Genomic DNA, 445,130 nt, shown 5'->3' on the forward strand with positions numbered 1-445,130 from the left:
AATGCCAAGAGCTTTGGCGAGCGCTAACAGCTCGGCAAGACGCAAATTCGGCGCCGCCATGTGATTGAGTGCGAAGAGCTGCGCTCCGCCTGCCATAGATCTCTCCCTGGTGCGCCACGGCGCACTCGCTTCCAAAACCCGGCCGGCGGAACCGCCTCGCCTTCCTGTCGGGCTCAATCGAAAATAGAATGATTGAACCTTTTTTATTCTGAATTGGAATTATTATTCCATTTTTAGGAGAGGCCTGTCAAGAGCCGTTTTGTCGCGCGGGCACACGCGCGGCACTTTTTTGGATTGTTCCGGAAAGGCGGCATTTCGCCTTCAATACCTTCCGTTCATCTCACAAGCGTCTGAATCTTCAGATATTTTCTGGGAGATAGAGAGTGAAGGGCAGAAAGCTCTGGCTGGGAACGTCAGCGCCGCCCGTCAGGCAGGCGAGTGCCATCACGCGGATCAACTCGGCGGGCAGTTGGGCCAGCGGCGTGCCGATGACATAGGTGATGACCTCTTCTGTCAGCGCTAGGCGCGAGTCGGCGGTGAGTTCGGGACAGATGGCGATAAGGCCCTTCCTTCCCTCCTCCCGCAGCGCTGCGATCACGCCCTCCATCCCACCACCGGCGACATAGAGCCCGGCGAGATCGGGATAGCGGCGCAGCAGGCCGAACGTCGTCTCATAAGCGATGCTCGGCTCCTCCAAGTTGACGCGGCTGTCGAGCACCTCGAAATCCGGGGCATTCTCACGGAAATAGCTGCGCAGGCCCATCTCGCGCAGCTCATGGCCATGAAAGCGATGGCTGCCGACCATGATGCCGACCTTGCCCGGCTGACGCGCCATGCGGGCGATCAGCCAGCCGGCGGTGCGGCCGGCCTTGAGGTTGTCGATCCCGACATAGCCTGCGCGCTGGTCGGTGGCGAAATCGGACAATAGCGCGAAGACCGGCACGCCGCGCTCCTTCAAGTCCGCCACCGCCACCGCGATCAGGGGATGGTCCACCGAAACGACTGCAAGCGCCTGGCACCGCTCCCCCAGCCCGCGCATGCGTTCGGCGAGATGGGCGGGCGAGGTATCGCCGACATGCTCGATGATAGCAGTGATGCGATAGTCGCGCGCCACCGCGGCAGTCTCGGTGATCAACTGCGCGAGCTGGCGATAGAAGCGGGATCCCTTCAGCAGCAGGAAGCCAAGCCGCAGCAGCGGCACATCCCGATCCAGGCGCTGCGCGATCAGCCCGGCCGCGTGATAGCCGAGCGCGCTAGCTGCTTCCGCCACCCTCTTGGCCGTCTCCGGCTTGACCGGCAGGCGGGCATTGAGCACGCGGTCGACCGTGGCGGGGCTGACGCCGGCTTCGCGGGCAACATCCTGGATGGTCGGTCGCGGCATATGGCTCTGATGGTTTTACATCATGATGACATTTGATTTGATGTGTTTTGATAGATACTGTCAACAGCTGCTTGAGCGCTGCCCCGCCGCGTCATAGCATTCCCTCCTAAGAACGGCGCGCCTGACAACAGCGGCGCCCGCGGAGGATGTCTTGCGATGATACCCACCCAGCGCGACTACAGTCTCATCGGACGTGATTCCATGGCCGCGGTCGAAAGCGGGCTCGCCGCCGCCGAATGGTATCGCTGCGATATTCCGCGAAAGCGCCTGAAGGAGCTCATGCAGCGCGAGGATGGCCCGGCCATCCGCGACACCGCCCTGTGGTTCGCGGGCCTGGGGGGTTGCGCCCTCGCCGGCAGCCTGCTCTGGGGTACCTGGTGGTGCCTGCCGTTCTTCGTGCTTTACGGCATTCTCTACGGCACGGCGTCCGACTCGCGCTGGCATGAATGCGGTCACGGTACCGCCTTCCGTACGCGCTGGATGAACGATGTCGTCTACGGCATCGCCTGCTTCATGATCATGCGCGAGCCGACGATCTGGCGCTGGAGCCATACGCGTCACCACACCGATACGATCATCGTCGGCCGCGACCCCGAGATCGCCGCCATGCGCCCACCGGCCATGCTGCGTCTCCTCTCCAATATATTCGCTATCGCCTCGACCTGGGCGGCGGTCAAGGCCGTGTTCCGCCACGCCGCCGGCCGCCTCAGCGAGGAAGAAAAGACTTTCGTGCCTGAAATGGAATGGCCCAAGGTCTTCATGACCGCCCGCATCTGGCTCGCCATTCACACCGTCGTCATCGCCCTGGCGCTCGTCCTGCATTCCTGGCTGCCGGTGATGTTCGTGGGGCCCCTGCCCACCATGTATGGCGGTTGGCTCATGCTCTATTTCGGCCTGACGCAGCATGCCGGCCTCGCCGAGAACGTGCTCGACCATCGGCTGAACTCGCGCACTGTCTACATGAACCCGTTCTTCCGCTTCGTGTACTGGAACATGAACTACCATGTGGAACACCACATGTTCCCGATGGTGCCCTATCACGCCCTGCCCGAGCTGCATCGGGCGATGCAGGCCGATACGCCCCGTCCCTATGCCAGCACCATCGAGGCCTATCGCGAGATCATTCCCGCCCTCTTCCGCCAGATGAAGGATCCGGAATTCTTCGTGCGCCGCACCCTGCCAGCCAGCGCCCGGCCTTATCGCCCCGACCTGCATGGCGAGGTGGTGACTGTGGATGACCCGCGCGCCCGCTTCGCTGGCCAACATCCGTGATACAACACCCACAATACTTTGGGAGGACCTGATGACCACCAGCTGGATCGATGCCTGCGAGGCTGACGATATCGACCAGGAAGACGTGATGCGTTTCGATCATGCCGGACGCACCTATGCGCTCTACCGCAGCCCGGATGACGAATATTTCGCGACCGACGGCCTGTGCACCCATGAGCAGGTGCATCTTTCCGATGGGCTGGTGATGGACGACATCATCGAATGCCCCAAGCATAATGGCCGCTTCAACTACAAGACCGGGCAGGCCCGGGGTGCGCCCGTGTGCATCAACCTCAAGACCTACCCGGTCCGGGTTGAGGGCGGCAAAGTCCAGATCCAGCTGGGATGAGCGCCATGCACCCCGGGATGGTTATTGTCGGGGCCGGCGAGGCCGGCGCCCGCGCCGCCTTCGCCCTGCGCGAGCAAGGCTGGACGGGACTGGTCACGCTGATCGGCGAGGAGATCCACGCGCCCTATGAGCGTCCGCCTCTGTCGAAAGCGGCGCTCGTCGACGACGAACATCCGACGCCGCGCTACATCGCCGGCGAGGAGCGCTTTGCCACCGAGGGCATCACCCATATCGCCGATCGCGCCGTCACCACGATCGATCGCTCCATGCGCCATGTCGGCCTCAACGATGGCAGCACGATCGCCTACCACAGGCTGTTGCTCGCCACCGGCGCGACCCCGCGCAGGTTGCCCATTCCCGGGGCGGATCATGCGGGCTGCGTGACGCTGCGCCGCTTCGAGGACGCGCTGCATCTGCGCGAGCGTTTTCGTCCCGGCGCTCGCATCGCCATCATCGGTGGCGGCTTCATCGGCCTGGAACTGGCTGCCAGCGCCCGCCAGAAGGGGGCCGAGGTCACCATCATCGAAGCCCTGCCCCGCCTGCTGAGCCGCGGCGTTCCCGCCGAGATCGCCGGAGTCGTGCAGGAGCGCCACCGCGCCGCCGGCGTCACCATCCTGTGCGGCGACGGCATCGCCGCCATCGAGGATCATGGCGCCGGCCCGGCCGTCCGCCTCGCCAGTGGCAGGCGGATCGAGGCGGATCTGGCCGTGCTCGGCGTCGGCGCCGTGCCCAATACAGGCCTCGCCCAATCGGCTGGGCTTGCCGTCGACAACGGCATTGCCGTGGACGACCGGCTGCGCACGAGCGATGAGACCATCCATGCTGCCGGCGATTGCTGCTCCTTTCCCCTGCCGATCTATGGCGGACGGCGCGTGCGCCTGGAATCCTGGCGCAACGCACAGGAACAGGGCGCGCATGCCGCCAAGGCGATGCTCGGGAGCAGCGAGGCCTTCGATGCGGTGCCCTGGTTCTGGTCCGACCAGTATGAGCTGTCGCTGCAGGTGGCCGGGCTGGTCGACGAAGGGCGCCAGACTGTCCGGCGCGATGGCGCCGATGGTTCCTTCATCCTCTTCCATCTCGATGACGATGCACGCCTCGTCGCGGCCAGCGGTATCGGACCGGGCAACGCCATTGCCAGGGACATCCGCCTCGCCGAGATGCTGATCGCCCGCCGCGCCCGGCCCGACGCCGCAGTGCTCTCCGATCCGCAGACACGGCTCAAATCGCTCCTGGCGGCCTAGCGCCATGCGGATCGAGGCCTGCACGCCTGCCGATATCGACGACTGGGCGCGGATGCGTGCCGCGCTCTGGCCGGAGGAAGATGCCGAGCGCCTTCACCGTGACTGCGACGCCCTGCTGTCCCGCTGCGAGGACAGGGTTGCCTTCATCGCCCGGGAGGAGGCCCTGCCCCTCGGCTTCGCCGAAGCGAGCCTGCGGCGCGATTACGTCAATGGCTGCGAAACCAGCCCCGTCGGCTTCCTGGAAGGCATCTATGTCGAGCCGGGCTGGCGGCGCTGCGGCGTGGCGCGAGGTCTCGTCGAGGCGGTAAAGCGCTGGACGCTGGCGCAGGGCTGCAGCGAACTCGCGTCCGACGCCTTTCTCGACAACCAGGCAAGCCACGCGATGCACAGCGCGCTCGGCTTCGAGGAAACCGAGCGCGTCGTCTATTTCAGGCAGGTTCTGAGGTGATGAAGGAGTGAGTGCGTATCACTTTATACCCCTCCTCCGCCTCACGCGATCGCCGGCGCCGCGCTGGTATCGGGATCGTAGCAGCGATCGATGACCCGCTGCAGATTGGCGGCGTGGCGGAAGCTCGGCTCAGCGTTCTCGCCGAGCTGGATGGCGGTGATGAAGCGCTGGTAATTGGTGCGCACCGGGTCGGCATGGAGGTCACGCCAGGCCTGGTTGTGGATGTCCTCGCCGGCACAGATGCGCAGGCTGGTATAGGGCCCGTGATTGATTTCGATGGCGCCACTGGTGCCGAAGACGCTGAGCTTCAGCGTATTGGCGTAGCCCGTCATGAAGCGGCTGGTATGGATCACGCCGAGTGCACCGTTCTCGAAGCGCACCGACATCACCGCGCTGTCATTGGCGTTGAGCGGATATTCGCCGATCTTGTCGCCCGGCGCCTTGTGGAAGGTGGCGAGCTGGGCCTGCAGCGCCACTGGCGTCATGCTGACCGCATAGCTGGCGAAATCAAGGATGTGGACGCCGACATCGCCCAGAACGCCCTTGGAGCCATGGTCCTCCGACAAACGCCACAGCCAGCGCGGCTCGGTGGCCCAGTCTCCCCAGTGGTTGCCCACCAGCCAGCTCTGCCGGTAGGAGGCCTCGACATGCCTGATATCGCCGATGTCGCCGCGGGCGATCATGGTGTGCGCCGTCTGCAGCGCCGGCACGTCGCGATAGGACAGGTTCACCATGGCGATCAGCCCCGCCGCCTCAGCGGCGGTGGCCATCTCGTCAGCCAGCGGATAGGTCTCGGCCAGCGGCTTCTCGCAGAAGACATGCTTGCCGGCGAGGATCAGCTTCATGGTCGTCGGGTGGTGGAACTTGTCCGGCGTCACGTTGGCGACGGCATCGAAGGCGCCCCAGGCGATGGCCTCGTCGAGATCGCCGAAGGAATGGGGGATGCCATGTTCCTCGCTGAAGGCGCGGGCGCGGGTGGCGTCGATATCGACGCCGGCCACCACCTCTGCTTCGGGAGAAGCCTGGAAGTGGCGGGCGTGGTTGGCGGCCATATTGCCGGTGCCGAGCACCAGGATACGGATCTTAGGCATGGGGATAATCCTGGGAGCGCGGACGTCCTCGTCGGCTCTTCCGTTTTCTCTAAGCGTGTCGTTTCCAGGAGCGGATCGTCCGACACTCACTTGAGTGTCGTAGGGACGTCCACGCTCCCGGCTTTACCTGTAGCCCTCTTCGCCGTCCTCATGCAGGCGCGGCCCTTTCACTTCCAGCGGCACCGGCGCCTTGTCATGCGGCGTGTTGGGCGCCTGGTTGACGCGCTTCCAGGCCGAAGCGGGGTTGTAGGCCCACTTCACCGCATTGCCGAGGATCTTGCGTACCGTGTCGTTGTGATAGGTCGGATAGGCCTCGTGCCCCGGGCGGAAATAGAAAATCTTGCCGGCGCCGCGCTGATAGGTCAGGCCTGAACGGAAGACTTCGCCACCCTCGAACCAGGAGATGAACAGCGTCTCCATCGGCTCGGGCACCGTGAAGGGCTCGCCATACATCTCTTCATGCTCGATCTCGAAATGCTCGGGCAGGCCCTCTGCGATGGGATGGTTCTTGTTGAGCACCCAGATGCGCTCCACCTCCCCGGCCTCGCGCCAGGAAAGCGCGCAGGGCGTGCCCATCAGCCACTTGAAGATCTTCGAGAAATGGCCGGAGTGCAGCACGATCAGCCCCATGCCTTCCCACACACGTTCCTGCACGCGCCTGACGATCTCGTCCTTCACCTCGCCATGGGCCTTGTGGCCCCACCACAGCAGCACGTCGGTATCCCTGAGTTTCTCCGCCGTCAGCCCGTGCTCGGGTTCGTCCAGGGTCGCGGTCTCGACAGAGATACCGCCGGCGTCCTTCAGCGCCTGGGCAATCTCGCCATGAATCCCGATGGGATAGAGCTTGCGGACGAGGGCATTGGTCTGCTCATGCCGGTTCTCGTTCCAGACCAGGGCACGGATCGTCATCTCGGATTTCCTCTACAATATGCGAATGGCCAAAGCGCTTCGGCGCGCCGACCCTTGCCCCAAGAACGGATGGAAGAAAAGTGGGATCTATAGAAATATTCCTCGGCGGAAAAGTCGCCGAGGATGTGATGCATGAAGTGCGCTCAGAAGGCCTTAGGGCGGCCAATTCAAGGCGTACAATAGCTCAGGCCGTCAACCGCCTGAGTGCGTTGCCTTCGGCGGTGAAGACATGGCACAGCTCCCCCGGCACGCCGATCGAGGCTCTGGTCGCGGCCTCCACCGGCGCGTCGCCGCTGTGGCGCAGGGTGACCAGCTTGCCGTCCGCGGTGCGCACATAGAGAAAGTGGCTCTCGCCCAGTTCCTCCACCACCTCGATCTCGCCGTTGAAGGACGATTCGCCGGCTTCCTCGGAAAGATGCTCGGGCCTGATGCCGAGCTTGACCTTGTCGCCCGTGCGGACGCCAGTGCCGTCAACCCTGGCAACCACGCTGCCGCCGCCCGGCAGGCCGACCTTCACGCCGCCGGCATCCGCCTGCATCACCTCGGTATCGATGAAGTTCATCTGAGGCGAACCGATGAAGCCTGCGACGAAGAGGTTCTTGGGGTTGTGGTAGAGTTCGAGCGGGGCGCCGACCTGCTCGACATTGCCGGCATTGAGCACGACGATCTTGTCGGCCAGCGTCATGGCCTCCACCTGGTCATGCGTCACATAGACCATGGTGGCGCCCATCTGCTTGTGCAGCTTGGCGATGGAGATGCGCATCTGCACGCGCAGCGCTGCGTCCAGGTTGGACAGCGGCTCGTCGAACAGGAAGACCTTGGGGTTGCGCACGATGGCGCGCCCGATCGCCACGCGCTGGCGCTGGCCGCCCGAGAGCTGCTTGGGCAGGCGTTCGAGGAGCGGCGTGAGCTCCAGGATCTTGCCCGCCTCGCGCACCTTCTGGTCGATGGTCTGGGTGTCCGTCTTGGCCAGTTCCAGACCGAAGGCCATGTTCTGGTAGACGTTCATATGCGGGTAGAGTGCATAGGACTGGAACACCATAGAGATGCCGCGATCCTTCGGAGTCTTGTCGTTGACACGCTGGCCGTCGATCATCAGGTCGCCGGAGGTGATGTCCTCCAGCCCGGCGATCAGGCGCAGCAAGGTCGACTTGCCGCAGCCCGACGGGCCGACGAAGACCACGAAATCCTTGTCCTCGATCTCCAGGTTCACGCCGTGCACCGTCTCGATGCGGCCGAAAGACTTGCGAATATTCTTGAGCGTCACATTCGCCATGATGCTTACCCCTTGACGGCGCCGGCGGTGAGGCCCGCCACGATTTTGCGTTGGAAGACGAGGACGAGGACGATGAGCGGCAGCGTCACGATGACGGAGCCGGCCATGATGTTGCCCCAGGGCAGTTCCTGCTGGCTGGCGCCGGACATCGAGGCGATCGCCACCGGCACGGTACGGTTGTCAGGCGAGAAGGTCAGTGCGAACAGGAACTCGTTCCAGGCGGCGATGAAGGCGAGCAGGCCTGTCGTCACCAGCGCGGGCCACATCAGCGGCAGGAAGACGCGGCGGACCACGGTCCAGGGGCTGGCGCCGTCGACGAAAGCGGCTTCCTCCAGTTCCTTCGGGAGTTCCTTCATGAAGGTGGTGAGCACCCACACGGTGAAGGGCAGCGTCAGGATCAGGTTGGAGAGGATCAGCGCCGGCATCGTGTTGTAGAGGCCGAAGGTACGCACCACCTCATACATGCCCGACAACACCGCCACCTGCGGGAACATCGAGACGGCGAGGATGGTCATCAGCAAAAGCCCGCGCCCCTGGAAGTGCACGCGGCCGAGCGCATAGGCCGCGGTAACGCCGAGGAAGAGCGAGATGACCACCACCGAGACGGCCACGATGATCGAGTTCAGGATGTTGGTGGCGAAGGGCTGCTGCTGGAACACCCCGACATAGTTCGAAAAATCGATGCTGTCCGGCAGCAGCGACGTACTGAACAAGGCCTGCCCGGTCCGCATCGAGGTGATGATGGCGTAGTAGAACGGGAAGACCGCATACACGACGATGACGGCGACGAGCAGCCAGAATCCGATCGGCTTGAGAACCTTGCTCATTTTGCGACGTCCTCCGAAACGCGAACCTTGCCGACGGTCATGGCCAGCACCGTGATGAGACCGATCACGAAGAAGAGCAGCGTGGCCGCCGCCGAGCCAAGACCAGTCTTGGCGAAATCGACGAGCTGCAGTCGGGCAAAGCCGGACATCGAGATGGTGTCACGGCTGCCCGAGGTCAGCACATAGATGAGATCGAAGATGCGCAGGGCATCGAGGGCGCGGAACACCACCGCCACCATCAGAGCGGGCCGGATCAACGGCAGCGTCACCTTGAAGAACACCTTCACCGGATGGATGCCGTCGACCTTGGCGGCCTCGTAGCAGTCGGACGGCATCATCTGCAGGGCGGCAAGGACGAGCAGCGCCATGAAGGGCGTGGTCTTCCAGACGTCGACCATGATCACCGCCCACATCGCCGTGTTGGAATTGGCGGTCCAGGCGATCGGTGAAGAGATGATATGCAGGCTCATGAGGATATGGTTGAGGATGCCGAACTGATCGTTGAGCATCCACAGCCACATCTTGGCCGAGACGATCGTCGGGATGGCCCAGGGGATCAGCACGGCCGCGCGCACGATGGCTCGCCCCTTGAAGTTGGCGTCCAGCACCAGCGCCACGATGGTTCCGAGGACCGTCTCCAGCAGAACCGAGACGATCGAGAACCACACCGTGTTCCAGACCGAGAGCCACCAGACCTTGTTGGCAAGCAGGCCCAGCCAGCGGCCGTCGACATAGGTCAGATAGTTGCTCAGACCGATGAACTTATAGCTCCCGGGGGTCGAGAGTTTGGCATCGGTGAAACCGAACCAGATGGTCCGCAGGAGCGGCCACCCGGCGACGATTGCCAGGACGACCAGCATGGGAGCCAGGAATATCCATGCCGATCTCATCCTGGCGCGCGTCAGTTCAGATTGACTGGCCATGTGGCCCTCCCAAGGAGACTGTCAAAGTCCGAAATATGAAAGGCCAGCCCGGCGGGTCGCCGGTCGCTGTGTATGAACAGGCCTTGCAAAGCGAGCCGCGCATGCGCGCAGCGTGCAAAACTTTCGAACCGCCGGTCTCGTTTAAAGCGTCTTGCGATTTGCCGGAATCGGCAAGAATCACAAAGACGCGACGAAACATAGAGTTAGAGCAAGGCAGCGTTTACGCTTAAACGCGCTGTGCTCGAGGCAACGAGGGGGTCCGGCGGCCGGCCAGCAGATTGTCGATGAGAAAGAGCGCCGCGAAACCCCGGGGCTCCGCGGCGCAGTCGGGGAGGATACTACCAGCCCGAGCCCTTGATGTTGGCAAGTTCGCCATCAAGGTCAGACAGGGCTTCGTCAGCTTTCGCCTTCCCGGCGAGGACACTGGCGACCGAGTTCCAGAACGCGTTGGATACCTCGTTGTAGTTGGTGCCGGTGATCTTGGAGGGACGGGCGACAGCGCTGGTGAAGGTGGCCTTCAGGTCGCCGAAGAAGGGCACGGCCTTGAGCACGTCCGGATCCTCGTAGAGGCTGGCGATCGTCGGGTTGTAGCTGCCCTCGATGGCGCGGCGCTTCTGCTCTTCCTTCGAGGTCAGGTAGACGACGAGATCGGCGGCCAGATCCTGGTTCTTGGAGTATTTCGAGACGGCGAGCTGCCATCCACCGAGCGTGCCGGTGTTCTTGCCGTCAGCGCCCCCCTTGGGCAGAGCGACCACGCCGATCTTGCCCTTGACGGGGCTGTCGGCGCCGTTGCCGAGCGACCAGGCATAGGGCCAGTTGCGCATGAAGGCAGAGTTGCCGGACTGGAACACGCCGCGCGCCTCCTCCTCGCCATAGTTGAGGACACCATCCGGCGCGATCTTGCCGACCCAGCTCGCCGCCAGCGTGAGCGCCTCCGCGGCCTTTGGATTGTTGATGGTGATCTTCCCCTCACCGTCGACGATGGCGCCGCCGCCGAAGGAGTTGACCCACTCCAACGCGTCGCAGGTCAGGCCTTCATAGGCCTTGCCCTGGAACACGAAGCCCCAGAACTTGTCGTTGCCGGCCTTGCGCTCGCCATCCTGGATCTTGGTGGCCGCATCGGTCATCTCCTGCCAGGTCGTGGGCGGCTTGATACCATACTTGTCCAGGAGGTCCTTGCGGTAGTAGAGCACGCCCGCGTCGGTGAACCACGGCATCGCCACCAGCTTGCCCCCCACCGTATTGTTGTCGATGATCGCGGGGAAATGATCCTTCTCGGCACCCTTGGTGTAGGAGGCGAGATCGATGAAATGGTTGCCGAGGATACCCGGCCAGATCACGTCGATCTGGAAGACGTCGATATCGCTGGCACCGGCGGAGAGAAGCTGCTGATAGAGGGCCAGGCGCTCGTTGGTGTCGTTTGGCGTCGAGACGATCTTGACGGTGTTGCCCGTCTTCTTCGCCCAGGCCTCCGCGCCGCTTTTGCACAGGCTCAGTTCCTGGCCGACGGCACCGCAGGAGATCGCGATCTCCGCAGCATTGGCATAGCAGGTCAGGGCGATGGATGCGGTAGCGGCTAGGGCCAAGCGCATGAACATGCAGACTTCCTCCTCTTATGATGTTGAGCTGCCTACTCTATGGAAGGTCAGCAAAGGCCATGATCGTTTCCTCAAACGGCAATTTATCGTTAGGGCAGCCGCAAAGTCACTTCAAAGCGCTTTGAGCCTTCAATCCGACAAAAATCTGTCTTTGTCAAGACAGACTATGACAGACATGTGTAACAACTCTTGCGGGCAAGGAGAACAGGCAGGAAGCCCTAGCATCATTGAGATTTTTTGCGGAAAAATCCGCTCGGTTGGCGGACTTTGATCGAATGAACAAAAAAACTGTGAATTTCGCAATAAATCTGACAAACGGAATGCACTCTGCCCTGGAAATGACTATGGTGGCGCGGTTCAACGCGTAAAAAAGGGCCCTCAAAGCGCTTCAACAAGGTGTAAGAAAGGCTTCTCCTCTGCCGAAACCATAAGCCGCTTGGAGTGAACGTCCCCACAGCTAGAAGAGCCGGAGCACGGCTTCTGCATGGAAGGGCACCGGGAAGTCAAGCTGGCAAGCAGCGAAAGTCTACCGACAGAGAGAAGCGAGAAGGCCTGGAAGGATCGTTACGGTGAACTTGAAGGAACTTTCCGAACATCTGGGCCTGTCGCAGACGACCGTCAGTCGTGCACTCAACGGTTTTCCGGAAGTGGGCGAGGCGACGCGCCAGCGCGTGCTCGAGGCCGCCGAGCAATTTCAATACCGCCCCAATGCGAGCGCCCGCAAGCTCGCGACCGGCCGGGCCGGCGCCATCGGCATCGTCTTCTCCGCCGAACGCAACATGCTGCTCGACCCCATCTTCACCGATTTCCTCGCCGGGGTGGCCAGCCAGTGCTCGCTGGCCGACAACGACGTGCTTGTCTCCTCCGCGCATGGCGACGAGGCGGGAACCTACCGTCGCCTCGCCCGCATCCGCTCCGTCGATGCGGTGGTGTTGTCCTCCCCCACGGTGGACGATCCGAGAATTGCTTTGCTGCAGCGTATCGGCATGCCCGTGGTGGTACACGGCCGCTGCCTGACCAACCTGCCCTACGCGCATCTCGATATCGACAATGAGGCAGCCTTCTTCCAGGCAACCACCCTGCTGCTGGATATGGGCCATCGCAGCATCGGCCTCATCAACGAGAGCGTGAACTACACCTTCGCCATGCACCGCTCGGAAGGCTGGCGCAAGGCACTAGGCGAGCATGGCCTGCCCGCGCTGCCGGAACTCGAATGCAGCGCGCGGATGACGGAGGAGAACGGCTATCGCCTTGCCCGCAGCCTGTTCGACCTGCCAACACCACCGACCGCCCTGCTCTGTTCGTCGATCTTCGCGGCGCTGGGCGCGATGCGCGCGGCCCGCGACACCAACCGCATCATCGGCAAGGATCTGTCGATCATTGCCCATGATGACGGTCTCGCCGCCATCCGCCCGGAAACTCTGACCCCGCCGCTTACGACCACCTTCTCCTCGATACACGCAGCCGGCATGCGCGTCGCTGAGATCGCCATGGCGGTCACCAGCGGCGCCGATCCCGCCACGCTCACCGAAATCTGGCCGGTGGACCTGGTGTTCCGCGGCTCGACGGTGCCGCCCGTGAGTTGATCACCCCGCCGGAACAGGCCTTGCCGAGCGGTCCACGTAGAACACGAACAGCCCGCTGCCGATGATGATGGCATTGCCGATGATGATCGGCAGCGTGGGTACGTCGCGCCAGACCAGCCAGCCCATCAGCGTCGCCCACACCATCGCCGAGTACTGGAACGGGGCGAGCGTTGCCGCCGGCGCCATGGCGAGCGCCCGGGTGATGCAGATGAAGCAGACCATGGCGACGATGCCGACCAGGAACATCAGGCCGGTGTCGAACCAATCGGGCGTGGTCCAGGCCAGGGGCAGCGTGGCGCCGCCGATTATCGCCGCACCGGCGAACTGCCACACTACCAGCGGCAGCCAATGGGTGCGCCTGAGCCGCCGCGTCACCGTGACGGCAAGACCGAACATCAGAGCGCCGAACAGGGCGATCGGCGAGGACGAGGAAAACAAGGCGGCGGAAGGCTGCAGAGCGATGACGACCCCGACGAAGCCGGCGACCACCGCGGCCCAGCGGAAGGGCTCGACCTTCTCGCCCAGGAGCGGAACCGACAGCGCCGTGATGATCAAGGGTGCCGCCATATAAAAAGTCATCACATCGGCGAGCGGCATGGTGCGCGTGGAATAGTAGAATGCGAAAGTGTCGCCGGCCATGCACAGGATGCGCACGATCTGCAGCCGCCACTGGCTGAAATCGAACAGGTCGATCCTAAAGCGCCAGGCCATCGGGATCAGCACCACGGCCGCGCCGACCGAGCGCAGCAGCATCAGCTGGCCCACGGAATAATCGGTTACCAGCCATTTGCCGAGTGCATCGTTGAGGGCGAAGAGAAACACGCCGGCCAGATAAAGGCCAGTGCCCATCCTGACGCTCACGCTGCCGGCCTGCCGGGGGGAAGTCATGTCTATCTCGCTCGGCGCAGGAGGGCAGCTGGTTTGTGCGCATTGAGTCGGCGCTTTTTTGACCAATTGATATAGGCAATATCAGCTTTCGCGAGCGGGGCAAGCATCTGCAGGCGTATATTGCCATCGACTGTCAGAGCGCCTTCGCCAGCGTCGGATCCATCCATTTGCGATGCTCGGCGAAACGCTCGGCGAGAAGATCGATGAAGCTGCGAACCTTGGTGGAAAGGTGATGACGATGCGGATAGATCGCGTTGATGGCGAACTCCACCGGCTGGTAGGCTGGTAGAAGCCGCACTAGCCGGCCGTCGGCAATATCGTCCGCCACCACGAAGCTCGGCGCCAGGAAGATCCCCTGTCCGTCGAGGGTAAGGAAGCGTAGCGTCTCCGCACTGTTGGTGACGACATTGCCGCCGATCCTGACCGATATCGGCTTGCCATCCGGCCCCTCGAAGCGCCATTCCTCGCCGAAAGGGTAGAACACGTAGCGCAGGCAATTGTGCTGGGCGAGATCGGCAGGCTCGGCGGGCGCGCCGTGATGCTCCAGATAGGCCAGCGTGCAGCACAATATGTGGCGCCAGGGCGTCAGCCGGCGCACGATCAGGCTCGAATCAGGCGGCGGTACGGTGCGTATGGCAAGATCGTAACCATCTTCGACGATGTCGATCATGCGTTCGCCAATGGTGAGATCGAGCGAAACGGCCGGATTCTGACTGAGATATTCCGACATGATCGGAGAGAGAAAACGCACGATATGGGTGCTGGTATAGACCTTCAGCGTACCGCGCGCTGTCGATGTCAGCGCGGTGGCGATGCTGTCGGCCTCCTCGAGGTCTGACAGGATCTGGATAGAGCGCTCGTAATAGGCCTTGCCGATCTCCGTGAGACTGACCTTGCGGGTGGTGCGGTTGAGAAGGCGTGCGCCAAGCCGGTCCTCGAGCGCCTGAATATGGTTGCTCACCATGGCGACGGACATGTTGAGACGCCGCGCCGCAGCAGAAAAACCACCGCATTCAACCACACGGTTAAACACCGTCAGACTTGTCAGACGATCCATGATCGCGCCGGACTATCCGCTCCTGCTTGATGATCCTTTTGCTTCTTCCTGAATTATCACATCGGGCGAAACGGCGCACCTTGCTCCCATCGAACAGGCCCACGGATTTCGGGCCTTACACAGGAGGATGACATGGTTGAGATGCCCCGCATTGAATCGTTCCAGCAGGTTGTCGAGAGGAAGGAAGTGGAGGTTCCTGCCGCCGTTGCGGTGAAGGCCCCCTCTTCCCGCCGCAAGCTCATCAAGCGTCTCGGCCTCGCCGCCGCCCTTCTCGCCGCCACCGCTTTTGCGGGCGACTATGGCTATACATACTGGACCGTCGGCCAATATCTGGAATCCACGGATGACGCGTATGTGAAGGCCGATTACACCACCATTGCCCCCAAGGTCTCCGGTTACATCGCCGACGTGCTGGTCCAGGATAATGAGAAGGTCAAGGCAGGCCAGGTTCTCGCGCGTATCGATGACCGCGACTTCAAGGCCGCCCTTGCCCAGAGCCAGGCCGATGTCGAAGCCGCCAATGCCGCCATCGGCAATATCGACGCCCAGATCGGCTTGCAGTATTCGCTGGTCGCCCAGGCCCAGGCCAGCGTCGCCGCGACTGAGGCCTCGTTGAAATTCGCCAGGGCCGACGCAGACCGGTACTCCGACCTGATCAAAACCGGCGCCGGCACGCTGCAGCGCGCCCAGCAGACGGAAGCAGCTCGCGACAGTGCCGCCGCTCAGCTCCAAAGCCAGCAGGCTGCCGTACTTGCAACGCGGGCCAAGCTCGACGTGCTCGCCACGGCGCGCAAGCAGGCCGAAGCCCAGCGTGACCGCAGCCTCGCGGCCGCCCATCAGGCCGAGTTGAATCTGTCCTACACGTCCATCATCGCTCCGGTCGATGGCATAGTCGGGGCGCGCTCGCTGCGCATAGGTCAGTATGTCAGCGCGGGGACGCAGCTGATGGCGGTGGTGCCGCTCCACGCCGTCTATGTTGTGGCCAACTTCAAGGAAACGCAGCTCACCAATGTGCGCGACGGCCAGCCCGTCGAGGTCTCGGTGGATGGCTTCCCGGGCGTGCACATCCAGGGCCGCGTCGACAGCATCTCCCCGGCCAGCGGCCTGGAATTCGCACTGCTGCCGCCCGACAACGCCACAGGCAACTTCACCAAGATCGTGCAGCGTATCCCAGTGAAGATCACCTTCGATGACAGCGCTCTTTCCGGCCTCCTGCGCTCGGGCATGTCGGTCGAGCCGACCATCGACAGCCGGTCGATGGCTCTCGTCGGATCTTCAAGTCAGGGCGAATAATCCTTTCGCCCTTTTCCGAATTATCGCCAGCACGCTTTCGACGCATCCTGCCTTCGCAGACAGGGAGGAACCCGCTATGACCACGCTCACCGCAGCCGTCCCCACCATTCCCCAAGCCGATGCCGGCACCGGCGCAGCCAGGATGTGGATCGCCGTTATCGCATCCACGCTCGGCGCCTTCATGGCGGTGCTCAACATCCAGATCGTCAACGCCTCGCTCGCCGACATCCAGGGCGCCATCGGCGCCGGCATCGACGACGGCGGCTGGATCTCCACCGCCTATCTGGTCGCCGAGATCGTGGTGATTCCTCTCACCGGCTGGCTGGCACAGGTGTTCTCGATCCGCCTCTACCTTCTGGTCAATGCCGTTCTCTTTCTCGCGTTCTCCGTCGCTTGTGCCTTCGCCCAGAATCTCGAGCAGATGATCGTGCTCCGGGCCGTGCAGGGCTTTACCGGCGGCGTCCTGATCCCGATGGCATTCACCATCATCATCACCATGCTGCCCAAGGCAAAGCAACCGATCGGCCTCGCCCTCTTCGCACTTTCCGCTACTTTCGCGCCGGCCATCGGTCCGACCATTGGTGGCTATCTTACCGAGAATTGGGGCTGGAAATATATCTTCTACGTCAATCTGGTGCCTGGCGCCCTGATGGTCGGCATGCTCTGGTTCTCGCTGGAGAAGAGCCCGCTGCGTCTGGCGCTGCTGCGCCAGGGCGACTGGGCCGGCATCATCACCATGGCGATAGGCCTTGCCACGCTGCAGACGGTGCTTGAAGAAGGCAACAAGGACGACTGGTTCGGCTCGCCCTTCATCGTCCGCCTGTCGCTGATCGCCTTCGTTTCCCTCTCGGCCTTCCTGTGGATCGAGCTGACGGCCACCCACCCGCTCCTCAACCTGCGCCTGCTGGTGCGCCGTAATTTCGGTTTCGGCATCCTCGCCAACTTCCTGCTCGGCATCGCGCTCTATGGTTCGGTCTTCGTGCTGCCCGTCTATCTCACCCGTATCCAGGGCTACAATTCAGAGCAGATCGGCATGGTGCTTGCCTGGACCGGCCTGCCGCAGCTCCTGCTGATCCCGCTGGTGCCCCGCCTGATGAAGCGTTTCGACGTGCGCCTGGTCATCGCCTTTGGCTTCGCCCTCTTCGCCACCAGCAACTTCATGAACATCTTCATGACCGCAGACTACGCTTCCGATCAGCTGTTCTGGCCGAATATTGTCCGCGCTGTCGGCCAGGCCCTCGTCTTCACCCCGCTTTCGGCGGTGGCCACGGCCGGTATCGAAAAAGAGAACGCTGGCTCGGCTTCCGCTCTGTTCAACATGATGCGTAATCTCGGCGGCGCCATCGGCATCGCCATGCTGCAGACCTTTCTGAGCAAGCGCGAGCAGTTCCACTCCAACATCCTCACCAACTCGGTTTCCCTGTTTGAGGAGGCCACCCGTGAACGCATTGCCAAACTGACGGCGTATTTCATGTCCCACGGCGTCGCCGATCAGGCCACCGCCACGCACAAGGCGATCATCGCCCTGGCTTTCCGGGTTCGCGAGCAGGCCAATATCATGGCCTTCAGCGACACCTTCTATCTCCTGGGTGCCGCGTTGGTCTTCGCTCTCGTCGCCAGCCTGGCCCTCAAGAAAACTAGCCACCTCGACGGCGGCGCCGCCCATTGACGCCCCCTCATTCTCCAACACGCAGGTCAAGGAAACCAAGCCATGATCACCGCTCTCCCCGCCACCACGAAGGCCGCCCGCGTCAACCAGTATGGCCCGCCCGACATCATCAGCCTGGAAGATATCACCATTCCCACGCCTGGCGAGAATCAGGTCCTCGTCGAAGTGAAGGCCGCTGGCGTCGGCCCCTGGGACGGCTGGATCCGTTCTGGGAAGAGCGCCCTGCCCCAGCCGCTGCCGCTGACGCTCGGGTCCGACCTCTCCGGCATCGTGGTTGCCGTCGGCCCCGGCGTCGGCACCTTCAAGCCCGGCGATAGGGTGTTCGGCGTCACCAATCCCCGCTTCACCGACGCCCACGCGGGCTACGCCCTTGCCAATGCCGGCATGATCGCCCTAAGGCCAGCCGCCCTCGACGATGTCGAGGCCGCCTCGGTACCTGTGATCGCCGTCACCGCCTGGCAGGCTCTGTTCGAACGGGCGCATCTCAAAGCGGGGCAGAGCGTGCTGATCCATGGCGCGGCCGGCAATGTCGGCGCCTTCGCAGTGCAGATGGCGCATCAGGCCAGCCTGCATGTCATCGCTACCGCCGGCTCAGACGACCTTGAAACCGTGCGCAACCTCGGTGCCGACCAGGCGGTGGACTTCCGCAAGGACCGCTTCGAGGATGTGGTCCGTGATGTCGACGCCGTCATCGATCTTGTCGGCGGCGAGACACAGACGCGCTCCTTCGCGGTGCTGAAGTGTGGTGGCTATCTTGTCTCCGCGGTGTCGCAACCGGACCAGGCGCTGGCGGCCCAGCGGGGTGTCACGGCTGGCTTCTTCCTGGTCGACGTCACCACACAGCGCCTTGATGAAATCGCGACCCTGATTACAGCCGGCAAGCTCAAGACCAATGTCGGGCTTGTGCTGCCCCTCGCCGAAGCCCGCATGGCACATGAGATGCTGGAAGGCGCCGGGCCGCGTCCGCATGGCAAGGTCGTTCTGAGGATCGCGTCATGAATACCCATTTTGCCGACCAGGCTGCTTCCGGCCGCTCCGCCGCGATCCTGGCCGTGGTCGAGTGGCTAAGCGGCAATGACTGCCACGAGATAGACGACGCCGGCCTGATCGCCGGCCTCGGCCAGCGCCTGAAGAGCGCTGGCCTGCCCCTCGACCGGCTGACATTGCATCTGCGCACGCTTCATCCGGACCTCGCCGGCCGCACCCTGGCCTGGTCCCCCGGCGGGCCGGTCGAGGTCTATGACCGCGACCGCCCGATGCTCAACTCCGCCGCGTTTCGTGACAGCCCGCTGCGCAGGGTCATGGATGCCCGCCAGCCTCTCAGGACGCAGGGCCATGAGGTGGAGGCCAAGGCCTTGCGGAGCCTCGATATCTTCCGCGGTCACGACCTCAGCGCCTTCGCCATCGAACCGCTGCACAGTGCTGGCAGCCCTGTCAGCGTCGTCTGCTTCGCCACGACCCAGCGTGGCGGCTTCGGCCTGGCCGATCGCGCGATGATCGAGCGCGTCCTGCCCGCCTTGCGCAACAACTGCGAACTCCGAGCCCTGCGACAGGTCGAGCTTCCCGTCCTCGACATCCTGCTCGGCCGCCCGACCGCGGGACGCCATCTTGCCTCCCAGCTCCATGGGGGCGAAGTCCAGACCATAGCAGGCGCTCTGGTGATGTTCGGCCTGACCGGCTGGGAAAATATGCCCCGCCTTGACGCGGATCCCGGCATCCTCGACACGCTGGCCGGGCATCTCGGCCGGATGCGCACGGCCGCTGCTGTGGCCGGCGGGCTGGTGCTCAATGCGGATGGGCAAACCATGCTTGCCGCCTTCGTGACTGGCGAGGCGCAGGAGACCCGCTCGGCGGCGCTGGAGGCGGCCCGGCTTGCAACGCAGCCCGACGACAGCGACCGGAGCGGACTGCGCGTCGCCGCAGCCCTCCATGACGGCGAGATCCTGATCGGCACCGTTCCGGCGGCATCTGGGCGCGAGCTCACCTGCTTTGGCGCCGATCTGGAGATCCTGAACAAGCTCCTGGCGAGCGCCATCGAGAGCGGCACGCCCCTTCTCACCTCTGCAGCGTTCAGCCAGGCCTGAGCCTCACGCCGCCGCCATCTTGGCGGCCATGTCGGAGGTGAGCAGGCCATCCAGCGCGACCTTGATCAACGGCCGGCGCAACTGCAGGGCCTGAAGCGCCTTGGCCGGCCATTCCACATGGCAGGCGCCGGGCTCGACCGTGACGGTCGCGCTCGCCGGCGCCTTGCGCAGGAAGCCGATCTCCCCGATGAAGGCAAACGGGCGGAGCGGAAAGCTGCGGCCAGCCTTGGTGACCTTCGGCGTGCCCTCCAGCACGTAATAGATCTTTTCCACCGGCGCACCTTCCCGCACCAGGATCTGGGTGGTCTCGGCCTTGCGCCAGGTAGCGATCTTCATCAACGCACGGAACTCGCCCGGCGAGAGCGTGCCGAAGGCGGCGAAGAGCCGGCGCTCGTCGTCGCTCAAGCGGAACTGCGTGCGGGCAAGCAGCAGTTGGCTCATCATGAAGAGGTTCACGCCAAGATTGACGGTGGTCCAGAAGATCGCATCCCACAGGAGAACCTCGGGCACCACGAAATAGTAGAGGATGTAGAGCAGCGTGGAGACGACGAGCAGAACTCGCAGCACGATCTGGTCCCGGCAGGTCAAGGCGGCGACGGAAATGAGGGCGGCTGCGTGAATGAGGCCAAGCCGCATGATATCGAAGAACATTGCAACACCGAAAGTCCACTCCCGGCCCCTGCGGCCACGATGTGTTGGAGCGGATATCGTTCGCCTGCGAACGAATTTCTGTGCCGGCGCGCACGTCGCCCTGCCAGGCTGGCCGACGTCACTCCCTCGTCACGCGAAGGGCCGATGCTCCGACATCCTTCGATGAGCGGAGTTCCTTCGATGCGCCGAATTCTCCTTGGATTGTCCCTCTGCCTTGCGCTTGCCATCAGCTCTGGCCCCGCTCTCGCCTGGGGCGACCGCGGGCATTCGATTGTGGCCGAACTCGCCCAGCGCCACCTGACGCCGAAAGCGGCCGACGCCGTGCGCGAGCTCCTGGCCGGCGCGTCGATGGCGGGTGTCGCGAGTTGGGCCGACGACTACAAGTTCCGCCCCGAAGGCAGCTCCACCCAAGCCTGGCATTTCATCGATATCGACGTCGCCAAAGCGACCTATAGCGAAGATGACTGCAAGGGCGCCTGTCTCGTCTCAGCTTTGCGCCTGGAAAGCGCCATCCTCAGCGATCCGCATCGCCACGAGGCCGAGCATCGCCAGGCGCTCATGATGCTGATCCATCTCGTCGGCGACAGCACACAGCCCTTCCACTGCGCCGAGCGCGACAACGACAGCGGCGCCAACCTCGTGCCCGTGACGCTGGCCATCAACGGCCCAGACGGCAAGCCGCTGCCTGTCGTGCAGACCAATCTGCATGCGATCTGGGACGACGCGCTGATCAATGCTCATGTCTATTCCTGGGGCGTCTATGCGGATGATCTGGAAACCCGCCTCTTCGCCGGCCTGCCGGCTCCGACCATCTATGGCGACTGGGCCGCGACCTGGGTGGACGAGTGCCACGTCGTCGCCCAGCGCCTCTACAAGATGACGCCAGCCCCCGCCGCCGGCGCCTCGGTCAATATCGGCACGGACTACCAGAAGGCCGTGCAGCAGACGATAGACCTGCAGCTCGCCACCGGCGGAGCAAGGCTGGCAGCGCTGCTGAACCATCTGTTGGGGGAGTGAGCCGGGGGACGAAATCTGGTGGGCCCGGAGGGCACAACGGGGAAGTACAGCTAATCAGTTCCAAGAAATAACACTTAGGAAAACAGCTGATATCCGGTCGGCCCCATCGCCCTAAAATGGTCGCGCTGGCAGCAGCACCATTGCGAAGCACCGGTTATCTTCACTTCTTTGTAACGTCGAAGAAGCTCCGCCTTAATCTGACGCTCAGTAGCCGTCCCGCCATCTTTCTTGGCGATTTCGGCATATGTCGCCTCAATATTGCGAGCCACAACAGGGTTTATCGCGAAACATGGAGCGCAGAATGATTGGACTGCGGCAAGCGCGCTGTAGGACCTAGGTGTGAGCTTTCAGGAGGGTTGTCCATCCGGTCTACATCCGATACATGGCACTTTGGCTGATCAGGATTGGTAGTCCAACCCGATATCCAGGGCTGGAGCGCTATGGGTGAGCCAGCCAATGGAGATCAGATCGACGCCGCTGGCCGCGATGGCCGGTGCGGTGGCGGCGGTGACGCGGCCGGAGGCCTCGGTCAAGGCACGGCCGTTGACCATCGCGACGGCCTGGCGCAGCTCATCCGGCGTCATGTTGTCGAGCAATACCGCGTCAACACCGAAGGCCAACGCCTCCTCGAGCTGAGCGAGGGTGTCGACCTCAAGCTCCACCTTGACCATATGCCCGGCAGCCGCGCGTGCCCGTTCCAGGGCCGGGCGAATGCCGCCGGCGATCGCGACATGGTTATCCTTGATGAGCACGGCGTCATCGAGACCGAAGCGGTGGTTGCTGCCGCCGCCGGCACGCACGGCGTATTTTTCAAGGGCTCTCAGGCCAGGCGTGGTCTTCCGGGTGCAAACGATATGGGCCTTGTATTCACTGATAGCGGAGACCACCGCCGCGGTCGCCGTGGCGATACCGCTCAGATGGCATAGGAAGTTGAGCGCCGTGCGCTCCCCAGTCAGCAGCGCACGAGCAGAGCCGCTCAGGGTTGCGATCACCGAGCCTGGCACGACAGCGCTGCCATCCGGTCGCTCCACGACCAATTCGATACCGGGATCGAGCATCCGGAATGCCATGGCGGCAACGTCGAGGCCTGCAACGACACCGGGCTGGCGAGCGGCAAGGACGGTTGTCGCACGCAAGTCCGGGGGAACGATCGCGTCGGTCGTCAGGTCGCCAGCCCGCCCGAGATCCTCGACCAGGGCGGCACGAACCAACGGTTCGAACAAAAGGGGAGAAAGGGGAGACAGATTCATCTTAGGCGCTTTCAGCAAATTGGATGGGGCTCGGAGGCAGATCGGCGGCGGCTGTCTCAGCGGCGGCTTCCAGGGCGGCATCGAGAGACAGGAGCGATCGCTGAGATGCCGGATCCGAATGGGGAAAGTCCGTGCGGGCGTGAGCGCCGCGGCTTTCTTCGCGACGAAGAGCGGAAACGGCAATCATGAGGCCAATCAGCGCCGGCTCCGAAGCTGGTGCTCGGCGGCTGGCGAGTGGCAGGAGCTGTGCGATGGCATTTTCAAGCCCATGCCGGTTGCGCAGGACCCCGAGCCAACGCGACATGATGGGCCGCACGGGCGTGGGGTTGGGTGGGGCTGGCACGACAGGCAAGGCCGGAAAGGCGCGCTGTCGGGCGGCCTGTCCCTTGACGCTGTCCGCAATCCACGAGGCACAGACCGCAGCTTCCATCAGCGAATTGCTGGCAAGACGGTTAGCCCCGTGAAGTCCCGTGCAGGCCACTTCGCCGCAAGCCCACAGGCCTTCGATCGAACTGCGCCCCTCTCCATCCACTGCAACGCCGCCCATGTGGTAGTGCACCGCCGGGCGGACAGGAAAAGGCTGTGATTGTGGATCGAAGCCGGCCTGCCTGCAGATCTCGCTGATCCCAGGAAACCGCCTGGAGAAGGCGGCGCCCGGCTTGCTGCGTGCATCCATATAGACCGAATGCCCCTCGGCAAGGTGACGCCATATGCCGCGAGCGACGGCATCTCGTGGGGCGAGCTCCGCTCCCGGTAGATCCGCGAGGAAGCGTTTCCCCGTCTCGTCGACAAGGATGGCGCCCTCCCCCCGTACGGCTTCGCTGATCAGGGCCATGGGACGAGCGGCGCCATCCAATGCCGTTGGATGGAACTGAACGAATTCCAGATTGGAAAGCAGCGCCCCTGCCCGCGCTGCCAGGGCAAGGCCCTGCCCCATGCTTGCTCGCGGATTGGTGCTGTCGAGGAAAAGACCACCGATACCACCGGTTGCCAGCACCACGCGCGAGGTGGGGATCACAAAAGGTCCAGTGCCGCCCGCGGCAAGCAAACCGGCGATCATGCCGTCGTTGACGATGAGCTGGCGGGCCTCGACACCCTCCAGCACTGTAATCGAAGGCGTGCGGCGGACAGCCAGGATGAGTGCCCGCATGATCTCCCGGCCGGTGCTGTCGCCTCCGGCATGGATTATGCGGCGGCGTGCATGGGCGGCCTCGAGACCGAGCAACAAGCTGTCGCCTTCGCGGTCGAAGCGGACGCCGAGCCGGCTGAGCGTCTGCACGGCGGCCGGCGCCGCCTCGATGATACGCCGCGCCTGCTCCCGATCGACAAGACCGTGGCCGGCGGCGATGGTATCCGCCAGATGCAACTCGGGGTTATCGTCCGAGCCGATGCTGGCAGCAAGGCCCCCTTGAGCCCAGGCCGTCGACGTCTCTGCACCGAGATGGCCATAAGAGAGCAGGACAACAGGCTCGGGCGCCAGGCAGAGTGCCGTCATCAGACCGGCGATGCCCGCACCGACAACAGTAGGCCGATCGGCAAAGGCGTTGGGATGGTCGGTCATAGCGCCAGCATCCTCTCGACGGCCAGGCGCGCCCGCACGGCAACAGCCGGGTCGATAGTCACGACATCGCTGTTCGTCTCCAGGGCCTGGCGGATATTGGCGAGCGTGATCCGCTTCATGTGCGGACACAGATTGCACGGCCGCACGAACTCGACATCGGGATGCTGCACGGCCACGTTGTCGCTCATCGAGCACTCGGTCAAAAGCACGACGCGCGGTGGCTTGTTGACGGCGACATAGTCCGACATGACGGCTGTCGATCCCGAGAAATCCGCCTCCGCCACCACATCGGGCGGGCATTCGGGATGGGCGAGGATGATGATGCCAGGATGATCCTCGCGAAGCTGGCGCACCTCCTGCGGCGAGAAGCGCTCATGCACTTCGCAATGCCCCTTCCAGGCGATGATCTCGACATCCGTCTCGGCCGCGATGTTCCTGGCGAGAAATTCGTCGGGAAGCATGATCACGCGGCTGACACCCAGACCCTCCACAATCGCCCTTGCGTTGCCGGACGTACAGCAGATGTCGGATTCGGCCTTCACGGCGGCCGAGGTGTTGACATAGGTCACGATCGGCACACCGGGATGGGTCCGGCGCAGCAGGCGAACATCCTCCGGACGGATTGACTCGGCGAGCGAGCAGCCCGCCGCCCTATCCGGGATCAGGACCGTCTTGTCCGGATTGAGCAGTTTGGCGGTCTCGGCCATGAAATGCACGCCGGCGAGGACGATTATATCGGCATCGACTTCCATCGCCTTGCGCGCCAGAGCCAGACTGTCCCCAACAACGTCGGCAACGCAGTGGAAGATTTCCGGCGCCTGGTAGTTGTGGGCCAGGATGACGGCGTTGCGCCGCCTCTTGAGCTCCAGAATGGCATCGACATCGTCGGCAAAGACCGGCCATTCGATGGCTGGGATGACCCGCTTCACGCGATCGTAGAGAGGAGCCGTTCGGGCCAGAAGGGCGGTATCGCTTGGCATCTTTTATACTCCGATTGAGCATATCTCGAACATATGCTTATACTGAGCATAAGGAATGTCAAGCCCGCGAGAGCGGCAGCTTGGTGCCGGCCACCACGCGTTCAGCAAGGACGGCATGGCGGAAGCGGAAGAGTTTGGCCGGGCGCCCGATCGTATCCGCGGTTATGGCTCCGGTTTCCTCGACCAGTTCCTGTTGCTCGATAAGGCGCCGGAAGTTCTGCTTATGGACGAGCCGCCCGGCCAGGGCCTCGACGCTGCGTTGCAACTGCAGGAGCGTGAAGGTCGGCGGCAGGAGCTCGAAGACGACGGGTCGATATTTGATCTTGGCGCGGAGCCTGGCAATGCCGGTGGCAAGGATACGGCGATGATCGGCCAGCATCGGTTTGCCCGGGACAAGAATCGCATTGTTCCCCGCGCCAGCCTGCGCCGCCGCGGGCACGAGTCCAGCCTCGTAGAGCAGCTCGTAGCGCTGCAGCACGAGTTCCTCGTTCCAGCCGAAGCCTTGCAGGCCGAAGGCGATATTCACCCTTTGAAAGCGTTCCCCACGCAAGGTCGAAGTTTCGGCGCTCTCGGCCCAACGGCGCAGGGGTACCGCAATACGCTCTTCAAAGAAGGAGGGCAGGCCCGCGCGGTGATCCTCCCATGGAAAATAGTCATACCAGTCGCGCCAACCCGTTTCGACAGAGCCCTTTCGATCCTCCCGGGTGAGCCCCAGATAGCTGATCGAAATAACGCGATGGGCATCCTCCCCCGTGCGATCCTTGTCGGCGAAGGTGTAGAGCTGCTCGATATAGCCCAGGGGATGTCCGGTCTGGCGTTCCACCCAGGCCCGCAACCCGGACTGCAGCGACCGATGCCCGGCTTCGAAGGGTCCCGACGGCAAGGCATCCCCAGCTTGCACGGTCATGACCCGCGGCCGATCTGCGCTGACGGCGACAAGCACTGCGATGAGATCAGCATTGATGGAGTTGCCGTCGTCAATCGGCACGATTCGTCTCCTGGGCCCTGAACGCGAGATGCTCTGATTCTCAAATGAAACGTTCTGACCCAACTTCTCTCTCAGATTGATTGAAGTTTCTCAAATGATCCGTTTCTGCGCGGTCCGATGGTGTGGCTCGGTTCGCGGTGTCGAGCTTGGATAGTTCCGCCTGGATCTCGGAAGCTTTATATCTTGTGCGTGGACGTAAAGGTCACCCGACACGGTATCGAAGTCATCGACGTGGGTGATGGTGGTCCGGTTGCAAAAGAAACATGCTGCAGGGAACAAAAGGGCGCCTTGAACGCTTTGGTTAACTATAGTGACCTGGAGGTTTAGTTGTGGAAACCAGAGAAGGAATTTTTCGCTGGGCAGTTGGTCAGCATGAGCTGGCATGTATTCTCGATGGCCAGGAGCAAAAGCACGTCAAGCGCGAACGGTATGAGCTGCTGGAGACGCAGCCGCCCTATGACGATCTGCCCACTGAAGAAAGTTGGCGCGCGGCACATCGCGTAGAACCCGTTCAGTAAAGACCGTTCCCTGCATGACATCGTCAGGGCTACACCAAAAGTGACGAAGACCCTCATAAACTGCAAATCGACACAGGGCGGAATCCCAAGGGAGCAAGCATAGCCGCGCCCGGTCGAGAAGCGGGTGGCCATGACAGGCAATGTGCGAATCTGCCTCCCCCGTGCCGAATTAGGCCGCGCGACAGCCGAGAATGACCAACGCGAGGATGCCGGGCTCGACAAGCGGCAGGGCGACGTATTCCCACGCGGGGTCCTAGCCGACCGGGCGAGGTATCGGCTCCCCGTTGTTTGCTCAGATCGCCCTGGCGAGCGCCATCGCCGTGTCCTTGGCAGCGTGAAGTGTGAGAGCGATGTCCTCTGCCGTATGCGCCGTCGAAACGAAGAGGTTCTCATAGGCGCCGGGATGAAACAGCACGCCACGTTCCAGCATGCCCTCCCACCATAGTCGGAACAGGTCCTGGTCGGCATGGCGTTCGGCATCGCGGTAGTTTTCGATGGGCCGCTCCGCGAACCACACCTGCATCAGCGGACCGATGCCCACGACCTTTGCCGGCAGGTCTGCTGCCCGAAGCTCGGCTTCCAGGCCCTCGCGCAAGGTGTCGGACATGCTCTCGAGACGATCATAGGTGCCCGGTCTGGCGAGTTCGTCGAGCGCCGCGTTGGCAGCGGCTACCGCGATGCCATTGGCCGTATAGGTGCCGGCCATGGAGACGGTTCCGTCGGCCACCAGCTTCATGATATCGGCGCGTCCGCCGAGCGCTGCCACAGGAAAGCCACCACCCAGTCCCTTGGCAAATACCGAGAGGTCCGGGCGGATGCCGAAGCGTTCCTGCGCTCCGCCGAGGCCGAGACGGAATCCGGTGATTACTTCGTCGAAGATCAGCACGATTCCGCGCTCGTGGGTCAATGTCCGCATTGTTTCGAGAAAACCGGGCCGGGGGAGGATGCAGCCGGTATTGCACATCACCGGCTCGGTCAGTATGGCGGCAATATCATCGCCTTCCCGGGCGATGACGTCGGCGAGAATATCGGCGTTGTTCCAGGGCAGGATGATGAGGTTCTCCTCCACGCCCTCCGGCATGCCCGGCCCTTGTGCCACCGGGTTTGGCCGGTCGTCAGGACCCGCCTTGGCGATCGCGGGATGCTTGCTCCAATAAACCCCGTCCGAAAAGCCGTGATACATGCCCTCGAAGCGGATGACCTTGCGCCGTCTGGTAAAGGCGCGGGCAAGGCGCGTGGCGTAAAGCACAGCCTCGGTGCCGGTGTTGCAGAGCCGGACCTGATCGACGCTCGGCACCGCCGCGATGATCTTTTCGGCCAGCACCGCCTCTTCGGCCGTCGGCAGGGCGAATATGGTGCCGCGCCGTTCGATGAAGTCGACGACCGCCCGCGTCACGCCCGGGGGGCGGTGCCCGAGGATCATCGGACCAAGGCCCAGGAGATAGTCGATATAGTGGTTGCCGTCGACGTCCTGCAGACGAGAGCCGTCCCCACTTTCCACGAAGAGCGGATAGGGCATCCAGCCCGACCATTGCGCCCGGGCGGTGCTGTTGACGCCGCCGGGAATGACCTGGCGCGCTGAGTCGAACAGAGCTGCGCTGTTGGTGGTGCGGGTAAGCGGCTTGTGTATGAAATTCACGGGATCTGTCTCGATTATGCAACGGGAAGGGCCGGGCGCTTTCCCCGCGCCCGGTTGGGATCAGCGCTCGGCCACGTCGGCGTCGAGGAAGCCGAGCGGATGGGGCGGCCGGATCACCCGGGTGCCCGCCCTCTCCTGTTCATCGGCAATGGCGTGATGGAGTTCGGGCATCTTGGTCCAATGCACCTTGGGCCGGTAGTGATGCTCGGCATGATAGCCGTTGTTCATCCAGGTCCAGTTGTAGAGCTTCTCATAGGTGCTGACGCCCCAGGCGAGCGGCTTGTCGGGGTCACCACCGAAATGCTCGTAGTAGCCATTGAGCGAGGAGAGGCATTGGCCGAGATAATTGAAGGGCAGCATGCAGGCCACGAACCGCCAGTCGATCACGGCCAGAACAAGGTAGAAACCGATCATGACGGCAAGTTCCATCCTGGCTTGGCGCGCCTCGCCCGGGCGGCGGGCCGCCATCGCTCGCAGGATCTCGGCGGGATCGTCCCGAAAATAGCTAAGGAAGGTATAGCGCCAGACATTCTCCGGCTCGCCGTCACGGCCATGCTTGTAGATCGAGAGGTAGTCGAGCGTGTGCCCCTTCTCGTCCGGCCGGTCCATGTTGCCGCTGTGATGGCGCATATGGACGAAGTGATACATTGCCTGGGAGAAGCCGAGGGTAAGCGACAGGATCAGACTGAAAGCCGCATTCAGCCTCTCGCTTCGGAAATAGGGATTATGGATGAAGTTGTGCGAGATGCTGTTGATGTTCCAGGAAATCGACAGCGAATAGATCAGCCCCAAGGAGATGAAGCTCCACCAGGACTGCGAAGGGAAGGCAAGGAACAGGGCCAGCACCCCCACCAGATGCGCAAGACCGAGCGTTACCGGCATCCAGTCCCAGGAGGAATATTGCAGAAGACGGATCTGCATTGCAGAGATACTCCGGGTTCGACGCGCCGACGCTCTCCAAGGAGACGACGTGGCATTTCCTGCAACCCGAAGCGCAAGCAGCATGCCAATTCGGCGGGAACGCGATATCTCAATGACTTAGGTACATTTCACCCTCCCCCGCGGGAGAAAAAGGCCTAGGCGTACCCAACATTTCCCGGTGGAAGCTACAAAATTTGATGCTCGCAATTTGGAGGAATGTCACGCTGGCCGCCGGAAAAGTCTAGGCAGGCTTGCGTTGGCAAACCAACGCTTCGCCTGCCTAGGTCCTTGTTTCAACGGGGGTTCTTGCGGGCAAGCCGTGATACATTTTTCCCCAGCCTGCTCTGGATTCCGGAGATGTCGGGCCTGGAAAAGGCGTGGCACGCATCTTGCGAAAGCTTGTCCGAACCTATGCGCCACGGGCGTATCCTAAGTGCCGGACAGCGCGATGACCTACCGCATTCTTTGCGACTTCGATGGAACCGTTACACATGGCGATGTGACGGATATGCTCCTGGAAGCATTCGCAGAGCCCGGCTGGCAGGATATCGAGGCGCAATGGCAGGCGGGCGCGATTGGCTCCGCCACCTGCATGGAGCGGCAGGTCGCCCTAATGCGTTGCGACCGCCAAGCATTGAATGCGATGCTCGATACGGTCCGGATCGACGTCGGTTTCCTCGGCTTCGCCGCAAGGTGCCGGCAGCTGGGAATTCCTCTGGTCATCGTCAGTGATGGTCTGGACTATGCGATCCAGCGCATTCTCACCCGGCATGGAATTGGCGACTTGCCAGTGATCGCCAACCGGTTGATGTTCCTGGATGATGAACGATACGCCATGGCGAGTCCGCACGCCGTGGCCGGCTGCCGGTCTGCCGCCGGCACCTGCAAATGCCGGGCAGCACGTTCCACGGAAGAAGAAGAGCAGCTCGTCCTCATCGGTGACGGACGGTCGGATTTCTGTGTCGCCGAGACTGCCGACATCGTGTTCGCCAAGGATAAGCTCCTGGCCTACTGCCGGCTTCAGGGCATCGAGCATGTGCCATTCGAGCACTTCGCCCAGCTCACGAATTTCCTTTCGATGGGCCTTGAATACGAACCCGCGACCGTCACCGCGGCATGCGAGCGCTTGGGGGTGGCGCCGTGATGCGGATCCGCGTTCTCGACCTTGATGGCAGCCTGCGCGACCAGCCGCCGATCGTACGGCGGCTGACAGGCGGCAACATCGAGCTGCACGACCTGCGCCCGCAAGGTCCCGCCCTGCGCCTGTGGTCGCTCGGTCATCACTTCGCCGCCTTCGATCGCTTCTGGTGCAGCCTGCCTCGCGGCCGACAACCGGTGCTGACTCTGGTCGGCTCTGGTGATTTCCATCATCTCACCGCAAGCTTCATCGCCGCGGCCGACGGACCTCTAACCGTCCTGCATTTCGACAACCATCCCGACTGGTGCTGGACCATGCCGCGCCGGCATTGCGGCTCCTGGACCCACGCGGTGCTAGCCATGCACCACGTTGAGCGTCTCATCACCATAGGCCCGTGCAGCGAGGATCTAGTCCGTCCCGACCGGAAGGGCGCGGATATGGATGCCCTGTCGACGGGACGACTTGAGCTTTATCCCTGGTGGCATGCGCCCTCCGCCGTCGAGAGATCCGGAATCGCCGACGGGCCCGGCCATCGCGTCGCGGATGGCGCGCTGCATTGGCGCAATCTCGCTGGGGATGACTGGAGAGTGTTTCTGGATGAATTGGTCCAAAATATCACAACCGAAAAGGTCTGGATCACCATCGACAAGGACGTGCTGTCCCCCGCCTACGCCGTGACCAATTGGGATCAGGGCGGGCTGCCGCTCGACAATCTGGTTGAAGCGGTCCTGCGGATTGCCGCCCGCTTCATGGTCGTCGGGGCTGACATCTGCGGCGAATATGCGCCCATTCGCCATCGCAATCCTTTGAAATACCTGGAGGCTCGGCTCGACCAGCCGCGTGCGTTCGACCTGCCCGATCTTGCCGTCAATGCCCGGACCAACGAGCGGTTGATCGCCGCTTTCGAGGAGGCCCTATGACGATGTTGGCCATCCTGGTCCTTGCCGGTACCATCTGCTGTGACGTCATCGGTCAGCTTTGTTTCAAGGTTGGTCTCGACGATCCCTCCATTTCGATCCAGGCCCGACCGATCTGGCTGAGGGTCATCGGCTCTCCCCTGATCTGGCTCGGGCTGGCGACCTACGCCGTAGAGATCGCGGCGTGGCTGTTCGTTCTTTCCCGCCTGCCGCTGAGCGTTGCCTTCCCGCTGGCAGGGCTGTCCTATTGCGGCATCGCCCTCGCCAGCCGCTTCATTCTCCGTGAATCCATTTCGCGCCGACGCTGGATCGGGACGATCCTGATTGCGCTGGGCGCCGCCGTCGTGGGAAGCTCTCTGTGAAATTTCGCAATTCAGCCAGACCGGACCTCCACCTCGCCGGATTGCAGCCGGATCACGGCTTCCACTATCCGGGCGGCCCCGCAGCCGTGCTTATGATTCATGGGCTGACGGGCACGCCTGCCGAGTTGAAATTCGTCTCGAAGGGACTGGCCCGAGCCGGCTTTTCGGTCTACGGCGTGCAACTGGCAGGCCACTGCGGTAGCGAAGCCGATCTTCTCGCGACGGGCTGGCAGGATTGGCTGGACAGCGTACTCGCAGCCTTTGACCGTATCCGCGTGCGGCATGAAACCGTCTTCGTCGGCGGCCTTTCCATGGGAGCCCTCCTCGCATTACTGGTCGCCGCGCACCGGCCGCAACAAGTCAACGGATGCATCCTTTATTCCCCCACGCTGTTCTATGACGGCTGGAGCATTCCCCGCGTCAGCGTCATGATCCATCTGGCGATCCTGCTCGGTTTCGGCCGCTTCCTGCGCTTTCGCGAGAACTACCCCTATGGCGTCAAGGACGACCGACTGCGTGCCCGTATCCTGTCCGCCATGGAATCAGGCCGGAGCGAGGAAGCCGGCCTTCTCCACATGCCCGGACGAAGCCTTGGCCAATTGCTCCGCCTGATCCGCGACCTCAAGCGCCGTCTGCCCGGCATCAGGACCCCTGCCCTGGTGCTCCACGCCCGCGAGGACGACGTCACTAGCATCAGGAATGCCTCTTACATTGCGGCGAACATCGGCGGGCCGATCGAGAAGATCCTGCTCGAGGACAGCTATCATCTGATCACGCTCGACCGCGAGCGCGAGCTGGTCACCGACCACACCATCGCGTTCCTGCACCGGATGGAGCGTTTGAGACCATCAGCCCTGCGCACCCTTCCTCAATCCGAACGCGTGGCGTCATGACACTTCAAGCCACCGTCGAGACCTCCATCACCGCTTTTTCTGCTGCCGACTGGGATCGCTGCTTTCCTGGCGACCCCGAGAACTGGGCCTTCTACCGGGCTTGCGAACTGGCGGGGCCCCCAGGCTTCGACTGGTACTACGCCGCGATCCTCGCGGATGGCCGCCCTATCGCGGTGGCTCCCGCCTTTGGCACCGATTACCGCCTGGATACCACCGTACAAGGGTCCATGAAGCGGATAACGAACTGGCTCCACGATAGGCTGCCTTCCCTCCTCTCCCTACGCCTGCTCGCCCTGGGTTCCCCGGTTGCGGAGATATGCCATCTTGGCTTTGCACCGGAAATCAATGCTGCGCTCAAGCCGGATCTGCTCGCGCGCATGGTTGAGGCGCTGCAGCAATTCGGCGCGCGGAGCCGCTACAGCCTGCTGGGCATCAAGGATGCGCCTTCCTTCGACGACGCGCTCTGGACCGATCCGATGCAGCGCGGAGGGTTCACACGCCTGCCCGGCCTGCCGACCGCCATTCTCGACCTGCCCTATCGCAGCTTTGAAGACTACCTCGCCAGCCTGAGCCGCGCCACGCGCAAGGACATGCGGCGCAAGATGAAGGATTTCAAGGAGGTTCGTGTCGAGCGTCGCTGGGCGATCGACGATGTGGTGCAAGAGGTCGCTGCCCTCTATCAGGAAACCGTCGCTCATAGCGAACTGCAGTTCGAACACCTGCCGCCCAGCTATTTTCCAGAATTGTTGCGTTCCCTCGCCCCGCGGGCGAGCATCTTTCTCTACTGGGCCGAAGACCAGCTTGTTGCCTTCAATTTCGTGATCGAGACAGAGGGCCGCCTGATCGACAAATATATCGGCATGCACTACCCGGCCGTTCCGCGGTACAGCCTCTATTTCAACAGCTGGCTCCATAATGTCCGCTACTGCATCGAGCGCGGCATCCCACGCTATCAGAGCGGCCAGGCCTTCTACGGCCCAAAATTACGCCTGGGTTGCCGCCTCCTGCCCAATTGGCAGTATTTCCGCCATAGGAATGTCGCGATCAATGCCATGCTCCAACTGGTGGCGCGGATTGTAAGGCTCGATCGCTTCGACCCGGCGATCGCGGAACTGGTGAGAGGGACGCCATGACCGACGGCGTGGCGACGGGACGCCCGGGGACCCAGGCCATTATCATAGCCTGGGTACTGCTGCTCGGGTTCGAGACCCTGGCGCAGGTCGGTCTGAAGGCGGGCGGCCAAGCTCTCGCAAACACGCCGTTCGGCCCATCGTGGTTTCTGGAGGCTTCGCATACCCCCTGGGTCTGGGCCGGCGTTGCCGGCTATGTCGGCGGCTTTGCCGCATGGATGGTGATCCTCGACCGCATTCCCTTGAGCTTCGGCTTTCCGCTGACCGCCGTGGTTATGCTCTCGGTTGCGGTCGCGTCCTATTACCTGTTCCATGAAATGCTTTCGCTCTGGCGGCTCAGCGGAATCGGCCTCATCATCGCGGGGCTTGTGATCATGGGAGGGGACGATCCGTGACCCTTCTTGAGCGTCTGGGAGGATTTTGGGCGCGGTCGATCCGCTGGAAGCTGGTCGCGGTTTTCGTGCTGATCAGCGTCGTGCCGATGCTGGCCGCCAGCCATCTTGCGACACAGCTCGTGGCGACGGCGTTCGAGAACAATGTTCGTGGATGGCTGTTCCAGACCTCGCGCTTCTTCGTGGCCAACATCCTGGACGAGCGGCGAGAAACGGCCGGCGTCGCCAAGGCCATGGTGGAAACGGGCAGTCTCAACGGCCTCCTCTCCGGACAAACGCGTGAGCTCCCCGCGCCCGTTTCGCATGTGATCGGCGCGCTCGGCTACGACCTCTTCATGATCACTGACGAGAATGACAAGGTCGTTTTCTCGTCGCGGGGAGGAAGCAACATCACTCGGGTGCCGTTCGACCAGGGTCAGACCCTTTATCTCTATGACAATGCCGGGCAATCCGTGTTGATGGCGGCGGGAAGCACCGAGACGACGTTCGACGGCCATCGCTTCCGCATCCTGATCGGCAACTTCGTCGACCAGAGCTTCGTCAACAATATGGGCGTGCTGTCGTCGTTGACCATTCAGCTCTTCTACAAGGTCAACGGCAAGTTCAAGGAGCTCTACACCTCGCAACCCGGCAGCGCCGCGCCTCTGCCCGATGCGGCACTGGCCCGTCTAGAACAGGGCAGCGCCAGCGGCTTTGTCAAGGCGCGGCCGGATGGCGACAATCCCTCCGTTGCCATCATGGCCCCGATCCAGGATGGTGACCACCTGATAGGCGTCGTCTATTGCGGCCTCAGCCCACAATCCAATCTCGCCGATTGGATAACCCGTGGGAATCTGTTCATCGGTATCTTTGCCTGCGGCATGCTGCTCTCGGTCGTTGCCGGCCTCATCATGTCGCGCCTGCTGACACAGCCGGTGATCCGCCTGTCGCAGGGCGTCAATGCCATCGCCAAGGGCGACTTCACCCAGCGCGTCCCGGTGCACGGCCAGGACGAGCTCGGCCACCTTGCCATGGCCTTCAACTCCATGGCGTACCAGCTTGAGGGGTTGCGCAAGATGGAGGCGAAGCTGCGCCGGCGCGAGCGCCTTATCACGCTGGGTGAGGTAGCCGCCGGCCTGGCGCATGAGGTGCGCAACCCGTTAGGCATCATCAAGACTTCGGCCGAGCTGTTGCAGGACAGCCCCAACCTCACCGACGTGCAACTTCGTCGCCTGGGATATGTGGTGGACGAGGTGCGCCGGATCGACCACCTCATCCGCGACTTCCTCGCTTTCGCCAAACCGCCGCAGCGCATGGTCGACCTGCCGCCGGCCGCCCTTGTCGAGCGCGTGCTCGGCAGTTGCCAGAGCGAGATCGAGCGCCAGAATGTTGCCGTGCGCGTCGAGGACAGGGCACCAGGAATTCTGGTGCATGTCGATCGCGATCAGATGATCCAGACCTTCCTCAATCTCGTGCTCAACGCCTTGCAGGCGATGGAGACGGCGCCGGAACTGGTTGGCGGCCCGCCGCAGGCTCAATTGCGTCCCCAGCTCGACATCCTGATCGCCAGCTCAGGCGACGATGTGCATTTCGTATTCGCCGACAATGGTCCGGGCATCGCACCTCATCTGATCGACCGCATCTTCGATCCATTCGTCACCACCAAGGACAGCGGCACGGGGCTCGGCCTCGCCAGGGTCTTCGCGGTGGCTGAAGGTCATGGAGGCTGGATCGAGGCTCGCAACAATCCGCTTGGCGGAGCCATCTTCGAGTTCGTCATACCCCGGTCGCAGCGGAGGGCGGGCAATGTCCCAGTCGATCCTGATCGTTGACGACGAAATTCGGCTGCTCGACGTGCTCTCGGGCCTGCTGGAGGCCCTAGGTTACACCGCCCTGTCCGCCAGCAGCGGCCCGGCCGCGATCGAGCTTCTAGAGGGCGAGCAGATCGATCTCGTGCTAACCGACCTACGTATGCCCGGCATGAACGGCCAGGAATTGCTGGCAGAGATCCGCCGGCGCTACCCCACCATGCCCGTGGTGATCATGACCGCCTTCAGCACGGTGCGCGATGCCGTTCAGGCGATCAAGGACGGTGCCTTCGACTATATCGCCAAGCCGATCGAGCAGGAGGAACTGGCGACCACGCTCGCCAATGCCCTGCGGCTGCATGAAGCCCTGCGCGACAACGAACGGCTCCGCCAGGAGCTGGCGGGCCGCTATAAATTCGACACGCTGGTGGGCAATTCCCCTTCCTTCCAGAAGGTGATCCGAGCGATCAGCGAGGTGTGCGAACAGCGCACCACGGTACTGGTCACCGGCGAGAGCGGCACGGGCAAGGAGGTGGTGGCGCGCGCCATCCACTTCAACAGCCCACGCCACCGCAAGCCCTTCATCGCGGTCAATTGCGCGGCGATCCCCGAGACCCTCCTGGAAAGCGAGTTCTTCGGGCATGTAAAGGGCAGCTTCACCGGCGCCGTCGCCAATCGCGTGGGACGCTTCGCCCAGGCCGAGGGCGGCACGCTCTTCCTCGACGAGGTCGGGGACATGCCGCTGCAGCTGCAAGTCAAGATATTGCGGGTGCTGCAGGAGCGGCAATATGAGCCCGTCGGCGGCACCGGCACCCGGACGGCGGATGTCCGCATCATAGCCGCAACCAACCGCGATCTGATGGACATGGTGGCCGACGGCAAGTTCCGGGAGGATCTCTATTATCGCCTCGCCGTCTTCCCGATCCGGTTGCCGGCCTTGCGTGAGCGCGGAGAGGACATCCCGCTGTTCCTCAGGCTCTTCGCAGACCAGCTCGCTCCCTCGCTCGGCAGGCGCGACGTGCAGTTCAGCCCCGATGCGGTGCGCGTGCTCTCAAGCTATCGCTGGCCCGGCAATATCCGGGAATTGCAGAACTGCGTCGAACGTTCGCTGATCTCGGCACGCAGCCCGATCATCACCGCCGCCGACCTGCCGCCCTACATTGTCGAGCAGCCGGCGGTGGCGAACGGCAGCACCTTCCCCTTGCAGCTCGACGACCTTGCGGCCGATTTCGAACGACGGCTGATCGTCGACGCGCTCAAACAAGCTGAGGGCGTGCAGGTGCGGGCGGCCGAGCTGCTCGGCATCAGCGAACGCAGCCTTTGGCACCGTCTCAAGAAATACGACATCGCCGTCTCAAAGGCGGTTGCGCCGCGCCCCTGAGGCGTGGACGGGAGGCTTCCATGACCCCGATCCTTCATCACATCCTGCGCCGTGCCTTCGGCCGCATCGTCCATAGGGGCTCGCTTACCCTCATCGCACCCTCAGGCCTGCGGATGAGCTTCGGCGACGGCACGGGCGAGCCCGTCACTGTACGCCTGACGGACAAGCGCGCCGTACTCGCGCTGCTGACCGACCCGGACATGCGGCTCGGCGAGCTCTATATGGACGAACGCTTCGTGGTCGAGCAGGGCTCCATCTATGACTTCCTGCATCTGATGCTGCGCGAAGCCCAGAACCGCTCGCATCCCCTGCCAGCCCGCCTGATCGACCGCGTGCGCGCCTCGCTGCGCCGCTTCCGTCTGCGCAACCTCCCAACTCGCTCGAAACGCAATGTCGCCCATCACTACGATCTCGACGGGCGGCTCTACAGCCTGTTCCTCGATGCCGACCGGCAATATTCCTGCGCCTATTTCCAGCATGAAGGACAGAGCTTGGAAGAAGCGCAGGCGGCCAAGAAACGCCATATCATCGCCAAGCTTCGGATCGAACCGCGGCACAAGGTGCTCGACATCGGCTCGGGTTGGGGCGGCCTCGCCTGCTCGATCGCCGAGGCCGGTGCGGCCGAGGTGCGCGGCGTGACGCTCTCCGAAGAGCAGCTTGCCTACGCTCGCGCCCGGCCAAAGGGCGAGGCGGAGGGGCATGTTCACTTCGATCTTACCGACTACCGTGCCGTTCGGGGCCGCTTCGACCGCATCGTCTCGGTCGGCATGTTCGAGCATGTTGGCGTCGGCTCCTACGGCGCCTTCTTCCGGACTTGCCACCGGCTGCTGGCCGACGACGGCGTCATGCTGCTGCACACAATCGGCTGTTCGGCCGAACCCGGCTTTACCACGCCCTGGCTCGATAAATACATCTTCCCCGGCGGCTATATCCCCTCGCTTTCCGAAATCCTGCCCGAGATCGAGCGGGCCGGCCTCTTCGTCACCGATGTCGAAGTGCTGCGCCTGCATTACGCCTTGACCCTGCGATCCTGGCGCAAGCGCTTCCTGGCGCGGCGGAACGAAGCCAGGGATCTGTATGACGAGCGCTTCTGCCGGATGTGGGAGTATTACCTCGCTGCCGCCGAAGTAGCCTTCCGCTGCGAGGATCTCGTGGTCTTTCAGATCCAGCTTGCCAGGCGCAACGACACGCTGCCGATGACCCGCGACTATATCGGCCGCGCAGAACAAGCGCCGACCGCGGCCGTCAGGGCGCCTGACATGCCTGCGCTGAAACAGGCCTCCTAACTCTCAAGGATCTCGAGCTTCTAAAAACGGAATTGAGCTGACGCTTTTCACCCCGACAAGGAACGATGGCTCCATGGCCCATATCGTGCTGATCAATCCCCGCTTCGAAGCCTCCTATTGGGGGCTGGAACATGCCCTACCCCTCTTCGATGCCAAGGCCAACCTCCCTGTTGCCTGCCTGCCGCTACTGGCGGCTCTCACCCCTAGCGAACACCGCGTCACGCTGATCGACGAGAATGTCGAGGAGATCGACTACGACCTGTGCGCCAGGGCCGACATTGTCGGCGTCACCGGCATGATCGTGCAGCGCTTCCGCATGAAGGAGATTCTCACCGAGCTGAAACACCGCAGCTGCTTCGTCGTGGTCGGCGGCCCCTGGATCACCGTGCAGGAGGACTATTTCGGTGATCTTGTCGATGTCGCCTTCATCGGCGAGGCCGAGGCGACCTGGCCGTGCTTCCTGGCCGAATGGGCGGAAGGACGACACGCCAGCCGCTATGAACAAGCCGACAGGACCGACATGACCACGGTTCCGATCCCGCGCTTCGACCTCCTGAAGATGGACGATTACGCCGTCGGCAGCATCCAGTTCTCGCGAGGCTGTCCCTTCACCTGCGAGTTCTGCGACATCATCGTGGTGTTCGGCCGCAAGCCGCGCATCAAGACGAGCAGTCAGGTCCTGGCGGAGATGGAGGCGCTGCTGGCGACCGGAATGGATACCGCCTTCATCGTCGACGACAACCTGATCGGCAACAAGAAGGCGATCAAGGAGGTGCTGCGCGACGTCATCGCCTGGCAGGCACGGCACAACTATCCGATGACCTTCGTCACCGAGGCTTCGATCGACCTCGCCGATGACGGAGAGCTCATGCAGATGATGGTGGACGCCAATATCCGTGTCGTCTTCATTGGCATCGAGACGCCGAACGAGGCGGCGCTACGAGAAACCAAGAAGCTGCAGAATGTGCGCAAGGGCATGAGCATGCTGGAAAAGGTGCACACGATCCAGCGCGCCGGAATCGAGGTCTGGTGCGGCATGATCCTGGGCTTCGATAGCGACGACGCCACCATCTTCGATGCCCAGCGCGCCTTCATCAAGGAAGCGCGCATCGTCAACGCCATGGTGGGCATGCTCTCCGCCATCCCCAAGACGCCGCTCCACGCACGTCTTGCCAAGGAGGGACGGCTCGATCCCTCGGACAAGCAGCCTTATGGCACCAATGTCATCCCGCTCCAGCTTAGCCGCGAAGAACTGCGCGACGGCTACCTGTCCGTTATGGGGGACCTCCATGAGCCCAAGGCTTTCTTTGATCGGCTCGATGCTCTCTATCTCGACGAACGGATTGAGCCCGAACGCACGCGCCTACTCCATCTGCGCCAGCATCCCCTGCAACTCGTCAGGCTCAATGCAATGTGGGTGTTCGAGGCCTTCGGCATCTTCATGCGCCTGATGCGCCGGGTGCCCGAGCCCGAGTTGCGGCGTGTCTACCGTCAGCGCCTGTGGGCCATGCTCAAACGCCGTCGCTCGCCCGTGGTGATGCAGATCTACGCCATCAAATGCGCGATGCATTACCACGCCTATACGATGATCCGGCAGATGCGCTCCGGCCAGATCGTCAATTCGTTCTGATCCCCTCGGATCAGAACTTGACGCCAAAGGAATAGCTGAGGTCCAACCCGACCGTGCTCTGATTGGACGAGCCAATCCGCGAGACGATGGGACTATCGGCGGCGTCCCCTACGAGGCGATCATATTTGTAATAGAGCGTCGCCTTCCAGGCAGGGTTGAAGCGATAGGCAGCGGACGCCAACGCCCCGACGGACTTGATGCCGCTGGTGGCGCGATAGGGCATGACCTGACCATTCTGTGCGGCCTCCCCTTCTGAGATGCTGAAGGAATTGCGCATATAGGTGCCATTGGCCAGTGACAGCCGGGGGCCAAGCGAGAAGGTGAAGGCCTGATAGGGCTGAACCCAGTCGGCCGAAAGGTCCGCCACCATCCCCTGCTGTCCGTGCAGGGCCTGGCGTATCTCGATATGCGCGCGCAGCCGATCCTCAATGAACCAATACTCCCCGAAAACACCGGCGTCGATTGTGAAGGGCAGCGAATGGAGACCGGCGAGGGAGCGGTCGTCCGAGCGGGACCGCCCGGCCCGAAAATCCGCGGCGGGACCGAAGGAGAAGCCATTGCTGTCGAACACACTGTAGGTGAAGGCATCATCGGGTGCGCTGAAGCCTTCCGGCTCGTCGGCGCGGCGAATGTCGAGATCGGAGGGCAGCACCGAAAAATTAGTCTTCGAGGCCCCCTCATAGCTTGGGCCATATTGCGCGCCGACTCCGAGCGTCACGATCCAGTCAGGCGGCGGCGCCGGCTGCGAAGAGAAATTCAGCACCGAATAGGGCGAAGCTTCCTGGCCCCACGCCGAAGCGTTCGTCAACAGAAGCGACGAGACCAGCGCAACTCCAAGGGCCAGCGTTATGAGACGCTTGTACATGAACCATATACCCGGATACTGATTGGCATTAGGCGTGCTGTGGCGGGGTGAAGCAAGTATCGAGTGTGTTCAGGGTGAAGAACCCGTTCGGGTGTAACAGGAAGTCTGCACATCATTGTTACGGCCTGATCCAGCCAAGCTTGATCAGGGGCCCGAAGAGCAGCCGATAGACTGCCTCCCCGAATGACAGCAGCGGGCCTCCCATCCATCGCATCGAAACCTCCGCGATACCCACTGCGATCAACGATGTGACCATGGCCCCCGCAATGTCGAGCGGCATGTGTACGCCGAGATATATGCGGGCCCAGCTGACGGCAAGCGCGACGACCGACAGCATGGATGCCGCGATCCAGCGCCGCCCGGCCCAATAGGAAGCAACGGCCGCGAAGAGCACCGTGGCATGGTCGCTCGGAAAGGAGGTGTCCGTGGCGCTGGCCAGGAAGGTGTGGCCGAGGGGAATGGCGAACGGTCTTGGCAGGAAGAGGAACAGGCCGATCACCTGGTTGAGCCCCAGCGCGAGAAGGATGGTCGCGAGCGCAAGCAACGCGGTCTCCCGCTGCTCCCTTTCTCCTCGCAGCCAATCCCGGCAAAGCAGGAGCGGCACGACGAGAATGGCGAAGACTGCAATCAGGCTGGCGGCCTCAATTGTCGCCCGCAGCGAAGAAGCGTCGGCATTCATCGCCAGGAACAGCGAGCGGTTCAGGGCTTCGAATTCCATGTCAGCGCATTTCCCTGATTGTTTCAAGTGGAGAGGTCTGGGCATCGCGGCGGGCCACCTCGATGGCGACGATGCTGGAGAGCAAGGCTGTACAGACAGTCACGACGAGATAGCTCCAGGGCACGGCGAGAGTTTCCGGCGGCGGATCGAAGGCACCCTGCAGAACAGTCACCAACATCCAGGCGATGAGACCACCGGCAACAAGACCAATCAAAGCGCCAAGGGTGAAAACCAGCCCGCCCTCCAGCCACAGGAAAGCGGCAATCTGGCGCGGGCTGGCGCCGAGCAGGGCAAGGATGGCAAAGCTGCGCCGGCGATCTGCCAGCCCCAGCGCGAGCACCAATCCAGCTGCGGCGGCAATGGCAATCACCGCAAAGCCGAGCTCCAGCCGGGTGAGGCCCGAGAGATCCACCGCCGTCAGGCTGGAGCCGATAAGATGGCTGGCCTCCCCGACATCGCTGACGCGAAGATCGGGCCGTCCAACCAACGCCGCCGAGATGGCCCGATGCAGGCTCTGCGGTGAGGTCGCGGCCCTGGCCAGCAGGATCTCGGCATCCTCCATGCCGGTCATTCTCGCGACATAACCCGCATTGGCCACCAGGAAGGAATCCCGCGGCGCGGTCGGGAATTCCCTGACGACCCCGACAAAGGTGAATGGCACGCTTACGAAGGCCTGCGTTCCCGCATGCTTGACGCGAAGGTTCAGGCGGTCGCCCGGCCTGAGCTGGAAGTCGGAAACGGTTTCTTCTGAGACCAATACGCCATCCTGCACACCCGCCAATGCTTCCAGCGTGCCGCGGGCATCGTGGCTGGCGAAAAAAGCGTCGGATATCGAGGTTGCCTGCCCGATACGCCGGGGATCGATGCCATAGAGATCCTGGAGGTCGGTGCCGACATAGGCGTAGCGATGCTGCATCGGCTCAACGGCGGCAACCTCGGGCAGCGAGGCGAGTTTTGCGATCTGCGCCCCTGCCGGCCTTCCGGCCTCCCCCTGCACCGTGACATCAGCTCCATTCGTAAGCTGTGCATCCACGAGCGCCTGCCCCTGATAGGTCGTGTTGAAGATTGCGGTCGAAACTGCAAAGGTAAAGGCCAAGGCCGTGAGGCCCACGCCGATGGCGAGGCGGCCTTGCTGGCGCGAAAAGCTGGCAGCAACAATCTCGGACAGCGCACCAGCCAGCGGAAAGACCAGGTAGGCAAGCAGCCAACGGCCCCGTTGCACCAAAGCGGTGACGCAGCGCAACGTGATGAGGCCAATACCGATCCACAGCAGCAACGGCGCCAGGAAGGACCAGTAGTCGACCGAGGTTTCCGCGACGCCCTCCGTCGCCAGGACAATTTGGTAGCCGCTCTCGGCAGTGCGCCAATAGACCAGCCCCGCAAGTCCGAGCAGGATGAAGTCGAGATGGATGCGCCGCCAGAGCGACGTCTCACGGGGGCCGATACTCATGCGCCCGGCGATAACGCTCATCCGCCTCATCCGATGCCAGGCTGGTAACAGGATCGAGCCAAGAGCAAGCACCAGTCCACCGACGGCGCCCAGCGCCATCATCCCCAGCACATCCCTCTCCAGGGTCATGCCCAGCACCATCGGGCCGATGAGAACAAGGAGACAGGCGGCGAGCGGCATTGCCGCCAGCCATATCACCATAGCTTCCCCCAGTGCGAGCGCCAGGATGGTGGATTGCGAAATACCGCGCTGCCTCAGCAGGGTCTGGTCGCGCTGCCGCGCCCGTTCACCCGAGGCCACCGTGGCGACGGTAAGCAGCCCCGCCAGGACAAGGCCCGGCGTGCCAAGGAACAGGAACAGCACCCTCGCGTAGAGGGAATCCGCCCGGGCTGCGTCAAGGCGCGCGGCGAGATTGTTGGCGAGCAGGCCCTGCCCCGCGAGGAGAAGCTCGAGATTGTGCCCGGCGGCGGACACGGATCGATAAGCCGCGAGCGGATCCGTCGGCAGGGCGGCATGATCAAGCGTTGCGTGGATCTGCCATCGCACGCTTCGTGGCCTATCCACGGCCTGCTTTGCAAAATAGCCCTGCCAGAGATCGAGTGGCAGGATGAGCACATTGTCCGGGGGCGCCTGCGGGGCGGCAGCTGCCGGCAACCCAATGGCCTGGAACATCGCATCCGCATTGGGCAGATCGACCACCCCGGCTACAGTTACCGTTTGTGAGGAAGTATCGGGGAGATGGACGATGACCTTGTCGCCCACCCCGACGTGAAGATTGGACGCCATCTGCTGGGTAACGAGCGCGCCGCCCAATGCACCCTGCAGAAGCCTTATCTGTCCCGGAAAGGTCTCCGCATAGGTCTGGCTTAGGCCCAGGACCTGCCCAGCTCCAGTGGTCTGCACTGTATCGGCGGTGCTGGCTTCGAAGCCATCGACGGAGGCATAGCCCACATTCTCATGGCGCCTCACGCTCACAGCATCGCCAAGCGCGGCCTGCGCCGTTTCCATCTGCACGGCGGGCGCCAGCTCGATCTGCCAATCCACCGGCACGGCTGCAATGGAACGGGCCGTCATCGCCGCTTCGCTGTTCCTGAGGAAAGCCAACAGCAGGGCCAGCAGGGCAATGGTGATTGCCACACCGCAGACCGTGCCGGCCATGCGCCAGGGACGCGTGCGCGCCAGGCCACTGAGCCACCATCCCCCTGCCGTCACGGTTCGAAGGGCTGAGAGGGCGGTCTTCATGCAACCGCGCTCGCGCCATGGCCACCGTGCAGGGCCGGCTCCCGCCCTGCCCTGCACAGCGTCGGCGGCATGGGGCCTAGAGGACTGGCGATGTCGAGCAAACCGTGATCAATGGTCCAAATTGAGTTGAGCCGTCGCGCCACCTCGACATCATGTGTGGCGATCACCGCGGCACATTTATTGTCGGCGGTCCAACCAAGAAGCGCCTCGATCGCCGCCATGCCATTGGCATGGTCGAGCTGGCTGGTCGGTTCGTCCGCGAGGATCAGGTCGGGCTGGCCGACGATACAGCGGGCGAGCACGACCCGCTGGGCCTGGCCGCCAGAGATCTCCTCGGGCAGCTTGCCAGCAAGATCCTGCACCCGGAACAGGGACAACGCCGCCGCGGCCCGCTCTTCCGCGTCTCCGGCCGCACCGCCTCTCAGAATATGTGGCAACGCCGTGTTGGCGATGACTGTCAGGGACGGTATCAGGCTCGGCGCTTGGAAGGCCAGAGCGATGTCGCTGCTGGCGAGGCCGACCGGCTGGCGGTTGCGCGCGGGCAACCCGGGCCAGGCGATCGTTCCAGCATCCGGCCTATCGAGGCCTGCGATCAGGGCGAGAAGTGTAGACTTGCCGCTACCGGACGGCCCGGCGAGGGCTATGCAATCCATTGGCGCGATCTTGAAGGACGCAGAAACGAGCGCACCAACCTTTTGTCCCGCAAAGGCAAAAGAGCGCTGCAGATCCTGGGCAACGACGAGCGGCGTGGAGCCCTCAGGCATCGACCACTCTCCCATCCTTGAGATGAATGGCGCGGTTGGCCATGCGGGCGACCGCCTCGCTGTGGGTCGCGACCAGGGCCGCGGTGCCCTCATCGCAGCGCTCGCGGATCAGCGAAAGGATGGCCGCTTCAGTCTTGGAGTCGAGCTCGGCGGTCGGCTCGTCACAGAGGAGCACGGTGTGCGCCCCCGCGAGCGCGACGGCAAGGCCACCTCTTGCGACTTCCCCACCCGAGAGCTGGATCGGCAGCTTGTCGCCTTGCCGGGCCAGGCCCAGCTTTTCGAGCAGCTGATGGACCTGCTCATCCTCGCCCGTGCCAGCCAGATGCTGCTGCAGTCGAATATTCTGGAACACCGTGAGGTGATCGAAGAGCGTTCCAGACTGCATCAAGATGCCGACATGACGGCGGCGCAATTGGGAGCGCGCCGCTTCGGTGCGATGCGAGATGCGGGAACCAGCCACCTTGACATAGCCGCCATCGGGCTCCTCCAGCCCGGCGATGCAGGCGAGCAGGGTGGATTTTCCGCTCCCGGATGCGCCGATGAGCGCGACGATCTCGCCCTGACCGAGATCGAGGCTGACATCGCGCAGAGCGAATACCTCATCATCGCCAATCCGGTAGAATTTGTGCAGGTTCCGCCCTTCGACAACCACTGACATGATGTCATTTCCAGCGAAAGGAATCGGAGATCAGCTGCCATTGATCGGCATTGTCGGCGCCAAGAGGAGCGGAGAGATCGAGCGTCGCGAGCTTGCCGTTGTGAAAATAGTAGAAACGTTCGTTTTCAAGCCGACGTTGCGATGACGTAACCGAGTTGGGTTCGGAATTGGAGTTATATTGGATGCGAATGACCGTTCCGCTCTTCCGGGCGACGGTGCCTACACCCTTGATCTCGACCGCCCTACCCTCCTTCTGGAGCTTGGGAACGATCTGCGCCTTCACAACATCCAGCGTCGGCGCCGTGGTGGCATCCTCGATGTTGATGGCTATGGTGTCATATTTATCGGCGAACTGGACCTGATGCGGCGTCGTGCGCCGGGCCCACCCTTCTGGTGCCTTGAGCTCATAGCCATCGGAAGATCGATAGGTCACGAAGACCTGATTGTCCGGAATGTCGCCAGGCGGATTGTGCTCCGGCGCCACCGGTTTTTCGGCGGCGAAGCCGGCTGTCATCGCGAGCATCAATACGGCTCCAGCGGTACCGGCAGCCCAACGCAATCGAGTGTGAATTCTTGCGGCTTGCCCCTTCATGGCGAACTCCTACCAGAACCAGCCCCCGCAACCCTGACAATAGGAATGGACACTTAGGCTGGAGTTAGGGGCAAACGGCTCGCGGCATCCGCAATGTAACAGCGGATAGAAGGCAGCTCCTAAACTCTATCTAAATCTTATTTGATTACTCTCCCCGTCATTATTAGCATGATTCCACTCAATATTTCCCTCTATTCTGCTTCTAACGGTCGTTGCTGCGCATGCGCAGGACGCGACCGCGGCTTCTTTCGGAGCCGATGCCTTCATCAATGAACTGCGCTTCGGCGGGTTGTTGCACGATCTCACCAGCCCCGAGAAGAGCACTGGGCCGTATCAATGCCGAAATCCTGTTCGCCAAGCCCTGGGGCGGCGAGCAGACACGGCGGCTGCCGCGAGCCAATCTCGGCACCACGCTGAATTTCGGTGGAGGAACCTCCACCGTCTACGCAGGCGCAGCCAGCGACATCGCGAGGGACCTGAGCGACATGGAGCCGTCGCTGGCCTGACCAGCAAGCCCAAAACCGCATTTCATTGCTGCAATCATTGCCGAAGAACGTGCTCGCCAATGCCTTCGAAAGCGCAGCGTCATCTAAATAATTGCAGGTCAAGGGTAATTTCTGGTGGGCCCGGAGGGACTTGAACCCCCAACCAGACCGTTATGAGCGGCCGGCTCTAACCATTGAGCTACAGGCCCGGCTGTGCCAGACGGCGCATCTATAGGCAGAGTCTTGCTTGGGTTCAATGCGATTGATGCTTTCTGCCCACAGCCCGGTTGCCGTCATCATCCCGCCGCCTTCGGTTGCAAGTTTGCCGTTCCACACCGTTTCGTTTCCGGAGTTTCGCAATGCGACCGTCCTTCCTCGCCCGCCCTGCCCTTGCTGTCTTCCTGCTGGCGGGCTCGCTTGGTCTCGCCCATGCCAACGACCTCGAGCGCTCGATCTCGATCACTGGCGAGGCCTCCGTCGGCGCGAAGCCGGATGTCGCCTATGTCAGCATCGGCGTCGAGAATGCCGGCAAGGTGGCCAACGAGGTTCTTGCCGCCAATTCAAAGACCACCGGCGATGTCCTTGCGGCGCTCAAGGGCGCCGGGATCGATGCCAAGGACCTGCAGACCTCGGGCTTTACCGTGCAGCCGCAGATCCTGCGTCCGCAAAACAGTTCGCTGTCTAGCTCGGACGAGAGCCCCTCAATCACCGGCTACACAGTAGCGAATACCGTAAACGTCACGCTGCATGACCTGCCCAAGCTCGGCGAGGTGCTCGACAAGGCCGTCACCGCCGGCGCCAATTCCATCGACGGCGTCCAGTTCGATGTCTCCAATCCTTCCGCCCTGCTCGACGACGCGCGCAAGGCGGCCCTGGCGGATGCGCGGCGCAAGGCGCAAATCTATGCCGATGCCGCCGGCCTCAAGCTCGGCAAATTGGTCGAACTGAGCGAGAATGCCGGGCCGGTGGTCGGCGCGGTCTACCGGGCCAAGATGGCGACGGCGGCAGTGCCGATCGAGTCAGGCTCGAACACCCTCAACGTCACCGTCTCCGTGCGCTTCGAGCTGGATGAGTGAGTCGGCGCACATAAGTATCGTGCAAATTTCGGTTGCAGCGCACTGGTTTTGCTGCAGCCGCTCACCTTGCGCAAGGCCGCTGCGCAAGTTTGTTTCACAGAACAAACCGCGCTGCGTAACAAAGATGCTTGCTTGCCCCCCTCCTCCCGGTTTAGGACGGCTTACCTGTTCGCAACCGGAAAGCTTATCGTGCGCGCACGCCTTGACGCCGTCGACTGGAAAATCTTAGCGGAACTTCAGGCCGACGGCCGCATGACCAATGTGGAATTGGCCAAGCGTGTCGGCATCTCGGCTCCGCCCTGCCTGCGCCGCGTGCGCGCGTTGGAGGATGCCGGCGTGATCAAGGGCTACCGCACCATCCTTGACGAAGCCTCGCTCGGCTATGAGATCACCATCTTCGCCATGGTCAATCTCACCTCGCAGGCCGGCGCCGACCTCTCCTCCTTCGAGAATTACGTCAGAAGCCAGCCGCTGGTGCGCGAATGCTGGATGCTGTCGGGCGACATCGATTTCGTACTGAAATGCGTGGCGCGGGACCTGCGCTCGTTCCAGTCCTTCGTGGCGGAACTGACGGCTGCGCCCGCGGTGCGCAACGTCAAGACGGCGCTCACGCTGCGCTCCATCAAGGACGATCCGATCGTGCCGCTGGAGCTGGATCTCGGCGAGACGGCGTAACTGCCTTACCCCAGTTTGCTCAGCACCCAGTGCGCATAGCTCGAGGCCAGCCAGTCGTAGCGGCGCGGCGTGGGCATGGGGACTTCCGCCGCCGCATCCACCGAAGTGGTCGAGGAAAAGAGCGGGAAGCTCCTCAGCACGGCGCCTGAAGAAGAGGTGAGGGTTATCCGGCCATTGAGGGTATCGACGCTGTCCCAACTGATGATGCCGGCATCTGAATCGGTCGGGAAGCTGATATCGGTCAGTTGCACCGTCAATGTCGCACCGCCCCTGGCACCGGGCTGGTAACGCGGGCCAAGTTGCTTGATGAGGTTGCGCTGCACGAAGGGCGGCATGGTCTGCAGCCAAAGATTGCCCCCGCCGCTGACATGCACCGCCCTGATGACGGGAAGGCTGGCCACATCGGCATAGGAGGTGGCGCAACCGGCCAGCATCAGGCTGGCGCCGAATGCGAGAAAAGCCCGGCGCGCGATCTTACCCGTGGTCATGACACTCTCCTCAAGAAACAGTTCTGCTCTTTATAGAACGCCATGATGCGTCCATCGAGGCATTTTCGCGTGACGCAGAGGCGGCGTGACCAGCACGACAAACGCCGCACCCCAACGGAATGCGGCGTCCATACTTACAAACACCCGGGCCTGGAAAAAATTCAGTTCCAGGCGACGTTGGCGATCTCATAGGCCTTGGGGCCTTTTGGCGTGTTGACCTCGACGGAGACACCCATCTTCTTGCCGACCAGCGCTCGCGCCAATGGCGAGCCGATCGAGATCTTGCCGGAGCGGACATCGGCCTCGCTCTCACCCACGATCTGATAGGTCTTCTTTTCCTCGGTATCCTCGTCGATCAGCGTGACGCGCGCGCCGAACTTGACGGTATCCCCGGACAATTTGCTGACGTCGATCACTTCGGCACGCGACAATTGGTCTTCGAGCTCTGCGACGCGGCCCTCATTGTGGCCCTGGGCCTCCTTGGCGGCGTGGTACTCGGCATTTTCCGAAAGGTCGCCATGAGAACGCGCCTCGGAAATCGCCGCGATGATGCGCGGACGTTCTATCTGCTGGCGTTCCCTCAACTCTGCCTCGAGCGCGGCGTAGCCTGCCGGCGTCATCGGGATCTTGTCCATTGCTTCGTCTTCTCTTCAAAACGCAAAAGGCACGCGCGCGCCGGACCGAAAATCCTGCGCGACACACGCATCTTATCGCAAAGTTTTAGCGCCCTCCCCGGCCGGGGGCTGGCGCTCTCTTCAGAAATAGGACTGCAGGGGTCTGACTTCCAGATCGCCGCCCATATAGGCTTTGATACCCTGTGCAGCCGCTATGGCTCCAGAGAGAGTGGTGTAATATGGGACTTTATGCAAGAGGGCGGCGCGACGCAGCGAACGCGAGTCCTGCAGGGCCTGCGCCCCTTCGGTGGTGTTGAACACCAGTTGCACCCCGCCATTCTTGATGGCATCGACGATGTGCGGGCGCCCCTCCAGCACCTTGTTGACGCGTGTCGCCGCCACGCCATGTTCGGCGAGGAAACGCTGCGTGCCGTCGGTGGCGGTGATGGCGAAGCCGAGTTCGGCGAGACAGCGGATCGAATCGACGATGCGCGCCTTGTCGCTCTCCTTCACCGAGACGAACACCGTACCGCCCGTCGGCACCGAGGTGCCGCCACCAAGCTGGCTCTTGGCGAAGGCCACGGCATAGTCGCGGTCGAGGCCGATGACCTCGCCGGTCGAGCGCATCTCCGGGCCGAGCACCGTGTCGACGCCCGGGAAGCGGGCGAAGGGGAATACCGCTTCCTTTACAGCAATATGGTCGAGCTTCTTCTTCGTAAGGTTGAAGGAGGCCAGGCTCTCGCCGGCCATCACGCGAGCCGCGATCTTGGCGATCGGCTCGCCGATCACCTTGGCGACGAAAGGCACCGTGCGCGAGGCCCGCGGATTGACCTCCAGCACATAGATCTCGCCGTCCTTGATGGCATATTGCACGTTCATCAGGCCGCCAACATCTAGCGCCAGCGCCATCGCCTTGGATTGGCGCTCCAACTCGGCGAGGATTTCGGGATTGAGCGAGCGCGGCGGCAGCGAGCAGGCCGAGTCGCCCGAATGGATGCCGGCCTCCTCGATGTGCTCCATGATGCCGGCGATGAAGACTTGCTTGCCGTCGGAAAGGCAGTCGACGTCGACCTCGATCGCATCGGAGAGATAGCGGTCGAACAGCAGCGGATTCTTGCCGAGCAGCGTGTTGATCTGGCCGGTCTTGTCGTTGGGATAGCGCAGCTTGACTTCCGGCGGCACCATCTGCGGCAGGGTGCCGAGCAGATAGTCGTCGAAAGTCGTCTCGTCGCGGATGATCGCCATGGCGCGCCCGCCCAGCACATAAGAAGGACGCACCACCAGCGGCAGGCCGAGATCCCCGACCACCATGCGCGCCTGCTCCACCGAATAGGCGATGCCGTTCTTGGGCTGGCGCAGGCCGAGCTTGTCGAGCAGGCGCTTGAAGCGGTCGCGGTCCTCGGCGAGGTCGATGGCGTCGGGCGTGGTGCCGAGGATGGGAATGCCGGCCTCTTCGAGGGCGGCCGCGAGCTTGAGCGGCGTCTGGCCGCCGAACTGCACGATCACGCCATGCAGCGTACCGTTCGACTGTTCGAGCTTGAGGATCTCCAGCACGTCCTCGGCCGTCAAAGGCTCGAAATAGAGCCGGTCCGAGGTATCGTAATCCGTCGACACCGTCTCCGGATTGCAGTTGATCATGATGGTCTCGTAGCCCGCATCCGAGAGCGCGAAGCAGGCATGGCAGCAGCAATAGTCGAACTCGATGCCTTGGCCGATACGGTTCGGGCCGCCACCCAGGATCACCACCTTCTTCCGGTCGGAGGGGAGGGCTTCATCGGCCAGCATGCCGGCGAAGGGTGGGGCATAGGTCGAGTACATATAGGCGGTGGGCGAGGCGAACTCGGCCGCGCAGGTGTCGATGCGCTTGAACACCGGATGCACGCCGAGCTCGGAGCGGAGTTTCTTGATCGTTCCTTCCGGAACCCCGGCAAGCGCATCGAGGCGACGGTCGGCAAAGCCCATCGCCTTGAGGGAGCGCAGGGCGCCAGGCGTCCTGGGCAGGCCAGCCTTCTTGACCTTCTGCTCGGTCTCGACGATGCCGCGGATCTGGGCGAGGAACCAGGGGTCGATCTTGCACACGCCATGGATCTCGACATCGGAGAGGCCGAGGCGCATGGCCTGCGCGACATTGAGCAGGCGGTCCGGCGTCGGCTTGCCCAACGCGGCGCGGATGGCGTTCTTGTCGTCGCCCTGACCGAGGCCCTCGATCTCGATCTCGTCGAGGCCGTTCAGCCCGGTCTCCAGCGAGCGCAGCGCCTTCTGCAGGCTTTCCTGGAACGTACGGCCGATTGCCATCGCCTCGCCCACCGACTTCATCGCGGTGGAGAGGATCGGCTCAGCGCCGGGGAACTTCTCGAAGGCGAAGCGCGGGATCTTGGTGACCACGTAGTCGATGGTCGGCTCGAAGGAAGCCGGCGTGGCGCCGCCCGTGATGTCGTTGTCGATCTCGTCGAGCGTGTAACCGACGGCGAGCTTGGCCGCGACCTTGGCGATCGGAAAGCCTGTGGCCTTGGACGCAAGCGCCGAGGAGCGAGAGACTCGCGGATTCATCTCGATGACGACGAGGCGTCCATCGGCTGGATTGACGGCGAACTGCACGTTGGAGCCGCCCGTCTCCACCCCGATCTCGCGCAGCACCGCGATCGAGGCGTTGCGCATGATCTGGTATTCCTTGTCCGTCAGCGTCAGCGCCGGGGCGACGGTGATGGAATCGCCGGTATGCACGCCCATCGGATCGATGTTCTCGATGGAGCAGACGATGATGGCATTGTCCGCCTTGTCGCGGACGACCTCCATCTCGAACTCCTTCCAGCCGAGCACGCTCTCCTCCACCAGCACCTGCGAGGTCGGCGAGGCGTCGAGGCCGCGCTCGATGATGTCGATGAACTCGGCCTTGTTGTAGGCGATGCCACCGCCCGTGCCGCCCAGCGTGAAGGAGGGACGGATGATGGCGGGCAGGCCGATGAGGTCGAGCGCGTCCAGCGCTTCGCCGAGGCTGTGGGCAAGGCGGGAGCGCGGCGTCTCCAGGCCGATCTTGCCCATGGCCTCGCGGAAGCGCTCGCGGTCCTCCGCCTTGTCGATGGCGTCGGCGTCGGCGCCGATCATCTCAACGCCGAACTGGTCGAGCACTCCCATTTCGGCGAGCTTCAGCGCCGTGTTCAGAGCCGTCTGGCCACCCATGGTCGGCAGGAGCGCGTCCGGACGCTCCTTCTCGATGATCTTGGCGACAATCTCCGGGGTGATCGGCTCGACATAGGTGGCATCGGCCAGTTCCGGGTCCGTCATGATGGTGGCGGGGTTGGAATTGACCAGGATGACGCGATAACCCTCCTCACGCAGCGCCTTGACCGCCTGCGTGCCCGAATAGTCGAATTCACAGGCCTGGCCGATGACGATCGGGCCGGCGCCTATGATCAGGATGGAGGAAATATCGCTACGTTTGGGCATTGCTCGTCCGAAATAAGAGGGCCGGCATGAAAAAGCCGCGGAGGAGGCTCCACGGCACCGGGCGGATCGAGCGGTTCGACTAAACCATTTTGGCCTGTGGGGAAAGGGGCGCAGCGCGTTTCTGCCATGAATTCAACGCGAAGCTTGACGAGGCTTCGCACGAGACCACGAAGATCCTTGAAATGAAACCGATTCTTGCCCTGGTTGCACTCTGTGGAACCCTCGCCGCCTGCCAGACCGATCGGCCGCTCCAGCAAAGCAGCGTGCTGCCGCCGGAACGGGCGGCCCGGATCGGAATCATCGGACGCCTGCTCGACAAGGGCAGGCCCGTGGCGGGCACGCAGGTGCGCATCACCTCCGCCAACCGCCCCAGCCACACCATCGCCACCACCACCGATGAAGGCGGGCGCTTCTATCTCGGTGCCGACGACACCGGTCCGGCCTCGCCCGATGGCGACATCCTGCGAATCGAGGTTCTCGGCCGAGACTACCACGCGGCCGGCGAGGTCTCGCCCGCTTCGCTCGAGGTCACCTGCGACCTCGCGGCCCAGGCCGCCTACACGCTCGGCAATGACAAGCGATTCTGGGACGGCAACGACACGCAGGCAAGCTTGTCGCCGGTGCCGCGCGGATTGAAGTGCTGGTAGCGGCAGGCAAGCCTTCAACACCCGACTCGAAAATCCTGCCGTTCAGGGATCGTTGAAAAATAAGTGCTTCAAGCGTGACGCTTGCGCGCCTCTCCTGCTCTCTGAGCACCGGCTTGGCGATCCGTTGATTTTGTAAGTGTTCCCCAAGCATCAGCGCCTTTCGCTTCCACCGCCTTTTCACCGCAATGCGCATGCGTTCTCGTTCCCACGCCTTTCCGGCTGGGTTGATGAGGAGACCGGGCGATGGCGGCTGCGGAGCAGCCGTGAAAGCAGGATCATGGAAGATGCAGGCCGCACTGTCCATGCGAGCCACCATCGCCCCGTTCCGGCAGCCCGGCACGCTGACAAGGCGCGCAAGGCCACCTGTTTTTCCGCCTTCTGAAGGCGGAGGCGAGCCAGGAGCGGATGGCACGGACCATCCGAACCCGGCCCAGCCGGCTCGGCACAGGGGCTGAGCGACGTCCGTCCTGGCCGGACGGTGGCATCAGCCGTCTTCACCGCATCGGCGGGAGGAGGGACGAAGGCGTTGCCGGGCTCAAGCCCGCCATGCTCCGTCCGGGGATCCAGGGCACTTCCATGGGGTGCCGATCCCGTCTGTCCCGCTCGTCACCCTGGAGGCCGGCTTCAAGAGAAGCAGGACCGCCGCATGTGCCTGCCACCTGGACAGGCTGTCGGGGTGGATGGAGGCGTTCGGGGCCGGGTTGTTCCTGCGCCGGCCGCTGACGCCTCATTCCGTTACGGAATAGAGCATGAGACCGAACGAGAGTCAAGCTCCGTTCTGTTTCTATTCTTACGCTGTAGGAGGAGGATGCCAGGCAGGGTGTTGTCGATTGACCCGGTCGCCGACTAGCGGTTTGACCGGCCAGCCAAGGGATCGTTCAAGAATGAACGCTCCAAGAGGCGCGCCTCTCCCGTAATCTCAATACCGACATTACGATTCTCTGATTTTCTAACGGCCCCTCAGTCCCACCCCTTTCAAGGTGTTTCGAACAAAAGAGGAATATACACCCTAATGCTCCTGCTGAGCGGCGGAGAGGCCACATCGGGTGGCTCGTTTCATAGGCATCGAGAGTATCATATTACCTCCCACATTGTCCCTTGAAAGCCTTCTGTACCGCAAAGGTCAAAAACCTTGAAAGGGGTGCCCTTTAGTCCAGGCAGGCCCGAGGACTGTTCTCGCTTGCACGGGCCTGCGCAAGGGCGAAGCGCCGGAAGGCTGCCACTTTCGGCAAGGCGAGCGCGCCCGGCGGATAGGCGAGATAATAGCCATAGCTCAGCGTGACCTCGCGGTCGAACAGAGCCACGAGCCGTCCCTCCTTCAACAGGGTCTCGACGACGCTGCCGACGGCCAGCCCGACCCCCTGCCCGGCCAGCGCCAGCTCGATCAGCACATTGTCGTCATCGAACACCGGCCCGCTGTGTGCGAGAGCGGGATCGAGACGGGCGACGATCAGCCATTCGCGCCAATCACTGCGATCGCCATCATGGAGGAGCGTGGCTCGCGCGAGATCGGCGGGCTCGACCAGACCAAGCCGCCTGATGTAGTCGGGCGAGGCCACGGGGACCGTCACCGAGGAGCCGAGCAGTTCCGCCGTCAGCCCCGGCCATTTGCCGAGGCCGCCGCGAATGGCGAGATCGAGGCCCTCGGCGGCAAGGTCGAGCGGCGTCTCGGTATGGCGGACCGAAACCTCGATTTCCGGATGCAATTCGGCAAAGCGCGGCAGACGCGGGGCGAGCCAGCGGGCGCCAAAGGATGCCGTCGTGGTGATCGCCAGCAGGGTCTGAGCGCGGCGCACCCCGGCGACCGCCCGTTCGATCTGGGCGAAGGCGGCCGCAGCAGCAGGCAGCAGTTGTTGTCCTGCCGCCGTCAGTTCGAGGCTGCGCGTCGTGCGCCGGAACAGCGGCACACCGAGCTGATCCTCCAGCACGCGGATCTGATGCGAGACCGCAGCCTGCGTGACGTTCAGAATCCCGGCCGCCTTGGTGAAACTCAGCGTCCGGCCAGCGACGGCAAATACGCGCAACGCAGGCAGCGACGGCAACGTGTCCATGCATCCCCACAAGAAATATTTATGAATGAGGCAGCATATTCAAGACGAACTCGTTTGTCGATACCAAGCGCTAACGGCACAATTAATCTAATGATTTGCCGGAGCTGGATGGCCTTGAGACGGAGTTCAACATCATGATCAATTCTTATTTGGCGGCTGGGCTGACGCGGGGGCTGAGCCTGCGTCTGGAGAAATTCAGTCCTGACGTGGAGAGATCTGAACGCTTCGAGCGAGAGAGCAAGCGGGGCGAGTGCAGGGCCAACTCGGTGAAACAAAAAACGGATCACGAGAGACCTCCGTTCCCCTGGCGGGCATGGCGGCGGTGGCTCGCCTCGCGATAGCCTCAAGAAGCTGAGTCACCCTGCCTTTTGCGTAAATCGTCTTAAATCTGACGCCCAAATGCTGCATCTGCTAACGGACTTCAAGTTCCTGACATCCGGGAGGCCAGCGGCATGAACGCAGAGCGTATGGTGAACGAAGCCGGGTCGAAGAGGCCTCTTAATTTCAATCCCCTGCTGGCCTTCTGGCCGACATGGCCCGCCGGGTACTGGGGCAGAGAGCGGACCGGCACCCTTGCTGACTTCGCCGTCGGTTATGCCGACTACGTGACTGAGGCGACTCAGCGGAGCATCGTTCTCGTTGATCGCCTGCGCCAGCACGGCAATCCCTTCCGCCACCTTGAATATTCGGCGGCCGGGATGATCGAGGCTTCCTGGAAGAATTACGCGGCGTTGCTCGATCTCTGGAAGGAAGCGGCTCTCATGACCGCCCACGGCTCTCCGCTGCTGCGGGCCGCCGTTGGCGGGCCTGAGCGCGAGACCGACACAGTGCGCCGCCCCACCCGCGTCGAGGCGATATTCGATCCGCCCGGCGACGGCGCCCCCATCGAGGCACTGGCTAACGAAGCCGAGTCCGAGCCTGCCCCGGCCGGGCCTGTAGATGAGATGCCGGTGGTTGCCCCCGAGTCCAATCCCGCCGCTGAAGAGTCCATCGTCGAAGGTAGCGAAGACAGGACGGCCATGGCCCTCCCGAGCGGGGAGAGCGATATAGCGCCGCAACTTGCCCCGAGCGAGACACCGGTGGACGAAATCGAGCCGCAGCCAGCGCCGGGCGAGCCGCAGGGCGAGCCTGCGAATGAGACGCTGGCAGTCGCCCCCGAATCCGAACCCTCCACTGAAGCGCCCGCTCCCGAAGAGCCTGCCGCCGAAATTCCCCAAGACAAACCTGCTACCGCCAAGCCGGCCGCTGCCCGCAATGCCTCTATCAAGACCTCTGCCCGCCCGGCCACGGGCACCAAGCCTAAACCGGGCCATAAGAGGACCGAAGGGAACGACGCTGAGTAAGACACATGATGATCTCGCCGTCGGCGATGAAGCTTTCGTCGCGAGGCTGCTGACGCTGGACGATCTGTATGTCTTCGCTCATGCCAGCGGCACTCTCAATCCCGTGCATATGCGGTCATAGGACGGCGACGAGTGGGACGAAGGGAACCCCGTGCCGTCCATGCTGCTCGGCCCGATGTTCTCCGCTGTGCCCGGCAACATCCTGCCCGGCCCCAGTACGCCCTATTGCGACTTCACCAAGAACGCCATCGACCTCGGCATCATGCAGCCCAAGGTCGAAATCCTCTCGGCAGTCGAGGCCGTCATCCCAAGATCCGGTCCTCGCTGGATACCGCCATCCTCGCCAAGATGACCGATCGTGGACAGATCAGGGGTACATGGTCGACGGTTTCCTGGCCATGGCCCATGCCATCACATTGAACGCCTCGCCCCTGTCACGGGGATGGGTCGAGGCATGTCGGCATACCGTCGCTCAACTACGCGCCGACCGGCGGCATCACTTGCCGACCGGCTCCGCCTTCACCGCCACCGCATCCTTGTCCTTCGAATAGATGCGGATATAGTCGATCTGCATGTCGTAATGCCCGCTCGCCGGCATAGCGATGGGCCAGCCGCCGCCCATGGCGAGATTGAACATCCAAAAGAACTTGTCGTCCATATTGGGGCGGAGCAACTTCAGCCGCTGTACCTCGGCACCGTCGAAATAGCAGATCACCTCGTCCTTGGTGACCTCGAAGCCATAGGTATGAAAATCGGCCGACATGTCTGGCAGATTGTATTTCACGCCGGCGGAATCGGTCTTCTTGCCCCAATCATGCACGGTGGAGCGCATCACCGTCATGTCGTTGCCATAGGCTTCGATGCCGTCGATCTCCAGGGTGCCTTCCGGATCCCCGCCGGCGCTCTGCGACTTCATGTTGATGGCCCAGCTGGCCGGCCACACGCCCGAGCCCGTCGGGAATTTCTGCCGGACCTCGACATAGCCTTCGCGGAACTCGGCGCTCGGCTTGCGGCCGTTCGAAAAGGCGGTCGCGATCATGCCGGAATACCATTTGCGCTTCCAGCCATTGGGATCCACGAAATTGGGATCGTAGATGGCACGGATGTTCAGGACGCCATCCTTGACGGTGTAGACCTGATTGAACTTGTCATGTTCCTTCGGATCGAGCGTGATGAAATAACTGTCCGATCCCCATTGCCCGCCATTGGGCTGCTTGCCAACCTGCCACTTCGTCAGGTCCAGCTTGTCGCCGTTGAACTCGTCGTCGAGGATGAGCTTGTAGCCGTTGAGATCGGGTCCAGCCGCCTGGGCCAGACCCGGAACGGCAAGAAGACAGGCAGTCGTCAGCGTCAGGGCCACGCGCCGGGCTGCGAGAGTCATGGTCACTTCCTTTCGGGCCGCCGACCGGCGACCAATGTCGAGGCAAGAGCCGATTCCGTCGCCGAAGCGATGGTCATTGGCCCAGCGGCATGGTGCGTTGCGAAAACTGCCAAACGCCATAGCAGTGGGCAACGCCCACTTTATGACGAACCCTGGCCAATAGATTGAAGGACGGGGATCGGGGCGCCCCTACATTGGATCGCTCATCCCCATAAGCGCAACTTAAGGATGCGCAATCTTATCGGCAGGTCTTCCAGTGACCCATGTCCATATGGAAATGATCTTCGTGATAACCGTCGGAGCCGGGACCGAGCACGACCTGGAAGACATCGCAGGTCACCCCATGCACGTCCCTGAGGAAGGCGGCGTCGGCGCCCTTGCCATAGAAATCCTTCCTCACCGTGATTTCCTTGCCGCTGGCGGTGATGTAGCCGGAAATATCGATGGCATTGCCATGGGCATGTTCGGAGAGCTTGGCGCCCTTGATGTTGTTCATGCCCCGGCAGTCGTAGGAAGCGGCCACCTTGATCGCCACCACGCTTTCGCCGAGTTCCTTCCGGGCAGCCGCCTGCATCCCCGCCTCCCAGCGCACCAGTCCATTGACCATGGCGCTGTCGACGGTTGCGGCAGGCTCCAGCGTGGTGCGGCTGCTGGGGCCCAGAGCCATCAACCGATAGGGCTGGGGCACGCTGCAGGCGCCCTTGGCGATCGCCGCCTCGGGCGTCATGCGCGCAAGGTTGTTGATGGCGATGCCCGCTCCGGGGAATGCGCCGAGCATGGCGACCTTGGTCTCGGGCTGAGGCGGATTGGCGCCGGGATCGAGGCTCATGCGGTCATCGATGCCGCCCGGGCGGCGCACCGGCAGGGGCACGAAGGCGTGGGTCAGCGTACCCGGCGGGATCACCGCTCCGGGCCGGACGTCCGGCTGCACCGGCACTGTGGCGCTGGCCTGCCCCTCCGCCTGGGCATTCGGCTGGGGCGCAGGCTGCGCTATGTCGATACCGGTGTCGGGCCGCTCGGGCGGTAGCGGTGTCTCGGCATAGGCGACCATGGTCCCGGGCAGATCCGGCCGTTCCGGCGGTGTCGGCACGCCACGCGTGATGATCTCGGGCAGATCGTCCAGGCCCATCGAGGCCTTGATCGCCTTCATCAGCCTTGGCTTGGGCGTGAAGGGCTTCAGCGGCTTGGCTGCTGCAGCATCGAAGCTCTTCTGGAAATAGTCCGGGAGGGGAACCAGCGGGGCGTCGGTTGTCTCAGCCGCTGCACCGCCGCAAAGCAACGCCAGAAGAACACAAGCGACGCCAACGCGCATGCACACTCCTCCGGTTGCAATCAGGCGTTCTGTTGCGCAACTGCGGCAACACCATGGCGGGATGCCATATTTTCGACAAACCGCTTAAAGAGGTAGTGACTATCCTGTGGACCGGGCGAAGCCTCGGGGTGGTGCTGCACCGAGAAGACCGGGCGGCCCTTGAGGGCGATGCCGCAATTGGAGCCGTCGAACAGCGAGGCGTGCGTCTCGACGACACCTTCAGGCAGGCTGTCGCGATCGATGGCAAAGCCGTGGTTCATCGAGACGATCTCCACCTTGTCGGTGGTGAAGTCCTTCACCGGATGATTGGCGCCGTGGTGCCCCTGCTTCATCTTCTTGGTGCTGGCGCCGAGCGCCAGGCCCAGCATCTGGTGGCCCAGGCAGATGCCGAAGATCGGGATGTCCTTCTCCAGGAGCGTCTTGATCACCGGGACGGCATATTCGCCGGTCGCGGCCGGATCCCCCGGACCATTGGAGAGGAAGACGCCATCGGGCTTCAACGCGAGGATATCCTCGGCCGGCGTGGTGGCCGGCACCACCGTGACCGCGCAGTCGGCGGCGGCGAGCAAGCGAAGAATGTTGCGCTTTATGCCGTAGTCGACGGCGACGACACGATATTTCGGATCGCCGAGATGGCCATAGCCGTTCGACCACTCCCAGGTGGTCTGGTCCCAGTCGAAGCGCTGGGCGGTCGTGACGGGCGGCACCAGGTCGAGGCCGTCCATCGAAGGCAGGCCGGCAGCCTCGCGTTTCAAGGCCTCGATATCGAAGTTGCCGTCGGGATCGAAGGCAAGCACCGCGTTTGGCATGCCGCCCTCGCGGATGCGGGTGGTCAGAGCACGGGTGTCGATCCCGGTGATGCCGGCGATGTTGCGGGCCTTCAGCCAGGCGTCGAGATGGCGGCTGGCACGGTAATTGGCGGGCTCGGTGATCGGCGCATGCAGCACCACGCCGCGCACGCCCGAACTCGAGGCCATGTTCACTGTCTCGATGTCTTCGTCATTGACACCGACATTGCCGATATGGGGAAAGGTGAAGGTAATGATCTGGCCGGCATAGGAAGGGTCGGTGAGGATTTCCTCGTAACCCGTCATCGCCGTGTTGAAACACAATTCGCCGGAAGCCTTGGTGATGGCGCCGAGGCCCTGGCCTTCAATCACCGTGCCGTCGGCCAGGACGAGAAGAGCGGTCGCCTTGGGTTCTGCCCAGCCGTCTTGCCAGCCATTTTCCATGCGTTCGACCTCATCCTTGCTTGTGCGACTGTCATTTTCATCTTAAGTGCCAGACGAATGGCGGCAGACGCGGCGGAAATTAGGGATCGGACGGCCTGCCGTCAACCCTTCTCGCCAACCAAATAATCAAGCAATTACAATGGCTTGCGTTTGGAGCGGCAAATAATCCACTGTGGTAGGTCGTTTTCGAAGGTTTTGATTCTAAGGAAGAAGGCAGACACCCATGTCTCTGCGCGAGGAGTTCACCACCGCCGTCAAGGACGCGATGAAGAGCGGCGACAAGGCGCGCCTGTCGGTCGTGCGTATGATCCAGGCCGGGCTGAAGGACCGCGACATCGCCGCACGTGGCGGCGAGCATGACGGCAAGATTCCCGACAGCGAGATCCTCTCCATGCTGCAGAAGATGATCAAGCAGGCGCAGGAAACGCTGGAGACGGCGACCAAGGCCGGCCGCGCCGAGATGGCGGAGAACACCAGGGCCGAGATCGGGACCCTCTCCTCCTTCCTGCCCCGGCAGATGGACGTGGCCGAGACCAAGGCCGCCATCGCGGCTGTCGTGACCGAGATCGGCGCCGCCGGCGTCAAGGATATGGGCAAGGTGATGGCCGTGCTGAAGGAACGCTTCGCCGGCAAGATGGACTTCGCCAAGACGAGCCCGCTGGTGAAGGAAGCCTTGGGCGGCTGATAGCCAGCGGGCCGGCCAGTTGACCGCGCCGAGATCCAGCACGCTGCAAAAGAAGAGGCGGCACAACTGCCGCCCATTGCCTTAACCTTCTTTTAACACTTCCGCGTTCTCCCCTTCCCTGTTCCCGCCGGCCCGGCTAGATTACCGCGCGCTCAAGGATCGAGAACAGCATGGCGCCTATCCTTAGAATGTTCCTGCAGCTGTGCGCCATGCTGGCCGTGGCGGCAAGCCTCGCGTCCTGTGCCGACCGGCCGGGGCCCAATCTGCTGCATCCGGTGACGGGGGCCGCGGGCGTGGGAACGCCCGTCAATGTGCTGGTGGCCACCACGCGTAAGCGATCGGACACCGACAGCCTCGATTTCACCAGCAATCGAAATTTCGGGCTGAGCTACGAGCGATATACCATCTCGGTCCCGCCCAATCATGTCCCCGGCAAGATCGAATGGCCAAGCGCGCCGCCGGGTGATCCCGCACGCAATTTCGTGGTGCTCAGCGCCGGCCAACTCGACGGAAACGGCTTCGACAAGTCGCTTTTCGCTGGCAAGAAGGGTGGCGGCGACGTCATCGTCTTCATCCACGGCTATAACACCAATTACCAGGAAGCGGTCTACCGCGTCGCCCAGCTCAGCAAGGACAGCGGCTTTCCCGGCGCGGTCGTAGCCTTCGCCTGGCCTTCCATGGGCACCCTCACCGGCTATGTCGCCGACCGCGAGGCGAGCACCTATTCGCGCGACTATTTCGAAGACTTCCTCAACGAGCTCGCCCGTGCACCCGGCGTAAAGCGCATACATATCATCGCCCACTCCATGGGCAACTGGCTGACGGTGGAGACATTGCGCCAGGCCAAGATGCGCGGCAACTCGGCTTTCCTGCCCAAGCTTGGCGAAGTCTTCCTGATGTCACCCGATATCGATGTCACTGTCTTCCGTACCCAGCTCGATGCGATCGGTAAGCTCAACGAGCCGATCACGGTTGGCGTCTCGCGCGATGATCGCGCACTCGGAGCCTCGCAACGCCTGGCCGGCGACGTGCCACGCGTCGGCAATGTGCTGCTCGAGGATCCGAAGGCCCAGGCTGCCATCAAGCGATACGGCCTGCGCGTGATCGACATGTCGGACAGCAAGAGCATCGACTCGCTGAACCACAGCAAGTTCGTGTCGATCCTGCCGGCACTGAACGAGGTCACCAGGAATGACGCCATGGTGGCGCGCGGCAGCGCTGTGTCGCGCACGGGCGTGTTCGTGGTGGACACTGCCGGCAGCATCCTGACGGCGCCGCTCCGCCTCGGCCAAGCCGTGCTGGGACAATGAGCCTCATGCCTTCCTGAAGCTGTCGGCGGTGAGGGGGATGCCCTCCTCCAGCTGCGTCGGCGTAAGGCCGAAGCGGCGTTCGAACTTGCTACTGTCGACCAGGAATGGACGGTCGTGCTGGAACGAGGTCTCGTTCCATTCGCGGATGAAGGGCATGAACAGGCCGACGAGCGGCATGAGCCAGCCGGGCATCTCCATCAGGCGCGGCTTCACGCCGAGCCGGCTTGCCGCCATGGCGAGGATTTCACGTGGGGTCCGCGCCGGCACGCTCGGTGCATGCCAGACCTGGCCATAGGCATCGTCGGGCGCATCGAGCAGCAGGATGGCGGCGCGGGCGATATCCGGCACATAGGCCAACGCGTGCGGCGCGTCGGGCTTGACGACGAGCTGCGCGCTCCTGCCCTGGGCCAGTGCGCCGATTGTGGGCGTCCCTAGGATCGAATTGGCGACGCCGGGCCCATAGAAATCGGGCGCGCGCAGCGCGGCGACCCTGACGCCGGAAGCCTGCCACTGCCGCGTGATGGCGGCACGCACCTTGCCTTTCCGGCCGGTCGCGGCCATCGGCATGTCCTCGCGCAGCGGCTCGGCCTGGGGGCCGTACATGTAGAGATTGTCGATGAAGATCAGCCGCGCGCCGCTCGCTGAGCAGGCCGCCAGCATGTTCGCCATTATCTTGGGCCAGGCTGCTTCCCACACTGCGGCATCATAGGCCAGGCCGATAGTGCAGATCAGTGCGCTGGCACCCTGCATGAGGCGCATCAGTGCGGCCCCGTCGAGGGCGTCGCAGGGCTCGAATTCAGCCCCTGGCGGTAGCCTGCCTGGCTGCTTGCGCTGCGCGATCACGCTTGTCCGCCCCGCCTGCCCCAATTGCTCGGCTATCGACAGGCCCACCGGGCCACCACCCAAAATCACAATCCGTCCCGACATCATTGCCTCCTGTTGATGTGAGAGGGATAGCAAGCGCTCTATCATAATTCCAATGCATGCTTTATATTCACACTATGCGCGACACGCATTTGAAAGCGATCGATCTCAACCTGTTGACCGCGCTCGGCGCCCTGCTCTCCCAGCGCAGCGTCAGCCGCGCTGCACGCGAGGTCGGCCTCAGCCAACCGGCGATGAGCCGGGCGCTGGACCGGTTGCGCCACCTGTTTGGCGACGATCTGATGGTCCGCTCCGGCGCCGGCATGGTGCTCACGGCGCGGGCCGAAGCACTCGCACCGCGTGTGCAGGTGCTTCTCGCCGATATCATCGATGTCGTGGCGGACCCCGATTTCGATCCCGCCCGCGAGAGGCGGACCGTGCGCATCGCCGCCGTCGACTCACAGACGGCGCTGTTCTTTCCGGGCGTGATGGCGCGTCTGCTCAAGGAGGCGCCGGATGTCGATCTGCGCGCCGTGCCGATCGGCCCCGACATCAGCAGGCGCATGCAGGCGGGCGAGATCGACCTCACCTTCTCGCTGGCCGACTATCCCCTGCCGTCGGGCGCCCATAGCGAGCGTCTCCTCGACGACAGGCTCGCTTTGATACTGCGCCGCGGCCATCCGGCAGCCGCAGACGAACCCCTCACCCTCGCCGGCTATGCCGCCCTCAGCCATGTCACCGTATCGATCCTCGGCGACAGTCATACCGAAGCCGACGCCGCCCTGGCGGCCGCCGGACTCGAGCGTCGCATCGCCCTGACGACGCCGCATTTCACCGCCGCGCTGGCGGCGGTGGCGCAGACCGACATGGCGACCGTGCTCTCCCGAGCTTTCGCCCGGCAATTCGCCGAGCCGTTCGGCCTGGTGCTGCGCGAGCCGCCGTTTCAGGCAAGGGCCTTGCCCCTGACTTTGGTCTGGCCAGCGGCCCGCAAGCACGACCGCCTGCTGGCTTGGCTGCGGGGCGTGTTCAAGGATGTGGCGGCGGGACTGGCCGTGTGAGGCGGGTCAAGATCCGGGATCGCACCGGTGTGTCGGAACCATGGCCGCCGCGGCCTCTGTGGCGCCATTTCATGCTCCAATGGCATACCGGCCGCCATGGTGCTCGGACTCCGGCCGCTGAGGCTTCGAACGGAGACGCGCTGTCGCCTCCAGGCGCCCCGGTGATCGGGCGCAATCAGCTGCGCCTCGATTTGTTGTATCTAAGAATACACACAACCATGAATATGACTGCCGGGCTGCGGCGCTTTGCATTTTACCGGCAGGCACGGCCAGCGGTTACAGTAGCCAGGCTGCTCTGCCAGGCCCCTACATCGCCAAACTGATTGTTCATACCATTGAGACCTCCATTCATTATCAAATTTTAATGTCAGATTATGAAGTGTTATTTAATATATATTTAATTCAACAACGCCAATGTTTTCGGATATTCATCCTGTCATAAAATATATCTTCAATATGATCTTTCTGTCATAAATATATATGTGGCATTTAGGGCACATATCCTTGTTATAAAATCGTCACATCAATCCCTGATTGTATTTTATATTGTAAGTACACTCCAGATTCAGCAAGGAGGTTGCGGCTCTCGTTTAGCGAGCATCTGGCATTGATTGCATCCTCCAGCAAGCAGGCCGGAGCTTCATAGCGAAACGAACCGGCCCAAACGCACGCAATCCAACTTGCTCAGAGAGCCTTCCGATGACGATCAAATCTCTTCTGCTCGGCGCCGCGGCGAGCCTTACCGCTCTTGCCGCCGCTCAGGCCGCCGACCTTCCGATGACCAAAGGGGAAGCCGTCGAATATGTGAAGGTCTGCTCGGCCTTCGGCCCCGGCTTCTTCTACATCCCCGGCAGCGATACCTGCTTGAAGATCGCTGGCGAAATCCGCGCTGACTACCGCTTCTACAACCAGAGCGGCGACAGCCGCACCGCTGCCGACGGTTTCAAGCAGACCCGCAACATTCACAGCACCGCCTTCGACACCGAGGCGCGCATCTCCTTCGATGCCCGTACTCAGACCGACTACGGCCTGCTGCGCTCCTTCTTCCAGATCCGCGCCAACAGCCGTCCGATTCCGAGCAACTGGACCGTTGCCAGCGATACGCAGACCAGCCTCTTCCGTGTCAAATACGCCTACATCCAGTTCGGTGGTTTGACGGCCGGCTTCGCGCATTCCTTCTTCGGCTTCTACGACTACGAATACGGCAACACGGTCTGGGGCCCGTATTATGCCGAGTCGAACGTCGTCAACCTTCTCGCTTACACGGCCGACTTCGGCAGCGGCTTCACGGCCACCCTGTCGGTTGAGGACGGTCGCGACCATCGCCAGAATGCCTTTTCGAGCAGCCAGCAGGGCGGGCAGCAGTCTCCGGACGTTGTCGGTCAGGTCCGCCTGAAGCAGGATTGGGGTTCGGTGGCGGCTCAAGCTGCGTTGCACCAGTATCGCACGGCGCAGGCCTTGAATGCGGCCGGCGTGCCGATTCTGCCTGGTGCCGTTGGTTATATTCCGCACGAAAACAAGTGGGGCTATGCAGTCGGCGGCAGCTTGCTCGTCAACATCCCGGCTATCGACAAGGGCCATCTGGTGATCGAAGGCCAATACGCCGACGGCGCGCTGGATTATCTCGGCGCCGGCGCCAGCAAGCTCAAGGCCCAAGATTACTTCTTCAATGCCAATACCGGCTTCGATGGCGGCAAGGGCTGGTCAATCGTGGCCGAACTCGGCGGCAACTTCACGCCGCAGTGGGGCGCCAACTTGGTTGGCAGCTACATCGACACCAGCTATGACAAGTTCAGCGTGATCGGCGGCGATCTCAAGGTGAAGGAATATTCGATCACCGGCAACGTCACCTACACGGTCGTGAAGGGTCTGACCATCACCGGTGAAGTCGCCTACACCTATCAGGCGATCGACAACACCGTGTACACGACGCCGGCCCCCGCCCATGCCTTCGACGCCAAGTCGGATTTCGTGATGGGCGGCATCCGCATCAAGCGCACCTTCTGATCGGGTTCTCTTCCTTCAAGACAGCGACAGGCCCGGCATCAGCCGGGCCTTTTGCTTTGCGTCCTGCGCCTGCGGCGCCAGCAAGATGAGCGCATGATGCACCGGGCACCGCCTTCATGCCATGCGCTTTCAAAGATAACGTCGCGACAGACCAGCACCATTGAGTCGCAACGGATTAATGATGCCGCTTTTTTCCAAGGACGAACTCGTTTGCGCCAGCCAGCTGATCCATAGTCGGATGCTCCCGACGCCCAGTTCGTCTGGCCGCTGCTCAGCCAGCGCGCCGGGGCAACTGTCTGGGTCAAGCATGAAAACCATAGCCCCTGCAACCGAACGGGATCGCCACACTGGCCCTAAGCTCCATCAGTTCGCCCACACGCCCTTGTGCCGCCAGTTCATCAAACCAGAAGCTGGTGGTGGCGCGGACGGCGGCGCTCCGGTCGCCAGGAGATCGTGCAGCATTCGCATGCGCCTTGCCACCGGGCTGGCATAGCCCTTGACGCGGATGGCGAAGGGCAGGTCGAGATGCATCAATGCCCAGGTCGTGATCGCTTCGGGCGAGATGAGCGCCGCAAGACGCTCAGTTTCGAAGGAAGGATGGTCGAGGCGAGCCTGGAAAGCCGGATTGCCGTTCACCCTCATGATCAGCCTGGCTCTGAGGTCCTCGGCAGCCTCGGGATCGAGGGTCATGTCCGGCTTCTCGACCGGAGCGATCTCGACGGGCTTGAGCGACGCTGCAGGCCCGCCCCTGACCACGCGCACCAAGCAGAGCCCGCTGATACCCAGCATCGCCTTCCTGTCGTCGCGCCAGGAGAGCTGGCTCTGGCGCGCCAGGATGGCATAAGCGCCACTTTCGAAGGACGGAGCAACCACGAAACCTTCGGCACGCGCGGCCCGCTTCATGGTCTTGGGAAAGGCCGCTTCGGCAATTTCGTCGCCGACGCACAGGCGTGCGAACTGGCGGGGCAGCAGCGCCATCGTGTCGGGCACCGCCAGGCTGGGATAGTTCGTGGAGCCCTGCCGTGCCTCGGGCCAGCGATAAAACTCTTCGTTCGCGGCATTATCCAGGAGCCTTGGCGTCCAGTCGCGATCGGGACGGATGTCCGGCGGCGTCGGGGCCACGGGAATGCCGGTGATATCGCCCACCGGCTGGAACTGGATGACGTAATTGGGACTGATCGTGCCGGCCTCGCGGGCCGAGTTTGCGGGATCTGGGCACTCGATCGGATGCACGGTGACACGATAGGCGCCATTGCCAAGTTCGAACCAGCGATCTCCAATCGAGGAAAGATCCCTCATCTGCTCGTCGCTCGGCAGGGCATCGGTGTTGTCGAGAAGGATTCGGCCGTGCCGAACGATCAGCGGAAAGCTCCAGGAAGGACAGGCATCAGCAGCCTCGGCCGGCGTGAGATCGCGCGTCGTAAGCCGAATGGCATAGCCACCATCCGAGCCCGTGCAGAAGGCGATCAGGCGGCCCGCCGCCGATTCCCTGCCATAGGCGAAATCATAGCTGTACCAATCCAGCGGGTCCTGCGCGCGATGGGCCAGGTCGTCCGGATGGAACAGGACGAAGGCCGCCACATCGGTGCCAAGCAGTATCGTCTTTTCGGCCATGGGAACGTGCTCCTCGAGACTTTATGCCTGTCAGCATAGAGGCAAGGGAGGGGTCCCGGTGTTTCGGCCGGAACGCTTTTCGGCTTGCTGTGATTTGGGATTTTCCGAGGGCATCCGCCTGCGCAGTGGTCGGACCTGGAGATGGTTGGCGCCGGCGAGGGAGGCGGCGACATCGGGCTCGCATCGCTCGCCTCCTCACGCGAGCATGCCTCGCTGGCGAAGCCACGCCTCATAGTGATCCGGCCATGCCGCAGTTGGCGTGCCCGGCCGCCCCATGCCGAAACCGTGGCCGCCGCTGGCAAGGCGCATCAGTTCGACGGGTACGCCCGCGGCCTGGCAAGCCTGCGCCATGATCACGGTGTTGGCCGGGTTGGAGACTGGATCGTCCTGCGCCTGTGCCAGGAACATCGGCGGGCAGTCCTTCCGGACATGAGTCTGCACGGACCATTCCGCGCTCTCTTCGGCCGAAGGATGCCGACCGATCAACACCCGGCGCGTCGAGCTGCCATCATAAGGCGGCTCCAACGTGATGATGGGGTAGATCAGCGCCGCATTGTCGGGCCGAGCCGATTGGGCATCGGCTTCGTCGACGCCGGGATAGGCCTTGAAGGCTGAGCGGGCGGAGGCCAGACCGAGCAGGTGGCCGCCGGCGGAAAAACCGAGCACCCCCAGGCGGCCGGGATCGATGCCGTAGCCTGTGGCGCCGGCCCGGATCAGCCTCATTGCGCGTTGGGCATCCTGCAGCGGCGCGAGCGGCCCTGCCTTCCAGCCCTCCTCCGGCAGCCGGTAGGCGAGCACGAAAGCGGTGATACCCCTTGCCGCCAGCCAGGCAGCGGCGGGATGCGCCTCGCCGTCCATCTCGATCCGCTTGTAGCCACCGCCCGCCGCCACCAGCATGGCCGCTCCATTGGGCTTATCCGGCCGGTAGAGCTGCAGCGAGGGTTGCGCGATGTTCGACCATGCGCCCCGCGAACTGATACGGACCGGACCGCTCGGGCCTCCGCCGCCGGGCGGCATTCCCGGCCAGAGCGGAATCGCCGGAGAATCGGAGGCGCCAACACGGGAGGGCAGGCCCAGCATTGCTGCGGACAGGAAAAGCAGGGATCGGCGATCGAGAAGCATGGCGGCGCCTCGCATGATTACACAAGCTATCCCCCGGCCTGTCCCTTTCCAAGGCTTCGAAACGGAAGGCGGTCATTCTTCCCCGGCTTCATGCAGGCTGAGCGGCGTGTCGTTAGCGCAGACCCTACCCACCTTCCCGCCTCTTGTCTTCCGCAGTAGAATAACGGGGATGAGTCGGCGGGGCTAAGGGCCGGTGGCCCGAGCACCCTTGCCATATCGCTCGCCGCTCTCACATGTGAACACATGGAATACCCACGCAACCTGCTCGACGAAATCCGCGCCCGCCTGCCCGTCACGGCGGTGGTGGGCAAGCGCGTCAAGCTGAAGAAACAGGGGCGGGAATGGCGCGGGCTCTCCCCCTTCAATGCCGAGAAGACGCCCTCCTTCTATGTCAACGACCAGAAGGGCTTCTATCATTGCTTCTCCTCCGGCCGGCATGGCGACATCTTCCGCTTCCTGATGGAGACGGAGGGCGTGTCCTTCCCCGAGGCGGTGGAGCGCTGTGCGGGCGAGGCCGGCGTCACCCTGCCCAAGCTCACGGCCGAAGACATCAAGCGCGAGGAAGAGCGCGCCTCCCTGCATGAGGTGATGGAGATGGCGGCGGCCTACTTCCAGTCTCGCCTGCAGGCGCGCGAGGGGGCGGCAGCGCGCGGCTACCTCGCCGATCGCGGCCTGACGCCGGCGATCCAGTCCGAGTTCGGCATCGGCTATTCGCCCAACGAGAGATTTGCCCTGCGCGACCACCTCGCGGGCAAGGGCGTCGATCGCGACGCCATGATCGAGGCTGGCCTGCTCATCCATGGCGAGGACATCCAGGTCCCCTATGACCGCTTCCGCGACCGCATCATGTTTCCGATCCATGACGCACGCGGCAAGGTCATCGCCTTCGGCGGCCGCGCCATGGACAAGGATGCCCAGGCCAAATATCTCAACTCGCCCGAGACCTCGCTCTTCCACAAGGGTTCCTGCCTCTACAACCACCACCGCGCTCGCAAGGCCGCCCACGACAAAGGCAGCGTCATCGCTGTGGAGGGTTATGTCGACGTCATCATGATGAGCGTCGCCGGCTTCGGCCACACCGTCGCCCCCCTCGGCACCGCCTTGACGGAAGACCAGCTCACGCTGCTCTGGCGCATGAGCGAGGAGCCGGTCCTATGCTTCGATGGCGACAAGGCCGGGCGCAAGGCTGCCTACCGCGCCGTCGATGTCGCCCTGCCCCAGATCGGGCCGGGCAAGACGCTGAAATTCGCCCTGCTGCCGGGCGGACAGGATCCGGACGAGTTGGTGCGCTCCTCCGGCGCCAGCGCGGTCAGCGAAGTGCTGCAGAGCGCCCTGCCACTGGCCGATATCCTTTGGCAGCGTGAGACTGAGAGCGGCGATTTCAAGACGCCGGAGCGCCGTGCCGCCCTGGAGCGCAAAGTCATGGACGTGCTCACGCCCATCCGCGACGAGACGCTGCGTAAGCATTACCGCGCTGAAATGCAAAGGCGCCTGAACAACTTCTTCGCACCCGCCCACGCCGCCGAAGGCCGCTTTGACGGTGGCCGACCTTCCTGGCGCCGAGGGCCGGGCGGCGGCCGGCAGGAAACACGGTCGGGCCCTCCTTCCGTCACCGCCGGCGTGCGGGAAAGCGCGCGCGTGCGCGGTGGCCACGGTGCGGTGCCCGCGCGCGAAGCGCTGATCCTGGCTGCCGTAGTCGCCCATCCCGTCCTGCTCGACGATCATTGCGAATTGCTGGCGGGGCTCGAATTCGACAATGCCGAAACCAATCGGCTGAGGCAGGCCTTGATCGACTGCGTGGCGCATGGTCTGCGCGAATCACCTGAGATCGAGACCGAGCTTCTCGGTCTCGGATTCGAGCGCTTGCTCCATCAGATTACCTCCGCAAGCGCGCTGGGACACTTCTGGGTGCGGCGCGACGCCGCTTTTCCCGACGTTCGGGACGGATTCGTGCATGCTGTGGCCTTGCATCACAAGAACCGTACGTTACATAAGGAACTCAGGCTCGCAGCGGCTGCGCTGGAGCAGGACCTCACCGACGAGAACTTTGCCAGGCTCCAGGACATCAAGGCGCAAATCGCCACGATGGAAGGGACGGAGGCAATGATCGAAGGGTTCGGGGCCTCTTCCGGGCGCCTGTCTCGAGATATGTGACGGAGCTACGAGTGGATATTCAGGGTTAACGGCGGATTAGCCATTGCCCGGTTAGTGATAGCGTCAGTCCTTTGGGGATCGGCGGGTTCGTTGTCATCGCCTTGCAGCGAAGATGTGGGACCCGGCACCTCCTGGGATGTGGGGCAAGGCGGCGACCAGTCGGGTGGCTCCGGGTACCGGATGCTGCCCTTTTTGGTGTTGTCGCTCCGACCCTCTCTCTACGGGAGGGAATCGTGCCTTAACCCGCTAGGGTGTGGCACAGGGTGGTTGTATTCGCCAGTGCTTTCGAGCGGGAATTTCCGCCCGGCAGGCTGGCAGCGGAGAGCGGGTTTTCCCGGATTGGAGCAGGATTCCAACCCGGTGAAATTTGCTGGGAACTTGGAAGGACGCAGCAATTTGTGAGGCCGCCTGACGGATGGCCTTATAAGTTCTACTTTGGCGATCGAGGGAAAGCGAAATGGCGAAAAAAGAAGCTGACAAGGAAGAGACGCCGGAGACCGAGGCGCCGAGCCAGGACAGCCCCTTGCTCGACCTGTCGGATGCCGCCGTCCGCGCCTTGATCAAGCGCGCCAAAAAGCGTGGCTATGTCACGCATGAAGAGATCAACAATGTGCTCCCCTCCGATCAGGTCGATGGCGACCAGATCGAGGACGTGCTCGCCATGTTCTCCGAGATGGGCATCAATGTCGTCGAGAACGAGGAGAACGAGGAGACGGAGGAGGCAGCCCCGGCCGAGGAAGAGGAAGCCGAGGGCGGCGACCTCGTCGAGGCCACCTCCACGCGCGCCATCGCTTCCACCACCACGGCCAAGGAGCCCACCGATCGCACCGACGATCCCGTGCGCATGTATCTGCGCGAGATGGGGACCGTCGAGCTGCTGTCGCGCGAGGGCGAAATCGCCATCGCCAAGCGTATCGAGGCTGGCCGCGAGGCGATGATCGCCGGGTTGTGCGAAAGCCCCCTCACCTTCCAGGCCATCATCATCTGGCGTGACGAGCTCAACGACGGCAAGATTCTGCTGCGCGACATCATCGATCTCGAAGCGACCTATGCCGGTCCGGATGGCAAGAACGTGCCAACGGCCGTGATGGGCGAAGTCGCGGCCGAGGGCGAAGGCGAGGCCGCGCCCGCCATGGACGACGACGCGCTGCCGCCGATGGACAGCGAGATGGACGAAGACGACATGGAGAACAACGTGTCGCTTTCGGCCATGGAAGCCGAGCTGAAGCCGAAGGTTCTCGAGACCTTCGACCTGATCGCCGACGACTACAAGAAGCTGCGCCGCCTGCAAGACGTGAATGTCGAGAGCCGGCTGCAGAACCGTTCGCTCTCGCCTTCGCAGGACCGCAAATACAAGAAGCTGAAGGAAGAGATCGTCACCAATGTGAAGAGCCTCTCGCTCAACCAGGCGCGTATCGACGCCCTGGTCGAGCAGCTCTACGATATCAACAAGCGTCTGATCGGCTATGAAGGCCGCCTCATGCGCCTGGCCGAGAGCTATCGCGTCGACCGTTCCGACTTCCTCAAGACCTATCAGGGGTCGGAGCTCGATCCGAAGTGGATCCTGCGCGTCTCCAAGCTGGGCTCCAAGGGCTGGAAGGAGTTCGTGGCGCACGAGCTCGAGACCATCAAGACCATGCGCGAGGACATCCATAACCTCGCGACCGAGACGGGCCTCGAGATCACCGAGTTCCGCAAGATCGTGCATATGGTGCAGAAGGGCGAGCGCGAAGCTCGCCAGGCGAAGAAGGAAATGGTGGAGGCCAATCTGCGCCTCGTCATCTCCATCGCCAAGAAATACACCAATCGCGGCCTGCAGTTCCTCGACCTGATCCAGGAAGGCAATATCGGCCTGATGAAGGCGGTCGATAAGTTCGAATACCGCCGTGGCTACAAGTTCTCGACCTATGCCACCTGGTGGATCCGGCAGGCCATCACCCGCTCGATCGCCGACCAGGCCCGCACCATCCGCATCCCCGTGCACATGATCGAGACGATCAACAAGATCGTGCGCACGAGCCGCCAGATGCTGCACGAGATCGGTCGCGAGCCGACGCCGGAGGAATTGGCCGAAAAGCTCGCCATGCCTCTCGAGAAGGTGCGCAAGGTCCTCAAGATCGCCAAGGAGCCGATCTCCCTGGAGACGCCGATCGGTGACGAGGAGGACTCGCATCTCGGCGACTTCATCGAGGACAAGAACGCCATCCTGCCGATCGACGCGGCGATCCAGTCCAACCTGCGCGAGACCACCACGCGCGTGCTGGCCTCCCTCACCGCCCGCGAGGAGCGCGTGCTGCGCATGCGTTTCGGCATCGGCATGAACACCGACCATACGCTGGAGGAAGTCGGCCAGCAGTTCTCGGTCACGCGCGAACGTATCCGCCAGATCGAGGCGAAAGCGCTGCGCAAGCTCAAGCATCCGAGCCGGTCGAGGAAGCTTCGGAGCTTCCTGGATAACTGACCGGGAGATTCGAATAGCCAAAAAAGCCCTCTGTGCCAACGCGCAGAGGGCTTTTTGTCAGGCGCGGTGGCTCGGACCGCGGGCGTCCCTACGCCTTCCCTGTAACCGGTTCAGCCTTCACCACTGCCTCCTTCTTCCTTCCCGTGCCGGTGAGCCAGCGTAGCGTCACATAGAACACCGGCGTCAGGAACAGGCCGAAGAAGGTCACGCCGAGCATGCCGAAGAACACCGCCGTTCCGAGCGCCTGGCGCATCTCGGCGCCGGGGCCGGTGGCGATCAGCAGCGGCACCACGCCGAGGATGAAGGCGAAGGCCGTCATCAGGATCGGCCGCAGGCGCAGGCGGCAGGCCTCGACCACCGCCTCGATCGGCGCTTTGCCGTCGTTCGCCTCCGCCTCGCGAGCAAACTCGACGATCAGAATGGCGTTCTTTGCAGCCAGGCCCACCAGCACGATCAAGCCGATCTGCGTGAGGATGTTGTTGTCCATGCCGCGCAGCATCACACCCAGAAGTGCCGACAGCACGGCCATCGGCACGATCAGGATGATGGCGAGCGGCAGCGACCAGCTCTCATATTGCGCCGCCAGCACCAGGAAGACGAAGAGCACCGAGAGGGCGAAAATGAAGATTGCCGTATTGCCGGTGGCGCGCTCCTGGAAGGAGAGATCCGTCCACTGGAAGCTGGTGCCTTGTGGCAAGGTGGCGCGCGCGAGCTTCTCCATCTCGTCGAGCGCCTGCGAGGTCGAGATGCCGGGCCCCGCATTGCCCTGAAGCGGCACGGAGGGATACATGTTGTAACGCTGGATGAGCTGAGGGCCGGAGACCTCCTTGATCTCGACAAGCGTGCCCAGCGGCACGAGCGCGCCACTCGAAGAGCGTACCCTTAGCCCGGCGATCTGGTCGGTATCGTTGCGGAAGCGCTGATCGGCCTGCGCCTGGACCTGATAGACTCGCCCGAACGCGTTGAAGTCATTGACATAGGCGGTGCCGAGATTCTGCTGCAGCGTGTCGAAGATATTGGAGATGGGAACGTTGAGGATCTCCGCCTTCTGCCTATCGATGTTGAGGAAGATCTGGGGCGAATTGGCGGAAAACGTCGTGAAGACCCCGGCCAGCCTCGGGTCGGACCGCGCCTTGCCCATCACCTCATAAGCCGAAGCCAGCACGCGCTGGATGTCGGGACCGAGCCTCTCCTGAAGCTGCAGCTTGAAGCCGCCGGCATTGCCGATGCCGCGCACCGGCGGTGGTGGAATGGCGATGATGAAGGCTTCCTGGATCACCTGCATGCGGATGTAGAGATCCTTGATGATCTTGTCCGCACTCAGTCCTTCCCTGATGCGTTCGTCAAACGGCTTGAATGGCACGAAGACAGCTGCGGAATTGGTGGCGTTGGTGAAGGTCGCTGCCGAAAAACCGGCAAAGGCCACCGCATCCTGGGCACCAGGCGTCGCCTGAGCGATTTCGGAAACACGCTTGGTGACGGCATCGGTGCGCGAGAGCGAGGCACCATCCGGCAACTGCACGACGACGATGGCATAGCCCTGGTCGAGCGTCGGGATGAAGCCTTGCGGCACTTTCTGCACCGCCCAGACGGTGGCGGCGAGGAGGCCGGCATAGATAGGCAGCATGATGATCTTGCGACGCACCACCCGGTTGACGCCGCGGGCGTAACCATTGGCCAGCCCGTCGAAGCCACGATTGAAACCGCCGGCCAGGTTGTTGCCGAGGCGGGTGAGAGGATTGCGTGGCGGCTCATGGCTGTGCGACTTGAGCAGGATCGCCGCCAGCGCGGGTGACAATGTCAGCGAGATGAACGCCGAGATGAAGGTCGAGACCGCGATCGTCAGCGCGAACTGCCGATAGAACTGGCCGGAAATGCCCGGAATGAAGGCGGTGGGAATGAAGACCGCCCCCAGCACCAGGGCGATGGCGATCACGGCCGTGCCGACCTGGTCCATGGTCTCATGCGCCGCATCCCTGGGCGACATGCCCAGGGAGATGTTTCGCTCGACATTCTCGACGACCACGATGGCGTCGTCGACCACGATGCCGATAGCCAGCACCATGCCGAACAGTGTCAGCGTGTTCAGCGAAAAGCCGAAAGCCGCCATCACGGCGCACGTACCGATCAGCGAGACCGGGATGGCGATGACGGGGATGAGCGCCGTGCGCCAGCTCTGCAGGAAGACGATGATCACCAGCACGACGAGGAGTACGGCCTCGCCGAGCGTATGATAGACGGCGTTGACGGACTCGGCGATGAAGGTCGTGGGATTATAGACGATCTTGTAGGCAACGCCCGGCGGGAAGGATTGCCTCAGCTCCTCCATCTTCTTGATGATCTCGTCGGCCGCCTGAAGCGCATTGGTTCCGGGCCGCTGGAAGATCGCCAGCGCCACTGCCGGCTTGCCATCGAGATAGGAGTTGGTGACATAGTCCTGTGCGCCGAGTTCGACCCGCGCCACATCCTGCACGCGCACGAGCTGACCGTTCGGAGTCGAGCGCACGATCACCCGCCTGAACTGGGCGACATCCTGGAAGCGGCCCTGGGTGTTGACCGTGATCTGGAAGGCAGCGCCCGATGTCGTCGGCTCCTGGCCGATGGCGCCACTGGAGACCTGCACGTTCTGGGCCTGGATGGCCTGCACCACGTCCGAAGAGGTCAGGCCATAGCTTGCCAGCTTGTCCGGGTCGAGCCAGACACGAAGGCTGTACTGACGCTCGCCGAAGATCGTGAGGTCGCCCACGCCATCGAGACGCAGCAGGTCGTCGCGCACATTGTTGCGAGCGTAGTTGGAGATGTAGAGCTGGTCGTAGCGGTCATCCGGCGAGAGCATGTGGATGACCATCATCAAATCGGGCGAGGATTTCAGCGTCGTGACGCCGAGGCGCCTGACATCATCGGGCAGACGGGGCGTTGCGATGGCGACGCGGTTCTGCACCAGCACCTGTGCGGTATCGAGATCAGTGCCAAGCTTGAAGGTGATGGTCAGCGACATCGCGCCGTCATTGGAGGCGTAGGAGGACATGTAAAGCATGTTCTCGACGCCGTTGATCTGCTGTTCCAGCGGCGTCGCCACGGTGGCAGCGACCGTTTCGGCATTGGCGCCCGGATAGTTTGCCCGCACCACGATGGTGGGTGGCGCTATTTCCGGATATTGCGCCACGGGCAGGCCGAGATAGGCAATGCCGCCGACGAGCACGATGACGATGGCTAGGACCGCCGCAAAGATGGGGCGATCAACGAAGAAATGAGAAAATTTCATGGACCCGATCCCTCAATTGGCCGCCGCCATCGCCACGGGCGGCAGCGTCGTCAGCTTGGGATCGACCTTGATGCCTGGCCGCACGCGCATCAGGCCGTTGACGACGATGGTCTCGTCGCCCTTCAGGCCCACGCGAATGACGCGGTAGCCGTCGACGCGCGAACCGACTCGAACGGGCTGCAGTGAGATGGTGTTGTCGGCGCCCACGACATAGACGACGCGGCGGTCCTGGTCGGAGCCGATCGCGTCCTCGGGCACCAACACACCCTTGTATTTGTCCGAGCCAAGGATGCGGATGCGGCCGAAGAGGCCCGGCACCAGCGTGAGATCCTTGTTGTCGAGTATGGCGCGCGCCCGGATGGTGCCGCTGGAATTGTCGAGACGGTTATCGGTGAAGTCGAGACGGCCTTTGTGGGTGGGCTCGTTCTCATCCGAGGTCGCCACCAGCACTTCGTTGAGAGCACCATCGTTCGAGGTGCGCAGCGAGCCGGTCGAGAGCTTCTGGTAAGCGAGGAAGGAACGCTCGTCGACGTCGAAATAGAAATCAATCGGATCCATCGACACGATGTTGGACAACACGGTGTCGTTGGCGCTGACGAGATTGCCAAGAGAGACCAGGTGGCGCGACATGCGGCCGGCGATAGGCGCGCGGATCTCCGTGAACTGCAGGTCGAGCTTGGCGCGGTTCAGCGTGGCCTCCGCCCGGTTTACATCGGCCTGCGCGGTGGCAAGCGTCTGCGTGCGCTCATCATAGATCTGGCCGGTGATGTTGCCCGATTTGCGCAGGTTCTCTGCACGAACGACATCGCCCTGCGCAAAATCCACCCGCGCCTTGGCGGATTCCAGGCTGGCCTGCGCCTCGTCGAGCGCCGCCTGGTAAGGGCGCTGGTCGATGGTGAACAGCAGGTCGCCGGTCTTGACGACACTTCCGTCGGTGAAATGGATCTTGTCGACATAACCGGAGACACGGGCACGGATATCGACCTGGTCCACCGGCTCGAAGCGGCCGATGAAGTCGTCATATTCCACGACGTCCTTCACCACCGGCTTGGCGACGGTGACGGGTGGCGGCGGGGCGTCCTGTGCCCTGCCCGACTGGGATGCGCCCAGAAAAGTCAACACAACCAGGGCGCTCCAGGCGATCCGCCGCCCGGTACCGATAACCTGCCTCATGATATCCCCCGTACGATGCCGGCTCCCGCCGACTGGCCAAGTACCCTTTTCGCGACAATCCTTGTTCAGAACCACGGCGGCCCCCGGGGCCTGCCATGGAACAAGGGGGATCCGCCCTGCGGCCTTGCCCCCGTCAGTGGCGCTTCGGGCACCGGCGGTACACCGCTCCCTTACCCATCACCCCCTAGAAGTGGTGACGGCCATGATGGCGGTCGTTCCAGTCATGCCAAGTCCTGCCGTCCGGCGGGTCCTGGATGGCTTCATCGCAGGCGCCGACGAAACGATACCAGGGCAGGATGCACTCCACCCTGGCGTTCTCGGCATAGTCCTGGCTCCGATAGCGCGGCGCAGCCTGGGATTGTCCCGCCAGGCCATACAGCCCGCCGATGACAATCGTGCTGGCTACAATCAGCTTATTCATATCGGCACCCTGAAAATTGCTACAACTTCAAACGTTCTATCCGAACATTAGAGTAGCAAGATGGCAGGGGCAATCTTGTCTGCAGTCGCGGCGGGAAACGAATATTGGACGCAACCATGGCCGCGGCTTCTTGCCCATGGCCCCATGACCGCCCTATTGGACCGCCCTATTGGACCTCCCCATTGGCGAGAAGCGCCGATAAGGCTATCTTCGCGGCAATATCAACAAGACCGGGACACGCTCGTGGCTTCCTTCCTCAAATCCCTCTCTTCCCTGTTCGGCGGCCGCGATTCGGGCGCCGGCGCCCCGGCGGCTGCGCCCAAAGGCGATGGCGAGGAATATAACGGCTTCATCGTGCGCCCTGCCCCCTACAAGGAAGGCGGCCAGTACCAGACCTGCGGTTTTGTGGAAAAGGAGATCGGCGGCGAATTGAAGAGCCACAAATTCATCCGCGCCGACCGTTTCGCCAGCCTCGATGACGCCGTGCAATTCTCGCTGACCAAGGGCAAGCAGCTGATCGACGAGCAGGGCGAAGGCCTGTTTCGATAAAGAGTGAAAAAAAGCGCATAAAGCGCTTGCATCCCCGGACGCCCTTGGCTATCAGGGCGCCTCGGAAGCGTTCGCCGCTTCCCCGCGCGCCCGTAGCTCAGCTGGATAGAGCATCAGACTACGAATCTGAGGGTCAGAGGTTCGAATCCTTTCGGGCGCGCCATTTTCCTCTTAAGAAACAAGCACTTACGAGACGCCTCAAAACGGGCGCCCCGCCGTTTCCCCAAAAAGGTTACAAAAAGGTGACAAGCCGGCCGGGGCGATGTCGCCTATTCCTCCCCTTGCCGGGTGGCTCTCTGGATCAGTAAGGGCTTATGGGGCGTGCGGTATTCAAGCTCGCACTGATCGCGTGGCGTCCACCGGGAATTCTGTGTGCTATGTGGCTGCGCTAGGCATCTGGCTAGGAATAGAGCGTGCACGCTCTTCTCTGCCCGCTCGGCCTTCTCCATTGCGGCACGCCTAGCCTTCTGTTGGGCGTCGAGCGTCGGCGGTTGCGCAATCGTGTCCGCGCGCGCTGCCCCGCCGGCCAGGGCTATTACAATCGCCAATGCTTGCGAGGTCCGCATGCTTCCTCCAGATCTCAACGCCTGGAGCAGGCTAGGGTAGATCGCTCCGCCCCTCAATAGGATCGGCCACGTGCGGCCGTTCATGTGCCAGGGCGTTCACTGCCGACGTTATCGCCGTAGCCGCGGAATTACGGCGACAGTGCACTTAATTCTTTCCCTCTCACCGTTTATCCAAGCCACCCGTTTCTGGAAGTTATGTAGCACAAACAATGACATACGAGTGCCCAGTTTCATCCTCCCGGGCGCGCCATTTATCTCTTTGAAATCACTTAGATTTTAAGCCTCTGAATTTACGAGGGGCTTCTGCTTGTATTCGAAAAGGTTACGAAAAGGTGACACCGCTGGGTCGCCTCCACATTTTGACCGGCCTAATAGCGATAATACAGGCGAGGACGATAGCCATAGCCGTAGTCATTGCGATAGCCATAGCTATTGCGATAGCCATAGCCATATCCGCGATAGCCATAGCCATAACCGCGATAGCCATAGCCATAATACTGATCTCTGATGCAGCCATAGGGGGAGCGGTGCATCCCATAGGGACATAAACGACGAGCTTGCTGGACAAGCCCGTTGTCAGCCTGAGATTGCGCAGATGGTGCTATCGGCATTGCCGAGGCAATCTGCGGAGCAATCGTCATGCTTCCGGCCGCCAGGCAAGCTGCGATAAGCAGATTTTGGGTGAGTTTCATAGCTACCTCCCTCAGTTCCCATGCCTCAATGTCTAGCAGGTTGATCTGAGTGCAAGATGAACTCAGCACATTAAGATTAGTTCCTTTGGCCCTCGGGCTGGAGAGGCGTTTTTTACACTTCACATATCTAAGCCGGACGGAGTAATAACGCTCTTGGCCTAGGCGGGATGCATATTGCGCCCGCCTAGCGCTGCTTGTCGTCTCTAGATCGGATCGGCCACATCCGGCTCGTTATAGGCCGGGCTGTTGACCTTGCTCGATATCGGCCACATGGCCATGAGTTCTGCGGGATAGGGCACCATCAAGTCGGCCGGGTCCGGTTCGATGTTGTCGAGCCACTGAGGGTCAGAGGTTCGAATCCTCTCCGACGCGCCATACTTATTTCCATCATGAGACACCGATCTTGGTCACGGAATCGCCATTCCGTCGCACGTTATCCATCGGGCAATAGCTTTCAAATTGTATGGGCCTGGCTTCAATTTGTTCATTCCCGGACGAGCACCAACGCAGCGAGCGGAATCATCATCTTCTCTGGCGATAAAGCCAGCCTCTGCGCCATGCCCGTCACCATCCGAGCTTCAAACGCTGCCGCGCGTGGATCGGACGCCCCTCCTGACAAACTCGCTGCCAGAGTGGGGAGCACGGATGCGGAGGAAAATGCCGCCCATTTGGCTCCGAAAGCACGGGCGTTGCCGTCGGCGGCGAATGTTTCCCAGATTCTATCCTCGCCCTCGAAAATCTCGATGTGATCAAGCGACAGCTCGGGAATACGGCCGCCAGCGAAAGGCTCGCAGAATTCCATCCTAGTCCTGCCCACCGTGGGAATAGCCATTCGAGCCTTCTCCTCCGGCAGGATCAGCCCCTCATCTGCCAAGGCGCAGAGCGTCCCGTACATCGCGGCGAGGAGAGGCCCGTAGCCGAAATTGCCGTCGTCGGTGCGGGCCATCGTCAAGATGACGAGACGGCCGCCAGGCAGCAATTCCTTACTTCGCTGGTGTAGGAACGTTGCCCAGTCCTCGGCGGCTTGTCTGGCGTAGGCAGCACGCGCGTCCTCGTCTCGGCTGCATGCGATCTGCACGTGATCCGGGATCATCGCCGGCGTCCGGCTGAGCCACTGCACGGCCCACCCACTCCAACCGAGCGAAACGCTAGCCGGCGGCAACACCTGTTCGTAAAACGAGCGGCCGACAGCACTTGCGAAAACCGCGCGATCGCCGCGAAGGTAGCTCGCGGGATCGCCGTCGAGCAGTTGGAACAGAGCCGAAAAATCGTTGCCCGGAAGATCCGTGTGTACCACCGACAACGGACGGGAACCGCCCACGCGCGACCGCAAGACCTCGATGGCCGCCGACATGGGAACGAGCGAATTGCGACCTTGAGACGAGCCATAGTCAGCAACGATGACAGGCGCTCCGTCATACGTCGGCAGCGAGGCGCCGTAAGCAGCCTTTTTCAACAGAGCCAGAGCAGGCACCGCTCCTGTGGCCTGAACCGACGATTTCCGGTTGTACTCTCCGTGTCCCTCCATCGGGGCCGGACCTGCGAGATTTGCATCCTCGTTCATGACGATTTTCTCAACGAATTCAGTTCTGTCGATACGATTTTATCCTGTCATACATGTAATTCTGGAGAAAGAAGGTGCGTCGGGCCAGAGGCTTGTCCTTCAAGCCTCGACAAATACTATATTGTCTTTGATCGGTTCACGGCCGACATGGACTTTGTTCATCGGATAGTCCGGGTCCGCGTAACCAGTCGCCAGTCCACACAGTATCGTCAGTTCCGCCGGGATAGCCAGTTGGCTTCGCTGGACATTCCGGTGTCCTGCGACGGAAACTTGGACGCAAGAGCCCATGCCTCGCTCCGAGAACGCCAGGAGCAAGGTCTGCGGGAGCATTCCCACACTCTGTCGTCGTCATAGCGAAAGCCAATCACGCGGTGATTGTTGTCGCGCCGTCCGCAAGCACGTCGACCACACGCCGAGCCAATACCGCGCGTACCTGTATCCCGCGCTGCGACCCGGCGGCGGCAATTGGATTGGAGACCTGCGCCAGCAGGACATCGCGCGATTTTCGGCGAGATTTGGGAAGACTTTTAGCAGCCACAATCCTAAGGTGTTGTCCAGAGGGCTCATCAGGAGGCGCTGATGTCCGACAAGCCGAGCATTGTATTCGCACACGGACTATGGGCCGATGGCTCCTGCTTCAGCAAGGTCATCGAAATGCTGATCGCAGACGGCTATCAAGTGATCGCGACGCAGAACCATCTCAACACCGTCGCGGATGATGCCGCTGCCGTGCGAACATCGTTTGGCCGTGCCGGGGGAAGGGTCGTGTTGGTCGGCCATTCCTATGGCGGCACTGTCATCACCGCCGCCGGAATCGACGATCGCGTCGCGGCGCTCGTCTATATCTGCGCGCTGGCGCCGGAAGACGGCGACACGACCCAGGAAGACCAGACGAAGTTTCCCCAGACCCCGGTCTTCCAGCATATCGAGGTTGTGGACGGCCGGATATACCTGCGTCCCTCAGGGATCCCGGAATTTGCCGGCGATCTGCCCGAGGCGGAGCAGAAGCTTGTATGGGCCACGCAAATGGGTCCTATGGCGGATCTGTTCGGCCAGCCGGTTCCGGGCGCGGCTTGGAAAAAGAAGCCGACCTATTACATCGTCGGGACGGAAGATCGGACAGTCCAGCCCGACCTTCAGCGTTTCCTCGCCCGGCGCATGAACGCCAAGGTCACGGAACTAGCGTCAAGCCACGTCCCAATGCTGTCCCGGCCCCGGCAGGTCTATGCGGTCATTCGCGAGGCCGCTGACTTCGTGCAGCATTCGGCCCAATAATATTGCCGTTCCCCGAACTTGACCGGGTGCGCTAGCCAAAAGCATCGGTCTTGGCTGCGATTTTGGCTGTGGACGGCATGATCCGTGTCGCCGAGAAAACAGCGCTGGTTGCACGCAGTCCGCCGCAATGCTACCGCTGCAGCGTCGGAAAAGGCAGACTTGGTGTGGTCCAGCCCAAGTCCTTCCGGAAACGGAAGCTCTGTCCATGCCTCGTGCATGAGTCCCACGACGAATGTCGGGCGCTGCTCAAGCGCCCTTGTTCGTCCGTGTGGTTCTCGAAACGACGAACTGCTCCGGTCGAACGACCACAAAGGAGTAGTTCATGCCTGTCGGCCATCCAATTTCTTCCCTGCCCGCATACTATGATGTCGTGATTGCCGGTGGCGGTCCGGTCGGTTTATTCCTCGCCTGCGAGTTGCGTCTCGCGAAGCTGTCCGTTCTGGTGCTGGAGCAAGCCGACGATCCCCGCTCACCATTGAAGCGGCTTCCGTTCGGCATGCGCGGCCTTTCCGCGCCTACCATCGAAGCCTTTTATCGGCGCGGATTGCTGGACGAGATGGCGACACCACAACGCGCGGTGGGTGTTCCGGGCAGCCGTGGCGCTTCAGATGCCGCGCATTGGATGCATCAGACGCGCCGCCCGGGCGGCCATTTCGCCGGCATCCAATTCTTTCACGACACGATCGATACCTCGAAGTGGCAGTATCGTCTGCCAGGTCCTGCCGGCACCAACATGGCGACCGATATGAAGCACATCGAAACGGTGTTGGCCGCTCGTGCGGACGCCATGGGAGTTGAGATCAAACGCGGCTTCGGCGTAGAGGCCATCGATTCGTCAGAGGAAGCTGTGACCGTTCATGCGGGAGGCCAGACATTTCGTGGACGCTGGCTCGTTGGATGTGACGGTGGCCGCAGCACCGTTCGTAAGATCGGCGGCTTTCAGTTCGTTGGCACCGATCCTGAATTCACCGGCTATTCCGTAGAAGTGGAGATGAGCGATCCGGATAGCCTGCCCTTGGGCCGCCACTACACGCCGACCGGGATGTTCACCTATGCGCGCCCTGGCACGATCGCCATGGTCGATTTCGACGGAGGCGCTTTCCACCGGACCAAGCCGATCACGCGGGAGCATGTTCAAGCAGTCTTGCGCCGTATCTCCGGTGTCAACGTCACATTGACAGCCCTTCAGCTCGCCACGACCTGGACGGATCGCGCCCAGCAGGCGACGGCCTATCGCAAAGGGCGGGTACTGCTCGCAGGTGACGCTGCCCACATCCACTCGCCCCTGGGAGGCCAGGGGCTCAACCTCGGTCTCGGTGACGCCATGAACCTTGGATGGAAGCTCGCGGCGACCATTCGCGGTGACGCCCCCGACGATCTGCTCGACAGCTATTTCAGTGAGCGGCATCCCGTGGGCATGCAGGTTCTCGACTGGTCGCGCGCCCAGGTCGCCCTCATGCGGCCGAACCGGAGTACGCGAGCGCTGGGGGCCATCATCCGCGACCTCATCGACACACGCGATGGCGCGACATACTTTGCAGAGCGTGTGTGGGGTGTTTCCCAGCGCTACGATCTTGGCGGGAGTCATCCGCTGATCGGCCTTAGCGCTCCCGACTTCGAACTGACGGATGGCACGAGACTCGGCCATCTCCTGAGCGAGGGGAAAGGCATGATCCTGGACTTTCACGCTCACGCGCCGCTCGCGGAGCTCGCGATGCGCTGGCGTGAGCGCATCACCTATGTCGCAAGCGAGGCTGTGGATCGACTAGGCCTAGGTGCGGTGCTCGTGCGACCGGATGGCTTCGTCGCCTGGGCCACAAATACCGCTCCTGACCTAGAGGAAGCCTGTCAGGCTATGTCACGCTGGTTCGGCGAGGCTTGAAATGTCCGTCGTTTATCCACGCTCCCTGAAAAGCTCGGACACGAAAAATCCGTGGCCAACCATTTAAGTTGGGTCTTCGTAGATGCCGATAATAAGCAGCCATGCACCCGAAATGAGGAAGGCGAACAAAATAATGGTTGCTATAGCTGCGATTTGAAATCCTGCGCTATACCCAAAAATAAGGAAAATTGCGCCAACAACTTCAGCAAGGTAGCACATTGTGCCGCCTGCAAGACGGGGCACATTCAACCCAATAGAACTCATCCCCGCTCTGATAGCTACCATATAACCTCTGATAAATATAATCGTCGCAACAAGCCAAAGAAAGAGCCATTCCAAGCCAAGTGCTATAAGATATTGATTTCCAAAAAGCGCAAAGCCACAGGCCATGAAAATAGCGCTGAAGCCCGAAAGCATATTAATTGCCCGGTTCTTATGTGTAGAGTTTCGGACAATACTTTCTGGATTGATCGAAATCGCGACAAAGATCAAGCCTGCCAGCGCCGCCGCACCGCTGCCCACCATGACAAAGAAGTTACTCCATTGATCCAACATAAGATATTCCTCATTTCTCATTCAATTTGGAGCGGGCTTTTCGATCGGATGATTGCCGAGGACTTCGACACGCTTTGGTGCTGCTTCCTCGGGTGGCGTCACCCAATAGACAGCGACCCAGGGAACAGAGCAATCAGGCAGTAACCCGGCCGAGCCGTGCGGGCCCGATCGCCTCGCGCGAGAAGAATTCCGGTCGGATACCGAGGCCGGCACCCACAATCAGGGCCGGCATCGTCGCACTGCCATTGTTCGCGCGAAGCGGACCAGAGGGCCGCACACCGGCGGACCTGTTTCCTCTCGTAAAGCGCCAGATCTCGAGGGTCATCGCTGTCCATAGAGTCACTTCAAGCGGAATCTGCTCCATCCCCCGATAGCTGCGGGACTGTGGGCACGGATAGAAAAATGGCCCGCGGGAATGGTCCAGGGCGTTACAAATGCGCGGAGCGGGAAAGTATCGCATTTTTGCAATGTTGGAATTGTCTGCCGCGCAGCAATTAAAGAAGCCGGCATTCTTGCTATCATGGCAATCGCAGATGCAGATTACGTCATGGTCAACATCCTCTGGCACGAGATGTCGACCGCATTATTTGTGAGAGGAGGAAGCCATGTCCAAGGTCCTGGTTCTATATTACTCGGCATACGGCCATATCGAGACAATGGCGCAGGCCGTTGCCGAGGGAGCCCGGGAAACCGGTGCACAGGTCGATATCAAGCGCGTCCCTGAACTCGTACCCGACGCAGTTGCACGCGCCTCCCACTACAAGGTCGATCAGGCCGCGCCGATCGCAACGGTCAATGAGCTTGCCGAGTACGATGCGATCATCGTCGGCACGGGGACCAGGTTCGGGCGTTTGTCGTCGCAAATGGCCAATTTCCTTGACCAGGCAGGTGGCCTTTGGGCGCGCGGGGCGCTGCATGGAAAGGTCGGCGGCGCCTTCTCCTCAACCGCCACGCAACATGGCGGACAGGAGACGACCCTATTCTCCATCATCACCAATCTCCTGCATTTCGGCATGGTGGTCGTCGGCCTCGATTATGGCCACGCCGGGCAGATGACGCTGGACGAGATCACAGGCGGGTCGCCCTACGGCGCTACGACGATCGCCGGCGGCGATGGCTCGCGCATGCCGACCGCGAACGAACTGACCGGAGCCCGGTACCAGGGCCGAAAGATCGCCGAGGTCGCTAACAAGCTGCACGGCTAATATCGTCAGCGCCTGACCACAGCGTAGTCAAAACAATCGCACGTGGGGGACGCATGCGCCGCCACGTGCCTACTTCACGGTATTCTTGCAAAGGGTGAAGTTTCGCCAGGAACGATTTGTTCCTTAAGATTCATGGAGATAGACATGAATGGAGGCGAATTGGCGGATCGCCGCGCACGTGGGTCCAAGAAACGCGAGGCCAATCCCGGCCCCGGCGCGATCCGCAAGGCGAAAACAAGGTAAGGTCCCCTCTCCTTCAATCGGCCGCACGCGCGGTCTGGCGCCATCGCGCCGGGGTCATGCCCATCTGCTGCTTGAACACCCGCTGGAAGGCAGCCTCCGATTGATAGCCGACGAGTTCGGCGACGGCCGCGGTGGATTGCATCGGCTTCTTCAGTTCGTTGGCCGCGAGCGTCATGCGGATGTCGAGCAGGAGATCGGCGGCTGAGCAGCCGAGGCTTTCCTGGAAATGGCGGGCAAGCGTGGCCCGGGACATATGGCAGAGACGCGCCAAGTCGGGCAGCGTCCAGGGGCGGGCCGGTTCCTGGAACATCGCGGAGAGAGCGGGTGCCAGGCGGGGATGGCCGGCGAGAGCGAGCAGGCCGGCCGGCGGCTCCTCGGCCTCACTGGCGAGCCGCAGGGCCAGTGTGAAAAGGGCGGCCGAAAAGGCGTTCAGCATGGCCCGCCCGCCGAGAGTCTCGCCATCCGTCTCGGCCCGCATCAGCGTGACCAGGCCGCCGACCTGGACACCGGCTGTGCTTCCGCCGGTCGCGGTCCGATCTCCTGCACCGCGCACCACCAGGAGTGGCGGCAGATAGTGCCGCAGCATGCGATTGTGCTGGGGCGAGGTGACGAAGTGGCCGCACAGCATATCCAGCTTCTCGCCAGGGCCGGCATTCTCGCTGAAGACGAGATTAAGAGCCGGCCGGCTATTGGCCGGCACGGGCGCCGCGCCTCCCCCATCATGCAGCGTGTGGGCACGGCCTGACGGCAGCAGCAGAATGTCGCCGGCAAACAAGCGATGTGATCGGCCTCCCTCCGGATCCTCAATGATCGCCGACCCAGCCAGCACCGCGTGATAGGCGATCGCCCCCGGCTCGGCTGCCGCCTGGTCGATGCGCCAGGGCGCACCATAGAGACAGCGCAGATCGAGGCGTCCGCTTACCAGCACCATGGCCAGGAGGTGACTCAGCCAATCCATGAGGCTATACTCTGATTGAGACGAATGAGCATATTAGTGAGCAATATCGGCATTAACAAGCTCGATTTCTTCTCATAGTCTTTCTCCCATCGGCGTTGCAGCACAGGAGAGCCCGATGTCACAGCCTGAACATTTCGATACCTTGATCCTCGGCAGCGGCCAGGGCGGCAAATTGCTGGCCTGGCATCTTGCCCGCTCCGGCCAGAAGGTTGCCGTGGTCGAACGCCGCTGGGTCGGCGGTTCCTGCCCCGCCGTAGCCTGCCTGCCGAGCAAGAACGAAGTGTGGAGCGCTCACGTCGCCCACACCGTGCGGCATGCCGGCGACTACGGCACCAATACTGGCCCCGTCTCCACCGACATGGCCAAGGTGCGCCAGCGCAAACAGGCGATGGTCGAAGCCGAGATCGCTTTCCATCTCAACGCCTACAAGGAGAGCGGCGCCGAGCTGATCATGGGCAGCGGCCGCTTCGTTGCACCCCGTACCATCGAGGTGCAGCTCAACGAAGGCGGCACGCGCCTCCTCGAAGGCAGCCAGGTCGTGGTCAATATCGGCACCCATGCCGCCATCCCGGCCATACCAGGCCTGGAGGCCGCACGCGCCCTCACCCATATTGAAGCGCTTGAACTGGATTACCTCCCTTCTCACCTCATCGTATTGGGCGGAGGCTATGTCGGCATCGAGATGGCGCAGGCCTATCGCCGCTTCGGCAGCCGCGTCACGGTGATCGAGCCTGGCGCCCAGCTGATGGGCCGGGAGGACGGCGACGTTGCCAAGGAGATGCAGGCCATCCTGGTCCGCGAGGGCATCGAGGTCCTGCTGGGCGGCAAGCCGGTCGAGGTTCGCGGCCTGTCGGGCGATGAGGTGACGGTTGTCGTGCGGACGCCGGCCGGCGAACGGCGCATCGAAGGCAGCGACCTTCTGGTGGCTGTCGGGCGGGTGCCGAACACCGCCGATATCGGCCTCGATCTTGCCGGCATCGAGCTCGACGCCCACGGCTTCATCCGCGTGACGGAGCGCCTGGAGACGAGCGCTGCCGGCGTGTGGGCCATCGGCGAAGGCGCCGGCAGCCCGCAATTCACGCAGGTCTCGGTCGACGATTTCCGCATCGTGCGCGACAATATGGCCGGCGGCAACCGCCGTACCGATGATCGGCTGGTCCCCTATGTCATGTTCACCGATCCACCGCTCGCCCGCGTTGGCCTCAGCGAGGGGGAGGCACAAAGGCGCAATATCCCCGTGCGCGTGGCGCGCCTTCCGATGCACAACGTGCTGCGAACGGCGGCGACGGGCGAGAAGGAGGGCTTCATGAAAGTGCTGGTGAGCAGCGAGGACGACAGCATTCTCGGCTTCACCATGATCGGTTCGGAAGCCGGCGAGATCGCAGCCGTCATACAGACTGCCATGCTGGGCGGCTTGCCCTATACCAGGCTGCGCGATGCCGTTATCGTCCACCTCACCATTGCCGAGGGGCTTGGCCCTCTCTTCGCCAATGTCCCGCCCCGCGCCTGACCCCTAAGCAAATTCCGGAAAACTATTCTACGGTTTTCCGATGAAGATCTGCAATAAGACAAAGAACAAAGCGGACCAAAGGTTGGCCTGCCAACGAAGGTCTGTTTAGGCTGCCAGGAGAGTGACATGTCCGACCTCGACGAACTCGATATCCGCATCGCCGCGCTCCGGGAGAATCTTCGCGAACTGGTCGAACAAGCCGCCGCCTATTCGGGCGCGGGAGATGACGACCTCGGCGCCGAGCGCATCGCAGAGCAGGAGGCGGAACTCGAGCGCCTGCTCGCCCAGCGCGAGACGCTTGCCAAGGCCAAATCCCGATAGGGATATTCCCTCCCCGCCCGGAGCCGATGGGATGACCATCGGTATCCACGGCGCACGAGGCATTCAATCGGCGCTCGACAGCGTGGATTGCGCGTGACTCGGATACCGCCAGCGAACCGCAGCGCCGGCGCGTGCCGCGGGCTGACTTCGCGGTGGTGGATTGCCAAGCAACCTGCGCTGGCTCGGCGTGTGATGACCAGGCCGGCGACATCGGCCCGTCATGCCCTCGGGCGATATCGGGAACGGGCCAATCGCACGATTGCGCTCGCCACCCTTTCACCGGCCAGGCGCATCGCTTAAAGAGCCCCGCAATTTCCATCGGCTTCCGGCATCCATGATTCGTCTCGAAAACATCTCCAAGCAGAACGGCAACCATCTTCTCTTCATCGAGACCTCCGCGGCGCTTTTGAAGGGCGAGAAGGCCGGTCTTGTCGGCCCGAACGGGGCCGGCAAGACCACGCTTTTCCGCATGATCACCGGCGAGGAAGAGCCGGACGAGGGGCGCGTCGCCGTCGATCGCGGTGTCACCATCGGCTATTTCAGCCAGGATGTCGGCGAGATGGCGGGCCGCAGCGCCGTTGCCGAGGTGATGGATGGCGCCGGACCGGTCAGCGAGGTGGCAGCCGAGCTGAAAGCGCTGGAGGCCGCCATGGCCGATCCCGACCGCATGGACGAGATGGATGAGATCGTCATGCGCTATGGCGAGGTGCAGGGCCGCTTCGAGGAGCTCGACGGCTATGCGCTGGAAGGCCGGGCGCGGGAGGTGCTGGCTGGCCTCAGCTTCAGCGAGGCGATGATGGACGGCGACGTCGGCGCCCTTTCCGGCGGCTGGAAGATGCGCGTGGCGCTCGCCCGCATCCTTCTGATGCGCCCCGATGCCATGCTGCTCGACGAGCCGAGCAACCATCTCGACCTTGAGAGCCTGATCTGGCTCGAAGGGTTCCTCAAGGGCTATGAGGGCGCCCTGCTGATGACCTCGCATGACCGCGAGTTCATGAACCGCATTGTTTCCAAGGTGGTCGAGATCGACGGCGGCTCGCTCAACACCTATTCGGGCGACTATGAATTCTACGAGCAGCAGCGCGCGCTCAACGAGAAGCAGCAGCAGGCCCAGTTCGAGCGCCAGCAGGCCATGCTCGCCAAGGAGATCAAGTTCATCGAGCGCTTCAAGGCGCGCGCGTCGCATGCCGCCCAGGTGCAGAGCCGGGTCAAGAAGCTCGAGAAGATCGAGAAGGTCGAGCCGCCGCGCCGGCGCCAGACCATCGTGTTCGAATTTCAGCCCGCCCCGCGCTCGGGCGAGGATGTCGTTAGCCTCAAGAACGTCCACAAGAGCTATGGCGTACGCAGCATCTATGAGGGCCTGAACTTCCAGGTGCGCCGCAAGGAGCGCTGGTGCGTGATGGGCGTCAACGGCGCCGGCAAGTCGACGCTGCTGAAGCTGATCGCCGGTTCGGCGGAGCCCGATGCGGGCTCGGTCACCCAGGGCGGCAGCGTGAAGATGGGCTATTTCGCCCAGCATGCCATGGACCTGCTCGACGGCGAGCGCACCATCTTCGAGACGCTGGAAGATTCCTTCCCGCAGGCCGGCCAGGGCTCCCTCCGGGCACTGGCCGGCTGCTTCGGCTTCTCGGGCGACGATGTCGAAAAACGTTGCCGTGTGCTCTCGGGCGGCGAGAAGGCCAGGCTGGTGATGGCCAAGATGCTCTACGACCCGCCGAACTTCCTGGTGCTGGACGAGCCGACCAACCATCTCGACATGGCCACCAAGGAGATGCTGATCCAGGCGCTCTCGCAATTCGAGGGCTCGATGCTGTTCGTCTCGCATGACCGCCGCTTCCTGGCGGCCCTCTCCAACCGCGTGCTGGAGCTGACGCCGGAGGGCGTCCACCAATATGGCGGCGGCTATAGCGAATATGTGGCGCGCACCGGGCACGAGGCGCCCGGGCTGCATGAGTAAATCCCGGTGCACGGGCATCCTGCCCGTACTTGAACCGCCGCGCCTGTAGAACGGAAAGAACGGGCAGGATGCCCGTGCACCCGGATTGCCCTCGCTTTCGTCGGCGAATAATCTCATCCAGCCTGTCGGTTTGCGTCCCTTTCATTCGTCCTCAGAGCATCACAGTAACAACTACGGCTCGAGACGGGAATCATGCGGATGAAACTCTTCTACGGTTGGGTGATTGTCGCGGTCGGTGCCTTGATGACCTGCGTTGGGGCCGGCGCCATGTTTTCGCTGGCGGTGTTCCAGCGGCCGATGTCCGCCGATACCGGCTGGTCGCATGCCGGCATTTCGAGTGCGATGACACTCGACTTCCTGTTCATGGGCGTGGCCGGCTTTGCGTGGGGTACCGCGAGCGATCGCTTCGGGGCGCGGCCGGTGGCGCTCGCGGGCTCCGCCCTTCTCGGGCTCGGCCTGGCGCTGGCAAGCCGAGCCGATACGCTCCTCGAATTTCAGCTCACCTATGGCATCATCGTCGGCATCGCAGGCGGGGCCTTCTTTGCGCCGATGATCGCCTCGGTCACCACCTGGTTCGAACGCAACCGCAGCCTCGCCGTCTCGCTGGTCTCGGCGGGCATCGGGGTAGCGCCGATGACGGTGTCGCCCTTCGCCACCTGGCTGATCGGTGCCTTCGGCTGGCGCGACGCCATGCTGACGGTGGGCATTGCCGCCTGGGTGCTGCTGCTCCCGGCCGCCCTGCTGATCAGGCCCGCGCCGCTGGCGTCCAGTGACGCTACGTCGGCGATGCAGACGGAGATCGGGACGACAAGTTTCACCGCCGCACAGGCCTTCCGCACGCCGCAATTCATCGTGCTCGCCCTCACCTTTTTCTTCTGCTGCGCCGCCCATTCCGGACCAATCTTCCACATGGTGAGCTATGCCATGATCTGCGGCATCTCGGCGCTGGCTGCCGTCAGCATCTACAGTGTCGAAGGCCTCGCAGGGCTTGGCGGCCGCCTGCTTCTGGGCGTGATGGCGGACCGCATCGGCGTCAAGCCGGTCCTGGTCGCTGGGCTCCTCGTCCAGGCGCTTGCCATCAGCGCCTATCTCTATGTCACCCGGCTCGAGCAGTTCTATCTCCTCTCCATCGTGTTCGGCACGGCCTATGGCGGGGTGATGCCGCTCTATGCGGTGCTGGCGCGCGAATATTTTGGGCCGCGCATCATGGGCACGGTGTTCGGCGCGGTCACGATGGCCTCCAGCATCGGCATGGCCTTCGGGCCGGTGGCCGGCGGCTGGATCTTCGACAATTTCAACGATTATCGCTGGCTCTATATCGGGTCCTTCGCCGTTGCCCTTGGCGCGGTGGCGGTGTCGCTGGCCTTTCCACCCCTGCCTTCCCGCTCACGCGAGCAGTTGCAGCCATCGTGAAGCAGGCAGGTCGCCGTTGCCCTCTGGCGATATCGGGAGCACCGGCCATCGGTAAACACGTCGCTTGTTGACCAACGCCGGCGGAGTGGGCCTATTGCCGGGAGACACGCCCGAACCCCAAGCGCGGTTTTCCTGACGACAGAGGGACCTCCATGGCTGCCAGTCCTCCCGGCATCGTCGGCGGCTTGACCAATTACGGCGATCCGCGCTTTGCCGCCTATCTCCGGCGCTCCTTCGCCCTCTCCATGGGCTATTCGCGCCGGATGCTGTCGAAGCCGATCATCGGCATCACCTGGACGGCAAGCGGCTTCAACAATTGTCATCGAGGCGTGCCCGAGCTGATCGAGGCGGTGAAGCGTGGGGTTCTGGCGGCCGGCGGCCTGCCGCTCGACTTCCCGGTGACCTCGCTCGGCGAAGTCTTCCTCAACCCGACCAGCATGATGTTCCGCAACCTCATGGCCATGGATGTGGAGGAGATGATCCGCGCCCAGCCGATGGATGCGGTGGTGCTGGTCGGCGGCTGCGACAAAACGCTGCCGGCCCTGGTGATGGGCGCGGCTTCGGCCGGCAAGCCCGCCATCCTGCTCGCCACGGGGCCGATGATGACCGGCCGCTACCAGGGCGAACGCCTGGGCGCCTGCACGGATTGCCGCCGCTTCTGGGGTCGTTACCGCGCCGGCGAGTTCAGCGACGAGGCGATCGACACCGTCGAGGGAAGGCTCGCCACCACCTCCGGCACCTGCGCCGTGATGGGCACGGCGAGCACGATGGCGATCCTGTGCGAGACGATGGGGCTGATGCTGCCCGGCACCGCCGCCATCCCCGCCGTGCATGCCGACCGCCTACGGGCGGCAGAGGCAAGCGGCACCGCGGCCATGGAGCTGGCGTTCTCCGGCCGCACCCTCGACGCGGTCATCACCCAGGCCAGCGTCGATAATGCCGTCAAGGTGCTGCTCGCCATTGGAGGCTCGACCAATGCGGTCGTCCACCTCGCCGCCATCGCCGGACGGCTCGGCCTCAAGGTGGATCTGAAGGCACTAAACCGCGTTTCGGATGCGACGCCCGTGCTCGTGGACCTCAAGCCGACCGGCCATGGCTATATGGAGGATTTCTTCAATGCAGGCGGTGTCGGCGCCCTGCTGCGCCGGCTCGAGGCCCATCTCGATCTCGGCACCCTGACAATCACCGGCGAGACGCTCGGTGAACAGCTCCCGCCGGCCGGCGAATGGATCGACGGCGATATCATCCGCCCGCTCGACAAGCCGATCCGCGCCGATGGCGGTCTCGTTGCGCTCTATGGCAATCTCGCCCCCAACGGCGCCATCCTGAAGCGTGCCGCCGCGGACGCGAACCTGTTCGAGAAGACGGCCCGCGCGGTCGTCTTCGACGGGTTGCTGGACCTCGCCGAGCGCATCGACAGCCCCGATCTCGATGTGGAGCCCGAGGACGCGCTGGTGCTGCGCAATGCCGGCCCGAAGGCCTGCGGAATGCCGGAAGCCGGATATATCCCGATCCCCGCCAAGCTTGCCCGCCGCGGCGTCAAGGACATGCTGCGCCTCTCCGACGCACGCATGAGCGGCACAGCCTATGGCACCATCGTGCTGCACATCTCGCCGGAAGCTGCCGCGGGCGGGCCGCTGGCACGCATCGAGACCGGCGACCGCATCAAGATCAGCGTCGCAGAGCGTCGGCTCGACCTGCTGGTCGACGACGCTGTTCTGCGGGCCCGGGAAGCCAGGATGCAGACGATGGCCGGCGAGCGCGGCTGGGCCAAGCTCTATCGCGATCACGTGCTCCAGGCGGAAGAGGGCTGCGACCTCGATTTCCTGCGAGCGCAACGGATGTGAATTGCACCCGCCAATATCCGAAGCCAGCACCTGCAGGCGCCCTCTCAGGGGAAACAATTGAGGAGACAGCCTTGCCCGATAGGACTATTGGTGGCCCGTGGAGGGATTTCAGATGGTTAAAACGCTTCTGCTGTCGGCCGTCCTCCTGGCGGGTCTCCAATCCTCTGTCGGCGCCCAGACGATTCCCGGCAGCGGCGCGTTTTATGTGCAGGCCTGCCACAGCCTCGCCGCCAATAACGCCTCGACCAGCAACGATCTCATTCTGCCGAGCTTCTACTGCGCCATCAACATCGACGATCTCGCGGGCGTCGGCCGCATCCTGCCGGCTGACAGCCGCTTCTGTAAGCCAGCCGATGTCACGATTCCGCAAATGGCCGGCGTGGCCGCCGCCTATCTCGATGCCCATGCGGACAGGCAGAGCGAATCCTTCATGACACTTGCAGGCAGTGCCTTCCACGAAAAATGGCCCTGCCCCTAGGGTCGAGACTCAATCAGAGCCACCAGGTGACGGCAGCAGCGAGGTATACGCCTGCAGCGAAGACGATAGCGAGTTTGTCATAGCGTGTTGCGATGCGCCGCCAGTCCTTGAGCCTGCAGAACATACGTTCGATAAGATTTCTCTCTCTGTAGAGGGGTGGATAGAAGGGATGAGGTCGCTTGCGGGTTGGATTGTTGGGTATGACCGGCCGAGTTCCGCGCTCCAGCAAGAATTGGCGGAGGCCATCGCTGTCATAGGCAGTGTCTGCCGCACACAAGGCGGCTGGCGGCAAAGAAGCGAGCAAAGGCAGGGCTACTCTGACATCGCCCAATTGGCCGGGGGTCACTTCGAAGGCTATTGGTCGTCCCCAACCGTCTACAACGGCATGGATTTTGGTCGTGCGGCCAGCGCGTGAGCGCCCGATCGCTTGAATTTGGTCCCCCCTTTTCCGCCAGCGGCGGAACGATGGGCCTTGGCGGTTGTGGAGTCGATCATCTGCGCCTCGCCAGGAGTAACCTCGATCAAGGCGAGGAACAGGCGACGCCAAATTCCCTGCATCGTCCAACGTCGAAAGCGATTATAGACGGTGGTCGCCGGACCGTACCGAGCTGGGCAATCTTGCCAGCGGCACCCACTTTTGAGGACGTGGACAATGCCGCTGATGACCCGGCGATCATCGACCCGATGCGCGCCGGATCGATGCTTCGGCAAGAGTGGCTCAATCCTCGCCCATTGATCGTCACTGAACCAGAACTCATTCGCCATGATCCAAGCTCCAAGCTTCATTCAAAGCTTTGAATCACATTGGAAAAATTCTTTCAATAGCTTGAATGAGTTTCGACCCTAGAGCTAAATGCGTTCAAGCAGGCGCGGAATTCGAGAATAAATTACTGGTATCAAAAGCATTTTTGCGATTCTTGGTGAACCGATCTGAAGGCAAAACGCCCCAGAGCAGTCGTCGCCTTAGGGATTGAGCATCAGGCGCGCCTTGCCGACGGCGCTCTCGCATTCCTGCGTCTTTCCCTGATCATCATAGGTTTGCGCCTGCATCAGCGCTGCCTCGACATTGGCCTGCGCAATCTGCTTGGCACGCTCTATCGAAGCGGGCGTCGGCTGGCGGTCGAGCTGGGCGCTGACGGATTGCGGCGCCGACGCAACCACTGGAGCTGGAACGTCACTATTGTGCGGCATGGCTTGCCGCAATTGTGCAATCTGGCTGGAACAGACACTTGCGGTTGCACCGGAAATAGGCATCGACGAAACAACGAAAATCAAAAACAGCTTTTCACCAAAATACCTCATCAGAACATCTCCTGATCTTTGGCTTGTGCAGTGCTGTTAGACTAATAAATGAAAAAGGCATTCCGTGGACGAGACCTCGCCCAGCCCTTCACAAAAGCGGATTATGCCGGCAGCAGGTTCCAACTGACGCCACTACTTGCCGCAGAGGACCGAAATCTCGTGCCGCAAGCGGCCATTCGATTAAGAGCGCGCAAGTCCCGCTCGCGCCACAGTTTTCGCCTATGGTAATGTGACCTTTGGACTTGGGGGGTGTCGAGACTGGCAGCGCGTCACTGGCGCGTGCCAACGAAGAAGCGGGAGGTCGTCATGCGAGCGGTTCCGGCTGCCCTTCTGGCTGTATGTCTCGGATGCTCGGTCGTCGTTTTCCTGGAGGGGCCGGCCCGTGCCGCCGAGAGGGCTATCGACTATGGTGACATGCGCTGTGCCTTCGCGATCAAGCAACATGCCCATCTCGACAGCCAGATCGTGACCTGGGCAAGGGGCTATCTCGATGGTTATGCCGGGGCGATGACGAAGACGGATTACACCGCTTCCATCGGCGGCAGCGAGCCCGCTACGGTCCTGAGCGACAGCACCATCCTGCGGAACCAGCTACGGGCTTATTGCCTTCGGCACCGCAGTCAGCCTCTGGAGGGCGCGCTTCGGCAAATCCTGGATCGGATTGGCGTGTCTGTCGGCGAAGCGCCCACGCATTGAGCGCGCGCCCCCACAGATCGATGCCCGTCCTTGGGAATCCCAAAGGTCCGCACGCCCCAGAGCAAGCGCGTTTGAGCGGAAACGTTGCTTGTTCTAACACCTTGTTTCGACGCGTCTTTGTGAGACTTGCCAATTCCTCCATCTTGCAAAACGCTTCAGCCTCCGTTCGAAGGGCGGATGGGGGCCGTGAATCACTTGCCAAGACCGATGGCGAGCTCAAGCCCGAGACCGGGACCTGGTGGGACCGTGATCTCGCTTCTGGCCACGGCATCGCACTCTTGAGATCGGAAGGGGATATGGACCAGCCGCCCGGCGCAGCCGACCGATTCGAATGTGATCGGTAACTGCCCGCACCCACGCCCGACCAGGCCGTTATCGGCTTCCAGACTGGCTGCAGAAGTAGCGGCGTTATCCTGGTTCAATGCCTGTCAAACGCGCCTGCCGGACACTCGAGCGTCCATGCGCCAGGACGAGATTTTACCGATTCGCGACCTGCCATTACGTCAAGATAAACACGTCATATTTGACGGAGTGTGCGAAGGGCGGAGGACGTCTAAATTGTACTGGCGAATGGCGCAGCGATCTCCGAACAGATCCCCTCCATGCTGTGTCGTTCGCACCTTCGCTCGGTTCTCTCGGTACCCTATACAAGCCCGCGTCGCGGGCTTCTTTTTGCGGCCCTCGGATCTTGAATACAACAGCCATCGTCTTAGAATTCAGGATTGTGATAGAAAGTTAGCTGATCAGCGAACCGTCGGTAATCGTGATTTTGTTTCAAATAACACTTAGCCAAATGGTAAAGTATTGGAGACAACAAATCTGCCGATGACCACTATTTCACCTTCCTTTCTTCTTCGACCAGCACCATCTTACCTCCAGCCAGTATCCTGCGATGTTGATGTTTCCAAGCGCTTCCGCTTCTGTTTCCCGGTCGAGAAAGGCAGCTGACGTGGCATCCAGCCCCGACGCGCAAGCCCTCGACAGAATGTTTCATGCCCTCGCCGATGCGAGCCGCCGCAGCATGGTGGATCGGCTCTGCCAAGGCCCCGCCGCCGTGACCGAACTCGCCGTGCCGCTCTCCATGGGCCTGCCAGCCGTGCTCAAGCACCTCAGCGTGCTCGAGGCCGCAGGCATCGTCCTCTCCGAAAAGAGCGGCCGGGTACGGACCTACCGCATGACGACGGACGCTCTCAAGCTGGCCGAGGGCTGGCTCGCCGAACGCAAGGCGTGGCTCGGGCAGCCGCGCATCAAGCCCGACCGGCACCGCAACGGCGAACCGATGGACATCACGGAGGCGTGAATCGGCCGCCGACCGGCAAGACCTCACCTGTCAGCCATCTCCCCGAACGCCTGACAGGGATGCCCCCAGGCTTGGCGGGGAGCGTGGACTGAGAACTTCCACGGCGATGGCCCGGAGGAAATGCGGCAGGATGCCAAAGGCGTAGGGTGCATGGACACGCTCCAGCCTTTGGTGAAACTCACGCCCCCAGGGCCCGATATTCACAGCAGGATAGGACAGCGCGTCCGGCACGGTCTCATCGATATGCCGGGTGGCCGGTGTGTTGGCCGCAACGATACGGCTATCGTCTTCCCTCGATGCATGGCCGAGGAAGCTCATGTCGGAAATGCCGGTGAAATAGTCGCGGTATTTGAGCCGCGTGTCGAATTCCCGTTCCGTCGCGAGGCGCGCTGCTTCCAGCGCCCGTGCGAAAGCCCTGTGAGATGGGTGCGCATCGTCGAGATGGGTATGGGGATAATGCAGGCTGCCGAAGCCGACGATAACGGCAGGCCCGGTGATACGTGCCTCAGCCACCATCGCATCCACGAGTTCGCGCGTGAGCTGGAGCGGATTGTCATTGCCGGCAAGCGCGGCTTCCAGCACTTCGATGCGATTCGCGGCCGCCTTGCCGCCGACGCGGGCAAGTTCCAGCAGCAGTTCGGAAGCCGTCAGTACCCGGGCGTCCTGCACACCGGAAGGCTGGGCAGCGCCGAGATAATGGGCATAAAGCTCGGCTTGCATGTTGAAATGCTGGAGAGCGCGTAGCAACGCCCCGTGCACTTTCGCGCGGAACAGGCCGAACAACTCCTCGGGCGTGCGCGAATGGGAGAGCCAGTTGAAGGCGATCCAGGTGCGCTCGGGCGTCGTCACCTCATAGCCGCCGCGGAAGTCGCGGGCCTCCAGGCAGATCGGTGGCGGGGACACCTCGCCGCTAGCGCGATCGCAAAGCTCGGCATTGGCCTCGATCGCCCGCATGATCTCCGCCGCGATCAGATGGGCGCTGATGCCCTCGAACGGGTAGCTTGCATGCGAGGGCTGACCAATCACGAAAGCGAAGGGCAGGAGCTTGCCGATGGTGCCCCGATAGATTGCCCTCCCCTCCGAGCCATCGCCCTGGTCGCTGGTGGCGTCGAGGTTGATGCCTGCGACGATGTCGAGGCCCCAGCGCGTCATCAGGGCCGGCAGGGCCCGGCGCAGGCTGCGCATACCCTGCGAGTTGCGCTCCTCGTCCGGCGTGACAAAGAGGATGAGGTTGCCCTCGCGTTCCGCTTGCCCCGCAAATTCCTCGAGCACGGCGATGCCGGCGGCAATGCCGCTCTTCATGTCGAGCATGCCCCGCCCAGGGACGAAATCCCCGCTGCGGAAATCATCAAGCGCCCGCTCCTCGCTGGGAGTCAGCGGCCGGCTCGACAGGTCGGCAATCAGGGCGTCCTTCAATTGGTCGGGCTCGAAGGCCAACGGCGCAAGATCGCGATAATTGCCGACGGACACCACATCATAATGCCCCGCCAGCGCCAGAGTGCGCCGGCCGCTGCCGCGCACCACAGCCACAATGTTCCGGGTCAGCGGCGAGCCGTGGCTGTCGATCAACGTGATGTCTTCGGGATGAGCCTTGAAATAAGGCAGTTCGCACAAGAGCCCGGCGAGCTTCTCGCCGAAGGAAGCTTCGTCCGGCGTGCCCGTTTCGCTCGGCCAGCGCACGAGGCGATAGGACAGCTCGCGGACCCGTTCGGCAGGATCCCAGGCAGCGTCGGTGGTCACAGGTGTTCCTCCTAGTTGCCGGCCGGGAACTGGAACGCTATCAGGCGGAACAGACGATGGAAACGCTAATCCTGTATAGAGCAAAATGCGTGCAGGTAGGAGCGGATTTCGGAATTAACTGACTGGTATCAAAAGCATTTTGCGATTCTTGGTGATTCGATCTGAAAGTTAAGACGCTCTGAAAGTCGCCAACCTGCAGCGGGTCTTCGACCTCCTCCCGGAGGTGTGCCTGTCGCGGTTCGCCCCATCGATGGCCGGGGGCCTGCTGGTTGCCTCTTCCAATCATCCCGTCACGCCGGGAACTCATAGACCACGTCCGAAAAACGGCCGGTGGGAAAGACATAGAACAGCCTCAGATCACCATCGCCACTGTTGCGCAGGGCATGCCAGGCATTGCCGGGGATGAAGACGGCCACCCCCTTGGTCACCGCGCTTTCCTCATCCTCGACGGTAAGCACACCCGAACCTTCCAGGATCAGGTAGATTTCGGCCTCGGCATGGCGATGGGGCGGATTGTTGCCACCGGGCGTCAGAATGGCGATACCGGCGCACATGGCATCCGTCGGCGTGAGACCGGCACTGAACAGTGTATGCCAGGCAACGCTCCCCTTAACCGGATCGTCCCACGTCTCCTGTGGCCGTTCCTCGGCCCGGGTGATGACGGCCTGTGATGTCGTGCCCATGATCCCTCCGCGCGATGATGCCGCGGCTCTTCCGGGCGGCGCTGCATTGATCCCCAATTCATCCATACTATGCTCGTAAAGATGTTGCATAGACAGGAATAATCTTTCACTGTGGGTTAACATCGATTTCTAACCCTTTGCCCCGCCCGAAGCTCTCCACCTTACCTCCGCCAAGAAGCCTGATGCACTATTCCGTTTTTTCCCTCCTGAAGAACGCCCTCACCGGCCATCGCAGCTGGCAGCCGGCTTGGCGCGATGCCGAGCCGCGGCTCTCCTACGACGTCATCATCATCGGCGGCGGCGGGCACGGCCTGGCGACGGCCTATTACCTCGCCAAGGAATTCGGCATCACCAAGGTCGCGGTGCTCGAAAAAGGCTGGATCGGGGGCGGCAATGCCGGTCGCAATACCACGATCGTGCGCTCCAACTATCTGCTGCCCGGAAATATCCCTTTCTACGAGCATTCGATGAAGCTGTGGGAAGGCCTGGAGCAGGACTTCAATTACAATGCCATGATGAGCCAGCGCGGCGTGCTCAACCTCTATCATTCCGACGCTCAGCGTGACGCCTATGCAAGGCGCGGCAACGCCATGCGCCTGCACGGCGTCGATGCCGAGTTGCTTGACCAGGATGGCGTCAGGGCGATGGCGCCCTTCCTCAATTTCGACGATGCGCGCTTTCCCATCCAGGGCGGCCTCCTGCAGCGCCGCGGCGGCACCGCCCGCCATGACGCCGTGGCCTGGGGCTATGCCCGCGGGGCCAGTGATCGCGGCGTCGACATCGTGCAGAATTGCGAGGTGAAGGGCTTCGTGCGCGAGGGGGGCCGCATCGTCGGCGTCGAGACCACGCGCGGCACGCTGCGCGCCAGGAAGATCGGCATGGCGGTGGCTGGCAACACCTCGAAGGTCGGCGCCCTCGCAGGCCTGCGCCTGCCGATCGAGAGCCATGTGCTGCAGGCCTTTGTGTCCGAGGGGCTGAAGCCGCTGATCCCGGGCGTGATCACTTTCGGGGCGGGGCATTTCTATGTCAGCCAGTCCGACAAGGGCGGCCTCGTCTTCGGCGGCGACATCGACGGCTACAATTCCTACGCCCAGCGCGGCAATCTGCCGGTGGTCGAGGATGTCTGCGAGGGCGGCATGGCCGTGATGCCGATGATCGGGCGCCTGCGCCTCCTGCGCAGTTGGGGTGGCATCATGGACATGTCGATGGACGGTTCGCCGATCATCGACAAGAGCGGCATCGACGGCCTCTACCTCAATTGCGGATGGTGCTATGGCGGCTTCAAGGCAACGCCCGCCTCGGGCTGGTGTTTCGCCCATCTGATCGCCAAGGACGAGCCGCATGAGGTCGCCAAGGCCTATCGGCTCGACCGCTTCGAGACCGGAGCGGTGATCGACGAAAAGGGCCAGGGCGCCCAGCCCAATCTCCACTAGCGCTTCACTTTCAGACCGAATTACCAGGAATCGCAAGATGCCACTTCTGCCACCGCGTTACGTTGGAATGCTGTTTCAACCTGAACGCATTTTGCTTTAGAAAGTGCTGTTCGATGCGGATTGCCTGTCCCTATTGCGGTGCGCGCGGCGTGCACGAATTCACCTATCTCGGCGATGCCACGCCGGTGCGGCCCGATCCGTCGGCGCCGGAGGCCGGCAAACTCTTCTTCGATTACGCCTATTTGCGCGACAATCCCGAAGGAGAGCATGAGGAACTCTGGTACCACTCCTCCGGATGCCGCTCCTGGCTCAGGGTGAAGCGCAACACGCGCACCCATGCGATCTCGCAAGCCGTACTGGTGCAGGACGCGACGGGAGCCGCGTCATGAGCGATGCCGTCTCCTTCCGCCTTCCCTCCGCCGGCCTTCTCGACCGCGCCAGCCCCGTCGGCTTCCAGTTCGACGGCAAGCGCTATCAGGGCCTGGCCGGCGATACGCTCGCCTCGGCGCTGCTCGCCAACGGCGTGCGCCTGGTCGGCCGCTCCTTCAAATATCACCGTCCGCGCGGCATCTTCACCGCCGGCCCTGAGGAGCCGAACGCGCTGGTGGAACTGCGTGCGGGGGCAAGGCGCGAGCCGAACACCAAGGCGACCACGGTCGAACTCTATGAAGGGCTCGAGGCAGCAAGCCAGAACCGCTGGCCTTCGCTGGCCCTCGACCTGCTCTCGGTGAACCAGCTTGCGGGACCGCTCTTCGTCGGCGGCTTCTACTACAAGACCTTCATGTGGCCTGCTTCCTTCTGGGAGAAGGTCTATGAGCCGATGATCCGCCGCGCCGCCGGCCTCGGTAAGGCGAGTGGAATGCCCGATCCCGACCGCTACGAAAAGGCGGCCGCCTTCTGCGACGTACTGGTGATCGGCTCCGGGCCCGCCGGCCTGATGGCGGCGCTGGAGGCCGGCCGCGCCGGCGCGCGCGTCATCCTGTGCGAAGACGATTTTCGCCTCGGCGGCCGCCTGCTCGCCGAACGCCAGGAGATCGATGGCAAGCCGGGCGCCGTGTTCGCCTCCGAGGTCGAGGCAGAACTGGAAGCCATGCCGGACGTGCGGATCATGCGCCGCACGCAGGTATTCGGCACCTATGACGGCGGCACCTATGGCGCACTGGAACGAGTGTCGGATCATCTGCCCCTGCCGCCGGAGCACCAGCCGCGCCAGCGCCTCTGGCACATCATGGCCAGGCGCTGTGTGAATGCCATGGGTGCTGTGGAGCGGCCGATCGTGTTCGGCGGCAACGACCGGCCGGGCGTCATGCTCGCCTCCGCCGCGCGCACCTATCTCAACCGCTATGGCGTGGCGCCGGGCCGCAAGGCCGTGGTCTTCACCACCGCCGACGATGGCTGGCGCTGCGCCGCCGATCTCACCGCCGCGGGCGTGACGGTGGCAGCCATTGTCGACGCCCGCCAGGAAGTCAGCCCGGATGTTTCCGGCTGGGCCTCGAAGATCGGCATGCGCATTATGCTCGGCGCCCGCGTAACGGACGCGAGGGGCGGCGCCTCGGGCATCAAGGCGGTGGAAGTCCTCAGCGACCGCAGCCGCGAGACCCTCACGGCCGATTTCCTTGCCGTTTCCGGTGGCTGGAACCCACAGGTTGCCCTCACCACCCATAAGGGCAACAGGCCGCGCTGGTCAGACCAGCTGGCGGCCTTCCTGCCCGGCGACCTGCCAGAGGGCATGGCAGTGGCGGGCGCCGCCAACGGCGATTTCTCGCTGGGCGCCTGCCTGCGTACGGGCACGGAAGCGGGACGGGTAGCCGCGGCCGACTGCGGCTTTTCCGCCGGCAGCGCACCCCTGCCATCCAGCGAAGACGAGCCGGTCGGCCTCAAGCCGCTCTGGCACGTGGCCGAGAGCGGTTCGAAGGCTTTCGTCGACCAGCAGAACGATGTCACCGCCAAGGATATCGAGATCGCCCATCGCGAGGGTTTCCGCTCGGTCGAACATCTCAAGCGCTACACCACGCTCGGCATGGCGACGGACCAGGGCAAGACCTCCGGCGTGGCAGGCCATGCCATGATGGCCGCATTGCTCGGCCGCCCGATGACCGATGTCGGCACCACGGCTGCCCGCCCGCCGCATCTGCCGGTGGCGATCGGCGCGCTCGCGGGACCCCATCGTGGCAGGCATTTCAAGGCGACGCGCCTTACCGCCGGCCATGACTGGTCGATTGCCAACGGGGCCACCATGGTCGAGGCCGGCCAATGGCTGCGCCCGCAATGGTTCACCAGGCCCGGCGAGAAGGACTGGCTGGAGAGTGTCTCGCGGGAGGTCCGCACCACCCGCTCCGCAGTCGGCATCTGCGACGTCTCCACCCTTGGCAAGATCGACATCAAGGGCGCCGATGCCGGCGCCTTCCTCGATCGCGTCTACATCAACACCTTCTCCACCGTGGCGGTCGGCAAGGCGCGCTACGGCCTGATGCTGCGCGAGGACGGCTTCGTCATGGATGACGGGACGTCTGCCCGCTTCGCGCCCGATCATTTCGTGATGTCGACCACAACAGCGAATGCCGTGAAGGTGATGCAGCACCTTGAATTCTGCCGCCAGGTGCTCTGGCCGGAACTCGACGTCTCTCTCGCCTCGATCACCGAGCAATGGTCGCAATATTCGGTGGCCGGCCCGAAGGCGCGCGAACTCCTGCAGAAACTCTATGGCCCCGATGTCGATCTCTCCGACAAGGCCTTCCCCTATATGGGCTGCGCTCCTCTTCCGCTCGGCAATGTGTCGTCCCGCCTCTACCGGCTCTCCTTCTCCGGCGAGCTTGCCTATGAGATCGCCGTGCCGGCCCATTACGGCCTGGCGCTGCTCAAGGCGCTGATGGCGCTGGCCGGCGAATTCGGCGGCTGCGCCTATGGCACCGAGGCGCTCGGCGTCATGCGCGTCGAGAAGGGCCATGTCGCCGGCAACGAGCTCAACGGCCAGACCACCGCCAGGGATCTTGGCCTCGGCAAGATGATGTCCACCAAGAAGGATTATATCGGCCGTATACTTGCACGACGCCCCGCGCTCGTAGCCGCTGATCGCCCTGCGCTCGTGGGCCTCAAGCCGGTCAACCCGGCCGACCGCCTGCGCGCCGGGGCCCATTTCCTCAAGAAGGGCGCCGCCGCTGAAGCGAAGAACGACGAAGGTTTCGTCACTTCGGTGGTCTGCTCGCCGATGCTGGAAAGCTGGATCGGCCTCGGCCTGCTGGTCGGCGGCCCCTCGCGCCATGGCGAGGTGGTGCGCGCCTACGATCCCGTGCGCAATGGCGATATCGAGGTGGAGATCGTCTCGCCCATCTTCTTCGATCCGGAAGGGAGCCGCCTCCATGTCTGACACCCTCGCGGCCGGCCCGCTCCTTCTTGGGAAACGCAGCGCCTTCGACGGCCTGCTGAAGCCGGTGGGCCATGCCAATGGCGTCACCGTCCAGGACCGATCGGATCTGGAACTGATCGTCCTCGCCGCCCGCAAGGGCCAGGCGGGAGCCCTCGCCGCACGCATGGAAGCGGGTTATGGCCTGCGCCTGCCCTCCGGCCCCAAGCGTGTTGTTTCCGGCTCCCTGGCCGCCATCGGCACCGGCCCCGGCACCTGGCTGCTGACCCGGGATAGTGAGGCGAGCGGCGCCTTCGCCGACGAACTCACCCAGGTTCTCGCCGGCATTGCCGCTGTCACCGACCAGTCCTCTGGCTATGCCATGCTGCGTATCGGCGGCCCCCGCGCCCGCGACACCTTCGCCAAGGGCCTCGATATCGATCTGCACCGGCGCGTCTTCGGCCCAGGGGACGCTGCCGTCACCGCCTGCTCCCATATCGGCGTGATGCTCTGGCAGCTCGACGATGCTCCAACCTATGAGATCGCCCTCTTTCGCTCCATGGCCGGCAGCTTCTGGCACTGGCTGAGCGAGAGTGCGGCGGAGTATGGGTTGGCCACTGGGAGCAACGACATCTTGTCCGCCTCTTGAGCGACGACACCCGTTGTCGGGATGCAACACGAATTTCGGCCGCGCCCTGAAACGGGGGCGGCCTTGATGGAAGGCGCCATTCCTTTCTGCGCCGCCTCCGATTCAAGAGCGGAGGGGACGTCCGCACTCCCAGGTCGCCACGAAGTGCAGCTCAGATCTGCGCCATGCCGCCATCGACGAAGAGCTCAATGCCGTTGATAAAGCTCGCATCGTCCGAGGCGAGGAAGACGGCGGCCTTGCCGATCTCCTCCGGCTCGCCGATCCGGCCCATCGGGACCTGCGAGGCGGCAAGCTGCTGGAACTGCTTCCACTCCTCCTCGTTCGACGTCAGGCCTTGCAGGCCGGGGGTGGTGGTCGGGCCGGGGCTGATGGCGTTTACGCGGATATGCCGATCCTTGAGGTCGAGCATCCAGTGCCGCGCAAAATTGCGGATCGCCGCCTTGGTGGCGGCATAGACGCTGAAGGCCGGCAGAGCGCGCGTGGTGCTGGTCGATGACGTCAGGATGATCGAGGCGCCCTCTCGCAACAGCGGCAGGGCCTTCTGCACCGTGAACAGGGTGCCCTTCACATTGATCGCAAAGGTCCTATCGAAATGCTCTTCGGTGATGGTACCGAGCGGGGCGAACTCGCCGCCACCGGCATTTGCCGCAACGATGTCGAGATGGTCGGTCGTCTGGCGGACGGTGGCGTAGAGCCGATCAAGATCGGCGAGATCGGAGATGTCGTTGCGAATGCCGATGGCGTTCGGGCCTATTTCCTTGACGGCGGCGTCAAGCTCGGCCTGGCGGCGGCCAGTCACGAAGACGGTGGCGCCCTCGCGGGCGAATTGCCTGGCGATGCCAAAGCCGATGCCTGTGCTGCCGCCGGTGACGAGAGCGAACTTGCCTTCCAATTTCCTGGTCATTGTCCTGTTCCGTTTGTTCAAGCGAATGATTTCGCATGGCCTTGAGTTATTTTCGGAACGATGACAGCGGTAGAGGTGAGCTGTGGTACTTTGCGTTCCACCAATGGAACGATGAGGCCCGGATGCAGGACCTGAACGACATCCTCTATTTCAGCGAGGTCGTCCGTCATGGCGGCTTCGCAGCGGCTGGACGCGCTTTGCGCCTGCCGAAGTCCAAGCTCAGCCGACGGGTGGCGCAGCTCGAAACCCGGCTTGGCGTGCGGCTGATCGAACGCTCCTCGCGGCGTTTCCGGGTTACGGAGACCGGCCGATCCTTCCATGAGAATTGCCGCAGCGCGCTTGACACGGTCGAACGGGCCGAAGCGCAAATCGCGGCCGCTCAGGCCGAACCGCGCGGCTCCGTCCGCTTCAGTTGTCCGTCGGGCCTGCTTGAACTGGTCTCGCCACTGCTGCCCGGCTTCCTGCGCAAGTATCCACTTGTTGACATTCGAATCCTCGTCGCCGACAGACCGGTCGATCTGATTGCCGAAGATGTTGATGTCGCCCTGCGTGTGCGTGTCTCGCTCACCACCGATGCTGCTCTGGCCATGCGTAGCGTCGGGCGCAGCCGGCGCATCCTGCTCGCGAGCCCGGCCTTCGCGAATGGTCTTGGCGATGTGCGCGACATCGAGGCCCTGGGCTCGCTGCCAATGCTCAGCTCGAATGAAGACGAGGGCGCACAAAGCTGGGAGCTAGAGGGTCCGGATCGTCGGACCTACCGCCTCGTGAACAAGCCACGACTGGGCTGTTCGAGCTTCGTCGCCTTGAAGGAGGCGGCGATCGCGGGCCTCGGCGTCGCCTTCATTCCGGATCATATAGCGGTCGAAGCGCTGCGCACGGGCCGTCTCGTGCGGCTGTTTCCCGGCTGGCATGGCGAGGAAGGCATCGTGCATCTCGTCTTCACCAACAGAACGGGGCTACCCGCCCCGGTGCGGGCCTGGATCGACCATCTTGCAGAAGGGTTTCGCGACCGAGCACTGTTCCAGATGCCGTGGCGCTAGAGCGTTTTACTTTCAGATCGAACCACCACGGATCGCAAAATGCTTTTGGTACCGTTAAGTTAATTTCGTAATCCGCTCCTGCCTGATCGCATTTTGCTCTAAGGATGCGGATGCTTTTCCTGGGAACGCGGACGTCTCTGCAACACTCAAGAGCGTGTCGGACGATCCGCTCTTTTGTCATAGGACACGTCCTTTCCAAGCGCTACGGCAGCTTCTCGCCACGGGACGCGACAAGGACGGCATACCATTCCGCCCTGCTCCAGCGCGGCACATAGATCTGCGGAATCTCGCGGATACGGTCGAGGTTCTGGGTGCCGACGATCGGGATGGTGCGGGAGGGATGGGCCATCAGCCAGCTCAATGCCACCGCAGTTCGCGAGACACCCGTCTCCGAAGCCTTGGCGTCGAACAGGGCCACGACCGCATGCGACCGCTCATCCTGAGGCTGCGCCAGCCGGCCGCCGCCAAGCGGGGACCAGGCCAACACGGCCATATCATATTGGATCGACTGATCCAATATGCCGTCGGTTAGCGGATCGAGATGCAGGGCGGAGAATTCCGGCTGGTGGCTGACGATGGGCAGGCTGAGAAAGGCGGCGAGAGCCTGCGTCTGCGGCACAGTATAGTTCGAGACGCCGATGGCCCCGATCTTGCCAGCGCGATGCGCAGTCTCCAGGGCGGAGGCGATCTCGCCGGGATGGGTGAGGATATCGGGCCGGTGGATCTGCCACAGGTCGATACGCTCGGCATTCATGCGCCTGAGCGAGGCATCGATGGCGGAGGAGAGATAGGCGGCAGAGGAATTGTAGGGCGTGCCGGGAACGATGCCGCCTTTCGAAGCCAGGATCATCTGCGCCCGGAGCCCGGGAGCGGCGCCGAAGACGCGGCCGAGCTGCGTCTCGGCGGCGCCGAAGCCTCCTTGGCTCTTCGGACCGTAGATATCGGCGGTGTCGAACAGAGTCACGCCGGCCTCGAGCGCCGTCTCCACCAGCTTCTGCGCTGTTGCGAGATCCTCCCCGCCGAAGCGCCACATGCCCCACGCGACCGAGCTTACGGAAAAGCCACTCTTGCCGAGAGGGCGCATTTTCAGGGGTGCGGGCAGTTCATTCATCTGGTCAATCCTGCTGCTGGGAGGCATTCGAGGAAGGGCCTCCATATCAAGCGGGAGCTTGGATGGACACCCCCTCCTCCCAGTAAGGCGGATCGCCGAAGGCCCGGCGCAGGTAATCGGCCAGTGCCCGCAGCTTGGCGGAAGGACGCCGCCCTTCGGGATGGGCGAGGAAGATCGCTTCACCTTCCGGGCGGATGCCGACATCGACGACGCGCAGCCCGCCCGAACGAATGAGCGGCCCGGCGATGAAGGTCGGCAGCAAGGCGATGCCGAGACCCGCCAAGGCGGCGTCAAGGATCATGGCGCCATTGTTGACGCGCAGCGCCACTTTGGCCCGCACGATCTCAGCACCTTCCGGCCCGAGGAAGCGCCAATCCGCCACGCCGCGATTGGTGTAGAAGATGCCCCTGTGGCCGTCGAGTTCGGCGATCGAGTGCGGCATGCCATGGCGGGCGAGATAGTCGTCGGAGGCCACGAGCAGGCGCCTGCTTGGGGCCAAACGCCAGACCATCAGACGTGAATCGTCGATCACGCCATGCCTGATTACGCCGTCATAGGCGCCCGAGGCAATGTCGACGCGGCGGTCGTCGAGATCGAGGGTCAGTTCGATCTGCGGATGGGCCGCAAGGAAGCGATAGAGCGCCGGCCCCAGATGCAAATGGGCGAAGGTGATCGGCGCTGCGATGCGCATGAGCCCGGCCAGCGTACCCCGCCGCTCGGAGAGATCCGCACTCGCCTCCTCCACTTCCCGAAGGATGCGCCGGGCGCGCTCGAGAAAGGCCGCCCCATCCTCTGTCACCGACAGACGGCGCGTTGTACGGTGCAGCAGCTTCGCCCCGACGCTTCTTTCCAATTCCCCCAGCCTCTCGCTGACCACCGATTTCGACAGACGCAAGCTTCGAGCCGCCTCGCTGATCGAACCCGCTTCGGCGACCGCCACGAAACTTGAAATGCCGTCCAGCTTCATTGTTCGGATTTTCCGGAAGATAGATCCATCTTCGCCACCATAGTCCGAACGCCTGTCTTGCGCCATATTCCGGTCATCCAAACGGATCTCAAGCAAAAGGACCAGACGATCATGGACAGACTCAAAGGCAAACGCGCGCTCATCACCGGCGGCACCAGCGGCATCGGCCTCGAAACAGCCCGCCAGTTCATCAACGAAGGCGCCCGCGTGGCGGTAACCGGCACCAATCCCGAAACGCTGGAAGCGGCGCGCAAGGCCCTCGGCGAAGGCGCGCTCGTCATCAAGTCGGACGCTTCGGATGTTGCCGGCCAGAAGGAGGTGGCGGACGCCGTCAGACAGGCTTTCGGCGGGCTCGACATCCTCTTCGTCAACGCCGGCATTGCCCAGCTCAAGCCGATCGAGGCCTGGACCGAGACCGACTACGACCGCCTCTTCGCCATCAATGTGAAAGGCCCCTACTTCCTCATCCAGGCGCTGCTGCCTCTCCTCGCCAACCCTGCCTCGATCGTGCTGAACACCTCCGTGAACGCCCATATCGGCATGCCGAACTCCAGCGTCTACGCGGCCTCCAAGGCGGCGCTGCAATCGCTGATACGCACGCTCTCGGGCGAACTCATCGGCCGTGGCATCCGCCTCAATGCCGTCAGCCCCGGCCCGGTGTCGACGCCGCTCTATGGCAAGCTCGGCTTCTCTGAGGCAGAGCTGAAGGGCGTCGCCGAAAGCATCAAGGGCCTGGTGCCCGCGGGTCGCTTCGGCGAGCCGGGGGAGATCGCCAAGGCCGTGGTCTTCCTTGCCTCGGATGAGGCCGCCTACACGGTCGGCAGCGAGATCATGATCGATGGCGGCATGGGCACGCTGTAGGAACCCGGCGTCGCTCCCTCGCAGGCCCGGCGATCCCTCCGAGCCTGCGCTCTTTCATCCTCTTGCGTGTGGTTATTGTCGGCTTGTATGGTAACTGTCCAGCAAATGGCTTTCAGTTTGGAAAGCAATTTTCTTCAGAATGTTTTCCTTTCGAAAGGCCTTCATTTCTGATTGAAAATCCTTTTGCAAAGGCAAAAGCGGTCACTATATTTGACTGAATATCACCCAGAAAATCGCATAGGGAGCGAACGATGAGCCACAATCTGCAGTTCTATATCGATGGAGCATGGGTCGATCCGGAAGTGCCGAAGGTGCTGGACGTGATCGATCCTTCCAACGAAGACGCCTTCGCCCAGATCTCGCTCGGCTCCAAGGCCGATGTCGACAAGGCCGTTGCCGCTGCACGCGGCGCCTTCGAGACCTTCGGCTTCACCTCGCGCGAAGAGCGCCTCGACCTCCTCAACCGCATCATCGAGGTCTACAAGAAGCGCAGCCAGGACCTTGCCCTTGCCGTGTCGCGCGAAATGGGCGCGCCGCGCCAGTTCGCGCTGGATTCGCAGGTCGGCGTCGGCCTCGCCCATCTCCAGAAGATGGCCGAAGTGCTCAAATCCTTCCAGTTCCAGCAGGCCAAGGGCACGTCCATGGTGGTCAAGGAGCCGATCGGCGTCGTCGGCCTGATCACACCCTGGAACTGGCCGCTCAACCAGGTCACCTGCAAGGTCGCCCCTGCCCTTGCCGCCGGCTGCACCATGGTGCTGAAGCCCAGCGAGATCGCACCGCTCGATGCCATCATCTTCGCCGAGATCATGGACGAGGCCGGCACGCCGAAGGGTGTGTTCAACCTTATCAATGGCGATGGCCCCACGGTCGGCGAGGCCCTCTCCGCCCATCCCGGCATCGACATGATGTCCTTTACCGGTTCCACCCGCGCCGGCATCCTGGTGGCCAAGGCCGCCGCGGACACCGTCAAGCGCGTGCATCAGGAACTCGGCGGCAAGTCGGCCAACATCCTGTTCCCGGATGTAGACCTCGCTGATGCCGTGCCGAAGGGCGTCAGGGGCTGCTTTGGCAATAGCGGCCAGTCCTGCAACGCGCCCACGCGCATGTTCGTGCCGCGCGAGCACCATGACGAAGCCGCAGCACTCGCCAAGACGGCGGCGGAGAAATTCGTGGTCGGCGCGGCCGATGCCTCCGGGACCAATCTCGGCCCGGTGGTGAGCCGGATCCAGTACGACAAGATCCAGGGGCTGATCGAAAGCGGGATCGCCGAGGGCGCCACCCTCGTCACCGGCGGCCCCGGCCGTCCGGCCGATCTCAATCGCGGCTATTATGTGCGCCCCACCGTCTTCGCCAATGTGACGCCGGAAATGCGCATCGCCCGCGAGGAAATCTTCGGCCCGGTGCTCTCCATCCTGCCTTATGACAGCGTGGAAGAGGCGATCGAGCAGGCCAACGACACCGTGTACGGCCTTGCCTCCTATCTGCAGACCAAGGACCTCGACAAGGCCCGGGCAGTCGCCCGTCGCATGCGCACCGGCAATGTCCATATCAACTATCCGGCATGGGAAGCCGGCATGCCCTTCGGCGGCTACAAGCAGTCCGGCAATGGGCGTGAATATGCCGAATACGGGCTGGAGGACTTCCTGGAAACCAAGGGTATCCTCGGTTACGAGGCAGCCTGATCATCCCGTGAAGGCGGCGTCATTCGCGCCTTGCATTTTGGATACATTTGGAGGAGGCCGGGTTTCCCCGGCCTTTTCTTGTCTGGCGCGCTTTGACAAAAGCAGTTCCATGGAATTGCTCGATGGCGTAAGCGGTGATCAGGCGCATGGCGCGGTCAGCGCGCTTGATTGACCTGAAAGGACTACAGCCTTGCGCATCGTCTTTCGCTGCGATCCGCATCTGGCGGATCATCTGCAACGGCCAGCGCCCGCGCGTGGCGTTCTGCCCGATTGGCTGCGGGCCATGCCGGCCAAGGCCTTTTCGGAGATCCATGGTCGCGAAATCCGCACGGTCAAGCAATGCCCGCCTTTCGTCGACGCGATGGCGCATGGTTTCGTCATCCCGCTTCCCTGTGATGTCAGCGTCGAGAACGGCGTCTTTTCCTGGGACTGGCGCATTCCCGAACCCGCAACCAAAGGGCATCCTCGCGCTCCCCTGAGTTTCCATGTTCCCGAGCAACTGGCGGGCGCGCCCTTTGCCGACGGCTGTGCTGCCCTCAAATTCAACAGCTTCTGGACGATCGAGCTTGAGGAGGGTTGGTCGCTGCTGGCCGTTCACCCCATCAATCGCGACGATCTGCCCTTCCGATTGATTACCGGCCTGGTCGATGCGGACCGGTTTCACGATGGCGGCATCAATTTTCCGGCCGTATGGACCGACCGGGCTTTCAATGGCGTTCTGCCCAAAGGGACACCGGTCGCGCAGTGCTTGATTGTGCCCAGAGAGCAGCCCGATCTCGTCTTCGAGCAACTCGAAGGCCATTCGAAAACGGCCTATGAATCCACCGTCGCCGAGGTCCTTGCCAGACCGGGCGTCTACAGAAAGCGCTTTCGCGCCAAGCGCCGTCGTTCATTCGCCGAGTGAGTGCCGCAGAGCCTCGCGATCCAGCCAGAGCCGACCGGTCTGCGCCGATGTCAGAGCCATGGCGATCATGCCGAGGGTGGCAGGCTTCTGCTTGTAGGCAGTACCATAGGCGACCATTGCGGCATCCATGTCGCCCTCCTCCTGCAGCTGAATCGCAAGGTTGACTGCGGCTTCGGCGAAATCCGGGCGGATGGAGAGAGCCTTGCGATAGGCCGCGATTGCACTTTTTCGATCCTTCAGATCCTCGCGGGCGGTTGCGAGATCGAACCACACAGAGGCAGGCGCCTGGGCGTTCGCAGCATCGGTGAGCCAGCGAACCGCCTCTGCAATCTCGCCTCCTTCCCACAGCAGCCGACCCAGCCGGGCCTTGGCTTCCGCGGAACCCGGATCAGCAGCGATGACGGCTCGCCAGGCACCGATGGCCCTTTCGTCACGGAGAGCGGTCAACAGGCGCGCATGTTCGAGCAAGGCCTCCGGCGTCCGTCCAAGCACTAGCGCCTGCTCGCAGTGCCAGAGTGCCGCAGGCAGGTTGTTGCCGGCACCGAGGATCCTTGCCGCGAGCAGATGGCGCGGGAGCGTGCCCACCTGCCCCTTGAGCGCGGTGAGGATGGCTGTCTCGGCCGCTGCAAGCTCGCCCCTGGCGAGGCTGATGGTGGCCAACAGATGGTTGAGTGCCGGATCGCGCGGCGCTGCGCGTAGTCCCGCAGCACATAACCGCTGGGCTTCGTCTGACCGGCCCGCATTGAAAGCCGCGACCGCACGACGGAGGACCTCGATTTCGGCGTTTCCGGATTGCCCACGCATTGCCATGTGGATGCCTGCCTTGCGCCGGGAAGCGGCCTTGCCGAGCCGATTATCCTTGAGCCGGACGGTTTTCGGAACTAATCGCCCTGGCTCCAAACGATAGGGCCGGGTTACCCCGGCCCTTCTCTCTTGTATGCAGATATCACTTCTTGGGCGGGCTCGCCGGCCAGGACTTGATAAGTGCATCATAGTCGATGGTCTCGCCCTTGGGCTTCTCGTTGGCAAGCATGGGCTGGGGCGCGATGGTGCCGTTCTTCTTGGCTTCCTCGACCCAATGCTCCAACGAGGTCTTCGGGTTCAGCTTGGGACCGCATTTGCCCTGGACGCCCGATTTCTCGAGGCGTGCCATGACAGCATCCTGCGCAGCGGCGAGGCCATCCATGGCCTGCTGCGGCGTCTTGGCACCCGAGGCGGCATCACCGATGTTCTGCCACCACAACTGCGCCAGCTTGGGATAATCGGGCACGTTGTTGCCGGTCGGGGTCCACTGAACGCGGGCCGGGGAGCGATAGAACTCGATCAGGCCGCCGAGCTGAGGCGCCCGTTCGGTGAAGCTCTTGTCCCAGATATCGCTTTCGCGGACGAAGGTCAGGCCGACATGGCTCTTCTTCAGCGAAACGCTCTTGGACGTGATGAACTGCAGATAGAGCCAGGCAGCCTTGCGGCGATCGGCTGGCGTCGACTTCAAGAGCGTCGCGGAACCGACGTCCTGATATCCGAGCTTCATGCCATCCTTCCAGTAGGCGCCATGCGGCGAGGGTGCCATGCGCCATTTCGGCGTACCGTCTCCATTCATGACGGCGATGCCGGGCTTCACCATGTCGGCGGTAAAGGCGGTATACCAGAAGACCTGCTGGGCGATGTTGCCCTGCGAGGGCACGGGTCCGGATTCGGAGAAGGTCATGCCCTGCGCATTCGGCGGAGCATATTTCTTCAGCCATTCCAGATATTTGGTGATGGAGTAAACCGCCGCCGGACCATTGACGTCGCCACCGCGCGCTACGTCTGAGCCGACCGGGTTGCATCCTTCCATGCGGATGCCCCATTCATCGACAGGCAGGCCGTTCGGCAGGCCCTTATCACCATTGCCGGCCATGGACAGCCAGGCGTCGGTGAAACGCCAGCCAAGCGACGGGTCCTTCTTGCCATAGTCCATATGGCCGTAGACCTTCACGCCGTCGATCGTGCCGACATCGTTGGTGAAGAAGTCCGCGATGTCTTCATAAGCAGACCAGTTCACGGGGACGCCGAGATCATAGCCATACTTGGCCTTGAACTTGGCCTTGTAGTCCGGGTTCTGGAACCAATCGTACCGGAACCAGTATAGGTTCGCGAATTGCTGGTCAGGCAATTGGTAGAGATGGCCGTTCGGCGCCGTGGTGAAGGACTTGCCAATGTAGTCATCGATATCGATGCCAGGATTGGTGACATCCTTGCCCTCGCCGGCCATGTACTCCGTCAGGTCGACGGCCTGGCCATAGCGGAAATGCGTGCCGATGAAATCGGAGTCGTTGATCCAGCCATCATAGATGTTCTTGCCGGACTGCATCTGGGTCTGGATCTTTTCGACGACGTCACCTTCCTGGATGACATCGTGATGGACCTTGATGCCCGTGATTTCCTCGAACGCCTTGGCCAGGGTCTTCGATTCATAGGCGTGGGTGGTCAACGTCTCGGAGACAACGTTGATCTCCATGCCCTTGAACGGCTCGGCGGCCTTGGCGAACCACTGCAGTTCCTTGGCCTGGTCGTCCTGCGACAGCGTGGAAGGCTGGAACTCCGGCAGCCACTTCTTGATCGCTGCGTCATCGGCAAAAGCCGGGACGGAACTCAGGATCAGTGCGAGCGCAACGGCGGTCAGGCCGGTGCGCCTTATCGATGAGCGCATAATCTTTCCTCCCCATAGAGCCAGCATTGCAGCCGGCGTTTCCCCGCTCCTCTAGACCGTCAGGAACACCCCGACGACAAAGACGAGCGAAATGATCGAAGCCCACCACAAATCCAGGTCGGCCGGCGCGACCGCCAACCAGATGACGTGGATGAAGGCCGTCCCCAGCAGTGAAATGAACAGCCGATCGCCGCGCGTGGTGGCGATGGTCAAGATGCCGCGCCGAGGTGTCTCGGGACGAAACACCGCCAGCAGCGTGAAGATCACCAGCAGCAGCGCGATGGCGGCAAAGAACAGCGCCACCTGCCAGGTCCAGGCCATCCAGGCATAGGAATCCGGATCGCTGAGCCGGGTCCAAAGGGTGTTGAGCGTCTCCATGATCACACCCTCCCCAGGGCGAAGCCCTTGGCGATGTAGTTGCGCACGAACCAGATCACGATGGCGCCGGGAATGATGGTGAGCACGCCGGCGGCCGCCAGCAAGCCCCAGTCCATGCCGGAAGCGGAGACCGTGCGGGTCATGGTCGCGGCGATCGGCTTGGCGTCGACGCTGGTCAGGGTGCGCGCCAGCAGCAGTTCCACCCAGGAGAACATGAAGCAGAAGAAGGCGGTGACACCGATGCCCGAGGCAATCAGGGGTATGTAGATTCTGATGAAGAAGCGAGGGAAGGAATAGCCGTCGAGATAGGCGGTCTCATCGATCTCGCGTGGCACGCCGGACATGAAGCCTTCGAGGATCCACACCGCCAGCGGCACGTTGAAGAGGCAGTGGGCGAGCGCCACGGCCCAGGGCGTGTCGAACAGACCGACAGCCGAATAGAGGTTGAAGAACGGCAGGGCAAACACCGCCGCAGGCGCCATGCGATTGGACAACAGCCAGAAGAACAGGTGCTTGTCGCCGATGAAGCGGTAACGCGAGAAGGCGTAAGCCGCGGGCAGCGCCAGCACGATCGACAGCACAGTGTTGATCACCACATAGGTCAGCGAGTTGATGTAGCCGGAATACCAGGACTCGTCGGTGAAGATCTTGACGTAATTGTCGAAATTCAGCGTTCGCGGGAAGAGCGTCATCGAGGAGACGATCTCCTCGTTCGTCTTCAGGCTCATATTCACCAGCCAATAGATCGGCAGCATGATGAAGAAGATATAGACGGCCATGATGGTGGAACGGCCCCTCATGACGGCTTCCTTTCCGCATCAACGTTGACCATGATCGTGTAGAACACCCAGCAGACGCCGAGGATGATCAGGTTGTAGACCAGCGACAACGCCGCGGCCTTGCCGAGATCGAATTGGCCGAGGGCAAACTTCACCAGTTCAATGGAGATGAAGGTGGTGGAATTGCCTGGACCGCCGCCGGTCACGACGAAGGGTTCGGTATAGATCATGAAACTGTCCATGAAGCGCAGCAGCACGGCGATGAGCAGCACGCGGCGCATCTTGGGCAATTGGATATTGACGAAGATCGCCCAGCGCGAGGCGCCGTCGATGCGGGCGGCCTGGTAGTAGGCATCGGGGATGGAGACCAGGCCCGCATAGCACAACAGTGCCACCAGCGAGGTCCAGTGCCAGACGTCCATCACCACGACGGTCGCCCAGGCCGAGAGCGGATCGCTGACATAGTTGAAGTCGAGGCCCAGCCAGTTGGTTAGCGCATAGCCGAACAGGCCGATATCCTCGCGCGCGAAGATCTGCCAGATCGTGCCGACCACGTTCCACGGGATCAGGAGCGGCAGGGCTATCGAAACCAGGCAGAATGCCACGGCGATGCCCTTGCGCGGCATGCACAGCGCAACCAGGATGCCGAGGGGAACCTCGATTGCCAGAATGATGGCAGAGAACAGGAGATTGCGCAGAAGGCTATCGCGGAAGCGCCCGCCCAGATCCGTCGTGCCATCAAGCAATTCCTGGAACCAGCCGATGCCATTCCAGAAGAACTGGTTGTTGCCGAAAGTGTCCTGCACAGAATAGTTCACCACCGTCATCAACGGGATCACCGCCGAGAAGGCGACGACCAGGAGCACGGGCAGCACGAAGAACCAGGCACGATTGTTGATGGGCTTTTCCATCAGGCAGCCTCCCCCTCGATGCGGACGCCGCCGGCATAGACGTGGACGTTGCGGGCATCGAAGATCATGCCGGCTTCGGAGCCTGCGAGTTCCAGCCCCTCCGGCGCCGTGACGATGATGGGATTGCCACCGAGGTCGACGCGCGCCATGCGGCGGGCTCCGAGGTCTTCGATCCGCCTGACGCTCACCGGAAGCCCCTGCCCCGGCCTTGCCAGCAGCGCATGCTCGGGTCGAATGCCGACCTCTACGTTCCCGGCTGGCAATCCGCGATAAGTCCGCTCCAGCGGAATAGTCACCGCGCCCGCCTGCGCCGAGCGACCCTCGACGGTGGCCTTGATCAGGTTCATGCCGGGCGAACCGATGAAATAGCCGACGAAGGTGTGGGCCGGTTTTTCGAAGAGCTCCGCCGGCGAGCCCATCTGCACCACCGCACCGTCATGCATCACCACCACCGTATCGGCGAAGGTGAGCGCCTCGGTCTGGTCATGCGTGACATAGATCATGGTTATGTCGAGCTGGCGGTGAAGCGCCTTCAGCTTCGAACGCAGTTCCCATTTGAGCGCCGGATCGATCACCGTGAGCGGCTCGTCGAACAGCACCGCGGCGACATCCGGGCGGACTAGGCCCCGGCCAAGCGAGATCTTCTGCTTGGCATCCGCGGTCAGCCCCCGCGCACGTTTGTTCAGATCCTTCTCGAGATCGAGCAGCGCCGCAATCTCGCCGACGCGCCTATCGATATCAGGCCTCGCCATGCCCCGGTTCTTCAGCGGGAAGGCGAGATTCTGCGCCACCGTCATGGTGTCGTAGATCACCGGGAACTGGAACACCTGGGCGATGTTGCGCTTTTCGGTGGGCAGGCGCGTCACCTCGCGCCCATCGAACAGGACCGCACCCTCGCTTGGCGTCACCAGCCCCGAAATGATGTTGAGCAGCGTGGTCTTGCCGCAGCCCGAGGGGCCCAGCAGCGCATAGGCGCCGCCCTGCTTCCAGACATGATCGATCTTCTTGAGCGCATAGTCGGAGGGCTGCGACGGTGTCGCCTTGTAGGAATGGGCGAGGGATTTCAGCGTGATCTCGGCCATGACCCTCTCCTAGGCTGCCGGCGCGGCGGCAAGCCGGCCCGCTGTGTCGAAGACGAACAGGCGCGAAGGCGACACGAACAGGTCGACCGGCGCGCCCGGCACGATCTCCCGCACGCCCGGGACCAGCGCGACGAAGCGGTGGTCGTGATAGTCGGCATGCACGAAACTCTCGGAGCCTGAGATCTCAGTGACCGAACAGGTCGAAGGCAAGCGCAGAGCGTCCGGGCCCGGCGACTCGAGCAGGAGATGATTGGGCCGGATGCCCAGGTGGTAGTCGCCATCGGCGAGGCTTGCGGTGCTGCCGGATGCCGGCACGACCTCTCCCGAGGGCAGGCTCAGGCTGCCGCCCTGTTTACGGGCACTGAACACGTTCATCGGCGGATCGGAGAATACCTGTGCGGTAGTCAGGTCCTTCGGTCGTCGATAGACCTCGATGGTTCGCCCGAACTGGGAAATGCGGCCCTCCCAGAGGGTCGCCGTGTTGCCGCCGAGGAGAAGCGCCTCCTGCGGTTCGGTGGTGGCATAGACGAAGACCGCACCGGACGCCTCGAAGATGCGCGGCAATTCCTCGCGCAATTCCTCGCGCAGCTTGTAGTCGAGATTGGCGAGCGGTTCGTCCAGCAGGACGAGATCGGCGCGCTTGACGATGGCGCGGGCAATGGCCGTGCGCTGCTGCTGGCCACCCGAGAGCTGCAGCGGCGTGCGATCCAGCATCGCCTCGAGCTTGAGCAGGCGGGCGGCCTTTCGCACTTCGGCGTCGATCTCGGCCGCCGGGCGCTTCTTCACCCGCAAGGGCGAGGCAATGTTCTCGTAGACGCTGAGGGCGGGATAGTTGATGAATTGCTGGTAGACCATCGCCACCGAGCGGGTGCGCACGTGAGCGCCGGTCACGTCCTTACCGTCGACGATGACCCGGCCCGCGCTCGGCCGGTCGAGCCCAGCCATCAGCCGCATCAGCGAAGTCTTGCCCGACAGTGTTGGCCCCAGCAAGACGTTGAGCGATCCGCTTTCGAGGGTCAGCGACACATCTGAGATATGCGTCTCCGCGCCGACCGTCTTGCTGACATTTTCGAGCGTAAGACCCACGCTACGCTTCCCCCCGATCAGGACGGCCGCATCAGGTGCGGCTCGCTCTTTTTCTCAACCCAAACGAGTTATGAGCGAAAATCTTAGCCTCTGCAAGCGAATAAAACGATCATCATAATGAAAAGAAACTCACTCGCCGTCATCGCTTTCCAGCGCGGAATTCGCTCCCGTCTCGATCACCTCGACCTTGTGTACGCGGCATAGGTCGGCGATGGCGGAAGTCGGCAGACGGTCGGTGACGAACACATCGATCTCGCTGAGGTGGGCGACCCGCACCGGCGCCGAGCGCGCGAATTTGCTGCTATCCGCCACCAGGACGACTTTGCGCGCATGGTCGATGATGGCGCGTGAGGCCTGCACCTCGAAGATGTCGTAGTCCAGCAGCGTGCCGTCCGTATCGATGGCGGAGGTGCCGATGATGGCAAGATCGGCCCGGAACTGGCCGATCATGTCGACGGCCTGCGCCCCGACGATGCCGCCGTCCGACTGGCGCACCGAGCCGCCGAGCACTAGGACGTTGATGCTCTCCTTGCGGTAGAGATCGGCCGCGACATGCAGGTTGTTGGTGATTACCAGCAATCCCTTGTGGCCTCCGAGTGCGCGCGCCACCTCCTCGGTGGTGGTGCCGATATTGATGAAAACGGTGGAATGATCGGGGATGAGAGCGGCGGCAACTTCACCGATCCGCTGCTTCTGCTCCCCCGCGATCATCTTTCTCGCTTCATAGCTCAGATTCACGACGCCCGAGGAGACCATGGCGCCGCCATGCACGCGCACGATGATCTGGGCCTTGCTGAGGTCGTTGAGATCGCGGCGGATGGTCTGCGGCGTCACAGCAAAATGCGCCGCCAGATCCTCGACGGTAGCGCGTCCCTTGATGCGCAGCCACTCGACGATCTCCTGCTGTCGGCGGGCGGTGGTTTTCGAACTGGGCAGAGCCATGGCGCTTTGTCACCTGGGATATGAGACGAAGAACGGGCGGGACAAGGCGGCCACCATGACCCTCATGAAACGGTGGAGGGAAGAGGTCGAACCGAGAGACGGCACGGGCGTGGCAGCGTCGGCCTTTGCTCTCTCGCCTGGTACCGGAAGCGTACTGTGATGGCACGTGTCCTCCAAACTCAGGGCCCCCAGCGTTCATTCTCCTTTTCGCTATGATCGTCTGTTTTGGAAAAAGATGCGACTCTTATCAAGAAGACGCGGCTGAAGCCCATCTTTCGGCCTCAATTCCAATGCCCAAGTTGTATTTATGGTAAAATTTTACCGTAATACCTCAGAACAAACATCTCAATTTTTCATATGAATCACATGATTTTCGTTTTTTCTGGAAATGAAGACAAAACGAACATAATGATAGCGAACACGAACTTTAAAAAACAGATCAGCGGGGACCAGGCTGGGACGGTCCCAGGCAGGGAGGGGGCGCCATGATTTCGACAGTTCCGATAGCCGTTGAACAGCATCACGCAACGCGGTCGGGCGGTAGAGATCAGTGATGACACAAGCCCCACCAAGCCCCCCAGCCCCAGCGGCGGACGCGCCCTTCGACGTCTTTGTCATCGGCGGAGGCGTCAATGGCTGCGGCATCGCCCGCGACGCAGTGGGACGCGGCTACAAGGTGCATCTTGCCGAGATGAACGATCTGGCCAGCGGCACCTCCTCCAAGGCCACCAAGCTCATCCACGGGGGCCTGCGTTATCTCGAGTATTATGAGTTTCGCCTCGTGCGCGAAGCCCTGATGGAACGCGAGATCCTCTGGCGCAATTCGCCCCATCTGATCCGGCCGCTGCGTTTCGTGCTGCCCTATTTCAAGGGCCTGCGCCCGGCCTGGATGCTGCGCCTCGGCCTTTTCCTTTACGACCATATCGGCGGCCGCAAGCAGCTGCCCGCCACCCGCACGCTGGATCTGCGCAGCGATGAGGCCGGTAAACCCCTGAAGCCGATCTTCGGCAAGGCCTTCGAATATTCGGACTGCTGGGTCAACGATGCCCGTTTCGTGGCGCTCAACGCGCGCGACGCCGCCGACCGGGGCGCCACCATCCGCACCCGCTGCAAGGTCATCTCGGCCCGGCAGGAAAACGGTCTGTGGCGCATCCGCATGCGCGACGAGCGCAGCGGCGCCGAGAATGAAGTGACCGCGCGCCTGATCATCAACGCCGCGGGTCCCTGGGTCGACAAGGTGATGGAGGGCGTCCTCTCCCACAACGAACCGAACCAGGTTCGCCTGGTACAGGGCAGCCATATCGTCGTACGCAAGATGTTCCAGCACGACCGCTGCTACATCTTCCAGAACCCGGACGGGCGCATCATCTTCGCCATCCCCTATGAGGACGAGTTCACGCTGATCGGCACCACCGACCAGGACTACAAGGATGATCCGGCAAAGGTGGCGATCACGCAGGAAGAGACGGACTATCTGTGCAAGGCGGCAAGCGAATATTTCCTCAAGCCCGTGACAACTGCCGACGTCGTCTGGACCTATTCGGGCGTGCGCCCGCTTTATGACGACAAGGCAAGTGCGGCGCAGGCGGCGACGCGCGACTATGTGATCAAGGAAGAGCGCGTCGGAGATTCGCCGCTCCTCAACATCTTCGGCGGCAAGATCACCACCTATCGCCGCCTCTCCGAGCATATGCTCCAGCATGTGGAGAAGATCCTCGGCGCCAGGGGCAGGCCATGGACGGAGGATGCCCCGCTGCCCGGGGGCGATATGCCGGGCGCCGATCTCGAAGCCTTCATCCGCAAGCTCATGGCGGACAAGCCCTTCCTCTCCCCTGCCCTGGCGCGCCGCCTCGCCAAGGCCTATGGCACGCGCGCCATGCGCTTCCTCGACAAGGCCAACGGTCTCGCCGATCTCGGCCGGGATTTCGGCATGGGACTCAGCGCGGCCGAGATCGACTATCTGGTCCGGGAAGAATGGGCGGTGACGTCGGAGGACATCCTCTGGCGCCGCTCCAAGCTCGGCCTGCACCTGCCCGCCGAGGTTGCAGGTGAGATCGATGCCTATCTGGCGACCAAGCACGCAGCGGTTGCTGGGGCATAACTAGAGTGTCGACCTCCGGTCGACATTGCCGTGTCCGGCAGATGCCGCGCTTCCAAGACGTCGACCTCGCTCCATCGCGCCATGGAGCTGTGGAGGTCGACATTCCAAATTATAAGAATCATGCGGGAGGAAACGATGTCTCGTTATGTCGGCTCTATCGACCAGGGAACCACAAGCACGCGCTTCATCATTTTCGATCGCAAGGGCGAGATCATCTCGCTCGACCAGCGGGAGCATGAGCAGCTCTATCCCAAGCCCGGCTGGGTGGAGCACGATCCGGCCGAGATCTGGCGCAACACGGAGGCGGTGGTCGCCGGCGCGCTCCAAAGAAAGGGCCTTGCCGCCAGCGATCTCGCTTCCGTCGGCATCACCAACCAGCGCGAGACCACGATGCTGTGGGATCGCAAGACCGGCAGACCGGTCCACAACGCCGTGGTGTGGATGGACACCCGCACCGATCAGCTTGTCGCCAGACTGAGCGAGGATGGCGGCAAGGATCGGCTGCGCGCAAAGACCGGCCTGCCGCTTGCCACCTATTTCTCCGGCCTCAAACTGCGCTGGCTGCTCGACCATGTCCCCGGCGCCCAGAAGGCGGCGAAGTCCGGCGACCTCATGTTCGGCAACATGGACAGCTGGGTCGTCTGGAACCTCACCGGCGGCACCGAGGGCGGCCTGCACCTTACCGACGTCACCAATGCCTCGCGCACCCAGCTGATGGATCTGGAGACGCTGGACTGGGACAAGGACATCCTGAACCTCTTCGATATCCCCCGTGCCTGCCTGCCGGAAATCCGGTCCTCTAGCGAGGTCTATGGCAAGGCTAAAGGCGTGCTGGCAGACGTGCCCGTGGCCGGCATCCTCGGCGACCAGCAGGCCGCCTTGTTCGGCCAGGCCTGCCTGCAGCCGGGCGAGGCCAAGAATACCTATGGCACCGGCTGCTTCATGCTGATGAACACCGGCCAGAAGCCCTACCAGTCAACCCATGGCCTGCTGACGACGCTCGGCTACAAGCTGGGGGATGAGAAGGCCGTCTATGCCCTGGAAGGCTCGATCGCCATCGCAGGAGCGCTGGTGCAATGGTTGCGAGACAATCTCGGGCTGGTGAAGACCGCCCCTGAGATCGAAACGCTGGCGCGCACCGTACCCGACAACGGCGATGTCTATTTCGTGCCGGCCTTTTCGGGCCTCTACGCTCCGCATTGGAAGGAAAGCGCCCGCGGCGTGATCGCCGGCCTCACGCGCTTTGCCAACAAGGGCCACATCGCGCGCGCCGCCCTGGAAGCCACCGCCTTCCAGACGCACGAGGTGATCGAGGCGATGACCAGGGATTCGGGCGTCGAGATCAAGGAGTTGCGCACCGATGGCGGCATGGTGGTCAACGAATTGCTGATGCAGTTCCAGGCCGACATCCTGAACGTCCCCGTGGTGCGACCGCGGGTGGTCGAGACCACGGCCCTCGGCGCGGCCTATGCGGCCGGCCTTGCCACCGGCTACTGGAATTCGACGCGGGACATCGTAACCAATTGGGGTGTCGACAAGCGATGGCAGCCTGCCATGGCGCAGGCCCAACGCGCCAAGCTGCTTGCAGCCTGGACCAAAGCCGTCAACCGCTCACTGGACTGGGCGGTGTAGCTCGGAGCGCGTCCGCGCTCCCAGCGAGTTCCGCTGCCTCCTCCTCCGACAACGCCTCCGGCTGCGGACCTGCTGGTATCGTCACCGCCGAGCCTCTGCGGCCTGCTTCCAGTATGCCTTCCATCACTTCCAGCACATGCAGCGCCAGCTCGCCCGATGCACGCGGTCTACGCCCTTCGACAAGGCTGCGCGCCAGGTCCGCCACGCCGAGCATGCGGTAATTTGCCCGATCCGGCGCGGCATAGGGCCAGTTGAGAGCGCCGTAGACCTTGCCGGCGGTCTCGATCTCCTGCCAGGCCTCGCCCTTGCGGCTGAGGCCGAGCGCCCCGCTAAAGGTGTCGGGATCGGGAAGTCGCAGCGAGCCCTCGCTGCCATGCAATTCGATCGGCTGGTTGGAATGGCGGAAGACGTCCCAGCTCATGCCGACCGTCACGACGGCACCATTGGCGAATTCGAGCAGGGCCATCAGCGTCGTGGGCGTGCCCACGCTGAAGGATGTCCCCTGATAGGGCCCGGGTGCGGTGATCAGGCGCTGGGCCTGGCCCGTCGCTGCCATCGCCATCACCTGCCGCACCGGGCCAAGCAGGTTGACCAGCATCGTGAGGTAATAAGGTCCCATGTCGAGCACCGGGCCACCGCCGGGCTGATAATAGAATTGCGGATTGGGGTGCCAGTGCTCCATGCCGCGCGTCATCATGAAGGCGGTGCCGGTGGTGGGGCGGCCGATGATGCCCTCTTCCATCAGACGGCGGGCCGTTCGCCCGGCGGCGCCGAGGAAGGTGTCGGGCGCCGAACCCAGCGCCAGGTTCCGGCGCTTCGCCTCGTCCACCAGCATGCGGCCCTGCCCGACCGTGACGGCCAGCGGCTTTTCGGTGAAGACATGCTTGGCCGCCGTCAGTGCCGCCAGGCTGAGCTCGAAATGCGCATTGGGCACGGTGAGGTTGAGCACGAGGTCGATGTCCTCGGCGGCGAGCAGCTGGTCCACCGACAGGGCGCGGATGCCATATTCACCTGCCCTAGCCTGGGCTGCCTCCGGCATTGCGTCAGCGCAGGCCCGCAGTTCGACGCCGGGGAACAGCGCCGCATTGCGCAGATAGGTCATCGAGATATTGCCGCAACCGATAACGCCGATCCCGAGTTTGCTCATGAGTTTCCTCCGCCGGGCTACCTCCGGCATTTGCGCATTTTTGAGCTTTTTTAGAAATAAACACACACCGCTTAGGAATAAAATGAAATTTTTTGCACGTTCATGAGAGTATACGCTTGACACCTCCCATCCGGCAGCCAAGCATGTGGTAAAAATTTAGGGGTGATTTCCACCCCCACCATGGGAGGACTTGCTATGTCGGACGGTCATACGAGTTTGATTCCGGACCTATCGGCGTCGAAAGCCGGCCAAAGCCGCCGGAAATTCCTGCAAGGCGCCGGATTCGCCGCCGGTGCCCTCGCTCTCGGCCTGCCGAGGCGTGCTCGTGCCGCCGACCGCACCGAGATCACCTTCGCCAGCGCCAAATTCTTCGGCAAGGAGACGGTCGGACAGGTCGTGGATGCCTATAACCAGGCCCAGAGCAAGGTCCATGTAACCTATATCGAGCTGCCGCCGCCGAGTTCTTCCACCGAAGTGCACCAGGCACTGGTGCAGCAGCTTGCCCGCCGCAACGGCACGCCCGACGTCTTTACCCAGGATGTCGTCTGGATCGCCGAATTTGCCGGTGCCGGCTGGGCCATGGCGCTGGACGAATATTTCAATCCCTCGGTGCAGAGCCAGTATTTCCCCGGCCTGATCGCCGCCTGCACTTACAACAGCAAGCTTACGGCACTGCCCTGGTTCGTCGACTCGGGGATGCTCTATTACCGAAAGGACCTTTTGGACGGCGCCGGCGCCAAGCCGCCCGAGACCTGGGACGATCTCGTCACCATAGCCCAGGGGATCCAAAAATCCGGCAAGGCCGATTTCGGCTATCTCTGGCAGGGCAAGCAAGCCGAAGTGCTGGTCTGCGACCTCGTCGAGGCCATCGCCTCCAATGGCGGCTCGATCCTCACCTCCGACGGCAAGAAGGGCGCGCTGAACGACGACAAGGCCGTGGCCGCCGTGCAGTTCCTGTATGACACCATCAACAAGTCCAAGATCAGCCCTTCCGACGTGCTGAGCTGGGACGAGGAGCCCTCGCGCCAGCCCTTTACCGCCGGACGTGCCGCCTTCCTGCGCAACTGGTCCTACGTCTATGGCATCGCCCAGGACAAGTCGGCCTCCTCGGTGGTCGACAAGGTCGGCGTCGTGCCCCTGCCCCATTTCGCCGGCGGCAAGAGCGCGGCATGCCTGGGCGGCTACCAATATGGCATCAACGCCGCCTCCAAGAACAAGGAGGCGGCCGTCGACTTCCTGACCTGGATGTCCTCGCCCGAGACGCAGCTGCACTTCGCCCTGCAGCTCGGCATCGCGCCGACCCGGCCCGAGGTGTTCGACAATGCCCAGCTTGGCAAGGAGCAGCCCTTCATGCAGCAGCTGAAGTCGGTGTTCACCGGCGCCACGCCGCGGCCCGTCACGCCGAAATATGCGCAGGTGACGCTCGCCATCCAGTCTGGCGTCTCCAAGGCGCTGGTCAGCGGCAATATCAAGGCTGAGCTGGACGCGGCCAATGAGAAGATAACGTCCATCGTTGCAGGATGAGGTGATGGTAGTCGAAGCCTCTGCCGCCGGCTCGCGTCCTCGAGCCGGTTGGCGGTTCCCGGATCTGACGCCCTGGCTGCTGGTCTTGCCGCTGCTGGTTTCGCTGGGGCTTGTCTCCGTCTATCCGATCATCAACGGCGTCTGGCTGTCGCTGACCAACACCTCGCTGGTCACCCAGGAAGATGCCTTTGTAGGCTTCGCCAACTACGCGGCGCTCCTGGGCGACGGCGCCTTCTGGAACGCCTGGTGGCACACCGTGAACTTCACCATCGTCTCCACCCTGCTGGAGACGGTGCTCGGCCTTGGCATGGCGCTGCTGCTCTATGAGCACTTCGTCGGCCGCTCGCTGGTGCGCGCTGCCATGCTGGTGCCCTGGGCCATGCCGACCGTGGTGACCTCGAAGATGTTCGGCTGGCTGTTCGACGGCCAGCACGGCTTGGTCAACTATCTCCTCAAGACGCTCGGTCTCGTCGACGGTAACATCAATTGGTACGGTTCGGTCGAGCATGCCATGCAGACCATCATCGTCGCCGATGTCTGGAAGACCACGCCCTTCATGGCGCTCTTGCTGCTCGCCGGCCTGCAGACCGTGCCGCGTTCCCTCACCGAGGCCGCCACCATGGACGGCGCCTCCGCCTGGCGCACCTTCTGGTATGTGCGCCTGCCGCTGCTGTTCCCGACGCTCCTGATAGCCGGCATGTTCCGCGCGCTCGACGCCTTCCGCATCTTCGACCTCGTCTATGTGCTCACGGGCGGCGGACCGGCCGACTCCACCGAAACGCTGTCGACGCTCAGCTACAAGGTGCTGTTCTCCACCTTGCAGTTCGGCTACGGCTCCGCCCTGTCATCGGCGATGTTCATCACCGAGACGATCATTGCGCTGGGCTTCGGCATCTTCATCGTGATCGAGCTCAGGAGGGAGGCATGAGTCGCCGCGGCTTCCTGCACAGCGCAGCCGTCTATGCCGGCGCCCTTATTCTGTTCGTCTGGTCGGCCGGGCCCTTCGTCTGGCAGTTCTCCACCTCACTGCAGCTCGACAAGGCGCTCACCGACCCGGTGCCGAGCTTCTGGCCTTCGCCGGCAACGCTCGAGCACTATGCCAATGTCTTCTTCGTCAAGAAATTCCAGCTCTACGTGCTGAACTCGGTGATCGTGGCCGGGCTGACAACGCTGCTTTGCCTGGCAATCGGGGCGCTGGCCGCCTTCTCGCTGTCGCGCCTCAAGATCAAGGGGCGCTTCGGCGTGCTCGGCGTGGTGCTCTCGGTCTCGATGTTCCCGCAGATCGCCATTGTCGGCCCGCTCTACCTCACCGCCTCCAATTACGGTCTGCTCGACACCTATAGCGGCCTCGTCATCGTTTATCTCGCCCTCGGCCTGCCGCTGGTGACCTGGGTGCTGTTCGGCTATTTCGACACGCTGCCGCGCGAGATCGACGAGGCGGCGCGCATGGACGGGGTCGGCGTCCTCGGCCTGTTCCTGAGGATCATCATACCGATGTCGCTGCCGGGCCTGGTCACCACCGGGCTGCTCGCCTTCATCGCCGCGTGGAACGAATTCATGTTCGCCCTCGCCTTCACGTCCACCATCGACCACCAGACCATTCCGGTGGGCATCGCCAATTTCACCAATCTCTATTACGTGCCCTGGGGCGACGTGGCCGCGGCCTCCGTGGTCGTCACGGTGCCCCTGATTGCCTTGGTTCTGCTCTTCCAGCGCCATATCATCGAGGGTCTCACGCAGGGCGCGGTCAAGGAGTAGCACTATGAATGAACGCCAGACCCTGAAGGCCGGCTGCCAGACCTATACCTGGGAGATGCTGGGAAGCGCCTTCAAGGGCAATGCCGACGATCTGCTGCGAGCCATCAGCGCTGCCGGCTATACCGGCATCGAGATCACCGACACCATGATCCCGCCCTATGCCGACCGACCCGAGCCCTTCGCCCGAGCGCTTGCGGACAACGGCCTGACGCTCGTGGCCTTCGCCTGTGGCAGCCGATCGGGTTTCACGGAACCGGACGCCGTGAAGGCGGATCTCGCCATGGTCGAGCGGGCGCTGCGTTTCACCGCCCATTTCCCCGGCGCCGTGCTCTCGCTCGGCAGCGCCACGGTGATGAGTCCCGGGCCCCTCGACGAGAAATTCGCCACCGCTGGCAGCTTCTACAATGCGGCGGGCGAACGAGGAAAGACGGCCGGCGTCAGCGTGGCGGTGCATCCCAGTTCGCACCACAACACCCTGTTGTCGACGCGCGAAGACTATGACCGCATCATGAGCCTTCTCGATCCCATACTGGTGGGCTGGGTGCCCGATACCGGCCACATCCTGCGCGGCGGCCAGGATATCGTCGACACGCTGCGCACCTATCAGGACCGCATCCGCTACCTCCATCTCAAGGATGTCGACGCAGCCGGGAAGTGGAGCATGCTCGGCCAGGGCATCTGTGACCTGCCGGCAGTGGTCGACGTTGTTGCCGCTGGTCCGAACTTCAACGGCTGGCTTGTCTTGGAGGAAGAGTCCGATCAAGCCGCCGCCGATCTCACCGCCGCCGTGAAGGCGAACCGGGAGACGTTGCGCAGCTACGTCGCTTGAATGGGACAGGCAAGAAAAAAGAGCCACGAAGGGCTCCTGGGAAGTTCCATCTCGGCATCTTCTGCAACACGACCACAGGCCTTGGCCGCGTCGGCAAGGCTTCGTTCAAGAGGGTGAATACATCACGCGGCCCGTCTCACGAGGCGGCACTGGACATCTCACATATGAGCGGTGTGGGTGCCGCGCTGTTCGGCCAGCGGAGGCGCCGTCATGGCAGGACGGTGTTGTTGCAAAACGTGAAATGCTATGCGGCCCGTGCCGATCAGTTCATAATAACGAACGACAGTGTCGGCGACACGAGGACCGTGCCCCGAAAGATTGGCCCGTAGATGCTCTTCCTTCGCAACGACCTTGAAATCGCCATTGGCAGCCATCAAGCGACGGGCGCACAGCGCTTCGATGATCGGACGTGTTTCGTCGTTCCAAACATACCAGCCATATTCGTCAGCGTTGGCAAGCAGGAATTCGAACTCCTCGGCAGTGAAAATTGAGGAATAATTGTCTTGCATGGCTCCACCCTATCGATTGACCCTGCTCACAAAACCCGGGCAAGGCTCTTTTGGTTCCGTCAATGCAGGCAGTGTCTAACTATAACCCCGGCACGTGGATTTACCTAGGCACAGTTATCGATTTATCTTTTAAATCAATGCACTTAGTTTAACCATGCGCGAGCAGGAATTGTGCAATCTGTGTCATAATCGAGCAGAACTGTCACAAAAAGAACTTGAGCAAACGCTCAGGTATTGAGCATATGATGGCAGGCCGCTTGATGATCGCGCGCCACCTCCCGCAACGCCGGGTCTTCGCGCTGGCATAGTTCGCTCGCACGCGGGCAACGTTTATGGAAACGGCAACCGGCCGGGAAGGACGCCGGGTCCGGCGGCTCGCCTTCCAGGGTGGCCCGGCTACGCTGACGTTCGCTAACCGGATCCGGCAACGGAATGGCTGAAAGCGAGGGATGGCGCCACCAAAGCAGTGGATGGACGCTTACTTCGCTTGCACGGATTTTTACGCCCGTATACTCCTCCGCCATCCAAGGTCCACTCAGGCACGCCATGGCCCAGAAGAAAATCGCGGTCCGCAAGTCCAGGGTCGCCACCCGATCGAGGGCGGCTGCCGCGCCCAGGCGTCCACGCAATGCGGCGGCGACGCGCGAGGCGATCCTCCAGTCGGCACTCGTCGCCTTTTCGAGGGCCGGCTATGACGGCGTCGGCCTGCGCGAGATCGCCGGAGAGGCCGGCGTCACCGCCATCCTGGTCAACCGCTATTTCGGCTCGAAGGAAGAGATGTTCGTCGAGGCGGTGAAAATCACCTTTGCCGATACCAGCCTGTTCAGCGGCGACGCCGCCTCCATCGCCGATCGGGTGGCGCAGGCGATGGTCGGCAAGGCGAGTGACGACAAACCCGATCCCTTCCGCCTGATGCTGCATTCGGCCTCCAACCCACGTGCCGCCGCCATCCTAAGCGAAGCGCTTGCCGGCCAGTTCGAGCGCCCGCTCGCCGCCATGCTCGGAGGGCGGGATACCGGCGAGCGTGCCGCCCTGTTCCTGGCGCTCATCGCCGGCTTCGATCTCATCCGCAACGTCGTCGGCAGTGCCCCGCTGGCCGAGGCCGACCAGCCAGGGCTCGCAAGACGCATCGCCGCGATGCTGAAGCCGCTGGTCGAAGACAAGCAGGCGAGGAAGACGGATAAGCCGGAGCAGCTTACGCTATTCGGGTGAGAGCTCGTGATCGAGGGCGCCACGCCAAGCCTCCCCCACGAAGCTGGGGGAGGTGGCCGAACGAAGTGAGGTCGGAGGGGGTGTGGTCAGGATAGGGCGCGGGGAACACAGGTCACGTTCTCAGAGCCGCACTCCGCCCACACCCCCTCCGTCACGACTTCGTCGTGCCACCTCCCCCAGCTTCGTGGGGGAGGCTCGCCATGCGCCCATTTTGTTTGGCCTAGCCCCGCTCACACCGACATGCGCTTGCGCACCTCGTTCTCCACCATGCTCTCGCGGGTGCCCGACATCACCACCTCGCCGCGGTCCATCACATAGAAATCGTCGGCGAGTTCGCGGGCGAAGTCGAAATATTGCTCCACCAGCACGATGGCTATGTTGCCCTTCTCGCGCAGATATTGGATGGCGCGGCCGATATCCTTGATGATCGAGGGCTGGATGCCTTCCGTGGGCTCGTCGAGCACGAGGAGCGAAGGCCGCGTCACCAGGGCCCGGCCGATGGCGAGTTGCTGCTGCTGGCCGCCTGAGAGGTCCCCGCCGCGCCGGCGCAGCATGTCCTTGAGCACGGGGAAGAGTGAGAAGACGTCCTCGGGGATATAGCAATCGGCCCTCTTGAGCGGCGCGAAACCGGTCTTGAGGTTCTCCTCCACCGAAAGAAGTGCAAAGATCTCGCGCCCTTGCGGCACATAGCCGACCCCGCGCCGGGCGCGATCCGAGGCACTGAGCGCGGTAAGATCAGCGCCGTTCCAGCGGATTCGCCCCTTGCTGATCGGCTGGTGGCCGACCAGCGCCCGCAACAGCGAAGATTTGCCGACGCCATTGCGGCCGAGCACGCAGGTTACCCGCCCCGGCGCAGCCTTTATGGAGACGGAACGCAGCGCCTGCGCCGCGCCGTAGTGGAGGTCGATGTCGGTTACTTCGAGCATGACTGGCATTCTCCCGATGGACGCGACGAGCACCCCGTCATTGCGAGGAGCGCAGCGACGCGGCAATCCAGGGGCCCGAGGACGCCGCCCTTCACCCTCTGGATTGCTTCGCTACGCTCGCAATGACGATGCATCCTCACCGCCCCAGATAGACTTCGATGACGCGGTCGTTGTTGCTGACCTGGTCGAGCGTGCCCTCGGCCAGCACCGCGCCCTCGTGCAGGCAGGTGACGCGCACATCGAGGTCGCGCACGAAATGCATGTCGTGCTCGACCACCACGACCGAATGACTCTCGGCGATGCGTTTCAGCAGGATCGCAGTCTGCGCCGTCTCGGCATCCGTCATGCCGGCGACCGGCTCGTCGACCAGGAGGAGCTTTGGGTCCTGCGCCAGGAGCATGCCGATCTCCAGCCACTGCTTCTGGCCATGGGAAAGCGAGCCGGCGAGGCGCGTGCGCAGCTTGGTGAGGCGGATGGTCTCCAGTACCTCATCCACCTTCTGCCTGATCTCCGGTGTTGCGGCCCAGAACAGGTTCGCCATCACGCCGCGCTTCGATTTCAGCGCCAGCAGGATGTTGTCCTCGACGCTCTGGCTGTCGAACACGGTCGGCTTCTGGAACTTGCGGCCGATGCCGAGCTGGGCGATGTCGGCCTCGTCGCGCTTGGTGAGGTCGATCTTGCCCTCGAACAGAACGTCGCCCTTGTCGGGTCGGGTCTTGCCGGTGATGACGTCCATCATGGTGGTCTTGCCGGCGCCGTTGGGGCCGATGATCGCCAGCATCTCGCCAGGCGCCACCGTAAGCGACAGGCCGCGCAGCGCGCGGTAGCCGTCGAAGGAAACCTCGACGCCATCGAGATAGAGCAGCGCGCTGGTGAGGGCTGAGGGATCGGGTTTGACGGGTGCGTTCATGGGAACCCCTGGGAGCGCGGACATCCTGTCCGCTCTGGGAAACGAGTCGTCTGTTATCGAGGAAGAGCGGACGAGACGTCCGCGCTCCCAGCCTCCGAAAGCCTCGCCGCCTTTAGCGCCCGCCGCCTCTCCTGCCATTGGCCGATCGTGCCGATCACGCCTTTGGGCAGGAACAAGGTCACCAGCACAAACAGGCCGCCGAGCACGAACAGCCAATAGGGCGCGAACACGCCGGAGGTGAAGATGGTCTTGGCGAGGTTGACCAGCACCGCGCCGAGGGCGGCGCCCACCAGCGTGCTGCGTCCGCCGACCGCCACCCAGATCACCACCTCGATCGAATTGGCCGGGGTGAACTCGCCGGGATTGATGATGCCGACCTGCGGCACGTAGAGCGCACCGGCAAGGCCCGCCATGCAAGCCGAGACCACGAAGACGAAGAGCTTATATTGCTCAACGCGGTAGCCGAGGAACCTCGTGCGGCTCTCGGCGTCGCGCACCGCCAGCAGCACCTTACCGAGCTTGGAGGTTACGATGGCACGGGCGATCAGGTAGCCGAGGGCCAGTGCGATGATGGTGAGCACCAGCAGGACCGTGCGCGTGGACGCCGCGGTGATGTCGTAGCCCAGGATGTCCTTGAAATCGGTGAGGCCGTTATTGCCGCCAAAGCCCATGTCATTGCGGAAGAAGGCCAGCATCAGGGCATAGGTCATGGCCTGCGTGATGATGGAGAGATAGACCCCGGTGACGCGTGAGCGGAAGGCGAGCCAGCCGAACAGGAAGGCGAGCAGGCCCGGCACCAGGAAGACCATCAGCAAGGCATAGGGAAAGAAGTTGAGGCCGTACCAGGTGAGCGGCAGCTCCTTCCAGTTCAGGAAGACCATGAAGTCCGGCAGGATCGGATTGCCATACTGGCCACGGGGGCCGATCTGGCGCATCAGGTACATGCCCATGGCGTAGCCGCCGAGCGCGAAGAAGGCGCCATGGCCGAGCGAGAGGATGCCGCAATAACCCCAGACAAGGTCGAGGGCGAGGGCGAGCAGCGCGTAGCACAGATATTTGCCGAGCAGCGCCACCACCCAGTCGGGCACGTGGAAGGGCGAGGTCTCGGGCATGGCCAGGTGCCCGACCGGCACCAGCACGGCGAGGAGCGCGAGGACGGCCAGGAATATCAGGCCGCGAGGATCGGCGAGGAGTCTGGCAGTGATCATGTTTCAACCGCCCTGCCCTTGAGCGCAAACAGGCCGCGCGGGCGTTTCTGGATGAAGAGGATGACGAGGACCAGCAAGGCGATCTTGCCAAGGACGGCGCCGGCGAACGGTTCCAGCAGCTTGTTGGCGACTCCGAGCGTGAGCGCCCCCACCAGCGTTCCCCAGAGATTGCCGACGCCGCCGAACACCACGACGAGGAAGCTGTCGATGATGTAGCCGGTACCGAGGTTCGGAGAGACGTTGTCGATCTGCGACAGCGCCACACCCGCCAGGCCGGCGATGCCCGAGCCAAGGCCGAAGGTGAAGGCGTCGACCCAATTGGTGCGGATGCCCATGGCCGAGGCCATGCGGCGGTTCTGGGTGACAGCGCGCATCTGCAGGCCGAACCTGGTGAAACGCAGAAGCAGGAGCAGCGCCGCAAAAACCAGGCCGGCGAACACGACAATCCAGAGCCGGTTCCAGGTGATGTCGAGCCCTCCGAGGGCAAAGGAGCCCGTCATGAAGGAGGGCGCGCCGACATCCTGGTTGGTCGGGCCGAAGAGGGTGCGCACAGCCTGCTGCAGCACGAGGCTGACACCCCAGGTCGCGAGCAGCGTCTCCAGGGGCCGGCCATAGAGCCAGCGGATGATGGTGCGCTCGATGAGCACGCCCACTGCCCCTGCCACCAGGAAAGCGAGCGGGATGGCGACCAGCATGGAATAATCGAACAAGCCCGGCGCGAAGCTGCGGATCAGTTCCTGCACCACGAAGGTGGTGTAGGCGCCCAGCATCACCATCTCGCCATGCGCCATGTTGATGACGCCCATCACGCCGAAGGTGATGGCCAGGCCAATGGCGGCGAGCAGCAGCACCGAGGCGAGCGAAAGGCCGAACCAGAGGTTCTGCGCGCCGCTCCACAGCATGAGAGTCTCGTTGATGGATTTCACGCCGGCCGCGGCGGCATCCTTCACCGCCTGGGACGCATCATCGGGCAGGGACTGAAGGAGGCCAAGCGTGTCCTGGTCGCCCTTGCTGGCAATCAGGTTGGCGGCGCTGACGCGGTCGGCGGCCGAAGCGGTGGAAGAGAGAAAGACGACAGCCGCACGTGCCCGCTCCATGGCCTGCTTCACGGCCGTATCGGTCTCGGCAGCGAGCGCTTTGTCGATGGCCGGCAAGGCCGCCTCGTCACGGGACTTGAACACGGCATTGGCTGCCGCCAGGCGCACGGCCGGATCGGGCGCCATCAGCGTCAGGGCGCCCTGTGCGGCCTCGATGGCGCGGCGGATGCGATTGTTGACCTTGACCTTCTTTAGCCCCGACGGAGGCGCGGCAACCTTGGCGCCGCTGGTGCCTTCGAACGTATCGGAGCCCTTCTGGTAATAGAGCGCCTTGCTGGCGGGATCATAGGTGAGCTTTCCGTCGGCAAGCGCGCCGATCACGGCGGAGGCCTGGGGATCGCCGGAGGTCGCGAGGGCGCTCACACCCGCTTCGATGTCGTCGAACTTCTCCGAGGCGAGCTTCGACTGGGCGGCGGCGTCTGCGAAGGCGGTAGTGAGACCGGCCAGGAGCAGCACGACGACCAGGCCTGCGATGCGAAGAAAAGCTTGCATGGTGCGACTATCCTGGGAGCGCGGACGTCCCCGTCCGCTCGTGGAAACGAAGCGCTCTACGAGGGAAGAAGAGCGGACGAGGACGTCCGCGCTCCCTGCGTCAGGCAGCCTTGCCGCCGCATTTTCCGGTCTTGATGTTGAAGTTTCCGCAGGCCAGCGGCTTGCGCCAGTCGGCGATCAGGTCCTTGGAGCCGTCGAGATAGTCGGACCACTCGCGGCCGACCACCATGGGCGACTGCTGGACGATGTTGAACTGGCCGTCCTCCTGGATCTCTCCGATCAGCACCGGCTTGGTGATGTAGTGGTTCGGCATCATGGTGGAGAGACCGCCCGAGAGATTGGGAACGGAAATGCCGAGCAGGGCTTCCTGCACCGCCTCGGAGTCCGTGGTGCCAGCCGCGGTGACGGCCGCAACCCACATGTTGAAGCCGATATAGTGGGCTTCCATCGGGTCGTTCGTGGTGCGGTCGGCCTTGCCGGTGAAGGCATGCCACTTGTCGATGAAGGCCTTGTTCTCGGGCGTATCGACCGACATGAAGTAGTTCCAGGCGGCGAGATGGCCGACGAGCGGCTTCTTGTCCATGCCGGCCAGTTCTTCCTCGCCTACCGAGAAGGCGACGACCGGAATATCGGTGGCCTTGATGCCCTGGTTGCCGAGTTCCTTGTAGAAGGGCACGTTGGCGTCGCCATTGATGGTGGAGACCACGGCCGTCTTCTTGCCGGCCGAACCGAATTTCTTGATGTCGGAGACGATGGTCTGCCAGTCGGACTGGCCGAATGGCGTGTAGTTGATCATGATGTCTTCGGCTGCCACGCCCTTGGCCTTGAGATAGGCTTCCAGGATCTTGTTGGTGGTGCGCGGATAGACATAATCGGTGCCGGCGAGCACCCAGCGCTTCACATCCTCGTTCGCCATCAGATAGTCGACCGCGGGGATGGCCTGCTGGTTCGGCGCGGCGCCCGTGTAGAAGATGTTCTTGGACGATTCCTCGCCCTCGAACTGCACGGGATAGAACAGGATCGAGTTCAGCTCCTCGAAGACAGGCAGCACCGACTTGCGGGACACCGAGGTCCAGCAGCCGAAGGTGGCGACGCATTTGTCCTTGGTGATCAGCTCGCGAGCCTTCTCAGCAAAGAGCGGCCAGTTGGAAGCCGGATCCACCACCACGGCCTCCAGCTTCTTGCCGAGCACGCCGCCCTTCTTGTTCTGCTCTTCGATGAGCATGAGCATGACGTCCTTCAGCGTGGTTTCGCTGATGGCCATGGTGCCCGAGAGCGAATGGAGCACACCGACCTTGATGGTTTCGTCGGCGGCCATGGCACCCCTCGTGCCAAGGGCCAGGGCACTGACGGCACCCGCCAGGCTGAACAGAGCGGTACGGCGGTTGATCACCGGATGGTTCATCGAACTCCCCTTATTTCGATGGTGAGACGGGGTTGTAAAGGATGGAACGGCACGAACAGCGATGCCGATCCGGGGAGTTCACACTCTTTGTGCGTTGCAGCATATACGTTGATTGACGTATTCGGGCGTGAGTGCTGCCAATTTGCGCGGCGTGACTAAAGATTAGGCACGAACTCGGTGTGCCGACCTCCAGGTCGGCACGCAAACCATACATTCCGGGAAGAGAGAGCCGACCTGGAAGTCGGCACACCGATACTGCCCTTCCGGCACAGGCCTTGCACAGCGAGAGCTATCGACCAGCCCAACCCCCGGAGACCCGCCACCCATGCCAGGCCGCCAACGCATTCTGCCGGTGCGGCGCGCCTATAACCGTTGGGTGGCCAACCAGACACTGGAAGATTACGCTCTGCGCTTCACCGCCAAGAGCGCGCGCAAATGGTCTTCGCCCCGCGTGGCGCAGACGGCGATCGGCGCCATCTCCTTCCTGGCGCTGGAAGCCATCGGCGGTGCAATCACCCTCTCCTACGGCTTCATCAACACGCTGGTGGCGACGCTGGTGGTGGGCGTGCTGCTCTTCGCCACCGCCCTGCCGATCAGCCGCTATGCCGCGCGCTATGGCGTCGACATCGACCTGCTCACCCGCGGCGCCGGCTTCGGCTATATCGGCTCGACCATCACCTCGTTGATCTACGCCACCTTCACCTTCATCCTCTTCGCCATCGAAGCCTCGATCATGACGACGGCGCTGCAGCTGTGCTTCGGCATCCCGCTCGCCATCGGCTACATCATCAGCGCCGTCGCGGTGATCCCGCTGGTGACCCACGGCATCACCTGGATCAGTCGCTTCCAGCTTCTCACCCAGCCGCTCTGGATCGTCCTCAACATCCTCCCTGTCGGCTTCATCCTGGCGAGCGATCCCGGCTCGATCACGCGCTGGCTGAACTTCCCGGGTTTGAATGATGGCAATAACGCTCTCGACATCCTGAAATTCGGCGGTGCCGCCTCGGTGATCCTGGCGTTGATGCCGCAGATCGGCGAACAGGTCGACGTGCTGCGGTTCCTGCCTGCCCCCAGACCGGGCTCGCGCTTCGCCTGGGCGTTCTCGCTGCTGGCAGCAGGGCCTGGCTGGATCGTGCTCGGCGCGCCTAAACTACTGTTCGGCTCCTTCCTCGCCGTGCTGGTGCTTGGCCAGGGCATCGCTCCCGAGCATGCCTCGGAGCCGGCGCAGATGTACCAGATTGCCTTCGGCTATGCCCTGCCCTGGCCCTATGCGGCAACGGCAATGACGGCCGCCTTCGTGGTGGTCTCGCAGCTCAAGATCAATGTGATGAACGCCTATGCCGGCTCGCTAGCCTGGTCGAACTTCTTTTCGCGCCTCACCCATTCCCATCCTGGCCGAGTCGTCTGGCTGGTCTTCAATGTCGCCATCGCCCTGCTGCTGATGGAACTCGGCATCTACAAGGCACTGGAGCAGATCCTCGGCCTGTTCGCCGTGGTGGCGGTGGCCTGGCTCGGCGCCATCGTGGCGGATCTTGCCATCAACAAGCCGCTCGGCCTCTCGCCGGAGGGTATCGAGTTCAAGCGCGCCCATCTCTACGACATCAATCCGGTGGGCACGGGATCGATGGCGATCGCCGTCCTCTGCGCCCTGCTCGCTGCCGCCGGACTATTCGGCGAGGTGCCCAAGGCGCTCGCCCCCTTCGTCGCTCTGGGCGTCGCCCTGGTCACCGCCCCTGCCATCGCAGCGCTGACGCGGGGCAGATATTACCTCGCCCGCAAGCCTCGCGCCTCCTGGAAGCTGCGCAGCGAGATCACCTGCTCGATCTGCGAGCTGGCGTTCGAGCCGGAGGACATGGCTCATTGTCCGGCCTATTCCGGGCCGATCTGCTCGCTATGCTGCTCGCTCGATGCCCGCTGCCACGACCTGTGCAAGCCCAATGCCCGCATGCAGGCCCAGCTGACCCGGGCGATCGAGGTCACGCTGCCCTCCTTCATCTCCAGCCGCCTCAGCCCGCGCATAGTCCAATTCACCGGCACATTTTCTTTGTTCGTCAGCGTGATAGGGCTCGTCCTTTACCTGATTTCCTTCCAGGCCTCAGGCTATGGCGGGGTTCGCACGGAGGCAATCGACGATGCCCTCTGGGTTTCCTTCTTCATCCTGCTGATCGTTTCCGGCGTGATCGCCTGGTTCTTCGTGCTGGCCCACGAGAGCCGCAGGGTGGCGCAGGAGGAATCCGCCCGCCAGACCACGCTGCTTCTCAAGGAGATCGAAGCCCACCGGCGCACCGATGCCGCCCTGCAGCGGGCCAAGGACGTCGCCGAAGCCGCCAACCTCGCCAAGAGCCGCTATGTCGTCGGCCTCAGCCATGAACTGCGTACCCCCCTCAACGCCGTGCTCGGCTATGCCCAGATCCTGGAGCGCGACGACACCATTCCCACCAACCGCCAGGGCGGCGTGCGCGTGATCCGGCGCAGCGCCGAGCATCTCTCCGGCCTGATCGACGGGCTGCTCGACATCTCCAAGATCGAGGCCGGGCGACTCCAGCTGCAGCGCAACGACGTGCGCTTCAACGATTTCCTGGACCAGCTGGTCGACATGTTCCGCCTGCAGGCCGAAGCCAAGCGCCTTGCCTTCCGCTTCGAGCGGCCCGATGCCTTGCCCGATACCGTGCGAGCAGACGAGAAGCGCCTGCGCCAGATCCTGATCAACCTGCTCTCGAATGCCATCAAGTTCACGCAAACTGGCGGCGTGACGCTGAAGGTCGGCTATCGCAGCCAGATCGCCACCTTCACCGTGGAGGACAGCGGCAGCGGCATCCCCGCTTCGGAGCTCGACCGCATCTTCGAGCCCTTCGAGCGTGGCAGCCATGAGAGTGGCCTCGGCCCGAACGTGCAGCCGGGTCTCGGCCTCGGCCTCACCATCACCAAGCTCCTGGTGCAGATCATGGGAGGCGAGATCTCGGTGACCAGCACGCCGGGGCAAGGCTCGACCTTCCGGGTCCGCATGATGCTCTCCACAGTCGCCTCGGTTTCCCCGCCGGCTACTGTCAACATCAGCGGCTATGCGGGGCGGCGGCGCACCATCCTGGTGGTCGACGACGATGCCGACCATCAGGAACTCATGCGCGCCATCCTGGAGCCGCTCGGCTTCGGCGTGCTCACCGCACGCGATGGGCCGACCTGTCTGGCTCTCACGGAGCATGCCGCGCCGGATCTCTTCATTCTCGACATCTCCATGCCCGGCATGAGTGGCTGGGACCTCGCCCGCACGCTGCGTGAAACGGCAGGGGTGACGGCGCCCATCCTCATGGTTTCCGCCAATGTCGGTGAATCCATGCCGGCGCCCGGCGAGAACGATGCCCATGACGGCATGCTGCCCAAGCCCTTCGACCTCGCACAACTTCTGGAACGCATTAGCCTTCTGATGCGTTTGCAATGGCTTACCGATGGTATAGCCGGAAATACCTTAACGAATGAAACGCCAGCCCTGGTCAGCCCGGGCACCCGCCACGTCGAGGAATTGCTTGAACTCGGTCGCATCGGCTATGTCCGCGGCATCGAGGCGAAGCTGTCGCAACTCGAAACCGATCCGACGGCGCAGCCCTTCATCGACGCCATCCGGGTCCATCTGCGCAATTTCGATTTCGAGCGTTATACGGCGACGCTGGAGGCGATGGACCGCCCATGAGTGAGATCAGCGCCCGCAATATCGTCCTTGTCGTCGACGATGCGCCGGATGCCCTGGCGATGCTGACGGACGCGCTGGAGCCCGCTGGCTTCACCGTGCTGGCCGCAACCTCCGGCAGCCAGGCTCTTGCCATTGCCGGCCGCATCACCCCCGATATCATCCTGCTCGATGCCGTGATGCCGGAGATGGACGGTTTCGAAACCTGCCGCCACATCAAGGCGACGGCCGCCATCGCCGGCGTGCCGGTGATCTTCATGACCGGCCTCAGCGAAACCGAGCATATCGTGCGAGGGCTCGAGGCCGGCGGCGTCGACTATCTCACCAAGCCGATCAATATCGAGGAACTGATCGCGCGCATCCGCGTGCATCTTGCCAATGCCCGCGCCTCCCAGAGTGCCTATGCCGCGCTCGACGCCACCGGCCGCTTCCTATTCGCTGTGACGCGTAGCGGGGACATCCTGTGGTCGACGCCGCAGGCCCAGCGCCTGCTCGCCGATGCCTTCCCGCCACCTGAAGGCCAGGTGCGGCTGCCCCACGCCCTCATGGAGGCGGCGCGGGCCAGCGGCACGGTGCATGCGGCGCAGGGCCTGCAGCTCTCCTTCATGGGCCAGACCTCTTCCGACGAGTTCCTCTTCCGCCTCTCGGTCGACCAGGCGACGAGCGAAGCCGACCAGTTGCGTGCCCGTTTCGCCCTCACCCAGCGCGAGGCGGAAGTGTTGGTATGGATAGCCCGCGGCAAATCCAACCGGGACATCGGCGACATCCTCGGCCTCTCGCCACGCACGGTGAACAAGCACCTGGAGCAGATCTACGTGAAGCTTGGCGTCGAGAACCGCGCCTCGGCCGCCGTGCTGGCGAGCGGCGTGGTGAGCGGGCGGTGACGGCGGGCCAGCCCTTCCTCTAGAATTTCCTCGCGGCAGCCTTCTGAGCGGGCAGTTGGTTGATCAATTCGGGGAGCGCGCTCTGGACGGTTTCCCAAACCAACACGAAATCCGTGCCAAAATAGCCATGCGTAATTCGGTTGCGCATACCTCTCATCGCCCGCCATGGGACATGAGTGTGCTCTTCGATGAAATCGGGAGCCACCTCAGTAATACGAGAAGCAGCCTCGCCAATGATAACAAGGCTCATAACAACGGCGTTCTGCGTCTTCTTATCGGAGAGAAACTCCGCCTTGCTCATTCCTTCCACAAAAGAGCACGCATCAAGGGATGCTATCTCCATGTTAGCGAGATAGTCTTCCAGGCGCGACCCCTTCTCGTTCATAGAGGGCGAGCTTCCAACAGTACCTTTTCCCTGAGCGGCTGAGGCAGGTCGCCGGGTGTCCGCAGGTCCACACGGACCCCCAGCAAATCCTCCAGTTCCACTTGCAAGCCGCCGAGATCGAATAAGGTCGCACCAGGCAGCGCATCAATCAAAATATCCAAATCGCCACCTTCACGATCGGTGCCGTGGAGAACGGACCCGAACACCCGAGGATTGGCCACCCGGTGTCGGCCGATCGCGGCGCATACCGCCACTCTCTTTCTCCGTAAAACTTCTGAAGGTCTCATACGCTGCATCCCCGTCCTCAAACTCCATCCTATCAGAACTGACGAGACGGCCTAAAGCCTCATTTCGTCTGCCGGAAAACTGCGTGGTCAAGACACCGAACCGCGCCATCTCGCAAAAATTGTGCTCCTCCCCCATGTCGGCTACCTCTTGCCTCATTCGTCCTTGGCTCAAGAGGGAAGCTCGACATGCTCTACACCATCCTTTGCTACAATTACGAAGACGTTGTCGGTGCCTGGACCAAGGAAGAGGACGATGCCGTGATGGCGAGTCTCCTGAAGGTCCATGAAAAGGTCGCCAAGGCCGGCAAGCTCGGCCCGGTGGTGCGTCTTCTGCCGACCACTGCCGCGACGACCCTGCGCAAGACGGGCGGCGAGCCCCTGGTTATCGACGGCCCCTTCGCGGAGACCAAGGAGCAGCTGCTCGGCTTCTATGTGGTCGATTGCACGGATCTGGAAGAGGCTCTCGACGTCGCCCGCGAACTTGCCAAGGCCAATCCGAGCATCGGCTCCTATGAAATCCGGCCGCTCTCAGTCTTCCACCCGGGGGTCCTCACTACATGACGGACGCGGCCTGGATCAATACCGCGCTGATCACCGCCCGGCCGCAGGCGATGGGCGCGCTGCTACGCTATTTTCGCGATCTCGACACCGCGGAGGAAGCCTACCAGGAAGCCTGCCTGAGGGCGATCAGGGCCTGGCCGACGAACGGGCCCCCGCGCGATCCCACGGCCTGGCTGATCTTCGCCGGGCGCAATTCCGGCATCGATGCCAAGCGCCGCGAGAAGAAGCAGGAGGCACTGCCGGACGAGGACCAGATCTCCGATCTTGAGGATGCAGAGACCGCCCTCGCCGATCGGCTCGACGGCCAGCACTATCGCGACGACATCCTGCGGCTGCTCTTCATCTGCTGCCACCCCGAGCTGCCGGCCACCCAGCAGATCGCGCTGGCGTTGCGGATCGTCTGCGGCCTCACCGTCAAGCAGATCGCCCGCGCCTTCCTGGTCGGCGAGGCGGCGATGGAGCAGCGCATCACGCGCGCCAAGGCCCGCATTGCCAAGGCCGACCTGCCCTTCGAGACGCCAGGCGCGGTGGAGCGCTCGGAGCGACTCGCGGTCGTCACCGCCATGGTCTATCTCATCTTCAACGAGGGGTACTCAGGCGGTGGGGAAAGCGATGGCACCCGTGTCCAGCTTTGCGACGAGGCGATCCGCCTAGCGCGCCTGTTGCTGCGCCTCTTCCCGAGCGAGCCCGAGATCATGGGCCTGACCGCCCTTATCCTGCTCCAGCATTCGCGCTCACCGGCGCGCTTCGACGCCAACCGCCAGCTCATCCTCCTGGAGGACCAGGACCGCCGTCTGTGGAACCGCCAGATGATTGCCGAGGGTCTCGCGCTGATCGACAAATCCGCCCGCCACCACCAGGCCGGCAGCTACCAGATCCAGGCTGCCATCGCGGCCGTGCACGCCCGCGCCGCCACGCCCGACGACACCAATTGGCGGCAGATGGACTTCCTCTATTCCCTGCTGGAGGAGATCCAGCCCTCGCCGGTGGTGACGCTCAACCGGGCTGTTGCCGTCTCCAAGACAAAAGGTCCGGAGGCAGCGCTCGCCATGATCGAGCCCCTCGAAAACCGCCTCTCCGGCTACTTCTATTTCTACGGCCTCAGGGGCGCGCTTCTTCTCAAGCTCGGCCGGGCCAGGGAGGCGCATTGCGCCTTCGACCAGGCCATCGCCCTTGCAAACACCCCGGCCGAAGCGGACCATATCAGGCAGAATATCGACCGCTTGAAGGCCGAGAGCGAGAGCAAGCTTCCGAACTGAAAAGCAAGCCTCGTCAGGAGGATGACGACCGTTCCTCAGACCGCGCACCAACAGCTTGAACCGGAAAGACAAAAATGGCCATGACCATTCTCCTGCTCCTCGTCGTGCTCATCGTTGCGGCCGTGGCCGCTTATGCCGCCACCCGGCCGGACAGTTTCCGCGTCGAGCGCTCGCTGACGATCCAAGCGCCGCCCGAACGGATCTTCACCCTCATCAACGACTTCCACCAATGGCGACGCTGGTCGCCTTATGAGAAGCTCGACCCCAACCTGCAGCGCGACTACAGCGGAGCCAGGAGCGGCAAAGGCGCCGTCTATGCGTGGGAGGGCAATGGCAAGGCCGGCAAGGGGCGCATGGAAATCGCCGACGCGCAGCAACCGTCACGCGTCGCCATCAATCTCGATTTCATCAAACCGTTCCGAGCCACCAACAAGGTCGACTTCACCATGATGCCGGAAGGCACCGCCACGCGCGTGACCTGGGCCATGCAAGGCCAGTCGCCCTTTATCGCCAAGCTGATGGGCCTGTTCATGAACATGGATCATATGATCGGCAAGGACTTCGAGCAGGGCCTCGCCAATCTCAAGACCGAAACCGAGCGCACCGAACTTCCGCCGGCGTGACAGGCTCCGGGTAAGCCCGCAAATATCGGCGGCGGGTCTTCAGACCCGCCTTGCTGTAATGCCTCCAAGCAAAAGCCAGCGCCGCTGGACCCAGCCAAGATGACGAGAAGGCGCAGACCGATTCATCCCAACCAGGTTGGAGCCCCATCGGCACGGATGGTCACGCCTCGCCGGCCCCTTGCGAGAACCGTGCGTCAGGAATGCGTGTGATGCTCGGCATGGCGCTTGCGCGTCGCCGCAGCTTTCTTGGCCGCGGCGGAGCGAGCCAGCGCCGAACGGCGGGCCGAAGTGGCACCGCCTTTCTCACCGCCCTCATGGGCAGCGGGATGGCCGGTATTCTTGCCCCTGCCCGAGCCGCCCGGCTCCTTGCCGCCGCCATCGTCCTTGTTGACGGTGGCCCAGGCGCGACGTTCGGCCTCCTTTTCGGAGACACCGCGCTCCTCATAACTCTCGGCAATATGCTCGGCCTTGCGTTCCTGCTTGTCGGTATATTTCGACTTGTCTCCCCGCGGCATGGGACTGCTCCTTCATTGAACGCGTTTGACGGAAGGCTTGCGCCTACGCTCGGAAAGTTGGCGCAATTTGCCCTTGGCGGCCATCAGCGTGCGGCGGCGGCCCGTTGACAGCTTCTTGCCAGCGCGATTGATGTAGAAGGTAAGCATCGACAGGGCAGAACGGAACGGATCGGCCTTGCGGCGGCGACTCACCTCCGCCGAATGCTTGAGGGATTTGGCGATCTTTTCCGGACTGTCGGAGGTGAATACGCCCTTCTCGAGATCGAGCGCATCGCTCTTCTCGGCGACGGCACGAGACCACTTCTTCGTCGAATGACGGACATTGCCGGACTCGCTGCGTTTGCGCCGCTGTGGCTTGGCGCGAGAGGCGCGTCTGACTTCACCTTCCGGCTTCACGACTTTCGTGTTGGGCATGCAACGCTCCATAGGCTGAAGGTTGGTCCTCGCCCGTTTGAAACATGTTCGCCGCATGTCGGCGCTGCGAAAACGGGCTGTTGTCGGGGTCTTAACGCCTGTCCGCGATGGAAGGTTCCACCGTATCGAAGTGGGCCGAACCGTGATGGTCGGCCCTCTCCGTTGTTTTCGATCGATGATGGGTTGATCCCGGATTGGCCTACCGTCACATCGCCGGCTTCAGTACATCCTCCAGGCCTATGCGGCGCAGCAGTTCCGCCCGCACACGATCGGCTACGCCATTGACGATTTCGGCGCCATCCTGCGAAGGGTCGATATGCACCCGGAAGGAACGCTTGCCGAAGGGCATGTCGACAACCTTGACGATCGCCTCGGCCACCGCTCCGACATCGGCGTCGGCCGGTTCCAGCGAGGCGAGGCCCTTGAGCGCCACCTCGGGAATGCTGCCCGTCGGCCCGGCCCTGTACTCGGCCTCACGCGCCTTGTCGGCGGGGGAGCCGGCATGGACAAAGTGATTGGTGCCCTTGGTGAAGGCGCCGGGCACGATGATCGAGGTCTCGATGCCCCAGCGGGCGAGCTCGCCGGCATAGCTGACCGCCAATGAATCCATGGCGGCCTTGGCGGCGAAATAGGGCGCGAGATAAGGCGGCGTGCCGCCGCGGCTGCTGGAAGAAGACACCCATACCATCAGCGCCCTGCCCTGCTTGCGCAACTGGGGCAGTGCGGCGCGATTGACGCGCTGGGTGCTGAGCACATTGACGTCATAGAGCTCGGCGAACTGCTCGGGCGTGAAGGCCTCGGCCGGGCCGAAGGTCATGTGGCCGGCATTGTGAATGACGACGTCGAGGCGGCCATTTTCGGCGACGATCTGCGCAACGGCGGCATCGGCGGACGCCTGCGAGGCGACATCGAGCTCGATACTGCGCAGATTGACACTGTGCTCGGCGGCATAGGCCTTGACCGCATCGACCTGCGGCGCATTTCGGCCCGTGGTCTCGCGCATGCTGGCATAGACCGTGTGGCCGGCATCGGCGAGAGCGCGCGCGGCAAGGGCGCCGAAGCCGCTGGATGCGCCGGTAATGAGCATGATCTGGGACATGGGGGAATTCCTTGAAGCGAAGACATTAGGAGGGATTGGTATGCGAAGGGTGCGGTAATGGGATCTCCCTTCCCCCTTGAGGGAGAGGGGAGCGGAGGGAAGGTCTACAAGTGACAACTCTGCGGGATTAGGCGCAGGATTGGAGTGTCGATCTCCGATCGACAATCTTGGAAGCGATGCGTCTGCTGCTAAGGAAGATGGCAGTCGGAGACTGCCACTCCGCGTTTGGTGCGCTTCTCCTCGCAAAGGTAGCGCCGATGGACAGGATGTCCGCGCTCCCAATCAAATGATCCCGCCGTTGGCGCGCAGGGTCTGGCCGTTGATCCAGGCCCCGTCCGGGCCGGCGAGGAAGGCGACGGAAGCGGCGATGTCCTCCGGCTGTCCGAGGCGCTCCAGCGGTGCCAGCTTGGCGAGGCGGTCGACGAGCTCGGGCGACTTGCCATTGAGGAAGAGATCGGTGGCCGTCGGGCCGGGGGCGACCGAGTTCACCGTGATGGTACGGCCGCGCAGTTCCTTGGCGAGCACGGAAGTGATGGCTTCGACAGCCGCCTTGGTGGCGGCATAGACGCCATAACCCGGCTGCAGAAGGCCGACCACGCTGGAAGAGAAATTGATGATGCGGCCGCCCGGACGCAGGCGCTTGGCCGCCTCCCGCAGGGTGTTGAAGCTGCCCTTGAGGTTGATGGCGACCTGGCGGTCGAAGGTGGTGTCGTCGGTCTCGCCAATGGGCGACAGCGTCATCACGCCGGCATTGTTGACGAGCACGTCGACACCGCCGAAAGCCGCCTCGGCCGCATCGAACATATGCCTTACCGCGGCTGGATCGCTGACATCGGCCTGCGCAGCGAGCGCCCGGCCGCCGGCGCCCTCGATCTTGCGCACCAGCGCCTCAGCGAGGTCGGCGCTCCCGGCATAGTTGATGACGACCGTGAAACCATCCTTGGCGAGCCGCTCGGCAACAGCCGCGCCGATGCCGCGGGAAGCACCGGTAACGATAGCTACCTTGTTCGAAGTCGTGTTCATGTCCGTTCTCCTTGTTTCAAGCCGTGCTCGATGGAATGGACTATCTCTCTTTCCCTGGAGCGGATAATCATCCATTATCCGGCATCACTATTCGAAAAATGGGAATAATGGATCGCTTCGAGGCCCTCCGGGTGTTCACGCGCATCGTCGAGCGCCGCAGCTTTACCTTGGCCGCGCAGGATCTCGGCCTGCCGCGCTCGACGGTGACGGAGGCGGTACAGCAGATCGAGGCGCGGCTCGGCGTGCGCCTGCTCCAGCGCACCACGCGCCATGTCAGCCCGACACTGGACGGGGAAGCCTATTACCGGCGCTGCACCGCGATCCTCGCCGATATCGAGGATGCCGAGGCCGCCTTCTCGGACGCCAAACCACGGGGCCTGCTGCGGATCGATGTCCACGGCACGCTGGCACGTTTCTTCGTACTGCCGGGCCTGCCGGACTTCCTGGCACGCTATCCCGACCTGCAGCTCCATATCAGCGAGGGCGACCGCTTCGTCGATCTGGTGCGCGAGGGTATCGACTGCGTGCTCAGGGTCGGTGATCTCCACGACTCATCGATGGTCGCCCGCCGGGTCGCGATGCTGCCGGAGGTAACTTGCGCGAGTCCGGCCTATCTCGCCCGCTTCGGCACGCCGAAGACACCGGACGATCTCGTAGGCCATCGCATGATCGGCTTCGTCTCCTCGGCGACGGGCAGCGTCATTCCGCTCGAATTGCAGGTGGATGGTGCGATCAGGAACATTACCTTGCCGACGCCTGTCACAGTGGCCGGCGCCGAGACGCTGTTCGGCGCCGCGCTCGCCGGCCTCGGCCTGATCCAGGTGCCACGCTATCGCCTCGGTCCCTATTTCGAGGCGGGCACTCTGGTGGAGGTCCTGAAGGATTACCCACCGACGCCGACACCGGTATCCCTGCTCTACCCCCACAGCCGCCAGCTTTCGCCGCGCGTCAGGGTCTTCATCGACTGGGTGACGAAGGAGTTCGCGGCGAGGGGTTAAGCTTGAAAGCCCTTCCCGGGTGCGCGGACGTCCCGTCCGCATCTTCGTCTGCAATATACGTGGCACTTCCAAGAGCGGACGGGACGACCGCGCACCCGGGAAAACCCGCTACACCCGCCGGAACGTCAGGTTGATCCGTTTCCGCCCCAATAGCGGATGTTCCCCATCCTTCAATGGCAGCACCCCATGATAGGCCAGCCTTGCCGCGCCGCCCCAGGCCACGACATCGCCATGCTCCAGCGCGACCTTCATCGTCTTGTCGCCGCGCGAGAGGCCGCCGAACTGGAACGTCGCCGGCAGGCCGAGCGACACCGAGACGATGGGCTGGCCGAAATCCTTCTCGTCCTTGTCCTGGTGCAGCGACATCTTCGCGCCAGGCTCGTAGCGATTGATCAGGCAGGCATCGGGCGCAAAGCCGGGAAATCCGGCTTCTGCAGCCGCCTCAGTAGCGAGACGGAAGAAGATTTCAGGCATGGCGGGCCAAGGCTTGCCACTCAGCGGATCCTCGCTTTGATAGCGATAGCCGCGTCGGTCGGTAACCCAGCCAGCCGCGCCGCAATTGGTCATCGCCACCGACATGGTGAAGCCGCCCGGCGTCACCATGTGCCGGAAGGGGGCGGCTAATGCCACGGCGTCGAGCGCGGCGAGTAGACCGGCTTCCGTCGCCAGGGCCCGGCCACGCAGCAGCATGGCGCCCTCGGCGATCGTCTGCCGGGCAGGCTTGACGATACCGGCATGGCCGAAGAGATCCTGCATAGCTCAGCCGAGTTTACCGATCAGCGTCTTCGCCGCCGTCGGCGCCTTGGGCTTGAAGCCGTTGATCATGAAAATGAAGACGTCGCGCCCATCCGCTGCCTTGGCGGGGCTCCCCACACGCCCGAGATCGTCGGGCTCGCCGCCCTTGGCCCAGAGCTTGGCGCGCTCCGCCCATTTGGCGATCGCTTCGGCGGAATAGCCGGTTTCCTCCTCCTCCGAGGCATTCTGTAGACGAGCGTAGATAAAGGGTGCCGTGACATCCGGGATAGACGGGAAATCCGGCTTGTCGGTATAGACGACGGCCACGCCATAGCTGCGCACGAGGTCGATGAATTCCGGCACCCTGAAACTGTCGTGCCGGACCTCCACGACATGGCGCAGGGCATGGCCGTCATGGCTCTTGGGCAGCAGCTTGAGGAAGCCCTCGAAATCGGCCGGATCGAATTTTTTGGTCGGCATGAACTGCCAGTTGATCGGGCCGAGCTTCCTCTTGAGCTCGGTGATGCCGCTCTTGATGAAGCGCTCGACGGACTCGCCCGCCTCCGACAACACCTTCTTGTTGGTGGCAAAGCGCGTGGCCTTCATCGAGAAGACGAAATCATCGGGCGTCTCGTCATGCCATTTTGCGAAACTTTCCGGCTTCTGCGAGCCGTAATAGGTGCCGTTGATCTCGATCGCGGTGACCTGTCGGCTGGCATGTTCGAGTTCGCGCTTCTGGGCAAGATCCCCCGGATAGAAGGTGCCGCGCCAGGGTTCGAAGGTCCAGCCGCCGATACCGACGCGGATTTGGCCTGTCATGCAAAGTCTCCAACCTTTTCACTGAGCGTGAGCCGACCATAGCATGGCGAGTCAGGCAACCCGAAACCTGCGGCCCTGCATTGAGCCGCGAGCGCGTCACCCGGGGCATCAAACCGCATATCGCGCGTCTGCCGTAGACAGGCGAAACAGTATTGTTCGGGACGGTTTACTCGCGCGTATACCGTCTATAAGCTGCCATCTGCTTCCTATGCGAGTATATCTGACCTCAGAGGCGTCGGGGTTATCCTGCGGAGGCACTGCTTTGCTCGATCGGTCAGGGTCTCAAACAACAACGGCCAGGAAGTCTCATGTCCAACATCGCGAAAAGCATTCTGGGACCACGGCTGCCGACGGATGGGTTCGACCCTGATGTCCCCTACCAATTCATCGAGTTGAACCGCGAGCGGCCGATGGGGGTGCGCACCTTCGACTTCAAGTCGTTGATCGAGATCAGCAACCCGGGGATCTGCAAGATGTCGGACTTCAAGATTGTCCGCCAGACCGTGCCGAATATCAGCCCGGTGCCCTTTCCCGGCCCTGGAACGCTGGTCACGCGCATGGCGCTTCCTGCCAACTCCTTCGTGACGTTTTCCCTGCATGGCCTTGCCGCTGGCAGGACGTTCCTGAAGGGCCGCGACCAGCGAGACGATGCGGAGATCATGCCCGGCGCCAAATACACGCTGGAGATCGCCGTGCACCCGCGCAAGCACAAGCAATTTGCGACCTGCTACGTCTTCGACCGCATCAACCAGGACTCCAACCGCCGTATCGATTTCACGTCCATGTTCAGGGAGATCAATGACGCTTTCGAGTCGCAGGCGGCGCTGACGGTCGAGAACATCGATGCCGCCAAGACAGGAGCGGATATCCGCAGGGTGACCCTCGACGTTCCCATGCGGGGAGGTTTCGAGGTCCTTACGCCCGAGGCCAACCGCCATCTGATCGAAAAATTTGAGGAAGCTCACCCGGGCGTCCTGCAGTCCGTGGACGCGGTGATTATCGTGCTGCCAGTGCCGATGACCGTGCAGGGCCAGGACACCGGCCTCGTCGGACGCTACCAGGAGCTTAGGCGGGCGAGCGACGACAGCCGGATCAGCCTGCTCCTCATCAGTTCGATCGCTTTCGACGAACTGCCCAACCTCACTTCCACGACGGCGCATGAGATGGGTCACTTTCTCGGCCTGCATCATCTCCCAGAAGTGGTGACCAGGGCGGATATCCCCGAATCCGAACGCCAGAAGCGGGAACCGGATCCGGATGCGTTTCCATTCTTCCTGCGCACGCTGATGTTCCCGTTCACCTTCATGCGATCACTGCGGATGAACAGGGTGCAGATCGAGCTGATGCAGCTCAACTTGCGTGGCATCACGCAGGAACTGGTGATCACCATCTAGAGCCCGGAACAGGGCGGGAGACACAAGATGGCGCTTACTTCTCGCACGTTTGCCGGAGATCCCAAGCTGGAGGCCTGCCTCGTCGACGACTCCGCTCATCTCACCATCGGTGCGCAGGGCGAGCATGTCGCCAAGGTTCAGTCGGCCGTCATCTTCCTCGACGGCCTCGACATCGATGCGGCGGAATTGCGGGCGGGTCGCTACGGACCATCGACCGCGGCGGCGGTCCTGAAATTCAAGACGGCGCGCGGCATCATCAATCGCGCGTATCAGCAGTCGGCGGACAATATCGTGGGCAAGATGACGATCAAGGCGCTCGACGATGAACTGGTCGCGGCCGAGAACGTGTCGGTGCGGGTTGTGCCGCTTCAGATGTGTCCTCGTCCGAACTGAGGAGCTTGCCACCCCGCCCCTAGTTGCTCTCCCAGCCCGCGATCCACTGCTCGCGCAACCGGTCGCCCTCGTTGCGGAAATGGACGCCAGTCGGCCCGCAGCTTTGCACCCGGTCGGCCCGGAAGTTGCGAAGGGCCTCACGCAATTCGCACCAGGCCACGATTACGAAGGCCTCCGAGTAATAGATCAGTGCCAACGGCCGGATGGTGCGCCGGCTCTCGCGTCCCTGCTCGTCGCGATAATCGATGAGCAGCTTTTCCTCGTCGCGGATCGTCCTGCGCACGAGGGCGAGGTCGACCCCTTGCGGCGTCGGCACCGCGCTGCCCCAGGCGTGAAGCGTGCGCGAGGAGAGCGCCTGGCGCAGGGGTGCAGGCACGGCCGCCGCCACCTTGGCGCCGGCGCGCCTGGAGGCTTCCATGAGTTCGCCATCCCCCGTGCGCTCGATCAAGGCGAGGCCGAGCACCACGGCCTCGATCTCCTCGATCGAAAACATCAGCGGCGGCAGGTCGAAGCCGGGACGCAGGATATAGCCGATGCCGCGCTCGCCCTCGATCGGCACGCGCATCGCCTGCAGCGCGCCGATGTCCCGGTAGATCGAGCGCACCGTCACCTCCAGTTCCTCGGCGATGGCGGCTGCCGTCACCGGCCTTCTGGCGAGGCGCAGGATCTGGATGATCTCGAACAACCGCGATGCCTTGCGCATAGGCCCTCTCACAACTGACACAACCCTGTCAGTTGGCCTTCTCTATAGCCTGCTCCAATCCTTTGAAAAAGCGAGAATTCCTAGTCGGACGCCTCTCGCAAGGTGCGAGCCAACTGACATGAGCTACAGCGAAAACCTCTGGGTCTTCTTCATCCTGCTCGCCGGCATCGTAGCCGTGCCGGGCATGGACATGATCTTCGTCCTCGCCAATGCGTTGACCGGCGGCCGGCGTGCCGGCCTCGCCGCCACATTCGGCATCATGGTGGGAGGCGCCTGCCACACATTGTTCGGCATGATGGCAGTTGTGGTGCTTAACCGCCTGGTGCCCACCCTCTACACCAGTATGATCCTGCTCGGCTCGGCCTATATGATCTGGATCGGGCTGAAGCTCGTGCGCAGTTCGGTCACCGTCGACAGGGTGGACGGCGGCCGGACGGCATCTCTCGGCACCATCTTCGGCCAGGGGCTCCTCACCTGCATCCTCAATCCCAAGGCCTGGCTCTTCGTGCTGGCGGTCTATCCGCAATTCCTCAAGCCGGCCTTCGGCCCGCTCTGGCCGCAGGCGCTCGTGATGGGCGTGCTGACGGTGCTGGTGCAACTGGCCGTCTACGGCTCGCTCGCCCTCATGGCGGCACGCGGGCGCGACGCCATCACCGCCAGCCCGGCGCTCACCATCTGGACCGGGCGCACCGCCGGACTGCTGCTGGTGGGCGTGGCAATGCTGGGCTTTGTCGAGGGCTTGAGCGGGTTGTACGCGTGAACGTCCCTGGGATCACAGGCATCCCTGCGATCCCGGGAAGGTCGCGCTACAAAGTATAACCCCCATCGATATTCAAACTGGCGCCGGTGATAAATCCCGCCTCCGGTCCGGCCAGATAGGAGACGAAGCCGGCGACTTCGCCGCTTTCCCCAAGCCGCCCGACTGGCAGGAGGGCCTTCAGCGTTTCGACATGCGGGCCATCGGCAGGGTTCATGTCGGTCGCCGTCGGGCCGGGCTGGATAGTGTTGACCGTGATGCCGCGCGGGGCGAGGTCGATCGCCATTCCGCGCACTAGCGAGGCCACGGCACCCTTGGTCATCGAATAGACGCTGGCGCCAGGAAAGGCTGTTCGGTTGGCGACGACGCTGCCGATCACGATGATGCGGGCGCCCTGCCGCATGTGGTGGGAGGCGGCCTGCGCCGCGGCGAAGACGGAGCGAACATTCACCGCCACCATGCGGTCGAAGTCCTCGAGCGGATAGGCATCGATGGTGCCCCGCGTGAGTATGCCCGAATTGCAGACGAGCACGTCGAGCCGTCCATGGGCCTCGACCGTCTGCGTTACGGCAGCCTGCACCGCCTTGGGATCGGCGCTGTCGGCCCGGATGGCCAGGGCGCGGCCCTGCCCCCTCTCGACCTCGGCGACCACCTGTTCGGCCTTCAGCGGCGAAGAGGCGAAGGTGAAGGCAACCGCCGCTCCATCGGCAGCCATACGCCTCACGATCGCGGCGCCGATGCCGCGCGAGCCCCCGATCACCAGCGCGACCTTGTCGGCCAAGATTTTGTTTTCAGGCATGATTTTCCTCATATTTGACTAAATAGTCCATAATTGAACATAGCAAAACGGCAACCCCTTGCAAGGAATTACCGCCGCTTCAGAGCTTCCATGGCAAAGTCCACGATCTGCCGCAACCCAGCCGTGTCGAGCCCGGCCTTGGCGCTGACCTTGAGGCCAAGCATGGTGGACTGGACGAAATTGGCCGCTCCGGAAATATCGATGTCGGCGGCAACCTCCCGGTCGGCCCTGGCCTTCCGCAGTGCCTTCTCCAGGGCAGCATGCAGGACTTCGCCGCTCTGCCGGCCCATGGCGCTGATCTCGGCATCGGCCTGGCCGAATTCAGAAATCGCTCCCACCCCCATGCAGCCCAGCGCCCGGAAGCCGGGGTCCGCATTGGCCATCGCCATCAGCATCCTTCGGATGCCGGCGAGCGGCGAATTTTCCGATTCCAATAGGGCGATCTGGTTGCCGACACTGACGCTCTGGTAGCGGCCGAGCGCTTCCAGATAGAGCCGCCTCTTGTCGCCGAACGTGTCGTAGAGGCTCTGGCGGCCGATCTTCATCGCCGTGAGGAGATCCTCGGTCGAGGCAGCCTCGAAGCCCTTGGCCCAAAACACCGAAATGGCGTGCTTGAGCGCTTCGTCGCGATCAAATTCCCTGGGTCTAGCCATGATCGCAGCAGACATGTTCCGGATTGTGTTGTCAAGAATTATTGGTGCGTTGCACAAAATTGAGGCAAATGGACTGGAAATGGCTGATTTGGCATCGTTTAGGAAGTAAAGTGATGGCAATCGTGGCCAGAACCACCTTGATAACGGGACGTTCCCAGTGTCTGGAATTCGCAGATGCGAGCACAGTCCTGTAGATCTCAGGCCCGATCCATCGAGCGGGCTGCGGTCATTCGCAGAGGGAATATTTCTTCAGATAGTCGGCAAGCGGTCCGCTTTTCTCGGCTGAACAGGCTGGCGCCACGATCGTCCGTGCCTCCTCCCTCTCGCCGTCCTGTCGTACGATGGCCGCCAGGATGGCACGGATCCTGTTCTCGAGATCCGGGGGCACGCTGGCATCCTGGAGAAGATCGCGCTCGCCTAGTGCCGCCCGCAGGTCGGACTCCGCGCCCGCGAGGTCGTTCTGCCGGAGCAGGTTCTGGGCTTGGACGGAGAGCAGGCGCGGATCACGCGGATAGTCCTTGAGAAGCCTGGTCACCTCGGCATCCTGCTCGACCGACGCAGAGGTCAGGTCCGGCGCCAGCAATCGCTGCCTCCGATACTGTTCCTGAATCGGAACCAGTGCGCTAGCCGCCGTCGCGAAGAACAGGATGGCAATGAGCGCTCCCAGATTGGCGAATCGCGGGCGCGCCAACCGTGCCGGCCAAAGGCCCAACAGAATGAAACCCATGGTGACGCCGCCGATGGCACCGCCGAAATGGGCGCCGTAGTCGACCTTGCCGCCACTCACGGCGAGGTTGAGGAAAGGCAGCAGAGCCGGCACCAGGCCATAAAGGGCCTGCGTGACCAGCCGCGCCCGCATGACACCGGCGGGAATGCGCATGGAGACCGTGAGCGCCGCGGCGAAAAGGCCGACAATCCCGCCCGAGGCACCAATGCCGATGATATTGACGGGATTGACGGCGAGCGACATCAGCGAACCACAGATCGCGCTGACAGCAAAGGTCGCCGCCGTCCAGCGCCAGCCGATCAAGGGTTCGAGCAGGCGCCCGATCAGGAATAGTGCGAAGCAGTTGAAACCGATATGGGTGAGATCGGCATGCAGCAGCGGCGCGGTGAAGATACGCCACCATTGGCCGGCTTCCGTCACCAGCGGGTAGCTGAGACCGCCCAGGGCCTGCAGGGTGGCCAGGGTCGGCCCCGCCATATTTCCAGCCTTGCCGATGCCGAAGACCTGCTCGCAGACGAAGATACCCGCGAGCAAAGCCATCAGCACGAAGGTGAAGATCGGACGACCGAGTGTTATGGCGATCTCCGGACCCGAAAGGTCGGCGGCCGGGAGCCGCGGCGCTTTCATCAGCCTCTCGATCTGTCCGGCCAGGCTGAAACGGCGGCCGAAGGGAGGGAGCGGCCAGGCCCTCTGCGCCTGCGTATCCACGCCTACCGCCGCGGTCCGGTAGCCCTTGCCCCGGCCTTTATAGGCGGTGAGGCGCGACTTGGCGGCCCTGTCGATCTCCTCAGGGCCGATTTCCAGGATGGCGATCCGCAGCAAGATCGGCGTTCGTTGGGCCTCGACCGTCGCCCGCGCAACACGGGCGAGGTCCTCTGGCGGCATGGTGAAGGTCTTGCCGGGTTCGCCCTCGCCATTGACGATGACGATGGTGGAGATGACGTTGCCGCTGGTTTTGGTCAGCACATAGTCGCTATGCTGCAAGAGGTCCTGCGCCGCCTGGACCACGCCGAGCTTGTAACCCTTGCGGGTGACCAGATAGCGCACGTAATAGCGCGCAAAGGGTTCGCGCGTCGTCGCAGACTCGTTCATCGGCTCGCCATCCAACGCTTCCCCCGCCGCATGCTTTGCATGAACGGCAGGGCGGTTGGCAAGGCCTACCCTGGGACCGCCGGCTCCCCATGCCGCCGACGCACGGCAGCCTCCCGTATTCAGGCTCGCAATTGCCTGGATTTTGCTGTAAGGCCAGCGCAACTCGTGATTTTTGCTGATTTCTCGCCCGAGCCCTGCCCGCAGCGGCTCGCTTTGGCGTTTCATTCGCCCCTCTGACAGGCTTTCCCGTGACCCTTCCTTCCCTGAACCCGGCGCTGCGCCAGGCCCTGGCCGAACGCAGCTATGATGAATTGACGCCGGTTCAATCCGCTGTCCTGGCCGACGATGCCGGGGACCGCGACCTTCTCGTCTCCGCCCAGACCGGTTCGGGCAAGACGGTGGCCTATGGCCTTGCCATCGCCGACGACCTCCTCGGCGAGGCCGAGCGCTTCGAGAAAGCGGCCGCGCCTCTCGCCCTCATCATCGCGCCCACGCGTGAACTCGCCATCCAGGTCGAGCGCGAACTCGCCTGGCTCTACAAGCCGGCCGGCGGGCGCATCGTCTCCTGCGTCGGCGGCATGGATCCGCGCCGCGAGCGCCGCCTGCTGGCGGACGGCGCCCATATCGTGGTGGGCACGCCGGGGCGCCTGCGCGACCATATCGAGCGCCACGGCCTCGATCTTGGCTCCCTGCGCGCCGTGGTGCTGGACGAAGCCGACGAGATGCTCGACCTCGGCTTCCGTGAGGATCTCGAATTCATCCTGAAGGCAACGCCGGAAGAAAGGCGTACTTTGCTCTTCTCGGCGACCATGCCCAAGGGCATCGTCGCCATCGCCCGCGACTACCAGAAGGATGCGCTGCGCATCGAGGTGAAGGCGGCCGAGCGCGGCCATGCCGATATCGAATATCGCGCCATTCGCATCCTGCCCAAGGAAACCGAGCACGCCGTCGTCAACCTGCTGCGCCAGGTGGCTCCCCCCACGGCGATCGTGTTCTGCAATACCCGCGAGTCCGTGCGCCATCTGCACGCCACCTTGCGCGAACGCGGCTTTTCGGCCGTGCTGCTTTCGGGCGAGCTCGGCCAGAACGAGCGCAACCACGCTCTGCAGGCCCTGCGCGACGGCCACGCCCAGGTCTGCATCGCCACCGATGTGGCCGCGCGGGGTATCGACCTGCCCAATCTCGCCCTCGTCATCCATGCCGATCTGCCGCATGACGCCGAGAAGATGCAGCACCGCTCCGGCCGCACGGGACGCGCCGGGCGCAAGGGCATCAGCGCCCTGCTGGTGCCGATCTCGCGCCGCCGCAAGGCCGAGATCATGTTGAGCCAGGCCGGCGTCAAGGTGCAGTGGATGGGACCGCCGACGGCTGACGAGATCCGGGGCCTCGACCGCGAGCGCATGCTGCAGGACCCGCTCTTGACGGAGGCGCCAGGCGAGGAGGATCTCGCCATCGCCAAGCTTCTCCTGGAGAACCGCAGCGCCGAGGATATCGCCGCGGCGCTCGCCCGTGTCTACCGTTCGCGCCTGCCGGAGCCGGAGGAAGTCAGCGACCCTGGCGAACGCCCCGAGCGCCGGGACCGCAAGCCCTCGCGCTTCGAACGCGACGACCGCTACGGCCGCGATGAACGCCCTGCCCGCTTCGAGCGGGACGACAGGCCTCGCCGCTTCGATCGCGACGACAGGCCGGAACGCGCCGAGCGCCCGCGCCGCTTCGAACGCGAGGAGGCTCCGGCCAATCCGGATGCGATATTGTTCCGTCTGTCGATCGGCCGGCGCAACAATGCCGATCCGAAATGGCTGCTGCCCATGCTCTGCCGCCGCGGTGGCGTGAAGCGCCGCGACATCGGCAACATCAAGATCCTCGACAATGAGACGGTGGTGGAGATCGCCAGGGACGCCGCCGACCACTTCGCCGCCAATGTCCGCAAGCCGGACGAGGAAAACATCCGCATACAGCCCTATCGCGACCGCGGCGGGGATGAGGCAAGGCGCGAGCCGAAGCCGCACCGGAAGGGCAAGCCCGGCAATAAGCGGGAACGCGACGAGTAGACTTCGGGAGAGGCAGGGTGACGGCCCTTCTCGTCAACCGTTCCCCGAATTTCGTTGCCTGCGATCAAGGGCGAACCACGCCGGGGCCAACCCGGCGCGTCAAAAGGTCATGACCGGTCCTTCACCCGAGGACCAAGGCTGCACCTTGGACAAGGATCAGCGCGGCGATCGAAATGATGGTCTCGACGATCGTCCAGGTACGGAACGTCTGGGGCACCGTCATATTGAAGTATTGCTTCACCAGCCAGAAGCCGCCGTCATTGACGTGAGACAGGATGAGAGCGCCGGCTCCGGTGGCCAGGACCAGCAGTTCGGGGTGAGTGCCGGGCGCCTGCGCCGCCAAGGGCGCGACGATGTTGGCGGCGGTAGCCATCGCCACCGTGGCCGACCCGGTAGCGATGCGGATCATCGCGGCCAGCAACCATGCCAGCAAGAGCACCGAGACATGGGCGCCCAAAGCCATGTCGACGATCACTTTTGAGATGCCACTGTCAATCAGGATGCGGCCAAATCCACCACCGGCGCCGACCAGCAACGTAATCGCGGCCGTAGGTGCCAGGCAGTCCGTGGTGAAATGCAGGATCATGTCGGACGTAAATCCGCGCATGGTGCCCAGGGTGATAAAGCTCAGGAGCACGCCGAGCAGCAGGGCGATGTCAGTGTTGCCGAGGAAATGGAGAGTGGCATTGCCGACATTCTTGCCTGGAATGAGCAGATCGGCCCAGCTCCCCACCAGCATGAGGATGACCGGCAGCAGGATGGTCAGCATGGTCACGCTGAAGCTGGGCAATTGCCGGGATGGATCGCTCTTCTTGACCAGGGCCTCCGCGATGGGATTGTTTTCGTCGATCTCGATTCGGCTGGAAATGAAACGCGCGAAGATCGGGCCCGCCAGGGCAGCGACGGGCAATCCGATGATGATGCCGAACAGGATGGTCTTGCCGATATCGGCCTGATAGGCCTGAACGGCCAGAAGCGCCGCCGGATGGGGCGGAATCAGGCCGTGCACGACAGAAAGGCCCGCCACCATCGGTAAGCCCACCATCAGCATCGACGTGCCCGTACGACGGGCGACATTGAAGGCGATCGGGATGAGCAGGACGAAGCCCACCTCGAAGAAGACGGGCAGGCCGACGATGAAGCCGATGAACATCATCGCCCAATGCGTGTTCCTGGCGCCGAAAATGCGGATGAGCGTGACCGCGATCTGCTCGGCTCCCCCTGACTCGGCCAGCATCGCCCCCAGCATGGTACCCAGTGCGATGACGATTGCGATGTGCCCGAGCGTATTGCCGACACCTGTCTCGAAAGACTTCACCACGTCGCCAGGCGCCATGCCGGAAACGAGAGCCAGGATCACCGAAAGACTGAAAATCGAGATGAAAGGATTAACCTGGAAATAGGCGATCAGAATCACCATTGCGACGACCGCGGCCACGGCCGCCGATAATAAAAGTATTGGTGTCATTTGCTCTACCTGACAGCGTTTCCCCAACGGGATTGTTCGGGGCAAGCGCATTTCTTTTCAAGCGTTTTGTTGCGCCTGAAAGAGAGCTTGGCCAAGTATGATAGCCGTCGGAAGCCAAGATAATTACTTTCCAAATCCGACAACTAACTACACGCAAAACGTGCATGACTGCCCAGGTTCGCGGAATAAAGAAACCGTCTGCAAATAAGTGGGTCTGCCATCCCCGGCCGAGCCGCTCCTGAGCGAGGCGAGGAGGGCGAACGATGCCATCGCGATCGAGCAGGACGCCCGCTTCGCCATCCGTGAGGGCAACAAGACCGTAGGCTCCGGCATCATCACCCGGATCCTCGACTGACGACAAAGGCGGAGGACGGGCAACTGCCTTCCGCTGGGAGCGCGGACGTCCTCGTCCACTCTTGGAAACGTTGTGCTTTACGATGGCGGAAGAGCGGACGAGGCCATCAGCGCTCCCAGCGCTATTTCATCCGCACCATGGCAAGCGCGGCCCCTGCCCCCAGCAACAGGCCGCCCGACAGGCGGTTGCGCAAGCGCCCGCGCGAGGCCAGCAGGCCGCGAGCACGGCCGGCCAGGAAGGCCCAGCCACTGTCGACCAGCACGGCCATTGCCAGGAAGCCCAAGGACAGGATGGTGATCTGCAGGCCGACATGGCCCTTCATGCTGACGAACTGGGGGAAGAAGGCGCCGTAGAACAGCAGCGTCTTGGGATTGGTGAGCGAGACCAGCAGCGCCCGCATGAAGATGCGGCGCGGCGATTTCGCTTCCGGCCGGTGCTTCGAAAGATCGACCGCCGGGGCGCGCCACTGCGCGACGCCGAGCCAGACGAGATAGGCGACGCCGATCCAGCGAAGCACCTCGAACCAGGCGCCGAACGCACCGAGCAGTTCGGACATGCCGAGGGCGGTGAGGGCCAGCTGCAGCACCATGGCGGAACTGGTGCCGGCCACGGTGAGCAGGCCATAGCGGGGCCCATGGGCGATGCTGTTGGCGACGATCAGGCCGATATTAGGCCCTGGGATCAGCATCAGAACGAGAACGGCGCCGAGGAAGCCGGCATAGAGACTAAGATCGATCACGGGACTCTCCTGTTCAGTGAAGGCAGCGGGGAGTCCGGACATGAAAAACCCCGCCGAGGTGCGGGCGGGGTTGGGTGCGGAATGGCGGGAGGCCCTGCGTTCACCAGGACCCGGAAAGCCAGACGCGCGCGAAAACCGCCGCCGAGGGAAGGCAGCGTTGTTGCAGCATCGCTTGGGCCGGGCTTCTCACCATAGGGGTGCTATACGCGAAAAGGATCGAACAGGCCAGCGGACTTCCAAATGTGATGTCCTCGAAAGGAGGTGCATCGGGGGCGGGTCTTCAGACCCGGCCCTCATGTGGCAGACGTGGCTCAGAGCGGGGTCTGAAGACCCGCCCCCCCAATCGCTGGCTCTATGCCGCCAGCGCCGCCCTCTGGCGCTGCTTCAGCCTCGGCCACAGGATGAGCCAGCTGACCAGAGCCAGGTTCACGCAGTTCCACAGGAAGCCGTGGAGGAAGGCGAGGCGATAGGAGCCGGAGGCGTCGTAGATCATGCCCGACAGCAGGCCGCCACATGCCATGCCCAGCACGGTCGCCATCAGCACCAGGCCGATGCGCGTGCCTGCCTCGCGCGGTGGCAGGAATTGGCGGATGATCACCGCATACATCGGCACGATGCCGCCCTGGAAAAGGCCGAAAAGCCCTGAGATAACATAGAGCGAGGAGCGTGAGTTGAAGAAGAGGTAGAGCAGCAGCGCCGCCGCCTGCATCGATGACCCGAGGATCAGCATCGGGCCGGCGCCGATGCGGTCGGCCACCACGCCGGAGGCAAGGCGGCTGACCACCCCGAGGCCGAGCATGAGGGAGAGGATCTGCGTGCCGACGGCGACGCCATAGCCCAGATCCCCGCAATAGGCGACGATATGGACCTGCGGCATCGACATCGCCATGCAGCAGGCAAAGCCGGCAACGACCAGCACCGCCTGCAAGACGTTGGGCTTCAATCCGAGTTCCTGACGCGCCGCCTCGGTCGCCGCTTCCACAGCCGCGATCTCCGTCGTGGCGGGGCGCCGCCGGAGCGCAAAGGCGATCGGCACCATCACCAGCGGCGCGAACAGGCCTATGCCGACATGCGTGGCGCGCCAGCCCTGCGTCGTCTGGAAATGCTCGATCACCAGCGGCCAGACGGTGCCGGCGAGATAGCTGCCGGAGGCGGCGAAGGCCACGGCGAGCGCGCGGCGCTTCCTGAACCAGTGCGAGAGATCGGAGATCAGCGGCGCGAAGCCGGCCGCCGAGCCGACGCCGATGAAGGCGTAGACCAGCGCGAATTGCCAGATCGAGGCTGTGTAGGAGGCCGCGACAAAGCCGGTGCACAGCATCAGCGCCCCAATCAGCACCGGCATCACGATGGTGAAGCGGTCCGCGAGCCGCCCCATGACGACCCCGCCGAATGAGAAGCCCAGCATGGCGCAGGTATAGGGCACCGAGGCCCCGCCCCGCAGCGTATCGAACTCGACCTGGATGGCAGGCAGTGCCACCACCACGGACCAGTTGCCCACGCAGGCGACCGTGCCGAGGATGACGGTGAGAACCAGCCGCAGCCAGGCATAGGGGGAATCGACTTCGCCGGACCGGAAGGCCCTACTCTGCAAACCTGCCACGACGGGCGTTTCCTTGATCCGATTTCTTGAACCGCCGGGTGCTCGGCGTGCATTCCTGCCGCCTATAGCAGCAGGAGGCCCGCTCGCGCCAGAGCTGCCCTGCGGGAACCGGAAGAGAAATCCTGTGTTCACGACAGGCCACAGGGGAGACAGGATTGACGAAAGCCCGTTACTGCACCGTGCTGATCATCGCTCTCGTGACGAGCAACTCGATGGCCGTTATGGTTGCCCAGGCACGCAAGCCGCGTCATGCGATCGCTCCCGCGACGCAGACGGTCCCGTTGCCGCTGCCACGCCCTGCGATCGACCATCCGCCAGCGGCCACCACGCCGGAGGCGTCGCCCGCAAAGCCGGTGGAGACGACCCCGCCGCCCCCTTCTGCCCCGGCGCCTTCGCCGACGCCCTCCGGAGCCAGCGGCCCTGATTGCCTCCAGCGCCTGCGCGATCGCGGCGTGGTCGCCGAGGCCGCCACGCCCGCCACGCTGCCCGATCCACGCTGCACGGTGGACCAGCCGGTGACGCTGACAGCGCTGGCTTCCCCAGGCATGCATGTCGACTTTCCGGACAAGCCTGTGATCGCCTGCAGCACGGCCGAGACTTTTGCGGACTTCCTCAGTCAGTTCATGGTGCCACTCGCCAAAGGTAGCTATGGCCAACCCATCACGGCCATCGGCACAGGGCCGGGCCTGGAATGCCGGCCGCGCAACAATGTCGCCGGCGCCAAACTCAGCGCCCACGGCCAGGGTCTCGCCATCGATATCGCCCAATTCCGCCTCGGCGACGGGCGCCTCTACAAGGTTGGCAGCCCAACCGACCAGCGCGACCGGGATTTCGACCGCGCCGTGCGTGCCGGTGCCTGCGGCTATTTCCATACCGCTCTTGGTCCGGGCGCCGATCCCGCTCACGACACGCATTGGCACATGGATCTTGAGCCCCGTGGCAGCAATGGAACCAGCCGCTTCTGCCAGTAATAGGATACCTTTCCCTACCGGCCCTCCGGCCATCGCAGTCCACAATGCTGCTATCGGTCGTTCAACACGTCCTCGTGATCACTCATGCCTTTTGGGAAACAATGCTACCTCGGACGCGTTGTTCCTTTCAGTACTTAACCATTTTGTTCATGGAGTAAGATTTATCATGAAAAAGATACTTGCAAGCATAATGGCGGCAGCCACCCTTGCCGGCGGCATGGTTACTGCTCCGCCCGCCGAGGCGCGCAACCGCGCCTTGATCCGGCAGGGGCGCGCCTTGGGCGGATTCCGCGCCCATCGCAATTTCGGCTTCGCCGGTCGCCACAATGGCTGGGCCAGACGTCGTTAAGGTTGGGGCGGACGCGGATACGGCCGACGCTACGGCTATTATGGCTATAACGATTACGACGGCTACGATGACGGCGATGCAGTGGCGGCCGGCGTTGCGGGCCTCGCAGTCGGCGCCATCCTCGGCAGCGCGCTCAGCCACCATCGCTATCATGCCGGCGGTTCCTGCGCCGCCCGCTTCAGGTCCTACAACGCCGCCACCGGCACCTATCTGGGCAATGACGGGTTGAGGCACCCCTGCCCCTAGAGCAAAGCGCGCTTACACGCAAACGCTGCTTTTCTCTAACTCCTTGATTCAACGCGTCTTTGCGATTCATGCCGATACCGTGAAATCGCAAAACGCTTTGGGCGCGAACGGCATCGAGATTGAACGGGGCTGGACTTCCGGCCTCGTTTTCCAATGCTTCTGAAACAGTCAATCCCTTGGGAAACGGATGCGGGAGATAGTGGCTGCGCGCCTTGTGGGAATCAGAACACCTGCAGTTCACCTGCCTGGCCTCACGAAATCGGCACGAACGTCGTCCTAGCCGCAAAGGCCGTCGCTTCTGGCTTACTCGTCTTGCGGAGAGCGAAACACCATGCTGCCTCGGGTAAAAGTTGCGCAGCGTAAGATGCATGCCCCATCCAGGAACGTCGCAGGGAACCGCTTTCATGACAGACAAGACAAATCCGCAGAATGCCTCGCGCCTCATCGTGGATCGCCGCGAACTGATGAAGGGCGCGGCGGCGCTGGGCCTCGGCTTCGGCGCCTTCGGTGTCCTCGGTGGGCGGGCGAGCGCTGCCGATGCGCCCAAGAAGGGGGGCACCTTCCGGATTGGCATGGAAGGCGGCTCAGCCTCCGATAGCCTCGACCCGCGCAACTTTGCGGACTCGATCCCGCTGAACTATGGCTACCAGATCTGGAACGGCCTCGTTGAGATCGACTCGCACGGCAAGGCCGTGGGCGAATTGCTGGAGAGCTGGGAATCCAAGCCCGGCGCCGTCGAATGGATCTTCAATGTCCGCAAGGGCGTGACCTTCCATTCAGGCAAGACGCTCGATGCCGACGACATCATCTATTCGATCAACCTGCATCGCGGCGACACCAAGTCGGCCGCCAAGGACCTGCTGAGCGGCATCTCGGAGATGAAGAAGCTCAGCCCCAACCAGATCCAGATCACGCTGAGCGCGGGCAATATCAACCTGCCCTACAACCTCACCGACTATCATATTCTCGGCATTCCCAACGGTTTCACGGACTTCTCCAAGCCCGACGGCACCGGCGCCTACAAGCTGGTCAGCTTCGAGCCGGGCGTACGCGTGGTGACGCAGAACTCCGGTCATTACTGGAAGGAAGGCTGCGGCAATTTCGACGGCGTGGAACTGCAATATATCCCCGACGCCACCGCCCGCATGCAGGCCCTGCTCGCCGGGCAGGTCGACGCCATCAACCGCATCGATCCCAAGACGGTGGACATCGTCACCGCTTCGCCCGACACCCAGCTCGTCCAGTCGAAGGGCACCGGCAACCGCTATTGCTTCGTCGCCCTCTGCGATACGGCGCCCTACGACAATGTCGACCTGCGCTGGGCGCTCAAATACGGCATCGATCGCAAGAAGATCGTAGACACCGTCTATATGGGCTACGCCACCATCGGCAATGACACGACGATCAGTCCGATGAATCCTTATTTCGACAAGGATCTGCCGCAGACGCCGTACGATCCCGACAAGGCGATGTTCCACTACAAGAAGGCGGGTTCTCCGAAGATCGAACTCAAGGTCTCGGAGGGTGCCTACTCCGGTGCGACGGATGCAGGCGTCCTTTACCAGGAAGCCATGAAGCAGGCAGGCATCGACCTCACCGTCACCCGTGTCTCGGGCGATGGCTACTGGTCGAATGTCTGGCTGAAGGATCCGTTCTGCGCCGTCTATTGGGGGGACCGGCCGGCCATCGACCTGCAGCTTTCCCAGACGTATCTCTCCGACGCGGCCTGGAACGACACCCACTGGAAGCGTCCCGACTTCGACAAGCTGGTCATCGCCGCCCGTGTCGAGGAAGACGAAGCCAAGCGCCGGGACATGTACAATCAGGCGCAGACGCTGATCCACGACGATGGCGGCATGATCTGCTACGCGGTCAGCGATTATCTCGACGGCTATGCCAAGAAGATCGCCGGCGTGGCTCCGCATCCCCGCTACGACATGTGCGACCAACGCGCGGCCGAAAAGGCATGGTTCTCGGCGTAAGCTTGGTGTGCCGATCCCCTCATCGGCACTCTATCCCAACATGCAGCGCCGCCGTGCCGACCTGGAGGTCGGCACACCCGAGAATGGCCCCGCCACATCGGCAAGAGTCGATGTGGCGGTCGGAGACCGCCACTCCATTCACCCCCACCAGAAGATCGCGGCGATCACCACATAGAGCCCGGTCAACGCGGCCCCATCGACCATGTCCGCCTGTCCGTCGGCCGTGACCACCACGCCGATGATCGCTGTCAGCATCAAGGCTACGGCCAGCATGGGCGAGATCACCAGGGTGAAGGGCGTGCCGCCGAGAAAATAGCTGACGAAGACCAGCACGGGAATCAGCGCCAGCGCCACCTGCAGCGAGGCGTTCATGATCACGCTGACGGCAAGGTCCGCCTTGTTGCGCCAGGCGAGCTGGATGCCGACCACATATTCCACCGCATTGCCGACGATGGCGACGATGACGAGGCCTGCGAAGGCTTCGGAAATGCCGAGCGTCTTGATGGACGGCGTCAGCGCCTCGACGAACCAGTCGGATACGATAACCGCCGCAAGGCTGGCGACGATGAGGATGCCGAGTGCCAGCCAGAGCGGCCAGCCAGACTCGGCCTCGTGCGCCTCCTCGGGCAGGGTGCGGTCGGAGCCTTGGAGCATCACCTTGACCGAGATCAGGAAGACAATGAGCAGCACGCCCGCGCAGACGAGTGCCAGCTTGTCCTCATGCCCGCCCGCCGGCATATGCAGTTCGGAGGCGAGCGTCGGCAGCAGCAGGGCGGCAACGGCCAGCAACAGCGCTCCAGCGATCATGCGCGGACGGCTGGGATCGAAATTGAGAATACGGTGGCGGGAGCAGCCCGCCAGAAACGCGAGGCCGAGCACCAGCAGGCTGTTGCCAAGGATGGAACCGATCAGCGAAGCCTGCACCACGGTGATCAAACCGGCCTTCAACGCGAAGATCGCAACGCAGAGTTCGGGCAGATTGCCGACCGCCGATTGCACGATGCCTGTGGCCGCCGAGCTGAGATAGCGCCCGAGATGATCGGTGCAATCGCCGATGGTCGCCGCCAGCCCGCCGAGCGCAATAGCGCCGACGACAAAGACCAGGAGATGCGAGCCGCCCGTATAGGTGATCAGGCCGGTGGCGATGGATGCGATGAGCGCAACGGCAATGGTAATGAGATCGCGCCTCGTCAGCATGCTGCCCCCCCGCCTGCAAGCCCCCGGACTCGCCTGTAGCGGCAACCTAGTCTGCGCCCCGCGCGCTGGGAAGAGCCTGCTGCCCCGAGGTTCTCAGCCTTTCACGCCTGTCGCGGCAATACCTCGGACGAAGTGACGCTGCATCACCAGGAAGAACAGGGCGGTCGGCAGCGTGGCCACCACGGAGGAGGCCATCAGCACGCTCTGCTTCATCGACATGCCTGCCCCGCCGACCAGGGTCGCGAGGCCCACCGGAAGGGTGCGCGTCTCGTCGGAATTGGTGGCGATCAACGGCCAGAAGAAATTGTTCCAGCTGGCCACGAAGGTGAAGATGGCCACGGTCGCCAGGCCTGGTTTGGTCAGCGGCAGGAGGATGCGAAGGAAAAAGCCGAGCCGGCTGCAGCCGTCGAGCACGGCTGCCTCCTCCAACTCCTTCGGCACGGCCTGGAAGAATTGCGTCAGCAGGAAGACGCCGAAGGCGTTGGCGGAAGCGGGCACCGACAGGCTGAACCAGCTGTCGACCAGGCCGAAACTGTTGAGGCCGAGGAAGAGCGGAACAAACAGTAATTCATAGGGCAGCAGGAAGGTGGCGAAGATCACGCTCATGATCGCGCGCCGGCCCCTGAAGTCCATCCGCGCCAACGGATAGGCCGCGAGCGCATCGATGGCGAGTGTCAGCAGTGTGGTGATGGTGGCGACGACGGTGGAGTTGCGGAACCAATCCAGCATCGGGAAGCGCTGGAACACGGCGCCATAGGCCTCCAGCGTCGGTGCATCCGGCCACCATTTCGGCGGATAGGCGTAGATCTCGCTCTCCGGCTTGATCGAGGTGACGATCATCCACATCAGCGGCGCGCCCCAAAGCACGGCGACAACGACGAGCAGAATGTAGAGGCCGGCACGCCCCCCGAATTCGGCGGGCTTCCACGCTGCGCGACTGAAGGGATTGCCCTGCATCAGATCGCTCGCATCAATTTCATCTGAGCCAGCGAGAAGACCAGCGTGAGCAGAAGCAGGATGACACCCGCGGCCGCGGCAGGCCCCATCTCGAAATTCTGGAAGGCGGTCAGGTAGATATATTGCACGATGACGAAGGTGCTCGCCTCGGGCCCGCCCTGAGTCATCACATAGGCCTGGCCGAAGACGCGCCAGCCACTGATGATGGTGAGCGCGGTGACCAGTGCCATGGCCGGCCGCAGCAACGGCAAGGTGATGTGCCAGAAGCGCGCGAGGGCCCCTGCCCCGTCCACCTTGGCGGCGTCAAGGATCTCGTCAGGAATATCCTGCAGAGCGGCAAGGAAGATGATCATGTTGGTGTTCACGGTCCACCAGATCGTGGTGATCGCGAGCGCCGGCATCGACCAGTGGATGTCCTTGAGCCAGGCAATGGCATCGAGGCCGAGCTGGCTCAGATAATAGTTGATCAGCCCGGTACCCTTGTCGAACAGCCAGCTCCAGAGAATGCCCACCGTGGAAACCATCACGACATAGGGCAGGAACACAATGGTGCGCACCAGCGCGGTGCCCTTGAGCTTCTGGTCGAGCAGCACCGCGAGAAGAAGGCCGAGCACAACCATCGGTATCGCCGTCAGGACGACGAAGTAGAAAGTGTTGACGATGGCCTGGATGAACAGTGGATCAGCGAAGATCTGGCGGTAATTGTCGAGGCCGATCCACTCGGGCGTGCCGAGAATGTCCCAGTGCATGAAGCTGATCACCACGGCGGCGACCGTGGGGATCAGCATGAAGAGGGCGAAAATCACGAGATAGGGCGTGAGGAAGAGATAGGGCACGATGAGGGGCGCCCCGCCAACCGCGATCGTGCGCGGTCCGGCCAAGGGTTCCACCGCTGTATCCGCCGTCGATGCCATTCCAGCTCGTCAGCCCTTCTTTGAAAGCTGGGTGTCGAGACCTTCCTTCATGTCCTTGAGAGCCTGGTCCACGCTCTTGGAACCGCTCAGCGCAGCCTGCAGATTGGTGACCAGCGGCGTCGGCTTGTCGAAGGAGAACACCGAGAGATATTGCGGGATCAAAGGCTCGAAGACGACATAGGGCAGCTCTTCGATGAAGGCCTTGTAGTAGGAGTATTGCGCCGTAGCGGTGAAATCCTTGCTCTCGCGGGCCGCCTTGTTCTGCGGGATGATGCCGACCGTGGTGGCGGGCACGGCAAAATTGTCGAAGAACCACTTCATGAAGATGCCGTCGGGGCCGACATTGGCATCGCTGCGCTGCCTGGAGATGGACATGCAGTGAGCGTTGGCCCAGGCGGCCGGTTTCTGGCCGATCACCGGGAGCGGCGCCGTCATGAAGTTCATCTTCTGGGCGAGGCGCAGATTGACCTCCCAGGGGCCGATGAACTTCATCGCCACCTGCTTGGAGGCAAAGGCATCCTCGCCCTTGTTGCCGCCGACCTCCGGATTGGTGACGCCATACACCTTGATGAGGTCGACCAGGAACTGCATCGCCTTGCGCGAGGCTTCGCTGTCGACGGCCGCGAGCCCCTTGTCGTCCAGGAACGTGCCGCCGTACTGATAGATCAGGCTGAACCAGGTCCAGCGCGCCGTCGCCCAGGTGTTGGGCAGCTCGAAGCCGTAGCGGGTGACCTTGCCCGAGGCGTCCTTCACCGTGAGCTTCTTGGCCCATTCGAGGAATTCGTCGCCCGTCTTCGGCGGCTTCTCCGGATCGAGCCCGGCTTCCTTGACCATGTCGACATTGTAGTAGAGTGCCAGCGGGTGCACATCGAGTGGCACGGCATAGAGCTTGCCGTCATAGGTCACGGCCTGGCGGCCAGCATCAGGCACAGCCGTCAAATCGAGCTTGGTCGCGGCGATGACATCTTCGATCGGCCGCAGCATGCCCTTGGAGGCGAACTGCGGCAGTTCGGTGATGTGGAACAGCACCAGATCCGGCGCCTTGCCCGCAGCCGCCGAGACCACCCATTTGCTGAATAGCGTATCCCAGTCATAACCCGTGGGCTGGACCTGCGCACCCGCGCCGGCCTTGTTGAAGATATCGATGACACCGTTGAGCGCTGTGGTGTTGTCGGCTCCGGTCCAGCCGTGCCAGAGCGTGACCGAGGGACCGTCGGCACGGGCGAGGCCTGGAAATGCCGTCGCGAGCGCTGCTCCGCCGCCCAGGGCCATCAGTTCGCGGCGATTGAGGGCATCGAATCCGGGCAGGCGATCAAATACCTTGGACATATGGCTCTCCATCCCTTGTGCGGCAGCGGTTTTTTCGCGCCGTCTCGGCCTTGCCGATTGTTGCCGGCATGACAAGCCGGACTATGACTCGATTTAATAGTACGATAATTAAAACTGTCAATCATATGAATAGGCACTTATCGTTCGACCCAGATCGCGAAAGAATTTAACTGAGTGGCTTTCATTAAAGGTCGGTAGCCACTTGCCTAGCGGTACCGTTGTGATTTATGTGATCAATCATACGATAATTAAGAAGTCGACGCACCAGGGAAGCTGCATTGAAAATCACCGCCGTCCAGACCCGCGTGGTGAACGCGGAAATGCGCAACTGGGTCTTCGTCAAGATCGAGACGGACGAGCCGGGGCTCCATGGCTGGGGCGAAGCGACCCTTGAATGGAAGACGCATGCCGTCGTCGGCGCGATCCAGGACCTGACGCCGCTGATCATCGGCCGCGACCCGCGCGACATCGAGCAGGCCGTGCGTGCCATGAAGCGCCAGTCGTTCTGGCGGCTCGGCGCCATCGGCATGAGCGCGGTTTCCGGCATCGAGATCGCGCTGTGGGACATTCTGGGCAAGCACCTGGACGTGCCGGTGTGGCGCCTGCTCGGGGGCAAGGTACGCGACAAGGTGCGTGTCTACACCCATCTGGGCCTCGGCGACATGCGCGCCGTCTATGAATCCATGGACGAGGCGCCACTGGTCGAACGCGCCCGCGAGGTGGTGGAGAAAGGCTACAAGGCTTTCAAGGCGGTGTTCATCCCTTACACCCATTTCCACGCCTGCCTGCCCGAAATCCGCAAGCTCGAACGGCTGATGGGCGCGCTGCGATCGGCCGTGGGCGAGGAAATCGAAATCATGGTCGACTTCCACGGCCGCCCCGCCTCGGTCACCGCCGCCCTCGCCTATATCGAGGCGCTCGAACCCGGCCGGCCGATGTTCGTGGAGGAGCCGCTGCCGCCCGGCGAGACGCTTGGCCTTGTCGGCATCGCCGCCCGCACCAAGGTGCCGCTGGCGACCGGCGAGCGCCTGGTGGAGCGCAGCGAGTTCGACGAGCTGTTCCGCGCGCGGGCCGTGGATATCGTCCAGCCCGATATCTGCCACTGCGGGGGCCTCGGCGAGGCCAAGAAGATCGCCGCCATGGCCGAGACCGTCGGCATCGGCGTTGCCCCGCACAATCCGCTCGGGCCGATCGCCGGCGTCGCTGCCTTGCATTTCGCAGTGTCGACGCCCAACCACGTCATCCAGGAGGAAATGGTCGGTGCAGTGCCCTGGTATTTCGACGTGGTGCAAGGGCCGATCCGCCTTGTCGACGGTTTCTGGCAGGTGCCCGACAAGCCCGGCCTCGGCATCGTGGTGGACGAGGCCGAATGCGCGCGTCATCCCTACGCACCGGAAGTGATCCACACCCTCAACGCCGTCCTAGACGACGGCACCATCGTGGATTGGTGAGATGGCGGGCAGGCTCCAGGGCAAGGTTGCAATCATCACGGGCGCCGGCCAGGGCATCGGTGAAGCCACCGCCATTGCCTTCCATCGCGAAGGCGCGGCGGTGATGATCGCCGAGACCAATGAGAAGACCGGCCGCGCCGTGGCGGAGCGCCTGTCGCTGCTGGGCGGGCGCGCCGCCTTCTACAAGACCGATGTGACGAAGCCCGACGAGGTCATGGCCATGGTGGAGGCGGCCCAGGATCAACTCGGCCCGATCGACATCCTCGTCAACAATGCCGGCATCAACGTCTTCCACGAACCGCTCGAAACCTCGCAGGAGGAGTGGCAGCGCTGCTTTGCGGTCGATCTGGAAGGCGTGTGGACGGTGTCGAAAGCCGTGCTGCCGCATCTTATCGCCCGCAAGGGCGGCGCCATCGTCAATATCGCCTCCAGCCACTCTTTCTCGATCATCCCCAATTGCTTCCCCTACCCGGTCGCCAAGCACGGCTTGCTCGGCCTCACGAGGGCGCTCGGCATCCAGTATGCGGCCGAGAACATCAGGGTGAACGCCATCGCCCCGGGCTATGTCGAGACGCCGATCGCGGTCGACTACTGGAACACCTTCGAGGACCCGGCGGCCGAGCGGCAGCGCGCCTATGACCTGCATCCACCCAAGCGCATCGGCCGGCCGGAGGAAGTGGCGATGACCGCCCTGTTCCTGGCCTCCGACGAGGCACCCTTCATCAACGCCGCCTGCATCGTAATCGATGGCGGGCGGTCAGTGCTGTACCACGAATGACGAAATGCGGGCCGTAACGCCTCAAAACGCTTGATGCGCAGAGCGCGCACAAGGATCCAAGGAGGAAACACAATGAAAAGCTTGTTCAAGACTGCCGCGGTCATCGGCTTTGCCGTCGCCGCCCTGACCACGACGGCCCTCACGCCCGCCCGCGCCGATGACGTCAAGCTCGGCTTCGTGGTGAAGCAGCCGGAAGAACCCTGGTTCCAGGACGAGTGGAAATTCGCCGACCAGGCCGCCAAGGAAAAGGGCTTCACCGTGGTGAAGATCGGCGCCGAGGACGGCGAAAAGGCGCTCGCCGCCATCGACAATCTCGGCGCGCAGGGCGCCAAGGGACTGGTGATCTGCACGCCGGACGTCAAGCTCGGCCCGGCGCTCGTCGCGCGCGCCAAGGCCAACAACCTCAAGCTGATGACGGTGGACGACCAGCTCGTCGACGGTGAAGGCAAGCCCCTGTCGGACGTGCCTCATATGGGCATTTCCGCCTCCAAGATCGGCGAGCAGGTCGGCCAGGCCATCGTCGACGAGGCCAAGAAGCGCGGCTGGGACCTGAAGACGGTGGGCATGATCCACGTCTCCTATGACCAGTTGCCCACCGCCAAGGACCGCGTCGATGGCGCCACCAAGGTGCTGGAGGCGGCCGGCCTGCCCGCAGCCAACGTCTTTGACGCGCCCCAGGCCAAGACCGACACGGAATCGGCGCTCAACGCCTCCACCACCGTGCTCAATGCCCATCCCGACATCACCCATTGGGTGGCGGCCGGCCTGAACGACGAGGCCGCCCTCGGCGCGGCGCGCGCCTCGGAGGCCGTCAACATCACACCCGACTCCATGATCGCGGTGGGCATCGGCGGCGCCGACTCGGCCATCAACGAGTTCAAGAAATCCCAGCCCACGGGCTTCTTCGCCACGGTGATCATCTCGCCCAAGCGCCACGGCTACGAGACCTCGCTCAACCTCTATGACTGGGTGGTCAACGGCAAGGCCCCGCCGGCTTCGGTGCAGACCTCCGGCGTGCTGGCCAAGCGCGACGACTATCACGACGTGAGGAAGAGCCTGGGGATCGAGTGAGCCTTCCCTGGGAGTATCCGTATTCGGTCAAGCAGCTTTAGGCGTCCAAATCCGATTATCTCGCAAGAGGGCGTTAGCGAGGATGATGAGCTTGCGCATGATGGCGACGATGGCGATTTTTTTGGGTTTTCCGGCGGCGACCATGGCCTGGTATTTAGCGGCGAGGTCGGGGTTCCATCGGATAGCGGCGACCATGGGCATATAGAGGGCTCGTCGCAGAAGGGCTCTTCCCCCGCGAATGAAGCGCTTGCCATTTTTGCTGCCGCTGTCGCGTGGGACAGGGGCGAGGCCGGCCAGGCTTGCGGCTTGAGGGGGAGACAGGGTGCCCAGTTCAGGCATGTGGATGAGCATGGCGTGAGCTGTGATGGGTGCCACGGCGGGGATGGAGTCGAGGATTTCGGCTCTGCGCTTGAAGGCGGGATCCTTGTCGGCCCGCCTGGCGATCTCCTCGTCGATGGCGTTTATCTGCGCTTGGGTCAGAGCCAGTGTCTTGGCGAGTTGGCGCTTGATCAGGGGGAGTTCGGCGGTTTGCTGGCGGGTCTGGGTTGCCACTTTGATCTTCATCAGGGCGTCCCGCGCCGCGGCCAATTGCTTCATCTCCTCAAGGGCCTGGCTGACGATGAGGGTCGGCTCGGGCTGGACGGCCTGGCCATAGCGGGCCAGGGTCATGGCATCGATGCGATCGGTCTTGGCCAGCCTGCCAATACCTTCGGCAAAGCGTCGGGCCTGGCGCGGGTTGAGCTTGACGGCCGGCAGGCCGGCCTGGTTGAGCGCGCGTTCGAAGGCGCGATGATAGGCCCCCGTTGCTTCGAACACCACACGCTCGACAGTCCAGGAAGAAAGCCAGGCAAGCAGGGCGCGATGGCCCGCCTGGGTGTTGGCAAAGCGCTTGATGAGGCCTGCCGGGTGGACAGCCACATCCAAATGATCCTTGCCGATGTCGGTGCCGACATTGTGTGCTAGGCTGCTCGTCATCTTTTCCAAGTCCTCTGCTTGTCTCCGGAGCAATGCCGGTATCCGTTCAGGCCTCATGGAAAAGAGAGGGGTGGTCAGACTCCTAAGTCAGTCCTTCGATTATCGCAGGCACGACCCGTCCCCTCCCGCCTCCAGCTCGGCGGCCACCGAGCTGGAGGCATCCAAAAGCTAGGCTTGCACGATGGGATTGAAATAGACAATCGCAGGCATCTTGCCTGCTTCTTGAACCGCATTGTTTCCAAGAGCAGGCGAGACGCCTGCGGTCCCAGGAACGAGACGTCCGCTACCCGTGCAGGCCCCCATGACCCAGTCCCTCGCCTTTACCGATATCTCCAAGAGCTTTCCCGGCGTGAAGGCCTTGCAGAATGTCTCCTTCTCGGTGCCCGGCGGCAGCGTGCATGGGCTGCTGGGCGAGAACGGAGCCGGCAAGTCGACCTTGATCAAGATCCTCGGCGGCGACATCACGCCCGATACGGGCACGATCTTGCTCGAGGGGCAGCAACAGAACTACACCTCGGTGATGGGCGCCATGACGGCCGGCATCGCCGTGGTGCATCAGGAACTGCAGCTCGTGCCGGAGCTTTCGGTCGGCGAGAACCTCACCCTCGGCCGTTTCCCCAACAGGGGCGGCTTCGTCTCCTTCCGGGAACTGCATGCCCACGCCCGCAAGGCGCTGGAGGAAGTGGGCGGCGGCATCGACAGCCGCGCCAAGATCGCCAGCCTCTCCATCGGCCAGCGCCAGATGGTGGAGATCGCCAAGGCCATCATGTTCGAGGCCAAGGTCATCGCGCTGGACGAACCCACCTCCTCCCTCTCCTCGGCCGAGAGCGAGGTGCTGTTCGCGTTGGTCGACAAACTTCGTGCCCAGGGCAAGATCATTGTCTATGTCTCGCACCGGCTCGATGAGATCTTCCGCCTCTGCGATGGCTGCACCATCCTGCGCGACGGCAAATTTGCTTTCCATGCCGAGAGCATGGCCGGCGTCACGCGCGACGACATCGTCAGGGCCATGGTAGGCCGGGAGATAGCCGATATCTGGGGCTGGCGCGGACGCGAACAGGGGCACACGCGGCTGGCGGTCGACAGCGTCACCGGCCGGCGCCTTCCCCGGCCCGCAAGCTTCGACATCAAGGCGGGCGAGATCCTCGGGCTGTTCGGCCTGATCGGCGCCGGCCGCAGCGAGCTCTTCCGCCTCGTCTACGGTGCCGATCCGATCTGGAGCGGCAGCGTCAGCGTCGACGGCAAGCCCGCCCCGGCCCGAGCCCCCAAGCGCTCTATCACCATAGGCGCCATGTTCTGCCCGGAGGATCGCAAGGCCGACGGCATCGTCCAGGGACAGTCTGTGGCCGAGAACATCGTGATCTCCACCCGCCGCAATTTCTCGCCCTTCGGCCTGCTCTCGCGCGCCAAGGAGAAGGCGGTTGCCGAGGACTACGTGCAGAAATTGCGGGTAAGGACGCCGTCCATCCGCCAGAACATCGTCAACCTCTCGGGCGGCAACCAGCAAAAGACGATCCTGGCGCGCTGGCTCGCCGAGAACGAATTGAAGGTGCTGCTGGTCGACGAGCCCACCCGCGGCATCGATGTCGGCGCGAAGGCCGAGATCTACGCCATCCTCTACGACCTCGCCGCCCGAGGCGTCGCCATCGGCGTCGTCTCCTCTGACCTCCCGGAAGTGATGGGCGTCTGCGACCGCATCCTGGTGATGCGCCAGGGGAGCATTGTCGAGGAATTCCGGCGCGGCGCCTTCAATGAGCATCGCATCCTCGAAGCCGCCCTGCCGGCCTCCTCGGTTCGGCAAGACATTGTTTCACAAGAGGCCGCTTCATGAATCGCAACCTCATCACCGTGCTGCGCGAACTCGGCCTCGTCGTCCTCTTCGTCATCACCTTCCCCATCATCTGGATCCTGGTGCCGGCCTTCGGTTCCAGCCGCAACATGATCGGCCTGCTCAATCTCGTCAGCACGTCGGGTCTGGTGGCGGGCAGCATGATGCTGTGCCTGGCCTCTCGCGATTTCGACCTTTCCGTCGGTTCGAATGTCGCCTTCTGCGGGATGATGGTGGTGATCGGCACCAATCTCACGCACAGCATCCTGCTGGGCATCGTGATAGCCCTGATCTGCGGGAGCATCGTCGGCGTGCTCAACGGCGTGCTGATCGCCAAGCTCAAGATCAACGCCCTGATCGCCACGCTGGCGACCATGCAGATCATCCGCAGCTTCGCCTACATCTCCGGCAATGGCCGGGCGATCGGGGTCAGCGACGAAGGCTTCAATGTCATCGGGCTCACCAAATTCACCTTTCTGCCGTCGCCCTTCAATCAGGTGCCGCTGCCGATCTGGGTCACCCTGCTCAGCTTCATCGCGTTCGGCTTCATCCTCAACCGTACCGTTTTCGGCCGCAACGTGCTGGCGATCGGCGGCAACCCGGATGCCTCGCGCCTGGCCGGCGTCAATGTGGAATGGACCCGCATCGCCATCTTCACCATCCAGGGTCTGATGTGCGCCATAGCCGGCGTTCTCTCGGCCTCGCGCATCACTTCGGGCCAGCCCGGCAGCAGCATCGGCCTCGAACTGACGGTGATTTCGGCCTGCGTGCTGGGCGGCGTGTCGCTGGCCGGTGGCCGCGCCACGATCTCGGGGGTGATTGTGGGCGTGCTCATTCTCGGCATGGCCCAGAACGTGATGGATCTGCTTGGCATCCAGTCCTTCTACCAGATGTTCGTGCTCGGCATGATCCTGCTCACCGCCGTGCTGTTCGACAATATTCTGGCGGGCGTCTACCGGCGCCGCTAGAGCAAAATGCGTTCAGGCAGGAGTGGATTACGAAATTAACTTATTGGCACCAAAAGCGTTTTGCGATTCTTGGTGATTCGATCTGAAAGTAAAACGCTCTAAGCAAAGAGCCGTGACAAGGAAGCAATCCATGGCCAGCCACAGCGAGGCCCTTCTCCCCGTTCTCTCCAACGCTCTGGCCGAGGGCGGCAAGGTGCATGACAGCGTGGTGCGGACGCTGGGCGGCTGGGTGCTGGGCGGGCGCTACCGGCCAGGCGACACCCTGCCGCGCGAGGACGAACTCGCCACCTCCTTCGGCATCAGCCGCACCTCGGTGCGGGAGGCGATCAAGGTGCTCTCGGCCAAGGGCCTGCTCGAGACACGGCCGCGCATCGGCGTCAAGGTGCGCCAGCGCGAGGAATGGCGCATGCTGGACCCAGCCGTGCTGTCCTGGCATCCCGACCTCAGCCATGACCGCGAACTGGTGGCGAGCCTGATGGAAGCGCGCCGGATCATCGAGCCGGCCGCAGCGGAACTGGCGGCCCGCCGCGGCAGCGCAGCCGATCTCGCCGAGATCGAGGCCGCCTATCTGGGCATGGAATCTTCCATCCCCCACGATCTCGACGCCTGTTGCGAAGCGGATCTCGCCTTCCACCGCGGTGTGATCGCCGCCAGCCACAACATCGTACTGCGCAGCCTGATCGGCACGATCGAAACGGCCCTGAAGGCAACCTTCATGCTCACCACCAGCCTGATGGAAGACCAGGCCCGCACCCTCTCGGTGCACAAGGCGGTGCTCGACGCCATCCGCTTCCGCGACACCGCCGGTGCGCGCGGCGCCATGAACCGCCTGCTCGACCTCGCAGCAGAGGACCTGGTCCGCAGCTGAGCGCCCTGAGGGGCGGGTCTTCAAACCCGGCCTTCGTTCGCGCCCGCCTCTGCAGAACCTGACTCAAATAGTGTGACGAAGCCCAAAAAAGGCGACAGGAACGCCGTCAGTGCAAGCTCGCCAATCCTCTTGGATTGGCTGGCGAAGCAATCCAGGGGGCCAAAGGGCGGCGTTTGCTGCCCCTGGATTGCTTCGCTGCGCTCGCGAGGAGGATGCACGTCCAGCCTCCATGAGCGAACCCTCAGCCAACTTACGGCTTGCGGCAGCGCAGTGCTGACATAGGATACCACCCGACATCCGTGTAACTGGAGATCGTGTTGCCATGACTCCCTATGTCGGCCGCTTCAAGGGACGCTGTGTCGTGATCACAGGCGGGGCTTCGGGCCTCGGCCTTGCAAGCGCCCGGAGGATCGCCGTCGAGGGCGGCAGGGTGCTGATCTGGGACGTCGACGCCGGACGCATCGACAGCGCCAAGGCCCAGATCGGCGCGGGTACTTTCGGCATCGTCGTCGACGTCACCAACCCTGGTGCGGTCGAGACGGCGGCCAAGACCTCCGAGCAGCATCTCGGCCAGATCGACGCCCTGATCTGCTCGGCCGGCATTGCCGGGCGCAACGCGGCGGTGATCGACTACCCGATCGACGAGTGGAAGCGCATCTTCGACATCAATGTCCATGGGCTATTCTATGCCAACCGCTATGTCGCCGCCCTGATGAAGAAACGCGGCTACGGCCGCATCGTCAACCTGGCCTCCATCGCCGGCAAGGAGGGAAATCCGACCGCCTCGGCCTATTCGGCGTCCAAGGCGGCGGTGATCGGTTTTACAAAGGCGCTCGGCAAGGAACTGGCGAAGACCGGCGTCACCGCCAACGTCATTGCTCCCGCCACAGTGGAAACGCCCATTCTCAAGCAGGTGGCGCAGGCCCATATCGACTTCATGCTCTCCAAGATCCCGATGGGCCGCTTCGGCAAGGTGGACGAGATCGTGGCGATGATCACCTGGCTCGCCAGCGAAGAATGCTCCTTTGCCACCGGCGCAGTGTTCGATGCCTCAGGGGGACGCGCGACGTATTGACCTTGGAGCGCGGACGCCTTGTCCGTTCTTGGAAGCGGCCCTCCAAAGCAAAATCCGATTGCATGGAACCGAATTCCCGTAGATTCGACAACCGAGCGGGAGAATAAAACATGCCCACGGCTCTCAATCTTAAAAACACCCTGCAACAACCTTTTGGCATAGGTGTCATTTATATCTTAACTTTGCTGTCCTTTTCAATAGTTTATTATTACATGCCAGACGAGGATTTCTATCATTCCAGCATATTATACGAGCCTGCCACAGTCGAACACAAGAAAAGACTAGAGGAAATATTAAACAAAGATTTCAACATAGAGAGATATCCAAGCTCTCCCGGGAATATTTTCGTCGATAGCAGCCATGCTTATAACTTCAATTACGGCTTTGATGAAATACGTTTTTCAATTTACTACTACTATTATGAAGACGCCGACAGCGAGAGAGAGTGGGCAGCCATTCAAGATAAATGCGGAAAAAGCGAAAGAAACTCCACCTTTTACAAGCGCACGGTTGTACTGGACATACAGATGTCGGCATCCAGCGGACAGATCCCGCACACCGTTCATGCTATACCCCAAGGTGACATGTCAAGTTGTGATCGTGAGATTTTGTCGGATCGTTACAAGGATCTTGAAATCACAAAGCAAGGGTTTCAAGCGATGGTAGACATAACGCCAGAGGCAAACGACCTACTTATCGCCGTCTCGGAGGAGCAGCTCGGGCACGCGCCACATCAATTTTGGTACGATCGTGCAACACGAATGGTATACTTCAGTATATCCGCGATTACTACGACGGGCTTTGGCGATATTCTGCCGATGACCGCAACTGCTCGCCTTATCACGGCAGTCGAGAGCTTGCTCGGCATTTTTCTCGCGGGTGCGTTCGTCAACGCCGTAAGCAATATTAAAGCAAAAAGCGTTCAGACGGGAGTGGAGCCCACTACCTAACTCGTCGGTATTTCCGATTCCTGGTGAGTCGATCGGAAGTTAATGCGCTCTGGGCGAGCCGAACCGAATGGGCTGAAACAGCGCTATTCGGAGCGAAGCCACCCTGCGACGGCGCTGTCCACGGTCGTGACGATCTGGCGCTTGAGTTCGTCGCGCCCCTTTCCGCCTTCGATCTCCTCGATCCGGGCGGGCATGCGGAAGCCATAGGGCTGCGCCGGCGTGGCGCCACGCTCGACCCAGTAATCGTCATAATCGCTGAATTTGCGCTGGCGATTGTCGGCCGTGATCACATGTGTGGCATTGGAGACAGCCTGCACTTCCTGAATGCCGATATCGTAGGCAAAGGCCCGCACGGCAAGCAGCACGGCATCCTTCGGCCGAAGCCCATGCATTTTCCGCGTTGCCGCGATGATCGAGGTCTTGGCGCCCGGACTGCCCTGTACGCCACCGATGACGAGCAGCGGCTCTCCTTTCACCATGCTAAGGAACACGCTCTTCTTGGCGAGGTAGGCGCCCGTATCGATGTTCTGGAAGAAGAAGACCAGCTCGCCCTCGCGCGGCATGGTCAGTCGGCCCGAATTGCACAGGCCGATGCGGAAATGCACGCCCTTCGATTCCAGGACGGCAAGGTCGATGAACGAGTTGGTATAGATGCGGGAGAGAAAATCCGGTCGGAAAATCTGCTCCATCATCGCATGGTGGCAGCACATCAGGCCGACGCGCCGGCCCGGCGACAGGCCACGAATGCCGAAATTGCGCAGGGGGCGCGAAAGAACCGCGGTGTTGGGCGCCGCGTGGGCGTACCGCTCATAGAGCTTGCCGATAAAAGCGCTCCAGCGTACCGAAGCCGCAGGCGCCAGCAGCGAGCGCAGAAGCCAGATGCGCTCGGCCTGACTGAAGCGTCGCGAGGTCATCAACCTTACGGAATCCCTTACCGCGCCGAGGGAAAACGGAGGCTCGAGAAGGTGTTCAGGAGAAAGTTGCAGCACCGACTTATTCATCTGCGGAGAATACAAACAGAGATCGTCAGGCTCAATATATCAGGAAACTTGTAACAGAATTATATATGCATCCGGAGATTGAAAAAAATCGGCGGCAGATTCTACAACCTGTAGTTGAAGCTGATGCTTATACGCTCCTCGCGCCCTTGATTGATAGGCACCTCGTGGCGCAGCCAGCTCTCCCATAGCAGCACCGTGCCGGCCTGAGGCGCCTCATAGACAAACGACCGCTGCTCCTGCGCGGCCTTGCCCTTGCGCGGTGGCGCCGCCATCATCAGGCCGAGACGCGGATCCTCCAGCTTGAGGGCGCTGGAGCCCTTGGGTGTGGCCACGTAATAGGTGCCCGAGATCACCGAGCGTGGATGGATGTGCGAGGTATGCACGCCGCCCTCCGGCAGCACATTCACCCAGATATCGTCGAGCTTGAGCTTCTCGCGGCCGAGATCGAATTCGAGTTCCCTCGCGAAAGCAGCCACGTGGGCATCGAGCGCCTTCACCAGCTTCTTGATCGCCGGAAAGCGCCAGGGCAGGTCGTTGAGCGAGGCGTAGGAGGTGTAGCCGGGATAGCCATGCTTGCGGCACCAAACCTGCCCGGCCTCGTCATCCTCGGCGAGAGAGCGGCAGGTGGCGTCGAGCTCCGCAAGCGGGGCCTGGGCCTCGTCGAGCTCGGCGCGGTAGAGCTTGGTCACGAAAAGGGTCTTGATGTCAGCCATGGCGTGGGAGTGGCAGGGTGAGGCCGGCGCTGTCAATAGCATTGCCCCGACGAGCACATTCAACCCGTGCTGCTTTCCCTCGAGGATGGTTTTGCGCCATAGCTGGGTCGAGACCCTACAGGAGAGCCCGCCATGTGGCCCTTTCGCCGCAAGCCCCTTCTGGATGCCGAGACGGCGCGCTGGCATCTCGACAATTTCGCGTGGCTGCTCCGCAACCACGGCGAGCACTCGCATTTCGCCGAGGCCCGGCTCGTGCTGCCCTCGCAGGACTTCTTCGCCGCCGACGGCCTGGAAGGCCATGCCCTCGCTCTCAAATTGTTCGAGCAGGTAAAGGCCTATTGCGGCCTCGGCCACATCGCGATCGCGCTGGTGCAGACAGACAGTCCGCCTGCGCAGACCGGCGGGCCGATGATCCATCATGGCCCGCAGGCCGCGGTGGCCCATGGCGGGGACCGCCCCGCGACGCCTCAAATCACCTACGCCGCCAAGCTCCTCGCTAACCCGCAATCCTTCATCGCCAGCATGGCGCATGAACTGGGGCAACATCTGCTGGCGATGGGCACAACGGACGCACCGCCGCTCGGCCTGCAGGCAGAGGAGCATCTTACCGACCTCACCGCCGTCTATTTCGGCTTCGGCGTCTTCCTCGCCAACAGCGCCTTCAACATGCAGGCCCATGCCGACGGCTGGAGCTATTCGCGCCAAGGCTATCTGTCCGAGCAGGATCTCGTCTTTGCGCTTGCGATCTTTCTGGTGGTGAAGCGGCTCGATCCCGCGCCGGCGCTCCGTTATCTGAAGGCCGACCTCGGCGCCATGTTGAGAAAAGCCCTGCGCGATCTGCAATCCTACAAGTCCGACGTCGCCGCCATGCGTCTTGCCGGCGCCGGTCTGTCCAAGAAACCGGGCCCACGTACAATCGTTGTCACGTAGTTGTCATGTAGAATAGCGGGAGGCAGACAGGCCGCAGATTATCGCTATCCGGAATTGTGAACAAAAAAAGACGGCCGGGACGAACCCGGCCGTAGCTTGGACAAAGTCCAAAAGTCACCATCCAGAGGGGAACGTCAGAAGCTCAAGGTCGCCACCGGGAGGATGATGGCCCGAACGTCTGACAACTGAGAGGATATATTTGCCGGCTCCTCCCCGCAACGCATTCTTTCACATGCCCGCCCTGCGTGCCGCGCATAGATGCAATTGCCGCGAAAAAGCGCAGCCTTGCCGCTCAAAAAACAAGCATGCCGCCAAACCGTTTTGCGATTTGACGGCATCGGCAAGAATCGCAAAGACGCGTCGAAACAAAGAGTTAGAGTAGAGCAACGTTTATGCTTGAACGCGCCTTGCGCTGACGCGGGCAGCGAGATGCGCCATGCCGGCGCTTGCCGAACGGTGAAGCGATTTATCCGGTTCAGAAGGCCCAGCGCTGGGCCTTGCTGACGAGAAAGTCCCTGAAAACCTGGATCCGAGCGAGGTTCTTCATTTCCTCTGGGTAAACGAAATAGGTCTCGAGCTGCGGCATTTCCGCATCGGTCAGGATCTGGACGAGCGTCGAATCACGTCCCACCAGGTAGTCCGGCAGCACGGCGAGGCCGACGCCCTTCTCCACCGCCGTCTTCACGCCGCCGAGATTGTTGATCTCGAATACCGGTTCGCGTGGGTCCTTGGGATCTCGCCCGGCCGTATTCAGCCAGTTGATTTCCTGGATGAAGCTGCCCGCGGTACCGCCGAAGGTGATGATGCGGTGGCGGTCGATCTCCTCGATCGAGCGTGGCTGGCCGAAGCGCTTGATGTATTCGGGTGCCGCGTAGATGTGGAAATGCACGGTGAACAGGCGGCGCTGAATCAGATCGCCCTGCTCGGGCTGGCGCAGGCGCAGCGCCACGTCCGCCTCGCGCATGCCGAGGTCGAGTTCCTGCTCGGTGAGCAGCATCTTCAGGCGGATATCGGGATAAAGGTCGAGGAACTCGCCGATGCGCGGCGTCAGCCAATAGGTGCCGAGGCCCACAGTGGTGGTCATCCGCAGTTCACCATTCGGCCGCTCGCGGCTGTCGGTCAGGGCTCCCATGGCCGATTCGAGCTTCAGCATCACGTCCTGCGTGGTGCGGAACAGCATCTCGCCCTGCTCTGTGAGGATAAGGCCACGCGCATGCCGGTGGAACAGGGGCGTACGCAGGTCTCCTTCGAGCGCCGAGACCTGGCGGCTCACGGCCGACTGCGACAGCCCGAGGACGTCGCCGGCATGCGTGAAGCTGCCCGCTTCCGCAGCCGCGTGAAAGACCTTGAGCTTATCCCAATCCATGAAGCCCCCAGTTCAAGCCGCTCCCTCGCCCCGGTTCTTACACCGGTTTGCGGAGAGTATATGATCATTGCAGAGAAGTTTGAAATGGGTGGCGAATTTACGGCGGAAAACGATTTATTCCGCCGCTTCCCTGTGGACTTCTTGGGACGCCAGCCATTTCTCAGCTTCCAGGGCCGCCATGCACCCCATGCCTGCTGCCGTAACGGCCTGGCGATAGACATCGTCGGCTACGTCACCGGCAGCGTAGACGCCGGGCACATTGGTAGCTGTCGTCCCGGGAACAGTCTGGATATAGCCGCCATTCTTGAAGGCGAGCTGGCCAGCGAACAGTTCCGACGCCGGCTTGTGGCCGATGGCAATGAAGACGCCGTCCGTATCGTGGCGGCTCACGACGCCGGTTTCGACATCGCGCAGGCTGACATGGGTGACGCCCAGCGGCACATCGTTGCCACCGATCTCGTCAAGCACCGAGTTCCAGACCACTTCGATCTTCGGATGCTTGAACAGACGGTCCTGCAGGATCTTCTCGGCCCGGAAATGATCGCGGCGATGCACGACCGTAACCTTGGCGGCGATGTTGGCCAGATAGAGCGCCTCTTCCACGGCCGTGTTGCCGCCGCCGACCACGGTGACGTTGCGGTTGCGGAAAAAGAAGCCGTCGCAGGTGGCGCAGGCCGAGACGCCGAAGCCGCGGAACTTTTCCTCGGACGGCATATCCAGCCACTTGGCCTGGGCACCGGTGGCAATGACAAGCGCATCGGCGAGGTAGACGTCGCCGAGATCGCCCTCCAGGCGGAAGGGCCGCTGCGACAGGTCGACCTTGGAAATATGGTCGGAGACGATGCCGGCGCCCATATGCTCGGCCTGCTTGCGCATCTCCTCCATCAGCCAGGGGCCCTGGATCACCTCGGCGAAGCCGGGATAGTTCTCGACATCGGTGGTGATGGTGAGCTGGCCGCCAGGCTGGATGCCCGAGATCAGCAGAGGCGAGAGATTGGCGCGCGCAGCATAGATCGCCGCCGTATAGCCCGCCGGGCCCGAGCCGAGGATGATGAGCTTGGAGTGACGGGTCGTCATATCGGTTCCAATCAAGATTGCGCAAGCGCGGATAGCCGCGCCAGGATTTCCTGCGCGATGAGGGGTGTTGAATCTATGGGTTGATAGGGGCGATTTTCAAGATGCCCCGTGAACTTCACCACAGCCCCATGCTCCATCAGCCCTCCGATGAAGCGCAGGATCTTCTTCGGCACCCCCTTGGGGATGAAGACATGGATGGTTTTGCCCGTGGCGGCCGCCTCGCTGAGCATGTTGGTGGAATCGGCGCTCACCACGAAGGCATCAGCCAGCCCCAGCATCTCGGCATAGGGGTTGGCGCCCTGCCCGTCCCAGATCCAGGCATCGTAACCGTCCAGCGCCTTGGCGATCGCCTGCTGCATGGCCTCCGGAGTGCGGCGCGACGGCGTGACCATCAGCCCGGCTCCGCTGCGAGCCAGCTCGGCCAGCGCCTCGACGAAGCCGGCGATGTCCTCCGCATCGAAGGGAACGTCCTTCGAGGGCCCCCCCGCCAGCACCGCGACGCGGGGCTGCGGCAGTTCCAGGAGTTCCGCGCGGGCGCTCGACCGTGCCGCCGCCAGCACCTCCGGACTCTGGCGGTGCGGCGAGGTCAGCGTGGCGAGCACATTGTCGCCGCGCAGGCGGTCATGCTCGGGCACCCAGATGAAATCAGCCGCGCCGGTGCCGGTACGCGGATCCTTGAGGAACACGGTGAGGGTGCGCGGTGAGCGCTTCTTGAGCCAGCGCAGATACGTCACGGCCCGTCGGCCGGAGGCGATGGCGACATCGGGCCAGGGGGGCGCGAACTGCCTGAGGTCGGCGGGATCCGGCAGGCACCATGGCATCCCCAGTTCATAGAGCATGCGCGGCGCGACCTTGCATTCGACGACACTGCCGCCCGCCTCCGCGATCACTGCTTCGGCCACGCCGAGGCATTGCAGCGCATCGCCTGCCTTGCCGTCCGTGAGGGTCCAGATCCGTGCCATGTCGATGTCCATAACATACTCCGCACCGGTGCGAATATGGCACGACGCAACGATGCCATTTTTTGCCTCAAAGCACTGTCAGATTAGTCTCCTGCTTCGCTGGCTATAGCCGTAAGTCATTGAGAAAGTCGGAGCTTTTTTCGGAATCATATTGAGAACACATTTCGCCCTATAAACCGATTCATCACAAACTACTGAGAGCTTGACTGAATGACGTCCAAAACGACGAACGCTACATTTTCTGCCGCTGTTATTACTTTGTTAACGTTGACGGTTCCTGGCCATGCCGACTCAGTCGGAACGGCCTCCTATTACGGCAAGGAAATGGGTGGTCGCCGAACTGCCAATGGCGAGCGCTTCAACCCGGCGGGCCTGACGGCCGCGCATCGTTCCCTTCCCTTCGGCACGAAGCTCCAGGTGACGAACCTCAAGAATGGCAGGAGCGTGGTTGTACGCGTCACGGATCGTGGCCCCTTCCGACGCGGCCGCGTGATCGATCTGTCCTATGGCGCGGCCCAGGCCGTCGGCATGGTCAGCAGTGGCACTGCCAAGGTGAAGATCGCGCGCGTCGAACCCCGTTGATCCGGGTGGAGGCGGAAAACCTTAATTGGGGCGGCTCCCGGGCCGCCCCTTTTTTCTTGCCTCTTCCTTCCGTCTCACGCAGTTGATTTCCATTCCACTACGTCATTCTTTCGTGATCCACGATAGCATTCACGCCATGTTCATACTGGTTGTGCACCTGTAGGCTCACAACCTTTCGGTTCGTCAGGAGGAAATATGCACAAGACCTTGCAGAAAACCTGCATTGCCGCAGCTTTGGCCCTGGCGGGCGCATTCGCCGTGGCGGCCTCCGCCTCGGCCATGCCCGTCGGCCCGGCCGCTGCGGACAAATCCCCGCTTCTCCAGGACGTGCGCGACGGCTGCGGCCGCGGCTATCGCCCCAACGACTGGGGCCGCTGCGTGCCGGAGCGCTATCCGCCGCGCTACGACAACGGCTATGGCGACCAGCGCTATGGCGGCGGCTATGACAACCGCTATCGCGAGGGCTATGGTGGCTACGACGGACGGTATCGCGAAGGCTATGGCTATGACGACCAGCCTCCCCGGCGCAGCTATCGCAACGGCTGCCCGCCGGGCCGCCATCCCGGCAATTCGGGACGCTGCGTGAAGGACTATTGAGACAAGGGGCAGCTTTTGGGGCAGCCTTTGGGGCGGCCTTCGGGCCGCCCTTTCCTTGTGGGCCGCTGCCCCTTACACGTCGATGGCGGTGGTCGACCCGATCCGCTGGCGCAACTCGAACTTCTGGATCTTGCCCGTCGAAGTCTTCGGCAGCGTCTCGAACAGCACGGTGCGCGGCACCTTGAAGCGGGCCAGCCGCTCGCAGGCGAAGGCGATCAGTTCCTCGGCGGTCAGCACGGCTCCCTCCTTCAGCTCCACGAAAGCGCAGGGCGTCTCGCCCCATTTCTCATGCGGCTGCGCCACCACGGCGACGGCGAGCACGGCGGGGTGCTGGTAGAGCACGTCCTCCACCTCCACGCTGGAGATGTTCTCGCCGCCGGAGATGATGATGTCCTTGGCGCGGTCCTTGATCTTGATGTAGCCGTCCGGGCAGAGCACGGCGAGGTCGCCGGTGTGGAACCAGCCGCCGGCAAAGGCCTTCTGCGTGGCCTCCTCGTTCTTGAGATAGCCCTTCATGCAGATATTGCCGCGGAACATGATCTCGCCGATCGTCTCGCCGTCGGCGGGCACCGGCTGCATGGTCTCGGGATCGAACACGGTGGCCCCCGCCTCGAGGTGGTAGCGCACGCCCTGGCGCGCCTTCAGCACCGCCTGCTCGCGCGCGCCGAGCGCGGCCCAGTCCGCCTGTTCGGCGCAGACCGTGGCCGGGCCGTAGACCTCCGTCAGCCCGTAGACGTGGGTGAGCTCGAAGCCGATGGCCGACGTCCGCGCCAGCAGCGAGGATGGTGGCGGCGCGCCGGCCACCATGCCCTTCACCGTCCAGCCGATGCCCTCGCGCAGGGCGTCGGGCGCGTTGGCGAGCAGGGAATGCACGATCGGCGCACCACAATAATGCGTCACCCGCTCCTGGCGGATGAGGTCGAAGCAGGCCTGCGCCTCCACCTTGCGCAGGCAGACGTTCACGCCCGCGCGCAGCGCCACCGTCCAGGGAAAGCACCAGCCGTTGCAGTGGAACATCGGCAGCGTCCACAGATAGACGGCATGCCGGGGCATGTCCCATTCCAGGATGTTGGAGATGGCGTTCGTGGCCGCCCCGCGGTGATGGTAGACCACGCCCTTGGGATTGCCGGTGGTGCCCGAGGTGTAGTTCAGCGTGATCGCGTTCCACTCGTCCTCGGGGAAGCTCCAGGCATAATCGGGATCGCCCTCCGCCAGCAGCGCCTCATAGTCGGTGGCGCCGGGGATGTCGGCCGACCCCGGGCCGAGCACGTCGTCGACGATGACGAGTTGCAGATGCGGCGCGTGCCTGACGATCTCCCTGATGGTGGCGGCATATTCGCTGTCGGCGATCAGCATCCTGGCCTCGCCATGCCGGATCATGAAGCTGAGCGAGGCGGCGTCGAGCCTCGTGTTGAGGGCGTTCATCACGGCGCCGAGCATCGGGATACCGAAATGCGCCTCGACCATGGCCGGGATGTTGGGCAGCAGCACCGCGACCGTCTCCGATTTGCCGATGCCACGCCGCTCGAGCGCGCTGGCGAGGCGGCGCGCGCGTTCATAGGTCTGCGTCCAGTTGCGGCGGATCGGGCCATGGACCACCGCCAGCCTGTCGCCATGCACCTCGGCGGCGCGGGCGATGAAATCGACCGGCGTCATCGGCGTGTAGTTGGCGGCGTTGCGCCCGAGCCCCGTCTCGTAATCGGTCGGCATGATCGATCCCCCACTTGGAATGCCAGCAGCGTCTTCGGCGCGGTCCAGGTGCGGAGAAGCTTAGCGCGGTATGGGGGGAAGGCAATGGCCGGGAGCGCGGACGTCTCGTCCGCTCTTGGAACCGGCGCGGATGCGGGATGGGAAGAGGCAGGCTGGAAGCCTGCGATCCCAGGAAGCCCGCACACTCCCAGCATGCTGACACCCTCTTGTCAGCAAGTTTCCCCGCTCGGCCCTTCCCCCCGCGCGTGACTCACCCCATTATCTCCCCATGTCCGATGCACCCAAGAAGATCCGCACGCCCAAATCCAAGGCGGCGCGCCCGCCCCTGCCCTCGCTCGACGAGCATCTGAAGGCGCTGCTCAATCCCGGCCTGCTCAAGGAGGGCAAGAGCAGCACGCCCGAGGGCTTCGGGGAAGGGCCGCAGGCCGGCTTCGATGCAGGCGTCACAGGGCTCGATCCCGGCCTCGCCGCCAAGCTGGGCGTTCCCGCGACAGGTCTTCCTGTCGCTATCGCCGGTGGCGGTGCCCAGATGGAAGGCAAGGCGGTCAGGCGCAAGAAGGCCAAGGACGAGCCGGAACTCGATCCCGACGGGCTAGACAAGCTCGGCGGCTCGGCCGGCACAATCAAGGCGCTCAGCCATCTCCTCGAAACCGGCGATCCGCGCCTGATCGGCAAGCCGATCTGGACGCCGCATCGCCCGTCCCGCCCGGACAAGAGCGAGGGCGGCATCCGGCTCGACCTCGTCTCGGAATACGAGCCGGCAGGCGACCAGCCCACCGCCATCGCCGAACTCGTCGAAGGGCTCACCCTGCAGCATGAGCGCGACCAGGTACTGCTCGGCGTCACCGGCTCGGGCAAGACCTTCACCATGGCGCAGGTGATCTCGCGCACCCAGCGCCCGGCCCTGGTCCTCGCCCCCAACAAGACGCTGGCGGCCCAGCTCTATGGCGAGTTCAAGAGCTTCTTCCCGAACAATGCGGTGGAGTACTTCGTCTCCTACTACGATTACTACCAGCCCGAGGCCTATGTGCCGCGCACGGACACCTATATCGAGAAGGAGTCCTCCATCAACGAGCAGATCGACCGCATGCGCCACTCGGCCACGCGCTCGCTGCTGGAGCGCGACGACGTGATCATCGTCGCCTCCGTCTCCTGCATCTACGGCATCGGCTCGGTGGAAACCTACACCGCCATGACCTTCGGCATGAGCGTGGGTGAGCGCGTGGAGCAGAAGCAGCTCATCGCCGACCTCGTGGCCCTGCAATACAAGCGCATCAGCAACGATTTCGCGCGCGGCACCTTCCGCGTGCGCGGCGATACCATCGAGCTGTTCCCGGCCCATTACGAGGACCGCGCCTGGCGCATCAACCTGTTCGGCGACGAGATCGAGAGCATCGCCGAGTTCGATCCCCTTACCGGCCAGAAGATCCAGGACCTCTCCTTCGTCAAGGTCTACGCCAATTCGCATTACGTCACGCCGCGCCCGACGCTGAACCAGGCGATCAAGGGCATCAAGGACGAGCTGAAGGTGCGCCTGCAGCAGCTCTACACCGGCGGGCGCCTGCTGGAGGCGCAGCGCCTGGAGCAGCGCACCACTTTCGACCTGGAGATGATGGAGGCCACCGGCTCCTGCGCCGGCATCGAGAACTATTCGCGCTGGCTCACCGGCCGCCAGCCGGGCGAGCCGCCGCCGACCCTGTTCGAGTACCTGCCCGACAACGCCATCGTCTTCACCGACGAGAGCCACGTCACCGTTCCGCAGATCGGCGCCATGTACAAGGGCGACTTCCGGCGCAAGGCGACCCTCGCCGAATACGGCTTCCGCCTGCCCTCCTGCCTCGACAACCGCCCCCTGCGTTTCGAGGAATGGGACGCCATGCGCCCGCAGACCGTGCATGTCTCGGCCACCCCCGGCAAATGGGAGCTGGAGCACACCGGCGGCGTCTTCGCCGAACAGGTCATCCGGCCAACTGGACTGATCGATCCAATATGCGAGGTGCGCCCTGCCCGCACCCAGGTCGACGATCTCCTCGGCGAGGTGCAGCAGGTGGCGAAGCAGGGCTATCGCAGCCTCGTCACCGTGCTGACCAAGCGCATGGCCGAGGACCTCACCGAATATATGCACGACCATGGCGTGCGCGTGCGCTACATGCATTCGGACATCGACACGATCGAGCGCATCGAGATCATCCGCGACCTGCGCCTCGGCACCTTCGACGTGCTGGTGGGCATCAACCTGCTGCGCGAAGGCCTGGACATCCCGGAATGCGCCCTCGTCGCCATCCTCGACGCCGACAAGGAGGGCTTCCTGCGCTCGGAAACCTCGCTGGTCCAGACCATCGGCCGCGCCGCCCGTAATGTCGACGGGCGTGTACTTCTCTATGCCGACAACATGACCGGCTCGCTCGAACGCGCCATGGCCGAGACCAGCCGCCGCCGCGAGAAGCAGACGGCCTGGAACACCGCCAACGGCATCACGCCGGAAAGTGTGAAGCGCTCGATCGCCGACATCACCAACTCCGTCTACGAACGCGACCGCGTCACCGTCGACAAGGGCCTGGCCGACAATGTCTCGACCATCGGCCATAATTTCGAGGCCGTGACAGCCGACCTCGAAAAGCGCATGCGCGACGCCGCCGCCGACCTGCGCTTCGAGGAAGCGGCGAGGCTGCGCGACGAACTCAAGCGCCTCCGCGAGACGGAAATGGCCGTGGCGGACGATGGGTCTGCGCGGCAGGTCAGCGTGCGTGAGAAGGCTGGGACGTATAAGGGCCCGAAGGCCTATGGCGACGCGGCAAATCTGCCGAGAACGCGCGCGGCCAAGCCGGGATTGGACAGCATGGGCCCGGGCACGGACCGGGAGGTGCCGCTGGGTGGCGCGGCGCGGAAGAAGGGCGGCGGGAAGCCTGGGCGGGGGTGGAAGAGGTGAGCTTGCGGGAAACGGCGAAGTATAGTTTCGACCTCACCCTGCCGGAAGCTAATTTGCCGCAAATCGGCGGCAGACGGGGCCGATAGCGATGCCCGTTGTTCTGCGGCTGAGTGGTTTCACCTTCTTTTTCTATTCGAACGAGGGAAACCCACGCGAACCCGCGCATATCCATGTACGGCGTGGCAGGGACGAAGCCAAGTTCTGGCTTACGCCAACGGTATCGATGTCATACAATGACGGCCTCGACGCGAGGACGTTGAATCGCGTCCAGCGCATGGTGGAAGAGCATCGCGATCACTTGGAAAGAGCTTGGAATGAATATTTCGCCTAGAGCCCTGCGCTTCGACGACGATTGCATGTGGGTGGAACTGGAAGACGGCCGGACGATTGGCGTGCCGCTCGCCTGGTTCCCGCGCCTGCTCCACGCCACGCCGCAGGAACGGGAGAATTACGAACTGAGCCGCCGGGGCATCCATTGGGACGCGATAGATGAGGACGTCTCTGTCAGCGGTCTCCTCGCAGGCCGTGGCGACGCAACCCACCCGGCCAGGACGGCCGCTTAGGACGGCCGGAGCGGCAGGCTGGGTGAAAGTGGTCAATAGCGATCTAAGAGGACTCCTGCTGGGAATCGGCGTGCTTATTGGCGCCCTCTCGACGCAGCCCGCACAAGCAGATGATTTCGGACAGATCGGCACGATGGCCGATTTGAGAGGCAGTGCCTTATGGCTTTCAGCTACAGGCGACAGCTATGAGTCCAAGATCATCATAACGCCGCATACGACCTCGCCACCGCTGATCCAGGAAGTGCGCTACCGATTTCGCCTGTCGCAGGAAGAAGTGCGGAGAGTTAGTGATTATCTTCGCAGGCACGATATCTGGCATACGGATTGTAACGGGAGGGAAGGAACATATGACTTTCCCACCTTCCTTATCTGGCAGAAACAAGGCGGCGTGCTCAGAGAGGCTTGCCAATCCGGGGCACCGGCCCGTCCCGGCCCGAATTTCGAAGCGTTGTACAAGCTGCTATGGTCACTGGATGGCGGCTCAAATCCGCCAATCGAGATCTATCGCTCGACAGAGCCATCAGACTGGGTACCGCCCGGCTTTCCAAACGTAAGCGCTTGGGACATCGCAAAGATAAGCCGCTGAGCAGCCTCGATGCCGCTCTCAGACTGCACCGATTGATGGCAGGGATCTCTATCGATCAATGGGAAGGTAGCGGAGCGCTGTTTATCCAGCATGAGCCCGATCGGGGTGCAATGGCGTTGTTCAGGAGTGGGCGTTCCGATGGCAACAATTAGAAAACTGTCTCCGTAATTCCCGGACAGAGAGGTACCGTTGGGGGCGGAGGCGCGAAAGAAAGGCGGCGGGAAGCCTGGGCGGAGACGGAAGAGGTGAGGTCAGGCCGCAAAAGTTGATCGCAACTCGACTTCTATGTCACGGAGTATTATAACGAAGGAAAGCTGCATATATTGAACCTGCCGAAGCCCTCCCAGAAAGGATGAGGTTTTCCCATTTTGACCACCGAAACAAACTCCTTGCAGCCCAGGAAAATACCTAAGTATAGTGTATCAAAAAAATTCTATGGTAGCTTTGACATCGATGAAGATTTTCTACAGAAAATCCACCATCTTGTAGATAAGATTTGTACTTCTACCAAGATAACATTTGATTTAGGTTCTACTCAAACAGTAGAATTTGAGGAAATAAAACTTGCCATTGAAGATGCAACAATATCGTCCAATAAGATAGAATCGATAACAATTACTGGACATGACTACAAATCAGAACCGACAACAATAGTTATAGTGCAGATCAAACCCTCAAGCTATTGCTCCATTCAATTCACCGCTCAGGGAGATAAAGATGTAATATCAAAAATAAAAACTGATGTGGAATTAATTATTAATGCAAATAGGAGCCAATTTGATTTTATCTCCTGGAGAAGATACGTAAAAGGCGCTGGTATTTATTACGAATTCTTGAAATTCGTAATATTTTTAATTCTGATAGCCATAGTAACTCTAGCGTTTTTCAAACTAATTCCGCGCTATTTTGCTGATTTGGCAACATATTCTATATGGGCATGGTGGATCTTCGTTCTTGTAAGCGGAACAATTGCCCCTCCGTTGATATTTAATATTGGAATTAACGCGAAGAAAAGACAAAGAAAAGTGTGGATTTTAGCTTTAATTTTTGGAGGAATAATTCTTTCTATAGCTATAAATATTCTTTCAAGCGCGCTTTACGATGCTCTCAAGCGTTAGTCGTCTATTGTATCACGGCGACGGTGCACTTAATTATCGCCCGAGGCCGATGTCCGAACTGCCATCTCGATGAGCCATCTCGACGGCAAAACGCCCTTCCAAGCTGTTCTCTCGACAATGCCAATTCAATTGCGGTGACAGTGCACTTAATTCCGGGCAACCGTCGTGGCGGAGACCGCCATTCCGTCGTGGTAACCTTGATCTCGGCGGAAAGGCGCCTGCAGGGGGCCCTGCCGCTCACCCTCCCACCGCCTCAAGCCGGGCCTTCAACTCTGTGACCTGCTCCTCCAGCACCCTCACCCGCTCCTCAAGCGCGGCGAGGACCGAGACCGACGGTGTGGCCGTGCGCGGCGCCGCGCTCGCCATCGCCGACACCTCGACATCCCCGCAGAGCAGATGCGCGTAGCGGTCCTCGCGCTGGCCCGGGGCCCGGCCGATCTCCTTGACCAGCGGCGGATGCGCGCTGGCGAGGAGATCCAATTCCCGAGTCATTTCCTCGGCCGAGCCGAAGCTCGCCATGCGCTCGGTTCGCGTCTGCAACTCGTTCAGGGTCTGCGGCCCGCGCAGGAGCATGACCGCGAGGAGCGCCGATTGCTGTTTGGTCAGGTTGCAGGTCTGCCCCGCGAGGTGCTCGTAACGTTCCACGCGCGAGCCGAAGGCGCGGCGGACCAGCCCCTTCCGCTCCAGCGAGGCGAGGGTATGGCCGATTTCCGCGGCGTCCAGGGCCATGACCGGCTCGCGTGACGTCTTCTGGTTCGTCGCTGATAGTAGCAGGTTTGATGTCAGCGGATAGGCGTCCGGCGTCAGCAGCTGCTTCTCAAGCAGACAGCCGAAGACGCGGGTCTCCAGGGCATTGAGGGGGAAGAGATCGTTGGACATTTGAGAGCGACGGCCTGTTGAAAGGAATGGCGTTGCGGCAGCTGCCGGCTTCGAGTGGTATCCGCTCGCCGGCCATAACTCAACCTGACCGCCATCGTCGGTATCGCCTTCACGTGCGGGGCGCGGCGCTCAAGTAAATGCATTGTCACCGTAACTTCCTTATCGAAAAACCCGAACTATGGTGATGGTGCATTTATTTGGGCACGGCATTTGGGCAGGCAGCCCTCGCACTCCGACAACCAGGAACGCCTCTTCAACAATTCCGCGAAAGTGGTCCGCGCCCTCCCCGCCAAGACTTCCACCCTCTCAATCGATCGCATGCGCCCGATGCGCCACCGTGGTGGCGAAGGCGCGGGCGCTGGCGGCGTACCATTCGGGTGGGTGCTTGGCGGCTGGGCCGGCGACCGCATGCGTCGTCTCGGCCAGTACGCGCTTGCCGGCGGCGTTCTTCGCCACGCTGAAGGTGTAGGAATGCCCCTCCTCGTGATGGGCGATCACCACCTCGGTGCGGGATTTCGAGACGATGTCGAAGGCATGGGCTGACATGAGCGTTTCCCCGGAATGATCGTGGTTCTTGGGGTCACTCTATTCCTATGCCGGCAATTGAACAGCCCTTCCCTCCGACCCGCCGTCTCCGTCATGGAATTGCGGCGAAAGTGCATCCACAAGTCAAGGCGTGGCCGGCGCTGGCGGCGCCCAGTCGTTGTCCCAATAGGTGATCAGCTGGGGAGACGTCACCCTCGCTGTGAATTTGAGTGCGGGAACGTGCGGCTTGCGGTCGGCGGCTTCCGGTGTCAGATGGTGGCGCAGTTGCCATATCCAGGGCGATGCCTCCCTCCCCGTGAGATGGTCGCCCATGCCCATGAGGTCCTCGCGCTGGTCGAGCGATACGCCGTAGTTCCAGTCGTCGTTACCCGCCCCGTTGACGTGATCCAGTCCAAGGGTGTGGCCGAATTCATGCAGGACCGTGCATTGCAGGAAGCTGACGCTGTGCATTTTCCGGCGCCCCCTGCGGTCGGCGGGGCCGACCTGCGTCCTTCGGGTGTTCCAGTCATAGGTAAGGTCGCGATGCGTGAACATCCCCAGCCGGTTGGGGGACGAGGCGAAGGAGCGGAAATTGCTCTCCCGCGGCTTGACGATGAAATAGCGATGATGCGCCTGCGCGGCTGAATCCACCAGTTCCAGCGACAGGTTGCAGGTGATGGCCGATGCCGATGGCGGCTGCGGGCTCGGATTCGGATACCAAGGCCGATTTGGCGTGAGTTCGAACTTTTCGTCCCAGTACCGCGTGATGATGCTGGTGAAATTGTTGGTGAAACCGTTCCACTCGGCATCCGTCCAGGCATCGAGATGAAACCGGTCGGTGCCGTCATGCATGATGCCATTGCCGGTGCAATAAGTGCCGAGAACATTGAAATGAGAGGTCGGCTCACACCGGACGAGCTGGACCCTGTATTGAAGCATCAGGAAGTGATTTGAAAAGTTCATCGGCATGAAGAGTGCGTCGTGGTTCCTGCTGCTGTAAGTCATATTGGTTTTCATGGCGCTACGTCGCTTTGTCCTGATGTCGAGAGCAAGCTTGCCGGCTTCGGTTGAGCAGCTCGGATTCCCGAGGACCTCGACAAACGCGTCTGGCGCTTGCTCACCGCGGCCATTGGAACAGGTACTTCAAGGCGGCCCCGTCATTGGCAGGATGTGCCGCTGAAATCCAATGTAACGCGAGCTCCAGGCGAGCGCATCCTTCATTGAGGGGAAGCAGGCGGCGGGACCTGGTCGAGGATTGCTGTCTCAGCGAGGGAGTGCAGTCAATTTCAAGTCAATGGCCGCCCTATCGGGCACCGGGCAGTCGCTTCATGCTGACAAATGCAACACACGATGGGTGTAGTGCAGCCTCATTCGTCATTGCCCTCTGTCAGTCACGATCATCACGAGCATATCACGCCTGGATCGTATCGTGCCGACCGGTCGGCTTCGAAGAGCCCGGCAACCTGCTTCCAGGTCAGGCGTATAGCTCCATGGGGATTTGCGACCATGTTCAATGTCCGGCTGGGGGAACATAGCCCGCGCGTCACACTGCTTCAGGTCGTGCTCAACAGCCACGGCTGCGCCGGCGCGGACGGCAAGCGGCTGACGGTCGATGGAGCGTATGGCCGCAACACGCGTGCCGCCGTCGTGGCGGCGAGCAAGATGATAGGCGTCGGCGATACCAGCGGCGGTGCTGCGACGGCAGCGCTGATCCAGCGGCTGCTGGCGGATGTCGACCTGAGCGTCATCACCTCGGTCGACCTTGGCGATCCCAAATTGCAGGCCGACGTTGACGAGTTCAGGCGCAATTTCGACGACCCCATCCTCCTGGGCGGCATGTGCAACGGCCTGGCGCAATTGGTGCTGGCCGTGCAATCCCGTGCGCAGCCCGGCCGGGTCGCGGCGCTGCGCCTCGACGGGCACGGAAATCTCGGCGAATGGCTTACCGTATCGGTTGGCGATGTCGTTCATCTGCGTGAAGGCAACCGCGCCGGGCGGCAGGAATATGCCGTTATCGCAGAGGAGATCTACAGCTACGTCAGCGCGAAGAATTTCGACAAGGTCAACGGCATGATCCAGCCGCTGAGCCTGATTTTCGCACCGTTCGGCTTTGCCGAGCATTTGGGCTGCACGCTTGGCGCCCGGCCCCAGACGCGGACAATGTTGGGCAAGCTCGCCAGCCTATGGGGCGTGCCCATCCGGGTCGGCATCCAGACGCAGCCGATCGGATCGGTGATGGATATCCACGGGCCCGCGTTCACCGCCTTTCCACGTGGGCATAGCCTTGCGAGCTGGTCCCGCCAGTTCCAGACACTCGATCTGCCAGGCGTGTCACGATAGAGAGCGTTGAATAACGGTGACCGTACACTCATAAGGCGCGGCCCGTGAGACGATCGATGCTATAAAAGTTGCGGGAGAAACGGCGGATGCGCCGGAAGCGCCCGCACGCCTCCTCAACAATGGAGGTCGACATGGCATATTTCGTGACTCTTGTGCATTTCACGGACCAAGGGGCCAGGGCGGTGAAGGACACGGTCAAGCGCGCCGAAGCGTTCAGGGCCATGGCCGAGAAGAGCGGCGTGAAAATACATACGCTTCTGTGGACGCTCGGTCAGTACGACCTGGTCATCGTCGCGGAGGCCGGAGACAACCCGGCGGTGGTGGCGCTGAACCTTTCGGTTGCCGCGCTCGGCAATATCAGGAGCCAGACACTGACGGCCTTCGACGCCAACCAGATGAAGGACATCATTGCCAAGATGGTGTGATGCTTAAAGCAAAATGCGTTCATACCGGAGCGGATCTCCGTATGAACTCGTTGATATCAAAAGCATTTTTCGATTCTTGGTGATTCCGTGTGAAGACAAAACTCTCCAGGAGACCAGAATGACGCAGCCCGGTTGGAACATGCAGGCCAACCGGGCTTGTGCGGTGATCGAGGATCCCGCATGCAGGCGGCTACTGAGACCGGGCCGGCCCGGAGCTCTCATCCGCCGATGACGTCGCAATATGAAGATGGACGCCAGACGGGACAAGTTCGCTATCATCGACCTCAACGGCGGAATCTTCGATGACGCATCCGCCAATCTGCAGGATGCTCTCACGAGTCCGCATGATGGGGGATACTTGCACAATACTGCTGCCTGGATCGACGAACTCGTATCGGTAAACCCAGGGCATCATCTCCTCCCGAGACGGACTGCGACAATCAATTCTTGCTCAGAGATCTTCCCTAATCAATACCTCTTTGCTTTACCAAATAGTTGTGGTCCGCACGAGCTAAATAAAAACTAGGCATCTCTTTTCGCCGAGCTACCACTAAAGGGGCTTGACTGATTGGCCTGTACACGATCGGGGCCCGATGCGTGATCCTAATGCTCAGCTAATTCAGACGATGCGTGATTGGTGACGCGCTTCCCGATCACGCTGATTCCTGGGAAGCGGGAGGCCCGGCACCCCATGCCCCCAACCCTAGCCGGGCCTCCGCACTTCGCCGATCCCTGAGACAAAGGGCCTTCGGGCATGCGCTGCAGCCTCCTGGAGCGTTTCACTGTCAAACCGAATCAGCACGTATCGCAACGCGTTTACACGTGAACGCCCATTGCTCTACCTCCCTGTTTTAACGCATCTTTGCGATTCTTGATGATTCGATCAAAAACAGTGCGCGCCCCGACGAGCATCCGCTTTCCCATGCGCTCGCCTGGCTGTGACTGGCATCCTCCTTCGATGGCGCAAGCACAAAAAGACAAGGTAACCGCTTCAGGTTTGTTTGGGCGCATTCCTCGCCGTCATTGCCTGAAGCGATTGGGGTGCACAGAGAACGGATCTTGACTTTCGTCCGTCGCCATGCTCTATTCCGTAACGGAATGAGGCGTCAGCGGCCGGCGTGTGTACAACCCGGCCCCGAACACCTCCATCCACCCCGACAGCCTGTCCAAGTGGCAGGCTCAAGCGGCCTTGATTCTCTTGAAGCCGGCCTCCAGGGGTGACGAGCGGGACAGACGGGATCGGCACCCCATGGAAGTGCCCTGTGATCCCTGGATGGAGCGTGAAGGGCTTGAGCCCGGCAACGCCGTCGTCCCTCCTCCCGCCGATGCGGTGAAGACGGCTGATGCCACCGTCCGGCCAGGACGGACGTCGCTCAGCCCCTTTGCCGAGCCGGCTGGGCCGGGTTCAGATGGTCCGTGCCATCCGCTCTCGGCTCGCCTCCGCTTTCTGAAGGCGGAAAAAACGAGTGGCCTTGCGCGCTTTGTCAGCGTGCTAGGCTCCGGAACGGGGCGATGGCGTCTGGCCGACAAATGCGGCCTGCCATCTTCCATGATCCTGCTTTCACGGCTGCCCTGCAGCCGCCATCGCCCGGTCTCCTCAATCAACCCAGCCGGACAGGCGTGGGAACGAGAGCGCATGGCTATGGCCGCGGAAATGCAGTTATTCACGGCAGATGGCTCTTCCCTGCCCGTCGCTTTCAGCTCCACTTAAGGCATTCACGCATCTCGGTATTATCGGCATCCGGCACGGAAAATCCTTCCCCCGTTTTGGGGAAGGACATTCGAATCTCGACTGACAATATTCAGATGTAAATCCGATACCTCAGCATCGTGACGAGGGCCGCTGCCTCGGCTTGCCGGCTTGCAAACCAAGATTCCTGCGGAATAAACACATCCAATTCAGGCGTTCGACTTGATGAATCGGCGCCGTTGTATTCAACTGGACGAAAGAGTCTGCATACTGGAGGCGAAATGCGCATAGCGGTTGTTGCTGCGGTCACCCTGGCCCTTTCCTTTGTCGCCGGGGAGGCTTCCGCCGCCCAATGCGGCCGCGACGCCTCCGGCTTTGCCGCCTGGAAGCAGAGTTTCGCCAACGAGGCGCGGGCCAACGGCGTCGGCCCCCGGGGCATCGATGCCCTGATGGGCGCGAACTACGCGACGGCGACGATCCGGGCCGATCGGGGCCTGAAGAGCTTCAAGCTGTCGCTGGACCAGTTCATGGCCAAGCGCGGCGGGGCCACCATCATCGCGCGCGGCAAGGGCTTGAAGAAGTCCAACGCCGCACTGTTCGCCTCGATCGAGCAGAGCTATGGCGTGCCGCCCGGCCCGCTCATCGCCATCTGGGGCATGGAGACCGGTTTCGGTGCCGTGCATGGCAACCAGGACATGGTGTCCTCGGTCGCCACACTCGCCTATGACTGCCGGCGCCCGGAGTTCTTCACCGACCAGCTCTATGCCGCGCTCAAGCTCATCGACAAGGGCACGCTCTCCCCACGCGAGCGCAGCTCGATGCATGGGGAAATCGGCCAGACCCAGTTCATGCCGAAGAACGTCCTGCAATACGGCGCCGGCAATCTGGACAGCTCCGCCGGAGCGCTGAGGTCGACGGCCAACTTCCTGAGGGCGCATGGCTGGAGCGCCGGCGGGGGTTATCAGCCGGGAGAGGCTAATTTCGGCGCCATCCAGGCCTGGAACGACGCCTCGGTCTACCAGAGGGCCATCGCCCTGATCGGCCAGCGCATCGACGCCGAATAGGCATCGGCGGGGCCAGCCGCCACGGGAGGTATACGGCCGGGAACATGGCCGGCGGCAGCACGCCGGTACGCGTGAAGCGCACGATCGCCGGGCTCGCTCACGTTGCGGCCTTCGTCATCTTGCGAAAATCCTCCTCGAGGATCCTGAGCTGGTTCATGCCAGCGCCGACGCGAGGGAACATCAGCGAGGTGGGCGGGGATTTATGCTCCTGCGGATAGCCAAGAAAATGGCCCAGTTCGTGCGCGAGCAGCACGAAGCGGTTGGTGTTCGAGGCGGAGTCCTCGACGATGGCCGGACCCGTGCCGATCATGGTCGTGCCGCCAATGCAGTTGGTGCATTTGGGGCTCTTGGGGAAATGCTCCACGTCCTTGACGAAGTAGGCATGACAGTCCGCACCGGGCCTCCTCGCGTCCTCGGCGGCGAGGTCCCCCCAGGTGAAAACCTGGTCCCGCCCTCCGGCAGGAGCGCTGTCGGCGATCAGGAAAGTCCTTTGCTTGAAATCGACCGCCTTGCCGTTGATTGCGCTGATTTCCGCTTCGCCGCCAAACGTAAAGGTGACGCCCGCCTGGCCGGCATAGACGCGGTTCACGCCCGCCAGCATGCCCGCGGCGTCTCCGAGCTGGCGCGAGGTGCCCTCGTTCGGACCCGGGCCCTTCACATAGAGAAAGCACAGCGAGAAGCTCTTGGCGGTGACCACCTCGACCCGCAGATCAACCATCAATTCTCCGTCTCGCCTGATCTGAAGCGTCGAACTGCCGTTGTTGGTGCCACGCAGGCTGATAATCTCCCCTGCCCGGTCGACCATGTAGGGCGCCCCCTCGGGAACTTCGATCGTATCCGTCGGCAACAAGTTCTCGACGCGCAGCTGCTTCGCCCGGGGCATCGTCACCAATGCCCAGGGCGGGGAGGTTCCGCTGTCGAATCCGTCGAAGGGCTGCACGGCCTGGATGTAAAGGGCGTCGCTTGGCAGGGGCGAAGGCTTCTTCCTGAAGAGCTCCCGCAGCTTGCGAATGGTCCGCATTTCCGGGTCAACGCGCCCATCGTCGAACTTGAAGTACAGTTCCTGGAACGTACGGATGGCCTCGATCATCCGAGCGAGTTCGGCACGGTTGATGTTGTCGGCCGCGTCCAGCACGGCGAGCGGCGGAAAGGCGCCGCCCTCCGAGGGCTGAATGCCGTTGAGCAATATCTGGATCGTATCGATATCATCAGGATCGTTTGCGCCGCCCGCGCCGACCGACTTCAGAATCGTAAAGCCGGTGATGACGATCTCTTTCATGAGACAAGCCCCATGGTCCGCACAGTCGATCCGACGCACCGGGGAACCCCGGCGGCGGCTTCACATCAAATTCGGTGGGTAGAAGGCGTGTGTTCACAATGACTATCACACTGTTAACCAGCGTGCAAAATCGACTTCCGTGCAGGCAGCAATACTCATTTTGACGGAGTTGCGGCAAATTAAGATGCCAATGCACTCAAGTCATACGCCTTCATGACGCCCTTTCGGCTGCGGCGCTTCTTTGCCTATATTTGCGTTGGTCCAAAGGCGCCGATGACTCGCACCGCGACTGATGATTTAGAAGGCGGCGCCCAGATGTGCGCCCCTGTCAGTCCGCCACTGCACCCGATCGACGCCTTCCTTCACATCCCTACCGCGCCGGTATTGGCGTGAACTTATGCCCGAGCGCCTCCGTGACTGCAGCGAAGATCCTGGTCGCGGGCGAGGAACAGGCGCTATCGCGAGGATCGTCGGTAAGGGTGGGAGATTCCGGGCAATCACCGGAGGCGATGTCGCTGTTGGTCTGCACCGCCACGGTGGTGTCGCTGGCGGCATGGTAATAGAGCGCCGTGTTGTAGCCCGGCAGTTCGCCGGTGTGGCCCACCCAGCCGTCGATGCATCCGAAGGCAATGCCGTAGCCGGCGGCGCCGGGAATGGATTCGAGCCTCTCCTTCTGGATCTCGGGTTTCAGCAAGCCCTGCCCCGTGCCCAGCGCGCGGCCATAGATCAAGAGATCATCGATGTTCGAAATCAGCTCGCCGGCGGTCCAGCCCCATGCCGGATTCCAGTGCGTGGCATTGCTGGGCGCATCGGGCTTGGCGGCATTGCCCTGCGGGGTGAAGCCCATCGCATAGGGCGCAGGGATCGCGGTCGACTTGCCCGGCCAGGATGTGTTGTTCAGCTTCAGCGGCTTGAACACCAGCGCCTCGAACGCGGCCTCCACGGGCCGGCGCGTCACCTTCTCGATCACCATGCCCAGCAGCACGGTGTTGGTGTTGGAATAGTCGAACTGGGCTCCCGGTGGGAACAACGGGGATTCACTGATGCCGACCTTGAGGAGTTGGTCCGGTGTGAAGACCGTCTCGGGCTTGGCGAAATATGTGTCGGTGAACTTGGTGCTGCGGGTGTAGCTGGCAACGCCGCTCGTCATGTTTGCGAGCTGACGCAAGTTGATCGTCTTGCCGTTGGGAACACCCGGCACATATTTGTCGATCGGATCATCGAGAGACAGCTGGTGGTCCTGGGCGAGGCGCATGATCACCGTTCCAGTGAAGGTCTTGGTGATCGAGCCGATCCTGGTGTGCATGCCTGCCTTCATCGGCGTACCGGCCTTGGGATCGGCCTTGCCGTAGGCGGCAATCCACGTGCCCTGAGGGGTACGCACGCCCACGATGGCCCCCGGGGTGGAGGCCTTGGCGAAAGAGGCCTGCGCCGCTGCGTCCAGCCTGGAGGTGAGATCCTCCGGAAGGACGCTTTCATCATTTCAGGCGTGGGCTTTCGAGCGATCACCTGGTCTATGTCGGCGATGCAACTGCCGCCTTCGGCGGCCCGCGCTGCTGTCGATACCAAGCCTGCGGCCAGCAGACTGGCGAAGAAGAATCTCAGGGCTCGCGCTGCTGGCCGCCTGTCAAGATCGATATACATCTGAATGTGCCTCCCCCCGGCAATGTCCGATCACGGCCCAGCTCGTCGAGCTGTGCAATGGTCAAATCTATTCGATCGATTGGAATGCCGTCGCTTGCGGAAGGACGCCGTTGCGCCAAGGGCTTTCGTGGCGACGGCGCAGGCCGCAAGTGCGCCTGTCCAGCCCACGCAACCTCGCCGGTCGAGCACGTCGTGCATCCCCGCCCTCATCGCATGAATAGCAATGGGGCGATCCTATACCCAATCCCAGAGAGGGTGAATTGGCGGCGCGCCACGAAAACGCCTCTGGCGCCCGACTTTGCCGGCACGCCTCTCAAACCTGGTGGGCGCCTGGACGCGCTTCGCTCCAGGGCTCGGAGTCGATCAGCCTCCCACCGATCGTCCGGTCAGTCCGCCTTCTCAGACATCGGCGTGCCGGGCGACACTTCGACGCTGGCGATCCGATCGAGGTTTGCGATCAGGCGCGTGAGCAGGGCAATAAGCAGCCCGGCCTCTTGATCCGTGAAGCCACGCAGCACCTCACGGTTACCGTTGAGTAAGACAGCAACCGCGTCCGGCAGGCGCGCTTCTGCGACCTCCGTCAGCGTGATGCGGCTGCTGCGCCCATCGGCCGGGTCAGGCGCGCGCTGGATCAGCCCGTCCCGCTCCATCCGGGCAAGCATCTGCGCCATCGGCGGCTGCTCGATCCTGGCGAAGCGGGCGAGGTCACGTTGCGTGCTCGCCCGGCCGTCCCGAAGCGCGACCAGCACTGGCAGGTGTCCAACGCCGAAGCCAAGCGGCTTGAGCCGCGCCTCGCTGAGGCGGGCGAACCCGCGCGCCGCGAGACTGATCAGATGCCCGGGCGTCGAAAGCACTTCCAGATCCATCGCACCTTCCCCCTTGCACCCAGCGTCGCCATAATGCATACGTGCATATGTAAATATGTGTGGCTTCTAATGCAATGCGGGCGCCCTGCCAAGGAGAGAACCAATGGATGGCGATGTCGAACTCCTCAAGCGCATCTACGATCGCTTCAACGCACGGGACATTGACGGCGTACTCGCCGCGCTCACCGATGATGTCGTGTGGGCTAACGGTATGGATGGTGGCCACGTTCATGGACGCGAAGCGATACGCGAGTACTGGACACGCCAGTGGAGCATGGTCAGCCCACACGTCGAGCCTGTCGGCTTTCGCCGAACTGCGGATGGCACGATAGTCGCAGAAGTCCGGCAATCCGTCCGCGATCTCAACGGCAATCCGCTTCAGGGGCAGACGCACGGATTGAAGGACAAGACGGTCGGACACGTTTTCCGTCTTCGAGAGGGCAAGGTGGCTCGCTTCGATATCCAGGATGCTGCCTAGGGCGTCTTGCCTTCAGATCAAATCACCGGGATAAGCCGCCGAGATGTGCTTCGAAGCCTTGCCTCGGTGCGGGATCGTCGGGGCATAGCTTCGCCCGAGCAATCCGACAGCGTTTCTCGGCCGCGACCACGAAAGATACCTCGATGGCTCACGGGCGACGATTCTCGACGCCATAGGCAAAAATCTAGTCCGAGGGAGCGCTCAAGCGTGAATTTCGGGGCGCAATCTGAGATTGCGCCACGTATAGGAAACAAAAGACCCCCAAAAGAGAAGAAACGTAAACAAGTACGCTAGAATATAGCCATACCTGATCTCAGGATTGGCCTGACCGCTCGAACGGGCTATGTTGGCACCATGTTCCTCTGCATACGTCATATAGATAAGACACATCACCGCAGCGACGGTCACAACGAAGAACCAATATATCCACGTTTTTGTCCTGCTTCCTGTCTTCAGAACCATCTCGAGAACAACATAGTAAATCAGAACCGAAAGCATTATCCCAAAAATCTTCAGCCCTTCCACCGACGGAAACCCTCGTCCAATCTGGCCCATTTTAGTCGCGCAGGTCGAAAAATCGCCATCCAATCCATTACACGTCTGATCGGTGGCAAACGTAACGAATACATCCAGCACGAGCAGTGAAAGAACAGCGACAGTAGTCGTCAGAACCACCGCCTTCGCAAAGACTTGAGCATTGATACCGCGCGTTCCATCATCCTCGTCGATGCTCTCATACCAGCGCCCCTCTATGATGTTGGCCCTTCGAATTATGAACAAGGTCCACAATACCGCTCCCAGCCAGACCAAATCGATGACCAGTGCATACAGATTGGCACCGACATTGTCCCAATTCGGCCATCCACCCTTAATATTGGCGGCGAAACTGGCCCAGGCGGGATCCACGAAATTGGCTAGACAATAGACACCACAGGCCAGGAGAGAGGCGTAGAAAAAGCCCATGGTCATGACGTCCTGCTGCCGATCCACGTCCCTTCTGAGTTTCATATCCCGGAGCATTTCATCGGTGGCCTTGAAGGCAAGGCTTTTGAGCGCCCTCGCCAAGGGAACGCCGTCGGGGCGGATTGCGAGGATGCAACCACAAAAGCTGAATGTGTCGTCATAGAGTTTGTCGACGGCGACCTTCGCCCGCCTGATGCTGGCTTCATACTCCGCGGCGGAATCCGTCTCAAGCAAACGAACCTGCGTTGCAATACTATTCATGTCCTCAAATAGCTGATTTAAAATCATTTCGTATCTATTGAGGAAGAAAGCGCCGAGCCGCTGCGCCAAGTCAGGACTTTGAGAAGCGTTATATAGAGTATTCAAGAGAATTTTTGAACGAATCCAACGTCTTGTTTCCGGCCTCAGTGTTCCAGATGCATACGCCGCTCGTATATCTTCAATAAGGAAGATATCCTTTAGTTGATCAGGATGTAAATTGTCAATTTCAAGGCTGAGTGACTTGAGAGTAGCGGCAAGAGCCTCGGCATTCTGCGTAACAAGAGCCCGGTTCTGGAGAAAGCCTCTGATTTTCACTTCCATTTTGTTCAACCACGGGAGAGGCAGAAAGCCAACGACGCACAGGGCTGAAAAGAAGGGCCACGCCGGCCCGCTGACCTTTTCAGCGCCAGGAATATTGAGCCTGTCTCCCAGCAATGCAATTACAGAAAAAGTAAAAAGCAACACCAATATGTACAACAAGAGCGACTTCGCAAACTTTCCTCCAATCGATAGATCGCGCACATAGATCTGCGACAGCACTCGATTTCTCAAGTTCGCACGCGAGTTGCTCGCATCCTCGCTAAAACGAGTATAACCAAATAGAACAATAAGGGTCGCCCCAGCGATCCAGCTGAATAAGACCTGCGAATTTAGCATGGCTATGCTCGCCGAACGAATATCTTATCTGCAAACTCCATTTACGCAATTCAGTGCGTAAGCTACGGAGCTGTGATTTATTAGGATAACTGCGGCAAAGAGCAGCGATATCATCGTCAGAGCGCGACCGTAGTTTCGATTACCAAACATGTTGCATCCCCACCGCTAACATTGTAATTTTCACTACTAAAGTCTATATCGATATAAAACCCCGAAGCTTGGAGACTTAAAACTTCAATACGATAAGATAACGTTCATCTTAACTTTTCTTATTTTCAGGTATTTACGTCAACATTGCAATATATATCCGAAATAATATTGAGATCGCTGAAATTATACTAATACTTCTCTATAACGAATTGTATATTGTGTTCCTGCTTTACAGAACCGCGCTGTTCCCCAGGGAACAGTTCACTCCCGACGCCGGTAAATCAGGCCATTGGAGCGGCCCCTTCATCTTGCCTCCCAACCGCTTGCGGTAGTCTGATTACAGGGAGAGGGTGTGAACGTGCTTCGAACCGCTCGGCTTCGGCGCCACTCGCGTCGAAATCAGTCAAGCGTGATAGCCGGCGATGTCTGACAGGCTGCCATCATGATCTGGCTGGCATGGCCGCATTTGCGAGGCAATGGGCTCTTGAGGGCAAAGTAAATTGATGCCTTCACGAACAGGAAGCACCGTGTCACGATACTCATACTGACACGCGGCCGAAAGGCTGACAGCAACGAGGTCCCCGATGTCCCAAGCCGTTTCCATCCGGACGGCCTTGTTTTCCTACGTGCTGCCGATAGCCTGCCTCACGCTGGCCCTCGCATTCCGATCAGGCCTTCTTTCGATTGACCGGGGCGGGTTGGCCATTCTGGCCGTCTTGGACGTCCTGGCGATCGGCTTGGTCCTCTCGACGGTCTTCGCGGCCCTGGCACATGCGGAGGCGATCGCCCATCGCGTCGGTGAGCCCTACGGGACGCTTGTCCTCACCTTTGCGGTCACCACCATCGAGGTCTCGATCATCGTCTCGATGATGCTCCATGGCGGGAACAACCCGACCCTTGCGCGGGAATCCGTATTCTCCACCGTGATGATCGTCTGCACAGGCGTCGTAGGCATCTGCCTGACCCTGGGTGGATGGAAACATGCGCGCCAGGATATCAGAAGACAGGGAACCAGCGCCTTTCTCTCCGTTCTGATCGGGCTGACCGTCCTGACGATGATTCTGCCCAATTACACGCTGACCACGGGGCCGGGAACCTTTTCGCCGATCCAGCTGGCCTTCGTCAGCCTGCTTTCCGTGCTGCTCTATGGCGCCTTCGTCTTCGCACAGACCTTCGCGCAGAAGGACGATTTTGCCGACGAAGGGCATTCCGGACATGTGGCCAGCGTTCATCATGCCACGCCGAACGCCATCGCCGGACACCTCGTCCTCCTGCTCGTTGGGCTCGGTGGCATCGTCCTCCTGACGGAACAGGTTGCGGCGGGCGTCGAGGACGGGCTTTCCTACCTGGAGGTCATGCAGTCGGATGCGATCGTGGGCGCCTTCATTGCCTTGGTTATCCTGCTGCCTGAAGCCATCTCGGCCATCAAGGCCTCGCTCAAGAACGAACTGCAGCGCGGCCTGAACATCGCCTTGGGCTCGGCCTGCGCCACCATCGGCATGACCATCCCAGCGGTGGCGGCGGCGAGCCTTGTCACGGGTCGTTCCCTCACCCTCGGCCTCAATTCAGGCGATACGGTCCTGCTCCTCCTTGCCCTCGCCATGAGCGTGGTGAGTTTCGGCACGGGGCGCACGACAATTCTCACGGGCCTGGCCCATCTCGTCATCTTCGTGGCCTATGTGCTCCTGATCGTGGTTCCCTGAGCTGTAGAGGACAGGGCGATCGGCGCGCCTCCTCCTCGCAAAGCTGAGGAATGAAACCCCTTCCTATCGCAGAGGCGTCGCGCCCATCCCCTCCAGCCGCCCCCTGCCCGCTTCGCTGAGCACCACCTTCGTGCGCTGCGTCCGCGCCTGGCGTTCCACCACGTCGAGCCAGCCTCCGCCCTCGGCGAGCTGGTTCACAGCGCGGATCACCAGCGCGTGCTCGATCTCGAACAGCCTGGCGAGGCTGCGCGTGTCGTCGGCGATGTCGAGACTCACCGCCGCGAGGATCACGCCATCGAGGGGTGAGAGCAGCGGGTCGAGCTGCCGGATCGCCTCGATCCTCTCCAGCAGCTCGCTCGCTTCCTCGCTCATTCGGCCGCGGCGGCCGTTACGCGGCGCTTCACCGAAACCAGCACGGATTTCGAGGTCGGCGTGTCGCTTTCGACGCCGGCGCTCGACAGCGGCACCAGCACATTGGCTTCAGGATAATAGCCGGCGATGGATCCGCGCGGGATATCATAGGCTACCAGACGAAAGTCCTCCGCGACGCGGCTGATGCCGTCGTCATGCTCGCCGACGATATCGACGCGCTCGCCGGCCGTGGCGCCGAGTGCGGCGATGTCGTCCGGGTGAATGAAGATCACGCGGCGCTCGCCCTTGATGCCGCGATAGCGGTCGTCGAGGCCATAGATCGTGGTGTTGTACTGGTCATGCGAGCGAAAGGTCTGCAGCGCGAAGACGCCGTTGCGCCCAAGCGCCTGCTGGTGCACGGTCGCCAGCGGAAGCGGCACGGCCGAGAAATTGGCGCGGCCCGTCGGCGTGTTCCATTCGCGCTCAGCCGCGGCGTTGCGCAGATGGAAACCGCGCGGCCTGCGCACCTTCCTGTTGTAGTCCTCGAAGCCGGGGATGGTGCGGGCGATCTTGTCGCGGATAAGGTCGTGGTCGTCGGCGAGCGCAGCCCAGTTCACCTTGTCCGAGCCGACGGTGGCAGCGGCGATGCCGGCCACGATGGCGACTTCCGAGCGCAGCTCCTTCGAGGCCGGAGGATTGATGCCGCCAGAGCCATGCACCATGCTCATCGAATCCTCGACCGTGACGATCTGGATCTTGCCGGCACTGTTGCGGTCGACCTCGGTGCGGCCGAGGCAGGGCAGGAGATAGGCTGCGCGGCCGGGCATCAGATGCGAGTGGTTGAGCTTGGTGGCGATGTGGACGGTAAGGTCACAGGCCCTGAGCGCCTTCTCCACGAGGGGCGAGTCTGGCGTGGCGCGGGCGAAATTGCCGCCGAGCCCGATGAAGGCCCTGGCGCTGCCGTCGAGCATGGCGCCAATGGCGGCGAGCACGTTGTGGCCATTGGCGCGTGGTGGCTCGAAGTCGAACTCGCGGGCAAGCGCATCGAGGAAGGCGGCCGGTGGCTTCTCGTTGATGCCGACAGTACGGTCGCCCTGGACATTGGAGTGCCCACGCACAGGGCACAGTCCCGCGCCGGGACGGCCGACATGACCGCGCAGGAACATGAAATTGGCGATCTCGCGGATGGTCGCCACCGAATGGTGGTGCTGCGTCACGCCCATCGCCCAGGTGCAGATCACGCTCTTGGCGCCAAGATAGATGTCGGCGGCGGCTTCAATCTCGACCTGCGTCAGACCGGATTGGTGCTCGATCTCGTCCCAGGTCGTGGCGTCGACGGCAGCGCGATAGGCGGCGAGGCCGTGCGTGTGCTCGGCGAGGAAGGCCTCGTCCAGCAGCGTCGGCCGCCCGGCGGCGCGCTCGGCCTCGTCGCGGGCGAACACGGTCTTGGCCATGCCACGGAAGGCGGCCATGTCGCCGCCGAGGCGGGGGCGGAAATAGTCGCTGGCGACGGGCTTGGAGCCACCGCGCAGCATTTCGAGCTTGTCCTGCGGATCGGCGAAGCGCTCGAGGCCGCGCTCGCGCACAGGATTGAACACCACGATGCGCGCCCCGCGCTCGGATGCGCGGCGCAGATCCCCGAGCATGCGCGGATGGTTGGTGCCGGGGTTCTGGCCGACGACGAAGATGGCGTCCGCCTGTGCGAAATCCTCGAGCAGCACCGTGCCCTTGCCGACGCCGATGGCCTGGCGCAGGGCGACGCCGCTGGCCTCGTGGCACATGTTGGAGCAATCCGGGAAATTGTTGGTGCCATAGAGCCGCACGAAAAGCTGGTAGAGGAAGGCGGCCTCGTTGCTGGCCCGGCCGGAGGTGTAGAACTCGGCCTGGTTCGGATCGACCAAGGCGTTCAACTGAGCACCGATCTCGCGGAAGGCCTGCGCCCAGGAGATCGCCTCGTAGCGGTCGTTGGAGGCGTTATAGCGCATCGGATGGGTCAGGCGGCCCTGTCCCTCTAGCTCATAGTCCGACCACAGGCGAAGCTCGCCGAGGCGGTGCTTCTGGAAGAACACCGGCGTGGTGCGCTTGTCGGTCGATTCCCAGGCCACGGCCTTGACGCCGTTCTCGCAGAATTCGAAGGAGGAGCCATGCTCCGGATCGCCCCAGGCGCAGCCCGGGCAATCGAAGCCATCCGGCTGGTTCGCCTTCAGCATCGCCCGCGCGCCCACCAGCGGCGAGCCGCTTGCCATTAGATGCCGCCCGCAACTCTTGAGCGCCCCCCAGCCTCCGGCGGCGGCCTTGCTGACTTTGGTCTTGACGTCGTCGGACATGAGGGCTCGCGGGCTGGAAAACTGACCCTCGCGACATATGGATTGTGGTTGAGATTATCAAATTGAAATGTTCTATCGGCCGATAGAGTTTTCAAGTCTGGCAAGTAATACCGGTACTGGTGTCTATATTTGGAAGACATACAAAATGCACAGCGGGATGAAGGTTTGATCATCTAGCACAAGAAAGTGTCGCTATAAGCGGAGAGTGGCTCGGAAATGACACGACTTGCCTATTTTGCAGGCATAAATTCTACGAAATCGCACAGATCTGCATTATCCGCATGGCGCCTCAGCGCACTGCTCATGGCAGCAAGGGCACGACTCGAGCCTCCCCCACGAAGCGGGGGGAGGCGAGTCGCGCCTCGCCGGCAAATACTACCGCCGCCCCTGCCCTGCCATCGTCACCAGGCACAGCGCCGTCAGACCCGTCATGGCCACCTGCCCCATGGCCAGAGGCGCCACGGTCCCGTTGAACATCTGGCCGATCAGGATGCCGATGGCCGCGCCCGGCACCATTTGCAGGAAGCCTTGGGTCGAGGCGGCCGTGCCCGCCACCTCGCCCAGCGGCTCCATGGCCAGCGCCCCGAAATTCGAGAGGATCATACTGAAGGCCAGGAATTGGATGGCGCTGAGCGCGAAGAACAGCGCCAGGGGCAGCGCCTGCAACAGGGCGGCGGCGAGCATCACCAGGGCGGCCGCGCCAAACACCGCCAGCGCCACCCAGGAGAGCTTGCGCATGCCGAAGCGGTTGACCAGTTGCGCGTTGACCAGGCCCCCCAGCGCCGAGCACAGCGCACCGCCGGCGAAGAAGAGCGGAAACAGGGTCGTGACCCCAAAGACATCGCGATAGATCTGCTGGGACGAGTTGAGAAAGCCCATCAGCGCTCCGAATAGCGCCGCCATGCCAATGATATACGCGAGCGACACGCGGTTGGCGAAGACGATGCCAAAGCCCTCCAGCACGGCGCGCAGGCTCAGCGGGCGCCGGTATTCGGGATGCAGCGTCTCGGGCAGACGCCACCAGACCCAGGCGATGATGATCAGCCCAAGCCCTGCCATGAAGCCGAACAGGCCGCGCCAGTCCATCACGGTCATCAGGCCCTGGCCGAGCGAGGGGGCGAGGATAGGCGAGAGCATCAGCACGGTGAACACCAGCGACATGATCTTCGCCATCTGATTGCCTGAGAAGACGTCGCGCACCAGCGCGGTGGCGATCACGGCCGAAGCCGCCGCGCCGCCGCCCTGCACGAGGCGCAGCGCGATCAGCGCGCTGAAATTCGTGGTGAAGAAAGCGCACAGCGCCGCCAGGCAATAGATGGCAAGCCCCACCAGCAGCGGCCCGCGCCGGCCGAAGCGATCGGACAGCGGCCCGAATACGAGCTGCAGCACGCCGAAGCCAACCAGATAGGCCGGGATCACCAATTGCCGCTTGTTGGGATCGGCCTCCCCGAGGCTGGCGCCGATCTGCTGAAGGCCGGGCAGCATGATATCGATCGCGAAGGCGTTGATGGCCACAAGGCCTGCCACCAGAACGATGAACTCCTTGCGCCCCAGTCTGCCCACCACGGGCGCGCGGCTGGTCGTATCGGTCATGACGGATTTCCTATGAGGGGATGTCATAGGATGATTCCGGGTCGTGATGGTAGGGTTTGCGATCGTCAGACGCGTGAATAGCGGATGTGGAATGCGACAACGCTCTACTGAAGGAACCCTTCGCCTGCTAACCAATCCAGCGTATATCAATGAAGAGCAATGCCTTGGGAGGCATCATGGGTCGTCTTCCTGCCTTACCGATCCTCGCTGCACTGATCTTTTCGCCCGTTGGCAATGCAGTAGCCGATGATTTCGGCCAGATTGGCCAGCTGGGTTTCTTCTCCGCCCAGCAGCTATGGCTGTCGGCAACGGGCGACAGCTATATCCAGAAGGGATTTCCTCGGGTACGCTGGGGCCAGCACATAACTGTGGTGCGGTATCGGTTCCGGCTGTCGCGCGATGAAGTCAGACGGGTCAGCGCCTTCCTGAAGACACACGATGTGTGGCATCCGGATTGCCGCACGAACTGGTACGACGACGAGACGATAACGATCTGGCAACGCAAAAGTGGCGTGATGAAGCAGGCGTGTGTGGCCGCCGATCCCATCCGTCCTTCGCCCGATATCTTCGCCTTCCTCCACATTCTCGATGGCGTCGATGGCGGACAGAGCCCCGCCATAGAGGTTTATCGCGGCCCTGAAGAGTCAGCCGGCACTCCGCCAGGCTTTCCGGAAGTCAAAGCGCAGATTGCCGAAAAGGTTGGCGGATAGCCGCCAGCGTTGTCGAGACAATCTACCCGATCTGTGCCCGTGGCGTGCTATGCCAAAGGCTCAATTCACCAGCACCGATCGCAGCCAGCAATCGCATCTCCGTCACCGCCATAGGTCTTGTAAGCATTAGACCTTGTTCGTGAACCAGACCGTCGGCGTTCCCACAACGCCTCCGCTCTGCATGGCCTTTCTCAACTCATCGAGCTTCGTAAAGGCCTGAGCGGCCTCGAGTGTCGCGAAATCATGGGTCACGGTGACGTCGTTGGGATCATCGACGGCTTGATAGACCGCCTGCGCCGTCACACCATTGGCCTGCTGGAAGCCTGCGAAGCCGTCATAGACTTTACGCCAGCTCGCATAATCCGAAACTGCATGTCTTACGAACACTGTCGTCATCTGAAACTCCCCTCATTTTCTCGCTTGTTGCCGGGGTCGAATTCGAGGCCTGGGAGCAAGGTGTAGCGCTGAGCCCGCCCGCCATGCCACAAATGCCCCTCCTGACGCGCCCATGGCGCAGAAGTCGCGATCCAGGGGCCTAAGCCTGGACCGCCTCCACGATGCTCACCGCGGAGTTGGTCGGAATCACCTGCGTGAGACGGAAACCGGCCTTGGCGAGCAGCGGACGGTATTCCTCCTCCGTCCGCTCCTGGCCGCCGGGCAGCACGAGCATCACCATGTCGAGCAGCTTGCCGAGATGGGGGGTGTCACCGGCGGGCAGCACCATCTCGACGAGCAGGAGGCGCCCCTCCGGCTTCATGGCTTTGCGGACTCGGGCGAGGATAGTGAGGCACTGCGCCTCGCTCCAGTCGTGGATGACGTGGGACAGCACATAGGCGTCGGCGCCGGCAGGGACTGTCTCGAAGAAATCGCCGGCCTCGATGGTCACGCGATTGGCGACACCCCTCGCTTCGAGCAGGGCCGGCGCCTCGCCTACCACATAGGGCCGGTCAAACAGGATGCCGCGCGGCCCCTGATGCCGGGCCAGGATCGCCGCCAGCAGATTGCCTGTGGCGCCGCCGACATCGACGACGGTGTGGAAGACCGAAAAATCATAGGCCTCGGCGACGGCTGGGGGCTCCTGGCCGTGAACGCCCACCATCGTCTCGCTGAACAGGGAGGCCGCTTCCGGATGGCGCGAGAGATATTCGAACGCCGGCATGCCCTGGACCTTCTCGAACGCCGTCCTGCCGGTCTGGATCGAGTAGACGATCTCGTCGAAGGCACCACTGAACCACGGGCTGCCGATGGTGAGGATGGAGGCCCGCGCCGAACCCGGCGCACCGGTCTTCAGCGCCTCCCCGAGATCCGTGAGGGCGAACCTTTGCCCGGGACGCTCGGACAGAATGCCAAGGCCGGCCAGGCAACGCATGAAACGGTGAAGCGCGGGCGCATGGGCACCGAGCGGACCGGCCAGTTCCTCGGCGCTGCGGGGCCCCGAGGCCAGATGATCGGCCAGGTCCAGTTTTGCCGCGGCGTAGACCACGCTCGAAACCCAGTTGCCCGTCACCATCTGGATCAACTGGACATGCGCGGGCGGCGCCTGGCTGGCGGGACCGTCGGGGATCGAAGACGACTCTTTGGTTGAAGACAGCTCAATCGTATCGTCCATGGGGTACTCTCCGGAGTGGCCTGCGATGGACTAAACCGCGAGTTGTGATAACACGACGGGACCCCGCCCGGCACGACATCCATTACGGTTTGACGATACCCCTAAGGATTGAGGTACATCTCAGCCTCTCCCCGATATCCGGGTGGGCGCTTCATGGATCGCGCCCCTCCTTCCTGCTCACTGGCATCGCGAAGCTCCGCCGAGTATAGTGCGTTGTCTGTGAGGTCGGAAGGCAGCATGATCCCTTACGGAAGCTTTGTGGTTCCCCGTATCCGGCCGAAGGGCGCCGGCCTTGCTATTGGCATTGCCCTCGCCTGCGGCGGGATGGTTCTTGCGCCCGCCGTCCGGGCCGACGAGATGACCTGTAATAGCGTCAAGCGCGCGCTGGTTTCGGCCAATCTCGGCCTGATGCGCATCGAGCGCGGGCCGTTGCCGGTGGCGCCCGAGCAGGCGGCGATGGCCATCGGCCAGATGACGGCGCTGGAGAACATAGCCTCCATCACGTGCAGCCCGGTCGAGGCCGACAAGATCTTCGTCGTGGTGACCCCCCGCATCGATGGCTTGCAGCGCCTGCTGCCAGTGGCGCCGGCGGAGAGGGATGACGCCTCCACTCCGGATCAAAACGCCGAAACCCCGCCAGCGAACGCAACCGCCGCCGCCACTGCCACGCCCACCCCGCCGGACAGGCCGGCCAGCACCAACCGGCCCGAGCCCAGGCAGCGCGCCGTCAATGCCGCCAGTTGCACTCGCGCCTATTACATGAAGGGCAACCACCGCATGTGGCGCTGCAAGCGGTAAACGGGAGTGTAGGCCGGGAGCGCGGACGTCCCCTCAGCTCTTGAACCGGCAAGTTCCGGGGTCTTGCCGAGCCCGGATCAAGGGGCGTGCTTGTCCTTGGGCGTGACCTTGAAGATGGTTCGCGCTCCATCACCCGGCCGGCGCGGTTCAAGAGCGGACGAGAGGTCCGTGCTCCCGGGGATGCGCTCCCAGCTACTTCCCCGATACGAAATAAAAATCCTGCGGTGGCAGGGAGCCGTAGACGAACGGTTCCTGCTGGTTGTCGGTCTCGTCCATCACGTCCTGGCGCACGAAGCGGAATATCTTGTTGATCTCCAGGCCCGGTTCCACCACGCGCTTGGCGAAGGCGAGCGCGAAGGGGCTGTCGGCGCCGTTGCCGTCAAGGGCGGTGGTGCCCTCCTTGGCGGCATAGGCTACCAAGGTGGCGTTCGCCGGCTCGATGCGGGAAAGTCCCCTGTCGATGGCACGGCGCGCCGAGGCGAGTTTCATCTGCACCACGAACGGGTTGTTGCGGCAGGCATCCAGCACCACCAGCCGCAGCTTGCGGGCACCCTGGATGGCGCTCAGCAGGCGATCAAGCGAGACGGCCTCATCCGGCACGTCGCGGTCGCCGGCAAGGCGCGCATCCACCGGGATCATATAGTTGGTGCCGTCGACCTCGATGCCGTGCCCGGCATAGTAGATGATCGCCCAGTCGGCACCATCAGCCTTGTCGGCGAAGCCGCGCAGCGCAGCCACCATGGCGCTGCGGTCGAGGTCATGGGCAATGGTGACATCCTGCACGCCCGCCTGGCGCAAGGCGGCGCCAACGAGATCGGCATCCTGAGCGGGATTGGGCAGGCGCGCCACGGCCTGGTAGGCCGAATTGCCGATCACCAGCGCCACGCGCCGGCCGGGGCTCGCCATGGCGCCCGGCGTACCGGCGTCCTTCGTCCTCTGGGTCGTGTCAACTGGCGCAATGCTGGCCTGCTGCTGGGCCACCAGGCTCGCCTCGATCTGGCCGATGCGCGAGGCTGCCCCTGCCCTTTCGGCGGGTGGGTAGAGCCCGATCGAGACCTGGAAATCGTCCAGCGCCTTGGCTCGATTGCCCTTGGCCATATAGGATTCCCCACAGGCGAACCAGGCATCCGGCAGGTCGGGCTTGAGCTTGATGCCCTTCTCGCAATCGGCGATGGCGGCGTCGTAGTCGCGCTTGGAATTATAGGCGAAGCTGCGGCCGACATAGGAATAGACGGCATTGGGCAGCAGGGCGATCGCCTTGTCGTAATTGGCGATGGCGCGGTCGTAGTCGCCCTTGGCGTTGTAGGCCTGGCCGGTGGCGTGAAAGGCATTGGCGTCTTCAGGCCGAAGCTCCAGCACCTTGGCATAGTCGGCGATCGCCGGATCGAGCTCGCCCTGCGCAAGATGGGCATTGCCGCGCAGGAGATAGGCGCTGGCGATCTCGTTGCGGTTGCGCCCACCCTTCTCGATGATCGCCGTGCAGGCCTGCAAGGCGAGCTGAGGATTGGCGCTCTGCGCGCAATCGCGCTGGGTGCTCGCCTGCACCGGAAGGGCAGCCGCCATCAAGATGAGACAGGCGGCAGGCACAAGCCATCTGAACATCGGTCTGGCTCCGGCAGGATCGGAGGATTTGCGGGCTGGGATTTCGACGAGAGCCTAGCACGGCAAGGGCTTTCCGCAACTTGCCGTCAAGAAATAATCCGCGAAGACCTCCAGCCGGCAACCACGCCGCGGCGTGCGCCTGTCCATCATCCCCTGTTTCACCGTTACCGCGACATCATAGGCCTGGTAGCTGCTGGTGTTCTCCAGCACGGTGGCATGCGACATCCAGGAGACGGTGAAATGGTCGACGCCGCTAAAAGCCCCCGCCGACTGGTAGACCACCCAGGGCATGTCGACATTGGTACCCGCGCAGACGCCGAAGGAAGCCGGCAGCCTGATGTTCACCTTCGCGATGCTGGCTGTGCCGTGCTCTGGCTGGTGCTCGATCGTGGCGTTCTGGACTGGATAGATGGCGCAGGTTTCGCGCGTCCAGGCGAACAGTGGCACCATCGGCGTTGCCTTGCCGCGCGCCGCGTTGCGCGTCATGCTGCCTGCCGATGCAGGAACCACGGGAGCAAGCGCCATCGCCGCGGCGCTGGCCACGAGAAGCCCAAAAACAGATACACGTGTCATGATTGCCATCCCCAGAAGATGACGCCATCCGAGCATAAGCTGCGATTCTGTCAATAATAAACCACAGACTGACGCAATGTTTCATAGATCTCTACTTGGGAAACTAACACTATTGCAAGCAAGGGTTGCGGTGGCTGCCCGCCCGCCACGGGCACGCGCTCCAGTCGGCAAGCGGCCATGTCTCGCGGAGATGAGCCCCATGAACGTCACGCCCCTCGTTCTTTCCGGCCTCCTGCTCGCGACCATCGCTGGCAGCCCGCCACCGACCGGCCACGCCGCCTTTGCCGGAATCTATGACGGCTCGCTGTGGAGCAGCGGTCGGGACACGCCGAGCAAGACCATGCTGCAGGCGCCAGATGGATTATTGACTGGCCGGTACAGCTTCGAGGATCTCGACGGCAGCATGGCTACCGGCACGCTCGACGCCTGCCGCATCGAAGCGCTGACGGTGACCTGCCACTGGCATGACAGCTACGGCACAGGCCTCCTCAGGATGAATTTCGATCCGAGCCACTGCAGCTTCAAAGGCGAATGGGCCGCCAGCATCATCGCCAGTGAGTGGGCGTATTGGAACGGCAGCAAGGCCTGCGCCCCCGTGGCGAAGGGCGGTGCAAGGAAAATCGAGACATGAGCAAGACCGATCTCGCCGACATCTACCGGGGCTACATCGCCTGCCTGAACGCGCAGGACTGGTCGAGGCTGGGCCAGTTCGTCGACGACGGGGCGCAGCACAACGGTCGCCCGTTCGGCCTGGCGGGCTATCGGGTGATGCTGGAACAGGACTTCCGCAACATCCCCGACCTTCATTTCAACATCGAACTTCTGGCTTCGGATCCGCCCTATATCGCGTCCCGGCTGTGTTTCGACTGCAGCCCGAGGGGAAGTTTTCTGGGCCTTCCCGTAAATGGGAAGAAAGTCCGCTTCAGCGAGAATGTCTTCTATGAGTTTCGCGCCGGAAAGATCGTGCAGGTATGGTCGGTCATCGACAAGGCTGCCATCGAGGCGCAGCTTTAGCAGCGGTATTCATCGACTTGCGCCTGTGCATGAGACGCATGGCCGCTTCCCTGCGCGGTTGCATCGTGATTAGGTCGCGCCCCACGCATCAAGGGGCCTGCCGATGTCTATTTCCATCCCGCTGTCCAGCCATGGCCGCCGTCTGGCGGTACTCGCGTCTCTCGCCTGCGCAACCTTGCTCCCCGCCCCAGCCCACGCGCAGGCGGTGACCGACAAGGCCGTGCTGCTGTTTCGCGATGCGTGCCTGGACACCGCGCCCTCCTTCGACAAGGCGATGGCGGCGGCGAAGAAATATGGCGTAAAGCCACAGATGGATCTCGGCGCCAGCGTAGTCGGCATGGCGCCGGACGGCTCCTTCTCCCTGCAAGTGCGTGGCAAGAAGGAATGCGCCGTCACCGCCGAGGCAAGCCCCGGGCCGGAGGTTGCAGCCCAGTTCGCGAGCTTGGTGGCTCAGGCTTCCGGCAAGCCGGCGGCTGGCCTGAGCACCGGCGCACCCGTCACCATCACGCTGCACGGCCAGACCTATGTGGTCAGGCACGACCGCAAGGGCGGCGAGGCCTATGTGATCATGAACGCCTCGGGGCTCTGAGTGCCGACCTTTGCCGGCAGGATGCGAGAAGCTGCCTTGTTCAATAGATCGTCTGCTTCAGCCGCTCCGGATAGGCCTGGTCATAGGCCTTGCCGTCGAAGCCGCCCTTCGTGATGGCGGCCAGTATCTCGCCGAGGGATGGCAGCGCTGAACGCGGAATCTGGATGGCGGGGTCCCAGAGCTTGGAGCGCACCAGCGCCTTCTGGCACTGCGGGTAGACCTCCTCCACCGTGACGATGATGACGCTGCGCGGCGCCTTGCCTTCCATGGTAAAGCTGGCGCAGAGATCAGGATCGGCGGAGATGACCGCGCGTCCGATCACGCGCATGGTCTCGCCGACGCCAGGGATCAGAAAGAGCAGGTGGACGCGCGGGTCCATCACGATGTTGCGCAGGGAATCCAGTCGGTTGTTGCCGCGCCGGTCGGGAATCATCAGCGTCTTCGGATCGGCCACGCGCACGAAGCCGGGCGGATCGCCGCGCGGCGAGCAGTCGACGCCCGAAGGCCCCACAGTCGCCAGCAGCATGAAAGGCGAGGCTTCGATGAAGGTGCGGTAGTGGTCGGAGACGTGGTCGAGCACCTTGATTTGGGCGGCCGGCGACACGGGGTCGGTGTAAAGAGCTTCGAGCTCGGCGATCGAAGTGATCAGCGATGTTGCGGGAAGAAATGACATGGCGTCCTCCGATCAGGCCATCAACCTAACGTCGCCACCCCAGACCGGCAACTACGGCCAGCCTCAATAGATCCGCCACATCCCCGGCGTCGCGAGTTCCAGCATGTTGCCGTCGGAGTCTCGGAAATAGATGCTCCTGCCACCGGCAGGCCAGTCGACGCGGCCTTCGACGGCGATGCCGTGCTCGCCCAGGCGCGTTTCCCACGCCACCAGCTCCTCAGCCGAAATGGCGAAGCAGACATGGATGCGGCCGGTGGCGTCATGGCCCGGGATCAGGCCGTTGGGCATGGCCATGTCCTCAGCCGAGGCACCGCGTTTGAAGACGAGCAGCACATTGACGCCGCCGACATCATAGACATAGAGGCGCTCCAGCTTGAGCAGCGCCTCCAGCCCCAGCACGGCCTCATAGAAGCGGGCAGCGCGGTCGAGATCCTCGACATAGAGGGAGGTCTCGATGATGCGATTGAGACGGGGCATGGTCCCTCCCTTTTCCAGAGATCGACAGGCCCCGATGATAGCCGTGTAGATCGCCAGCCGCTATTTGACTGTGATCTCCATCTCGGCTGAGCGTTTGGCTCATCCCCTGTCGATGCGGCCGGAATAGCAGCCGCGCTTTGCATTGTGGGCATGGATATAGGCGACCTCGGGATTGGCGAAGAGGCGCGCGATGAGGCTTTCAATCTCACGCCCCTCGGTAAGATCCGCATCGACCATCATGCCCTCGGCGTCGAAGGCCCGCAGGGAGAGCATGCGGCCACGCATCACCTCCGGCACTTCGTCGACGCGGTCATAGGGCACTTCCGCTCCCTCCCGTACGAAGATGGCATGGCTGGCATGGTAGGGCGTCGCCGCCGGCTGGCAGACATGGTTGAGCAGCAGCAAGGTCTCGCCAGGCTCGGCATCGCGCATCTCGATGCGGTCGGGAAAGCCAGGCTTGGCATCGGCAACGATGCGTCTGGCGCCACGCCGGGCAAGCTCGGCATCGTCGAGGCCAAAGAGTTCGCGGAACGGTTCGGGCGAAAGGCCGGTGATACGAAAAGACATGGGGACATCCTCCATTCAGGGATGCCACGAGGACACCAGGAAGCGGCCGCGGCCGCCACCCGTTTCCTATGCCTGGGATCGCCCCAGGTGTTCAGCCCCAGATTTCACGTCCGTCCCATGCTTGCGCCCAGCGTGACGAGAAGCTCGTCCAACTGCTCGAACTGCTCGGGCATCCCATCCTCCATCCCGGCGATGGCAAGGTCGAGAGCTTCCTTTGAGGGATAGAGCTCGTGGAGGACCAGCAGCGTCTTGCCCTCCTTTTCCTCGAAGGTCACCGTGGTGACGGCGCCGTCATCACTTTCCTCATTCGTCCAGACGAGGCGCGAGTACGGTGTCACCTCGAGGTACCTGCCGAAGAACACCATGGACTGCGACGCATCATGGCCGAACTCGAAACGGTACCTGCCCCCGACACGAACATCCACCTCGCAGGAAAGCAGGGACACGCCATTCGATTTCGGTGCCCACCACCGCTTGAGCAGTTCGGGCGTGGTCCACGCCTCGAACACGATACGCGCCGGGCCGTCGAAGGTTCGCGTAACGACCAGCTCGCGCTCGGACCTCCGTTCCACCGTCGTGCGGTTCTTCATGGGAGCGGGCTCACTCTCTCCTCTTGCGTCCATCGACCTTCTCCTTCTGTTTCAGTTCCTCGACAACCTTGCCCAATTCGTCGAAGCGTGCGTCCCAGAGCTGACGGTACCTCTCGATCCATGCCGCCTCTTCCTCCAGTCGGCGCAGGCCGAGCCTGCAGGTCCGCACGCGCCCCACCTTCTCCGTGGTGACAAACCCCGCCTGCTCCAGGACGCCGACGTGCTTCTTCATACCCGTTAGGGTCATGTGGAACTTCCCGGCAAGGTCGGTGATCGAAGCGTCAGCACGTCCGAGCTGCTCCAGAACGCCACGTCGGGTGGCGTCCGACAGCGCAGCGAACGAGGCATCGAGGCGGGCTTTCGCATACTGAACCATGTGGTTCAGTATGTAGCGCATGGGTTAGCGGCATGCAAGGGGAGGCCGAGCGCGCTGCGTTACCGGTCGCCTGCCTCCCAAACCGACCCGATCTCGCCGCTGCCTGTTCGTTGCCGTGCATGACCTGCAACGACGGTTGTAAGCGGCGCTGAACTCCGCTTCTATGGCTGGCGTCCACAAGCGCGAAGCGCGTCCAGGCGTAAACGCTCTAGAGACGCAGCGTAAGCAAGGGAGGTTCCATGTCGTCCATCGTCATCGCGCAGGGCGGCGGCCCCACCGCCGTGATCAACCAGACGCTCTGCGGCGCCATCGTCGCCGCCCGGCGGCACGACCCGTCCCTGCGCATTCTCGGCGCCCGGCATGGTGTGCGCGGCCTGACCAAGGGCGATCTGGTCGACCTCAACCAGCTTTCGGAAGCTGACCTCCTGCGCCTCGCCCATACCCCCAATTCCGGCCTCGGCTCGACGCGTGACAAGCCCGACGCCGATTATTGCGAGAAGATCCTTGCCGCGCTGCAGAAGGTGGAGGCGCGCGCCTTCGTCTACATCGGCGGCAACGACACGGCGGGAACGCTCGACATCCTGAGCAGGCAGTCGACCGGGTCCTGCAGCTTCGTGCATGCGCCCAAGACCATCGACAATGATCTGATGGAGAACGACCACGTTCCCGGCTTTATCTCGGCGGCCGCCTTCGTGGCAAAAGCCTTCGTGAGCGTCGACCTCGATTTCCGCGCCATGACCGGTATCTATGTCGCCATCGTCATGGGCCGGCACGCCGGCTTCCTCAGCGCCGCCGCGGCCGGCTGGCAGCGATCGGCCGACGAGGCACCGCATCTGATCTATTCACCCGAAAAGCCGTTCTCGGTGGCTCAGTTCCTCGACGATGTCGACGCCATCTACACGCGCACCGGACATTGTATCGTTTCGATGTCCGAAGGCGTGCAGGACGAGACCGGGCGCCCGCTGGCCGAGGTGCTTGCAGCCGGCGCGTTGGAGCACGACGCCCATGGCAATGTCCAGCTCTCGGGCGGGGATCTCGGCATCGAAATCCAGCGCGCCCTGAAGGAACGTTTCCCTAAAGCGAGGACTCGCGTGGACACGCTCGGCTATCTGTTGCGCGGCTATATCGGCGTGATCGACGAGACGGATGCCAAGGAGGCCTTCGAGGCCGGCGCCTTCGCCGCCCAAAGCGCCTTCACGGCCGGCAGCGGCTCGGTGGTGCTGCATTATGACGGCCACCGCACGACGCCGCGCATCGTCTCACTCGACCAGGTCGCCGGCCGCACGCGCCACATGCCCGACAGTTTCTTCGCAGGGAGCAACGCCATTTCCCCGGAGGGAAGGCGCTACTTCCAGCGCCTCCTGCCGAAACGGCCGGATATCTTCACGCCTTTCGTGTGAAGGCGGCGCCCCGTCGGGGGCGAGGGAAGATCCGGAATGACAGTGCTAAGGCAACGCGCCTGTCCTGCCTGCTGCCTCACTGCAACATGAACGCCTTGATCGTGCCCTCGGCAACTGCCTGCATGAGCGGGCTCTCGGCCAAGGGGCGGGTACCGCACAATTGCTTGCCAAGCACAGCGACCCAAACGGCGAGCTTGCCGTCGCGCCCCTTCTGCCCGCGCAGTATGGCGGCGGTCAAAGCGCACTGCCGGATCCAGAACCAGCGCCGTGTCGGCAGGTAGCTTGTGAGCAGGGCTTCCACGCGCTTGTTGCGCGAGCGGATCTTGCTCAGTAGCGCATCGATCTCGTCGCTGGATTCGAACCATGTCTCGATCAGGACACCAGCGTCCTGCAGCTTTTGGAGGGCGGTTCGTTGATTTTCGGGGCTTGACGCATCCAGCAGCACGCCGCCCAGGATCTCGTCGAACAGGACTTCGGGCTCGAAATTGTTCTCCGGCAGGACCGGCAGTTCGAGCAGTTCCATGAAGCGCACCAACAGCGGAGGCACGGGCGTGCCGGCCGCCCAATTCTCTGCCACCGCCGCTGCCAGCCGTGCGGCAATATAGCTGTGCGAAGCCGGGTAAGCATGGATGCCCGACTGCTCGAACAACATTTTGAGACGCTGCCCGGTGATACCTTCCAGGTCGCTCATTTCAACGATCCCCAGGCCGGTCTTGATCAGCAGCGAGATCGTTTGGCTCGGTCGTCCCTTCGCGGATGCGACGATGGTCGTCGCGCCTGCGCCATCTGGCACCGAGGCGAATACCCCCGTCAACTTGACTACTCTATCGGGAAGGGATGGCACCGCATGAGGCCCGAGGGCGGCCAGGACTGAATCAATGCGGCGTGCGCGATCAGGTTGAACCAGGGCGCGTATCAAAGCCAGCCGCGACACCAAGCGAGACTCCGGCGGATTCTGCTCCGCCGAGGCGACCAGGGTGTCACAGATGACGCCAGCCGTACGATCGTCTGCCGTCAAGAGGAAGCCGAGGGTCATCTCTCGCAACCGTGGATCCTGGCCGCTGGCCAACTTCGCTGCGATCTCCCACTTGGCCTCCTCCGGCATGTAACGCGCGATGTGAAAAAGGGCGTCGAAGTGCTCCAGCGGATCGCCATCCATTTCATCCGCGAGATCTTCAAGCAGCGTCTCAAGGCTATTGCTCCCGACCTGCTCCCCACCGGAGCCATCCCGGAGTTGCTGGGCGACGGCGGCTTGCAGGGAGGGGCCCAGAGCGAGGTTCGCCGCGCCGAAAGCCTGGGCGACCATCACCAGCTTCGAGCCTCCCAAGTCAGGCTGTTTGATGCGCTGCTCCAGCCAGGACAACAGCTCCCTGACTTCATGCCGCGCCTGACGGCTGCCGCTATTGGCCTCGATGCGCATATCGGAGAGGGCATCGACGAGATCCTCGAAGAGTCCCCTGCCCTCATCGGTCTCAAGCGCTGCAATTTCCTCGATCAGTTCCTGAGGCGTGTCGGGCTCGTCGAAGAGATTGCCAAGACGCCCCCCGCTTAGCATTTCCTGCAGCGCGTCGAACAAGGCCGCGTCCAATTCGGGCTGCCTCGTTTTCGAAGCACCAGACTTTGGTGGCGTCTTCGGTTTGCCGGGTTTCTTATGGGCGGCCATGGCATCCTTCGCAAACAATTCCCGCCGTTCACCAGAGCAAAATGCGTTCAGGCGGGAGTGGATTTCGAGATCAATGGGTTGGTATCAGGCGCATCTTGCGATTCATGGTAGATTGATCCGAGGAGTAGGACACGCTAGCTCATCTCTGCCGATTCAGGAAACCTGCGCCATGCTCGCGCTTTCCTGCGGCCAGCGCTCCAGCGCCTCGCGCCCCTTGGGCGTCAGGCCGTAGATGCCCTTGTCCACCCGCTCGAACCAGCCATACACATTGCCCTGCAGGATCTTCGGGGCGTCGGGCACAAGCCTGGCGAGGTCACGCCGCCGCAGCGGGCATTCGGCGAGGGCGGCAGCGCAGACGAGGGCCTGCTGGCGATAGGCCGTCATCTGCGGCACGCGGGTGGAGCCGCCTGTGACGGGATCGCCCTGGCGCTTGCGGTGCTCGGCGAGCAGGCGCGAGCGCCGTCTTGCTTCGCGGCGCGGGAACGGCGCCTCCGGCGTGACGATGATTGCCACCTCGCCCCGGTCTGAGACGCCGAGCAGGCCGAAGCCGAGGCGGCGGCAGAGATTGCGGAAGCGCTTGTCGCTCTCCCGACCCTTGCCACGCACCGAAATGCGCGCGGCAAGCCAGACCTCGTCGCAGGCAGCAGCCCTGTCGACACCTTGGAGTACGAGCTCGAGGTTGAAACTTTGCTTGAGCTCGCAGACAACGAGGAGCGGCGGCTCGCCCTCGCGCAGGGCCAGGACATCGCAGCCGCCGACCTCACCTTTCACAGAAAAATCAAGAGTTTCCAGGAAGGCTTTGATGGGGAGGTAGAGAGAGGTTTCCATAAGGTCTTAGATCAGTTGGAGCGCATAACTTTACGGAACGAGACGCACCAAGCCCGGAGCGGCGGTCTCAGACCGCCATCTTCCATGCCCGCAATTGCCCCGTTTGCAAGAATGGCGATCAGAGATCGCCACTCCAACTTCGCGCCCCAACTACTGCAGCCCCACCGCATCGACGATGCCGGACGTGCAGCCCTGGTCGGTCGGCGAGGCGCCGGCGATGAGGGTGGCGAGGGAAGCATTGTCGGTGACCTCGCCACGCAGGCCGATAGTCAGCTCCGTGATGATGCGCCGGTTGCCATCACGCTTGCAAGCCACGCGCACGCGGTCGCCGGCGCCGTTACCGAAGGCCTGGTCAAAAGCCTGGCGGATGTCGCTGGTCTCGATCTCCTTGCCGATATTGTCGGCGAAGAGCTTCTGTACCGGCGACGCATTGATCTGGCCGATCAGAGCGACCTCGCGGCGGAAATAGGCATCGGCCGATTTCTCGAAGAAGCAGCTACCGTGCTCAACCCATTCGTGGCGCTCGAGAAAAGAGGCTGTGCCGGGCATGGCCTGCTCCAAGGCCGTGCGGGTGGCGGGGTCGAGCTGTGGCTCGGGCAGATCCTCCCAGCGATGAGCCTTGTCGGCCTCGACATCCTGCTGAGGCACGCCGCAATAGGCATTGCCGCGCGGTTGCGGCCAGAGGCCATGCAAGGTGAAATGAGTCGCATCGAAGCGCTCTGGCGTCTGGGTCTTGCATTCGGTCTTGCCGGGCATCCCTTCGCAGAAGGCAGGCTGCCAGCTGATGGCGAAGACGTAGGAAGCCCCGCCTCCACCACCGGAGGGCGTATTGTTGCCCGGCGCGGGCTGGGAAGGCGTGGTAGGCGCCGGCACCGTGGTGCCGTCAGCCGATTTCACCTCACCGCAATCCACCGGTACCCAGCGCTCGACAGGTTGGGCGCCTTCGACCTCGACGCGGTAATAGGTCGGGTTGGGCTTGTTAGCGGCAAGCAATCTGTAGCTCTGCTCCGGCACCAACTCGACATTGCCCGGATTGGTCTGCTTGCGGATCGACAGAAACGCCGGGCAGGCCTGATGGGCCGTGAACGTGCCCTTCATGGGTTCGTCGGCCTGGGCGGCCGCAAGGGGGGCCAACATCGACAAGGCGAAGGCCGCCAGCCAGATTCTTTTCATTCAGTCCTCCCGATCGCGATCTTGTGCGGCTTGCAGCCAATTCCACCACAGTGGCGAGGAATAAAGCACAGGGCTGAACAGAAACCTACCGTATGGGGAGAACGGGAACGTGAAAGCGTATTCCCTATTTCGGGATTGGTACCGGAGTGCGCATCGGCTCACCCGCCAGCGCGCGCCGGACTTCCTCGGCGGCAAGGGCCTGCAACCGGTCGATCGAGGCGTCCGAATACCAGGCGGCATGGGGTGAGAGCTGCAGATTGGGCGCGCCGCGCAGCACATGGTCCGGTGGCAGCGGCTCGCTGTTGAAGACATCGAGCGCGGCACCGGCGATGCGGTTGTTCGCCAGCGCCTCCGCCAATGCAGCGGCATCGATGAGATCACCCCGCGCGGTGTTGACGATCATCGCATTCGGCTTCATGCGCGCCAACGTCGCGCGGTTGACGATGGCACGGGTGGCAGGCGTGGAGGGCGCATGCAAGGCGAGTGCATCGGCGGCTGCGAAGAGATGGTCCGTCGTCGCTGCCTTGCTCGCACCGAGCGCGCCGACCTGTATTTCCGACAGAGCGGGATCGAAGACGAGGAAGCTGAAGCCGAAGGGCCTGAGCCGTTCCATGACGGCGCGGCCGATGCGGCCGAGGCCGAGAAAACCCACCGTGGAGTCCCGGAAGGGACGCATCGGCTTGCACACCGCCACGGCCGCCCATTGCCCGGCTCGCACACTGGCATCCAGGGCAGCCAGCTTGCGCAGACCGGCGAGCAGCGCAGTCGCGGTGTGGTCGGCCACCTCATCTGTGCAGTAGTCGGGCACGTAGGCGACCTCGATGCCAAGCCCGGCGGCAGCCTTCACATCGATATTGTCGTAGCCGACGCCATAACGGATGACGCGGCCGCCCGGCGCAAGGCCTTCAAGAGCCGCCCGGGTCATCGGGGCAAACTGCACCAGCACGACATCGGCGCCCTTCACCGCCGTCGCGACGGCCTGCGCATCTCGGCACTGATGCGCGGCGAAACGGGCTGCGCCCGCCGCCGCTTGTTCGTGATGCAGGCTCGGGAAAGTATAGTCGGTGACGACGACGAGGCGGTCTTTGTCAGGCATGGCAGTTCCCAGCGAGAGATGGAGTGTCGACCTCCTGGTCGACATGCTTGAAACGTCGCGTCTGCGGAAAACTAGTGTCGACCAGGAGGTCGACACTCCGCGCTAAACTGGCAACTCCGCCGCGGCCCTGAACGTATCCGTGCGTATATCGATCTCCTGCCCCGCATATTCATCGCTTTCGGCCGTGCACAGGAACGCAATCGCCTTTGCGGGCTGGTCGACCGACGCCAGCGATTCACGCGGCAGACGGCTGACCGGATTGATGCCGGATGCGCGGATCTCTGCCTGCATGCCGGTATCCACCACGCCCGGCGCGAAGCCGAAGGCCTTGATGCCTTGCTCGCCATATTCAAGCGCGATGGAGCGTGTCAGCATGGCGACGCCGGCCTTGGCGGCGCAATAGGCGCTCCAGCCCTCCATCGGCCGATGGGCGGCTCCGGAGGAAAGGTTGATGATGCGCCCACGTCCCGCCTTTACCATGGCCGGAAGCACCGCCATCGCCGCGAAGGCGGCGCCGACCAGCGTGGTGCGAACGGCAGCGGCGAAGGCCTCCGGATCGAGCGTGTCCAGCCGGCCTATCGGCGCGACGACACCTGCATTGTTGACGAGCACGGTAGGCGGACCGAAGCGGCTTTCCGCATTCTGGACGAGCCGCGCGACATCCTCGCAACGCGAGACGTCGCAGCCGACAGCCAGGACGTCGCCGCCGACAATCGACGACGCCACGGCCTGCGCATCCTCTTGTCTACGGGCGGATACAATCACGCGGGCACCGTAGCCCGCCAGCGCGCGCGCCGCGGCGGCGCCAATGCCGCGTCCTCCCCCGGTGATGATGACCACCTCTCCCTTGAGATCGCGCACCATCGTCTCAATCCATGTGCCACTGCAGGGGCAGCAGGAAGGGAAAGCCGCGCCGCTCGTCGATCTCGATCTTCATGATCGGCGCCATCGACGCGCCCCAGCGCGCGTTCACCGGATCATCCTTGAGCACGTCGATGGTGCGCTGCAGGTCGTCCGTCTCGAAATAGCCGAACAGAGTAAGGCCATGGCGGAAGATGTTGTAGTTGCGTATGCCCGCCTTGCGCAGGGCCTCCGGCATTTCCGGCCAGATCTCGTCATGGCGCTTCTTGTAGTCGTCCTCATAACCGGGACGGACTTCGAGGACCCAGGCGTGATGGCTCATCGGGTGTGGCTCCTAGGGGTGGCTTTGCAGGAAAACGCGCGTCTTATCTCGTCCGACCCTCGAGATAATCGTGGATGATCCGGCCCGGCACGAGCGTGAAGTCGGTGCGCCAGTGCAGGCCGTCGAGCATGTCGACCACGGGCAGGCGATGGATGGGCGCCTGCGCATTCGGGCGCAGCTCCACCGTGTTCGGGCCGCCCCAGCATTCGTGCACAATGACGCTGGACAAGCGCCGCGCCGTAAGCTGGCGGATCGCGGGCCGCCCGTCGATATGGTCGACCGCCTTCAGATTGATGTTCTCGGCGAAGTCGAAATGCCGGTTAAGGCTTTCCAGGCTGTCGGGCTGTTGCTTGGTCGGCAGCGTCCCAGTGAGGATGTCGATGCCATTGCGCTCCACCACGCCGACGACGAGATCGCCCCTCACCTCCAGTTTCGGGTTGCCGAGCTTCTTGGGCTGGCCATGCACCTCGCGGCCATGTGCCACGCCGACATCGGAGGAGAGAAACAGATAGGGTGAATAGGAGCCGGCGATATCCGTTCCAGGCAGGTGGCAGCCGATCGAGACATTGCTCTCGCCATAGGCGCCCAGCCATTCGACATCGTTCATGCGGTAGATATGGGCGAACACCACATCGGAGGTCGGCTCCAGCGGCGGCGGAAGCAGCCGCGCCACGGCGGCCTCCGTCGTGCGCCAGACCAGCGTCAGCACCTCGACATTGCGGAAGGTGAAAGGAAAGGGCGGCACCATCGGCGCATCCCAGGGTGTCGAGAAGCCAGGCGAGACGATGTCCTCGATGGTGAGGCGGTCGATCCCTCCTCTCCGCAGATCCTTGCCGCTCATGCCTTGCCTCCCGTGAAGCGTTCCTCCATCGGTGGCGCCAAGCCATAGCCGACGAAGCCGCCGGTGACATTGATGGTCTCGCCAGTCACGAAGGAGGCTGCCGGCGACGCCACCCAGGAGACAGCGGCTGCGACATCCTCCGGCCGGCACCAGCGGCCGACGGGGATGGTCTTGATCACCTGCGCCTCGAAAGCCTCCCAGCTCATGCCGAGCTTCTCGGCCTTCTCGCGGAACTGCTTTTCCATGCCGGTCCCAGGACCGACATGGCCAGGCGCCACCGCATTGACGGTGATGCCGTAGCCGGCGAGTTCCACGGCGAGGCACTGGGTCAGGCCCCAGAGCGCATTCTTCGAGGCGATATAGGCCGAGGAATAGGGATTGCCGAAGCCGAGGCGGGTGGTGAGGTTGATGATGCGCCCGCGCCGCGCCCGCATCATGACCTTTGCGCCGGCGCGGCAGGTCAGGAACGGTCCGCGCGTGTTGACGCGCTGGATACGATCCCATTCGTTTGGATCGGTATCGACCAGCAGCTTCTGCATATGAATGCCCGCGGCATTGACCAGAACGTCGAGGCGACCATGGCGACTCTCCACCGTGGCAAAGGCCGCCTCCACCGAGGCGGAATCCGTGATATCGATGTCGACGCTCTCTGCAGCTGCTTCCCCCGGTCGGACGGGTGCGCCGGCGCGATCGGCACAGACGACATGGAAGCCATCATTGCTGAGCTTGCGCACGATGGCGGCGCCGATGCCGCCGAGGCCACCGACGACGACTGCGATTTCCTGCCCACTCATGACAGCCACGCCTTCACCAGGTCGCGCAGCACGATCGTCTCGGTAAGCACGTCGTCATGAAGCGTGTCCATATAGTCCTGGTGGACATATTCGAGCGACAGGCGGCCGCTGTAGCCCGCGTCGCGCAGGGTGGCGAGCTGCGCCTCGAAATTGATGGTGCCCTGATGCACCTTGGCCTGCAGCGCACCGGGCTTGGCCTGGCGCAGGTGGACATGAGCAGCGTGCGGGGCGAGCACATCGATCTCATCCTGTCGCCAGCCCATGCAGACGAAGTGAGCATAGTCGAGCGTGAGCTTAAGGCCGGGCGCCGCACCGAGGAGGTCGAGCGCAAGCTGCGGGCTTTCGAGAAAGGAATGCACATGCGGCTCGATGGTGAGCTGCACGCCCTGATCCCCAGCGAGCGGCAGCAGACGACGCAGGCTCTCCGCCGATTCCCTCAGCGCCTCGGCCCGGCCCTGCCCAGGGTTGCACACACCGGGCAGCACGAAGATCGTGGGAATGCCGGCCTCCCTGCAAAAGCCCGCCACGATCTTGAGGTCGGCTTCGTTGGCCTGCCGGTTGGCGGGATTGGCGAGATTGCGATCAGAGAGTGTTGAGCCGAACAGATGGTAGAAATTCGGCAGGTCGATGCCGAGGCCACGCACCCGCTCGGCGACCTTGCCGGGGTTGGCGAGCAACTCGGCCTTGTCGAGCGCCGGCCGGTAGAAATAACCGACGTCAAGGGCATTGATGCCAAGCACCCTTGAGATCGCCGCCGCCTCATCGAGGCTGCAGGCCCGCAGGGACCAGGAGGTCAAGGAAAGTTTCATGGCGGAAGTCTTCGTGGTCATTACACTGTCTCCAACCGTCCCGAGGCGGCCGAGCGGTAGAGGGCGTCGAGCACTTCCACCGCGCGCATGCCGGTATGGCCCGGCGAACGGTTGGTGACGGGACGTCCGAGGCAGAGATCGACCAAGGTGGTGAGCGGAGCCTCGCAGCTATAGCCGCCCTCACCCGGCGCCAGCGGAACCACGATGTCGCGCCCGTCGCGGCGGCGCACTTCGAGGCGCTCGCGTTCGATGTCGAGCAGGAGCATGCCCTCCGAGCCGAAGAGGCGCAGGTCGATCTGGAAGCTCCGATGCTTCGGCACGGTGGCGGCGCCCGAGACCGAAGCCGTGGCCCCATTCACGAAGCGCAGCACGGCGGCATCGTAATAGTCGACCCCGGCCGGCGACTTGCCGGTGGCGGCGAAAACTTCTGCCGCTTCCAGTTCGGTGATGCGGAAGAACAGGCCGAGCGCATGGACAAGCTGGCCCCAGCCATAGCCGCCGGCCTTGTTCGGATCGGCCCAGGTCGAGGCCGGCGGGCGGAACATCTGGCCCTCCGTCTCCTTCATGGGCTGGCCGGCAAACAGGTCTTCCAGCGCCGAGGCCATCTGCAGCACCCCATGCTGGATCTCGCCAATCTCGCCGTCCTGTACCAACTCGCGCGCCTTCTCGGCCCAGTCCTTGAAGTTCCAGCCGGTGGGCACGATGATCTCGCGCCTGGCATCGATGGCACGGCGCACCAGGTCACGCGCATCCTCGGTATTCGTGGTCAGAGGCTTCTCCACCACGACATGGCAGCCTCGCGCCAGCGCCGCCGCCGCGTGTTCGTGATGGAGCGTGTGGGGCGAAGCGATGACGACGCCATCCATCGCCACCTCATCCAGCATCTGCCGCCAATCCTCGAAGCCGAGCGGAATCTCGAAGCTCCTCTGCAATTCCTGAAGCTCGGCGGCGCCGAGGCGGTTGACCGCGACGATCTCGCAATCGGGGTTGGCCTTCAGCACCGGAATGTGGTTGACGGCAGCCCACCAGCCGGCGCCGATCACGCCGATACGCGCTTTCCTCGTCATTGATCCTTCTCCATGGCATCGACGGTGGAGCGGTGGACATTGTGCAGATGGTCTTCGACCGCCTTGGCAGCGGCCTCGCCGTTGCGTTTTTCGAGCGCCGCCACGATCACCTCGTGATCGGCCAGGGACTGGCGAAGCACGCCCGGCGTCTCCGAGGCGAGGCGGCGATATTCCGCTCCCAGCAGATAGAGGGAACTCGCCGTACGCACCATGAAGGGGTTGCCCGTCGCCTCCATGATGATGGTGTGGAATTTGAGGTCGGACGCGCGGAAGCTGAGCGGGTCGTAGAGAAGATCGCGCTGCACCACGATCTGCTGCTTCAATCGCAGGAGATCGGGTGTCGAGATACGCTCGGCGGCAAGTCGCGCGATGCCGACATCGACGAGCCGGCGGATCTCGTAGAGCGCGTCGATATTCTCGGCATTGAGCGTGAGCAGGAATTGCAGCGGGCCGAGCAGATCAGCGGCATCGAGTGGCGAGACATAGATGCCGTAGCCTTGCCGCACCCTTAGCACCCCAAGAATCTGCAAGCCGCGGATCGCCTCTCGGACGCTGGGACGGCTGACCTGCATCATCGCCGCCAGATCCCGCTCCGTCGGCAGCATGTCGCCCGGCTTGAGATTGCGCGAACGGATGAGGTCCAGCAGCTTCTTGGCGACCTGCTCGGCGATGGAACTTCGCTCGATCGGCAGGAATTCCTCTGGCTCGGCCATGATTCCTCAATCCCCCAGCGCGTGGGTTCTGAACTGGTCGAGACCGACGGCCAGCAGCAGCACGACACCGCGGGTGATGTCCTGCCAGAAGCTCGAAATGCCGAGCAGCGTCAGGCCGTTGTTGAGCGTGCCGAGGATCAGCACCGCCAGCAGCGTACCCCAGACGCTGCCGCGTCCGCCCATCAGCGAGGTGCCGCCGAGAATGATGGCCGCGATCACCGTGAGCAGGTTCTGGGCCGCCGCAGCAGGCCCGGCCGCGCCGAGCTGGGCGGCCAGGATGATACCCGCGCAGCCGCCCGACAGGGCCGACAGCACGTAGAGGATCATCAGCGTCTTCACCACCGGCACGCCGATCAGCCGCGAAGCTTCCGGATTGCCGCCCGTGGCGTAGACGAAGCGCCCGAACTTGCTGCGTGTCAGCACCAGCCACAGCACCAGGAAGGTGATCAGCATCAGGATCAGCGGCACGGGAATGGTGAAGAACCGCCCGCTGCCGACCCAGTTGAAGCTGCCCACCATCAGCGGCTTTGTCAGCCCGCCCGTGAGCACCAAGGCAGAGCCCGAGACGATCGACATCACGCCGAGGGTGACGATGAAGGGATTCATGCGAAGGCGCGTCGTCAGCAGCCCGTTGAAGCCGCCGATGGCTGCGGCCACCAGGAGGGCGCAGAAGGCGGCAACCCAGATGTTAAGCCCGGCGCTGTAAAGCAAGGCGATCACCACGCCGGTCAGGCCGGCGATGGCGGCCACCGACAAATCGAGCCCGCCGGCGATGATCAGCGGCGTACCGAGCGCTGCCATCAGGCCCATATAGGCGACGGTGGCGCCGATGGTGAGCATGTTGCGCCAGTCGAGGAAGAAGGGCGAGAGCAGCGAGAAGACCGCGATGATCAACAGATAGAGCACCAGGAGCACGGCCACACCGGCCCATGGCTTGGCGAGCATCGATGTCATCGTACCGGATTGCTGGGCCATGGGATCTCTCAGGCGTCTTCGAAAGCGGGATCGGAACTGGTGGCGGCCATCAGGTCCGCCGGCGTTGCGCCGCGGCTGAAGCTGCTGGCGATACGGCCACGGTCGAGCACGAGGGAGCGGTCGGACACGCCGGCGACTTCCTCGACGTCGGAGGACAGCACGAAGACGGCGAAGCCACGGTCGGCGAGGTCGCGCAGCTTGGCGTAGATCTCCTTGCGGGCACCGACGTCGACGCCGCGCGTCGGCTCCTCGAGGATGAGGAGTTGGATGCCGTCGACCAGCCAGCGGGCAATGCAGACCTTCTGCTGGTTACCGCCGGAAAGGGTGCGGATTCTCTGCTCCGGCCCACGCGTGCGGATACCCAGCCCCTGGATCCAGTGCTTCGCCTGTCTCTCCTCCGCCATGCGCGAGACATTGCCCCAGCGTACGAAGCGTTCCTGGAAAGGCAGCACGATATTCTCGCGCACGGTGAGGTCGGCGATGATGCCCTCTTTCTTGCGCTCGGCCGCAACGAAACCGGCACCGGCCTGCTTGGCCTCCATCGGCGAGCGCGGATGATAGGGCTTGCCCGCGAGCGTCGCCGTGCCGTGCTGGAGCGGTCCGAGCACGCCGAACAGCGCGCGTCCCAGCACCTCGACGCCCGAACCCACCAGGCCGAACACGCCGAGGATCTCGCCGGCGCGGATCGAGAAGGAAACGTCGGAGAGCTTGCCGGGCACCGAGAGACCGGCAACTGTCAGCACGTCCTTGCCGAAAGCATCATCGGCCTTGGTGACATAGAGATCGCCCACCGCATTGCCGAGCATGGCGGTGAGAACCTCGTCGCGACTGGTATGGGCGGTGGTGAACGTGCCGGCGTTGCGCCCGTCACGCAGTACGGCGATTGTATCCGATATTTCAAAGACTTCCGACAAATGGTGCGAAATATAGATTACCGAGACCTGCTGCTCCTTCAGGCGGCGGATGATCCGGAAAATCATCTGCGCCTCCTGCTCGGTCAGCGCGGCCGTGGGTTCGTCCATGATCAGCACCGAGGCATCGCCCGCCAGGGCACGGGCGATCTCGACGATGCGCTGCTCGGCCACGGGCAGGCGCTTGACGGGCATGTCGACGTCGATCGAACCGAAGCCGAGTTGCTCGAGAAGCTGGCGCGAACGCCGGCGCATGGCGGTGTCATCGACCACGGAAAAACCAAAGCTGCGCCTCATCGGCAGCTCTCCGAGGAAGATGTTCTCGGCCACCGTCATGTCGGGCATGACGGAGATTTCCTGTGGCAAGAGACGAATGCCAGCGGCAACCGCCTGGCTCGGCGCGGTGAACAGCACCGGTTGCCCGTCGACCATGATCGAGCCCTGGTCGCGCGAATAGACGCCGGTGAGGATCTTCATCAGGGTCGACTTGCCGGCGCCGTTCGAGCCCAGCAGCGCCACCACCTCGCCGGCCTCCACCACGAGATCCGCCTGCGACAGCACGGGGACGCCGCCAAAGGACTTCCCGATTCCCTGCATCTGCAATCTCGGAGTGCCACTCGGCATGATGGGGACCTCCCTGGGTGTGCCGGTCTTCAGACCGGCATCTTTGTCTCAACCGCTGAGGATCCATGCCGGTCTGAAGACCGGCACACCGATGCCCCGCTCAATCACTCGGGATCAGGTTCTCGAAACCTTTGAGGTCAGGCGACTGACGCAGCGAAGCCAGATGCGCGGCGAATCTGTCGGCCGGGAACTTGTAGTCGAGCGTATCGCCCGAGGCGCACTTCTGGTCGGTGTAGAATTTGCAGACATTGGCCTTGGTCACCATCACATGGTTGACCAGCACCGTGTCCGGAGTCTTCTTGCCGGCGAGCTGCATCAAAGCGAGCGGGATGATGTAGTTGCCGTAACGCTCCGGGAAATAGCCGACCGACGCGATGAAGTCCGGCTCGTCCACGAGGGTCTGCACCTCGTCGGCGCCCATGCCGACCACCAGCGCATCGGCATCGCGCCCAGCCTGCTTCACCGCCTGCAGCATGCCCGTAGCGGCTTGGTCGTTGATGGCGGTAACGAGGATGGGCACGCCCGGCGGGATGCGGCCGAGCACGTTGTTCATCTGGGCGAAGCTCTCCTCGCGGGTGTTCTTCGAGTCGATCTTGATCACCTGGCTCGCCGGGAAGCCGTCGACGGCGGCGATGAAGCCGGCCACCTGCCCGCCCGTGCGCATGGCCGGGATGGCGCCCGATTGCGGCAGCTCGCCGATGACGAGATAGCCCTGCTTCACCTTGTCGAGGCCGAACTTTGCGATCGCCGCCTGGCCGAGATAGGAGCCGCCCATGAAGCCGGAACGCGGATTGTTGGCGCCAAAGAAGGTGGCGCCAGGCATCGGAATGTCGATTGCCGTGACCTTGGTCTTGGCGTCGTTCATCTGCTGCATGATGGTGGCGCCGAAATTGGCATCGGTCTGGAACTCGACGACATAGTCGACATTACGCTGGATGAAGCTCTGCGCATTGGCGAGCGCCGTGGCTCCGTCGAGGCGGTTGTCGGCGACCTGCAGGTCGATGCCGGCTGCCTTGGCATTGGCCACCAGGCCCTGCTCTACCTTCACGCAGAAGGCGATGTCACGCTGCAGGTTGGCAAAGCCGATCACCAAATTGGAGCCATTGCGCGGCTTCGAGGCCGCAGCTGCATCCTTCACCATGTCGGCAAGCTGCTGGGCCGTGGGCATGGATCCATCGGCCTTATCGGGGTCGAAGCCATGGAAGTCTTCCGCCAGGGCCGCCGACGCCAGCAGCGTCGAGGACATCAGCAATGCACCAATAAGCACACCACGCCGGTTCATGCGCTTCATAACTCCCTCCCAGGGTTGCCGGCCTTGTCTTTTGGCCTGACCAATTGTATTTCTGTCGAGATAACACGGCTTGCCAAAACTGCCAAGGTGGAATGTCATCCTCAGCTCATGCCTGCTTCACAGGTATGAGGGGGACGAGCGAAGCGAGATCCGGGACCGGATGACGCGAAGGGCGCCTTTGTCGTTACACGGTCCCGGATCTCGCTGCGCTCGTCCGGGATGACAAAAAAGAAAAGTCGGGGAGTGGGAATGCGGATTACCGGAATGACGCCCTATGTGCTGCGCTGGCCGGAACCCAACGATTTCAACAATCTGCGAATGACCGTGCTGCTCGCCGTCGACACCGACGCCGGTATCCGCGGCTGGGGCGAGGCCATCGCCATGTGGCCGGAAGCCTGCAAGGCCACCGTCGCCATCATCGAGGACGGCTTTCTGCCCCTGTTGAGCGGGCGCGAAGCGCTGGACCCCCAGGGCTGCTGGGACGCCATGAAGAAGCACAGCTGGTGGTATGGCGAGGGCGGCATCGCGTCCTTCGCTCTCTCCGCCATCGACATGGCGCTGTGGGACATCGCCGCCAAGGACAAGGGCGAGCCCCTGGTCAAGCTGCTCGGCCCCCAGCACGAGACCTTGCCCGCCTGCGCGAGCCTGCATGTCAACCAGCCGACCATCGAGGACTCGGTACGTGAGATCGCCGCCCATTTCGCCAATGGCTTTCGTTCCACCAAGCTTGGCCTCGGCAAGCGCGGCCTATCGAAGGCCGGCCGCGATCCCGACTACGATGTCGCCCTGGTCGCCGCCTTGCGCAATGAGATCGGCAAGGCGGGAGGTATCATGGTCGATGCCGGCAATGGTACCGCCTGGGACCTGCCAACGGCGGTGCGTACCGTGAACCGCATGGCCGAGCACGACATCGCCTGGATCGAGGAGCCCTTCCATCCCGGCCGCGTCGCCGACCACATTGCGCTCAAGGCTGCGGTGAGCGTGCCGATCGCCGCCGGCGAGCGCGAATGGCAGCCGGCGGGCTATCGGCGCTGGATTGAGACCGAAGCTGTCGACATCTTCGGCATCGATCCGGCCCGCGCCGAGGGCATCACCGGCTTTCGCCTTGCTGCCGCCGCGATCGAGGATGCCGGCCGCATCGTCAACGCCCATGCCTGGTCGACGGCGGTGCTTACGGGAGCGAGCCTGCATCTGTCGCTGGCGACCCGCTCGGCGGTGCTTTTCGAGCTCAAGCCCTTGCCCGGTCCGATGCAATTCGAGCTGGTCGAGGAGCCAATCTGGCACGACAACGGGCTGGTCAGCGCACCGCCCCGGCCCGGCCATGGCGCGGAGCCTAAAATGACGGCAGTGGATAAATACTTGGCACGGCGCTGAATGCCCTACTGGAAGGGGGCTTAACGCCTTCTAAACCATGCGAAAATCACATGACCGATATACAGGCAGCGCCGTGCGATTTTGCACAAAAAATATCACAATTCGCGTATACACCACGCCAACGAACGAAACCTCTTTTTTGGAACTACGACAGTGACCACCGTGTCCCTCCTCAACGCCATCGCCACCCGGGTCGTTGCCTTCCGCAACCGCCGCCGCATCGCCAATGTCCGCCGGCAGCTCGGCTACCGCGAGATGCTCGACCTCGGCATCTATCGCGGCCATGTCGACCGCGTCGCCTCGGCCGAAAACGAAGCCATCTGATTTCGCAGATCGCCCCGTCCAGAACGGCGGCGCCCGCACCGAAAAGTCCGAAGCGCGATCATGGCCTGCCATGATCGCGTTTCTTATTTGGAGCACGGACGTCTCGGCTTCTCGTCCTTGTCGCTGGGCGTTGTCATGAAAGGTTCCTTGCCGATCTGGAGATCGGCACGGACCGCAGCGCTTCAGGAACAAGCACGCCGTTTCCAAGAGCGGACCGGACGTTCGCCCTTCCAATTACCTCAATGCCTTGTGCGCGGCCTCGATCGCATCGAGCAACGCCGGGTCGACGCCCGCGCTGCGCAGTTCCGCCATCGGCACGGTCGCGGCCGGGCCGCAAGCTGCCGTCACATGCGGCAGGTCGGTCTGTAGCAGCGCGAGACCATCCGCCTTGGCGTCGGGCCAGGCCAGGAAATGCAGGGGCTGCGAGTCGAGTGCATCCTGGCAACTTGGATCGATATCCGCAGGCTTCACGGCCTTGACATAGAGCGCCGTCAGCGCCGGCGAGGAGAGCGTGCCAAGCACGGTGCCGTCAGCGGCTTTGGTGGTGCCCTTCTCGCCGAGGAGGGCCGGCGGCAGGAACCTCGCCCAGTCCACCGGGATCCCGGTGGTCAGGTCGTAGACCAAGGCCTGCGTCGAGGTGTCGGGATAGGCACCGCCGCAGAAATAGTCATCCGTCGCGACATAAGAGACCAAGCGAGGTCCCTTCATGGTGATCTCGACCGAACGGGACCAGTCGCCACGCTTGCCCGCCTCGGCGAGGCAGCTGCGGGCGCCAGCCTTGGCCCGGGCGTCGCCCTTAGCAAGCGCCGCGTTGATCTTGCGGGACATGGCATCGCCTGCCGCGAGTCGCGGGAAGCCGTGTACGCCCTTGGCAACATCGCTCGCCTTGGCGAATGCCAGCGGCACCTCGTCGGCCTGTACCGCCGAGAGGGCCATCCCGCCCAGCAGCGAGGCTGTCACAGCCAGCCAGACTTTCCCCGTTCTACACCTGCTCATCGCTCGCCTGCCCATTGCGCCCTGCCCGCCTCAATTGGCACCGATCATCGCAAAGATGCGGTAATCAGGCTTCGATGGATCGGCAGAGACATCGCACACCCAGACATTGTGCTCCCCGGAGCCGATCATCATGCCCTGCCAGTTCAAAAACAAGTCCTCCGGCTTCTCGGCTAGGACAGCCGCACGCAGCGTCGGCCTGATCAGCGCCGAATCGAAATTGGCGAAGGCCCGCCGGCTCCTGAGCACCAATCGATGCTTGCCGCGGATGGTGACGGGAAAGCTGAGGTGAGAGCCGATCCAGTCCATGTCGTTCTGGCGGATCGCCTGCTGCAGATGGGCGAGGAAGACCTCGCGCGGCCCGGCCCAAGCGGGACCGGCAAGGCAGGTGAAGGCGCCGGCGAGCAGGGCCATGGAAAGATGTTTCATGCACAGATCTCTTCGGCGGCAAATAATACCGCTGGCGACGTTTTGTTCCGGTTTCCATCGCATAGATGTGATGAGTCACATAACCAGTTTTCATATTTGACCGGCTGACCAAATATTCCCTCGGTGCAGCCAATCAGGTAAAACGGTTTAGCGGGCGGCTCCCGCGATTTCCTTTATTTATTTCCCCGCACCAGCCCCGCGGATTTGGGCAGGGTCGGCGCTGGCGTGGGCCAGAACGCTGATTATTCGTGCCACAGCAAAGGGATAGCCAGCGATGACGCGCCGTCGGCATCGCCGGACTAGTGACGACGTATGGACGCCAAAGCAGCGACATTGCCTTCTTCCGCCGCTCCTTCCGGAGCATCGGCCTTCGGCGCCGAACGCACGGCCTATTCGATCCTCCTGGCGATCAGCGTCTCGCATTGCCTCAACGACACGCTGCAGTCGCTGATCCCCTCGATCTATCCGATGCTGCGCGAGAATTTCGCGCTGAGCTACGGCCAGATCGGGCTGATCACCCTCGCCTTCCAACTCACCGCCTCGCTGCTTCAGCCCTTCGTCGGTCTCTACACCGATCACAGGCCGCAACCCTATTCCCTGGCCATCGGCATGGGTGTGAGCCTGTGCGGCCTGTTGCTGCTCGCCTACGCGCCGAATTTCGAGGCGGTGCTGATCGCCGCCATGCTGGTGGGCGTGGGATCCTCGATCTTCCATCCCGAATCCTCCCGCGTGGCGCGCATGGCCTCGGGCGGCAAGCCGGGGCTGGCCCAGTCGGTCTTCCAGGTCGGTGGCAATCTCGGTACCTCGATCGGGCCGCTGCTCGCAGCCTTCATCGTGCTGCCGTTCGGCCAGCATTCGGTGGCGAGCTTCTCGGTGATCGCCCTCGCCGGCATGGTCATCCTGTGGAATGTCGGCACGTGGTATTCCGCCTATCGCCGCCGCACGGCGGGCGCCAAGCCGAAGTCGCACCTGATGACGGCGCCGCTCTCGCGGGCCCGCGTGATTGGCTCGATCGGCATCCTGCTCCTGCTGATCTTCTCGAAGTTCTTCTACATGGCTTCGATGTCGAGCTATTTGACCTTCTACTTGATCTCGAAGTTCAGCCTGTCGGCGCAGGATGCTCAGCTACACCTGTTCATCTTCCTGTTCGCGGTGGCCGCGGGCACACTGATCGGCGGCCCGGTGGGTGATCGCATCGGCCGTAAATATGTGATCTGGGTATCGATCCTTGGCGTGCTGCCCTTCACGCTCGCCCTGCCCTACGCCAACCTGACCTGGACGACGGTGCTCGCCGTGATCATCGGCTTCATCCTGTCCTCGGCCTTTTCGGCCATCATCGTCTTCGCGCAGGAGCTGGTGCCGGGGAAGACCGGCATGATCGCCGGCCTGTTCTTCGGCTTCGCTTTCGGCATGGGCGGCCTCGGCGCAGCGGCGCTCGGCTTCCTGGCCGATCACACCAGCATCGAATTCGTCTATAAGGTCTGCTCCTTCCTGCCGATGATCGGGCTTCTGACGATCTTCCTGCCCAATATCGAGCGGCCGAAGCCGGTGGTAGTGCAGGACAATATAGTGGAGGCTTTCGACTGAGCGGCGCGCCGGTCTTCGGACCGGTGCCTTGAACGCTTCCCGGTCGCAAGACCGGCTCACGGACGAACGGGGGCCGCGCTGGCAAAACCGCCAGGGGCCCCCGCTCCAATTTTGAAGATGGAATGGAAACGACCATGGGTACCGTGTCCCCGCGCTCGGGGCCTCAGGCTGGCCTCGGCAGCAACCAGAGCTGGAGCAAGGAAGCACTTGCAACTCTGATCCTGGCCTGGCCGCTGATCCTGACCAATCTGGTGGAGCTCGCGCTCACCACCACCAATCTCGCCCTGATGCGCGAGATCGGTCCCTTGGCCACGGCCGCCGTGACGCTCGCCAACAACCTCTTCTTCTTCTTCGCCATCTGTGGATTGGGCGTCGTCACCGCCGTGACGCCGCTGGTCGCGAGTTCCCTCGGCGCACGGGACGGTGCCCCCGACGATATCCGGCGCACCATGCAGCAGGGCCTGTGGGCCGCGGCGATCGTCTCGATCCCGGGGCTGGGCTGCCTGCTCAACGGCGAGTCTATCCTGCTCCTGCTGCATCAGGATCCGGCGATCGCGCGGGAGGCTGCCGACTATCTCCACGGCCTCGCCTGGTCCCTGCCCGCCTTCATCGGCTATATCGCCCTGCGCTCGACCGCCGCCGCGATGGGCAAGCCGCGTGCCGCGCTGTGGGCTGCCCTCTGCGGCATCATCATCAACGCCGTGCTGGCCTGGGGACTGACATTCGGCCATCTCGGCCTGCCCAGGCTCGGGCCGCCCGGCGCCGGCATCGCTACGGCCATCGCCACCTGGGCGATGTTCCTGCTGCTCGCGGCCTCGCTCGCTTTTCTTCCCAAGTTCCGGCGCTACCGGCTGTTCCATCGCTTTGGCCAGCCCGATTTCGAACGTTTGGGCCGCATTTTCAGGCTCGGCATTCCCATCGCCGTCACCCTGCTCTTCGAGGTGGCGGTGTTCAATACAGCCGCCATCCTGATGGGCATGCTCGGCGAGACGGATCTTGCTGCCCATGGCATCGCCATCCAGATCGCCTCGGTGAGCTTCATGGTGCCGCTGGGCCTCGGCCAGGCGGCAACGGTGCGCGTCGGCATGGCCTATGGTGCCAGGGACCGGCTGGCGGCCACCCGCTCGGGCTGGACAGCCTATGCCATGGGCGTCGGCTTCATGGCTTCGATGGCCGTGCTCATGCTGACGGCGCCGCATCTGCTGATCGCCGGCTTCATCGATCTTTCCAATCCGGCCAACCAGGTGGTGGTGGAACGGGCCGCCTTGTTCCTGGTCTTTGCCGGCCTGTTCCAGATCGTCGACGGGGCCCAGGTCGTGGCGTCAGGCATGCTGCGCGGCCTGCACGATACGACGGCGCCGATGCTGATCGCTGGCTTCGGCTATTGGGTGGCAGGCCTGCCGCTCGGCGTCCTGCTCGCCTTTCATTTCGGCTTTGGTGGCTCGGGAATTTGGCTTGGCCTGGTCAGCGGGCTTGCAGTCGTGGCGGTGCTGATGACAAGCCGCTGGATGATGCGGGACCGGTTGAAGATGGCGCATTGAGGCGGGACGGCTACCGCGGCCGTGCCCTATTGCCCCGACTGCAGATAAACGAGCCGCTGCATGTAGGCGGCCTGCAGGCAGGAGACCTGCGTGCCGCAGCGATCACGGGCCGCGCGCCAGGCGGCTTGGTTGTCGCTCAGCTGCGACTGCAGATAGGTCGGCAGCGAGCGGAACTTGGTCTTGAAGGCGGCGCTGAGGGCCTGGTCGAGGCGAGCCAGACCTGCATCCTGGCAGATGGCACGCTCGGAGGGGTTGAGCCGGCCATTGCACGGGAAGCTCGGCGGCACGCGCATCGCCGCGGACACCTGCGCCAATATGTTCTGGAGGAAGCCCAGCCGTTGCTGGTAGCTGTTGGCGATGCAGGTGACGTCGGCGCCGCAATTGTCGCGCTGGCCGCGCCACTCCGTCTGGTTGGCCCTCAGCTTGGCCTGCATCTCCTTGGGCAGGGCGCCATAGGTCACGTTGTAGGCAGCGACCATGGTCTGGTCGAGCGTGGCGAGATTGCCATTGTTGCAGATGGCTCCCTCGGTGGGATTCAACTGTCCGTTGCAGGGGAAGCTCGGCGAGGCCTGCTGCTCCGGAGAGCGCTCGGCGGCTCCCTGGTCGAGCGAGGCCTGCTGCTGCGGGCCGGACTGGTCCGCCGGTGGGGAGATGGGCTGTAACGACGTCTGCGCCTGATCGGTTGGCGCCTGGAACGCGATCTGCGACTGCGCTTCCACGGGCTGTTGGAGCTGAGGCTGCACCTGAGGTTCCACGGCGATGGTCTTGACGGGCTGCGGGTTTTCCACCGTGCCGGCCATGGCGAAGGAGCCGATGATCGCCTCGTTCACCCAGGGTGTCTGGCCGCCCTGCGTCGACTGGTCCACATCCGCCCGGACCTGGCCGAACATCTGCCGGATGTCCAGGCCCGGCGTCTCCATATGGGCCAGCAGCGCCGTGGTGAAGGGCGAGTTGCGCCCCGAGCCGTCCTGCGCCACCGAGCCCGGCGCCGTCGAAAAGGCGATCAGCGTGCCCCTGGCCTCGGCGGCATCGAGATCGACGCGCGCCAGCCCCCGCGTGCCGGCGCCGCGCACCAGCGTGCGCGTCAGCGGGTTGTCACGGCACGAATCCAGGATCACGATCTTCACCTTCGGGGACGCCCCGTCCACCAGCTCCAGCAGCTTGTCGAGCGAGAGCGCCTGGGTGTCGAGATCAAGCTCGTCCGAGATCTTGGCCGAGACCGGGATCAGATAGTTGCGGCCCTTCACCTGCACGCCATGGCCCGAATAGAAGATCACCACGCTGTCGGCATGGTCGGCATCGCGCAGGAAGGCCCGCAAGCCGTCATTCATCGCCTGCAGGTCGCCATCCCTCACCAGCGTCACCGCATAGCCGATCCGCCCCAGCGAGGCCGCCATGTCGGCGGCATCGTTCGGCGGGTTCACCAACGGCGTCACCGAACGATAGGCCCCGTTGCCAATCACCAGCGCCGCCTTCTGCGCGGCCTGGGCCGGGGCAAGACCGACCAGCATCAGGACAGCGAGGAAAAACAGGCGGACGAGGCAGTTCATGACCGTACTCGGCGATTGAAGAGGCAAGCAGTGTATCTTTGCCGGACAGCGGGAATCAAACGTGACTCGCCATGCAAAAACCGCCGGGCTGAGGACCGACAATACTGTCTTTCGCGACACGTTAGCATGTCCTAGATAACACCTCATTGAAAGACAGGTGTGTTGTGATCGACTACGTCCGCAGAATTCTGGATGCCCGGGTCTATGACGTTGCCCAGCAGACCCCGCTGGATCCAATGGTGCGGCTCGGTCAGCGTCTAGACGGCCCCGTGCTGCTGAAGCGCGAGGACCTGCAGCCTGTCTTCTCCTTCAAGATCCGCGGCGCCTATAACCGCATCTCGCGCCTGTCGCCGGAAGCCAAGGCTGCCGGCGTGATCTGCGCCTCGGCCGGCAACCATGCCCAGGGCGTGGCCCTGTCGGCAAGCCGGCTCGGCATCGCGGCCACCATCGTGATGCCGATTACCACGCCGACCATCAAGATCGAGGCGGTGCGCTATTGGGGCGGCAAGGTGGTGCTGCATGGCGATGCTTTCGACGAGGCCCATGCCCATGCCCGCGAACTCGAGCGCGAGCATGGCCTCACCTTCGTGCATCCCTATGACGATGGCGACGTGATCGCCGGCCAGGGCACTATCGGTGTCGAGATCCTGCACCAGCATCCCGATCCGATCGAGGCGATCTTCGTGCCGATCGGCGGCGGCGGCCTGGCGGCCGGCATCGCTTCCTATGTCAAGTTCCTGCGGCCCGAGATCAAGGTGATCGGCGTCGAGCCCGTGGATGCTGCCTCGATGAAGGCGGCGATCGCCAAGGGCGAGCGCGTGGTGCTCGATCGCGTCGGCCTGTTCGCCGACGGTGTCGCCGTGCGCCAGGCAGGCGAGGAAACCTTCCGCGTCTGCCGGGAATTGCTCGATGACGTGCTGGTGGCCGATACCGATGCCATGTGCGCGGCGATCAAGGACATTTTCGAGGATGTGCGCGTGCTGGCCGAACCCGCCGGCGCCCTGTCGCTCGCCGGCCTGAAGGCCTATGCGCAGGCCCAGCCGCAGCGTTCCGGCGCGCTGATCGCCATCAACAGCGGCGCCAATATGAACTTCGACCGCCTGCGCCATGTCGCCGAGCGGGCCGAGGTCGGCGAGGCGCGCGAGATCCTGCTGGCAGTGACCATCCCGGAGGAGGCCGGCTCCTATCGCCGCTTCATCCAGGTGCTCGGCAACCGCACGGTGACGGAGTTCAACTACCGCTATGCCGGCGGCAGCAAGGCGCATGTCTTCGTCGGCCTCAAGCTCGCCAATGCCAAGCGCGAGAAAAGCGAGATCATCGGCCAGCTCGAGAGACTCGGTTACGACGTAATCGATATCAGCGCCGACGAGACCGCCAAGCTCCATGTGCGCTACATGGTGGGTGGGCGCGTGCCGGGCCTCACGGACGAGATCGTCTTCCGCTTCGAGTTCCCGGAGCGGCCGGGCGCGCTGCTGAAATTCCTCGACGAGGTGGGGCTGAGCTGGAACATCACCCTGTTCCACTACCGCAACCACGGCGCCGACTATGGCCGCGTGCTGGTCGGAGTGCAGGTGCCCGAGGGCGACCGGCTTCGTTTCGAGGCGCGCCTTGCCACCCTTGGCTACCCCTATGAGGACGAGACGTCGAACGACGCCTATCGCCTCTTCCTCGGAGGATGAACAAGGGCGCGCTCTGTGCGCCGTGTCACGGCTTTCTCACTGAAATTACGAATAATTTACCCCAACCAGTGACCGCGCCTTAACCGGCCGACGTTACTCTGGGGCATCTGTTGGAGTTGGTACGATGCGTTTGGCAGGTTTGTTTGCCGCAAAGAACGGATTTGATGAAAGCGATATTACCGGCGTGACCATCGATGTCGTCGTCGGCCTGTTCGCCGGATTGGCGCTGATCGTCGGCGTCTGGCTGCTGGGCAGCGTCGTGAACGCCGATACGGTGCACGTCGCCTCCGCCCTGGCGGGCTGAGACCGGCGTTTGGAGCATCTTCCCTTTAGGTACGGCACAGCGCCACTGCCCACCGGCAATGGCGCCCCGAATCTCGTCTGTCCGAACGGCCTTACTTGGCCATCGAATTCTTGATCATGCCGATGATCAACTGCAGGATCGCCCCGCCCGCACCGCCGGCGATCACATTGCTGACGATGCCGCCGACGCTGAGATTGCCTTGCTGAGCAGCCGCAAGGATCGAGGGCGCCAGCGCCGTGATGAGCTGACCCAGCACACCGCCGCCCACCGCCCCGGCGATGGCATTGAGGATGGTACCCATGTCGAACTGGGGGACTGCCTTGCCGGCGCCGGCCCCGCCCAGAGCGCCGCCTACCAGGTTGATCAGAATCTGTGTGAGGTCCATTGTCGACTTCCGCTTCCTGCGGCGGTGGGTTGCCCGATATTTCATCCGCCTGCGACAAACATGCGCAGATTCTCATGGCGTTTCAATCACACCATTGCCAGGAAGCCGCCTGATTGCCGTCATAATCTCAACATTTCGGTGGATTGAGCAGTATCCGAGGATGGTTTGACCTGTTTCTTTCATTGACGACGCCGGAACTCCGTAGCGTTTTGCGATTTGACGGTATTTACAAGAATCGCAAAGACGCGTTGAAACAGTGAGTTAGAGCAAAGTGCGTTTACGCCTAATGGCGCTTTGCTTTAGGGCGTCTCGCTAGTTCTCTTCTCCCACCGCGAGGCGGCAAGATCGTCCTCGTCCTTGGCAGCCACCCAGCCGCTGCCGCTCGCCCGCTCCTCCTTTTTCCAGAAGGGGGCGCGAGTCTTCAGGTAGTCCATCAGGAAGGAAGCTGCCTCGAAGGCGACCTGGCGGTGCCTGGAGGCGGTGACGACCAGCACGATATTGTCGCCAGGCACCAGGCGGCCGAAGCGGTGGATGATGGTGACGCCGTCGAGCGGCCAGCGCCCGCGCGCCTGCGCCTCGATGCGCTCAAGCTCGGCCTGCGCCATCTCGGGGTAATGGTCGAGCGTCATCGCAGTGATGCGGTCGTCCTCCGGCCCCGCCCGGCAGATGCCAATGAAATTGACCACGGCGCCGATATCGGTCCGCCCTTCCGCCAGGGCCTTGACCTCGGCCGACACATCGAAATCCGCACTCTGCAGGCGGACGCTCATCTCAGCCGCCGGTCATCGGCGGGAAGAAGGCGATCTCCCCTGCCCCGGCAATCACCGCCGCCGGCTTGACATGGCGCCGGTCGATGGCGGCGCGCACGATCTTCGGATTCTCGAAAGCATAGGCATAGGCTTCGTTGCGCCCGGCCAGCCATTGCATGAGGTCGCCGACTGTCTTTACCTCGGGCGGCAGCTCGACTTCCTCTTCGGGAACGCCGATGCGCTCGCGCAACCAGGCGAAATAGATCAGCTTCATTCCCGCTCCTCCAGCAGGTGCTGCACGCCGCTGCGGAAATAGTCGTAGCCGGTATAGAGCGTCACCACCGCCGAGACCCAGAGCAGCACCAGGCCGATCACCGTGCAGCCGGGCAGCACGCGCTCTCCCGCTGGCCCCGCGAGCAGAAAACCGATTGCCACCAATTGCGCCGTGGTCTTCCACTTGGCGAGGCGCGTCACCGGAACCGACACGCGCAACTCGGCCAGGAACTCACGCAGGCCGGAGACCAGGATCTCGCGGCAGAGGATCACGATGGCGGCCCACACCGCCAGATTAGCCATGGTGAGCGTACCGGTCGCCGTCAGCATCAGCAGGCAGGCGGAGACCAGCAGCTTGTCTGCGATCGGATCGAGCATGCGGCCAAGCGAGGATTGCTGGCCCCAGGCCCGCGCCAGATAGCCGTCGAAATAATCGGTGATGGCGGCGAGCGCGAAGGCGCCGAAGGCGACCCAGCGCACCCAGATCACCTCGGGCCAGAAAAGGCAGGCCACCACCACCGGCACGGCGGCAATCCGACCATAGGTCAGGATGTTCGGCAGCGAGAGCGGCGAGATCCGCTTTTTGGGCGCAACAGCAGTCATGGCTTGAAGGAACATGGGGAGGCCTGCTGCGTCAACAAGCTTCATCCCGCCTTTTCGTGAAAGAAAGAGTACACCTTTCGGGCGGTGGCCTGGTCGATCCCCGGGCAGCCTTCCAAATCCGTCATCGAGGCGCGCTCGATCGCCTTGAGCGTGCCGAAATGTCGCAGGAGGGCTCGTTTACGCTGCGGCCCGATGCCGCCGATCTCCTGGAGCCCGCCCTCCTTGAGCGATTTCGAGCGCTTCTGCCGATGGGCGCCGATGGCGAAACGGTGCGCCTCGTCGCGCAGGCGCTGCACGAAATAGAGCACGGGATCGCGCGGGGCGAGCTTGAAGGGCGGCTTGCCCTCGACGATGAAGGTCTCGCGGCCGGCCTCGCGGTCGAGGCCCTTGGCGACGCCGACGAGGGCAACGTCCTCGACGCCGAGATCGGCGAAGACCTCGCGCGCCACCTGCATCTGGCCGGCGCCGCCATCGATCAGCACCAGGTCGGGCCAGGAAGGCAGGGAGCCGGGCATGCCCTCCTCGGGCTCGGCCTCCGCTATGTTCTGCGTGGGATCGCGCGGGTTCTCCTTGAGGAGGCGCGAGAAGCGGCGCTGCAGCACTTCGCGCATCATGCCGTAGTCGTCGCCGGGCGTGATCTCGGAGGATTTGATGTTGAACTTGCGATAGTGGTTCTTGGCGAAGCCCTCCGGCCCCGCCACGACCATGCCGCCCACCGCGTTGGTGCCCATGATGTGTGAGTTGTCATAGACCTCGATGCGCCGCGGCGTCTCCTCGAGGTTGAAGGCCTCGGCGACGCCTTCCAGCAGTTTCAACTGCGAGGATGACTCGGCCAGACGACGGCCCAGCGCCTCGCGGGCATTGGTGAGGGCGTGCTCGACCATGTCGCGCTTCTCGCCGCGCTTCGGCGCCGCGATCTCGATGCGGTGGCCGGCCCGCAGCGACAGCGCCTGCTGCAACAGGTCTGCGCCCTCGACCTCATGGGAGAGCAGCACCAGCCTTGGCGCCGGCTTGTCGTCATAGAACTGGCCGAGAAAGGCATCGAGCACCTCGGCTTCCGAGAGCGTGCGATCCGCCTTGGGGAAATAGGCACGATTGCCCCAGTTCTGGCCGGTGCGGAAGAAGAAAACCTCGATGCAGAACTGGCCGGCCTGCTCATGCACGGCGAAGACATCCGCCTCCTCGATCGAGCGCGGATTGATGCCCTGCGTCGCCTGGATGGCGGACAGCGCGGCGAGGCGATCACGATAGCGGGCGGCACGCTCGAATTCGAGCACCTCGGCGGCCGCCTCCATCTCATGCGCCATCTGCTCCTTGATGGCCTTGGATTTGCCGGAAAGGAAGGCGCGCGCCTCGCCCACCAGCACGGCATAGTCTTCGATCGAGACCTCGCCGGTACAGGGCGCGGAGCAGCGCTTGATCTGGTGCAAGAGGCAGGGACGAGTGCGTGTGGAGAACACCGAATCCGTGCAGGAGCGAATGAGGAAGGCGCGCTCCAGCGCATTCATGGTGCGGTTGACGGCAAGCACGCTGGCGAACGGCCCGAAATAGTCGCCCTTGCGGGTGCGGGCGCCGCGATGCTTGGTGAGTTGCGGAGCGGCATGGTCGCCCGTCAACAGGATATAGGGAAAGGATTTGTCGTCGCGCAGCAGCACGTTGAAGCGCGGCTTCAGGCTCTTGATCAGGTTGATCTCGAGCAGCAGCGCCTCGGTCTCCGTCTGCGTCGTGACGAATTCCATCGAGGCGGTCTCGGCGATCATGCGGGCGATGCGGGCCGTGGGCGCGATACCACGCGCGTAGCTCGCCACGCGCTTCTTCAGCGAATGTGCCTTGCCGACGTAGAGCACCGTGCCCTCGGCATCGATCATGCGATAGACGCCCGGCGCGTTCGGCAGCGTCCTCCAGAAGGCATGGATCACCGCCACCCCCGCTCGGAGCGCGGAGGGAACGGCCTTCTCGTCAAAGGCAAAGTCGACGGAGGAAGAAGCCTCTTCGGCTTCGGGAAGTTCGGGCGAGTCGATCATGACTATAAGATAGGACGACGGAGCAGGCGTGACGAGGGGACGAGCGCTACACAGTGTGGTTCTGGACAGACGGGTTCTGCGTGCTGCACCAGAGAAACCGATAGTCATAGGATCATTTAAAAATGGGCGCTTCAAACGCGGCGCTTGCGTGCCTCTCCGGCTTCCGCCTCCGCTTTCTCACCGCAATGCGCAAGCGCTCTCGTTCCCACGCCCTTTCGGGCTGGGTTGATTGAGGAGACCGGGCGATGGCGGCTGCGGGGCAGCCGTGAAAGCAGGATCATGGAAGATGCAGGCCGCACTGTCGGTGCAGGCCACCATCGCCCCGTTCCGGCGGCCGGGCACGCTGACAAGGCGTGCAAGGCCACCTGTTTTTTCCGCCTTCTGAAGGCGGAGGCGAGCCTGGAGCGGATGGCACGGACCATCCGAACCCGAACCCAGCCGGCTCGGCAAAGGGGCTGAGCGACGTCCGTCCTGGCCGGACGGTGGCATCAGCCGTCTTCACCGCATCGGCGGGAGGAGGGGACGAAGGCGTTGCCGGGCTGTTGCCCGCCATGCTCCATCCAGGGATCACAGGGCACTTCCATGGGGTGCCGATCCCGTCTGTCCCGCTCGTCACCCCTGGAGGCCAGCTTCGAAGGAAGCATGGCCGCCGCATGCGCCTGCCGCCTGGGCAGGCTATCGGGGTGGATGGAAGCGTTCGGAGCCGGGTTGTTCCTACGCCGGCTGCTGACTGCTTCATTCCGGAGGAGATGACAGCATGGGAGCGAAGGAAAGTCAATATTTGTTCATTTTCTGTCCAACGGAATCCAACGCTTATGTCATCAGCGGTGCATGCCAAGCCAATCGAGCCACACCGAAGTGCCGCAGTCGGGCATGTAAAGCCGATTCTCAAAACAGTAGGCGGCAGTTTTGCTGCGAAACATAGCGACTGCCACACCAGGGTCGGTTGTGCAGCTCCACACTCCGGCTTTTGGCGCGCTATTCCGCCCAGGCGAGATGCTGGCCGCCATCGACCGCAATCATCTGGCCGCTGACGCTACGAGCATGGGCGAGGTAGAGCGCAGCCTCGACAATGTCGGCGACATCGCTGCCATGGCCGAGCGGCGTGCCGGCGGCTTCCGCCTCGAATTCCTCCGGCGTCTGCGAGGCGGCCTGCAGGGTCGGGCCGGGGCCAATGGCGTTGACGCGGATGCGTGGGGCCAGCGCCTGGGCCAGGGTCTGCGTCGCAATGTGCAGCACGGACTTGCTGAGGTAATAGGAGACGTAATCCGGCCGCGGATGCAGCACGCGCTGGTCGATCAGATTGACCACCGAGGGATCCTTCACCTCGTCCACCACTTGGGCGGCAAACGCCTGGGTAAGGAAAATGGGCGCCTGCGCATTGACGGCGAACTGAATGTTCCAGCTCTTCGCCTCCAGAGTACCGACGGCATCGGGCATGAACATCGAGGCCGAATTGACCAGAAGGCTCAGCGAGCCGATGGCCGCCCTGGCTTCCTCGACGATGCGGCTGACGCCATCACCGGCCGAGAGGTCGCCGACCACCACGCACGTCCTGCGGCCGAGGGCTCCGATCTCCATGGCCAGCGCATCGGCTTCCGCACGCGAACGGTTGCAATGCAGTGCGACGTCATAGCCCTGGCGCGCCAGCCCGAATGCGATCTCGCGGCCGATACGCTTGGCGGCGCCGGTCACCAGGGCTCGCCGTACTCTTCCAGCATCCACCATGCCTTCCTTCCCTCGTCGAGGCCGATCTTCACGTTCCGTTTACGCTGTGGCCAACTTCCTGCCCAGCGTTAACGCCGCGAAATCCACGAGCATTGTTCAACTGGCACATCGGCCCCCTCACGGTGCAAGCGCCCGGACACACAATGCTGAAGGTCACCCTCCTCACTTGTGCGATCATCGCCGCGCAGCCTCTCATCGAGGGCGCGCGGGCCGGCGAAGCCATGCCTGCCTCCCTGTCGATCGTGTGGACGGGCCACTTCGTGAACATGACTAGGGCGCCCGTGCTCGGCAGCGCCGTGGCTGCAACCGAGGCTCAACGCACCCGGCGGGCCGAAGGCAATGGCGATCCCGATATCGTCGGCTCAATTCCGCCCGATGCGGCCGGGAACCCCGCTAGGGATATCGCCAAGTTGGGCGGTACGCAGACCCTGTCGCTCTGCGCCATCCCTGGCCTCGCCGAGGACAACGCGAGCGACAGCCTCGCCTGCGGCGGGGCGCGGCATAATCGCTGGTCGGCCAAGGCAGCGACGTTCAACTACGACCTGAGCACTGTCAAACCAGGCTTCATGAATGCGCCCGCACCCTACACTGCCGCATGGGACAGCCTTCCAATGGCGGCTCCACCGGCAGCGGCGCCCTGACAGCTGCGCCAAGCCATCCGCGCAGTGTCTCAATGTATAATAAAACAATAACAAACATGGTTAACGAAGTATTATAGAGTACACTATAGAATACGCCATAATATTGCCTTGTTAAATTGTCTTAATAATCCCATGAGACAACTTTCTCTTAAGAGTCTTAACGTACCACGGTCACAGAACAGCTCGATGGCTTGGGAACACCGGCGTCATTGCGAGTATGAGTACCAGGAGTTCACGATGAAGAAGCTTCTTCTTGTCATGGCAGCGACGCTGATCGCCGGCTCCGCCTATGCTGCCGATATCCCGACCAATCAGCAACCGGAACCCGCCTATCAGGCCCCCGTAACCTGGACCGGTCTCTATGCCGGTGTGAATCTCGGCTACGGTTTCTCGGGCGACTTCGACCCGCCCGGCTGGCGCCTCAACAGCGCCAGTGGCTGGACCGGCGGCGTCCAGGCCGGCTACAATATGCAGTATGATCCGATCGTCGTCGGCATCGAAGGCTCGCTCAACTATGCCGATATCACCGACAAGTGGATGGGCGGCAAGGGCACGCTCGGCTTCAACGGCTCGATCACGCCCCGTCTCGGTTACGCCATGGGCGACTTCCTGCCCTATGTGAAGGCCGGTATCGCCGGCGGTGACGTCGAGATGAAATATGTCCGCAGTGACACCAACTTCCTGGTTGGCTGGACGGCGGGCTTCGGCCTCGAATACCGCGTGACGCCGGAAATTTCGGTGCGGGCCGAGTATAACTACACGAGCCTGGCCCGCGGCGACTACGACGTGAATGCCCTGCCTCGCGCCAGCTATAGCGGCAGCGACGTCAAGCTGGGCGTCAACTATCACTTCTGATCGGATCGGAAGGGACGCTCCGAACGGGCCCGGCAAAGCGCCGGGCCCTTTTCGTTTTTCACGGCTGGTGCAGCCGAAGCTGCGTCAGGGGCGCCGCTCGGTGTGATGGTGCCGACGATGATCGTAGCGCCACTCGGCATCCGGCCAAAGGCAAGCCACGTGGCAGTCACACCAAACGTCCATGGGTTGACATGACCGCATTCAAGCAGAACCTTGCTGACAGGAACCGGTGGTGGGTCAGTTTGAAATTTAGAAGTCGATCATGTCAGGCTGCCACCACGAAGGGGCGAGGAGACACATGTCCGCGAGAAGGCGTTGAAACGCCTGCTGGTCGCAGTAGCCTTCTTCATCGATTGGAACGGTAAATGGTGCGCCTGGCCAAGGCCAACGCCACCATTCTGCGGTGTTCAATGGCCCCAGCCCTTCCGCCGGATAACACCCATATGATCTAAGCTTACGTTCCCAGTTGTCGCGAGGAAGGCGATGAACTGAGATCATTTAAGCTGCGCGCCGCGCCTCGTAGAATTTCTTCTGCCGCGTGTTCGCAGGAAGCCACGGCAATGAGCGCTCAATATCAAGAGGCTTAATCAGCACGCGAGCGCCCATCATCTCACCGATGATCGTTTCAAGAGCAGGCATTACGTCTGCTAAGACCAATTCTCTATTGGGATGAGATAAAACAAATCCGGGAACGTCGTCACTGTATACGCGCAAACCGCCATCCGAACGGTTCTCAAACACAACTGAGATACGCCACAAGTTGGCTGTCTCGTCGCTGCGCATAATAAGTCCTCCGGTAAGTACAAAGGCTAAACTGATTTGCCTAACAAATCAATTACGCCCTTTTCTTATAGGGGCCACGCTTGCCGCCCTTCGGTTCCATCGCTTCGACCAGCGCCACGATATCGCTGACTTCCCAAAGCTTCTTGCTGATGCCCGCTGCCATGGCCGGCGTCGTGCGCAGCGTCTGATGAATACGGACGAAGTTGTCGTACATCATGTGGAGAGCGACGGCGTAGGCGTGGTTCTCAACCTTCTTTGAGAAGCCATTGGTCAAGCGCGTGAAGCGGCGCATATGCATGCGGATCGTCAGATTGGAGCGCTCTACGTACGAAGTGGAAACATGCTTCTTGTCCGGGTTGCCTTCGACCGTCGTCTTCTTCGTGCCGATGCATTCTGCTGGGCTATAGCGGCCCTTGAAAGCATCCGGCGCGGCCCCGTAGAGCTTCACAAGCTGGGCGTAGTCCACATCTGCGCCAAAGGCACCCTCGACGGCGTCCAGATAGGCTTTGTGGCCGTCTGAGGTCAATTGCACGCGGTTGGCGAGACGACCGGCAACGTCATCCATGAACCAACCGGCGCACTCGCTGTCACGACCGCCGACGAAATAGGACAAGATCAATTTGGTCTCGGCCTCAATCGCAGTCCAAGTCCATGTATCCCCCGCGCCGTCTGGGGCTGCCTTGGCTTCTTTCACGTTCTTTTGCTTGGCATAGGTGAAACTCCAGATTTCATCAACCTGGATGCGCTTTGCCTTCACGTTGCGGACTTCGATGTCATGGAAGGCCATGCAGGCCTTCCCCGTGTCAACAAGCAGCTTAATGACGGTGTTCTTGCTTGCGCCCGTCAAACGAGTGATCGCGCGGATGGATTGACCTTCACAAAGAAGGTGAAGGATGCGTGCGCGGTCGTTTGAATCGAGCTTGTTCATAGCTCAATTCAATATGACACTTATGCTTGAGCGTCAAGCACTTTCGGTCAATTTCAATTGCTCTTTTCGAAATTCTTCCAGATCGCTCCATATCTTTTTGAACGCTTCGTCGGCTGCTTCAGAAGCGTTTTCCGGCGGCCTCCGGCGCATAAGAGATGACCCTTTGGCGGGATGTCGGATGCGACTTTCCAGCGTTTGGATGACACGTGCAGATGAATTGGCGCGCTTCATCATGGTGCTTCCCTTCTCAGTCTCTTCCTAACCGCATAGTCCGAATTAAGTTCCATATTAAAGTAATGTTTTCTCTTTGTCCATATTAAACCATCTCCCTTAGATATAATGGCAACATCCACAGGACCACCAACGGACTCTAGTCTAGAATCTACCTTACGTCGTAATGAGGTAAGTTCCACCATAGCCTCTGCCATGGCTGCCATTTCATCTTTTGGCAAGCTACTAACAATGTTCGTTATCGCTCTAGAATGCTGTTTATTTCTAAGCTTGGAAAATTGATCCAAGAAACTTTCCATTACTTTTATGTTTTCGCGCTTTTGTTTTGATAATTCTACAGTTCTTTCATCTTTTTCTTTTATATAGCTATTAATAACTTCTTCCGATCTAGTATTCAAAAATCTCAACCAAATCTTTTCTATAAATTCGATGTAACTTTCATTTATCCCCTCCATAAACATGAATACAACGTCAGTTTGCCCAAAGGGCACTATTATGCCTGGTGATTCATTGGGGTTATTTAGATCAGAGATATCTACACTCCATGACCTGAATATTCCCTTGCATTTTCCGTCCACAATAAAGTGCTCGGCATAAGGGAACATCTGGTCCTTGCCAAAACCGGCAAAAACTACACCCGTATGGTATTTAGAGGTAACCTCTCTTCTAGCTAATTCGAAGCAATAATTAACAAATATCTTATGTAATTCATTAGTAATTTTTTGCTCAAAAACATCTGAAGCCAAATCTTTAATTCTCTTTGAAAATTCTCTAGAAAATACCGGGAGAGTTATATTATTATCAAATACTTCCATACTTTCTATAATCTTCAAGTGCTCTAGAACTTCGTCGGCCACCACCTTACGAAATTCCATTTTCCTTTCGTATACAATAGACTTATTTAATATTTCAAAAAATACCACAAATAAATAATCTAAACTTAAATTCTCGTTTGCTTCGTGTTTAAATAAATCGCTGCGTATGTAATCAAAAAAATCGGCCGAACATTCCTTCACACTGCCATAAGCTTTATTTCCCGTGCGCTCCCTAAAGCACTTAACGATAGTTTCCCACGGGTATCCAATGAAGTCACCAAGCCCATAAAACATGACGGCGATGTCATTGGTAGGGCCAAGGGAAAAAAGCTTATTGCCGCTTTTCCAGACTCTATCGCGGCCAATTGTCAACGCGCTATCGGCGGCAAGAGCAACCGCGCCCCGATTCAAGATAGCTATTTCAGTCGTCATCCTTATGCCACCTTGCGGCGGCTGCCTTACGGGCTATCTCAGAACGAATTTCAGACGACAACTTACGCGCCCTAGCTTCGCCGCCCTTGAGGCCGCCCGCCCTCCCGAGAATAGACATAGAACTTCTATCTGACTCGGTGGTTGGCTGGGAATCGCCAGTTGCGACTTCTACAATAAATTTTGCCAACTGATTGGGGTCGCGAGGGCGCTTTGGGTGCTTCGTGCTCATGCTGGCATCATGCTTGACGAACGCGGCAATTCCAAGGGTCAATGCCTCTAAATTTCAAACTGACCCACCACCCAGGAACCTGTCAGCAGTCGGGCTAGGCCTCCGGGGAAAGGACTTGCATGCGCCGCACTACCCGCCTGTTCGAGATCATCCAGTTCCTGCGCGTGGCCCGCAAGCCGGTGACGGCGGAAACCATCGCGAGGCAGCTCGAAGTCACCAAGCGCACCGTCTACCGGGACATCGCCTCCCTTCAGGCACTGTCGGTGCCGATCTACGGTGAGGCCGGCATCGGCTATGTCATGCGGGCCGGCTACGATCTGCCGCCTTTGATGCTTTCAATCGAGGAGGTCGAGGCATTGGTGGTGGCACTGGGGTTGCTGGAGCGCACCAATGACAGGGGCCTGCGCAACGCAGCCGTGTCGATCCGCGCGAAGATTGCCACCGTGCTGCCGACATCGGCGCGCAACCCCATCGACCGGGGCAGCCTCTATGTGCCGCAATGGATCCATCCCCAGCAGGTAACGGTGGATCTAGCCATGGTGCGTGCGGCAATCCGGGAAGAACGCAAGCTGCAGCTGCATTATGCCGACGCCGAGGGCAAGCCGAGCCAGCGCGTCATCCGCCCCATCGGTGTGGTCTACTACGTCGAGGTCATGCACATCATCGGCTGGTGCGAATTGCGGCGGGATTTTCGCAGCTTCCGAGCCGACCGCATCCGAGAATGCCAGCCGACCGACGAATATTTTGAGGGCGAAGGCGCAAAATTGCGCCTTGCCTGGGAGCAACGGCAGGAATGAAGGCCTCACTCCAAAGCCCTTGCGCCTGTAGCCGGCAACACGCCTGTCGCCCCTGCTGCAAGAGGCCAACGTGAACCGCCCCGCTCAAGCGGGCCTGGTTGACGCAAAGGACGGCACCTGCGCCTCGAATTCCGTCAGCCAGGCCAGAAGGCCGGGATAGTCCTGGCGCCAGGCGCCGGCGAAGCGCAGGTCGAGATAGCCAAGGGCGCAGGCGAGCGCGATGCTTCCGGCATCGAGTGCGCCATTGAAGGCCCCTGCCCGCCTCTCGAACGAAGCGAGGCCCCGATCGACCTTACCCGTCTGGACTTCGAGCCAACGCGCGCTGTGATGCTCCGTCTCGCGAAAACGCCCCTCATAGACCCGCAGCAGCGAGGCATCCATGATGCCATCAGCGAGGGCCTGACGGTTGAGCACATCGTATCGGGCCGGCCCGGTCGGGATGATCCGGCCACCCCCGGCAAGGAAATCGAGATAGTCGAGAATGACACGGCTGTCGTAGAGGGCGGTGCCGTCTTCCAGCAGGAGAACCGGGATCTTGCCGAGCGGGTTTTGCTGGCGCAGCGAGTCCTGCGGATCGTTGGTATCGGCGGGAACGACGGTGATGCGGTCGAATAGTCCGAGGTAATGGGCTGCGATCTTGACTTTCCGTCCAAATGGCGAGGCGGGCGAGGAGCGCAATTGCATGAGGCCGAAATCCATCGATTGGAATAACCAGACACTCCGGAGGAGCGGCTGCATTCCATATCCTATTTCGGCGGCCGGGTCCCGCAACCCGGTGGATATTCGCCTCAGGCCTTCGCCAGATTTACTGCCTTGGGGCCTTTGCCCTTCTTGTCCGGCTCGACATCGAAGGAGATCTTCTGTCCTTCGGAAAGCGTTCCAAGGCCTGAGCTTTCGACCGCAGTCACATGAACGAAGATATCGCGCCCACCATCGTCCGGCGTAATAAAGCCGTAGCCTTTCTGGGCATTGAAGAATTTGACGGTGCCACTCTGCGCCATCTTCCACTCCCGGTCCTGATCCAGCCCCGAACGACCGGATCCATTCCACATTAGTAGAACCGTAAGTTTCGTCCAAAGGGCGTCTGTGCGCAAGAGGCGATCTTGCCGAAGGTAATCGAATAAAGGAACTACACCCTTGCCGCCCGGTCAAATCACATGGATGCTTGCGGGATGAGTGAAGACATCCCGTATAATCGAGAACCGCCGGTAGTTGGCATCAGCGAAAACTTATCGCCCGGTGTGCGGCGCATCGTGGCGCCCAATGGCGGACCGTTCACCTTCACGGGAACCTGCTCCTATATTATTGGGCACGGCACAGTCGCGATCATCGATCCCGGACCTGACGATCCCATCCATATCGCAGCCCTGCTGGCGGCGGTGGCGGGTGAGCAGGTAGCGGCGATCGCCCTCACCCATACCCACCGCGACCACTCGCTCGCCGTTCCGGCCCTGGTTGCGGCCACAGGCGCCCGGACATACGGCGCCGGGCCGCACCGCAGTGCCCGGCCGATGCATCAGGGCGAGATAAATCTGCTCGATGCCGCAGGCGATACGGCCTTCCGGCCCGATATCGTGCTGGCGGATGGCGATGCCATCGAGGGGCCGGATTGGCGCCTCGAGGCCATCGCGACACCCGGCCACTGTGCAAACCACCTCGCCTTTGCACTCGCGGGGGACGAAGTGCTGCTGTCGGGGGATCATGTCATGGCCTGGTCGACCAGTATCGTCGCGCCGCCGGACGGGGCGATGGGCGACTACATGGCCTCGTTGCGCAAGCTCATCGGGCGCCCGGAAACCCGCTATTTCCCCGGGCATGGCGGCCCTGTACTGCAGCCGCAACGCTTCGTGCAGGCGATGATCCGCCACCGCCTCCTGCGGGAAGCCTCGATCCTGGAGGCGCTGCGGGACGGGCCTGCCCCGATCGCCGTGCTGACAAGAAAAGTATACGCCGGACTACAACCGGCATTGTTCGGAGCGGCGGCGCTCAACCTCTTCGCCCATCTGGAAGACCTCATCCAGCAAGGACGGGTCGGCACGCATGGTCCGCCCTCCTTCGACGGGACCTATTGGCTGGCCTGATCGGGCAGCAGGGCACGGTCGCGCAGGTCAGCCAGGAAATTCTGGACATGGGCGGCGTTGGCGCCGAAATCATAGGAGCCGTAGCGGGCAGCGGAGCGCATATCGATGCGTGTCTTGCCGCCATCGACCCGGATGCGCACGGCGATATCGTCGGTGGTGCCGAAAAGCGTCGAGGTCGCCACCGCCTCGATACGATCGGACGGGGCGATATCCGGCAGGCGCACGCGCGCCGCCGTTTCCGCCAGGCGCAGGTCGGCCACCACGCGCCAGCGCCGCTCCTGCATCAGCCTCAGCACCAGCTTGCGGATATCGTCGGGAGGGATGTCGATCAGGAGGGACTGGATCTGCGGCAGGGCCTCGCGCTGATATTCGGCACTGCCGGCGGGATAGGTGGCGGGATTGGCATCGGCCGGCCGGTCCTTCGCAGCATGGGACAGCAAGGGCGGATCGGCCGTATCGGTGGAGACATCGACAATCGCCGGTACGCTCAGCGCGAGCCAGGATGCAAAGCCCGCGGGCGCGAGCAGCACCAGGGCGAGCACGAAGCCAGTCAGCGACCGCCCGAAGCCCCGCTCGCCCTTGTGCCAGATCAGCACGAAAGCGACGAGGGCGAAAAGGAGGGCCATGAGGGCGACGAGCAGGCTGCCGACCAGCGCGGCGAAGGCAGCGCTCATCGGTGCCAGGTGAAAGCGCAGGAGGACCAGACAAATCAGCACGGCCTCGAAAGCGAAGACGGCCGCGCGGCGCGACGACGTAGCCCAACCAGTCGGCGGTGGAGCGGGGCGCCGGAACATCAGCGCTCGAGGGCTTCGAGGAGGGCTGGCAGATCCATCACGCTGTCGATCACATGATCGGCGTGAGGTGCCAGTTCCTCCCGGCCGGCAAAGCCCGAAAGCACGGCGATGGCCGTGCCACCTGCCGCCTTTACCGCATGCAGGTCATGGGTGGAATCCCCCACCAGGGCAACCTCCTCCGGTGAGATACCGAAGGCGGCGGCGAAGCCCAGCACGGGGCCGGGATCGGGCTTGCGGCCATGACCGGAATCATAGCCGAGCACGGCATCGAGCCAGGGCAACAGGCCGAGCTTCTCGCAATGGGCGCGGGCGCCGGCCTCGGAATCATTGGTGCAGATGCCGGTGAGATAGCCCTTCGCCTTCAAGGTGGAGAGCAGCCAGGGCGGATCACCGATCGGGGTGACGTGCTTCAGCCCCTCCTCGATGAAGATCCGGTCCATCTGGGCGAAGAAGGCATCGTCGGCCGTTTGGCCGAGGGCGCGCGCCCAGGTCACGCCGTAATCGGCCGAAGACTGCGCTACCAGCACCGATGTTGGCCGGATGCGATGGCTCTTCAGATCATAGTCGTTGATCTCGACAAGGCGCGCCATCTTCTCTTCATTACCGGCGCTCAGGCGCAGCATGGCGGCATAGGCGGCAGCGCTCCAGGTCAGGTGGAAGTCGACGAGAGTTCCGTCCTTGTCGAAGAGTATGGCGCGTATGGGCATGGCGAATCCGTCAGGCTGCGGCATCCCCATGCATAGGCAATTTGGCCCCGCAAGCATATTGCGGAATCCGCCGACAAATCCCATCTTCGTCAGGAATCGTGGGCCTTGCGCCACGGCAGCCGGCTGCCCATCAGGGGGCCGGCCGGAGGATTGACATGCGTGACCCCTACAGCGTGCTTGGCGTATCCAAGACAGCGAGCTTGGCCGAGATCAAGAAGGCCTTTCGCAAGCTCGCCAAGCAATACCATCCCGATCAGAACAAGGACACCAAGGCCGCGGCGAAATTCGCCGAGATCAACACCGCCTATGAGATCGTCGGCGACGAGACCAAGCGCGCCCAGTTCGACCGTGGCGAGATCGACGCCGAGGGCAAGCCACGCTTCCAGGGCTTCGAGAGCGCTGGCGGTCCGGGAGGCGGTTTCAGCCGCGACGGCGGCAATTTCGAGTTCAATTTCGGCACTGGCGGCCGAAGCGGTGGCTTCGGCGGTGGCGCTGGCTTCGACGATATCCTGAGCGAGATGTTTGGCGGCCGTGCCCAGCGCGGCGGGGCCGGCCCGCGCGGCGCCCCGCCGCGTGGCGAGGACATTCAGGTGACGGGGCAGATCCCCTTCACCATCTGGGCGCTGGGCGGCAAGGCCCGCGTCGAGCTTGGCCCGGGCCGGGCGGTGGATGCCTCCATCCCCGCCGGCATCGCAGCCGGCAAGACCATCCGCCTGCGTGGCCAGGGCGAACCCAGCCCCTTCGGCGGGGAATCGGGTGACGCGCTGATCATTGTGGCTGTGGCGCCACACGACATTTTTCGCGCCGAGGGCAAGAATGTCCGCGTCGACGTGAACGTCACCATCTATGAGGCAGCGCTCGGGGCCAAGGTGCGCGTGCCCACACTGGACGGCTCTGTCGACCTCACCTTGCCCAAGGGCACCACGGGCCTGCGATCGTTCCGCCTGAAAGGCAAGGGCGTGCAAGACAGGGACGGCGCCGGCGACCTCATCGTGCAGCCGCGCATCATCATGCCGGACAAGCTGGACGAGGATCTGGAGGCTGCGCTGATCAAGCTGCGCGACAAGGGCTACGATATCGGGCGGTAGTCCTGGGAGTATCCGTATTCGGTCAAGCAGCTTTAGGCGTCCAAATCCGATTATCTCGCAAGAGGGCGTTAGCGAGGATGATGAGCTTGCGCATGATGGCGACGATGGCGATTTTTTTGGGTTTTCCGGCGGCGACCATGGCCTGGTATTTAGCGGCGAGGTCGGGGTTCCATCGGATAGCGGCGACCATGGGCATATAGAGGGCTCGTCGCAGAAGGGCTCTTCCCCCGCGAATGAAGCGCTTGCCATTTTTGCTGCCGCTGTCGCGTGGGACAGGGGCGAGGCCGGCCAGGCTTGCGGCTTGAGGGGGAGACAGGGTGCCCAGTTCAGGCATGTGGATGAGCATGGCGTGAGCTGTGATGGGTGCCACGGCGGGGATGGAGTCGAGGATTTCGGCTCTGCGCTTGAAGGCGGGATCCTTGTCGGCCCGCCTGGCGATCTCCTCGTCGATGGCGTTTATCTGCGCTTGGGTCAGAGCCAGTGTCTTGGCGAGTTGGCGCTTGATCAGGGGGAGTTCGGCGGTTTGCTGGCGGGTCTGGGTTGCCACTTTGATCTTCATCAGGGCGTCCCGCGCCGCGGCCAATTGCTTCATCTCCTCAAGGGCCTGGCTGACGATGAGGGTCGGCTCGGGCTGGACGGCCTGGCCATAGCGGGCCAGGGTCATGGCATCGATGCGATCGGTCTTGGCCAGCCTGCCAATACCTTCGGCAAAGCGTCGGGCCTGGCGCGGGTTGAGCTTGACGGCCGGCAGGCCGGCCTGGTTGAGCGCGCGTTCGAAGGCGCGATGATAGGCCCCCGTTGCTTCGAACACCACACGCTCGACAGTCCAGGAAGAAAGCCAGGCAAGCAGGGCGCGATGGCCCGCCTGGGTGTTGGCAAAGCGCTTGATGAGGCCTGCCGGGTGGACAGCCACATCCAAATGATCCTTGCCGATGTCGGTGCCGACATTGTGTGCTAGGCTGCTCGTCATCTTTTCCAAGTCCTCTGCTTGTCTCCGGAGCAATGCCGGTATCCGTTCAGGCCTCATGGAAAAGAGAGGGGTGGTCAGACTCCTAAGTCAGTCCTTCGATTATCGCAGGCACGACCCGTCCCCTCCCGCCTCCAGCTCGGCGGCCACCGAGCTGGAGGCATCCAAAAGCTAGGCTTGCACGATGGGATTGAAATAGACAATCGCAGGCTTCCAGCCTGCTCTTGGAAACGATGCGGTTCAAGATGCAGGCTGGAAGCCTGCGATCCCAGGAAGGACGTCCGCGCCCTACTCTATTTCCTAAACGGCCACTCCACGGGCGTGCCCACCTGCCCGCGATGCCGGAGCACGTGATCGGCCAGCACGCAGGCCATCATCGCCTCGCCCACCGGCACGGCGCGGATGCCGACGCAGGGGTCGTGGCGGCCCTTGGTGATGATATCGGCGTTGTGGCCGTAGCGGTCCACCGTGCGGCGGGTCTGCAGGATCGAGGAAGTCGGCTTCACGGCAAAACGCACCACCACCGGCTGGCCGGTCGAGATCCCGCCGAGGACGCCGCCGGCGTGGTTGGAGAGGAACAGGAGCTTGCCGTCGTTGCCCATGCGCATCTCGTCGGCATTTTCTTCGCCGCCGAGTTCGGCCGCCGCAAAACCGTCGCCGATCTCCACACCCTTGACCGCGTTGATGCTCATCATCGCCGCCGCGAGGTCGCCGTCGAGCTTGCCATAGATCGGCGCACCCAGGCCCGGCGGCACGCCTTCCGCCACCACCTCGATCACCGCGCCGATGGAAGAGCCGGCCTTGCGGATGCCGTCGAGATACGTTTCGAAGAATTCGGCCATTACCGGATCGGGGCAGAAGAAGGGATTGTTATCGATCGCGTTCCAGTCCCAGCGTGTGCGATCGATCCTGTGCGGGCCCATCTGCACCAGGGCGCCGCGGATGGCCACGCCGGGCAGCACCTGGCGGGCGATGGCACCGGCCGCCACGCGCGAGGCCGTCTCGCGGGCCGAGGAACGCCCGCCGCCGCGATAGTCGCGCAGGCCGTATTTGACGTCATAGGCATAGTCGGCGTGGCCCGGCCGATACTTGTCCTTGATCTCCCCATAGTCCTTGGAGCGCTGGTCGACATTCTCGATCATCAGGTTGATCGGGGTGCCGGTGGTCACCAGTTCGCCTGTCTCCTCGTCTGGCATCACGCCGGAAAGGATACGGACCTGGTCGGGCTCGCGGCGCTGCGTGGTAAAGCGGCTCTGTCCCGGCTTGCGGCGGTCGAGGAAGCCCTGGATCATCGCCTCGCTCACGGGCAGGCGCGGCGGACAGCCGTCGATCACGCACCCCAGCGCGATGCCGTGGCTCTCGCCATAGGTGGTGACACGAAACAACTGACCGAATGTATTGAACGACATGGGAACCCGCTGCGACCGATTTGGCAGCCTTCTACAGCATGACAGGCCCGGCAGGGAACGGCTTTGCGCAGTTTTATCGGATAACCCAACGGAAGACGGGACAGTGCCACAATTTAACCACGACTTCGCCGCATGGCAGCGGATGGGCGGGGGCACAACCAGAATCCAGAGGCGAGGCCTCGTGGAGGAGACTGCCATGAAAATCCTGAAATCCCTGCTCGTTCCTGCCGTTGCCGCGCTGGTCCTCAGCGCAGGTGCCGCCTACGCCCAGACGACGCCGGCCCCGGCGACCCCGGCTCCTGCCATGAAGGCCAAGCCCGCGAAGCCGGCCATGAGCGCTGACCAGAAGGCAGCCATCTCCAAGGCCTGCTCGGCCGCCGCCGACAAGCAAGGCCTGCATGGCAAGGATCGCAAGAAATTCCGCGAAAGCTGCAAGAGCCATGGCGGTCCGGCCTGATCAACTCGGGCGATATTGACGATGCGGAAGGCCAGTCTCGCAACTGGCCTTTCTTGTGTTCAAGCAACCGATCCAGCCGGGTTGCAACAGCTTCAATCTCACGAAGCCTAAGAATTATTGTTTGCCCCTAGAGCAAAATGCGTTCGGGCAGGAGCGGATTACGAAATTAACCCCAGGTCGCGTCCTGTTCTCCATTCGTGAGGCCCGAGGCCGCCTCGCTCGTTCCGGGCCTTGCTGCTCTCTATACCCATTCCGCTGTCTTGCCGCGAAACACCAGCAGCCGGCCTTGCCAGATCGCGGCTTCGGCGGCCTCACCGGTCGGCATGCCCGCAAGCAGCGCCAGCAGCACGCGGGCGACGCCGCCATGGCTGACGATGACCAGATCCTGGTTGACGGTCTTCAGCCAGCCGGCGATGCGGTCGCGCAGCATGGCATAACTCTCGCCGCGCGGCGGCACATAGGCCCATTTATCGGAGGCGCGTGCCTTCACCATGTTGCGGTCGATCGAGCGCAACTCCGCCCAGGTCTTGCCTTCCCAGTTGCCAAAGGTGAGTTCCTTCAGCCTGTCATCCAGCTTGTAGCGGCTCGGAGGCAGGCCGATGGCCTTGCGCGCGAGTTCAGCCGTCTCGCGCGTGCGGCCGAGAGGGCTGACCTGCCAGGGCAGGCTGTCGGGTTCGGGAAGGACAGTGGCCAGTCTTCGGCCAGCCTCTGCAGCCTGCGCACGCCCGACATCGTTGAGGGGGACGTCCTGCTGGCCCTGTAGACGGGCCTCGGCATTCCAGTTCGTCTCGCCGTGGCGCATGAAATAAAGAGTGTGCGCCAAGAGCCTGTTCCTTGTTCTGACGCCTCGGTATGGTGGCCAGCCTTAGACCGCCTCCATACCCAATCCGCTGATCTCGCATCGCGCCCAGTCGGGGCGGAACGCCGCCGAACCGAAAGCAATCCTTCGGAAAAGTCCATAAACTTTTCGGTGAGAAAAAAACCTGCCCCGCCAGCTTCAGTCCTTGCCGGCCAGGGTGATGTCGGGGGAAGTCGGGTTCTTCATGCCGACGACGTGGTAGCCGGCATCGACATGATGAACCTCGCCGGTCACGCCCCGCGACATGTCGGAGAGCAGATAGGCACCCGCCTCGCCCACTTCCTCGATGGTCACGGTGCGGCGCAGCGGCGCGTTATACTCGTTCCACTTCAGGATGTAGCGGAAATCGCCGATGCCGGAGGCAGCCAGCGTCTTGATCGGGCCGGCGGAGATCGCATTGACGCGAATCGCCTTCTCGCCAAGGTCGGCGGCGAGATAGCGCACGCTCGCCTCGAGAGCGGCCTTGGCGACGCCCATCACATTGTAATGGGGCATCCATTTCTCGGCACCGTAATAGGTCAGCGTCAGCAGCGAGCCGCCGTCCTTCATCAGCTTCTCGGCACGCTGGGCCACCGAGGTGAGCGAATAGCAGGAGATCAGCATGGTCTTGGTGAAGTTTTCTTCGGTCGTCTCGATGTAGCGGCCGTCGAGCTGGTCCTTGTCGGAAAAGGCAATGGCGTGGACGACGAAGTCGAGCTTGCCCCATTTGGCCTCGACCTCGGCGAAAACCGCGTCGATGGTCTCGCCATCGGTGACATCGCAATGGCCGACGACAAGAGCATCGAGCTCGGCGGCCAGGGGTTCCACGCGCTTCTTGAGAGCATCACCCTGATACGTGAAAGCAAGCTCGGCGCCATGCTGCCGGCATGCTTTGGCAATACCCCAGGCGATCGACCTGTTATTTGCCACCCCCATGATGAGGCCGCGCTTGCCGGCCATCAAACCACTTGCTGTCATTCGCAACTGCCTATTCAAAAGGAACGGCATGAATAACGGAAGGCCGCGCAGCGGGAAAGGGGCGTTGGGCCTTTTTTCGGGGGAGTTACAGGCATACCGTGCCGCCGGGGGCCGCTTGCCTCCCGGCCGGCTCGAAACCCGCGGTCCCCAGGATCAGACGTGCTGGCCGCCATTGATGGCGATCTCGGCGCCGTTCACATAGGAACTCTGGTCCGTGCATAGGAAATAGATGGTCTTGGCTACTTCGTCGGGCGTGCCGAGCCGGCGCATCGGGATCTGCGCCACGATCTTCTCGGTGCCCGGCGAGAGGATGGAGGTGTCGATCTCGCCCGGGGCAATGGCGTTCACGCGGATACCGCGTGGCGCGAAATCCGAGGCCATCTCGCGCGTCAAAGCAGCTAGCGCCGCCTTTGAGGTGCCATAAGCCGCACCCGCGAAGGGGTGCACGCGCGCGCCGGCGATCGAGGTGACGTTGACCACCGAGCCCTTGACCTGCTGCAGTTCCTCGATCAGTCCGCGGGCCAGCATGATGGGCGCGAAGAAATTGACCTGGAACACCCATTGCCAGTCGGCAAGGCTCGTATCGATGCTGCCGAGGCGCGCGCCCTGCTTGTCCTTCGGCGAGATCGCGGCATTGTTCACGAGCGCATGCAGGCCCGTCCCGTTCAGCCGATGCTTGATCTCGACGATCGCCTCTTCCGTATTGGCGGGATCGGCGAGATCCACCTGGATATGATCCTCCGGGCCGGCTTCCCAGGGGCATTCCTCGGGAAAGGCGTGGCGCGAACAGGTGATCACCCGCCAGCCGGCGGCGGAAAAGCGCTTCACCGTCGCATGGCCGATGCCGCGGGAGGCGCCGGTCAGCAGCATGGCGCGCTGGGGATGGGAAGCACTCGTGGTCATGACAACGGCCATTCAATGAAAGGAGGGCGGCGCCAAGGCGCCGTGTCCCCAACACATAGGCATTGGGCCGCCGGATTGAAATGCGGCAAAAACACGAGATCGTCTCATGGGTACAATTGCTGGCGCGACCAGCCCCCTTCCGGGGCGCTGCGCCGGAAGACGAGGCGGTCGTGCAGACGGAAGGGCCTGTCGTGCCAGAACTCGATCTGCACTGGCACGATGCGAAAGCCTGTCCAATGAGGCGGGCGCGGTATCTCGCCGATGCCGAACTTGGCCGTGTAGGAGGCCACAGCCTTTTCCAGGGCAAAGCGCCCTTCGAGCGGCCGCGACTGCTGCGAGGCCCAGGCGCCGATGCGGCTGCCGCGCGGGCGCGTGGCGTAATAGGCGTCGGCCTCCGCGTCGGTAACGCGCTCCACGGGCCCGCGGATGCGGACCTGCCGGCGCAGGCTCTTCCAATGGAACAGCAGGGCAGCCTTGGGATTGGCGCCAAGCTCGGTACCCTTGGCGCTCTCGGTGTTCGTGTAGAATACGAAGCCATGGTCGTCGAGGCCCTTGAGCAGCACCATGCGCACATCGGGCAGGCCATCGGGATCGACGGTGGCGAGCGCCATCGCATTGGGATCGTTCGGCTCGGACTTTTCTGCCTCGCCAAGCCATTGGGAAAACAGAATGAACGGTTCGCCTGCCGCGAGAAAGCCGCCGGAGTCACCCGATATTAACTCGCCTGTGGCAGGGTTACCTAACGTTACTGTCATGGGGTGGCTCCAAGGTGTTCGACAGGTTCGATTTCAAGGCTGCTTATAGCGCGCGCCGCGCTCGCGGCCCACTCTGCGTGCTGTTCGCTGGCATGATTTTATCCGGCTGCGCCATCTCGACCCCGCTTGGCCCGATCTTCGGCTCCGCCGAGGACAAGACGACCACGGGCTCGATCCCCGCTCAGGACAACCGCCTTAGCGCCAGCATGACGGATGCCGACTGGGACAAGACCAAACTGGCACTGCAGGCGGCCATGAACCCGCAGAACCCAGGTGCCTCCATGCTGTGGTCGAACCCCGAAGCCGGCACGCATGGCTCGGTGACGCCCGTCGCCGATGCCTTTATCGAGAACAAGACCACCTGCCGCAGCTTCGTCGCCGCGCTCACCGAGAACGCCAATACGCAATGGTATCAGGGCAAGGGCTGCCAGAGGAGCGGCGGCGCCTGGAGCATCGTCAATGTCCAGCCCTGGGCCCTGCCCCACGCCTGAGCATATTTTTTCCCCATACGCGTTGCGGTTAAGCCTGCGTTCAGCAAGGACGGGATAGGCTGGAAAAGCGTTGTGCGAAGTATCACGGGTCTATCACGTTAACCATGATAACTTCGCCGTTAAATATTCACAGTCCCGCCCTCACCTCGCTTCAATGCACCCACAGGGTGAATGCAAGTAGAGCGTGTAGTTGCGTTAGGAGTTACCGATGACTGCGTCTCATAGTCCCGCCCTGCCGACCGAGCAAAAGCAGGCTTTGCAAGGCCCCGCTCGCGAGCAGCTGGAGCATCTCTATCGCGCTATCGGCATCTCGGCCGTCGCGGCAGCCGCCGCACAGGTCGCCCGCAAGGAGACCAAGCCGGTCAAGGCCAAGCATGAGATGCCAGCCTGCCTGCGCGAGGATGACGACCATCTGGCTGCCTGATTTCGCGCCAGTGCTTCTCTTGTCGATATGCGACGCAGTTCCGCGCCTGTAAGCGAACCGTCACAATCTCGGCCAAACCGGTTTTAAGTCGCAGCCGCGCTCTCAAAGCGCGGCTTTTTTGTGATTTCAGGCCGGTTTCAGCCTGTGGTGTTTTTGCCACAGGTCCGGTGAAAGCAACAGGATTTGTCGTATATAGGATATAGATGTCGCAGGCTCGTCACAAATGCCGCTCCGTCGTTGTAAAATTATGCTCAAGTTATTGGCAGTGATGCATAAATTTTACGCAGGCACTGCCAGGTACTGTAGCTTGAGGACCGGATTATGGACATCGAGGGATCGCGTCTCCAGCAGCCCACACTTGTAAAGCGGGAAAGGCTGGAGGATCGTTACGGCAAGATCGCCATGCCTGCGCTCGCGGCTGCGGTCGGCGCCGCCAGCAAGGAAAAGAATCAGCGCCAGATGAGTGCCGAGGCGGCCCTTACCCGCCTGCAGCAGATGGCTCAGGACTGAGCCGGGCACCCGTCTCCGCGGCAGTGAATGATGTCGACGGCGTTATTATACGCCGACCGGCGTGCCGCTGCGTTAACTAAGCAAACATCGCTGCCCACTACTGGGCTGGCTGTGTCCAAGCATGGCGCGAGCCCGCTGAAAGAACCCGGCCCCTGAGCTAATTCGGTTCACTTAAGCCGGAAATGCTCAGCTCTGTCATACCGGGCTTGTCCCGGGTTCCCAGCCATACCGTCGACGATAATGTTCCGCACTGGATTGCCGGGACAAGCCCGGCAATGACAAAATTAGCGCGAACTCATTCTCGCTCAAATGAACCGCATTACGGCCCCGGAGCGATCTTTCTTGGCCTTCGAGCCTTAAGCAAAAGCCCCGGAAAACCCCGGGCTTTGTTGTTTCTCGAAGTCGATGCCCAAGTTTCGGACCTGATTCCACATCAGATCCAGACCTTGCAGCGCCCTCAGCGCACAATTACCTTGGTGCCATCCTGGACGCGGCTGTAGAGATCGATCACGTCGATATTGCGCATGCGGATGCAACCCGAGGAAACGCTCTGGCCGATTTTCTCTGGCTCATTGGTGCCGTGGATACGGTAAAGCGTGTCTTTGCCATCCTGGAACAGATACATCGCACGGGCGCCGAGCGGGTTCGTCCAGCCGCCAGCGGTCTTCTTGACCTGCGGCCAGCGGGCGATCATATCGGCAGGCGGGTTCCAATCCGGCCATTCCGCCTTGTGGTCGATCACGGCCTCTCCGGTCCAGCCGAAAGCCTCGCTGCCAAGGGCCACGCCATAGCGCATGGCCTTGCCCTCGGGCAGCGTATAGTAGAGCAGATGCTGCCTGGTCTCGACCACCACCACGCCCGGCGGCTCGCCCGTGGGATTGTCCACCATGTAGCGGCCGAACATCGGGTCTTCCTTGGCGGTCGGAATCATGGCCATGAACTGGGCATCACGTTCCGAAAGCACGGGATCCGGTGTCTTGGCATATTGGCAGGCGGCCAGACCCACCGTGAACGCCGCGAGCAGCGCGAGACGAACCAATTTCATAGAACCCCCGAAGAAATGACCGCGTGGTATTATACCGTCGCAAGTATGGTTACTGTTCGGTTAAGGCCGACGGCACGTGGGCCACAGACGGCCTTACACTTCAAAGCATTAACTTCACGAAAGAGAAATGCGCGAGGAGTGTCAATGTCACCCGCACAAAAAATCCAAAGTGTTGCCAATATCATACTCTTTTGGAGGCAAACGACCTCTGAACCGGGCTCCGACGGCATGCGCAAGCGCAGAATTCACAGTTAGTCCGACGCCCGGTACAAAAAGAGCGGACATGCTTCGGCAAAAGCATGCCCGCTCAAGGCACCCTGTGAAGGGCGTTGGAATCACGGCGACAATTCTCGCGCCATGGCACAACGTGCCAATTGGCTCGGCTGATCGCCGCACTACGGTTCAATCAGTGGGCGATCGCCGGGCGGGTCGGAGCCGCGAAGCTGAGGGCTCCGTCGATGCTGGCGATAATGCCGAGGGCTAGATCGACGTGATCGCCGATGCCTGCCGAAAGCGCGTCACGCGCTTGCGGATCGAGAGGAGAACTGTCGATAGCGACACCGAGCTTCGACAGCGTCTTGCACAACTCGGCAAGAAGCTCCTGGTGCTGGCGGATCGACGACATATAGGCACGGTGCAGATCCGTTAGATCGGGCGACGACATTCCGATGTCATCCTCGTTCCAGATCTGGCGTGCAGGGTAGGTCAACATCGAATTTCCCCGAAAAAATCCATTCCGCGGATGCTCGTGCTGAATTTTGGCTCCGCTGATGGAGCAATGGTTAGTTGGAAACGACCCTGTCGCGCTGTGCGTTTTCGCACATCGCTGACGAGGCCTATCGGCATGCCGCCCGTGTTTTCCGCGCGGAGGCAACTTTTTCGAAGCGCCGCGGGTCAGCCGGTATTGACCCAAAGGGAACTGGATTCGCCGGCCTTCTCCTATGCGAAAGCGCACATGGAGGAAAAGGCAAGAGCAGCTCTCTCAGCCGGGGAAACCTCGATCGCTGCGACTTTCCTTATGGCGCAAACGCGAGGGTGTCTCTGTTACCCGGGTAACAGAGACGACAGAACGGCGCGGGACCGCTATCCAGCCATCGCCGCCGCCCTGAACCTGCCCAGCAGCATCGTTGCGATCCGCTCGCGCGCCTGGAAGGCCTCCGGCAGCGGCAAAAGCATCCAGGCGTGCACCATTTCCGGATATTCCCACAGATCGAGTTGCTGGCCCTCCACCTTCATGCGGTCGGCGAAGCGACGCGCGTCGGGATAGAGGAGGTCGCTGGTGCCGGTGAGTACGGTGACGGGAGCCAGTCCACGCACCTCGCCATAGACGGGGCTGACGCGCGGATCTTCCAGGGGCAGGTCCCCCGCATACATGCGAGCAGCCGCAAGAGCCGCTTCGGCCTTGATCACAGGATCATGCGCTTCCTGCGCCAGCGTGGCGGGATCGCTCATGGTGAGGTCGAGCCAAGGTGAGAGGAGCACGATATGGCCGGGCTGCGGCAGCCGGGCCGGAGCCAGCGCCTGTGCCAAAGCCAGGGAAAGCCCGCCACCGGCCGAATCGCCCATGATCACGATGCGCTCGGGCGCCACCTCGGCACAAAGCGCGCGATAATGGGCGAGCGCGCTCGCCAGCGCCTCCTCATGGCCGTGCTCGGGCGCCAGCGGATAGAGCGGCACGCGGGCGCTGCAGCCAGTGAGGCGGATCATGGTCTCGATGAATTGCCAATGCACGAAGCCGATATCGATCGAAAAGGCGCCGCCATGCAGATAGAAGAGATGAAAGGGCGGGTTGTGGGAGGAGGACTTGCCGCCCCGGCGCGGCACCAGATCAAAAACCCTGTCGCCATGCTCCCGCCTCAGTTGCACAGTGCAGAGCGAGCGCAACCGGCTCGATGGCATCGCCGCCCCGCTCCTGCGGCTGAGCCGGATGAAGAAATTGAGGACGGGCGGATTGGCCCAGCTCTTTACCCTGATCACGCGGAACAGGGCATGGAGGGAGCGCGAGGCCAGGCTCGCTCCCATCGGTTCAGGCCGGATGAATGGCCCGCCAATGGCGGGCGATATCGATGCGCCTGGCGATCCAGGCATCCTCATGCGAGCGCACATAGTCGACGAAGCGCTCCAGCGCCGCCGACTTGCCGGGCCGACCGACAAGGCGGCAATGCAGGCCGATGGTGAACATCTTCGGTGCGCCTTCCTGGCCCTCGCGGTAGAGCACGTCGAACGTGTCCTTCAGATAGGTGAAGAACTGCTCGCCTGTGTTGAAGCCCTGCGCCGTGGCAAAGCGCATGTCGTTGGCCTCGAGCGTATAGGGGATGATGAGATGCGGCCCCTTCGGCCCGGTGACCCAATAGGGCAGATCATCCGCATAGCTGTCGGAAGAATAGAGGAAACCACCCTCCTCCATCACCAGTTCGCTGGTATTCATGGAGGCCCGGCCGAGATAGAAGCCGAGCGGCCTCTCGCCGGTAACCTCGCGATGCAGGGCGATCGCCTGTTCGAGATGTGCCCGCTCGGTTTCGGGCGGCACGTCCTTGTATTCGATCCATTTGAGACCGTGGCTGGCGATCTCCCAGTCGGCCTCCTGCATCGCCGCGACCTGCTCGGGCGAACGCGCCAGCGCCGTGGCGACGCCATAGACGGTCACCGGCACCTTGCGGCTGGTGAACAGGCGCCACAGCCGCCAAAAACCGGCGCGGGCTCCATATTCATAGATCGACTCCATGTTCCAATGGCGCTGCCCGGGCCAGTTGGTGGCGCCCATGATATCGGAGAGGAACGCCTCCGAATACGGGTCGCCATGCAGGATGTTGTTCTCGCCGCCTTCCTCATAGTTCAGCACGAACTGCACGCAGACCTTGGCGCCGCCCGGCCATTTGGGATCCGGCGTGTGACGGCCATAGCCGCGCAGGTCGCGGGGATAGGGCAGCGGCGAGATGGACATGGCGCCAGGCTCAGTTACGCTTGAAGACGGGCTCGACGCGATTGGCCTGCCTGAGGAAGACGAAGATCGCATAGAGCGCGCAGAGCGCGAATACGCATTGCAGGATGGTCTCCACCGTCGAGCCGAGCTGGAAGAAGCCGGCCAGCGCCCAACCAGAGGCCCAGGCCGCGCCCAGAAGCTCGGTACCGATGAGAATGGCGGCCGAGCAGATCGTGATCAGGCTGGTCCAGTTGATGGATGAGTCAGAGCTAGGCATGTCGTATCCCACGAAGTCTCAGGGCCTGTTGCCAGGCATGGATTGGGTTTGATGAGGTCAAAAACGGTCAGATGGGAGGAGCATCGCGCACGCCGATACATCCGTATCGGCAAGCGATGTGACGCTGCAGCTGACCATTTTTCACCTCACGCTCCGCGGCGGGCGCTTTTGGCCGACTAGCGCGTCGGATGTCGTAGCAGGCCGGAAGGCTTGCGTCCTCATCCTCCTTCTATTCGGCCAAAATCGCTCCCGTCAAACCCAATCCATGCCTGGCAACAGGCCCTGACTACGCTCTATACCATCAGGATGCGCTTTGCTACGCCTCAGGCGGATGACAAAACCGCAATGAGAAAGTGACATAGCCCATGGAAACGCCCGTCTTCGGCCATGCCGGCGTTGCTGCTCCTCATACCCTCGCCTGCGAGACCGGCCAGCGCATCCTGATCCAGGGCGGCAATGCGATCGAAGCGATGATCGCCATGGCAGCCACCATCGGTGTAGTCTATCCACACAACAACAGCCTCGGGGGCGACGGTTTCTGGCTGGTGACGGACACGAAAAGGCGGGTCCATGCCATCCAGGCCTGCGGGCCAGCCGGCGCGGGGGCGACGCTCAAGGCCTTTCGAGACCTTGGCCACGACACTATTCCCGCGCGCGGGGCCCTCGCGGCCCTCACCGTGCCTGGCGCCATCGGCGGCTGGCAGATTGCCGCCGACATGGCTCGGGCTTTTGGCGGCAAGCTGCCGCTCGCCGCCCTCCTGGAAGATGCGATTCGCCTTGCCCGCGACGGCTTTCCCGTATCGCCCTCGCAGGCCCGGGTCGAGCCGCGCGAATTCGAGGAGCTGAAGACAGTCCCTGGCTTTGCGTCGCTCTTCATGAAGGACGGCCAGCCCCTCACCGCGGGCGAGCGCCTGGTGCAGCCGGCTTTGGCGGGATTGATCGATCAACTCGCCCACGCCGGCCTTGACGATTTCTACCGCGGCGATGCCGCCCGTGAAGTCGCTGCCGACCTCGAGCGCGCCGGCAGCTTCGTCACCCGCGACGACCTCAGGCGCTACCGGGCGAAGCTGCGCGAACCGCTGAGCCTGACACTGCCCGGCGCCACGGTCTTCAACCTGCCGCCACCGAGCCAGGGCCTCTCGACTCTGATCATTCTGGGCCTCGCGGAACGCCTGAACATCCGGCGCGCGGGCAGCTTCGAGCATATCCACGGCCTGGTGGAGGCGACGAAAAAGGCGACCGCCGTCCGCAACCATATCCTCGCCGATCCCGCTCTGATGACGGCGGATCCGGCAGCCTTCCTGGCCCCAACCTTTCTCGAAAAGGAGGCGGCAGCGATCTCGATGTCCCACGCCGGGTCTGGCCCCCTGCCCGGCGCGCCCGGCGATACGATCTGGATGGGGGCCATCGACAGCGAGGGCATCGCCGTCAGCTATATACAGTCCGTCTTTTGGGGTTTCGGCTCCGGCCTGGTGCTGCCCAAGACCGGGCTTCTGATGCAGAACCGCGGCATGGCCTTCTCGCTCGATCCGCGCTCGCTGCGGGCACTGGCTCCTGGGCGCCTGCCGTTCCACACCCTCAATCCGGGCATGGCACAGTTCTCCGACGGCCGCCTCATGCCCTTCGGCACCATGGGTGGCGACGCCCAGCCCCAGATCCTGGCACAGACCTTCTCGCGCTACCGGCTCGGCGAGAGGCTGGCGGACGCGATCGATGCTCCGCGTTTCGTGCTCAAGCGCGATGCCGAGGGCAAACGACCACTCCTCTTCATGGAGAGCCGCTTCGACGACGCGCTCTACGGCGCCCTCGACCGCGCCGGTCATCCCGTCGACATCGGCCCGGCCTATGCGGACGACTTCGGTCATTCCGGCGCCCTCGTCCGCCATGCCGCGAACGGCCGCATCGAAGCCATGCACGATCCCCGCGCCGACGGCGGTGCGCTGGGTCTGTGACAACCGACCGGGACCCTTGGAATGCCGACACGCTATGCCGTTTACTACGTCCCCGCACCGGAAAGCGCCCTCTGGCGCTTCGGCAGCGAGGTGCTGGGCTATGACGCCTATACAGGCGAGGCTGTTCCGCAATGGCAGCCACTTGGTGTCTCCGCCGACAGATGGCATGCGATGACCGCCGACCCCAGGCTCTATGGCTTTCATGCGACGCTGAAGGCGCCGTTCCGGCTGAGGGAAGACAGCGACGAAGCGCAATTGGTGAGAAGCCTCGAGCAGTTCGCGGAGGGGCACGCGCCGGTCGATCTGGCCAAATGGATCGTCACGCCCATTCCGTCCTCGCGCCCGGATAATGCGTTTCTGGCGCTGGTACCAGCGGCTCCTCCGGTGGAACTCGCGCGCCTGGAAGAAGCCGTCGTCAGGCATTTCGATGCCCTGCGTGCCCCACTAACGGAGGCTGAGGTCGCCAAACGCAATCCGGCACGCCTCAGCGAAAGGCAACGGGCCTATCTCGCAGCCCATGGCTATCCCTACGTGCTGGCAGAATTCCGCTTTCACATGACCCTCACCGGAGCCATCGAGAAAGCCGGTGAATTTGGTCCCCTCCTTGCCGAGCACGCCCGAAACAACGGCGTCGGTCCGGATCTCCGCCTTGATCGCCTCGGCCTGTTCAAGCAGGAGGCCGGCGGACGGTTCCGCGTGGTGAAGGTCGCACCGCTCGGCTGACCGGCCATCGTTCCGCCCCAGTCGGAGGGTTACAAACGGGACCGGCGAATCGCTGATGCCGGCTCGCCGGATTTGATAATCCCGGATACTCCATGCGCGGCCTGATACTCGGCACCCTCCTGCTCTTCTGCCTTGCGGGTGCTGCAAACGCCCATCCCCATGTCTTCGTCACCTCGGTGAGTGAGATCGTCTACGACAATCAGGGCCGGATTACCGGGGTGAAGCAGAACTGGACTTTCGACGAAGCCTTCTCGTCCTATGCAACGCAGGGCATCCAGCAGAGCGCCGACGGCGGCTATACGCGCGAGGCCTTGGCGCCGCTCGCCGAAACCAATGTCGAGAACCTCAAGGATTTCGGCTACTTCACCTTCGGCAAGCTTGGTGGCAAGGAACTGCTGTTCCGTCCGCCGGTCGACTATTATCTTACCTACGCCAGCAATGTGCTCACGCTGCACTTCTTCCTGCCGCTCTCCTCGCCGCAGATGCAGGGCCAGAAGGCACTGGCGCTGCAGATCTATGACCCGACCTATTATGTCGACTTCGAACTCGGCGACGACAATCCCGTCAGCATGACCGGCGCTCCACAGGGCTGCGCCCTCAACATCATCCGGCCAAAGCCCCCGAGCGATGCCCAGAAGCAGGCAGCGCTGCAGCTCGACGAGGCCTATTTCAGCGCGCTCGACGAGAACAAGAATTTCGGCGCCAAATTCGCCAACAACATCCAGGTCAACTGCCCGTGAAGGCGGAGCAGGCTCGCGAATCGGCGACGTCATTCCCACAATTGCGCCGATTCGCTTTCGTGTATTCCGCCCTCGCCGTGCTCCTGCTCAGCACGGGCTATGCCCTGGCGCAGCGCGCCTCGCCCTTCGGCGTGACCCAGCCCGAGCCGAATTTGCCTGGCTTTCTCAACAACAGCCCCTTTTTCGTCTGGATCTATCTTCAGACCGCACACTTCAACCGCGAGATCAACCAACTCGTGGTGGCTGCCAAGCAGAACGGCACGCTCGGTTGGGGACTTATAACCGCGAGCTTCATTTATGGCGTGTTCCACGCTGCGGGGCCTGGTCATGGCAAGGCGGTGATCTCCTCCTATCTCTTCGCCAATGAGGAGGCAGTGAAGCGCGGCATCCTGCTATCCTGCGCTTTCGCGCTGGCGCAGGCGGTTTCGGCGGTCGTCATCGTCACTATCCTGGCGGGGCTGCTCAACGCCACTTCGGCCACCATGGACAACACCACGCTCGCGCTCGAGCGGCTTTCCAATTTGATGGTGATGGCCGTTGGCGCCTGGCTGCTCTGGCGAAAGGGCCGGGCGCTATGGGGGCTGATTGCCGCCCGCTATGGCCTGGCTGGTGCAAGCGTCCACGAGCATGACGAGAATTGCGGGCATCTGGCACTACCCACCGATACCCCGCTTGCCAGGCGCAACAATGTCCGCGCCATCATGCTTGCCGGCCTCCGGCCCTGCACGGGCGCGCTGGTTGTGCTCGTGCTGACCTGGAAGCTCGGAATCTACGGCGTCGGCGTCATCTCAACCTTCGTGATGGGCCTCGGCACCGCCTGCACCATCGCCCTCATCGCTACCATCGCCGTGAGCGCCAAGAGCCTCGCCGTGCGCATGGCCGCTCCCGAAAGCTTCGGCGCGGCGGTGGCGGTTCGCACGGTGGAAGCCAGCCTGGCGCTGCTTGTGTTTGCCCTCGGCTTGGCTCTGCTGCTGCTGAGCACCGTGATAACCATGCCCGGGATGTAGGGCCGGCACGCGCGCCGATCACGAGCAAAATACTTTGCCATGACAAAGCGTCGCAGTATGATGCCATGTGTCGCAGGGGCGTGCGGACGCACACTCGGAAGACCGGCATAGCAGCCCCCAGAGGCGGTGCCGGAAGGGCCGGAGGATCGACCGATGGGCCAACAGGTTGAAATGATCGTCCAGCGCCTGAGGCGCTTTGCCCGAGCGCTTTGCCGCGATTCCGAAACAGCCGATGCCCTCGTTCTCGAAGCCCTGTCCAGCCATGACGGCAAGCGCCTCGATTATCACCGCCTCCTCACCGTGATCATCGCCCGCCGCCGCGACCTCGAGGAACGTGAAGCCAGCGTCAAGCCCCAGCGCCTCGTGCCGAAGACAGCCTCCGCCGCCGCCGCTCCACCCGATATCCTGCGCGCATTCGAACGCCTCGGTCTCCCAGACCGTGAGGTGCTGGCCCTGATCAGCGTCGAAGGCATGCCTTATGAAGAAGCCGCTTCCGTGCTGGCGCTCAGGGAAGAAACCTTCATCGCCCGCCTCACGCGAGCCAGGGCCGCCTTTGCGCGCCAGGTCGACGGCGAGCGGCATGTCGTGTTGCGGATCGTGAAATGACGGATCCGGCCCGTATTCCCGACCGTGTCTTCAATGCCCTCGTGGACGGTCGCCTGTCGCCACGTGTCGAGCGGGAGACCCGCGAAGCGCTGGAAAGTGATCCGCAGGGCAATGAACGTGCCGCCACCTGGCAGCGCCAGAGCGAGGCCCTCCATGCCGCCCTCGCCCCGATCGCTCGCGAGCCGCTGCCGCTGTCGATGATGCTCAAGCTGCGCAACGAGAAGCCGGAACCCTGGCATCACGACACGACGCTTTGGCTCTATGTCGGCACCTTCGCGGCGGGCGTGGCGGTGGGACTGGCGCTGGATTACGCCATGCCGACGATCAGGGCTCTGGTGGGGTTTTAATTCCTGGGATCGCGGGCATCCTTGCCTGCCCTTCCTGCCCCTCGGGAGCAGCGTTCCAAGAGCAGGCAAGGATGCCTGCGATCCCAGGTTTTCAGTGTCACTGAAATATCCCTTCTTTTCAGTTGCAATTAAATCGCGGCATCCCTACCTTCGCAGGCATGAAACTCGACGCCTGGCTCAAGCAGACCGCAACCCCTCGCAGCGCCTTCGCCAAGGCGGTGGGGCTGTCGCCTGCAAGCATCACCGCCTTGTGCAACGACGACAGCGCCTGGATCTCGCGCGAGACCGCCACGCGCATCGCCGGGGCCACAGGCGGCAGCGTCACCCCCAATGACTTTCTGGGGCTTGCCCCGGTGCGGGAAAATCCCAAGGAGACTGTCGTGTCGCATCAGAAGATCCAGGCCGCCATCGAGGCCTTTGCCCGCGGCGAGATCGTGGTCGTGGTCGATGACGACGACCGCGAGAATGAAGGCGACCTCATCATCGCCGCCTCGCATCTGACCACCGAGAAAATGGCTTTCATCATCCGCAATTGCTGCGGCATCGTCTGCGCCCCCCTGACGCAGGAAGAAGCCAAGCGCCTGCGGCTCGACCCGATGGTGTCGCAGAACGACGCTCCGCTCGGCACCGCCTTCACCGTCTCCGTCGATGTGCGCCACGGCCTCACCACCGGTATCTCGGCGGAGCAGCGCTCCAACACGGTGCGGGCGCTCGCCAACGGCAATATGGGGGCCAGCGACTTCGTGCGCCCCGGCCACGTCTTCCCGCTTATCTCCAAGGATGGCGGCGTGCTGATGCGCTCGGGCCATACCGAAGCAGCCACCGACCTCTGCCGCCTAGCCGGCGTGCCCCAGGTGGCGGCGATCTGCGAGCTCGCCAATGACGACGGTACCGTGACGCGCGGACCGGAGGTCGCCGCCTTTGCCGAGAAGCACGGCCTGCACTTGGTTTCGATCGCCGACCTCATCGCCTATCGCCAGGCGCGCGAGAAGCTAGTGGAGCGGATCTCGACCTTTACAGTCGACAGCGAGATCGGCCCGCTCACTGCCCATGCCTACACCACGCCTTTCGACACCGTGCATCATCTTGCCTTCGTCTATGGCAAGATCGGCGACGGCGAGAACGTGCCGACCCGGCTGCACCGCGCCGATGTGGTGACGGACGTCTTCGGTGGCGCCAAGACGCTGAACAACGCGCTGGCCAAGTTCAAGGAAGCCGGCCGCGGCGTCATCATCTATCTACGCGACGGCTCGGTGGGCGTGCCTACCGTCACTCACGGTTCGGACATGGGCTCGGAAGCGGTGCGCAGCGAGCAATGGCGCGAAGTCGGCCTGGGCGCCCAGATCCTGCGCGACCTTGACGTCACCTCGATCAGGCTGCTCTCGACCAAGCCGCGCACCTATATCGGCCTCTCCGGCTTCGGCATCGAGATCAAGGGCACGGAGACCGTATAGCTTGGAAGAGCTGACATCGCGACATGCGAGCACGTCGCTGTGACGGCTGCGCTCCCGGTCAAACCGGTAGCGCCGTCGTCTTCTTCACGCTGCGCAGCGCCAGTGTCGACTGCACGCGCACCACACCAGGCAATTGCGTCAATATCTCGGTATGGATGCGCTCGAAATCGGCCGCATCCGCATAGGCGACGCGCACCATGTAATCGGCGGCGCCGGCCAGGAGACAGCATTCCGTGACTTCGGGATGGCGCTGGATCGCCGCCTCGAACGTGTCGAGGGCGCCACGGCCCTGCTGGTCCAAAGTGATCAGCACGAAGGCGACCCCCGGCAGCCCCACTGCCTTCTCGTCCAGCAGCATGACATAGCGCGCGATCAACCCGCGCTCCTCCAGCAATTTCACCCTCCGCAGGCAGGCTGAAGGCGAGAGATTGACCCTCTCGGCAAGCTCGACATTGCTCAGGCGGCCATCGGCTTGCAGCAGGTTGAGGATGGCACGATCGCGCCTGTCGAGATCAATCGCCAGTTTTGACATTTCATGCGCCTGAATTCCAATTTTTTCGCATAATACGCGATAGAATTGATAAAATGCCAGCTAAATCCGCGAGAAATTGCTCGTTTTCACGGCCATTATGCGCCATCGTAAACGGCCTGTCCAAAACAAGGGCCGCAGGCAGGAGGATGGCAATGCTGATCGGCGTTCCCAAAGAGATCAAAGACAATGAATTCCGCGTGGGGCTGATCCCCTCCTCGGTGGCGGAGCTGGTGCATCACGGCCACAAGGTGATGGTCGAGACCAATGCCGGCATCGGCGCCGGCCTCTCCGATGACGACTACCGCAACGCGGGCGCCACCATCGTCGAACGCGCCGACCAGATCTTTGCAGAAGCCGAAATGGTGGTGAAGGTGAAGGAACCGCTGGCCGCCGAGCGCAATAAGCTGCGCAAGGACCAGATCCTCTTTACCTATCTGCACCTCGCCCCAGATGCCGAGCAGACGCATGACCTGGTCGCCTCCGGCGCCATCTGCATCGCCTATGAGACGGTGACTTCCAACAACGGCGCCCTGCCGCTGCTCACCCCGATGTCGGAAGTCGCCGGGCGTCTCGCCCCGCAGGTCGGCGCCCACAGCCTCGAAAAGGCCCAAGGCGGCCGCGGCGTGCTGCTTGGCGGCGTGCCCGGCGTGCCGGCTGCCGAAGTCGTCATCCTCGGCGGTGGCGTTTCCGGCACGCATGCCGCCACGATCGCGGTAGGCATGGGTGCCAAGGTCACTGTGGTCGATCGTTCGGCCGAGGCGCTCAAGCGCCTCGCCGGCCAATTCGGCACCTCGATCTCCACCGTGTTCTCCACTCGCTCGGCAATCGAGGAACTGGTGAAGCGTGCCGATCTCCTGATCGGCACCGTGCTGGTGCCCGGCGCTGCCGCGCCCAAGCTGGTGACCCACGCCATGGTCAAGACCATGAAGCCCGGCGCGGTGATCGTCGACGTCGCCATCGATCAGGGCGGCTGCGTCGAGACCTCGAAGGCCACCACCCATTCCCACCCGACCTATGTTGTCGATGGCGTCGTGCACTATTGCGTCGCCAACATGCCGGGGGCGGTGGCGCGCACCTCGACCTTCGCGCTCAACAACGTCACCCTGCCCTTCGCGGTGGTGCTGGCTGACAAGGGCTGGAAAAAGGCCCTGCGAGACGACGTCCACCTGCGCAACGGCCTCAACGTCGCCAGCGGCAAGATCACCTGCCATCCGGTCGCGGAGGCCCATGGCCTGGCTTATGTGCCAGCCGAGAGCCTGATCGCATCGTAAAGCCTGGTCGTGGCCGCCGCGGAGGGCAGTTGCGAACTGCCGCTCCGATCTCCTTCAACGCCCCTTCACCGGCACTCGCCTGATCTTGATCCGGGTGAGCAACCTTGCGGCGAAGAAGACGCAGATGGCGGGCACCGCAAAATCGTCGATCCGCCCACCCGCCAGCGAATTCGGGATCAAGTTCGGCAGAAAGGCGAAATAGGCGCACGCGAGCACGAGCAGGCCGATGGCGATGGCTTGATTGCGCGTGCCGCCGAACAGCCTGACCTTGCGACGGACAAAGCGCTCCATCCGCCTCCTGAGCGGTTGCCTGGAAGCAGACTTGACCGTGGCCGCCGGCACGACAAGCGGCAATGCCACCTCGCTTTCATCCGCGCGCGCGGCAAGGATATCCGCCGCCTGCGCCTTCATCATCAGCACATAGGCGTCGTCCTGGATATCGGGATACATGGAAAGCATCTCCATGATCATCGAGACAGTCGATGCCTGCAGGCTGCGCCCGCGCCCTGCCTTGCCGACATTGATGCGGCTGCCGTCTCCGCTCGCCGCCTCGATGCCGGCCGCGACCTGCTCCTTGCGCAGGGACACGCCCGAAAAGGCCAGCATCTCGCCGACGGCCCTTTCCGGATCGGCGATGATATCCTCATAGGCGAAGATCCGCGCACTCTTGCTGCTGCGCCAGCCCATGTAGAAATTGATGTACCAGGGGATGGCGAGCATCACGATCATGCGCTCCATCTCGGCATCGTTCTGCGAGATGTGCATCTTCTCAAGATAAAACATCGAGCTCACCGGGCTTTCCCGATGAATATGGTCACGCAGGCTGACCACAATGTCGAACAGGCTGCGCACCAGCACGATGATCGACACGCGATATTCGTTGCAGAGCTGCTCTGTCCAGTTGCTGTGCTTGGTATGTTGCTGGGCGACGTAGTGGATCCCCGCCGCCTCCGCGAGCCGTATCTCGCACAGCTCCTGCTCGCGCCGCCCATATTCCGGCACCAGCTCTACCTTCTTCAGTCCCGCCGCTACCGCGAGAGCATTGGTGACGAATGTCGAAGCCGACTTCGGCATACAAGCAACAAGTATATGGTGCGCCATCAAGATGCATCCACTCCAAGTGGCACTGGAATAGGCTGGACTTCGTGCCCCCCGGCTGAACATTCACTAGATACAAAAAGTTCGGAAGATACACAACGGTTCCAATTCTGCACGTTATACAAGCACAGAAATATCGCGCTGAGACAGACATACCGTTAACCGCTTAAGCTCCCGGCCCCTGAAGACAAAGGAGGTCGGGGGCGTTCCAGAAGGTGAGGGCGGTCATGTTGGCGGACACTAACTTACTGCAGTCGAGGAGCAGAACGCCGGCCTGCGGTTGAAAGCGCAGCGAGGCAATGGCGATCGTTCTGTCTTCCCTGGTTCGATCCTTCAACGCTCCGCAGCCGCTCTGGACAGCCGGTCGCGGATGGCCTCACCCAGGCCATGCGAGGGAATGGGAGCCACGGCGATGGCGGTGATGCCGGGGCGGTCGAGAGCTCGCAGCATGCCGAAGAGATTGGCGGCGGCTTCCGTCAGATCGCTCGTCGTGCTGAGATTGGCGGCGACAGTGGCGCCGCCATGGCCGACGCCGCCAAATCCGAGCCAGGCTTCGCCCAGCCGCGGTCCCTCAGCGTCGAGCCGCACCTGTGCCCTGGGGGCGTAATGCGAGGCGAGCATGCCCGGTGCCAGTGGCTCGTCGCCCGAGCCCTCCGGCCCCTCCGCCAGGGCAAAGCCCAGCACCGTCTCGATCGCCTCGCGGGACAGGCCGCCCGGCCGCAGCATGGCGACGCGGTCGCCCAGACAGGAGAGGATGGTCGATTCCACGCCGACCTGCGTGCTGCCACCATCGACGATCGCATCGATACGCCCGTCGAGATCCACGGCGACATGGGCGGCGGTGGTGGCGCTGACATGGCCGGAGCGATTGGCCGAGGGCGCAGCCACGGGCCGGCCGGTGGCCGCCAGAATCGCGTGGGCGACCCCATGATCCGGCACGCGCAGGGCCACGCTGTCGAGCCCGGCGGTAGCGATCTCGCTCACCGTGCAAGTCGCTGCCTTGGGCACCACCAGCGTCAGCGGCCCCGGCCAGAAGGCGTCGGCCAGGCGGGCGGCGGCCGGCGAGAAGACGCCCTGCTCCCGGGCAAGCTCGAATGAGGCCAGGTGCGCGATCAGCGGATTAAAGCGTGGACGCCCCTTCGCCTCATAGATGCCGACAACCGCGCGGCCGTTGGTGGCATCGGCGCCGAGGCCATAGACCGTCTCGGTCGGAAAGGCGACGAGGCCACCCTGGACGAGAAGCCCGGCGGCCTCGGCGATGGCGGATGGACCGGTATCGAGGTGACGGGTGATGCGGGTCATGGACGCGATGCTCGGGCGTGCCGGTCTGCAGACCCGCATTGGCAGCGCCTTCGCAGATCATGATAGGTCCATGCCGGCCGGAAGACCGCCAAACTCTGGGCATCGAGCACCACTGAACGCTCTTCTGTTGATGCAATCATGATGCGGCATTGCCCCCGGGCGTGCATTACGTCAAGCTTGAAGGCGTGCGACTTAAGTAGAAGACCAGCACGCATGACCTATCAAGCGCCCGTTGCCGACATCGCCTTCTCCCTGCGCCACGTCGCCAATCTCGACGGATTGCAAACCGAGGGCATCTATCCGGAAGCCACCACCGACATCGTCGATGCCGTCCTGGAGGAAGCCGGACGTTTCGCCACCGACCGCATCGCGCCGCTCAACAGCGAAGGAGACCGCGTCGGTGTCCGGCTCGAGCAACAGGGCGTGGTGACGGCGCCCGGCTGGCGCAATGCCTATGCGGACTGGAGCGCCGCTGGCTGGAACGGCCTGTCCGGCCCGACTGAATTCGGCGGCCAGGGCCTGCCCCTCCTTCTCAATGCCGCCTGCATGGAAATGTGGAACTCTGCCTCCATGGCCTTTGGCATCGGGCCGGTGCTGACCATCGGCGCAGTGGAAGCGCTTTCCGCCCATGCGACTCCCGAGATCCAGGCGACCTATCTCGCCAAGCTCGTCAGCGGCGAGTGGATGGGCACCATGAACCTCACCGAGCCGCAGGCGGGCTCCGATCTCGCCGCCCTGCGGTGTCGGGCCGAGCGACGGGAGGACGGCAGCTATCGCGTCTTCGGCCAGAAGATCTTCATCACCTATGGCGACCACGACCTGACCGAGAATATCCTGCATCTCGTGCTCGCCCGCCTGCCCGATGCGCCGGCCGGCACGCGCGGCATCTCGCTATTCCTGGTCCCCAAATATCTCCCCGATGCCGCGGGCAATCCAGGCAGGCGCAACGATGCCTTCTGCTCCAGTGTCGAGCACAAGCTCGGCATCCACGCCTCGCCAACCTGCGTGATGGTGTTTGGCGACGAGGGTGGCGCCACCGGCTACCTGATCGGCGAGGAGCACAAGGGCCTCGCCTGCATGTTTACCATGATGAACAATGCGCGCCTCGCCGTCGGCCTGCAGGGCGTCGCCATCGCCGAGAGGGCCTACCAGCACGCCCTCGCCTATGCCCGCGAGCGCCGGCAGGGTAAGAGCCCACTCTGGCGCGAAGGCGGCATGAGCCCGATCATCGAGCATCCCGACATCCGCCGCATGCTGATGGAAATGCGGGCCAAGACGGTTGCCGCCCGGGGCCTATGCTACCAGCTTGCCGAGGCCATCGACCGATCCCACCACGAGAGCGATATCGACAAGCGTAGACATGCCGCCGATCTCGCCGCCCTGCTCACGCCTGTCGCCAAGGCTTTCTCCACCGACATCGGCAACGAGGTCGCATCCCTCGGCGTGCAGGTGCACGGCGGTATGGGCTATATAGAGGAGACTGGTGCCGCCCAGCATTTCCGGGACGCCCGCATCGCCGCGATCTATGAGGGCACCAACGGCATCCAGGCCATCGACCTCGTCACCCGAAAGGTGCCGCTCGATGGTGGCAAGGTGATCGGCGCCTTCATCGCGAGCCTGCGTACCGCGCTGGAAATCGTCGCCGCCAGCGAACGCTTCGCGGCCCTCGCTCCCGCTCTGGAGAACGCCGTCGATGCCCTGGAGCAGGCCACCGCCTACATGTCGAAGCCGCACGAGCGCCCGGAGGATGTGCTGTCCGGCGCCACGCCTTTTCTGCGCCTGTTCGCCATTGCGGCGGGTGGCGTCGTGGTAGCGAAGGAAGCGCTCGCCGCAGCGGCGATCGATCCGCATCTGCCAGCCAATCGCCTGCGCATGGATACTGCCCATTTCTACGCCACCCAGCTTTCCCCGCAGGCCGCAGGCCTGGCGGCAAGCGCCATGAGCGGCTATGTCGCAGCGGGCCTGGAGACGGTATTCTGATAGGCAAACCGGGTCAGGGGCACGGCGCTCAGCCTTTGCCGCCTATATGATATTCATTCGCAAGGGAAACGCCGATGTCACTGGCCAACAAGACACTCTTCATCACCGGGGCCTCGCGTGGCATCGGGCTCGCCATAGCCCTCAAGGCGGCGCAGGACGGCGCCAATATCGTTATCGCCGCCAAGACCGAGACGCCGCATCCCAAGCTCGAGGGCACGATCTACACCGCCGCCGATGATATCGAGAAAGCCGGCGGCAAGGCCCTGCCGCTGGTGGTTGATGTGCGCGACGAAGAGAGCGTCAAATCAGCCTTCGCCAAGGCGGACAGCCATTTCGGCGGCGTCGACATCGTCGTCAACAACGCCTCGGCCATCCAGATGAGCAAGGTCGCCGATATCGAGATGAAGCGCTTCGATCTCATGCATCAGATCAATGCGCGTGGCACGTTTCTTGTATCGAAAACCGCGCTCCCCTATCTCGCCAAGGCCGAGCGGCCGCATGTCCTGATGCTGTCGCCGCCGCTCGACATGAAGGAAAAGTGGTTTGCCCCGCACACGGCCTATTCGATGGCGAAGTTCGGCATGAGCCTGGTGGTGCTCGGTCTCGCCGGCGAGACGCGTGGGCGCATCGGCGTCAACGCACTCTGGCCGCGCACGACCATCGCCACCGCCGCCATCAAGAATGTCCTTGGCGGGGAGACGCTGATGCGCAGGTCGCGCAAGCCCGACATCCTGGCCGACTGCGCGTACCGGATTTTTCATAAGCCGGTCACTTTTTCGGGCAACTTTCTGATCGACGATTCGTTTCTGAGCGGTGAAGGCGTCACCGATTTCGAAGCTTACCGGGCCGTGCCCGGCGAGACGCTAGCCCCCGATTTCTTCGTGCCGGACGAACCGGCGCCGCCTCCCGGCGTGGTGATCGGGGAGAGTATGTTCTGATACTTATTGATATCCAACGGGTTTCACGCTGAATGACAACGCTGCTCGTCACGCATCCGGCCTATTCCCGCCACGAGACGCCGCGGGGGCATCCCGAAAGGGTCGACCGCATCCTGGCAGTCGAGGCCATGCTGGCCGATCCCCTGTTCGACAGTCTCGAGCGCGAACTTGCGCCCGAGGCGTCCTTCGAGGCGATCGAGGCCTGCCACCCCCTCACCTATATCGAGACGCTGCAGCGCTTGAACCCGCATGACGACGAGGGCATCGTGCAGATCGATGGCGATACCTCAATGTCTCCCGGCAGCTTCGAGGCCGCCATGCGCGGGGCCGGCGGCGCCACGCTCGCGGTGGACCGGGTGATGGAAGGCAAGGCGAAGAACGCCTTTTCAGCCTCCCGCCCACCCGGCCACCATGCCGAGCCCAAGCGCGCCATGGGCTTCTGCTTCTTCAACAATGTCGCCGTCGCCGCCCGCCACGCCCAGAGGGCGCATGGGGCCGAGCGCATCGCCATCATGGATTTCGACGTGCATCACGGCAACGGCACGCAGGCGATCTTCTGGAAGGATCCGAGCGTGCTCTATGCCTCGACCCATGAGATGCCGCTCTACCCCGGCACCGGAGCGCGCAGCGAAAAGGGAGAGGCGGATACCATCGTCAACGCGCCCCTGCGCGCTGGCCAGGGCGGAGCCGAATTCCGCGAGGCGATGAACACGCTGATCCTGCCGCGCATCCTCGACTTCTCGCCCGACATGATCCTGATCTCAGCCGGCTTCGACGCCCATGCGCGCGACCCGCTAGGCAGCCTCAACCTGGTGGAAGAGGATTACGCTTGGGCGACTTCCGCGCTGATGCAGATCGCCGACAGGACCGCTGATGGGCGCATCGTCTCGGTACTGGAGGGCGGATACGACCTCACGGCGCTGGCGCGTTCGACCGGCGTGCATGTGGCGACGCTGATGCAGGCGTAGGCTGGGAGTTCAATCCCCGTCCTCGAAGAACTCCCACTTGCCGTCCGGGCTGATGCCGAGGCGGTAGAAGGAATAGACGCCCTTGTCCTGCATGTCCTGGAAGTCGCCGGCGGTGATCAGGCGGAAGAGCTCCACCATCTGCGGGCCTGTCAGCTTGTCGAGGGGATAGCGGGCGAAATAGGGCCAGACATAGGCTTCCTGCGGCGTGCCGACATCGACATGCACATAGCCCGCCTCTAGCACGTCCTCCATGATGGCCAGAATCTCGCGGCCCTTCGGGTCGCCGGCCAACAACTTCAGCGTAGCGATTGGATCGTCGCTGTCGCCGCCCGAGAGTTCCGGCGTCTCGCCATTGGCGGCGATGATCGGGCGCAGCGATTCCAGTTCGCCCGTCTTGATCGCTGCCAGCAATTTCTGGCGCAAATCCTTCACCGGCGGCGGCAGATCGGCATCGCCGTAGAAGACCTGCGGCGGGGTCTGCGACGCGGCGTTATCGTCACCGCCGGATGTGTCGCCGGCGGGTGGCGTCACCGTGGTGGTCGGCGTCTGCGTGCTGACGGAAGGTGGCGTGCCCGGGGCGTTCTTCGTGGTGTCATTGGCGGCAAGGGCCTGGGTGATACCGACGGACGCGGTACCGAGCAGCAAAGCGAGGCCGGTTACGGCAAGGGCAATTCGGCGCATGGGCGATCACCAGAATCCGGAGGCAGGCGAATCATGGCGTTCGCCCGGCCTTACCCTAGCCACAGAAGAAAGCGATTGCGAGCGTGGCGTCCCACGCCGGGTACGGGCGGGCCTGTCACGTTCTATTGATGAACACCCTTGGGTGTAAATTCGCCATTGCGCACGCGTTCGGGCAGGCGTTCGGCGAAGCGGGCCACCGGCTCTTCGCCATAAGTCGCGACCAGTTCCTTGAAGGCGGTGAACAGGGCCGCATTGGCCACGCAATCGCTGTCGATGCCGTCGAGAATCGCCTCCTCCCAGGCCTGCAGCAGATAGTCGAGCGCCGCCCGCCGGGCATCGTCGGCCGCAAATTGGCTTTTCAACTGGGAGACGCGATCATACATGGCGAATTCCTGCCGCAGCCCCTGCCGCGAGCGAAGCCAGACCATAGCATGCCCGCGTCCCAGGAATAGACACTTCGGAATTAATCGTTAACGGCCATAACGCGAATCGAGGTCCTTGATGATCGCGCCGCTCTCGGCGAGATAGTCACGGATAACCTTGGCGGCGGCCTCGTTGCAACCGCGATAGGTTTCGCTGTAGGTGCGGTAGCCGCGGTTGAAGGCGCCCGCGTAGCGTTCCTTGCCAGCCTGGTCGAGCCCCTGCCCGTCGATAAGCTCGTTCATCTTGTCGCGCCAGACCGGCGCATCGGCAAAGCCGCACAGGGCTCGCAGATAATGAAGCGCGCCCATGAGCTCGGAGAGGCGCAGCAATTGCGGCTCGTAGGCCGGCCTCTGCGGGCCGGCCGGGGGCGGCGCCGTCTGCCCCGTGGCGACCAGCGGCGCAAGAGAGACCACCACGGCGAGTGCCGGTAGAAGGTGGCGCCTCATGACAACACAGCCCTGGCGGCGGCAACGATGTCGGCCAGCCGGTCGGTCACAGGCAGACCGTCAAGGGTGACGGGATCGGCCCAGCGAAAGGCGAGGGTCTCCTCGCTCACCTGCGGCTCGCCCTGTCGAGAGCGGCCAGCGAAGACGGCGATGACGAAGTGCCGGTGCACCGCCCCGGCCTCGTCGCGATGGACGACTTCATTGTGCCGCACGAAACCGGCGATCTCGACCTCGAGCCCCGTTTCCTCCTGCACTTCCCGCCGCGCAGCCTCCTCCAGCGTCTCGCCGAGTTCGACCACCCCGCCCGGCAGGGAGAACAGCCCTTGCCCCGGCGAGCGCGCCCGTTCACCGAGCAGCACCTTGCCATCGCGGAAGATGGCGACACTGGCTGCGAGAATCGGGCGGGAGGGGTAGGATCGGCTGGCATCTGTCATGGCGACACTATCTACGGCGATATACCATTCCACGCCCTATATAAAGGGAACAAGCTCGCTTTTTTTGGGAATGGCGCGGCACGCTCATGCAAGCGATATTTTTACCCTCCCCCGCTAAAAAAGCGCGCTTCTGCCAAAAAGCCGTTGTAGCGTCCCCAAAGATTCGAGGGCCACAAAATGACTCATGCTCTTCAGGCGCTTTTAGAAGCTGCTAAGCGTGCTAAACCAACTGCCGCGCAGCGTGAGGAACAAAGGCGGAGCTTCGCTTACGGCAATACTCACTTTGAGAATAAACTTATCACGCGCGAAATGGTCGATAGGCAGGCCGAAAAGCTCGCGGCGGGGAAAACCCGTGAGCCAAAGTGAAGAGAAGCGAGATAGTAAGGCCCACGATCCTGAACTGATTTCGGATCCAATTCTTAAGGCAGAAGCTGAGGCCAGGAATGGCCTCAAGCAATATGATGCTGGTTTACAGGCTATCCAGACAGCTTTGGAGCGAGGGGTCTTTAGACTGAGGCCCTCGCTCATTCTCGGCCTTCACCGCGAGGCACTCGCCGGCCTAAGTCCCTTTGCGGGCAATTGGCGCCCAGCAAGCGTATCGATTCAAGGTAGCCAACATCATCCTCCCGACAACTTCTTGGTACCGGAATTAATTGAGGATATGTGCGACTATGTGAATGAGCACTGGGAAACCTCGACGCCCATTCACTTAGCCTCTTACATAATGTGGCGACTGAATTGGATCCATCCATTTGCGGACGGAAATGGCCGCACTTCTCGTATTCTCTCTTATGTCGTTCTTTCTATAAGATCAGGTAGTATCCTACCTGGAGTCCCAACTATTCCAGATCAAATTGTAGAAAATCGCAAATCCTATTTTGACGCCTTGGATGCGGCAGACGCCGCCTACCTGGCTGATAGAAGAATTGATGTCTCTCAAATGGAGAGTCTCTTAGGGTCAATGCTAGCAACACAACTAACGAATTTCTATCGTAGTGCCGGTGGAGATTTGCCGGCAGCTTTATAAGCCAGAACTGGAAATGTGCGGATGACCGACCTGCGGAACGGCAAGAGCGTTCAATCGTGACCGGCCGTTTTGCACTCACCCATTCGCCGCAGGACGTGCGGCACTGGTTCGGTTATGCCGAGGAGCCGGACTTTCCGCCGCGCTACAACATCGCGCCGAGCCAGCCGGTGGCAGTGGTGCACGCCGATTTCTCGGCGCGGCACTTCACCCTGATGCGCTGGGGCTTCATTCCTGCCTTCATCAAGGATACCGCCAGCTATCCCCTGATGATCAACATACGGTCCGAGACGGTGCAGGAGAAACCTTCCTTCCGCAACGCTTTCACGCGCCGGCGCTGTCTCCTCCCTGCCGACGGCTTCTACCAATGGCAGAACGCGGGCCGGACAAAGCAGCCATTCCTCCTGCGCCGGCCCGATCGCGGCCTGCTCGCCCTCGCTGCGATCTGGGAAACCTGGTCGGGCATGGATGGCAGCGAGATCGATACGGTTGGCATACTGACCACCGATGCAAACGGCACGCTGGCAGCGATCAGCGAGCGCAGCCCGGTGCTGATCGCGCGCAAGGCGGCGGCGCTTTGGCTCGATCCCCTCACCAAGCCGGAGGAGGCCGCGGAACTGCTGCGCCCACCGCCTGAGGATCTGCTTGAACTCCTGCGCATCGCCCCCCATGTCAACAGGGCCGAGAATGACGGACCGCATGTGCAGGACGAAGTTCCCTCCCGAAGCATCTGAAAGGCAAGGATAATCATGAAAGCCATTTCAGCCCTGACAGCCCTGCTCGTCGCCGTCGCCCTTGCCGGATGCTCGGCCGGCTTGAGCGTGGGGAGTGCTAGCTACAACGCCGATGATCGGCGTGAGACCTTGTGCACCCACAGTTATGGCGCCAGCGTCAACGCGCCGGATACGCAGCATAGCGGCGTGCATCGCCAGGGCGGCTGCGAAAGCCGAAATGTTCAGGACGACGACTGAAGGCCTTTAGGCCTGCCCGGCCTGCGACACTGCCGCACGCAGCAATTCGGCATTGCCGGCGGCCAGCTTGCCGTCCGGCAGGGCCGCGCCATCCTCCAGACCGATACGCCGGTCGAAGCCCCGCCTCAGCGCTTCGGCATGGATAGGCCACATCGTCTTGTCGGCGCCGTGCAGAAGGATCGGCAGGTCCAAGCCGGCATTCTCGATGACCGCGAGGATGTCGTGCGCCACATGGAGGCCCGCTTCGATATCCTGCTCATTGATCTCGACCAGGATACGCAGGCAGCGCTCCGCCGAAGGCAGCGCTACGAAGCGCAGTGCATCGGCGGCCGACCACAGCCCGGCTTCGATGCCAATGCCGCGGCGGATCATCAGCGCCATGATCTCCGGCGCATCCTCCTCGATGAGATTGATGGAGACATAGTCGGGCAGCACGCGCCACTCGCGTATTGGCGCCTGCCGCGCCCGGCCGCCAGGTGGGATGTCCCACAGGGTGGAGATGCCTACGGGAATGCCGGGTACGCTCTGGCGGATGGCCAGCAGGGCATTGCCGACATCAAGCGGCTCCAGGCTCTGCTCGCCGTCATGCCCACGCGGATGTACGTGGAGTTCCTCGGCACCGGCGTCGACCGCTGCCCGCGCATCCGTAGCCAGCTCGGCCGGCGAGCAGGCGATCGCCGGATGAAAGCCGCGGGGTCGGTTGCCATTGAGACATGCCTGCAACATGAGACCTCCCTCATGATTCGGACTTTACGTATCATAAGGAGATACGTTTCATTTGACACCGGGAGACGTATCGCCATATGATACGTGACTGGTAGAACAGCGGTCATGATCCGATCATTCAAGGGCAAGATTAGTCAGGCCATTGCGGCGGGAGAGCGGCCAAAAGGTTTCCCGCTGGATCTCATTCGCGGCGCCCAGCGCAAACTCTTCATGATCGAGCACGCGGTCGAGCTGCGGGATCTTCTGCAGCCGCCGGGCAATAGGCTCGAAGCCCTGAGGGGAGATCGGGCAGGACAACATTCGGTTAGAATAAATGACCAATTCCGCATTTGTTTCCACTGGTCCGATGGCGGTGCGGATGATGTGGAGATTACCGATTATCACTGAAGCACCGTCAGAAAGGGCACAAGATGCTGACGATCCGTCCACCCATCCATCCGGGCGAAATCCTGCGCGAGGAATTCCTCGTTCCCCTGAGACTCAAACCCTATTCGCTCGCCAGGGAATTGCACGTCCCGCGCACACGCATCGAGCGTCTGGCCGCCGAGAAGTCGCCCGTGACGCCTGACACGGCGCTCCGTCTCGCGAAGTTTTTCGACACGACACCTGAGTTCTGGATGAACATGCAGGCAGGTTTCGATCTGGCCACCGAACTTGCCGCCAAGAAGGACGACATCAGCTCGATCCGCAGCCTGAGAGCCGCCTGATCTACCCTACAGTACCTTGCCTGGGTTCATGATGCCTTTGGGATCGAGCGTTGCCTTGATCGCCCGCATCATCTCCATCTCCACCGGGTCCTTCACGCCCGGCAACAGGGCGCGCTTCGCCTGGCCGATGCCATGCTCGGCCGAGATCGAGCCGTGGAACTCGGCGACGATGGCGTGTACCACCTGGTTGGTGGCCTCCCATTTGTCGAGGAATGCCTTCTTGTCGCCACCGACGGGCTGCGAGATGTTGAAGTGGATGTTGCCGTCGCCGAGATGGCCGAAGGGCAGCGGGCGACAGCCAGGAATGAAGGCCTCAACCGCGGCGATCGCCTTCTCGAGGAAGGCAGGCACCAAGCGGATCGGAACGGAAACGTCGTGCTTGATCGAGCCGCCCTCGAATTTCTGCGTTTCCGACAATTGCTCGCGCAGGCGCCAGAAATCGGCGGCCTGCTCCAGCGACGAGGCGATCACCGCGTCCCCGGCATAGCCCTTCTCATAGGCCGCCATCAGCATGCCTTCGAGGGCGTCGCCTACGCCTTCCTCCGATTGGGTGGAAACTTCCAGCAGCACGTACCATGGATATTTCTCGGCAATGGGATCGCGGGCGTCCGATACGTGGCGCACCACGAAGTCGATGCCGAGGCGCGGCATCAGCTCGAAGGCGGTAACGGTGCCGCCGCCGTTTGCCCGCGCCTCGTGCAGGAGGTTGAGAGCATCCGCCGGGCTGTCGACCCCGATGAAGGCGGTGCCCACAGAGCGGGGCTTGGGGAAGATCTTCACCACAGCGGCGGTGACGATGCCGAGCGTGCCCTCCGCGCCGATGAACAGGTTCCTGAGATCGTAGCCGGTGTTGTCCTTGCGCAGGTGGCGCATACCGTGCCAGACACGCCCACCCGGCAGCACCACTTCGAGCCCGAGGATGAGATCGCGCGTATTGCCATAGGCGATCACGCCCGTGCCGCCCGCATTGGTGCCGATATTGCCGCCGATGGTGCAGCTGCCCTCCGAGGGCAGCGAGAGCGGAAAGAAGCGCCCCGCACCATCAGCCGCTTCCTGCACCCGTTGCAGCGTGACGCCGGCTTCGACGTCGAGCGTGTTGCTGTCGGGATCGACGGCCCTCACCCTGTCTAGCCGCCTCAGGGAGACCAGCAGTTCATTGCCGGTCGCATGCGGCACCTGCCCGCCGACCAGCCCGGTGTTGCCGCCCTGGGGTACGATCGGCGTGCCAGTCTCATCGGCGAGCTTCAGGATGGCGGAGACCTCCTCCACCGAACCAGGCAGCAGCACCAACGGCGTCTTGCCGTGATAGCGGTCGCGCCATTCCTTGAGAAAGGGCTGCTGGTCGTTGACGTCGGAGATGGCGTATTTGGCGCCGACGATCGCGGCAAAGCGGGACAGGAGGTCGGAGGAAATCTCAGCAGCCATGCTGACTTATCTCTATTTCTGAATGAATTGAAGGAATGGCTCGATTTCGCGGACAGTTGCCAGCAAACCATGCTGACGCAGCGTGTGAAGATAATCCTCCACGCTTCGCGGCGGATTCTTCAAGCACATTCTTACGGTGCTAACGCAATCGAGGAAAGTCGCTTGGTCGAGGTGGAATTGGTGCTGCAGGAATTCATCGGGATGCAGTGCTCCAATATGCCATGGACGCAATTGCTCCGCCGGAAAGTCCTTGAGGTTGCGCATTCATGAGAAACCTTGTCCGCTCCAGCTGATCACGAGAGAGATCAGGCCTATCGCGCAACAGGGCGTTGATCCATTCATCATGGACGGCATTGGACCACTTGGCGGAGAAGACATCCGCCACCGCCAATTCCATTAGCAAGTCCCGGATAACGGCCGGATAGAGTACGGATGCATCAAGGAAGGCCGTGAAACGAGCCACCTTTCAATATCCCATGCCGAGTTCCTGAGCCTGGGCGGCCAGCTCATCGAGAGCCTTGCGGCGATCACGATCGATGGTGGCCTTGAAGGCTAACACATCGTCGAAGCGGATCCGGCGATGCGTACCCACCAACCTGTAGGGCAACTTCTCATCTTTGAGCAATTGGACCACGTAGGGGCGCGAGACGTTCAGAAGCTCAGCGGCTTCCTGAGTCGTCAACTCCGCATTATGCGGAACGATTGTTATGGCGCGACCTGCTGCCATATCCTCCAGAATATCGAGGAGAAGTTGCACTGCTCCTGCAGGCAGCTCAATGACCGCGTCCCGTTCCGCATCCTTCACATTCAGGGTCAAGCGCCGCTTTGTACGCGCCAGGGGCGCCAGACGCTGCCCCGAAACACGAGCGAGTTCGGCATCTTCCCTGGAAGGAAGCACTTTCGTTGTTGAAGCGTGGCGCATGCGATATCCATTTGATTCCAATAATCTCCACTCTCAATAAACGAAATAAACGAATCTATCTACCGACTCGAGTATCAATCAGATAGCTGCCTCATCGCATCCGCTACGATTTCCTCCGGCGGCTGATCGATGGACACCGTGATCGGCTTCTCGTCCGAGCTTGGCGGCTCCAGGGTGGCGAACTGGCTGTCGAGCAGGCTCGGCGGCATGAAGTGGTCCTTGCGCGTGGCAAGGCGGGCAGCAATCAGTTCCTTGGTGCCTTCGAGATAGACGAAGCGCACGTCGTCGTGGCCGTCGCGCAGGGCATCGCGATAGGCGCGCTTGAGGGCCGAGCAGGCGACGATGCCATGCTGCCCCCTTGACCGGTGCTCGGCGATCCAGGCGGCGATGGCGGCGAGCCAGGGCCAGCGGTCCTCGTCGGTAAGCGGGATGCCGGCATGCATCTTGGCGACGTTGGCAGGCGAGTGGAAGGAATCGCCATCGCGGAAGGGCCAGCCGAACTGCGCGCCGAGGTCCTCTCCCACCGTGCTCTTGCCGCTTCCGGAGACACCCATGACGATGAGGGCGGTGGGATGTAAGGACGACTCGGCCATGGCATTTCATCCACAAGTGAGGGGAGCACTCCCTTGGTAAGGGAGAGGTCCAGAGGGATGCAAGGGCCGTCCTGGTGTGCCGGTCTTCAGACCGGCATTCTTTTGCATTCTGCACGGTCGAGGGCATGCCGGTCTGAAGACCGGCACACCATTAGCGCGCGAACACGCCCACCAGTTCGACATGCGCCGAATGGCGGAACTGGTCGACCGGCGTGACCTTCACCAGCTTGTAGCCGCCGGCGATCAGGATGGCGGCATCGCGAGCAAAGGTCGTCGGGTTGCAGGACACGCCGACGATGCGCTTGAGCCTGGAGGCAGCGAGGCGCTTGCTTTGCGCCTCCGCCCCCGCCCGCGGCGGATCGAACAGCACGGCGTCGAAGGGCATCAGTTCGTCCGCCAACAGGGGGCGGTGGAAGAGATCGCGGGCGGTGGCGGTGATCGGCTTCAGGCCCTGGGCGCGCTTTGCCGCCTTGTCGAGCGCCGCGATGGCCGGCTTGTCGGAATCGAAACCCTGGACATGGCAGGTTGCGGCGAGTGCCAGGCCAAAGGTGCCGCAACCTGCGAAAAGATCGGCGACGCGCTTGGCGCCGGCCAGCCCCTCCTGCACCAGGGCGGTCAGTGCCTTGTCGGCCTCCGCCGTCGCCTGCAGGAAGGCGCCGGGCGGCGGGGAGACCTCGACGTTGCCGAAACGCACCACCGGCGCTCGGCGCTCGATCACCACATCGCCATGGTTGGAGAGGCGGGCGAGATCGTAGCGGGCGGCCAGCTCCGCCAGCTTGAGCCGCATCTTGTCGTCGATGCGGCCGGCCCCGCGGATGTCGCAGTCGAGGCCGGTGAGGGTTGCGGTCAGCACGATGTCGAGAGGCTTGCCGAGGCCGCGCATCTGCTTCTCGAAAGCCCGCGCCGCTTCCAGGCCCTGGTTGAGCTCGGGCACCAAGATGGGGCAGGCGTCGAGCTCGATCAATTCGTGCGAACGTGCCTCGGCAAACCCCACCTTGCCCTTGCGCGCATGCAAAGTGGCTCGCCGCCGCCCCCTGCCATGGGCATCGACCAGGGGCTCGACCGGCACGTTGATGCCGGACTGGCCGAGTGCCTCCACCACAAGGCCCCGTTTCCAGGCTTGATAGGCTGGTTCGCTGAGATGCTGGATGGCGCAGCCCCCGCAGTGGGTGAAATGCGGGCAGAAGGGCTCGATGCGATCGGGGCTCGGCTTGTGCAGCGCGACGAGGCGGCCACGTTCGCCCTGCACCTCTGCCTCGATACGCTCGCCAGGCAGGGTATAGGGCACGAAGACCGGTCCCTCGGCAACGCCATCGCCGCGATGGCCGAGCCGCTCGATGGTGAGCTGAACCAATGTGTCAGTTTGATGAATCACTCTCTCAACTTCTTGAAGCAACGTTGCAGCGACCTGAACCCTTCCGTGAAGAGTTCTCAGTCAATTCTCAGCTCGACGCCGTAACCCGTTCGGCAGCCAGCAGAAATTCCCGGTTGCCGTCACCGCCCTCTATAGGCGAAGGCACGATGCCGCGCACCGACCAGCCGAGATCGGAGACGAACGAGGCGATGCGGTCGCGCACCTCGGCATGCACCGTCTCGTCCTTCACCACGCCGCCCTTGCCGACGCGCTCGCGGCCCGCTTCGAATTGTGGCTTGATCAGCACGGCGAGATCGGCGCGGGGGCCAGCCAGGGCGAGCGCCGCCGGCAATACCAGAACCAGCGAGATGAAGCTGACATCGGCGACCACAAGGTCGATGGCGTCGGGCACCAGGCTGCGATCGAGCTGGCGGGCGTCGAGCCCTTCCAGCGAAATCAGCCGCTTGTCCCCGCGCAGGCTCGGATGGAGCTGGCCGTGGCCGACATCGACAGCATAGACCTTGGCCGCCTTGCGCCGCAGCAGCACGTCGCTGAAGCCCCCCGTCGAGGCACCCACGTCGAGCGCCACCCGCCCCTCGACGGAAATGGCGAAGGCATCCAGGACATGCGCGAGCTTCACTCCGCCACGCGAGACGAAGGGAAAGGCCGCCTGAGCCTGAATGGCGACGTCCTCTTCCAGCGTCTCCGAGGCCTTGCGTACCGGCTTGCCGCCTGCGTTGACGAGGCCGGCGGCTATCGCCGCCTGTGCCTTGGCGCGGCTGTCGAAATGCCCACGCTCCACGAGCAGCAGGTCGGCGCGCTTGCGCATCATGCGCGCTTTGCGCCCGATACCGTATCGCGACCGAGCGCGGAGAGCGCCTTGGCAACGATGCCCGCGGCATCGAGGCCGGCACGGGCATAGAGGGTTTCGGGCTTATCCTGTTCGAAGAAGACGTCGGGCAGCACCAGCGAGCGGAACTTCAGGCCGCGGTCGAAGACGCCGGCATCGGCCAGCAGCTGGGCCACGAAGCTGCCGAAGCCGCCCACCGAGCCCTCCTCCACCGTCAGCAGTACCTCATGTTCCCGCGCAAGCCGCAACACCAGTTCCTCGTCGAGGGGCTTGGCGAAGCGGGCATCCGCCACCGTCGCCGAGAGCCCCAGCGCCGCCAGGTCCTCTGCCGCCTTGAGGCATTCGGCCAGGCGCGTGCCGAAGGACAGCAGCGCGATGTTGGCGCCCTCGCGCAGCACCCGGCCCTTGCCGATCGGCAGGGGCACGCCGACTTCCGGCATCTCGACGCCCACACCCTCGCCGCGCGGGTAGCGGAAGGCGATGGGGCTGGTGTCATGAGCCACGGCGGTCGCCACCATATGCACAAGCTCGGCTTCGTCGGCTGCCGCCATCACCACCATGTTGGGCAGGCAGCCGAGATAGGCCACATCGAAGGCCCCGGCATGGGTGGCGCCATCGGCCCCGACTAGGCCGGCGCGGTCGATCGGAAAGCGCACCGGCAGGTTCTGGATCGCGACATCGTGCACCACCTGGTCATAGCCGCGCTGCAGGAAAGTCGAATAGATGGCGCAGAAGGGCTTGTAGCCCTCGCTGGCCAGGCCCGCGGCAAAGGTCACCGCATGCTGCTCGGCAATGCCGACATCGAACAGGCGCCGGGGGAAGGCCTGCTGGAAGAGATCAAGACCGGTGCCCGAGGGCATGGCGGCGGTGATCGCCACCACCTTCTCGTCCTTCTCGGCCTCCTTGATCAGGCTCTCGGCGAAAACGCGGGTATAGGCCGGCGCATTGGCCTTGGCCTTCACCTGCGCCCCGGTGATCACGTCGAACTTGACCACGCCGTGATATTTGTCGGCCGACGCTTCGGCCGGGCCGTAGCCCTTGCCCTTCTGGGTGACGACATGTACCAGCACCGGGCCATCGGCCTGGTCGCGGACATTCTTCAGCACCGGCAGCAGATGATCGAGATTATGGCCGTCGATCGGGCCGATATAGTAGAAGCCGAGTTCCTCGAACAGCGTACCGCCGGTCCAGAAGGCGCGTGCATATTCCTCGGTGCGGCGGGCCTTGTCGTAGAAGAACCTCGGCAGGCGCTTCGCCAGCATCTTGCCGAAATCGCGCAGGTTCTTGTAGGTCTCGCCGGAGACCAGGCGGGCGAGATAGGCCGACATCGCTCCCACCGGCGGGGCAATCGACATATCGTTGTCGTTGAGGATGACGATCAGGCGCGAGCCGAGTGCGCCCGCATTGTTCATCGCCTCATAGGCCATGCCGGCCGACATCGCGCCATCGCCGATCACGCAGATGACATTGTTGGCCCTTCCGCCCAGATCGCGGGCCGCCGCCATGCCCAGGCCGGCCGAGATCGAGGTGGAGGAATGGGCGGCGCCGAAGGGGTCGTAGGCGCTCTCGCTGCGCTTGGTGAAGCCCGACAGGCCCCCTGGCTGGCGCAGGGTGCGGATGCGCTCGCGCCGTCCGGTCAGGATCTTGTGCGGATAGGCCTGGTGGCCGACATCCCAGATCAGCCGGTCCTGCGGCGTGTCGAACACGGCATGGAGGGCGACGGTCAACTCGACCACGCCGAGACCGGCGCCCAGATGCCCGCCCGTCACCGAAACGGCGCTAATCGTCTCCTGCCGCAGTTCGTCCGCCACCTGCTGGAGCTTGTCCTCCGGGACAAGACGCAGATCCGCGGGCGTATGAATGGTATCGAGCAGGGGTGTAGAAGGAATGTGTGCCAAGGTGTTCACCAAAAAAGCCGTGGAAGCCGAGCGAAATCAGGCTTCGGGCAGAGGTTCGAGGCCGGCTGGCTTGCCTTCGGCGTCCAGACGGATCTTGTCGACCTTGGCTTCAGCCACCTTCAGCAGCCGGTCGCAATGGGCTTTCAACTGCTCGCCCCTGCCGAACAGCGTGATCGATTCTTCCAGCGGCACATTGCCGCCTTCGAGGCTACGCACGATCTGCTCAAGTTCGGCGAGTGCTTTTTCGAAGCTGAGCGTTGCAATATCGGACGGCTTTTCGGCCATAACCAACCTGTCACATGAACTATTTTTCCCTCTATAGCCCCTTCTGCCACATTAGATAAAGAAAAAGCCGTGCAGGCTCGATCGTCGTGCCGTGCATAGGAGCCTTGCCGCCCCCGAGTTGCGGCGCACGACCAGTTCCGGCAAAAGCCCCCAATGGACCTGCAGACCTTCCTGGCGCTCTCCGCTGCTTCCTTCGCCGCCGTCGTCATCGGCCAAATGGTGATCACCGAGAGCCACCGTGTTCCCGGCACCGGACGCATGTTCGTGCTGCTGAGCCTGGTGATCCTCGTCGCAGTCGCCGGCTATTGGCTCCTACCTGAAGTCTACGGCTATTTGACCGTCCTGGCGCTGGCTCTGGTCTATGCTCCCGGCCTTCTGATGCTGAAGGCGCAGCGTGAGACGATAGCGGGCCGGAGCATCTCCGCTGCGCGGCTGTCCAGCCTTGCCGTGCTGCTCCAACCCGATCGCGCCACCCGCTACACGGCGGCGCTTTTCTCGGCCGTCGCCCTTCCGACCCCGCACGAACGTGTCGAGGCCCTGGCTGCGATGAGATCCACGGTGGCTGGCCCCGAGTCGCTCATGCTCGAGCTCCAGATCCTGAGGCAGCAGGGCGACTGGCCCGGAATGGTCGATTTCCTGCGCAGCCACAGCATGCCTCTCGTCGGCGACGCCGTCCTCTTCCCGATCAGGGCGCTGGGCGAAACCGGGCAGCTCGATGCACTGGTGCAAACATATGCGGCCCATCGCACCACGCTGGGGCGGTCGCGGGTCCCACTGATGATCATGCTCGCCTTCTGCGGCAAGGTAGATGCCGTTGCTGCGCTCCTGCCGACCCTCAGCATCCTTCCGCCGGTGGTGAAGGCCTTCTGGCATGCGACCGCGCTGCAGGCAGCCGGGCGCTTCGACGAGGCACGCCACCTTCTGGAGACGTTCGATCCGGCAGCACTGACCGACATCCAGCGGGAAATGATCGCCGGGCGCCTGACACGTCCTGTGGTCGAGGCTGCCCCTCTGCTGTCCCCCGCCGTGGCGCAGCAGTTGGACATGATGGCGATGCGCGCCGGCCGCGACGCTCCCCTCAGGCAAGCAGACTGGCGGCACACGCCGCTCACCTATCTCCTGATTCTTGCCAACTGCATGATGTTCGGCGTCGAGGTCTTCTCCGGCGACAGCCAGGACACCCAGACCCTGTACAATCTGGGGGCACTGTGGCCCCCCGATGTCATCCACGGCCATCAATGGTGGCGGCTCGTCAGCGCCATGTTCCTGCATGCCGGGCCGGAGCATCTGATCAGCAACATGTTCGCGCTCTGGGTTCTCGGCCGCTTCGTCGAGATCGGCCTGGGAACCTGGCGCATGGCAGTGGTTTATGGCGTGGGCGGCCTCATCTCCATGGCCGGTGTGGTCGGCCTGACTGCGGCCGGCCTCACCGAGCCGAATCTACTCGTCGGCGCCTCGGGCGCGATCTTCGCCCTGCTTGGCGCCATCGCCCTGCAGCGCCTGACTGATTTCCTTGCCACCCGCACGGTGGCAGACCGGCGCAACCTGAGCATGGTAGGGCTGGTGCTGGTGCTGCAGGCCGGCATCGATCTCGCCCTGCCGCAGATCAGCTTCACCGCTCATCTGATCGGATTGCTGGCGGGCATCGCGCTGGGGTGGGTGTTGAAGCGGCGGTGACCTTGGGGGCGCGGACGTCTCGTCCGCTCTTGGAAGCGAGGCATTCCAGGACAGAGGAAGAGCGGACGAGACGTCCGCGCTCCCAGGTCACGCCGTCCAGAACTTCACCGGCTCGCCGCGCGAATGCTCGTCGAGCGAGCCTTCCCACATCACCCTCGCCCCGCGCACGATGGTGCCCACGGGCCAGCCTGTGACCGTCATCCCCTCATAGGGCGTCCAGCCGCATTTTGAGGCGATCCATTGGTTGAGGATGGTCTCCCGGCGCTTCATGTCGACGATGGTAAGATCAGCGTCATAGCCTACGGCGATGCGGCCCTTGCCCGCGATGCCGAAGATGCGGTTCGGGCCATGGCTGGAGAGATCGACGAACCGCTCCAGGCTTAGCCGGCCCTTGTTCACATGGTCGAGCATCAGGGGCACCAGGGTCTGCACGCCGGCCATGCCCGACGGCGAATCGGGATAGGGCTTGGCCTTTTCCTCCAGCGTGTGCGGCGCATGGTCGGAGCCGAGCACGTCGACAATGCCCTGCTGCACGCCGTGCCAGACGCCGTTGCGGGCGTGGGCGTCGCGCACCGGCGGGTTCATCTGTACCAGCGTGCCGAGCTTCTCATAGGCTTCGGGGCCGGCGAGCGTCAGGTGATGCGGCGTCGCCTCGCAGGTCACCAGGCGCTTGTGCTCGGCCAGGAAGGGGATCTCTTCGGCCGTCGAGATGTGCAGGACATGGATGGGCGCTCCCGTTTCCTCGGCGATGCCGACGAGCCGGCGCGTGCAGTTGAGCGCGGCCTCGACATCGCGCCAGACCGGATGGGAGGAGGCATCTCCGGGCACGCGCAGGCCCCGCCGTTCGCGCAAGCGATACTCGTCCTCCGAATGGAAGGCGGCGCGGCGGCGGGTGTGCCGGAGGATCTCGCGCACGCCCTCGTCGTCCTCCACAAGCAGCGAGCCGGTGGACGAGCCCATGAAGACTTTGATGCCGGCCGCTGCCGGCAGGCGCTCGAGCTCGCCGACATGCCGAGCGTTCTCGCGCGTGCCGCCCACCCAGAAGGCGAAATCGCAATGCATGCGATGCTGCCCGCGCTTGACCTTGTCGGCCAGCGTCTCGGGCGAGATGGTGAGCGGATCGGTGTTCGGCATCTCGAAAACCGCGGTGACGCCGCCCATCACCGCGGCACGCGAGCCTGATTCGAGGTCTTCCTTGTGGGTCGGCCCCGGTTCGCGGAAATGCACCTGGCTGTCGATCACGCCGGGCAGGATGGTGAGGCCGGTACAGTCGACGACCTCTCCGGCGCTGGCCCGAGAGAGATCGCCCAGCGCCGTGATGTGCCCATCTTTGACGCCCACATCGCCCTGGTGCCGGCCATCATGGTTGACGATTTCGCCATGCCTGAAGATGCGGTCGAAGGTCTGCGTCACGATCGGCTCCTGAAAACAACCGCCCCCTTCTCCCCCAGAGCGCCTTGGGTTTCAATCGCCAATTGGCCGCCCCTTCACGGCGCGCACGGAGATTGCCATATAGGGGGAGCCCAAGAGGACCGCCAGCGATGATCCATTTGCCCGACCGTGCCGTGCTCCGCCTCAGCGGCGAGGATGCGCGCTCCTGGCTCGCCAACCTCGTCACCTGCGACATTGCCGGTCTCAAACCGGGCGGGGGACGCTGGGGCGCGCTGCTGACGCCGCAAGGCAAGATCCTGTTCGATTTCCTGGCCACCACGGACGAGGACGGCCGTCTCTATCTCGATACGGACCGCACCAGGGCGGGTGATTTCGCCAAGCGGCTGAATTTCTACAGGCTGCGTGCCAAGGTTGCCGTGGAGGACCTGTCGGAAGGCTGGAGCGTGCATGCGGCGCTCCCTCCGGGGATCGCCCCCGAAGCCGGAGCCATTGCTTTTGCCGATCCTCGTCACCCCGGTCTTGGCCAGCGGATCCTGCTGCCGGAAGCTGGGGTTGTGGATGAAGCCGCCATGGCCGCCTATCACGCCCGCCGCATCAGCCTCGGCATTCCCGAAGGCGGCAAGGATTTCGCCTTCGGCGATACTTTCCCGCATGAGGCGCTGATGGATATGCTCGATGGCGTCGATTTCAAGAAGGGCTGCTATGTCGGCCAGGAGGTCGTCAGCCGCATGCAGCATCGCGGCACCGCCCGCACCCGCATCGTGCCGGTGACGGCCACGTCTTCCCTGCCCGCCACAGGCGCCGAGATCCGCATCGGTGACAAGCCCGCCGGTACGCTTGGCTCCTCCGCCGGCTCGCACGGCCTCGCCCTGCTGCGGCTCGACCGGGTGGAGGAAGGCGCCGACAAGGGCAAAGTCCTGGCCACCGGCGAGATCGGGCTTGCGGTGGTCAAGCCGGATTGGTGGCGCGCGGGCGCTCTCGACCACAAGGTCAGCGCCTGAGGAAGACGGACGCAAACGCCACGATCCCGGCGGTCCCGCTCACAAGCAAGGCTTATAGGGACACACGACCCCGCCGAACCGGAGATTTGGTTGTGGGAGTGACGCCCTATCCACCCGGCAAAGCCATGTGAGACCGGCGTCCCATTTGCGCTCGGTGGACAAGCCGAGCATATTCACGCCTCTCCCGTTCATGGCGACGGGCGGACGTTGCGACATGAGGCGGGGGAAGCAGCCATGGACCAGGCGCCGGCGATCGATCCGAACATCTTCACTCATGTCCGCACCGTCATCAGCATCATCGTCGGCCTCAGCATCGGCCGCCTGCTCACCGGCCTCGCCCGCTTCGTCCAGCATCCGCGCCAGCAGAAGATCTACCCGGTCCATCTCGTCTGGACCTTCTTCATGCTTGTTTATGTGATCCATTTCTGGTGGTGGGAATTCCGGCTCGCCACCGTGCAATGGACCTTCGTGCTCTATTGTTTCGCGGCCTTCTATGCGAGCGTGTTCTTCTTCCTGTGCACGATGCTCTTCCCGGATACCATGTACGAGTACAAGGGTTTTTCGGACTACTTCATGTCCCGCCGGGCCTGGTTCTTCGGCATCCTGATCGGCACCTTCCTGCTCGACATTATCGACACCTTCATCAAGGGCCCGGCCTATGTACAGTCGCTCGGGCCCGAATATTGGGTGCGGATGGTGTTCTATGTGATTGCCAGCATCCTGGCGATCCTGATTCAGAACCAGCGTTTCCAGCTCGCCTACGCCGCGGTGGCGCTGGTCTACGAGATCGCCTGGGCGCTCAGCCTCTACGATACGCTCGTATAGGCCGGCGCGATCGCCACCTCGGCGAGGATTTCATAGGAGCGCAGGCTCTTTCGAAAATCGTAGATCATGCTGGTGGCGATGACCTCGTCGGCGCCGGTTCGCGCAATGAACTCGTCGAGCCCTGCCTTCACGGTCCGGGGCGAGCCGACCACGGAGGAGAAGCGGCTCTGGCGCAGCACGGCCTGGCCGACGGCATCGAGCGTCTCTTCGTAATTCTCCACCGGCGGCGGGATCTGACCGGGCCTGCCGGTGCGCAGGTTGACGAAAGACTGCAGCCGCGTGCTCTGCAGGAATTTCGCCTCCTCGTCCGTCTCGGCCGCCACGACATTGAGCCCAAGCATCACATAGGGCTTGTCGAGATGTTCGGAGGGCTCGAAGCGGCGGCGATAGATCTCGACGGCGCCTTCGAGGTCCGCGGCGGCGAAATGCGAAGCGAAACCGAAGGGCAGGCCCAGCATGGCGGCAAGCTGGGCGCCGAACAGGCTCGACCCCAGGATCCAGATCGGCACATCGAGGCCGGCCCCCGGCACGGCCTGCACGCGCTGCTCGGGCTCGGCGGGGCGGAAATAGCTCATCAGCTCGACGACATCGCGCGGGAAAGCGTCGATATCGGCATTGAGATTGCGCCGGAGCGCATGGGCTGTGATCTGGTCTGTGCCCGGCGCGCGGCCGACGCCGAGATCGATGCGGCCAGGATAAAGCGCGGCCAGCGTGCCGAAGGCTTCCGCCACCATCAAGGGCGCATGGTTGGGCAGCATGACGCCGCCCGAACCGAGGCGGATGGTCTTCGTACCCTCGGCGACGTGGGCCAGCGCCACCGCCGTCGCCGCGCTGGCGATGCCCGGCATGTTGTGATGCTCGGCCATCCAGAAACGCCTGTAGCCGAGCTTCTCGGCATGACGGGCCAGTTCGCGCGAGTTGTTGAGGGCCTGGCCGGGCGTGCTGCCGACCGAGACGGGCGAAAGATCGAGAAGCGAAATCGGGGTCATGAAAAACTGCGGAATGAAATGAGGAAGGTCAGGCTGATATAGGGGCTGGGAGCGGAGTGGCAATGGTGCCGCGGTGCGCCGGACTTCAGACCGGCATGGAACCGCAGAAGCTGTCATAAGGGAAAACAAGTGCTTCCAGCGCGACGCTTCCGCGCCTTTCCCGCTCTCTGAACATCGGCTTGCCGATTCATTGATTTTTTAACGCTTCCCAATCATCAGACTCTCTCGCCTCCACCGCCTTCTCACCGCCATGCGCAAGCGCTCGCGTTCCCACGCCCTGTCCGGCTGGGTTGATGAGGAGACCGGGCGATGGCGGCTGCGGGGCAGCCGTGAAAGCATAATCATGGAAGATGCAGGCCGCACTGTCGGTGCAGGCCACCATCGCCCCGTTCCGGCAGCCCCACACGCTGACAAGGCGCGCAAGCCACCCGTTTTTCCGCCTTCTGAGGGGCGGAGGCGAGCCTGGAGCGAATGGCACGGACCATCCGAACCCGGCCCAGCCGGCTCGGCAAAGGGGCTGAGCGACGTCCGTCCTGGCCGGACGGTGGCAGCAGCCGTCTTCACCGCATCGGCGGGAGGAGGGACGAAGGCGTTGCCGGGTTCAAGCCCTTCACGCTCCGTCCGGGGATCACAGGGCACTTCCATGGCGTGCCGATCCCGTCTGTCCCGCTCGTCACCCCTGGAGGCCGGCTTCGAAGGAAGCAGGACCGCCGCTTGAGCCTATCGCCTGGATAGGCTCTCAGGGTGGATGGAGGGGTTCGGGGCCGGGTTGTACACACGCCGGCCGCTGACGCCTTATTCCGTTACGGAATAGAGCATGGGAGCAAACGAAAGTCAATATTCGTTCTATTTTATCCCCACGCCGCAGGAGGAGGATGCCAGGCAGGGTGGTGTCGATTGACCCGCTCGCGCCCCCTTCCCGAGTCATCGTCCACGTGGCAAAGAGAGGCGATGGAACGAACAGCCATCCTTCACGACGACGGCAAGTGGCGTTGCCCCTGGCCGGGCACCGATCCCTTCTATGTCGCCTATCACGACCAGGAATGGGGGGTGCCCGAATATGACGGCCGCGCGCTCTACGAGAAGCTGATCCTCGACGGTTTCCAGGCTGGCCTGTCCTGGATCACCATCCTGCGCAAACGCGAACGCTTCCGCGAGGTCTTCGACGGTTTCGAGCCCGGCAGGATCGTGCATTACGGTCCCGAGAAGGTCGCGGCGCTGATGGCCGACCCCGGTATCATCCGCAACAAGGCCAAGGTCGAGGGCACCATCATTGGCGCCAGGCTGTGGCTCGAGATCGAGGAGAAGCAGGGCTTCTCGCGGTATCTGTGGAACTTCCTGGATGGCAAGCCGATACAGAACACGCCTCGGGCGATCGGCGATGTGCCGGCCGAAACGCCGCTCTCCCAGACGATTTCCAAGGATCTGAAGGCCCGCGGCTTCAAATTCGTCGGCCCCACCATCGTCTACGCCTTCATGCAGGCGGTGGGCATGGCGAACGACCATCTCGTCGACTGTTTCCGTCACGCCGAATGTGCCGAGCTCGGGCGCAAGGGACATCCGGGCTGACCATGGCGCGCGACAAGGTTACAACCAAGCACAGGGCCTGGCAGCGCATGCTGTCGGGACGTCGGCTCGATTTGCTCGATCCCTCCCCGCTCGACGTCGAGATCGAAGACATTGCCCACGGCCTTGCCCGCGTCGCGCGCTGGAACGGCCAGACCAGCGGCAACGCCATCTTCTCGGTGGCGCAGCACAGCGTGCTGGTGCTCGACGTGCTCGATGCCATGGAGCCGGAGCTGCCCGAGGCCACACGGCTGATGGTATTGCTCCACGACGCGCCCGAATATGTGATCGGCGACATGATCTCGCCCTTCAAGGCGGTTATTGGCGAGAGTTACAAGGGAGTGGAGGCACGCCTGCTTGGCGCCATCCATCTGCGCTTCGGCCTGCCGGCGGTGACGCCTGCGGCGATCAAGACGCTCACCAAGAAGGCCGACAAGGTCGCGGCCTTCCTGGAGGCGACGCAGCTCGCCGGCTTCGGCATCGAGGAATCCTGCCGCATCTTCGGCGATCCACGCCCGCTGCCGAGGCCGATGGATGCGGTCAGGCTGGTGCCCTTGCCCGCCTCCGAGGCCCAACAGATTTTTCTTGATCGATTTGTCCAGATTTTTCGGTAAGCTAAAGCAAAAATGCATTCAGGCGGGAGCGGATCTGCATATCAACTCGTTGGTATCAAAAGAATTTTTCGATTCTTGGTGATGCGATCTGAAGGTAAAGCGCTCTCATGCAAATCAACGTCTGTTCGCTCTCCCTGCTCGACGCCACTGTGATGGCCACCGGCGCCCGACAGATCCTGACATTGCTCAATGTCGGCACCAAGGTGATCAGGCCTGCCACGGTCGAGGAGAAGATGCATCTCTTCCTCGGCATGAATGACATCATCGAGATGGCTGATGGACAGATCCTGCCGGGCGAAGACCACCTCTCGCAATTGCTGCGCTTCGTCAACGCCTGGGACCAGGAGACGCCGCTGGTGGTGCATTGCTATGCCGGCGTCAGCCGCTCCACGGCCGCTGCCTTCACCACGGCCTGCGCCCTCAATCCCCATCTCGACGAAATGGAACTGGCCCAGACCATCCGTCGGCTCTCGCCGACAGCGACGCCGAACAAGCGCATCGTGGCCCTCGCCGATGCCCGGCTCAAGCGCGACGGCCGCATGATCGCCGCCATCGATTCGATCGGCCGCGGCGAGGATTGCTTCGAGGGCGTGCCGTTTGCACTGACGCTATGACGGAGTGGCGGTCTCCGACCGCCTTTTCCCTCATCCAGTGGCTGCTCTGCCTCAAGATTGGCGGTCGGAGACCGCCATTCCTTTTCCAAACAGCAGGCGTTGATAGACCAGCCCGATGCCGATCAGCGCCACGCCGAGCCCAATGAACGAGAGCGCTCGCCAGATGCCTTCGAGTTCAGATAGGTCGAACAGGAAGGCCTTGATCACCGCCAGCATGATGACGATGGCCGAGGCGAGACGGATCGGCATCGCCTTTGCCCATATGCCGACTGCAAGCAGGGCGATGCCATAAAGCAGCCAGGCAATGGTGTAGCCCCAGTTTTCCGGCGATGACTGGGCCTCAATCCCCGGCACGCCGCCGGTGAAGATCTTGCGCACCTCCAGCGTGACATAGATGAAGCCGAGCACGAAAGCGGTGACGCCGCACAGCGTGCGGAAGATCGCCTTGTCAATATTGGGACCAACGCCCTGCCCGTACCAGCGCCAGGCGAGAGCCGCGCCTACAGCAGCGAGGCCTGGCAGCACATAGCCGGGCAGCAACGCGTTGAAGAGAATGCCTCCGGCGACAGGCATGTCGCTCACCTGCGGATTGGCCGTTATCAGCGGCCCGACCAGGGTCGCGCAAAGCCCTGCAATGGTGACGACAGGCGCCGCCAGACGGTAAACAGGGCTGCTTGTCGAGGCGGAGCGATAGACCAGCACCCCGGCCACCAGGAAGGCAAGCACACAGTAGAGGCCGGCCTCCGCCAGGCTCATTTCGGGATGCAGGGCCCCTTCCGGGCCGCGCACGCCGAGGCGGATCGCAAGAACCGCCGCAGTGGCCGCGAGGAGGATGGCACCGAAGTCGAGGATGACCGCGGGGGTATCAACACGGCTTCGCCGCAGCCACACGCCGCCGCCATAGATCACCACCGCCGGAATGGCATAGCGCAGCGCGATGTCCTGCCAGCCGGGAAAGCCATCGAGGGCCCCGCCCGCCAGCATCCAGGCGCCGCCGAGGCGGCCAAGGACGAGCAGCACGAAGCCGGCAGCGCACCAGCGCAGGGCCGGCAGCGGCCGCAGCGTCGACACCCAGGCGGCGCCGAGCGCTGACAGGGCGAAAGCAAGCGTAAGCGGCGAATCCGCAATCAGGAATGTCAGCGTCAGCGCCACTGCGCTACAGCTTGCGATGGCATGCAAAGACGAGCCTGCGCCCGGCATCGCCACACCGGGGCCCGCGGGCGCGGTCCGCCCTTCGAGCCGCAGGAAGCGCTCGGTGGTGAAAGCGAACAGCAGCGCGAGCCCCGCCGCCACGGCGCCAAAGGGCAGGCTTTCCCGGAAGCTTTCGATGCGTAGATAGGCGGTCGCCAGGGCGAAAATCGGTGCCCCCGCGCCGGCCAGTGCCAGGGCGAAAGCCGGCTGCAGCGCCCGCGGCTGGCGCGTCAGGCTCAGTGTCGTCGCCGTGAACAAGGCCGCGGCAGGAATGATCGCCATTTCCAGATAGGCCTGCAGCGCATCCGGCATCAGGAAGGGCAGATAGAGATGTCCGGGAACCAGCATCACCGGCTCGGCGGCAAGCTGGCTGTCGATCGGCCAGATCCACAGGCAGGCGACGGCAGCAATGCCGGCGATCACGGCGGCGGGAGCCATCGCGTCAAAGGCAAGAGCGCTGGCAAGCGCCACCGCCACCACGATCAGCAGCGTCGCCAGCGAGGCCTGGGAGAAAAAATCGCCATTGGCAAAGGCCAGTGCCAGTACCGCAAGTCCGGCCAGCGCTCCCGCGCCCACCCAATCGAAGCTCTGATAGGCCCTGCCGCGATGGGGTTCATAGATCAGGACGGCGCCGATCAGGAGCGCCAGCACCAGGGTGAAGGCGACCACCGGGCTCGGATCTTCCCCCATCATGTTGATCAGTAGGGCGCCGTAGAGCAGCGCCGCCACGGTGGCCGTCACCGCCAGCCAGCGCCAGAGACGGGCGCGCGACAGCACGAAGGCGGCGGCCGTTACCACCAGCACGAAAAGCGCCAGGGCCCACGGGCTCGGCTGGCTGGTGGAGACCAGCAAAGGCGTGCCATAGGCGCCGACAAGGCCGAGACCGGCGAGCCCTGGTCCGTGGAGGGCTGCCGCATACATGGTACCGACGCCGACTGCCCCGAGCAGGATGAAAGCCTGGGCCGGGCTGAGGAAACCATACACCGCATAGGCCGCATAAATAGTGGCGAACAGTGCCACCGTGCCGGCCGCCGTGACCACGCCGGGAATATAAGCGGCTCCGCTCCCGGCGGGACCGACAGGGCGGCGGCGCAGATATTCGCCCCCAGCGATGAGAGCGAGCGCAAAGAGGAGACCTGCGACGATACGGGCGGCCGGGCCGATCAGGTCCTCCTCGACGGCGTAGCGCACCAGGAATGCTCCGCCGAGCGCCAGCGCCACGCCGCCGACCCAGACCGCCCAGCGCGTGCCGAGACGCTCCTCGAGGCTGATCGACGTGCGTGCAGGCGCAGCTTGCCGGGCGGCGATCGGAGGCGACAGAGCGGGAATGTCGTCTTCCTCCCCCTCCATTGTGTGCCTTGGCGGCACGACGGGCGGAACTGGGGTGACGGGTTGCGATTCCGGTGTCGGGGTCGCCTTCGGCGTGTCCGGCGGCGGAACGGTTGCTGCTGGAACCGGGATCGGCGGCTCGAGCAGCGTGTCCGCGGTTGAGGGCTTCTCTGTCGCCTGCACCGCCCAATGCTGGGACCGCAACTGCTCGACTTGATCTTCCAATTGCCGAACACGCCGCTTCAGCCCGAGCGCCATGACGAAGCTCGCGATCGCCAGCAGCGGGAGGGCGAGCGCCACGAGAACAACCAGCAGGATCAGCATATCATCGTCGGACATAATTCTGCTTATGCCGGAATCGAGGGCTTTTGTATGCTGCTGGTTACACAACCTGTGGATGCGGACAGATCAACCTGCCATCACACCGGAAATGTCACGCCCACCATTTCACGCGATAGAAAATGTGCTTGCCGATCTTGTCCTTCTCCGTCATGTCGCGCACCCAGCGCGGGCGGACATAATTGGCGTGGTAGTGTGTCGCGTTGCCGACCTCGGGGATCCAGTCCTTGGCGTTCATCACACGCTCGGCGATGACGAGGGCCTGCTCCCAGGGCTCCTTCTCGGTGACCCGGTCTGCCGTGAGATCGCAGGCGAAGGAGAACTGGCAGCCGCCATAGCGACGGTTGCTGGCGCCCTGATAGACGACGTCGCAGATATTATTGGGATAGAAGGGCGAGCGCAAGCGGTTGATGACCACCTGGGCCACGGCCACCTGCCCTTCCCGGCTTTCACCGCGCGCCTCGAAATAGATGGCGGTGGCAAGACAGATCTGGCCCTTGGTGAAAGCGACGGGCGGCAGGTCGAGCGGGCGCGGTTTGCCGTCGTCGAAGCCGGGCAAGCCGGCGATGCGCGATTTCTTCTGGGCCTCCGTCAGGCCTTCGTCGTCGCCGATATCCGGCAGGGCCTGGGCGTCGTCCGGTGTCGTCGGCTGCACGCTGGCGAGGGTGACAGTGGGCTGCGTGACGGCGGGATCGGCCATCGCCAGCTCAACCGGCGCCGTCTCGTCCGAGCGCGTGGTGGCGCTGTTGAGGCCGGCGAGGTCCGGGCGGCTGGCGGCCGGCGATGTGCCCCCCGTCGGCGCCAGCGAATGATCGAGCGGCACTGCGCCATCGCTGCCGCCGAGATCGAGGTCGGCCGTCATCAGCCTTTCGGCCATGCGGGTAGCGACGATGGAATTCAGCCGGGCCAGGCGGAACTGCTGCAGCCCTTCCGCCGTCGCCGGCGGCTGGAGCTTGCGGGACATACGCGCCATCGGCCTCGCCCCACGACGCGGCATGAAGAAGATGTCGGCGCCATAGGCCATATAGGCGGCATTCTCCACCGGCCCGCGGTCGGGATTGAGGTCGCCCTTGGCGGCGCGCATCACGGTCGGCCAGCCCTCGGCATTCTTCTTCATGCCGTCATGGATGGGCGCGCTGGGAGGGCCGCCATCGGCGGCGGGGCCGGTAAGGTCGTCGCCGCTCGGCGTCAGCACCAGTGAGGCCGGCGTGGCGCGCAGGAAGAAGCCGTTGCCGCCATCCCTGGATTGCGGCGCCGCACTCATATCCGCGAGGCTGAGCTGCGGCATGCCGAACAGGCCGGCCTCGACGACACGTGCCGAGCGCACGCCGAACAGGCCGACGGGCCTGTCGAGCGCACTATGAATGCTGGCGGTGACGGTGGGATCAGTCTGAATGGCCGTGCAACGGCGATAGATCATCGCACTTGTCGCGCCGGCACAGAGCAGCAGGGCGATGACGACAGGCCGGCGCAGAAACATCCACGGAGCTCACGAGTTGGGACCGCAAGGCGAAACAGTGAGCCCATTGATGATGCATTAACCTTGATGGGGGGTTAACGTTACGCACAAGACGGTTCAAACCGGCACGGCTTTGTTCTATCCTTCAAGCATGATGTCACTGCCCATCCCGCCGGAAGAAGTCGTCGCGCTGCTGCGCTGGTATGCCGACATGGGCGTTGACACGACCACGGCGGATGAACCGGTCGACCGCTTCGCCGAAAGCGCGGTTCCCGCTCGCTCGTCTCCCGCCACGGCCCGCGCGGCAGAGGCGCCCCGCCCGACGGGGCCCGCGGTGGCACCACCGCGACTCGCCGCGCCCGCCGCTGCCCTGCTGACCGCCACGCCCGATGCCGTCGAGCTGGCGGCCCGCGAACAGGCCCGCAGCGCTCGGACGCTGGACGAATTGCGCGAGATCCTCGACCGTTTCGAGGGCTGTGCGCTGAGGGCGACGGCGAGCCGCCTCGTCTTCGCCGATGGTGCGCCGGACGCCGACCTCATGTTCGTCGGCGAAGCACCGGGGCGTGACGAGGACATCCAGGGCAAGCCCTTTGTCGGACGTTCCGGCCAGTTGCTCGACCGCATGCTGGCGGCCATCGGCCTCGACCGCACCCGGGCCTATATCGCCAATGTCGTGCCTTGGCGCCCGCCTGGTAACCGCGATCCGACGCCGCAGGAAACGACGATCTGCCGTCCCTTCATCGAGCGGCAGATCGAGCTGGTCGATCCGAAGATTCTCGTGTGCCTGGGCGCCCGCAGCGCGCAGTCCCTGCTCGGCGTTACCGACGGCATCCTGAAGCTGCGCGGGCGCTGGCTGGAGCACGAGATCGGCGGCCGCCGCATTCGAGCAATGGCAACCTTGCATCCGGCCTATCTGCTGCGCCAGCCTGTCCAGAAACGCCTGGCCTGGCGCGATTTTCGCGCCATCAGGGCCGCTCTCGAACAACGTTGATTTCCGCGATTGAGGAAAACTTATTTTCCTTACGGAAGTACATATTGGGACACTGGCAACGGGCTTTGCGAAACCCTAGGTTTACAGCTAAGCCTTGAGCGGCTGGAACGAACAAGCATGCAGGACCGCGAGGCGGCCGGCATGGAGGGATCAGGAGACAGGGCCATGAAGCTCGACGATATGCGCGCCTCCGACAATGTCGAGGATCGCCGTGGTGACGGCGGCGGTTTGGGCGGTGGCGGCGGTGGTTTTCCAGGCGGACGCGGTGGCATCGGGCTCGGCGGCCTGGTGATCGTGGCGGCGCTCTATTTCCTGGTCGGCCCGGATGCGGCGATGAATGCCCTGCAGAGTCTGAGCGGCGGTGGCCAGCCTCAGGTCCAGCAGCAACAGCAGCCCTCGAGGCAGACCGCCGGCGGCGGGGCCGACGATGCCTCGGGCCAGTTCGTGCGCAAGATCCTGGGCTCCACCGAAGACACCTGGACGGAGCTGTTCAAGGAGCAGGCCGGCGGACGCAGCTATACGCCCACCGAACTCGTGCTGTTCAGCGGCGTCACCAGTTCGGCTTGCGGCACGGCCCAATCGGCCATGGGTCCATTCTACTGTCCCAATGACAAGAAGGTCTATCTCGACACCGAGTTCTTCGACGAGATGCGCAACCGCTTCAACGCCTGCCCGGCCGGCCAGGGCGCCTGCGCCTTTGCGCAGGCTTATGTGATCGCGCATGAAGTCGGCCATCACGTCCAGGATCTGCTCGGCATTCTGCCCAAGGTGCACCAGGCCCAGCAACAGACCGACGATGCCGGCGCCAACGCCCTCTCGGTTCGCCTCGAACTCCAGGCCGACTGCCTGGCCGGCGTGTGGGCCAACCGCACCCAGCAGAACTTCAAGTTCATCGAGCAAGGCGACGTGGAGGGCGCGCTGCAGACGGCCCAGGCCATCGGCGACGACATGCTGCAGAAGAAGGCCCAGGGCTATGTCGTGCCCGACAGCTTCACCCACGGCACCTCGGCCCAGCGCCAGCGCTGGTTCACCACCGGCCTGAAGAGCGGGCAGATCAACGCCTGCAACACATTCAACTCGGCGCAGTTGTAACCTGGGAGCGCGGACGCCCCTACGACACTCAAGAGAGTGTCGTTGGGACATCCACGCTGCCAGCATCACCTTCGCTCTCTGGCCGCGCTGTAGACATCGCCCCGCTCCCGCTTGCCAACCGCCACTACCAAGACGGTGACGGTCATGTCTTCGACCCGATAGACGAGACGATAGCCAAGCTGTCTCAGCTTGATCTTGTAATGATCCGGCATCCCGTGCAGCGCGGAGCTTGGCACCCGCGGCACCTCCAGCCGTTCCCGCAATTTCTTCACGAATTGCTGCCGGATCGTTGCGCCGAGCTTGTCCCATTCCCTCCTGGCTGAAGGCAGGAATTGGAGATCAAAGGGCATCGATGTCGACGGGCTCGCCCTTCTCACCAGAACGCGCTTTCACGAGCTCAGCGAGATAGAGATCATCCAGCCGTTCAAGCATCGACTCGTATAGATCGGCGGGCACCATATACGCCATGATCCGGTTATGGTTGAGCACGGCCACGGCTTCGCCCTGCGCCTCTTCCATCACCCCGGTCGGACTCTTCTTCAAATCCGAAACGCTCACTGCCACCGCGGCTTCGACACGCTGCATGATGCTCTCCGCAATCAGAGCCATACCTGATACCAAAAATCGTACTATATATAGACCTATCTATAAAGCGATTTCCTGAAGGCGACCGGTCACGCCAGCTCAACCTTCGGCAATCCGCCCAATTCCGCCAGCTTCACCGGCCTTCCCGCTTTCATGCTGGCCACCGCAGCCGCGCCGCAGAGCATCGACATTGCACCGGCCAAAGCTCCGGCGCGCTGGCCGAGGGGATCGGCGGTGCCCTCGCGGAACAGCATGTCGCGCAGGCGGTCGTCACCGCCGAAATGGCCGCCGCCCGCATGCGGCACCCTGATGCGCTCCACCTTGCCGAAATTGTGCATCAGCAGGATCTCGTCATAGTCCGGCGCGTCGAAGGCCTGGCGCTCATATTGCCGGATCTCGATGCGGCCCTTGGTGCCGTTGAAGGCAAGGTGGTAGCCCTCGACCGGCATGAAGGTGTTGAGCGAATAGGAGACGATTACATCGTTCTCATAGCGCAGCATCGCCGTCATGGTATCGGGGATGTCGATGTCCTCGCGATAGACGCAGCCGTCGCGAAAATAGCCGTCCTCCTTCGAGGGCTCTTCATAGAGCATGGTGAGCCATTCATCCTTGCTCATGTCGAGATAGAAGTCGCAATCGCGCGCATGGCTACAGGTCTGGCAGCGCTCGCCGCGGAAGGGGCCGTTGCGACCGTAATTGCGTTGCGTGCCGAAGGCTGACACTTCGCGGGCGGTCGATTCCAGGTACCAGTTCAGGAGGTCGAAATGGTGGGTCGACTTGTGCACGAACAGGCTGCCCGAATTCTTCTCCATGGCATGCCAGCGGCGGAAATAATCGGCGCCATGCTGGGTGTCGAGATACCAGTGGAAATCGACCGAGGTCACCGTGCCGATCGCCTCGGCGAGCAGCAATTGCTTGATGCGCGCCGCCGTCGGTGCAAATCGGTAGTTGAAGGTGACGTCGACGGTATTGCCGGTGCGGATCTCGGCCTCGAGGATGCGCCGGCATTTTTCGGGTGTCGTCGTCATCGGCTTTTCGGTTATGACGCGGCAGCCCGCTTCCAGCGCCTTGACGATGATCTCGTCATGGGTGTCGTCACGGCTGCAGACGATGACGATCTCGGGCTTTGCCGCTGCCAGCATGGCGTCAACGTCGGTATAGATTGGCGCATTCGTGCCGATCGCGTTGCGGGCATGGGCCGCGCGCACTTCGTTGAGATCGCAGATGGCGACGAATTCGGCCCGGTCGCGCCAGCCGGCCAGCAACTCCTTGCCCCACATGCCGGTGCCGCGATGCCCGGTGCCGACCAGGGCCACGCGGAGGCGCTCGGCGCCGCCGTTCTTCAAAGCTTGCGTCATTGAAAATTCCTCACTTGGTCTTGGCGATCGGCACGCCGCCCCTTGTTCCGGCGTTTCCCGGCGTGCCGGTCAAACGAAATAGTCGGGATATTCCAGCCTGAGACGGTCGATATCGAGACGCATGACGGCCAGATGCGTCTTCATGGCGGCGCGGGCCGCCTCGACATCATGGCGGGCGATGGCATCACGGATCGGTTCATGTTCGCCGATGACCTGGTGCATTCGCCCGGCAACCGGCAGGGTCAGCCGGCGCGCCCGGTCGATCTGCACCTTCACCTGACGCAAGAGGCGGGGAATGTTGGGATAGCCGGCGATCAGCGCGATGACTTCGTGAAAGGCCTCGTCCGCCTCGTGAAAGGCGTCGGTGTCGCCGAGATCCGCGAGCATGCGCTGGCGGGCAATGATGGCATCGATGCGGGCGATATCGGCGGCATTGGCGATCTCGGCCGTGCGCTGCACCGCCGTGTCCTCAAGAGACTGTCGGATGACGGTGGATTCAGGGATCTCGGCCAGCGGCACATGCGACACGAAGGTGCCCGACTGCGGAAAGATATCGACCAGGCCGTCCTCGGCGAGGCGGATCAGCGCCTCGCGCATCGGAGTCTTGCTCACGCCGAAACGCTGCGTCAGCGCCTTCTCCTGCAGGGGCGTGCCCGGCACCAGGCGCATGCTGATGATGGCATCGCGCAAATCGTTGTAGATCGCCGTTGCCGTGGTGACGCGCCGCATCGAGGGGCGCAGGCCCGATTGTGCCGCCTTGCCCCGCGCCACCAGGATTTCCAGCGCGTGATCGTCGCCGTGGCTCTCCATGGGCCTGCCCCGGATCGGCCCGATAGCGGGCCATTTGATCGCAGCCTGACCGAAAATCTCCGAAACCTCGGCCCCCGCGCAAATTTTCGATCGAACTCTTCAGATTTTGACACACTAGTATCTTAGTGTTAAAGCCTTCGTCAAGAGGATACGCCACCCACAAAAGGGCAACGCCCAGCATGGCACTGAATCCAGACCGGCTTTTTCCGATCGAAGCGAGTGCCCGGGGCATCGCCCGGCGCCTCTATGACAGCGTTGCCGGCCTGCCGATCCTCTCGCCGCACGGCCATACCGACCCGCGTTGGTATGCGGAGGATGAGCCCTTCCCCGATCCGGCGACCTTGTTCGTCAAGCCCGACCATTACGTTACCCGTATGCTCTATTCGCAGGGCGTGCGGCTGGAGGACCTTGGCATACCCGCCAAGGACGGCGCTCCGGTCGAGACGGATGGGCGCAAGATCTGGCGACTGTTCGCCGGTCACTGGTATCTCTTCCGCGGCACGCCGAGCCGGCTGTGGCTTGAAGATTCGCTGGAGCGCTGTTTCGGCATCACCGAACGCCTGGGCCCGGGCAATGCAGACCGCCTCTACGACACTATCGCCGAGGCCCTGGGAACGCCGGAGTTCCGGCCACGAGCCCTGTTCGAGCGCTTCAATATCGAGGCCATCTCGACCACCGACAGCGCCATCGACGAGTTGAAGTCGCATCAGCAGATCCTGGCCTCCGGCTGGAAAGGCCGCGTGCTCCCCGCCTATCGCCCTGATGTCGTCGTCGATCCCGAACGCGCCGGCTTCCATGAGGGCGTGCGAACATTGCTCGCGATGACTGGCCAGCCGGCGACCTGGCAGGGTTATCTTGCCGCCCATCGCGAGCGCCGCGCCTTCTTCAAGTCGCTGGGCGCCACCTCGACCGATCACGGCCATGCCAGCGCCCGCACCGCCGATATCGGCACCGCGGCAGCCGAAGCCCTGTTCGCCCGCGTGCTCGCCGGGCCGGCCACGCCGGAGGATGCCGAACTCTTTCGCGCGCAGATGCTCACCGAGATGGCGCGCATGAGCCTCGATGACGGGCTGGTGATGCAGATCCATCCCGGCTCCTACCGCAATCACAATCCCCTGCTCTTCCAGCGCTTCGGCACCGATATCGGCGCCGACATTCCGGTGGGCATGGATTATGTGCGGGCGCTCAAGCCGCTCCTCGATGCCGTCGGCAACGAGCCCGGCATGACCGTCATCCTCTTCACGCTCGATGAGACGGTGTTCAGCCGTGAACTCGCCCCGCTCGCCGGCCACTATCCGGCCCTGAAGCTCGGGCCACCCTGGTGGTTCCTCGACAGTCCCGAAGGCATGCGCCGGGCGCGCGAACTCGCGGTGGAGACGGCAGGTTTCTACAACACGGTGGGCTTCAACGACGACACCCGGGCCTATCTGTCGATACCCGCCCGTCACGACATGGCCCGCCGCGTCGACTGCTCCTACCTCGCCCGCCTCGTCGCCGACCACCGTCTGGACGAGGATGAAGCTTATGAGGTGGCGGCGGATCTCGCCTACAATCTCGCCAAGAAAGCGTACAAGCTCTGAATGGCAGCGGTGTTGCCGCCATCTCGTGAAGAAGACGCGTGGGAAGGATTGCGCTGGTCCGGCTGGAAACAATCCGGCAGGATTGGCATCCAAACGGAACAACGAAGAATACCAAGAAGAAGATCAGACACGGAAACGACCCGACACAGGGAGAGAATTGATGAGTGACCATCTCGTTAATCGCCGTACCATTCTCGGGGCAGGCGTGGGCTTTGCTGCCTCTGCTCTCCTCGGCAGCCCCTCCTGGGCGCAGGACGTCAAACAGATCCGTGCCTTCTGGTGGGGTTCGCAGGAGCGGGCCGACCGCAGCAACAAGGCCGTCGATGCCTTCAAGGCCGCCAATGCCGGCGTCGATGTGAAAACCGAATCAGCAGGCTGGAGCGACTACTGGCCCCGCCTCGCGACCCAGGTCGCCGGCCAGAACGCGCCCGACCTGATCCAGATGGATTACCGCTATCTGTTCGAATATGCCCGCCGCGGGGCAATCATCCCGCTCGACGAGTATCTCGGCAAGAGCCTCGACATTGCTGATTTCGGTAAGCCGAACCTCGATTCCTGCAGCGTCGACGGCAAGCTCTACGGCATCAATCTCGGCGTGAACTCCTCGGCCGTCGCCTATGATGCGCAGGCCTGGCAGGACGCTGGCGCCGAGCCGCCGACGCTCGGCACGAACTGGGAGGACTTCGCCTCCAAATGCGCCGCCTTTGCCAAAGGCAACAAGCGCCGGAACTTCTACGCCGCCTGCGATGCCAGCGGCGTGGAGCCGGCCTATGAGCTCTGGCTCCGGCAGCGCGGCAAGGCGCTCTACGACAATGACGGCAAGCTCGCCTTCGACGCCAAGGATGCCGCCGACTGGTTCAAGATGTGGGGAGCGCTGCGCGACGCCGGCGGTTGCGTCACCGCCGACATCCAGGCGCTCGACAAGCTCACCCTCGACACCTCGCCGCTGGCGCTCGGCAAGGCAGCGCTGAGCTTCCTGCACGCCAATCAGTTCATCGGCGCGCAGGCGCTGAGCAAGACCAAGCTCAGCATCACCGCCTATCCCGTCACCAGCGGCGGCAAGCCCGGGCATTACTACAAGCCCTCGCAGATGTGGTCGATCTCTGCCTCCTCCAAGGCGCCGGAACTGGCGGTGAAGCTCGCGAACTTCACGGTGAAGGTGCCCGAAGGCGTCAAGGCCCTCGGCGTGGAGCGCGGCGTGCCGGCCTCGCCCAAGGTGCGCGACCTGGTGACGCCCTCGCTCGATGAGACCAGCAAGCAGATGGTCGACTATATCGGCAAGCTCGATCCCTATGTCAGCCCCCTGCCGCCTTCCCCGCCCAAGGGTGCCGGCGAGGTTGCCTTCGTGCTGCAGCGCCTCAGCCAGGAAGTGGCTTTCGGCTCGACCACGCCGGAGGATGGCGGCACGCAACTCATCACGGAAGCCGAGTCGATCCTCAAGCGGGGGTAAACCGCGATGTCCGTTCCCTCTGCAAGCGTCGCATCGGCAGGCCGGCAGCAGACTTACGCGCCAGGGTGGCTGAGCCGGAACGCGGCAGGCTATCTGTTCCTGACGCCCTGGCTGCTCGGCTTTCTTGGCCTGACGCTCGGGCCGGCGCTGGCCTCGCTCTATCTGTCGTTCACCGATTACGACCTCTTGCAGAGCCCCAACTTCATCGGTGCGGGCAATTATGTCCGCATCGCCACCGCCGACCCGAAATTCGCCGCGGCGATGAAAGTCACCCTGCTCTATGTGGTGCTCTCGGTGCCGCTTAAGCTGATCTTCGCGCTGGCGCTCGCCATGGCCTTCAACCGTGGCATACGCGGCCTGCCGATCTACCGGGCGGTCTTCTATCTGCCCTCGCTGCTCGGCTCCTCCGTCGCCATCGCCGTGCTCTGGCGTCAGCTTTTCGCCGCCGACGGCCTCGTCAATTCCCTGCTCTATTATGTCGGCATCAACGGACCGAGCTGGATTTCCAACCCGCGCTATTCGCTCTACACGCTGGTGGTGCTGTCGGTGTGGCAGTTCGGCTCGCCCATGATCATCTTTCTGGCGGGCCTGCGCCAGATACCGCAGGACATGTATGAGGCCGCCAGCCTCGACGGTGCCTCCAAGGCGCGGCAATTCTTCAAAATCACCCTGCCGCTGCTGACGCCGGTGGTGTTCTTCAATTTCGTCATCCAGACCATCGAAGCCTTCAAGGCCTTCACGCCCTCCTTCATCATCTCCGAGGGAAGCGGCGGCCCGATCAACTCGACCCTGTTCTATACGCTCTACCTCTACCAGGAGGCGTTCAGCTATTTCCGCATGGGCTATGCCTCGGCGCTGGCCTGGATCCTGGTGCTGATCATCGCCGTCTTTACCGCCTTCTCCTTCCTGACGTCGCGCTACTGGGTGCATTACGATGACTGATGCCGCGCATGCCTCCCCCGACATGACGCCGGAGCGCTCGATCCTGCGCTCCACCCTGATGCACGTCGTGCTGATCGCCCTCTCCTTCGTGATGCTCTATCCGCTCCTGTGGATGCTTTCGGGCTCGCTCCGGCCCGCCAACGACATCTTCGGCGACCAGGTATCGCTCATCCCCTCCCAGGTCTCGGTCGACGCCTATGGCAAGGGCTGGTTCGGCCTGCAGGTGAGTTTCGGCACCTTCTTCCTCAACTCCCTGGTGATCGCCGTGCTGGCGACCATCGGCAATGTCATGGCCGCCTCGGTCACGGCCTTTGCCTTCACGCGGCTCGAATTCTTCGGCAAGCGCTTCTGGTTCGCGCTGATGCTGGGCACGCTGATGCTGCCGTATCACGTCACGCTGATCCCGCAATATGTGCTGTTCCAGCATATCCACTGGGTGAACACCTGGCTGCCGCTGGTCGTGCCGAAATTTTTCGCGGTGGACGCCTTCTTCATCTTCCTGATGGTGCAATTCTTCCGCGGTCTCCCGCGTGAACTCGACGAGGCCGCCCAGATGGACGGCTGCAGCGCCTGGCGCATCTATTGGAAGATCATCCTGCCGCTGTCGGTGCCCGTGCTCGCCACCGCGGCGATCTTCTCCTTCATCTGGACCTGGGAGGACTTCTTCGGGCCGCTGATCTATCTCAACGATATCAACACCTACACGGTGCAGCTCGGCCTGCGCTCGATGGTCGATGCCAGCGGTGCTTCCGACTGGGGCGCGCTGTTCGCGATGTCGATTCTCTCCTTGATCCCGATCTTCCTGATCTTCCTGTTCTTCCAGCGCCTCCTGATCGAAGGCATCGCCACCACCGGCATGAAGCGTTGAGGAGGGATGGCCATGCGAATTGCCCACGGAGTCATCCCGGACGCGATGCGGCGCGAAGCGATGCGGCGCAGATCCGGGACCGTCAAGAGATTGGCGCATTATTCCGCGATCGGTCCCGGATCTGCGACGCATCGCTTCGCGCCGCATCGCGTTTGGGATGACCAAGTGTGCAATGACATTTCATCATGAGACAATCGATATGAATCCCGTAAGATTTGCCATCGACGGCATCAATCACGATCACATCAACGGCCAACTCGCAGCCCTGCGCCGGGCCGGCGGCACCTGCATCGGCTTCCATGCGCTCGAAGACGATCTCGCCGCCGATTTTGCCGCCCGTTACCCCGACATCCCGCGCATCGCCGAGGCCAAGCGCCTCTACGAGGATCCGGAGGTCGAGGTCATTGTCAGCGCCGCCATCCCCGGCGACCGGGCTGAGATCGCCATCAAGGCCATGCACCACGGCAAGGACGTCATGCTCGACAAGCCGGGCATGACCAGCATGGACCAGCTTGTTGCGGTGAAGCGGGCGCAGGCAGAGACCGGGCGCATCGTCTCCATCCTCTATTCCGAGCATTTCGAGGTGCCGGCCACGGTGAAGGCCGGCCAACTCGTGGAAGCCGGTGCCATCGGCGACATCGTCACCATTGCCGGCCTCGGCCCGCATCGCATCCGCAAGGCCCAGCGCCCCGGCTGGTTCTTCGAGCGCGAACGCTATGGCGGCATCCTCGTCGATATCGGCGCCCATCAGTTCGAGCAGTTCCTGTTCTTCACGGGGGCCGATAATGCCGAGGTACTCTCCGCCTCGGTCGGCAATCGCGCCAATCCCGACAAGCCCGGCCTGCAGGATGTCGGCGATGTCCATCTGCGCACGCCCGGTGGCGTTACCGGCTACATCCGGATCGACTGGTTCACGCCGGACGGCCTGCCGGTCTGGGGCGATGGCCGACTCTTCATCGTCGGCACCGAGGGCACCATCGAGCTGCGCAAATATATCGACGTCGCTGGCCGGGCGGGCGGCGACCACCTCTTCCTCACCGACCGCCAGGGCATGCACCATATCGACTGCTCCAGCGTCGAGCTGCCCTATGGCCGCCAGTTCCTCGCCGATATCAGAGACCGCACCGAAACGGCGATGCCACAGGCGCGCTGCTTCAAGGCCATGGAGATCGCCCTGAGGGCACAGCAGGTCGCCGAGGCCAGTGGCATCCAGATGAAGCGCGGGGAGGCAGCCTGATGAGCGAGATCAAGTCCATCGCCGTGGTCGGCCTCAATGTCGGCCGCAACCACATCGTCGAGGGCATCGTGCCGCGCCCTGAACGCTGGCGCCTCGCCGCCGTGTGCGATCTGAACAGCGAGCGCCTCCATGCAGTGGCCGATGAGTTCGGCGTGCCCACCCGCACCGGTTCCTTCGACGAGCTTCTCGCCCGCGAGGACATCGATGTCATCGACCTCGGCACTCCCCCCGCCACGCATGTCGACCTCTCCATGAAAGCGCTGGCCGCCGGCAAGCATGTCGTCTGCGAAAAGCCGCTGGCCGGCTCCATCGCTGATGTCGACCTGCTCGCCGAAGCCGAGAAGAAGAGCGGGCGCCTCCTGATGCCGGTGTTCCAGTATCGCTATGGCGATGGCGTTCAGAAGGCGAAGCGCATCGTCGAGGCCGGTATCGCCGGCAAGCCCTATCTCGGCACGGTCGAGACGCATTGGAAGCGCACGCCCGCCTATTATGAGGTGAAGTGGCGCGGCAAATGGGCCACGGAACTTGGCGGCGTGCTGATGACCCATGCCATCCACCAGCACGACATGCTCAACTATCTGATGGGGCCGGTGTCGAAGCTCTTCGCCCGCGCGACAACGCGTGTGAACGCCATCGAGGTGGAAGACTGCGTCGCTGCCTCGCTCGAGATGGAGAGCGGCGCTCTCGTTGCTCTCAGCGCCACGCTCGGCTCGCAGAACGAGATCAGCCGGCTGCGCCTGATGTTCGAGAACGTCACCTTCGAGAGCGGCGGCGAGGTCTATTCGCCTGGCGACGAGCCGTGGCAGATCCTGCCCGCCAACGACGAGGTGGCGGCGGAGATCGAGACCCTGCTCAAGGACTACGAGCAGGTGGGCCGGCGTTATCTCGGTCAGCTCGATGCCTTCCACGAGGCCCTGGATGGCCGCGGGCCGAACCCTGTCACGGTCGCCGATGCCCGCCGCTCGCTGGAGCTGGCGACGGCCTTCTATCATTCGGCCGAGACCGGCAGGGATGTCGCCTTGCCGCTCGGGCCGGATCACCCGAAATATCGGGGCTGGCGGCCGGACGAGAAGGAAGCGGCGGAGTGAGTATGATCGGTTGGCCCACAGACGCCGAAGTGGAGTGGCGGTCTCCGACCGCCATTCCTGGAAACGAAACATCTGTCGAGAAGAAAGATGGCGGTCGGAGACCGCCACTCCACGTTTGCTTGGCATGTCGGCCGTAAGGTCGACCCGACCATTGTGAGGACGCGATGTCTACCAGCATCAGGCTCAACAAGGTGGTGAAGCGCTACGGAACGCTGGAGGTGGTGCACGGCATCGACCTTTCCATCGATCCCGGCGAGTTCACCGTCTTCGTCGGCCCTTCGGGGTGCGGCAAGTCCACCTTGCTGCGCATGATCGCCGGCCTCGAGCCGATTTCGGGCGGCGAATTGCTGATCGACGGCGAGCGCATGAACGAGGTGCCGGCCGCCAAGCGGGGCATCGCCATGGTGTTCCAGTCCTACGCGCTCTACCCGCATATGAGCGTCTACAAGAACCTCGCCTTCGGCCTGGAGACCGCCGGCTACAAGCGCGCCGAGATCGAGGAGCGCGTGCAGAAGGCGGCCAAGATCCTTAAAATCGACACCTATCTGCAGCGACGGCCTAAGGCTCTTTCCGGTGGCCAGCGCCAGCGCGTCGCCATTGGCCGCGCCATCGTGCGCGAGCCAAAGATCTTCCTGTTCGACGAGCCGCTTTCCAATCTCGACGCCGAACTGCGCGTGCAGATGCGCGTGGAGATCGCCAAACTTCACCAGGACCTCGGCAACACCATGATCTACGTCACCCATGACCAGGTCGAGGCGATGACCATGGCCGACAAGATCGTGGTGCTGCGCGACGGCAACATCATGCAGGTTGGAGCCCCGCTCGACCTCTACAACGCGCCGGCCAACCAGTTCGTAGCCGGCTTCATCGGCTCGCCCAAGATGAACTTCCTCACGGCGCGCCTCGCCGGAGCGGGCGACGCCATCGAGGTCGCCGGCCGCAATGTGCGCCTCAGCTCCCCGCTCCCCGGCGCCAGGTTGGGCGATTCGGTGACCTTCGGCGTGCGGCCGGAACACATCCAGGTCGGCGGCGAAGCGGGCCAGGCTCTGGGGGACGTGAAGATCAACCTCGTCGAGCATCTCGGTGGCGGCACCGTGCTCTACGCGACCACCGCAGGCGGCGAGAACCTCACGGTGGCGGCAGCCGGGCAACTGCGCGTGCATCACGGCGAGAGCGTACCGCTGCGCATCGATCCTGCGATCTGCCACGTGTTCGACAATCAGGGCGCGACGCTGACGCGGTAATACCTGGGACCGCAGGCGTCTCGCCTGCTCTTGGAAACAGCACGCTCGGTGGAAAGGAAGAAGCGGACGAGGACGTCCGCGGTCCCAGCCACTGCGCCTTCCTGACAAAAATTGCAGCACGGAAAGCCGCTGATCAGGACAAAGTCTTTGCTGGCGAAGCGCGGTGGCTGGGACCGCGGACGTCCTCGTCCGCTTTTTCCCATCCAACCAACGCGGCATTCCAACGGGCAGACAACATGTCCGCGCTCCCAGCCACAGCGTCTCACTCCGGCGGGAGGGTAATCCCCCCCGTGAACGCCCGCGCCCTGAGGGCATAGACAGCCAGCTTCTGCCCTTCCAGCAGCGACTTGCGCGGGGCCAGCACGGCTTGTTTGCGGCGGCTGGAACGTGACAGTTTCAGCGCCAGTTCGCGTCCCCTCGCCTGCCAGCCATAATCGTCGATCGCCCCGCGGAACAGCATCGCCACGGGCTTGCTGCGGCTTCGCTGCAGGCGCTGCATGGCGATAGCGGCTTCGCGGAACCAATCGGCTTCCAGGCGCACCCCCGGCGCCACCACCAGCACCCAATCGGACCGCGCCGCCTTGAGGCCGGCCTCCGCCTCTCCGTCCACAATCATGCAGCCCACCGCATCGGCCACCATGCGCGTGCCGTCCGACGAGCCGCCATCGGCCACCACCACCTCGCGCACGAAGCCATCGGCGGCAGCCGGAACGAGGGCGGCGAGCGTTTCGGCCAGGAGATATTCCTGGTCTTTGGCGGCGATGACGACACTGATCATGGAAGGATCGGAATTCGGTGAAAGCGACGATTTTCGAGGCGACCGCATATCACGCGCCATGCGAATTCGGCAGAGGTCCGGCCTACCGCTTTTGCGTAAATTATCGGCATTTTCGGCACCCTTGCATCAATGTTCTCTTTTTGTTCTAATGAGAACAGAGAGATTTGATTCGAGAATGCGGATTGCCGGAGGCTTCCATGGGCATGCCTATCATCAAGGACCCTCTTGTCTCGGCGATGCCGCTCGGTACCACCGTCGTCGACATCGACAAGCGGCGTGGCCGCGGCGCCGGCTCCAATGCCAGCGGCCGCTTCGAAGGCCTGTCTCGTTTCATCGAGGACGATGGCTGGAACTCGATCGAAGACCTGCCCGCCATCAAGACGCAGGTGCAGGACGAGCAGGCGCGCAAGATCATCACCTTCAATGATTCGCCCGACATCTCCTTCGACCGCTCGATCAACCCCTATCGTGGCTGCGAGCATGGCTGTGTCTATTGCTTCGCCCGGCCGACCCACGCGCATATGGGCCTCTCGCCCGGTCTCGACTTCGAGACCCGGCTGTTCGCCAAGCCCAATGCCGCGGCCCTCCTGGAGAAGGAATTGTCGGCCCGCAACTACGAGGTGCGCACCATCGCCATGGGAACGAATACCGATCCCTACCAGCCGATTGAGCGCGAGCGCCGCATCACGCGCTCCATTCTGGAGGTGTTGGACCGCGCCAGCCATCCACTCGGGATCGTCACCAAATCGGCGCTGATCACGCGCGACATCGACATTCTCGCGCGCATGGCCAAGCGCGATCTCGTCAAGGTCGCACTGTCGGTAACGACGCTGGACGCCAAGCTCGCCCGCTCGCTCGAACCCAGGGCGGCGACGCCCTCGCTGCGCCTCAAGGCGATGCGTCAGCTCGCCGATGCCGGCATTCCCGTCACCGTGATGGTGGCGCCCATCATCCCCAAGATCAACGATGCCGAGATCGAGCGCATCCTCGATTCAGCCCATGCAGCCGGCGCCCGCGAGGCTGGCTATGTCATGCTGCGCATGCCGTTCGAGGTGTCGGAGCTGATGCGCGGCTGGCTGGCGGAGCATCGGCCCGATGCATTGAAGCACGTCTTCTCGCTGATGAAATCAGCCCGGGATGGCAAGGATTACGATTCCCGGTGGGGCCTGCGCATGACCGGCACGGGGCCCTATGCCTGGACCATCGGCCGCCGCTTCGAGCTGGCGGCGGCAAGGCTCGGGATCAACGCCCGCCGGCTGAAGCTGCGCGCCGATCTCTTCACACGCCCGGTGCTGGTGGGAGAGCAGCTGGCGCTGTTTTGATATTTCCCGGGTGCGCGGACATCTTGTCCGCCTCTTTTCTTTCCCCGGCGTTTCGTTTCCAGGAAGGCGGACAAGATGTCCGCGCACCCGGGAACACTACCGTTTCGAGCCTCCGAACCAGCCCTGCTTGCCGGCGTGCTTCGCAGGCGTAGGGGTCGAGGGCTCGATCGCAGGGGCACCCGGCAGTTCGCTCACCGGCGTCAGTGTCGCCGAGGCCCAGAAGGCATTGCCCGAAAGGGCGTGCTCGGCAAGCTTGCGGTAGGTCGCCAGGCGCCGCTCGATGCGCTCGCCGATGTCGTATGCGGCAAGTTCGGCTGGCGTCGGATCGCGGCCGACTTCCTTGTGGAAGGCGAGCAGCCAGTCGCGCTTGTTCTGCATGGAGAGCGAATAGGCGAGCAGCCCAACGACGTCCTCCTCGTCCTGGACGAGCCGTTCGAAGACGTGGTCGTTCAAAAGGCCCGTCTTGGAGGCAGGAGGAACCTGAGTCGGAGCAACCTCGGCGGGCGGCTGATAATCGGAAGGCTCGGCGGCCATGGTTTCGTCCTCGCTCAGCTGTTCCTGCATCCAGACCTATCCCCGGCGATGTCAGCCGTTCTCTGGTTGAAAGACAATATTCCTGTGACTTGTCGAGACGAAGCCCCAGTCTGACATGGCCCGGACACAAAGCAAGTCACGAATTATGCGCGGGCGATTGCAGTTTGGGGCTGGAACACGTCCGGGGAATCTTCTAACGGCAGATCATGACAAAGATACTTCTTGCCGGCGTGGACGAAGCAGGCCGCGGCCCTCTCGCGGGTCCCGTATCGGCCGCCGCCGTGATCCTGGATCCGGACAATGTGCCGGAGGGACTGGCTGATTCGAAGGTGATCACGGCTGCCCGGCGCGAAGAACTCTATGTCGAGATCATGCGCAGCGCCCTCGCGGTCTCCGTGGCCTTTTCGAGCCCCGACCTGATCGAGCGCCTTAACATTCGCGGCGCCACGCTCGATGCCATGCGCCGGGCCGTGCGCGGCCTGTCGCTGCGTCCCACGACGGTGGAGATCGACGGCAAGGATGTGCCGCATGGCCTGAACCTGCCCGCCCGCGCCATTATCGACGGCGACGCCTTGGTGCCGGCGATCTCCGCCGCCTCCATCATCGCCAAGGTCACGCGGGACCGGCTGATGGTGAAGCTCGCCGCCGAATTCCCGCTCTACGGCTTCGAGCGCCATATGGGCTATGGCACCGCCGAACACACAAGGGCGATCGACACCCACGGCCCCTGCCGGCATCACCGGCGGACATTCGGGCGCTTGAAGGCGTATATCGCTGGGAGCGCGGACGTCCCTACGACACTCTGAAGAGTGTCGTAGGGACGTCCGCGCTCCCAGTGTCAGGGCGCGATTACGCCTTTCCTGAAGATGAAGCAGCCATAGAAACGCCGTTCGCCAGTGGTGATCACGCAATAGGCCTTCTTGGCGTGTTCGTAGAACTCCATGCGCTCGATCGAGGTCATCGGCCAAGGCGTGCCTTCGGCCTTGTTGATCTCGGCCTGCACTTCCTGCTGCACAGGCGGGATTTCACTGGGTGAGCCGACTATCTCCATGCGGCGGGCGGAATCATCGACGAAAGTGTCGAGGGGCATCACCGACAGCACCGCCTGCACGGCCCGGGCCGCACTCACGCCGTCGATGCGCAGGAGATCGCCGAGCACCGTCTCGCGGGCCACCGAATCGGCCGGGAAATTGGTGTCGCAGATCACCACCGTATCGCCATGGCCCATGGCCCTGAGGGCGTAGAGCACATCGGCATTGAGCAGCGGATCGATATTCTTGAGCATGTGGCTTCCCCGTTTCAGGCTTTTTGGCATCCCCAGAGCAAAACGCGTTCAGGCGAAAGCGCTTTTTGTTCCCACTCTGTGGTTCGACGCGTCTTCGATTCCAGCGACCCCGGCAGATCGTAAAACGCTATGGTCTGAAGAATTACGACACTCGTCCCGATCCGGCACGCAATTTTTCTCGATATGGCAACGCGGAATTTACCAAACGGGCCCAGGATTCCCCTCGTAGTTCGAGTAGCGTTGCGTGTGAGTATCCCATGAGTATCTCGCGTACCGGAGCGGCAATGCTCCGGATGAGCCCTGGGTCGAAGAAAGGTGAATCCCGCGCGGCTCCATCGCCGGGCGGGATTCTCCCCCTCGATTCCATCATCGAAGGGGATTGCATCGCAGCCCTCGATCGCCTGCCTGCGCAGAGCGTCGATCTCGTCTTTGCCGATCCGCCCTATAATCTTCAGCTCGGCGGGGATCTTCAGCGTCCCGACAATTCCATGGTCGACGCCGTCGACGACGATTGGGACAAATTCGCCTCGCTCCGCCATTACGACGACTTCACCAATGCCTGGCTCGCTGCGGTCAAGCGCGTGATGAAGCCAGACGCAACTCTGTGGGTGATCGGCTCCTATCACAACATCTTCCGCGTCGGCGCGAGCCTGCAGGATCTCGGCTTCTGGATCCTCAACGACATCGTCTGGCGCAAGTCCAATCCGATGCCGAACTTCCGTGGCAAGCGCTTCACCAACGCGCATGAGACCCTGATCTGGGCCTCGCGCGACCAGGGTTCGCGCTACACTTTCAACTACGAGGCGCTGAAGGCCGGCAATGAGGATGTGCAGATGCGCTCCGACTGGCTGATCCCGCTCTGCACCGGCGCTGAACGTCTCAAGGGCGACGATGGCCGCAAGGCTCATCCCACCCAGAAGCCGGAAATCCTGCTCGCCCGTATCCTGCTGGCGGCGTCCCGCCCCGGAGATGTCGTGCTCGATCCCTTCTTCGGCTCGGGTACCACCGGCGCCGTCGCCAAGAAGCTCGGCCGCCACTTCGTCGGTATCGAGCGCGATCCGGACTATATCGCCTATGCCCGCGAGCGCATCGCCCTCGCCGAGCCGGTAGACGATGCCGCCATGCTGGCGCCGGCCGAGAAACGCTCCGAACCGCGCATCCCCTTCGCCACCGTGATCGAACGCCAGCTGCTGCAGCCCGGCGCCATCCTCACCGACGCCAATGGCCGTCACGAGGCGCGCGTGCGGGTCGACGGCTCGATCATGCTCGGCGACATCGTCGGCTCGATCCACAAGATCGGCGCCCTCGCCCAAGGCCTGCCGGCCTGTAATGGCTGGACCTTCTGGCACTACCGCGAGGATGGGAAGCTGCGTCTGATCGACGAGTTCAGGACCGTGCTACGCAAGGAACTGGCGACCGTAGGGTAGGTTTCCTGTGAGCGCGGCCTGCAGAAGCCGACTCAAATCGCAAACGCTTTGGAAGCCGAAGCTCCAGCGATTCTTCGGCCGAACTCTTCACACCAGCGGCTTCATTTCCCCGATCATCGTCGGCACCAGTTCCGACACCGTGGGATGAATATGCACCGCGCGCTGGATGGTGCTCGACAGCGCATGCGCATACATGCCGTCAAGCAGGCCGTGGACGACCTCGTCCCCCCCGACACCCAGAATCGCCGCGCCGAGGATGGCGTGGCTTTCGGCGTCGACGATCACCTTCATGAAGCCCTGGGTCTCGCCCTTCTCTACCGCGCGGCCGACACGGGTCATCGGGCGCTTGCCGATCAGCGCCTTGACGCCGGATTTGCGCACTTCTGTCTCCGTCAGGCCGATCCGGCCGAGCGGTGGATCGATATAGAGCGCATAGGCGGTGATGCGGTCGCTCACCCGGCGCGGATCGTCGTCGAAGAGATTGGCGGCGGCGATCTCGTAATCATTGTAGGAAGTATGCGTAAAGGCGCCCTTGCCGTTGCAATCCCCCAGTGCCCAGATGCCTTCGACATTGGTACGCAGCTGGTCGTCGACGGTAATGAAGCCGCGCTTGTCGGTGGCGACACCGGCCTTGTCGAGGCCCAGATCGTCGGTGTTGGGCACGCGGCCAACGGCAACAAGCACATGCGAGGCGAGGATCTCTTCGCTTCCACCGAGAACCACGGCCGCTTCCCCGCCCCGGCGCTTGAAGCGGATGTCCTCGGCACCCAGACGGATGGCGATGCCCTCCTTCTCCAGGATCTCGCGGATGGCGGCGGAGATGTCTTCATCCTCGCGGGAAGCCAGGCGTGGGCCGCGTTCGATCACCGTCACATCGCTGCCGAAGCGGCGGTACATCTGCGCGAATTCGAGAGCGATATAGCTGCCGCCAATCACAACGAGATGCCGGGGCAGCGTGTCCAGCTCGACGACGGAGGTGTTGGTGAGATAGTCGATATCGCCAAGGCCCGATAACTCAGGCACATGGGCACGCCCGCCGACATTGAGGAATATCTTCGGGGCGGTGAGGGTCTCGCCATTCACGTCGATCGCATGCGGGCCGGTGAAGCGGGCGTGGCCGCGGATCAGGGAGCAGCCCGCCATGCCGCCGAGCCAGGTCTCGAGTCCGGTGCGCGAAGCCATCGTCACGTTCTGCTTGCGCGCCCAGATCTTCTTCATGTCGACGCCGACAGAACCTGAGAGCGCCACGCCGTAGTCGTCAGCACGCCGGGCGAGATGAGCAGCATAGGCGCTGGCGACCAGCGTCTTCGTCGGCATGCAGCCGGTGTTGACGCAGGTCCCGCCGACATGCTTGCGCTCGATCACCGCCACCGTCTGCCCCGCGGCGCTGAAACGGCCGGCGAGCGAGGGCCCAGCCTGACCGGCACCGATGATGATGGCATCGAATGTCCGGCTCAAAGCAGAAACCTCACGATCAAAAAGGCGGCGCCTATGGCAATAACGTCCTCGATCAGTGCGGCCGGCAGATCCTTGCCAAAAAAGAGGGCGAGCCGGCGGCGGAATTCATGACCACCGAACGTACCCAGCACGGCGCCGATGATGCCGGCGGTCAGACAAACCAGGCCGAGGCCGGTTGCCAGGCCGATCGCCGTGCCTGTAAAGGCGCCACTGATGATCCGAGCCGCGAATTGCACCGGCACCTTGCGGCTCGGCGTCGAGGGTAATTGATCGCCCACGAGCTCGGCCAGGGCGAGTACGGTGAAGATCCACGTCGTGATCGTGTAGCCCATGAAAGCCAGGGGCGTGTCCTGGAGGGGAAGCCAGCCTAAATGGGCTGCCCAGCTCACAGCCGCCGGAGCTGTGAAGGTGCGCAGACCGGCGACCAGGCCGATCAGCAAAGCGGCAACAAATGACATGGGACCCCCACTGCACGTACGGCCTCATGCTGGCTGATGGAGCGACAAACGCAAGAGAAAAATGAACTTACCTAACGTTTCACAAGAAGGACCCCAAGGTTAATATTTGTCTTCCGGCAAAATTCGAAGATCGTTGTCAAGAATAAATTATTCTTTCCCATCTGGTGAAGCATATGCCTCCACGTCCCATTGCCGAGCGGGGAATCGGAGAAGGACGTTGGGCACGCACCCGAAATGCCTCATCAGGAGACGGCCGAGAGTTGCCCTATTTGGCGCGCGCCAGCGCCACGATCTTGCGCATCACCGTCGGCAGGGCCTCGCCGTCGAGATCGGCGAGGCGCACCCAGCGGCAATCGGGCGGCGCCTTGGTGCTCACCAGGGCATCGGCGGCATAGACCGTAACGGCAAGCTCGAAATGGGTGAAACCATGGTTCACCTCGCCGGGCAGCTTGCGCCAGTTCGCCCTGAGCGGTGCATGCGCGAGGGCGCCGGCGTTGTCGAAATCCTCGCTCCAGATACTGGAGGGAATCTCGGTCATGCCACCGAGCAGGCCCTTGTCGGGGCGCTTGCGCACCAGCACCCAGCCATCGGGGCGGGTGATCCAGAAGGCCGCGCCCTTGCGCAGGGGACGCTTGGCCTTGGGCGCCTTGCGGGGGAAGGTCTCCTGGGTGCTGGCGGCGCGGGACCGGCACAACGGCATGTATGGGCAGAGGGCACAGGCCGGGCGCTTTGGCGTGCAAATGGTGGCGCCGAGATCCATCATCGCCTCGGCGAAATCCCCTGGCCGGTCTGCTGGCGTCAGTCGCTGGACGATCTCAGCGATGGCGGGCTTGGCCTGCGGGAGCGGGGTCTCGATCGCCTCGAGCCGCGTCACCACCCGCTCGACATTGCCATCGACCACCGCTGCCTGACGGTTGAAGGCGATCGCCGCGACCGCTGCCGCCGTATAGGCGCCGACACCCGGCAGCTGGCGCAGGCCCTCCACCGTATCTGGGAAGCGCCCGCCGAGCCTGTCGCTGACGAAGCGGGCGCAGGCATGGAGGTTGCGCGCCCGTGAATAATAGCCGAGCCCGGCCCACGCCTTGAGGATCTCCTCGATATCATCCCCCGCCATGGCCCTGACGGTGGGCCAGCGCGCGACGAAAGTCGCGAAATACGGCCCGACCGTCTTCACCGTCGTCTGCTGCAGCATGATCTCCGAGAGCCAGACACGGTAGGCATCGGGCTTCTCGCCGGGCAAGGCCCGCCAGGGCAGCCGCCGCCGATGCCTGTCATACCAGGCCAGCAGGGCGTCAGAGTACTTGACCTCGGAGGGCGCAGGATTCAGCATGGCTCCTCATTTCATATTTTGGCCATGAGCAACAAGCCCTCAAACTTCAAGCCGCGCCGTTCAGCGCGCCCCTTCGCGGACCTGCTCGGCCCCACCCTCGCCGACGCCCTGAAGGCGCGCGGCTTTGCCACGGCCGACATCATCGGCCATTGGCCCGACATCGTCGGCGCACGCCTTGCCGAGCAGTCGCAGCCCATGAAGATCCAGTGGCCTCCGCGCGCCAAGACACAGGCGCCAGAGGCCGCCCCTCAGCCGGCAACGCTGATTCTGCGGGTGGAAAGCGCCTTCGCGCTGGAAGTGGAGATGGGCGCGGCCCAGATCATCGAGCGCATCAATGCGGTGTTCGGCTGGCGCTGCGTCGGCAAGTTGCGCCTCAGGCAAGGACCGGTCGAGCATCCCGAGCGGCGCGAGCGGCCGAAGGTGCCGGAACTCGCCCCTGCGGCCGCCAGGAAGCTCGCCGAAGACCTCAAGGGTATCGAGGACCCTGGCCTGCGCGAAGCGTTGGAGCGCCTTGGCCGCCAGGTGCGGGGATCAAAACCGGTCACAGCTCCGTGAAACCGTTTCGTCTGCCTGTTGCCATAATTGTGCGGCTCAAGTACCGCACGTTTGCAGCGTGCATGCGCACCCAATGAAGGACATGATGAGCCGATGAGCCCGATGCTTAACCGCCGTACCCTGATCGCAGCCCTCGCGGCGACCTCGGCGCTACCGGCCCTGCCAGCTTTCGCCGCCGATGGCGACAAGGTCAGCCTGCTGGAACTTGCCGTTCCCGGCCCGATCCCCGATATCTCCCTCGGCAAGCCTGACGCGCCGGTCAAGGTCTACGAGTATGCCTCGATGACCTGCCCGCATTGCGCACGCTTCGACAAGGACGTCTTCCCCGCCATCAAGCAGAAGTACATCGATACCGGCAAGGTGCAGTGGACGATGCGCGAATTCCCGCTCGACCCGCGCGCGACCGCCGGCTTCATGCTGGCCCGCTGCATCGCCAACAACGATGCCACCAAGTACTACACCGTCCTCGACGTTCTCTTCGCCCAGCAGGACAATTGGGCTTTCGTCGACAATGCCAAGCAGGTGCTGCCGGCCCTGTTCGAGATCGCCAAGCAATCGGGTTTTACACAGGAACAGTTCCAGGCCTGCTTGAAAGACCAGACGCTCTATGCTGGCGTGAACGCGGTGAAAGATCGCGGCGAAAAGGTCTTCAATATCGACGGCACGCCGACCTTCTTCATCAATGGTGTAAGAAAGAGCGGCGAGATCTCGCTGGATGAGTTCTCCCAGACTGCGGATCCGTTCCTCAAGTCCTGAAGGCAGCCTCCGCCCTGACAACGGCCTGGTTGCGGGGTGACGAATGAAACTTACCAAGCTCAGGCTTCTCGGCTTCAAGTCGTTTGTCGAGCCGACGGATTTCCTGATCGAGCCCGGGCTGACGGGCGTGGTCGGGCCGAACGGCTGCGGCAAATCGAACCTGGTCGAGTCGCTGCGCTGGGTGATGGGCGAGAGCAGCCACAAGAACCTGCGCGCCGCCGAAATGGACGACGTCATTTTCGGCGGCTCCGGCAACCGGCCGGCGCGCAACATGGCCGAGGTGATCCTCACGGTCGAAAACAAGGACCGCACCGCACCCGCCGCCTTCAACGACGTCGACCTCCTCGAAATCTCGCGGCGCATCGAGCGTGACCGCGGCTCCAACTACCGCATCAACGGGCGCGAAGTGCGCGCCCGCGACGTTCAGCTCATCTTCGCCGATGCCTCCACCGGCGCCCGCTCGCCCGCCATGGTGCGCCAGGGCCAGATCGCCGAACTGATCGCAGCCAAGCCGCAGTCGCGGCGCCGCATCCTGGAAGAGGCGGCCGGCATTTCCGGCCTGCATTCGCGCCGGCACGAGGCGGAACTGCGCCTGAAGGCGGCCGAGAGCAATCTCGAGCGCCTCGAGGACGTGTTGACCCAGATCGAGTCGCAGCTCGACAGCCTCAAGCGCCAGTCGCGCCAGGCCTCCCGCTACCGCGGCCTCTCCAATGAGATCCGCCAGGCCGAGGCCCTGCTCTTCCATATCGCCTTCGAGGAGGCGGGCCGGCTGGTGATCGACGCCGAAAAGCGTCTCGATCTCGACATCCGCTCGGTGGCCGAGCGCACCCGCGCCCAGGCCGAGGCGGCGCGCCTCGCCGCCATCGCCGCCCATGAGATGCCGCCCCTGCGCGAGGCCGAATCAGTGGCAGCCGCCGAGCTGCATCGCCTGACGACGGCCCGCGACGCGCTGCAGCAGGAGGAGCGCCGGGCCGAACAACGCAAGATCGAGCTCGATCACCGCATCACCCAGGCCGGCGCCGACATCACCCGCGAAAAGGCGATGATCGCCGATGCCGGCACAATGCTGGAACGCCTCGCCGGCGAGGAAGCCGCCTTGAAAGAGGAGCAGGAAGCGTCGGGCGATCTTGCCGTGGAGGCCCAGGAAGTCCTGCGGTCCGCCGAAGGCGACCTTGCCGCCCAGGAAAAGGCGATGGGCGAGGCGCAGACCGAATTTGCCGAATTGCAGGCCGGCCGCAGCCAAGCCGAGCGCAGCGAACGCGAGGCGGGCGACCGCGTCATGCGGCTAGAGCGCCAGCTCGCCGAAGTGGGGCGTGAGAGCGACGCGCTGAAGGCCGGCTCCAACGCCGCCGCCCTGGCGCAAAGCCTTCAGGAGGAACTCGCCGCGCTCCAGCAGCGACTGGGCGAGGCCGAGCAGGCCGCCGTGGAGGCTGAAGCCCGGCATGTCGACGCCCGCGAGGCCGAGGCCGCCTCCCGCGGCCCGCTGCAGGAGGCCGAACGTATCGCCAGCCGTCTGGAGACCGAGGCGCGTACGCTTGCCAAGCTGGTGCTAACGCCGGCCGGGGCCAAATATCCGCCCATCGCCGACAAGCTCAAAGTCACCAAGGGCTATGAAGTGGCGCTCGGCGCGGCGCTCGGCGATGACATCGACGCGCCCACCGATCTCGCCGCCCCCGCCCATTGGTCGGGCGCCGAGCCGGGGGCCGGCGACGCCGCGCTGCCCGAGGGCGTCGAGCCGCTTGCCGCTTTCGTGCGCGCGCCCGACAGCCTCCAGCGCCGCCTTGCCCAGATCGGCATCGTCGAGAAAACCGAAGGCCCGCGCCTAAAGAGCCTGCTCGCTCCGGGCCAGCGTCTCGTTACACGTCAAGGCGATCTCTGGCGCTGGGATGGCTTCGTGGCCGCCGCCGAAGCGCCCTCCGCCGCGGCCCGGCGTCTGGCCGAGCGCAATCGCCTGGCCGAGCTGGAGCAGGAAGCCGAAGCCGCGCGCGAGGCCGTCACGCCCAGGCGCCAGGCGGCAGAGGCTGCGCAGGCGGCCCTGCGCGAGGCGGGCGAGCGCGAGCGCAGTGCCCGCGACGCCTGGCGCATGCTCAACCGCGAGGCCGAGCAGTTGCGCGAGCGCGCCGCCGCCGCCGAGCGCCAGGCCGCGCAGCTTGCGAGCCGCCTGTCCGCTCTTGCCGAGGCAGGCAACCGTCTCGGCGACGATCTCGCCGAGGCAAAGGAAGCCTGCGAGGCCGCCCGCGAGGCTCTCGTCTCCCTGCCCGATGGCATCGTCCTCAATGCCCGCCTGCAGGAGCTGCGCAATGCCGTCGCGCAAGGCCGCGCCGCCGTTGCGGAGGCGCGCGCTCATGCGCAGACCCTCGCGCGCGAGGGGGAGCTACGCCTCCGGCGCCTCGCCGCCATCGGCCAGGAAAGCAGATCATGGGCGGATCGACAGGAAGGAGGCGCAGCGCAGATCGAAACGCTGACCAGCCGCCTTACAGAACTGGAAGTCGAGCGTGCCGGCTTCGACGACGCACCCATGGTCTTCGCTGCCCGCCGCCGAGCCCTGATGAGCGAAACCGAAATCGCCGAGGCTGCGCGCAAGACAGCCGCGGACCGCCTCGCCGAAGCCGAGACCCGCCTTGCCCAGAGCGACCGCCAGGGCCGCGACGCCTTGGTGGCGCTAAGCCAGGCACGAGAGGAACAGGTCCGTTCGGAAGAAAAGCTCGACGCTTTGCGCACACGGCGCGCTCAGATCGTCTCCGAAATAGAGGAGGCGCTGAACGTTGCGCCTACCGGCCTCCTCAAGCTCGCAAATCTCGCGCCCAATGCGCCGATGCCCGATCGCAAGGACGTCGAACGGTCGCTGGAGGAAGCAAGGCGCGAGCGCGAGCGCCTCGGCGCCGTCAACCTGCGTGCCGAGGACGAGCAGCGGGACGTGCAGAGCCAGCTCGACGGCATGGTGGCGGAGCGAGACGACCTGATCGAGGCGATCAAGCGCCTGCGCCAGGCTATCACCGGCCTCAACAAGGAGGGCCGCGAGAGGCTGCTGGCCGCCTTCGACGTGGTCAACGGCCATTTCCAGCGCCTCTTCCAGACTTTGTTCGACGGCGGTACGGCGGAACTCCAGCTCACCGAATCGGACGATCCGCTCGAAGCCGGGCTCGAAATGCTGGCCCGGCCGCCCGGCAAGAAGCCGCAGACCCTGTCGCTGCTCTCGGGTGGCGAACAGGCGCTGACGGCGATGGCGCTGATCTTCGCGGTCTTTCTCACCAATCCCGCGCCGATCTGCGTCCTCGACGAAGTCGACGCGCCGCTGGACGACGCCAATGTCGAGCGCTTCTGCGACCTGCTCGACAGCATGATCCAGCAGACGGAGACGCGCTTCGTCACCATCACGCACAATCCCATCACCATGGCGCGCATGAACCGCCTCTTCGGCGTCACCATGGCCGAGCGTGGCGTGAGCCAACTCGTTTCGGTGAGCCTGAGCGAAGCCGAACAGTTCCTGGAAGCGGTGTAGCCTGGGAGCTTCCCGGGTGCGCGGGCATCCTGCCCGTCTCTTCCTTATTGACAAACATCACGGTTCAAGAACGGGCAAGATGCCCGTGCACCCGGAAAAAATCGCCTTGTCGAATCCATAAGTAAATGCTTATGTATCAGCCATGACCGATCCCGATCTCTTCCGCGCCCTCGCCGATCCCACCCGCCGCGCCGTATTCGAGAGGCTCGCAGGCCGGGAGATGAGTGTATCCGAGCTCAAGGCCGGCTTCGACGTCTCGCAGCCCGCCATCTCCCAGCACCTGGCCGTGCTCAGGCAGGCCGGTCTCGTGGCCGAGCGGCGCGAAGGACGCAACGCCCATTACCGCGCGGTGCCGCAGGCGCTAACGCCGCTGGCCGACTGGGTGGACCGATACCGCGCCTTCTGGCCGGAGCGGATCGAAAGGCTCAAAGCCGTGCTCAAGGATATGGACCAATGACGAAGGACGCGCCGATGACCATGCCCCAGGACCGAACGAGCGAAGAGCGGGCACCGGATCTCGTCTTCGAATGCGAGCTGGAAGCGCCGCCCGCCAAGGTCTGGCGCGCGCTCACCATCCCCGATTATGTCGCCGCCTGGCTGGCGCCGATGGAGCTCGAGCAGAAGAGCGAAGGCCTGCGCTTCGACGGCAAAGCGAGCGGTCTTGCCGGCCGCGTCGACTGTACGGTGCTGGCCGCCGAGCCCCCGCACCGCTTGTGCTATGCCTGGCGCGAGGAGGACGGCGAGAGCACGCTCGACAGCGTCGTCACCTTCGAGCTCGACCCCATCCGCGATGGCGGCACGCATCTGCGCATCACCCATGGCGACTTCGTGCTGAAGCCCGCCGCCGCCAATCTGAACGAATCCGTCATGATGCTGCGAGCGGCCTGAGAGGAGAACCAAGCCATGAACGCCCTCATCCCCATGGTCGTCGAGCAATCCCAGCGCGGCGAGCGCGCCTTCGACATCTTCTCCCGCCTGCTGCGCGAGCGCATCATCTTCATCAATGGCCCGGTCGACGACAACACCTCGGCGCTGGTCTGCGCCCAACTGCTCTTCCTGGAGGCCGAGAACCCAAGGAAGGAGATCTCCATCTATATCAACTCGCCCGGCGGGATGGTGACCAGCGGCTTCGCCATGTACGACACCATGCAATTCATCAAGAGCCCGGTCTCGACGCTGTGCATGGGATCTGCGTATTCGATCGCATCCTTCATCCTGATGGCCGGCGCGCCGGGCCGGCGTATCGCCCTGCCCAACACCTCGATCATGGTGCACCAGCCATCCGGCGGCTACCAAGGCCAGGCCACCGATATGCTCATCCACGCAGCCAACATCTCCAAGACCCGGGCGCGTCTCAACGCGCTTTATGCCCAACATTGCGGGCGCTCGCTGAAAGAGGTCGAAACCGCGCTGGAGCGGGACAATTTCATGAGCGCGGAGGAGGCGCAGGCCTGGGGCCTGGTGGATATCGTCTCGCCGGACCGCGTGGAAGCAGCCTGATTCTCGCGAAGAACCGGCCCCACGACGTGCAAACGGCCGCGTCCGAAAGCAGCAGATGACGCTCGGGAGGCCCATCCTTCTCGGATAATGCCGCCCCAACCACGGGCTGCCGCGTGCACAAAAGCCGCACGCTGCCCTCGCTTTCGCCCATTTTTTATTTGTTCTCAAAGGCTTGACTTAATTTCACCTCACCTTGACACTGCAAAAGTCGGTAGGTATGGTCCCGCCGTTTTCAAGGGGGGTGTCCGGCACCGTTTGCCGGCCAGGGAGCGTGTTGCCGCAATGGCGAGCGACGAAGCAAACCAGGCCGGAAATTCCGGCAAAGACAATCCCAGTGAAAAAGAGCTGTCCGAACGCCTGCGCCGCCTCGACGAGCGCCTCGGTTCCATCAAGGCCGGGGAACAAGCCGAAGCGGCGAAGTTGCGTAAGCAGGAGGGTGATCCCTCCGCGATCGGCAAGGCGATGCGTCTGTCGTCCGAGTTTGTTGCCGGCATCGTCGCCGGCGGCCTGGTCGGATGGGTAATCGACAAGTTCGCCGGCACCTCACCGTGGGGGCTCATCATTTTCTTGATGCTCGGCTTTGCGGCGGGTATCCGGAATTTGTTGCGCGCTTCGAATATGTTGGGCAAAACACCCGGCAAGCAGGAATGAACCGGCGCCTTGCGCCATAATAAAAGACGGGGCCTCGCTGGCGATGCATAGTCCGATTGCGCAATTCGAGATCAAGCCGATCTTCCATATCGGCAGCATCGCGTTCACGAACTCGGCTCTGTTCATGTTCATTGCGGTGATCCTCATTTCGCTGGTGATGATCGCGACCACCTCGGCCCGCGCCACCATTCCCGGCCGCTGGCAGTCCCTCGCCGAAACCTTCTACGAATTCGTGGCCGGCACCGTGCGCAGCTCCGCCGGAAACGAGGGCATGCGTTTCATGCCCTTCGTGTTCTCGCTCTTCATGTTCGTGCTGTTCTGCAATGTGCTGGGCCTGATCCCGGGCTTCTTCACGGTCACCAGCCACATCATCGTCACCTTCGCTCTTGCCGCACTGGTGATCACCACCGTCATCGCCTACGGCTTCTATAAGAATGGCGCCCACTTCCTGCACCTGTTCGTGCCGTCGGGCGTGCCAGGCTGGTTGCTGCCGCTTCTGGTGGTGATCGAGGTGATTTCCTTCGTCTCGCGCCCGATCAGCCTCTCTGTCCGTCTCTTCGCCAACATGCTGGCAGGCCATATCGCGCTCAAGATCTTCGCGGGCTTCATCGTCATGCTCGCAGGTGCCGGTATCTTCACGGCGATTCTTTCGCCCTTGCCTCTCCTTCTCGTCATCGCTCTGGTGGCGCTCGAAACGCTGGTGGCCGTGTTGCAGGCCTATGTCTTCGCAACGCTCACCTGCATCTACCTCAATGACGCCCTTCATCCCGGCCATTGATTTCCTTGTCCCCACAAACGCACATCCAACAGGAGTTCCATCATGGACGCCAACGCAGCTAAGTTGATCGGTGCTGGTATCGCTTGCATCGGCATGGCCGGCGCCGGCATCGGCCTCGGCAACCTCTTCGGCCAGTTCCTCTCGGGCGCCCTGCGCAACCCGTCGGCTGCCGATGGCCAGCGCGGCACCCTGCTCCTCGGCTTCGCGCTGACGGAAGCTCTCGGCATCTTCTCGCTGCTGGTCGCTCTGCTGCTGCTTTTCGCAGTCTGATCCACGCGGCCCGCGTTTCGAGGACGGCTTTCCGGCCTAGAGGCTGCGTGGCCGTCACTCGCTAGCGTGAGCTGGCAGCAATTCCATCTGATTGTGTCTGCGCCCCCGTGGGCGCAAGGCGCATTCGCTGAAGGTGTTTCATGGCTGAATCAACCGCAGGGACCGAGGTTCCGGCCGATGCCCATGGAGCCAAGGGCTCATTCCCGCCCTTCGACAGCTCGACCTTTGCTTCACAGATCCTGTGGCTGGTCATCGCTTTCGGGCTTCTCTACCTCCTGATGTCGAAGATTGCGCTTCCGCGCATCGCCGGCATCCTCGCAGACCGTTCGAGCAAGATCTCGTCGGACCTGGCTGCTGCGCAGAAGGCCAAGGCCGACAGCGACGAAGCCATTGCCGCCTATGAGACCTCGCTGATCAAGGCGCGCGCCAAGGCTCAGAACATCGCGTCCGAGACCCGCGCTGCCGTGACCGCCGAGACGGACGCCACCCGCAAGTCGCTCGAAGCCGATCTCTCGGCCAAGCTGGCGGCGGCGGAAGACCAGATCGCGGCCACCAAGCAGTCCGCCATGGGCAATGTGAGCGCTATCGCCATCGATGCCACCACGGCCATCGTCGAGCAGCTGCTCGGCAAGGCTCCCGAGCCTGACGCGGTACAGGCGGCCGTCGGCGCCGCCGTGGCGAACTGAGGAGGACACCATGGAATATTTCGCAGAAATGCTCCACGAGGTGTTCGATCCCACGGGTCCGGAATTCTACATCCTGATCGGCACCCTCATCTTCGTTGGCATTGCCTGGAAAATGGGTGCCTTCGGCCAGATCGGGAAGGGTCTGGATGCTCGCGCCAACGCAGTTCGCAGGGAACTCGACCAGGCCCGTTCGCTGCGCGAAGAGGCTCAGAAGCTCCTGGCCGACTATCAGCGCAAACAGAAGGAAGCCGAGGCGGAAGCATTGCAGATGATCGAGGCCGCCAAGGTCGAGGCCGAGCGCTACAAGGCCGAACAGATCGCCAAGATCGAGGACTTCGTCGCCCGTCGCACCAAGCTGGCCGACCAGAAGATCGCGCAGGCCGAGGCTTCCGCCGTGGCCGAGGTCAAGGCCGCCGCCGCGGATGCCGCCGTCAAGGCCGCGACTTCCATCCTGTCGAGCCAGCCCGCCGCCAGCGCAAGCAATTTGATGTCTGCCGCCCTCAACGAAGTGCGCGCCAAGCTCAACTGAGCCGGACGGGCTTAAGGCCTGAGATCGAAAGCCACCCTTCCGGGTGGCTTTTTCTTTGCCTGTCACGCTGAAATCCCAGCCCCGTGAAAGTCTGCGGCACTTGCAGCTCGCTGCGTCGCTTCCGTACGATGCCTGAGGGGATCACATGTCCAATTCGCTCGGACTTTCCATCGCGCCCGACAAGCTTTGGCAGGCGATCAATCCTTGGACCTTCTACCAGAACGGCGGCCAGTTCGGCCTGGTCAACATCGACCTCGGCCAGACGCCGCGGCCTGACATCGAGCAGTCCATTCTCGACGAGGTCGGCTCCTATGGCCGCCAGCTCGGCCGCATCGGCGACGCCCTGGAAGTGCTGATCCGCCACCTCAGGCCGGACGAGCTGACGGCAGAGGAAGCCGACACGCTGGCGATCCTGGAAGGGCAACTGGCGCAGATCCGCAAGGTGAAGAAGCGAGGCTATGCGGGGAAGTGAAACGCCGGAAGCGATGTGGCTGGGAGCGCGGACGTCCTCGGTCCCAGCCACAGGGCCTCTCCAGCGAACTGGAGAGGCCCTTGTCTTGCGTCACTGCCCGCTCGGCGGCAGCCCCTTCGCGGTCTTTGCTGCCCGCACCAGGTTGACGAATTCCGCCCGATAGCCGAACGGATCCTCGCCTTTCGCGCCGTTGGCGAGCGTGACGATGTCGTCAGGCGTCAGGCTGCCGCTGTACTTGCCCCCTCGCAGCCATTCGCCAAAGCTCGCCACCGCCACAGCGAAGCGGGCATCGAGAGGCGCTTGCGACATGGTTTCGGCCTCACCGCCACGGGTTACCGGCGTCGTCATCAGCTTGCTCTTTTCGGATTTCGGCAGCTTGTAGCGAATCTTCAAAAAGGCATATTCGTCCGCCTTGCCTGACGACGCCGCAGCCACCTGAGGTTGATAACGGCTGTCGTCCACAGGGCGCGGTCCGCCTGCCGGCACGAAATCGTAGATCGCCGTCACACTGGTCCCCGACCCGACCTCGCCGGCATCGACCTTGTCGTTGTTGAAATCCTCGGTCTTGAGCATGCGCGTCTCATAACCAACCAGGCGATAGTCGCTCACCGCTGCCGGATTGAACTCGACCTGGATCTTCACATCCTTGGCGATGGGGAAGAGCGTCGAGGTCGCCTGGTCCACCAGCACCTTGCGGGCCTCGCTGAGCGTGTCGATATAGGCGGCCTCTCCATTCCCGTTCTGGGCAAGCTCCTGCATCATGGCATCGTTGAGATTGCCCATGCCGAAGCCGAGCACCGAGAGGAAGATGCCTTTGTCGCGCTCGCGGGTGACGAAGCCTTTCAGTTCCTCCGGATTGGTGATGCCGACATTGAAGTCTCCATCGGTGGAGAGCATGACGCGATTGACCGCCCTCGCGTCGAAATTTGCCTCGGCGAGCTTATAGGCCAGCCTCAGTCCCTCCCCGCCCGCGGTGGAGCCGCCGGCATTGAGCCTGTCCAGCGCAGCCTCGATCATGGCCTTGTCGGATGCCTTGGTCGGCGGCAGCACGACACCGGCTGACCCGGCATAAGCGACGATGGCAACCTTGTCTTCGGGCCGCAGCGTGTCGACCAGCATGCCGAGCGATTTCAGCAGCAGCGGCAGCTTGTTCGGCTCGTCCATCGACCCCGAAGTATCGATCAGGAAGACAAGATTGGCAGGCGGCCGCTCCTCGGCCGGCAGGGCATAGCCCTTGATGCCGATCCGCATCAGCTTATGGCCGGACACCCAGGGATTGGGCATCACGGTCACCGCCGTGGAGAATGGCTCTGCGGCGCTCTTGGGAGCCGCATAGTCATAGGGGAAATAATTGATCATCTCTTCCGTGCGCACGGCGTTCGGCTGGGGCAGCACGTTCTGGTTCAGTGCCGCGCGGACATAGGAATAGGAGGCAGTGTCGACATCGATCGAGAAGGTCGAAACCGGCTCCTGCGCGACAGCCTTGAAGGTGTTTTCGGGAGCGTTAGCGAATTTGTCGCGCCCGATTTCGGAGGGTGTCGCCCGCTGCACAGGCTTTTCCGAGAGCAAGGTGACCGCGCCGACTGTATATCGGCTTTCATCGGGCGCCTGCGCAGTGTCAGTGTAGCTCTTTGCCGGCAGTGATGTTGTCGCCGCCGAGCCGGCCGGCGCCGGGATTGTGATGCTCGACACCGCTACGGGAGGGGGAGGCGCAGGTGCCGGTACGATCTCGGCCGCCTGCTGGACCGGATGGGGCGTGGGCGCTGCCGGAGCGTTTGCGGCTGACTGTTTCTGCTGTTCGCGATGTCCCGCGGGCTCCGGCAGCGGCTCGACGCGTGCCAATTGTTGACGAGCGGCCGGCAGCACCTTGGGCGTACCATTGTTGACGCTGATCTTCTGGTCGGTTTTCGGAGCCACCTCCTCCTGTACTGTCTGGGCCCGTCGCAAAGTCTTCATTGATTCCACGCCCATGGGCACGGCAATCAGCACCGCCGCGCCTGTCGCCAAGGCGAGTCGAAGGCTCGGGCGAGGTAGAAGCGAGCCGAAGCTGACCCTACGGGGCTGCAACAACTCCCCGCCCTGCCGATGCCGGCTTTCCTCGAACTGCGTCACCGCCCTAAAGATCGCCTGCTCACGCGCGGCCTCCGAGGGCGGGGCCTCGGGGAGTTCAACGGAATCGAAATCGTGATCAACGCTCATCGCGGATCTCCTTCCGGCGTGTTGCCGCGCCGTTCTTCGTCTCATCGCCGCTGAGTTGCTTGCGCACCTGATGCATGCGCCAGGAGACGGTCTTTTCGGATATGCCGAGTTCGGCCGCAGCCTCGCGGTGGCTGAGCCCTTCGCCCGCCACCAGCACCACGGTTGCCCGGAGTTCGGGCGAAAGGCCGGCGAGCATGCTTTTCAGCCAGCTCTGCCGCAGGAGGTCGCGGCCATCCAGCGCGCCGCTGCCCAGATTGACGAAGCTCGAAAAGGCCTGGCGCATGCGCCCGAAGCTCGATTTGCGCCGGCGATGGTCGTGGCAGGCATTGATGGTGATGCCGACCAGCCAGGTGGTGAAACGCGCCTCGCCGCGGTAGCTCGCCAGCTTCTCGACGAGTTGCAGCAACACGGTCTGTACGATGTCTTCGGCCTCCTGCATGAGGCCGGTCTGCCGCCAGGCGACGCGATGGATCATGTCGTGGTGCCGGCGGATCAGCTTCTCGAAGGCCCGGCTGTCGCCCCTGAGTGCCAGGGTGACCAGCACGGCATCGCTGTCGTCGAGCGCTGCGGTCTCACTTGCCGCCGCCAAGCCGTGGCGCAAGGGCGTGGGCTCGTCCATGACGGGCAGCACCGACAGCAGCCTGGTGATCAGGGGCCATGGCGAAGGCAGGCCGAAATCAACGCTTGCTGCGAAGGCCATGCCGGCTCTCCCCCTGCTCGCAGGCCGCATGGCCGCTTGTTCGATGATGACACAGATGCATCGATACCTCCCCGGCATGATTGCCGACTGTGCCATGAGACGCAGCGTGGTCGGATTTCCTTGGAGGCTTTTCATATCTTGCGCAGGAAGCGCTGTGGCTGGGACCGCAGCGCTCTACATATCTGCGAGCGTGTCCTTCAGTCTGTCCATGAACAGCGCTACGTTCTCCCGCGAGAACACCATGGGCGGCCTGATCTTCAGGCTGTGGCCGTGCAGCCCGGTGGCGCTGATCAGCACGCGGCGCTCGCGCAGGCCGTTGACGATCGCGGCCGCCCTCGCAGCATCGGGAGCGCCTTTGCCGTCCACGATGTCGACCCCAAGGAACAGCCCTGCCCCGCGCACGGGACCGACACGGCTATCGCTCGCAGCCAAGGCTTCGAGTTCGCGTTTGAGCGCCGCCCCCACCTCCGCGGAGTTGGCGATCAAACCCTCGGCCTCGATGACATCGAGCACGGCCATGCCGACGGCGCAGGAGACGGGATTGCCACCGAAAGTGTTGAAATAACGCACATTGCGGCCGAATGCTTCGAGGTGCTCGGGCCTGCCGGCCATGGCGGCCATCGGGTGGCCATCGCCCATCGGCTTGCCCATGGTCACGAGATCGGGCGTGAGGCCATGGCGGGCAAATCCCCACATCCCCGATCCTGTGCGCCCGAAGCCGGGCTGCACCTCATCGGCAATGAACAGGCCGCCGGCCTCGCGGACCAACTCGACTGCCGGGGCAAGAAAGCCTGCGGGATCGGCAAAGACGCCGTCGCTGGAGAAGATCGTATCCACTAGCAGCGCCGCCGGCTTGATGCCATGAACAGCCATGTCGGCGATCGCCTCGCTCACGCCGCGGGCGAAGACAGCGCCGGTATCCGCCTGCCCGCTCGGCGCTGCCACCACGCGCACCATGGGTCCGACAGGCGCGCTGGGGCCCAGCGAGGGTGACACCCCGGCGAGAAGATCCGTCACGCCATGATAGGCATTCTGGGTGACGATGACGCCCGTGCCGCCCGTGGCCGCTTTCGCCACGCGCAGCGCCAGGTCGTTCGCCTCGCTTCCAGTGCAGGTGAACATGATGTTGGAGATGGCAGCAGGAATGGTCGCCAGCAGGCGTTCGGCATAATCGAGGATGCCGTCGGTGATGTAGCGCGTATGAGTATTCAGCGTCGCGGCCTGCCGGGCGAGCGCCGCGACCACATGCGGATGACTGTGGCCGACGCTGGCGACATTGTTGTAGGCGTCGAGATAGGCTTCGCCATCCCGGCCATAGAGCCACACGCCCTCGCCCCGCACCACATGCACGGGATGGGCATAGAACAGCCGGTAGGCCGGCCCAAGCAAGCGCTGGCGTCGAGCAATCAGCGCCGCTTCGTCGTCGGCGACATCAGTTGCTTTGGCGGGATCGAAGGCGTTGACCATGGTCACGGAGCGCGCTCCCTCGAGAGATAGAGATGGATTTCCTCGGCCGCCTGGGCCGGCGACACCGCCTGCGCCCGCGAAAGGCCCATCCAGGCCCGGCCGGCATTGCGCAGGATGTAGTCGCGATTGCCGGGCTGGAGCGTCGAGCGCCAGGCCGGTATGACCACACTCTGCACCATGCGGGCGAGGACAAGGTCGAACAGGCAGGCGATCTCACCCTCCTGCAGCGGCAGCACAGCATGATAGCCGGCCGCGAAAAGCTTAATCGGCGACAGGAAATCGCCTTCCTCGGCCACATGATAGGAAGCCGCCACACCCACTTCCTGGATGAGCGGGGCCTCGACCATGTCGCCGAAATCGATGATGCCAGCGAGCCGATCCTGCGGCCCCTCCGCGCTGCCTGTCACCAGGATGTTGGAGGGGTTGAAGTCATTATGAATTACCTGCCGGCGCAGCGTGGCAAGGCGGGGCAAGACGGTGATCTCGAGACGGTCGAGCACCAGGCCGACTAGCCCCTGCCGTTCGCGGTCCTCGACATGGCGGATCAGCGGCCTGAGCCTCGTCGCATGGCTGATGTCCCATAACAGCTCATGAGCGCTGGCGGCATGGGAAAAGTCCGACAGAGCAAGGTCGAGCCGGGCAAGGCCGAGGCCGAGATTGCGAGGGAGGGTCGGGCTCCGCTCGACATTCGCCAGCGGGGTGCCGGGGAGATAGGTCAGGAGGCGCACGATACGCGTCGTCCCTCCCCGTTGCGCAAGCTTGAAATAGGGCTCGCCCCGCGCGGTCTCGACTACACGCGGCACCGGCAAGGAGGGATCGCGCGCCGCCATATGCAGCAAGGCGCTGGTCTGGAAATCCGTGACTGCCTCATCTTCGGCAGGATTGACCAGTTTGAGAAGGTAATCCCCGCCGTCGGCTGCCCTGAGATGGAAATTGCTGTCGCGCTCGCCGATCAAGGGCTTGGCAATTACCGTGAGGCCATAATGCTGCTGTGCGATGGCCTGCGCCTGCTTCTCTGAGACGCGCGGCGCCTTGGTGTCGAGAACGGAGGCAACGGGCGTGCCTGACATGGGTGGATTCTCCCGCGAGCCGCCCCGTTTCCCACCTAGCCGGCAGTGGCGCAACCCCTGTCGCGCTCGGCACAGCGAAACGGTTTGCCGATCGGTCGAATGCAGACATCAACAAAGGGGCGGGCTGATGGCACGGCATGTAGCGGAGCATGTACCGTCGTCCGCTGCCGGGTTATGTCAACCTGTGACCAGCGAACCAGGCCCGCCCTCAGTGCGCGCGGCTGATGCAGAATTCCACGACGTCTGCCAGTGCCGACTTCATCGGGCTGTCGGCGAACAGGGCCAGCGCATCCTTGGCCATTGCGCCATAGTGGCGGGCGCGTTCGATGGTATCTTCCAGCGCCGTGTGGCGGCGCATCAGGCCGAGGGCGTGCTCGAGATCGCCGCCCTCGATCTCGCCGCGCTCGAGCGTACGGCGCCAGAAATCGCGCTCGCCCTCATTGCCGCGCCGGAAGGCCAGCACCACGGGCAGGGTGATCTTGCCCTCACGGAAATCATCGCCGATATTCTTGCCGAGCTTGGCGTCCGAGCCGCCATAGTCGAGCGCATCGTCGACGAGCTGGAAGGCGATGCCGAGATTCATGCCGAAGGAGCGGCAGGCCGCCTGCTCGTCCTTCGGACGCTCAGCCAGCACCGGGCCGACCTCGCAGGCCGCTGCGAAGAGTTCGGCCGTCTTGCCGCGAATCACGGCCAGGTATTCGTCTTCGGTGGTTGCCGTGTTCTTGGCAGCGGCCAGTTGCGCCACTTCGCCCTCGGCGATCACGGTAGCGGCGGTGGAGAGGATGTCGAGCGCCTTGATGGAGCCGACCTCGACCATCATCTTGAAGGCCTGGCCGAGCAGGAAATCCCCCACCAGCACGCTCGCCTCGTTGCCCCAGAGCATGCGGGCCGCCGGCTTGCCGCGGCGCATGTCGCTCTCGTCGACAACGTCGTCATGCAGGAGCGTCGCGGTATGCATGAACTCCACGGAGGCGGCGAGCTTGACATGGCCATCGCCGCGATAATTGGAAAGCTGCGCCGTGGCGAGAGTGAGAATCGGGCGCAGGCGCTTTCCGCCGGATGAGATCAGATGGTTGGCGACTTCGGGGATCATCGTCACCTCCGACCCGGTGCGCGACAGGATCGTGGTGTTGACCCGCGCCATATCCGCCTTGGTCAGGCCGACGATTGGCTCGATCGAGCCTTGCGGCCCCGATTTGTCCTCGAATGCGACAACGACACCCAAAATTCCTACTCCGTTAACGCGCGCACCATAGAAATGCACGGCCCTGCGCACAAGCACGCAGTTGTCGCGCGTCGCCTGCCGTTGAACATAATGGCCGGCGTGTAGGCCCGAAGCGAGCGAGCCCGTTGCAACTTGCTGTAAATGCCGCAACAATCGCGCATGGAAGAAATCGTCCGTACCAATGATCCCGTCCTGATCTCCTACATCGAGGCTTTGTTGAAGGAAGCGGGGGTCGTGCATTTCGTGCTCGATACGCATATGAGCGTGCTGGAAGGCTCGCTCGGCATGATCCAGCGCCGCATCCTCGTCGATTCCGATCAGAGCGGCCTGGCGCGCATGCGCCTGCGGGAGGCGGGTCTCGGGAAGGAGTTGCGCGAGCAGTGAACCCGGCCACCATTTCCGCCTTCCTGGGCGGACGGCTGCAGCTTGCACAACCAGCCAAGGGCCACCGCGCCGGTACGGATGCCGTTCTGCTCGGCGCCTGCCCTTCACCGGTGGCTGGCGAGACCGTCTATGATCTCGGCGCCGGCGTAGGGTCGGCCGGGCTCGCCGTGGCGTTGCGCTTTCCGGGCTGCCGCGTGCGCCTGGTCGAGATCGATCCAGCCATCGCCGCGCTCGCCAGGGCAAATGTCGAGGCCAACGGCCTTGCCGCACGCGTGGATGTGCTGGAGACCGACGTCACCGCCCGCCTTGCAAAGGGCGGCCCGCTCGAACCGGCCAGCGCTGGCCACGTCATCATGAACCCGCCCTTCCATCTCTCCGGCACGGTACGCCCGCCGCCCGATGCCTACCGATCCGGCGCGCATATCCATGGGGAGGAAGGCGACGAGGCCTGGATCCGCTGCGCCCATGGCCTGCTGGAGCCGAAGGGTATGCTCTCCATGATCCACCGTGCTGATGCGCTGCCCCGGCTGCTGGCGGCGCTCGGCCGGCGCTTCGGCGACATCAGGGTGAAGCCTGTGCAGCCACACGCGAATGAGACGGCAATGCGCATCCTGATCCGGGCGCAGCGCGATTCGCGCGCGCCGTTCGTCCTGCTGCCACCGCTGGTCATGCATCAAATCGACGGCTCCTTCACGCCCGAGGCAGAGGCCCTGCATCACGGCGAAGGCGGCGTCGACTGGCAGGCCCGAGCGGCCTCTTCCACTAAAAAGCCCTCCGGAAGCAACGCTTCAGGAGAGCTCCAAGAAAAGACTGAGACCTAGGGTCAGGCCCTTGCCTCAGCGCCACCAGCAGGTGCGGCGGGAGACCCAGCGCCAGCCATAGGCGGTGTGCACGCGTACGCGGCGGACGGCGCAAACGCGACGGCGATGGTAATATGGGGGATGGTAATACGGGCGATGGTAATAGCCGTGGTAATATGCCTGCTGGACACCCGAGGCGGCCGGAGCGCCCTGCTCGATGGCCTGGATTAGGGTTGCGGGTGCGGCAGGATGCACAACGGCAGCCTCGGCGCCCTGCGTGGCAAGGACGCCACCGCCCATGCCGAAAGCCAAAACGGCCGCTAGAACCAGTTTCCGAAACATGTTTCCCTCCTGGGATCGATCATGATTGACGTCATTGAAAGGTAGACCGCACCCGACCGCGGCCCGCAGACTATGATACCAACCGCCGCCTCTACGAAAAGCGCCGGTCAATAAATTGCGCCACAATACTTTCCGCTACGATATGACAAGATCGGCCAAGTGCTGCGACGCATCAACATTGCAACTATTCACAGGCGCCATGAACCAGCCTTGATCGGGCCGTTCATCCGCCATTCATCCAGCGCGGCCAACCATCCGGCACGCGGTCTGTTTATCGCAACGGCTTCTGCTGCAAATGGGATTTGATGCCTATATGAAGTCCGTTCGCGGGGCATGCCTGGAGACCTCACGGACATTTGGAATTGCCCGCCTTGAGAGGACGATGCTGCCTTGACCATCACTGATACCACGCCCCCACAGGCCGGCTCGGCGCAGCCCAAGGCCGCCGTGGAGCAAAACGCGCTGAAGCGCAATCTCGCCCGCGCCTATGCGCTCCTGCCCGAGAAATGGCGCCGCCGCGCGCCGGTCGTCGCGGTGCTCCCGCTTTCCGGCGCCATCATCGCAGCCTCCCGCTTCGGCGGCGGGTTGAGCATGTCGCGGCTGGAGAAGGTGATCGACAATGCCTTCACGGTGAAAGGCGCCAAGGCCGTGGCCCTGGTGATCAATTCGCCGGGCGGTTCGCCCGCACAGTCCCATTTGATCATGCGACGTATCCGGGCGCTTGCCGAAGAGAAGAAGCTCCCCGTCTACGCCTTCGTGGAAGATGTCGCGGCCTCCGGCGGCTACATGATCGCCTGCGCGGCCGATGAGATCCTTGCCGATCCTGCCTCGATCCTTGGGTCCATCGGCGTCGTCTCGGCCTCCTTCGGCTTCGACAAGCTGATCGACAAGATCGGCGTGGAGCGCCGTGTCCATACGGCAGGTCGCTCAAAGACGCTGCTCGATCCCTTCCGCCCGGAGAAACCGGAGGATATCGAGCGCCTCTCCGCCCTGCAGCGCGACATCCACGACATGTTCATCGCCCTGGTGAAGGAGCGCCGCGCCGGCAAGCTCAAGGGCGACGACGACACGCTGTTTACCGGCGAATTCTGGCTGGCGCCGCGGGCGATCGAGCTCGGCCTGGCCGACGGCATCGGCGATATCAGGAGCGCGATGCGCCAGCGCTTCGGCGAAAAAGTGCGCTTCAAGACCATCACGGAACCGCGCGGTTTTCTCAGCCGGCGCCTGGGTTTTGGTACCCGTTTTTCGGCCGCCGAAAGCGAGCAATTAACCGAAGGCGTTCTTGCCGCACTAGAAGGGCGTGCAATTCGTGCGCGTTTCGGTCTATAGTTACCGAAATGTGAATGGAGAGGGTACGCCATGCAACCTGTCGTTCTTGCACTTGCCAGCCTCGTCGGCACCGTCATTCTCGTCCGCCTGGTCAAGCGCGAGTGGGAGCGGGTGAACGAGGAACTCTACAAGCCCGTGAGGCAGGAAGCCGTGAATCTGCGCCGTGATCCGCGCAGCGGCGTCTATCATCCGGAATGAGCAAGCGGCCCGGCAGGGGCCGCCGCTCCTGATCGCAGGCCTCTAGTCGAAGGTACGGATCACCCGGCAATTCTTCAGCATCGGCTGGGTGTGATCTTCGACGATCGAACCGTCATCGAGTTCGACTTTGCGCCAATAATAGCTGCAGTGGCCAGGGTCGGCCAATTTGGCCCGGACGCGGGCGGGCGGCAGGCGCGGCGGCGGATTGTTGCAAGCCAGAGCTGCCAGGCAGGGCCTTACGACCGCGAGGGGCACGGCACCCGGCATGCCGGCGCCGCTGCCGCCATCACCACCCCCACCGCCGCCCATGCCCGGAGAGCTGCTGGGACCGCTACGGCTGCTGGAGCCACCACTGGCGGTGGCAGCAGGTGCGGCATAGGATGAGACGGAACTCGCCAGCGAACCGAGAATCAACGCGGCCGTCAGGCCTGTACGGAGAAGATAGTGCTTGGGCATGGTACTCTCCTGATCTTGTTGGGTTGTCGGGATCGATCGGAGCGGCGTGATCGGGTGGATAGGACCAGCAATTCCGGTTTTGATGCTTGACGATATTCCCTCGGGGAGGATCGCCTTCTTGTCCCGTTGTGCCATCTTCTCACGGGGGTGTGCCATCATCTGTGCAACCCAGCACATGCCCGGCTCGGGCATCGGCAAAGACGGCCGGAGGCCGCTTGTCGCGCCGGCAACACTTACATAAAAGGGTTCCCACTGTTCCGATCTTGCTCTAAGGGTCTGGCGCGATTTTCCTGCCGGGCCCGATGCTGCGCGGCTATCCGACAAGAGCTGGTTCGAGAACTGACATGGCCGAAGCCCTGCCCCCGTATATGCGCCCGGAACGCTCCTTTCAGGGCCTGATCCTGACCCTGCAGCGCTACTGGGCCGATTATGGTTGCGTGGTCCTGCAGCCCTACGACATGGAAGTGGGCGCCGGCACTTTTCATCCTGCCACGACCTTGCGCTCGCTCGGGCCCAAGCATTGGAACGCAGCCTATGTGCAGCCCTCGCGCCGGCCCAAGGATGGGCGCTATGGTGAGAATCCGAACCGTCTGCAGCATTATTACCAGTTCCAGGTCATCCTGAAGCCCTCGCCGCCGGACCTTCAGGAGCTCTATCTCGGCTCGCTCGCCGCCATCGGCGTCGATCCGCTGCTGCACGACATCCGCTTCGTCGAGGACGACTGGGAAAGCCCGACGCTCGGCGCCTGGGGCCTCGGCTGGGAGTGCTGGTGCGACGGCATGGAAGTCTCCCAGTTCACCTATTTCCAGCAGGTCGCCGGCCAGGAATGCAATCCCGTCTCGGGCGAACTCACCTATGGCCTGGAACGCCTCGCCATGTATGTGCAGGGTGTCGAGAATGTCTACGATCTCAACTTCAACGGCCGCGAAGGCGCCGAGAAGGTGAGTTATGGCGACATATTCCTGCAGGCGGAAGAGGAATATTCGCGCCATAATTTCGAGCACGCCGACATCGCGATGCTCAAGCAGCATTTCGTCGACGCCGAGAAGGAATGCCGCGCCTTGCTGGCGGCCGGCGACAAGGGCAACCGTCACGAGATGGCCCTACCCGCCTATGACCAGTGCATCAAGGCCAGCCACCGCTTCAATCTGCTCGACGCCCGCGGCGCCATCTCGGTGACCGAGCGCCAGAGCTACATCCTGCGCGTGCGCGAACTGGCCAAGGCCTGCGGCGAAGCCTGGGTCAGGACCGCTTCCGGCGGCGGCTGAGAAGACGCGGAAAAGGGCGCGACGTCCACCCTCTCCACAGCCACTCCCATTCTCTCATTCGTTTTCCCGACAGAACCATGCCCGATCTCCTGCTCGAACTCTTCTCCGAAGAAATCCCTGCCCGCATGCAGGCAAAGGCGGCCGATGATCTCAAGAAGATGATCACGGACGCATTGGTGGAACGTGGCGTGGTCTATGAAGGCGCCTCGGCCTATGCCACGCCGCGCCGCCTGGCGCTGACCGTGCATGGTATGCCGGCGCGACAGCCCGACACGCGTGAGGAGCGCAAGGGGCCGCGCGTCGGCGCCCCGGACGGTGCCGTCCAGGGCTTCCTGAAATCGGCCGGTCTTGTTTCACTCGACCAGGCCAAGATCGAGAGTGATCCCAAGAAGGGCGAGTTCTATGTCGCCGTGGTCGAAAAGCCTGGCCGCGCCTTGCCTGCCTTGATCGCCGAGATCGTGCCTGAAGTCGTCAGGACCTTCCCCTGGCCGAAATCCATGCGCTGGGGCTCGGGCTCGCTGCGCTGGGTGCGACCGCTCCATTCGATCATCTGCACCTTCGGCCCGGAGACGGAGGATCCTGAAGTGGTGCCCTTCGAGATCGAGGGCGTCCAGGTCGGCGACACCACCAAGGGCCACCGCTTCCTTGCGCCTGCCGAGATCAGGGTGAAGCGTTTCGACGATTATGTCGCCAAGCTCGAAGCCGCGAAGGTGGTCCTCGACCCCGCACGCCGCCGCGACATCATCCTGAACGATGCCCGTAACCTTGCTTTCGCGCAGGGCCTCGAACTCGTCGAGGACGATGCCGTGCTGCACGAGGCAGCGGGGCTCGTGGAATGGCCGGTGGTTCTGATGGGCTCCTTCGACGAGAGCTTCCTCGCCGTACCGGATGAAGCCATCCAGGCCACCATCCGCGCCAACCAGAAATGTTTCGTGGTACGCGATCCCAAGACCGGACGCCTTGCCAACCGCTTCATCCTGATCGCCAATATCGAGGCCAGGGATGGCGGCGCCGCGATCGTCGGCGGCAATGAGCGGGTCATCCGCGCCCGCCTGTCGGATGCCAAGTTCTTCTGGGAGACCGACCAGAAACCGCTGCCAGGTTATGAAGACAGAAGCGATTCCGTGGGCAAGCCGCTCGACCAGCGCCTCGCCAAGATCATCGCCTCCAATGTGGTCTTCCACGCCAAGCTGGGTACGCAGGGCGAGCGCATCGAACGTATCGCCAGATTGGCCGAAGCGATCGCGCCCCTCGTCGGCGCCGATCCGGTGAGGGCAGCCCGGGCGGCCCGGCTTGCCAAGGCGGACCTCGCCTCGGAAATGGTGGGCGAGTTCCCGGAATTGCAGGGTCTGATGGGCCGCTATTATGCCGCCGCCCAGGGTGAGGATCCTGCTGTCGCGGCGGCCGTCGAGGACCATTGGCGTCCGAAGGGCGCCAACGACGCCGTGCCCAGCGATCCCGTCGCCGTCGCCGTCGCCCTCGCCGACAAGCTCGATACCCTGATCGGCTTCTGGTCGATCGACGAGAAGCCCACCGGCACAAAGGATCCCTATGCCCTGCGCCGTGCGGCGCTCGGGCTGATCCGCATCATCCTCGACAACAGGCTGCGTCTGCCGCTGCTTGCCACCATCGCCAGGGCGTCCTTCACCGACACCGACAAGGTCGCCGTCAATCTGCTCGACTTCTTCGCCGACCGCCTGAAGGTGCAGTTGCGCGACCAAGGTGCCCGCCACGATCTCGTCGACGCCGTGTTCTCCCTCGGCGGACAGGACGACCTCCTCCTGGTGGTGCGCCGCATCGAGGCGCTCGGGCGCTTCCTCGGCACGGATGATGGCAAGGCGCTGCTGGCGGGCACCAAGCGCGCGGCCAACATCCTGCGTATCGAGGAGAAGAAGGACGGCGCCAACGCCTATACCGGCGGTGCCGATACCGGCCTGCTGAGCGAGGCCGAGGAGAAGGCTCTCTACGCCGCCCTGCAATCTGCCAAGCAATCGGCCGCCGCGGCGGTCGCCGCGGAGGATTACGAGGGTGCTATGACCGCGCTTGCGCAGTTGCGCCGGCCCGTCGATGCCTTCTTCGACAAGATCCTCGTCAATGCCGAAGATGCAAGACTTCGCCTCAATCGCCTCAAGCTTCTTGAGGAGATCAGGATGGCGACGCGCAGCGTCGCGGACTTCTCCCGCATCGAGGGATAATGTATCGAGTACGCCGATACGTCCGTATCGGCAGGTGGTGAGGCGCTCGAACGAGGCGGAATCCGGGAAAAGGCCCTGCGGTTTTCCGACAGGAATCTGCGATGGGACAAAGTACCAGGCAGACGAAGCGTTGGCCTGAGAAGGAAAGTCCGCCTCGCCATTTCTTGCCCCGCCGCCTAGCCCGATCCATGGCCCATAACAGCCTCGGGACCCTCGATAGCCCTTTTTGAACTTTCGACGTAGCTCGAAGGTATGATGTCGGATGTCAAATTCCGGGTTGTCCCGGAACCGGGAGTTGGCTAATTGATGCAACGTGATCTTGCGTTGTTGCATACTAGAGTAAAATACGTGCAGGCAGGAGCGGACCCGCAAATTGGCTCGTTGGTATCAAACGTATTTTGCGATTCTTGGTGATTCGATCTGAAAACAAAGCGCTCTAGTGCCAGCAACTGCGGTCATACAGCCAATCTGGATCGCTTTTTGTCAGGGTCTCCGAAATGACCGTTTCTGAAACCGCAGTTCTGCGGCCGTCGACCAACTGGGACGACTATCGGTATGTTCGTGCCGTTGCGGAAACGAAGTCGCTGGTTGGGGCGGCGGAGGCCCTTGGCGTCAATCACTCGACAGTGTTTCGACGTATCAATGCTGTGGAGGAAATGCTGGGCGCCCGCCTGTTCGAGCGAGGGCGCAGCGGCTATTCGCTCACGGCCGCCGGCGAGGAAATGGTCGCCCTCGCCGTCCGCATGGCTGACGATATCAACGGTTTCGAGCGACGCATCGCCGGACGCGACGTCAAACCGTCGGGCGAACTGCGCGTAACCACCAACGACAGCATCATGGCACACCTCATGATGCCGGTATTCTCGAGCTTCCTCACCGCCTGTCCGGATATCCGCCTCGACATTGTCGTTTCGAACTCGCCGCTCAATTTGTCCAAGCGCGATGCCGATGTGGCAATCCGCGCCACATCCTCCCCGCCGGACACGCTGGTCGGCCGGCGCGTCTGCACTATCGGGTGGGCCATCTATGGGCCGAAGCGGCTGAAGGGTGCCGATCTCAGCGACCTCCTCGCCGAATCCTGGATAGGCACGGGCGAAAGCCTCTCCAACATCCCGCCCGCGCGCTGGATCGAGCGGGAAGTTCCCACGGAGCGCATCATCATGCGCATCAACACCATCCTGGGCGTGGCGGAAGCACTGCGCGCCGGCGTCGGCGTCGGCCTGCTGCCCTGCTTCATCGGCGACACCATCGGCCTGACGCGCCTTTCGGCGATGATGCCCGACATCGGTGCCGGCATATGGCTGCTGACCCATCCCGACCTCAAGCAGTCAGCCCGGGTGCGCGCTTTCATGGATCACACCTGGGACGCGCTGACCAAGTTGCGCCCGGTGCTCGAAGGAACGGCATAGACTTCCTGGGAACGCGGACATCCTGTCCGTTCTCGCGGACTACCCGATCTCCACCACGACCCGGCCGCGCACCTTGCCGTCCAGAATGTTTCCTGCCTTGTCCTTCACGTCGTCGAAGGGAATCGCCGTCGTCATGGCGTCCAGCTTGTCGCGGTCGAGTTCGTTGGCGATGCGGCGCCAGGCTTCCTTGCGCACCACGGCCGGGCAGTGCACCGAATCGATGCCGAGCAGCGAGACACCGCGCAGGATGAAGGGCATCACGCTGGATGGCAGGTCGGCTCCGCCAGCAAGACCACAGGCGGCGACAGCACCACCATATTTGATCTGGGAGATGACATTGGCCAGGGTGAGCGAGCCCACCGTGTCGACGGCGCCGGCGAAGCGCTCCTTGCCGAGCGGCCGCAGCGGCCCCGTCAGTTCGGCGCGATCGATCACCTCCGAGGCACCGAGGTTCTTCAGGTAGTCGGCTTCCTCGGGCCGCCCCGTCGAGGCGACGACCGTATAGCCGGCGCGAGCCAGCAGGGCGATGGCCGTGGAGCCGACACCACCCGCCGCGCCGGTCACCAGCACGGGGCCGCGCGCAGGGGTGATCGAATGAGCCTCCAGCGCCATCAGGCTGAGCATTGCGGTATAGCCGGCAGTGCCTACGGCCATCGCCTGCGCATGGGTCATGCCATAGGGCACGCGCACCAGCCAGTCGCCACTGACCTTGGCGCGCTCGGCATAGCCGCCGTGGTGCGTCTCGCCGCAGCCCCAGCCGTTGAGGATGACATGGTCGCCCGGATCCCAGTCCTTGTGGGATGTGGCGATCACCTCCCCGGCGAAATCCACGCCCGGGATCATTGGAAAGCGCCGTACGACGGGCCCCTTTCCGGTGATGGCGAGGCCATCCTTGTAGTTGACGGTGGAGTGCGTGATGCGGACGGTGACATCGCCGTCCATCAGATCACGCTCATCGAATTCGGCGAAGTTGCAGGAATAGCCGGTATCGGGCTTGGTGACGACGAGGGCTTTGAAAGTCGACATACGAACTCCTGCAAATCCAGCACTTGCGTTTTCGGGGCGGAAAGCCCGGAAGGCAAGGGGAATCTATCTGGGAGCGCGGACGTCTCGTCCGCTCTTGAAACAGTTTGACTGCCGGCAAGGGGGTGGCCGACATGTAAGGTCTGGCCTGAAAACAGCCGCGCCCTTGCACAGAGGGATTCGTTTCATCTTTGGGCCGTGCCGTTTCAAGAGCGGACGAGACGTCGGCGCTCCCAGGTTTCTTCCGACAAAAGCGCTATATATCTCTGATTACATTCAGAGATATTTTGTTATCGCTTCAAAGCCCGCAAATTTACCAATGAGGAATTGAATTTACCGCCCAGCTGTGAAAAGCCTGCCCCACCGAAAAGAACCGGAAAACCGGTCTCGTCGAAATCATGAGGAAGTGTGATGACGAAGTGGGTGTATGGGTTCGGCGACGGCAAGGCCGAAGGCGAACAGGGCATGAAGAACCTGTTGGGTGGCAAGGGCGCCAACCTGGCCGAGATGTCGAATATCGGCTTGCCGGTGCCGCCGGGCTTTACGGTCACCACCGAGGTCTGCACCTACTATTACGCCAATGGCCGCTCCTATCCGCCGGAGCTGCAGGGCGAGGTCGAAGCGGCGCTCGCCGAGATCGGCCGCATCACCGGCAAGACCTTCGGCGATGCCGCCAATCCCCTGCTCGTCTCGGTGCGCTCGGGCGCCCGCGCCTCGATGCCAGGCATGATGGATACCGTGCTCAATCTCGGCCTCAATGACACCACGGTGGCCGCCGTGGCCGCGGCTTCGAAGAATGAGCGCTTCGCCTGGGACAGTTACAGGCGCTTCATCACCATGTTCTCGGACGTGGTGCTGGGCGTCGACCACAGCCATTTCGAGGAGATCCTCGACACCTACAAGGAGCGCAAGGGCTATGTGCTCGACACTGACCTGCAGGCGCAGGACTGGAAGACGCTGGTCGGCCAGTACAAGGCGCTGGTGAAGGAGGAACTCGGCACGCCCTTCCCCGAGGATCCGCACGAGCAGCTCTGGGGCGCCATCGGCGCCGTGTTCTCCTCCTGGATGAACGCCCGCGCCATCACCTACCGCACCCTCCACGCCATCCCCGAACAATGGGGCACGGCCGTGAATGTGCAGGCCATGGTCTTCGGCAATCGCGGCGACACCTCCGCCACCGGCGTTGCCTTCACCCGCAATCCCTCCACCGGCGAGCATGCGCTCTACGGCGAGTTCCTGATCAACGCCCAGGGCGAGGACGTCGTCGCCGGCATCCGTACGCCCCAGCCGATCTCGAGGGCCGCCGCAGCGGCGTCGAGCTCAAACAAGCCCTCGATGGAGGAAGCGATGCCTGCTGCCTTCCAGGAATTCGTCGGCATCACCAGGACGCTCGAAAAGCACTACCGTGACATGCAGGACATCGAGTTCACGGTCGAGGACAACAAGCTGTGGATGCTGCAGACCCGCTCGGGCAAGCGCACGGGCAAGGCCTCGCTGCGCATCGCCGTGGAGATGGTCAAGGAAGGCCTGATCAGCAAGGAAGAGGCGATCGCCCGCATCGATCCCGCCGCCCTCGACCAGCTCCTGCATCCCACCATCGACCCGAAGGCCGAGCGCATCGAGATCGCGCGCGGCCTGCCAGCCTCCCCCGGTGCGGCCTCGGGTGAGATCGTCTTCTCCTCGGAGGAGGCGGAAGCCGGCAAGGCCGCCGGCAGGAGCGTGATCCTGGTGCGCCAGGAGACCAGCCCCGAGGACATCAAGGGCATGCTGGCGGCGTCCGGCATCCTGACTCGCCTCGGCGGCATGACCTCGCACGCTGCCGTGGTGGCGCGAGGCTGGGGCAAGCCCTGCGTTTCCGGCGCGGGCAATATCCGCGTCGACAATGCCACGGGCACGCTGCTCGCCGGCGGCAAGACCTTCCGGAAGGGCGACATCATCACCATCGACGGTTCCACCGGCCAGGTGCTGGCCGGCAAGATCGCCATGGTGCAGCCCGAGCTTTCCGGCGAATTCGCCGACCTGATGGTCTGGGCCGACGGCGTGCGGCGCATGAAGGTGCGCACCAATGCGGAAACGCCCGCCGATGCCCGCCAGGCCCGCACCTTCGGCGCCGAAGGCATCGGCCTGTGCCGAACCGAGCACATGTTCTTCGACGAGGGACGCATCGTCGCCATGCGCGAGATGATCCTGGCCGATGACGAGAAGGGCCGCCGCGCCGCTCTCGCCAAGCTGCTGCCGATGCAGCGCGAGGATTTCCGCCAGCTCTTCGAGATCATGTCGGGCCTGCCGGTGACCATCCGCCTGCTCGACCCGCCGCTGCACGAGTTCCTGCCGCATACGGAGGACGAGATCGCCGAAGTCGCCGCATCGATCGGGGTCTCGCCGGCCAAGCTCAAGGCCCGCGCCCAGGAACTGCACGAGTTCAATCCGATGCTCGGCTTCCGCGGCTGCCGCCTGGCCGTCGCCTTCCCCGAGATCGCCGAGATGCAGGCGCGCGCCATCTTCGAGGCTGCGGTGGAAGCCGCCGCCTCCACCGGCCAGCCGGTGACGCCGGAAGTGATGGTGCCGCTGGTGGCGACACGGGCCGAGCTCGATATCGTCAAGTCCCATATCGATGCGATGGCGCAGGCGGTGGAGAAGGAGCGCGGCGTCAAGCTGGTCTACCAGGTCGGCACCATGATCGAGCTGCCGCGCGCCGCCATCCGCGCCGGCGAGATTGCCGAGAGCGCCGAGTTCTTCTCCTTCGGCACCAATGACCTCACACAGACCACCATCGGCATCTCTCGCGACGACGCCGCTTCCTTCCTCGGCACCTACGTGCAGAAGGGCATTTTCGCCGTCGACCCCTTCGTCTCCATCGACCAGGACGGCGTCGGCGGGCTGGTGGAGATCGGCGCCGAACGCGGCCGCAAGCAGCGCCCAGGCCTCAAGCTCGGCATCTGCGGCGAGCATGGCGGCGACCCCGCCTCGATCGCCTTCTGCGAGAAGACCGGGCTCGACTACGTCTCCTGCTCGCCCTTCCGCGTGCCGATTGCCCGGCTTGCAGCGGCGCAGGCCGCGTTGGCGCGGAAGTAGGATGGATTTGCAGACTTCGTTTTGAGGGCAACGTTTCCATGCCGGTCTCAAGACCGGCACACCATGGTCACGCGTTTTGGCGTGCCGGCTCTTTACACCACCAGATTCGCATCGCGCATCAGGCGCCACCGCCCGTCCTCGTCCCGGCGCAAGATGGTGAGTGTGTGACCGGAGCGGTGCTTCGCCTCGCCATCGGGCGGCGTCACCGTGATCTCGAGCCGGTTGCGCAGCCAGGCGCGATTACCCAGTACCTCGACTTCCAGGACTTCCGCGTGCCCCTCCACCCGCATCTGCTTGTTCGCCTCCGCAGCTTCCCTAAAGGCAGATTTTCCGAAAGGCGCGTGACCGGGAACCATGAAGATGACATCTTCCGTCATCAGGTCGAGCACCGTTGCAACGTCGCCCTTTTTGCTCGCCGACATCCAGAGATCGACGACATCGCGGATGGCTTTTTCGTCCGCCGTCATGATTTTGTTTCCTTCATCTGACTGCAATACCCTTCATCCTATTGTGGAATCGCCCAATGCGCTCTTTGTTCGCCGCGGGTGCCTCAATATATGTGGGGCGGAGCTGGCCGGGGCTGGCGGAACGGGATGAGGGATATGTCGGGCATTCTCCGTATTCTGGCGATAATCGCCTTCGTGGTCGTGGCTGGCGGCCTGGTGGTCAGCTGCGGCATCAACACTATCCCCACCGATGAGGAAAAGGCCAAGGCCGCCTGGAGCGAGGTGCAGAATCAGTACCAGCGCCGCGCCGATCTCGTTCCCAATCTGGTGGAGACGGTGAAGGGCTACGCCAAGCAGGAAGAGAAGGTGCTGACGGAGGTGGTGCAGGCCCGCGCCCAAGCCACAAGCGTCAAGATCGATGCCAGCACCATCACCGATCCGGAAAAGTTCAAGCAGTTCCAGGATGCCCAGCAGGGCCTTTCGAGTGCCCTCGGCCGCCTGATCGCGGTGAGCGAGGCCTATCCCGATCTCAAGTCCAACCAGAACTTTCTGGCGTTGCAATCGCAGCTCGAAGGCACGGAAAATCGCATCGCAGTGGCGCGCAAGGACTATATCGAGGCGGTGCGGGTGTACAACACGGACCTGCGCACCTTCCCGCAGAGCATCTACAAGTCGATGTTCTACAGCGACTCCAAGCCCATGGAGACCTTCGCAGCAACATCGGAGAGCCAGGCTCCGCCGAAGGTGAACTTCAACAACAACTGAGATTGTGGCGAGGATGAACGGGCGCGCGCAATCTGGTTTGCCGATCTCCAGATCGGCATTCTTTCGGCTCCGCTGGTGGTTCTGTGCCGATCTGGAGATCGGCACACCGATTTGCGTCGCGCTCGCCCTCGCCTTCCTCCTCCTCGCCTCGCCCGCCTTCGCCCTCACCTTCCCACCCCTGACCGGCCGGGTGGTCGACCAGGCGAACATCATCCCGGCAGCCGAGCGCGCGAGCCTCGAGCAGTCGCTGCAGGCACTGGAACAGAAATCGAGCGACCAGCTCGTGGTGGCGACGCTATCCAGCCTCCAGGGCACCGACATCGCCGATTACGGCTACCAGCTCGGCCGCGCCTGGGGCATCGGCCAGGGCAAGCTCAACAATGGCGTGCTGCTGATCGTGGCGCCGAACGAGCGCAAGGTGCGCATCGAGGTCGGTTACGGCCTGGAGGGCACGCTGACGGACGCGCTCTCCAGCGTGATCATCCAGCAGGCCATCCTGCCGAAATTCAAGGCCGGCGACATGGCGGGCGGCATCCAGGCCGGCGTCGCCGCCATCCAGGACACGCTGCTCAACGATGAGAGCGAGTGGAAGCAGCGTGCCCGCGACGGCGCACAGCAGCAGGACCAGGGCATCGATCCACAGACGCTCTTCATCATCATCTTCTTCATTTTGGTGATCTTCATCATCGTGTCCGGCTGGATCAACAATACGCGCGGCGGCCCGGGTGGCCCTGGCGCCCTGCGGCGGCGCGGTTCCGGCCCGATCTTCATCCCGACTTCAGGATGGGGTGGCGGGTCGAGCTGGGGCGGCGGTGGAGGCGGCGGAGGCGGCTTTTCGGGTGGTGGGGGCTCCTTCGGCGGCGGCGGATCGAGCGGGAGCTGGTAATGGCGCGGCTATTGACACCACAGGACCACGATCGCATCGCGGCTGCGATCACGGCGGCCGAAGCCAAGACATCGGGCGAGATCTACTGCATTGTCGCCCATTCGGTGGCGACCTATCGCTGGATCCCGGTGACGCTCGCGGCCGTGGCCGTATTGCTCACGCCGCTGGCAGCGAGCCTGTTCGCGCCGGACCTGCATCACTGGCCCCTGATCGGTACGGACTGGACCAGCGGCAACCTCACCGCGGCGGATGTGGATGCCGCCGTAAAGATCGGCCTGCGCGCGCTCAGCCTCCTGCAGATCGCGGTCTTCGTCATCGTCGCATTGCTGAGCTGGCCGCTTGTGGTGCGGCTCAGGCTCGCGCCGCAGCCGATGCGCCGGCACAAGGTGCTGCACACCGCCCGCAGCCAGTTCCTGGCGCAGGGCTTGCAGCAGACAAAGAACCGCACGGGCCTGATGCTGTTCATCGCCATGGCCGAACGCCAGGCTGTGCTGATCGCGGACGAGGGCATCGATTCCAGGGTGGAACAGTCGGTCTGGGACGATACCGTCGCCCAGCTGACCAAGGCGGCCGGCGCCGGGCGGATCGTGGACGGGCTGGTGACGGCCATCGGCCAGTGCGGCGATATCCTGGCCCAGCATTTTCCGCCGGAGACTCCGCCACTGAACCAGCTGCCGAACCGGGTGGTGGAGTTGTAGGCAGCGGGGCGGCAAAGGGGGCGACACAGAGCCTCCCCCAGCTTCGTGGGGGAGGCTTTGGGTTGCGCCCTATATCTCAGGTTGCGCCCTCACCCCGCGAGCGCATCGTCGAAGCGTTTCCACGTATCGCTGAGATCCAGCACCGCCCTGGCATCCCGCGCCTCGTCGATCTTGATCGCCGTCAGGCCAGCCGCAAGCGCGTCCACCACCGAGACGGGCAGCGCCAAACCCTCGGTGAGGTGCTTGCCGATATCGCTGGCCATCTGCTCGTCGGCGCCGTAGTGGGCCGAGAGCTCGGTGACCTCATAGGTGCGGTCGACCAGCTTTTCAGAGGTCCGGGCGTCGTGGACGCGGAAGTAGTTGCGCACGAAATCGCCCTCGGCCATGCCCTTGGAGCCGATCACGCAGAAACGGCGGAACTGGTCGGGCACGTTGAGATTGGTATGGAAGTTCATGGCGACGCCGTTCTCGAATTCGATCATCGCCACCTGGTAGTCGATGATGTCGGCATCGGAATCGAAGACCTTGTCCGTGCTCATCCAGCCGCTCGGCTTGCGGTGATAGACTTCCATGTCGTTGATGCCCTGGCTCTCCGGCGCGTTGTGCGGCAGGAAGGTCTTGCGTCCACCAAAGCTCGCCACGCGCGCCGGCCGGGCGCCGACGATGCCCTGGTAGAGATCGATGTCGTGGCAGCATTTCTCCAGGATGAAGCCGCCGGAATAGCGCTGGTAGCGCCGCCAGTCGCGCATGAAGAAAGCGCCGTGATAGGGCGCGAGGTGTTCGGAGGCCTCGATTGAGACGATATCGCCGAGCACGCCGTCCGCCTTGGCCTTCGTGAGGTCGCGGTAGAGCGAGGCGTAGCGCAGGACCAGGCCCACCATCACGCTGTCGGGCCCGTACAGGCGCAAGAGCTCGAGGAGCTCGAAGGTGTCCTCCTGCGAGGTCACCACCGGTTTTTCGGTGAACACCTTCAGGCCATGCGCCAGCCCCTCTCGGATATGGCCGAGATGCATGGCGTTGGGCGAGCCGACCATGAGAAGATCGAGCTTCTCGCTGCGCAACATGGTCTCCAGCGTGTCATAGGCATGGCCGACGGCGACTCCGTGCTCGCGCAAGTAGCCGAGCCCCGCCGGCGCCTGGTCGACATAGCCGACAACCGTGAAGCCGGGAACCATCAGGGTGAAGATGCGGGCGAGGTATCCCATGCGATAACCGAGCCCGATAATGCCGACTTTCATCGTAAGAATCCTTTGTATCTCAATATTTTGTAAGATCCCTGGAAGGTGGCATTGCAGCTCCCCTCTCCGATCTTGCCAAACGAACTCACTTCACCGCCCCCGCCGTCAGGCCCGCGATGAAATTGCGCTGGAAGATCATGTAGACCGCGATGATCGGAGCGATGATGAACACGGCGCCGGCGGTCAGCACCGGGATATCGATGAGATATTTGCCCTGGAAGAACAACATGCCGATGGGCAGCGTGCGCGCAGCATCATTGTTGACCAGGATCAGGGGGATCAGGAATTCGTTCCAGGTCCAGATGAACAGGAAAAGGGCCAGCGTCGAGATCGCCGGCTTCATCAGGGGCAGCAGCACGAAGCGCAGCACCTGCAGGCGCGTGGCGCCGTCTATGACCGCCGCCTGCGTGAGTTCCCTTGGCACCTGCTGCATGGCGCTCGCCATGAACAGGGTGGCGAAGGGAATGGACATGCCTGTTTGCGGCAGGATCAGCGCCCAGTAGGTGTTGAGCAGGCCCAGCCAGTGGAACTCGTAGAACAGCGGGATGATGAAGGCTTCGGTCGGCACCATCATGCCGATGGTCAGCATGATGAACAGCGTGCGCTTGAAGGGTAGTGTCAGGAAGGCGAAGGCAAAGCCCGAGAAAATGCCGAGGATGATGCTCATCACCACCACCGGGATCACCACCACGACTGAATTGACGAAGTAGGCGCTGAAATGCCCGTCGACCCAGGCGGTGGCGAAATTCTCGAAATGCGGCCTGTCCGGGAGCACGAAGGCACCGGCCAGGAGATCCCTCTGGCTCTTGAGCGAGGTGAGGATCAGCAGCGCGAAGGGCGACACCGTGAGGATGGAGAAGAGCCAGAGCAGCGCGCGCAACGGCAGCAAAGAGGGTCCGATACGCTGCTCGCTCATTGCGCGTCCTGCTTGTGCGCGGGCATGAAGCGGTGGATGGCGCCGTTCACCAGGAAGATCAGGATCGCCCCGATCACCGCCACTGCCGAGGCATAGCCATAGCGCCCGAGATCGAAGCCGAGCTGGTACATGTAGAGGTTCGGCACCAGGGTCGAATTTGCCGGGCCGCCCCGCGTCATGGTGAAGATGAGGTCGAAGCTCTTGATCGAGGCGATGATGGTGAGGAGCAGCACGATGCGCACCTCAGGCAGCAGCGAGGGCACGCTGATATAGCGGAAGGACTGCACGGGCGTGGCCCCATCCACCTTGGCGGCGTCGTAGAGCGAGGGCTCGATGCGCTGCAGGCCCGACATGAAGATCGCCATGCAGAAGCCGGCGTAGTACCAGGTGGCGACCATGCCCACCGCCGGCAGCGCGAAGGCGAAGCTGCCGAGCCAAGGCAGTGCGACAGCCTTGAGGCCGACGGCTTTCAGCGCCTGGTTAAGTGGCCCGAAGGCGGGATTGTAGAGCCAGCGCCAGATGATGCCGAGCACGGCGGTGGGCATCACATAGGGCATGAAATAGAGCGTGCGCAGTGCCAGCTGCTCGGTGGTGCGGATCGAGGTGACGACCACGGCCAGGATAAGCCCGATGATCAGGGGCAGCGCGACATAGAAGGCAAGCAGGACCAGGTTGTTCCACAGCGCCGTGTAGAAGACGGGATCGGAGAACAGGGTCGTGTAGTTCTTCAGGCCGACGAAGACGGGCGCGCTGATGCCGTCCCACTGCGTAAAGCCGAGGACGATGGAACTGAGGATCGGCAGCAGCACGAAGGCCGCGTAGACGGCCAGCGAAGGCAGCACGTAGAGCAGGTTACGGAATTTGGAGGCATCGAGCATCGGGCCGGGGGCTTACCTGTTTACGAGGGCGCGGCATGAGCCTCCCCCACGAAGCTGGGGGAGGCTTTGCGCTGCGCCCTATCCCTTCTTCAAGCTCGCCATGTAGTCCTGGTAATCCTTGTCGACCGCCGAGATGAAATCGGCTGGCGTCATGTCCTTCGCCAGCACCCGGGCAAGATTGTCCGAGAGCGTCTTCAGCATGGTCGGGCTCGCCCAGTCCGGATAATGGCCGAGTGCATTGGCAGCGTTCACGCCATCCCATACCTTGAGGGTTTCGCCAAGCAGCGGCGGCACCTTGACCTGGTCGGGATGCGCCAGCGCTACGGCCGGCAGGTAGCCGGCGGCGGCCCAGGCGGAGGCGGCCTCATCCGAAACCATGTAGTTCATATATTCGCCCGCGAGGTCCTGCGTGGCCTTGTCCTTGGCGAGCGCGGTGATCGCCCAGGCGAGGTCGATGCCGCCCACCACCAGGCCGTTCTTCACGCCGGCGGGCGGCGGAACGGGCATGAAGTGGATGTCGGGGTTCTGCTGCAGGTCACCCAGGCGCCAGGTGCCGGTGAGCAGGAACGCCCCCTGGCCGCTGGCGTAGAGCTGGGCGGCATCGTCGTCCGAGATGCCCTGGTAGCCGTCATTGAAGGCGCCGCCCGTGGCCCAATCCTGCACCTGCTTGGCGGCGGCGAGGTTGTAGGGTGTATTCCACGAACCGCCGCGGCCATAGATGATGTCGTCGAGCGGCTTGCGGTCGGCTGCCCCGATCATCGCCTGCGCCACCGCAGCAAACATATGCAGCGCCATATGGGCCTTGACCGTCCCCATCATGAAGGCCGGCGTGCCCTTGGCCTTCAGCGTATCGACGTCCTTGACGAGGTCCTCGAAGGTGGCCGGCGGTGCATCGATGCCCGCCTCCTTCAGCACCTTCGAATTGTAATAGAGGCCCACCATCTCGCCGAGGCCGGAAATGCCATAGGTGGGCCCGACGCCGAATTCGCCCTTGTCGGACCAGCGGTCGCGCGCCAGCACGCTGTCGGACTGCTTCTTGTCCCAGCCGTATTTGGCGATGTATTCGTCCACCGGCAGCAGCAGCTTCTGCTTCACCATCGCGCCCATCTCCTGGGCACCCTGGTTGGCCTTGGTAACGACGGGTCCGTCGCCGGACGAAAGCGTGAGCTTCAGCGTCATGGCGAGATCGTCGAAGGTGCGGCCGGTGCGGTTGATCTTCACGCCGGGATGTGCCGCCTCGAATTTCGAGTTGAGGCTCTGGATCACGGTGGTCTGCGAGGGCAGCGTATAATCGTCCCAGGTCGTCAGGGTCTGCGCCCCGGCGCCCGCGATCGAAGCGCCCCAGGCAAGGGCCACGCCCGCCAGCGGGCCCAGGAAACTATGCAATAGAACGGATTTTGCTTTACATGACGTCCCAGTCCGCAACATCGGATCCTCCCTGCGTTGCGAGTCACGGACGCTGACCGCCAGCTCGATGCGGCAGCGCCTCCCCTCATCGTCGGCGCTACCATCGAGCCGATTGCCCGGCTTGGCAAGGTGCTTTTATGGGCGGGTGAAACCGATTTCTTAAGCAAGAGAATGACGTTACGTAATAGGTAATCGCCTCATGGCAGAATTTCGCCGTTTTGCGCAAGAGCGGGTCGGCGAGCGTGGAGTGCCGGCATACACCTTCCCGCAGACGGGACCGCTGAGCATGTCGACCGCCCATGGCCGCGCCAGCCATTGCCCGCCGAACAGGCAGACGCTAGGCTCGCCCCAGCCCCGAGTCCCGAGGAACTTCCCGTGCCCGACTACGCCATCCGCCGCGCCACGCCCCAGGACCGTGACGCCATCTACGAGATCTGCCTCAAGACCGCCGACAACGGCTCGGACGCCAGCCACCTCTACTCCTACCCCCGCCTGCCGGGCTTCATCTGGGCCGTGCCCTACCAGGTGCTCGAGCCCGACTACGCCTTCGTGGTCGACGGCGGCGCGGGCGCCATGGGGTATCTCGTCGCTACTCCGGACACGGCCGCCTTCCACGCCAGGCTCGAACGCGAATGGTGGCCCGGCGTGCGCGAGGAGATCACCGATCTCAAGCCGACCAGGCCCAATGACGAGCGCGCGATCCGGCTGATCCAGCATCCCGAGGGCAAGGACCCGGCGATGCTCGCCGCCTACCCCGCCCACCTCCACATCAATCTCCTCCCGCCCCTCCAGCGCGGCGGCTGGGGGCGGAAGCTGATCGAGACGCTGGTGAGGGAACTGAGGGCGAAGGGCGTGCCCGGGCTGCATCTAGGGGTGAGCGCAGGGAATACGAAGGTGCTGGGATTTTATGAGCGGGTCGGTTTCAAGGAGATCGCCCGGCCGGCGAGTATTTATATGGGGATGAGGCTTTAAGGCGGTCCCGACCGGTGGATTTTCTGCCGATATCGGCCCAACGTCTATCATGCCGCAAGTCGGATCATGCCGCATGATCGAGTTTTGAGGCCGGCTACATGATCCCGGCCACGCGATGGTTCGGCGTTACCGGCCAACGATGTGACCGGACAGACCACGACTAATGACCTGCCTTCAAAGCTCGACTGAAGGCGGCAGTCACCATATCGATCAGTTCCCTATGTATATCGCGCCGCTGACGGCCTCCGCCATCCATGCAAATCGGATCGCCAACCTTTTCCGCCTCGGCAAGCCCAGGCGCACCCGGCTTGCATTCGGCGAACATGCTGTAATGGCTCGCATCTTCAATTGTGAAGTAAGTGGCATTTGGGATGGCCCTTGCAATTTTGGCAGCCTGCGCGGTCAGAGGGATTTTCCCGGGTCGACCTAGATTTACGAGCTCAACAGGAATTGAGATCCGGGAAAAGCTGTTGAATTCGAAGACATCGACAGGCGCAGGATCGATCGCCATGACAAATCTGAAGCGCGTGTCCCGATTGTCGCGGGCGGCGGATCTCATATCCATGGCGTGAAGGTCGACGCCGCTTTGCCTGACCCATTCACAAAGGGAAGGGTTGAGCACGTCCGTATCGCAATAACCTGCCAAACGTTTTGGGTCCACGCGAGCGCCAGCGATCGCCAAAGCCGTGCTTCCGCCCATGGAAAGCCCGAGAGCACCGACCTTGTCATGTTCGAGGTGTTCCTTGAAAAACGCGTCCTGGTCCATCGCATTCAAGGTCTCGCTAATATCTGCAGGTCTGCGCCAAAGCTTCATCGTTTCCGTTGCGGATCGGTTTGGACCTGTATTTCCAGGATGAGTCGGGGCCGCCACAACGAACCCCTGCTTCGCCAACGGCAACGCGATCCAGCTCAAGGCTTGCGGGTTTCCTGCCAGGCCTGCGCCATGCGACAACAATATGAGAGGAAATTTTCCATCTGAGATTGGGGCATCGAGCATGGCGGGTGTTCCCACGAAAAACATGCTCTCCCCGAGCGTAACCGATTTTCCGCCCGAAGATGCCGGGTACCAGACGGTCACGTCGAGATCGATCCCGCGCTCTTTGGAAGGAGCCGTAATCTGACGCACACCGACATCGTCACTGGCGACGGCTGACTGTTGCACCGCCAATGTCGAAAACACGACAGTCCAAAGCATAGCCAGGATTTTAATCAGAGACTTCATTGTCTTCCTCTCGCGCCCATTCATCGCGCTCACGCTGTCGGTCCTCGCACCGGACTTTTGATAGTTGCCGGCAGGAAAGAGCGTGGGCGGTCAGGCGCCAAGATTGACCGGAATCCAAGCTGGCTCGCCCTCGAACGCGATCTTGGACGTCCTGGATCATGATCAAGGTCGGTTGGCGCTATGAATTCTGCACTGAGGCGCAGGATTACGATGCGACAAGTAGCTCGTTCTGCGCTCCGGATACGGCCGATGTTCCGCCGCCGATCCTGTGATGGGCGCCGGGTGTTACCCAAACGGCATGTGACTCACTGATAAATTCACGGCAACGCACTTTGCCTACTTCTCCTGGCAGGCTTCTGGCTTTACGAACAAGGCCGGGCTCGCGGCAAACTGACCAGGAAGGCACACCATGGCTCCTCTCCATTCGGACGCCCTCGTTCTTTTCGGCGCCACCGGCGATCTTGCCTATAAGCAGATCTTTCCCGCGCTGTATTCGATGGTCCGGCGTGGCGTGCTGACCACGCCGGTGGTCGGCGTTGCCTTCGATCCCTGGGACGTCGAGAAGCTGAGGGCTCGGGTGCATGAGAGCACGCAAAAATTCTATGGCGACAAGTTCGACGAAGGTGTGTTCGGCAAGCTCTCGGCCCTGATCAACTATGTCAGCGGCGACTATCGCAGTGCCGATACCTTCGCCAAGCTGAAGGCGGCGCTGGGAACGGCCACCCGCCCCCTGCATTATCTTGCCATCCCGCCCAGCATGTTCGAGACGGTGGCGCAGGGGCTGCAGAATTCGGGCTGTTCCGAAAATGCCCGCCTGATGGTGGAAAAGCCCTTCGGCCATGACGAGGGCTCCGCGCATGAGCTCAATGAGGTGCTGCACAAATATTTCAATGAGGGCGCCATCTTCCGCATCGACCATTATGTCGGCAAGGAAGCCGTACAGAACCTGCTCTATTTCCGCTTTGCCAACGCCTTCCTCGAGCCGATCTGGAACCGCAACTATGTCGAGAGCGTGCAGATCACCATGGCCGAGGATTTCGGCGTGCAGGGCCGCGGCAAATTCTACGACGAGGTCGGCACCATCCGCGATGTGATCCAGAACCATCTCGTCAATGTGATGATCATGATCGCGATGGAGCCGACGGCCGGCAAGATCGAAGACGACCTGATCGAGGAGAAGGTGAAGATCTTCAAGGCGATCCGTACCTTGCAGCCGCAGGACGTGGTGCGCGGCCAGTTCGTCGGTTACCTCAACGAGCCGGGCGTGGCGCCGACCTCCACGGTGGAGACCTTCGCCGCCGTGCGCCTGTTCATCGACAGCTGGCGCTGGGAGGGTGTGCCCTTCTATATCCGCGCCGGCAAATGCCTGCCCGTGCGCTGCACCGAAGTGGTGGTGCGCATGAAGAAGCCCCCGCACGACGTCTTCGGCGAAAGGCTGCAGGGCGCTGCCAACGAGCTGCGCTTCCGCCTGAACCCGCAAATCTGCATCGGCCTGAACTCGCGCATCAAGGCGCCTGGCGAGCAGCTGACCGGCGAACCGGTGGAACTAGTCGCCGTCGACGACGGCACCAACGATCTGCAGCCCTATGAGCGCCTGATCGGCGACGCCATGGCGGGTGACAACGGGCTGTTCACCCGCCAGGACGCCAGCGAGATCGCCTGGCGGATCTTCGATCCGGTGATCGGCAATGTGGTGCCGGTGACGCCCTATCAGCCCGGAACGTGGGGCCCGCCCACGATGGCTGGATTCGAGCCGCCGTTCGGATGGGTGGATCCGAAGGTGTAGCTGGGAGCGCTGGCTCTAGCCGGCATCTTGGAAACGGCGACGTTTGAGGCTCAGCGCGAAATCGCCTCCAGGGCGAGATTGCGCGTCTTCGGCCCCATCAGCCCGATGGCGAGCGCCACCACGAGCATGGCCGCGGCGATAAAGACGAAGACGCCTGTCACACCCGAATATTGCAGCACGAAGGCGATGACGAAGCTGGTGAAGATCGCCGAAAAGCGGCTCCAGGAATAGACGAAGCCGGCTGCGCGCGCCCGGATGCCGGTCGGGAAGAGCTCCTGCTGATAGGCATGGAAGGTGTAGGACATGATGTTGTTGGCGATGGTCAGGCAGGCGCCGAGCGCGATGATGGCCGCCGGCGCCGTCACCTGGCTGAAGGCAAGGCCCGCCACGATGATCACCAAGGCGATGACGACCAGCACGCTCTTGCGCTCGTAGCGGTCGGCGAAGAAGAACCCGAGCAGCGGCCCCACCGGCGAGGCCAGCGCGATAATCGCGGTGTAGAACAGGCTCGATGTCGTGGTGATGCCCTGCTTGATCAGCAGCGTCGGCACCCAGTTGAGGAAGCCGTAGAAGCTCACCGTCTGGCAGACGTTGAAGATGATCATCATGATGGTGCGCTCGCGCAACGGCGGCTCCCAAATCTGCATCCAGCGGTTCTGCTGCTTCACCGGCTCGGGCGCGGCCGGTTCCGGCAGCGGCGCACCGTGTTCGGCCGTTACACGCAATTCCAGGTCGCTCATGATGGCGTCGGCTTCGCGCAGGCGCCCCTGCTGCGCCAGCCAGCGCGGGCTTTCCGGCAGGCCGAGGCGGATCCACCAGATGAAGATGGCGCTGCTCGCACCGATGAGCACCACCCAGCGCCAGCCATCGAGCCCGAAAGGTGCGCTCGGCACCAGGAAATAGGCGAGGAACGCCGCCACCGGCACTGCGGTAAAGCCCACGGCCTGGCAGCAGGCGAAGGCGCGCCCGCGCACATGGCGTGGCACGAGCTCGGAGAGATAGGTGCCGATCACGATCATCTCGACGCCGAGCCCGAGACCCGAGATGAAGCGCCAGAGGTTCAGCCCCAGGGCCGTGTCCTGGAAGGCCATGACGATGTTGGCAGCCGTATACCAGAGCAGCGAAACGGTGAAAACGCTGCGTCGGCCAAAGCGGTCGGCCAGGAAACCGCAAACGATAGTGCCGATGAACAGGCCGGCGAACAATGCCGCGACGAAGCTTGCCACGCCATTGTTGCCAAACAGGCCCGGTGTCGTCGGTGTGAGGATCCCGGCCTTGACCAGCCCCGGCGCGATATTGCCGGTGTAGAGCAGGTCGTAGAGCTCGAAGAAGAAACCGAGGCTGAGCAGCACGATCAGCTTCCACACCGTATAGGTCTGCGGCAGGCGGTCGAGCCGGGCCGCAATGGCGCCCGCGGCAAGCGCGTTGTCGGGCGGGGTGGGGGCGGCGCGAGGCGCCCTGATGGTGGCCTGAGTCATGGGACGGGACGCTTCCTGGCTCGCCTGCTGCGGGCGTTGAGCCTTTCCAGCAGAAGAAGGGAATGGGGACAAGCACGCAAGGGTTGTGCTGGGAGCGCTGCTCCGGGTGCACGGGCATCCTGCCCGTTCTTGGAAACGGTGCGCTCCACGAAAAAGGAAGAACGGGCAAGATGCCCGTGCACCCGGAGGATGTCCGCGCTCCAGGTCACTCCAGCTGGAACGTCTCGAACCGCCCGAGCGCTTCCTCGATAACCGCCTTGTGCCGCGCTTCCTCTCCCTGCCCGACCCAACTCCATTGCTGGATCAGGAGCTTGCGGCCCGCCCGATCCGTCTTGAGATCGATGGCGGCAACGACCTCCTCGCCCGCCAGCACCGGCAGAGCAAAATACCCGAGAACTCGTTTTTCCTTCGGCACATAGGCTTCAAATCTATGATCGTAGTCGAAGAAGAATTTCAGTCTCTTGCGCTGGATCACCAGGGGATCGAAGGGCGAGAGGATATGCACCAGTTCGGCGGGCGGCGCCGATACGGCCTCCAGCGCTTCGGGACGGGCCCAATGCTCGACCTTGCCGGCCTCCTCGACATCGACGGCGAGGATCTCGCGTCTGCGCATGCGCGCCTCGATGCGCTCGCGCACAGCGCCCTTGAGGCTGGGCACGAGATGGCAGATCGAATCAAGCGTGACGATGCCCTGGGAGCGCAGCGCCCGGTCGATCAGGTAGTCCAGCCCCTGCCGCTCGGTCGCGGGCTTGGGCTTGAGCGCGGGATCGCCATCCCAGCCAAAATGGCGCCCCATCAACTCATAGGTCTTCAGCATGCCCTCTCGCGCCGAGACCGCCAGCACGCCGGTGTAGAAAGCCAGCTGAAGCGCCCGCTTTGAGGGTTTGCGGCTCGCCCAGGGATGGTCTTTCTCCATCAGCACGTCGTCATCGATGTCGCGGATGGTTAGCGGCCCATCCTTGCGGATGAGGGTGAGCACCTTGCGCATGTCCGCCTTGGTTACGCCGTCGAACCATTTGTCCTGCCGCTCATGATATCGCTTCATGTCCGGCAAAAAGAAACGCAGATCCGTCGTGGGGATATAGGACAGCGCATGTGTCCAATATTCGAAAACGGATCTGTCGCTGCTCTGCGCCTGCGTGAGATGCGCCCGCTTGTAGCCGGGAATGCGCGTCCACAGGATGTGGTGGTGGCTGCGCTCGATGACATTGATGGTGTCGATCTGCACATAGCCTAGATGCGCCACCGCAGCCGGCGTCGCCTCCACGCCGTCACCGAAAGGCGCCAGCGAATCCAGCCGCTGGGCGTGGAGCAGGACACGGCGGGCCTGAGCCTTGGTCAGGAAGCGGGGCTTACGGGGCATGGGGCAGAATCAGATGTGAGAACAGAAGGAGATCATTATGCAGGGCGGGCGAAAGGAATGTCGAGAGAGACGAGCCTCACGCCGCCACGTACATCACCTTCACCTCCCCCGGCCCAGCAGGCCTGGCGATGATATGGGGCACCTCGTCGAGGCCGACTTCGCGCGAGATCAGCTTGTCGAGTTCGATCGCGCCGGAACTCACGAGGTCCGCCGCGCGCTTGTGGGTGAAGGGGTTGATGAAGGAGCCGAATACTTTCAGCTCGCGGAACAGGATATCGAAAGGCTCCACCGGCACGCTGACGCCCTGCGGCATGACGCCGAGGATGATCACGCTGCCGCCGGGCCTTGCGAGCTGGAAGCTCTGCCGGACCGTCTCCGCCACGCCCGCGCATTCGATCACCACATCGGCACCGCCTGGCAGCAGCCCGTCCGGCCCGACGACCTCAGCGATGAAATCACCGGCCGAAGGATCGATGCTGTCGGTGGCGCCGATCTCCTCCGCCAGCTTTCGCTTGGCGGCCTGGCGGGTGGAGAGCACCACCCGGGCCGCGCCGGCGAGCCGTGCAAGCTGCACCACCAGCAGGCCGATCACGCCGCCGCCGAGCACCACGACGGACGAGCCCGGCCGGATCGCCGCGAGGTCGACGCCATGCAGGCAACAGGCCAGCGGCTCGCAGAAGGCGCCATGTGTCGCCTTGAGGGCCAGAGGCAGCTCATAGGCTTGCTTCTGCGGCACCAGCACATACTCCGCAAGGGCCCCATCGCGATGGATGCCGATGGCGCGCAGATTGCGGCAGAGATTGATGCGCCCGGCCTGGCACTGCGCGCATCGCCCGCAGACGATGTTGGGATCACCGGTGATACGCGTGCCCGCGCGAAAGCCTTCCACCTCACCGCCGATGTCCTCGACGATGCCGCAGAACTCATGCCCAAGGGTGACGGGCGGTTTCGAGGGAAACTCGCCGAGGAAAAGATGGCGATCCGTGCCGCAGATGCCGGAGGCCTCCACGCGCACGAGCAACTCGTCCGGTCCGGGTTTGAGCCTGGCGACCTCGCGCAGATGCAGCGCTCCCACGGCTTCAAGACGAATGGACTTCATGGCTGCCTCCCGGATCTGGTTTGGCACCATGGTCCACGGGGAGCACGGTGTTGGCAAGGGGAGGCTGGAGCGGCGGGAGCACCTGCTTCCCAGAGCCGATCTGCGGGCCGGTGCTGGAATGTCGAATTGGCGCGTCGAGCCAATGGGGGACACTTACGGGGTATCCAACGCCCCCTCTGCCTATATTTGGGTGCAAGACAGACAAGTTCAAGAATTGGCGAGCCGCTTTTTGTCCATAGACTAGGGAACCTCGAATGAAGAGGTTCCGAAGAGATGAAGCAGTCAAAGGAAGGCGCTCGCGAGGGGCGGCGCCAGAAAACTGGTCGCGATGATGCTGATCGGAGTGTCGCCATCGCCGGGCATGCCGTGGTGATCGCCGGAGCAGGACCGACAGGGCTGATGTTGGCGGGCGAGCTGGCATTGGCGGGCGTCGATGTCGCCATAGTCGAGCGACGCCCTAGCCGGGACCTCCTCGGCTCACGCGCAGGTGGTTTGCATTCACGCACCATCGAAATCCTCGACCAGCGTGGGATCGCCGACCGGTTCCTGTCGGAAGGACAGGTGGCGCAGGTCGCGAGGTTCGCCGGTGTCTCATTGGACATCAGTGACTTTCCCACCCGGCACAATTACGGGCTCGGACTGTGGCAGAACCATATCGAGCGCATCCTCGCCGGCTGGGTGGAGGAGCTGGCGGTGCCGATCCATCGCGGATGTGAGGTGGCGGGTTTTGAGCAGCACGACACCAGCGTCGACGTCAAGCTGTCCAATGGCCAATCGCTGCGGGCGGAATATCTCGTCGGCTGCGACGGAGGACGCAGCCTGATCCGCAAGGCTGCCGGCATCGAGTTCCCCGGCTGGGATCCGACGACCAGCAACCTGGTCGCCGAGGTCGAGATGACCGGGGAGCCGGAATGGGGCATCCATCGCACGGGCCTGGGCATCCATTCTTTCGGCAGGGCCGAATACGAGATCCGTGACGGCGAGGTCGTCTATCTGGATCGGGGTCCGATACGGGTCATGGTGACCGAAGAGCACTTGGGAGCCACGACCGAACCGACCCTGCGCGATCTCAGCAAGGCGCTCATTGCCGCATGTGGGACCGATTACGGGGTCCACAGCCCCACTTGGATCTCCAGGTTCACCGACACCACACGGCAGGCCGCGGCCTATCGAAAGGGACGGATTCTCCTGGCCGGCGACGCAGCGCATGTCCACGCTCCGGACGGCGGACAAGGCCTCAACACCGGCGTTCAGGATGCCGTAAACCTGGGATGGAAGCTGGCCCAGGTGGTCAAGGGGACGTCGCCCGAAAGCCTCCTGGACACCTACCACGCCGAGCGCCACCCGATCGCCGCCCGCGTGCTGCGCACCACAATGGCCTCTGTCGCACTTCGACGCCAGGACGAGCGCATGAAGGCGGTGAGCGAAACCATTGCCGAGTTGCTCGGCATGGACGAGCCTCGCAGACGATACGCCGCGATGATGTCTGGCCTGGATATTCATTACGACTTCGGCGGTGGACATCCGCTGCTCGGGCGTCGCATGCCCGATCTCGATCTGGTCACGAACAACGGCCCGATGCGGGTCTTCGCTCTGCTGCATGATGCCCGGCCTCTGCTGCTCAACCTCGGTGTGCCCGGCAGCATCGACATCACGCCATGGGCAGATCGTGTTCGGGGTGTGGACGCCGAATACGCCGGCACGTGGGAGCTTCCTGCCCTTGGGGTCGTCCCTGCCCCCACCGCCGTGCTGATTCGGCCCGACGGACACGTGGCCTGGGTGGAAGACTTGCCACGGCAGGGGCTCGCTGATGCGCTAACGACCTGGTTTGGACCGCCGACCAGGGGATAGCGCATCGGCAACAACATTCCGTGGGGAGTCGCGAGAGGTAAGCCCTGGCCGATTCTCGAGCCAGCCATCGACAGCCATTCGGCATGCCGGGCGCTTTGTGTAGAATGCCGGCATGTCCGATCTCCTGCCTGATTCTCAGCCCTCCAACGCCCCGGAATGGACGGTCTCCGAACTCTCCGGCGCCCTCAAGCGCACGGTGGAGGATGCGTTCGGCTATGTGCGCGTGCGCGGCGAAATCTCGGGCTATCGCGGGCCGGTCGCTTCGGGCCACGCCTATTTCGCCCTGAAGGATGAGGGCGCCAAGATCGACGCGGTGATCTGGAAGGGCAACATGGCGCGCCTCAAGCAGCGCCCCGAGGAAGGCATGGAGGTGATCGCCCATGGCCGCCTCACCACCTTCCCCGGCAAGTCCTCCTACCAGATCATCATCGACCGGCTGGAGCCCGCCGGCCTCGGCGCGCTGATGGCCCTCCTGGAGGAGCGTCGGCGCAAGCTCGCCGCCGAGGGCCTGTTCGACGAGATCCGCAAGCGCGCGCTGCCCTTCCTGCCGCGCGTGGTCGGCGTCGTCACCTCACCCACCGGTGCGGTGATCCGCGACATCCTGCATCGCATCTCCGACCGTTTCCCCCGTCCCGTCATCGTCTGGCCGGTGCGGGTTCAGGGCGACACCAGTGCCACCGAAATCGCGAGTGCCATCAACGGTTTCGACGCATTGCCTCAAGAAGGCCGCATCCCGCGCCCGGACGTGCTGATCGTGGCGCGCGGCGGCGGCAGCCTGGAGGACCTGTGGTCCTTCAACGAGGAGATCGTGGTGCGAGCCGCCGCGAATTGCTCGATCCCCTTGATCTCGGCCGTAGGCCATGAGACCGACTGGACCTTGATCGACCACGTAGCGGACCGCCGCGCTCCCACACCCACGGGCGCGGCCGAGATGGCCGTACCGGTGCGAGCGGACCTCTTCGCCAATCTGCATGACCTCGGCGCGCGGCTCACCGGCCACGCTTTGCGCATGATCGAGCGCCGCCGGCAGGACCTGCGCAATCTCGGCCGGGCCCTGCCCAGCGGCGAGGCGCTGCTGGCGACCCCTCGCCAGCGGCTGGACCTCACCGCCGGGCGCCTCGTCCATGCACTGCTGCTGAGCACCCGCCGGCATCACCAGCTTTATGACGCGGTCTCCCGCCGCCTGCTGGCGCAAAGCCCGTCCAACCGGCTCGACCGCAGTCGGGATCGTTTCCACGCCGTGGCGGATCGCCTGAATGCCAGCGCCCGCATCGCCCTCGCCCGCAAGCGCGAGACGTTCGCCAGCCGCGCGGGCCAATTGTCGCCGCTGCTGCTGTCCCGCCGCAGCGAAGCGGGGCGCGAACGCCTGGACAACCTCGCCAACCGCCTGCACCAGGCCGCGAGCGCCCGCACCCAGGCCCAGCGCGAGCGGCTCAGCCGCTTTTCCGTCCTGCTCGATGCCTATTCCTATCAGGGCGTACTGCAGCGCGGCTTTGCGCTGGTGCGCGATGGCGAGGGCAGGCCCGTGCGCAGTGTTCCGGCCGCCAGGGCAGCCTCAACCCTTGACCTGCAATTCGCCGATGGCCATTTCATCGTCGGCAATGGTGGCGCGCCGCCACCACCCAGACCGCCGAAAGCCAGACCGGCAAGCAAGCAACCCGGCCTGTTTGACGACTGACATTATTATCCAAGCTGGAAAATGAACTCCAAGCCTTTGATCGAACTGAGAATATCGCTTTGAAGAGTGAGCGCTTTTTGAGATCGTCCCCGCAGACACGGTCTGTTATATTTACCTGAACCCCTTTCCAACGCAGGCCAAACTCTCGATGAATCGTCACGAAAGCCGCATGTCGATGCCCGGCGAAGCACAGATCCAGTTTCTCGATGCGGATTTTCGCATCCTCAAGCCCGGCAGCTATGTGCGTTGCGCCGTGACCGGCGTCCATATCCCGATCGACGAACTACGTTACTGGAGCGTCGATCGCCAGGAAGCCTATGCCACGCGCGAAGCGGCACTGGAGCGTCTTAGGAGCCTCGGCGTGATCTGAGGTGCTCGAGGACTGGCTTTCGGCCGCAATACCGCAGGATACAGCCGTTCACGAAAGTCCGGTCGGCCGCCTTTTCCCACACAAATCTCAGTACTTTTGAACAACTATTTGTTTCTGCTTTCAAAAGCGAAATTGGTCGATTCAAGTGCGCCGGATCTCACGCCCGCCGTGTGCGAGATCGCACGCCATGACCGGAGGGAGTCAGGCACTGATTTTCAACGCCCGCATGGTTAAGTTTCCGTGGCGGGCGGATGGGAATTCGAGGGATAGTCCAATGTTTGAAAGTGCCGATGTCGAATATGGCGTCCTGCCCTTCATTCGCGATGCTGCCGGGGAACTGGTACCCCTCCAGCCCGTCGACGCGTCCAACCGGGCATCCGTACAGTACAGGGCCGAGTCAGCGGTGATTGCAGGTCGCTATGATGGTGCCATCGCCTTTTCGCGTTCGCGCGACCGGCGCTCGGGTGGCGTGAAGACCGCAATCATCGCCCAATTCGGAGAGTTGCCGGAATCGTTCAGCGAGCCGACGCCGGAGATGTCGCACTGAGCGGCTGGCGCCAGCTGGAGTGGCAGTCTCCGACTGCCATCTTCTTGGCCGGCAGGCGAACCGTCTGCAGCATGCGCCGACAGCCAGGAATGGCGGTAGAGGCCACCACTCCATCCGCCCCCTACCCACCGAGCCGGAAGCGCTTGACCAGGAAGTCGTGCAGTTCCCGCTCCTCCTCGAAGACGAGGCGGATCGGAACGGTCTGCGAGATGGAGGCGAGGCCAATGCGGGCTGGGCCGCCGGAGAGGCGGACCATATCCTTGGTGGTGGTCACCGGGATCAGCTTGGCGGTCTGCGCCCTGAGCGCGATGCGGCTGGCATCCTCCTCAGTGAAGGCGTGATGGTCGGCGAAGACTTCGGTGGCGGCGATGATGGCGCCCATGTCCGCAAGCGTCTTGAAGAACTTCTCCGGCCGCCCGATGCCGGCAAAGGCGAGGACGCGCTTGCCGCGCAACACCGGTGCCGACGGGTCGACCGTCGTCCGCGCCCGGAAGACCGCAAGCCCCGAGCCCCGGGCGAACTCGTGCACGATGGTGCCGGCATCGCCGGGTCCAATCACCACGACTGCCGAGGCGAATGGCACCTGGTCATGGATCGGCCCCCTGAGCGGGCCTGATGGAAAGACCATGCCGTTGCCGATGCCGGTTTCGCCATCCACCGCAATGATCGAGCAATCCTTATCGAGCGAGGGATTCTGGAAGCCGTCATCCATGATGATGATGGTGGCCCCCTCGGCAACCGCCAGCGCTGCGCCGGCAGGCCTGTCGCGCGAGAGCACGGTGAGCCCTTTCTGGGCCAACAGCAAGGCTTCATCGCCGACCCGATCGGCCGAAGCCTCAGGCAAGACGACCAGTGGTCCCCTCTCGCGCCCGCCATAGCCACGGGTTAGGAAGGCCGGTCTCTGGCCGGTCTGCCTGAGGATCTCGGCAATCTCGATCGCGAGCGGCGTCTTGCCGGCGCCGCCCAGAGTGAAATTGCCGACGCAAACCACCGGCACCTCGGCGCGCCCGCCCGGCCGGCGCATGCGGGCGATCACCTGTTCGCCATAGAGACGCGCGATTGGGCTCAGCAGCCACGCCAGCCAGCCCCTGGGCCGGTACCAGAATTGCGGTGCGCTGAGACTGATCGGCAGCAGGGAGCTCATGACGCCGGCTTCGCCAGCGCGGCCAGCGCGGCCATGGTGCGGTCGAGCGCGCCTGTGAGGCTGGCGATGGCCCGGGCACCACCTTCAGCCACGCGTTCGGTTTCGGCGGGATCGGCCAGCAGGCGTGCGACGGCGGAGGTCAGTTCCTCGCTGCTGCGAACCATGATTGCGCCGCCCATGCCGTCCAACGCCCCATATGCCACCAGGAAATTTTGCACAAAAGGCCCGTGCAGAACAGCGGCGCCAAGCTTGGCCGGCTCGATTGGGTTCTGGCCACCGTCCCCCAGCAGCGACTTGCCGACGAAGACGATGCGGGCGAGACGGTAGAACAGGCCCATCTCGCCTACCGTGTCGGCGACATAGACCTCCATATCGGCCTGCGGTACCGCGCCCTCCGAGCGCAGCCCGACCTCAAGCCCCTTCGCCCGCAGGTCTGCCGCGACAGCCGGACCCCGCTCGGGATGCCGGGGGATGATCAGGGTAAGGAGACCAGCAAAGCGCCCCCTGAGCGCAGTGTGGACCTCGCCGGCGAGAGCTTCTTCACCGTCATGGGTAGCAGCGGCCAGCCAAAGTGGCCTTGCCCCGATCGCGGCCTGCAACTCCCCGAGCTTTGCCTCGTCTGCCGAAGGCGCGGGCACATCGAATTTGAGGTTCCCCGATATCATCACGTTGGGAGCACCGAGCGCTTTGAAGCGCTCGCCATCGTCCTCGCTCTGGGCGGCAATGAGGTCGAAGCAGCCGAGCAGCGCGCCGATGGTGCGCGGGGCACGCCTCCAGCGGGCGAAGGAACGCAGCGACATGCGCCCGTTGACCAGCGCGAGCGCGACGCCGGCGGCCCTGGTTTCCTGCACCATGGTCGGCCAGATCTCCGATTCCAGGAAAACCGCCAGATCGGGCCGCCAATGCCTGAGGAAGCGCCGCACGAAGGCGGGGACGTCGAGCGGCACGAATTGATGGATCGCCCCCGCCGGCAGCCGCCGCGCCATCAAGGCGGCGGAGGTGACGGTGCCGGTCGTCATCAGGACCTGATAGCCCTCCGCGCCCAGCCGCTCGGCGAGGGGCAACAGCGTGATGGATTCGCCGACGCTCGCCCCGTGCAGCCAGCACAGAGGCCCCTCGGGACGAAGCTCGCCGGCAATGCCGACGCGCTCGGGCCGTCGCAACGGGTCTTCCTTGCCCCGGCGCTGGCGCCGCCCGAGAAGCAGGCCCGAAAAGGGGCCGAACCCCGCCGTCGCGAGGCCGTAGAGCCGCAGGATCAGGGGGCGGGACAAGTTCACGGACCCGCCCTGACGAATTTACGCCCGACCATGCCATAGGCGGTGCGGTGGGCTGCATCGAGATTGGCCTGCACTTCCTGGCGCTTGGCTTCCATCAAGGACTTGTCGGCATCCTCTGGCACATGCACGAGATCGCCCACCACAAAGGCGCCGCGCGAAAACGGCAGGCTGATCACGGCGCGGTCCCAGGTCGAGAGCTGGATCATGTTGGAGGTCGCAACCGCCACCGGCACGATCGGCCGGCCCGACAGGCGCGCCAGCGTGACGATGCCGAGCCCGGCGACCCCACCCGTGCGCGGCACATCGGCCGTCACGCCCACCGACTGCCCGCCCTTCAGCGTAGCCACCAGCTCGCGCAAGGCAGCCGGGCCGCCCTTGTGGTGCTGGCGCTGCGGCCGGGCCCCGGAGCCGCGCACCAGGCCGAGGCCGAGCCGCGTCACCGCGATTGCATTGATCTCGCCATCGCCGTGCCGGGAGATCAGGATCTTGAACTCATGCCCCTCGCGCCGCATGAAGGGCACCAGGAAATGATGCCCGTGCCACATGGCAACGATATAGGGATATTCGCCGCGGATCGGCCCGTAGAGATCGGCGGGAACGTCGGTGAAGCGGCTGGTGTCGTGGACGAGCTTCAGCCAGGCCGCAAGGCCTTCGCCGATACCCTTCTGGATGAATTTGGACTGGCCGATACTCTTGATCATTCAGACGGTATCAGCCCTTGGTCTTGTCTGTCGCGGGATCGAGCAGACGATGTAGATGCACGATGAAATAGCGCATCTGCGCATTGTCGACACTCGACTGCGCCTTCGCCTTCCAGGCTGCCTGGGCACTGGCGTAATTGGGGAAGATGCCGACGATGTCGAGACCGGCCAGATCCTTGAACTCGATGCCTTCGATCGAAGTCAGCTCGCCGCCGAAGACCAGGTGCAGCAATTGTTTTGATGGTTCGCTCATTCGAGACTCCTAGAGCAAAACGCGTTTAGGCATGAACGCTTCTTTTCTCTAACTCTTTGTTTCGACGCGTCTTTGCGGTACTTGCCGGTTCCGTCAAATCGCAAAACGCTTTAGATCTTTCAGTCTTTCACGCGGTCGAACAGCGACACCAGGCCGGCATGACGGCCAAGGCCGGCCATCACCAGCGGCCGGTGCACCGGGTCCGCGCGATTGTAGATCACGTCATCGCCGTGGAAGGTGCTCAGGCGGCCGCCGGCTTCGCTCAGGATGATGTCGGCGGCGGCGATATCCCAGTCATGCGAGGCGCCAGAGGCGAAGGCGGCGTCGACCAGCCCTTCGGCGACATAGGCAATGCGCAAGGCGAGGGATGACAGGCGCGAAGCCCGCTCGACCCAAGTCGGCAAGCCCGGGCGAATGAGATCGAACATCGGCTTGGGGCCGGCGATAGTGTGGGTCTGCGCCAGCGCGCCGACGTTCGCCTTGATGGCCGCGCCATTCTTGAAGGCGCCGACGCCCCGGCCCGCGCTATAGAGATCGCCATTGGTCGGCCGGTACAGCACGCCGGCGAGCGGGCGGCCATCTTCCACGAGGGCGGCAGAAATCACCCATTCGCCATTGCCGGCGATGAAGCCGCGCGTGCCGTCGATGGGATCGAGCACCCAGACCTGGCGTTTCGAGAGCCGCTCGGCGCTGTCGCCGGCCTCCTCCGAGAGCCAGCCGATCGCACTGGAAACGCCGCGCAGACGTTTGGCAAGATGGGCATCGATGGCAAGATCCGCCTCGGTCACCGGCGAATTGTCCGGCTTGTCGAAGACCCGGGCGCCGTCACGCGCGAAACGCAGGCCGATTTCGCCAGCCTCCCTCGCAGCTTCGGTCAGCAGCGGCAGCGCCTCGCCTGCAGTCAAAAGACGGGCCATCCGCCCCGCGTCATCCCTGGCATCCATGGCCCGGATTTAGGCGAGCAGAGCAGCGCACGCAAGCGAGAACCGTGGGTTCTGATTGCGCTCGTGTATACGTTATCGGGGCGCAATAGAATCGGCGCGGGCAAGCAACAAGGCGCGCTCCCTGTCATTGCCGGTCAATTCGGCGGCGCGACGGAATTCCGCGCGGGCTTCCGGGATCTGTCCCAGCTTCTCCAGAAGGTCGCCGCGCACAGTCGGCAGCAGATGCGATTCCCTTAAGCGTGGCTCCTCCCTCAGCGCATCGGCGACGGCGAGACCCTGGGCCGGTCCGAACGCCATGCCGACCGCCATCGCGCGGTTGATTTCGACGATGGGCGAAGGCGCCGCCAAGGCGAGCGCCTGGTAATAGGCGGCGATGGCGATCCAATCGGTGTCCGCGGCGGTCATAGCGCGGGCATGGCAGGCGGCGATCATCGCCTGCAGCAGACAGGGACCGGGCGTCGGCGTCAGCGCCATAGCGCGGTTCAAGCCGTCGAGGCCGCGCCGGATCAGCGACCAATTCCATCGGCTACGGTCCTGATCGAGCAGCAGGATGGGATCGCCCGCCTTGTCGGTGCGGGCGGAAAATCGCGAGGCCTGCAGTTCCATCAATGCCACCAATCCGAGGGCCTCGGGCTCGTCCGGCATCAGCGCCACCAGCGAACGGCCCAGACGCAGGGCCTCGCCGCTCAGGTCGGCGCGCAGCCAGTCCGGCCCCGCCGTCGGCACATAGCCCTCGTTGAAGATCAGATAGACCACCTCGAGCACGGCGGTGAGGCGCTCCCGCCGCTCCGGCCCACGCGGCGTCTCGAAAGGGATGGCGGCATCGCTCAGGGTCCGCTTGGCTCGCACGATGCGCTGGGCGACGGTCGCCTCGGGCATCAGGAAAGCACGAGCGATCTCGGGCGTCGACAGTCCGCCCAGCATCCGCAAGGCCAGGGCGGCGCGTTGCTCGGCCGGCAGCACGGGATGGCAGGCGGTGAAGATCAGCCGCAGCAGGTCGTCGTCTATGTCCTCGTCGAGCGCTCCCTCGATATCGGGCGTCTGGCGTTCGAGCCAGGCAAGATCGACGGCGAGTTCCCGATGCTTGCCGTCGATCAGGGTGGTGCGGCGCAGGAGATCCAGCGCCCGGTTCTTGGCAACCTGGGTCAGCCAGGCGGCCGGGTTGCGCGGGATGCCGTCCCGAGGCCAGCGTTCCAGCGCCGAGAGGAAGGCATCCTGCGCGATCTCCTCGGCCAGCCCGACATCGCGCAGATAGCGGACCAGCCTGGCGGCGAGCTTCCGCTGCTCGATCCGCCAAACTGCTTCGATGGTCGCGGTCGGGGTCACCCTTTCAGCTCGCCGAACCCTTCAGCCGCCTTCTGGACGTCCTCGGGGAACTCGGTCATCTCGAAGACGCGGCGGATCTCGATCACGTCATTCTCCGAGGCGGGGCAGCGGCGAGCCCATTCGATGGCCTCCTCGCGCGAGCGCACGTCGAGCATCCAATAGCCGCCCAGCACCTCCTTGACCTCAGCGAAGGGCCCGTCGGTAACAACGGGCTTTCCACCCTTGAAGCTCACCCGCGCGCCCGAGGACGGCGGATGCAGGCCGTCGAGGGCCAGCAGCACGCCGGCCTTCTTCAACTCCTCATTGAATTTCATCATCGCCTGCACCGCCTCGGCGCTGGGCATGGTGTCGGGTGCCGCGGACTCGTAGCCGCCGGGGATCATCAGCATCATGAACCGCATGGGTCTTTCTCCTTGGTTGGTTCGATCCTTCGACGAACGAAGACCGCAGAATCGACAAGAGCGCGGAAAAAATCAAAGCGCCATTACCTCATGGGCGATACCGTCGAGGCAACCGCATTGGCTCCGGCGACGTCGGAAGCGCTTCCGATTGGAAGTGCTTCCGATTGGAAGTGCTTCCGATTACCTGGCGCGTAATTGAGAGGCGGCGGGCCGCCGGCCATGCTATTCGGGCCTGAAGCAATCAGGCGTCCTTAAAGGAGAGCTTGAAATGTCCGATCCCGCCACCATCGCCAGGACCTATATCGCCACCTGGAACGAGACCGACCCCGCCCGCCGCCGCGCGCTGCTCGCCGCGACCTGGGCGGAGGACGCTCTCTACATCGACCCGCTGATGAAGGGCGAAGGTTACGATCAGATCGATGGCCTGATCGCTGCCGTGCAGCAGCGCTTTCCCGATTTCCGCTTCGCCCTGATCGGCAAGGCGGACGGCCATGGCGACCATGTCCGCTTTTCCTGGCAGCTTGGGCCTGATGGCGCCGAAGCCCCCATCAAGGGCACGGATTTCGTGCAGCTGGAAAACGGGCGCCTCAGCAAGGTCAGCGGCTTCCTCGATCAGGTTCCGGCGGCAGCATGAGCGGTCGCGCGAATACAGCCCATGCCCGCCGCCCCGGCGGCCTGCCTCCCGGCAGGCCCGCCCGGGGCATCGGCGAGCATCTGCGTGCGTGGCGCCAGCACCGGCGCCTCAGCCAGCTCGACTTCGCGCTGGAGGCGGAGATCTCCCAGCGCCACCTCAGCTTCATGGAAAGCGGCCGTTCGCAGCCGAGCCGCGAGATGGTCCTGCACCTGGCCGAGCGGCTGGAAGTGCCGCTGCGCGAGCGCAACAACCTCCTGCTGGCAGCCGGGTATGCGCCCGTATACAAAGAGCGGCCGCTGGAGGATCCGGCGCTGGAGCCGGCACGGCAGGCCATCGACCTGGTGCTCAAGGGGCACGAGCCCTTTCCGGCGGTGGCGGTTGACCGGCACTGGACGCTCATCGCTGCCAACGAGGCCATCGCGCCGTTGCTTGCCGGCGTCACGGACGAGAACCTGCTCAAGCCGCCAGTGAACGTGCTGCGGCTGGCGCTCCACCCCAACGGTGTTGCGCCGCACACCGTCAACCTGCCCGAATGGCGCGAGCACCTGCTCGAACGCCTGCGCCACCAGATCACGGTCACGGGCGACGGCGCCCTTTCCGAATTGCTTGCCGAGCTCCAGGCATATCCCGTGCCGGCGGCAAAACGCGGCGCCAAGGCAACGGACTATGGCGGCATCGTCGTGCCGTTTCAGTTGCGGTCGGAAGCGGGGCTGCTGACCTTCTTCTCGACCGTGACGGTATTCGGCACGCCGGTCGATATCACCCTGTCCGAGCTTGCGCTGGAGTCCTTCTTCCCGGCCAATGCCGAGACGGCGGAGATCATGCGCAATCTGGGAGCGCGGACGTCCTAGTCCTCTCTTGGAAACGACTCGCTCTAAGGGATCATTAAAAATAGGTGCTTCAAGCGCGACGCTTTCGCGCCTCTCCTGTTCTTCGAGCAGCAGCTTGCCGATTCACTGATTTCTTGACGATTCCCCAAGTGTTGGCCTCTTACGTCTGCGCCGCTTTCTCACCGCCATGCGCAAACGTTCTCGTTCCCACGCCGTTTCCGGCTGGGTTGATGAAGAGAGACCGGGCGATGGCGGCTGCGGGGCAGCCGTGAAAGCAGGATCATGGAAGATGCAGGCCGCACTGTCGATGCGAGCCGCCATCGCCCCGTTCCGGCGGCCCGGCACGCTGACAAAGCGCGCAAGGCCACCCATTTTTTCCGCCTTGCGAAGGCGGAGGCGAGCCGGGAGCGGATGGCACGGACCATCCGAACCCGGCCCAGCCGGCTCGGCAAAGGGGCTGAGCGACGTCCATCCTGGCCGGACGGTGGCATCAGCCGTCTTCACCACATCGGCGGGAGGAGGGACGAAGGCGTTGCAAGGCTCAAGCCCTTCACGCTCCGTCCAGGGATCACAGGGCACTTCCATGGGGTGCCGATCCCGTTTGTCCCGCTCGTCACCCCTGGAGGCCGGCTTCGAAGGAAGCAGGACCGCCGCATGTGCCTGCCACCTGGACAGGCTCTTGGGGTGGATGGAGGGGTTCGGGGCCAGGTTGCGCGCACGCCGGCCGCTGACGCCTCATTCCGTCACGGAATAAAGCATGGGAACAAATGAAAGTCAATATTCGTTCTATTTCTATTCCTACGCCACAGGACGAGGATGCCAGGCAGGGTGGTGTCGATTGATCCGGTCGCCGACGAGCGGTTTGACCGGCTAACGAAGGGATCGTTCAAGAATGAACGCTTCCAGCACCGCGCCTCTCCTGCACTCTCAATACCGACATTCCGATTCACTGATTTTTTGACGGCCCCCAAGGCGCGGGAAGAGCGGATCGTCCGACACTACCTTGAGTGTCGTAGGGACGTCCGCGCTCCCAGTTTTACGCCGCCTTGCTGGCTGCCGGGGCCTCGAGCGACTGCAGCACCTCGAAGCCCTCGAACACCGGATGGCCAAGCGTCAAGGACGGGCCCTTGCCGGCATTGCGATGCGAGGCACGGAAGGCTTCCGACTGCGTCCAGGCCTCGAAATCGGCCCGGCTGCGCCAGATCACATGCGAGGAGTAGAGGATGTGATCCTCGCGCTCCGGACCACGCAGGAGATGGAAGGCGACGAAGCCGGGAAGCTTGTCGATGTGCACCTCTCGGTCGCGCCAGAGCGCCTCGAAATCGGCGGTGCACTCCTTCTTCACCTGGAAACGGTTCATGGCAATGAACATAGGGACTTCCTTTCTAGTGTTCTGAGCTCAGCTTCGTGGACAAGACAGCGGAATAATGGCCGGAACGGCTTTCGGAGGTGGTGCGGTCAGCGAGGCGGAGCGCACGGCACTCAAGGCTGCCCTGTCGAGGGCCGAGTCGCCTGATGCGCCCATCAACCTGACTGAACTGATCCTACCCTGCGCCGAAATGACCGCGCCGACTTTCACATGTGCGCCGCCCTGGCAGCCGATGTCACCCATGGCCCTCATCCGGCTCATGACGGCAGCACGCAGGATGGCCGCGTAGGCCTGCACCGACGCACCGCTGATACGGGCATCGTCGGCCATGCCGATGTCGGAGATAGACCCCTGGCCACCCTTTTGCACCCGCTTGATCTTCGTCGTTGTGTCCAGATTGGCGAAGCGGCTCTCCTGGGGCTGCGTCTTGGCAGGGGCCGACTTGGCAGATGGCTCCGTCTTCCTTTTCAGCTCGCGGACCTTCTTGGGCTGTTCCGGCTTCTGCGGCTTGGGCTTCTCGACCGCAGGCACGGAAGGCGAGTCCGGGGCATCCTGCGCGGGCTCGACGGACGGCGACATGAGTGGCACAGCGAGGTTGTCGTCGGGGCTGGCCGTGGTCAGCACATCCGGCGCCAAGGCCGCCATCTGTTGTGGCGGCGTCGCGGTCGCAGCCGGAGGCGATGCCTGCTCGGGCACCACCCTCTCGGTTGCCGCTTCGAGCATGGCCTCATCGGGCGAAACCGCAGACTGAGGAACTGGCGGACTCGCCTGAATGGCGACCGCATCGGGCCTCGCGCTCCGCTGCTGGTCGGGTGAAAAAGTATCGGTCTTCACCGCATCGGGCGGCACCACCGAGGCCGTGTCTTCCAGTTCGGCCGCTTCGGTCACGGTGTTGGTCGAGACCACCTCCGACGCCAGAGGCGCGCTGTTCATGTTCACCGCATCCGAGGAGGGCGCAGGGGCGAAGGAGGCCTCGATCGGCCGGTTGAGGCGCGTCTCCGTGCCCGGCGGCATCAAGGCCCAGGCACCCGCCAGCGCCGTCAGGTGCAGCACGGTCGCGCCGGCGATCATGCCCGCCCGCCAGTCCCGAAAGATCTCGGCCGCCATCATGGTTGCGCTGCCGCCTTGTCCGCCTTGCCGATGAAGGCGAGCCGACCGACGCCGTCGCGGCTGAGCGCGGCCATGGTGTCGAGCACCTTTTCATAGGGTACGCTGGCATCGGCCCTGATATGGGCGATCACCGTCGGATCTTCGGCAAGCCGGGCCTTTATGGCGGCATCGAAATCCGCGCCGTTGCAGGCCTCCCTGCCAACGAAGATGCTGCCATCAGCCTTGATCGAAATGACCAGCGGCTCCTTGGCGGGCGGCAGCGCCGCCACGCCACTCGCCTTGGGCAGGTTCACCTTCACCCCGGCCGCCAGCATGGGCGCGGTGACCATGAAGACGATCAGCAGCACGAGCATGACGTCGACAAAGGGCGTCACATTGATGTCGGCCACAGCTTTTGGGCCGCGCAGGCCATCGGTACTTTCTGGATCCTGCAGCGAAAAGCTCATTCCGCAGCCTCCCGGTAATCGGTCGCCGCCGTGACCGGCGCGCCGCGGCGCGAGGCCATCAGCTCGGCTTCACGGCGCAGGATCTGCTCGAACTGGCGTCCGAGGCCGGCCATCCCCTGCGACAGGCGATTATAGGCAATCAGCGCCGGAATGGCGGCCACCAGGCCGAGCGCCGTGGTGAAGAGGGCCTCGGCGATGCCGGGGGCGACGGTGGCAAGCGAGGTATCATTGGCGCCGGCAATGGCGGAGAAGGAATTCATCACGCCCCACACCGTGCCGAACAGGCCGACGAAAGGCGCGACGGCGGCGACGGTTGCGAGCACGGAAAGGCCGGCATCGCTGGCGCCGATCAACCCGCCAGCCACCTCGCGCATCGCCCGCTCGATCCTGGCGCGATATTCGCCGCCCGTCTCGCCTGGGACGCCGAGATCCGCCGACTGCCGGCCGCCGATCAGCAGTGTCTGCGCCAATACTGGCGCGCCGACCAGTCCTTTGGCCGCGGCCTGGCGCAGGAAGCCGCGCAGCCGCGCCTGGCGCCTAATGGTCTCGAAGCTCAGGCCCCAGGACAGCACCGAGGCGACCACGAGGATCAGCATGACCGCCTTCACCACCGGGTCGGCGTTGAGCAGCAGATTCACGAAGGAAAAATGCGTGGCGGTCTCTGTCATGACGATCTCGCTTCAAAAGGATCTATTTGAAAAACTTGGCGCTCGCCTTGGAGGTGACGTTGACTATGTCGAGGCAGGCCGATGGCGGTTCCGTGTTGCCGGCGAATTGGCAGGCAGGTACGTCGTTGAGCAGGATGCTGCCGATGCCGTCACAAGCGAGCCCGGCAACGTCGAAGGCCTTGACGATGGTCTTGCTCGCCGGCACCGGGCCGAGATCCACAGCCAGGCGCTTGGCCACCACACCGTCCAGGCCGAACATCACCAGGTCGGCCCGCAGACTCTGCGCTGCGGCGGCACGGGCGTTGACGACAACCATGGTCAGCCGGCAATTGCCGTTCTGGGTCTCGAGCCTGTTGAGGTCGATCGACAGGTCCGCGGCGAGCGCCGGCACGGGAACTAGCATGGCGGCGGCGATCGAAAGGCAGGCGAGCAGTTTCTTCATGAGTGTTCTTTCACACAGCTTGATTATGGCTCTGGGCGATGGCGTGCAGGATGACCTCGCCCGCCTCCTGCGGCGCACTGGCGACCTCCACCTTGAAAACCTGGCGGATGAGGGCGGGCGTCAGGGTAGCCGCCATGGCGCCATGCGCTACCGCCCCGCCCCGGTCGAGCAGGAGAACGTCATCGCCATGGATCGAGGCCAGCGTCAGGTCGTGCAAAGTCACCACCACCGTGGCCCCGCCCCCCGCCAGCTTCCGCGCTTCGCCGAGCAGGCGATGCTGGTGCTCGGGGTCGAGGCTCGAAACCGGCTCGTCCAGGATCACCAGATGCGGCTTGCCGGATAGAGCCCGGTCGTGAATCTGGGCCAGAGCCTTGGCAAAGGCGACACGCTGACGCTCGCCGCCCGACAGTGTGGTGACGGCGCGCCCGGCGAAGGCCTTGAGATCGGCCCTGGCGAGCGCGGACGCGATGGCGGCCTCGTCCTGCGCGGCCCGCGACGTACCGGCATGACAGAGCCTGCCGAGGCCGACGATGTCCTCCACGCCATAGGCAAAGGGCGTCTCGAAATGCTGCGCCATGTAGGCACGCCAAACCGCCATCGCCTCGGGCCGCAGCAAGTGCAGAGCCTGGCCGGCGAAGGCGATCCGCCCATCCGCCGGGCGAAGCAGGCCACCAATGGCGCCGAGCAGCGTGGTCTTGCCGGCACCGTTCGGTCCCATCACGACCAGCACCCTGCCCTGCCGCGCCTCGAAGGAGACATTGCGCAGGACAGTTCGGCCGCGGCGTTCCACCGTGAGATTGCTGACAAGAAGGCTCATCCGCGCTGTGCCCTCCGCAAGATAGCGATGAAGGCCGGGGCGCCGATCAGGCTGGTGACGACGCCAATCGGGAGTTCGGCCGGCGAGATTGCCATGCGCGCCACGGCGTCGGCCAAGATCACGAGTGCCGCCCCCAGCAAAGCGGAGGCCGGCAGGACATAGCGGTAGCGCTGGCCGCCGAGCAGCCTGGCGCAATGGGGCGCCAGAAGGCCGATGAAGCCCACCAGGCCGGTGAAGGCGACGGAGGCGCCGATGGCCAGCGCCGTCGCGCCGATGACGATGCGCTTGAGGTGGAGCGTGTCCACACCGGCGAGAAAAGCCTCACCCTCGCCGAGCGTGAAGGCATCGAGCGCCCGGGCCTGGCGCGACAGCGTCAATGCCGCGATGGCCAGGATCGGAAGGGTGGCTGCGACCGCGACCCAGTTGGCACCGGCGAGAGAGCCCATCATCCAGAACTGGATCGAGCGCAACTGCGCATCGTCGGCAATACTGACGAACAGGCCGATCACCGCCATCGCCAGGGCGTTGATGCCAACCCCGGCGAGCAACAGGTTCGCGATATCGACATGGCCGTCGCGGTCGCGCGCCAGCACATAGGTGACGAGCGTTGTAAGGCAGCACGAAAGCGCCGCCGCCAGCGGCAGGGCATAAGGACCGAGGCGGTGGCCGATTGCACCGCCCCACATGTCGATCAGCACGATGCCGGCGACCACGGCCAGGATGCCGCCGGAGGCCGCTCCCGTCAGCCCCGGATCGGCCAGGGGGTTGCGGAACAGGGCCTGCAGGCTGGCGCCCGAAAGCGCCAGCCCCGCCCCCACGAGGCCCCCCAGCAGCACGCGTGGCAGGCGTATATTGACAAGAATGCCGGAATAGAAGGCGCTGTCCTCCCCTGCCCCGAACCAGGCCGATGGAGGAATGCGCAGGCCGCCAAGCATCAGCCCTGCCATCAGCGCCGCAAAGAGCAGGCCCGCCAGCGCAACGAGCATCCATTGCTCGCGCTGCCGCGGCGAAAGCCACTCCGGCAGGGCCGTTTCATTGGCGGGGCTCTCTGCTTGCATCAAGCTCATGTCTCAGCCCACGAAACGGTCGGGATGCAGCTTGCGGGCCAGGGCCGTGATTTCCTTCACCCCCGAGGGCCCGAAGCCGAACAGGATTGCGAGATCCGCGGCCACCAGCCTTTCAGGATGGCCGGCAAAGGCCGCGGTCAGGCCCAGCTGATCGATGAAAGCATCGGCACCCCCCGCCGCTGCCACGCTGCCCTCATCCGCCACGATGAAATCCGGGGGTGAGGCGGCGAGCGCTTCCCGCGAGACAGGCTTGAACAAGGTGAAATCGCCGAAGGCATTGCTGCCGCCGGCGAGCGCATAGGTCGCGTCCACCAGTCCCATCCGGCCACCGGCGAGCGGCGTGCCGCCGTCGAGGCCGCGAATGAAGCCGATCGTCGGCCGTCGGGTGATGCCCTCCAGCCGCCGCGCCAGGTCGGCCGTGCCGGCGGCGACAGTCGCGGCGAGACGCTCGGCCTGCTTCTCGCGAGCGAGCAACCCGCCGATATGGCGCACCTTGGCCATCATCCCTTCCGCGCTCAGGGGAAAGTCGATGATCTCGATACGCACGCCTGCGCTGCGCATCTGCTCGATGGCATTGACGGGGCCCAGATCGCGGTTGGCGATCAGGATATCGGGCCGCAGCGATAGGATGCCCTCGGCGGAGATCTGCCGGAGATAGCCGATCGAGGGCAGCTTCCTGACCTCCGGCGGAAGGTGAGAGGTGGTGTCGACACCCCTTATGGCCTCCACGCCGGCAAGTTCGGCCACGATTTCCGTGACATCGGCGCCGGCGCACACGATGTGCCGGTCAGCCTGGGCCAGGGCGGCGCCGGGAAGCGCCAGCAAGGCCAGCGCACCCGTGACAACGAAGCGGCGGCTGGGGTTGAAGTCGCGCATGTCAGTCCTCCTCATTTGCCAGCCAGCTTGACGGTGAGCGAGAACTTGGCGGCCAGGCCCGGAGAGTTGGCGGAGTCGAGGAAGGCTCGGTAGCGCCGGTCGAAGAGGTTATCGATGGCGAAATTCGCGCTGACATTGTCGTTGTACTTGTAGCTCGCGAAGACATCGACGAGGCCGTAGCCGCCACTGGGAGTGTCAACCCGCTTCGAGGTCGCACCGACGAGGGTGACGCGCGAACCGACGGTCAGGCGATCCTCGAGGAAGCGCAGGCCGAGCGTGCCGCTGACCTTGTTGGGTGCCACGGTGTTCAGCGGCAGATCGGTATCGAGGTTCTTGCCATTGGTATGGGAGCCGGCCATGGAGACGAAGCCGCCACCCCAGTCATAGGCCCCTTCCAGCTCGACACCCATCAGGCGGGCTCGTGCGATATTGACGTATTGGATGGCCGGCAACACGCCCGTGGCGCCAGGTATGTTCTGGCAGATGTTCAAGGGCAGCCCAGGGATGAAGCAGACCAGCGTGCCGGGCTCCACATTGGCCTGATCGATGTAGTCGTCCACATTGTTGACGAAGCCCGTCAGCTTGCCTCGGAATGAGTCCCCCTGGCGGAAGACGTTGTCGAACTTGAGATTCGTGCCGGCCTCGAAGTTGTGGCCGACCTCGGGACGCAGATTCGGATTCGGCATGATGTCGAAGGCTGGGAAGGGGTGCGTGCCCGCGATCAGGGTTTCCGTGATGGATGGCGCGCGATAACCCTCGGCATAGGTGCCGTAAAGCTCGATCCCCTTGATCGGTGTCACGCCAACCGTGATCTTGGGCGAGAGATGGTTGCCGCTCGAGCTGTAACCACCGCCCGACAGACCGTAATTGTCGAAGCGCAGCCCACCCTGTACCCGCAGCCAGTCGCCGTAGCGTACTTCGTCCTGCACATAGGCGCCGAGGAGATGCCGGTCGCCGGAGGGCGTCAATGCCGAGACATACCCGCCCGCGTGGTCCTCCGTCGTCACCCTGTCGAAGGCCGCGTCGAAGCCATAGGTAAGCGTGTGATTGAAGGCGCCGGTGGTGAAGCGCGAGGTGTTGTAGACATCGAAACCGAAGGTGCCGATGCGATCGAACAGCTTGTCGCCCGGCACTGCGCCGAGCGCCGCGTAGGTGGCATCGGGCGCCACCAGCGTCTGGTGGTAGTCGGTCTGTGAATAATAGACCTTGGAGTTGAAGTTCATGAGCGGATTGTCAGGGCTCTCGAACTTGTAGCCCGCCGTAAAGGTCGATGTGACCACGTTGTTGCGCCAGCGCGACCCCTCATCACTGGTGCCGAAGTTCGAGTAGTCGAACTTCTGGCTGAGTGCGCTCAGGCTGACCGTCTGCCCATCACCGGGGTGGTAGTTGAACTTGAACAGCCCGCCGAAATTGTTCGAGCCGCTGTCGCGCACCCTGTCGCCGGAGCCGTCGCGGTAATCGCCCTGGTCGCGATAGAGGAACTGCCCGTAGATGTCGGCGATGTCGCCATAGCGGTAGCCGGCCGAGGTCGATGTGAAGGCACCGAGCCCGTTTGAGCTCACGCCGACCTTCTGCTCGACACCCCATCTCTCACCCGGCGCCAGGATGGAATCGATTCCCCGCGTGGTGAAGGAGGCCACGCCGCCGATGGCGCCGGAACCGTAGATGTTGGAGATCGGCCCGCGCACGATATCGATATTGTTGATGAATTCCGGGTCGAGATAGAAGCTGCCGTTGGCGTTGTGGCCCGAGACCTGAAAGTCCTGTCTTGCGCCATCGACGAGCACGTTGACACGGCCGAAATCCTGCAGACCGCGAATATTGATCGACTGCGCCGGGTCGTTGGAGCTGACCTGCGTGCTGACGCCGGGCACGGTGCGAAGAAGGTCGGAGACGGTCGAGGGCTGGGCACGGTCGATGTCGGCCTGGGTAACCTGGCTGACGCCGCCCAGCGTGTCGATCAGGCGCTGCGGGGTCTTGCTTACCGTGAAGGACAGTTCGTCCAGCACGATCGTGTCATTGGAGACATTGATCGGCTGATCGTTCGGCACCTGCTGAGCACGCGCCATGCCGCCCCCCGCCACAACCAAAGCAAGCGCCGCCACCGTCGCCCGACTGCGACTGCGCATGGAATTCACCCCACCCATTTCAAGCCCCGTAACGTAAAACTATTCAAAACTGCGTTGCAGATAATTTATCTTGTGCAAGCAAGCGCCGTTTCATACAATTTTTGCGATTTTGAGCAGCAATCTAAGTGAGTCAAGCGATTTAATATGTGATTTTATTGATACAATTGGTGCAGTTTTACTTTATTCTAAATCGCGAGGACGAGGAGTAAAGCCCAGTTTTGAATATTTCTATTTTGCACTGCTGAGAACTTGGAGAAGACAGGGAAATGAGTGAGTTGAAACAGCGCTGGCAGACCTTGCGGGAAGCCCAGTCGGGATTGCGGATCCGCGATGCGGCAGCCCAATTGGGAGTATCGGAGGCCGCCTTGCTGGAAACCCGCATCGGCGAAGGCGTGGCCCGCCTGGCGGCACGGACAGACAGGCTCTGCGCCGCTTTGCCGCACCTCGGTACCGTCATGTCGTTGGTCAGGAACGAGGCCGCCGTCCATGAAAAGGACATCGCTTTCGACGTTGGGGTCGAGCAGGAGGGCCGGTTCCATTTCGAAGGTGAGGGTTTCGCCCTTAGCTTGCTGTCCTCCTCGGTGGCGCACGCCTTCCATGTCGAAGACACCAGCCCCAAGGGCGCGTTGCGCAGCATCCAGCTCTTCGACGCCGCCGGAACGGCGCTCTGGAAGATCTATGCACGCGACAAGGCCGATCATGCCGCCTTCGCGCGGCTGCTGGCGGAACTCGCCTGGCCCGACGATGTCCGGGCCATGCCGTTCGCGCGCCCCGCGATCACCCGTTCCCCAGCGCCCGCGCACCAGCCTGTCGATCTGCAGGCGCTTCTCGAGGCCATCGCGGCCAACGCAATCCCCATAATGCTTGAGGTTGCCAATCACGGTGTCCGCCAAAGCCATCGCGGCCCGCTGATCCGCATCGCGCGGATGGGTCCCTGGCTCAACGTCCTCGATCCCGGTTTCGACTGGCATCTCAACCAGAGCGGCCTCGCGACGGTCTGGCTGGATCGCGGCGATAATGCCGGCGTCATCCTTCATCTGGCGGGCGGTGGGGAAGCCGCACGGCTCACGGTGAGCCCGGAGGCGACGGCGCAACAGCGGGGCACCTGGAGCGGCATCCTTGAAAAGGCGGTGGCAGCATGAACCAGGCCGCGACCGCGCGCCTGACCGGCGCCATACCGACACTCGCCTCGCTCAGCTTCGAGGAAACCATCGGCTTCTATGCCCGCCTCGGTTTCGAGGTGCTGCACGGCGACATCTCGTTCCTGCTTCTGCATCGCGACGGCGTGCGCCTCAGTTTCTGGCTCACAGGCAACCGCCGCGTGCCGCAGGCCACCAGTTGCTGGCTCGAAGTCACCGGCATAAGCGCGCTCTATGCTGATTTCAGCGCGCTGAACATCGTGCCCCGCAAGGGCCATCTGGAGGACAAACCCTGGGGCACGCGGGAGTTCTCGATCACCGACTGCCACGGCAACCTGATCCGTTTTTCGGAAGGGGTTTAGAAGGAGTGGCGGTCTCAGACCGCCACCTGTCTCTCCTGCAAACGTCTCGTTTCGAAGAATGGCGGCCGGAGACCGCCACTCCTCTTAGAATGCCCACTGCCACAAGCAGTCCGCGACGAGGCCCGCGAAAAGGATCGCGCCCGCATTGCGGTTGGAGCGGAAGACTTCGAGGCAGAGCGCCCCGTCGCGATGGTCGAAGCGCATGACCTGCCAGGCGAGATGGGCAGCAAAGCCGGCAAGGCCGAGGAAAGACAACGGCGAGGCATCGTTCAGCGCGAGCGCCAGGGCGAACAGCACGACGCAGCCGGCATAGAAGGCGCCGACCGCCAGTCTCGCCCGCTCGCCGAACAGCAGGGCGGTGGAACGCACCCCGACGATCGCATCGTCTTCCTTGTCCTGGCAGGCGTAGATGGTGTCATAGGCGATCACCCACAGCACCGAACCGATGAAAAGCAGCACCGCAGGCCAAGCCAGGCTGGCGGTCACGGTGGCCCAGCCCATCAGCGCGCCCCATGAAAAGGCAACGCCAAGCACTGCTTGCGGCCAAGAGGTGATTCGCTTCATGAAGGGATAGACGGCCACCACAGCCAGCGAGGCGATGCCGAGCCCGATGGCATAAGCGTTGAACTGCAAGAGAACGACGAAACCAACGAGTCCTTGCAGACCCAGCCAGGCGACCGCCGCCTTGGTGCTGACCTGGCCTGAAGGAATTGGACGCGAGCGCGTACGTTCCACCTGCCCGTCGATATCACGGTCGACGATGTCGTTGAGCGTGCAGCCGGCGCCGCGCATCACGAAGGCGCCAACGAGGAAGAGAAAGAGATGCCAGAGCGCCTGGCCGGCTCTGCCGTGATGCAGCGCCACCAGCGCCGCAGACCACCAGCACGGCCACATCAGCAGCCAGCCGCCGATCGGTCGATCGGCCCGGGAGAGGCGCAGGAAAGGCCGCAGGAAGGCCGGCGCGTAGCGATCAACCCAGTTGCCGGCCGGTGCATCGGCAACCTTGTCCGGCGTACCGGCCTGGGCGGAGAGCGGCGCCATCACGCCTGGCCCACTATTGCAAGCGCAGATTGACCGGCGGCTTCGGTATGGCCTGGCCACCGGGGCCCTTGGCCTCGGGCGCCACCTGCTGGCGCGGCGGGTGCGAGCAGATGCGGGTGCGAGTCGACTGGGTCTGCTTCATATCCGTGGTGATCTGCTGGATGTTCTGGTCAGTAATCGCACAGAAGTCCTTGTTCTTCGTCATGTAGTCCAGCATCTTCTGGTCATTGGCAATATAGGTGCCCAGATTGCCGCAGAAGTCATTGAAGTTTCGCTTCAGCTGTTCGAAAGTCTTGGGCTTCGGACGCTTATTGATGCCCTGCAGTAGCTTAGCTATTTCCTCGCGACGACCGAGCATTGGTTGCAGATCCTTGCTGCAAAACTCGTTGCCGATCGGGGCCGCCTGTGCCTGGGGCGCCTGCTGTTGCGCCGGTTGACCTTGCACCGGCTGATCTTGGACCGGCTGCCCCTGGGCCGGCTGCTGCTGGGCCGGCTGCTCCTGAGCTGCAACGGGTGCCGCCGCCAGCATGGCGCCGGCGAAGAGGGAGACCGATACAAGACGCAACATGAGGACATCCGCGAGATTGAAGGTGAACTCTCGATACAGAGGAACTATTGATCTCGCAAGTTCAGGGCAGCTTGAAGGCACGATTGCACCCTGAAATCCAGGTAATGTGAGGCGATGGCATGGCGGCCTATGATTTTCTTTCGGTCCGGCTCTTCGTCGATTCCCCCCTCAGCGAGGGCCAGGCGATCGCGCTCGACAAGACGCAGCAGAATTACCTGGCCAATGTACTACGCCTGAAAGCGGGCGAGCGCATCCTGGTGTTCAACGGCCGCGAGGGCGAGTTCGCAGCTACCGTCACCATCGAGGGCAAACGCGTCAGCCTGGTGGCGGAGGCGCAGACGCGGCCCCAGACGCCGCGACCCGGGCTGCGGTGGCTGTTCGCACCACTCAAGCACGCCCGGCTCGACTACATGGTCCAGAAGGCGGTGGAGATGGGCGTCGGCACCATCGAGCCGGTGATCACCCGCCGCACGCAGGTCTCGCGTGTCAATCTTGAGCGGATGCAAGCCAACGCCATCGAGGCCGCCGAACAATGCGGCGTGATCTCGGTGCCCGACGTCATGCCCGAGCAGAACCTGCTGCGCCTGATCGAGAACTGGGATCCGGCCGTGCATCTCGTCTTCTGCGACGAAAGTGCGGCCCTCGCCGATCCGCTCGCCACCCTCGCCGCCATGCCGAAGGGGCCTGTCGCCGTTCTCATCGGCCCGGAAGGCGGCTTCGAGGACGCCGAGCGGCAGGCGATCGCCCGCGTCCTTTCCCACACCCGCCTCTCGCTCGGCCCGCGCATCCTGCGCGCCGACACCGCCGCCGTGGCGGCCCTGGCACTCATTCAGGCCGCCCACGGCGACTGGCGGGCCGCCTGAAATTCGCCTCGAAGCTTCACCGATCCAAAAATCGACAGCCTGAATCGGATTTGTCGTCTTTTTGGCGTGTCGCGCGGACGGCCGCAATTGTCATGTCGCATGGCTGTGTCTATGGTCCGCGCCGTTTTGCAAGGTTTCCCTCATGGCCCGCGACGTTATCGATTCAACCCCAATTGCCTCGCGCGACGAATTGGTCGCCTGGATCGAAAAGGGCAACAAGCCACAGTCCCAATTCAAGATCGGCACCGAGCACGAGAAATTTCCGTTCCGTGCCGGCAGCCACCAGCCCGTGGCTTATGAGGGGCCAAACGGCATCCGCGCCTTGCTCGAGGGGATGCAGGCCATGCTCGGCTGGGAGCCGATCATGGAAGGCGAAAACATCATCGGCATGCTCGACGTCACCGGCGGCGGCGCGATCTCGCTGGAGCCGGGCGGCCAGTTCGAATTGTCGGGCGCCCCGCTGCACTCCATCCACCAGACCTGCACCGAGATCCATGCCCATCTTGCCCAGGTGCGCGAGATCGGCGGGCCACTCGGCATCCGCTTCCTGGGCCTGGGCATGTCGCCGGTGTGGACGCGCGAGCAGACGCCGCGGATGCCCAAGCGGCGCTACGAGATCATGACGAACTATATGCCGAAGGTCGGCGTCATGGGTCTCGACATGATGTACCGCACCTCCACCGTGCAGGTGAATCTCGATTTCTCTTCCGAAGCCGACATGGTGAAGAAGCTGCGCATCTCGCTGGCACTGCAGCCGATCGCCACCGCCATCTTCGCCAACTCCCCTTTCATGCATGGCAAGCCCAACGGCTTCCTCTCCATGCGCTCCGAGGTGTGGCGCCACACCGATCTGGACCGCACCGGCATGCTGCCTTTCGCTTTCGAGGACGGCATGGGTTTCGAGCGCTATGTCGACTGGGCGCTCGACGTGCCGCTCTATTTCGTCAAGCGCGGCGACACCTATCACGACGTCTCCGGCCGCTCTTTCCGTGATCTCCTCGCCGGCAAGCTGCCGCAACTACCGGGCGAGTATGCCACCATGTCGGACTGGGCAAACCATCTCGGCACGCTCTTTCCGGAAGTGCGCCTCAAGCGCTATCTCGAAATGCGCGGCGCCGATGCCGGTCCCACCTCCAAGCTCGCTGGCCTCTCGGCCTATTGGGTAGGCCTGCTCTACGACACTGATGCGCTGGAAGCCGCCTGGGATCTCGTCAAGGACTGGAACGAGGCCGAGCGCCAGGCCCTGCGCGACTGCGTCAGCCGCCAGGCCCTGAAGACACCGTTCCGAAACGAGACCGTCCGCGATATCGCCCTTCGCACGCTCGCCATCGCCCGCAAGGGGCTGAAAGCGCGCAATATCGAAGATTGGGAAGGGCGTACCGAGGAGCATTTCCTCGAAGGCCTCGATGAGATCGTGGAGAGTGGCGTGACCTCCGCCGAAGCCATGCTGGCCCGCTACGAGGGTGAATGGGGCGGCAGGATCGATCCGATCTTCGATGAGAAGGCGTATTGAGAGGACAACGCAGGAGATAGCGATTGCGGGGCCCGTTCCCCACACAAGACAGGAGACAGGTGGCCGCGAGGCGGCTGCGGCCTCCCTGCCTCATGCCACCTGCTTGATCTTTTCGAGCGCGGCAGCGGTGAGAAAGGCGCTGCGGGCCATGCCGTGGCGCTTGGCGGCCTCGTCAATCGCCTCGAGGGCATCGGCGGGCACCGAAATGTTTACGCGCACCAGGCGCGCAGCGTTGGTGAGCAAAGGCGCGGCAAAGAGTGTGCCCTTGATGCCATCGGCTTCCATTTCCGCGGCGATCTCGTCAACGCTGCGGGGAGCGGGCAGGGTCTCGCCCTTGTCAAGAGCGTCCTCCGCCCACAGACGCAAGGCCGCAACCGCGCCGTTGCTCGCTTCCTGTGCCGTTTCGCCGGCCGAAGTGCAGCCGGGAAGATCAGGAAAATATACGCTCCAGAGCGTGCCGGGCTCTTTCTCAAGCACCGCTATGTACATAGTCATGTCGTCCTCCAGAAACGCTTACGGGTAACGACCGAGCGGGCTACCAGCCAGCGGCTTTTGCAATGCTCCGGGCTGTCCCGCTTGGCAGGTCGCCCCGCCCCTTCGGAACGACGACCCGACCTTTCTTCTCGGCATGGGTGTAGACCATATGATCTCCGTCGTTCCGTGCGATCCAGCCCTCATTTTCGAGCCGCTGCCGGATCTTTCGTAAGTCTCTCTCCATCACGCGTACTCGTCGATTGGGGGGTAATACACATATTGATGGGTTCGGCGCCAGGAGAAAGTGTGTACAAATATACACACGAGAGCCCTTCTTTCAATCCATCTGCCGGAGTCTCTCAGCTTGTCCTGGCAAGCGGAGTTGAGCTGCGAACACCGCGCCCGCGAAGATGGCGATAAGGGCCTATCGCGCTCACAGACTTCCCCCCTCCACATAGCGCATCGGCATCAGGATCCGCGGGAACTCCGCAACCGGCAGGCCCGTCTTGGCCTCCGCCAGCGCCGCCTGCAAGGCCTTGCCGAGCTCCTGGCCAAGCATCGGCAGATCGGCCTGGTAGGAGGACAGCACCGGCGAGAGGAACTGGGCCTGTGCGTCGCAATTGACGCAGATCACCGACATGTCCCGGCCCGGCGTCAGCCCGGCCTCGTTCAGCCGCTTGTAGAGGCCGATGGCGAGCTTGCGGTCGGCGGTGATGACGGCCGTCGGAACATCCGGCTCCGCCAGCAGCGCGTCTGCCGCTTCATAGCCGCCGCTCTCGCCGCGGCTGCAGCGATGGACCGCGCCAGCCTCGTGCGGCAGTCCGAGCCGGTCCAAGGTAGCCTTGAACTGTTCGGCGATGAGATGGCTGTAATTGAGTTCGCCCGCTGGTACGAGGGCGGCCATCCGCCGATGGCCGAGGGCCGCGAGGCGCTCGAGCGCTCCCTTCACGGCCGCGTCGAAATCCATGTCGACAAAGGCGTGATCCGCTTCCAGCTCGCTGCGGCCAAAGGCAACGAAGGGCAGCGACGTGCCGAGAAGATAGTCGATCCGTGGGTCGCTGCGCAGTGTCTGCGAGATGATCAGCGCATCGACCAGCCGACGGCCGGCGATCCGCCGCAGTACGGAGAAGGCATCCTCCTCAGCCTCGACATAGAGGAAAATGGCGAGATCGAGCCCCTGCCCCGACAGAAAGCGGCGCAGGCCGTTGAGCACGCCTGCGAAAACCGAATCGACCAGGGTCTGTTCCGGATCGCTCGGCACGATCACGCCCACCAGACCCGTCATGCCCTTGCGCAGGCTCCTGCCGGACTGGTTCGGCGCATAGCCGAGTGTGCTTGCCGCCTCCAGCACGCGCTTGCGCGTCTCAGCGTTGACGTCCGCCTTGCCGTTGAGGGCCCGCGACACCGTGCCGATCGAGATGTCGAGATGACGAGCGAGCTCGCGTATGCCGATCAAGGCCCTTCCTCCCTGCGTGCGGCGGCAATTCCGCCCCACACCCGTTGTCATTGCATGATGAGCGTAACTCAAACAACTCTTGACAGGATTTTATCACGATAATAACTTCCGTAAACGTTTACGGAAATCAAGCGGACAAAACCCGCTGACCGTCGTCAAGGGAGGTTTGCGATGCGCTTGAGGGCTGTCCTCATCGGATGCGGTGCGATGAGCCGCGCCTGGCTGCAGGCCGCCGCCGGCATCGAAGACCTCGACATCGTCGGCCTTGCCGATCTCGACGAAGAACGGGCAAAAGGGCGCGCCGCCGAATTCGATCTCTCCCACGCCATCACGACCGCCGACCTCTCTTCCCTGCTGGCGAAGACGCAGCCCGACATTCTGTTCGACGTGGTGGTGCCTTCCGCCCGCCACGACGTCGTAGCCGAAGCGCTGGGCGCGGGCTGCCACGTGCTGAGCGAAAAGCCGATGGCCAATTCGATGGAGGAGGCGCGCGACCTGCTGAAACGGGCTGCCGCGGCGGGCCGCATCCATGCCGTCGTGCAGAACCGGCGCTATCTCTCCGCCATCCGCCGCATCGCCAGGCTCGTCGCCTCCGGTGCCATCGGCGATATCACCAGCGTGCATGCGGACTTCTTCCTCGCGCCGCATTTCGGCGGCTTTCGCGAGGAGATGGATCATGTGCTGCTGCTCGACATGGCCATCCACGCCTTCGACGCCATGCGTTGCATGACTGGCCTGTCACCGACGAAGGTCTACTGCCGCGAATGGGACCCAAAATCCTCATGGTATCGGCAGGGCTCCTCCGCGCTCGCCTGCTTCGATCTGCCGAACGGCGCCCTCTTCACCTATCGCGGCAGCTGGGCGGCGGAGGGCATCCGCACCAGTTGGGAAGGCGCCTGGCGCATCGTGGGGACAAAAGGCTCAATTGCCTGGGACGGGCATGACGATATCCGCGCCGAAGTGCCGGGCGAGCGCACCGAATTGCTGGCGTCCCTCACCCCGATTGCCGTGCCCGCTCCCGCGCCCGGGGACAAGGTCGGTGGGCACCGTGGCGTCCTTACAGATTTCGTTGCCGCCATCCGCTCGGGTTCGGAACCGGAGACGGTGGGACACGAAAACATACGCAGCCTCGCCATGGTTTTCGGCGCTATCGAAAGCGCCGGCCAGGGCCGGACCATCGAACTCGTAGTCTGAGAAAGCCATGTCCGCTCTGAAAAGCATCCGTGTCGGCACCATGATCAAGGCCAATGCGCCGGATCCCGCAGGCTATGTCCGACAGATCCTGCCGCATGGCTTCGAGAGCATCGAGCCCTTCTTCTGGCAGGTGATGAACAAGGACCTGCCGCGCCTTGCCGGCGAGTTGCGCGACGCCATCGACGATGCGGATGTGGTGATCGACACGCTCGGCATGTTCGGCAATCCCCTGGAGGAGCAGGAGCTCGATATCGCCACGCTGGAGGGTTGGAAGGCGCTGATCGACAATGCGCATCTGTTCGGCGCCAAGACGATCGCCGGCTTCACGGGGCGCATCCGCAACCGCCCGCTGGAGGAAAGCCTGCCGCGCTTCAGGCAGGTCTGGAGCGAACTCAGTCGCCGCGCAGACGACAAGGGTGTGCGCCTCGCCTTCGAGAACTGCGCCATGGACGGCAACTGGGCGAGCGGAGACTGGAACATCGCCCATAATCCCGACGCCTGGGAGCTGATGTTCGACGCTCTGCCGGCCGACAATCTTGGCCTCGAATGGGAGCCCTGCCACCAGCTCGTCTATCTCATCGATCCCCTGCCGCAGATCCGCAAATGGGCGCCGAAGATCTTCCATGTCCACGGCAAGGACGCCACCGTGCGCTGGGACGTGATCCGCGAACATGGCGTGTTCGGCAAGCATGCCTTCGTGCAGATGCGCACGCCCGGCTTCGGCGACAGCGACTGGACGCGCATCCTCGGCGAGCTGCGGCTGGCGGGCTATGCAGGCACCATCGACATCGAGGGTTGGCACGATCCCGTCTACCGCAACGAGCTGGAGATGACAGGCCAGGTCTTCGCGCTCAACCATCTCAAGCAAGCGCGCGGGGGCGCCGATATCATCGTCAACCCGAACTGACACGGCATCTGGACTAAACGATCAAGAAAGGGCGGAAAGCCCGATCAATAGAGGGAAGAAATCATGAAGAAACTGACTGTTTCGAAGGCCATGCGGAACGCCGGCCTGCTTCTCGGCCTACTCTCGGGCGTGGCTGCCACCACCGGCGCCTCGGCTGCCGACGTCGTGCGCGACAAGTGGTGCGGCAACGTCCATATCCGCTTCTTCGTTGGCGGCGCAGAGGGCGACGCTTTCGGCACCATCGTCTATAATGGCGCGCGCCAGGCCGCCAACGATACGGGCGCCCAGGTCGAATATGTCTTTTCCGGCTGGTCGCAGGAACAGATGACGCAGCAATTGCGTGAGGCTGTCGCGGCCAAGCCCGACGGCATTGCCATGATGGGCCATCCGGGCGATGCGGCCATCCTGCCACTGGCAGAGGACGCCGCAGCCGCCGGCATCAGGATGATCTATCAGAACGTGCCGGTGCCGACGGCCCAGGCCAAATTCGGCAGCGCCTATGTCGGCGCCCAGCAGGAGCCGCAGGGTCGCGCCCTGGGCGAAGAAATTCTGCACCGCTTCGGCCTGAAGGCCGGCGACGTTGCCATCGTGCTTGGAGGTTTCGACGATTCCACCCGCGGTGCCCGCGAGGAAGGCACCGCCAAGGCACTCGAGAAGGGCGGCGTGAAGGTGGTGCGCCTCAATTCCCCGCCCGAATGGGCCACGGACCCCAACCTCGCCATTCCAGTGATTACCGCCACCGTCCAGGCGAACCCGACCGCCAAGGCGATCGTCTATCCAGGCGGCCAGGAACTCGGCAATGCCGCCACCTACATGCAGGCGGCTGGCAAGAAACCCGGCGAGATCATCAATATCGGTTTCGACACCAGCCCGCAGATCGTCGAGGCCTTCAAGGACGGCTGGGTGCAGCTCACCGCCGACCAGCAGCCTTTCCAGCAGGGCTACATGCCGATCCTGAGCCTGTGCCAGCAGATTGTCTACGGCCTGTCGCCGGTCAGCGTCGATACCGGGAACGGCTTCGTGACGCCCGACAACTACAAAAACGTTGCCGACCTCGCCAGCCAGGGGCTGCGTTGAGCGAGGCTCACAGCGAGGGCGCCCCTCCCAGCGCCCTCGCCCTCTCTAAAGAAAAATGCGTTCAGGTCGAAACGCCCTCCGAGCTTAGCAACGTGACTTCAGGAGCGTTTTGCGATTCTCGGCAATTCGGTCTGAAGGAAGTGCACGCTACTCCTGAGGAGGCCAACATGGGCGAAAGGCTCATCGAATTGAGGAATGTCGCCAAGTCATATGGCCGCGTATTCGCCGTGGGCGGCGTCAACCTGCATGTCGACCGGGGCGAGGTCGTAGGCCTGCTCGGCGACAACGGCGCCGGCAAATCGACCCTGATCAAGATGCTGGCTGGCGCCATCCGGCCGACCAGCGGCGAGATCCTGGTGCGTGGCGTGCCGGCGCAGAACTGGAACGCCGCCCGCTCGCGCGATGCCGGCATCGAGACGGTCTTCCAGGACAGGGCCCTGTGCGTGCAGCAGTCGATCGTGCGCAACATCTTCATGGGACGCGAGATCACCGGTTTCCTGGGTTTCCTCAACACCGGCAAGGAACACGCCGAAGCCGAGCGCCTGATGCGCGAGATCGGCTTTACCTCCCGGGTGTTCACACCCGATTCCATCGTCGGGCAATTGTCCGGTGGTGAGCGCCAGGGCGTCGCCCTCGCCCGGGCCATCTACAACAAGGCCGACCTCATCGTCATGGACGAGCCCACCACCGCCCTCTCGCTCACGGAAACAGAGAAAGTGTTCCGCTTCGTACGCACGGTGAAGGCGGGCGGGCGCTCCATCCTCTTCATCGGGCACAACATCCACCACGTCTACGATATCGCCGACCGTTTCGTGGTGATCGACCGCGGCCGTGTCGCGCTGGAGGCCACGAAGGAAGAGGTTGGCTCGGCGCAGGCCCTGATCGATTTCATGGAACACACCGCCCACCCGCATGGGGCGGCCTCCTTCGACCCGACCGCCGCTCAGCCGGGAGCCTCGCCATGAGCCTGTCCGTCAACGATCGCCCCGAACAGCCCCGCGTTGTCGCCCGCCCGCCAGAAAGCGGGCTGCGCCGCTTCCTCGCCAGAAATCGCGCTGCGATGGGCACTTTCGCCGTCTTTGCGGTGATGATCGTGATCTTCATGATCGCCAGCCCCCGCGTCTTCCTGAACTGGACGATCTATTCTTCGGTGCTGGTGACATTGCCGGTGGCCCTCGCTCTGGTCGTACCGCTGGTTTTCGTGGTCACCGTTGGTGAGATCGACCTTTCGTTCCCCTCCACGATGGGCTTTTCGGCCTGGATGTTCGCCCTGCTGATCAAGGCCGGTTTTCCAGCGCTGATCGCCATCGGCGCCGCCATCGTCAGCGGCACGATCATCGGCCTTGCCGTCGGCTCGCTGGTCGTCTACGGCGCCCTCTCCTCGCTGATCGCCACGCTGGGCATGAACTACATGCTGCGCGGCTTCATCCAGATCATCACGCAGGGCAAGTCGATCACCTTGCTCGAACTGCGCGACGGAACTACCGCCACCGTCCTCTCAGGCTCGGTCTGGGGCGTGCCGGTGCAGATCTTCTGGGCCCTGCTCTTCGTAATCGCGGCGGGCCTGCTCTATAATCGCCATCGCTTCGGCGCCCGTGTCCATGCCGTCGGCGACCATCCCGACAGCGCGGCGCAGATGGGCATCCCGGTCGACAAGGTCCGTGTGGCAACCTTCGCCTTCATGGGCTTCGGCGCGGCCATCGCCGGGATCTTCACCACGCTCGTCAACTTCACATGGTGGCCGACGACGGGGGACGGCTATCTCCTGCCGGCGATCGCCTCTGTCTTCGTGGGGGGCACGCCGACCTGGGGCGGCATCGGTACGGTGGCGGGCGGCGCCATCGGCGCGACCATCGTGTCCTTCATCCAGAGCGGCATCGTGGCCGCCGGCCTCAGTGGTTTCTACGTACAGTTCTTCAACGGCCTGATCATCATCCTGGCCTTGCTGGGACATCGCTGGAACCAGAAGCGCTTCAGATGAAGCAGAGGCCCGCGGCCAGTTCGTGGTGAACCACGTTTCCATCTCCCGCTCTTCTGCGCTGGCTTATGTCTGATTTCGGACATAAGATCGCGCCAGGGAAAAGGCGGTTCAGGCGTGAGCAACGAACGCAGGCAGCAGGACGAGTCAGGATCGGCGGCGGGCGCCGGCACCATCCTCTGGCTGATCGCCACCGGCAAGGCGCGCTCGCGCTCCGCCCTTATAGAAGCATCGGGCCTGTCGCGCTCGACAGTGACCGAGCGCCTCGCCGCCCTCTTCGATGCGGGCCTGATCGAGGAGGCGCCGGAGGCTTTGCCGAGTGGCGGCCGGCCGGCCCGCATGATCCGGCTCAACACTGATTTCGGCGTGGTGCTTTCGGCTGATATCGGTGAAAGCCATGCCCGCCTCGCCGTCACCGATCTCGAACCCAGGATCCTTGCCGAGGCGGTCGGCACGGTCGACATCCGCCACGGCCCGGTGCCCGTGCTCGGATGGATCGTCGAGCAGTTCCGCCTGCTGCTGAAGCGGCTCGGCCGGCGCCATGAGGATGTACTCGGCATCGGCATCGGCCTGCCGGCGCCTGTCGATCACGAGGGTGGGCGCGTCGTCGGCCCTTCGGTGATGACCGGCTGGGACGATTTCGACATCCGCCCCTGGCTGCAGCGGCAGTTCGATGCGCCGGTTTCGGTGGAGAACGACGTCAATCTGATGACGCTCGCCGAGTTCCGCCGTTTCTGGCCCGAGGTCGGCCAGTTCCTGTTCATCAAGGCGGGCACCGGCATCGGCAGCGGCATCATCACCGATGGGCGGCTCTATCGCGGCGCCCAGGGGGCCGCCGGCGATATCGGCCATATCCAGTTCACGGGCGAGCCGGCCCCGCTCTGCCGCTGCGGCAAGCTTGGCTGCGTCGAGGCGCGCGCGGCGGGCTGGGCCATCGCACGCGACCTCAGCAACCGTGGCCTGGAGGCGACGACGGCCCGCGACGTGATCGACCATGTGAAGGCCAACCAGCCCGAAGCCGTTCGCCTGGTGCGCGAGGCAGGCCGGGTACTCGGCGAAGTGACGGCCGATGTTGTCAGCGTCCTCAACCCGAGCGTGATCGTCATCGGAGGCACTCTGGCGCAGGCGGGCGAGGACCTGCTCTCCGGCGTGCGTGAACTCGTCTACCAGCGCTCCCTGCCGCTCGCCACGCGCAACCTCACCATCGCCGCAGGCCAGTCCGATATACGCACCGGCCTGCTGCTCGGCGCCGCACTGCTGGTGATCGAGACGCAGATGCGGCCCGATACCATCGAGCGCACCATCATCAGGCACCAGCGCTCGACCGCGGCCGGCGACAGGCGCAGGCGGGCGGGATAGGCTCAGCGGCCAGCCTCCACGCGCGAGAGTTGAGACCTTGCGGCTCAATCCTTGCTGCTGGTGCCAGCAAATGTGGCTGGCCGGCAAAGTTTCGCACCAAGATAAGAAATTGCAGGTGGTATAACGATTTAAGCCCCGGATCTCCAGCAAGCATTCGCGGCCGGGCTATAGCGTGATAGTGCCGTGAATTGCGCAATCTCCGCGCATTCCAAAATACTCGACAACCCACAGGATTCTCTTCATTATCCCGATTACACGGGAGGGTCCAATGGGCGATATTGTCGATCGTATCCTTATCGTATTGGCCCGTGTCACCAGCAAATTTGCCGTCTGGTATCGCTGGCCCTTCCCGATCAGCGACGCCATTATTATTGGCCACCGGGCTATTCTGAGGCAGAATAATCTTTACGATACTGAGGTCGCACCAGTACCCCCGCCTCCCGCCGGCGATTTCGATATCCAGAGCTTCCGGACGGCCGATGGCAGCTACAATGATCTGGCACAACCCTGGATGGGCCGGGCGGGCACGCGCTTCGGCCGTAACATGCCGCTCGCTCTCACCTATGGCGAAACAGCGCCGGCCCTTTATGAACCCAATCCCCGCCTGGTGAGCTCCAGGCTGCTGGCCCGCGACAAATTCGTGCCCGTGCCGCATCTCAACGTCCTTGCCGCCGCCTGGATCCAGTTCATGGTGCATGACTGGCTGAGCCACGGCACCAATGATCGCGCCAACCCGCATTTCTTTCCGGTACCTGATGGAGATGACTGGCCCGGAGGCAGCATGGAGGTGCTGCGCACCAAACCGGACCCGCAGCCACCCGGCGCGGCGAACCGCCCGGCCGCCTATACCAACACTGAGACCCATTGGTGGGACGCCTCCCAGATCTACGGCTCAACGCTCGATCGGCAGATCCTGATCCGGACGGAGCCGGACAAGCGAGCTTTCGACGAAGCCGGCAATTTCGTCGCCGATCCGGGCAATATCCGCTCCGATGGCAAGGTCCCTGTTGATAAGAACGGCCTGCTGCCACCCGATCCCACCTCGAAATTCGAGGGACAGGAGCTTACCGGCGTCAACGGCAATTGGTGGATCGGGCTCTCGGTACTGCACACCCTGTTCACCCGCGAGCACAATTCCATCGTTGACCGTCTGAAGATCGACTTTCCCAACCAGAGCGGTGAATGGCTCTTCCAGAAGGCAAGGCTGGTCAACGCGGCCTTGATAGCCAAGATCCACACGGTGGAATGGACTCCGGCGTTGATGAACTCGCCCTCGGGGCGGTTCGGCATGCGAGGCAATTTCTTCGGCCTGCTCGGCGAAGAATTCCTGAGGGCGTATGGCCGCATCGGCGACGGGGATATGCTCTCCGGCATTCCCGGCTCTCGGAAAGACGATTATACGGCCCCTTATGCCATGACAGAAGAGTTCGTAGCCTCCTATCGGCTGCATTCGCTGATCCCGGATGGCTTCTCCTTCCGCAGCCATGAGGACGACCGCTCGCTTTTCGACTGCGACCTCAAGGACGTCTTCAACAACAAGTCCCGCGACGTCTATCAGAGGGCGAGCCTGCTCGATATCGCCTACAGCCTCGGTACCTCCCATCCCGGCGCGCTGGTGCTGCACAATTACCCCAACGCGCTGCGCCGGCTCGATAAGCGGGCCGACGACGCGGTGTTCATCGACCTGGCCGCCGTGGATGTCCTGCGCGACCGCGAACGCGGCATACCGCGTTATTGCGAATTCCGCCGCCAGATCAACGCGCCAGTGCCGAAGAGCTTCGAGGAGCTCACCAATGACGAGACCTGGCGCCGGGAATTGAAAGAAGTCTACTCGACTGTCGAGGAGGTTGATCTTCTGGTGGGCACGCTGGCCGAGAGCAACGCCAAGAATGGCTCGCCGCCCGGCTTCGGCTTCTCCGACACCGTCTTCCGAATCTTCGTCCTGATGGCCTCGCGCCGGCTGAAGAGCGACCGCTTCTTCGCGGAGGACTATCGGCCCGAAATTTATACACCGGCAGGCTTCGACTGGATCGAGCAGAACTCCTTCCGTACCGTGCTGCAGCGCCATTTGCCAGAGCTTGCGCCGGACTTCGCCGTCGTGCGGAACGTGTTCTTCCCCTGGACCAAGGCGGTGCGCTGAGATGAGCCGCCACATCCGCATTCCGCTCCTGGCCGACATCACTCTCGTCGACGATCACAAGACCATCGCCGTCGATGAGGATGACCCCAGGCTCGACCGCAATTACGAAAAGCTCGGTCCCCTCGGCAATCGTATTCTGGCGGCGCGCCTGATGCGCGTCTTCGTCATCAAGGGCGTGCATTTCCCGACCATGCGCGGGCGTCGTGACGCGGAGCGCCAGGCCAGCCAGGCCGCGCTTTCGGAACGGCTAGGCAATGCGGCGGCGCCGACCGAGAAACTCATCGAGGCGATCGAGCCGCTTGTCACCTATGTCAGGGGCGACGCGCCGGAGGACACGGTAGGCCCGGTGCTGCAGACCCTGATCGGCCGGCTGTTCAAGCCCGATTTCGCAAGCTCCCCTCGCCTGTGGCTGGCGGCGACGCGGTTCGATGACGCGGCTCGCAGCCAGAATCCCCTGCGCTGGCTCTGGTCCGCCCTTGCCGGCACGCTCAATGCCGACCGGAAGGTCCTGGCCGAGTCCGTCGGCGGCGATCCCGTCGCCGTGCACGGCATCGCCATTGCCATCCACAACATCGTCAAGAGCCTGGCTCTGATGCGCACCGCCTACGCCGATCCCGTGCGGCGCTCGACCCTGGGCGACAAGACGGCCGCCATGGCTTGCCTGGTGGCACCCGACTCGGTGCTGCGCCAGGCGAAGTCGGTGGCGGAGATCCATGGCGCCTCGCTGAAGCCAGGCTCGCTCGTAGTCTACCAGCTTGGCACCGCAGCCCGGCGCGCCTTCGACCCGAAGGTCGCCTTCCAGTCGAACAGCTGGAGCTTCTGCCCGGCCGCTGATTTCGTCTTCAAGCTGCTGGCGCTGATCTGGGCGCAGGCCGTTCAGATACCGGATAAGCACGAGCCGGCCGAGACGCCCGAAGTAGAGGCATCGGAGGGCGACGCATGAGCGAGGATCCGATCTTCCAGCCGATGAAATTCGGCAAGATCACGATCAAGAACCGCATCTTCCGCTCCAGCATCTCCGGGCGCTGGGACAATGAGGACGGCTCGCCCACGCAGACCCGGCTCAACTGGGAGACGAAATTCGCCAGGGGCGGCGTCGGCACCATCATCACCTCCTTCGTCCCGGTGGCGATAGAGGGGCGCATCGCCGCCAATTACGGCACCAACCACACCGACGCGTATATTCCGCTGTGGGCAAAAATCGTGGAATCCGTGCACAAGCACGATTGCCGCTTCCTGATGCAGCTCAGCCATTCCGGCCGGCAGATGGATGTGCCCGGCGTGACCAACCAGCACCGGCCGTCGGCGAGCCCCACCAACCGACAGGAAACCCTGCACGGCTTCCCCACACAGGCGATGACGGCGGGCGAAATCGGCATCCTGGTGGAAAAGTTCGGCCGTGCCGCCTGGCGGGCGCGGGAAGCCGGCTGCGATGGCGTCGAGCTGCATTCGGCGAATGGCTATCTCTTCAGCCAGTTCCTGTCCTCGGGCATCAATGACCGCACCGACCACTATGGCGGCTCGCTGCCCAACCGGGCCCGCTTCCTCCTGGAGGTGATCCGTTCGATCCGCAGCCATGTCGGGCGCGACTTTCACCTGCAGGTCAAGCTCGGCGCCGTCGACCACAACAACGTCATGCCCTGGGAGAAGAAGGGCAACACGATCGACGAGGCCATCGAGATCGCGCGCTATTGCGAGTCCGCCGGCGTCGATGCCGTGCATGTCTCCAGCGGCTCGCTTTTCCCGCACCCGCTCAACCCACCAGGCGATCTGTCGATGGAGACGCTTGCCGTCGTCTACGATGCCATGATCGCCTCCGGGCTCTCCACTTTCCGCAACTTCCTGATGTTCCGCTATCCGGCCCTGCGGCCGATCTTCCGCTGGATCTGGTTCCGCATGAAGAAAGGCCATGCCATCGAGGGCATCAGCCTGGAGGAATCGCGGAAGTTCAAGCAGGCGCTGAAGGTGCCGGTGATCGTCACCGGCGGCTTTCAGACCGCCTCGGTGGTGCGAAAGGCCATCGAGGAAGGCTATTGCGACGGCGTCTCCATCGCGCGCTCGCTGATCGCCAACAACGACCTGCCTCGGCAGTGGCAGGCAGGCATCGACAGGCCAGCCAATGCCTGCACCTATTGCAACAAATGCCTGCTGGCCGCGATCAAGAACCCGCTCGGCTGCTATGAGGAATCACGCTTCCCAGATCGCGACGCCATGCTGCAGCAGGTCTACTCGGTCTACGCGACGAAACCCGAACTGGTCATTCCACAATAAGGGGCCAGACCATGCCGGAACCCTATTTCGTCACCGAAGTGGAACGCCAGCTCGCCGCGCGGCGTAAGAAATGGCAGCCTCTGCGTATCCTCCTTCTCGTAATTGCGGTGGTGATCGCCTATCTCGCCCTGACCGCCCTGGTGATGCTGACGCGGCATGGCACACCGCGCTACGAGAGCATCGTCCAGCATTTCAAATATGGCTCGATCGGCTCGGAGCAGGAGAGCGGCATCCCCTATCGCGTCTGGATGGCGTTGCCCAATCTATTCCCGGAGATTTTCGAGAACCGCAACGACTACACCGCCTTCGGCTTCCTCTATGAGAAGGATGCGCGCGGGCGCCAGCGCGACCTGCCCATCGGCGTCTCCCGACGCACAGTGAACGGCGTCGACCTGATCTGGCTCAATTGCGCGATCTGCCACACCGGCACCTACCGCCAGAAGGCTGGTGACCCGCCGACCATCGTGCCGGGCATGCCCTCGAACAACCTGCACTTCGAGAGCTTCGTGCGCTTCATCCTGACCACCGCCACCGACGAAAGACTGGCCCCGGAGACTCTGATGCCGGCGGTCGAGGCCGTTGGGCCGCGCTTCGGCACGATGGAACGCCTGGCCTGGAAGTCCGTCGTGCTGCCACGCCTGCGCGAGGGACTGCTGCTGCGCTTCAACCAGCTCTCCCCCCTGCTCAAGCGCCAGCCCGACTGGGGTCCGGGGCGGGTCGACACCTTCAACCCCTACAAGGTCGGCCCTTTCAAGATACCGGCTGCCAGCCTGACGGATGCAGAGGTGATCGGCGCCTCGGACTTCCCCTCGATCTTCGAGCAGGGCCCGCGCGAGGGCATGCATCTGCATTGGGATGGCAACAACACCTCGCTTGCCGAGCGCAATCTCTCCGCGGCCCTCGGCGCCGGGGTCACGCCCGAGACCGTCGACCACGGCGCTATCGACCGCGTGGCCGACTGGCTCCTTACCCTCAAGCCGCCGCCCTCGCCCTTCTCGCCCGACCCCAGCGCCGTGGAGCGCGGTCGCGCCGTATACATGACGGCCTGCAGCGGCTGCCATGGCTTCAAGGAAACCTCCGGCTACGTCTTCAAGGGCGATGCCATCGGCCAGGTCGACCCGATCGACAAGATCGGCACTGACCGCGCGCGACTGGACAGCTACACTGAAGAATTCCGCCAGCGTCAGTTCGGCGAGCTCTTCGCCGGCACGTACTACGCTTTCAAGAACTTCCGGAAGACCGACGGCTATGCCAACATGCCGCTCGACGGATTGTGGCTGCGCGGGCCCTATCTGCATAACGGCTCGGTGCCGACGCTGAGGGATCTGCTGAATCCGCCTGACCAGCGACCGGTAGCCTTCCTGCGCAACAGCGACGTCGTCGACGGCGTCAATGGCGGCTTCGTCTCGCCGCCCTGCGATCCCAGCCAGACGCAGCTGACCGGTTTTTGCTACGACACGAGCCAGACCGGCAACCACAACAGCGGCCACCTCTATGGCACCGACCTGCCCGCCGCCCAGAAGGGCGACCTCCTCGCCTATCTCCTGACTTTCTAGCCCTGGAGCCCGACATGAGCGACGTCACGCTGACCATCGGATGGAACGAAGCCCAGACCGCCCGGGCGCTGCGCATCTATCGCCTCGTGCTCGGCTTCAACATGCTCGGCCATCTCGCCATCGGGCTTGCCTGCATCTTCTGCCCGCTCTGGGTCTCCCAAACCCTTGGCCTGCCTGAGCCGATCCCCACCGGCTGGGTGCGCGGCTGGGGCGCGATGCTGCTTCTCGTCACCATGCTCTATATTCCCGGCCTGCTAGACCCACTGATCACGCGCGCGCCCAACGTCATTGGCGTCCTCGGCCGCTACTGGATGATGCTGATCTGGATCTTCTGCGGCGGCAGCTTCCTGTGGTTCGCTCTCATCGACGGCGCCTTCGCCACTTTGCTCGGGCTGCTCTACCGCAGGCTGCTGATGGCAAAGCTGATGACGCATCCTTGATCTGACTGCTCTTCAACCGGGCGCCCTTCATCGCCATATCAAAGGGAAGGTTGCGGCCCCGGCCCGCCATGCTCGGGATTGCTCTCCTGGGAGCACTCGTCATGAATCCCATCACCTTGTTTGCGACATTCCTCCTTGCCCTCATCGGCGCAGGCTTCGTCTATCTCGGCCTCTACTGGCTCGCCGGCCTCTTCTTCATCCTCGCCCTGCTGGTCGCCGCCTCGCTGAAGATGGCCAACACCTGGCAGAAATTCGTGGTGCTGCGCGCCGGCAACCTGCTGGGGGTCTACGGCCCCGGCCTGTTCCTGATCATCCCCGTCATCGACAATGTGGCCGCCGTCATCGACGAACGCATCCAGACCACCGCCTTCAATGCCGAACAGGCCCTCACGCGCGATACGGTGCCGGTGAACGTCGATGCCATCATCTTCTGGCATGTCCACGACGCGCGACGGGCCGCATTGGAAATCACGCATTACCGCGAGGCCATCGACCGCGTCGCGCAGACCTCGCTACGCGAGATGATCGGCTCCTCCATGCTCTCCTCGCTCCTCTCCGAACGCAAGGCAGCGGACGACCATTTGCGCGATGTCATCGCAGCCAAGACGGCCAAATGGGGCATCACCGTCATGTCTGTCGAGATCCGCGACGTGGCGATCCCCGTGGCGCTGCAGGATGCGATGTCGCGTCAGGCCCAGGCCGAACGTGAGAAGCAGGCCCGCGTCATCCTCGGCTCGGCGGAGGCGGAGGTCGCGGGCAAGTTCGTGGAAGCTGCCGAGACCTATGCCGGCCATCCTGCCGCGCTGCAGTTGCGCGCCATGAACATCATCTACGAGACCACCAAGGAGCGCGGCGCCACCATCCTGATCCCAACACCGATGGTGGACAGTCTCAATCCTGCCTCGGCTCTGGTACTGGCAAGCCAGGGACAGCCGAACCCGCTGAAGAGCGCCGCTTAGATCCGCTCCGTCGGACGGCAGAGTCCGAAGCCCCTGGGACGAGAGCGGGAACCGTTGCCGCCTCTTGCTGCGCGACCAGGGCCAGATAGCCCAGGAGATCGCCGATGATGGCTGCCGGCGGCGGGGTGTTCTCGCCACCGGTCGACAAGTAGAGCTGGAGGGCGCCCAGCGCCGTCGAACGGATCAGGCAGCTCAGGCGCTCCGGATCTCCGGTAGGCAACGTTCCCGCGGCCTGCCCGATCTCGATCGCCCGAATGAACAAGCTATGCCAGCGATGCTTGGCGAGGCGCAGATCTTCGTGGTTGCCGTGCGGCCAATGAAAGATCATCAGGCGGAACCGCTCGGGATAGGCCAGGGCCCAGCGCGCGAATACCAGAATAAGGGCTCGGGGCGAAGGCGGGCTTTCCTCGGCCTCCGCCTCGGTGCACACGCTTTGCAGCTCCCGCGCGAGCAGAGCGGCGAGCAGATCCTGCTTGCTGTCGAAATGCCGGTAGGGAGCGTTGTGCGAAACGCCGACAGCCCGGCCGACATCGCGTAGCGTCACAGCAGCCGGGCCCGCTTTGTCCAGAAGTTCCGCCGCCGCGGAAATGAGGTGGTTGCAACGGGCTGTGCTCATGCCACCAGAATGCGCGCCGACGTTGACAACGTCAACAAAAAGGCGTAGGTTGACGACGTCAACAGGCGCCGATTAGATTTCATGTTGGCATTAGAAAATTTCGGCGATAGAGCGATAACTGGCGTTTCGTTGCCACCAATCTTTTCCTTCTCAAGATTTTTTGAGACTTTGTTTGAGAGAGTATAGACTGTATTCAGAATAGCGATATCTATTCGCGAATAATGAACCTTATATCGAAATATTCTATATTTGGGACTTTCACCATGAAAGCCTTTTTCTGCGCCATTATTTTGGCGAGCTGCCTGATAACGGGCATTACGCTCATTTCAATCTGGAACGAAACCGTCGATCCGTCAATTTCGGATTCACAGGGTTCAGGCCAATTGTCCGGTCTCGCCTGACGGTTTCCCAACACCAGAGAAGTCCCATTGAGGAGGTGAAAAGCGGGACAACGAAAGCGATAGAAATAACGAAAACATAGAAAGGGAGATAGATTATGAAATTATTTGCAGCATCCTTATTCTTGGTTCTTGGAGCCATGGCGATTGCCCCTCCTGCTCAGGCAGGGGGCACAAATGACATGGATAGTTTTTGGGCCATCCAGCGCGGCTATGGCTACGACAAGGCCCAACAGCCGAGCGCACCGGGCGCCATTCCCATGGGAGACCATAATGGCTGGACTGCCAATCCCCAGCAGGCCGCCCCCGCGGTGACGGGATCAGTCCCGATCACAAGCGTCCATCGCCGGACGACGCATACCCTGACGGGTCACGCGATAGGGCGCCGGGTCGCGAGACCAAGAGTGCCAGCCCAATAAAGATCAGAAGGCAGGACCAAACCGAGCCGTCGGCAGTTGCATCAGCCCCCTATGAACACTGAATATGCGCAATGATGCGAGTGCCACCCTTCCCGAAATCGTGGAGGATTGGAGTGGCGGTCTCTGACCGCCATTCCTGGAACCGAGCGTCTTGCGGGAAAGATAAGACTAAGGCTCCGCATCCCGCGACAGGCCACGCTGTCAGGCACTCTCGCCACCCCGTGGTCCCCAGAAAATCACCCAGGTTTCAAAGTCTTCGCTGAAAGTCTCGAATCGATGCTCGAGGCCCGCTTCCACGAAGATCAGATCGCCTCGGCCGAAGGTGCGTACCTCCCCCGCCTTCGAGAAATTGCCGGTGCCGGCGATGACGATGTAGAGTTCGTCCTGGGCATGCGGCTGCTGCAGGTCGCTGCCGACGGGCTTGTAAAGTTCCACGGTCATGGTGCCATGCGCCATGCCGGTGAAGAAGGGATTGCCGTCCTTGCCGAGATGGTCGCGGAAGAAGGAAAGGGGTTTCAGCCAGTCCCGGGAACTGTCCGCCATGACTCACTCGGCCGCCTCGTTCTGAGCGAGATTGTCGAGGCTCTGGATGATCAGATTGGCGAGCGCATCGGTAAGCGAAGTCTGCTCGCGCCAGTTGCGCAGCAATCCGATCTTGCAGGAGGGCAGCGGCGGGAAACCATCGCTCGGCCCAAGCACACGCATGCCCGGCCTCAGCGCGCTCTCCGGCAGCACGGAAACGGCAAGGCCGGCCAACACCATGGCGCCCACCGCCGTCGAATTCCAGCTTGAATAGAGTACCCGGTACTGGCGGTTGAGGCCTTCCAGCTTCTCCTGCGCGGCCTGACGCCAGCAGCAACTGGCCCGTCCGAGCGCCATCGGCAGCGGCGTCTCGTTATGGACCTGGTGGCGGCTGGAGGTGACCCATAACAGGCGCTCATGCCTGACGAACTCCGCCGGGCCCTTGTGCTCGACATGGGTGATGATGGCCAGATCCAGCTCATTGGCCTGGATGCGCTCCACCAGCATGGTGGTTGGCTCGCACACGATCGTCACTTCGACCCGTGGATTGGCTTGGCTGAAGCCCGCCATGATATCCGGCAGATAGCGGTCGGCGTAATCATCCGGCACGCCGAGGCGGACGCGGCCGGTGAGCTCGGTCTCGGTAAAGGCACCGACGGCATCCATGTTGAGCTTGACGATGCGCCTGGCGTAGTCGAGCAGCTTCTCGCCATCCTCCGTGAGCTTCGAGGAACGCCCGTCGCGCTCGAAGATTGGCTTGCCGATACGCTCCTCCAGCCGCTTCATCTGCATGGATACGGCGGATTGGGTCTTGAACACGATCTCGGCGGCACGGGTGAAGCTGCCGGTTTCGGCAATGGCGATGAAGGTCCGGAGCTGATCGATATCCAGCAGCACAGCCATGTGGACCCCTCCCTTTCAGCCCGAGGAGCGCACCGCAAAGGTTGTCTCGGGCTTCGATAACAATCGCTTATGCTGAACATTAGAAACATTCGTTGGATTGATCAATGACAATGTTTCATAGTGCAACTGTTCAGTTTTGGTGATGATTGGAACGACCCACCGGGGTCGTTACATCACCGGCCGCCGATGGAGAGTCCGATGAATAGCGTTACCGTCAACAGCAAGTCCCCTTCGCACGTGTCGATCTTCCGCGCGGCGCTGCAGGCTGTCGTCACCAAGGTCGCGGCCATCTCCATGGCAATCAAAAATCGCCGAGAAATCAATCAGCTGGCGAATTTCGATGCTGCGATGCTGCGCGATCTCGGCATCACGCCGACGGACCTCGACGGCGCTCTCGCCCAGCCCTTCTGGCATGATCCGTCGGCTCACCTCGTCGAGGCGCAGATGGATTGGCGCCGCGCCAACAAGGCCGCCAAGCACGACAATTTCGTCGGCCTTCCCCGCTGACACGAATTCTTGCCGCTACCCCTGCGGCGGAACGCCCCGGAAGCGTGACTTCCGCACCTCAGCCCGCTTCGACCGAAGCGGGCTTTTTCGTTGCTGGGAGTGCGCCTATCACTTCCCCCACCAGGCCTCGAACAGTGATTGCATGGCCTCGGCCTGCGCCTTCTGCATCTTGCTGCCGGCCTCCAGCATCTGGCTGAACATATCCTGAGGTTCCGGCCTCTTCGGGGCCTGATAAGGCGCAAGGAACGGCGCCCACAGCGCCGCGATGTCCAGGGCGGGTTTGGGCGCCTGCGGCTGGAAGGCCTGCATCATCGACGTGACCATATCGGCCATCGGGTTGCCGGACGACCTTGGGGTAGCCGCATGAGCAAGGCCGCCCACCAGGATCGAGGCCATGGCGGGCATCATCGCCGCGATCACCGGCGGCGCCACGCCGCTCTGGGCCGCAGCAAGCTGGGAGAGCGCCCGGGTCATGTCCGGCGAGCCGAACAAGGCGGCCATGATCTGCTGGCCCTGTTGGATCGCCTGCTGCGTGAAGGCCTGGGCCGCGTTCTGGAAGGCGTCCACTTCGGGCATGCCGGCAAGGCCGAAGAAATTGGGCAGCGTGGGCGCCACCCTGGCGTTTTCCACCTGCCGCTTCAGGCCAAGGGAGAAGGCCGGCAGCAGCGCCTGCGTCGCCGCCATGGCCTGCTGGTGGCTGAGCTCGAACTGGCGCGCCATATTGTCGATCGCCTTGCCGTTCTGGGCACTGCTGAAAAGATCGAAGAGAGTATTCATGCTTGTTCCCGCCCCGTCTAATCAGGTAGCCCTGCTGGTGCCGGGCAGCTTCAACTGCCCGATCGACCGATAGGCCCACCATACACCAATCACGCCGAACAGCACCGCGCCGAGCCCCTGCCCGGCCAATGCCCCCTCCGCCCCCCATAGCTTCGCGCCCAGCATGGCGAAAGGAATCGTGCCGAGCGTGGCCTTGCCCCAGTTGAACACCGTCGAGGCAAAAGGAAAACCGAGATTGTTGAAGGAAGCGTTCGCGACGAAGAGCAGGCCGTGAAAGGCCCAGGATCCCGCCACGAACAGGCAGAAGAACTCGATCAGGCGGGCCGCCTGTGGATCCGTGATATTGAAGGCGCGGATGACGAGGTGGTGGCAGAGCGCAAGGGCAGCCCACACAACAACGGCATAGAGCGTGGTGAACAAGAAGGCGTCCGAGAGCGTGCGGTGCACGCGGTCGAGCCGGCCCGCACCGTAATTCTGGCCGAAGATCGGGCCGACCACGCCGGAGAGCGAGAAGATGCCACCGAAGCAGAAGGCGATCAGCCGGCCCATGACGGCATTGCCCGCCACCGCCCCATCCCCGAAGGGAGCAAGTATCGCCGTCATGTAGCCATTGGCGACGGGCGTGGCCAGGTTGGCGAGCACGGCCGGTCCGGCGATGGCTGCGATCGGCTCGGCATCCTCCAGCGCGCGCTTCAGGGAAAGGCGGCCGACGAGGTCATGCACGCGCACGGCGCCGTACCAGCCCACAAGCGCAAGCGCCAGACGGGAGAACACGATCACGATCGCAGCCCCCTCTACCCCGAAACCCAGCCAGAGGATGAAGATCGGATCGAGGATGGCCGCGACCATGGCGCCCGAGAGCGTGACATACATGGCCCGCTTGGCGTCACCCACCGCGCGCAGCACGCCCGAAAGGCCGATGCCGACCCCCATCGGCACCACCGTCGGCATGGTGATCTGGAGATAAAGGGTCGACAGGCCAAGCGTGCGGCCTTGCGCGCCCAGGAGGCGCAGCATCGAGCCGATGAACGGGAAAGTCAGGACCGCCACTGCGCCGGTGACGAGCAGCATCCAGACCAGGATCGAAGCGCCATAGCGGCGGGCAAGCGGCCGGTTGCGCGCGCCGAGGGCCCGCGAGCACAAAGCGCCGGCGGAGATCATGATGCCGATGCAGATAGAGGTGGTGACGAACAGGATGGTCGAGCCATAGCCGACCGCCGCGGTGGCGACGGTGTCGCCCAGATGCGAGATGTACCACAGATTGATGAGATCGACGGCGAACACCGCCGTGAGCCCGATCGAGCCGGTGGAAGTCATCACGATCACATGGCGCATGATCGAGCCGGTGACGAATTTGGCTGGCGGAGACATCCCCGCCGGCTGGACCACCGCCTCGGACGGCAGTGCGGCATCGTCGGCCTGGGGATGATCCATCGTCTTTCCAGTCTCGTAAGCCCTTTGCCCGAAGGCGGGGGACGCGCAGCGCGCATATAGGCCGTTCCGAGGCTGCGGGAAACAAATATCACCATCATCCCCTCGCCACGATGCTGCCCCCACGATAGTTTGAGCTCGGAAAGCGGGAGGCCTGATATGATTGCGCGGGATCCGATCAGCGATTTGCCGACCCATCAGGTTACCAATCAAGTCCCGCCGCTGATCGACTACAACCTGTTCGCCAGCGATCCCGGCCTGCAGGAGGCTCTGCGGCGCGAGGGGGCCGGCTGGGCGGAGGAGACCGTCCACGCCTTCGGGGCCGCCATCGGTACGGCCGATAGTATCGCTCGAGGCGAAGCCGCCAATCGCCATCCACCGCAACTCCACAGCTTCGACCGCTTCGGCCAGCGCATCGATTTCGTGGAATACCACCCGGCCTACCATGCCTTGATGGCGCAAGGGCTGGAAGCCGGCATCCATTCCCTGCCGGCCTCGGGCCGTCCGGGCGCCTTCGTCGCCCACGCCGCCCTGGAATACATGCTCACGCAGGTCGAGCCCGGCGTGTGCTGCCCGATCACCATGACCGGCGCGAGCTTGGCGGTGCTCCTGCAGAACGAGGGTCTCCATGCCGAATGGGCTCCGCTCATCATTGCCAATGCCTATGATCCCGCCGCCGGGCCCGCCACGGCCAAGCGTGGCGCCACCATCGGCATGGCAATGACCGAGAAGCAGGGCGGCTCCGACGTGCGCACCAATACGACGCTGGCCCGCCCGCTCGGTGGCGATCACTACGAACTCACCGGGCATAAATGGTTCTGCTCGGCGCCGATGTCCGACGGCTTCCTCACGCTCGCCCAGGCGCCCGGCGGGCTCACTTGCTTCTTCACCCCGCGCTGGCGGCCGGACGGAAAGCGCAATCCGATATTCATACAGCGGCTGAAGGACAAGCTCGGCAACCGCTCCAACGCCTCGGCCGAGATCGAGTATGCGGGTGCGCTCGCCTGGCGCATCGGCGAGGAAGGGCGCGGCGTCGCGACCATCATGGCCATGGTCAACCAGACGCGGCTCGACGCCGCCCTTGTCTGTGCAGGCATGATGCGCCACTGCGCCGTCGAGGCCGTGCACCACGCCGCCCACCGCAAGGCCTTCGGCATGCACCTGATCGACCAGCCGCTGATGCAGACGGTTCTCGCCGACCTCGTCATCGAGGCGGAGGCGGCGACCGCCCTCGTCATGCGGATCGCCCGAGCGTTTGACGGCGGCTCTCCGGAGGAGACGGCCTTCGCCCGCATCGGCGCGGCCATCGCCAAATTCTGGGTAACCAAGCGCCTGCCGAACCACAGCTATGAGGCGCTGGAGTGTCTCGGCGGCAACGGCTTTGTCGAGGAAGGCCCGCTCGCCCGCTTCTATCGGGAAGCACCGGTTAACGCGATCTGGGAGGGGTCCGGCAATGTCAACGCGCTCGACGTCTTGCGCGCACTCGCGCGCGAGCGCGCGAGCCTGGGTGCCTTGAGAATGGAGCTCGAGGCATCCAAGGGGCTCGACCGGGACTATGACCGGTTCCTGTCCGGCATCGAGGCTGGCTTGCAGGACCTCGCATCGGCGGAACCAACAGCCCGCCGGCTGGTCGAGGATCTGGCGCTCGGGCTGCAGGCCTCTCTCCTGCTGCGCCATGCGCCCGCTGATGTCGCCGAAACCTTTGTCGCCGGGCGGCTCAATGGCGGCATGCGGGGCTGTTACGGCGCCTTGCCGGCCGGGCTGAAGCTGGGACCGATCCTGGAGCGTGCTGTGGTTGGGAGCGCAAAGGTCCCTGCGACACTCAAGTGAGCGTCGGACGATCCGCTCTCGAACCGGAGACGCCGAAAGAAAAGGCGCGGCAGGGCAGGTCTCTCCCAGGTGCGCGGGCGTCCCGTCCGCATCTTGGAACCACCGCGTTTGTCGGAAAGGAGGAGGCGGACGGGACGTCCGCGCACCCGGGGAACTCACTTCAATTCATCAAACCCTTCGCCAAAGCCTTTCAGCGTCAGCGGAATTCCGATGCCGTCCTCCGGCGTCTGGAAGATGATGAAGGTTGCTTCCTTGCCGTTGCGCAGCATGCCGATCTGCGCGTCGTCGAGCACGATATCGGCAAGACAGCCCGTCGGCATGCAGCGCACGAAGCCGGCGCGGCCGACATCCTGGTTGTCGATCTTCAGGCCGAGACCGGCAGGCAGCAGCACTCCCAGCGGTGCGATCACGCGCAGGAGACGGCTCTTCTGGTCAGCCGTGCGCAGCACGAGGACGGAAAGCGCGATGTTCGGCCGGTCGGACGCGGTAACGGCCTGGACGAGAGCACACTGCTCGCGCTGGGCTCCGGGCGGCGTATCACAGCGGACCTGCCAATTGTCGTGCTTGGAGCGGAGCGTCCCATATTGCTCGGTATCGGTCTGGGCCTGGGCCTGGGCGTTTGCCGCCAAGCCACCGGCCAGAGCAAGGCTCAGGAGCGACAGGCAGGAAAGGCGCCGCAGCGGCGTCCACACGGCAATATTCAATATATGTGCCAGCAAGTTATATCCTCGCCGAATCAGGGCCCGCGGGCCCGTTTTGGATCTCTGCCGCGACGCGTACCAGACAGGCTTGGCCTGTCAAGGACGCCGCCATGACGATGCGGGAAGCAAGCTGAAGGCGGTCTGTGGCGCTTTCGCGCCCAATTGCCGCACAAACCCGTGACTCCCAGCCATTGCGATGCGCTGTGGATTATGGTTTTTGAGTGACCGTGTGCTTTACATGAGTTCCAATCCGTGAAATCTGCGCGCCAGATAAACTGCGATTGGCGCTCCAGGGTCGGCACCGTGCCAAGGTGACGTATCTCGGGCATCGGCAGCTGGCGGGAATTGGAGAGAAGGCGGATGGCTTTCCATCTTAAGAAGACTATGAGCGGGGTGGTGCTGACGTCCTTGCTGTTGGGCCTCACCATGGGCACGGCCTTCGCCCAGGAGACGGGTGGCCTCGGCGAGCCCCAGCCCTGGCAGATGGGCCTGCAGGAAGCAGCCACGCCGGTGATGGACTATATCCGCTGGTTCCACGGCTATGTGATGTGGTTCATCGTGCCCATCACCCTCTTCGTGATGGCGCTGCTGCTCTATGTGATCTTCCGCTTCAACAAGAAGGCCAATCCGGTGCCGTCCAAGGTGACGCACAACACGTTGATCGAAGTCATCTGGACAGTGGGCCCGATCCTCATCCTCGTGCTGATCGCCCTGCCCTCCTTCAAGCTCCTCTACTTCGAAGAAGTCATTCCGAAGGCTGACCTCACCATCAAGGCCACGGCCAGCCAGTGGAGCTGGGACTATGAATATCCCGACAATGGCGACTTCACCTTCACCTCCACCATGCGCCGCGACGAGGACAAGGTGAAGGCCGAGGGCAAGCCCTGGCTGCTCGCCGTCGACAACGAGATGGTGGTGCCGGTCAACAAGACCGTGGTCGTCCAGGTCACCGCGACCGACGTGATCCACGCCTTCTCGGTGAATTCCTTCGGCGTGAAGATCGACGCCATTCCCGGCCGCCTCAACGAAACCTGGTTCAAGGCCACCCGCGAAGGGTGGTATTATGGCCAGTGCTCGCAGCTATGCGGCCATGACCACGCTTTCATGCCCATCTCCGTGCATGTGGTCAGCCAGGAAGACTTCGACAAATGGGCTGCCAGCAAGAAGTCGGCCCTGAACGGCGACAGCCAGAACAAGGTCGCTTCGGCGGCCGCGATTGTACAGTAACGGCCTGACGGCTCGACTAGAGGATTGAATGATGGCCACTGCTCCCGATGCATCGGTGCATGACGACCATGCCCATGACGATCACGCGCATGATCATCCGACCGGTTGGCGCCGTTACGTCTACTCGACCAACCACAAGGACATCGGCACGCTCTACCTGATCTTCGCGCTCTGCGCGGGCATCATTGGCGGCTTCCTCTCTGTGATGATGCGCGCGGAACTGATGTTCCCGGGCATGCAGATCTTCACCAACCCCTACACCTTCAACGCCTTCGTGACGGCCCACGGCCTCATCATGATCTTCTTCATGGTGATGCCCGCGATGATCGGCGGTTTCGGCAACTGGTTCGTCCCGATCATGATCGGCGCGCCCGACATGGCCTTCCCGCGCATGAACAACATCTCGTTCTGGCTGCTGATCCCGGCGATCAGCCTCCTGATCATCTCGATGTTCGTTCCCGGCGGCCCCGGCCCGACCGACTACGGCGTCGGTACCGGCTGGACGGCCTATCCGCCGATGTCCTCGCTCGCTGGCACGCCCGGCCCGGCCATGGACTTCGCCATCCTGGCGCTGCATCTGGCCGGCGCTTCCTCGATCCTTGGCGCCATCAACTTCATCACCACGATCTTCAACATGCGCGCACCCGGCATGACGCTGCACAAGATGCCGCTGTTCGCCTGGGGCGTGCTGGTCACCGCCTTCCTGCTGCTGCTGTCGCTGCCCGTCCTGGCCGGCGCCATCACCATGCTGCTGACGGACCGCAACTTCGGCACCGCCTTCTTCGACGCCGCCCATGGCGGTGACCCGATCCTGTGGATGCACCTGTTCTGGTTCTTTGGCCATCCGGAAGTCTACATCCTGATCCTGCCCGGCTTCGGCATCATCAGCCACATCGTCTCGACCTTCTCGCGCAAGCCGATCTTCGGCTATCTCGGCATGGCCTACGCCATGGTCGCCATCGGTGTCGTCGGCTTCGTCGTGTGGGCCCACCACATGTACACCGTCGGCCTCGACGTCGACACGCAGGCCTACTTCGTGTTCGCCACCATGGTCATCGCAGTACCGACCGGCGTGAAGATCTTCTCCTGGATCGCCACGATGTGGGGCGGCTCGATCGACTTCAAGGCGCCGATGGTCTGGGCGACGGGCTTCATCTTCCTGTTCACCATCGGCGGCGTGACGGGCGTGATGCTCGCCAATGCCGGCGTCGACCGCTCGCTGCACAACACCTATTACGTGGTGGCCCACTTCCACTACGTGCTGTCGCTTGGCGCTGTGTTCTCGATCTTCGCTGGCTGGTACTACTGGTTCCCGAAAATGTTCGGCTACATCATCCCCGACTGGATCGGCCAGTGGCATTTCTGGATCGCCTTTATCGGCGCCAACCTGCTCTTCATGCCGCAGCACTTCCTGGGGCTGGCCGGCATGCCCCGCCATGTCGTCGACTACAACCCGGCCTTCGCCGGCTGGAACTTCATCTCCTCGATGGGTGCCTTCATCTTCGCCGGCGGCGTGATCTTCTTCCTGTGGGGGAATTGGTACGCGCTGTTCAAGCACAAGGAACGGGCTGCGGCCAATCCCTGGGGCGAAGGTGCCACCACGCTGGAATGGACTCTGCCCTCGCCGCCGCCCTTCCACCAGTTCGAGACCCTGCCGCGCATCCGCTAAGCGCCGCGAACCAAGAGCATTCGAGGGCGGCCGCACCAACGGCCGCCCTTACGCCTCCGAGCGGAGGTCCCGGTTTCTTCCTCGAGCCTTCGAAAGACGAAGGTTCAAGCAAGAAACTTCAAGCACCAACAGGCGGCCTTGTGGCCTGCCACCAAGGAAACTGCATTGAGCGATATCGGCATGCCCATGAACGGCCAGGTGGACGAGGCTGATCCCGCGATCAGCATCGCCTCGGCGGGCGACTTCGTGGCCCTGCTCAAGCCGCGCGTGATGTCGCTCGTGGTCTTCACCGCCCTCACCGGCATGGTGATGGCGCCGGTTCACATCCACCCGGTCGTCGGCCTGGCCGCCCTGATCGCCATCGCGGTCGGCGCCGGGGCATCGGGCGCCCTCAACATGTGGTACGACGCCGATATCGACGCCGTGATGAGCCGCACCCGCAAGCGCCCGATCCCGGCCGGGCTCATCCATCCCAACGAGGCGCTCACCTTCGGCATCATCCTGTCCTGCGCCTCGGTGCTGGTGCTCGGCGTGTTCACCAATACCCTTGCCGCAGGCCTGCTCGCCTTCACCATCTTCTTCTATGTCGTCGTCTACACGATGTGGCTGAAGCGCTGGACAGCGCAGAACATCGTCATCGGAGGCGCTGCTGGCGCCCTACCCCCGGTTGTCGCCTATGCTGCCGCCACCGGCACGGTATCGCTGGAAAGCCTCGTGCTGTTCGCCCTGATCTTCGTGTGGACGCCGCCGCATTTCTGGGCGCTCGCCCTTTTCAAGTCGGGCGACTACGAGAAAGCCGGCGTGCCCATGCTGCCCGTGGTCTCCGGCGCGCGCGAAACCCGCAAGCAGATCCTGATCTACACCGTGCTGCTGGCGCCGATCGGCATGCTGCCCTGGTTCCTGGGCTTCGCACACTGGACCTATGGCATCGTTTCCGGCCTTGGCGGCCTCGGCATGCTCTGGCTGGCCATCGAGATCTGGCGCAAGCCCGACGACATGGGGCCGGCCAAGCGCATGTTCGGCTATTCCATCCTCTATCTTTTCGTCCTCTTCGCCTGCCTCCTCGGCGAGGCCCTGGTCATGAGGATGATGGCATGATGAGCAACCATCTGTGGTTCGTCGGCCCGGCGCTGATCGTCCTTCTCCTGATCATCCTGTTCCGCCCGCTCGCCTATCAGCGCCCGCCCCGGGACAGCTGGATGGCCAAGCTTCCGCCGGACCAGGCCCGCAAGCTGCACTGGCGCAGCATCGCGCTTGCAGCGGCGCTCATCGCCTTCGTGCTGCTGGTTTACGCCGTGAGCTTCGTCAAGGGCCCCGGCATCGGCGACCAGGGATTCTGACGATGAGCACCCCCGATCGCGCCAAGACCCCTCAAGCTGAGACACCGCAAGCTGGGACACCAAAGCCCAAGGCCAGCAACGGCCTGATCGCGATCTGCTGCCTCGCCTTCGTGGCCTCGATGGTGGGTGCGGCCTACGCGTCGGTGCCGCTCTACACCCTGTTCTGCAAGGTCACCGGCTTCGGCGGCACGACGAGGGTCGCGGAAGCGGCGCCGGCCCAGACCATCGACCGCAGTTTCGAGGTGCGCTTCGATTCCAACATCAATCCGGCCCTGCCCTGGAAGTTCGAGCCCGAGCAGCGCTCCGTCACCGTCAAGGCCGGCGAGGTCAGGACGATCTATTACAGGATCACCAACCTCTCCAACCAAACCACCTGGGCCTCGGCTGCCTATAACGTGACGCCGCAGGAGACGGGCGCTTATTTCTCGAAGATCCAGTGCTTCTGCTTCACCAGCCAGAGCCTGGCGCCGGGCGAGAGCCGTGAATTGCCTGTGGTCTTCTTTGTCGATCCCGCCATCGACAAGGTGGATTACCTCAGGGGCGTGAAGACAATCACGCTGTCCTACACCTATTATCCGGCCAAGCAGCCAGTGACTCCCGTCGCGGCCGCCGAACCGGCCACGACGAAACCGCAGTTGTAAATCCGGGCGACCGGCATCTGGAGAAGACCATGGCTCACGCCAAGAACCATGATTACCACCTCGTAAATCCGAGCCCGTGGCCGTTCGTCGGCGCGATGTCGGCTTTCGTCCTGGCGATCGGCCTGATCACCTGGATGCATGGCGCTTCAGTCGGCCCGTTCGTGTTCGGAGCCGGACTGATCGGCGTGCTCTACACCATGATGATGTGGTGGCTTGACGTCATCAAGGAAGCTGCCGGGGGAGACCATACCCCTGTCGTGCAGCTGCATCACCGCTACGGCATGATGCTGTTCATCGCCTCCGAGGTGATGTTCTTCGTGGCCTGGTTCTGGGCCTATTTCGCCGTCGCCCTCTTCCCGGGCCAGGCCAATGAAGTTGCCCGTACGGCCCTGACCGGCGGCGTCTGGCCGCCCAAGGGCATCGAGACGCTCGATCCCTGGCACCTGCCGCTGCTCAACACGCTGATCCTATTGACCTCCGGCACCACGGTGACCTGGGCTCACCACGCTTTGCTGGAAGGCGACAAGAAGGGCCTGCGCAACGGCCTTCTCCTCACCGTCATCCTCGGCCTGTTCTTTACCGCCTGCCAGGCCTATGAGTATGCCCACGCGCCGTTCGGCTTCTCCGGCCACATCTATGGCTCGACCTTCTTCATGGCGACCGGCTTCCACGGCTTCCATGTGATCATCGGCACCATCTTCCTGGCCGTCTGCCTGTGGCGCGCCAGTTACGACCAGTTCACATTGCGCCACCACCTCGGCTTCGAATTTGCCGCCTGGTACTGGCATTTCGTCGACGTGGTCTGGCTGTTCCTGTTCGCCTGCATCTACGTCTGGGGTCACGGTCCCGGCGGCGTGCACGGCTGAACCCTGGCACAGAAATTGTTCGAGGCGGCCGGGATCACCCGGCCGTTTCCTTTTGGAGACCGCCATGTCCCAGGATCATCGTCACTACCCGTCGATTTCGCCGTTCCAGACCGGTCCCCGGGGGCTGTGTCCTCGCTGCGGGCAGGGCAAGCTGTTCGCCGGTTTCATCAGCCTCAAGCCCAAATGCAGCGCCTGCGGCCTCGACTACAGCTTTGCCGATTCGGGTGATGGGCCCGCAGTGCTGGTGATCCTGGTAGCAGGCTTCATCATCCTGGGAGGGGCACTCTATGTGGAATTCACCTTCTCCCCGCCTGTATGGGTGCATGTCGTGCTCTGGCTGCCGCTCTCGCTGATCGTCTGCCTCACGCTCCTTCGTGTCATGAAGGGCATTCTGGTCGCCCTGCAATACACCAAGCAGGCAGCCGAAGGCCGGCTCGAGCAGTGACCATGATCCCGCCTTCGTCTCAGCGGCGTTCGCTGCTGATTCTCACGCTTGGCATGCTGGGAATGTGCGCCTTCCTGATCGGCCTTGGGGTCTGGCAGCTTGAACGGCTGCAATGGAAGGAGGGCCTGATTCGCGAGGTCAGCGAGCGCACCACTGCTCCACCTGTTCCCCCTCCCCCCGAGGCGCAATGGCCCGCCCTAAAGCAGGACGATCTCGAATATCGGCACTGGCAGGTCAGCGGCACCTTCGACCATTCTAAGGAGGTCCGCGCTTTTACCAACCTGCCCGACGCCAAGGGGCCGGCGAAGGGCGTCGGCTATTGGGTGCTGACCCCTCTGATCCGCGATGACGGCTCCGCCATCCTCATCAACCGCGGTTTCGTGCCCGAAAGCGCCAAGGATCCGGCCACACGTCCTGCCGGGCAGATTACCGGTCCCGTCACCATCACCGGCCTTGCCCGTTGGACGGAGGATCGCAACATCTTCACGCCCGCCGACAATCCGGCCACAGGAGATTGGTTCACGCGCGACATCCAGGGCATCGCCAAGGCGGAGAAGCTGACGCGTGTCGCCCCCTTCTTCATCGACGCCGACCAGAGTACGCCCGGCGGCCTGCCGCAGGGCGGGGAGACGATTCTATCCTTTCCCAACAACCACCTGCAATATGCTCTGACCTGGTTCGGCCTCGCCATCGGCCTGGTGGGTGTCTACATCGCCTTCATGTTGCGTCAGCGCCGCAGCAAGAGCGCCTAGAGCACAGCCAAGGCTGGGTCGCTCTCATTCCATTTTCGGACGCGCCCTTGCGATTTTTGGTAATTCAGCCAGATCGCAAAGACGCTTAGGAGCAACGAGACGGCGATACGCGCCTTGCCCGCACGCCGCATGCGGATTACAGGATGAACCCTAGCTGTGTGGAACCGGATTTGCTGTCTCATTCCCCGTTCCCGGCACCGAAAAGGATAGACCCGTGCGTTATGTTTCCACCCGGGGCGAAGCACCCGTCCTCGGTTTTTGCGATGCTCTTCTCGCCGGCCTCGCCCGCGACGGCGGGCTCTATGTGCCACAGACTTGGCCGGTTCTCTCGCACGCCACCATCGCCTCTTTTGCCGGCAAGCCCTATTGGCAGGTAGCCGAATCGGTGATTGCCCCCTTCATCGGCGACGAGATCGAGCCTGGCGCACTGCGTCACATGCTGCAGGAAGCCTATGGCTGCTTCGACCACCCCGTCGTGGCCCCGCTGGTGCAGATAGGCGACAACCTCTTCGTCCAGGAGCTCTTCCACGGCCCGACGCTGGCCTTCAAGGACGTGGCGATGCAGCTCCTCGCCCGCTTGATGGACTACGCTCTCAAGGCCCGCAACAAGCGCGCCACCATCGTCGGCGCCACCTCCGGTGACACCGGCAGCGCCGCTATCGAGGCTTTCCGCGGCCTCGACCAGGTCGACATCGTCATCCTCTATCCGCACGGCCGGGTCTCGGACGTGCAGCGCCGGCAGATGACCACGGTGGCTGCGCCCAACGTCCACGCCGTAGCGCTGGAGGGCAATTTCGACGATTGCCAGGCGCAGCTGAAGGCAATGTTCAACCATCTCGACTTCCGTGACGAGATGGGCCTGTCAGGCGTCAATTCGATCAACTGGGCCCGCATCGTCGCGCAGATCGTCTATTATTTCACGGCCGCCGTAGCGCTGGGCGCCCCACACCGCCCGGTCTCCTTCTCGGTACCAACCGGCAATTTCGGCGACATCTTCGCCGGCTATGTCGCCAAGCGCATGGGCCTGCCGATCGAGCGGCTGCTGATCGCCACCAATGTCAATGACATCCTCGCCCGCACTGTCGCCACGGGCGTCTATGAGGCGCGCGGCGTGGTCGCCACCTCCTCGCCCTCGATGGATATCCAGGTCTCCTCCAATTTCGAGCGCCTGCTGTTCGATGCGCATCGGCGCGATCCGGCGCAGGTGCGACGCCTGATGGCGAACCTTGCGCAGTCAGGTGCCTTCGTGGTCGAGGGAGCCGCCTACGAGGCGATCGCCGACGAGTTCGACGCCGAACGCGCCGACGAGGCCGAGATCGCCAAGGCGATCAACCTTACCTGGCGTTTCTCCGGCTACCTGCTCGATCCACATACCGCGGTTGGCGTGGTCGCCGCCTGGAAGTCGGAACCCGACCGCAGCGTGCCGATGGTGGTGCTCGGCACCGCCCATCCAGCCAAGTTCCCAGCGGCGGTGAAAGCGGCCTGCGGCATCGAGCCCAAGCTGCCGGATTTCCTCGCCGACCTGCATGAACGCCCGGAACGCTTCACCGTGCTGCCGAACGACCA

The 445,130-nt window shown here is 63.3% G+C and carries 432 protein-coding genes, 2 tRNA genes and 2 pseudogenes (2 of these 436 only partly in view); 210 read left to right on the plus strand and 226 right to left on the minus strand.

All coding sequences use genetic code 11. The features are described 5' to 3' along the window. Both ACMDCR_RS21225 and ACMDCR_RS21230 read right to left on the minus strand, forming a co-directional pair. Window positions 1-96 carry the start of a TIM barrel protein gene (locus ACMDCR_RS21225; protein WP_413988522.1) on the minus strand. The gene continues 735 nt to the left of window position 1, outside the view, so only the first 96 of its 831 coding nucleotides appear in the window; the start codon lies at window positions 94-96; its stop codon lies off the left edge, out of view. A gap of 262 nt (window positions 97-358) precedes the next feature. Beyond that, window positions 359-1,381 (minus strand): LacI family DNA-binding transcriptional regulator, encoded by a 1,023-nt coding sequence (locus tag ACMDCR_RS21230; RefSeq protein ID WP_413988523.1) that lies wholly within the window; start codon window positions 1,379-1,381, stop codon window positions 359-361. A gap of 156 nt (window positions 1,382-1,537) precedes the next feature. Here ACMDCR_RS21230 and ACMDCR_RS21235 point away from each other — a divergent pair, with 156 nt between their 5' ends. Genes ACMDCR_RS21235 through aac(6') form a run of 4 tightly spaced genes read left to right on the plus strand, consistent with a single transcriptional unit; the run spans window position 1,538 to window position 4,691 of the window. Continuing rightward, window positions 1,538-2,653: a fatty acid desaturase family protein gene (locus ACMDCR_RS21235; protein WP_413988524.1), complete on the plus strand. Its 1,116-nt coding sequence runs from the start codon at window positions 1,538-1,540 to the stop codon at window positions 2,651-2,653. 31 nt (window positions 2,654-2,684) lie between these two features. Beyond that, window positions 2,685-3,002: a MocE family 2Fe-2S type ferredoxin gene (locus ACMDCR_RS21240; RefSeq protein WP_284312438.1), complete on the plus strand. Its 318-nt coding sequence runs from the start codon at window positions 2,685-2,687 to the stop codon at window positions 3,000-3,002. Continuing rightward, window positions 2,999-4,243, plus strand: a complete 1,245-nt coding sequence (locus ACMDCR_RS21245; protein WP_413988525.1) for an NAD(P)/FAD-dependent oxidoreductase — start codon at window positions 2,999-3,001, stop codon at window positions 4,241-4,243. Before ACMDCR_RS21240 ends, ACMDCR_RS21245 begins: the two co-directional genes overlap by 4 nt. Window positions 4,244-4,247: 4 nt before the next feature. After that, window positions 4,248-4,691: an aminoglycoside 6'-N-acetyltransferase gene (gene aac(6') / locus ACMDCR_RS21250; protein ID WP_413988526.1), complete on the plus strand. Its 444-nt coding sequence runs from the start codon at window positions 4,248-4,250 to the stop codon at window positions 4,689-4,691. A 41-nt stretch (window positions 4,692-4,732) separates the two neighbouring features. Here aac(6') and ACMDCR_RS21255 read toward each other — a convergent pair whose 3' ends face one another. From ACMDCR_RS21255 to ACMDCR_RS21280, 6 genes are all read right to left on the minus strand, one after another. Next, a complete protein-coding gene (locus tag ACMDCR_RS21255) occupies window positions 4,733-5,773 on the minus strand; it encodes a Gfo/Idh/MocA family protein (RefSeq protein WP_413993688.1) in 1,041 nt (346 codons plus the stop codon). A gap of 132 nt (window positions 5,774-5,905) precedes the next feature. Next, window positions 5,906-6,691, minus strand: coding sequence for a ThuA domain-containing protein (locus tag ACMDCR_RS21260; protein ID WP_413988527.1), 786 nt, complete (start codon window positions 6,689-6,691; stop codon window positions 5,906-5,908). Between the two features lie 184 nt (window positions 6,692-6,875). Next, window positions 6,876-7,967, minus strand: coding sequence for an ABC transporter ATP-binding protein (locus ACMDCR_RS21265; protein WP_413988528.1), 1,092 nt, complete (start codon window positions 7,965-7,967; stop codon window positions 6,876-6,878). A 5-nt stretch (window positions 7,968-7,972) separates the two neighbouring features. Beyond that, window positions 7,973-8,794, minus strand: a complete 822-nt coding sequence (locus ACMDCR_RS21270; protein ID WP_413988529.1) for a carbohydrate ABC transporter permease — start codon at window positions 8,792-8,794, stop codon at window positions 7,973-7,975. Then, window positions 8,791-9,717, minus strand: a complete 927-nt coding sequence (locus tag ACMDCR_RS21275) for a carbohydrate ABC transporter permease (protein WP_413988530.1) — start codon at window positions 9,715-9,717, stop codon at window positions 8,791-8,793. Before ACMDCR_RS21275 ends, ACMDCR_RS21270 begins: the two co-directional genes overlap by 4 nt. A 338-nt stretch (window positions 9,718-10,055) precedes the next feature. Continuing rightward, window positions 10,056-11,315 carry an ABC transporter substrate-binding protein gene (locus ACMDCR_RS21280; protein WP_413988531.1) on the minus strand — a complete coding sequence of 420 codons (1,260 nt, stop codon included), beginning with the start codon at window positions 11,313-11,315 and terminating at the stop codon, window positions 10,056-10,058. A gap of 569 nt (window positions 11,316-11,884) precedes the next feature. On the opposite strand from ACMDCR_RS21280, the gene ACMDCR_RS21285 reads away from it, so the two are divergent. Continuing rightward, on the plus strand, window positions 11,885-12,901 hold the full coding sequence (locus ACMDCR_RS21285; protein ID WP_413988532.1) for a substrate-binding domain-containing protein: 1,017 nt from the start codon (window positions 11,885-11,887) through the stop codon (window positions 12,899-12,901). Here ACMDCR_RS21285 and ACMDCR_RS21290 read toward each other — a convergent pair whose 3' ends face one another. Both ACMDCR_RS21290 and ACMDCR_RS21295 read right to left on the minus strand, forming a co-directional pair. Then, window positions 12,902-13,789 carry a DMT family transporter gene (locus tag ACMDCR_RS21290; protein WP_413988533.1) on the minus strand — a complete coding sequence of 296 codons (888 nt, stop codon included), beginning with the start codon at window positions 13,787-13,789 and terminating at the stop codon, window positions 12,902-12,904. Window positions 13,790-13,922: 133 nt separating this feature from the next. After that, window positions 13,923-14,846 (minus strand): LysR family transcriptional regulator, encoded by a 924-nt coding sequence (locus ACMDCR_RS21295; RefSeq protein WP_413988534.1) that lies wholly within the window; start codon window positions 14,844-14,846, stop codon window positions 13,923-13,925. Window positions 14,847-14,978: 132 nt separating this feature from the next. On the opposite strand from ACMDCR_RS21295, the gene ACMDCR_RS21300 reads away from it, so the two are divergent. From ACMDCR_RS21300 to ACMDCR_RS21315, 4 genes are all read left to right on the plus strand, one after another. Further along, window positions 14,979-16,139: an HlyD family secretion protein gene (locus ACMDCR_RS21300; protein ID WP_413988535.1), complete on the plus strand. Its 1,161-nt coding sequence runs from the start codon at window positions 14,979-14,981 to the stop codon at window positions 16,137-16,139. Window positions 16,140-16,215: 76 nt separating this feature from the next. Further along, the gene (locus tag ACMDCR_RS21305; RefSeq protein ID WP_413988536.1) at window positions 16,216-17,808 is read left to right on the plus strand and encodes an MDR family MFS transporter; all 1,593 of its coding nucleotides are present in this window, start codon (window positions 16,216-16,218) and stop codon (window positions 17,806-17,808) included. Between the two features lie 42 nt (window positions 17,809-17,850). Further along, window positions 17,851-18,807 carry an NADP-dependent oxidoreductase gene (locus ACMDCR_RS21310; protein ID WP_413988537.1) on the plus strand — a complete coding sequence of 319 codons (957 nt, stop codon included), beginning with the start codon at window positions 17,851-17,853 and terminating at the stop codon, window positions 18,805-18,807. Beyond that, a complete protein-coding gene (locus ACMDCR_RS21315) occupies window positions 18,804-19,892 on the plus strand; it encodes an adenylate/guanylate cyclase domain-containing protein (RefSeq protein ID WP_413988538.1) in 1,089 nt (362 codons plus the stop codon). The genes ACMDCR_RS21310 and ACMDCR_RS21315 overlap by 4 nt, the downstream gene beginning before the upstream one ends. Before the next feature lie 3 nt (window positions 19,893-19,895). Here the strand turns inward: ACMDCR_RS21315 and ACMDCR_RS21320 are convergent, their stop codons facing one another. Then, window positions 19,896-20,543 carry a cyclic nucleotide-binding domain-containing protein gene (locus tag ACMDCR_RS21320; protein ID WP_413988539.1) on the minus strand — a complete coding sequence of 216 codons (648 nt, stop codon included), beginning with the start codon at window positions 20,541-20,543 and terminating at the stop codon, window positions 19,896-19,898. Between the two features lie 180 nt (window positions 20,544-20,723). Between ACMDCR_RS21320 and ACMDCR_RS21325 the strand changes: the two genes are divergently transcribed. Beyond that, window positions 20,724-21,560, plus strand: coding sequence for a S1/P1 nuclease (locus tag ACMDCR_RS21325; protein ID WP_413988540.1), 837 nt, complete (start codon window positions 20,724-20,726; stop codon window positions 21,558-21,560). Between the two features lie 398 nt (window positions 21,561-21,958). On the opposite strand, the gene nadC is transcribed toward ACMDCR_RS21325, so the two are convergent. Genes nadC through ACMDCR_RS21345 form a run of 4 tightly spaced genes read right to left on the minus strand, consistent with a single transcriptional unit; the run spans window position 21,959 to window position 26,339 of the window. Further along, window positions 21,959-22,810: a carboxylating nicotinate-nucleotide diphosphorylase gene (nadC, locus tag ACMDCR_RS21330; RefSeq protein ID WP_413988541.1), complete on the minus strand. Its 852-nt coding sequence runs from the start codon at window positions 22,808-22,810 to the stop codon at window positions 21,959-21,961. Between the two features lies 1 nt (window position 22,811). Beyond that, window positions 22,812-24,371, minus strand: a complete 1,560-nt coding sequence (locus ACMDCR_RS21335; RefSeq protein ID WP_413988542.1) for an L-aspartate oxidase — start codon at window positions 24,369-24,371, stop codon at window positions 22,812-22,814. Continuing rightward, window positions 24,368-25,351: a quinolinate synthase NadA gene (gene nadA, locus ACMDCR_RS21340; RefSeq protein WP_413988543.1), complete on the minus strand. Its 984-nt coding sequence runs from the start codon at window positions 25,349-25,351 to the stop codon at window positions 24,368-24,370. The genes ACMDCR_RS21335 and nadA overlap by 4 nt, the downstream gene beginning before the upstream one ends. Before the next feature lie 58 nt (window positions 25,352-25,409). Further along, window positions 25,410-26,339, minus strand: coding sequence for an NUDIX hydrolase (locus tag ACMDCR_RS21345; RefSeq protein ID WP_413988544.1), 930 nt, complete (start codon window positions 26,337-26,339; stop codon window positions 25,410-25,412). 329 nt (window positions 26,340-26,668) lie between these two features. Between ACMDCR_RS21345 and ACMDCR_RS21350 the strand changes: the two genes are divergently transcribed. After that, the gene (locus ACMDCR_RS21350; protein WP_413988545.1) at window positions 26,669-26,857 is read left to right on the plus strand and encodes a hypothetical protein; all 189 of its coding nucleotides are present in this window, start codon (window positions 26,669-26,671) and stop codon (window positions 26,855-26,857) included. A gap of 292 nt (window positions 26,858-27,149) precedes the next feature. Here the strand turns inward: ACMDCR_RS21350 and ACMDCR_RS21355 are convergent, their stop codons facing one another. After that, a complete protein-coding gene (locus tag ACMDCR_RS21355; protein ID WP_413988546.1) occupies window positions 27,150-28,496 on the minus strand; it encodes an aspartate aminotransferase family protein in 1,347 nt (448 codons plus the stop codon). Between the two features lie 60 nt (window positions 28,497-28,556). Continuing rightward, window positions 28,557-29,417, minus strand: coding sequence for a fatty acid desaturase family protein (locus ACMDCR_RS21360; protein ID WP_413988547.1), 861 nt, complete (start codon window positions 29,415-29,417; stop codon window positions 28,557-28,559). 448 nt (window positions 29,418-29,865) lie between these two features. Between ACMDCR_RS21360 and ACMDCR_RS21365 the strand changes: the two genes are divergently transcribed. The 10 genes from ACMDCR_RS21365 (at window position 29,866) to ACMDCR_RS21410 (ending at window position 40,333) form a co-directional block, all read left to right on the plus strand. Next, a complete protein-coding gene (locus ACMDCR_RS21365; RefSeq protein WP_413988548.1) occupies window positions 29,866-30,561 on the plus strand; it encodes an MtnX-like HAD-IB family phosphatase in 696 nt (231 codons plus the stop codon). Continuing rightward, on the plus strand, window positions 30,561-31,475 hold the full coding sequence (locus ACMDCR_RS21370) for an arginase family protein (RefSeq protein ID WP_413988549.1): 915 nt from the start codon (window positions 30,561-30,563) through the stop codon (window positions 31,473-31,475). Before ACMDCR_RS21365 ends, ACMDCR_RS21370 begins: the two co-directional genes overlap by 1 nt. After that, window positions 31,472-31,834 (plus strand): EamA family transporter, encoded by a 363-nt coding sequence (locus ACMDCR_RS21375; protein WP_413988550.1) that lies wholly within the window; start codon window positions 31,472-31,474, stop codon window positions 31,832-31,834. The genes ACMDCR_RS21370 and ACMDCR_RS21375 overlap by 4 nt, the downstream gene beginning before the upstream one ends. Then, window positions 31,831-32,727 (plus strand): alpha/beta hydrolase, encoded by an 897-nt coding sequence (locus ACMDCR_RS21380; RefSeq protein ID WP_413988551.1) that lies wholly within the window; start codon window positions 31,831-31,833, stop codon window positions 32,725-32,727. The genes ACMDCR_RS21375 and ACMDCR_RS21380 overlap by 4 nt, the downstream gene beginning before the upstream one ends. Next, window positions 32,724-33,860: a GNAT family N-acetyltransferase gene (locus tag ACMDCR_RS21385; protein WP_413988552.1), complete on the plus strand. Its 1,137-nt coding sequence runs from the start codon at window positions 32,724-32,726 to the stop codon at window positions 33,858-33,860. The genes ACMDCR_RS21380 and ACMDCR_RS21385 overlap by 4 nt, the downstream gene beginning before the upstream one ends. Next, window positions 33,857-34,252: an EamA family transporter gene (locus ACMDCR_RS21390; RefSeq protein WP_413988553.1), complete on the plus strand. Its 396-nt coding sequence runs from the start codon at window positions 33,857-33,859 to the stop codon at window positions 34,250-34,252. Before ACMDCR_RS21385 ends, ACMDCR_RS21390 begins: the two co-directional genes overlap by 4 nt. After that, a complete protein-coding gene (locus ACMDCR_RS21395) occupies window positions 34,249-36,060 on the plus strand; it encodes a sensor histidine kinase (protein ID WP_413988554.1) in 1,812 nt (603 codons plus the stop codon). Before ACMDCR_RS21390 ends, ACMDCR_RS21395 begins: the two co-directional genes overlap by 4 nt. After that, on the plus strand, window positions 36,035-37,417 hold the full coding sequence (locus tag ACMDCR_RS21400; RefSeq protein ID WP_413988555.1) for a sigma-54-dependent transcriptional regulator: 1,383 nt from the start codon (window positions 36,035-36,037) through the stop codon (window positions 37,415-37,417). Before ACMDCR_RS21395 ends, ACMDCR_RS21400 begins: the two co-directional genes overlap by 26 nt. A 20-nt stretch (window positions 37,418-37,437) precedes the next feature. After that, on the plus strand, window positions 37,438-38,703 hold the full coding sequence (locus ACMDCR_RS21405; RefSeq protein ID WP_413988556.1) for a class I SAM-dependent methyltransferase: 1,266 nt from the start codon (window positions 37,438-37,440) through the stop codon (window positions 38,701-38,703). Between the two features lie 73 nt (window positions 38,704-38,776). Continuing rightward, complete coding sequence (locus tag ACMDCR_RS21410; protein ID WP_413988557.1) at window positions 38,777-40,333, plus strand: DUF4070 domain-containing protein; 1,557 nt, start codon at window positions 38,777-38,779, stop codon at window positions 40,331-40,333. Between the two features lie 10 nt (window positions 40,334-40,343). Here ACMDCR_RS21410 and ACMDCR_RS21415 read toward each other — a convergent pair whose 3' ends face one another. The 6 genes from ACMDCR_RS21415 to ACMDCR_RS21440 form a co-directional block, all read right to left on the minus strand. Continuing rightward, window positions 40,344-41,198: a MipA/OmpV family protein gene (locus tag ACMDCR_RS21415; RefSeq protein WP_413988558.1), complete on the minus strand. Its 855-nt coding sequence runs from the start codon at window positions 41,196-41,198 to the stop codon at window positions 40,344-40,346. Between the two features lie 118 nt (window positions 41,199-41,316). Continuing rightward, window positions 41,317-41,916 (minus strand): phosphatase PAP2 family protein, encoded by a 600-nt coding sequence (locus ACMDCR_RS21420; protein WP_413988559.1) that lies wholly within the window; start codon window positions 41,914-41,916, stop codon window positions 41,317-41,319. 1 nt (window position 41,917) lies between these two features. Continuing rightward, window positions 41,918-44,608, minus strand: coding sequence for an ABC transporter permease (locus ACMDCR_RS21425; RefSeq protein WP_413988560.1), 2,691 nt, complete (start codon window positions 44,606-44,608; stop codon window positions 41,918-41,920). Next, entirely contained in the window at window positions 44,605-45,372 is a 768-nt protein-coding gene (locus ACMDCR_RS21430; RefSeq protein ID WP_413988561.1) for an ABC transporter ATP-binding protein, read from the minus strand. The genes ACMDCR_RS21425 and ACMDCR_RS21430 overlap by 4 nt, the downstream gene beginning before the upstream one ends. Beyond that, window positions 45,365-46,030, minus strand: coding sequence for an ABC transporter ATP-binding protein (locus ACMDCR_RS21435; protein WP_413988562.1), 666 nt, complete (start codon window positions 46,028-46,030; stop codon window positions 45,365-45,367). The genes ACMDCR_RS21430 and ACMDCR_RS21435 overlap by 8 nt, the downstream gene beginning before the upstream one ends. A 4-nt stretch (window positions 46,031-46,034) precedes the next feature. Further along, a complete protein-coding gene (locus tag ACMDCR_RS21440) occupies window positions 46,035-46,553 on the minus strand; it encodes a hypothetical protein (protein ID WP_413988563.1) in 519 nt (172 codons plus the stop codon). Window positions 46,554-46,891: 338 nt separating this feature from the next. On the opposite strand from ACMDCR_RS21440, the gene ACMDCR_RS21445 reads away from it, so the two are divergent. Then, entirely contained in the window at window positions 46,892-47,128 is a 237-nt protein-coding gene (locus ACMDCR_RS21445; RefSeq protein WP_413988564.1) for a hypothetical protein, read from the plus strand. A 112-nt stretch (window positions 47,129-47,240) separates the two neighbouring features. On the opposite strand, the gene ACMDCR_RS21450 is transcribed toward ACMDCR_RS21445, so the two are convergent. Beyond that, window positions 47,241-47,316 (minus strand) — tRNA-Ile (locus ACMDCR_RS21450). Window positions 47,317-47,466: 150 nt separating this feature from the next. On the opposite strand from ACMDCR_RS21450, the gene ACMDCR_RS21455 reads away from it, so the two are divergent. Both ACMDCR_RS21455 and ACMDCR_RS21460 read left to right on the plus strand, forming a co-directional pair. Then, complete coding sequence (locus ACMDCR_RS21455; protein ID WP_413988565.1) at window positions 47,467-48,183, plus strand: SIMPL domain-containing protein; 717 nt, start codon at window positions 47,467-47,469, stop codon at window positions 48,181-48,183. Window positions 48,184-48,372: 189 nt separating this feature from the next. Then, a complete protein-coding gene (locus tag ACMDCR_RS21460; protein WP_413988566.1) occupies window positions 48,373-48,858 on the plus strand; it encodes an Lrp/AsnC family transcriptional regulator in 486 nt (161 codons plus the stop codon). Between the two features lie 5 nt (window positions 48,859-48,863). Here ACMDCR_RS21460 and ACMDCR_RS21465 read toward each other — a convergent pair whose 3' ends face one another. The 3 genes from ACMDCR_RS21465 to carB form a co-directional block, all read right to left on the minus strand. Then, window positions 48,864-49,346 carry a hypothetical protein gene (locus tag ACMDCR_RS21465; protein ID WP_413988567.1) on the minus strand — a complete coding sequence of 161 codons (483 nt, stop codon included), beginning with the start codon at window positions 49,344-49,346 and terminating at the stop codon, window positions 48,864-48,866. Window positions 49,347-49,507: 161 nt separating this feature from the next. Beyond that, window positions 49,508-49,981 (minus strand): transcription elongation factor GreA, encoded by a 474-nt coding sequence (gene greA, locus ACMDCR_RS21470; protein ID WP_413988568.1) that lies wholly within the window; start codon window positions 49,979-49,981, stop codon window positions 49,508-49,510. Between the two features lie 120 nt (window positions 49,982-50,101). After that, window positions 50,102-53,407, minus strand: coding sequence for a carbamoyl-phosphate synthase large subunit (gene carB, locus ACMDCR_RS21475; RefSeq protein WP_413988569.1), 3,306 nt, complete (start codon window positions 53,405-53,407; stop codon window positions 50,102-50,104). A 182-nt stretch (window positions 53,408-53,589) separates the two neighbouring features. Here carB and ACMDCR_RS21480 point away from each other — a divergent pair, with 182 nt between their 5' ends. Further along, a complete protein-coding gene (locus tag ACMDCR_RS21480; protein WP_413988570.1) occupies window positions 53,590-54,054 on the plus strand; it encodes a hypothetical protein in 465 nt (154 codons plus the stop codon). Window positions 54,055-55,202: 1,148 nt separating this feature from the next. Here the strand turns inward: ACMDCR_RS21480 and ACMDCR_RS21485 are convergent. Then, window positions 55,203-56,105 carry a LysR substrate-binding domain-containing protein gene (locus tag ACMDCR_RS21485; RefSeq protein ID WP_413988571.1) on the minus strand — a complete coding sequence of 301 codons (903 nt, stop codon included), beginning with the start codon at window positions 56,103-56,105 and terminating at the stop codon, window positions 55,203-55,205. A gap of 452 nt (window positions 56,106-56,557) precedes the next feature. Between ACMDCR_RS21485 and ACMDCR_RS21490 the strand changes: the two genes are divergently transcribed. Both ACMDCR_RS21490 and ACMDCR_RS21495 read left to right on the plus strand, forming a co-directional pair. After that, window positions 56,558-57,448, plus strand: coding sequence for a hypothetical protein (locus ACMDCR_RS21490; RefSeq protein WP_413988572.1), 891 nt, complete (start codon window positions 56,558-56,560; stop codon window positions 57,446-57,448). A 151-nt stretch (window positions 57,449-57,599) separates the two neighbouring features. Next, window positions 57,600-57,800: a hypothetical protein gene (locus ACMDCR_RS21495; protein ID WP_413988573.1), complete on the plus strand. Its 201-nt coding sequence runs from the start codon at window positions 57,600-57,602 to the stop codon at window positions 57,798-57,800. Window positions 57,801-57,944: 144 nt separating this feature from the next. On the opposite strand, the gene ACMDCR_RS21500 is transcribed toward ACMDCR_RS21495, so the two are convergent. From ACMDCR_RS21500 to carA, 3 genes are all read right to left on the minus strand, one after another. Continuing rightward, complete coding sequence (locus ACMDCR_RS21500) at window positions 57,945-58,829, minus strand: family 16 glycosylhydrolase (protein ID WP_413988574.1); 885 nt, start codon at window positions 58,827-58,829, stop codon at window positions 57,945-57,947. Window positions 58,830-59,067: 238 nt separating this feature from the next. Continuing rightward, entirely contained in the window at window positions 59,068-60,141 is a 1,074-nt protein-coding gene (locus ACMDCR_RS21505) for an extensin family protein (protein ID WP_413988575.1), read from the minus strand. Between the two features lie 20 nt (window positions 60,142-60,161). Then, a complete protein-coding gene (gene carA, locus ACMDCR_RS21510) occupies window positions 60,162-61,373 on the minus strand; it encodes a glutamine-hydrolyzing carbamoyl-phosphate synthase small subunit (protein ID WP_413988576.1) in 1,212 nt (403 codons plus the stop codon). A gap of 223 nt (window positions 61,374-61,596) precedes the next feature. Here carA and ACMDCR_RS21515 point away from each other — a divergent pair, with 223 nt between their 5' ends. After that, on the plus strand, window positions 61,597-62,058 hold the full coding sequence (locus ACMDCR_RS21515) for a GatB/YqeY domain-containing protein (RefSeq protein ID WP_413988577.1): 462 nt from the start codon (window positions 61,597-61,599) through the stop codon (window positions 62,056-62,058). 170 nt (window positions 62,059-62,228) lie between these two features. Beyond that, window positions 62,229-63,368, plus strand: coding sequence for an alpha/beta hydrolase (locus tag ACMDCR_RS21520; protein WP_413988578.1), 1,140 nt, complete (start codon window positions 62,229-62,231; stop codon window positions 63,366-63,368). Between the two features lie 3 nt (window positions 63,369-63,371). Here ACMDCR_RS21520 and ACMDCR_RS21525 read toward each other — a convergent pair whose 3' ends face one another. After that, window positions 63,372-64,298, minus strand: a complete 927-nt coding sequence (locus ACMDCR_RS21525) for an NAD-dependent epimerase/dehydratase family protein (protein ID WP_413988579.1) — start codon at window positions 64,296-64,298, stop codon at window positions 63,372-63,374. Between the two features lie 86 nt (window positions 64,299-64,384). On the opposite strand from ACMDCR_RS21525, the gene ACMDCR_RS21530 reads away from it, so the two are divergent. Both ACMDCR_RS21530 and ACMDCR_RS21535 read left to right on the plus strand, forming a co-directional pair. After that, a complete protein-coding gene (locus ACMDCR_RS21530; RefSeq protein ID WP_413988580.1) occupies window positions 64,385-65,290 on the plus strand; it encodes a LysR family transcriptional regulator in 906 nt (301 codons plus the stop codon). 699 nt (window positions 65,291-65,989) lie between these two features. After that, window positions 65,990-67,297, plus strand: a complete 1,308-nt coding sequence (locus tag ACMDCR_RS21535; RefSeq protein WP_413988581.1) for a porin — start codon at window positions 65,990-65,992, stop codon at window positions 67,295-67,297. Between the two features lie 363 nt (window positions 67,298-67,660). Here the strand turns inward: ACMDCR_RS21535 and ACMDCR_RS21540 are convergent, their stop codons facing one another. Both ACMDCR_RS21540 and ACMDCR_RS21545 read right to left on the minus strand, forming a co-directional pair. Further along, a complete protein-coding gene (locus ACMDCR_RS21540; protein ID WP_413988582.1) occupies window positions 67,661-68,911 on the minus strand; it encodes a DUF6386 family protein in 1,251 nt (416 codons plus the stop codon). 195 nt (window positions 68,912-69,106) lie between these two features. Next, window positions 69,107-70,033 (minus strand): alpha/beta hydrolase, encoded by a 927-nt coding sequence (locus tag ACMDCR_RS21545; RefSeq protein ID WP_413988583.1) that lies wholly within the window; start codon window positions 70,031-70,033, stop codon window positions 69,107-69,109. 243 nt (window positions 70,034-70,276) lie between these two features. Here ACMDCR_RS21545 and dnaG point away from each other — a divergent pair, with 243 nt between their 5' ends. Both dnaG and rpoD read left to right on the plus strand, forming a co-directional pair. Further along, window positions 70,277-72,187: a DNA primase gene (dnaG, locus tag ACMDCR_RS21550; RefSeq protein WP_413988584.1), complete on the plus strand. Its 1,911-nt coding sequence runs from the start codon at window positions 70,277-70,279 to the stop codon at window positions 72,185-72,187. A gap of 457 nt (window positions 72,188-72,644) precedes the next feature. Beyond that, window positions 72,645-74,648, plus strand: a complete 2,004-nt coding sequence (rpoD, locus tag ACMDCR_RS21555; RefSeq protein WP_413988585.1) for an RNA polymerase sigma factor RpoD — start codon at window positions 72,645-72,647, stop codon at window positions 74,646-74,648. 88 nt (window positions 74,649-74,736) lie between these two features. On the opposite strand, the gene ACMDCR_RS21560 is transcribed toward rpoD, so the two are convergent. The 3 genes from ACMDCR_RS21560 to ACMDCR_RS21570 all read right to left on the minus strand — a co-directional run bounded on the left by ACMDCR_RS21560 (window position 74,737) and on the right by ACMDCR_RS21570 (window position 79,507). Beyond that, window positions 74,737-77,913, minus strand: coding sequence for an efflux RND transporter permease subunit (locus ACMDCR_RS21560; RefSeq protein ID WP_413988586.1), 3,177 nt, complete (start codon window positions 77,911-77,913; stop codon window positions 74,737-74,739). 12 nt (window positions 77,914-77,925) lie between these two features. Beyond that, the gene (locus ACMDCR_RS21565; RefSeq protein WP_413988587.1) at window positions 77,926-79,086 is read right to left on the minus strand and encodes an efflux RND transporter periplasmic adaptor subunit; all 1,161 of its coding nucleotides are present in this window, start codon (window positions 79,084-79,086) and stop codon (window positions 77,926-77,928) included. Window positions 79,087-79,270: 184 nt separating this feature from the next. Beyond that, complete coding sequence (locus tag ACMDCR_RS21570) at window positions 79,271-79,507, minus strand: hypothetical protein (RefSeq protein ID WP_413988588.1); 237 nt, start codon at window positions 79,505-79,507, stop codon at window positions 79,271-79,273. A gap of 243 nt (window positions 79,508-79,750) precedes the next feature. Between ACMDCR_RS21570 and ACMDCR_RS21575 the strand changes: the two genes are divergently transcribed. Together ACMDCR_RS21575 and ACMDCR_RS21580 are read left to right on the plus strand one after the other, a co-directional pair. Beyond that, window positions 79,751-80,056 carry an HlyU family transcriptional regulator gene (locus tag ACMDCR_RS21575; protein ID WP_413988589.1) on the plus strand — a complete coding sequence of 102 codons (306 nt, stop codon included), beginning with the start codon at window positions 79,751-79,753 and terminating at the stop codon, window positions 80,054-80,056. 86 nt (window positions 80,057-80,142) lie between these two features. Further along, window positions 80,143-80,219, plus strand: a tRNA-Arg gene (locus ACMDCR_RS21580). Window positions 80,220-80,990: 771 nt separating this feature from the next. On the opposite strand, the gene ACMDCR_RS21585 is transcribed toward ACMDCR_RS21580, so the two are convergent. Together ACMDCR_RS21585 and ACMDCR_RS21590 are read right to left on the minus strand one after the other, a co-directional pair. Further along, window positions 80,991-81,314: a hypothetical protein gene (locus ACMDCR_RS21585; protein ID WP_413988590.1), complete on the minus strand. Its 324-nt coding sequence runs from the start codon at window positions 81,312-81,314 to the stop codon at window positions 80,991-80,993. A gap of 484 nt (window positions 81,315-81,798) precedes the next feature. Continuing rightward, window positions 81,799-82,878: a hypothetical protein gene (locus ACMDCR_RS21590; protein ID WP_413988591.1), complete on the minus strand. Its 1,080-nt coding sequence runs from the start codon at window positions 82,876-82,878 to the stop codon at window positions 81,799-81,801. A gap of 579 nt (window positions 82,879-83,457) precedes the next feature. On the opposite strand from ACMDCR_RS21590, the gene ACMDCR_RS21595 reads away from it, so the two are divergent. Both ACMDCR_RS21595 and ACMDCR_RS21600 read left to right on the plus strand, forming a co-directional pair. Then, window positions 83,458-84,153, plus strand: a complete 696-nt coding sequence (locus ACMDCR_RS21595; protein WP_413988592.1) for an alpha/beta fold hydrolase — start codon at window positions 83,458-83,460, stop codon at window positions 84,151-84,153. A gap of 322 nt (window positions 84,154-84,475) precedes the next feature. After that, complete coding sequence (locus tag ACMDCR_RS21600) at window positions 84,476-86,035, plus strand: FAD-dependent monooxygenase (RefSeq protein ID WP_413988593.1); 1,560 nt, start codon at window positions 84,476-84,478, stop codon at window positions 86,033-86,035. A 63-nt stretch (window positions 86,036-86,098) separates the two neighbouring features. Here the strand turns inward: ACMDCR_RS21600 and ACMDCR_RS21605 are convergent, their stop codons facing one another. Then, the gene (locus ACMDCR_RS21605; RefSeq protein WP_413988594.1) at window positions 86,099-86,590 is read right to left on the minus strand and encodes a hypothetical protein; all 492 of its coding nucleotides are present in this window, start codon (window positions 86,588-86,590) and stop codon (window positions 86,099-86,101) included. A gap of 605 nt (window positions 86,591-87,195) precedes the next feature. Here ACMDCR_RS21605 and wrbA point away from each other — a divergent pair. Beyond that, complete coding sequence (gene wrbA, locus ACMDCR_RS21610; protein WP_413988595.1) at window positions 87,196-87,795, plus strand: NAD(P)H:quinone oxidoreductase; 600 nt, start codon at window positions 87,196-87,198, stop codon at window positions 87,793-87,795. Between the two features lie 256 nt (window positions 87,796-88,051). Here wrbA and ACMDCR_RS21615 read toward each other — a convergent pair whose 3' ends face one another. Beyond that, window positions 88,052-88,996: a cupin domain-containing protein gene (locus tag ACMDCR_RS21615; RefSeq protein ID WP_413988596.1), complete on the minus strand. Its 945-nt coding sequence runs from the start codon at window positions 88,994-88,996 to the stop codon at window positions 88,052-88,054. A gap of 115 nt (window positions 88,997-89,111) precedes the next feature. Between ACMDCR_RS21615 and ACMDCR_RS21620 the strand changes: the two genes are divergently transcribed. From ACMDCR_RS21620 to ACMDCR_RS21640, 5 genes are all read left to right on the plus strand, one after another. Continuing rightward, window positions 89,112-90,506 (plus strand): FAD-dependent oxidoreductase, encoded by a 1,395-nt coding sequence (locus ACMDCR_RS21620; protein WP_413988597.1) that lies wholly within the window; start codon window positions 89,112-89,114, stop codon window positions 90,504-90,506. A 126-nt stretch (window positions 90,507-90,632) separates the two neighbouring features. Then, window positions 90,633-90,827 carry a hypothetical protein gene (locus ACMDCR_RS21625; RefSeq protein WP_413988598.1) on the plus strand — a complete coding sequence of 65 codons (195 nt, stop codon included), beginning with the start codon at window positions 90,633-90,635 and terminating at the stop codon, window positions 90,825-90,827. 334 nt (window positions 90,828-91,161) lie between these two features. Beyond that, window positions 91,162-92,784 carry an ABC-F family ATP-binding cassette domain-containing protein gene (locus ACMDCR_RS21630; protein WP_413988599.1) on the plus strand — a complete coding sequence of 541 codons (1,623 nt, stop codon included), beginning with the start codon at window positions 91,162-91,164 and terminating at the stop codon, window positions 92,782-92,784. A gap of 198 nt (window positions 92,785-92,982) precedes the next feature. Continuing rightward, window positions 92,983-94,197 carry an MFS transporter gene (locus ACMDCR_RS21635; protein ID WP_413988600.1) on the plus strand — a complete coding sequence of 405 codons (1,215 nt, stop codon included), beginning with the start codon at window positions 92,983-92,985 and terminating at the stop codon, window positions 94,195-94,197. 152 nt (window positions 94,198-94,349) lie between these two features. After that, a complete protein-coding gene (locus ACMDCR_RS21640; protein WP_413988601.1) occupies window positions 94,350-96,044 on the plus strand; it encodes a dihydroxy-acid dehydratase in 1,695 nt (564 codons plus the stop codon). A 491-nt stretch (window positions 96,045-96,535) separates the two neighbouring features. On the opposite strand, the gene ACMDCR_RS21645 is transcribed toward ACMDCR_RS21640, so the two are convergent. Further along, window positions 96,536-97,287, minus strand: a protein-coding gene (locus ACMDCR_RS21645; protein ID WP_413988602.1) for an IS5 family transposase whose coding sequence is annotated in 2 segments (ribosomal slippage) — window positions 96,536-96,954 and window positions 96,954-97,287 — 753 coding nt in all. Because the reading frame shifts where the segments join, the coding sequence is not laid out codon by codon here. 198 nt (window positions 97,288-97,485) lie between these two features. After that, a complete protein-coding gene (locus tag ACMDCR_RS21650) occupies window positions 97,486-97,824 on the minus strand; it encodes a hypothetical protein (protein ID WP_413988603.1) in 339 nt (112 codons plus the stop codon). A 306-nt stretch (window positions 97,825-98,130) separates the two neighbouring features. Between ACMDCR_RS21650 and ACMDCR_RS21655 the strand changes: the two genes are divergently transcribed. Beyond that, window positions 98,131-98,520: a hypothetical protein gene (locus ACMDCR_RS21655; protein WP_413988604.1), complete on the plus strand. Its 390-nt coding sequence runs from the start codon at window positions 98,131-98,133 to the stop codon at window positions 98,518-98,520. 985 nt (window positions 98,521-99,505) lie between these two features. After that, window positions 99,506-99,820, plus strand: coding sequence for an ArsR/SmtB family transcription factor (locus tag ACMDCR_RS21660; RefSeq protein WP_413993689.1), 315 nt, complete (start codon window positions 99,506-99,508; stop codon window positions 99,818-99,820). 30 nt (window positions 99,821-99,850) lie between these two features. On the opposite strand, the gene ACMDCR_RS21665 is transcribed toward ACMDCR_RS21660, so the two are convergent. Both ACMDCR_RS21665 and ACMDCR_RS21670 read right to left on the minus strand, forming a co-directional pair. Then, on the minus strand, window positions 99,851-101,560 hold the full coding sequence (locus tag ACMDCR_RS21665) for a M20/M25/M40 family metallo-hydrolase (protein ID WP_413988605.1): 1,710 nt from the start codon (window positions 101,558-101,560) through the stop codon (window positions 99,851-99,853). 290 nt (window positions 101,561-101,850) lie between these two features. Beyond that, window positions 101,851-102,243 carry a cupin domain-containing protein gene (locus ACMDCR_RS21670; RefSeq protein WP_413988606.1) on the minus strand — a complete coding sequence of 131 codons (393 nt, stop codon included), beginning with the start codon at window positions 102,241-102,243 and terminating at the stop codon, window positions 101,851-101,853. A gap of 182 nt (window positions 102,244-102,425) precedes the next feature. Here ACMDCR_RS21670 and ACMDCR_RS21675 point away from each other — a divergent pair, with 182 nt between their 5' ends. The 4 genes from ACMDCR_RS21675 to ACMDCR_RS21690 all read left to right on the plus strand — a co-directional run bounded on the left by ACMDCR_RS21675 (window position 102,426) and on the right by ACMDCR_RS21690 (window position 107,668). Beyond that, window positions 102,426-103,676, plus strand: a complete 1,251-nt coding sequence (locus ACMDCR_RS21675) for a sarcosine oxidase subunit beta family protein (protein ID WP_413988607.1) — start codon at window positions 102,426-102,428, stop codon at window positions 103,674-103,676. A gap of 113 nt (window positions 103,677-103,789) precedes the next feature. Next, window positions 103,790-104,065, plus strand: coding sequence for a sarcosine oxidase subunit delta (locus ACMDCR_RS21680; protein ID WP_413988608.1), 276 nt, complete (start codon window positions 103,790-103,792; stop codon window positions 104,063-104,065). After that, window positions 104,062-107,043, plus strand: coding sequence for a sarcosine oxidase subunit alpha family protein (locus ACMDCR_RS21685; RefSeq protein WP_413988609.1), 2,982 nt, complete (start codon window positions 104,062-104,064; stop codon window positions 107,041-107,043). Before ACMDCR_RS21680 ends, ACMDCR_RS21685 begins: the two co-directional genes overlap by 4 nt. After that, complete coding sequence (locus ACMDCR_RS21690) at window positions 107,036-107,668, plus strand: sarcosine oxidase subunit gamma (protein ID WP_413988610.1); 633 nt, start codon at window positions 107,036-107,038, stop codon at window positions 107,666-107,668. The genes ACMDCR_RS21685 and ACMDCR_RS21690 overlap by 8 nt, the downstream gene beginning before the upstream one ends. A gap of 151 nt (window positions 107,669-107,819) precedes the next feature. Here the strand turns inward: ACMDCR_RS21690 and ACMDCR_RS21695 are convergent, their stop codons facing one another. After that, window positions 107,820-108,572 carry an SDR family NAD(P)-dependent oxidoreductase gene (locus ACMDCR_RS21695; RefSeq protein WP_413988611.1) on the minus strand — a complete coding sequence of 251 codons (753 nt, stop codon included), beginning with the start codon at window positions 108,570-108,572 and terminating at the stop codon, window positions 107,820-107,822. A 122-nt stretch (window positions 108,573-108,694) separates the two neighbouring features. Between ACMDCR_RS21695 and ACMDCR_RS21700 the strand changes: the two genes are divergently transcribed. Beyond that, a complete protein-coding gene (locus ACMDCR_RS21700) occupies window positions 108,695-109,612 on the plus strand; it encodes a LysR substrate-binding domain-containing protein (protein ID WP_413988612.1) in 918 nt (305 codons plus the stop codon). Window positions 109,613-109,814: 202 nt separating this feature from the next. On the opposite strand, the gene ACMDCR_RS21705 is transcribed toward ACMDCR_RS21700, so the two are convergent. Both ACMDCR_RS21705 and ACMDCR_RS21710 read right to left on the minus strand, forming a co-directional pair. Next, complete coding sequence (locus ACMDCR_RS21705) at window positions 109,815-110,723, minus strand: aldo/keto reductase (RefSeq protein ID WP_413988613.1); 909 nt, start codon at window positions 110,721-110,723, stop codon at window positions 109,815-109,817. A 46-nt stretch (window positions 110,724-110,769) separates the two neighbouring features. After that, on the minus strand, window positions 110,770-111,690 hold the full coding sequence (locus ACMDCR_RS21710; protein ID WP_413988614.1) for a LysR substrate-binding domain-containing protein: 921 nt from the start codon (window positions 111,688-111,690) through the stop codon (window positions 110,770-110,772). Window positions 111,691-111,801: 111 nt separating this feature from the next. On the opposite strand from ACMDCR_RS21710, the gene ACMDCR_RS21715 reads away from it, so the two are divergent. Both ACMDCR_RS21715 and ACMDCR_RS21720 read left to right on the plus strand, forming a co-directional pair. Then, entirely contained in the window at window positions 111,802-112,551 is a 750-nt protein-coding gene (locus tag ACMDCR_RS21715) for an SDR family oxidoreductase (protein WP_413988615.1), read from the plus strand. A gap of 251 nt (window positions 112,552-112,802) precedes the next feature. Continuing rightward, a complete protein-coding gene (locus ACMDCR_RS21720) occupies window positions 112,803-114,233 on the plus strand; it encodes an aldehyde dehydrogenase family protein (RefSeq protein ID WP_413988616.1) in 1,431 nt (476 codons plus the stop codon). Window positions 114,234-114,252: 19 nt separating this feature from the next. On the opposite strand, the gene ACMDCR_RS21725 is transcribed toward ACMDCR_RS21720, so the two are convergent. Beyond that, complete coding sequence (locus tag ACMDCR_RS21725; RefSeq protein ID WP_413993825.1) at window positions 114,253-114,465, minus strand: hypothetical protein; 213 nt, start codon at window positions 114,463-114,465, stop codon at window positions 114,253-114,255. Here ACMDCR_RS21725 and ACMDCR_RS21730 point away from each other — a divergent pair. Further along, window positions 114,424-115,137: a hypothetical protein gene (locus ACMDCR_RS21730; protein ID WP_413988617.1), complete on the plus strand. Its 714-nt coding sequence runs from the start codon at window positions 114,424-114,426 to the stop codon at window positions 115,135-115,137. The two genes, ACMDCR_RS21725 and ACMDCR_RS21730, sit on opposite strands and share 42 nt — an antisense overlap. Here ACMDCR_RS21730 and ACMDCR_RS21735 read toward each other — a convergent pair. From ACMDCR_RS21735 to ACMDCR_RS21770, 8 genes are all read right to left on the minus strand, one after another. Further along, a complete protein-coding gene (locus ACMDCR_RS21735) occupies window positions 115,123-115,947 on the minus strand; it encodes a tetratricopeptide repeat protein (protein ID WP_413988618.1) in 825 nt (274 codons plus the stop codon). The genes ACMDCR_RS21730 and ACMDCR_RS21735 overlap by 15 nt on opposite strands. 136 nt (window positions 115,948-116,083) lie before the next feature. After that, entirely contained in the window at window positions 116,084-117,829 is a 1,746-nt protein-coding gene (locus tag ACMDCR_RS21740) for an ABC transporter substrate-binding protein (RefSeq protein ID WP_413988619.1), read from the minus strand. 51 nt (window positions 117,830-117,880) lie between these two features. Further along, the gene (locus ACMDCR_RS21745; RefSeq protein WP_413988620.1) at window positions 117,881-118,207 is read right to left on the minus strand and encodes a DUF2160 domain-containing protein; all 327 of its coding nucleotides are present in this window, start codon (window positions 118,205-118,207) and stop codon (window positions 117,881-117,883) included. A gap of 2 nt (window positions 118,208-118,209) precedes the next feature. After that, a complete protein-coding gene (locus tag ACMDCR_RS21750; RefSeq protein WP_413988621.1) occupies window positions 118,210-119,007 on the minus strand; it encodes a carbohydrate ABC transporter permease in 798 nt (265 codons plus the stop codon). Next, window positions 119,004-119,897, minus strand: coding sequence for a carbohydrate ABC transporter permease (locus ACMDCR_RS21755; RefSeq protein WP_413988622.1), 894 nt, complete (start codon window positions 119,895-119,897; stop codon window positions 119,004-119,006). The genes ACMDCR_RS21750 and ACMDCR_RS21755 overlap by 4 nt, the downstream gene beginning before the upstream one ends. After that, window positions 119,897-120,979, minus strand: a complete 1,083-nt coding sequence (locus ACMDCR_RS21760; protein WP_413988623.1) for an ABC transporter ATP-binding protein — start codon at window positions 120,977-120,979, stop codon at window positions 119,897-119,899. Before ACMDCR_RS21760 ends, ACMDCR_RS21755 begins: the two co-directional genes overlap by 1 nt. Window positions 120,980-120,988: 9 nt before the next feature. After that, entirely contained in the window at window positions 120,989-122,065 is a 1,077-nt protein-coding gene (locus ACMDCR_RS21765) for an ABC transporter ATP-binding protein (RefSeq protein WP_413988624.1), read from the minus strand. Window positions 122,066-122,194: 129 nt separating this feature from the next. Continuing rightward, window positions 122,195-123,007, minus strand: a complete 813-nt coding sequence (locus ACMDCR_RS21770; protein WP_413988625.1) for a DeoR/GlpR family DNA-binding transcription regulator — start codon at window positions 123,005-123,007, stop codon at window positions 122,195-122,197. Between the two features lie 553 nt (window positions 123,008-123,560). On the opposite strand from ACMDCR_RS21770, the gene glpD reads away from it, so the two are divergent. Beyond that, window positions 123,561-125,108 (plus strand): glycerol-3-phosphate dehydrogenase, encoded by a 1,548-nt coding sequence (gene glpD, locus ACMDCR_RS21775; RefSeq protein WP_413988626.1) that lies wholly within the window; start codon window positions 123,561-123,563, stop codon window positions 125,106-125,108. Between the two features lie 135 nt (window positions 125,109-125,243). Beyond that, the gene (gene glpK, locus ACMDCR_RS21780) at window positions 125,244-126,740 is read left to right on the plus strand and encodes a glycerol kinase GlpK (RefSeq protein WP_413988627.1); all 1,497 of its coding nucleotides are present in this window, start codon (window positions 125,244-125,246) and stop codon (window positions 126,738-126,740) included. On the opposite strand, the gene ACMDCR_RS21785 is transcribed toward glpK, so the two are convergent. Beyond that, the gene (locus ACMDCR_RS21785) at window positions 126,712-127,887 is read right to left on the minus strand and encodes a Gfo/Idh/MocA family protein (RefSeq protein WP_413988628.1); all 1,176 of its coding nucleotides are present in this window, start codon (window positions 127,885-127,887) and stop codon (window positions 126,712-126,714) included. The two genes, glpK and ACMDCR_RS21785, sit on opposite strands and share 29 nt — an antisense overlap. Before the next feature lie 195 nt (window positions 127,888-128,082). On the opposite strand from ACMDCR_RS21785, the gene ACMDCR_RS21790 reads away from it, so the two are divergent. Genes ACMDCR_RS21790 through ACMDCR_RS21805 form a run of 4 tightly spaced genes read left to right on the plus strand, consistent with a single transcriptional unit; the run spans window position 128,083 to window position 131,998 of the window. After that, complete coding sequence (locus ACMDCR_RS21790; RefSeq protein WP_413988629.1) at window positions 128,083-129,411, plus strand: ABC transporter substrate-binding protein; 1,329 nt, start codon at window positions 128,083-128,085, stop codon at window positions 129,409-129,411. 4 nt (window positions 129,412-129,415) lie between these two features. Further along, window positions 129,416-130,339, plus strand: coding sequence for a carbohydrate ABC transporter permease (locus ACMDCR_RS21795; protein WP_413988630.1), 924 nt, complete (start codon window positions 129,416-129,418; stop codon window positions 130,337-130,339). Next, complete coding sequence (locus ACMDCR_RS21800; RefSeq protein WP_413988631.1) at window positions 130,336-131,169, plus strand: carbohydrate ABC transporter permease; 834 nt, start codon at window positions 130,336-130,338, stop codon at window positions 131,167-131,169. Before ACMDCR_RS21795 ends, ACMDCR_RS21800 begins: the two co-directional genes overlap by 4 nt. Window positions 131,170-131,173: 4 nt before the next feature. Then, window positions 131,174-131,998 carry a sugar phosphate isomerase/epimerase family protein gene (locus tag ACMDCR_RS21805; RefSeq protein ID WP_413988632.1) on the plus strand — a complete coding sequence of 275 codons (825 nt, stop codon included), beginning with the start codon at window positions 131,174-131,176 and terminating at the stop codon, window positions 131,996-131,998. A 158-nt stretch (window positions 131,999-132,156) separates the two neighbouring features. Here ACMDCR_RS21805 and ACMDCR_RS21810 read toward each other — a convergent pair whose 3' ends face one another. Both ACMDCR_RS21810 and ACMDCR_RS21815 read right to left on the minus strand, forming a co-directional pair. Beyond that, window positions 132,157-132,507 carry a hypothetical protein gene (locus ACMDCR_RS21810; protein WP_413988633.1) on the minus strand — a complete coding sequence of 117 codons (351 nt, stop codon included), beginning with the start codon at window positions 132,505-132,507 and terminating at the stop codon, window positions 132,157-132,159. Window positions 132,508-132,734: 227 nt separating this feature from the next. After that, window positions 132,735-133,055: an oligopeptide/dipeptide ABC transporter ATP-binding protein gene (locus tag ACMDCR_RS21815; protein WP_413993690.1), complete on the minus strand. Its 321-nt coding sequence runs from the start codon at window positions 133,053-133,055 to the stop codon at window positions 132,735-132,737. Between ACMDCR_RS21815 and ACMDCR_RS21820 the strand changes: the two genes are divergently transcribed. After that, the gene (locus tag ACMDCR_RS21820; RefSeq protein ID WP_413988634.1) at window positions 133,054-133,719 is read left to right on the plus strand and encodes a TetR family transcriptional regulator; all 666 of its coding nucleotides are present in this window, start codon (window positions 133,054-133,056) and stop codon (window positions 133,717-133,719) included. The genes ACMDCR_RS21815 and ACMDCR_RS21820 overlap by 2 nt on opposite strands. Window positions 133,720-133,949: 230 nt before the next feature. On the opposite strand, the gene urtE is transcribed toward ACMDCR_RS21820, so the two are convergent. From urtE to urtA, 5 genes are all read right to left on the minus strand, one after another. After that, window positions 133,950-134,645, minus strand: coding sequence for an urea ABC transporter ATP-binding subunit UrtE (gene urtE, locus ACMDCR_RS21825; protein WP_413988635.1), 696 nt, complete (start codon window positions 134,643-134,645; stop codon window positions 133,950-133,952). Window positions 134,646-134,781: 136 nt separating this feature from the next. Then, the gene (gene urtD / locus ACMDCR_RS21830; RefSeq protein ID WP_413988636.1) at window positions 134,782-135,555 is read right to left on the minus strand and encodes an urea ABC transporter ATP-binding protein UrtD; all 774 of its coding nucleotides are present in this window, start codon (window positions 135,553-135,555) and stop codon (window positions 134,782-134,784) included. A gap of 53 nt (window positions 135,556-135,608) precedes the next feature. Continuing rightward, window positions 135,609-136,763, minus strand: a complete 1,155-nt coding sequence (urtC, locus tag ACMDCR_RS21835) for an urea ABC transporter permease subunit UrtC (protein WP_413988637.1) — start codon at window positions 136,761-136,763, stop codon at window positions 135,609-135,611. Then, the gene (gene urtB / locus ACMDCR_RS21840; protein ID WP_413988638.1) at window positions 136,760-138,352 is read right to left on the minus strand and encodes an urea ABC transporter permease subunit UrtB; all 1,593 of its coding nucleotides are present in this window, start codon (window positions 138,350-138,352) and stop codon (window positions 136,760-136,762) included. Before urtB ends, urtC begins: the two co-directional genes overlap by 4 nt. A 100-nt stretch (window positions 138,353-138,452) precedes the next feature. Beyond that, on the minus strand, window positions 138,453-139,757 hold the full coding sequence (gene urtA / locus ACMDCR_RS21845; protein WP_413988639.1) for an urea ABC transporter substrate-binding protein: 1,305 nt from the start codon (window positions 139,755-139,757) through the stop codon (window positions 138,453-138,455). Window positions 139,758-140,082: 325 nt separating this feature from the next. On the opposite strand from urtA, the gene ACMDCR_RS21850 reads away from it, so the two are divergent. Together ACMDCR_RS21850 and ACMDCR_RS21855 are read left to right on the plus strand one after the other, a co-directional pair. Then, window positions 140,083-143,445: an ATP-binding protein gene (locus ACMDCR_RS21850; RefSeq protein ID WP_413988640.1), complete on the plus strand. Its 3,363-nt coding sequence runs from the start codon at window positions 140,083-140,085 to the stop codon at window positions 143,443-143,445. Then, on the plus strand, window positions 143,442-144,326 hold the full coding sequence (locus ACMDCR_RS21855) for a response regulator (RefSeq protein ID WP_413988641.1): 885 nt from the start codon (window positions 143,442-143,444) through the stop codon (window positions 144,324-144,326). The genes ACMDCR_RS21850 and ACMDCR_RS21855 overlap by 4 nt, the downstream gene beginning before the upstream one ends. Before the next feature lie 19 nt (window positions 144,327-144,345). Here the strand turns inward: ACMDCR_RS21855 and ACMDCR_RS21860 are convergent, their stop codons facing one another. Together ACMDCR_RS21860 and ACMDCR_RS21865 are read right to left on the minus strand one after the other, a co-directional pair. Continuing rightward, window positions 144,346-144,711 (minus strand): DUF86 domain-containing protein, encoded by a 366-nt coding sequence (locus ACMDCR_RS21860; RefSeq protein WP_413988642.1) that lies wholly within the window; start codon window positions 144,709-144,711, stop codon window positions 144,346-144,348. Continuing rightward, entirely contained in the window at window positions 144,708-144,998 is a 291-nt protein-coding gene (locus ACMDCR_RS21865; RefSeq protein ID WP_413988643.1) for a nucleotidyltransferase family protein, read from the minus strand. Before ACMDCR_RS21865 ends, ACMDCR_RS21860 begins: the two co-directional genes overlap by 4 nt. A 186-nt stretch (window positions 144,999-145,184) precedes the next feature. Here ACMDCR_RS21865 and ACMDCR_RS21870 point away from each other — a divergent pair, with 186 nt between their 5' ends. The 3 genes from ACMDCR_RS21870 to ACMDCR_RS21880 all read left to right on the plus strand — a co-directional run bounded on the left by ACMDCR_RS21870 (window position 145,185) and on the right by ACMDCR_RS21880 (window position 147,441). Then, window positions 145,185-145,559 (plus strand): YciI family protein, encoded by a 375-nt coding sequence (locus ACMDCR_RS21870; RefSeq protein WP_413988644.1) that lies wholly within the window; start codon window positions 145,185-145,187, stop codon window positions 145,557-145,559. Then, window positions 145,556-146,818, plus strand: coding sequence for an RNA polymerase sigma factor (locus tag ACMDCR_RS21875; protein WP_413988645.1), 1,263 nt, complete (start codon window positions 145,556-145,558; stop codon window positions 146,816-146,818). The genes ACMDCR_RS21870 and ACMDCR_RS21875 overlap by 4 nt, the downstream gene beginning before the upstream one ends. Window positions 146,819-146,892: 74 nt before the next feature. Next, on the plus strand, window positions 146,893-147,441 hold the full coding sequence (locus ACMDCR_RS21880; protein ID WP_413988646.1) for an SRPBCC family protein: 549 nt from the start codon (window positions 146,893-146,895) through the stop codon (window positions 147,439-147,441). Between the two features lie 194 nt (window positions 147,442-147,635). On the opposite strand, the gene ACMDCR_RS21885 is transcribed toward ACMDCR_RS21880, so the two are convergent. The 4 genes from ACMDCR_RS21885 to ACMDCR_RS21900 all read right to left on the minus strand — a co-directional run bounded on the left by ACMDCR_RS21885 (window position 147,636) and on the right by ACMDCR_RS21900 (window position 150,492). Beyond that, window positions 147,636-147,956, minus strand: a complete 321-nt coding sequence (locus tag ACMDCR_RS21885) for a plasmid stabilization protein (protein ID WP_413988647.1) — start codon at window positions 147,954-147,956, stop codon at window positions 147,636-147,638. 12 nt (window positions 147,957-147,968) lie between these two features. Next, a complete protein-coding gene (locus ACMDCR_RS21890) occupies window positions 147,969-148,370 on the minus strand; it encodes a DUF3175 domain-containing protein (protein WP_413988648.1) in 402 nt (133 codons plus the stop codon). 205 nt (window positions 148,371-148,575) lie between these two features. Continuing rightward, window positions 148,576-149,469: an SDR family oxidoreductase gene (locus ACMDCR_RS21895; protein WP_413988649.1), complete on the minus strand. Its 894-nt coding sequence runs from the start codon at window positions 149,467-149,469 to the stop codon at window positions 148,576-148,578. A 282-nt stretch (window positions 149,470-149,751) separates the two neighbouring features. Beyond that, window positions 149,752-150,492 carry an SDR family oxidoreductase gene (locus ACMDCR_RS21900; RefSeq protein ID WP_413988650.1) on the minus strand — a complete coding sequence of 247 codons (741 nt, stop codon included), beginning with the start codon at window positions 150,490-150,492 and terminating at the stop codon, window positions 149,752-149,754. A gap of 107 nt (window positions 150,493-150,599) precedes the next feature. Here ACMDCR_RS21900 and ACMDCR_RS21905 point away from each other — a divergent pair, with 107 nt between their 5' ends. Next, the gene (locus ACMDCR_RS21905; RefSeq protein WP_413988651.1) at window positions 150,600-151,490 is read left to right on the plus strand and encodes a LysR family transcriptional regulator; all 891 of its coding nucleotides are present in this window, start codon (window positions 150,600-150,602) and stop codon (window positions 151,488-151,490) included. Window positions 151,491-151,598: 108 nt separating this feature from the next. On the opposite strand, the gene alkB is transcribed toward ACMDCR_RS21905, so the two are convergent. Together alkB and ACMDCR_RS21915 are read right to left on the minus strand one after the other, a co-directional pair. Beyond that, complete coding sequence (gene alkB / locus ACMDCR_RS21910) at window positions 151,599-152,246, minus strand: DNA oxidative demethylase AlkB (RefSeq protein WP_413988652.1); 648 nt, start codon at window positions 152,244-152,246, stop codon at window positions 151,599-151,601. 3 nt (window positions 152,247-152,249) lie between these two features. After that, window positions 152,250-153,044, minus strand: a complete 795-nt coding sequence (locus ACMDCR_RS21915; RefSeq protein WP_413988653.1) for a DUF72 domain-containing protein — start codon at window positions 153,042-153,044, stop codon at window positions 152,250-152,252. A gap of 308 nt (window positions 153,045-153,352) precedes the next feature. Between ACMDCR_RS21915 and ACMDCR_RS21920 the strand changes: the two genes are divergently transcribed. Together ACMDCR_RS21920 and ACMDCR_RS21925 are read left to right on the plus strand one after the other, a co-directional pair. Then, window positions 153,353-154,438 carry a hypothetical protein gene (locus ACMDCR_RS21920; RefSeq protein ID WP_413988654.1) on the plus strand — a complete coding sequence of 362 codons (1,086 nt, stop codon included), beginning with the start codon at window positions 153,353-153,355 and terminating at the stop codon, window positions 154,436-154,438. 27 nt (window positions 154,439-154,465) lie between these two features. Then, window positions 154,466-154,831 (plus strand): peptidoglycan-binding domain-containing protein, encoded by a 366-nt coding sequence (locus tag ACMDCR_RS21925; protein ID WP_413988655.1) that lies wholly within the window; start codon window positions 154,466-154,468, stop codon window positions 154,829-154,831. 19 nt (window positions 154,832-154,850) lie between these two features. Here the strand turns inward: ACMDCR_RS21925 and ACMDCR_RS21930 are convergent, their stop codons facing one another. Continuing rightward, entirely contained in the window at window positions 154,851-155,534 is a 684-nt protein-coding gene (locus tag ACMDCR_RS21930; protein ID WP_413988656.1) for a helix-turn-helix transcriptional regulator, read from the minus strand. Window positions 155,535-155,652: 118 nt separating this feature from the next. On the opposite strand from ACMDCR_RS21930, the gene ACMDCR_RS21935 reads away from it, so the two are divergent. Then, entirely contained in the window at window positions 155,653-156,294 is a 642-nt protein-coding gene (locus ACMDCR_RS21935) for a LysE family translocator (protein ID WP_413988657.1), read from the plus strand. 46 nt (window positions 156,295-156,340) lie between these two features. Here ACMDCR_RS21935 and ACMDCR_RS21940 read toward each other — a convergent pair whose 3' ends face one another. The 3 genes from ACMDCR_RS21940 to ACMDCR_RS21950 form a co-directional block, all read right to left on the minus strand. Continuing rightward, entirely contained in the window at window positions 156,341-157,090 is a 750-nt protein-coding gene (locus ACMDCR_RS21940) for a 3-oxoacyl-ACP reductase family protein (protein WP_413988658.1), read from the minus strand. A 68-nt stretch (window positions 157,091-157,158) separates the two neighbouring features. Beyond that, on the minus strand, window positions 157,159-157,758 hold the full coding sequence (locus ACMDCR_RS21945; RefSeq protein WP_413988659.1) for a TetR/AcrR family transcriptional regulator: 600 nt from the start codon (window positions 157,756-157,758) through the stop codon (window positions 157,159-157,161). Between the two features lie 211 nt (window positions 157,759-157,969). Beyond that, the gene (locus tag ACMDCR_RS21950; protein WP_413988660.1) at window positions 157,970-159,562 is read right to left on the minus strand and encodes a rhomboid family intramembrane serine protease; all 1,593 of its coding nucleotides are present in this window, start codon (window positions 159,560-159,562) and stop codon (window positions 157,970-157,972) included. 248 nt (window positions 159,563-159,810) lie between these two features. Here ACMDCR_RS21950 and ACMDCR_RS21955 point away from each other — a divergent pair, with 248 nt between their 5' ends. Further along, the gene (locus ACMDCR_RS21955; protein ID WP_413988661.1) at window positions 159,811-161,613 is read left to right on the plus strand and encodes a DEAD/DEAH box helicase; all 1,803 of its coding nucleotides are present in this window, start codon (window positions 159,811-159,813) and stop codon (window positions 161,611-161,613) included. A 121-nt stretch (window positions 161,614-161,734) separates the two neighbouring features. Here the strand turns inward: ACMDCR_RS21955 and ACMDCR_RS21960 are convergent, their stop codons facing one another. Next, a complete protein-coding gene (locus tag ACMDCR_RS21960; protein WP_413988662.1) occupies window positions 161,735-163,033 on the minus strand; it encodes a gluconate:H+ symporter in 1,299 nt (432 codons plus the stop codon). Between the two features lie 256 nt (window positions 163,034-163,289). Between ACMDCR_RS21960 and ACMDCR_RS21965 the strand changes: the two genes are divergently transcribed. After that, window positions 163,290-163,436: a hypothetical protein gene (locus tag ACMDCR_RS21965; protein ID WP_413988663.1), complete on the plus strand. Its 147-nt coding sequence runs from the start codon at window positions 163,290-163,292 to the stop codon at window positions 163,434-163,436. A 121-nt stretch (window positions 163,437-163,557) separates the two neighbouring features. On the opposite strand, the gene ACMDCR_RS21970 is transcribed toward ACMDCR_RS21965, so the two are convergent. Both ACMDCR_RS21970 and ACMDCR_RS21975 read right to left on the minus strand, forming a co-directional pair. Beyond that, the gene (locus ACMDCR_RS21970) at window positions 163,558-164,175 is read right to left on the minus strand and encodes a LysE family translocator (protein ID WP_413988664.1); all 618 of its coding nucleotides are present in this window, start codon (window positions 164,173-164,175) and stop codon (window positions 163,558-163,560) included. A gap of 352 nt (window positions 164,176-164,527) precedes the next feature. Further along, window positions 164,528-165,775 (minus strand): MFS transporter, encoded by a 1,248-nt coding sequence (locus ACMDCR_RS21975; protein ID WP_413988665.1) that lies wholly within the window; start codon window positions 165,773-165,775, stop codon window positions 164,528-164,530. A 155-nt stretch (window positions 165,776-165,930) separates the two neighbouring features. On the opposite strand from ACMDCR_RS21975, the gene ACMDCR_RS21980 reads away from it, so the two are divergent. The 4 genes from ACMDCR_RS21980 to ACMDCR_RS21995 all read left to right on the plus strand — a co-directional run bounded on the left by ACMDCR_RS21980 (window position 165,931) and on the right by ACMDCR_RS21995 (window position 169,323). Beyond that, window positions 165,931-166,746, plus strand: coding sequence for an extensin family protein (locus tag ACMDCR_RS21980; RefSeq protein ID WP_413988666.1), 816 nt, complete (start codon window positions 165,931-165,933; stop codon window positions 166,744-166,746). Window positions 166,747-166,912: 166 nt separating this feature from the next. Next, window positions 166,913-167,095 carry a hypothetical protein gene (locus ACMDCR_RS21985; protein ID WP_413988667.1) on the plus strand — a complete coding sequence of 61 codons (183 nt, stop codon included), beginning with the start codon at window positions 166,913-166,915 and terminating at the stop codon, window positions 167,093-167,095. Between the two features lie 81 nt (window positions 167,096-167,176). Further along, the gene (locus ACMDCR_RS21990; protein ID WP_413988668.1) at window positions 167,177-167,341 is read left to right on the plus strand and encodes a BA14K family protein; all 165 of its coding nucleotides are present in this window, start codon (window positions 167,177-167,179) and stop codon (window positions 167,339-167,341) included. A 404-nt stretch (window positions 167,342-167,745) separates the two neighbouring features. After that, complete coding sequence (locus tag ACMDCR_RS21995) at window positions 167,746-169,323, plus strand: ABC transporter substrate-binding protein (RefSeq protein WP_413988669.1); 1,578 nt, start codon at window positions 167,746-167,748, stop codon at window positions 169,321-169,323. Window positions 169,324-169,461: 138 nt separating this feature from the next. On the opposite strand, the gene ACMDCR_RS22000 is transcribed toward ACMDCR_RS21995, so the two are convergent. The 4 genes from ACMDCR_RS22000 to ACMDCR_RS22015 all read right to left on the minus strand — a co-directional run bounded on the left by ACMDCR_RS22000 (window position 169,462) and on the right by ACMDCR_RS22015 (window position 173,720). Continuing rightward, entirely contained in the window at window positions 169,462-170,520 is a 1,059-nt protein-coding gene (locus tag ACMDCR_RS22000; RefSeq protein WP_413988670.1) for a calcium:proton antiporter, read from the minus strand. A gap of 93 nt (window positions 170,521-170,613) precedes the next feature. Next, on the minus strand, window positions 170,614-171,477 hold the full coding sequence (locus ACMDCR_RS22005) for a carbohydrate ABC transporter permease (protein ID WP_413988671.1): 864 nt from the start codon (window positions 171,475-171,477) through the stop codon (window positions 170,614-170,616). Further along, window positions 171,477-172,367, minus strand: a complete 891-nt coding sequence (locus ACMDCR_RS22010) for a carbohydrate ABC transporter permease (protein ID WP_413988672.1) — start codon at window positions 172,365-172,367, stop codon at window positions 171,477-171,479. The genes ACMDCR_RS22005 and ACMDCR_RS22010 overlap by 1 nt, the downstream gene beginning before the upstream one ends. A gap of 33 nt (window positions 172,368-172,400) precedes the next feature. Beyond that, complete coding sequence (locus tag ACMDCR_RS22015; RefSeq protein ID WP_413988673.1) at window positions 172,401-173,720, minus strand: ABC transporter substrate-binding protein; 1,320 nt, start codon at window positions 173,718-173,720, stop codon at window positions 172,401-172,403. A 278-nt stretch (window positions 173,721-173,998) separates the two neighbouring features. Between ACMDCR_RS22015 and dgoD the strand changes: the two genes are divergently transcribed. The 3 genes from dgoD to ACMDCR_RS22030 all read left to right on the plus strand — a co-directional run bounded on the left by dgoD (window position 173,999) and on the right by ACMDCR_RS22030 (window position 177,020). Beyond that, a complete protein-coding gene (dgoD, locus tag ACMDCR_RS22020; protein ID WP_413988674.1) occupies window positions 173,999-175,171 on the plus strand; it encodes a galactonate dehydratase in 1,173 nt (390 codons plus the stop codon). 1 nt (window position 175,172) lies between these two features. Then, complete coding sequence (locus ACMDCR_RS22025; protein ID WP_413988675.1) at window positions 175,173-175,949, plus strand: SDR family oxidoreductase; 777 nt, start codon at window positions 175,173-175,175, stop codon at window positions 175,947-175,949. Window positions 175,950-176,021: 72 nt separating this feature from the next. Next, complete coding sequence (locus tag ACMDCR_RS22030; protein ID WP_413988676.1) at window positions 176,022-177,020, plus strand: arabinose ABC transporter substrate-binding protein; 999 nt, start codon at window positions 176,022-176,024, stop codon at window positions 177,018-177,020. 27 nt (window positions 177,021-177,047) lie between these two features. Here ACMDCR_RS22030 and ACMDCR_RS22035 read toward each other — a convergent pair whose 3' ends face one another. Then, window positions 177,048-177,995 carry an IS110 family transposase gene (locus tag ACMDCR_RS22035; RefSeq protein WP_413987661.1) on the minus strand — a complete coding sequence of 316 codons (948 nt, stop codon included), beginning with the start codon at window positions 177,993-177,995 and terminating at the stop codon, window positions 177,048-177,050. 301 nt (window positions 177,996-178,296) lie between these two features. Here ACMDCR_RS22035 and araG point away from each other — a divergent pair, with 301 nt between their 5' ends. The 5 genes from araG (at window position 178,297) to ACMDCR_RS22060 (ending at window position 183,684) form a co-directional block, all read left to right on the plus strand. Next, the gene (araG, locus tag ACMDCR_RS22040) at window positions 178,297-179,826 is read left to right on the plus strand and encodes an L-arabinose ABC transporter ATP-binding protein AraG (RefSeq protein ID WP_413988677.1); all 1,530 of its coding nucleotides are present in this window, start codon (window positions 178,297-178,299) and stop codon (window positions 179,824-179,826) included. Next, window positions 179,823-180,791 carry an L-arabinose ABC transporter permease AraH gene (araH, locus tag ACMDCR_RS22045; protein ID WP_413988678.1) on the plus strand — a complete coding sequence of 323 codons (969 nt, stop codon included), beginning with the start codon at window positions 179,823-179,825 and terminating at the stop codon, window positions 180,789-180,791. The genes araG and araH overlap by 4 nt, the downstream gene beginning before the upstream one ends. Before the next feature lie 130 nt (window positions 180,792-180,921). Continuing rightward, window positions 180,922-181,659 (plus strand): FadR/GntR family transcriptional regulator, encoded by a 738-nt coding sequence (locus ACMDCR_RS22050; RefSeq protein WP_413988679.1) that lies wholly within the window; start codon window positions 180,922-180,924, stop codon window positions 181,657-181,659. A 322-nt stretch (window positions 181,660-181,981) separates the two neighbouring features. Further along, window positions 181,982-182,734: an SDR family NAD(P)-dependent oxidoreductase gene (locus tag ACMDCR_RS22055; protein ID WP_413988680.1), complete on the plus strand. Its 753-nt coding sequence runs from the start codon at window positions 181,982-181,984 to the stop codon at window positions 182,732-182,734. A gap of 110 nt (window positions 182,735-182,844) precedes the next feature. Next, window positions 182,845-183,684 (plus strand): potassium channel family protein, encoded by an 840-nt coding sequence (locus ACMDCR_RS22060; RefSeq protein WP_413988681.1) that lies wholly within the window; start codon window positions 182,845-182,847, stop codon window positions 183,682-183,684. 83 nt (window positions 183,685-183,767) lie between these two features. On the opposite strand, the gene ACMDCR_RS22065 is transcribed toward ACMDCR_RS22060, so the two are convergent. Together ACMDCR_RS22065 and ACMDCR_RS22070 are read right to left on the minus strand one after the other, a co-directional pair. After that, window positions 183,768-184,598, minus strand: coding sequence for a DUF535 family protein (locus ACMDCR_RS22065; RefSeq protein WP_413988682.1), 831 nt, complete (start codon window positions 184,596-184,598; stop codon window positions 183,768-183,770). A 188-nt stretch (window positions 184,599-184,786) separates the two neighbouring features. Beyond that, entirely contained in the window at window positions 184,787-185,398 is a 612-nt protein-coding gene (locus tag ACMDCR_RS22070; protein WP_413988683.1) for a TIGR02466 family protein, read from the minus strand. Between the two features lie 132 nt (window positions 185,399-185,530). Here ACMDCR_RS22070 and ACMDCR_RS22075 point away from each other — a divergent pair, with 132 nt between their 5' ends. Then, window positions 185,531-186,328 carry a hypothetical protein gene (locus tag ACMDCR_RS22075; protein WP_413988684.1) on the plus strand — a complete coding sequence of 266 codons (798 nt, stop codon included), beginning with the start codon at window positions 185,531-185,533 and terminating at the stop codon, window positions 186,326-186,328. Between the two features lie 475 nt (window positions 186,329-186,803). Here ACMDCR_RS22075 and ACMDCR_RS22080 read toward each other — a convergent pair whose 3' ends face one another. The 3 genes from ACMDCR_RS22080 to ACMDCR_RS22090 all read right to left on the minus strand — a co-directional run bounded on the left by ACMDCR_RS22080 (window position 186,804) and on the right by ACMDCR_RS22090 (window position 189,745). After that, window positions 186,804-187,694: a LysR family transcriptional regulator gene (locus ACMDCR_RS22080; protein ID WP_413988685.1), complete on the minus strand. Its 891-nt coding sequence runs from the start codon at window positions 187,692-187,694 to the stop codon at window positions 186,804-186,806. A 114-nt stretch (window positions 187,695-187,808) separates the two neighbouring features. Next, window positions 187,809-188,771, minus strand: coding sequence for a thioredoxin-disulfide reductase (gene trxB, locus ACMDCR_RS22085; protein WP_413988686.1), 963 nt, complete (start codon window positions 188,769-188,771; stop codon window positions 187,809-187,811). Window positions 188,772-188,782: 11 nt separating this feature from the next. Beyond that, a complete protein-coding gene (locus ACMDCR_RS22090) occupies window positions 188,783-189,745 on the minus strand; it encodes a mitochondrial fission ELM1 family protein (RefSeq protein WP_413988687.1) in 963 nt (320 codons plus the stop codon). A 198-nt stretch (window positions 189,746-189,943) separates the two neighbouring features. Here ACMDCR_RS22090 and ACMDCR_RS22095 point away from each other — a divergent pair, with 198 nt between their 5' ends. Together ACMDCR_RS22095 and ACMDCR_RS22100 are read left to right on the plus strand one after the other, a co-directional pair. After that, entirely contained in the window at window positions 189,944-190,315 is a 372-nt protein-coding gene (locus ACMDCR_RS22095; protein WP_413988688.1) for a septal ring lytic transglycosylase RlpA family protein, read from the plus strand. A gap of 195 nt (window positions 190,316-190,510) precedes the next feature. Further along, the gene (locus ACMDCR_RS22100) at window positions 190,511-190,912 is read left to right on the plus strand and encodes a GCG_CRPN prefix-to-repeats domain-containing protein (RefSeq protein ID WP_413988689.1); all 402 of its coding nucleotides are present in this window, start codon (window positions 190,511-190,513) and stop codon (window positions 190,910-190,912) included. A gap of 72 nt (window positions 190,913-190,984) precedes the next feature. On the opposite strand, the gene ACMDCR_RS22105 is transcribed toward ACMDCR_RS22100, so the two are convergent. After that, entirely contained in the window at window positions 190,985-192,622 is a 1,638-nt protein-coding gene (locus ACMDCR_RS22105; protein WP_413988690.1) for an acyl-CoA synthetase, read from the minus strand. 268 nt (window positions 192,623-192,890) lie between these two features. Between ACMDCR_RS22105 and uvrB the strand changes: the two genes are divergently transcribed. The 5 genes from uvrB (at window position 192,891) to ACMDCR_RS22130 (ending at window position 197,818) form a co-directional block, all read left to right on the plus strand. Beyond that, window positions 192,891-195,551 carry an excinuclease ABC subunit UvrB gene (gene uvrB / locus ACMDCR_RS22110; RefSeq protein WP_413988691.1) on the plus strand — a complete coding sequence of 887 codons (2,661 nt, stop codon included), beginning with the start codon at window positions 192,891-192,893 and terminating at the stop codon, window positions 195,549-195,551. A gap of 88 nt (window positions 195,552-195,639) precedes the next feature. Then, on the plus strand, window positions 195,640-195,882 hold the full coding sequence (locus tag ACMDCR_RS22115) for a DUF4160 domain-containing protein (protein ID WP_413988692.1): 243 nt from the start codon (window positions 195,640-195,642) through the stop codon (window positions 195,880-195,882). Next, on the plus strand, window positions 195,866-196,114 hold the full coding sequence (locus tag ACMDCR_RS22120; RefSeq protein ID WP_413988693.1) for a DUF2442 domain-containing protein: 249 nt from the start codon (window positions 195,866-195,868) through the stop codon (window positions 196,112-196,114). The genes ACMDCR_RS22115 and ACMDCR_RS22120 overlap by 17 nt, the downstream gene beginning before the upstream one ends. A gap of 22 nt (window positions 196,115-196,136) precedes the next feature. Further along, on the plus strand, window positions 196,137-196,700 hold the full coding sequence (locus tag ACMDCR_RS22125; RefSeq protein WP_413988694.1) for a hypothetical protein: 564 nt from the start codon (window positions 196,137-196,139) through the stop codon (window positions 196,698-196,700). A 368-nt stretch (window positions 196,701-197,068) separates the two neighbouring features. Next, the gene (locus tag ACMDCR_RS22130; protein WP_413988695.1) at window positions 197,069-197,818 is read left to right on the plus strand and encodes a hypothetical protein; all 750 of its coding nucleotides are present in this window, start codon (window positions 197,069-197,071) and stop codon (window positions 197,816-197,818) included. A 237-nt stretch (window positions 197,819-198,055) separates the two neighbouring features. Here ACMDCR_RS22130 and ACMDCR_RS22135 read toward each other — a convergent pair whose 3' ends face one another. The 3 genes from ACMDCR_RS22135 to ACMDCR_RS22145 all read right to left on the minus strand — a co-directional run bounded on the left by ACMDCR_RS22135 (window position 198,056) and on the right by ACMDCR_RS22145 (window position 200,227). Next, window positions 198,056-198,697, minus strand: a complete 642-nt coding sequence (locus ACMDCR_RS22135) for a YceH family protein (protein ID WP_413988696.1) — start codon at window positions 198,695-198,697, stop codon at window positions 198,056-198,058. A gap of 306 nt (window positions 198,698-199,003) precedes the next feature. After that, window positions 199,004-199,243, minus strand: coding sequence for a hypothetical protein (locus ACMDCR_RS22140; RefSeq protein ID WP_284316479.1), 240 nt, complete (start codon window positions 199,241-199,243; stop codon window positions 199,004-199,006). Window positions 199,244-199,366: 123 nt separating this feature from the next. Continuing rightward, on the minus strand, window positions 199,367-200,227 hold the full coding sequence (locus ACMDCR_RS22145; RefSeq protein WP_413988697.1) for a hypothetical protein: 861 nt from the start codon (window positions 200,225-200,227) through the stop codon (window positions 199,367-199,369). A gap of 501 nt (window positions 200,228-200,728) precedes the next feature. Between ACMDCR_RS22145 and ACMDCR_RS22150 the strand changes: the two genes are divergently transcribed. From ACMDCR_RS22150 to ACMDCR_RS22160, 3 genes are all read left to right on the plus strand, one after another. Beyond that, on the plus strand, window positions 200,729-201,562 hold the full coding sequence (locus tag ACMDCR_RS22150; protein ID WP_413988698.1) for a peptidoglycan-binding domain-containing protein: 834 nt from the start codon (window positions 200,729-200,731) through the stop codon (window positions 201,560-201,562). 131 nt (window positions 201,563-201,693) lie between these two features. Beyond that, the gene (locus tag ACMDCR_RS22155; protein ID WP_284316474.1) at window positions 201,694-201,987 is read left to right on the plus strand and encodes a GYD domain-containing protein; all 294 of its coding nucleotides are present in this window, start codon (window positions 201,694-201,696) and stop codon (window positions 201,985-201,987) included. A gap of 1,971 nt (window positions 201,988-203,958) precedes the next feature. After that, complete coding sequence (locus tag ACMDCR_RS22160; RefSeq protein WP_413988699.1) at window positions 203,959-204,741, plus strand: lytic transglycosylase domain-containing protein; 783 nt, start codon at window positions 203,959-203,961, stop codon at window positions 204,739-204,741. Window positions 204,742-204,838: 97 nt separating this feature from the next. On the opposite strand, the gene ACMDCR_RS22165 is transcribed toward ACMDCR_RS22160, so the two are convergent. The 3 genes from ACMDCR_RS22165 to ACMDCR_RS22175 all read right to left on the minus strand — a co-directional run bounded on the left by ACMDCR_RS22165 (window position 204,839) and on the right by ACMDCR_RS22175 (window position 208,530). After that, window positions 204,839-206,020, minus strand: a complete 1,182-nt coding sequence (locus ACMDCR_RS22165) for a hypothetical protein (RefSeq protein WP_413988700.1) — start codon at window positions 206,018-206,020, stop codon at window positions 204,839-204,841. Window positions 206,021-206,390: 370 nt separating this feature from the next. Beyond that, window positions 206,391-207,410, minus strand: a complete 1,020-nt coding sequence (locus ACMDCR_RS22170; protein WP_413988701.1) for a serine hydrolase domain-containing protein — start codon at window positions 207,408-207,410, stop codon at window positions 206,391-206,393. Window positions 207,411-208,050: 640 nt separating this feature from the next. Beyond that, the gene (locus tag ACMDCR_RS22175) at window positions 208,051-208,530 is read right to left on the minus strand and encodes a MarR family winged helix-turn-helix transcriptional regulator (RefSeq protein WP_413988702.1); all 480 of its coding nucleotides are present in this window, start codon (window positions 208,528-208,530) and stop codon (window positions 208,051-208,053) included. 103 nt (window positions 208,531-208,633) lie between these two features. Between ACMDCR_RS22175 and ACMDCR_RS22180 the strand changes: the two genes are divergently transcribed. Next, window positions 208,634-209,008: a nuclear transport factor 2 family protein gene (locus ACMDCR_RS22180; protein WP_413988703.1), complete on the plus strand. Its 375-nt coding sequence runs from the start codon at window positions 208,634-208,636 to the stop codon at window positions 209,006-209,008. Window positions 209,009-209,209: 201 nt separating this feature from the next. On the opposite strand, the gene ACMDCR_RS22185 is transcribed toward ACMDCR_RS22180, so the two are convergent. Then, window positions 209,210-210,772 (minus strand): hypothetical protein, encoded by a 1,563-nt coding sequence (locus ACMDCR_RS22185; protein WP_413988704.1) that lies wholly within the window; start codon window positions 210,770-210,772, stop codon window positions 209,210-209,212. 851 nt (window positions 210,773-211,623) lie between these two features. Here ACMDCR_RS22185 and ACMDCR_RS22190 point away from each other — a divergent pair. After that, a complete protein-coding gene (locus tag ACMDCR_RS22190; protein ID WP_413988705.1) occupies window positions 211,624-212,742 on the plus strand; it encodes a calcium:proton antiporter in 1,119 nt (372 codons plus the stop codon). A gap of 63 nt (window positions 212,743-212,805) precedes the next feature. On the opposite strand, the gene ACMDCR_RS22195 is transcribed toward ACMDCR_RS22190, so the two are convergent. From ACMDCR_RS22195 to ACMDCR_RS22205, 3 genes are all read right to left on the minus strand, one after another. Beyond that, window positions 212,806-213,114: a hypothetical protein gene (locus tag ACMDCR_RS22195; RefSeq protein ID WP_413988706.1), complete on the minus strand. Its 309-nt coding sequence runs from the start codon at window positions 213,112-213,114 to the stop codon at window positions 212,806-212,808. Further along, complete coding sequence (locus tag ACMDCR_RS22200; protein ID WP_413988707.1) at window positions 213,111-215,420, minus strand: FdhF/YdeP family oxidoreductase; 2,310 nt, start codon at window positions 215,418-215,420, stop codon at window positions 213,111-213,113. The genes ACMDCR_RS22195 and ACMDCR_RS22200 overlap by 4 nt, the downstream gene beginning before the upstream one ends. 375 nt (window positions 215,421-215,795) lie before the next feature. After that, entirely contained in the window at window positions 215,796-217,013 is a 1,218-nt protein-coding gene (locus ACMDCR_RS22205; RefSeq protein WP_413988708.1) for a multidrug effflux MFS transporter, read from the minus strand. 149 nt (window positions 217,014-217,162) lie between these two features. Here ACMDCR_RS22205 and ACMDCR_RS22210 point away from each other — a divergent pair, with 149 nt between their 5' ends. Continuing rightward, entirely contained in the window at window positions 217,163-217,723 is a 561-nt protein-coding gene (locus ACMDCR_RS22210) for a hypothetical protein (protein ID WP_413988709.1), read from the plus strand. Between the two features lie 126 nt (window positions 217,724-217,849). On the opposite strand, the gene ACMDCR_RS22215 is transcribed toward ACMDCR_RS22210, so the two are convergent. Then, window positions 217,850-218,119, minus strand: coding sequence for a cyclase (locus tag ACMDCR_RS22215; protein ID WP_413988710.1), 270 nt, complete (start codon window positions 218,117-218,119; stop codon window positions 217,850-217,852). A 139-nt stretch (window positions 218,120-218,258) separates the two neighbouring features. Then, a complete protein-coding gene (locus ACMDCR_RS22220; RefSeq protein ID WP_413988711.1) occupies window positions 218,259-219,332 on the minus strand; it encodes a methyltransferase in 1,074 nt (357 codons plus the stop codon). A gap of 237 nt (window positions 219,333-219,569) precedes the next feature. Here ACMDCR_RS22220 and ACMDCR_RS22225 point away from each other — a divergent pair, with 237 nt between their 5' ends. Next, window positions 219,570-220,130 (plus strand): hypothetical protein, encoded by a 561-nt coding sequence (locus ACMDCR_RS22225; protein ID WP_413988712.1) that lies wholly within the window; start codon window positions 219,570-219,572, stop codon window positions 220,128-220,130. Window positions 220,131-220,322: 192 nt separating this feature from the next. On the opposite strand, the gene ACMDCR_RS22230 is transcribed toward ACMDCR_RS22225, so the two are convergent. Together ACMDCR_RS22230 and ACMDCR_RS22235 are read right to left on the minus strand one after the other, a co-directional pair. Then, window positions 220,323-221,732: a caspase family protein gene (locus tag ACMDCR_RS22230; RefSeq protein ID WP_413988713.1), complete on the minus strand. Its 1,410-nt coding sequence runs from the start codon at window positions 221,730-221,732 to the stop codon at window positions 220,323-220,325. Window positions 221,733-221,786: 54 nt separating this feature from the next. After that, window positions 221,787-222,305 carry a hypothetical protein gene (locus tag ACMDCR_RS22235; protein WP_413988714.1) on the minus strand — a complete coding sequence of 173 codons (519 nt, stop codon included), beginning with the start codon at window positions 222,303-222,305 and terminating at the stop codon, window positions 221,787-221,789. A gap of 199 nt (window positions 222,306-222,504) precedes the next feature. Here ACMDCR_RS22235 and ACMDCR_RS22240 point away from each other — a divergent pair, with 199 nt between their 5' ends. The 3 genes from ACMDCR_RS22240 (at window position 222,505) to ACMDCR_RS22250 (ending at window position 223,908) form a co-directional block, all read left to right on the plus strand. Continuing rightward, complete coding sequence (locus ACMDCR_RS22240; protein ID WP_413988715.1) at window positions 222,505-222,936, plus strand: hypothetical protein; 432 nt, start codon at window positions 222,505-222,507, stop codon at window positions 222,934-222,936. Continuing rightward, window positions 222,933-223,319 (plus strand): ester cyclase, encoded by a 387-nt coding sequence (locus ACMDCR_RS22245; protein WP_413988716.1) that lies wholly within the window; start codon window positions 222,933-222,935, stop codon window positions 223,317-223,319. The genes ACMDCR_RS22240 and ACMDCR_RS22245 overlap by 4 nt, the downstream gene beginning before the upstream one ends. A 103-nt stretch (window positions 223,320-223,422) precedes the next feature. After that, complete coding sequence (locus ACMDCR_RS22250; protein WP_413988717.1) at window positions 223,423-223,908, plus strand: hypothetical protein; 486 nt, start codon at window positions 223,423-223,425, stop codon at window positions 223,906-223,908. A 40-nt stretch (window positions 223,909-223,948) separates the two neighbouring features. On the opposite strand, the gene ACMDCR_RS22255 is transcribed toward ACMDCR_RS22250, so the two are convergent. From ACMDCR_RS22255 to ACMDCR_RS22275, 5 genes are all read right to left on the minus strand, one after another. Then, window positions 223,949-224,581, minus strand: a complete 633-nt coding sequence (locus ACMDCR_RS22255; RefSeq protein ID WP_413988718.1) for a pyridoxamine 5'-phosphate oxidase family protein — start codon at window positions 224,579-224,581, stop codon at window positions 223,949-223,951. Between the two features lie 63 nt (window positions 224,582-224,644). Then, on the minus strand, window positions 224,645-225,058 hold the full coding sequence (locus tag ACMDCR_RS22260) for a VOC family protein (protein ID WP_413988719.1): 414 nt from the start codon (window positions 225,056-225,058) through the stop codon (window positions 224,645-224,647). Window positions 225,059-225,157: 99 nt separating this feature from the next. Then, window positions 225,158-225,625 (minus strand): DUF1203 domain-containing protein, encoded by a 468-nt coding sequence (locus ACMDCR_RS22265; RefSeq protein ID WP_413988720.1) that lies wholly within the window; start codon window positions 225,623-225,625, stop codon window positions 225,158-225,160. Window positions 225,626-225,729: 104 nt separating this feature from the next. Next, the gene (locus ACMDCR_RS22270; RefSeq protein WP_413988721.1) at window positions 225,730-226,248 is read right to left on the minus strand and encodes an SRPBCC family protein; all 519 of its coding nucleotides are present in this window, start codon (window positions 226,246-226,248) and stop codon (window positions 225,730-225,732) included. Further along, a complete protein-coding gene (locus tag ACMDCR_RS22275; RefSeq protein ID WP_413993691.1) occupies window positions 226,226-226,591 on the minus strand; it encodes an ArsR/SmtB family transcription factor in 366 nt (121 codons plus the stop codon). The genes ACMDCR_RS22270 and ACMDCR_RS22275 overlap by 23 nt, the downstream gene beginning before the upstream one ends. Before the next feature lie 239 nt (window positions 226,592-226,830). Here ACMDCR_RS22275 and ACMDCR_RS22280 point away from each other — a divergent pair, with 239 nt between their 5' ends. Then, the gene (locus ACMDCR_RS22280; RefSeq protein WP_413988722.1) at window positions 226,831-227,991 is read left to right on the plus strand and encodes a diphosphate--fructose-6-phosphate 1-phosphotransferase; all 1,161 of its coding nucleotides are present in this window, start codon (window positions 226,831-226,833) and stop codon (window positions 227,989-227,991) included. A 76-nt stretch (window positions 227,992-228,067) separates the two neighbouring features. Here the strand turns inward: ACMDCR_RS22280 and ACMDCR_RS22285 are convergent, their stop codons facing one another. The 14 genes from ACMDCR_RS22285 to ACMDCR_RS22350 form a co-directional block, all read right to left on the minus strand. Next, window positions 228,068-229,654 carry a hypothetical protein gene (locus ACMDCR_RS22285; RefSeq protein WP_413988723.1) on the minus strand — a complete coding sequence of 529 codons (1,587 nt, stop codon included), beginning with the start codon at window positions 229,652-229,654 and terminating at the stop codon, window positions 228,068-228,070. A gap of 153 nt (window positions 229,655-229,807) precedes the next feature. Then, window positions 229,808-230,482 carry a DUF2161 domain-containing phosphodiesterase gene (locus tag ACMDCR_RS22290; protein WP_413988724.1) on the minus strand — a complete coding sequence of 225 codons (675 nt, stop codon included), beginning with the start codon at window positions 230,480-230,482 and terminating at the stop codon, window positions 229,808-229,810. Between the two features lie 150 nt (window positions 230,483-230,632). Beyond that, entirely contained in the window at window positions 230,633-231,655 is a 1,023-nt protein-coding gene (locus ACMDCR_RS22295) for a ribonuclease T2 family protein (protein ID WP_413988725.1), read from the minus strand. A 124-nt stretch (window positions 231,656-231,779) separates the two neighbouring features. After that, window positions 231,780-232,751 carry a C-terminal binding protein gene (locus ACMDCR_RS22300; RefSeq protein WP_413988726.1) on the minus strand — a complete coding sequence of 324 codons (972 nt, stop codon included), beginning with the start codon at window positions 232,749-232,751 and terminating at the stop codon, window positions 231,780-231,782. Window positions 232,752-232,853: 102 nt separating this feature from the next. Next, the gene (locus tag ACMDCR_RS22305) at window positions 232,854-233,615 is read right to left on the minus strand and encodes an SDR family NAD(P)-dependent oxidoreductase (protein WP_413988727.1); all 762 of its coding nucleotides are present in this window, start codon (window positions 233,613-233,615) and stop codon (window positions 232,854-232,856) included. A 4-nt stretch (window positions 233,616-233,619) separates the two neighbouring features. After that, window positions 233,620-233,934 (minus strand): L-rhamnose mutarotase, encoded by a 315-nt coding sequence (locus ACMDCR_RS22310; RefSeq protein WP_413988728.1) that lies wholly within the window; start codon window positions 233,932-233,934, stop codon window positions 233,620-233,622. 43 nt (window positions 233,935-233,977) lie between these two features. After that, window positions 233,978-234,775, minus strand: coding sequence for an acetoacetate decarboxylase (locus tag ACMDCR_RS22315; RefSeq protein WP_413988729.1), 798 nt, complete (start codon window positions 234,773-234,775; stop codon window positions 233,978-233,980). Then, window positions 234,772-235,569 carry an SDR family NAD(P)-dependent oxidoreductase gene (locus ACMDCR_RS22320; RefSeq protein WP_413988730.1) on the minus strand — a complete coding sequence of 266 codons (798 nt, stop codon included), beginning with the start codon at window positions 235,567-235,569 and terminating at the stop codon, window positions 234,772-234,774. The genes ACMDCR_RS22315 and ACMDCR_RS22320 overlap by 4 nt, the downstream gene beginning before the upstream one ends. Beyond that, the gene (locus ACMDCR_RS22325; protein WP_413988731.1) at window positions 235,566-236,399 is read right to left on the minus strand and encodes a sugar phosphate isomerase/epimerase family protein; all 834 of its coding nucleotides are present in this window, start codon (window positions 236,397-236,399) and stop codon (window positions 235,566-235,568) included. The genes ACMDCR_RS22320 and ACMDCR_RS22325 overlap by 4 nt, the downstream gene beginning before the upstream one ends. Continuing rightward, a complete protein-coding gene (locus tag ACMDCR_RS22330; protein WP_413988732.1) occupies window positions 236,399-237,445 on the minus strand; it encodes a Gfo/Idh/MocA family protein in 1,047 nt (348 codons plus the stop codon). Before ACMDCR_RS22330 ends, ACMDCR_RS22325 begins: the two co-directional genes overlap by 1 nt. Next, on the minus strand, window positions 237,442-238,158 hold the full coding sequence (locus ACMDCR_RS22335; protein WP_413988733.1) for a FadR/GntR family transcriptional regulator: 717 nt from the start codon (window positions 238,156-238,158) through the stop codon (window positions 237,442-237,444). Before ACMDCR_RS22335 ends, ACMDCR_RS22330 begins: the two co-directional genes overlap by 4 nt. A gap of 6 nt (window positions 238,159-238,164) precedes the next feature. Then, window positions 238,165-239,133 (minus strand): ABC transporter permease, encoded by a 969-nt coding sequence (locus ACMDCR_RS22340; protein ID WP_413988734.1) that lies wholly within the window; start codon window positions 239,131-239,133, stop codon window positions 238,165-238,167. Window positions 239,134-239,141: 8 nt separating this feature from the next. Then, window positions 239,142-240,641 (minus strand): sugar ABC transporter ATP-binding protein, encoded by a 1,500-nt coding sequence (locus ACMDCR_RS22345; protein WP_413988735.1) that lies wholly within the window; start codon window positions 240,639-240,641, stop codon window positions 239,142-239,144. A gap of 127 nt (window positions 240,642-240,768) precedes the next feature. Next, window positions 240,769-241,959 (minus strand): sugar ABC transporter substrate-binding protein, encoded by a 1,191-nt coding sequence (locus ACMDCR_RS22350; protein WP_413988736.1) that lies wholly within the window; start codon window positions 241,957-241,959, stop codon window positions 240,769-240,771. Window positions 241,960-242,208: 249 nt separating this feature from the next. Here ACMDCR_RS22350 and ACMDCR_RS22355 point away from each other — a divergent pair, with 249 nt between their 5' ends. Together ACMDCR_RS22355 and ACMDCR_RS22360 are read left to right on the plus strand one after the other, a co-directional pair. Beyond that, on the plus strand, window positions 242,209-243,333 hold the full coding sequence (locus ACMDCR_RS22355) for a mandelate racemase/muconate lactonizing enzyme family protein (RefSeq protein WP_413988737.1): 1,125 nt from the start codon (window positions 242,209-242,211) through the stop codon (window positions 243,331-243,333). Between the two features lie 153 nt (window positions 243,334-243,486). Beyond that, window positions 243,487-243,657, plus strand: a complete 171-nt coding sequence (locus ACMDCR_RS22360) for a hypothetical protein (protein ID WP_413988738.1) — start codon at window positions 243,487-243,489, stop codon at window positions 243,655-243,657. Between the two features lie 234 nt (window positions 243,658-243,891). On the opposite strand, the gene ACMDCR_RS22365 is transcribed toward ACMDCR_RS22360, so the two are convergent. Together ACMDCR_RS22365 and ACMDCR_RS22370 are read right to left on the minus strand one after the other, a co-directional pair. Further along, complete coding sequence (locus ACMDCR_RS22365; protein ID WP_413988739.1) at window positions 243,892-244,653, minus strand: hypothetical protein; 762 nt, start codon at window positions 244,651-244,653, stop codon at window positions 243,892-243,894. A 30-nt stretch (window positions 244,654-244,683) separates the two neighbouring features. Beyond that, window positions 244,684-245,079 carry a hypothetical protein gene (locus tag ACMDCR_RS22370; RefSeq protein WP_413988740.1) on the minus strand — a complete coding sequence of 132 codons (396 nt, stop codon included), beginning with the start codon at window positions 245,077-245,079 and terminating at the stop codon, window positions 244,684-244,686. Between the two features lie 312 nt (window positions 245,080-245,391). Between ACMDCR_RS22370 and ACMDCR_RS22375 the strand changes: the two genes are divergently transcribed. Continuing rightward, window positions 245,392-246,666, plus strand: coding sequence for an MFS transporter (locus ACMDCR_RS22375; RefSeq protein WP_413988741.1), 1,275 nt, complete (start codon window positions 245,392-245,394; stop codon window positions 246,664-246,666). 134 nt (window positions 246,667-246,800) lie between these two features. After that, the gene (locus ACMDCR_RS22380) at window positions 246,801-248,207 is read left to right on the plus strand and encodes an MATE family efflux transporter (protein ID WP_413988742.1); all 1,407 of its coding nucleotides are present in this window, start codon (window positions 246,801-246,803) and stop codon (window positions 248,205-248,207) included. A gap of 26 nt (window positions 248,208-248,233) precedes the next feature. Here the strand turns inward: ACMDCR_RS22380 and ACMDCR_RS22385 are convergent, their stop codons facing one another. After that, window positions 248,234-249,757 carry a caspase family protein gene (locus ACMDCR_RS22385; protein WP_413988743.1) on the minus strand — a complete coding sequence of 508 codons (1,524 nt, stop codon included), beginning with the start codon at window positions 249,755-249,757 and terminating at the stop codon, window positions 248,234-248,236. A 164-nt stretch (window positions 249,758-249,921) separates the two neighbouring features. Between ACMDCR_RS22385 and ilvA the strand changes: the two genes are divergently transcribed. Beyond that, on the plus strand, window positions 249,922-251,436 hold the full coding sequence (gene ilvA / locus ACMDCR_RS22390; protein WP_413988744.1) for a threonine ammonia-lyase, biosynthetic: 1,515 nt from the start codon (window positions 249,922-249,924) through the stop codon (window positions 251,434-251,436). A 124-nt stretch (window positions 251,437-251,560) separates the two neighbouring features. Continuing rightward, on the plus strand, window positions 251,561-251,740 hold the full coding sequence (locus tag ACMDCR_RS22395) for a hypothetical protein (protein WP_413988745.1): 180 nt from the start codon (window positions 251,561-251,563) through the stop codon (window positions 251,738-251,740). 91 nt (window positions 251,741-251,831) lie between these two features. Here the strand turns inward: ACMDCR_RS22395 and ACMDCR_RS22400 are convergent, their stop codons facing one another. From ACMDCR_RS22400 to ACMDCR_RS22425, 6 genes are all read right to left on the minus strand, one after another. Then, on the minus strand, window positions 251,832-252,125 hold the full coding sequence (locus tag ACMDCR_RS22400; protein WP_413988746.1) for a hypothetical protein: 294 nt from the start codon (window positions 252,123-252,125) through the stop codon (window positions 251,832-251,834). Window positions 252,126-252,424: 299 nt separating this feature from the next. Beyond that, entirely contained in the window at window positions 252,425-252,895 is a 471-nt protein-coding gene (locus ACMDCR_RS22405) for a molybdenum cofactor biosynthesis protein MoaE (protein WP_413988747.1), read from the minus strand. 1 nt (window position 252,896) lies between these two features. Continuing rightward, complete coding sequence (gene moaD / locus ACMDCR_RS22410; RefSeq protein WP_413988748.1) at window positions 252,897-253,148, minus strand: molybdopterin converting factor subunit 1; 252 nt, start codon at window positions 253,146-253,148, stop codon at window positions 252,897-252,899. Continuing rightward, window positions 253,145-253,765, minus strand: a complete 621-nt coding sequence (gene pgsA, locus ACMDCR_RS22415) for a CDP-diacylglycerol--glycerol-3-phosphate 3-phosphatidyltransferase (RefSeq protein ID WP_413988749.1) — start codon at window positions 253,763-253,765, stop codon at window positions 253,145-253,147. The genes moaD and pgsA overlap by 4 nt, the downstream gene beginning before the upstream one ends. 26 nt (window positions 253,766-253,791) lie before the next feature. Continuing rightward, window positions 253,792-255,774, minus strand: a complete 1,983-nt coding sequence (gene uvrC, locus ACMDCR_RS22420) for an excinuclease ABC subunit UvrC (protein ID WP_413988750.1) — start codon at window positions 255,772-255,774, stop codon at window positions 253,792-253,794. A gap of 978 nt (window positions 255,775-256,752) precedes the next feature. Beyond that, entirely contained in the window at window positions 256,753-257,502 is a 750-nt protein-coding gene (locus ACMDCR_RS22425) for an SDR family oxidoreductase (protein ID WP_413988751.1), read from the minus strand. A 143-nt stretch (window positions 257,503-257,645) separates the two neighbouring features. On the opposite strand from ACMDCR_RS22425, the gene ACMDCR_RS22430 reads away from it, so the two are divergent. Continuing rightward, window positions 257,646-258,143, plus strand: a complete 498-nt coding sequence (locus ACMDCR_RS22430; protein ID WP_413988752.1) for a hypothetical protein — start codon at window positions 257,646-257,648, stop codon at window positions 258,141-258,143. A gap of 237 nt (window positions 258,144-258,380) precedes the next feature. Then, window positions 258,381-258,998 (plus strand): outer membrane protein, encoded by a 618-nt coding sequence (locus tag ACMDCR_RS22435; RefSeq protein WP_413988753.1) that lies wholly within the window; start codon window positions 258,381-258,383, stop codon window positions 258,996-258,998. A gap of 498 nt (window positions 258,999-259,496) precedes the next feature. On the opposite strand, the gene ACMDCR_RS22440 is transcribed toward ACMDCR_RS22435, so the two are convergent. Genes ACMDCR_RS22440 through ACMDCR_RS22455 form a run of 4 tightly spaced genes read right to left on the minus strand, consistent with a single transcriptional unit; the run spans window position 259,497 to window position 262,187 of the window. Then, window positions 259,497-259,781 (minus strand): hypothetical protein, encoded by a 285-nt coding sequence (locus ACMDCR_RS22440; RefSeq protein ID WP_413988754.1) that lies wholly within the window; start codon window positions 259,779-259,781, stop codon window positions 259,497-259,499. A 52-nt stretch (window positions 259,782-259,833) separates the two neighbouring features. Then, window positions 259,834-260,709, minus strand: a complete 876-nt coding sequence (locus ACMDCR_RS22445) for an IS1 family transposase (protein ID WP_413988755.1) — start codon at window positions 260,707-260,709, stop codon at window positions 259,834-259,836. Window positions 260,710-260,742: 33 nt separating this feature from the next. Next, on the minus strand, window positions 260,743-260,943 hold the full coding sequence (locus ACMDCR_RS22450; protein WP_413988756.1) for a hypothetical protein: 201 nt from the start codon (window positions 260,941-260,943) through the stop codon (window positions 260,743-260,745). Next, window positions 260,940-262,187 carry a hypothetical protein gene (locus ACMDCR_RS22455; protein WP_413988757.1) on the minus strand — a complete coding sequence of 416 codons (1,248 nt, stop codon included), beginning with the start codon at window positions 262,185-262,187 and terminating at the stop codon, window positions 260,940-260,942. Before ACMDCR_RS22455 ends, ACMDCR_RS22450 begins: the two co-directional genes overlap by 4 nt. Window positions 262,188-262,535: 348 nt before the next feature. Between ACMDCR_RS22455 and ACMDCR_RS22460 the strand changes: the two genes are divergently transcribed. Beyond that, entirely contained in the window at window positions 262,536-263,213 is a 678-nt protein-coding gene (locus ACMDCR_RS22460) for a helix-turn-helix transcriptional regulator (RefSeq protein ID WP_413988758.1), read from the plus strand. Between the two features lie 84 nt (window positions 263,214-263,297). Here ACMDCR_RS22460 and ACMDCR_RS22465 read toward each other — a convergent pair whose 3' ends face one another. After that, window positions 263,298-263,897 (minus strand): glutathione S-transferase, encoded by a 600-nt coding sequence (locus ACMDCR_RS22465; RefSeq protein ID WP_413988759.1) that lies wholly within the window; start codon window positions 263,895-263,897, stop codon window positions 263,298-263,300. A gap of 104 nt (window positions 263,898-264,001) precedes the next feature. Continuing rightward, window positions 264,002-264,214 (minus strand): cold-shock protein, encoded by a 213-nt coding sequence (locus ACMDCR_RS22470; protein WP_284316494.1) that lies wholly within the window; start codon window positions 264,212-264,214, stop codon window positions 264,002-264,004. A 171-nt stretch (window positions 264,215-264,385) separates the two neighbouring features. On the opposite strand from ACMDCR_RS22470, the gene ACMDCR_RS22475 reads away from it, so the two are divergent. Further along, complete coding sequence (locus tag ACMDCR_RS22475; RefSeq protein ID WP_413988760.1) at window positions 264,386-265,294, plus strand: MBL fold metallo-hydrolase; 909 nt, start codon at window positions 264,386-264,388, stop codon at window positions 265,292-265,294. Here the strand turns inward: ACMDCR_RS22475 and ACMDCR_RS22480 are convergent. Both ACMDCR_RS22480 and ACMDCR_RS22485 read right to left on the minus strand, forming a co-directional pair. Continuing rightward, entirely contained in the window at window positions 265,279-266,088 is an 810-nt protein-coding gene (locus ACMDCR_RS22480; RefSeq protein ID WP_413988761.1) for a DUF1499 domain-containing protein, read from the minus strand. The two genes, ACMDCR_RS22475 and ACMDCR_RS22480, sit on opposite strands and share 16 nt — an antisense overlap. Beyond that, a complete protein-coding gene (locus ACMDCR_RS22485) occupies window positions 266,088-266,795 on the minus strand; it encodes an HAD family hydrolase (RefSeq protein WP_413988762.1) in 708 nt (235 codons plus the stop codon). The genes ACMDCR_RS22480 and ACMDCR_RS22485 overlap by 1 nt, the downstream gene beginning before the upstream one ends. A gap of 155 nt (window positions 266,796-266,950) precedes the next feature. On the opposite strand from ACMDCR_RS22485, the gene ACMDCR_RS22490 reads away from it, so the two are divergent. After that, window positions 266,951-267,883 carry a DnaJ C-terminal domain-containing protein gene (locus ACMDCR_RS22490; RefSeq protein ID WP_413988763.1) on the plus strand — a complete coding sequence of 311 codons (933 nt, stop codon included), beginning with the start codon at window positions 266,951-266,953 and terminating at the stop codon, window positions 267,881-267,883. A 22-nt stretch (window positions 267,884-267,905) separates the two neighbouring features. Here ACMDCR_RS22490 and ACMDCR_RS22495 read toward each other — a convergent pair whose 3' ends face one another. Then, entirely contained in the window at window positions 267,906-268,853 is a 948-nt protein-coding gene (locus tag ACMDCR_RS22495; RefSeq protein ID WP_413987661.1) for an IS110 family transposase, read from the minus strand. Between the two features lie 290 nt (window positions 268,854-269,143). After that, window positions 269,144-270,259: a chorismate synthase gene (aroC, locus tag ACMDCR_RS22500; RefSeq protein WP_413988764.1), complete on the minus strand. Its 1,116-nt coding sequence runs from the start codon at window positions 270,257-270,259 to the stop codon at window positions 269,144-269,146. A 196-nt stretch (window positions 270,260-270,455) separates the two neighbouring features. Between aroC and ACMDCR_RS22505 the strand changes: the two genes are divergently transcribed. After that, window positions 270,456-270,716: a phosphate starvation-inducible protein PsiF gene (locus ACMDCR_RS22505; RefSeq protein WP_413988765.1), complete on the plus strand. Its 261-nt coding sequence runs from the start codon at window positions 270,456-270,458 to the stop codon at window positions 270,714-270,716. 241 nt (window positions 270,717-270,957) lie between these two features. Here ACMDCR_RS22505 and ACMDCR_RS22510 read toward each other — a convergent pair whose 3' ends face one another. The 4 genes from ACMDCR_RS22510 to pdxH form a co-directional block, all read right to left on the minus strand. Then, window positions 270,958-271,539, minus strand: coding sequence for a histidine phosphatase family protein (locus ACMDCR_RS22510; RefSeq protein WP_413988766.1), 582 nt, complete (start codon window positions 271,537-271,539; stop codon window positions 270,958-270,960). Between the two features lie 174 nt (window positions 271,540-271,713). Next, a complete protein-coding gene (gene fabI, locus ACMDCR_RS22515) occupies window positions 271,714-272,532 on the minus strand; it encodes an enoyl-ACP reductase FabI (protein ID WP_413988767.1) in 819 nt (272 codons plus the stop codon). Between the two features lie 153 nt (window positions 272,533-272,685). Continuing rightward, window positions 272,686-273,435, minus strand: coding sequence for an SDR family NAD(P)-dependent oxidoreductase (locus ACMDCR_RS22520; RefSeq protein WP_413988768.1), 750 nt, complete (start codon window positions 273,433-273,435; stop codon window positions 272,686-272,688). A 104-nt stretch (window positions 273,436-273,539) separates the two neighbouring features. Beyond that, window positions 273,540-274,190, minus strand: coding sequence for a pyridoxamine 5'-phosphate oxidase (pdxH, locus tag ACMDCR_RS22525; protein ID WP_413988769.1), 651 nt, complete (start codon window positions 274,188-274,190; stop codon window positions 273,540-273,542). Window positions 274,191-274,204: 14 nt separating this feature from the next. On the opposite strand from pdxH, the gene ACMDCR_RS22530 reads away from it, so the two are divergent. From ACMDCR_RS22530 to ACMDCR_RS22540, 3 genes are all read left to right on the plus strand, one after another. Beyond that, window positions 274,205-274,681 carry an RT0821/Lpp0805 family surface protein gene (locus tag ACMDCR_RS22530; protein ID WP_413988770.1) on the plus strand — a complete coding sequence of 159 codons (477 nt, stop codon included), beginning with the start codon at window positions 274,205-274,207 and terminating at the stop codon, window positions 274,679-274,681. A 208-nt stretch (window positions 274,682-274,889) separates the two neighbouring features. Beyond that, complete coding sequence (locus ACMDCR_RS22535; RefSeq protein ID WP_413988771.1) at window positions 274,890-275,105, plus strand: hypothetical protein; 216 nt, start codon at window positions 274,890-274,892, stop codon at window positions 275,103-275,105. Window positions 275,106-275,426: 321 nt separating this feature from the next. Continuing rightward, complete coding sequence (locus tag ACMDCR_RS22540; RefSeq protein ID WP_413988772.1) at window positions 275,427-275,615, plus strand: hypothetical protein; 189 nt, start codon at window positions 275,427-275,429, stop codon at window positions 275,613-275,615. A 457-nt stretch (window positions 275,616-276,072) separates the two neighbouring features. Here ACMDCR_RS22540 and ACMDCR_RS22545 read toward each other — a convergent pair whose 3' ends face one another. From ACMDCR_RS22545 to ACMDCR_RS22565, 5 genes and pseudogenes are all read right to left on the minus strand, one after another. After that, window positions 276,073-276,660, minus strand: a complete 588-nt coding sequence (locus ACMDCR_RS22545; protein ID WP_413988773.1) for a L,D-transpeptidase — start codon at window positions 276,658-276,660, stop codon at window positions 276,073-276,075. Window positions 276,661-277,066: 406 nt separating this feature from the next. Further along, a complete protein-coding gene (locus tag ACMDCR_RS22550; RefSeq protein ID WP_413988774.1) occupies window positions 277,067-277,372 on the minus strand; it encodes a hypothetical protein in 306 nt (101 codons plus the stop codon). Between the two features lie 371 nt (window positions 277,373-277,743). Beyond that, a complete protein-coding gene (locus ACMDCR_RS22555; RefSeq protein ID WP_413988775.1) occupies window positions 277,744-278,682 on the minus strand; it encodes an alpha/beta hydrolase fold domain-containing protein in 939 nt (312 codons plus the stop codon). A gap of 13 nt (window positions 278,683-278,695) precedes the next feature. Beyond that, window positions 278,696-279,589: pseudogene (gene puuE / locus ACMDCR_RS22560) on the minus strand (allantoinase PuuE); the annotation flags it as partial. A 25-nt stretch (window positions 279,590-279,614) separates the two neighbouring features. After that, a complete protein-coding gene (locus tag ACMDCR_RS22565; protein WP_284316382.1) occupies window positions 279,615-279,860 on the minus strand; it encodes a hypothetical protein in 246 nt (81 codons plus the stop codon). Window positions 279,861-280,225: 365 nt separating this feature from the next. Between ACMDCR_RS22565 and ACMDCR_RS22570 the strand changes: the two genes are divergently transcribed. The 7 genes from ACMDCR_RS22570 (at window position 280,226) to ribB (ending at window position 286,689) form a co-directional block, all read left to right on the plus strand. After that, on the plus strand, window positions 280,226-281,812 hold the full coding sequence (locus ACMDCR_RS22570; protein WP_413988776.1) for a gamma-glutamyltransferase family protein: 1,587 nt from the start codon (window positions 280,226-280,228) through the stop codon (window positions 281,810-281,812). Between the two features lie 21 nt (window positions 281,813-281,833). Next, window positions 281,834-282,535, plus strand: coding sequence for a DUF1045 domain-containing protein (locus tag ACMDCR_RS22575; RefSeq protein WP_413988777.1), 702 nt, complete (start codon window positions 281,834-281,836; stop codon window positions 282,533-282,535). A gap of 92 nt (window positions 282,536-282,627) precedes the next feature. Continuing rightward, window positions 282,628-283,275 carry a DUF1007 family protein gene (locus tag ACMDCR_RS22580; RefSeq protein ID WP_413988778.1) on the plus strand — a complete coding sequence of 216 codons (648 nt, stop codon included), beginning with the start codon at window positions 282,628-282,630 and terminating at the stop codon, window positions 283,273-283,275. Between the two features lie 59 nt (window positions 283,276-283,334). Further along, on the plus strand, window positions 283,335-284,282 hold the full coding sequence (locus ACMDCR_RS22585; protein WP_413988779.1) for a nickel/cobalt transporter: 948 nt from the start codon (window positions 283,335-283,337) through the stop codon (window positions 284,280-284,282). A 153-nt stretch (window positions 284,283-284,435) separates the two neighbouring features. Continuing rightward, the gene (locus ACMDCR_RS22590; RefSeq protein WP_413988780.1) at window positions 284,436-284,888 is read left to right on the plus strand and encodes a sigma factor-like helix-turn-helix DNA-binding protein; all 453 of its coding nucleotides are present in this window, start codon (window positions 284,436-284,438) and stop codon (window positions 284,886-284,888) included. Beyond that, complete coding sequence (locus ACMDCR_RS22595) at window positions 284,885-285,235, plus strand: anti-sigma factor family protein (protein WP_413988781.1); 351 nt, start codon at window positions 284,885-284,887, stop codon at window positions 285,233-285,235. Before ACMDCR_RS22590 ends, ACMDCR_RS22595 begins: the two co-directional genes overlap by 4 nt. Before the next feature lie 158 nt (window positions 285,236-285,393). After that, window positions 285,394-286,689 carry a 3,4-dihydroxy-2-butanone-4-phosphate synthase gene (gene ribB, locus ACMDCR_RS22600; RefSeq protein WP_413988782.1) on the plus strand — a complete coding sequence of 432 codons (1,296 nt, stop codon included), beginning with the start codon at window positions 285,394-285,396 and terminating at the stop codon, window positions 286,687-286,689. Between the two features lie 58 nt (window positions 286,690-286,747). Here ribB and ACMDCR_RS22605 read toward each other — a convergent pair whose 3' ends face one another. Next, window positions 286,748-287,221 carry an Lrp/AsnC family transcriptional regulator gene (locus ACMDCR_RS22605; RefSeq protein ID WP_413988783.1) on the minus strand — a complete coding sequence of 158 codons (474 nt, stop codon included), beginning with the start codon at window positions 287,219-287,221 and terminating at the stop codon, window positions 286,748-286,750. 152 nt (window positions 287,222-287,373) lie between these two features. Here ACMDCR_RS22605 and ald point away from each other — a divergent pair, with 152 nt between their 5' ends. Beyond that, window positions 287,374-288,492: an alanine dehydrogenase gene (gene ald, locus ACMDCR_RS22610; protein ID WP_413988784.1), complete on the plus strand. Its 1,119-nt coding sequence runs from the start codon at window positions 287,374-287,376 to the stop codon at window positions 288,490-288,492. A gap of 54 nt (window positions 288,493-288,546) precedes the next feature. Here ald and ACMDCR_RS22615 read toward each other — a convergent pair whose 3' ends face one another. Beyond that, the gene (locus tag ACMDCR_RS22615; protein WP_413988785.1) at window positions 288,547-289,593 is read right to left on the minus strand and encodes a sulfotransferase domain-containing protein; all 1,047 of its coding nucleotides are present in this window, start codon (window positions 289,591-289,593) and stop codon (window positions 288,547-288,549) included. 330 nt (window positions 289,594-289,923) lie between these two features. Continuing rightward, window positions 289,924-290,892 (minus strand): L-threonylcarbamoyladenylate synthase, encoded by a 969-nt coding sequence (locus ACMDCR_RS22620; protein ID WP_413988786.1) that lies wholly within the window; start codon window positions 290,890-290,892, stop codon window positions 289,924-289,926. 213 nt (window positions 290,893-291,105) lie between these two features. On the opposite strand from ACMDCR_RS22620, the gene ACMDCR_RS22625 reads away from it, so the two are divergent. The 3 genes from ACMDCR_RS22625 (at window position 291,106) to ACMDCR_RS22635 (ending at window position 294,778) form a co-directional block, all read left to right on the plus strand. Further along, window positions 291,106-292,872, plus strand: coding sequence for an acyl-CoA dehydrogenase (locus ACMDCR_RS22625; RefSeq protein WP_413988787.1), 1,767 nt, complete (start codon window positions 291,106-291,108; stop codon window positions 292,870-292,872). A gap of 74 nt (window positions 292,873-292,946) precedes the next feature. Next, a complete protein-coding gene (locus ACMDCR_RS22630; protein WP_413988788.1) occupies window positions 292,947-293,810 on the plus strand; it encodes an SDR family oxidoreductase in 864 nt (287 codons plus the stop codon). Between the two features lie 32 nt (window positions 293,811-293,842). Then, window positions 293,843-294,778, plus strand: a complete 936-nt coding sequence (locus ACMDCR_RS22635) for a histone deacetylase family protein (RefSeq protein WP_413988789.1) — start codon at window positions 293,843-293,845, stop codon at window positions 294,776-294,778. Between the two features lie 9 nt (window positions 294,779-294,787). On the opposite strand, the gene ACMDCR_RS22640 is transcribed toward ACMDCR_RS22635, so the two are convergent. From ACMDCR_RS22640 to ACMDCR_RS22655, 4 genes are all read right to left on the minus strand, one after another. Continuing rightward, the gene (locus ACMDCR_RS22640; protein ID WP_413988790.1) at window positions 294,788-295,459 is read right to left on the minus strand and encodes a hypothetical protein; all 672 of its coding nucleotides are present in this window, start codon (window positions 295,457-295,459) and stop codon (window positions 294,788-294,790) included. Between the two features lie 122 nt (window positions 295,460-295,581). Next, the gene (locus ACMDCR_RS22645; RefSeq protein ID WP_413988791.1) at window positions 295,582-295,842 is read right to left on the minus strand and encodes a hypothetical protein; all 261 of its coding nucleotides are present in this window, start codon (window positions 295,840-295,842) and stop codon (window positions 295,582-295,584) included. Between the two features lie 87 nt (window positions 295,843-295,929). After that, the gene (locus ACMDCR_RS22650; protein ID WP_413988792.1) at window positions 295,930-296,328 is read right to left on the minus strand and encodes a TIGR02301 family protein; all 399 of its coding nucleotides are present in this window, start codon (window positions 296,326-296,328) and stop codon (window positions 295,930-295,932) included. Continuing rightward, window positions 296,325-296,762 (minus strand): NUDIX hydrolase, encoded by a 438-nt coding sequence (locus ACMDCR_RS22655; RefSeq protein ID WP_413988793.1) that lies wholly within the window; start codon window positions 296,760-296,762, stop codon window positions 296,325-296,327. Before ACMDCR_RS22655 ends, ACMDCR_RS22650 begins: the two co-directional genes overlap by 4 nt. A 177-nt stretch (window positions 296,763-296,939) precedes the next feature. Between ACMDCR_RS22655 and ACMDCR_RS22660 the strand changes: the two genes are divergently transcribed. From ACMDCR_RS22660 to ACMDCR_RS22675, 4 genes are read left to right on the plus strand one after another with little or no spacing between them, the layout of a single operon-like run. Then, window positions 296,940-297,128, plus strand: a complete 189-nt coding sequence (locus ACMDCR_RS22660; RefSeq protein ID WP_413988794.1) for a hypothetical protein — start codon at window positions 296,940-296,942, stop codon at window positions 297,126-297,128. Continuing rightward, window positions 297,115-297,789 carry a Fic family protein gene (locus ACMDCR_RS22665; RefSeq protein WP_413988795.1) on the plus strand — a complete coding sequence of 225 codons (675 nt, stop codon included), beginning with the start codon at window positions 297,115-297,117 and terminating at the stop codon, window positions 297,787-297,789. The genes ACMDCR_RS22660 and ACMDCR_RS22665 overlap by 14 nt, the downstream gene beginning before the upstream one ends. A 56-nt stretch (window positions 297,790-297,845) precedes the next feature. Beyond that, the gene (locus ACMDCR_RS22670) at window positions 297,846-298,520 is read left to right on the plus strand and encodes an SOS response-associated peptidase (RefSeq protein ID WP_413988796.1); all 675 of its coding nucleotides are present in this window, start codon (window positions 297,846-297,848) and stop codon (window positions 298,518-298,520) included. A 15-nt stretch (window positions 298,521-298,535) separates the two neighbouring features. Continuing rightward, window positions 298,536-298,757, plus strand: a complete 222-nt coding sequence (locus tag ACMDCR_RS22675; protein ID WP_413988797.1) for a hypothetical protein — start codon at window positions 298,536-298,538, stop codon at window positions 298,755-298,757. Between the two features lie 6 nt (window positions 298,758-298,763). Here the strand turns inward: ACMDCR_RS22675 and ACMDCR_RS22680 are convergent, their stop codons facing one another. Beyond that, on the minus strand, window positions 298,764-299,483 hold the full coding sequence (locus ACMDCR_RS22680; RefSeq protein ID WP_413988798.1) for a 3-keto-5-aminohexanoate cleavage protein: 720 nt from the start codon (window positions 299,481-299,483) through the stop codon (window positions 298,764-298,766). Window positions 299,484-299,588: 105 nt separating this feature from the next. On the opposite strand from ACMDCR_RS22680, the gene ACMDCR_RS22685 reads away from it, so the two are divergent. After that, complete coding sequence (locus tag ACMDCR_RS22685) at window positions 299,589-299,870, plus strand: type II toxin-antitoxin system RelE/ParE family toxin (protein ID WP_413988799.1); 282 nt, start codon at window positions 299,589-299,591, stop codon at window positions 299,868-299,870. 23 nt (window positions 299,871-299,893) lie between these two features. Beyond that, window positions 299,894-300,190: a HigA family addiction module antitoxin gene (locus ACMDCR_RS22690; RefSeq protein ID WP_413988800.1), complete on the plus strand. Its 297-nt coding sequence runs from the start codon at window positions 299,894-299,896 to the stop codon at window positions 300,188-300,190. A 6-nt stretch (window positions 300,191-300,196) separates the two neighbouring features. On the opposite strand, the gene ACMDCR_RS22695 is transcribed toward ACMDCR_RS22690, so the two are convergent. The 8 genes from ACMDCR_RS22695 to ACMDCR_RS22730 all read right to left on the minus strand — a co-directional run bounded on the left by ACMDCR_RS22695 (window position 300,197) and on the right by ACMDCR_RS22730 (window position 307,517). Next, window positions 300,197-301,615 (minus strand): FAD-binding oxidoreductase, encoded by a 1,419-nt coding sequence (locus tag ACMDCR_RS22695; protein WP_413988801.1) that lies wholly within the window; start codon window positions 301,613-301,615, stop codon window positions 300,197-300,199. Between the two features lie 12 nt (window positions 301,616-301,627). Next, the gene (locus ACMDCR_RS22700; RefSeq protein ID WP_413988802.1) at window positions 301,628-301,879 is read right to left on the minus strand and encodes a hypothetical protein; all 252 of its coding nucleotides are present in this window, start codon (window positions 301,877-301,879) and stop codon (window positions 301,628-301,630) included. A gap of 202 nt (window positions 301,880-302,081) precedes the next feature. After that, window positions 302,082-302,537 carry a helix-turn-helix domain-containing protein gene (locus tag ACMDCR_RS22705; RefSeq protein ID WP_413988803.1) on the minus strand — a complete coding sequence of 152 codons (456 nt, stop codon included), beginning with the start codon at window positions 302,535-302,537 and terminating at the stop codon, window positions 302,082-302,084. Between the two features lie 74 nt (window positions 302,538-302,611). Then, on the minus strand, window positions 302,612-303,130 hold the full coding sequence (locus tag ACMDCR_RS22710; RefSeq protein WP_413988804.1) for a gluconokinase: 519 nt from the start codon (window positions 303,128-303,130) through the stop codon (window positions 302,612-302,614). A 151-nt stretch (window positions 303,131-303,281) separates the two neighbouring features. Next, window positions 303,282-304,505 (minus strand): class I SAM-dependent RNA methyltransferase, encoded by a 1,224-nt coding sequence (locus ACMDCR_RS22715; RefSeq protein ID WP_413988805.1) that lies wholly within the window; start codon window positions 304,503-304,505, stop codon window positions 303,282-303,284. A gap of 67 nt (window positions 304,506-304,572) precedes the next feature. Next, window positions 304,573-305,316, minus strand: a complete 744-nt coding sequence (locus ACMDCR_RS22720; protein ID WP_413988806.1) for a TlyA family RNA methyltransferase — start codon at window positions 305,314-305,316, stop codon at window positions 304,573-304,575. Beyond that, complete coding sequence (dxs, locus tag ACMDCR_RS22725; protein WP_413988807.1) at window positions 305,313-307,232, minus strand: 1-deoxy-D-xylulose-5-phosphate synthase; 1,920 nt, start codon at window positions 307,230-307,232, stop codon at window positions 305,313-305,315. Before dxs ends, ACMDCR_RS22720 begins: the two co-directional genes overlap by 4 nt. Window positions 307,233-307,268: 36 nt before the next feature. After that, the gene (locus ACMDCR_RS22730; protein WP_284316347.1) at window positions 307,269-307,517 is read right to left on the minus strand and encodes an exodeoxyribonuclease VII small subunit; all 249 of its coding nucleotides are present in this window, start codon (window positions 307,515-307,517) and stop codon (window positions 307,269-307,271) included. 153 nt (window positions 307,518-307,670) lie between these two features. Here ACMDCR_RS22730 and ACMDCR_RS22735 point away from each other — a divergent pair, with 153 nt between their 5' ends. Next, window positions 307,671-309,194 carry a rhomboid family intramembrane serine protease gene (locus tag ACMDCR_RS22735; RefSeq protein ID WP_413988808.1) on the plus strand — a complete coding sequence of 508 codons (1,524 nt, stop codon included), beginning with the start codon at window positions 307,671-307,673 and terminating at the stop codon, window positions 309,192-309,194. 87 nt (window positions 309,195-309,281) lie between these two features. Here the strand turns inward: ACMDCR_RS22735 and ACMDCR_RS22740 are convergent, their stop codons facing one another. Next, on the minus strand, window positions 309,282-310,607 hold the full coding sequence (locus ACMDCR_RS22740; protein WP_413988809.1) for a dihydroorotase: 1,326 nt from the start codon (window positions 310,605-310,607) through the stop codon (window positions 309,282-309,284). A 128-nt stretch (window positions 310,608-310,735) separates the two neighbouring features. Here ACMDCR_RS22740 and ACMDCR_RS22745 point away from each other — a divergent pair, with 128 nt between their 5' ends. Both ACMDCR_RS22745 and ACMDCR_RS22750 read left to right on the plus strand, forming a co-directional pair. Continuing rightward, the gene (locus ACMDCR_RS22745) at window positions 310,736-311,587 is read left to right on the plus strand and encodes a YgfZ/GcvT domain-containing protein (protein ID WP_413988810.1); all 852 of its coding nucleotides are present in this window, start codon (window positions 310,736-310,738) and stop codon (window positions 311,585-311,587) included. A gap of 234 nt (window positions 311,588-311,821) precedes the next feature. Further along, the gene (locus tag ACMDCR_RS22750; protein WP_413988811.1) at window positions 311,822-312,412 is read left to right on the plus strand and encodes a hypothetical protein; all 591 of its coding nucleotides are present in this window, start codon (window positions 311,822-311,824) and stop codon (window positions 312,410-312,412) included. On the opposite strand, the gene ACMDCR_RS22755 is transcribed toward ACMDCR_RS22750, so the two are convergent. Beyond that, complete coding sequence (locus ACMDCR_RS22755) at window positions 312,394-313,401, minus strand: LLM class flavin-dependent oxidoreductase (RefSeq protein WP_413988812.1); 1,008 nt, start codon at window positions 313,399-313,401, stop codon at window positions 312,394-312,396. The two genes, ACMDCR_RS22750 and ACMDCR_RS22755, sit on opposite strands and share 19 nt — an antisense overlap. A gap of 951 nt (window positions 313,402-314,352) precedes the next feature. On the opposite strand from ACMDCR_RS22755, the gene ACMDCR_RS22760 reads away from it, so the two are divergent. The 3 genes from ACMDCR_RS22760 to ACMDCR_RS22770 all read left to right on the plus strand — a co-directional run bounded on the left by ACMDCR_RS22760 (window position 314,353) and on the right by ACMDCR_RS22770 (window position 316,195). Beyond that, window positions 314,353-314,970 carry a DNA-3-methyladenine glycosylase I gene (locus ACMDCR_RS22760; protein WP_413988813.1) on the plus strand — a complete coding sequence of 206 codons (618 nt, stop codon included), beginning with the start codon at window positions 314,353-314,355 and terminating at the stop codon, window positions 314,968-314,970. Window positions 314,971-314,972: 2 nt separating this feature from the next. After that, entirely contained in the window at window positions 314,973-315,581 is a 609-nt protein-coding gene (locus ACMDCR_RS22765; RefSeq protein WP_413988814.1) for a hydrolase, read from the plus strand. A 107-nt stretch (window positions 315,582-315,688) separates the two neighbouring features. Further along, complete coding sequence (locus ACMDCR_RS22770) at window positions 315,689-316,195, plus strand: tyrosine phosphatase family protein (RefSeq protein WP_413988815.1); 507 nt, start codon at window positions 315,689-315,691, stop codon at window positions 316,193-316,195. A 51-nt stretch (window positions 316,196-316,246) separates the two neighbouring features. Here the strand turns inward: ACMDCR_RS22770 and ACMDCR_RS22775 are convergent, their stop codons facing one another. Together ACMDCR_RS22775 and ACMDCR_RS22780 are read right to left on the minus strand one after the other, a co-directional pair. Further along, window positions 316,247-319,054 carry a DUF2339 domain-containing protein gene (locus ACMDCR_RS22775; RefSeq protein ID WP_413988816.1) on the minus strand — a complete coding sequence of 936 codons (2,808 nt, stop codon included), beginning with the start codon at window positions 319,052-319,054 and terminating at the stop codon, window positions 316,247-316,249. A 94-nt stretch (window positions 319,055-319,148) separates the two neighbouring features. After that, window positions 319,149-320,534: a cell wall hydrolase gene (locus tag ACMDCR_RS22780; RefSeq protein ID WP_413988817.1), complete on the minus strand. Its 1,386-nt coding sequence runs from the start codon at window positions 320,532-320,534 to the stop codon at window positions 319,149-319,151. A 133-nt stretch (window positions 320,535-320,667) separates the two neighbouring features. On the opposite strand from ACMDCR_RS22780, the gene ACMDCR_RS22785 reads away from it, so the two are divergent. Beyond that, the gene (locus ACMDCR_RS22785) at window positions 320,668-321,504 is read left to right on the plus strand and encodes a uracil-DNA glycosylase (RefSeq protein WP_413993692.1); all 837 of its coding nucleotides are present in this window, start codon (window positions 320,668-320,670) and stop codon (window positions 321,502-321,504) included. Between the two features lie 165 nt (window positions 321,505-321,669). Next, the gene (locus ACMDCR_RS22790; protein WP_413988818.1) at window positions 321,670-322,596 is read left to right on the plus strand and encodes a neutral zinc metallopeptidase; all 927 of its coding nucleotides are present in this window, start codon (window positions 321,670-321,672) and stop codon (window positions 322,594-322,596) included. A gap of 65 nt (window positions 322,597-322,661) precedes the next feature. Here the strand turns inward: ACMDCR_RS22790 and ACMDCR_RS22795 are convergent, their stop codons facing one another. The 4 genes from ACMDCR_RS22795 to ACMDCR_RS22810 all read right to left on the minus strand — a co-directional run bounded on the left by ACMDCR_RS22795 (window position 322,662) and on the right by ACMDCR_RS22810 (window position 325,268). Further along, the gene (locus ACMDCR_RS22795) at window positions 322,662-322,946 is read right to left on the minus strand and encodes a type II toxin-antitoxin system RelE family toxin (RefSeq protein ID WP_413988819.1); all 285 of its coding nucleotides are present in this window, start codon (window positions 322,944-322,946) and stop codon (window positions 322,662-322,664) included. Then, window positions 322,936-323,181, minus strand: coding sequence for a type II toxin-antitoxin system Phd/YefM family antitoxin (locus ACMDCR_RS22800; protein WP_413988820.1), 246 nt, complete (start codon window positions 323,179-323,181; stop codon window positions 322,936-322,938). The genes ACMDCR_RS22795 and ACMDCR_RS22800 overlap by 11 nt, the downstream gene beginning before the upstream one ends. Window positions 323,182-323,270: 89 nt before the next feature. Next, window positions 323,271-324,539, minus strand: coding sequence for a Gfo/Idh/MocA family protein (locus tag ACMDCR_RS22805; protein ID WP_413988821.1), 1,269 nt, complete (start codon window positions 324,537-324,539; stop codon window positions 323,271-323,273). Window positions 324,540-324,608: 69 nt separating this feature from the next. Further along, the gene (locus ACMDCR_RS22810) at window positions 324,609-325,268 is read right to left on the minus strand and encodes a GntR family transcriptional regulator (RefSeq protein ID WP_413993693.1); all 660 of its coding nucleotides are present in this window, start codon (window positions 325,266-325,268) and stop codon (window positions 324,609-324,611) included. 260 nt (window positions 325,269-325,528) lie between these two features. On the opposite strand from ACMDCR_RS22810, the gene uxaC reads away from it, so the two are divergent. From uxaC to ACMDCR_RS22845, 7 genes and pseudogenes are all read left to right on the plus strand, one after another. Beyond that, window positions 325,529-326,929, plus strand: a complete 1,401-nt coding sequence (gene uxaC / locus ACMDCR_RS22815; RefSeq protein WP_413988822.1) for a glucuronate isomerase — start codon at window positions 325,529-325,531, stop codon at window positions 326,927-326,929. Window positions 326,930-327,089: 160 nt separating this feature from the next. Next, window positions 327,090-328,379 carry an ABC transporter substrate-binding protein gene (locus ACMDCR_RS22820; protein WP_413988823.1) on the plus strand — a complete coding sequence of 430 codons (1,290 nt, stop codon included), beginning with the start codon at window positions 327,090-327,092 and terminating at the stop codon, window positions 328,377-328,379. Between the two features lie 78 nt (window positions 328,380-328,457). Next, window positions 328,458-329,321 (plus strand): annotated as a pseudogene (locus ACMDCR_RS22825) (carbohydrate ABC transporter permease); the annotation flags it as partial. Then, window positions 329,314-330,189, plus strand: a complete 876-nt coding sequence (locus ACMDCR_RS22830; protein WP_413988824.1) for a carbohydrate ABC transporter permease — start codon at window positions 329,314-329,316, stop codon at window positions 330,187-330,189. The pseudogene ACMDCR_RS22825 and the gene ACMDCR_RS22830, both read left to right, overlap by 8 nt. Before the next feature lie 199 nt (window positions 330,190-330,388). After that, window positions 330,389-331,426: a Gfo/Idh/MocA family protein gene (locus ACMDCR_RS22835; protein ID WP_413988825.1), complete on the plus strand. Its 1,038-nt coding sequence runs from the start codon at window positions 330,389-330,391 to the stop codon at window positions 331,424-331,426. Continuing rightward, a complete protein-coding gene (locus ACMDCR_RS22840; RefSeq protein ID WP_413988826.1) occupies window positions 331,426-332,514 on the plus strand; it encodes a Gfo/Idh/MocA family protein in 1,089 nt (362 codons plus the stop codon). The genes ACMDCR_RS22835 and ACMDCR_RS22840 overlap by 1 nt, the downstream gene beginning before the upstream one ends. 164 nt (window positions 332,515-332,678) lie before the next feature. Continuing rightward, complete coding sequence (locus ACMDCR_RS22845) at window positions 332,679-333,758, plus strand: ABC transporter ATP-binding protein (RefSeq protein ID WP_413988827.1); 1,080 nt, start codon at window positions 332,679-332,681, stop codon at window positions 333,756-333,758. 262 nt (window positions 333,759-334,020) lie between these two features. Here ACMDCR_RS22845 and ACMDCR_RS22850 read toward each other — a convergent pair whose 3' ends face one another. After that, the gene (locus tag ACMDCR_RS22850) at window positions 334,021-334,536 is read right to left on the minus strand and encodes a glycosyltransferase (protein ID WP_413988828.1); all 516 of its coding nucleotides are present in this window, start codon (window positions 334,534-334,536) and stop codon (window positions 334,021-334,023) included. A gap of 236 nt (window positions 334,537-334,772) precedes the next feature. On the opposite strand from ACMDCR_RS22850, the gene ACMDCR_RS22855 reads away from it, so the two are divergent. Then, window positions 334,773-335,858: a PA0069 family radical SAM protein gene (locus ACMDCR_RS22855; RefSeq protein WP_413993694.1), complete on the plus strand. Its 1,086-nt coding sequence runs from the start codon at window positions 334,773-334,775 to the stop codon at window positions 335,856-335,858. A 96-nt stretch (window positions 335,859-335,954) separates the two neighbouring features. On the opposite strand, the gene ACMDCR_RS22860 is transcribed toward ACMDCR_RS22855, so the two are convergent. Beyond that, the gene (locus tag ACMDCR_RS22860) at window positions 335,955-336,422 is read right to left on the minus strand and encodes a hypothetical protein (RefSeq protein ID WP_413988829.1); all 468 of its coding nucleotides are present in this window, start codon (window positions 336,420-336,422) and stop codon (window positions 335,955-335,957) included. A gap of 176 nt (window positions 336,423-336,598) precedes the next feature. On the opposite strand from ACMDCR_RS22860, the gene ACMDCR_RS22865 reads away from it, so the two are divergent. Next, window positions 336,599-337,198, plus strand: a complete 600-nt coding sequence (locus ACMDCR_RS22865; RefSeq protein WP_413988830.1) for a ribonuclease HII — start codon at window positions 336,599-336,601, stop codon at window positions 337,196-337,198. Between the two features lie 32 nt (window positions 337,199-337,230). Here the strand turns inward: ACMDCR_RS22865 and ACMDCR_RS22870 are convergent, their stop codons facing one another. Continuing rightward, window positions 337,231-337,677, minus strand: coding sequence for an RbsD/FucU family protein (locus ACMDCR_RS22870; protein ID WP_413988831.1), 447 nt, complete (start codon window positions 337,675-337,677; stop codon window positions 337,231-337,233). Window positions 337,678-337,934: 257 nt separating this feature from the next. Between ACMDCR_RS22870 and ACMDCR_RS22875 the strand changes: the two genes are divergently transcribed. After that, entirely contained in the window at window positions 337,935-339,104 is a 1,170-nt protein-coding gene (locus ACMDCR_RS22875) for a site-specific DNA-methyltransferase (protein WP_413988832.1), read from the plus strand. An 87-nt stretch (window positions 339,105-339,191) separates the two neighbouring features. On the opposite strand, the gene ACMDCR_RS22880 is transcribed toward ACMDCR_RS22875, so the two are convergent. The 3 genes from ACMDCR_RS22880 to mutY all read right to left on the minus strand — a co-directional run bounded on the left by ACMDCR_RS22880 (window position 339,192) and on the right by mutY (window position 342,350). Next, window positions 339,192-340,562 carry an FAD-containing oxidoreductase gene (locus ACMDCR_RS22880; RefSeq protein WP_413988833.1) on the minus strand — a complete coding sequence of 457 codons (1,371 nt, stop codon included), beginning with the start codon at window positions 340,560-340,562 and terminating at the stop codon, window positions 339,192-339,194. Continuing rightward, window positions 340,559-341,020 (minus strand): DUF4126 family protein, encoded by a 462-nt coding sequence (locus ACMDCR_RS22885; RefSeq protein ID WP_413988834.1) that lies wholly within the window; start codon window positions 341,018-341,020, stop codon window positions 340,559-340,561. The genes ACMDCR_RS22880 and ACMDCR_RS22885 overlap by 4 nt, the downstream gene beginning before the upstream one ends. Before the next feature lie 265 nt (window positions 341,021-341,285). Further along, entirely contained in the window at window positions 341,286-342,350 is a 1,065-nt protein-coding gene (mutY, locus tag ACMDCR_RS22890) for an A/G-specific adenine glycosylase (protein ID WP_413988835.1), read from the minus strand. 24 nt (window positions 342,351-342,374) lie between these two features. On the opposite strand from mutY, the gene ACMDCR_RS22895 reads away from it, so the two are divergent. The 12 genes from ACMDCR_RS22895 (at window position 342,375) to ACMDCR_RS22950 (ending at window position 352,049) form a co-directional block, all read left to right on the plus strand. Beyond that, window positions 342,375-342,905 carry a DUF721 domain-containing protein gene (locus ACMDCR_RS22895; RefSeq protein WP_413988836.1) on the plus strand — a complete coding sequence of 177 codons (531 nt, stop codon included), beginning with the start codon at window positions 342,375-342,377 and terminating at the stop codon, window positions 342,903-342,905. A gap of 93 nt (window positions 342,906-342,998) precedes the next feature. After that, complete coding sequence (locus ACMDCR_RS22900) at window positions 342,999-343,661, plus strand: DsbA family protein (protein ID WP_413988837.1); 663 nt, start codon at window positions 342,999-343,001, stop codon at window positions 343,659-343,661. Window positions 343,662-343,704: 43 nt separating this feature from the next. Next, window positions 343,705-347,163 (plus strand): chromosome segregation SMC family protein, encoded by a 3,459-nt coding sequence (locus ACMDCR_RS22905; RefSeq protein WP_413988838.1) that lies wholly within the window; start codon window positions 343,705-343,707, stop codon window positions 347,161-347,163. A 142-nt stretch (window positions 347,164-347,305) separates the two neighbouring features. Next, window positions 347,306-347,620, plus strand: a complete 315-nt coding sequence (locus ACMDCR_RS22910) for an ArsR/SmtB family transcription factor (RefSeq protein ID WP_413988839.1) — start codon at window positions 347,306-347,308, stop codon at window positions 347,618-347,620. Next, window positions 347,617-348,051, plus strand: coding sequence for an SRPBCC family protein (locus tag ACMDCR_RS22915; protein WP_413988840.1), 435 nt, complete (start codon window positions 347,617-347,619; stop codon window positions 348,049-348,051). Before ACMDCR_RS22910 ends, ACMDCR_RS22915 begins: the two co-directional genes overlap by 4 nt. A 15-nt stretch (window positions 348,052-348,066) precedes the next feature. Continuing rightward, window positions 348,067-348,663 (plus strand): ATP-dependent Clp protease proteolytic subunit, encoded by a 597-nt coding sequence (locus ACMDCR_RS22920; RefSeq protein ID WP_413988841.1) that lies wholly within the window; start codon window positions 348,067-348,069, stop codon window positions 348,661-348,663. A 282-nt stretch (window positions 348,664-348,945) separates the two neighbouring features. Then, complete coding sequence (locus ACMDCR_RS22925; protein WP_413988842.1) at window positions 348,946-349,314, plus strand: AtpZ/AtpI family protein; 369 nt, start codon at window positions 348,946-348,948, stop codon at window positions 349,312-349,314. A 43-nt stretch (window positions 349,315-349,357) separates the two neighbouring features. Next, window positions 349,358-350,092 (plus strand): F0F1 ATP synthase subunit A, encoded by a 735-nt coding sequence (locus tag ACMDCR_RS22930; RefSeq protein WP_413988843.1) that lies wholly within the window; start codon window positions 349,358-349,360, stop codon window positions 350,090-350,092. 42 nt (window positions 350,093-350,134) lie between these two features. Beyond that, window positions 350,135-350,362: a F0F1 ATP synthase subunit C gene (locus ACMDCR_RS22935; RefSeq protein WP_284315540.1), complete on the plus strand. Its 228-nt coding sequence runs from the start codon at window positions 350,135-350,137 to the stop codon at window positions 350,360-350,362. A gap of 140 nt (window positions 350,363-350,502) precedes the next feature. Beyond that, the gene (locus ACMDCR_RS22940) at window positions 350,503-351,048 is read left to right on the plus strand and encodes a F0F1 ATP synthase subunit B (RefSeq protein ID WP_413988844.1); all 546 of its coding nucleotides are present in this window, start codon (window positions 350,503-350,505) and stop codon (window positions 351,046-351,048) included. 10 nt (window positions 351,049-351,058) lie between these two features. Further along, a complete protein-coding gene (locus tag ACMDCR_RS22945) occupies window positions 351,059-351,577 on the plus strand; it encodes a F0F1 ATP synthase subunit B (protein WP_413988845.1) in 519 nt (172 codons plus the stop codon). 145 nt (window positions 351,578-351,722) lie between these two features. Further along, window positions 351,723-352,049 carry a hypothetical protein gene (locus tag ACMDCR_RS22950; protein ID WP_413988846.1) on the plus strand — a complete coding sequence of 109 codons (327 nt, stop codon included), beginning with the start codon at window positions 351,723-351,725 and terminating at the stop codon, window positions 352,047-352,049. A 90-nt stretch (window positions 352,050-352,139) separates the two neighbouring features. Here the strand turns inward: ACMDCR_RS22950 and ACMDCR_RS22955 are convergent, their stop codons facing one another. The 5 genes from ACMDCR_RS22955 to ACMDCR_RS22975 form a co-directional block, all read right to left on the minus strand. Next, window positions 352,140-354,248 (minus strand): vWA domain-containing protein, encoded by a 2,109-nt coding sequence (locus tag ACMDCR_RS22955; protein WP_413988847.1) that lies wholly within the window; start codon window positions 354,246-354,248, stop codon window positions 352,140-352,142. Further along, on the minus strand, window positions 354,238-354,948 hold the full coding sequence (locus ACMDCR_RS22960; protein ID WP_413988848.1) for an RNA polymerase sigma factor: 711 nt from the start codon (window positions 354,946-354,948) through the stop codon (window positions 354,238-354,240). Before ACMDCR_RS22960 ends, ACMDCR_RS22955 begins: the two co-directional genes overlap by 11 nt. Before the next feature lie 174 nt (window positions 354,949-355,122). Next, window positions 355,123-356,421 carry an aspartate aminotransferase family protein gene (locus ACMDCR_RS22965; RefSeq protein WP_413988849.1) on the minus strand — a complete coding sequence of 433 codons (1,299 nt, stop codon included), beginning with the start codon at window positions 356,419-356,421 and terminating at the stop codon, window positions 355,123-355,125. Continuing rightward, the gene (locus ACMDCR_RS22970) at window positions 356,418-357,485 is read right to left on the minus strand and encodes a phosphotransferase (RefSeq protein WP_413988850.1); all 1,068 of its coding nucleotides are present in this window, start codon (window positions 357,483-357,485) and stop codon (window positions 356,418-356,420) included. Before ACMDCR_RS22970 ends, ACMDCR_RS22965 begins: the two co-directional genes overlap by 4 nt. Window positions 357,486-357,693: 208 nt before the next feature. Next, entirely contained in the window at window positions 357,694-358,710 is a 1,017-nt protein-coding gene (locus ACMDCR_RS22975; RefSeq protein WP_413988851.1) for a polyprenyl synthetase family protein, read from the minus strand. Between the two features lie 159 nt (window positions 358,711-358,869). Here ACMDCR_RS22975 and ACMDCR_RS22980 point away from each other — a divergent pair, with 159 nt between their 5' ends. Beyond that, the gene (locus tag ACMDCR_RS22980) at window positions 358,870-359,094 is read left to right on the plus strand and encodes a DUF2007 domain-containing protein (protein WP_284315530.1); all 225 of its coding nucleotides are present in this window, start codon (window positions 358,870-358,872) and stop codon (window positions 359,092-359,094) included. Continuing rightward, entirely contained in the window at window positions 359,091-359,915 is an 825-nt protein-coding gene (locus ACMDCR_RS22985) for a tRNA1(Val) (adenine(37)-N6)-methyltransferase (protein ID WP_413988852.1), read from the plus strand. Before ACMDCR_RS22980 ends, ACMDCR_RS22985 begins: the two co-directional genes overlap by 4 nt. A gap of 15 nt (window positions 359,916-359,930) precedes the next feature. Here ACMDCR_RS22985 and ACMDCR_RS22990 read toward each other — a convergent pair whose 3' ends face one another. Beyond that, window positions 359,931-360,236, minus strand: coding sequence for a hypothetical protein (locus ACMDCR_RS22990; RefSeq protein WP_413988853.1), 306 nt, complete (start codon window positions 360,234-360,236; stop codon window positions 359,931-359,933). 390 nt (window positions 360,237-360,626) lie between these two features. On the opposite strand from ACMDCR_RS22990, the gene ACMDCR_RS22995 reads away from it, so the two are divergent. Next, window positions 360,627-361,565: a S49 family peptidase gene (locus tag ACMDCR_RS22995; protein ID WP_413988854.1), complete on the plus strand. Its 939-nt coding sequence runs from the start codon at window positions 360,627-360,629 to the stop codon at window positions 361,563-361,565. Window positions 361,566-361,595: 30 nt separating this feature from the next. Next, window positions 361,596-361,763, plus strand: coding sequence for a hypothetical protein (locus tag ACMDCR_RS23000; protein WP_413988855.1), 168 nt, complete (start codon window positions 361,596-361,598; stop codon window positions 361,761-361,763). Window positions 361,764-361,805: 42 nt separating this feature from the next. On the opposite strand, the gene ACMDCR_RS23005 is transcribed toward ACMDCR_RS23000, so the two are convergent. Continuing rightward, window positions 361,806-362,219, minus strand: a complete 414-nt coding sequence (locus ACMDCR_RS23005) for a hypothetical protein (RefSeq protein ID WP_413988856.1) — start codon at window positions 362,217-362,219, stop codon at window positions 361,806-361,808. Window positions 362,220-362,587: 368 nt separating this feature from the next. On the opposite strand from ACMDCR_RS23005, the gene ACMDCR_RS23010 reads away from it, so the two are divergent. The 3 genes from ACMDCR_RS23010 (at window position 362,588) to ACMDCR_RS23020 (ending at window position 367,091) form a co-directional block, all read left to right on the plus strand. Then, window positions 362,588-363,487 (plus strand): glycine--tRNA ligase subunit alpha, encoded by a 900-nt coding sequence (locus ACMDCR_RS23010; protein ID WP_413993695.1) that lies wholly within the window; start codon window positions 362,588-362,590, stop codon window positions 363,485-363,487. Between the two features lie 77 nt (window positions 363,488-363,564). Further along, a complete protein-coding gene (gene glyS / locus ACMDCR_RS23015) occupies window positions 363,565-365,682 on the plus strand; it encodes a glycine--tRNA ligase subunit beta (RefSeq protein ID WP_413988857.1) in 2,118 nt (705 codons plus the stop codon). Window positions 365,683-366,179: 497 nt separating this feature from the next. Further along, complete coding sequence (locus tag ACMDCR_RS23020) at window positions 366,180-367,091, plus strand: LysR family transcriptional regulator (protein ID WP_413988858.1); 912 nt, start codon at window positions 366,180-366,182, stop codon at window positions 367,089-367,091. Between the two features lie 39 nt (window positions 367,092-367,130). On the opposite strand, the gene ACMDCR_RS23025 is transcribed toward ACMDCR_RS23020, so the two are convergent. Continuing rightward, window positions 367,131-368,117, minus strand: a complete 987-nt coding sequence (locus ACMDCR_RS23025; protein WP_413988859.1) for an MDR family oxidoreductase — start codon at window positions 368,115-368,117, stop codon at window positions 367,131-367,133. Between the two features lie 408 nt (window positions 368,118-368,525). Between ACMDCR_RS23025 and ppdK the strand changes: the two genes are divergently transcribed. Beyond that, window positions 368,526-371,189 (plus strand): pyruvate, phosphate dikinase, encoded by a 2,664-nt coding sequence (gene ppdK, locus ACMDCR_RS23030; protein ID WP_413988860.1) that lies wholly within the window; start codon window positions 368,526-368,528, stop codon window positions 371,187-371,189. A gap of 92 nt (window positions 371,190-371,281) precedes the next feature. Here the strand turns inward: ppdK and ACMDCR_RS23035 are convergent, their stop codons facing one another. After that, window positions 371,282-371,656, minus strand: a complete 375-nt coding sequence (locus ACMDCR_RS23035; RefSeq protein ID WP_413988861.1) for a YybH family protein — start codon at window positions 371,654-371,656, stop codon at window positions 371,282-371,284. A gap of 135 nt (window positions 371,657-371,791) precedes the next feature. Here ACMDCR_RS23035 and ACMDCR_RS23040 point away from each other — a divergent pair, with 135 nt between their 5' ends. Genes ACMDCR_RS23040 through ACMDCR_RS23050 form a run of 3 tightly spaced genes read left to right on the plus strand, consistent with a single transcriptional unit; the run spans window position 371,792 to window position 373,984 of the window. Further along, a complete protein-coding gene (locus tag ACMDCR_RS23040) occupies window positions 371,792-372,400 on the plus strand; it encodes a LemA family protein (RefSeq protein WP_413988862.1) in 609 nt (202 codons plus the stop codon). A 37-nt stretch (window positions 372,401-372,437) separates the two neighbouring features. Then, window positions 372,438-373,286: a TPM domain-containing protein gene (locus tag ACMDCR_RS23045; RefSeq protein WP_413988863.1), complete on the plus strand. Its 849-nt coding sequence runs from the start codon at window positions 372,438-372,440 to the stop codon at window positions 373,284-373,286. Continuing rightward, the gene (locus ACMDCR_RS23050; protein ID WP_413988864.1) at window positions 373,286-373,984 is read left to right on the plus strand and encodes a TPM domain-containing protein; all 699 of its coding nucleotides are present in this window, start codon (window positions 373,286-373,288) and stop codon (window positions 373,982-373,984) included. The genes ACMDCR_RS23045 and ACMDCR_RS23050 overlap by 1 nt, the downstream gene beginning before the upstream one ends. 89 nt (window positions 373,985-374,073) lie before the next feature. Here ACMDCR_RS23050 and ACMDCR_RS23055 read toward each other — a convergent pair whose 3' ends face one another. From ACMDCR_RS23055 to ACMDCR_RS23070, 4 genes are all read right to left on the minus strand, one after another. Next, window positions 374,074-375,222: a Gfo/Idh/MocA family protein gene (locus tag ACMDCR_RS23055; RefSeq protein ID WP_413988865.1), complete on the minus strand. Its 1,149-nt coding sequence runs from the start codon at window positions 375,220-375,222 to the stop codon at window positions 374,074-374,076. An 85-nt stretch (window positions 375,223-375,307) separates the two neighbouring features. Beyond that, window positions 375,308-376,138, minus strand: coding sequence for a carbohydrate ABC transporter permease (locus ACMDCR_RS23060; RefSeq protein ID WP_413988866.1), 831 nt, complete (start codon window positions 376,136-376,138; stop codon window positions 375,308-375,310). Further along, window positions 376,135-377,016: a carbohydrate ABC transporter permease gene (locus ACMDCR_RS23065; protein ID WP_413988867.1), complete on the minus strand. Its 882-nt coding sequence runs from the start codon at window positions 377,014-377,016 to the stop codon at window positions 376,135-376,137. The genes ACMDCR_RS23060 and ACMDCR_RS23065 overlap by 4 nt, the downstream gene beginning before the upstream one ends. A 78-nt stretch (window positions 377,017-377,094) precedes the next feature. Beyond that, on the minus strand, window positions 377,095-378,444 hold the full coding sequence (locus ACMDCR_RS23070) for an extracellular solute-binding protein (RefSeq protein ID WP_413988868.1): 1,350 nt from the start codon (window positions 378,442-378,444) through the stop codon (window positions 377,095-377,097). Between the two features lie 354 nt (window positions 378,445-378,798). Here ACMDCR_RS23070 and ACMDCR_RS23075 point away from each other — a divergent pair, with 354 nt between their 5' ends. Further along, window positions 378,799-379,395 carry a GNAT family N-acetyltransferase gene (locus ACMDCR_RS23075; RefSeq protein WP_413988869.1) on the plus strand — a complete coding sequence of 199 codons (597 nt, stop codon included), beginning with the start codon at window positions 378,799-378,801 and terminating at the stop codon, window positions 379,393-379,395. A gap of 160 nt (window positions 379,396-379,555) precedes the next feature. Here the strand turns inward: ACMDCR_RS23075 and ACMDCR_RS23080 are convergent, their stop codons facing one another. Continuing rightward, on the minus strand, window positions 379,556-380,617 hold the full coding sequence (locus tag ACMDCR_RS23080) for an alpha/beta hydrolase family protein (RefSeq protein ID WP_413988870.1): 1,062 nt from the start codon (window positions 380,615-380,617) through the stop codon (window positions 379,556-379,558). A gap of 409 nt (window positions 380,618-381,026) precedes the next feature. Here ACMDCR_RS23080 and zwf point away from each other — a divergent pair, with 409 nt between their 5' ends. Further along, on the plus strand, window positions 381,027-382,403 hold the full coding sequence (gene zwf / locus ACMDCR_RS23085) for a glucose-6-phosphate dehydrogenase (protein WP_413988871.1): 1,377 nt from the start codon (window positions 381,027-381,029) through the stop codon (window positions 382,401-382,403). A gap of 50 nt (window positions 382,404-382,453) precedes the next feature. On the opposite strand, the gene ACMDCR_RS23090 is transcribed toward zwf, so the two are convergent. The 3 genes from ACMDCR_RS23090 to ACMDCR_RS23100 form a co-directional block, all read right to left on the minus strand. Next, a complete protein-coding gene (locus ACMDCR_RS23090) occupies window positions 382,454-383,881 on the minus strand; it encodes an MFS transporter (RefSeq protein WP_413988872.1) in 1,428 nt (475 codons plus the stop codon). Between the two features lie 205 nt (window positions 383,882-384,086). Then, entirely contained in the window at window positions 384,087-385,244 is a 1,158-nt protein-coding gene (locus tag ACMDCR_RS23095; protein ID WP_413988873.1) for a winged helix-turn-helix domain-containing protein, read from the minus strand. 76 nt (window positions 385,245-385,320) lie between these two features. Further along, window positions 385,321-386,343 (minus strand): zinc-dependent alcohol dehydrogenase family protein, encoded by a 1,023-nt coding sequence (locus ACMDCR_RS23100; RefSeq protein WP_413988874.1) that lies wholly within the window; start codon window positions 386,341-386,343, stop codon window positions 385,321-385,323. A 351-nt stretch (window positions 386,344-386,694) separates the two neighbouring features. On the opposite strand from ACMDCR_RS23100, the gene ACMDCR_RS23105 reads away from it, so the two are divergent. The 4 genes from ACMDCR_RS23105 (at window position 386,695) to ACMDCR_RS23120 (ending at window position 390,789) form a co-directional block, all read left to right on the plus strand. Continuing rightward, on the plus strand, window positions 386,695-388,194 hold the full coding sequence (locus ACMDCR_RS23105) for an FAD-dependent monooxygenase (RefSeq protein WP_413993696.1): 1,500 nt from the start codon (window positions 386,695-386,697) through the stop codon (window positions 388,192-388,194). 112 nt (window positions 388,195-388,306) lie between these two features. Beyond that, entirely contained in the window at window positions 388,307-389,872 is a 1,566-nt protein-coding gene (gene xseA, locus ACMDCR_RS23110; RefSeq protein WP_413988875.1) for an exodeoxyribonuclease VII large subunit, read from the plus strand. A gap of 148 nt (window positions 389,873-390,020) precedes the next feature. Continuing rightward, window positions 390,021-390,242 (plus strand): DUF2093 domain-containing protein, encoded by a 222-nt coding sequence (locus ACMDCR_RS23115; RefSeq protein WP_284315504.1) that lies wholly within the window; start codon window positions 390,021-390,023, stop codon window positions 390,240-390,242. A gap of 274 nt (window positions 390,243-390,516) precedes the next feature. Beyond that, the gene (locus ACMDCR_RS23120; protein WP_413988876.1) at window positions 390,517-390,789 is read left to right on the plus strand and encodes a hypothetical protein; all 273 of its coding nucleotides are present in this window, start codon (window positions 390,517-390,519) and stop codon (window positions 390,787-390,789) included. Window positions 390,790-390,910: 121 nt separating this feature from the next. On the opposite strand, the gene lpxK is transcribed toward ACMDCR_RS23120, so the two are convergent. The 7 genes from lpxK to ACMDCR_RS23155 all read right to left on the minus strand — a co-directional run bounded on the left by lpxK (window position 390,911) and on the right by ACMDCR_RS23155 (window position 396,835). Further along, complete coding sequence (lpxK, locus tag ACMDCR_RS23125; protein WP_413988877.1) at window positions 390,911-391,933, minus strand: tetraacyldisaccharide 4'-kinase; 1,023 nt, start codon at window positions 391,931-391,933, stop codon at window positions 390,911-390,913. Beyond that, a complete protein-coding gene (locus tag ACMDCR_RS23130; protein ID WP_413988878.1) occupies window positions 391,930-393,210 on the minus strand; it encodes a 3-deoxy-D-manno-octulosonic acid transferase in 1,281 nt (426 codons plus the stop codon). Before ACMDCR_RS23130 ends, lpxK begins: the two co-directional genes overlap by 4 nt. Then, on the minus strand, window positions 393,207-393,911 hold the full coding sequence (locus ACMDCR_RS23135) for a lysophospholipid acyltransferase family protein (protein WP_413988879.1): 705 nt from the start codon (window positions 393,909-393,911) through the stop codon (window positions 393,207-393,209). Before ACMDCR_RS23135 ends, ACMDCR_RS23130 begins: the two co-directional genes overlap by 4 nt. A gap of 10 nt (window positions 393,912-393,921) precedes the next feature. Next, a complete protein-coding gene (locus ACMDCR_RS23140; RefSeq protein ID WP_413988880.1) occupies window positions 393,922-394,164 on the minus strand; it encodes a DUF4170 domain-containing protein in 243 nt (80 codons plus the stop codon). A gap of 119 nt (window positions 394,165-394,283) precedes the next feature. Then, window positions 394,284-395,081: a 3'(2'),5'-bisphosphate nucleotidase CysQ gene (locus tag ACMDCR_RS23145; RefSeq protein WP_413988881.1), complete on the minus strand. Its 798-nt coding sequence runs from the start codon at window positions 395,079-395,081 to the stop codon at window positions 394,284-394,286. Window positions 395,082-395,180: 99 nt separating this feature from the next. Continuing rightward, window positions 395,181-396,434: an RNA polymerase sigma factor gene (locus ACMDCR_RS23150; protein WP_413988882.1), complete on the minus strand. Its 1,254-nt coding sequence runs from the start codon at window positions 396,432-396,434 to the stop codon at window positions 395,181-395,183. After that, the gene (locus ACMDCR_RS23155; protein ID WP_413988883.1) at window positions 396,431-396,835 is read right to left on the minus strand and encodes a YciI family protein; all 405 of its coding nucleotides are present in this window, start codon (window positions 396,833-396,835) and stop codon (window positions 396,431-396,433) included. Before ACMDCR_RS23155 ends, ACMDCR_RS23150 begins: the two co-directional genes overlap by 4 nt. 268 nt (window positions 396,836-397,103) lie before the next feature. Here ACMDCR_RS23155 and ACMDCR_RS23160 point away from each other — a divergent pair, with 268 nt between their 5' ends. Together ACMDCR_RS23160 and ACMDCR_RS23165 are read left to right on the plus strand one after the other, a co-directional pair. Continuing rightward, window positions 397,104-397,469 carry a nuclear transport factor 2 family protein gene (locus ACMDCR_RS23160; RefSeq protein ID WP_413988884.1) on the plus strand — a complete coding sequence of 122 codons (366 nt, stop codon included), beginning with the start codon at window positions 397,104-397,106 and terminating at the stop codon, window positions 397,467-397,469. Next, window positions 397,466-398,320 carry a helix-turn-helix domain-containing protein gene (locus ACMDCR_RS23165; protein ID WP_413988885.1) on the plus strand — a complete coding sequence of 285 codons (855 nt, stop codon included), beginning with the start codon at window positions 397,466-397,468 and terminating at the stop codon, window positions 398,318-398,320. Before ACMDCR_RS23160 ends, ACMDCR_RS23165 begins: the two co-directional genes overlap by 4 nt. 1,015 nt (window positions 398,321-399,335) lie before the next feature. On the opposite strand, the gene ACMDCR_RS23170 is transcribed toward ACMDCR_RS23165, so the two are convergent. The 9 genes from ACMDCR_RS23170 to ACMDCR_RS23210 are packed head-to-tail and all read right to left on the minus strand — an operon-like array spanning window position 399,336 to window position 407,223. Next, window positions 399,336-399,671 (minus strand): antibiotic biosynthesis monooxygenase family protein, encoded by a 336-nt coding sequence (locus ACMDCR_RS23170; RefSeq protein WP_413988886.1) that lies wholly within the window; start codon window positions 399,669-399,671, stop codon window positions 399,336-399,338. Window positions 399,672-399,698: 27 nt separating this feature from the next. Then, window positions 399,699-400,778, minus strand: coding sequence for a TonB family protein (locus ACMDCR_RS23175; RefSeq protein WP_413988887.1), 1,080 nt, complete (start codon window positions 400,776-400,778; stop codon window positions 399,699-399,701). Continuing rightward, entirely contained in the window at window positions 400,775-401,224 is a 450-nt protein-coding gene (locus tag ACMDCR_RS23180) for an ExbD/TolR family protein (RefSeq protein ID WP_413988888.1), read from the minus strand. Before ACMDCR_RS23180 ends, ACMDCR_RS23175 begins: the two co-directional genes overlap by 4 nt. Next, on the minus strand, window positions 401,221-401,892 hold the full coding sequence (locus ACMDCR_RS23185) for a MotA/TolQ/ExbB proton channel family protein (protein WP_413988889.1): 672 nt from the start codon (window positions 401,890-401,892) through the stop codon (window positions 401,221-401,223). The genes ACMDCR_RS23180 and ACMDCR_RS23185 overlap by 4 nt, the downstream gene beginning before the upstream one ends. Window positions 401,893-401,914: 22 nt before the next feature. After that, window positions 401,915-402,334 (minus strand): hypothetical protein, encoded by a 420-nt coding sequence (locus ACMDCR_RS23190; RefSeq protein ID WP_413988890.1) that lies wholly within the window; start codon window positions 402,332-402,334, stop codon window positions 401,915-401,917. Between the two features lie 10 nt (window positions 402,335-402,344). Continuing rightward, entirely contained in the window at window positions 402,345-403,151 is an 807-nt protein-coding gene (locus ACMDCR_RS23195; RefSeq protein WP_413988891.1) for an ATP-binding cassette domain-containing protein, read from the minus strand. Continuing rightward, a complete protein-coding gene (locus tag ACMDCR_RS23200) occupies window positions 403,148-404,218 on the minus strand; it encodes a FecCD family ABC transporter permease (protein ID WP_413988892.1) in 1,071 nt (356 codons plus the stop codon). Before ACMDCR_RS23200 ends, ACMDCR_RS23195 begins: the two co-directional genes overlap by 4 nt. A gap of 3 nt (window positions 404,219-404,221) precedes the next feature. Continuing rightward, window positions 404,222-405,094: a heme/hemin ABC transporter substrate-binding protein gene (locus ACMDCR_RS23205; RefSeq protein ID WP_413988893.1), complete on the minus strand. Its 873-nt coding sequence runs from the start codon at window positions 405,092-405,094 to the stop codon at window positions 404,222-404,224. Between the two features lie 11 nt (window positions 405,095-405,105). Then, a complete protein-coding gene (locus ACMDCR_RS23210) occupies window positions 405,106-407,223 on the minus strand; it encodes a TonB-dependent hemoglobin/transferrin/lactoferrin family receptor (RefSeq protein WP_413988894.1) in 2,118 nt (705 codons plus the stop codon). A gap of 266 nt (window positions 407,224-407,489) precedes the next feature. Between ACMDCR_RS23210 and ACMDCR_RS23215 the strand changes: the two genes are divergently transcribed. Beyond that, window positions 407,490-408,365, plus strand: a complete 876-nt coding sequence (locus ACMDCR_RS23215) for a ChuX/HutX family heme-like substrate-binding protein (RefSeq protein WP_413988895.1) — start codon at window positions 407,490-407,492, stop codon at window positions 408,363-408,365. Next, the gene (locus ACMDCR_RS23220) at window positions 408,362-408,724 is read left to right on the plus strand and encodes a bleomycin resistance protein (protein WP_413988896.1); all 363 of its coding nucleotides are present in this window, start codon (window positions 408,362-408,364) and stop codon (window positions 408,722-408,724) included. Before ACMDCR_RS23215 ends, ACMDCR_RS23220 begins: the two co-directional genes overlap by 4 nt. An 84-nt stretch (window positions 408,725-408,808) precedes the next feature. Here the strand turns inward: ACMDCR_RS23220 and ubiA are convergent, their stop codons facing one another. After that, a complete protein-coding gene (gene ubiA, locus ACMDCR_RS23225) occupies window positions 408,809-409,765 on the minus strand; it encodes a 4-hydroxybenzoate octaprenyltransferase (protein WP_413988897.1) in 957 nt (318 codons plus the stop codon). A gap of 13 nt (window positions 409,766-409,778) precedes the next feature. After that, the gene (locus tag ACMDCR_RS23230; protein WP_413988898.1) at window positions 409,779-410,333 is read right to left on the minus strand and encodes a hypothetical protein; all 555 of its coding nucleotides are present in this window, start codon (window positions 410,331-410,333) and stop codon (window positions 409,779-409,781) included. Window positions 410,334-410,452: 119 nt separating this feature from the next. Here ACMDCR_RS23230 and ACMDCR_RS23235 point away from each other — a divergent pair, with 119 nt between their 5' ends. Together ACMDCR_RS23235 and ACMDCR_RS23240 are read left to right on the plus strand one after the other, a co-directional pair. Then, entirely contained in the window at window positions 410,453-411,196 is a 744-nt protein-coding gene (locus ACMDCR_RS23235; RefSeq protein ID WP_413988899.1) for a 16S rRNA (uracil(1498)-N(3))-methyltransferase, read from the plus strand. A 142-nt stretch (window positions 411,197-411,338) separates the two neighbouring features. After that, window positions 411,339-412,709, plus strand: a complete 1,371-nt coding sequence (locus ACMDCR_RS23240) for a glutamate--cysteine ligase (RefSeq protein ID WP_413988900.1) — start codon at window positions 411,339-411,341, stop codon at window positions 412,707-412,709. Window positions 412,710-412,799: 90 nt separating this feature from the next. Here the strand turns inward: ACMDCR_RS23240 and ACMDCR_RS23245 are convergent, their stop codons facing one another. From ACMDCR_RS23245 to ACMDCR_RS23255, 3 genes are all read right to left on the minus strand, one after another. Beyond that, the gene (locus tag ACMDCR_RS23245) at window positions 412,800-413,204 is read right to left on the minus strand and encodes a type II toxin-antitoxin system HicB family antitoxin (protein WP_413988901.1); all 405 of its coding nucleotides are present in this window, start codon (window positions 413,202-413,204) and stop codon (window positions 412,800-412,802) included. A 40-nt stretch (window positions 413,205-413,244) separates the two neighbouring features. Then, window positions 413,245-413,427, minus strand: coding sequence for a type II toxin-antitoxin system HicA family toxin (locus ACMDCR_RS23250; RefSeq protein WP_413993697.1), 183 nt, complete (start codon window positions 413,425-413,427; stop codon window positions 413,245-413,247). 189 nt (window positions 413,428-413,616) lie between these two features. After that, window positions 413,617-414,639, minus strand: coding sequence for a LacI family DNA-binding transcriptional regulator (locus ACMDCR_RS23255; RefSeq protein WP_413988902.1), 1,023 nt, complete (start codon window positions 414,637-414,639; stop codon window positions 413,617-413,619). A gap of 171 nt (window positions 414,640-414,810) precedes the next feature. On the opposite strand from ACMDCR_RS23255, the gene ACMDCR_RS23260 reads away from it, so the two are divergent. The 12 genes from ACMDCR_RS23260 to ACMDCR_RS23315 all read left to right on the plus strand — a co-directional run bounded on the left by ACMDCR_RS23260 (window position 414,811) and on the right by ACMDCR_RS23315 (window position 428,520). Then, window positions 414,811-415,833 (plus strand): Gfo/Idh/MocA family protein, encoded by a 1,023-nt coding sequence (locus tag ACMDCR_RS23260; RefSeq protein ID WP_413988903.1) that lies wholly within the window; start codon window positions 414,811-414,813, stop codon window positions 415,831-415,833. A 7-nt stretch (window positions 415,834-415,840) separates the two neighbouring features. Continuing rightward, window positions 415,841-416,740 carry a sugar phosphate isomerase/epimerase family protein gene (locus ACMDCR_RS23265; RefSeq protein WP_413988904.1) on the plus strand — a complete coding sequence of 300 codons (900 nt, stop codon included), beginning with the start codon at window positions 415,841-415,843 and terminating at the stop codon, window positions 416,738-416,740. 63 nt (window positions 416,741-416,803) lie between these two features. Further along, entirely contained in the window at window positions 416,804-417,817 is a 1,014-nt protein-coding gene (locus ACMDCR_RS23270; protein ID WP_413988905.1) for a substrate-binding domain-containing protein, read from the plus strand. A gap of 167 nt (window positions 417,818-417,984) precedes the next feature. Then, window positions 417,985-418,782: an ATP-binding cassette domain-containing protein gene (locus ACMDCR_RS23275; RefSeq protein ID WP_413988906.1), complete on the plus strand. Its 798-nt coding sequence runs from the start codon at window positions 417,985-417,987 to the stop codon at window positions 418,780-418,782. Then, entirely contained in the window at window positions 418,779-419,798 is a 1,020-nt protein-coding gene (locus tag ACMDCR_RS23280; protein WP_413988907.1) for an ABC transporter permease, read from the plus strand. Before ACMDCR_RS23275 ends, ACMDCR_RS23280 begins: the two co-directional genes overlap by 4 nt. 114 nt (window positions 419,799-419,912) lie before the next feature. Continuing rightward, a complete protein-coding gene (locus ACMDCR_RS23285) occupies window positions 419,913-421,154 on the plus strand; it encodes an ROK family protein (RefSeq protein WP_413988908.1) in 1,242 nt (413 codons plus the stop codon). A 268-nt stretch (window positions 421,155-421,422) separates the two neighbouring features. Further along, the gene (locus tag ACMDCR_RS23290) at window positions 421,423-423,294 is read left to right on the plus strand and encodes a peroxidase family protein (RefSeq protein ID WP_413988909.1); all 1,872 of its coding nucleotides are present in this window, start codon (window positions 421,423-421,425) and stop codon (window positions 423,292-423,294) included. Between the two features lies 1 nt (window position 423,295). Continuing rightward, complete coding sequence (locus tag ACMDCR_RS23295; RefSeq protein ID WP_413988910.1) at window positions 423,296-424,237, plus strand: hypothetical protein; 942 nt, start codon at window positions 423,296-423,298, stop codon at window positions 424,235-424,237. Further along, window positions 424,234-425,565, plus strand: coding sequence for an NADH:flavin oxidoreductase (locus ACMDCR_RS23300; RefSeq protein ID WP_413988911.1), 1,332 nt, complete (start codon window positions 424,234-424,236; stop codon window positions 425,563-425,565). Before ACMDCR_RS23295 ends, ACMDCR_RS23300 begins: the two co-directional genes overlap by 4 nt. An 11-nt stretch (window positions 425,566-425,576) precedes the next feature. Then, window positions 425,577-427,121, plus strand: coding sequence for a cytochrome c (locus ACMDCR_RS23305; protein WP_413988912.1), 1,545 nt, complete (start codon window positions 425,577-425,579; stop codon window positions 427,119-427,121). 14 nt (window positions 427,122-427,135) lie between these two features. After that, window positions 427,136-427,561, plus strand: a complete 426-nt coding sequence (locus ACMDCR_RS23310; RefSeq protein ID WP_413988913.1) for a hypothetical protein — start codon at window positions 427,136-427,138, stop codon at window positions 427,559-427,561. A 101-nt stretch (window positions 427,562-427,662) separates the two neighbouring features. Beyond that, entirely contained in the window at window positions 427,663-428,520 is an 858-nt protein-coding gene (locus tag ACMDCR_RS23315) for a slipin family protein (protein WP_413988914.1), read from the plus strand. Here the strand turns inward: ACMDCR_RS23315 and ACMDCR_RS23320 are convergent. From ACMDCR_RS23320 to ACMDCR_RS23330, 3 genes are all read right to left on the minus strand, one after another. Next, window positions 428,453-429,136, minus strand: coding sequence for a TetR/AcrR family transcriptional regulator (locus ACMDCR_RS23320; protein WP_413988915.1), 684 nt, complete (start codon window positions 429,134-429,136; stop codon window positions 428,453-428,455). The two genes, ACMDCR_RS23315 and ACMDCR_RS23320, sit on opposite strands and share 68 nt — an antisense overlap. Window positions 429,137-430,154: 1,018 nt before the next feature. After that, a complete protein-coding gene (locus ACMDCR_RS23325) occupies window positions 430,155-430,496 on the minus strand; it encodes a cupin domain-containing protein (protein ID WP_413988916.1) in 342 nt (113 codons plus the stop codon). Window positions 430,497-430,499: 3 nt separating this feature from the next. After that, complete coding sequence (locus ACMDCR_RS23330) at window positions 430,500-431,378, minus strand: LysR substrate-binding domain-containing protein (protein WP_413988917.1); 879 nt, start codon at window positions 431,376-431,378, stop codon at window positions 430,500-430,502. 198 nt (window positions 431,379-431,576) lie between these two features. Between ACMDCR_RS23330 and ACMDCR_RS23335 the strand changes: the two genes are divergently transcribed. After that, window positions 431,577-431,885, plus strand: coding sequence for a DUF1127 domain-containing protein (locus ACMDCR_RS23335; RefSeq protein ID WP_413988918.1), 309 nt, complete (start codon window positions 431,577-431,579; stop codon window positions 431,883-431,885). A gap of 108 nt (window positions 431,886-431,993) precedes the next feature. On the opposite strand, the gene ACMDCR_RS23340 is transcribed toward ACMDCR_RS23335, so the two are convergent. Together ACMDCR_RS23340 and ACMDCR_RS23345 are read right to left on the minus strand one after the other, a co-directional pair. Beyond that, entirely contained in the window at window positions 431,994-432,662 is a 669-nt protein-coding gene (locus tag ACMDCR_RS23340) for a DUF937 domain-containing protein (RefSeq protein WP_413988919.1), read from the minus strand. 21 nt (window positions 432,663-432,683) lie between these two features. Then, window positions 432,684-434,096, minus strand: a complete 1,413-nt coding sequence (locus tag ACMDCR_RS23345; protein ID WP_413988920.1) for an MATE family efflux transporter — start codon at window positions 434,094-434,096, stop codon at window positions 432,684-432,686. A gap of 156 nt (window positions 434,097-434,252) precedes the next feature. On the opposite strand from ACMDCR_RS23345, the gene ACMDCR_RS23350 reads away from it, so the two are divergent. Then, complete coding sequence (locus ACMDCR_RS23350; protein WP_413988921.1) at window positions 434,253-435,923, plus strand: acyl-CoA dehydrogenase family protein; 1,671 nt, start codon at window positions 434,253-434,255, stop codon at window positions 435,921-435,923. 155 nt (window positions 435,924-436,078) lie between these two features. On the opposite strand, the gene ACMDCR_RS23355 is transcribed toward ACMDCR_RS23350, so the two are convergent. Then, window positions 436,079-436,642, minus strand: coding sequence for an invasion associated locus B family protein (locus ACMDCR_RS23355; protein ID WP_413988922.1), 564 nt, complete (start codon window positions 436,640-436,642; stop codon window positions 436,079-436,081). A 342-nt stretch (window positions 436,643-436,984) separates the two neighbouring features. Between ACMDCR_RS23355 and coxB the strand changes: the two genes are divergently transcribed. The 9 genes from coxB to thrC all read left to right on the plus strand — a co-directional run. Continuing rightward, the gene (gene coxB, locus ACMDCR_RS23360; RefSeq protein ID WP_413988923.1) at window positions 436,985-437,851 is read left to right on the plus strand and encodes a cytochrome c oxidase subunit II; all 867 of its coding nucleotides are present in this window, start codon (window positions 436,985-436,987) and stop codon (window positions 437,849-437,851) included. Window positions 437,852-437,882: 31 nt separating this feature from the next. Next, window positions 437,883-439,520 (plus strand): cytochrome c oxidase subunit I, encoded by a 1,638-nt coding sequence (gene ctaD, locus ACMDCR_RS23365; RefSeq protein ID WP_413993698.1) that lies wholly within the window; start codon window positions 437,883-437,885, stop codon window positions 439,518-439,520. 180 nt (window positions 439,521-439,700) lie between these two features. Further along, on the plus strand, window positions 439,701-440,618 hold the full coding sequence (locus ACMDCR_RS23370) for a heme o synthase (protein WP_413993699.1): 918 nt from the start codon (window positions 439,701-439,703) through the stop codon (window positions 440,616-440,618). Further along, window positions 440,615-440,860 (plus strand): hypothetical protein, encoded by a 246-nt coding sequence (locus ACMDCR_RS23375; protein ID WP_413988924.1) that lies wholly within the window; start codon window positions 440,615-440,617, stop codon window positions 440,858-440,860. Before ACMDCR_RS23370 ends, ACMDCR_RS23375 begins: the two co-directional genes overlap by 4 nt. A 2-nt stretch (window positions 440,861-440,862) precedes the next feature. Then, the gene (locus ACMDCR_RS23380) at window positions 440,863-441,501 is read left to right on the plus strand and encodes a cytochrome c oxidase assembly protein (RefSeq protein ID WP_413988925.1); all 639 of its coding nucleotides are present in this window, start codon (window positions 440,863-440,865) and stop codon (window positions 441,499-441,501) included. Between the two features lie 29 nt (window positions 441,502-441,530). Further along, window positions 441,531-442,367 carry a cytochrome c oxidase subunit 3 gene (locus ACMDCR_RS23385; RefSeq protein WP_413988926.1) on the plus strand — a complete coding sequence of 279 codons (837 nt, stop codon included), beginning with the start codon at window positions 441,531-441,533 and terminating at the stop codon, window positions 442,365-442,367. Between the two features lie 64 nt (window positions 442,368-442,431). Next, on the plus strand, window positions 442,432-442,812 hold the full coding sequence (locus ACMDCR_RS23390) for a DUF983 domain-containing protein (RefSeq protein ID WP_413988927.1): 381 nt from the start codon (window positions 442,432-442,434) through the stop codon (window positions 442,810-442,812). A gap of 2 nt (window positions 442,813-442,814) precedes the next feature. Beyond that, window positions 442,815-443,564, plus strand: a complete 750-nt coding sequence (locus ACMDCR_RS23395) for an SURF1 family protein (RefSeq protein WP_413988928.1) — start codon at window positions 442,815-442,817, stop codon at window positions 443,562-443,564. A gap of 214 nt (window positions 443,565-443,778) precedes the next feature. Beyond that, window positions 443,779-445,130 carry the 5' portion of a threonine synthase gene (thrC, locus tag ACMDCR_RS23400; RefSeq protein ID WP_413988929.1) on the plus strand. The gene runs 61 nt beyond the window's last position, so the window shows 1,352 of its 1,413 coding nt (coding positions 1-1,352); its start codon is at window positions 443,779-443,781; its stop codon lies off the right edge, out of view.

This window comes from Labrys okinawensis (assembly GCF_047345005.1).
Taxonomy (GTDB): Bacteria; Pseudomonadota; Alphaproteobacteria; order Rhizobiales; family Labraceae; genus Labrys; species Labrys okinawensis.

Bases quoted from the DNA above. Each gene is read 5' to 3' on its own strand.
- ACMDCR_RS21230 (WP_413988523.1), bottom strand. From the start codon at position 1,381: ATGCCGCGACCGACCATCCAGGATGTTGCCCGCGAAGCCGGCGTCAGC.
- ACMDCR_RS21235 (WP_413988524.1), top strand. From the start codon at position 1,538: ATGATACCCACCCAGCGCGACTACAGTCTCATCGGACGTGATTCCATG.
- ACMDCR_RS21240 (WP_284312438.1), top strand. From the start codon at position 2,685: ATGACCACCAGCTGGATCGATGCCTGCGAGGCTGACGATATCGACCAG.
- ACMDCR_RS21245 (WP_413988525.1), top strand. From the start codon at position 2,999: ATGAGCGCCATGCACCCCGGGATGGTTATTGTCGGGGCCGGCGAGGCC.
- ACMDCR_RS21260 (WP_413988527.1), bottom strand. From the start codon at position 6,691: ATGACGATCCGTGCCCTGGTCTGGAACGAGAACCGGCATGAGCAGACC.
- ACMDCR_RS21265 (WP_413988528.1), bottom strand. From the start codon at position 7,967: ATGGCGAATGTGACGCTCAAGAATATTCGCAAGTCTTTCGGCCGCATC.
- ACMDCR_RS21270 (WP_413988529.1), bottom strand. From the start codon at position 8,794: ATGAGCAAGGTTCTCAAGCCGATCGGATTCTGGCTGCTCGTCGCCGTC.
- ACMDCR_RS21275 (WP_413988530.1), bottom strand. From the start codon at position 9,717: ATGGCCAGTCAATCTGAACTGACGCGCGCCAGGATGAGATCGGCATGG.
- ACMDCR_RS21280 (WP_413988531.1), bottom strand. From the start codon at position 11,315: ATGTTCATGCGCTTGGCCCTAGCCGCTACCGCATCCATCGCCCTGACC.
- ACMDCR_RS21290 (WP_413988533.1), bottom strand. From the start codon at position 13,789: ATGACTTCCCCCCGGCAGGCCGGCAGCGTGAGCGTCAGGATGGGCACT.
- ACMDCR_RS21295 (WP_413988534.1), bottom strand. From the start codon at position 14,846: ATGGATCGTCTGACAAGTCTGACGGTGTTTAACCGTGTGGTTGAATGC.
- ACMDCR_RS21300 (WP_413988535.1), top strand. From the start codon at position 14,979: ATGGTTGAGATGCCCCGCATTGAATCGTTCCAGCAGGTTGTCGAGAGG.
- ACMDCR_RS21305 (WP_413988536.1), top strand. From the start codon at position 16,216: ATGACCACGCTCACCGCAGCCGTCCCCACCATTCCCCAAGCCGATGCC.
- ACMDCR_RS21310 (WP_413988537.1), top strand. From the start codon at position 17,851: ATGATCACCGCTCTCCCCGCCACCACGAAGGCCGCCCGCGTCAACCAG.
- ACMDCR_RS21315 (WP_413988538.1), top strand. From the start codon at position 18,804: ATGAATACCCATTTTGCCGACCAGGCTGCTTCCGGCCGCTCCGCCGCG.
- ACMDCR_RS21320 (WP_413988539.1), bottom strand. From the start codon at position 20,543: ATGTTCTTCGATATCATGCGGCTTGGCCTCATTCACGCAGCCGCCCTC.
- ACMDCR_RS21325 (WP_413988540.1), top strand. From the start codon at position 20,724: ATGCGCCGAATTCTCCTTGGATTGTCCCTCTGCCTTGCGCTTGCCATC.
- nadC (WP_413988541.1), bottom strand. From the start codon at position 22,810: ATGAATCTGTCTCCCCTTTCTCCCCTTTTGTTCGAACCGTTGGTTCGT.
- ACMDCR_RS21335 (WP_413988542.1), bottom strand. From the start codon at position 24,371: ATGACCGACCATCCCAACGCCTTTGCCGATCGGCCTACTGTTGTCGGT.
- nadA (WP_413988543.1), bottom strand. From the start codon at position 25,351: ATGCCAAGCGATACCGCCCTTCTGGCCCGAACGGCTCCTCTCTACGAT.
- ACMDCR_RS21360 (WP_413988547.1), bottom strand. From the start codon at position 29,417: ATGCAGATCCGTCTTCTGCAATATTCCTCCTGGGACTGGATGCCGGTA.
- ACMDCR_RS21365 (WP_413988548.1), top strand. From the start codon at position 29,866: ATGACCTACCGCATTCTTTGCGACTTCGATGGAACCGTTACACATGGC.
- ACMDCR_RS21370 (WP_413988549.1), top strand. From the start codon at position 30,561: ATGCGGATCCGCGTTCTCGACCTTGATGGCAGCCTGCGCGACCAGCCG.
- ACMDCR_RS21375 (WP_413988550.1), top strand. From the start codon at position 31,472: ATGACGATGTTGGCCATCCTGGTCCTTGCCGGTACCATCTGCTGTGAC.
- ACMDCR_RS21385 (WP_413988552.1), top strand. From the start codon at position 32,724: ATGACACTTCAAGCCACCGTCGAGACCTCCATCACCGCTTTTTCTGCT.
- ACMDCR_RS21390 (WP_413988553.1), top strand. From the start codon at position 33,857: ATGACCGACGGCGTGGCGACGGGACGCCCGGGGACCCAGGCCATTATC.
- ACMDCR_RS21400 (WP_413988555.1), top strand. From the start codon at position 36,035: ATGTCCCAGTCGATCCTGATCGTTGACGACGAAATTCGGCTGCTCGAC.
- ACMDCR_RS21405 (WP_413988556.1), top strand. From the start codon at position 37,438: ATGACCCCGATCCTTCATCACATCCTGCGCCGTGCCTTCGGCCGCATC.
- ACMDCR_RS21410 (WP_413988557.1), top strand. From the start codon at position 38,777: ATGGCCCATATCGTGCTGATCAATCCCCGCTTCGAAGCCTCCTATTGG.
- ACMDCR_RS21415 (WP_413988558.1), bottom strand. From the start codon at position 41,198: ATGTACAAGCGTCTCATAACGCTGGCCCTTGGAGTTGCGCTGGTCTCG.
- ACMDCR_RS21420 (WP_413988559.1), bottom strand. From the start codon at position 41,916: ATGGAATTCGAAGCCCTGAACCGCTCGCTGTTCCTGGCGATGAATGCC.
- ACMDCR_RS21425 (WP_413988560.1), bottom strand. From the start codon at position 44,608: ATGAAGACCGCCCTCTCAGCCCTTCGAACCGTGACGGCAGGGGGATGG.
- ACMDCR_RS21430 (WP_413988561.1), bottom strand. From the start codon at position 45,372: ATGCCTGAGGGCTCCACGCCGCTCGTCGTTGCCCAGGATCTGCAGCGC.
- ACMDCR_RS21435 (WP_413988562.1), bottom strand. From the start codon at position 46,030: ATGTCAGTGGTTGTCGAAGGGCGGAACCTGCACAAATTCTACCGGATT.
- ACMDCR_RS21440 (WP_413988563.1), bottom strand. From the start codon at position 46,553: ATGCTCGCGATGACAGCCGGCTTCGCCGCCGAAAAACCGGTGGCGCCG.
- ACMDCR_RS21445 (WP_413988564.1), top strand. From the start codon at position 46,892: ATGAACTGCGCTTCGGCGGGTTGTTGCACGATCTCACCAGCCCCGAGA.
- ACMDCR_RS21455 (WP_413988565.1), top strand. From the start codon at position 47,467: ATGCGACCGTCCTTCCTCGCCCGCCCTGCCCTTGCTGTCTTCCTGCTG.
- ACMDCR_RS21465 (WP_413988567.1), bottom strand. From the start codon at position 49,346: ATGACCACGGGTAAGATCGCGCGCCGGGCTTTTCTCGCATTCGGCGCC.
- greA (WP_413988568.1), bottom strand. From the start codon at position 49,981: ATGGACAAGATCCCGATGACGCCGGCAGGCTACGCCGCGCTCGAGGCA.
- carB (WP_413988569.1), bottom strand. From the start codon at position 53,407: ATGCCCAAACGTAGCGATATTTCCTCCATCCTGATCATAGGCGCCGGC.
- ACMDCR_RS21480 (WP_413988570.1), top strand. From the start codon at position 53,590: ATGAAACCGATTCTTGCCCTGGTTGCACTCTGTGGAACCCTCGCCGCC.
- ACMDCR_RS21485 (WP_413988571.1), bottom strand. From the start codon at position 56,105: ATGGACACGTTGCCGTCGCTGCCTGCGTTGCGCGTATTTGCCGTCGCT.
- ACMDCR_RS21490 (WP_413988572.1), top strand. From the start codon at position 56,558: ATGAACGCAGAGCGTATGGTGAACGAAGCCGGGTCGAAGAGGCCTCTT.
- ACMDCR_RS21500 (WP_413988574.1), bottom strand. From the start codon at position 58,829: ATGACTCTCGCAGCCCGGCGCGTGGCCCTGACGCTGACGACTGCCTGT.
- ACMDCR_RS21505 (WP_413988575.1), bottom strand. From the start codon at position 60,141: ATGCGCGTTGGCGTCGCTTGTGTTCTTCTGGCGTTGCTTTGCGGCGGT.
- carA (WP_413988576.1), bottom strand. From the start codon at position 61,373: ATGGAAAATGGCTGGCAAGACGGCTGGGCAGAACCCAAGGCGACCGCT.
- ACMDCR_RS21515 (WP_413988577.1), top strand. From the start codon at position 61,597: ATGTCTCTGCGCGAGGAGTTCACCACCGCCGTCAAGGACGCGATGAAG.
- ACMDCR_RS21520 (WP_413988578.1), top strand. From the start codon at position 62,229: ATGGCGCCTATCCTTAGAATGTTCCTGCAGCTGTGCGCCATGCTGGCC.
- ACMDCR_RS21525 (WP_413988579.1), bottom strand. From the start codon at position 64,298: ATGATGTCGGGACGGATTGTGATTTTGGGTGGTGGCCCGGTGGGCCTG.
- ACMDCR_RS21535 (WP_413988581.1), top strand. From the start codon at position 65,990: ATGACGATCAAATCTCTTCTGCTCGGCGCCGCGGCGAGCCTTACCGCT.
- ACMDCR_RS21540 (WP_413988582.1), bottom strand. From the start codon at position 68,911: ATGGCCGAAAAGACGATACTGCTTGGCACCGATGTGGCGGCCTTCGTC.
- ACMDCR_RS21545 (WP_413988583.1), bottom strand. From the start codon at position 70,033: ATGCTTCTCGATCGCCGATCCCTGCTTTTCCTGTCCGCAGCAATGCTG.
- dnaG (WP_413988584.1), top strand. From the start codon at position 70,277: ATGGAATACCCACGCAACCTGCTCGACGAAATCCGCGCCCGCCTGCCC.
- rpoD (WP_413988585.1), top strand. From the start codon at position 72,645: ATGGCGAAAAAAGAAGCTGACAAGGAAGAGACGCCGGAGACCGAGGCG.
- ACMDCR_RS21560 (WP_413988586.1), bottom strand. From the start codon at position 77,913: ATGAAATTTTCTCATTTCTTCGTTGATCGCCCCATCTTTGCGGCGGTC.
- ACMDCR_RS21565 (WP_413988587.1), bottom strand. From the start codon at position 79,086: ATGAGGCAGGTTATCGGTACCGGGCGGCGGATCGCCTGGAGCGCCCTG.
- ACMDCR_RS21570 (WP_413988588.1), bottom strand. From the start codon at position 79,507: ATGAATAAGCTGATTGTAGCCAGCACGATTGTCATCGGCGGGCTGTAT.
- ACMDCR_RS21585 (WP_413988590.1), bottom strand. From the start codon at position 81,314: ATGAAACTCACCCAAAATCTGCTTATCGCAGCTTGCCTGGCGGCCGGA.
- ACMDCR_RS21590 (WP_413988591.1), bottom strand. From the start codon at position 82,878: ATGAACGAGGATGCAAATCTCGCAGGTCCGGCCCCGATGGAGGGACAC.
- ACMDCR_RS21595 (WP_413988592.1), top strand. From the start codon at position 83,458: ATGTCCGACAAGCCGAGCATTGTATTCGCACACGGACTATGGGCCGAT.
- ACMDCR_RS21600 (WP_413988593.1), top strand. From the start codon at position 84,476: ATGCCTGTCGGCCATCCAATTTCTTCCCTGCCCGCATACTATGATGTC.
- ACMDCR_RS21605 (WP_413988594.1), bottom strand. From the start codon at position 86,590: ATGTTGGATCAATGGAGTAACTTCTTTGTCATGGTGGGCAGCGGTGCG.
- wrbA (WP_413988595.1), top strand. From the start codon at position 87,196: ATGTCCAAGGTCCTGGTTCTATATTACTCGGCATACGGCCATATCGAG.
- ACMDCR_RS21615 (WP_413988596.1), bottom strand. From the start codon at position 88,996: ATGGATTGGCTGAGTCACCTCCTGGCCATGGTGCTGGTAAGCGGACGC.
- ACMDCR_RS21620 (WP_413988597.1), top strand. From the start codon at position 89,112: ATGTCACAGCCTGAACATTTCGATACCTTGATCCTCGGCAGCGGCCAG.
- ACMDCR_RS21625 (WP_413988598.1), top strand. From the start codon at position 90,633: ATGTCCGACCTCGACGAACTCGATATCCGCATCGCCGCGCTCCGGGAG.
- ACMDCR_RS21630 (WP_413988599.1), top strand. From the start codon at position 91,162: ATGATTCGTCTCGAAAACATCTCCAAGCAGAACGGCAACCATCTTCTC.
- ACMDCR_RS21635 (WP_413988600.1), top strand. From the start codon at position 92,983: ATGAAACTCTTCTACGGTTGGGTGATTGTCGCGGTCGGTGCCTTGATG.
- ACMDCR_RS21640 (WP_413988601.1), top strand. From the start codon at position 94,350: ATGGCTGCCAGTCCTCCCGGCATCGTCGGCGGCTTGACCAATTACGGC.
- ACMDCR_RS21650 (WP_413988603.1), bottom strand. From the start codon at position 97,824: ATGAGGTATTTTGGTGAAAAGCTGTTTTTGATTTTCGTTGTTTCGTCG.
- ACMDCR_RS21655 (WP_413988604.1), top strand. From the start codon at position 98,131: ATGCGAGCGGTTCCGGCTGCCCTTCTGGCTGTATGTCTCGGATGCTCG.
- ACMDCR_RS21660 (WP_413993689.1), top strand. From the start codon at position 99,506: ATGTTTCATGCCCTCGCCGATGCGAGCCGCCGCAGCATGGTGGATCGG.
- ACMDCR_RS21670 (WP_413988606.1), bottom strand. From the start codon at position 102,243: ATGGGCACGACATCACAGGCCGTCATCACCCGGGCCGAGGAACGGCCA.
- ACMDCR_RS21675 (WP_413988607.1), top strand. From the start codon at position 102,426: ATGCACTATTCCGTTTTTTCCCTCCTGAAGAACGCCCTCACCGGCCAT.
- ACMDCR_RS21680 (WP_413988608.1), top strand. From the start codon at position 103,790: ATGCGGATTGCCTGTCCCTATTGCGGTGCGCGCGGCGTGCACGAATTC.
- ACMDCR_RS21685 (WP_413988609.1), top strand. From the start codon at position 104,062: ATGAGCGATGCCGTCTCCTTCCGCCTTCCCTCCGCCGGCCTTCTCGAC.
- ACMDCR_RS21690 (WP_413988610.1), top strand. From the start codon at position 107,036: ATGTCTGACACCCTCGCGGCCGGCCCGCTCCTTCTTGGGAAACGCAGC.
- ACMDCR_RS21695 (WP_413988611.1), bottom strand. From the start codon at position 108,572: ATGACCAGGAAATTGGAAGGCAAGTTCGCTCTCGTCACCGGCGGCAGC.
- ACMDCR_RS21700 (WP_413988612.1), top strand. From the start codon at position 108,695: ATGCAGGACCTGAACGACATCCTCTATTTCAGCGAGGTCGTCCGTCAT.
- ACMDCR_RS21705 (WP_413988613.1), bottom strand. From the start codon at position 110,723: ATGAATGAACTGCCCGCACCCCTGAAAATGCGCCCTCTCGGCAAGAGT.
- ACMDCR_RS21710 (WP_413988614.1), bottom strand. From the start codon at position 111,690: ATGAAGCTGGACGGCATTTCAAGTTTCGTGGCGGTCGCCGAAGCGGGT.
- ACMDCR_RS21715 (WP_413988615.1), top strand. From the start codon at position 111,802: ATGGACAGACTCAAAGGCAAACGCGCGCTCATCACCGGCGGCACCAGC.
- ACMDCR_RS21720 (WP_413988616.1), top strand. From the start codon at position 112,803: ATGAGCCACAATCTGCAGTTCTATATCGATGGAGCATGGGTCGATCCG.
- ACMDCR_RS21725 (WP_413993825.1), bottom strand. From the start codon at position 114,465: ATGATCCGCCAGATGCGGATCGCAGCGAAAGACGATGCGCAAGGCTGT.
- ACMDCR_RS21735 (WP_413988618.1), bottom strand. From the start codon at position 115,947: ATGGCAATGCGTGGGCAATCCGGAAACGCCGAAATCGAGGTCCTCCGT.
- ACMDCR_RS21740 (WP_413988619.1), bottom strand. From the start codon at position 117,829: ATGCGCTCATCGATAAGGCGCACCGGCCTGACCGCCGTTGCGCTCGCA.
- ACMDCR_RS21745 (WP_413988620.1), bottom strand. From the start codon at position 118,207: ATGGAGACGCTCAACACCCTTTGGACCCGGCTCAGCGATCCGGATTCC.
- ACMDCR_RS21750 (WP_413988621.1), bottom strand. From the start codon at position 119,007: ATGAGGGGCCGTTCCACCATCATGGCCGTCTATATCTTCTTCATCATG.
- ACMDCR_RS21755 (WP_413988622.1), bottom strand. From the start codon at position 119,897: ATGGAAAAGCCCATCAACAATCGTGCCTGGTTCTTCGTGCTGCCCGTG.
- ACMDCR_RS21760 (WP_413988623.1), bottom strand. From the start codon at position 120,979: ATGGCCGAGATCACGCTGAAATCCCTCGCCCATTCCTACAAGGCGACA.
- ACMDCR_RS21770 (WP_413988625.1), bottom strand. From the start codon at position 123,007: ATGGCTCTGCCCAGTTCGAAAACCACCGCCCGCCGACAGCAGGAGATC.
- glpD (WP_413988626.1), top strand. From the start codon at position 123,561: ATGACACAAGCCCCACCAAGCCCCCCAGCCCCAGCGGCGGACGCGCCC.
- glpK (WP_413988627.1), top strand. From the start codon at position 125,244: ATGTCTCGTTATGTCGGCTCTATCGACCAGGGAACCACAAGCACGCGC.
- ACMDCR_RS21785 (WP_413988628.1), bottom strand. From the start codon at position 127,887: ATGAGCAAACTCGGGATCGGCGTTATCGGTTGCGGCAATATCTCGATG.
- ACMDCR_RS21790 (WP_413988629.1), top strand. From the start codon at position 128,083: ATGTCGGACGGTCATACGAGTTTGATTCCGGACCTATCGGCGTCGAAA.
- ACMDCR_RS21795 (WP_413988630.1), top strand. From the start codon at position 129,416: ATGGTAGTCGAAGCCTCTGCCGCCGGCTCGCGTCCTCGAGCCGGTTGG.
- ACMDCR_RS21800 (WP_413988631.1), top strand. From the start codon at position 130,336: ATGAGTCGCCGCGGCTTCCTGCACAGCGCAGCCGTCTATGCCGGCGCC.
- ACMDCR_RS21805 (WP_413988632.1), top strand. From the start codon at position 131,174: ATGAATGAACGCCAGACCCTGAAGGCCGGCTGCCAGACCTATACCTGG.
- ACMDCR_RS21810 (WP_413988633.1), bottom strand. From the start codon at position 132,507: ATGCAAGACAATTATTCCTCAATTTTCACTGCCGAGGAGTTCGAATTC.
- ACMDCR_RS21820 (WP_413988634.1), top strand. From the start codon at position 133,054: ATGGCCCAGAAGAAAATCGCGGTCCGCAAGTCCAGGGTCGCCACCCGA.
- ACMDCR_RS21815 (WP_413993690.1), bottom strand. From the start codon at position 133,055: ATGGCGTGCCTGAGTGGACCTTGGATGGCGGAGGAGTATACGGGCGTA.
- urtE (WP_413988635.1), bottom strand. From the start codon at position 134,645: ATGCTCGAAGTAACCGACATCGACCTCCACTACGGCGCGGCGCAGGCG.
- urtD (WP_413988636.1), bottom strand. From the start codon at position 135,555: ATGAACGCACCCGTCAAACCCGATCCCTCAGCCCTCACCAGCGCGCTG.
- urtC (WP_413988637.1), bottom strand. From the start codon at position 136,763: ATGATCACTGCCAGACTCCTCGCCGATCCTCGCGGCCTGATATTCCTG.
- urtB (WP_413988638.1), bottom strand. From the start codon at position 138,352: ATGCAAGCTTTTCTTCGCATCGCAGGCCTGGTCGTCGTGCTGCTCCTG.
- urtA (WP_413988639.1), bottom strand. From the start codon at position 139,757: ATGAACCATCCGGTGATCAACCGCCGTACCGCTCTGTTCAGCCTGGCG.
- ACMDCR_RS21850 (WP_413988640.1), top strand. From the start codon at position 140,083: ATGCCAGGCCGCCAACGCATTCTGCCGGTGCGGCGCGCCTATAACCGT.
- ACMDCR_RS21855 (WP_413988641.1), top strand. From the start codon at position 143,442: ATGAGTGAGATCAGCGCCCGCAATATCGTCCTTGTCGTCGACGATGCG.
- ACMDCR_RS21860 (WP_413988642.1), bottom strand. From the start codon at position 144,711: ATGAACGAGAAGGGGTCGCGCCTGGAAGACTATCTCGCTAACATGGAG.
- ACMDCR_RS21865 (WP_413988643.1), bottom strand. From the start codon at position 144,998: ATGAGACCTTCAGAAGTTTTACGGAGAAAGAGAGTGGCGGTATGCGCC.
- ACMDCR_RS21870 (WP_413988644.1), top strand. From the start codon at position 145,185: ATGCTCTACACCATCCTTTGCTACAATTACGAAGACGTTGTCGGTGCC.
- ACMDCR_RS21875 (WP_413988645.1), top strand. From the start codon at position 145,556: ATGACGGACGCGGCCTGGATCAATACCGCGCTGATCACCGCCCGGCCG.
- ACMDCR_RS21880 (WP_413988646.1), top strand. From the start codon at position 146,893: ATGGCCATGACCATTCTCCTGCTCCTCGTCGTGCTCATCGTTGCGGCC.
- ACMDCR_RS21885 (WP_413988647.1), bottom strand. From the start codon at position 147,956: ATGCCGCGGGGAGACAAGTCGAAATATACCGACAAGCAGGAACGCAAG.
- ACMDCR_RS21890 (WP_413988648.1), bottom strand. From the start codon at position 148,370: ATGCCCAACACGAAAGTCGTGAAGCCGGAAGGTGAAGTCAGACGCGCC.
- ACMDCR_RS21895 (WP_413988649.1), bottom strand. From the start codon at position 149,469: ATGTCCCAGATCATGCTCATTACCGGCGCATCCAGCGGCTTCGGCGCC.
- ACMDCR_RS21900 (WP_413988650.1), bottom strand. From the start codon at position 150,492: ATGAACACGACTTCGAACAAGGTAGCTATCGTTACCGGTGCTTCCCGC.
- ACMDCR_RS21905 (WP_413988651.1), top strand. From the start codon at position 150,600: ATGGATCGCTTCGAGGCCCTCCGGGTGTTCACGCGCATCGTCGAGCGC.
- alkB (WP_413988652.1), bottom strand. From the start codon at position 152,246: ATGCAGGATCTCTTCGGCCATGCCGGTATCGTCAAGCCTGCCCGGCAG.
- ACMDCR_RS21915 (WP_413988653.1), bottom strand. From the start codon at position 153,044: ATGACAGGCCAAATCCGCGTCGGTATCGGCGGCTGGACCTTCGAACCC.
- ACMDCR_RS21920 (WP_413988654.1), top strand. From the start codon at position 153,353: ATGTCCAACATCGCGAAAAGCATTCTGGGACCACGGCTGCCGACGGAT.
- ACMDCR_RS21925 (WP_413988655.1), top strand. From the start codon at position 154,466: ATGGCGCTTACTTCTCGCACGTTTGCCGGAGATCCCAAGCTGGAGGCC.
- ACMDCR_RS21930 (WP_413988656.1), bottom strand. From the start codon at position 155,534: ATGCGCAAGGCATCGCGGTTGTTCGAGATCATCCAGATCCTGCGCCTC.
- ACMDCR_RS21935 (WP_413988657.1), top strand. From the start codon at position 155,653: ATGAGCTACAGCGAAAACCTCTGGGTCTTCTTCATCCTGCTCGCCGGC.
- ACMDCR_RS21940 (WP_413988658.1), bottom strand. From the start codon at position 157,090: ATGCCTGAAAACAAAATCTTGGCCGACAAGGTCGCGCTGGTGATCGGG.
- ACMDCR_RS21945 (WP_413988659.1), bottom strand. From the start codon at position 157,758: ATGTCTGCTGCGATCATGGCTAGACCCAGGGAATTTGATCGCGACGAA.
- ACMDCR_RS21950 (WP_413988660.1), bottom strand. From the start codon at position 159,562: ATGAACGAGTCTGCGACGACGCGCGAACCCTTTGCGCGCTATTACGTG.
- ACMDCR_RS21960 (WP_413988662.1), bottom strand. From the start codon at position 163,033: ATGGTGATTCTGATCGCCTATTTCCAGGTTAATCCTTTCATCTCGATT.
- ACMDCR_RS21985 (WP_413988667.1), top strand. From the start codon at position 166,913: ATGAAAAAGATACTTGCAAGCATAATGGCGGCAGCCACCCTTGCCGGC.
- ACMDCR_RS21995 (WP_413988669.1), top strand. From the start codon at position 167,746: ATGACAGACAAGACAAATCCGCAGAATGCCTCGCGCCTCATCGTGGAT.
- ACMDCR_RS22000 (WP_413988670.1), bottom strand. From the start codon at position 170,520: ATGCTGACGAGGCGCGATCTCATTACCATTGCCGTTGCGCTCATCGCA.
- ACMDCR_RS22005 (WP_413988671.1), bottom strand. From the start codon at position 171,477: ATGCAGGGCAATCCCTTCAGTCGCGCAGCGTGGAAGCCCGCCGAATTC.
- ACMDCR_RS22015 (WP_413988673.1), bottom strand. From the start codon at position 173,720: ATGTCCAAGGTATTTGATCGCCTGCCCGGATTCGATGCCCTCAATCGC.
- ACMDCR_RS22025 (WP_413988675.1), top strand. From the start codon at position 175,173: ATGGCGGGCAGGCTCCAGGGCAAGGTTGCAATCATCACGGGCGCCGGC.
- ACMDCR_RS22030 (WP_413988676.1), top strand. From the start codon at position 176,022: ATGAAAAGCTTGTTCAAGACTGCCGCGGTCATCGGCTTTGCCGTCGCC.
- ACMDCR_RS22035 (WP_413987661.1), bottom strand. From the start codon at position 177,995: ATGACGAGCAGCCTAGCACACAATGTCGGCACCGACATCGGCAAGGAT.
- araG (WP_413988677.1), top strand. From the start codon at position 178,297: ATGACCCAGTCCCTCGCCTTTACCGATATCTCCAAGAGCTTTCCCGGC.
- araH (WP_413988678.1), top strand. From the start codon at position 179,823: ATGAATCGCAACCTCATCACCGTGCTGCGCGAACTCGGCCTCGTCGTC.
- ACMDCR_RS22050 (WP_413988679.1), top strand. From the start codon at position 180,922: ATGGCCAGCCACAGCGAGGCCCTTCTCCCCGTTCTCTCCAACGCTCTG.
- ACMDCR_RS22055 (WP_413988680.1), top strand. From the start codon at position 181,982: ATGACTCCCTATGTCGGCCGCTTCAAGGGACGCTGTGTCGTGATCACA.
- ACMDCR_RS22060 (WP_413988681.1), top strand. From the start codon at position 182,845: ATGCCCACGGCTCTCAATCTTAAAAACACCCTGCAACAACCTTTTGGC.
- ACMDCR_RS22065 (WP_413988682.1), bottom strand. From the start codon at position 184,598: ATGACCTCGCGACGCTTCAGTCAGGCCGAGCGCATCTGGCTTCTGCGC.
- ACMDCR_RS22070 (WP_413988683.1), bottom strand. From the start codon at position 185,398: ATGGCTGACATCAAGACCCTTTTCGTGACCAAGCTCTACCGCGCCGAG.
- ACMDCR_RS22075 (WP_413988684.1), top strand. From the start codon at position 185,531: ATGTGGCCCTTTCGCCGCAAGCCCCTTCTGGATGCCGAGACGGCGCGC.
- ACMDCR_RS22080 (WP_413988685.1), bottom strand. From the start codon at position 187,694: ATGGATTGGGATAAGCTCAAGGTCTTTCACGCGGCTGCGGAAGCGGGC.
- trxB (WP_413988686.1), bottom strand. From the start codon at position 188,771: ATGACGACCCGTCACTCCAAGCTCATCATCCTCGGCTCGGGCCCGGCG.
- ACMDCR_RS22090 (WP_413988687.1), bottom strand. From the start codon at position 189,745: ATGGACATCGACATGGCACGGATCTGGACCCTCACGGACGGCAAGGCA.
- ACMDCR_RS22095 (WP_413988688.1), top strand. From the start codon at position 189,944: ATGACGTCCAAAACGACGAACGCTACATTTTCTGCCGCTGTTATTACT.
- ACMDCR_RS22100 (WP_413988689.1), top strand. From the start codon at position 190,511: ATGCACAAGACCTTGCAGAAAACCTGCATTGCCGCAGCTTTGGCCCTG.
- ACMDCR_RS22105 (WP_413988690.1), bottom strand. From the start codon at position 192,622: ATGCCGACCGATTACGAGACGGGGCTCGGGCGCAACGCCGCCAACTAC.
- uvrB (WP_413988691.1), top strand. From the start codon at position 192,891: ATGTCCGATGCACCCAAGAAGATCCGCACGCCCAAATCCAAGGCGGCG.
- ACMDCR_RS22115 (WP_413988692.1), top strand. From the start codon at position 195,640: ATGCCCGTTGTTCTGCGGCTGAGTGGTTTCACCTTCTTTTTCTATTCG.
- ACMDCR_RS22120 (WP_413988693.1), top strand. From the start codon at position 195,866: ATGAATATTTCGCCTAGAGCCCTGCGCTTCGACGACGATTGCATGTGG.
- ACMDCR_RS22135 (WP_413988696.1), bottom strand. From the start codon at position 198,697: ATGTCCAACGATCTCTTCCCCCTCAATGCCCTGGAGACCCGCGTCTTC.
- ACMDCR_RS22140 (WP_284316479.1), bottom strand. From the start codon at position 199,243: ATGTCAGCCCATGCCTTCGACATCGTCTCGAAATCCCGCACCGAGGTG.
- ACMDCR_RS22145 (WP_413988697.1), bottom strand. From the start codon at position 200,227: ATGACTTACAGCAGCAGGAACCACGACGCACTCTTCATGCCGATGAAC.
- ACMDCR_RS22150 (WP_413988698.1), top strand. From the start codon at position 200,729: ATGTTCAATGTCCGGCTGGGGGAACATAGCCCGCGCGTCACACTGCTT.
- ACMDCR_RS22155 (WP_284316474.1), top strand. From the start codon at position 201,694: ATGGCATATTTCGTGACTCTTGTGCATTTCACGGACCAAGGGGCCAGG.
- ACMDCR_RS22160 (WP_413988699.1), top strand. From the start codon at position 203,959: ATGCGCATAGCGGTTGTTGCTGCGGTCACCCTGGCCCTTTCCTTTGTC.
- ACMDCR_RS22165 (WP_413988700.1), bottom strand. From the start codon at position 206,020: ATGAAAGAGATCGTCATCACCGGCTTTACGATTCTGAAGTCGGTCGGC.
- ACMDCR_RS22175 (WP_413988702.1), bottom strand. From the start codon at position 208,530: ATGGATCTGGAAGTGCTTTCGACGCCCGGGCATCTGATCAGTCTCGCG.
- ACMDCR_RS22180 (WP_413988703.1), top strand. From the start codon at position 208,634: ATGGATGGCGATGTCGAACTCCTCAAGCGCATCTACGATCGCTTCAAC.
- ACMDCR_RS22190 (WP_413988705.1), top strand. From the start codon at position 211,624: ATGTCCCAAGCCGTTTCCATCCGGACGGCCTTGTTTTCCTACGTGCTG.
- ACMDCR_RS22195 (WP_413988706.1), bottom strand. From the start codon at position 213,114: ATGAGCGAGGAAGCGAGCGAGCTGCTGGAGAGGATCGAGGCGATCCGG.
- ACMDCR_RS22200 (WP_413988707.1), bottom strand. From the start codon at position 215,420: ATGTCCGACGACGTCAAGACCAAAGTCAGCAAGGCCGCCGCCGGAGGC.
- ACMDCR_RS22205 (WP_413988708.1), bottom strand. From the start codon at position 217,013: ATGACCGATACGACCAGCCGCGCGCCCGTGGTGGGCAGACTGGGGCGC.
- ACMDCR_RS22210 (WP_413988709.1), top strand. From the start codon at position 217,163: ATGAAGAGCAATGCCTTGGGAGGCATCATGGGTCGTCTTCCTGCCTTA.
- ACMDCR_RS22215 (WP_413988710.1), bottom strand. From the start codon at position 218,119: ATGACGACAGTGTTCGTAAGACATGCAGTTTCGGATTATGCGAGCTGG.
- ACMDCR_RS22220 (WP_413988711.1), bottom strand. From the start codon at position 219,332: ATGGACGATACGATTGAGCTGTCTTCAACCAAAGAGTCGTCTTCGATC.
- ACMDCR_RS22225 (WP_413988712.1), top strand. From the start codon at position 219,570: ATGATCCCTTACGGAAGCTTTGTGGTTCCCCGTATCCGGCCGAAGGGC.
- ACMDCR_RS22230 (WP_413988713.1), bottom strand. From the start codon at position 221,732: ATGTTCAGATGGCTTGTGCCTGCCGCCTGTCTCATCTTGATGGCGGCT.
- ACMDCR_RS22235 (WP_413988714.1), bottom strand. From the start codon at position 222,305: ATGACACGTGTATCTGTTTTTGGGCTTCTCGTGGCCAGCGCCGCGGCG.
- ACMDCR_RS22240 (WP_413988715.1), top strand. From the start codon at position 222,505: ATGAACGTCACGCCCCTCGTTCTTTCCGGCCTCCTGCTCGCGACCATC.
- ACMDCR_RS22245 (WP_413988716.1), top strand. From the start codon at position 222,933: ATGAGCAAGACCGATCTCGCCGACATCTACCGGGGCTACATCGCCTGC.
- ACMDCR_RS22250 (WP_413988717.1), top strand. From the start codon at position 223,423: ATGTCTATTTCCATCCCGCTGTCCAGCCATGGCCGCCGTCTGGCGGTA.
- ACMDCR_RS22255 (WP_413988718.1), bottom strand. From the start codon at position 224,581: ATGTCATTTCTTCCCGCAACATCGCTGATCACTTCGATCGCCGAGCTC.
- ACMDCR_RS22260 (WP_413988719.1), bottom strand. From the start codon at position 225,058: ATGCCCCGTCTCAATCGCATCATCGAGACCTCCCTCTATGTCGAGGAT.
- ACMDCR_RS22265 (WP_413988720.1), bottom strand. From the start codon at position 225,625: ATGTCTTTTCGTATCACCGGCCTTTCGCCCGAACCGTTCCGCGAACTC.
- ACMDCR_RS22270 (WP_413988721.1), bottom strand. From the start codon at position 226,248: ATGGACGCAAGAGGAGAGAGTGAGCCCGCTCCCATGAAGAACCGCACG.
- ACMDCR_RS22275 (WP_413993691.1), bottom strand. From the start codon at position 226,591: ATGGTTCAGTATGCGAAAGCCCGCCTCGATGCCTCGTTCGCTGCGCTG.
- ACMDCR_RS22280 (WP_413988722.1), top strand. From the start codon at position 226,831: ATGTCGTCCATCGTCATCGCGCAGGGCGGCGGCCCCACCGCCGTGATC.
- ACMDCR_RS22285 (WP_413988723.1), bottom strand. From the start codon at position 229,654: ATGGCCGCCCATAAGAAACCCGGCAAACCGAAGACGCCACCAAAGTCT.
- ACMDCR_RS22290 (WP_413988724.1), bottom strand. From the start codon at position 230,482: ATGGAAACCTCTCTCTACCTCCCCATCAAAGCCTTCCTGGAAACTCTT.
- ACMDCR_RS22295 (WP_413988725.1), bottom strand. From the start codon at position 231,655: ATGAAAAGAATCTGGCTGGCGGCCTTCGCCTTGTCGATGTTGGCCCCC.
- ACMDCR_RS22300 (WP_413988726.1), bottom strand. From the start codon at position 232,751: ATGCCTGACAAAGACCGCCTCGTCGTCGTCACCGACTATACTTTCCCG.
- ACMDCR_RS22305 (WP_413988727.1), bottom strand. From the start codon at position 233,615: ATGGTGCGCGATCTCAAGGGAGAGGTGGTCATCATCACCGGGGGAGGA.
- ACMDCR_RS22310 (WP_413988728.1), bottom strand. From the start codon at position 233,934: ATGAGCCATCACGCCTGGGTCCTCGAAGTCCGTCCCGGTTATGAGGAC.
- ACMDCR_RS22315 (WP_413988729.1), bottom strand. From the start codon at position 234,775: ATGAGCGGCAAGGATCTGCGGAGAGGAGGGATCGACCGCCTCACCATC.
- ACMDCR_RS22320 (WP_413988730.1), bottom strand. From the start codon at position 235,569: ATGAGTGGGCAGGAAATCGCAGTCGTCGTCGGTGGCCTCGGCGGCATC.
- ACMDCR_RS22325 (WP_413988731.1), bottom strand. From the start codon at position 236,399: ATGACCACGAAGACTTCCGCCATGAAACTTTCCTTGACCTCCTGGTCC.
- ACMDCR_RS22330 (WP_413988732.1), bottom strand. From the start codon at position 237,445: ATGACGAGGAAAGCGCGTATCGGCGTGATCGGCGCCGGCTGGTGGGCT.
- ACMDCR_RS22335 (WP_413988733.1), bottom strand. From the start codon at position 238,158: ATGGCCGAGCCAGAGGAATTCCTGCCGATCGAGCGAAGTTCCATCGCC.
- ACMDCR_RS22340 (WP_413988734.1), bottom strand. From the start codon at position 239,133: ATGGCCCAGCAATCCGGTACGATGACATCGATGCTCGCCAAGCCATGG.
- ACMDCR_RS22345 (WP_413988735.1), bottom strand. From the start codon at position 240,641: ATGCAGGGAATCGGGAAGTCCTTTGGCGGCGTCCCCGTGCTGTCGCAG.
- ACMDCR_RS22350 (WP_413988736.1), bottom strand. From the start codon at position 241,959: ATGAAGCGCATGAACCGGCGTGGTGTGCTTATTGGTGCATTGCTGATG.
- ACMDCR_RS22355 (WP_413988737.1), top strand. From the start codon at position 242,209: ATGCGGATTACCGGAATGACGCCCTATGTGCTGCGCTGGCCGGAACCC.
- ACMDCR_RS22365 (WP_413988739.1), bottom strand. From the start codon at position 244,653: ATGAGCAGGTGTAGAACGGGGAAAGTCTGGCTGGCTGTGACAGCCTCG.
- ACMDCR_RS22370 (WP_413988740.1), bottom strand. From the start codon at position 245,079: ATGAAACATCTTTCCATGGCCCTGCTCGCCGGCGCCTTCACCTGCCTT.
- ACMDCR_RS22375 (WP_413988741.1), top strand. From the start codon at position 245,392: ATGGACGCCAAAGCAGCGACATTGCCTTCTTCCGCCGCTCCTTCCGGA.
- ACMDCR_RS22380 (WP_413988742.1), top strand. From the start codon at position 246,801: ATGGGTACCGTGTCCCCGCGCTCGGGGCCTCAGGCTGGCCTCGGCAGC.
- ACMDCR_RS22385 (WP_413988743.1), bottom strand. From the start codon at position 249,757: ATGAACTGCCTCGTCCGCCTGTTTTTCCTCGCTGTCCTGATGCTGGTC.
- ACMDCR_RS22395 (WP_413988745.1), top strand. From the start codon at position 251,561: ATGCGTTTGGCAGGTTTGTTTGCCGCAAAGAACGGATTTGATGAAAGC.
- ACMDCR_RS22400 (WP_413988746.1), bottom strand. From the start codon at position 252,125: ATGGACCTCACACAGATTCTGATCAACCTGGTAGGCGGCGCTCTGGGC.
- ACMDCR_RS22405 (WP_413988747.1), bottom strand. From the start codon at position 252,895: ATGAGCGTCCGCCTGCAGAGTGCGGATTTCGATGTGTCGGCCGAGGTC.
- moaD (WP_413988748.1), bottom strand. From the start codon at position 253,148: ATGAAGCTGATCTATTTCGCCTGGTTGCGCGAGCGCATCGGCGTTCCC.
- pgsA (WP_413988749.1), bottom strand. From the start codon at position 253,765: ATGTTCCTTCAAGCCATGACTGCTGTTGCGCCCAAAAAGCGGATCTCG.
- uvrC (WP_413988750.1), bottom strand. From the start codon at position 255,774: ATGATCGACTCGCCCGAACTTCCCGAAGCCGAAGAGGCTTCTTCCTCC.
- ACMDCR_RS22425 (WP_413988751.1), bottom strand. From the start codon at position 257,502: ATGGTGGATGCTGGAAGAGTACGGCGAGCCCTGGTGACCGGCGCCGCC.
- ACMDCR_RS22430 (WP_413988752.1), top strand. From the start codon at position 257,646: ATGCTGAAGGTCACCCTCCTCACTTGTGCGATCATCGCCGCGCAGCCT.
- ACMDCR_RS22435 (WP_413988753.1), top strand. From the start codon at position 258,381: ATGAAGAAGCTTCTTCTTGTCATGGCAGCGACGCTGATCGCCGGCTCC.
- ACMDCR_RS22440 (WP_413988754.1), bottom strand. From the start codon at position 259,781: ATGCGCAGCGACGAGACAGCCAACTTGTGGCGTATCTCAGTTGTGTTT.
- ACMDCR_RS22445 (WP_413988755.1), bottom strand. From the start codon at position 260,709: ATGAACAAGCTCGATTCAAACGACCGCGCACGCATCCTTCACCTTCTT.
- ACMDCR_RS22450 (WP_413988756.1), bottom strand. From the start codon at position 260,943: ATGATGAAGCGCGCCAATTCATCTGCACGTGTCATCCAAACGCTGGAA.
- ACMDCR_RS22455 (WP_413988757.1), bottom strand. From the start codon at position 262,187: ATGACGACTGAAATAGCTATCTTGAATCGGGGCGCGGTTGCTCTTGCC.
- ACMDCR_RS22460 (WP_413988758.1), top strand. From the start codon at position 262,536: ATGCGCCGCACTACCCGCCTGTTCGAGATCATCCAGTTCCTGCGCGTG.
- ACMDCR_RS22465 (WP_413988759.1), bottom strand. From the start codon at position 263,897: ATGCAATTGCGCTCCTCGCCCGCCTCGCCATTTGGACGGAAAGTCAAG.
- ACMDCR_RS22470 (WP_284316494.1), bottom strand. From the start codon at position 264,214: ATGGCGCAGAGTGGCACCGTCAAATTCTTCAATGCCCAGAAAGGCTAC.
- ACMDCR_RS22475 (WP_413988760.1), top strand. From the start codon at position 264,386: ATGAGTGAAGACATCCCGTATAATCGAGAACCGCCGGTAGTTGGCATC.
- ACMDCR_RS22480 (WP_413988761.1), bottom strand. From the start codon at position 266,088: ATGTTCCGGCGCCCCGCTCCACCGCCGACTGGTTGGGCTACGTCGTCG.
- ACMDCR_RS22485 (WP_413988762.1), bottom strand. From the start codon at position 266,795: ATGCCCATACGCGCCATACTCTTCGACAAGGACGGAACTCTCGTCGAC.
- ACMDCR_RS22490 (WP_413988763.1), top strand. From the start codon at position 266,951: ATGCGTGACCCCTACAGCGTGCTTGGCGTATCCAAGACAGCGAGCTTG.
- ACMDCR_RS22495 (WP_413987661.1), bottom strand. From the start codon at position 268,853: ATGACGAGCAGCCTAGCACACAATGTCGGCACCGACATCGGCAAGGAT.
- aroC (WP_413988764.1), bottom strand. From the start codon at position 270,259: ATGTCGTTCAATACATTCGGTCAGTTGTTTCGTGTCACCACCTATGGC.
- ACMDCR_RS22505 (WP_413988765.1), top strand. From the start codon at position 270,456: ATGAAAATCCTGAAATCCCTGCTCGTTCCTGCCGTTGCCGCGCTGGTC.
- fabI (WP_413988767.1), bottom strand. From the start codon at position 272,532: ATGACAGCAAGTGGTTTGATGGCCGGCAAGCGCGGCCTCATCATGGGG.
- ACMDCR_RS22520 (WP_413988768.1), bottom strand. From the start codon at position 273,435: ATGACCACGAGTGCTTCCCATCCCCAGCGCGCCATGCTGCTGACCGGC.
- pdxH (WP_413988769.1), bottom strand. From the start codon at position 274,190: ATGACAGTAACGTTAGGTAACCCTGCCACAGGCGAGTTAATATCGGGT.
- ACMDCR_RS22535 (WP_413988771.1), top strand. From the start codon at position 274,890: ATGACTGCGTCTCATAGTCCCGCCCTGCCGACCGAGCAAAAGCAGGCT.
- ACMDCR_RS22540 (WP_413988772.1), top strand. From the start codon at position 275,427: ATGGACATCGAGGGATCGCGTCTCCAGCAGCCCACACTTGTAAAGCGG.
- ACMDCR_RS22545 (WP_413988773.1), bottom strand. From the start codon at position 276,660: ATGAAATTGGTTCGTCTCGCGCTGCTCGCGGCGTTCACGGTGGGTCTG.
- ACMDCR_RS22550 (WP_413988774.1), bottom strand. From the start codon at position 277,372: ATGTTGACCTACCCTGCACGCCAGATCTGGAACGAGGATGACATCGGA.
- ACMDCR_RS22555 (WP_413988775.1), bottom strand. From the start codon at position 278,682: ATGGGAGCGAGCCTGGCCTCGCGCTCCCTCCATGCCCTGTTCCGCGTG.
- ACMDCR_RS22565 (WP_284316382.1), bottom strand. From the start codon at position 279,860: ATGCCTAGCTCTGACTCATCCATCAACTGGACCAGCCTGATCACGATC.
- ACMDCR_RS22570 (WP_413988776.1), top strand. From the start codon at position 280,226: ATGGAAACGCCCGTCTTCGGCCATGCCGGCGTTGCTGCTCCTCATACC.
- ACMDCR_RS22575 (WP_413988777.1), top strand. From the start codon at position 281,834: ATGCCGACACGCTATGCCGTTTACTACGTCCCCGCACCGGAAAGCGCC.
- ACMDCR_RS22580 (WP_413988778.1), top strand. From the start codon at position 282,628: ATGCGCGGCCTGATACTCGGCACCCTCCTGCTCTTCTGCCTTGCGGGT.
- ACMDCR_RS22590 (WP_413988780.1), top strand. From the start codon at position 284,436: ATGGGCCAACAGGTTGAAATGATCGTCCAGCGCCTGAGGCGCTTTGCC.
- ACMDCR_RS22595 (WP_413988781.1), top strand. From the start codon at position 284,885: ATGACGGATCCGGCCCGTATTCCCGACCGTGTCTTCAATGCCCTCGTG.
- ribB (WP_413988782.1), top strand. From the start codon at position 285,394: ATGAAACTCGACGCCTGGCTCAAGCAGACCGCAACCCCTCGCAGCGCC.
- ACMDCR_RS22605 (WP_413988783.1), bottom strand. From the start codon at position 287,221: ATGTCAAAACTGGCGATTGATCTCGACAGGCGCGATCGTGCCATCCTC.
- ald (WP_413988784.1), top strand. From the start codon at position 287,374: ATGCTGATCGGCGTTCCCAAAGAGATCAAAGACAATGAATTCCGCGTG.
- ACMDCR_RS22615 (WP_413988785.1), bottom strand. From the start codon at position 289,593: ATGGCGCACCATATACTTGTTGCTTGTATGCCGAAGTCGGCTTCGACA.
- ACMDCR_RS22620 (WP_413988786.1), bottom strand. From the start codon at position 290,892: ATGACCCGCATCACCCGTCACCTCGATACCGGTCCATCCGCCATCGCC.
- ACMDCR_RS22625 (WP_413988787.1), top strand. From the start codon at position 291,106: ATGACCTATCAAGCGCCCGTTGCCGACATCGCCTTCTCCCTGCGCCAC.
- ACMDCR_RS22630 (WP_413988788.1), top strand. From the start codon at position 292,947: ATGTCACTGGCCAACAAGACACTCTTCATCACCGGGGCCTCGCGTGGC.
- ACMDCR_RS22635 (WP_413988789.1), top strand. From the start codon at position 293,843: ATGACAACGCTGCTCGTCACGCATCCGGCCTATTCCCGCCACGAGACG.
- ACMDCR_RS22640 (WP_413988790.1), bottom strand. From the start codon at position 295,459: ATGCGCCGAATTGCCCTTGCCGTAACCGGCCTCGCTTTGCTGCTCGGT.
- ACMDCR_RS22645 (WP_413988791.1), bottom strand. From the start codon at position 295,842: ATGTATGATCGCGTCTCCCAGTTGAAAAGCCAATTTGCGGCCGACGAT.
- ACMDCR_RS22650 (WP_413988792.1), bottom strand. From the start codon at position 296,328: ATGAGGCGCCACCTTCTACCGGCACTCGCCGTGGTGGTCTCTCTTGCG.
- ACMDCR_RS22655 (WP_413988793.1), bottom strand. From the start codon at position 296,762: ATGACAGATGCCAGCCGATCCTACCCCTCCCGCCCGATTCTCGCAGCC.
- ACMDCR_RS22660 (WP_413988794.1), top strand. From the start codon at position 296,940: ATGACTCATGCTCTTCAGGCGCTTTTAGAAGCTGCTAAGCGTGCTAAA.
- ACMDCR_RS22675 (WP_413988797.1), top strand. From the start codon at position 298,536: ATGAAAGCCATTTCAGCCCTGACAGCCCTGCTCGTCGCCGTCGCCCTT.
- ACMDCR_RS22680 (WP_413988798.1), bottom strand. From the start codon at position 299,483: ATGTTGCAGGCATGTCTCAATGGCAACCGACCCCGCGGCTTTCATCCG.
- ACMDCR_RS22685 (WP_413988799.1), top strand. From the start codon at position 299,589: ATGATCCGATCATTCAAGGGCAAGATTAGTCAGGCCATTGCGGCGGGA.
- ACMDCR_RS22690 (WP_413988800.1), top strand. From the start codon at position 299,894: ATGCTGACGATCCGTCCACCCATCCATCCGGGCGAAATCCTGCGCGAG.
- ACMDCR_RS22695 (WP_413988801.1), bottom strand. From the start codon at position 301,615: ATGGCTGCTGAGATTTCCTCCGACCTCCTGTCCCGCTTTGCCGCGATC.
- ACMDCR_RS22700 (WP_413988802.1), bottom strand. From the start codon at position 301,879: ATGCGCAACCTCAAGGACTTTCCGGCGGAGCAATTGCGTCCATGGCAT.
- ACMDCR_RS22705 (WP_413988803.1), bottom strand. From the start codon at position 302,537: ATGCGCCACGCTTCAACAACGAAAGTGCTTCCTTCCAGGGAAGATGCC.
- ACMDCR_RS22710 (WP_413988804.1), bottom strand. From the start codon at position 303,130: ATGGCCGAGTCGTCCTTACATCCCACCGCCCTCATCGTCATGGGTGTC.
- ACMDCR_RS22720 (WP_413988806.1), bottom strand. From the start codon at position 305,316: ATGATGCGCAAGCGCGCCGACCTGCTGCTCGTGGAGCGTGGGCATTTC.
- ACMDCR_RS22730 (WP_284316347.1), bottom strand. From the start codon at position 307,517: ATGGCCGAAAAGCCGTCCGATATTGCAACGCTCAGCTTCGAAAAAGCA.
- ACMDCR_RS22735 (WP_413988808.1), top strand. From the start codon at position 307,671: ATGGACCTGCAGACCTTCCTGGCGCTCTCCGCTGCTTCCTTCGCCGCC.
- ACMDCR_RS22745 (WP_413988810.1), top strand. From the start codon at position 310,736: ATGATCCATTTGCCCGACCGTGCCGTGCTCCGCCTCAGCGGCGAGGAT.
- ACMDCR_RS22750 (WP_413988811.1), top strand. From the start codon at position 311,822: ATGGACCAGGCGCCGGCGATCGATCCGAACATCTTCACTCATGTCCGC.
- ACMDCR_RS22755 (WP_413988812.1), bottom strand. From the start codon at position 313,401: ATGACCCCGATTTCGCTTCTCGATCTTTCGCCCGTCTCGGTCGGCAGC.
- ACMDCR_RS22760 (WP_413988813.1), top strand. From the start codon at position 314,353: ATGGAACGAACAGCCATCCTTCACGACGACGGCAAGTGGCGTTGCCCC.
- ACMDCR_RS22765 (WP_413988814.1), top strand. From the start codon at position 314,973: ATGGCGCGCGACAAGGTTACAACCAAGCACAGGGCCTGGCAGCGCATG.
- ACMDCR_RS22770 (WP_413988815.1), top strand. From the start codon at position 315,689: ATGCAAATCAACGTCTGTTCGCTCTCCCTGCTCGACGCCACTGTGATG.
- ACMDCR_RS22775 (WP_413988816.1), bottom strand. From the start codon at position 319,054: ATGTCCGACGATGATATGCTGATCCTGCTGGTTGTTCTCGTGGCGCTC.
- ACMDCR_RS22780 (WP_413988817.1), bottom strand. From the start codon at position 320,534: ATGTTTCTGCGCCGGCCTGTCGTCATCGCCCTGCTGCTCTGTGCCGGC.
- ACMDCR_RS22785 (WP_413993692.1), top strand. From the start codon at position 320,668: ATGTCACTGCCCATCCCGCCGGAAGAAGTCGTCGCGCTGCTGCGCTGG.
- ACMDCR_RS22790 (WP_413988818.1), top strand. From the start codon at position 321,670: ATGAAGCTCGACGATATGCGCGCCTCCGACAATGTCGAGGATCGCCGT.
- ACMDCR_RS22795 (WP_413988819.1), bottom strand. From the start codon at position 322,946: ATGCCCTTTGATCTCCAATTCCTGCCTTCAGCCAGGAGGGAATGGGAC.
- ACMDCR_RS22800 (WP_413988820.1), bottom strand. From the start codon at position 323,181: ATGCAGCGTGTCGAAGCCGCGGTGGCAGTGAGCGTTTCGGATTTGAAG.
- ACMDCR_RS22805 (WP_413988821.1), bottom strand. From the start codon at position 324,539: ATGACGCAAGCTTTGAAGAACGGCGGCGCCGAGCGCCTCCGCGTGGCC.
- ACMDCR_RS22810 (WP_413993693.1), bottom strand. From the start codon at position 325,268: ATGCGGCGCGTCACCACGGCAACGGCGATCTACAACGATTTGCGCGAT.
- uxaC (WP_413988822.1), top strand. From the start codon at position 325,529: ATGGCACTGAATCCAGACCGGCTTTTTCCGATCGAAGCGAGTGCCCGG.
- ACMDCR_RS22820 (WP_413988823.1), top strand. From the start codon at position 327,090: ATGAGTGACCATCTCGTTAATCGCCGTACCATTCTCGGGGCAGGCGTG.
- ACMDCR_RS22830 (WP_413988824.1), top strand. From the start codon at position 329,314: ATGACTGATGCCGCGCATGCCTCCCCCGACATGACGCCGGAGCGCTCG.
- ACMDCR_RS22835 (WP_413988825.1), top strand. From the start codon at position 330,389: ATGAATCCCGTAAGATTTGCCATCGACGGCATCAATCACGATCACATC.
- ACMDCR_RS22840 (WP_413988826.1), top strand. From the start codon at position 331,426: ATGAGCGAGATCAAGTCCATCGCCGTGGTCGGCCTCAATGTCGGCCGC.
- ACMDCR_RS22845 (WP_413988827.1), top strand. From the start codon at position 332,679: ATGTCTACCAGCATCAGGCTCAACAAGGTGGTGAAGCGCTACGGAACG.
- ACMDCR_RS22850 (WP_413988828.1), bottom strand. From the start codon at position 334,536: ATGATCAGTGTCGTCATCGCCGCCAAAGACCAGGAATATCTCCTGGCC.
- ACMDCR_RS22855 (WP_413993694.1), top strand. From the start codon at position 334,773: ATGCCGCTCGGTACCACCGTCGTCGACATCGACAAGCGGCGTGGCCGC.
- ACMDCR_RS22860 (WP_413988829.1), bottom strand. From the start codon at position 336,422: ATGCAGGAACAGCTGAGCGAGGACGAAACCATGGCCGCCGAGCCTTCC.
- ACMDCR_RS22865 (WP_413988830.1), top strand. From the start codon at position 336,599: ATGACAAAGATACTTCTTGCCGGCGTGGACGAAGCAGGCCGCGGCCCT.
- ACMDCR_RS22870 (WP_413988831.1), bottom strand. From the start codon at position 337,677: ATGCTCAAGAATATCGATCCGCTGCTCAATGCCGATGTGCTCTACGCC.
- ACMDCR_RS22875 (WP_413988832.1), top strand. From the start codon at position 337,935: ATGAGTATCTCGCGTACCGGAGCGGCAATGCTCCGGATGAGCCCTGGG.
- ACMDCR_RS22885 (WP_413988834.1), bottom strand. From the start codon at position 341,020: ATGTCATTTGTTGCCGCTTTGCTGATCGGCCTGGTCGCCGGTCTGCGC.
- mutY (WP_413988835.1), bottom strand. From the start codon at position 342,350: ATGCTGAATCCTGCGCCCTCCGAGGTCAAGTACTCTGACGCCCTGCTG.
- ACMDCR_RS22895 (WP_413988836.1), top strand. From the start codon at position 342,375: ATGAGCAACAAGCCCTCAAACTTCAAGCCGCGCCGTTCAGCGCGCCCC.
- ACMDCR_RS22900 (WP_413988837.1), top strand. From the start codon at position 342,999: ATGAGCCCGATGCTTAACCGCCGTACCCTGATCGCAGCCCTCGCGGCG.
- ACMDCR_RS22905 (WP_413988838.1), top strand. From the start codon at position 343,705: ATGAAACTTACCAAGCTCAGGCTTCTCGGCTTCAAGTCGTTTGTCGAG.
- ACMDCR_RS22910 (WP_413988839.1), top strand. From the start codon at position 347,306: ATGACCGATCCCGATCTCTTCCGCGCCCTCGCCGATCCCACCCGCCGC.
- ACMDCR_RS22915 (WP_413988840.1), top strand. From the start codon at position 347,617: ATGACGAAGGACGCGCCGATGACCATGCCCCAGGACCGAACGAGCGAA.
- ACMDCR_RS22920 (WP_413988841.1), top strand. From the start codon at position 348,067: ATGAACGCCCTCATCCCCATGGTCGTCGAGCAATCCCAGCGCGGCGAG.
- ACMDCR_RS22925 (WP_413988842.1), top strand. From the start codon at position 348,946: ATGGCGAGCGACGAAGCAAACCAGGCCGGAAATTCCGGCAAAGACAAT.
- ACMDCR_RS22930 (WP_413988843.1), top strand. From the start codon at position 349,358: ATGCATAGTCCGATTGCGCAATTCGAGATCAAGCCGATCTTCCATATC.
- ACMDCR_RS22935 (WP_284315540.1), top strand. From the start codon at position 350,135: ATGGACGCCAACGCAGCTAAGTTGATCGGTGCTGGTATCGCTTGCATC.
- ACMDCR_RS22940 (WP_413988844.1), top strand. From the start codon at position 350,503: ATGGCTGAATCAACCGCAGGGACCGAGGTTCCGGCCGATGCCCATGGA.
- ACMDCR_RS22945 (WP_413988845.1), top strand. From the start codon at position 351,059: ATGGAATATTTCGCAGAAATGCTCCACGAGGTGTTCGATCCCACGGGT.
- ACMDCR_RS22950 (WP_413988846.1), top strand. From the start codon at position 351,723: ATGTCCAATTCGCTCGGACTTTCCATCGCGCCCGACAAGCTTTGGCAG.
- ACMDCR_RS22955 (WP_413988847.1), bottom strand. From the start codon at position 354,248: ATGAGCGTTGATCACGATTTCGATTCCGTTGAACTCCCCGAGGCCCCG.
- ACMDCR_RS22960 (WP_413988848.1), bottom strand. From the start codon at position 354,948: ATGGCCTTCGCAGCAAGCGTTGATTTCGGCCTGCCTTCGCCATGGCCC.
- ACMDCR_RS22970 (WP_413988850.1), bottom strand. From the start codon at position 357,485: ATGTCAGGCACGCCCGTTGCCTCCGTTCTCGACACCAAGGCGCCGCGC.
- ACMDCR_RS22980 (WP_284315530.1), top strand. From the start codon at position 358,870: ATGGAAGAAATCGTCCGTACCAATGATCCCGTCCTGATCTCCTACATC.
- ACMDCR_RS22990 (WP_413988853.1), bottom strand. From the start codon at position 360,236: ATGTTTCGGAAACTGGTTCTAGCGGCCGTTTTGGCTTTCGGCATGGGC.
- ACMDCR_RS23000 (WP_413988855.1), top strand. From the start codon at position 361,596: ATGCAACCTGTCGTTCTTGCACTTGCCAGCCTCGTCGGCACCGTCATT.
- ACMDCR_RS23005 (WP_413988856.1), bottom strand. From the start codon at position 362,219: ATGCCCAAGCACTATCTTCTCCGTACAGGCCTGACGGCCGCGTTGATT.
- ACMDCR_RS23010 (WP_413993695.1), top strand. From the start codon at position 362,588: ATGCGCCCGGAACGCTCCTTTCAGGGCCTGATCCTGACCCTGCAGCGC.
- glyS (WP_413988857.1), top strand. From the start codon at position 363,565: ATGCCCGATCTCCTGCTCGAACTCTTCTCCGAAGAAATCCCTGCCCGC.
- ACMDCR_RS23020 (WP_413988858.1), top strand. From the start codon at position 366,180: ATGACCGTTTCTGAAACCGCAGTTCTGCGGCCGTCGACCAACTGGGAC.
- ACMDCR_RS23025 (WP_413988859.1), bottom strand. From the start codon at position 368,117: ATGTCGACTTTCAAAGCCCTCGTCGTCACCAAGCCCGATACCGGCTAT.
- ppdK (WP_413988860.1), top strand. From the start codon at position 368,526: ATGACGAAGTGGGTGTATGGGTTCGGCGACGGCAAGGCCGAAGGCGAA.
- ACMDCR_RS23035 (WP_413988861.1), bottom strand. From the start codon at position 371,656: ATGACGGCGGACGAAAAAGCCATCCGCGATGTCGTCGATCTCTGGATG.
- ACMDCR_RS23040 (WP_413988862.1), top strand. From the start codon at position 371,792: ATGTCGGGCATTCTCCGTATTCTGGCGATAATCGCCTTCGTGGTCGTG.
- ACMDCR_RS23050 (WP_413988864.1), top strand. From the start codon at position 373,286: ATGGCGCGGCTATTGACACCACAGGACCACGATCGCATCGCGGCTGCG.
- ACMDCR_RS23055 (WP_413988865.1), bottom strand. From the start codon at position 375,222: ATGAAAGTCGGCATTATCGGGCTCGGTTATCGCATGGGATACCTCGCC.
- ACMDCR_RS23060 (WP_413988866.1), bottom strand. From the start codon at position 376,138: ATGAGCGAGCAGCGTATCGGACCCTCTTTGCTGCCGTTGCGCGCGCTG.
- ACMDCR_RS23065 (WP_413988867.1), bottom strand. From the start codon at position 377,016: ATGCTCGATGCCTCCAAATTCCGTAACCTGCTCTACGTGCTGCCTTCG.
- ACMDCR_RS23070 (WP_413988868.1), bottom strand. From the start codon at position 378,444: ATGTTGCGGACTGGGACGTCATGTAAAGCAAAATCCGTTCTATTGCAT.
- ACMDCR_RS23080 (WP_413988870.1), bottom strand. From the start codon at position 380,617: ATGAAGTCTCTGATTAAAATCCTGGCTATGCTTTGGACTGTCGTGTTT.
- zwf (WP_413988871.1), top strand. From the start codon at position 381,027: ATGGCTCCTCTCCATTCGGACGCCCTCGTTCTTTTCGGCGCCACCGGC.
- ACMDCR_RS23090 (WP_413988872.1), bottom strand. From the start codon at position 383,881: ATGACTCAGGCCACCATCAGGGCGCCTCGCGCCGCCCCCACCCCGCCC.
- ACMDCR_RS23095 (WP_413988873.1), bottom strand. From the start codon at position 385,244: ATGCCCCGTAAGCCCCGCTTCCTGACCAAGGCTCAGGCCCGCCGTGTC.
- ACMDCR_RS23100 (WP_413988874.1), bottom strand. From the start codon at position 386,343: ATGAAGTCCATTCGTCTTGAAGCCGTGGGAGCGCTGCATCTGCGCGAG.
- xseA (WP_413988875.1), top strand. From the start codon at position 388,307: ATGTCCGATCTCCTGCCTGATTCTCAGCCCTCCAACGCCCCGGAATGG.
- ACMDCR_RS23115 (WP_284315504.1), top strand. From the start codon at position 390,021: ATGAATCGTCACGAAAGCCGCATGTCGATGCCCGGCGAAGCACAGATC.
- ACMDCR_RS23120 (WP_413988876.1), top strand. From the start codon at position 390,517: ATGTTTGAAAGTGCCGATGTCGAATATGGCGTCCTGCCCTTCATTCGC.
- lpxK (WP_413988877.1), bottom strand. From the start codon at position 391,933: ATGAGCTCCCTGCTGCCGATCAGTCTCAGCGCACCGCAATTCTGGTAC.
- ACMDCR_RS23135 (WP_413988879.1), bottom strand. From the start codon at position 393,911: ATGATCAAGAGTATCGGCCAGTCCAAATTCATCCAGAAGGGTATCGGC.
- ACMDCR_RS23140 (WP_413988880.1), bottom strand. From the start codon at position 394,164: ATGAGCGAACCATCAAAACAATTGCTGCACCTGGTCTTCGGCGGCGAG.
- ACMDCR_RS23145 (WP_413988881.1), bottom strand. From the start codon at position 395,081: ATGGCCCGTCTTTTGACTGCAGGCGAGGCGCTGCCGCTGCTGACCGAA.
- ACMDCR_RS23155 (WP_413988883.1), bottom strand. From the start codon at position 396,835: ATGCGGTTCATGATGCTGATGATCCCCGGCGGCTACGAGTCCGCGGCA.
- ACMDCR_RS23160 (WP_413988884.1), top strand. From the start codon at position 397,104: ATGTCCGATCCCGCCACCATCGCCAGGACCTATATCGCCACCTGGAAC.
- ACMDCR_RS23165 (WP_413988885.1), top strand. From the start codon at position 397,466: ATGAGCGGTCGCGCGAATACAGCCCATGCCCGCCGCCCCGGCGGCCTG.
- ACMDCR_RS23170 (WP_413988886.1), bottom strand. From the start codon at position 399,671: ATGTTCATTGCCATGAACCGTTTCCAGGTGAAGAAGGAGTGCACCGCC.
- ACMDCR_RS23175 (WP_413988887.1), bottom strand. From the start codon at position 400,778: ATGATGGCGGCCGAGATCTTTCGGGACTGGCGGGCGGGCATGATCGCC.
- ACMDCR_RS23180 (WP_413988888.1), bottom strand. From the start codon at position 401,224: ATGAGCTTTTCGCTGCAGGATCCAGAAAGTACCGATGGCCTGCGCGGC.
- ACMDCR_RS23185 (WP_413988889.1), bottom strand. From the start codon at position 401,892: ATGACAGAGACCGCCACGCATTTTTCCTTCGTGAATCTGCTGCTCAAC.
- ACMDCR_RS23190 (WP_413988890.1), bottom strand. From the start codon at position 402,334: ATGAAGAAACTGCTCGCCTGCCTTTCGATCGCCGCCGCCATGCTAGTT.
- ACMDCR_RS23195 (WP_413988891.1), bottom strand. From the start codon at position 403,151: ATGAGCCTTCTTGTCAGCAATCTCACGGTGGAACGCCGCGGCCGAACT.
- ACMDCR_RS23200 (WP_413988892.1), bottom strand. From the start codon at position 404,218: ATGAGCTTGATGCAAGCAGAGAGCCCCGCCAATGAAACGGCCCTGCCG.
- ACMDCR_RS23205 (WP_413988893.1), bottom strand. From the start codon at position 405,094: ATGCGCGACTTCAACCCCAGCCGCCGCTTCGTTGTCACGGGTGCGCTG.
- ACMDCR_RS23210 (WP_413988894.1), bottom strand. From the start codon at position 407,223: ATGCGCAGTCGCAGTCGGGCGACGGTGGCGGCGCTTGCTTTGGTTGTG.
- ACMDCR_RS23215 (WP_413988895.1), top strand. From the start codon at position 407,490: ATGAGTGAGTTGAAACAGCGCTGGCAGACCTTGCGGGAAGCCCAGTCG.
- ACMDCR_RS23220 (WP_413988896.1), top strand. From the start codon at position 408,362: ATGAACCAGGCCGCGACCGCGCGCCTGACCGGCGCCATACCGACACTC.
- ubiA (WP_413988897.1), bottom strand. From the start codon at position 409,765: ATGGCGCCGCTCTCCGCCCAGGCCGGTACGCCGGACAAGGTTGCCGAT.
- ACMDCR_RS23230 (WP_413988898.1), bottom strand. From the start codon at position 410,333: ATGTTGCGTCTTGTATCGGTCTCCCTCTTCGCCGGCGCCATGCTGGCG.
- ACMDCR_RS23235 (WP_413988899.1), top strand. From the start codon at position 410,453: ATGGCGGCCTATGATTTTCTTTCGGTCCGGCTCTTCGTCGATTCCCCC.
- ACMDCR_RS23240 (WP_413988900.1), top strand. From the start codon at position 411,339: ATGGCCCGCGACGTTATCGATTCAACCCCAATTGCCTCGCGCGACGAA.
- ACMDCR_RS23245 (WP_413988901.1), bottom strand. From the start codon at position 413,204: ATGACTATGTACATAGCGGTGCTTGAGAAAGAGCCCGGCACGCTCTGG.
- ACMDCR_RS23250 (WP_413993697.1), bottom strand. From the start codon at position 413,427: ATGGAGAGAGACTTACGAAAGATCCGGCAGCGGCTCGAAAATGAGGGC.
- ACMDCR_RS23260 (WP_413988903.1), top strand. From the start codon at position 414,811: ATGCGCTTGAGGGCTGTCCTCATCGGATGCGGTGCGATGAGCCGCGCC.
- ACMDCR_RS23265 (WP_413988904.1), top strand. From the start codon at position 415,841: ATGTCCGCTCTGAAAAGCATCCGTGTCGGCACCATGATCAAGGCCAAT.
- ACMDCR_RS23270 (WP_413988905.1), top strand. From the start codon at position 416,804: ATGAAGAAACTGACTGTTTCGAAGGCCATGCGGAACGCCGGCCTGCTT.
- ACMDCR_RS23275 (WP_413988906.1), top strand. From the start codon at position 417,985: ATGGGCGAAAGGCTCATCGAATTGAGGAATGTCGCCAAGTCATATGGC.
- ACMDCR_RS23280 (WP_413988907.1), top strand. From the start codon at position 418,779: ATGAGCCTGTCCGTCAACGATCGCCCCGAACAGCCCCGCGTTGTCGCC.
- ACMDCR_RS23290 (WP_413988909.1), top strand. From the start codon at position 421,423: ATGGGCGATATTGTCGATCGTATCCTTATCGTATTGGCCCGTGTCACC.
- ACMDCR_RS23295 (WP_413988910.1), top strand. From the start codon at position 423,296: ATGAGCCGCCACATCCGCATTCCGCTCCTGGCCGACATCACTCTCGTC.
- ACMDCR_RS23300 (WP_413988911.1), top strand. From the start codon at position 424,234: ATGAGCGAGGATCCGATCTTCCAGCCGATGAAATTCGGCAAGATCACG.
- ACMDCR_RS23305 (WP_413988912.1), top strand. From the start codon at position 425,577: ATGCCGGAACCCTATTTCGTCACCGAAGTGGAACGCCAGCTCGCCGCG.
- ACMDCR_RS23310 (WP_413988913.1), top strand. From the start codon at position 427,136: ATGAGCGACGTCACGCTGACCATCGGATGGAACGAAGCCCAGACCGCC.
- ACMDCR_RS23315 (WP_413988914.1), top strand. From the start codon at position 427,663: ATGAATCCCATCACCTTGTTTGCGACATTCCTCCTTGCCCTCATCGGC.
- ACMDCR_RS23320 (WP_413988915.1), bottom strand. From the start codon at position 429,136: ATGAGCACAGCCCGTTGCAACCACCTCATTTCCGCGGCGGCGGAACTT.
- ACMDCR_RS23325 (WP_413988916.1), bottom strand. From the start codon at position 430,496: ATGGCGGACAGTTCCCGGGACTGGCTGAAACCCCTTTCCTTCTTCCGC.
- ACMDCR_RS23330 (WP_413988917.1), bottom strand. From the start codon at position 431,378: ATGGCTGTGCTGCTGGATATCGATCAGCTCCGGACCTTCATCGCCATT.
- ACMDCR_RS23335 (WP_413988918.1), top strand. From the start codon at position 431,577: ATGAATAGCGTTACCGTCAACAGCAAGTCCCCTTCGCACGTGTCGATC.
- ACMDCR_RS23340 (WP_413988919.1), bottom strand. From the start codon at position 432,662: ATGAATACTCTCTTCGATCTTTTCAGCAGTGCCCAGAACGGCAAGGCG.
- ACMDCR_RS23345 (WP_413988920.1), bottom strand. From the start codon at position 434,096: ATGGATCATCCCCAGGCCGACGATGCCGCACTGCCGTCCGAGGCGGTG.
- ACMDCR_RS23350 (WP_413988921.1), top strand. From the start codon at position 434,253: ATGATTGCGCGGGATCCGATCAGCGATTTGCCGACCCATCAGGTTACC.
- coxB (WP_413988923.1), top strand. From the start codon at position 436,985: ATGGCTTTCCATCTTAAGAAGACTATGAGCGGGGTGGTGCTGACGTCC.
- ctaD (WP_413993698.1), top strand. From the start codon at position 437,883: ATGGCCACTGCTCCCGATGCATCGGTGCATGACGACCATGCCCATGAC.
- ACMDCR_RS23370 (WP_413993699.1), top strand. From the start codon at position 439,701: ATGCCCATGAACGGCCAGGTGGACGAGGCTGATCCCGCGATCAGCATC.
- ACMDCR_RS23375 (WP_413988924.1), top strand. From the start codon at position 440,615: ATGATGAGCAACCATCTGTGGTTCGTCGGCCCGGCGCTGATCGTCCTT.
- ACMDCR_RS23380 (WP_413988925.1), top strand. From the start codon at position 440,863: ATGAGCACCCCCGATCGCGCCAAGACCCCTCAAGCTGAGACACCGCAA.
- ACMDCR_RS23385 (WP_413988926.1), top strand. From the start codon at position 441,531: ATGGCTCACGCCAAGAACCATGATTACCACCTCGTAAATCCGAGCCCG.
- ACMDCR_RS23390 (WP_413988927.1), top strand. From the start codon at position 442,432: ATGTCCCAGGATCATCGTCACTACCCGTCGATTTCGCCGTTCCAGACC.
- ACMDCR_RS23395 (WP_413988928.1), top strand. From the start codon at position 442,815: ATGATCCCGCCTTCGTCTCAGCGGCGTTCGCTGCTGATTCTCACGCTT.